The 452,728-nt window shown below is 70.2% G+C and carries 449 protein-coding genes, 1 tRNA gene, 11 pseudogenes and 2 riboswitches (1 of these 463 only partly in view); of the genes and pseudogenes, 286 read left to right on the plus strand and 175 right to left on the minus strand.

The features are described 5' to 3' along the window. Positions 1-890, minus strand: partial view of a cation diffusion facilitator family transporter gene (locus JEQ17_RS39365; RefSeq protein WP_200401951.1) — the 5' portion only. It extends 247 nt beyond the left edge of the window; the window shows 890 of its 1,137 coding nt (coding positions 1-890); the start codon lies at positions 888-890; the stop codon falls past the left edge of the window. A gap of 86 nt (positions 891-976) precedes the next feature. Between JEQ17_RS39365 and JEQ17_RS39370 the strand changes: the two genes are divergently transcribed. From JEQ17_RS39370 to JEQ17_RS39380, 3 genes are all read left to right on the plus strand, one after another. Next, positions 977-1,336, plus strand: a complete 360-nt coding sequence (locus tag JEQ17_RS39370) for an ArsR/SmtB family transcription factor (RefSeq protein ID WP_200399695.1) — start codon at positions 977-979, stop codon at positions 1,334-1,336. A gap of 178 nt (positions 1,337-1,514) precedes the next feature. Beyond that, entirely contained in the window at positions 1,515-2,312 is a 798-nt protein-coding gene (locus JEQ17_RS39375) for a VOC family protein (RefSeq protein ID WP_200399696.1), read from the plus strand. 216 nt (positions 2,313-2,528) lie between these two features. Next, on the plus strand, positions 2,529-3,410 hold the full coding sequence (locus tag JEQ17_RS39380; RefSeq protein WP_200399697.1) for an MHYT domain-containing protein: 882 nt from the start codon (positions 2,529-2,531) through the stop codon (positions 3,408-3,410). Positions 3,411-3,507: 97 nt separating this feature from the next. Here JEQ17_RS39380 and JEQ17_RS39385 read toward each other — a convergent pair whose 3' ends face one another. From JEQ17_RS39385 to JEQ17_RS39395, 3 genes are all read right to left on the minus strand, one after another. Then, a complete protein-coding gene (locus JEQ17_RS39385; RefSeq protein ID WP_200399698.1) occupies positions 3,508-4,644 on the minus strand; it encodes a PQQ-dependent sugar dehydrogenase in 1,137 nt (378 codons plus the stop codon). A 220-nt stretch (positions 4,645-4,864) separates the two neighbouring features. Next, positions 4,865-5,272, minus strand: a complete 408-nt coding sequence (locus JEQ17_RS39390; RefSeq protein WP_200399699.1) for a CoA-binding protein — start codon at positions 5,270-5,272, stop codon at positions 4,865-4,867. Between the two features lie 91 nt (positions 5,273-5,363). After that, positions 5,364-7,274 carry a TIGR03767 family metallophosphoesterase gene (locus tag JEQ17_RS39395; protein WP_234048528.1) on the minus strand — a complete coding sequence of 637 codons (1,911 nt, stop codon included), beginning with the start codon at positions 7,272-7,274 and terminating at the stop codon, positions 5,364-5,366. A 231-nt stretch (positions 7,275-7,505) separates the two neighbouring features. Next, positions 7,506-7,692: riboswitch (cobalamin riboswitch) on the plus strand. 67 nt (positions 7,693-7,759) lie between these two features. On the opposite strand from JEQ17_RS39395, the gene JEQ17_RS39400 reads away from it, so the two are divergent. From JEQ17_RS39400 to JEQ17_RS39455, 12 genes are all read left to right on the plus strand, one after another. Beyond that, positions 7,760-8,785 carry an ABC transporter substrate-binding protein gene (locus JEQ17_RS39400; protein WP_200399700.1) on the plus strand — a complete coding sequence of 342 codons (1,026 nt, stop codon included), beginning with the start codon at positions 7,760-7,762 and terminating at the stop codon, positions 8,783-8,785. Continuing rightward, a complete protein-coding gene (locus tag JEQ17_RS39405) occupies positions 8,782-9,795 on the plus strand; it encodes a FecCD family ABC transporter permease (protein WP_200399701.1) in 1,014 nt (337 codons plus the stop codon). Before JEQ17_RS39400 ends, JEQ17_RS39405 begins: the two co-directional genes overlap by 4 nt. After that, positions 9,795-10,724: an ABC transporter ATP-binding protein gene (locus JEQ17_RS39410; RefSeq protein ID WP_200399702.1), complete on the plus strand. Its 930-nt coding sequence runs from the start codon at positions 9,795-9,797 to the stop codon at positions 10,722-10,724. Before JEQ17_RS39405 ends, JEQ17_RS39410 begins: the two co-directional genes overlap by 1 nt. Positions 10,725-10,852: 128 nt before the next feature. Then, entirely contained in the window at positions 10,853-11,614 is a 762-nt protein-coding gene (locus JEQ17_RS39415) for a hypothetical protein (protein WP_200399703.1), read from the plus strand. Next, the gene (locus JEQ17_RS39420; RefSeq protein ID WP_200399704.1) at positions 11,611-12,204 is read left to right on the plus strand and encodes a SixA phosphatase family protein; all 594 of its coding nucleotides are present in this window, start codon (positions 11,611-11,613) and stop codon (positions 12,202-12,204) included. The genes JEQ17_RS39415 and JEQ17_RS39420 overlap by 4 nt, the downstream gene beginning before the upstream one ends. A 108-nt stretch (positions 12,205-12,312) precedes the next feature. Then, the gene (locus JEQ17_RS39425) at positions 12,313-12,939 is read left to right on the plus strand and encodes a YigZ family protein (RefSeq protein ID WP_200399705.1); all 627 of its coding nucleotides are present in this window, start codon (positions 12,313-12,315) and stop codon (positions 12,937-12,939) included. 348 nt (positions 12,940-13,287) lie between these two features. Next, positions 13,288-15,294, plus strand: a complete 2,007-nt coding sequence (locus tag JEQ17_RS50265; protein WP_234048529.1) for a serine/threonine-protein kinase — start codon at positions 13,288-13,290, stop codon at positions 15,292-15,294. Positions 15,295-15,524: 230 nt separating this feature from the next. Continuing rightward, the gene (locus JEQ17_RS39435) at positions 15,525-17,462 is read left to right on the plus strand and encodes an FHA domain-containing protein (protein WP_200399706.1); all 1,938 of its coding nucleotides are present in this window, start codon (positions 15,525-15,527) and stop codon (positions 17,460-17,462) included. 211 nt (positions 17,463-17,673) lie between these two features. Continuing rightward, positions 17,674-18,639: a GNAT family N-acetyltransferase gene (locus JEQ17_RS39440; protein ID WP_200399707.1), complete on the plus strand. Its 966-nt coding sequence runs from the start codon at positions 17,674-17,676 to the stop codon at positions 18,637-18,639. Positions 18,640-18,778: 139 nt separating this feature from the next. Further along, positions 18,779-19,942: an exonuclease SbcCD subunit D gene (locus JEQ17_RS39445; protein WP_200399708.1), complete on the plus strand. Its 1,164-nt coding sequence runs from the start codon at positions 18,779-18,781 to the stop codon at positions 19,940-19,942. Next, positions 19,939-20,085, plus strand: coding sequence for a hypothetical protein (locus JEQ17_RS39450; RefSeq protein ID WP_200399709.1), 147 nt, complete (start codon positions 19,939-19,941; stop codon positions 20,083-20,085). The genes JEQ17_RS39445 and JEQ17_RS39450 overlap by 4 nt, the downstream gene beginning before the upstream one ends. Beyond that, a complete protein-coding gene (locus JEQ17_RS39455) occupies positions 20,082-23,075 on the plus strand; it encodes an AAA family ATPase (protein WP_200399710.1) in 2,994 nt (997 codons plus the stop codon). Before JEQ17_RS39450 ends, JEQ17_RS39455 begins: the two co-directional genes overlap by 4 nt. Positions 23,076-23,131: 56 nt before the next feature. Here the strand turns inward: JEQ17_RS39455 and JEQ17_RS39460 are convergent, their stop codons facing one another. Continuing rightward, positions 23,132-23,578, minus strand: a complete 447-nt coding sequence (locus JEQ17_RS39460; protein WP_200399711.1) for an Lrp/AsnC family transcriptional regulator — start codon at positions 23,576-23,578, stop codon at positions 23,132-23,134. 187 nt (positions 23,579-23,765) lie between these two features. Here JEQ17_RS39460 and JEQ17_RS39465 point away from each other — a divergent pair, with 187 nt between their 5' ends. The 3 genes from JEQ17_RS39465 (at position 23,766) to JEQ17_RS39475 (ending at position 26,210) form a co-directional block, all read left to right on the plus strand. Then, the gene (locus tag JEQ17_RS39465) at positions 23,766-24,311 is read left to right on the plus strand and encodes a rhodanese-like domain-containing protein (RefSeq protein ID WP_234048530.1); all 546 of its coding nucleotides are present in this window, start codon (positions 23,766-23,768) and stop codon (positions 24,309-24,311) included. Between the two features lie 110 nt (positions 24,312-24,421). After that, on the plus strand, positions 24,422-24,937 hold the full coding sequence (locus tag JEQ17_RS39470) for an immunity 21 family protein (protein WP_200399712.1): 516 nt from the start codon (positions 24,422-24,424) through the stop codon (positions 24,935-24,937). A gap of 424 nt (positions 24,938-25,361) precedes the next feature. Next, the gene (locus tag JEQ17_RS39475) at positions 25,362-26,210 is read left to right on the plus strand and encodes an SDR family oxidoreductase (RefSeq protein ID WP_200399713.1); all 849 of its coding nucleotides are present in this window, start codon (positions 25,362-25,364) and stop codon (positions 26,208-26,210) included. A gap of 116 nt (positions 26,211-26,326) precedes the next feature. Here JEQ17_RS39475 and JEQ17_RS39480 read toward each other — a convergent pair whose 3' ends face one another. After that, complete coding sequence (locus JEQ17_RS39480; protein ID WP_200399714.1) at positions 26,327-28,018, minus strand: DUF885 domain-containing protein; 1,692 nt, start codon at positions 28,016-28,018, stop codon at positions 26,327-26,329. A gap of 84 nt (positions 28,019-28,102) precedes the next feature. Beyond that, positions 28,103-28,609, minus strand: coding sequence for an Lrp/AsnC family transcriptional regulator (locus JEQ17_RS39485; protein WP_200399715.1), 507 nt, complete (start codon positions 28,607-28,609; stop codon positions 28,103-28,105). A 42-nt stretch (positions 28,610-28,651) separates the two neighbouring features. Here JEQ17_RS39485 and JEQ17_RS39490 point away from each other — a divergent pair, with 42 nt between their 5' ends. Further along, a complete protein-coding gene (locus JEQ17_RS39490) occupies positions 28,652-30,073 on the plus strand; it encodes a trans-sulfuration enzyme family protein (protein ID WP_234048531.1) in 1,422 nt (473 codons plus the stop codon). A 259-nt stretch (positions 30,074-30,332) separates the two neighbouring features. Here JEQ17_RS39490 and JEQ17_RS39495 read toward each other — a convergent pair whose 3' ends face one another. The 5 genes from JEQ17_RS39495 to pdxR all read right to left on the minus strand — a co-directional run bounded on the left by JEQ17_RS39495 (position 30,333) and on the right by pdxR (position 39,409). Continuing rightward, complete coding sequence (locus JEQ17_RS39495) at positions 30,333-31,769, minus strand: GNAT family N-acetyltransferase (RefSeq protein ID WP_234048532.1); 1,437 nt, start codon at positions 31,767-31,769, stop codon at positions 30,333-30,335. Positions 31,770-31,898: 129 nt separating this feature from the next. Then, complete coding sequence (locus JEQ17_RS39500; RefSeq protein ID WP_200399717.1) at positions 31,899-34,562, minus strand: DUF7824 domain-containing protein; 2,664 nt, start codon at positions 34,560-34,562, stop codon at positions 31,899-31,901. Further along, positions 34,559-35,962 (minus strand): SWIM zinc finger family protein, encoded by a 1,404-nt coding sequence (locus tag JEQ17_RS39505; protein WP_200399718.1) that lies wholly within the window; start codon positions 35,960-35,962, stop codon positions 34,559-34,561. The genes JEQ17_RS39500 and JEQ17_RS39505 overlap by 4 nt, the downstream gene beginning before the upstream one ends. Positions 35,963-36,137: 175 nt before the next feature. Beyond that, positions 36,138-37,718 (minus strand): alkaline phosphatase D family protein, encoded by a 1,581-nt coding sequence (locus tag JEQ17_RS39510; RefSeq protein WP_200399719.1) that lies wholly within the window; start codon positions 37,716-37,718, stop codon positions 36,138-36,140. Between the two features lie 245 nt (positions 37,719-37,963). Next, positions 37,964-39,409 carry a MocR-like pyridoxine biosynthesis transcription factor PdxR gene (gene pdxR, locus JEQ17_RS39515; RefSeq protein ID WP_200399720.1) on the minus strand — a complete coding sequence of 482 codons (1,446 nt, stop codon included), beginning with the start codon at positions 39,407-39,409 and terminating at the stop codon, positions 37,964-37,966. Between the two features lie 47 nt (positions 39,410-39,456). Here pdxR and JEQ17_RS39520 point away from each other — a divergent pair. Beyond that, positions 39,457-40,245, plus strand: a pseudogene (locus JEQ17_RS39520) (EamA family transporter); the annotation flags it as partial. A gap of 96 nt (positions 40,246-40,341) precedes the next feature. Here the strand turns inward: JEQ17_RS39520 and JEQ17_RS39525 are convergent. Beyond that, positions 40,342-41,172, minus strand: a complete 831-nt coding sequence (locus JEQ17_RS39525) for an alpha/beta fold hydrolase (protein WP_200399721.1) — start codon at positions 41,170-41,172, stop codon at positions 40,342-40,344. A 283-nt stretch (positions 41,173-41,455) separates the two neighbouring features. Between JEQ17_RS39525 and JEQ17_RS39530 the strand changes: the two genes are divergently transcribed. Then, complete coding sequence (locus tag JEQ17_RS39530; RefSeq protein ID WP_200399722.1) at positions 41,456-42,340, plus strand: RNA polymerase sigma-70 factor; 885 nt, start codon at positions 41,456-41,458, stop codon at positions 42,338-42,340. Positions 42,341-42,583: 243 nt separating this feature from the next. Further along, positions 42,584-43,345: a GntR family transcriptional regulator gene (locus JEQ17_RS39535; RefSeq protein ID WP_200399723.1), complete on the plus strand. Its 762-nt coding sequence runs from the start codon at positions 42,584-42,586 to the stop codon at positions 43,343-43,345. A 79-nt stretch (positions 43,346-43,424) separates the two neighbouring features. Here the strand turns inward: JEQ17_RS39535 and JEQ17_RS39540 are convergent, their stop codons facing one another. Beyond that, positions 43,425-44,582: an ROK family transcriptional regulator gene (locus tag JEQ17_RS39540; protein ID WP_200399724.1), complete on the minus strand. Its 1,158-nt coding sequence runs from the start codon at positions 44,580-44,582 to the stop codon at positions 43,425-43,427. Between the two features lie 68 nt (positions 44,583-44,650). Here JEQ17_RS39540 and JEQ17_RS39545 point away from each other — a divergent pair, with 68 nt between their 5' ends. Both JEQ17_RS39545 and JEQ17_RS39550 read left to right on the plus strand, forming a co-directional pair. Then, positions 44,651-44,899: a hypothetical protein gene (locus tag JEQ17_RS39545; protein ID WP_200399725.1), complete on the plus strand. Its 249-nt coding sequence runs from the start codon at positions 44,651-44,653 to the stop codon at positions 44,897-44,899. Between the two features lie 65 nt (positions 44,900-44,964). Continuing rightward, positions 44,965-45,411, plus strand: coding sequence for a hypothetical protein (locus JEQ17_RS39550; protein WP_200399726.1), 447 nt, complete (start codon positions 44,965-44,967; stop codon positions 45,409-45,411). 31 nt (positions 45,412-45,442) lie between these two features. Here the strand turns inward: JEQ17_RS39550 and mug are convergent, their stop codons facing one another. Further along, positions 45,443-45,988: a G/U mismatch-specific DNA glycosylase gene (gene mug / locus JEQ17_RS39555; protein WP_200401955.1), complete on the minus strand. Its 546-nt coding sequence runs from the start codon at positions 45,986-45,988 to the stop codon at positions 45,443-45,445. Further along, entirely contained in the window at positions 45,985-47,424 is a 1,440-nt protein-coding gene (gene purB / locus JEQ17_RS39560; RefSeq protein WP_200399727.1) for an adenylosuccinate lyase, read from the minus strand. The genes mug and purB overlap by 4 nt, the downstream gene beginning before the upstream one ends. Before the next feature lie 376 nt (positions 47,425-47,800). Here purB and JEQ17_RS39565 point away from each other — a divergent pair. From JEQ17_RS39565 to JEQ17_RS39590, 6 genes and pseudogenes are all read left to right on the plus strand, one after another. Beyond that, a pseudogene (locus JEQ17_RS39565) lies at positions 47,801-47,932 on the plus strand (IS5/IS1182 family transposase); the annotation flags it as partial. A gap of 323 nt (positions 47,933-48,255) precedes the next feature. Continuing rightward, a complete protein-coding gene (locus JEQ17_RS39570) occupies positions 48,256-48,759 on the plus strand; it encodes a DUF4365 domain-containing protein (protein WP_200399728.1) in 504 nt (167 codons plus the stop codon). A gap of 8 nt (positions 48,760-48,767) precedes the next feature. Further along, the gene (locus tag JEQ17_RS39575) at positions 48,768-49,853 is read left to right on the plus strand and encodes a hypothetical protein (RefSeq protein ID WP_200399729.1); all 1,086 of its coding nucleotides are present in this window, start codon (positions 48,768-48,770) and stop codon (positions 49,851-49,853) included. Positions 49,854-49,949: 96 nt separating this feature from the next. Continuing rightward, complete coding sequence (locus JEQ17_RS39580) at positions 49,950-50,495, plus strand: hypothetical protein (protein WP_234048533.1); 546 nt, start codon at positions 49,950-49,952, stop codon at positions 50,493-50,495. After that, positions 50,492-53,608, plus strand: a complete 3,117-nt coding sequence (locus JEQ17_RS39585) for a helicase HerA domain-containing protein (protein ID WP_200399731.1) — start codon at positions 50,492-50,494, stop codon at positions 53,606-53,608. The genes JEQ17_RS39580 and JEQ17_RS39585 overlap by 4 nt, the downstream gene beginning before the upstream one ends. Positions 53,609-54,417: 809 nt before the next feature. Then, the gene (locus JEQ17_RS39590; protein ID WP_200399732.1) at positions 54,418-54,876 is read left to right on the plus strand and encodes a site-specific integrase; all 459 of its coding nucleotides are present in this window, start codon (positions 54,418-54,420) and stop codon (positions 54,874-54,876) included. Between the two features lie 174 nt (positions 54,877-55,050). Here JEQ17_RS39590 and JEQ17_RS39595 read toward each other — a convergent pair whose 3' ends face one another. The 11 genes from JEQ17_RS39595 to JEQ17_RS39645 form a co-directional block, all read right to left on the minus strand. Further along, positions 55,051-55,392, minus strand: coding sequence for a DUF4326 domain-containing protein (locus JEQ17_RS39595; RefSeq protein WP_200399733.1), 342 nt, complete (start codon positions 55,390-55,392; stop codon positions 55,051-55,053). Between the two features lie 168 nt (positions 55,393-55,560). Continuing rightward, a complete protein-coding gene (locus JEQ17_RS39600; RefSeq protein ID WP_200399734.1) occupies positions 55,561-56,343 on the minus strand; it encodes an SGNH/GDSL hydrolase family protein in 783 nt (260 codons plus the stop codon). 137 nt (positions 56,344-56,480) lie between these two features. Further along, positions 56,481-57,503 carry a hemolysin family protein gene (locus tag JEQ17_RS39605; protein WP_200399735.1) on the minus strand — a complete coding sequence of 341 codons (1,023 nt, stop codon included), beginning with the start codon at positions 57,501-57,503 and terminating at the stop codon, positions 56,481-56,483. Beyond that, positions 57,500-58,858, minus strand: coding sequence for a hemolysin family protein (locus JEQ17_RS39610; RefSeq protein ID WP_200399736.1), 1,359 nt, complete (start codon positions 58,856-58,858; stop codon positions 57,500-57,502). The genes JEQ17_RS39605 and JEQ17_RS39610 overlap by 4 nt, the downstream gene beginning before the upstream one ends. Before the next feature lie 215 nt (positions 58,859-59,073). Next, a complete protein-coding gene (locus tag JEQ17_RS39615) occupies positions 59,074-59,499 on the minus strand; it encodes a GNAT family N-acetyltransferase (protein WP_200399737.1) in 426 nt (141 codons plus the stop codon). A gap of 69 nt (positions 59,500-59,568) precedes the next feature. Beyond that, a complete protein-coding gene (locus JEQ17_RS39620) occupies positions 59,569-61,839 on the minus strand; it encodes an SWIM zinc finger family protein (RefSeq protein ID WP_200399738.1) in 2,271 nt (756 codons plus the stop codon). A 478-nt stretch (positions 61,840-62,317) separates the two neighbouring features. Next, positions 62,318-67,393, minus strand: a complete 5,076-nt coding sequence (locus JEQ17_RS39625; RefSeq protein ID WP_234048534.1) for an SH3 domain-containing protein — start codon at positions 67,391-67,393, stop codon at positions 62,318-62,320. 139 nt (positions 67,394-67,532) lie between these two features. Further along, complete coding sequence (locus JEQ17_RS39630) at positions 67,533-68,399, minus strand: DUF4132 domain-containing protein (protein WP_200399739.1); 867 nt, start codon at positions 68,397-68,399, stop codon at positions 67,533-67,535. A 154-nt stretch (positions 68,400-68,553) separates the two neighbouring features. Continuing rightward, entirely contained in the window at positions 68,554-69,432 is an 879-nt protein-coding gene (locus JEQ17_RS39635) for an LLM class F420-dependent oxidoreductase (protein WP_200399740.1), read from the minus strand. A gap of 95 nt (positions 69,433-69,527) precedes the next feature. Continuing rightward, on the minus strand, positions 69,528-72,095 hold the full coding sequence (locus JEQ17_RS39640) for an FtsX family ABC transporter permease (protein WP_200399741.1): 2,568 nt from the start codon (positions 72,093-72,095) through the stop codon (positions 69,528-69,530). Positions 72,096-72,106: 11 nt separating this feature from the next. Next, complete coding sequence (locus tag JEQ17_RS39645; RefSeq protein ID WP_200399742.1) at positions 72,107-72,955, minus strand: ABC transporter ATP-binding protein; 849 nt, start codon at positions 72,953-72,955, stop codon at positions 72,107-72,109. Between the two features lie 196 nt (positions 72,956-73,151). Here JEQ17_RS39645 and JEQ17_RS39650 point away from each other — a divergent pair, with 196 nt between their 5' ends. Then, a complete protein-coding gene (locus JEQ17_RS39650) occupies positions 73,152-73,379 on the plus strand; it encodes a hypothetical protein (RefSeq protein ID WP_055615889.1) in 228 nt (75 codons plus the stop codon). A 49-nt stretch (positions 73,380-73,428) separates the two neighbouring features. Next, positions 73,429-73,767, plus strand: a complete 339-nt coding sequence (locus JEQ17_RS39655) for a fic family toxin-antitoxin system, toxin component (protein ID WP_200401957.1) — start codon at positions 73,429-73,431, stop codon at positions 73,765-73,767. 90 nt (positions 73,768-73,857) lie between these two features. On the opposite strand, the gene JEQ17_RS39660 is transcribed toward JEQ17_RS39655, so the two are convergent. Both JEQ17_RS39660 and JEQ17_RS39665 read right to left on the minus strand, forming a co-directional pair. Next, positions 73,858-74,559, minus strand: a complete 702-nt coding sequence (locus tag JEQ17_RS39660; protein ID WP_200399743.1) for a class I SAM-dependent methyltransferase — start codon at positions 74,557-74,559, stop codon at positions 73,858-73,860. A gap of 149 nt (positions 74,560-74,708) precedes the next feature. Beyond that, positions 74,709-75,395 carry an esterase/lipase family protein gene (locus JEQ17_RS39665; protein ID WP_200399744.1) on the minus strand — a complete coding sequence of 229 codons (687 nt, stop codon included), beginning with the start codon at positions 75,393-75,395 and terminating at the stop codon, positions 74,709-74,711. A gap of 223 nt (positions 75,396-75,618) precedes the next feature. On the opposite strand from JEQ17_RS39665, the gene JEQ17_RS39670 reads away from it, so the two are divergent. After that, positions 75,619-77,835: a helix-turn-helix transcriptional regulator gene (locus JEQ17_RS39670; protein WP_234048535.1), complete on the plus strand. Its 2,217-nt coding sequence runs from the start codon at positions 75,619-75,621 to the stop codon at positions 77,833-77,835. A 67-nt stretch (positions 77,836-77,902) separates the two neighbouring features. Here the strand turns inward: JEQ17_RS39670 and bioD are convergent, their stop codons facing one another. The 3 genes from bioD to bioB are packed head-to-tail and all read right to left on the minus strand — an operon-like array spanning position 77,903 to position 81,123. Then, on the minus strand, positions 77,903-78,598 hold the full coding sequence (bioD, locus tag JEQ17_RS39675; RefSeq protein WP_200399746.1) for a dethiobiotin synthase: 696 nt from the start codon (positions 78,596-78,598) through the stop codon (positions 77,903-77,905). Between the two features lies 1 nt (position 78,599). Further along, complete coding sequence (locus JEQ17_RS39680) at positions 78,600-79,895, minus strand: adenosylmethionine--8-amino-7-oxononanoate transaminase (RefSeq protein WP_200399747.1); 1,296 nt, start codon at positions 79,893-79,895, stop codon at positions 78,600-78,602. After that, on the minus strand, positions 79,888-81,123 hold the full coding sequence (gene bioB, locus JEQ17_RS39685) for a biotin synthase BioB (protein ID WP_200399748.1): 1,236 nt from the start codon (positions 81,121-81,123) through the stop codon (positions 79,888-79,890). Before bioB ends, JEQ17_RS39680 begins: the two co-directional genes overlap by 8 nt. A 212-nt stretch (positions 81,124-81,335) precedes the next feature. Here bioB and JEQ17_RS39690 point away from each other — a divergent pair, with 212 nt between their 5' ends. Next, positions 81,336-82,472, plus strand: coding sequence for an 8-amino-7-oxononanoate synthase (locus JEQ17_RS39690; RefSeq protein WP_200399749.1), 1,137 nt, complete (start codon positions 81,336-81,338; stop codon positions 82,470-82,472). On the opposite strand, the gene JEQ17_RS39695 is transcribed toward JEQ17_RS39690, so the two are convergent. Together JEQ17_RS39695 and JEQ17_RS39700 are read right to left on the minus strand one after the other, a co-directional pair. After that, positions 82,453-82,677 carry a DUF397 domain-containing protein gene (locus JEQ17_RS39695; protein ID WP_189843838.1) on the minus strand — a complete coding sequence of 75 codons (225 nt, stop codon included), beginning with the start codon at positions 82,675-82,677 and terminating at the stop codon, positions 82,453-82,455. The two genes, JEQ17_RS39690 and JEQ17_RS39695, sit on opposite strands and share 20 nt — an antisense overlap. A gap of 9 nt (positions 82,678-82,686) precedes the next feature. Next, a complete protein-coding gene (locus JEQ17_RS39700; RefSeq protein ID WP_200399750.1) occupies positions 82,687-83,544 on the minus strand; it encodes a helix-turn-helix domain-containing protein in 858 nt (285 codons plus the stop codon). 263 nt (positions 83,545-83,807) lie between these two features. Here JEQ17_RS39700 and JEQ17_RS39705 point away from each other — a divergent pair, with 263 nt between their 5' ends. After that, the gene (locus tag JEQ17_RS39705; protein WP_055615898.1) at positions 83,808-84,251 is read left to right on the plus strand and encodes an ATP-binding protein; all 444 of its coding nucleotides are present in this window, start codon (positions 83,808-83,810) and stop codon (positions 84,249-84,251) included. Between the two features lie 45 nt (positions 84,252-84,296). On the opposite strand, the gene JEQ17_RS39710 is transcribed toward JEQ17_RS39705, so the two are convergent. The 4 genes from JEQ17_RS39710 to JEQ17_RS39725 form a co-directional block, all read right to left on the minus strand. Continuing rightward, a complete protein-coding gene (locus JEQ17_RS39710; protein WP_200399751.1) occupies positions 84,297-84,785 on the minus strand; it encodes a DUF6328 family protein in 489 nt (162 codons plus the stop codon). Positions 84,786-84,875: 90 nt separating this feature from the next. Then, positions 84,876-85,349 (minus strand): C40 family peptidase, encoded by a 474-nt coding sequence (locus tag JEQ17_RS39715; RefSeq protein WP_143643028.1) that lies wholly within the window; start codon positions 85,347-85,349, stop codon positions 84,876-84,878. Positions 85,350-85,352: 3 nt separating this feature from the next. Beyond that, positions 85,353-85,532, minus strand: a riboswitch (cyclic di-AMP (ydaO/yuaA leader). Positions 85,533-85,902: 370 nt separating this feature from the next. Next, on the minus strand, positions 85,903-86,211 hold the full coding sequence (locus tag JEQ17_RS39720) for a hypothetical protein (RefSeq protein WP_055615901.1): 309 nt from the start codon (positions 86,209-86,211) through the stop codon (positions 85,903-85,905). A gap of 7 nt (positions 86,212-86,218) precedes the next feature. Next, positions 86,219-86,854 (minus strand): ATP-dependent Clp protease proteolytic subunit, encoded by a 636-nt coding sequence (locus tag JEQ17_RS39725; RefSeq protein ID WP_200399752.1) that lies wholly within the window; start codon positions 86,852-86,854, stop codon positions 86,219-86,221. 69 nt (positions 86,855-86,923) lie between these two features. Here JEQ17_RS39725 and JEQ17_RS39730 point away from each other — a divergent pair, with 69 nt between their 5' ends. Further along, complete coding sequence (locus tag JEQ17_RS39730; protein WP_200399753.1) at positions 86,924-87,214, plus strand: type II toxin-antitoxin system Phd/YefM family antitoxin; 291 nt, start codon at positions 86,924-86,926, stop codon at positions 87,212-87,214. Positions 87,215-87,461: 247 nt separating this feature from the next. Here the strand turns inward: JEQ17_RS39730 and JEQ17_RS39735 are convergent, their stop codons facing one another. After that, entirely contained in the window at positions 87,462-88,529 is a 1,068-nt protein-coding gene (locus tag JEQ17_RS39735; protein ID WP_234048536.1) for an ABC transporter permease, read from the minus strand. 161 nt (positions 88,530-88,690) lie between these two features. On the opposite strand from JEQ17_RS39735, the gene JEQ17_RS39740 reads away from it, so the two are divergent. The 8 genes from JEQ17_RS39740 (at position 88,691) to JEQ17_RS39775 (ending at position 96,067) form a co-directional block, all read left to right on the plus strand. Next, a complete protein-coding gene (locus JEQ17_RS39740; protein ID WP_200399754.1) occupies positions 88,691-89,323 on the plus strand; it encodes a TetR/AcrR family transcriptional regulator in 633 nt (210 codons plus the stop codon). A 291-nt stretch (positions 89,324-89,614) separates the two neighbouring features. Further along, positions 89,615-89,917, plus strand: a complete 303-nt coding sequence (locus tag JEQ17_RS39745) for an urease subunit gamma (RefSeq protein WP_055614092.1) — start codon at positions 89,615-89,617, stop codon at positions 89,915-89,917. A 16-nt stretch (positions 89,918-89,933) separates the two neighbouring features. Next, entirely contained in the window at positions 89,934-90,245 is a 312-nt protein-coding gene (locus tag JEQ17_RS39750) for an urease subunit beta (protein ID WP_200399755.1), read from the plus strand. Beyond that, entirely contained in the window at positions 90,238-91,959 is a 1,722-nt protein-coding gene (locus JEQ17_RS39755) for an urease subunit alpha (protein WP_200399756.1), read from the plus strand. Before JEQ17_RS39750 ends, JEQ17_RS39755 begins: the two co-directional genes overlap by 8 nt. Before the next feature lie 87 nt (positions 91,960-92,046). Then, positions 92,047-92,721 carry an urease accessory protein UreF gene (locus tag JEQ17_RS39760; protein ID WP_200399757.1) on the plus strand — a complete coding sequence of 225 codons (675 nt, stop codon included), beginning with the start codon at positions 92,047-92,049 and terminating at the stop codon, positions 92,719-92,721. A gap of 166 nt (positions 92,722-92,887) precedes the next feature. Beyond that, positions 92,888-93,565 carry an urease accessory protein UreG gene (gene ureG / locus JEQ17_RS39765; RefSeq protein WP_200399758.1) on the plus strand — a complete coding sequence of 226 codons (678 nt, stop codon included), beginning with the start codon at positions 92,888-92,890 and terminating at the stop codon, positions 93,563-93,565. Further along, complete coding sequence (locus tag JEQ17_RS39770) at positions 93,562-94,335, plus strand: urease accessory protein UreD (RefSeq protein ID WP_200399759.1); 774 nt, start codon at positions 93,562-93,564, stop codon at positions 94,333-94,335. The genes ureG and JEQ17_RS39770 overlap by 4 nt, the downstream gene beginning before the upstream one ends. Before the next feature lie 145 nt (positions 94,336-94,480). Continuing rightward, positions 94,481-96,067 carry an alpha/beta hydrolase gene (locus JEQ17_RS39775; RefSeq protein WP_234048537.1) on the plus strand — a complete coding sequence of 529 codons (1,587 nt, stop codon included), beginning with the start codon at positions 94,481-94,483 and terminating at the stop codon, positions 96,065-96,067. 59 nt (positions 96,068-96,126) lie between these two features. Here the strand turns inward: JEQ17_RS39775 and JEQ17_RS39780 are convergent, their stop codons facing one another. The 3 genes from JEQ17_RS39780 to JEQ17_RS39790 all read right to left on the minus strand — a co-directional run bounded on the left by JEQ17_RS39780 (position 96,127) and on the right by JEQ17_RS39790 (position 99,353). Then, a complete protein-coding gene (locus JEQ17_RS39780; protein ID WP_200401959.1) occupies positions 96,127-97,140 on the minus strand; it encodes an NAD-dependent epimerase/dehydratase family protein in 1,014 nt (337 codons plus the stop codon). A 120-nt stretch (positions 97,141-97,260) separates the two neighbouring features. Continuing rightward, positions 97,261-97,989, minus strand: a complete 729-nt coding sequence (locus JEQ17_RS39785) for a lysophospholipid acyltransferase family protein (protein ID WP_200399761.1) — start codon at positions 97,987-97,989, stop codon at positions 97,261-97,263. A 155-nt stretch (positions 97,990-98,144) separates the two neighbouring features. Then, entirely contained in the window at positions 98,145-99,353 is a 1,209-nt protein-coding gene (locus JEQ17_RS39790) for a CdaR family transcriptional regulator (RefSeq protein ID WP_200399762.1), read from the minus strand. 290 nt (positions 99,354-99,643) lie between these two features. Between JEQ17_RS39790 and JEQ17_RS39795 the strand changes: the two genes are divergently transcribed. From JEQ17_RS39795 to JEQ17_RS39810, 4 genes are read left to right on the plus strand one after another with little or no spacing between them, the layout of a single operon-like run. Further along, positions 99,644-100,576 (plus strand): substrate-binding periplasmic protein, encoded by a 933-nt coding sequence (locus tag JEQ17_RS39795; RefSeq protein ID WP_200399763.1) that lies wholly within the window; start codon positions 99,644-99,646, stop codon positions 100,574-100,576. Between the two features lie 10 nt (positions 100,577-100,586). Further along, positions 100,587-101,357 carry an amino acid ABC transporter permease gene (locus JEQ17_RS39800; protein WP_234048538.1) on the plus strand — a complete coding sequence of 257 codons (771 nt, stop codon included), beginning with the start codon at positions 100,587-100,589 and terminating at the stop codon, positions 101,355-101,357. Next, the gene (locus JEQ17_RS39805; RefSeq protein ID WP_234048539.1) at positions 101,354-102,232 is read left to right on the plus strand and encodes an amino acid ABC transporter ATP-binding protein; all 879 of its coding nucleotides are present in this window, start codon (positions 101,354-101,356) and stop codon (positions 102,230-102,232) included. The genes JEQ17_RS39800 and JEQ17_RS39805 overlap by 4 nt, the downstream gene beginning before the upstream one ends. Further along, positions 102,229-103,536 carry an NAD(P)/FAD-dependent oxidoreductase gene (locus JEQ17_RS39810; RefSeq protein WP_234048540.1) on the plus strand — a complete coding sequence of 436 codons (1,308 nt, stop codon included), beginning with the start codon at positions 102,229-102,231 and terminating at the stop codon, positions 103,534-103,536. The genes JEQ17_RS39805 and JEQ17_RS39810 overlap by 4 nt, the downstream gene beginning before the upstream one ends. A 242-nt stretch (positions 103,537-103,778) precedes the next feature. Here the strand turns inward: JEQ17_RS39810 and rocD are convergent, their stop codons facing one another. From rocD to JEQ17_RS39825, 3 genes are all read right to left on the minus strand, one after another. Next, entirely contained in the window at positions 103,779-105,011 is a 1,233-nt protein-coding gene (gene rocD, locus JEQ17_RS39815) for an ornithine--oxo-acid transaminase (RefSeq protein ID WP_234048541.1), read from the minus strand. After that, complete coding sequence (ddaH, locus tag JEQ17_RS39820; RefSeq protein ID WP_200399764.1) at positions 105,008-105,829, minus strand: dimethylargininase; 822 nt, start codon at positions 105,827-105,829, stop codon at positions 105,008-105,010. Before ddaH ends, rocD begins: the two co-directional genes overlap by 4 nt. Positions 105,830-106,019: 190 nt before the next feature. Beyond that, positions 106,020-106,514: an Lrp/AsnC family transcriptional regulator gene (locus tag JEQ17_RS39825; RefSeq protein WP_143642964.1), complete on the minus strand. Its 495-nt coding sequence runs from the start codon at positions 106,512-106,514 to the stop codon at positions 106,020-106,022. Positions 106,515-106,591: 77 nt separating this feature from the next. On the opposite strand from JEQ17_RS39825, the gene JEQ17_RS39830 reads away from it, so the two are divergent. From JEQ17_RS39830 to JEQ17_RS39845, 4 genes are all read left to right on the plus strand, one after another. Beyond that, complete coding sequence (locus JEQ17_RS39830; protein ID WP_200399765.1) at positions 106,592-107,347, plus strand: LytR/AlgR family response regulator transcription factor; 756 nt, start codon at positions 106,592-106,594, stop codon at positions 107,345-107,347. Between the two features lie 11 nt (positions 107,348-107,358). Continuing rightward, entirely contained in the window at positions 107,359-107,715 is a 357-nt protein-coding gene (locus JEQ17_RS39835) for a hypothetical protein (RefSeq protein WP_200399766.1), read from the plus strand. Positions 107,716-107,786: 71 nt separating this feature from the next. Continuing rightward, on the plus strand, positions 107,787-109,514 hold the full coding sequence (locus tag JEQ17_RS39840) for a sodium/solute symporter (RefSeq protein ID WP_200399767.1): 1,728 nt from the start codon (positions 107,787-107,789) through the stop codon (positions 109,512-109,514). Continuing rightward, positions 109,511-110,725 (plus strand): sensor histidine kinase, encoded by a 1,215-nt coding sequence (locus tag JEQ17_RS39845; RefSeq protein ID WP_200399768.1) that lies wholly within the window; start codon positions 109,511-109,513, stop codon positions 110,723-110,725. The genes JEQ17_RS39840 and JEQ17_RS39845 overlap by 4 nt, the downstream gene beginning before the upstream one ends. Positions 110,726-110,779: 54 nt before the next feature. Here JEQ17_RS39845 and JEQ17_RS39850 read toward each other — a convergent pair whose 3' ends face one another. The 7 genes from JEQ17_RS39850 to JEQ17_RS39880 all read right to left on the minus strand — a co-directional run bounded on the left by JEQ17_RS39850 (position 110,780) and on the right by JEQ17_RS39880 (position 118,771). Then, positions 110,780-110,938, minus strand: a complete 159-nt coding sequence (locus JEQ17_RS39850; RefSeq protein ID WP_107102596.1) for a hypothetical protein — start codon at positions 110,936-110,938, stop codon at positions 110,780-110,782. 13 nt (positions 110,939-110,951) lie between these two features. Continuing rightward, complete coding sequence (locus tag JEQ17_RS39855; protein WP_200399769.1) at positions 110,952-112,904, minus strand: serine/threonine-protein kinase; 1,953 nt, start codon at positions 112,902-112,904, stop codon at positions 110,952-110,954. Positions 112,905-112,937: 33 nt separating this feature from the next. After that, the gene (locus JEQ17_RS39860; RefSeq protein WP_325176306.1) at positions 112,938-114,290 is read right to left on the minus strand and encodes a DUF6777 domain-containing protein; all 1,353 of its coding nucleotides are present in this window, start codon (positions 114,288-114,290) and stop codon (positions 112,938-112,940) included. A 177-nt stretch (positions 114,291-114,467) separates the two neighbouring features. Then, positions 114,468-115,418 carry a cytochrome c oxidase assembly protein gene (locus tag JEQ17_RS39865; RefSeq protein ID WP_200399771.1) on the minus strand — a complete coding sequence of 317 codons (951 nt, stop codon included), beginning with the start codon at positions 115,416-115,418 and terminating at the stop codon, positions 114,468-114,470. A 175-nt stretch (positions 115,419-115,593) separates the two neighbouring features. Further along, entirely contained in the window at positions 115,594-116,619 is a 1,026-nt protein-coding gene (locus JEQ17_RS39870) for a 6-phosphofructokinase (protein ID WP_200399772.1), read from the minus strand. Between the two features lie 165 nt (positions 116,620-116,784). After that, positions 116,785-117,513 (minus strand): type 1 glutamine amidotransferase, encoded by a 729-nt coding sequence (locus JEQ17_RS39875; protein ID WP_200399773.1) that lies wholly within the window; start codon positions 117,511-117,513, stop codon positions 116,785-116,787. 19 nt (positions 117,514-117,532) lie between these two features. Further along, positions 117,533-118,771, minus strand: a complete 1,239-nt coding sequence (locus tag JEQ17_RS39880) for a MurT ligase domain-containing protein (protein ID WP_200399774.1) — start codon at positions 118,769-118,771, stop codon at positions 117,533-117,535. Between the two features lie 143 nt (positions 118,772-118,914). Between JEQ17_RS39880 and def the strand changes: the two genes are divergently transcribed. Next, the gene (def, locus tag JEQ17_RS39885) at positions 118,915-119,454 is read left to right on the plus strand and encodes a peptide deformylase (RefSeq protein WP_200399775.1); all 540 of its coding nucleotides are present in this window, start codon (positions 118,915-118,917) and stop codon (positions 119,452-119,454) included. A gap of 169 nt (positions 119,455-119,623) precedes the next feature. Here def and JEQ17_RS39890 read toward each other — a convergent pair whose 3' ends face one another. Beyond that, the gene (locus JEQ17_RS39890; RefSeq protein ID WP_143642952.1) at positions 119,624-120,268 is read right to left on the minus strand and encodes a TetR family transcriptional regulator; all 645 of its coding nucleotides are present in this window, start codon (positions 120,266-120,268) and stop codon (positions 119,624-119,626) included. A 169-nt stretch (positions 120,269-120,437) separates the two neighbouring features. On the opposite strand from JEQ17_RS39890, the gene JEQ17_RS39895 reads away from it, so the two are divergent. Next, positions 120,438-121,667, plus strand: a complete 1,230-nt coding sequence (locus JEQ17_RS39895; protein ID WP_200399776.1) for an acyl-CoA dehydrogenase family protein — start codon at positions 120,438-120,440, stop codon at positions 121,665-121,667. Positions 121,668-121,756: 89 nt separating this feature from the next. Here the strand turns inward: JEQ17_RS39895 and JEQ17_RS39900 are convergent, their stop codons facing one another. The 5 genes and pseudogenes from JEQ17_RS39900 to JEQ17_RS39920 form a co-directional block, all read right to left on the minus strand. Beyond that, positions 121,757-122,290 (minus strand): cupin domain-containing protein, encoded by a 534-nt coding sequence (locus JEQ17_RS39900; protein ID WP_200399777.1) that lies wholly within the window; start codon positions 122,288-122,290, stop codon positions 121,757-121,759. Beyond that, positions 122,287-123,495, minus strand: a complete 1,209-nt coding sequence (locus JEQ17_RS39905; RefSeq protein WP_200401964.1) for a cytochrome P450 — start codon at positions 123,493-123,495, stop codon at positions 122,287-122,289. The genes JEQ17_RS39900 and JEQ17_RS39905 overlap by 4 nt, the downstream gene beginning before the upstream one ends. Positions 123,496-123,502: 7 nt before the next feature. Then, positions 123,503-124,567 carry a type III polyketide synthase gene (locus JEQ17_RS39910; protein WP_200399778.1) on the minus strand — a complete coding sequence of 355 codons (1,065 nt, stop codon included), beginning with the start codon at positions 124,565-124,567 and terminating at the stop codon, positions 123,503-123,505. A 262-nt stretch (positions 124,568-124,829) separates the two neighbouring features. Then, positions 124,830-125,069, minus strand: a complete 240-nt coding sequence (locus JEQ17_RS39915; protein WP_055617065.1) for a DUF6213 family protein — start codon at positions 125,067-125,069, stop codon at positions 124,830-124,832. 25 nt (positions 125,070-125,094) lie between these two features. Next, positions 125,095-126,264, minus strand: a pseudogene (locus JEQ17_RS39920) (NADP-dependent succinic semialdehyde dehydrogenase); the annotation flags it as partial. Between the two features lie 29 nt (positions 126,265-126,293). On the opposite strand from JEQ17_RS39920, the gene JEQ17_RS39925 reads away from it, so the two are divergent. Further along, positions 126,294-127,853 (plus strand): recombinase family protein, encoded by a 1,560-nt coding sequence (locus tag JEQ17_RS39925; RefSeq protein ID WP_200399779.1) that lies wholly within the window; start codon positions 126,294-126,296, stop codon positions 127,851-127,853. A gap of 29 nt (positions 127,854-127,882) precedes the next feature. Here JEQ17_RS39925 and JEQ17_RS39930 read toward each other — a convergent pair whose 3' ends face one another. Both JEQ17_RS39930 and JEQ17_RS39935 read right to left on the minus strand, forming a co-directional pair. Beyond that, positions 127,883-128,404, minus strand: a complete 522-nt coding sequence (locus JEQ17_RS39930; RefSeq protein ID WP_200399780.1) for a hypothetical protein — start codon at positions 128,402-128,404, stop codon at positions 127,883-127,885. 177 nt (positions 128,405-128,581) lie between these two features. Further along, positions 128,582-129,442 (minus strand): helix-turn-helix domain-containing protein, encoded by an 861-nt coding sequence (locus tag JEQ17_RS39935; protein WP_200399781.1) that lies wholly within the window; start codon positions 129,440-129,442, stop codon positions 128,582-128,584. Positions 129,443-129,590: 148 nt separating this feature from the next. Between JEQ17_RS39935 and JEQ17_RS39940 the strand changes: the two genes are divergently transcribed. From JEQ17_RS39940 to JEQ17_RS40185, 50 genes are all read left to right on the plus strand, one after another. Next, positions 129,591-129,830: a helix-turn-helix domain-containing protein gene (locus tag JEQ17_RS39940; protein WP_200399782.1), complete on the plus strand. Its 240-nt coding sequence runs from the start codon at positions 129,591-129,593 to the stop codon at positions 129,828-129,830. Further along, positions 129,827-129,994, plus strand: a complete 168-nt coding sequence (locus JEQ17_RS39945) for a hypothetical protein (RefSeq protein ID WP_200399783.1) — start codon at positions 129,827-129,829, stop codon at positions 129,992-129,994. Before JEQ17_RS39940 ends, JEQ17_RS39945 begins: the two co-directional genes overlap by 4 nt. 91 nt (positions 129,995-130,085) lie before the next feature. Then, positions 130,086-130,949 carry a hypothetical protein gene (locus JEQ17_RS39950; RefSeq protein WP_200399784.1) on the plus strand — a complete coding sequence of 288 codons (864 nt, stop codon included), beginning with the start codon at positions 130,086-130,088 and terminating at the stop codon, positions 130,947-130,949. Next, entirely contained in the window at positions 130,946-131,554 is a 609-nt protein-coding gene (locus JEQ17_RS39955) for a hypothetical protein (protein ID WP_200399785.1), read from the plus strand. The genes JEQ17_RS39950 and JEQ17_RS39955 overlap by 4 nt, the downstream gene beginning before the upstream one ends. Then, positions 131,551-132,081 carry a hypothetical protein gene (locus tag JEQ17_RS39960; protein WP_200399786.1) on the plus strand — a complete coding sequence of 177 codons (531 nt, stop codon included), beginning with the start codon at positions 131,551-131,553 and terminating at the stop codon, positions 132,079-132,081. Before JEQ17_RS39955 ends, JEQ17_RS39960 begins: the two co-directional genes overlap by 4 nt. Further along, a complete protein-coding gene (locus JEQ17_RS39965; RefSeq protein WP_200399787.1) occupies positions 132,078-132,548 on the plus strand; it encodes a helix-turn-helix transcriptional regulator in 471 nt (156 codons plus the stop codon). The genes JEQ17_RS39960 and JEQ17_RS39965 overlap by 4 nt, the downstream gene beginning before the upstream one ends. Continuing rightward, entirely contained in the window at positions 132,545-132,877 is a 333-nt protein-coding gene (locus tag JEQ17_RS39970; RefSeq protein WP_200399788.1) for a hypothetical protein, read from the plus strand. Before JEQ17_RS39965 ends, JEQ17_RS39970 begins: the two co-directional genes overlap by 4 nt. 82 nt (positions 132,878-132,959) lie before the next feature. Next, positions 132,960-134,183 carry a hypothetical protein gene (locus JEQ17_RS39975; protein ID WP_200399789.1) on the plus strand — a complete coding sequence of 408 codons (1,224 nt, stop codon included), beginning with the start codon at positions 132,960-132,962 and terminating at the stop codon, positions 134,181-134,183. Then, positions 134,180-134,725, plus strand: a complete 546-nt coding sequence (locus JEQ17_RS39980; protein WP_200399790.1) for an HTH domain-containing protein — start codon at positions 134,180-134,182, stop codon at positions 134,723-134,725. Before JEQ17_RS39975 ends, JEQ17_RS39980 begins: the two co-directional genes overlap by 4 nt. Next, on the plus strand, positions 134,725-135,015 hold the full coding sequence (locus JEQ17_RS39985) for a hypothetical protein (protein WP_200399791.1): 291 nt from the start codon (positions 134,725-134,727) through the stop codon (positions 135,013-135,015). The genes JEQ17_RS39980 and JEQ17_RS39985 overlap by 1 nt, the downstream gene beginning before the upstream one ends. Next, on the plus strand, positions 135,008-135,433 hold the full coding sequence (locus JEQ17_RS39990) for a hypothetical protein (protein WP_200399792.1): 426 nt from the start codon (positions 135,008-135,010) through the stop codon (positions 135,431-135,433). Before JEQ17_RS39985 ends, JEQ17_RS39990 begins: the two co-directional genes overlap by 8 nt. Next, entirely contained in the window at positions 135,430-135,669 is a 240-nt protein-coding gene (locus JEQ17_RS39995) for a hypothetical protein (RefSeq protein WP_200399793.1), read from the plus strand. Before JEQ17_RS39990 ends, JEQ17_RS39995 begins: the two co-directional genes overlap by 4 nt. A gap of 45 nt (positions 135,670-135,714) precedes the next feature. Beyond that, entirely contained in the window at positions 135,715-136,725 is a 1,011-nt protein-coding gene (locus JEQ17_RS40000) for a hypothetical protein (protein ID WP_200399794.1), read from the plus strand. 19 nt (positions 136,726-136,744) lie between these two features. Continuing rightward, positions 136,745-137,083, plus strand: a complete 339-nt coding sequence (locus tag JEQ17_RS40005; RefSeq protein ID WP_200399795.1) for a hypothetical protein — start codon at positions 136,745-136,747, stop codon at positions 137,081-137,083. Next, complete coding sequence (locus JEQ17_RS40010) at positions 137,080-137,616, plus strand: hypothetical protein (RefSeq protein WP_200399796.1); 537 nt, start codon at positions 137,080-137,082, stop codon at positions 137,614-137,616. Before JEQ17_RS40005 ends, JEQ17_RS40010 begins: the two co-directional genes overlap by 4 nt. Continuing rightward, a complete protein-coding gene (locus JEQ17_RS40015; RefSeq protein WP_200399797.1) occupies positions 137,613-137,918 on the plus strand; it encodes a hypothetical protein in 306 nt (101 codons plus the stop codon). The genes JEQ17_RS40010 and JEQ17_RS40015 overlap by 4 nt, the downstream gene beginning before the upstream one ends. Beyond that, a complete protein-coding gene (locus JEQ17_RS40020) occupies positions 137,915-138,271 on the plus strand; it encodes a hypothetical protein (RefSeq protein WP_200399798.1) in 357 nt (118 codons plus the stop codon). Before JEQ17_RS40015 ends, JEQ17_RS40020 begins: the two co-directional genes overlap by 4 nt. After that, the gene (locus JEQ17_RS40025) at positions 138,268-138,405 is read left to right on the plus strand and encodes a hypothetical protein (protein WP_200399799.1); all 138 of its coding nucleotides are present in this window, start codon (positions 138,268-138,270) and stop codon (positions 138,403-138,405) included. The genes JEQ17_RS40020 and JEQ17_RS40025 overlap by 4 nt, the downstream gene beginning before the upstream one ends. Continuing rightward, the gene (locus JEQ17_RS40030; RefSeq protein ID WP_200399800.1) at positions 138,402-138,605 is read left to right on the plus strand and encodes a hypothetical protein; all 204 of its coding nucleotides are present in this window, start codon (positions 138,402-138,404) and stop codon (positions 138,603-138,605) included. Before JEQ17_RS40025 ends, JEQ17_RS40030 begins: the two co-directional genes overlap by 4 nt. Positions 138,606-138,713: 108 nt before the next feature. Next, positions 138,714-139,232: a hypothetical protein gene (locus tag JEQ17_RS40035; protein WP_200399801.1), complete on the plus strand. Its 519-nt coding sequence runs from the start codon at positions 138,714-138,716 to the stop codon at positions 139,230-139,232. A gap of 116 nt (positions 139,233-139,348) precedes the next feature. Next, on the plus strand, positions 139,349-139,528 hold the full coding sequence (locus JEQ17_RS40040; RefSeq protein ID WP_200399802.1) for a hypothetical protein: 180 nt from the start codon (positions 139,349-139,351) through the stop codon (positions 139,526-139,528). Then, entirely contained in the window at positions 139,521-140,228 is a 708-nt protein-coding gene (locus JEQ17_RS40045) for a hypothetical protein (RefSeq protein WP_200399803.1), read from the plus strand. The genes JEQ17_RS40040 and JEQ17_RS40045 overlap by 8 nt, the downstream gene beginning before the upstream one ends. A gap of 336 nt (positions 140,229-140,564) precedes the next feature. Next, positions 140,565-140,819: a MerR family transcriptional regulator gene (locus JEQ17_RS40050; RefSeq protein ID WP_200399804.1), complete on the plus strand. Its 255-nt coding sequence runs from the start codon at positions 140,565-140,567 to the stop codon at positions 140,817-140,819. Positions 140,820-140,991: 172 nt separating this feature from the next. Beyond that, positions 140,992-141,417 (plus strand): hypothetical protein, encoded by a 426-nt coding sequence (locus JEQ17_RS40055; protein WP_200399805.1) that lies wholly within the window; start codon positions 140,992-140,994, stop codon positions 141,415-141,417. 82 nt (positions 141,418-141,499) lie between these two features. After that, entirely contained in the window at positions 141,500-141,670 is a 171-nt protein-coding gene (locus tag JEQ17_RS40060; RefSeq protein WP_200399806.1) for a hypothetical protein, read from the plus strand. 77 nt (positions 141,671-141,747) lie between these two features. Then, positions 141,748-142,092, plus strand: a complete 345-nt coding sequence (locus JEQ17_RS40065; RefSeq protein ID WP_234048542.1) for a holin — start codon at positions 141,748-141,750, stop codon at positions 142,090-142,092. Positions 142,093-142,248: 156 nt separating this feature from the next. Next, positions 142,249-142,464 carry a hypothetical protein gene (locus tag JEQ17_RS40070; RefSeq protein WP_200399808.1) on the plus strand — a complete coding sequence of 72 codons (216 nt, stop codon included), beginning with the start codon at positions 142,249-142,251 and terminating at the stop codon, positions 142,462-142,464. A gap of 3 nt (positions 142,465-142,467) precedes the next feature. After that, positions 142,468-142,950: a phage terminase small subunit P27 family gene (locus JEQ17_RS40075; RefSeq protein WP_200399809.1), complete on the plus strand. Its 483-nt coding sequence runs from the start codon at positions 142,468-142,470 to the stop codon at positions 142,948-142,950. 15 nt (positions 142,951-142,965) lie between these two features. After that, positions 142,966-144,786, plus strand: a complete 1,821-nt coding sequence (locus JEQ17_RS40080; protein WP_200399810.1) for a terminase large subunit — start codon at positions 142,966-142,968, stop codon at positions 144,784-144,786. Between the two features lie 17 nt (positions 144,787-144,803). Continuing rightward, positions 144,804-144,992 carry a hypothetical protein gene (locus tag JEQ17_RS40085; RefSeq protein WP_200399811.1) on the plus strand — a complete coding sequence of 63 codons (189 nt, stop codon included), beginning with the start codon at positions 144,804-144,806 and terminating at the stop codon, positions 144,990-144,992. Between the two features lie 12 nt (positions 144,993-145,004). Next, positions 145,005-147,038 (plus strand): phage portal protein, encoded by a 2,034-nt coding sequence (locus tag JEQ17_RS40090; RefSeq protein WP_200399812.1) that lies wholly within the window; start codon positions 145,005-145,007, stop codon positions 147,036-147,038. Positions 147,039-147,239: 201 nt separating this feature from the next. After that, positions 147,240-147,974 (plus strand): HK97 family phage prohead protease, encoded by a 735-nt coding sequence (locus JEQ17_RS40095; protein WP_200399813.1) that lies wholly within the window; start codon positions 147,240-147,242, stop codon positions 147,972-147,974. 64 nt (positions 147,975-148,038) lie between these two features. Further along, positions 148,039-149,286: a phage major capsid protein gene (locus JEQ17_RS40100; protein WP_200399814.1), complete on the plus strand. Its 1,248-nt coding sequence runs from the start codon at positions 148,039-148,041 to the stop codon at positions 149,284-149,286. Between the two features lie 53 nt (positions 149,287-149,339). After that, positions 149,340-149,717: a hypothetical protein gene (locus JEQ17_RS40105; protein WP_200399815.1), complete on the plus strand. Its 378-nt coding sequence runs from the start codon at positions 149,340-149,342 to the stop codon at positions 149,715-149,717. Next, positions 149,717-150,043 (plus strand): hypothetical protein, encoded by a 327-nt coding sequence (locus JEQ17_RS40110; RefSeq protein ID WP_200399816.1) that lies wholly within the window; start codon positions 149,717-149,719, stop codon positions 150,041-150,043. Before JEQ17_RS40105 ends, JEQ17_RS40110 begins: the two co-directional genes overlap by 1 nt. A gap of 24 nt (positions 150,044-150,067) precedes the next feature. After that, the gene (locus JEQ17_RS40115; RefSeq protein WP_200399817.1) at positions 150,068-150,667 is read left to right on the plus strand and encodes a hypothetical protein; all 600 of its coding nucleotides are present in this window, start codon (positions 150,068-150,070) and stop codon (positions 150,665-150,667) included. Next, a complete protein-coding gene (locus tag JEQ17_RS40120; protein WP_200399818.1) occupies positions 150,664-151,032 on the plus strand; it encodes a phage head completion protein in 369 nt (122 codons plus the stop codon). Before JEQ17_RS40115 ends, JEQ17_RS40120 begins: the two co-directional genes overlap by 4 nt. Then, positions 151,025-151,369, plus strand: a complete 345-nt coding sequence (locus JEQ17_RS40125) for a hypothetical protein (RefSeq protein ID WP_200399819.1) — start codon at positions 151,025-151,027, stop codon at positions 151,367-151,369. Before JEQ17_RS40120 ends, JEQ17_RS40125 begins: the two co-directional genes overlap by 8 nt. Then, positions 151,369-151,551, plus strand: a complete 183-nt coding sequence (locus tag JEQ17_RS40130) for a hypothetical protein (protein ID WP_200399820.1) — start codon at positions 151,369-151,371, stop codon at positions 151,549-151,551. The genes JEQ17_RS40125 and JEQ17_RS40130 overlap by 1 nt, the downstream gene beginning before the upstream one ends. Positions 151,552-151,720: 169 nt before the next feature. Then, positions 151,721-152,098 (plus strand): HK97-gp10 family putative phage morphogenesis protein, encoded by a 378-nt coding sequence (locus JEQ17_RS40135; protein WP_200399821.1) that lies wholly within the window; start codon positions 151,721-151,723, stop codon positions 152,096-152,098. Next, on the plus strand, positions 152,095-152,523 hold the full coding sequence (locus JEQ17_RS40140) for a DUF3168 domain-containing protein (protein ID WP_200399822.1): 429 nt from the start codon (positions 152,095-152,097) through the stop codon (positions 152,521-152,523). Before JEQ17_RS40135 ends, JEQ17_RS40140 begins: the two co-directional genes overlap by 4 nt. 24 nt (positions 152,524-152,547) lie before the next feature. Continuing rightward, on the plus strand, positions 152,548-152,979 hold the full coding sequence (locus JEQ17_RS40145; RefSeq protein WP_200399823.1) for a phage tail tube protein: 432 nt from the start codon (positions 152,548-152,550) through the stop codon (positions 152,977-152,979). Between the two features lie 22 nt (positions 152,980-153,001). Further along, positions 153,002-153,415: a hypothetical protein gene (locus tag JEQ17_RS40150; protein WP_200399824.1), complete on the plus strand. Its 414-nt coding sequence runs from the start codon at positions 153,002-153,004 to the stop codon at positions 153,413-153,415. A gap of 74 nt (positions 153,416-153,489) precedes the next feature. Next, entirely contained in the window at positions 153,490-153,777 is a 288-nt protein-coding gene (locus tag JEQ17_RS40155; RefSeq protein WP_200399825.1) for a phage tail assembly protein T, read from the plus strand. A gap of 42 nt (positions 153,778-153,819) precedes the next feature. Next, positions 153,820-155,862, plus strand: a complete 2,043-nt coding sequence (locus JEQ17_RS40160) for a phage tail tape measure protein (RefSeq protein ID WP_200399826.1) — start codon at positions 153,820-153,822, stop codon at positions 155,860-155,862. A gap of 1 nt (position 155,863) precedes the next feature. Next, positions 155,864-159,634, plus strand: coding sequence for a hypothetical protein (locus JEQ17_RS40165; RefSeq protein ID WP_200399827.1), 3,771 nt, complete (start codon positions 155,864-155,866; stop codon positions 159,632-159,634). A gap of 12 nt (positions 159,635-159,646) precedes the next feature. Then, a complete protein-coding gene (locus tag JEQ17_RS40170) occupies positions 159,647-160,114 on the plus strand; it encodes a hypothetical protein (protein ID WP_200399828.1) in 468 nt (155 codons plus the stop codon). A 77-nt stretch (positions 160,115-160,191) separates the two neighbouring features. Further along, positions 160,192-161,103, plus strand: coding sequence for an N-acetylmuramoyl-L-alanine amidase (locus JEQ17_RS40175; RefSeq protein ID WP_200399829.1), 912 nt, complete (start codon positions 160,192-160,194; stop codon positions 161,101-161,103). A gap of 2 nt (positions 161,104-161,105) precedes the next feature. Further along, positions 161,106-161,333 (plus strand): hypothetical protein, encoded by a 228-nt coding sequence (locus tag JEQ17_RS40180; protein WP_200399830.1) that lies wholly within the window; start codon positions 161,106-161,108, stop codon positions 161,331-161,333. Next, the gene (locus tag JEQ17_RS40185; protein ID WP_200399831.1) at positions 161,330-161,614 is read left to right on the plus strand and encodes a hypothetical protein; all 285 of its coding nucleotides are present in this window, start codon (positions 161,330-161,332) and stop codon (positions 161,612-161,614) included. Before JEQ17_RS40180 ends, JEQ17_RS40185 begins: the two co-directional genes overlap by 4 nt. Before the next feature lie 63 nt (positions 161,615-161,677). Here JEQ17_RS40185 and JEQ17_RS40190 read toward each other — a convergent pair whose 3' ends face one another. After that, entirely contained in the window at positions 161,678-161,998 is a 321-nt protein-coding gene (locus JEQ17_RS40190) for a 4a-hydroxytetrahydrobiopterin dehydratase (protein ID WP_234048543.1), read from the minus strand. A gap of 3 nt (positions 161,999-162,001) precedes the next feature. Then, positions 162,002-163,249 carry a Twin-arginine translocation pathway signal gene (locus JEQ17_RS40195; RefSeq protein WP_200399832.1) on the minus strand — a complete coding sequence of 416 codons (1,248 nt, stop codon included), beginning with the start codon at positions 163,247-163,249 and terminating at the stop codon, positions 162,002-162,004. 345 nt (positions 163,250-163,594) lie between these two features. On the opposite strand from JEQ17_RS40195, the gene JEQ17_RS50270 reads away from it, so the two are divergent. Then, positions 163,595-164,017, plus strand: a complete 423-nt coding sequence (locus tag JEQ17_RS50270) for a hypothetical protein (RefSeq protein WP_234048544.1) — start codon at positions 163,595-163,597, stop codon at positions 164,015-164,017. After that, on the plus strand, positions 164,014-164,556 hold the full coding sequence (locus JEQ17_RS40205; RefSeq protein WP_200399834.1) for a hypothetical protein: 543 nt from the start codon (positions 164,014-164,016) through the stop codon (positions 164,554-164,556). The genes JEQ17_RS50270 and JEQ17_RS40205 overlap by 4 nt, the downstream gene beginning before the upstream one ends. 201 nt (positions 164,557-164,757) lie before the next feature. On the opposite strand, the gene JEQ17_RS40210 is transcribed toward JEQ17_RS40205, so the two are convergent. The 5 genes and pseudogenes from JEQ17_RS40210 to JEQ17_RS40230 form a co-directional block, all read right to left on the minus strand. Beyond that, positions 164,758-164,964: a helix-turn-helix domain-containing protein gene (locus JEQ17_RS40210; RefSeq protein WP_267924812.1), complete on the minus strand. Its 207-nt coding sequence runs from the start codon at positions 164,962-164,964 to the stop codon at positions 164,758-164,760. Between the two features lie 264 nt (positions 164,965-165,228). Further along, a pseudogene (locus JEQ17_RS40215) lies at positions 165,229-165,459 on the minus strand (aldehyde dehydrogenase family protein); the annotation flags it as partial. Between the two features lie 153 nt (positions 165,460-165,612). Further along, complete coding sequence (locus JEQ17_RS40220) at positions 165,613-166,083, minus strand: NUDIX domain-containing protein (RefSeq protein ID WP_200399837.1); 471 nt, start codon at positions 166,081-166,083, stop codon at positions 165,613-165,615. Beyond that, on the minus strand, positions 166,080-167,627 hold the full coding sequence (locus tag JEQ17_RS40225) for an ATP-dependent DNA ligase (protein WP_200399838.1): 1,548 nt from the start codon (positions 167,625-167,627) through the stop codon (positions 166,080-166,082). The genes JEQ17_RS40220 and JEQ17_RS40225 overlap by 4 nt, the downstream gene beginning before the upstream one ends. 242 nt (positions 167,628-167,869) lie before the next feature. Next, on the minus strand, positions 167,870-168,805 hold the full coding sequence (locus tag JEQ17_RS40230; protein ID WP_200399839.1) for an NAD(P)/FAD-dependent oxidoreductase: 936 nt from the start codon (positions 168,803-168,805) through the stop codon (positions 167,870-167,872). A gap of 77 nt (positions 168,806-168,882) precedes the next feature. On the opposite strand from JEQ17_RS40230, the gene JEQ17_RS40235 reads away from it, so the two are divergent. The 11 genes from JEQ17_RS40235 (at position 168,883) to JEQ17_RS40285 (ending at position 179,572) form a co-directional block, all read left to right on the plus strand. Beyond that, entirely contained in the window at positions 168,883-169,536 is a 654-nt protein-coding gene (locus tag JEQ17_RS40235; RefSeq protein ID WP_234048546.1) for a helix-turn-helix domain-containing protein, read from the plus strand. 93 nt (positions 169,537-169,629) lie between these two features. Further along, the gene (locus JEQ17_RS40240) at positions 169,630-170,610 is read left to right on the plus strand and encodes an NADPH:quinone oxidoreductase family protein (protein ID WP_200399840.1); all 981 of its coding nucleotides are present in this window, start codon (positions 169,630-169,632) and stop codon (positions 170,608-170,610) included. Continuing rightward, complete coding sequence (locus JEQ17_RS40245) at positions 170,607-171,815, plus strand: acyl-CoA dehydrogenase family protein (RefSeq protein WP_200399841.1); 1,209 nt, start codon at positions 170,607-170,609, stop codon at positions 171,813-171,815. The genes JEQ17_RS40240 and JEQ17_RS40245 overlap by 4 nt, the downstream gene beginning before the upstream one ends. Beyond that, complete coding sequence (locus JEQ17_RS40250) at positions 171,812-172,912, plus strand: acyl-CoA dehydrogenase family protein (protein ID WP_200399842.1); 1,101 nt, start codon at positions 171,812-171,814, stop codon at positions 172,910-172,912. The genes JEQ17_RS40245 and JEQ17_RS40250 overlap by 4 nt, the downstream gene beginning before the upstream one ends. Before the next feature lie 149 nt (positions 172,913-173,061). Continuing rightward, positions 173,062-174,645 carry an ABC transporter substrate-binding protein gene (locus JEQ17_RS40255; protein ID WP_200399843.1) on the plus strand — a complete coding sequence of 528 codons (1,584 nt, stop codon included), beginning with the start codon at positions 173,062-173,064 and terminating at the stop codon, positions 174,643-174,645. A gap of 20 nt (positions 174,646-174,665) precedes the next feature. Next, positions 174,666-175,631, plus strand: a complete 966-nt coding sequence (locus tag JEQ17_RS40260) for an ABC transporter permease (RefSeq protein WP_200401967.1) — start codon at positions 174,666-174,668, stop codon at positions 175,629-175,631. Between the two features lie 46 nt (positions 175,632-175,677). Further along, a complete protein-coding gene (locus JEQ17_RS40265) occupies positions 175,678-176,559 on the plus strand; it encodes an ABC transporter permease (RefSeq protein ID WP_200401969.1) in 882 nt (293 codons plus the stop codon). Between the two features lie 59 nt (positions 176,560-176,618). After that, positions 176,619-177,527, plus strand: a complete 909-nt coding sequence (locus JEQ17_RS40270) for an oligopeptide/dipeptide ABC transporter ATP-binding protein (protein WP_200401968.1) — start codon at positions 176,619-176,621, stop codon at positions 177,525-177,527. Between the two features lie 35 nt (positions 177,528-177,562). After that, positions 177,563-178,213, plus strand: coding sequence for an ABC transporter ATP-binding protein (locus JEQ17_RS40275; protein ID WP_200399844.1), 651 nt, complete (start codon positions 177,563-177,565; stop codon positions 178,211-178,213). Between the two features lie 134 nt (positions 178,214-178,347). Continuing rightward, positions 178,348-179,208, plus strand: a complete 861-nt coding sequence (locus JEQ17_RS40280; protein WP_200399845.1) for a phosphatidylinositol-specific phospholipase C/glycerophosphodiester phosphodiesterase family protein — start codon at positions 178,348-178,350, stop codon at positions 179,206-179,208. A 169-nt stretch (positions 179,209-179,377) separates the two neighbouring features. Continuing rightward, the gene (locus tag JEQ17_RS40285; RefSeq protein WP_055611237.1) at positions 179,378-179,572 is read left to right on the plus strand and encodes a hypothetical protein; all 195 of its coding nucleotides are present in this window, start codon (positions 179,378-179,380) and stop codon (positions 179,570-179,572) included. A gap of 27 nt (positions 179,573-179,599) precedes the next feature. Here the strand turns inward: JEQ17_RS40285 and JEQ17_RS40290 are convergent, their stop codons facing one another. Both JEQ17_RS40290 and JEQ17_RS40295 read right to left on the minus strand, forming a co-directional pair. Beyond that, positions 179,600-180,844 carry a phosphodiester glycosidase family protein gene (locus JEQ17_RS40290; protein ID WP_200399846.1) on the minus strand — a complete coding sequence of 415 codons (1,245 nt, stop codon included), beginning with the start codon at positions 180,842-180,844 and terminating at the stop codon, positions 179,600-179,602. An 82-nt stretch (positions 180,845-180,926) separates the two neighbouring features. After that, positions 180,927-181,286 (minus strand): DUF779 domain-containing protein, encoded by a 360-nt coding sequence (locus tag JEQ17_RS40295; RefSeq protein WP_200399847.1) that lies wholly within the window; start codon positions 181,284-181,286, stop codon positions 180,927-180,929. Between the two features lie 237 nt (positions 181,287-181,523). On the opposite strand from JEQ17_RS40295, the gene JEQ17_RS40300 reads away from it, so the two are divergent. Next, positions 181,524-183,017 carry a glycoside hydrolase family 3 N-terminal domain-containing protein gene (locus tag JEQ17_RS40300; protein ID WP_407700120.1) on the plus strand — a complete coding sequence of 498 codons (1,494 nt, stop codon included), beginning with the start codon at positions 181,524-181,526 and terminating at the stop codon, positions 183,015-183,017. A 51-nt stretch (positions 183,018-183,068) separates the two neighbouring features. On the opposite strand, the pseudogene JEQ17_RS40305 reads toward JEQ17_RS40300, so the two are convergent. Continuing rightward, positions 183,069-184,389, minus strand: a pseudogene (locus tag JEQ17_RS40305) (glycoside hydrolase 5 family protein). 65 nt (positions 184,390-184,454) lie between these two features. Here JEQ17_RS40305 and JEQ17_RS40310 point away from each other — a divergent pair. Both JEQ17_RS40310 and JEQ17_RS40315 read left to right on the plus strand, forming a co-directional pair. After that, a complete protein-coding gene (locus tag JEQ17_RS40310) occupies positions 184,455-185,663 on the plus strand; it encodes a BadF/BadG/BcrA/BcrD ATPase family protein (protein WP_234048547.1) in 1,209 nt (402 codons plus the stop codon). 203 nt (positions 185,664-185,866) lie between these two features. Continuing rightward, on the plus strand, positions 185,867-188,206 hold the full coding sequence (locus JEQ17_RS40315) for a glycoside hydrolase family 3 N-terminal domain-containing protein (RefSeq protein ID WP_200399850.1): 2,340 nt from the start codon (positions 185,867-185,869) through the stop codon (positions 188,204-188,206). A gap of 30 nt (positions 188,207-188,236) precedes the next feature. Here JEQ17_RS40315 and JEQ17_RS40320 read toward each other — a convergent pair whose 3' ends face one another. The 6 genes from JEQ17_RS40320 to JEQ17_RS40345 form a co-directional block, all read right to left on the minus strand. Further along, positions 188,237-189,139, minus strand: a complete 903-nt coding sequence (locus JEQ17_RS40320) for a carbohydrate ABC transporter permease (RefSeq protein ID WP_200399851.1) — start codon at positions 189,137-189,139, stop codon at positions 188,237-188,239. Beyond that, a complete protein-coding gene (locus JEQ17_RS40325) occupies positions 189,136-190,158 on the minus strand; it encodes a carbohydrate ABC transporter permease (RefSeq protein WP_200401971.1) in 1,023 nt (340 codons plus the stop codon). The genes JEQ17_RS40320 and JEQ17_RS40325 overlap by 4 nt, the downstream gene beginning before the upstream one ends. Further along, positions 190,158-191,528 carry an extracellular solute-binding protein gene (locus tag JEQ17_RS40330; RefSeq protein ID WP_200399852.1) on the minus strand — a complete coding sequence of 457 codons (1,371 nt, stop codon included), beginning with the start codon at positions 191,526-191,528 and terminating at the stop codon, positions 190,158-190,160. The genes JEQ17_RS40325 and JEQ17_RS40330 overlap by 1 nt, the downstream gene beginning before the upstream one ends. A 161-nt stretch (positions 191,529-191,689) precedes the next feature. Next, complete coding sequence (locus JEQ17_RS40335) at positions 191,690-192,376, minus strand: peptidyl-prolyl cis-trans isomerase (RefSeq protein WP_234048548.1); 687 nt, start codon at positions 192,374-192,376, stop codon at positions 191,690-191,692. After that, complete coding sequence (locus tag JEQ17_RS40340; RefSeq protein ID WP_200399853.1) at positions 192,373-196,698, minus strand: glycoside hydrolase family 38 N-terminal domain-containing protein; 4,326 nt, start codon at positions 196,696-196,698, stop codon at positions 192,373-192,375. Before JEQ17_RS40340 ends, JEQ17_RS40335 begins: the two co-directional genes overlap by 4 nt. 120 nt (positions 196,699-196,818) lie before the next feature. Then, positions 196,819-197,703: a MurR/RpiR family transcriptional regulator gene (locus JEQ17_RS40345; RefSeq protein WP_200401973.1), complete on the minus strand. Its 885-nt coding sequence runs from the start codon at positions 197,701-197,703 to the stop codon at positions 196,819-196,821. Between the two features lie 258 nt (positions 197,704-197,961). Here JEQ17_RS40345 and JEQ17_RS40350 point away from each other — a divergent pair, with 258 nt between their 5' ends. Further along, entirely contained in the window at positions 197,962-198,726 is a 765-nt protein-coding gene (locus JEQ17_RS40350; protein ID WP_200399854.1) for a sugar isomerase domain-containing protein, read from the plus strand. 100 nt (positions 198,727-198,826) lie between these two features. Here the strand turns inward: JEQ17_RS40350 and JEQ17_RS40355 are convergent, their stop codons facing one another. Genes JEQ17_RS40355 through JEQ17_RS40375 form a run of 4 tightly spaced genes read right to left on the minus strand, consistent with a single transcriptional unit; the run spans position 198,827 to position 204,448 of the window. Further along, positions 198,827-199,852 carry an ABC transporter ATP-binding protein gene (locus JEQ17_RS40355; protein WP_200399855.1) on the minus strand — a complete coding sequence of 342 codons (1,026 nt, stop codon included), beginning with the start codon at positions 199,850-199,852 and terminating at the stop codon, positions 198,827-198,829. After that, positions 199,845-202,031 carry a dipeptide/oligopeptide/nickel ABC transporter permease/ATP-binding protein gene (locus tag JEQ17_RS50275; RefSeq protein WP_234048549.1) on the minus strand — a complete coding sequence of 729 codons (2,187 nt, stop codon included), beginning with the start codon at positions 202,029-202,031 and terminating at the stop codon, positions 199,845-199,847. The genes JEQ17_RS40355 and JEQ17_RS50275 overlap by 8 nt, the downstream gene beginning before the upstream one ends. Before the next feature lie 14 nt (positions 202,032-202,045). After that, positions 202,046-202,972 carry an ABC transporter permease gene (locus JEQ17_RS40370; RefSeq protein ID WP_200399856.1) on the minus strand — a complete coding sequence of 309 codons (927 nt, stop codon included), beginning with the start codon at positions 202,970-202,972 and terminating at the stop codon, positions 202,046-202,048. Positions 202,973-202,975: 3 nt separating this feature from the next. Next, positions 202,976-204,448 carry an ABC transporter substrate-binding protein gene (locus JEQ17_RS40375; RefSeq protein WP_234048550.1) on the minus strand — a complete coding sequence of 491 codons (1,473 nt, stop codon included), beginning with the start codon at positions 204,446-204,448 and terminating at the stop codon, positions 202,976-202,978. Positions 204,449-204,856: 408 nt separating this feature from the next. Between JEQ17_RS40375 and JEQ17_RS40380 the strand changes: the two genes are divergently transcribed. After that, the gene (locus tag JEQ17_RS40380) at positions 204,857-205,489 is read left to right on the plus strand and encodes a maleylpyruvate isomerase family mycothiol-dependent enzyme (protein WP_200399858.1); all 633 of its coding nucleotides are present in this window, start codon (positions 204,857-204,859) and stop codon (positions 205,487-205,489) included. An 87-nt stretch (positions 205,490-205,576) separates the two neighbouring features. On the opposite strand, the gene JEQ17_RS40385 is transcribed toward JEQ17_RS40380, so the two are convergent. The 4 genes from JEQ17_RS40385 to JEQ17_RS40400 all read right to left on the minus strand — a co-directional run bounded on the left by JEQ17_RS40385 (position 205,577) and on the right by JEQ17_RS40400 (position 211,223). Then, the gene (locus JEQ17_RS40385) at positions 205,577-206,344 is read right to left on the minus strand and encodes an NPP1 family protein (protein ID WP_200399859.1); all 768 of its coding nucleotides are present in this window, start codon (positions 206,342-206,344) and stop codon (positions 205,577-205,579) included. Positions 206,345-206,370: 26 nt separating this feature from the next. Then, on the minus strand, positions 206,371-207,486 hold the full coding sequence (locus JEQ17_RS40390) for a chitinase (RefSeq protein ID WP_200399860.1): 1,116 nt from the start codon (positions 207,484-207,486) through the stop codon (positions 206,371-206,373). A gap of 80 nt (positions 207,487-207,566) precedes the next feature. After that, positions 207,567-209,723: an RICIN domain-containing protein gene (locus tag JEQ17_RS40395; protein WP_456115147.1), complete on the minus strand. Its 2,157-nt coding sequence runs from the start codon at positions 209,721-209,723 to the stop codon at positions 207,567-207,569. Positions 209,724-209,864: 141 nt separating this feature from the next. Continuing rightward, complete coding sequence (locus JEQ17_RS40400; protein ID WP_200399861.1) at positions 209,865-211,223, minus strand: lectin; 1,359 nt, start codon at positions 211,221-211,223, stop codon at positions 209,865-209,867. Between the two features lie 367 nt (positions 211,224-211,590). On the opposite strand from JEQ17_RS40400, the gene JEQ17_RS40405 reads away from it, so the two are divergent. Beyond that, a complete protein-coding gene (locus JEQ17_RS40405) occupies positions 211,591-212,244 on the plus strand; it encodes a TMEM175 family protein (RefSeq protein WP_234048552.1) in 654 nt (217 codons plus the stop codon). A 243-nt stretch (positions 212,245-212,487) separates the two neighbouring features. Here JEQ17_RS40405 and JEQ17_RS40410 read toward each other — a convergent pair whose 3' ends face one another. Further along, a complete protein-coding gene (locus JEQ17_RS40410; protein ID WP_200399863.1) occupies positions 212,488-212,745 on the minus strand; it encodes a DUF5988 family protein in 258 nt (85 codons plus the stop codon). A 170-nt stretch (positions 212,746-212,915) separates the two neighbouring features. On the opposite strand from JEQ17_RS40410, the gene JEQ17_RS40415 reads away from it, so the two are divergent. Together JEQ17_RS40415 and JEQ17_RS40420 are read left to right on the plus strand one after the other, a co-directional pair. Continuing rightward, positions 212,916-214,508, plus strand: a complete 1,593-nt coding sequence (locus JEQ17_RS40415; protein ID WP_200401976.1) for an acyl-CoA mutase large subunit family protein — start codon at positions 212,916-212,918, stop codon at positions 214,506-214,508. A gap of 38 nt (positions 214,509-214,546) precedes the next feature. Beyond that, positions 214,547-214,963, plus strand: coding sequence for a cobalamin B12-binding domain-containing protein (locus JEQ17_RS40420; RefSeq protein ID WP_200399864.1), 417 nt, complete (start codon positions 214,547-214,549; stop codon positions 214,961-214,963). A 336-nt stretch (positions 214,964-215,299) separates the two neighbouring features. Here the strand turns inward: JEQ17_RS40420 and JEQ17_RS40425 are convergent, their stop codons facing one another. Continuing rightward, complete coding sequence (locus tag JEQ17_RS40425) at positions 215,300-218,098, minus strand: AAA family ATPase (RefSeq protein ID WP_200399865.1); 2,799 nt, start codon at positions 218,096-218,098, stop codon at positions 215,300-215,302. A gap of 317 nt (positions 218,099-218,415) precedes the next feature. Between JEQ17_RS40425 and JEQ17_RS40430 the strand changes: the two genes are divergently transcribed. The 7 genes and pseudogenes from JEQ17_RS40430 to JEQ17_RS51055 all read left to right on the plus strand — a co-directional run. Beyond that, the gene (locus JEQ17_RS40430) at positions 218,416-219,483 is read left to right on the plus strand and encodes a glucose-1-phosphate thymidylyltransferase (protein ID WP_200399866.1); all 1,068 of its coding nucleotides are present in this window, start codon (positions 218,416-218,418) and stop codon (positions 219,481-219,483) included. Continuing rightward, the gene (gene rfbB / locus JEQ17_RS40435; protein ID WP_200399867.1) at positions 219,480-220,448 is read left to right on the plus strand and encodes a dTDP-glucose 4,6-dehydratase; all 969 of its coding nucleotides are present in this window, start codon (positions 219,480-219,482) and stop codon (positions 220,446-220,448) included. Before JEQ17_RS40430 ends, rfbB begins: the two co-directional genes overlap by 4 nt. A 62-nt stretch (positions 220,449-220,510) precedes the next feature. Then, the gene (locus tag JEQ17_RS40440; protein WP_200399868.1) at positions 220,511-221,770 is read left to right on the plus strand and encodes an activator-dependent family glycosyltransferase; all 1,260 of its coding nucleotides are present in this window, start codon (positions 220,511-220,513) and stop codon (positions 221,768-221,770) included. 319 nt (positions 221,771-222,089) lie between these two features. Further along, positions 222,090-228,797 (plus strand): annotated as a pseudogene (locus JEQ17_RS40445) (SDR family NAD(P)-dependent oxidoreductase); the annotation flags it as partial. Positions 228,798-228,895: 98 nt separating this feature from the next. Further along, on the plus strand, positions 228,896-239,023 hold the full coding sequence (locus JEQ17_RS40450) for a type I polyketide synthase (RefSeq protein WP_456115148.1): 10,128 nt from the start codon (positions 228,896-228,898) through the stop codon (positions 239,021-239,023). Between the two features lie 163 nt (positions 239,024-239,186). Further along, positions 239,187-249,431: pseudogene (locus tag JEQ17_RS40455) on the plus strand (SDR family NAD(P)-dependent oxidoreductase); the annotation flags it as partial. 351 nt (positions 249,432-249,782) lie between these two features. Next, a pseudogene (locus JEQ17_RS51055) lies at positions 249,783-250,916 on the plus strand (thioesterase domain-containing protein); the annotation flags it as partial. 243 nt (positions 250,917-251,159) lie between these two features. Here the strand turns inward: JEQ17_RS51055 and JEQ17_RS40460 are convergent. Together JEQ17_RS40460 and JEQ17_RS40465 are read right to left on the minus strand one after the other, a co-directional pair. After that, on the minus strand, positions 251,160-251,882 hold the full coding sequence (locus JEQ17_RS40460; protein WP_200399872.1) for a class I SAM-dependent DNA methyltransferase: 723 nt from the start codon (positions 251,880-251,882) through the stop codon (positions 251,160-251,162). A 3-nt stretch (positions 251,883-251,885) separates the two neighbouring features. Then, entirely contained in the window at positions 251,886-253,043 is a 1,158-nt protein-coding gene (locus tag JEQ17_RS40465) for an aminotransferase class I/II-fold pyridoxal phosphate-dependent enzyme (RefSeq protein WP_234048553.1), read from the minus strand. Positions 253,044-253,386: 343 nt separating this feature from the next. On the opposite strand from JEQ17_RS40465, the gene JEQ17_RS40470 reads away from it, so the two are divergent. The 11 genes from JEQ17_RS40470 to JEQ17_RS40530 all read left to right on the plus strand — a co-directional run bounded on the left by JEQ17_RS40470 (position 253,387) and on the right by JEQ17_RS40530 (position 282,691). Further along, the gene (locus JEQ17_RS40470) at positions 253,387-254,856 is read left to right on the plus strand and encodes an NDP-hexose 2,3-dehydratase family protein (protein ID WP_234048554.1); all 1,470 of its coding nucleotides are present in this window, start codon (positions 253,387-253,389) and stop codon (positions 254,854-254,856) included. A 94-nt stretch (positions 254,857-254,950) separates the two neighbouring features. Then, positions 254,951-255,937, plus strand: a complete 987-nt coding sequence (locus JEQ17_RS40475) for an aldo/keto reductase (RefSeq protein WP_200399874.1) — start codon at positions 254,951-254,953, stop codon at positions 255,935-255,937. Between the two features lie 233 nt (positions 255,938-256,170). Beyond that, positions 256,171-256,677, plus strand: a complete 507-nt coding sequence (locus JEQ17_RS40480) for a cobalamin B12-binding domain-containing protein (RefSeq protein ID WP_234048555.1) — start codon at positions 256,171-256,173, stop codon at positions 256,675-256,677. Further along, complete coding sequence (locus JEQ17_RS40485; RefSeq protein WP_200399875.1) at positions 256,674-258,020, plus strand: methylaspartate mutase; 1,347 nt, start codon at positions 256,674-256,676, stop codon at positions 258,018-258,020. Before JEQ17_RS40480 ends, JEQ17_RS40485 begins: the two co-directional genes overlap by 4 nt. A 74-nt stretch (positions 258,021-258,094) precedes the next feature. After that, positions 258,095-258,994, plus strand: a complete 900-nt coding sequence (locus JEQ17_RS40490) for a proline iminopeptidase-family hydrolase (RefSeq protein ID WP_200399876.1) — start codon at positions 258,095-258,097, stop codon at positions 258,992-258,994. A gap of 7 nt (positions 258,995-259,001) precedes the next feature. Beyond that, on the plus strand, positions 259,002-259,970 hold the full coding sequence (locus JEQ17_RS40495) for an ACP S-malonyltransferase (RefSeq protein ID WP_200399877.1): 969 nt from the start codon (positions 259,002-259,004) through the stop codon (positions 259,968-259,970). Positions 259,971-260,018: 48 nt separating this feature from the next. Further along, positions 260,019-260,267 (plus strand): phosphopantetheine-binding protein, encoded by a 249-nt coding sequence (locus JEQ17_RS40500; RefSeq protein WP_200399878.1) that lies wholly within the window; start codon positions 260,019-260,021, stop codon positions 260,265-260,267. Between the two features lie 97 nt (positions 260,268-260,364). Beyond that, on the plus strand, positions 260,365-261,924 hold the full coding sequence (locus JEQ17_RS40505; RefSeq protein ID WP_200399879.1) for an AMP-binding protein: 1,560 nt from the start codon (positions 260,365-260,367) through the stop codon (positions 261,922-261,924). A gap of 178 nt (positions 261,925-262,102) precedes the next feature. Then, positions 262,103-263,644 (plus strand): AMP-binding protein, encoded by a 1,542-nt coding sequence (locus JEQ17_RS40510; RefSeq protein WP_234048825.1) that lies wholly within the window; start codon positions 262,103-262,105, stop codon positions 263,642-263,644. Beyond that, complete coding sequence (locus JEQ17_RS40515) at positions 263,641-264,885, plus strand: type III PLP-dependent enzyme (RefSeq protein ID WP_200399880.1); 1,245 nt, start codon at positions 263,641-263,643, stop codon at positions 264,883-264,885. Before JEQ17_RS40510 ends, JEQ17_RS40515 begins: the two co-directional genes overlap by 4 nt. A gap of 121 nt (positions 264,886-265,006) precedes the next feature. Continuing rightward, positions 265,007-282,691, plus strand: coding sequence for a type I polyketide synthase (locus JEQ17_RS40530; RefSeq protein WP_234048556.1), 17,685 nt, complete (start codon positions 265,007-265,009; stop codon positions 282,689-282,691). Positions 282,692-283,023: 332 nt separating this feature from the next. On the opposite strand, the gene JEQ17_RS40535 is transcribed toward JEQ17_RS40530, so the two are convergent. Further along, on the minus strand, positions 283,024-283,350 hold the full coding sequence (locus JEQ17_RS40535; RefSeq protein WP_200399881.1) for a PqqD family peptide modification chaperone: 327 nt from the start codon (positions 283,348-283,350) through the stop codon (positions 283,024-283,026). A 136-nt stretch (positions 283,351-283,486) separates the two neighbouring features. Continuing rightward, the gene (locus JEQ17_RS40540; RefSeq protein WP_200399882.1) at positions 283,487-285,073 is read right to left on the minus strand and encodes an MFS transporter; all 1,587 of its coding nucleotides are present in this window, start codon (positions 285,071-285,073) and stop codon (positions 283,487-283,489) included. Positions 285,074-285,174: 101 nt separating this feature from the next. Between JEQ17_RS40540 and JEQ17_RS40545 the strand changes: the two genes are divergently transcribed. Together JEQ17_RS40545 and JEQ17_RS40550 are read left to right on the plus strand one after the other, a co-directional pair. Beyond that, a complete protein-coding gene (locus JEQ17_RS40545; protein ID WP_200399883.1) occupies positions 285,175-285,831 on the plus strand; it encodes a TetR/AcrR family transcriptional regulator in 657 nt (218 codons plus the stop codon). A 494-nt stretch (positions 285,832-286,325) separates the two neighbouring features. Continuing rightward, the gene (locus tag JEQ17_RS40550) at positions 286,326-286,595 is read left to right on the plus strand and encodes a PqqD family protein (protein ID WP_200399884.1); all 270 of its coding nucleotides are present in this window, start codon (positions 286,326-286,328) and stop codon (positions 286,593-286,595) included. Between the two features lie 318 nt (positions 286,596-286,913). Here JEQ17_RS40550 and JEQ17_RS40555 read toward each other — a convergent pair whose 3' ends face one another. The 7 genes from JEQ17_RS40555 to xylB all read right to left on the minus strand — a co-directional run bounded on the left by JEQ17_RS40555 (position 286,914) and on the right by xylB (position 296,333). After that, positions 286,914-287,675, minus strand: a complete 762-nt coding sequence (locus JEQ17_RS40555) for a thioesterase II family protein (protein ID WP_200399885.1) — start codon at positions 287,673-287,675, stop codon at positions 286,914-286,916. Positions 287,676-288,094: 419 nt separating this feature from the next. Continuing rightward, the gene (gene exaC / locus JEQ17_RS40560) at positions 288,095-289,618 is read right to left on the minus strand and encodes an acetaldehyde dehydrogenase ExaC (RefSeq protein WP_200399886.1); all 1,524 of its coding nucleotides are present in this window, start codon (positions 289,616-289,618) and stop codon (positions 288,095-288,097) included. Positions 289,619-289,977: 359 nt separating this feature from the next. Further along, complete coding sequence (locus JEQ17_RS40565; protein WP_200399887.1) at positions 289,978-291,288, minus strand: GAF domain-containing protein; 1,311 nt, start codon at positions 291,286-291,288, stop codon at positions 289,978-289,980. Positions 291,289-291,332: 44 nt separating this feature from the next. Continuing rightward, a complete protein-coding gene (locus JEQ17_RS40570) occupies positions 291,333-291,944 on the minus strand; it encodes an N-acetylmuramoyl-L-alanine amidase (RefSeq protein WP_200399888.1) in 612 nt (203 codons plus the stop codon). Positions 291,945-292,090: 146 nt separating this feature from the next. Continuing rightward, positions 292,091-293,104 (minus strand): acetamidase/formamidase family protein, encoded by a 1,014-nt coding sequence (locus tag JEQ17_RS40575; RefSeq protein ID WP_200399889.1) that lies wholly within the window; start codon positions 293,102-293,104, stop codon positions 292,091-292,093. 390 nt (positions 293,105-293,494) lie between these two features. After that, positions 293,495-294,727: an ROK family transcriptional regulator gene (locus JEQ17_RS40580; protein WP_200399890.1), complete on the minus strand. Its 1,233-nt coding sequence runs from the start codon at positions 294,725-294,727 to the stop codon at positions 293,495-293,497. Between the two features lie 160 nt (positions 294,728-294,887). Beyond that, a complete protein-coding gene (xylB, locus tag JEQ17_RS40585) occupies positions 294,888-296,333 on the minus strand; it encodes a xylulokinase (RefSeq protein ID WP_200399891.1) in 1,446 nt (481 codons plus the stop codon). 189 nt (positions 296,334-296,522) lie between these two features. Here xylB and xylA point away from each other — a divergent pair, with 189 nt between their 5' ends. Together xylA and JEQ17_RS40595 are read left to right on the plus strand one after the other, a co-directional pair. Next, positions 296,523-297,689 carry a xylose isomerase gene (gene xylA, locus JEQ17_RS40590; RefSeq protein ID WP_200399892.1) on the plus strand — a complete coding sequence of 389 codons (1,167 nt, stop codon included), beginning with the start codon at positions 296,523-296,525 and terminating at the stop codon, positions 297,687-297,689. 462 nt (positions 297,690-298,151) lie between these two features. Further along, entirely contained in the window at positions 298,152-298,766 is a 615-nt protein-coding gene (locus JEQ17_RS40595) for a hypothetical protein (RefSeq protein WP_200399893.1), read from the plus strand. A 46-nt stretch (positions 298,767-298,812) separates the two neighbouring features. On the opposite strand, the gene JEQ17_RS40600 is transcribed toward JEQ17_RS40595, so the two are convergent. From JEQ17_RS40600 to JEQ17_RS40610, 3 genes are all read right to left on the minus strand, one after another. After that, positions 298,813-300,153, minus strand: a complete 1,341-nt coding sequence (locus JEQ17_RS40600) for an esterase-like activity of phytase family protein (protein ID WP_200399894.1) — start codon at positions 300,151-300,153, stop codon at positions 298,813-298,815. 214 nt (positions 300,154-300,367) lie between these two features. Then, complete coding sequence (locus tag JEQ17_RS40605) at positions 300,368-301,639, minus strand: SWIM zinc finger family protein (protein ID WP_200399895.1); 1,272 nt, start codon at positions 301,637-301,639, stop codon at positions 300,368-300,370. Then, positions 301,636-304,440 carry a DEAD/DEAH box helicase gene (locus JEQ17_RS40610; protein WP_234048557.1) on the minus strand — a complete coding sequence of 935 codons (2,805 nt, stop codon included), beginning with the start codon at positions 304,438-304,440 and terminating at the stop codon, positions 301,636-301,638. Before JEQ17_RS40610 ends, JEQ17_RS40605 begins: the two co-directional genes overlap by 4 nt. Before the next feature lie 360 nt (positions 304,441-304,800). Here JEQ17_RS40610 and JEQ17_RS40615 point away from each other — a divergent pair, with 360 nt between their 5' ends. Both JEQ17_RS40615 and JEQ17_RS40620 read left to right on the plus strand, forming a co-directional pair. Further along, on the plus strand, positions 304,801-305,844 hold the full coding sequence (locus JEQ17_RS40615; protein ID WP_200399897.1) for an acyl-CoA desaturase: 1,044 nt from the start codon (positions 304,801-304,803) through the stop codon (positions 305,842-305,844). Positions 305,845-305,949: 105 nt separating this feature from the next. Then, on the plus strand, positions 305,950-306,132 hold the full coding sequence (locus tag JEQ17_RS40620) for a hypothetical protein (protein ID WP_055611783.1): 183 nt from the start codon (positions 305,950-305,952) through the stop codon (positions 306,130-306,132). A 215-nt stretch (positions 306,133-306,347) separates the two neighbouring features. Here the strand turns inward: JEQ17_RS40620 and JEQ17_RS40625 are convergent, their stop codons facing one another. The 3 genes from JEQ17_RS40625 to JEQ17_RS40635 form a co-directional block, all read right to left on the minus strand. After that, entirely contained in the window at positions 306,348-307,214 is an 867-nt protein-coding gene (locus JEQ17_RS40625) for a hypothetical protein (protein WP_200399898.1), read from the minus strand. 195 nt (positions 307,215-307,409) lie between these two features. Then, a complete protein-coding gene (locus tag JEQ17_RS40630; RefSeq protein ID WP_234048558.1) occupies positions 307,410-307,727 on the minus strand; it encodes a hypothetical protein in 318 nt (105 codons plus the stop codon). A gap of 107 nt (positions 307,728-307,834) precedes the next feature. After that, positions 307,835-308,368, minus strand: a complete 534-nt coding sequence (locus tag JEQ17_RS40635) for a PadR family transcriptional regulator (protein WP_200399900.1) — start codon at positions 308,366-308,368, stop codon at positions 307,835-307,837. Positions 308,369-308,467: 99 nt separating this feature from the next. Here JEQ17_RS40635 and JEQ17_RS40640 point away from each other — a divergent pair, with 99 nt between their 5' ends. Beyond that, a complete protein-coding gene (locus JEQ17_RS40640) occupies positions 308,468-309,223 on the plus strand; it encodes an alpha/beta fold hydrolase (RefSeq protein ID WP_200401981.1) in 756 nt (251 codons plus the stop codon). Between the two features lie 103 nt (positions 309,224-309,326). On the opposite strand, the gene JEQ17_RS40645 is transcribed toward JEQ17_RS40640, so the two are convergent. Then, positions 309,327-309,926, minus strand: a complete 600-nt coding sequence (locus JEQ17_RS40645; RefSeq protein ID WP_200399901.1) for a class I SAM-dependent methyltransferase — start codon at positions 309,924-309,926, stop codon at positions 309,327-309,329. A 179-nt stretch (positions 309,927-310,105) separates the two neighbouring features. Between JEQ17_RS40645 and JEQ17_RS40650 the strand changes: the two genes are divergently transcribed. The 5 genes from JEQ17_RS40650 to JEQ17_RS40670 all read left to right on the plus strand — a co-directional run bounded on the left by JEQ17_RS40650 (position 310,106) and on the right by JEQ17_RS40670 (position 315,050). Beyond that, complete coding sequence (locus JEQ17_RS40650) at positions 310,106-310,879, plus strand: MHYT domain-containing protein (protein ID WP_200399902.1); 774 nt, start codon at positions 310,106-310,108, stop codon at positions 310,877-310,879. 62 nt (positions 310,880-310,941) lie between these two features. Further along, positions 310,942-313,509 carry a sensor histidine kinase gene (locus tag JEQ17_RS40655; RefSeq protein ID WP_200399903.1) on the plus strand — a complete coding sequence of 856 codons (2,568 nt, stop codon included), beginning with the start codon at positions 310,942-310,944 and terminating at the stop codon, positions 313,507-313,509. Continuing rightward, a complete protein-coding gene (locus tag JEQ17_RS40660) occupies positions 313,506-313,943 on the plus strand; it encodes a roadblock/LC7 domain-containing protein (RefSeq protein WP_200399904.1) in 438 nt (145 codons plus the stop codon). Before JEQ17_RS40655 ends, JEQ17_RS40660 begins: the two co-directional genes overlap by 4 nt. An 18-nt stretch (positions 313,944-313,961) precedes the next feature. Further along, on the plus strand, positions 313,962-314,375 hold the full coding sequence (locus JEQ17_RS40665; protein ID WP_200401982.1) for a DUF742 domain-containing protein: 414 nt from the start codon (positions 313,962-313,964) through the stop codon (positions 314,373-314,375). A 72-nt stretch (positions 314,376-314,447) separates the two neighbouring features. Continuing rightward, positions 314,448-315,050: a GTP-binding protein gene (locus JEQ17_RS40670; protein ID WP_200399905.1), complete on the plus strand. Its 603-nt coding sequence runs from the start codon at positions 314,448-314,450 to the stop codon at positions 315,048-315,050. 36 nt (positions 315,051-315,086) lie between these two features. Here the strand turns inward: JEQ17_RS40670 and JEQ17_RS40675 are convergent, their stop codons facing one another. Further along, positions 315,087-315,515: a PPOX class F420-dependent oxidoreductase gene (locus tag JEQ17_RS40675; RefSeq protein WP_200399906.1), complete on the minus strand. Its 429-nt coding sequence runs from the start codon at positions 315,513-315,515 to the stop codon at positions 315,087-315,089. A gap of 96 nt (positions 315,516-315,611) precedes the next feature. On the opposite strand from JEQ17_RS40675, the gene JEQ17_RS40680 reads away from it, so the two are divergent. Further along, a complete protein-coding gene (locus JEQ17_RS40680) occupies positions 315,612-316,025 on the plus strand; it encodes a roadblock/LC7 domain-containing protein (protein WP_200399907.1) in 414 nt (137 codons plus the stop codon). Between the two features lie 124 nt (positions 316,026-316,149). Then, positions 316,150-316,632 (plus strand): annotated as a pseudogene (locus tag JEQ17_RS40685) (DUF6397 family protein); the annotation flags it as partial. Between the two features lie 6 nt (positions 316,633-316,638). On the opposite strand, the gene JEQ17_RS40690 reads toward JEQ17_RS40685, so the two are convergent. The 3 genes from JEQ17_RS40690 to JEQ17_RS40700 all read right to left on the minus strand — a co-directional run bounded on the left by JEQ17_RS40690 (position 316,639) and on the right by JEQ17_RS40700 (position 319,130). Further along, the gene (locus JEQ17_RS40690; protein WP_200399908.1) at positions 316,639-318,048 is read right to left on the minus strand and encodes a tyrosine-type recombinase/integrase; all 1,410 of its coding nucleotides are present in this window, start codon (positions 318,046-318,048) and stop codon (positions 316,639-316,641) included. A gap of 15 nt (positions 318,049-318,063) precedes the next feature. Beyond that, positions 318,064-318,513 (minus strand): hypothetical protein, encoded by a 450-nt coding sequence (locus JEQ17_RS40695; protein WP_200399909.1) that lies wholly within the window; start codon positions 318,511-318,513, stop codon positions 318,064-318,066. Between the two features lie 158 nt (positions 318,514-318,671). After that, a complete protein-coding gene (locus JEQ17_RS40700; protein WP_200399910.1) occupies positions 318,672-319,130 on the minus strand; it encodes a hypothetical protein in 459 nt (152 codons plus the stop codon). Between the two features lie 511 nt (positions 319,131-319,641). Here JEQ17_RS40700 and JEQ17_RS40705 point away from each other — a divergent pair. From JEQ17_RS40705 to JEQ17_RS40810, 22 genes are all read left to right on the plus strand, one after another. Beyond that, on the plus strand, positions 319,642-319,929 hold the full coding sequence (locus JEQ17_RS40705; RefSeq protein WP_200399911.1) for a hypothetical protein: 288 nt from the start codon (positions 319,642-319,644) through the stop codon (positions 319,927-319,929). A 104-nt stretch (positions 319,930-320,033) separates the two neighbouring features. Further along, positions 320,034-320,585, plus strand: a complete 552-nt coding sequence (locus JEQ17_RS40710) for a hypothetical protein (protein WP_200399912.1) — start codon at positions 320,034-320,036, stop codon at positions 320,583-320,585. Further along, a complete protein-coding gene (locus JEQ17_RS40715) occupies positions 320,582-321,313 on the plus strand; it encodes a hypothetical protein (protein ID WP_200399913.1) in 732 nt (243 codons plus the stop codon). The genes JEQ17_RS40710 and JEQ17_RS40715 overlap by 4 nt, the downstream gene beginning before the upstream one ends. Further along, positions 321,313-321,717, plus strand: coding sequence for a hypothetical protein (locus JEQ17_RS40720; RefSeq protein ID WP_200399914.1), 405 nt, complete (start codon positions 321,313-321,315; stop codon positions 321,715-321,717). Before JEQ17_RS40715 ends, JEQ17_RS40720 begins: the two co-directional genes overlap by 1 nt. Then, positions 321,714-321,893 (plus strand): hypothetical protein, encoded by a 180-nt coding sequence (locus JEQ17_RS40725; protein WP_200399915.1) that lies wholly within the window; start codon positions 321,714-321,716, stop codon positions 321,891-321,893. The genes JEQ17_RS40720 and JEQ17_RS40725 overlap by 4 nt, the downstream gene beginning before the upstream one ends. Next, on the plus strand, positions 321,890-322,108 hold the full coding sequence (locus JEQ17_RS40730) for a hypothetical protein (protein ID WP_200399916.1): 219 nt from the start codon (positions 321,890-321,892) through the stop codon (positions 322,106-322,108). Before JEQ17_RS40725 ends, JEQ17_RS40730 begins: the two co-directional genes overlap by 4 nt. 1 nt (position 322,109) lies before the next feature. Next, positions 322,110-322,313, plus strand: a complete 204-nt coding sequence (locus tag JEQ17_RS40735) for a hypothetical protein (protein ID WP_200399917.1) — start codon at positions 322,110-322,112, stop codon at positions 322,311-322,313. Beyond that, positions 322,310-322,474, plus strand: a complete 165-nt coding sequence (locus tag JEQ17_RS40740) for a hypothetical protein (RefSeq protein ID WP_200399918.1) — start codon at positions 322,310-322,312, stop codon at positions 322,472-322,474. Before JEQ17_RS40735 ends, JEQ17_RS40740 begins: the two co-directional genes overlap by 4 nt. Further along, on the plus strand, positions 322,471-322,761 hold the full coding sequence (locus JEQ17_RS40745) for a hypothetical protein (RefSeq protein WP_200399919.1): 291 nt from the start codon (positions 322,471-322,473) through the stop codon (positions 322,759-322,761). The genes JEQ17_RS40740 and JEQ17_RS40745 overlap by 4 nt, the downstream gene beginning before the upstream one ends. A 103-nt stretch (positions 322,762-322,864) precedes the next feature. After that, positions 322,865-323,239 (plus strand): DUF6197 family protein, encoded by a 375-nt coding sequence (locus tag JEQ17_RS40750; protein WP_200399920.1) that lies wholly within the window; start codon positions 322,865-322,867, stop codon positions 323,237-323,239. Then, complete coding sequence (locus tag JEQ17_RS40755) at positions 323,236-323,565, plus strand: hypothetical protein (protein ID WP_200399921.1); 330 nt, start codon at positions 323,236-323,238, stop codon at positions 323,563-323,565. The genes JEQ17_RS40750 and JEQ17_RS40755 overlap by 4 nt, the downstream gene beginning before the upstream one ends. 109 nt (positions 323,566-323,674) lie before the next feature. Further along, positions 323,675-324,013: a hypothetical protein gene (locus tag JEQ17_RS40760; protein WP_200399922.1), complete on the plus strand. Its 339-nt coding sequence runs from the start codon at positions 323,675-323,677 to the stop codon at positions 324,011-324,013. Positions 324,014-324,135: 122 nt separating this feature from the next. Further along, the gene (locus JEQ17_RS40765; protein ID WP_200399923.1) at positions 324,136-324,468 is read left to right on the plus strand and encodes a hypothetical protein; all 333 of its coding nucleotides are present in this window, start codon (positions 324,136-324,138) and stop codon (positions 324,466-324,468) included. Then, entirely contained in the window at positions 324,465-325,334 is an 870-nt protein-coding gene (locus JEQ17_RS40770; protein ID WP_200399924.1) for a PD-(D/E)XK nuclease-like domain-containing protein, read from the plus strand. The genes JEQ17_RS40765 and JEQ17_RS40770 overlap by 4 nt, the downstream gene beginning before the upstream one ends. Next, positions 325,331-326,212, plus strand: coding sequence for a hypothetical protein (locus JEQ17_RS40775; RefSeq protein ID WP_200399925.1), 882 nt, complete (start codon positions 325,331-325,333; stop codon positions 326,210-326,212). The genes JEQ17_RS40770 and JEQ17_RS40775 overlap by 4 nt, the downstream gene beginning before the upstream one ends. After that, complete coding sequence (locus JEQ17_RS40780) at positions 326,209-326,832, plus strand: hypothetical protein (RefSeq protein WP_200399926.1); 624 nt, start codon at positions 326,209-326,211, stop codon at positions 326,830-326,832. Before JEQ17_RS40775 ends, JEQ17_RS40780 begins: the two co-directional genes overlap by 4 nt. A gap of 68 nt (positions 326,833-326,900) precedes the next feature. Continuing rightward, the gene (locus tag JEQ17_RS40785) at positions 326,901-327,590 is read left to right on the plus strand and encodes a BRO-N domain-containing protein (RefSeq protein WP_200399927.1); all 690 of its coding nucleotides are present in this window, start codon (positions 326,901-326,903) and stop codon (positions 327,588-327,590) included. Beyond that, positions 327,587-327,931, plus strand: coding sequence for a hypothetical protein (locus tag JEQ17_RS40790; protein ID WP_234048559.1), 345 nt, complete (start codon positions 327,587-327,589; stop codon positions 327,929-327,931). The genes JEQ17_RS40785 and JEQ17_RS40790 overlap by 4 nt, the downstream gene beginning before the upstream one ends. A 106-nt stretch (positions 327,932-328,037) precedes the next feature. Then, entirely contained in the window at positions 328,038-328,328 is a 291-nt protein-coding gene (locus JEQ17_RS40795) for a hypothetical protein (RefSeq protein WP_200399928.1), read from the plus strand. Next, a complete protein-coding gene (locus tag JEQ17_RS40800) occupies positions 328,325-329,200 on the plus strand; it encodes a hypothetical protein (protein ID WP_200399929.1) in 876 nt (291 codons plus the stop codon). The genes JEQ17_RS40795 and JEQ17_RS40800 overlap by 4 nt, the downstream gene beginning before the upstream one ends. Further along, entirely contained in the window at positions 329,197-331,020 is a 1,824-nt protein-coding gene (locus JEQ17_RS40805) for a DNA cytosine methyltransferase (RefSeq protein ID WP_200399930.1), read from the plus strand. The genes JEQ17_RS40800 and JEQ17_RS40805 overlap by 4 nt, the downstream gene beginning before the upstream one ends. Beyond that, entirely contained in the window at positions 331,017-331,283 is a 267-nt protein-coding gene (locus JEQ17_RS40810) for a hypothetical protein (protein WP_200399931.1), read from the plus strand. Before JEQ17_RS40805 ends, JEQ17_RS40810 begins: the two co-directional genes overlap by 4 nt. 77 nt (positions 331,284-331,360) lie before the next feature. Here JEQ17_RS40810 and JEQ17_RS40815 read toward each other — a convergent pair whose 3' ends face one another. Further along, the gene (locus JEQ17_RS40815; protein WP_200399932.1) at positions 331,361-331,618 is read right to left on the minus strand and encodes a hypothetical protein; all 258 of its coding nucleotides are present in this window, start codon (positions 331,616-331,618) and stop codon (positions 331,361-331,363) included. 183 nt (positions 331,619-331,801) lie between these two features. On the opposite strand from JEQ17_RS40815, the gene JEQ17_RS40820 reads away from it, so the two are divergent. Genes JEQ17_RS40820 through JEQ17_RS40835 form a run of 4 tightly spaced genes read left to right on the plus strand, consistent with a single transcriptional unit; the run spans position 331,802 to position 335,152 of the window. Continuing rightward, on the plus strand, positions 331,802-332,743 hold the full coding sequence (locus JEQ17_RS40820; RefSeq protein ID WP_200399933.1) for a helix-turn-helix domain-containing protein: 942 nt from the start codon (positions 331,802-331,804) through the stop codon (positions 332,741-332,743). A 5-nt stretch (positions 332,744-332,748) separates the two neighbouring features. Then, a complete protein-coding gene (locus JEQ17_RS40825; protein WP_200401984.1) occupies positions 332,749-333,462 on the plus strand; it encodes an ATP-binding protein in 714 nt (237 codons plus the stop codon). Next, positions 333,459-334,859, plus strand: a complete 1,401-nt coding sequence (locus JEQ17_RS40830; RefSeq protein ID WP_234048560.1) for a replicative DNA helicase — start codon at positions 333,459-333,461, stop codon at positions 334,857-334,859. The genes JEQ17_RS40825 and JEQ17_RS40830 overlap by 4 nt, the downstream gene beginning before the upstream one ends. Positions 334,860-334,891: 32 nt before the next feature. Continuing rightward, on the plus strand, positions 334,892-335,152 hold the full coding sequence (locus JEQ17_RS40835) for a hypothetical protein (protein ID WP_200399934.1): 261 nt from the start codon (positions 334,892-334,894) through the stop codon (positions 335,150-335,152). A gap of 340 nt (positions 335,153-335,492) precedes the next feature. On the opposite strand, the gene JEQ17_RS40840 is transcribed toward JEQ17_RS40835, so the two are convergent. After that, a complete protein-coding gene (locus JEQ17_RS40840; protein ID WP_200399935.1) occupies positions 335,493-335,690 on the minus strand; it encodes a helix-turn-helix transcriptional regulator in 198 nt (65 codons plus the stop codon). A gap of 75 nt (positions 335,691-335,765) precedes the next feature. Here JEQ17_RS40840 and JEQ17_RS40845 point away from each other — a divergent pair, with 75 nt between their 5' ends. From JEQ17_RS40845 to JEQ17_RS40950, 22 genes are all read left to right on the plus strand, one after another. Then, positions 335,766-336,488: an HNH endonuclease gene (locus JEQ17_RS40845; RefSeq protein WP_200399936.1), complete on the plus strand. Its 723-nt coding sequence runs from the start codon at positions 335,766-335,768 to the stop codon at positions 336,486-336,488. Positions 336,489-336,576: 88 nt separating this feature from the next. Beyond that, positions 336,577-336,801 carry a hypothetical protein gene (locus JEQ17_RS40850; protein WP_200399937.1) on the plus strand — a complete coding sequence of 75 codons (225 nt, stop codon included), beginning with the start codon at positions 336,577-336,579 and terminating at the stop codon, positions 336,799-336,801. 38 nt (positions 336,802-336,839) lie between these two features. Further along, entirely contained in the window at positions 336,840-337,259 is a 420-nt protein-coding gene (locus JEQ17_RS40855; RefSeq protein WP_200399938.1) for a hypothetical protein, read from the plus strand. 57 nt (positions 337,260-337,316) lie between these two features. Beyond that, entirely contained in the window at positions 337,317-337,913 is a 597-nt protein-coding gene (locus JEQ17_RS40860; protein ID WP_200399939.1) for a hypothetical protein, read from the plus strand. 49 nt (positions 337,914-337,962) lie between these two features. After that, positions 337,963-338,163 (plus strand): hypothetical protein, encoded by a 201-nt coding sequence (locus JEQ17_RS40865; protein ID WP_200399940.1) that lies wholly within the window; start codon positions 337,963-337,965, stop codon positions 338,161-338,163. Next, a complete protein-coding gene (locus JEQ17_RS40870) occupies positions 338,163-338,606 on the plus strand; it encodes a hypothetical protein (RefSeq protein ID WP_200399941.1) in 444 nt (147 codons plus the stop codon). Before JEQ17_RS40865 ends, JEQ17_RS40870 begins: the two co-directional genes overlap by 1 nt. 11 nt (positions 338,607-338,617) lie before the next feature. Continuing rightward, positions 338,618-338,692 (plus strand) — tRNA-Leu (locus JEQ17_RS40875). A 21-nt stretch (positions 338,693-338,713) separates the two neighbouring features. Continuing rightward, positions 338,714-338,992, plus strand: coding sequence for a helix-turn-helix domain-containing protein (locus JEQ17_RS40880; RefSeq protein ID WP_200399942.1), 279 nt, complete (start codon positions 338,714-338,716; stop codon positions 338,990-338,992). A gap of 85 nt (positions 338,993-339,077) precedes the next feature. Then, on the plus strand, positions 339,078-340,073 hold the full coding sequence (locus JEQ17_RS40885) for a hypothetical protein (protein ID WP_200399943.1): 996 nt from the start codon (positions 339,078-339,080) through the stop codon (positions 340,071-340,073). A 3-nt stretch (positions 340,074-340,076) separates the two neighbouring features. After that, a complete protein-coding gene (locus JEQ17_RS40890; RefSeq protein WP_200399944.1) occupies positions 340,077-340,394 on the plus strand; it encodes a hypothetical protein in 318 nt (105 codons plus the stop codon). Continuing rightward, positions 340,391-340,651, plus strand: coding sequence for a hypothetical protein (locus JEQ17_RS40895; RefSeq protein ID WP_200399945.1), 261 nt, complete (start codon positions 340,391-340,393; stop codon positions 340,649-340,651). The genes JEQ17_RS40890 and JEQ17_RS40895 overlap by 4 nt, the downstream gene beginning before the upstream one ends. Continuing rightward, entirely contained in the window at positions 340,648-340,818 is a 171-nt protein-coding gene (locus tag JEQ17_RS40900; protein ID WP_200399946.1) for a hypothetical protein, read from the plus strand. The genes JEQ17_RS40895 and JEQ17_RS40900 overlap by 4 nt, the downstream gene beginning before the upstream one ends. Continuing rightward, on the plus strand, positions 340,815-341,144 hold the full coding sequence (locus tag JEQ17_RS40905) for a hypothetical protein (RefSeq protein WP_200399947.1): 330 nt from the start codon (positions 340,815-340,817) through the stop codon (positions 341,142-341,144). The genes JEQ17_RS40900 and JEQ17_RS40905 overlap by 4 nt, the downstream gene beginning before the upstream one ends. Before the next feature lie 109 nt (positions 341,145-341,253). Beyond that, positions 341,254-341,433, plus strand: coding sequence for a hypothetical protein (locus JEQ17_RS40910; protein WP_200399948.1), 180 nt, complete (start codon positions 341,254-341,256; stop codon positions 341,431-341,433). Further along, the gene (locus tag JEQ17_RS40915) at positions 341,430-341,669 is read left to right on the plus strand and encodes a response regulator transcription factor (protein WP_200399949.1); all 240 of its coding nucleotides are present in this window, start codon (positions 341,430-341,432) and stop codon (positions 341,667-341,669) included. The genes JEQ17_RS40910 and JEQ17_RS40915 overlap by 4 nt, the downstream gene beginning before the upstream one ends. Beyond that, a complete protein-coding gene (locus JEQ17_RS40920; protein WP_200399950.1) occupies positions 341,666-341,977 on the plus strand; it encodes a hypothetical protein in 312 nt (103 codons plus the stop codon). The genes JEQ17_RS40915 and JEQ17_RS40920 overlap by 4 nt, the downstream gene beginning before the upstream one ends. Further along, the gene (locus JEQ17_RS40925) at positions 341,974-342,600 is read left to right on the plus strand and encodes a hypothetical protein (RefSeq protein ID WP_200399951.1); all 627 of its coding nucleotides are present in this window, start codon (positions 341,974-341,976) and stop codon (positions 342,598-342,600) included. Before JEQ17_RS40920 ends, JEQ17_RS40925 begins: the two co-directional genes overlap by 4 nt. 2 nt (positions 342,601-342,602) lie before the next feature. Further along, positions 342,603-342,935, plus strand: a complete 333-nt coding sequence (locus JEQ17_RS40930) for a hypothetical protein (RefSeq protein ID WP_200399952.1) — start codon at positions 342,603-342,605, stop codon at positions 342,933-342,935. Beyond that, entirely contained in the window at positions 342,932-343,237 is a 306-nt protein-coding gene (locus tag JEQ17_RS40935) for a hypothetical protein (RefSeq protein ID WP_200399953.1), read from the plus strand. Before JEQ17_RS40930 ends, JEQ17_RS40935 begins: the two co-directional genes overlap by 4 nt. Further along, positions 343,234-343,467 (plus strand): helix-turn-helix domain-containing protein, encoded by a 234-nt coding sequence (locus tag JEQ17_RS40940; protein WP_200399954.1) that lies wholly within the window; start codon positions 343,234-343,236, stop codon positions 343,465-343,467. Before JEQ17_RS40935 ends, JEQ17_RS40940 begins: the two co-directional genes overlap by 4 nt. Further along, the gene (locus JEQ17_RS40945) at positions 343,464-343,847 is read left to right on the plus strand and encodes a hypothetical protein (RefSeq protein ID WP_200399955.1); all 384 of its coding nucleotides are present in this window, start codon (positions 343,464-343,466) and stop codon (positions 343,845-343,847) included. Before JEQ17_RS40940 ends, JEQ17_RS40945 begins: the two co-directional genes overlap by 4 nt. Then, positions 343,844-344,035 (plus strand): hypothetical protein, encoded by a 192-nt coding sequence (locus tag JEQ17_RS40950; RefSeq protein ID WP_200399956.1) that lies wholly within the window; start codon positions 343,844-343,846, stop codon positions 344,033-344,035. The genes JEQ17_RS40945 and JEQ17_RS40950 overlap by 4 nt, the downstream gene beginning before the upstream one ends. A 50-nt stretch (positions 344,036-344,085) precedes the next feature. Here the strand turns inward: JEQ17_RS40950 and JEQ17_RS40955 are convergent, their stop codons facing one another. From JEQ17_RS40955 to JEQ17_RS41000, 10 genes are all read right to left on the minus strand, one after another. Next, positions 344,086-344,757, minus strand: coding sequence for a hypothetical protein (locus JEQ17_RS40955; RefSeq protein WP_200399957.1), 672 nt, complete (start codon positions 344,755-344,757; stop codon positions 344,086-344,088). Then, entirely contained in the window at positions 344,747-344,956 is a 210-nt protein-coding gene (locus JEQ17_RS40960) for a hypothetical protein (protein WP_200399958.1), read from the minus strand. Before JEQ17_RS40960 ends, JEQ17_RS40955 begins: the two co-directional genes overlap by 11 nt. Positions 344,957-345,595: 639 nt before the next feature. Continuing rightward, complete coding sequence (locus tag JEQ17_RS40965; RefSeq protein WP_325176307.1) at positions 345,596-346,015, minus strand: NUDIX domain-containing protein; 420 nt, start codon at positions 346,013-346,015, stop codon at positions 345,596-345,598. Beyond that, positions 345,988-346,311, minus strand: a complete 324-nt coding sequence (locus JEQ17_RS40970) for a DUF4429 domain-containing protein (protein ID WP_200399960.1) — start codon at positions 346,309-346,311, stop codon at positions 345,988-345,990. The genes JEQ17_RS40965 and JEQ17_RS40970 overlap by 28 nt, the downstream gene beginning before the upstream one ends. Before the next feature lie 369 nt (positions 346,312-346,680). Further along, the gene (locus tag JEQ17_RS40975) at positions 346,681-347,070 is read right to left on the minus strand and encodes a hypothetical protein (protein WP_200399961.1); all 390 of its coding nucleotides are present in this window, start codon (positions 347,068-347,070) and stop codon (positions 346,681-346,683) included. 112 nt (positions 347,071-347,182) lie between these two features. After that, complete coding sequence (locus JEQ17_RS40980) at positions 347,183-347,953, minus strand: hypothetical protein (RefSeq protein WP_200399962.1); 771 nt, start codon at positions 347,951-347,953, stop codon at positions 347,183-347,185. A gap of 160 nt (positions 347,954-348,113) precedes the next feature. Then, positions 348,114-348,593: a DUF6907 domain-containing protein gene (locus JEQ17_RS40985; RefSeq protein WP_200399963.1), complete on the minus strand. Its 480-nt coding sequence runs from the start codon at positions 348,591-348,593 to the stop codon at positions 348,114-348,116. 106 nt (positions 348,594-348,699) lie between these two features. Then, positions 348,700-349,302, minus strand: a complete 603-nt coding sequence (locus tag JEQ17_RS40990; protein WP_200399964.1) for a GIY-YIG nuclease family protein — start codon at positions 349,300-349,302, stop codon at positions 348,700-348,702. A gap of 139 nt (positions 349,303-349,441) precedes the next feature. After that, a complete protein-coding gene (locus JEQ17_RS40995) occupies positions 349,442-350,206 on the minus strand; it encodes a GntR family transcriptional regulator (protein WP_200399965.1) in 765 nt (254 codons plus the stop codon). 1 nt (position 350,207) lies between these two features. Further along, entirely contained in the window at positions 350,208-350,738 is a 531-nt protein-coding gene (locus JEQ17_RS41000; protein ID WP_200399966.1) for a UTRA domain-containing protein, read from the minus strand. Positions 350,739-350,911: 173 nt separating this feature from the next. On the opposite strand from JEQ17_RS41000, the gene JEQ17_RS50935 reads away from it, so the two are divergent. The 20 genes from JEQ17_RS50935 (at position 350,912) to JEQ17_RS41100 (ending at position 360,428) form a co-directional block, all read left to right on the plus strand. Further along, a complete protein-coding gene (locus JEQ17_RS50935) occupies positions 350,912-351,112 on the plus strand; it encodes a helix-turn-helix domain-containing protein (RefSeq protein WP_200399967.1) in 201 nt (66 codons plus the stop codon). Between the two features lie 2 nt (positions 351,113-351,114). After that, on the plus strand, positions 351,115-351,555 hold the full coding sequence (locus tag JEQ17_RS41010) for a hypothetical protein (RefSeq protein WP_200399968.1): 441 nt from the start codon (positions 351,115-351,117) through the stop codon (positions 351,553-351,555). An 88-nt stretch (positions 351,556-351,643) separates the two neighbouring features. Further along, the gene (locus tag JEQ17_RS41015) at positions 351,644-351,805 is read left to right on the plus strand and encodes a hypothetical protein (protein WP_200399969.1); all 162 of its coding nucleotides are present in this window, start codon (positions 351,644-351,646) and stop codon (positions 351,803-351,805) included. Further along, a complete protein-coding gene (locus tag JEQ17_RS41020) occupies positions 351,802-352,086 on the plus strand; it encodes a hypothetical protein (protein ID WP_200399970.1) in 285 nt (94 codons plus the stop codon). The genes JEQ17_RS41015 and JEQ17_RS41020 overlap by 4 nt, the downstream gene beginning before the upstream one ends. A 112-nt stretch (positions 352,087-352,198) precedes the next feature. Next, positions 352,199-352,504, plus strand: a complete 306-nt coding sequence (locus JEQ17_RS41025) for a hypothetical protein (RefSeq protein ID WP_200399971.1) — start codon at positions 352,199-352,201, stop codon at positions 352,502-352,504. A 46-nt stretch (positions 352,505-352,550) separates the two neighbouring features. Then, positions 352,551-352,784 carry a hypothetical protein gene (locus JEQ17_RS41030; protein WP_200399972.1) on the plus strand — a complete coding sequence of 78 codons (234 nt, stop codon included), beginning with the start codon at positions 352,551-352,553 and terminating at the stop codon, positions 352,782-352,784. A gap of 138 nt (positions 352,785-352,922) precedes the next feature. Continuing rightward, on the plus strand, positions 352,923-353,102 hold the full coding sequence (locus JEQ17_RS41035; RefSeq protein WP_200399973.1) for a hypothetical protein: 180 nt from the start codon (positions 352,923-352,925) through the stop codon (positions 353,100-353,102). 136 nt (positions 353,103-353,238) lie between these two features. After that, positions 353,239-353,433 (plus strand): hypothetical protein, encoded by a 195-nt coding sequence (locus JEQ17_RS41040; protein WP_200399974.1) that lies wholly within the window; start codon positions 353,239-353,241, stop codon positions 353,431-353,433. A 5-nt stretch (positions 353,434-353,438) separates the two neighbouring features. Further along, positions 353,439-353,666 carry a hypothetical protein gene (locus tag JEQ17_RS41045; protein ID WP_200399975.1) on the plus strand — a complete coding sequence of 76 codons (228 nt, stop codon included), beginning with the start codon at positions 353,439-353,441 and terminating at the stop codon, positions 353,664-353,666. Beyond that, positions 353,666-353,839, plus strand: a complete 174-nt coding sequence (locus JEQ17_RS41050; RefSeq protein ID WP_200399976.1) for a hypothetical protein — start codon at positions 353,666-353,668, stop codon at positions 353,837-353,839. The genes JEQ17_RS41045 and JEQ17_RS41050 overlap by 1 nt, the downstream gene beginning before the upstream one ends. 51 nt (positions 353,840-353,890) lie before the next feature. Then, a complete protein-coding gene (locus tag JEQ17_RS41055) occupies positions 353,891-355,228 on the plus strand; it encodes a hypothetical protein (RefSeq protein WP_200399977.1) in 1,338 nt (445 codons plus the stop codon). A 28-nt stretch (positions 355,229-355,256) separates the two neighbouring features. Next, entirely contained in the window at positions 355,257-355,862 is a 606-nt protein-coding gene (locus tag JEQ17_RS41060) for a hypothetical protein (RefSeq protein ID WP_200399978.1), read from the plus strand. 62 nt (positions 355,863-355,924) lie between these two features. Then, entirely contained in the window at positions 355,925-358,180 is a 2,256-nt protein-coding gene (locus JEQ17_RS41065) for a hypothetical protein (RefSeq protein ID WP_200399979.1), read from the plus strand. A 221-nt stretch (positions 358,181-358,401) separates the two neighbouring features. Further along, a complete protein-coding gene (locus JEQ17_RS41070) occupies positions 358,402-358,788 on the plus strand; it encodes a hypothetical protein (protein WP_200399980.1) in 387 nt (128 codons plus the stop codon). A 33-nt stretch (positions 358,789-358,821) separates the two neighbouring features. Next, the gene (locus JEQ17_RS41075) at positions 358,822-358,989 is read left to right on the plus strand and encodes a hypothetical protein (protein ID WP_200399981.1); all 168 of its coding nucleotides are present in this window, start codon (positions 358,822-358,824) and stop codon (positions 358,987-358,989) included. Positions 358,990-359,076: 87 nt separating this feature from the next. Then, positions 359,077-359,592, plus strand: a complete 516-nt coding sequence (locus JEQ17_RS41080; protein ID WP_200399982.1) for a DUF6197 family protein — start codon at positions 359,077-359,079, stop codon at positions 359,590-359,592. A gap of 17 nt (positions 359,593-359,609) precedes the next feature. Continuing rightward, positions 359,610-359,810, plus strand: a complete 201-nt coding sequence (locus tag JEQ17_RS41085; protein WP_200399983.1) for a hypothetical protein — start codon at positions 359,610-359,612, stop codon at positions 359,808-359,810. Positions 359,811-359,812: 2 nt separating this feature from the next. Beyond that, positions 359,813-360,013 (plus strand): hypothetical protein, encoded by a 201-nt coding sequence (locus tag JEQ17_RS41090; RefSeq protein WP_200399984.1) that lies wholly within the window; start codon positions 359,813-359,815, stop codon positions 360,011-360,013. Positions 360,014-360,017: 4 nt separating this feature from the next. Further along, positions 360,018-360,203 (plus strand): hypothetical protein, encoded by a 186-nt coding sequence (locus JEQ17_RS41095; protein WP_200399985.1) that lies wholly within the window; start codon positions 360,018-360,020, stop codon positions 360,201-360,203. Positions 360,204-360,212: 9 nt separating this feature from the next. Then, entirely contained in the window at positions 360,213-360,428 is a 216-nt protein-coding gene (locus JEQ17_RS41100; RefSeq protein WP_200399986.1) for a hypothetical protein, read from the plus strand. On the opposite strand, the gene JEQ17_RS41105 is transcribed toward JEQ17_RS41100, so the two are convergent. The 4 genes from JEQ17_RS41105 to JEQ17_RS41120 are packed head-to-tail and all read right to left on the minus strand — an operon-like array spanning position 360,429 to position 361,477. Then, positions 360,429-360,620, minus strand: coding sequence for a hypothetical protein (locus JEQ17_RS41105; RefSeq protein ID WP_200399987.1), 192 nt, complete (start codon positions 360,618-360,620; stop codon positions 360,429-360,431). A gap of 52 nt (positions 360,621-360,672) precedes the next feature. After that, a complete protein-coding gene (locus JEQ17_RS41110) occupies positions 360,673-360,981 on the minus strand; it encodes a hypothetical protein (RefSeq protein ID WP_200399988.1) in 309 nt (102 codons plus the stop codon). Further along, the gene (locus JEQ17_RS41115) at positions 360,978-361,190 is read right to left on the minus strand and encodes a hypothetical protein (protein WP_200399989.1); all 213 of its coding nucleotides are present in this window, start codon (positions 361,188-361,190) and stop codon (positions 360,978-360,980) included. The genes JEQ17_RS41110 and JEQ17_RS41115 overlap by 4 nt, the downstream gene beginning before the upstream one ends. Next, positions 361,187-361,477, minus strand: coding sequence for a hypothetical protein (locus tag JEQ17_RS41120; RefSeq protein ID WP_200399990.1), 291 nt, complete (start codon positions 361,475-361,477; stop codon positions 361,187-361,189). Before JEQ17_RS41120 ends, JEQ17_RS41115 begins: the two co-directional genes overlap by 4 nt. A gap of 128 nt (positions 361,478-361,605) precedes the next feature. On the opposite strand from JEQ17_RS41120, the gene JEQ17_RS41125 reads away from it, so the two are divergent. The 5 genes from JEQ17_RS41125 (at position 361,606) to JEQ17_RS41145 (ending at position 363,597) form a co-directional block, all read left to right on the plus strand. Beyond that, a complete protein-coding gene (locus JEQ17_RS41125) occupies positions 361,606-361,944 on the plus strand; it encodes a hypothetical protein (protein WP_200399991.1) in 339 nt (112 codons plus the stop codon). A gap of 11 nt (positions 361,945-361,955) precedes the next feature. Next, complete coding sequence (locus JEQ17_RS41130) at positions 361,956-362,129, plus strand: hypothetical protein (RefSeq protein ID WP_200399992.1); 174 nt, start codon at positions 361,956-361,958, stop codon at positions 362,127-362,129. A 124-nt stretch (positions 362,130-362,253) separates the two neighbouring features. Then, positions 362,254-362,574, plus strand: coding sequence for a hypothetical protein (locus JEQ17_RS41135; RefSeq protein ID WP_200399993.1), 321 nt, complete (start codon positions 362,254-362,256; stop codon positions 362,572-362,574). Beyond that, positions 362,571-362,990 (plus strand): hypothetical protein, encoded by a 420-nt coding sequence (locus tag JEQ17_RS41140; protein ID WP_200399994.1) that lies wholly within the window; start codon positions 362,571-362,573, stop codon positions 362,988-362,990. The genes JEQ17_RS41135 and JEQ17_RS41140 overlap by 4 nt, the downstream gene beginning before the upstream one ends. Before the next feature lie 343 nt (positions 362,991-363,333). Beyond that, on the plus strand, positions 363,334-363,597 hold the full coding sequence (locus JEQ17_RS41145) for a hypothetical protein (RefSeq protein WP_200399995.1): 264 nt from the start codon (positions 363,334-363,336) through the stop codon (positions 363,595-363,597). Between the two features lie 58 nt (positions 363,598-363,655). On the opposite strand, the gene JEQ17_RS41150 is transcribed toward JEQ17_RS41145, so the two are convergent. Genes JEQ17_RS41150 through JEQ17_RS41160 form a run of 3 tightly spaced genes read right to left on the minus strand, consistent with a single transcriptional unit; the run spans position 363,656 to position 364,704 of the window. After that, positions 363,656-364,144, minus strand: coding sequence for a hypothetical protein (locus JEQ17_RS41150; RefSeq protein ID WP_200399996.1), 489 nt, complete (start codon positions 364,142-364,144; stop codon positions 363,656-363,658). Positions 364,145-364,160: 16 nt separating this feature from the next. After that, positions 364,161-364,502 (minus strand): hypothetical protein, encoded by a 342-nt coding sequence (locus JEQ17_RS41155; protein WP_200399997.1) that lies wholly within the window; start codon positions 364,500-364,502, stop codon positions 364,161-364,163. A 13-nt stretch (positions 364,503-364,515) separates the two neighbouring features. Continuing rightward, entirely contained in the window at positions 364,516-364,704 is a 189-nt protein-coding gene (locus JEQ17_RS41160; RefSeq protein WP_200399998.1) for a DUF7218 family protein, read from the minus strand. A 151-nt stretch (positions 364,705-364,855) separates the two neighbouring features. Between JEQ17_RS41160 and JEQ17_RS41165 the strand changes: the two genes are divergently transcribed. From JEQ17_RS41165 to JEQ17_RS41250, 19 genes are all read left to right on the plus strand, one after another. Continuing rightward, positions 364,856-365,461, plus strand: coding sequence for a hypothetical protein (locus JEQ17_RS41165; protein ID WP_200399999.1), 606 nt, complete (start codon positions 364,856-364,858; stop codon positions 365,459-365,461). Further along, entirely contained in the window at positions 365,458-367,056 is a 1,599-nt protein-coding gene (locus JEQ17_RS41170; protein WP_200400000.1) for a hypothetical protein, read from the plus strand. The genes JEQ17_RS41165 and JEQ17_RS41170 overlap by 4 nt, the downstream gene beginning before the upstream one ends. A 7-nt stretch (positions 367,057-367,063) precedes the next feature. Continuing rightward, the gene (locus JEQ17_RS41175; protein ID WP_200400001.1) at positions 367,064-368,584 is read left to right on the plus strand and encodes a phage portal protein; all 1,521 of its coding nucleotides are present in this window, start codon (positions 367,064-367,066) and stop codon (positions 368,582-368,584) included. Then, the gene (locus tag JEQ17_RS41180) at positions 368,577-369,623 is read left to right on the plus strand and encodes a hypothetical protein (protein ID WP_200400002.1); all 1,047 of its coding nucleotides are present in this window, start codon (positions 368,577-368,579) and stop codon (positions 369,621-369,623) included. Before JEQ17_RS41175 ends, JEQ17_RS41180 begins: the two co-directional genes overlap by 8 nt. Positions 369,624-369,637: 14 nt before the next feature. Further along, entirely contained in the window at positions 369,638-370,417 is a 780-nt protein-coding gene (locus JEQ17_RS41185; protein ID WP_200400003.1) for a hypothetical protein, read from the plus strand. Positions 370,418-370,550: 133 nt separating this feature from the next. Continuing rightward, positions 370,551-371,588 (plus strand): phage major capsid protein, encoded by a 1,038-nt coding sequence (locus tag JEQ17_RS41190; RefSeq protein ID WP_200400004.1) that lies wholly within the window; start codon positions 370,551-370,553, stop codon positions 371,586-371,588. Positions 371,589-371,663: 75 nt separating this feature from the next. Further along, positions 371,664-372,143 carry an SAP domain-containing protein gene (locus JEQ17_RS41195; protein WP_200400005.1) on the plus strand — a complete coding sequence of 160 codons (480 nt, stop codon included), beginning with the start codon at positions 371,664-371,666 and terminating at the stop codon, positions 372,141-372,143. Beyond that, the gene (locus JEQ17_RS41200; RefSeq protein ID WP_200400006.1) at positions 372,143-372,607 is read left to right on the plus strand and encodes a hypothetical protein; all 465 of its coding nucleotides are present in this window, start codon (positions 372,143-372,145) and stop codon (positions 372,605-372,607) included. Before JEQ17_RS41195 ends, JEQ17_RS41200 begins: the two co-directional genes overlap by 1 nt. Continuing rightward, the gene (locus tag JEQ17_RS41205) at positions 372,607-372,945 is read left to right on the plus strand and encodes a hypothetical protein (RefSeq protein ID WP_200400007.1); all 339 of its coding nucleotides are present in this window, start codon (positions 372,607-372,609) and stop codon (positions 372,943-372,945) included. The genes JEQ17_RS41200 and JEQ17_RS41205 overlap by 1 nt, the downstream gene beginning before the upstream one ends. A gap of 98 nt (positions 372,946-373,043) precedes the next feature. Next, positions 373,044-373,418: an HK97 gp10 family phage protein gene (locus tag JEQ17_RS41210; RefSeq protein WP_200400008.1), complete on the plus strand. Its 375-nt coding sequence runs from the start codon at positions 373,044-373,046 to the stop codon at positions 373,416-373,418. Then, the gene (locus tag JEQ17_RS41215) at positions 373,418-373,870 is read left to right on the plus strand and encodes a hypothetical protein (RefSeq protein WP_200400009.1); all 453 of its coding nucleotides are present in this window, start codon (positions 373,418-373,420) and stop codon (positions 373,868-373,870) included. Before JEQ17_RS41210 ends, JEQ17_RS41215 begins: the two co-directional genes overlap by 1 nt. Before the next feature lie 7 nt (positions 373,871-373,877). Further along, positions 373,878-374,057 carry a hypothetical protein gene (locus JEQ17_RS41220; protein ID WP_200400010.1) on the plus strand — a complete coding sequence of 60 codons (180 nt, stop codon included), beginning with the start codon at positions 373,878-373,880 and terminating at the stop codon, positions 374,055-374,057. A 3-nt stretch (positions 374,058-374,060) separates the two neighbouring features. Then, entirely contained in the window at positions 374,061-374,621 is a 561-nt protein-coding gene (locus JEQ17_RS41225; RefSeq protein WP_200400011.1) for a phage tail tube protein, read from the plus strand. Between the two features lie 8 nt (positions 374,622-374,629). Next, entirely contained in the window at positions 374,630-375,034 is a 405-nt protein-coding gene (locus JEQ17_RS41230) for a hypothetical protein (protein ID WP_200400012.1), read from the plus strand. Between the two features lie 152 nt (positions 375,035-375,186). Further along, positions 375,187-375,318, plus strand: coding sequence for a hypothetical protein (locus JEQ17_RS50570; protein WP_267924813.1), 132 nt, complete (start codon positions 375,187-375,189; stop codon positions 375,316-375,318). Positions 375,319-375,322: 4 nt separating this feature from the next. Further along, complete coding sequence (locus JEQ17_RS41235; protein ID WP_200400013.1) at positions 375,323-379,021, plus strand: phage tail protein; 3,699 nt, start codon at positions 375,323-375,325, stop codon at positions 379,019-379,021. Beyond that, positions 379,021-380,664, plus strand: a complete 1,644-nt coding sequence (locus JEQ17_RS41240) for a hypothetical protein (RefSeq protein ID WP_200400014.1) — start codon at positions 379,021-379,023, stop codon at positions 380,662-380,664. The genes JEQ17_RS41235 and JEQ17_RS41240 overlap by 1 nt, the downstream gene beginning before the upstream one ends. A gap of 2 nt (positions 380,665-380,666) precedes the next feature. Next, positions 380,667-383,447, plus strand: a complete 2,781-nt coding sequence (locus tag JEQ17_RS41245; protein ID WP_200400015.1) for a fibronectin type III domain-containing protein — start codon at positions 380,667-380,669, stop codon at positions 383,445-383,447. 1 nt (position 383,448) lies between these two features. Further along, the gene (locus tag JEQ17_RS41250) at positions 383,449-384,069 is read left to right on the plus strand and encodes a hypothetical protein (RefSeq protein WP_200400016.1); all 621 of its coding nucleotides are present in this window, start codon (positions 383,449-383,451) and stop codon (positions 384,067-384,069) included. 70 nt (positions 384,070-384,139) lie between these two features. Here JEQ17_RS41250 and JEQ17_RS41255 read toward each other — a convergent pair whose 3' ends face one another. The 15 genes from JEQ17_RS41255 to JEQ17_RS41325 form a co-directional block, all read right to left on the minus strand. After that, the gene (locus JEQ17_RS41255) at positions 384,140-384,325 is read right to left on the minus strand and encodes a hypothetical protein (protein ID WP_200400017.1); all 186 of its coding nucleotides are present in this window, start codon (positions 384,323-384,325) and stop codon (positions 384,140-384,142) included. Continuing rightward, on the minus strand, positions 384,325-385,185 hold the full coding sequence (locus tag JEQ17_RS41260; RefSeq protein ID WP_200400018.1) for a hypothetical protein: 861 nt from the start codon (positions 385,183-385,185) through the stop codon (positions 384,325-384,327). Before JEQ17_RS41260 ends, JEQ17_RS41255 begins: the two co-directional genes overlap by 1 nt. After that, on the minus strand, positions 385,182-385,481 hold the full coding sequence (locus JEQ17_RS41265) for a hypothetical protein (RefSeq protein WP_200400019.1): 300 nt from the start codon (positions 385,479-385,481) through the stop codon (positions 385,182-385,184). The genes JEQ17_RS41260 and JEQ17_RS41265 overlap by 4 nt, the downstream gene beginning before the upstream one ends. Then, positions 385,478-385,699, minus strand: coding sequence for a hypothetical protein (locus JEQ17_RS41270; RefSeq protein ID WP_200400020.1), 222 nt, complete (start codon positions 385,697-385,699; stop codon positions 385,478-385,480). The genes JEQ17_RS41265 and JEQ17_RS41270 overlap by 4 nt, the downstream gene beginning before the upstream one ends. After that, a complete protein-coding gene (locus JEQ17_RS41275) occupies positions 385,696-386,454 on the minus strand; it encodes a glycosyltransferase family 2 protein (protein WP_200400021.1) in 759 nt (252 codons plus the stop codon). The genes JEQ17_RS41270 and JEQ17_RS41275 overlap by 4 nt, the downstream gene beginning before the upstream one ends. Then, positions 386,451-387,314 carry an NAD-dependent epimerase/dehydratase family protein gene (locus JEQ17_RS41280; protein WP_200400022.1) on the minus strand — a complete coding sequence of 288 codons (864 nt, stop codon included), beginning with the start codon at positions 387,312-387,314 and terminating at the stop codon, positions 386,451-386,453. The genes JEQ17_RS41275 and JEQ17_RS41280 overlap by 4 nt, the downstream gene beginning before the upstream one ends. Continuing rightward, positions 387,311-387,742 (minus strand): DUF6221 family protein, encoded by a 432-nt coding sequence (locus tag JEQ17_RS41285; protein WP_200400023.1) that lies wholly within the window; start codon positions 387,740-387,742, stop codon positions 387,311-387,313. The genes JEQ17_RS41280 and JEQ17_RS41285 overlap by 4 nt, the downstream gene beginning before the upstream one ends. Then, complete coding sequence (locus tag JEQ17_RS41290) at positions 387,739-387,960, minus strand: hypothetical protein (RefSeq protein ID WP_200400024.1); 222 nt, start codon at positions 387,958-387,960, stop codon at positions 387,739-387,741. The genes JEQ17_RS41285 and JEQ17_RS41290 overlap by 4 nt, the downstream gene beginning before the upstream one ends. Continuing rightward, positions 387,957-388,232 (minus strand): hypothetical protein, encoded by a 276-nt coding sequence (locus tag JEQ17_RS41295; RefSeq protein ID WP_200400025.1) that lies wholly within the window; start codon positions 388,230-388,232, stop codon positions 387,957-387,959. Before JEQ17_RS41295 ends, JEQ17_RS41290 begins: the two co-directional genes overlap by 4 nt. Continuing rightward, positions 388,229-389,233: a glycosyltransferase family 4 protein gene (locus JEQ17_RS41300; protein WP_200400026.1), complete on the minus strand. Its 1,005-nt coding sequence runs from the start codon at positions 389,231-389,233 to the stop codon at positions 388,229-388,231. The genes JEQ17_RS41295 and JEQ17_RS41300 overlap by 4 nt, the downstream gene beginning before the upstream one ends. A gap of 2 nt (positions 389,234-389,235) precedes the next feature. Beyond that, complete coding sequence (locus tag JEQ17_RS41305; protein WP_200400027.1) at positions 389,236-390,165, minus strand: NAD-dependent epimerase/dehydratase family protein; 930 nt, start codon at positions 390,163-390,165, stop codon at positions 389,236-389,238. After that, positions 390,162-390,506, minus strand: a complete 345-nt coding sequence (locus tag JEQ17_RS41310; protein ID WP_200400028.1) for a DUF6221 family protein — start codon at positions 390,504-390,506, stop codon at positions 390,162-390,164. The genes JEQ17_RS41305 and JEQ17_RS41310 overlap by 4 nt, the downstream gene beginning before the upstream one ends. After that, on the minus strand, positions 390,503-390,682 hold the full coding sequence (locus JEQ17_RS41315) for a hypothetical protein (protein WP_200400029.1): 180 nt from the start codon (positions 390,680-390,682) through the stop codon (positions 390,503-390,505). Before JEQ17_RS41315 ends, JEQ17_RS41310 begins: the two co-directional genes overlap by 4 nt. Beyond that, the gene (locus tag JEQ17_RS41320) at positions 390,679-391,440 is read right to left on the minus strand and encodes a hypothetical protein (protein WP_200400030.1); all 762 of its coding nucleotides are present in this window, start codon (positions 391,438-391,440) and stop codon (positions 390,679-390,681) included. The genes JEQ17_RS41315 and JEQ17_RS41320 overlap by 4 nt, the downstream gene beginning before the upstream one ends. Before the next feature lie 109 nt (positions 391,441-391,549). After that, the gene (locus JEQ17_RS41325) at positions 391,550-391,744 is read right to left on the minus strand and encodes a hypothetical protein (protein WP_200400031.1); all 195 of its coding nucleotides are present in this window, start codon (positions 391,742-391,744) and stop codon (positions 391,550-391,552) included. A 193-nt stretch (positions 391,745-391,937) separates the two neighbouring features. Here JEQ17_RS41325 and JEQ17_RS41330 point away from each other — a divergent pair, with 193 nt between their 5' ends. From JEQ17_RS41330 to JEQ17_RS41360, 7 genes are read left to right on the plus strand one after another with little or no spacing between them, the layout of a single operon-like run. Continuing rightward, entirely contained in the window at positions 391,938-392,858 is a 921-nt protein-coding gene (locus tag JEQ17_RS41330) for an N-acetylmuramoyl-L-alanine amidase (protein ID WP_200400032.1), read from the plus strand. A gap of 17 nt (positions 392,859-392,875) precedes the next feature. Continuing rightward, on the plus strand, positions 392,876-393,202 hold the full coding sequence (locus JEQ17_RS41335; protein WP_200400033.1) for a hypothetical protein: 327 nt from the start codon (positions 392,876-392,878) through the stop codon (positions 393,200-393,202). A 43-nt stretch (positions 393,203-393,245) separates the two neighbouring features. Continuing rightward, positions 393,246-393,542 (plus strand): hypothetical protein, encoded by a 297-nt coding sequence (locus JEQ17_RS41340; RefSeq protein ID WP_200400034.1) that lies wholly within the window; start codon positions 393,246-393,248, stop codon positions 393,540-393,542. Further along, positions 393,539-394,228, plus strand: coding sequence for a collagen-like domain-containing protein (locus JEQ17_RS41345; protein WP_200400035.1), 690 nt, complete (start codon positions 393,539-393,541; stop codon positions 394,226-394,228). Before JEQ17_RS41340 ends, JEQ17_RS41345 begins: the two co-directional genes overlap by 4 nt. Positions 394,229-394,237: 9 nt before the next feature. Beyond that, on the plus strand, positions 394,238-394,687 hold the full coding sequence (locus JEQ17_RS41350) for a hypothetical protein (protein WP_200400036.1): 450 nt from the start codon (positions 394,238-394,240) through the stop codon (positions 394,685-394,687). A gap of 30 nt (positions 394,688-394,717) precedes the next feature. Next, positions 394,718-395,722, plus strand: a complete 1,005-nt coding sequence (locus JEQ17_RS41355) for a hypothetical protein (protein WP_200400037.1) — start codon at positions 394,718-394,720, stop codon at positions 395,720-395,722. A gap of 4 nt (positions 395,723-395,726) precedes the next feature. Further along, positions 395,727-396,005: a phage fiber-tail adaptor protein gene (locus JEQ17_RS41360; RefSeq protein WP_200400038.1), complete on the plus strand. Its 279-nt coding sequence runs from the start codon at positions 395,727-395,729 to the stop codon at positions 396,003-396,005. Positions 396,006-396,197: 192 nt separating this feature from the next. On the opposite strand, the gene JEQ17_RS41365 is transcribed toward JEQ17_RS41360, so the two are convergent. Then, positions 396,198-396,671, minus strand: a complete 474-nt coding sequence (locus JEQ17_RS41365; protein WP_200400039.1) for a hypothetical protein — start codon at positions 396,669-396,671, stop codon at positions 396,198-396,200. Positions 396,672-396,926: 255 nt separating this feature from the next. Between JEQ17_RS41365 and JEQ17_RS41370 the strand changes: the two genes are divergently transcribed. The 3 genes from JEQ17_RS41370 (at position 396,927) to JEQ17_RS41380 (ending at position 398,184) form a co-directional block, all read left to right on the plus strand. Next, positions 396,927-397,550, plus strand: coding sequence for a recombinase family protein (locus tag JEQ17_RS41370; RefSeq protein WP_200400040.1), 624 nt, complete (start codon positions 396,927-396,929; stop codon positions 397,548-397,550). Further along, positions 397,547-397,729, plus strand: coding sequence for a hypothetical protein (locus JEQ17_RS41375; RefSeq protein WP_200400041.1), 183 nt, complete (start codon positions 397,547-397,549; stop codon positions 397,727-397,729). Before JEQ17_RS41370 ends, JEQ17_RS41375 begins: the two co-directional genes overlap by 4 nt. Before the next feature lie 107 nt (positions 397,730-397,836). After that, a complete protein-coding gene (locus JEQ17_RS41380; RefSeq protein ID WP_200400042.1) occupies positions 397,837-398,184 on the plus strand; it encodes a hypothetical protein in 348 nt (115 codons plus the stop codon). Between the two features lie 54 nt (positions 398,185-398,238). Here the strand turns inward: JEQ17_RS41380 and JEQ17_RS41385 are convergent, their stop codons facing one another. Further along, positions 398,239-398,412, minus strand: a complete 174-nt coding sequence (locus JEQ17_RS41385) for a hypothetical protein (protein WP_200400043.1) — start codon at positions 398,410-398,412, stop codon at positions 398,239-398,241. A gap of 34 nt (positions 398,413-398,446) precedes the next feature. After that, the gene (locus tag JEQ17_RS41390) at positions 398,447-398,782 is read right to left on the minus strand and encodes a DUF6233 domain-containing protein (RefSeq protein WP_200400044.1); all 336 of its coding nucleotides are present in this window, start codon (positions 398,780-398,782) and stop codon (positions 398,447-398,449) included. 55 nt (positions 398,783-398,837) lie between these two features. Between JEQ17_RS41390 and JEQ17_RS41395 the strand changes: the two genes are divergently transcribed. The 5 genes from JEQ17_RS41395 to JEQ17_RS41415 all read left to right on the plus strand — a co-directional run bounded on the left by JEQ17_RS41395 (position 398,838) and on the right by JEQ17_RS41415 (position 400,318). Next, positions 398,838-399,194 (plus strand): hypothetical protein, encoded by a 357-nt coding sequence (locus JEQ17_RS41395; protein ID WP_200400045.1) that lies wholly within the window; start codon positions 398,838-398,840, stop codon positions 399,192-399,194. Continuing rightward, on the plus strand, positions 399,187-399,381 hold the full coding sequence (locus tag JEQ17_RS41400; protein WP_200400046.1) for a hypothetical protein: 195 nt from the start codon (positions 399,187-399,189) through the stop codon (positions 399,379-399,381). The genes JEQ17_RS41395 and JEQ17_RS41400 overlap by 8 nt, the downstream gene beginning before the upstream one ends. 21 nt (positions 399,382-399,402) lie before the next feature. Beyond that, positions 399,403-399,630 (plus strand): hypothetical protein, encoded by a 228-nt coding sequence (locus JEQ17_RS41405; RefSeq protein ID WP_200400047.1) that lies wholly within the window; start codon positions 399,403-399,405, stop codon positions 399,628-399,630. A gap of 149 nt (positions 399,631-399,779) precedes the next feature. Beyond that, on the plus strand, positions 399,780-400,052 hold the full coding sequence (locus JEQ17_RS41410) for a hypothetical protein (protein WP_200400048.1): 273 nt from the start codon (positions 399,780-399,782) through the stop codon (positions 400,050-400,052). Continuing rightward, on the plus strand, positions 400,049-400,318 hold the full coding sequence (locus JEQ17_RS41415; RefSeq protein ID WP_200400049.1) for a hypothetical protein: 270 nt from the start codon (positions 400,049-400,051) through the stop codon (positions 400,316-400,318). The genes JEQ17_RS41410 and JEQ17_RS41415 overlap by 4 nt, the downstream gene beginning before the upstream one ends. Here JEQ17_RS41415 and JEQ17_RS41420 read toward each other — a convergent pair. Next, positions 400,315-400,509, minus strand: coding sequence for a hypothetical protein (locus tag JEQ17_RS41420; protein ID WP_200402124.1), 195 nt, complete (start codon positions 400,507-400,509; stop codon positions 400,315-400,317). The genes JEQ17_RS41415 and JEQ17_RS41420 overlap by 4 nt on opposite strands. A 67-nt stretch (positions 400,510-400,576) precedes the next feature. Between JEQ17_RS41420 and JEQ17_RS41425 the strand changes: the two genes are divergently transcribed. Then, entirely contained in the window at positions 400,577-400,807 is a 231-nt protein-coding gene (locus JEQ17_RS41425) for a hypothetical protein (protein WP_200400050.1), read from the plus strand. A gap of 343 nt (positions 400,808-401,150) precedes the next feature. Here the strand turns inward: JEQ17_RS41425 and JEQ17_RS41430 are convergent, their stop codons facing one another. Beyond that, the gene (locus JEQ17_RS41430; protein ID WP_407700121.1) at positions 401,151-401,282 is read right to left on the minus strand and encodes a hypothetical protein; all 132 of its coding nucleotides are present in this window, start codon (positions 401,280-401,282) and stop codon (positions 401,151-401,153) included. Positions 401,283-401,364: 82 nt separating this feature from the next. Continuing rightward, entirely contained in the window at positions 401,365-401,610 is a 246-nt protein-coding gene (locus tag JEQ17_RS41435) for a GntR family transcriptional regulator (RefSeq protein ID WP_200400052.1), read from the minus strand. A gap of 140 nt (positions 401,611-401,750) precedes the next feature. On the opposite strand from JEQ17_RS41435, the gene JEQ17_RS41440 reads away from it, so the two are divergent. After that, complete coding sequence (locus tag JEQ17_RS41440) at positions 401,751-402,002, plus strand: hypothetical protein (RefSeq protein ID WP_200400053.1); 252 nt, start codon at positions 401,751-401,753, stop codon at positions 402,000-402,002. Positions 402,003-402,184: 182 nt separating this feature from the next. Here the strand turns inward: JEQ17_RS41440 and JEQ17_RS41445 are convergent, their stop codons facing one another. Beyond that, positions 402,185-402,448, minus strand: a complete 264-nt coding sequence (locus JEQ17_RS41445) for a helix-turn-helix transcriptional regulator (RefSeq protein WP_200400054.1) — start codon at positions 402,446-402,448, stop codon at positions 402,185-402,187. Positions 402,449-402,690: 242 nt separating this feature from the next. On the opposite strand from JEQ17_RS41445, the gene JEQ17_RS41450 reads away from it, so the two are divergent. Both JEQ17_RS41450 and JEQ17_RS41455 read left to right on the plus strand, forming a co-directional pair. Continuing rightward, positions 402,691-402,930, plus strand: coding sequence for a hypothetical protein (locus tag JEQ17_RS41450; RefSeq protein ID WP_200400055.1), 240 nt, complete (start codon positions 402,691-402,693; stop codon positions 402,928-402,930). Between the two features lie 177 nt (positions 402,931-403,107). Further along, positions 403,108-403,812 (plus strand): annotated as a pseudogene (locus JEQ17_RS41455) (DUF6397 family protein); the annotation flags it as partial. A gap of 23 nt (positions 403,813-403,835) precedes the next feature. On the opposite strand, the gene JEQ17_RS41460 reads toward JEQ17_RS41455, so the two are convergent. Together JEQ17_RS41460 and JEQ17_RS41465 are read right to left on the minus strand one after the other, a co-directional pair. Then, positions 403,836-404,708 carry an acyl-CoA thioesterase gene (locus tag JEQ17_RS41460; RefSeq protein ID WP_200400056.1) on the minus strand — a complete coding sequence of 291 codons (873 nt, stop codon included), beginning with the start codon at positions 404,706-404,708 and terminating at the stop codon, positions 403,836-403,838. 19 nt (positions 404,709-404,727) lie between these two features. Further along, on the minus strand, positions 404,728-407,241 hold the full coding sequence (locus JEQ17_RS41465; protein ID WP_200400057.1) for a DEAD/DEAH box helicase: 2,514 nt from the start codon (positions 407,239-407,241) through the stop codon (positions 404,728-404,730). Positions 407,242-407,386: 145 nt separating this feature from the next. Between JEQ17_RS41465 and JEQ17_RS41470 the strand changes: the two genes are divergently transcribed. Next, on the plus strand, positions 407,387-408,181 hold the full coding sequence (locus tag JEQ17_RS41470; protein ID WP_200400058.1) for a metal-dependent hydrolase: 795 nt from the start codon (positions 407,387-407,389) through the stop codon (positions 408,179-408,181). A gap of 185 nt (positions 408,182-408,366) precedes the next feature. Here the strand turns inward: JEQ17_RS41470 and JEQ17_RS41475 are convergent, their stop codons facing one another. From JEQ17_RS41475 to JEQ17_RS41490, 4 genes are all read right to left on the minus strand, one after another. Continuing rightward, complete coding sequence (locus tag JEQ17_RS41475; RefSeq protein ID WP_200400059.1) at positions 408,367-408,648, minus strand: type B 50S ribosomal protein L31; 282 nt, start codon at positions 408,646-408,648, stop codon at positions 408,367-408,369. Between the two features lie 64 nt (positions 408,649-408,712). Beyond that, positions 408,713-409,183, minus strand: a complete 471-nt coding sequence (locus JEQ17_RS41480; protein ID WP_200400060.1) for a DUF5709 domain-containing protein — start codon at positions 409,181-409,183, stop codon at positions 408,713-408,715. Positions 409,184-409,519: 336 nt separating this feature from the next. Continuing rightward, positions 409,520-411,310, minus strand: coding sequence for an ABC transporter ATP-binding protein (locus JEQ17_RS41485; RefSeq protein WP_200400061.1), 1,791 nt, complete (start codon positions 411,308-411,310; stop codon positions 409,520-409,522). Beyond that, on the minus strand, positions 411,307-413,106 hold the full coding sequence (locus tag JEQ17_RS41490; RefSeq protein ID WP_200400062.1) for an ABC transporter transmembrane domain-containing protein: 1,800 nt from the start codon (positions 413,104-413,106) through the stop codon (positions 411,307-411,309). The genes JEQ17_RS41485 and JEQ17_RS41490 overlap by 4 nt, the downstream gene beginning before the upstream one ends. 187 nt (positions 413,107-413,293) lie before the next feature. Between JEQ17_RS41490 and JEQ17_RS41495 the strand changes: the two genes are divergently transcribed. Further along, positions 413,294-414,034, plus strand: a complete 741-nt coding sequence (locus tag JEQ17_RS41495) for a hypothetical protein (RefSeq protein ID WP_200400063.1) — start codon at positions 413,294-413,296, stop codon at positions 414,032-414,034. Between the two features lie 49 nt (positions 414,035-414,083). On the opposite strand, the gene JEQ17_RS41500 is transcribed toward JEQ17_RS41495, so the two are convergent. Beyond that, complete coding sequence (locus JEQ17_RS41500; protein ID WP_200400064.1) at positions 414,084-415,580, minus strand: glycosyltransferase family 39 protein; 1,497 nt, start codon at positions 415,578-415,580, stop codon at positions 414,084-414,086. A gap of 118 nt (positions 415,581-415,698) precedes the next feature. Between JEQ17_RS41500 and JEQ17_RS41505 the strand changes: the two genes are divergently transcribed. Both JEQ17_RS41505 and JEQ17_RS41510 read left to right on the plus strand, forming a co-directional pair. Next, a complete protein-coding gene (locus JEQ17_RS41505; protein WP_200400065.1) occupies positions 415,699-417,321 on the plus strand; it encodes a peptide-N4-asparagine amidase in 1,623 nt (540 codons plus the stop codon). 142 nt (positions 417,322-417,463) lie between these two features. Beyond that, positions 417,464-418,933 carry a cation:dicarboxylate symporter family transporter gene (locus tag JEQ17_RS41510; protein WP_200400066.1) on the plus strand — a complete coding sequence of 490 codons (1,470 nt, stop codon included), beginning with the start codon at positions 417,464-417,466 and terminating at the stop codon, positions 418,931-418,933. Between the two features lie 49 nt (positions 418,934-418,982). Here the strand turns inward: JEQ17_RS41510 and JEQ17_RS41515 are convergent, their stop codons facing one another. Both JEQ17_RS41515 and JEQ17_RS41520 read right to left on the minus strand, forming a co-directional pair. Continuing rightward, positions 418,983-420,464, minus strand: a complete 1,482-nt coding sequence (locus JEQ17_RS41515; RefSeq protein ID WP_200400067.1) for a Gfo/Idh/MocA family protein — start codon at positions 420,462-420,464, stop codon at positions 418,983-418,985. A 249-nt stretch (positions 420,465-420,713) separates the two neighbouring features. After that, positions 420,714-421,178 carry a MarR family winged helix-turn-helix transcriptional regulator gene (locus JEQ17_RS41520; protein ID WP_200400068.1) on the minus strand — a complete coding sequence of 155 codons (465 nt, stop codon included), beginning with the start codon at positions 421,176-421,178 and terminating at the stop codon, positions 420,714-420,716. A 95-nt stretch (positions 421,179-421,273) separates the two neighbouring features. On the opposite strand from JEQ17_RS41520, the gene JEQ17_RS41525 reads away from it, so the two are divergent. Continuing rightward, the gene (locus JEQ17_RS41525) at positions 421,274-423,073 is read left to right on the plus strand and encodes an ABC transporter ATP-binding protein (RefSeq protein ID WP_200400069.1); all 1,800 of its coding nucleotides are present in this window, start codon (positions 421,274-421,276) and stop codon (positions 423,071-423,073) included. Between the two features lie 43 nt (positions 423,074-423,116). Continuing rightward, positions 423,117-423,962, plus strand: coding sequence for an endolytic transglycosylase MltG (gene mltG, locus JEQ17_RS41530; RefSeq protein WP_200400070.1), 846 nt, complete (start codon positions 423,117-423,119; stop codon positions 423,960-423,962). A 2-nt stretch (positions 423,963-423,964) separates the two neighbouring features. Here mltG and JEQ17_RS41535 read toward each other — a convergent pair whose 3' ends face one another. The 6 genes from JEQ17_RS41535 to JEQ17_RS50940 all read right to left on the minus strand — a co-directional run bounded on the left by JEQ17_RS41535 (position 423,965) and on the right by JEQ17_RS50940 (position 429,509). Further along, positions 423,965-425,113 (minus strand): NAD(P)-binding domain-containing protein, encoded by a 1,149-nt coding sequence (locus tag JEQ17_RS41535; RefSeq protein WP_234048826.1) that lies wholly within the window; start codon positions 425,111-425,113, stop codon positions 423,965-423,967. Between the two features lie 172 nt (positions 425,114-425,285). Continuing rightward, positions 425,286-426,437 (minus strand): LLM class flavin-dependent oxidoreductase, encoded by a 1,152-nt coding sequence (locus JEQ17_RS41540; RefSeq protein WP_200400071.1) that lies wholly within the window; start codon positions 426,435-426,437, stop codon positions 425,286-425,288. 4 nt (positions 426,438-426,441) lie between these two features. Continuing rightward, on the minus strand, positions 426,442-427,473 hold the full coding sequence (locus tag JEQ17_RS41545) for an ABC transporter substrate-binding protein (protein WP_200400072.1): 1,032 nt from the start codon (positions 427,471-427,473) through the stop codon (positions 426,442-426,444). A gap of 119 nt (positions 427,474-427,592) precedes the next feature. Beyond that, the gene (locus JEQ17_RS41550; protein WP_200400073.1) at positions 427,593-428,360 is read right to left on the minus strand and encodes an ABC transporter ATP-binding protein; all 768 of its coding nucleotides are present in this window, start codon (positions 428,358-428,360) and stop codon (positions 427,593-427,595) included. Further along, complete coding sequence (locus JEQ17_RS41555; protein ID WP_200400074.1) at positions 428,333-429,244, minus strand: ABC transporter permease; 912 nt, start codon at positions 429,242-429,244, stop codon at positions 428,333-428,335. Before JEQ17_RS41555 ends, JEQ17_RS41550 begins: the two co-directional genes overlap by 28 nt. 181 nt (positions 429,245-429,425) lie before the next feature. Then, on the minus strand, positions 429,426-429,509 hold the full coding sequence (locus tag JEQ17_RS50940) for a putative leader peptide (protein WP_352254655.1): 84 nt from the start codon (positions 429,507-429,509) through the stop codon (positions 429,426-429,428). A 314-nt stretch (positions 429,510-429,823) separates the two neighbouring features. Between JEQ17_RS50940 and JEQ17_RS41560 the strand changes: the two genes are divergently transcribed. Continuing rightward, positions 429,824-430,246: a secondary thiamine-phosphate synthase enzyme YjbQ gene (locus JEQ17_RS41560; protein ID WP_200400075.1), complete on the plus strand. Its 423-nt coding sequence runs from the start codon at positions 429,824-429,826 to the stop codon at positions 430,244-430,246. A 182-nt stretch (positions 430,247-430,428) separates the two neighbouring features. Here JEQ17_RS41560 and JEQ17_RS41565 read toward each other — a convergent pair whose 3' ends face one another. The 8 genes and pseudogenes from JEQ17_RS41565 to JEQ17_RS41595 all read right to left on the minus strand — a co-directional run bounded on the left by JEQ17_RS41565 (position 430,429) and on the right by JEQ17_RS41595 (position 438,983). Further along, positions 430,429-431,418 (minus strand): zinc-dependent alcohol dehydrogenase family protein, encoded by a 990-nt coding sequence (locus tag JEQ17_RS41565; RefSeq protein ID WP_200400076.1) that lies wholly within the window; start codon positions 431,416-431,418, stop codon positions 430,429-430,431. Continuing rightward, positions 431,415-432,302, minus strand: a complete 888-nt coding sequence (locus JEQ17_RS41570; RefSeq protein WP_200400077.1) for a carbohydrate ABC transporter permease — start codon at positions 432,300-432,302, stop codon at positions 431,415-431,417. The genes JEQ17_RS41565 and JEQ17_RS41570 overlap by 4 nt, the downstream gene beginning before the upstream one ends. Continuing rightward, complete coding sequence (locus JEQ17_RS41575) at positions 432,299-433,264, minus strand: carbohydrate ABC transporter permease (protein ID WP_200400078.1); 966 nt, start codon at positions 433,262-433,264, stop codon at positions 432,299-432,301. The genes JEQ17_RS41570 and JEQ17_RS41575 overlap by 4 nt, the downstream gene beginning before the upstream one ends. Positions 433,265-433,350: 86 nt before the next feature. After that, positions 433,351-434,721 carry an ABC transporter substrate-binding protein gene (locus JEQ17_RS41580; protein WP_200400079.1) on the minus strand — a complete coding sequence of 457 codons (1,371 nt, stop codon included), beginning with the start codon at positions 434,719-434,721 and terminating at the stop codon, positions 433,351-433,353. 82 nt (positions 434,722-434,803) lie between these two features. Then, positions 434,804-435,565 (minus strand): DeoR/GlpR family DNA-binding transcription regulator, encoded by a 762-nt coding sequence (locus tag JEQ17_RS41585; protein ID WP_234048562.1) that lies wholly within the window; start codon positions 435,563-435,565, stop codon positions 434,804-434,806. Positions 435,566-436,083: 518 nt separating this feature from the next. Continuing rightward, positions 436,084-436,185 (minus strand): annotated as a pseudogene (locus tag JEQ17_RS50945) (IS5/IS1182 family transposase); the annotation flags it as partial. Between the two features lie 73 nt (positions 436,186-436,258). After that, entirely contained in the window at positions 436,259-437,575 is a 1,317-nt protein-coding gene (locus JEQ17_RS41590) for a cytochrome P450 (RefSeq protein WP_407700122.1), read from the minus strand. 52 nt (positions 437,576-437,627) lie between these two features. Continuing rightward, the gene (locus JEQ17_RS41595; RefSeq protein ID WP_200400081.1) at positions 437,628-438,983 is read right to left on the minus strand and encodes a glutamine synthetase family protein; all 1,356 of its coding nucleotides are present in this window, start codon (positions 438,981-438,983) and stop codon (positions 437,628-437,630) included. Between the two features lie 369 nt (positions 438,984-439,352). Here JEQ17_RS41595 and JEQ17_RS41600 point away from each other — a divergent pair, with 369 nt between their 5' ends. The 8 genes from JEQ17_RS41600 (at position 439,353) to JEQ17_RS41635 (ending at position 447,428) form a co-directional block, all read left to right on the plus strand. Then, the gene (locus tag JEQ17_RS41600) at positions 439,353-439,541 is read left to right on the plus strand and encodes a ferredoxin (protein WP_200400082.1); all 189 of its coding nucleotides are present in this window, start codon (positions 439,353-439,355) and stop codon (positions 439,539-439,541) included. Between the two features lie 6 nt (positions 439,542-439,547). Further along, the gene (locus tag JEQ17_RS41605; RefSeq protein ID WP_200400083.1) at positions 439,548-440,768 is read left to right on the plus strand and encodes an NAD(P)/FAD-dependent oxidoreductase; all 1,221 of its coding nucleotides are present in this window, start codon (positions 439,548-439,550) and stop codon (positions 440,766-440,768) included. Positions 440,769-440,779: 11 nt separating this feature from the next. Then, a complete protein-coding gene (locus JEQ17_RS41610; RefSeq protein ID WP_200400084.1) occupies positions 440,780-441,592 on the plus strand; it encodes an acetoacetate decarboxylase family protein in 813 nt (270 codons plus the stop codon). A gap of 124 nt (positions 441,593-441,716) precedes the next feature. Continuing rightward, entirely contained in the window at positions 441,717-443,177 is a 1,461-nt protein-coding gene (locus tag JEQ17_RS41615) for an aldehyde dehydrogenase (RefSeq protein ID WP_200400085.1), read from the plus strand. Further along, positions 443,170-444,105 carry a 3,4-dihydroxyphenylacetate 2,3-dioxygenase gene (locus JEQ17_RS41620; RefSeq protein WP_200400086.1) on the plus strand — a complete coding sequence of 312 codons (936 nt, stop codon included), beginning with the start codon at positions 443,170-443,172 and terminating at the stop codon, positions 444,103-444,105. The genes JEQ17_RS41615 and JEQ17_RS41620 overlap by 8 nt, the downstream gene beginning before the upstream one ends. A gap of 20 nt (positions 444,106-444,125) precedes the next feature. Then, the gene (locus JEQ17_RS41625; protein ID WP_200400087.1) at positions 444,126-444,971 is read left to right on the plus strand and encodes a fumarylacetoacetate hydrolase family protein; all 846 of its coding nucleotides are present in this window, start codon (positions 444,126-444,128) and stop codon (positions 444,969-444,971) included. A 170-nt stretch (positions 444,972-445,141) separates the two neighbouring features. After that, entirely contained in the window at positions 445,142-445,768 is a 627-nt protein-coding gene (locus JEQ17_RS41630; protein WP_200400088.1) for a TetR/AcrR family transcriptional regulator, read from the plus strand. A 202-nt stretch (positions 445,769-445,970) separates the two neighbouring features. Beyond that, positions 445,971-447,428, plus strand: coding sequence for an APC family permease (locus JEQ17_RS41635; protein WP_200400089.1), 1,458 nt, complete (start codon positions 445,971-445,973; stop codon positions 447,426-447,428). A 247-nt stretch (positions 447,429-447,675) separates the two neighbouring features. Here the strand turns inward: JEQ17_RS41635 and JEQ17_RS41640 are convergent, their stop codons facing one another. Beyond that, positions 447,676-448,386: a type 1 glutamine amidotransferase gene (locus JEQ17_RS41640; protein WP_200400090.1), complete on the minus strand. Its 711-nt coding sequence runs from the start codon at positions 448,384-448,386 to the stop codon at positions 447,676-447,678. 117 nt (positions 448,387-448,503) lie between these two features. Here JEQ17_RS41640 and JEQ17_RS41645 point away from each other — a divergent pair, with 117 nt between their 5' ends. Both JEQ17_RS41645 and JEQ17_RS41650 read left to right on the plus strand, forming a co-directional pair. Beyond that, complete coding sequence (locus tag JEQ17_RS41645) at positions 448,504-449,994, plus strand: aldehyde dehydrogenase (RefSeq protein ID WP_200400091.1); 1,491 nt, start codon at positions 448,504-448,506, stop codon at positions 449,992-449,994. Continuing rightward, positions 449,991-450,713 (plus strand): gamma-glutamyl-gamma-aminobutyrate hydrolase family protein, encoded by a 723-nt coding sequence (locus tag JEQ17_RS41650; protein WP_234048563.1) that lies wholly within the window; start codon positions 449,991-449,993, stop codon positions 450,711-450,713. Before JEQ17_RS41645 ends, JEQ17_RS41650 begins: the two co-directional genes overlap by 4 nt. A gap of 126 nt (positions 450,714-450,839) precedes the next feature. On the opposite strand, the gene JEQ17_RS41655 is transcribed toward JEQ17_RS41650, so the two are convergent. After that, entirely contained in the window at positions 450,840-451,412 is a 573-nt protein-coding gene (locus tag JEQ17_RS41655) for a MarR family winged helix-turn-helix transcriptional regulator (protein ID WP_200401988.1), read from the minus strand. Positions 451,413-451,483: 71 nt separating this feature from the next. After that, a complete protein-coding gene (locus tag JEQ17_RS41660) occupies positions 451,484-452,521 on the minus strand; it encodes a helix-turn-helix transcriptional regulator (protein WP_200400092.1) in 1,038 nt (345 codons plus the stop codon). Positions 452,522-452,728 lie beyond the last annotated feature (207 nt).

Below are 452,728 nucleotides of genomic sequence, written 5' to 3' on the forward strand. Positions count from 1 at the left end.
ACCTCGTGCAGCGCCCGCTCGGCCGTGTCGACCAGCTCCGGGTCGATCGCGTCCATGACCCGGCGGAAGACCTCGCGTGCGGCGTCGCGCAGCACCAGCAGCAGGGCGGCCGTGATCGCCAACCCGACCACCGGGTCGGCGAGTTGCCAGCCGAGTGCCGCGCCGCCCGCGCCGAGGAGCACGGCGAGCGAGGTGAACCCGTCGGTGCGCGCGTGCAGTCCGTCCGCGACGAGCGCGGCCGAGCCGATCTCGCGGCCGACGCGGATGCGATAGCGGGCCACCCACTCGTTGCCCGCGAAGCCGATGACGGCCGCCGCGGCGACGATCGGAATGTGCTCGACCGGGCGGGGTGCGAAGAGCCGGTCGACGGCCGTCCAGCCCGCGAAGACCGCGGACGCGGCGATCGTCAGCACGATCACGAGCCCCGCCAGGTCCTCGGCCCGGCCGTAGCCGTACGTGAACCGGCGCGTCGCCGCCCTCCTGCCCAGCACGAAGGCGATGCCGAGCGGTACGGCGGTGAGCGCGTCCGCCGCGTTGTGCACGGTGTCGCCGAGCAGCGCGACCGAGCCGGAGACCGCGACGACCGCTGCCTGGGCCACCGCGGTCACGCCGAGGACGGCCAGCGAGATCCAGAGGGCGCGGATGCCCCGGGCCGAGGATTCGAGGGCGGAGTCGACCTTGTCGGTGGTCGCGTGGGAATGGGGCTTGAGGAGGTGGGCGACGCGGTGGGTGAGACGGTGCCGGAGATCGCGGCGGAGGCCTTGGTGGGCGCGGGGCGGGTGCCCGGCGCCGTGCTCGTGGCCGTGGGTGCCGCGGTCCTGCCGGTGCCCGTGGTGGTGCTCGTGCTCGTGCTCGTCCTGGTGGCTGTGCCCGTGGTGCCCGGCGCTCACAAGGGTCCCCTTTCCGGTTTCCGGTGTGCTCGGTTTTCCGGTGTGCTCGGTGGACTCGACGACGTCCACGGAGCCATTATGTGCGTATGAGCGCACGCATGCACCTATCACCTGCGAACGATGAGCATCCGCGCACACCGGGCGAGGAGCAGTTCGCCCTCGCCGCGGAGCTGCTGGCCCTCCTGGGGGATCGCACCCGGCTCGTCCTGCTGCACGCCCTGGCCGAGGACGAGGCCGACGTCACGACGCTCACGGAGCGCTGCGGCGCGGCCCGTCCGGCCGTCAGTCAGCATCTGGCGCGGCTGCGGCTCGCGGGTCTCGTCAACACGCGCAAGGAGGGCCGCCGGGTGATCTACTCCCTGCGCGACGGCCATCTGCGACGGGTCGTGGACGAGGCGCTGAACCTGGCGGACCACCGGCTCAGCGACCGGCCGGCGCACGACTGAGGCGGCCTGTTTCGGGCCGGACCCTCGGGTACTCGGGGCGTGAGCCGGAAACCGCCTCCGGGCGCGGGGCGCCGATGCGGGTGATGCTGGAGGTGACGGAACCACGGCCCCGAGGGTGCTTCCGACGCTGTCGGACGCCCGCGTGCGCCGGTCAGCCCGATTCAGGACGGTAACTGCCATGAACCGCGACGCAACACTCCGAAGCGACGTCATCTCCAGCCATGCGGTGGTCGGCGCCCCGTGCTGGGTCAGCCTGACGGCGCGCGACCAGCAGGCCGCGGAGGACTTCTACCGGGCGGTGCTCGGCTGGCGCTTCCGGGAGGCCAGGCTGATGGACCGGTTCCGGATCGCGTACGCGGAAGGGGTGCCCGTCGCGGGCATCGCCGCCGTGGCCTCCATGTGGCAGATGGCGGTCGCCTGGACCCCGTACTTCGCCGTGGACAGCGCGGACGAGGCCGTCGCCCGGGGCCAGGAGCGCGGCGGCACGACGGCGGTCGGGCCCATCGGCTTCCCGCCGGGCCGCGCCGCCCTGCTGGCCGACCGCGACGGCGCCGTCTTCGGCATCTGGGAGGGACAGCTCGTCGCCGGCTGGGAGACCTGGCGCCGGGCGGCCCCGGCCTTCCTGCGACTGCACACGCGCAACGCCTTCGACGCCGCGATGTTCTACGGGGAGGTCCTGGAGTGGGCGACCTCGGAGCCCGGCTGCGTCGAGGTCCACTACGACGGCGACGAGGTCGTGCTGCGCAGCGACGGGGACGTGGTGGCCCGTATCCACTCCGGCGCCGTGGAGGCGGCTCCCGATCCCACGGTCCGGCCGCACTGGCAGGTCCACTTCGCGGTCGACGACGTCGACGCGTGCGTGCGAGCGGCGCTGGCCCACGGGGGAACGGTCCAGGAGGGCGCGTCCGCGCGGGAGGCGGTGCTGCGGGACCCCGACGGCGCGCAGTTCACGGTGGCGTCGCGGAAGGAGCAGTGAGGCCGTGCCCGGCGGAGCGGTGGGGGTCGCACTGCCGGAACGACGGGATCGCGCCACCAGAATGAATGCCTCCGGCTGGAAAAAGCCCATCGATGACCGGAATTGATGGACGCGGCATGCAGTTCACTGCGAATCAATCGAAAACGCTTGCTCACGCCTGTCACGGCGCGTACATCTGTCCCCCGCAACACTTGTTTTCCGGGGGGATGTTGGCATATGCAAGGAACTGTCGACGGATTCAGCTACGGACTGATCACGCCGCTCGCCGCCTACGTCATGGCGTGCCTGGGAGCGGCCCTGGGGCTGCGCTGCATCACCCGATCACTGCGCAACGACCAGTCCTGGAAGCCGGGATGGCTGGCCCTGGGAGCGGCCTCGATCGGATGCGGAATATGGACGATGCATTTCATCGCCATGATCGGATTCCAGGTTGAGGAAAGCCGTATTCGCTATGACGTCGGCCTGACGATTCTCAGCCTCGCTGTCGCGATTGTCGTCGTCGGCCTGGGCGTCTTCGCCGTCGGCTACCGCGGCGCCGGCACGGCGACCCTGCTCATGGCGGGCACCTTCACGGGCATCGGGGTCGCGGCCATGCACTACATAGGCATGGCGGCCATCCGCGTGAACGGCAGCCTGCAGTACGACGTCCGCACGGTGGCCCTCTCCGTCGTGATCGCCATCGTGGCCGCGACCGCCGCGCTCTGGGCCGCGGTCGCGATCCGGGGCTTCATGACCAGCCTGGGGGCCAGCCTCGTCATGGGCGTCGCCGTCTCCGGCATGCACTACACGGGCATGGCGGCCGTCAGCGTGCACCTCCACGGCGCGACCGGCTCGCCCGGCGTCGGCGGCTCCGCCCACTCGCTCCTGCTCCCCATGCTCCTCGGCCCGGCCCTCTTCCTGCTGCTCGCGGGAGTGGTGGTGATGTTCGACCCGATGCTGGTCCTCGGGGACGGCGACTGGCGCCGTCCCGTCGTCGGCCGACGTGAACCCACGCCGCAGGCGAGCTGGGCCGAAGAGCCCGGCTCCCTGTTCGAGGCGCCCTCCGACGCGAGTCGGCGCGCGTACGGACAGGGGGCGCCGGCGCCTCGCAACTGGTGACCGTGCGCCGGCTCCGCTGCCCGGCGCGGGATCGATCGCCGGGCAGCGACCTGTTCTTCCTCGTCTTTCCTCGCCGATCCGCTTCAGCGAGAAGTGGTCACGCCGGGTCGATGCGGGAGACGCTGCCACCGATGGCGAGTACGTACAGTTCGCCGTCGCCGTCCTGTACGAACGAGATGACCTCCCCGCCGTTGACTCCGAGGTCGCTCTCGCCGGTCACCTTCCCGTTCGCCATCCGCAGCGTGCGCAGGGTGCCGTCGCAGTAGTCGCTGAACACGTACTGCCCCTTGAGGGCCGGGATGGCCTTGCCTCGGTAGACGTACCCGCCGGTCACCGAGCAGCCCAGCCCGGTGCGGTCGTACTCGTGGACCGGCGGCACGTGGTTCGCGGGTTCCGTTCCGCCCCGGAAGGGATGGGTGCCCTCCATCTGGGACCAGCCGTAGTTCTCGCCGCCCCTGCTCTTCGCCGAGGCCCAGTCGATCTCCTCCCAGTCGCTCTGGCCGACGTCCCCGATCAGCAGGTCACCGGTGCGCGCGTCGAAGGAGAACCGCCACGGGTTGCGCAGCCCGTACGCCCAGATCTCGTCCTTCGCGTTCGGATCGTTCACGAAGGGGTTGTCCCGCGGGATCGCGTACGGCTTGCCGCCCCGCGGGTCGATCCGCAGCATCTTGCCGAGCAGCGTGTCGAGGTTCTGTCCGTTGCCGTGCGGGTCGCCGCCCGAGCCGCCGTCGCCGAGCGCGATGTAGAGGTAGCCGTCGGGCCCGAACCTGATGTCACCGCCGTTGTGGTTCGGGTAGGGCTGCGTCTGAGTGATGACGGTGCGCCGGGTGCTTGGCCGGATCTTGCCGTGCCGCACGGCGAACTCGTCCACGGTGCTGGTGCCTTCGAGGTTCGTGTACGAGATGTAGAAGTGCGCGAACCTCTTGTCGAACGCGATGCCCAGCAGGCCGCGTTCGCCGTCGGTGGTGGTCTCGCCGGTTATGTCGAGGACGGGCTCGCCGAGCCCCTTGTCGTCCAGGATCCGTACCGTGCCCGCGCGTTCGGCGATCCAGACCGTGCCGCCGGGCCCTGCGGCACCGGCGATCGGGTTCTGGGCCTTGGCCACTTCCTTGAGTGCTACCTTCGCCGCCTTGCGCGGGGCGGCGGGCTCGTCGGCGGACGCCGTGGTCAGGGCGAGGGATGCGACGAGGCAGATGGTGCCGATGAGCGCCGTGCTTCGGGTGCGAACTTTCACCGTGACCCTCCAGGAGGCGGGGAATGGGAAGTCACCCGGCTGCCTGGGGCAGGGTTGTGGGGGTGTCGCCCGAGCCAGCACGCAACCTGGGTGGGGGGATTGTGTGCCGCTGGCCACGGATGAGGATACTGGGGCAGGATGGTTTGGCCTAGACCAATAACCGGCCCATCTGCCCCTGTTCTGCTGTGAGTTGACTTCCTGTGTCCCCGGACGCGTCGCGTCAGCCCAGGCGCGGGATCTCGATCGCAGGGCAGCGGTCCATGACCATGTCGAGGCCGGCCGCACGGGTGCGGTCGTAGGCGGCTTCGTCGATGACGCCCAGCTGGTACCAGACGGCCTTGGCGCCGATGGCGACCGCCGCGTCGGCCACCGGGCCGGCGAGCTCGCTGTTGACGAACACGTCGACGACATCGACCTCGAAGGGGATGTCCTCCAGCGAGGCGTACCCCTTCTCGCCGTGGACCGTCTCGGCCTTCGGATGGACGGGGACTATGCGCTTGCCGTACCGCTGGAGGACGTCCGCCACGCCGTACGCGGCGCGCCGCTCGTTCGACGACAGGCCGACGATCGCCCAGGTGTCGCCGAGCTCGCTGAGGATCTTGCGGATCGTTGCCGGGTCGCCGTACACGGTCGGCCTCCTTGGGATGCGTACGAGGGCTGCTGCGCGGGACAACAGCGAGGGCGGCCCGGTGATTCCCCCGCCATCGCGTTCCTCGGGTTCACACCGAGGCGGTCACCAGCAGTTCCACGTTGCGATCGCCGGGACCGCCGGCCCAGCCCTCGTGGACGCCGCCCTTCATGCCCGTGGCCAGGTCGGGGGCGTTGTACGACAGCTCCCGGTACAGGGAGGCGAGGCCCACCGCCGACAGGTCGGCGAAGTCCGGGTCGGTGCGGTGCGGGGCGGCGGACTCGACGAGGGTGGCGAACAGGGACACCGTGCCGTCCCCGTTGTCGGCGAGTTCGATCACGCGGGCGTGGTGCGGATAGTCCAGGTGGGAGGCGGTGTTGACCTCCCAGAAGGACCGGGCGGGCGTGGCGTGCGCGTGGGGCGTGACCCGGTTGACGTGGCTGTGGCCGTTGATCCAGGCCACCACGTTCGGGAACCGGTGGAGCAGGGCGAGGACCTCCGCGCCGTCGTGCCGCGGCTCCTCGGTGCGTGCGGCGTCGGGGCGGCGGGTCATGCTCGGGCTGTGATGGTGGCTGAAGACCAGGACGTGGGCGTCGTCGGCCCCGGCGTTGCGTACGGGGCGGCCGTCGGCGTCGTAGGACCGGGAGCTGTGCGCGGCCAGCGTCCGCTCCAGCCAGCGGAGTTGATCGGTGCCCAGCGAGCCCTCGTAGTGGCCGCTGCGGTACGTCGTGTCGATGCTGATGCCGATGACGTTCTCGGCCACCCGGAACGAGTAGTACATCCGGTCGCCGTCCAGGTTGTTCTCCGTGTAGCCGTGGCCGACCGGGCCCGCTCCGGCGTGGGCGGGGTCGAGATGCGCGGCCAGGTAGTCGTGCGGGGTGAACAGCCGGCGCCGTTCGTCGGCCGTCACCGTCCGCGCCGAGGCCGTGTGCCTCTTCAGGATCGCCGAGAGCACCTCGCTCTTGGGGTCGTCGCCGGAGTTCAGCGCCTTCGCGTAGGCGGCCGCGTCCGTGGCCGGGACCGACAGCAGCTTGCGGGAGCCGACGGCGTAGTCGCCCAGCGCGGGCGACAGACAGCCGCCGGGTATGTCGTCGTGGTTGCCGACCGTGGAGTACCAGGGAATGTCGAGCCCCGGGCTGGTCACGGGCCGTATCGCGGCGTCGAGGAAGCCGGGGATACGGGGCAGCCCACGCCGCTTGTCCAGGTCGCGCAGGGCCGCGTCGTCCGGGTGCCAGTAGAGGGGCAGACCGGAGTTCTGGACGCCCTCGTACGCCGTCGGATCCCCGGTGTTGGGAGTGATCCTGCCGCCGCTCATCAGCGTGAGGAACCACTCCAGTTCGATCGCGGAGTTGTTGTCGATGTTGTCGCCCGTCGTCATCACGAACGCGGGCGCGAGGCCGGTGTACGGGCCCCCGCCGAGCGCGTTCACCTGCTCCACGAGCGCCACCGCCCCCGCCACCGTCAGCGCCTCCTGGGCCCGCCACGCGGCAGGCCTGCGCGACCGCAGGAACTCGGTGCGCAGCGGGTTCTGCACGTCGGTGAGGTGCAGGTCGGTGAACTGCACGAAGCACGCGAGCGGTGTGCGCCGGTCCTGGCGGCCGACGGCGGCAGTCGCGAGATCTCCGCGTACGACCACGGGCCAGCCTGGGCCCGGGACGAGCCGTCGGTAGGTGTCGGCGTGCGCGTGGCCGCCGAGGCGGGCCGTCGTCTCCAGGGTGGTCGTTGCGTACGGGGCCGCGCGTCGCGGCGTCGGCCGTCGGGCGGCGGGGGCAGGCCGCGGGGCCGCGCTCTCCGACGCGGGCCGCACGGAGGGGGCCGGGCGCTGCCGTGGGAAGACGGCCGCCGCTCCTCCGGTCGCTCCCGCCGCGACGGCACCGGACGCGAGCAGAAAGCGACGACGGTTGATCGAGGATGCGGGCGGGGACGGGGACGGGGGCTGGGAAGCGGGTGTGGACGAGGGCGGGGGAGTGGATGCGGTCCCCGCCATTTCGGTCCCGGTCATGGGGCGGCCCTCCGGTGCCTCCGAGAGACTCAGCTAGCGGAACCACTCATTCAGGCCGCGGGGGCAGGGCTGTGGGCAGGGGTGTGGCGTGGCCGTGAACACCGCCGGAACAGGTGGAGCGGCTACTGGGGCCCGCCCTGCCGGTCTGTCCGCCGGTCTGCCGGTGATCCGTCCGCCGATCCGTCCATTGGTCTGTCCGCCGGTCCGTCCGTCGATCCGCGAGACCCGCCGTGATAGCTTGCCGAGGCCAGTCGAACCCATGTACGTGGGTCAGGGAATCCGGTGGGAATCCGGAGCTGACGCGCAGCGGTGAGGGTGACGGGCGTGGCATCGGCCACTGGACCGGAATGACGGTCCGGGAAGGCGCCTCGTCCGGGTGACCCCGAGTCCGAAGACCTGCTGGCGGCCTCCGCGGTCACGCGCCGACGGGGGAGCACCGTACGACCGGGCTCCGCGTTCGAGCCCTCGACGCCTGAGGAACTTCCGTGCCCGTCGCACGTCTTGCCCGTCCCGCTGCCCTCGTCCTGTCCGGGGCTCTCCTGCTGACCGGCTGCGGTTCGGGGGACTCGTCGTCCGACACGGACACCGGGGCCGCCGTCACCCTCGACAACTGCGGCGAGACCGTACGCGTCGAGTCTCCGCCCGAGCGGGCCGTGTCCCTCAACCAGGGCACCACCGAGATCATGCTGTCGCTCGGCCTCGCCGACCGCATGGCCGGCACCGCCACCTGGACCGACCCGGTGATGAAGGGCCTGGAGAAGGCGAACGCGAAGGTGGAGCGGATAGCCGACAACAACCCCTCCTTCGAACGGGTCCTGGACGCCGACCCCGACTTCGTCGCAGCCTCGTTCGTCTCGACGCTCGGCAAGGGAGGCGTGGCCACCCGGGACCAGTTCGAGAAGCTCGGCGTGCCCGCCTATGTCTCGCCCTCCGACTGCGTCGGCAAGGACAACGACTCGGGTGGCGACGGCGCGCGGACGAAGGCCCTCGGTATCGACGCCATCCACGGCGAAGTGCGCGACCTGGCCGAGGTGTTCGGCGTCGAGAAGCGGGGCGAGCAGCTCGTCGCCGACCTCAAGGAGCGGACGAGGAAGGCCACTTCGGGGATGGACGCCTCCGACGTCACTCTCCTGTACTGGTTCGCCAACTCCGACTCGCCCTACATGGCGGGCTGTTGCGGCGCGCCCGGCGTCATCACCCGGGCCCTCGGCGCGAAGAACGTCTTCGACGACACGCACGAGGAGTGGCCCCAGATCAACTGGGAGACCGTCGCCGACCGTGACCCCGACGTGCTCGTCATCGGCGACCTGACCCGCAAGTCGCAGACCGCCGAGTCCGCGAAGAAGAAGATCGAGTTCCTGGAGTCCGACCCGGTCACCAAGAACATGACCGCAGTCAAGAAGAAGCGGTACGTCCTGCTCAGTGGGCAGGCGATGAACCCGACCATCCGCACGGTCGAGGGCGTCGAGCAAGTCGCCTCCGCCCTGCGGGAGTTCGGGCTCGCCGGGTGACACGGCCGCGCCTGGGACTGCTCATCGCCGCGGGCGTCGGCCTGCTCCTCGTGTCCGTCGCCGTCGCGATCACCATCGGTCCCGCGGACATCCGGGTCGGTGACGTCTGGTCCGTGGTCGCGTCCCATCTCGGCTGGGGCAGCTCGGAGTTGACCCCGATCCGGGAGGGGATCGTCTGGGAGCTGCGCCTGCCGCGCACGCTCCTGGCGGCCGTGTGCGGGGCCGGACTCGCCGTGTGCGGCGCGGTGATGCAGTCCCTGCTGCGCAACCCGCTCGCCGACCCGTTCGTCCTCGGCGTGTCCTCGGGCGCCTCGACGGGCGCCGTGATCGTGGTCGTCCTCGGCGTCGGCGGGGGCCTGGTCTCGGTCTCCGCGGGCGCGTTCCTCGGCGCGGTACTGTCGTTCGGGCTCGTGCTGCTGCTCAGCCACACACTGGGCGGCGCGACGGACCGTGTGGTGCTGAGCGGGGTCGCCGCGATGCAGCTCTTCTCGGCGCTCACCTCCTTCGTCGTGATGACCGCAGCCGACGCCGAGACCACCCGCGGGGTGCTGTTCTGGCTCCTCGGTTCGCTGAGCGGGGTCGGCTGGACCGACGTCTGGGTGTGCTTCGCGGTGCTCGCGGTGACGCTGCTGGTGTGCCTCGGGTGCGCGCGGACGCTCGACGCGTTCGCCTTCGGCCAGGACGCCGCCGCGACCCTCGGGGTATCGGTGGCCCGTACGCGACTGGTGCTGCTGTGCGCCACGGCGTTGCTGACCGCCGCGCTCGTCAGTTCGGCGGGTGCGATCGGCTTCGTCGGTCTCGTACTGCCGCATGCGGCAAGGGCGTTGGTGGGGTCCGGGCACGCCCGGCTGCTGCCGGTCACGGCCCTCGCCGGAGCGGTGTTCCTGGTGTGGGTGGACACCCTGGCCCGTACCGTCCTCGATCCCCAGGAGGTACCGGTCGGCGTGGTGACCTCACTGATCGGCGTACCGGTGTTCGTGCTGGTGCTGTACCGGACGCGGAGGGCGTGATGACGACGGAGGACATCAAGAACACCGAGCGCACGCGGGCGGCACCGGGAACCGAGTCCGCGCGGGCGGCACAAGGAACCGCGCACACGCAGGCCGCACACGGGGTCGGCCCCGCGCAGGCCGCACAAAGGGCCGGGCACGCGCAGGCGGCACCCGGAGAAGGGCTCCGTGCCCACCGCGTCACGCGCACCGCCGACGGTCGTGTCATCCTCGACGGCGTCAGCATCACCCCGGCCCCCGGCACCACCGTCGGACTGCTGGGCCCCAACGGCTCCGGCAAGTCCACCCTGCTGCGCCTGCTGGCCGGCGTCCTCGCCCCCGCCTCCGGTGTCGTCACCCTCGACGGCAGCCCCCTCGCCGAACTGGGCCGCCGCGACATCGCCCGCCGTGTCGCCGTGGTCGAGCAACAGGCGGACACCCAGGTCGAGTTGAGCGTCCTGGACGTCGTACGGCTCGGCCGTACACCCCATCGCCGCGCCTGGACCCCCGCGTCCGAGGCGGACGAGCGGGCCGTACGTGACGCGCTGGACCGCACCGGCCTGACCGGACTCGCCCGCCAGTCCTGGCACACCCTCTCCGGCGGCGAGCGACAGCGCGTGCAGATCGCCCGAGCCCTCGCCCAGGAACCCCGCGAACTGCTCCTCGACGAACCGACCAACCACCTGGACATCCAGCACCAGCTCGACCTGCTGAACCTCGTCACCTCGCTCCCGGTCACCAGCGTCGTCGCCCTGCACGACCTCAACCTCGCGGCGATGTACTGCGACCAGCTCGTCGTCCTGCGCGAGGGACACGTCGTGGCCTGCGGCGGTCCGGGCGACATCCTGACGGAAGCGCTCATCGCCGAGGTGTACGGGGTCCGGGCCGCCGTCACACGGGAGGGCCCCGACGACCGGCCGCACGTGCGCTTCCTGGGCACCGTGAGCTGACCGGCGCACCGGCGGAGCGACCGGCGCGCCGGCGAATCGCGCTGGTCGCACCAGTGATTCGCGAACACGTGTCCGGAAATGGCGTCCGCCTCCCTGCGCCGGACCCCGTACGCGCCTACGCTCACCCCGTGCTGCGTATCACCGACGCCCGAACCGGCGAGCCCACGGACGCCACCCCCGCCCGCCGGGGCCTGACCCGCGTCGAGGCCCATGTGCCGCGCCCGGACACCACAGGCCTGCGCGTGCTTCTGGTCGCCGATGTCCTCGTACGCGCCCTGGAGATCAGCGGGACGCCCGTCTGGACCGTACTGACCGGCACAGAGGGGCGTACGGAACTCCGGGCCCGTGCCGCGGCGCTCGGCATCCGGCCGTTCGAGGACGAACGGGACAGCGGATCAGGCCTCGGCGAGGCCCAGGTACTGCACGTGTGCGCTCCGGAGGCCGGGTCGGCGGGCGGTGCGGGTGACGACAGTGAGACGGCGAACGGTCTGCGGGTCGAGGTCGCCCCGGCCGACGCCGAGAGCGGAGTGGCGGACGACGTCGAGCGCGCCTCGGCCCTGCGCCTCGCCCTGCTCGCGTGCCCCCGCCACGAACCCCTCCGGCTCGACGAGGCAGCCCTCACGGGCGCCGAGGACACCCTGCGGCGCTGGCGAGGCGCCGTCGCCACCTGGGCGACCCGGCCGTCCGGTCCCATCCCCGACCCCGTACGCCAACAACTGCGCGCCGCCTGGGAGGACGACCTGGACGTGCCCGCCGTACTCGCCGTGCTGCGCAAGGTGGAGACGTCGGGGACCGTCCCGGACGGCGCCCGCTTCGAGACGTACGCCTACGCGGACCGGCTCCTCGGGCTCGAACTCACCCGTGACATCGGCCGCGGGACCCCCTCGTGATCGCGCGCGCCGGAACGGGCCCGCTGCGCAGGCTGGTCGTCCTGCGGCACGCCAAGTCGGCCTGGCCGGACGGAGTCCCCGACCACGAGCGGCCACTCGCCCCGCGCGGGCGCCGCGACGCCCCGGCCGCCGGACGCGCGCTGGCCGACATCGACTGCCTGCCCGACCTGGCGCTCTGCTCCACCGCCGTACGAGCCCGGCAGACCTGGGAGCTGACCGCCGGACAGTGGGGCACACCGCCTCCCGTACGTCACGATCCGCGGCTGTACGGGGCCGACGTTCCCGAACTGCTCGAAGCGGTGCGCGAAGTGTCCACGCACACCAAGACGTTGCTGCTGGTCGGGCACAACCCCGGTCTGGAGGAGCTGGTGCTCACCCTGGCCGGCGACAGCCTCGACGACGCGCTGGACGACGTACGGACGAAGTTCCCCACGTCGGCGATCGCGGTCCTCGCCTGGCACGGCGACGACTGGGACTCCCTCGGCCCCGGCGCGGCACTGCTCACCGACATGATCGTGCCGCGGGGCCGGAAGCCGGGCCAGAAGCCGGGCCGGCAGGCGGGACGGACGCCGGGACCGAAGGGGAGCTGATCCCGGCTTGCCAGGAGAGCCGCCCGCGAGGAGAGCTGTTCGCGGGGAGACTTCGGTCGCGGCGGACCGGGCGGCCGCACGCGCGCGTGCAGCGCATACGCTGGCCCGATGCAGGACGAGTACCGCACGGTGGCCCGCGCAGGCGTGCACGAGACCGAGGTCAACCGCTCACGCTTCCTCTGCGCACTGGCGCCGGCGGCCACCGAACAGGAGGCCCAGGCCTTCCTCGCCGCCGTCCGCAAGGAGCACGCCGACGCGACGCACAACTGCTTCGCCTACGTCATCGGCGCCGACGCCTCCGTCCAGAAGGCGAGCGACGACGGGGAACCGGGCGGCACGGCGGGCGTCCCGATGCTCCAGATGCTGCTGCGGCGCGACATGCGGTACGTCGTCGCGGTCGTCACCCGCTACTACGGAGGCGTCAAACTCGGCGCGGGCGGGCTCATCCGGGCCTACGGCGGTGCGGTGGGCGAGGCCCTGGACACCCTCGGCACGATCACACGTAAACGCTTTCGTCTGGCGACCGTGACGGTCGACCACCAGCGGGCGGGCAAGGTGGAGAACGACCTGCGGTCGACCGGCCGCGAGGTGCGCGATGTGCGCTACGGGGAGGCCGTCACCATCGAGATCGGGCTGCCGGACGCCGATGTCGACGCCTTCCGGGGCTGGCTGGCCGACGTGACGGCCGGGACCGCCGGTTTCGAACTGGGCGGAGAGGCGTACGGGGACGCTTAGGGGCCCGGCGTATGGCTGCCGCCCTTCGGCCCGCCCGTCCCCCGGTCCGAACCTGCCAGGAGCGAACTTGCCGGGGGCCTCTAAAATAAGTCGACGGCATGACCACCGCGACGTCACAACTTCCCTACAGCAAGCGGTAATTCGAGCGTTTGCCCAGGTCCGCACTTCACGAACATCAGGCGTTTGATCATAATGTGCAGGGGCTGTGTCCTTCTCGGTCGGCGGCGTGGTCCGGCGAAATGTCCGGCCGTGGCCGGACCGTAGGACCCCGCCCCGACAGATCACGGATCGGACGGGGGCGTCGCCACTCCTCGGCCGTTCGCCAAGGACTAAGGAGTATCGGCCCTCATGCCACCACAGAACACGGCGTCGCCCGACGCGGGTGCCGAACGGCTGGTCGCCGGTCGCTACCGCTTGCTGTCCGTTCTCGGCGAGGGCGGTATGGGCACCGTGTGGCGCGCCCGCGACGAGGTGCTGCACCGCGAGGTCGCCGTCAAGGAGGTACGCGCTCCCGTCGGACAGGCAGTGGCGCAGGTCGAGCGGATGTACACCCGCTTGGAGCGGGAGGCCTGGGCGGCGGCGCGCATCAGCGCTCGCGGTGTGGTGACCGTCCATGACGTCGCCACCGACGACGGCCGGCCCTGGATCGTCATGGAGCTCGTCCGCGGCCGGTCGCTGGCCGACCTGATCGGCTCCCAGGGTGCCCTTCCGCCGCGCGAGGCCGCCCGAATAGGTACCGAGGTACTGGCCGCGCTTCGCGCGGCGCATGGCGCCGGAGTGCTGCACCGCGACGTGAAACCCGCCAACGTCCTGCTCGCGGACGACGGCAGGGTGGTGCTCACCGACTTCGGCATCGCCACCGTGGAGGGGGACTCCGCACTGACGATGACCGGTGAGCTCGTCGGCTCTCCCGAGTATCTGGCGCCGGAGCGGGCACTGGGCCGGAACCCCGGTCCCGCGTCGGACCTGTGGTCCCTCGGAGCGCTGCTCTACACGGCAGTCCAGGGCCGTTCGCCCTTCCGTCGGACCAGCCCGCTGAGCACTCTGCGTGCCATCGTCGACGACGAGTTGCCCCCGCCGCACCGGGCCGGACCCCTCGTGGCCGTCATCGAAGGCCTGATGCGCAAGGACCCCGACGAGCGGATGTCGGCCGTGGAGGCCGAGCGGGAGCTGCGCCTAGCCGGTGCCGACGGCACCTCGGGCGCCGACACGGCCACGGCGTCCGCCCCGCTGCCCACGGCGACCACCGAAGAGCTGCCCACTGCCGAGTCCTCGCTCGGGGAGACCGCACCTACACCCGCGGACGCGGCTACGACCGGTGTCACGGCCACGGCCGGGGTGCCGTCCGTCTCGGCGTCCTCGCCTGTCACGGAAAACGCCACGGGCACCACGGGCGCCACGGACCCCAGGCTCATGGCGACGACAGCCGACGTTCCCACGGCAGAGGAACCCGCAGCCAAGGAACCCGCGGCTTCCGGGGCGACGGCGAACACGGCCGACGGGGCCGCCGCACCGGAAGCGGGTACGACTCCCGCAGCCGACACACCCACGCCCCCGGCCGTCATACCCCCGGCCGACACACCCACCGCCACGGCCGCCATACCCCCGCCCGCGGCAGACCCCCGTACCCCCTACGCCCAGGCACAGCCCTCGCCTCCCGGTGCCGTGCCTGCGGCCACCGCCGAGACGGCCACTCCGGCTCCCCGCGCGTCCGCCGACGCTGCTGCCTCCCCGTCCACCGCGGACAGCGCCACCGCCCCCGGCGACCTCACTGCCCCCACCGCTCCCACCGTCCTCGCCGACCCCGCGTCTCCCGCGAGGCGGAGACGCCGCATCGGGTACGCGACCGCCGCGGGAGCGGTCGTGCTCGCGCTGCTCGTGGGCGGCCTGATCCACGGGCTCGGCGGCGACGGCGAGGACAGCAAGGGGAACGGCTCACCCACGGGGCAGTCGCAGGCCCCTTCCTCCGGGGCGCCGAGCAGCGGGTCGGACGACAGCGCCGAGCAGCCCGTCACGGTCACCGCGACCGGGGGCGCGACCACGTACGCCGGGGACTGCCCTCCCGCGGACTCGCAGGCTCCCTGGTTCACCGCGACCTTCACGGTGGCCGAGCTGCCCTTCCAGTTCTCGTACCGGTGGGTCTCGACGAACGGGTCCGTGATCGACCGGCAGTGGCGGACGCTGTCGTTCCCTGACGGCGGCCCCCGCAGCCACAAGGAGACGGTGCGGCTGTCGACGTACGCGAAGTCCGGAACCCTCCGCAGCGAGATGGCCGTGGAGATCCGTTCACCGTTCGAAGCGGTGTCCAACTCGGTGCCGTTCTCGGTGACTTGCTCCTCGACGAACGGCGGTTAGTCAACCGGGCGTCAAGGCCGATGCCGAGCAGCCGAGTCATCGCGGGGCATCGGCCATACTTCAACAAGCACGAGTCGGACCGCTGCCGGGCCGACTCGGACATCACCGGTCAAGTGAGCTCCACTGGACCGGAGTTCGGTGGGAGTGAGGTACGGCTCCCACTCTCGTAGCGGATCAACCGCAGGGTGCGGTTCCTCTGTCCGCACCCGTGACGCTCGCAAGGAGTTTCTGTGTCGTCGGTCATCGTGGGACGCACGGGTCCCTTCGCCGGTCAGAGCGTGGTTCTGGGTAGCGCTCCGCTGCGATTCGGACGCAAGAGCGACAACGACGTGGTCATCGTCAGTGTCAGCGCCTCCCGTCTGCACACCGAGATCGTGGCGGAGGACGGCGAGTTCGTCCTCTACGACCGCAGCAAGAACGGCACCTTCGTAAACGACCGGCCCGTCATCCGTCATGTGCTCGCGCCGGGCGACTCCATACGCATCGGCGACGAGACCTTCCTGTTCGAGACGCAGGAGGCCGTGGAGACGGTCATGGACCTCTCCCAGCTCGACCTGCCCCGCGCCAACGCCTCGGCGAACCCGGGCGAGTTGCGGGTCACGGTGACCGGAGGAGGCCCGGTCGGTCTCGCCTTCGCCCTGCTGCTGGAGGACGCCCTGCCGGGGAAGGTGTCCATCACCGTCTACGACGGCCGGTGGGTCAGGAACGGCTCCACCGTGGTCTGGAAGGACGAGACCCACGGCAACGTCCGCCGTCAGCAGGTCGTCACCGCCCAGAGCCGTCAGTACCTCGCGCTCACCGAGGAGATGCAGTCGGCGCTGTTCGACGCGGGCGGCTTCTCCGAGATGTGGCCCCTGGGACCGGATTCCGTGGAGGGCCGCCCGCCCCGCAACATCCGGATCGCCTACATCGAGGACCAGTTGCTGGAACTGGCCAACGCCAAGTCCGCGATCCGCCTGGTGCCGAAGCGATTCGATCCGTCCGAGCAGCAGCACCGGCTCTCCCAGGAACACGTCCTGGTGATCGCCGAGGGCGGCGGGTCGCGCACCCGGGAGCACTTCGCGGACCGCTTCGGCGCGGCCGACTCCTCGATCTACTCCCTCGACGGGGAGCACCTTCAGGACCTGGTGCTGGGACTTCGGGTCAAGTCGCAGCTCTCGGACCCCATGAGCGTCCTGCTGACCGTGGCGCAGAACCGGTTCCTGCTCAACTCGCTGCGTGGCGAGGGGTTCCTCAACATGAGGCTGACCCGCGAGGAGGCCGGCAACGTGATCGGCATCGACCCGGTCCGGCAGGTCTTCGAGGAGTGTGTGGCGGCCCGGCCCTGCCTGATGACCCGCCAGGAGGACAACGAGTTCGTCTGCCCGACCCATGGGACCCTCTTCCTGCCCGCCCTGCTGCGCGGTTCGCCGCTGTGGAAGCGGATCCAGGAGGGCCTGAAGATGTTCGGCGTCCCGGAGGACGATCTCAGCGCCATCACCTCGTTCCGGCTGGACATGGTGCAGCGCCCCCGGTTCACGGCCCAGCTCAACCGCCCCACCGCCAAGAGCCCTGGAACGTACGGCTTCCTGCTGGGCGATGCGGCCAACGCCATCCACTTCTGGCCCGGGCGCGGTCTCAACAGCGGCCTCGCCTCGGCTGTCTCACTCGCCCGCTCCCTCAGCCGGGTCTGGCAGGGCCGCCCGCTGCGCGACGCCGACTTCATCCGGCACGAGGCGGCGATGTCGATGCTCCAGTACCGGCACAAGAGCCGGGCCTGGAACGCGATGGTCACCACCGACGAACGAGGTGTGACCCGCGCGATCAAGGACATCATCGCCGACAGCATGGAAGGTGAACGGGCCGTCGCCAAGCCCGACGCCGAAGGGTCCGATCTGGACCTCCTGCTGGACAGGATGCGGGCGATCCGCGAGCGCCTCGCCCCTCGCCTCCCCGGAATGCCCAGCGACGAGGAACTGCACAGCCACCTGTCCACCCTCGCTCCCTCGACCCTGCGATCCCTGCAGGAGAGCGGTGCCTGGGACACGCTGATCGTCGGCGGCGAGGAGGCCGACATCGACATCTTCTACCAGTCGGACGCCCCGGTCTTCGTCGGACGCCCCATCGATCCGCGCACCGTCGGCCAGACGGCGGGACCGCGGCAGTCGGGGGCGCTCGACCCGGCGTGACGCGGGCCCTCCGCCCTTGGGGCCGAAGGTTCACCTCCTGTCCCGGCAGGAGAAGGAGCGTCAGTAGAAGGCCGGCAGAAGTCAGTAGCAAGGGCGGCGGCAGGGGGCCCGGCACATCCGGGCCCCCTGCCGCGGTCTGCCGTGTGCTCTTGAAATCCGCCGCGCGGAAACTGAGGTGTGTGCGGCTCCGGTGACGCCTATCGTGCCGTCCATGAATGCGACGCCGGCCTGGCGGCCACTGGTGCTGGACGACGCCCCGGCCCTGGCCGAGCTGTTCGCCGCGGTGGAGGCGGCCGACGGCACCGACGAGCACTACGACGCCGAGGACCTCGCCGAGGAACTGGGCAACCCACACGTGGAACTGGCCCGCGATTCCGTGGGCGTGTGGTCCGAAGGCGAGCTCATCGGCTACGCCAAGGCGATGGGGCTGCCCGACGCGACCGACGTGCACCGGGTGTACGTCGAGGGGGCGGTGCGACCCGACGCGCGCGGCCGAGGCATCGGCACCGACCTGGTGAACTGGCTGGTGACCCGGGCGACGCGGCAGCATCGCGAGCGGTTCCCTGACCTGCCGGGCGAGGCGCACATCCAACTCCACGCACCGAACACCACCAAGGGCGACCTGTACAAGCAAGCCGGGTTCGAGGCGCGGCGCTGGTTCTTCGACATGAGTCGGCCGCTGGACGACGACCCGATCCCGGCGACGATCCCGGCGGGCGGACTGCGCGTGGTGTCCTTCACCGAGGCGTACGACGACGCGACCCGGCTGGCACACAACGAGGCGTTCCTCGACCACTGGGGACACACCCCGAGCACCCCGGACCGGTGGCGTCACCAGAGCACCGGCGCCCGGTCGTTCCGGCCCGACGCGTCCTTTCTGGCACTGGACGGGAACGAGGTCGCCGGCTACCTCCTCAGCCACGAGTACGACGCCGAGACCGCGATGACCGGCGTCCGCGAGTGCTGGATCGACAGGCTCGGCACCCGGCCGGCCTGGCGCGGCACCGGCGTGGCCACCGCGCTGCTCACCACCTGCCTGCGGGCCGCTCAGGAGCAGGGCTGTCGCCGGGCCGGCCTCAATGTGGACAGCGCCAACGCCACCGGCGCCCTGGGCCTGTACGAGCGGTGCGGTTTCCGCACCCGGCACACCTGGATCGGGTACGTACGGCCGCTGTAGCGGTGGGTCGGTTCGAGGTCTGTGATGGATCAGGTACTGACAGGCGTTAGCGTGGTCGGTGCTGAGAGCGAGGACCGTGCTGGTCCGATGCTGAGTCCAGGGGCGAAGTAGGGGGAAACATGCAGGTCGGAGCAGTGTCTTGAGAATTCTGCACACTTCCGACTGGCATCTGGGCCGGGCGTTCCACCGGGTGAACATGCTCGGGGCCCAGGCCGGGTTCATCGGCCACCTCGTCACGACCGTGCGCGAGCGCGACGTGGACGCGGTGGTCGTGTCGGGGGACGTGTACGACCGGGCGGTGCCCCCGCTGGCCGCGGTCGAGCTCTTCGACGAAGCCCTGCACCGGCTGGCCGACCTCGGCGTGCCCACGGTGATGATCTCCGGAAACCACGACTCGGCACGCCGCCTCGGCGTCGGCGCCGGACTCATCGACCGCGCGGGCATCCATCTGCGGACCGACGCCTCGGGGTGCGGCACACCGGTGGTCCTGAAGGACGAGTTCGGCGAGGTGGCCTTCTACGGACTCCCGTATCTGGAACCGGCGCTGGTCAAGGACGAGTTCGGCGTGGAGAAGGCGGGCCACGAGGCCGTGCTCGCCGCAGCCATGGACCGGGTCCGCGACGACCTCGCCACCCGAGAGCCGGGCACCCGTTCCGTCGTCCTCGCCCATGCCTTCGTCACCGGCGGCGAGGCCAGCGACAGCGAGCGGGACATCACGATCGGCGGGGTCGCCTCCGTCCCGGCCGGGATCTTCGACGGCGTCGACTACGCCGCGCTCGGACATCTGCACGGCAGCCAGACCATCACCGAGCGCGTGCGCTACTCGGGATCGCCGCTGCCGTACTCCTTCTCGGAGACCGACCACCGCAAGACCATGTGGCTGGTCGACCTGGGAGCCGACGGCTCGGTCGCGGCCGAGCGCCTGGACTGCCCGGTGCCGCGCGCCCTCGCCCGTATCCGGGGATACCTGGAGGACCTGCTCGCCGACCCGGACCTCGCCCGGCACGAGGAGGCGTGGGTCGAGGCGACTCTCACCGACCCGGTGCGCCCGGCCGACCCCATGGCGCGGCTCAGCGAGCGCTTCCCACACACGCTCAGCCTCGTCTTCGAGCCCGAGCGGACGCCGGACGACCCCGACGTCTCGTACGCCCGGCGGCTGGCCGGCCGCAGTGACCAGGAGATCGCGGAGGACTTCGTGGCCCATGTGCGCGGCGCCGGACCCGACGCGCGCGAACAGGCCGTGCTCCAGGACGTGTTCGACGCCGTCCGCGCCGACGACACGGTCCGTGAGGTCGCCCGGTGAAGCCACCGTACGAGCCGGCCGACGGATCGGGAGCCACGCGGCGCCCGGTGAAGGCGCAGCGTGAGCCGGTCGGCGAGGCGGGCCCCACGGGGAACCTGGTGAACACGTACGACCCGCACATCGAGGAGGCGGGGGCCCGATGAGGCTGCACCGGCTGCACATCACCGCCTTCGGGCCGTTCGGCGGCGCCCAGGAGGTCGACTTCGACGACCTGTCGGCCACCGGGCTCTTCCTGCTGCACGGTCCGACGGGCGCGGGCAAGACATCCGTCCTCGACGCCGTCTGCTTCGCGCTCTACGGATCCGTACCGGGCGCCCGCCAGGGCGGCTCCCTGCGCAGCGACCACGCCCTGGCCGCCACCCGCACCGAGGTGACCCTCGAACTCACCGTGGCCGGACGCCGGTTGGAGCTCACCCGGCAGCCGCCCTGGGAGCGCCCCAAGAAGCGCGGCGCGGGTACGACGACCGAGAAGGCACAGAGCTGGCTGCGCGAGTACGACGCGTCGGCGGGCTCCTGGAAGGACCTCAGCCGCTCCCACCAGGAGATCGGCGAGGAGATCACCCAGCTGCTCGGCATGAGCCGCGAGCAGTTCTGCCAGGTCGTGCTGCTGCCCCAGGGCGACTTCGCGCGATTCCTGCGGGCCGACGCCGAAGCCCGCGGCAAGCTGCTCGGCCGGCTCTTCGACACCCGCCGCTTCGCCGCCGTCGAACAGCGTCTGGCCGAACTCCGACGCGCCGCCGAGACCCAAGTACGAGCGGGGGACGCGGAGTTGCTGGCCGACGGCCACCGCATGCAGCAGGCGGCCGGTGACATCGTCGAGCTGCCGCTGCCCGACCTGTCGCCGGGCGACCCCGGCCTCGCCGAATCCGTACTGGAGTGGGCGGCGATCGCCAGGAGCACGGCCCGCGAGAGGTTCACGGTCGCCCACTGTGCGCAGGCGGCCGCCGAGTCGGCCCAGGCCGCCGCGAATCACGTACTGGAGGACGTACGGGAAGTGGCGCGGCTCCAGCGGCGGTTCGGCGAGGCGCGGGAGCGGGCCGCCCGGCTGGAGGAGCGGTCCGGGGCCCACCGGGAGGCCCAGGCGCGTATGGAGCGTGCCCGAAAGGCCGAGGCGGTGGCGCCCGCGCTCGGGCTGCGGGACGCGACGGAGGCCGAGCACCGGCGGGCGGCCGGTACGGAGGCGCGCACGCGTGCCCTCCTGTCGGAGTCCTTCGCCGACGCGGGGGCGACGGGCCTCGCGGCCGCCGCGCGGAAGGCCGCCGAGGAGTTGGGCGGGCTGGAGTCGGCCCGCCGCGCCGAGTACCGGATCACCGAACTCACCGACGAACGCCAGGTGTTGGACCGGCAGGAGCGCGCCGACGAGGACATGCTGCACGATGCCGGGACCTGGCTCGCCGAGTGGGAAGCGACCCGGGCGGACCTGCAGACGCGTATCGAGGAGGCCCAGGAGGCCGCCACCCGTGCCGAGCAGCTCGCCGTCCAGCGCGAGCCCGCGCAGGCGAGACTCGCCGCAGCCAGGATGCGCGACCAGCTCGCCGGGGACACGGACGAGGCCCACGCGCGCGTGCTGGCCGCACGCGAGCGCGCCGGCGACGCGCGCGCCCACTGGCTGGACCTCAAGGAGCAGCGCCTGAAGGGCATCGCCGCGGAGCTCGCCGCGGGGCTGGTGGATGGCGAGGCGTGCGCCGTCTGCGGTGCCACCGAGCACCCGGCGCCCGCCCGGAAGGTCGACGGACATGTCGGCCGGCAGGTCGAGGAGACAGCCCTGGCCGCCTACCAGCGCGCCGATGAGCAGCTCACCGAGGAGGAGCGGCGGCTCGGGGTCGTCCGCGAGGCGCTGGCCGCCGCGACGGCCGAGGCGGGAGACCTGCCCACCGGGCAACTCGCCGAACTGGCCGAGGAGTTGGAGCGACGACACGCCGAGGCGCACAGTGCCGCTTCCGGACTGCACGCGGCCCGTGAAGCCCTGGAACAGGCCGAGCGCGAACGCGAACGGCGACTCGCCGCCCAGCAGGAGGCCGCTCGCCGGGTCGCGTCCCGTGCCTCGCTGCGGGATGCCCTTGATCGCGAACGAGCCTCCCTGGAGGGGGAGTTGACGCAGGCTCGGGGTTCGGCGGGCAGCGTCGCCGCGCGGGCCGCGCAGCTGGAGCGGCAGGTCGCGCTGCTCACCGAGGCCGCGGACGCCGCACGTGTCGCGGCGGACACCGCCCAGCGGCTGAAGGACGCCGACGCGCGACTCGCCGACGCGGCCTTCCGCGCCGGGTTCGACACACCGTCGGCCGCCGCGGCCGCCCTCCTCGACGACGCGGCCCATCGCGACCTCCAGCACCGGCTCGACGCCTGGCAGCAGGAAGAAGCGGCGGTCCGCGCGGTGCTCGCCGAGGCCGAGACGACGGCCGCCGCCGGGCAGCCGCCCGCCGACCTCCAAGCGGCCGAGCAGGCCGCGTCCGCCGCCGGCCGACGGGTGCGCGAGGCGGGCTCCGCCCGTGACGCGGCCCGCCGCCGCTGCACGGAACTCGACCGGCTGACCCACCGGGCGGGCGGTTCCGTGCGCCGGCTGGGGCCGCTGCGCGAGGAGTACGACCGTGTGGCCCGCCTCGCCACGCTCGCGGCCGGCACGTCCGCGGACAACGAACGCAAGATGCGCCTGGAGTCGTACGTCCTCGCCGCCCGACTGGAACAGGTCGCGGCCGCCGCGACCACCCGCCTCCAGCGCATGTCCTCCGGGCGCTACACCCTCGTCCACTCCGACGACCGGGCCGGGCGGGGCCGCAGCGGCCTCGGCCTGCATGTCGTCGACGCCTGGACCGGCCGCGAGCGCGACACGGCGACCCTCTCCGGAGGCGAGACGTTCTTCGCCTCGCTCGCCCTCGCACTTGGCCTCGCCGACGTGGTCACCGACGAGGCCGGGGGCGTACGCCTCGACACCCTCTTCATCGACGAGGGCTTCGGCAGCCTCGACGACCAGACCCTCGACGAGGTCCTCGACGTCCTGGACTCACTGCGGGAGCGGGACCGCAGCGTCGGCATCGTCAGCCATGTCGCCGATCTGCGTCGACGGATCCACGCGCAACTGGAGGTGGTGAAGGGGCGGTCGGGGTCGGTTCTCCGGCAAGGGGGCGGGGGCGGCTGACCGCTCGTTCGCGTGACTGTCGGTCTGTCGGTCTGTGGGTGGCATGGTCGTCGCTTTCAGCGGCCGACGGGGCGCCGCGGCAGGGGTGACGAGTACACGACGCTCGTCGTCACCGAGCCGAGTGTGCCGATCTTGCCCGAGACCTCCTCCAGATGGCTCATCGAGCGCGTCGCGACCTTGATGACGAAGCAGTCGTCGCCCGTGACGTGGTGCGCCTCCAGGATCTCGGGGGTCGCGGCGACGAGGTCGTGGAACGGCTTGTAGTTGCCGTTCGGATAGCGCAGCCGCACGAAGGCCATGACCGTCAAACCCAGGCTCTCCGGGGCCACGACCGCCGCGTAGCCCTGGATGACGCCGGCCTCCTCCAGGCGGCGCACTCGTTCGGTGACCGCGCTCGCGGACATCGAGACGGCACGGGCCAGCTCGGCGAAACTGGCCCGGCCCTCGCGCTGGAGGACTTCGAGAATGCGCCAGTCGGTGGCGTCCGGGGAATACGCGGTCATGCTCGATGGATAGCAGGGGAATCCCCGGCGGATCAAGGGCAGGGCCGTGGATCACTCCTTCAGGAAGCGGATCATCCGCCGTAGATTTCTGGTCAGGGAGTCCCGCGCGGACGGCGCAGAGAAGGCACCGGATAGACCGTTGTACGACGGCGACGGTGTCGGCGGGACCGGGAGGGAAAGCCGGAACATGACCGTGACCAGCACCACCGCAGGCGGTACCACCGCGACCAGCACCACCACGGCCCGCAGTCGCACAGGCGGCACCATCGCCGTGAACCCCGTTCTGCGAGTCGCCCCGGCGTCTCCCGCCGAGGCTGCCGCCTACTTCGGTGCGAGCCTCGCCTTCCACGCCGACGTGTCCGACGTCGCCGCCGCGCTGGCGGGGGACGGCGACCCCGGCTTCGTCGTCCTCGACTCCCGCTCCACGGAGTCCTGGGACCAGGGGCATGTGCCCGGCGCGATCCACCTGCCCACCGCGCTCATCCCCGATCAGGCGGAGCAACTCCTCGACAGGGCCGTGCCGGTGGTCACGTACTGCTGGGGTCCGGGCTGCAATGGCGCGACCCGTGCCGCGCTCGCTCTCGCCGAACTCGGCTTCCAGGTCAAGGAGATGCTCGGCGGGTTCGAGTACTGGGCGCGCGAGGGCTTCGAGTTCGAGACCTGGGAGGGCCGCGAGCGGCGCGACGCCGACCCGTTGACCGCTCCGGTCGGCGCGGAGGACTGCGGCTGCTGACCGCCCTACCGCCACCGTCGAGACGTCGTACGGACTCAGTCGTGTATCACCTCGCCCGGAGTGCAAAGGAATCGTCAATTCTGGGTCGCCGCGCCATGTAACTTCTGGGCATGGCGAGTTACGCGGGTCCCAGTTCGGTCGAGTGGGTGGAGTCGGGCGGTGGACCGCTCATAGCGATACCGGAAGTGGTGCTGCCGTTCTGGACGGGGGCCGACGGCGACGAGTTCGCCTCCGACTACGACAGGGCGTGTGAGGTGGAGGGCCTCGTCGGCCTGCTGCCCGTCGGCAACACCACCGCCCTCGTCCTCGGCGACGACCCCGCCGCGACGGCGTATCTGCCGGAGCACGGCACCTTCGTACGGTGGTGTGCCGGGGAGTCCGAGCGCGAGCTGCTGGCCGGGGTGCCGGCCGCCCTCGCGGGCGCGGCGTGGGAGCGGGAGGTGCGGTGGGAGATCCCCGGGCCAGTCGTCCTGTTCGACGCGGCATGGCCGGGGGAGGAGTCCACGAAGACGGGGCACCTGCGGATCGAACTTGCGCCGGGGCGGTACGTGGTCCGGGCGGCGAATGCCGAGCCGGGGCCCGAGACGTGGATCGGGCTGGTGCAGATTAGGCCGCTCGGACAGTGACGCGTGGCCTCGGGCAGGCGGCGACGCATGGCCTCAAGCAATGACACCGGGCCTCGCCCGGTGATGGATGGCCTCGCCCCGTGATCGAGGGCGGGCCTGCGACCTGCCTCGGCCGAGGAGCGGGGGACGGGGAGGGGCAGGCAACGGGCGGGCGCGATACCCCGGCCGAGGGGTGGGCCGGGACCAGGCATGGTGTCCCGGCCCCCGTGCCCGGCGGCCCGCCCGAAGCCGCTGAAGCGAGGTGAACCGCTCGGCCCGCGTCGGCCGGACCGCTTGGCCCGCGTCGGCCGGACCGCTCGGCCCACGCCAGCCCAACCGTCCAGCCCGCGTCAGCCGAATCACGGCGTCCGCGCGTACCGGACCGCCCCGCCCGCCGTCGAAAATGACATGTGGTGCGCACCGGCACCGCCCATCATGGTCCGCCATGCCACCCCAACTCCCTTCCCCCACACCCGAAGCGCTGCGCCGCGACCCCCTCCCGCTGCGTGGCCGTGCCGCCCTGGTCACCGGTGCCAGCCGACGTGGAGGGATCGGCTACGCCGTGGCCCGACGGCTGGCCGCGTACGGAGCGAGTGTGTACGCGCATCACCACGTACCGCACGACGCCGACATGCCCTGGGGTGCGGACCGCCCCGAAGAGGTGGTCGCCGGGATCCGCGAGGCACTCGCCGACCCCGGGGCGCTGGTCGTCGGCGGGCCGGGCGACCTCTCCGACCCGACGGGCCCGGCCGAGCTGATAGCCACGGCCGCCGACGCGCTCGGCGGACGGATCGACATCCTCGTCGCCAACCACGCGCTGAGCGGCTCGGACGGCCCGCTCGACACGATCGACGCCGCGATGCTCGACGCGCACTGGGCCGTCGACACCCGTTCCGTGATCCTCCTCGTCCAGGCCTACGCCCGGCTGCGCGCCGCTCTCCCACCGCGTACGGCGGGTGGGCGTGTGGTGATGATGACGTCGGGTCAGGACATCGCGGGCGGCATGCCGGGCGAGATCGCGTACGCCCTTCAGAAGGGCGCCCTCGCCTCGGTCACCCGCTCGCTGGCGACCACGCTCGCCGAGCACGCGGTGACCGTGAACGCCGTGAACCCCGGCCCCGTCGACACGGACTACATGACGGGCGACGAGTACGCCGCCATCGCCGCGATGTTCCCTGCCGGGCGCTGGGGAATGCCGGACGATCCCGCGCGGCTCATCGCCTGGCTCGCGACGGACGAGGCCGAGTGGGTCACCGGGCAGGTGATCGACTCGGAGGGCGGGTTCCGGCGCTGAGGCGTTCGTCGAGCTGTGGTTGGTCGGCGTGCGGTCCGTCGACATTCGGTCCGGCGACCGGGCCCGGCAACGCACTCGACTGCGCTGCCGGGCCCGGTCGCCGTCGCGGTGGCCGATCAGAGCCGGGACAGCTCGTCCACCAGGTCGTCCAGGCCCAGTGAACCCTGGGACAGGGCCGCCATGTGCCAGGCCTTCGCGTCGAACGCGTCGCCGTGGCGCTTCCTCGCGTTCTCACGGCCCAGCAACCAGGCGCGCTCGCCGAGCTTGTAGCCGATCGCCTGGCCGGGGATGGAGAGGTAGCGGGTCAGCTCGCTCTCCACGAAGTCCGCCGGGCGGCTGCTGTGCGCGCCGAAGAACTCCTCCGCCAGCTCGGGAGTCCAGCGCTCGCCCGGGTGGAAGGGCGAATCCGCCGGGATCTCCAGCTCCAGGTGCATGCCGATGTCGACGATGACGCGGGCCGCGCGCATCATCTGGGCGTCCAGATAGCCGAGGCGTTCCTCCGCGTCCTTGAGATAGCCGAGTTCGTCCATCAGCCGCTCCGCGTAGAGCGCCCAGCCCTCGGCGTTCGCGCTGACGCCGCCCACGGTGGCCTGGTAGCGGGAAAGGTCTCCCGCGACGTGCGCCCACTGCGCGAGCTGGAGGTGATGGCCGGGGACGCCCTCGTGGTACCAGGTCGAGACCAGGTCGTACACCGGGAAGCGGGTCTGCCCCATCGTCGGCAGCCACGTACGGCCGGGGCGTGAGAAGTCCTCCGACGGTGCCGTGTAGTAGGGGGCCGCGGCGCTGCCCGGCGGGGCGATGCGGGACTCCACCTTCCGTACCCGCTCGGCGAGTTCGAAGTGCGTGCCGTCCAGTTCCTCGATCGCCTGGTCCATCAGGCTCTGCAGCCACTCGCGGACCTCGTCGACGCCCTCGATGTGCCTGCCGTGCTCGTCCAGGTGCGCCAGCGCGACCCACGGGGTCTCGGCGCCGGGCAGGACCTTCTCGGCCTCCTTCTTCATCTCGGCGAGGAGCCGGTGGTACTCGGCCCAGCCGTACTCGTACGCCTCGTCCAGGTCGAGATCCGTACCGTTGAAGTAGCGCGACCAGCGCGCGTACCGCTCGCGGCCCACGGTGTTCGGCGCGCCCTCGATCGCGGGCGCGTAGACGTCGCGCATCCAGTCGCGCAGCGCGACGACGGCGGCGGTCGCCGCTCCGGCGGCCTCGTCGAGTTCGGCGCGCAGGGTCTCGGGGCCGGCCGAGGCGAAGTCCTCGAACCAGCCGCGGCCCGAACCGTCGGTGTCCGACCACTCCGTGAGCTGCTCGATGAACGTCGCGGTGGGGCGCGGGCCCGCGTACAGCTTGCGCTCAAGGCCGAGGGAGAGGGACTCGCGGTAGCCGTCGAGGGCCGTCGGAACGGCACGCAGCCGGCGGGCGATCGCGGCCCAGTCCTCGTCCGTGTCCGTGGGCGTCACGGTGAACACCTCGCGCACCGCGTGCGCGGCCGTGCTCATGTTGCCGACGGCCCGCAGGCCCTCCTCGGCCTCGTGCACACCGAGTTCGGCGGTGAGCCGCTCGCGGAGCAGGCGTGCGCAGCGGCGCTCGATGTCACTGTCCGCGCCGGGCTGCCGCTCCGCCTCGTCGAGCCGCGCCAGTGTGGCCCGCGCGAGGGCCGCGAGCGCGTCCTGGCCGGCGGGCGAGGTGTCGGGCAACGAGCCCGAACTCTCCTTCACTCCGAGATACGTACCGGTGACCGGGTCGAGGGCGATGAGCTCGTCGACGTAGGTGTCGGCGACCTCGCGGGGCAGCGGGTTCTTCGTCTGTGACATGCGGCCATCCTCATACGATGACCGGCGCCGCGTCAGCCCGGTTTACCGCGCCGTGTGCCGCGTCGGTCCGATTCCTGGCCGATGTCAGCCCGATTTCGCCGTGGGCGTGATCCCCGCGGGCTCGGGCGGCAGCAGGGGCCCGCAGTCCCACTGCTGGAAGATCAACCGGGTCTCGACGCGGGCCACCTCGCGGTGTGCGGTGAAGCCGTCGAGGACCAGCCGCTGCAGGTCCGTCATGTCCGCGACGGCCACATGGACGAGATAGTCGTCGGGCCCGGTGAGGTGGAACACGGTCCGGGACTCGGGCAGCGCCCTGATCCGCTCCACGAACGGCCCGACCAACTCCCGCCGGTGCGGCCTGACCTGCACGGACAGCAACGCCTCCAGGCCACGCCCCAGCTTGGCCGGATCGAGCCGCAGTTGATGGCCCAGGATGATGCCCGCCCGGCGCAGACGGGCCACCCGGTCCAGGCAGGTCGAGGGCGCGACACCCACCTGTGCGGCGAGGTCGCGGTAGGTGGCCCGGGCGTCGTTCTGCAGCAACCGCAGAAGATGAAGATCCACCGGGTCCAGTACGACGGATTCAGCCATGGCCCGAACGTAACACGGACTTCCGCGTCCATCATCCGTTCGGTGTTCAGGCTGCTGTCCATGGACTTCGGCAGCGTTGATGTACGCGACACGTGTGACGACGTAGAGGGAGCGGGCCGGGCCACGACGGCCGGGGAGACGACGGAGAGAGAGGGGACGTCGGCCAGGGACGCGGCGCTCGGGGCGAAGGAGACCGGCGCCGTGCGGGGCCAGGCCATCCAGGGCCGGCGGGGCCAGGCCACCGAATCCGTGAGGGGCCCGGCCACCGGAGGCGCGCGAGGATCGGCTTCCGGCGCTGTGCGGGGATCGGCTTCCGGAGTATTGGGGAGCCCGGCCACCGGAGGCTTGCGCGCGCTGGCCACCGAGGCCGTGCACGCCGGGCGGGACGATCTCGCCCGGCAGGGGCTGCACGCCGTACCGATCGATCTGTCCACGACCTATCCCTCGTACGACAGCCGGGGCGAGGCGGCCCGTATCGACGCCTTCGCCACGGACGGGGCCGAGCCGGAGGGCCCGCCGGTCTACGGCCGCCTCGGCAATCCGACCGTCGCCCGCTTCGAGACCGCCCTCGCCCGTCTGGAGGGCACCGAGAGCGCCGTCGCGTTCGCGAGCGGCATGGCCGCGCTGAGCGCCGTGCTGCTCGTACGGAACGCCATGGGTCTGCGCCATGTCGTGGCCGTACGCCCCCTGTACGGCTGCAGCGACCACCTGCTCACGGCCGGGCTGCTCGGGTCCGAGGTGACGTGGGTCGACCCGGCGGGCATCGCGGATGCCCTGCGACCGGACACCGGACTCGTACTGGTCGAGTCGCCCGCCAACCCGACGCTCGCCGAACTCGATCTGCGGGCGATCGCCCACGCCTGCGGAAGCGTTCCGCTGCTCGCCGACAACACCTTCGCCACACCGGTGCTGCAACGCCCCGCCGAACAGGGCGCGCGGCTCGTGCTGCACAGCGCCACCAAGTACCTGGGCGGGCACGGTGACGTGATGGCGGGGGTGGTGGCCTGCGACGAGGAGTTCGCCGGGCGGCTTCGGCAGGTCCGCTTCGCCACCGGGGGTGTGCTGCATCCGCTCGCCGGCTATCTGCTGCTGCGCGGGCTGTCGACGCTGCCCGTGCGCGTGCGTGCCGCCTCCGCGAACGCCGCCGAACTGGCCCGGCGCCTTGCCGCCGACCCGCGTGTCGCCCGGGTCCACTATCCGCGGCTCGGCGGCGCCATGATCGCCTTCGAGATCCACGGAGATCCGCACGAGGTGATAGCCGCCGTCCGCCTCATCACCCCGGCGGTGAGCCTCGGCAGTGTCGACACGCTGATCCAGCATCCGGCCTCGATCAGCCACCGCATCGTGGACGCGGAGGACCGGCGCCACAGCGGGGTGAGCGACCGGCTGCTACGGCTGTCGGTGGGGCTGGAGGACGTCGAGGATCTTTGGCGGGATCTGGACGGAGCGTTGGGCCGCGGGTGACGGGTCCGGCGGGAACGGCGGGAACAGCGGCAGGCCCGGCGAGCTTCGCCGGGCCTGCCGCCGTCGCGGGATGATCTGCACGGGGCGATCTGCATTCGCGGCGATCTGTATCGCGACGAGGCGCCGCGCGCCTGGCCGTTGCGTGCCCGGAGGTAGCGCGCACGGCTGGCTGTCGCGTGCCGAGCCGTGGCGGGGACTGACGAGGAGATCGCTCGCCTCTTCGTCAGTCCCGTACGGAGTCAGTCCCGCGCGGAGTCGGTCAGTCCCGCACCGAGTGTTCCGGCTGGTGCTGCTGCACCTCGTCGTACGGCGGTCGCGAACTCACCGGTGCCACGTCGAGGCGGGCCGTGATGACGAGCGTGCCTTCCTCGATCTGGTAGTCGAGGGGGAGGTCCAGGCCGCGCATCGCGGCGACCATGCCGGTGTTGGACGACTGCGTGACGGCGTACACGCTCTCGCAGCCGGCCTCGACGGCCATCGCCACCAGGCGGCCGAGCAGTTCGCTGCCGATACCGCGCCGCTGCCAGTCGTCCTCGACGAGCAGCGCGATCTCCGTCTCGTCGCCGTCCCAGAGGAGATGCCCGAGCCCGACGATGCGCCCCGACGCGGTCTGCACGGCGAGAGTGCGCCCGAAACGGGGGCTGAGCAAGTGGTTGAGGTACTTGTCGGCGTCGCCGACCGGCCCGTGGTAACGCATGCTCAGCGTGCGCGACGAGCACCGCTCGTGCATGGCCTTCGCGGCGTCGACGTCACCGGCGTCGGCACGGCGCACGGTGATGTCGTTGCCCTGCGGCAGTGTCAGTACGTCCTGGCTGCGCGGGACGCGCGGACCGAGCCGGGCGTCCAGCTCGACCAGCGCCCGTGCCCGCGCGAACTCGGTGGGCGTGAACGGCAGATACGGCCGCTCCACAGTGATCACTCCGCCTTCCGGGGCACGCAGCCGCATCACGGTGTCCTCAAGTGCCCCCTCGACGGGCGCCGCTTCGTCCACGCGATCACCGCGCACCGACCCGGCGGGCAGCGACCGGATCGTGCACCGCCCCAGCAACTGCCGCAGTGCCAATGGTAGTTCGGCCGCGTCCAGGGCCGTGCGGGTGGCCAGGCCCAGTACCCGGGTGGGCGCGTCCACCAGGTCGTGGGCGTCGGCCCGCTCGATCCAGGTGCCTGCGCCGCCCGCGTGCGACACCGCCCGGGTGACGTCGGCGGCCGAGACCTGAGCGGGAACACGCAGCAGGAACTCGTCCACGGTGCCCTCGGTCAGCGGATGCGTCTGGAGGCTGAGGATGTCGACCCGCTGTCCCGCCAGCGCCGCGCACAGCGACGCCAGCGATCCCGGCTCGTCGCGAACGGTGGTCCGCATCCGCCACAGCACGGTCTCCCCGGCGACGGCCTCGGGTGCGGTCGCGTCCGCTTCGGACGTCCCGGCCTTCCGCGCGGTGGCGGCCGGCCGGGAGCCGGTATCGCCTGTCGGAGGTGCATGACCGTGGCGGCGTGACCACCATGTGTGGAATCCCGCCGTGGCGACCAGCACGACCGCCGAGACGAGGAGGAGGGTGGGTCCGTCGGGGCCGTGCCCGATGAGGTTCGCCACGGCGTCCGCCACCGCCACCGCCGTGAACAGCGCGGCCAGTTCGACGAGATCCCTGCGCCAGTGGTGGACCGGCCGACCGTTTTTCGCACGCGTCACTTGAGACATGTCTTGAGTCATACAGTCACTGTGAAGGATGTGTGTTGCGTGATCACGAACGCTTTGTGACTGATCGGTTAAGTGTGCTTCTGCCCTCTTTGTTGCATTTTTTACGACCCTCTGACGCGAGCCGAGAGCTCAGGCGGCCACCCCGTGATCCAGCGTGGCACGCAGCCGGCGGGCCTGGGTGACGAGCCGGGACGAACCGCGCCGGTCCGCAGCCTGTGCGAGATGTGCCATACAGCCCCGCGCTCCCGTCCGTTCGGCGCACTCGGCGGCGACGGCCAGCAGCTCCCCGAACCCGCGGGCGGACGAGGCGGCGCCGTCCGTCGCGAGATCCGCGAGCAGCACCGGCAGCGCGGCGCGGAGTATCTCCCAGACGGTGGCGTACGCGCCGGTCGTCGCCGCGGTCCGTACGGACTCGGCGAGCCGCAGCGGCTTCACCGCCCCGCGGTGCATCAGCTGCCCCAGATCCGCGCCGAGTGCCTCGGCGTCCAACTGTCCCCGCGCGGCCAGCACCAGCAGCGCGTCCACCGCGCTGAGCCGGTCCTCCGGGTGACGCGCGCCGAGCCCGTACGCCACACAGAGATGCACGGCCTCGCCCGCCTCGCCCGGCGCCTCGGCGATCAGCGGCAGTACGGAGGCATTGCCACGGGTGTCCTCCACTGCGACCGACGAGAGTTCGCGCAGCAGTCGGGCGGCCACCAGCTCCCGCCGCCCGGGCACCACGGCCAGCCAGTGGTGTCGCTCGGACCTGTCCCAGTAGTGGGCGCAGTATGCGCGCGCCGAGAAGAGCCCCACGGGCCGGCCGAGCCGTCGGAACGCCGGGGGGAACTCTCCGGGCACCCCGTCGAGTTCGCCGAGTTCGAGGAGGATGCGGACCCCCGAGGTCCGTCGGCTGCTCCAGGGCAGGGACGGGCCGTCGGAGGTGAGCCACAGCGCCAGCCTGTTGCCTTCCGTCGTGCCGAGCGAGGCCGCCTGGTCGGCGGCGGCAGCGGTCGCCGCGGGGTCGTCGCGCCGCACCCGGAGCAGCGCCTGGGTGAAGTCGGCTTCCCCGGGCCGGGCGCCCAGCCGGCGGTACTCGTCGAGCCGGGCCACGAACTCGTCCGGCTCCAGAAGGCCTGACCCCCAGGTGGGCGTGGCCAGCAGGAACGGCAGTGGGTCGGTGCGCAGCCGGTGGGCCGCCTCCCACAGCCGGGCGTTGAAGGCGGCGGCCAGCGCGCTGTGCACGCAGGGGTCGGTCATCGGCCCGTGCTGGACGGCTCTGTGCAGCGTGGCCGTACTCACCTGGCCGAGCAGGGTCGCGAGCACGACCTCCAGGCCGTGCGGGTCCTCGCGGAAGTGCTTCTCGACCGTGGAGCTGTACTGCGGGTCGGCGTCGACCCACCAGAGCCGGGTGACCACGGGCTTCAGCGCTTCGGCCAGGGCGTCCCGGTCCCGGTATCCGTGCCGCACCAGACCGTCCAGAGCGCGCTCGAACGTCGCCACGTCACCGTCGGACGTCAGCAGGGCGCCGACCTCCTCCGCCAGCTCGACCGCCGAGTCCGGCGCGGAGGGGACCCGAGCCGGCTCCGGCGCGGGCGGGAGCAGCTCCACATAGGGCTCCGGCGCCCGGCCGGCCCCGTCCAGGCCCAGTGTTTCCGTGGCGCGCACACGCAGTCCCGGGCTCAACTCCTCAGCCGCGTCGGCCACTTCACCGCGCACCTCCGGTGGTGCCGCGTCGAGGTGGCGCTCGACCAGCTTCAGCGCGCGCTCCTGCACGTCCGTGTCCTCGTGCCCGAACGCCTGGGCCACCGCTGGGAGCAGCTCGGCCGCGCTCGACGGGTCGCGCCGCAGTGCCTTCCCGAGGAGGACGAGCTGGGCCCGGACCAGCTTCTTCTCCGGTCGGAAGAGCACACCGCCGGACATCTCCGCGAGCTGCCGGGGCGTCAACTCGCCGTCCAGGGCCAGGGAGCCGAGCACCGACTGGGCGTGCGAGGCCACCGTGGACACCGCGTCGGAGGCGAGCGCCAGCCAGTCGGCGGCCCGCTCCCGCTCCTCGTCCCGGGTCAGCTCAAGGGCCGTCAGCAGCCGCAGGAACACCCTGCAGTCGGACGGCACACCGCCGCGCAGCAGACGGGCCACGCAGGCGTCGACCGTGGCCTTCCGGTCGAGGGCCCCTTCCCGGGTGAGCTGCGCGAGCGCGTTGAACCAGCTGTCCGGGCCGTCACCGAACAGCCAGTCCAGGCGGCTCCCGATGTCCGCGATCTCGAAGACGGCGGCGACCAGCTCCGCCGTGTACGGGTCCTGGCGCAGCCGCTGAAGGATGGTGTCACCGCGCTGCCACAGGCTGCCGACCTGCTCGATCCAGCCCACCACATAGGTCTCGGTCGTCGGCACCGGGCAGCCGGAGAGCCGGACAAGGCCTGACATCAGCTCGTACGGCACCTGGGCGAGCGGCGGGCGGTCCGCGAGCCGGTGCGCCACGTCGCCCAGCCAGTCGCGCTCCCGGTCGCCCAGCACATGGAGGAGCACTCCGGGTGAGGCCTGGGACCAGCGCAGGTCGGCGGCGGTGAGCCAGGTCGCCGTCCCGGCCGCTCCGGTGTGGCAGGCGGCCCCGGCCGCGTGCAGCGCGGGATACGCCTTCCTCGACGCGGCATCCCAGGGCGCGGCCCGCAACTCCTTGCGGAGGTCCTTCAACGAGGGCAGACAGGCCCGTCGTTCGGCATCCGGCATGCCGTCCAGCAGCCCCGCAGCCTCGCCCATCCGCCCCGCCCGCACAGCCCTCAACAACGCCTCGTTCGCCGACACCGCACCGCTCATCGCGCACCCCCGTCGATCAGAACCTCTGTCTGTCCGGCCACCGCTCCCCGGCGGGCCATCCGCACGGCCAGTGCGTGCTTGCACGGTCCGCGCCCTCCCCGGTACTTCGCCCACCACAGGCAACTGCAGCTCAGTGCCCCCGAGTCGTCGCGCACCCGGTGCGCGTGCCCGTCCTGCGCGGTCACCGTGCCGAGCGCGCCGTCCAGGACCACCGCACCCTCCGCCACGAGCGCCCGGGCCGCCCGCAGGCGCGGGTTGTGCCGCTCCACGCGCTCGGCGTCGTAGGGCAGTTCGCGGTGGAAGTAGGCCGCTTCCGCCGTGTCGTACCCCACCCGCCCCGAGGTGCCCAGCCGGACCAGGGCGGCCCGCACACGCTCGGCCGGCAGGCCCGAGGCGGCGGACAGGTCCCCGATGTCGATCCGGGGCTCCCAGGCGAGGAGCACCGAGATCAGCTCCGCGTCCTCGGCGGCCTCGTCGGTGGCCAGCGCGTCCAGGACGCCGCCCTCACCGGAGAATCCCCGCGAAGCCTCCGGGGACAGCGTCAGAGTGAGCCGCATCCCGGGCAGCACGACCTCCCAGGCACTGGCCGCCACGGTGTCCCCGGCGAGCGAAGGACCGTACACCCGCAGTGCCGTCGCATGGCGGAGGACCCTTTGGAGGGCGGCCAGCCGCTCCGGGCCCGGCAGGCACACGGCTCCGGGCACCGGCCTGGTCGTGGGTCGCAGCCCCCGCCCGGCCGGCACGACCCACCCCGTGCTCCGGGAGGCGCCACGAGCCGTGGAACGCGGCAGGGAACGCAGGAACCGCACGGCCTCCGCCGCGGGTAGTTCGGCCCGCAGGTCGAAGCCGGCCGCTGTCACCTGGGCCTCGGCGAACCCGCGCAGCCACCGGTCCGGCAGCGGCACCTTCTTCTCCACGACCGGCCCGTCGAGCGTGGTTACGGCCATCTCGTCCGGGCCGACGCGCAGATGCAGCGGATCGTCCGAGCCGATCCTCGACAGGGCCTCCCGCAAGGGGTTGTTGACGTCGACGTTCGTCGTGCCGTGGCCCACCTCCCCACCGTCCAGGCCCGTGTCCAGCACGTCCAGTCGCGCGTACACCCCACCGCACCCGGAGAAGGACTCGAAGCGGAGCCGGTCGCCGTTGCCCGTGACCACCGGGTCCAGCGAAGCCCGCAGCTGCTGCTGGTAGTACCGCGCGCCCGCCACGTCCGCCACCGCGAGCAGACCCGCCGAAGCCACCTGAGGCGACGTCAGGAAGCCCGCGAAGAAGCGCGGATGGTCCTCGACACCGCGGGGCGTCGCACCCCGCGAGGTCTCGAGTCCCAGGCGCCGCCCGTCCGGTGCGGACTCCAGCGCGGAGGGTCGGGTGTAGGCCACGGCCTGCAAAGATCGCGTCATGGAAAAACCGTAGAGGCGACCACTGACAATCGGCCCTGACCTGCGAAAACCCAGGAAATGTTCCAACGGCCGTGCCGCGCACCGGGGGATGACTCCGGTACGCGGCACGAGGTTCGAGAGTACGGGACCCGCCGACCGGCACAGGCGCGATCTCGCCGGTCCGCGCGCACACGAACTACTGGCCCACACGCCCCGGCTGCAGCACCTTCGTGAACAGCACCGAACCTCCCGTCGCCCGCAGACGGACCGTCAGTTCACCGCTGTCACCGTCGATGTCGACCTCGCCGAAGTACTGCGGGGACTCCATCGGCGAGACGTTCGCCGTCGTCGGCGCCTTGATGAAGACCCGGTCGGGGCCGAAGGTGCCGTCCAGCGCGTTGGCCGGGAAGCCGCCGGCGGCCAGGGGCCCGGAGACGAACTCCCAGAACGGCGCGAAGTCCTTGAAGGCCGCGCGCGACGGGTCGTAGTGCTGCGCCGAGGTGTAGTGCACGTCCGCCGTCAGCCACACCGTGCCGGTGATCCGGCGGTGCTTGACGAACCGCAGCAGCTCCGCGATCTGGAGCTCGCGGCCGAGCGGCGCGCCCGGGTCGCCCTGCGCGACGGCCTCGATGTCCGTCGCGCCGTCCGGCACGACCAGACCGAGCGGCATGTCCGAGGCGATCACCTTCCACACGGCGCGCGAGCGTGCCAGTTCACGCTTCAGCCAGACCAACTGCTCCGCGCCCAGGATGCCGTTGGTGTCGTCGGGCTGGCGGTCCGGAGAGTTGGCGTTGCGGAACGTACGCATGTCGAGCACGAACACGTCCAGCAGCGGACCGTGGTGCACGACGCGGTGCACCCGGCCGTCCTCGCCCGTGGACGGGAGCGTGGAGATCGGGAAGTACTCGCTGAACGCCTTGCGGGCGCGGGTGGCCAGCGTGTCGACGTCCTTCACCGTGTAGCGGGTGTCGGTGAGGATCTCGCCCGGGTACCAGTTGTTGACGACCTCGTGGTCGTCCCACTGGGTGATCGTCGGCACCTGGGCGTTGAACCGGCGTACGTTCTCGTCGAGCAGCGAGTAGCGGAAGTTGCCCCGGTACTCGGCGAGGGTCTCCGCGACCTTGGACTTCTCCTCGGTGGTGACGTTTCTCCAGACACGGCCGTCGGGGAGCGTCACGGACGCCGACAGGGGGCCGTCCGCGTAGATCGTGTCGCCGCTGCACAGGAAGAAGTCCGGGTTCAGTCGGCGCATCTCCTCGTACGCGTAGAGGCCGCCGATGTCCGGGTTGATGCCCCAGCCCTGGCCCACGATGTCCCCCGACCAGAGGAACCGGACGCCCTGGCGCCGCTTGGCGGGGGCGGTCCGGAAGGTGCCAGGTACGGGCTCACCGGTGCGGCGGTAGTCGTCCGGGTCGGCCAGCGTCACCCGGTAGTGGATCTGCTCGCCCGCCGGCAGACCGCGCAGCGGGACCGTACCCGTGAAGTCGGTGTCGGCGCCGAGGAGCGGGCCGTGCCACCGTTTCGGCCTGCGGAACGACTCGGTCGCGGAGGTCTCCACGATCATGCGCGCGGGGCGGTCGGAACGCACCCATACGAGGCCGGAGTTCGTGGTCACGTCGCCGGCCTGCACACCCCATTGCGCCTTCGGCCGACCCGACAGGGCGAACGCGGGGGCCATCCCTACGGAAGAGGGCAGGGCGAGCGCCGCCGACGCGGCGAGTGAGCCGCGCAGGACACTGCGGCGGCCGGGGAACGGGTTCGGCGGGCGGTGTGACATGGGACGCCTCCTGGGACGGGTTCGACCAGTGTGCAGGGCCAGACTTACTGGTGTGCCGCAGCGCGCACACAAACCACAAGTGAACAAACACGATCCGCTCCGCCGGGTTGGGCCGGGGCGGTGCGGTCGGACGACGACGTGCGGGTTGTGGGGGCTTGTCGCGCAGTTCCCCGCGCCCCTTCAGGCACGACGTGCGTGGGCATGTGCGGGACATCGTGGACTGAGCGCGCCGTTCCCCGCGCCCCTTACGGGGCGGCCCGCACCGCCTTCGCCATCAGATGTACGCCCTCTCGGATGCGTGTCGGTGGGACGTGGGCGTAGCCGAGTACCAGGCGCACCACGTCGTCCTCCGTCGGGGCGTGTGTGTAGGCCGTGAGGGGGCGGACGGTGATGCCGGCCGTGGCTGTTCGCTCCAGGAATTGGGCCTGCGGTCCGTAGCGGGCGGGCAGCGTGGCGATGACGTGGAGGCCGGCGGCGATGCCGGAGATCCGCGCGCCGGGAAAGTGGTCCTCCAGGGCCGCGACGAGCGTGTCGCGGCGCTCCTTGTACGCGCGCTGGCAGCGGCGGAGTTGGCGGTCGTAGTCGCCGCGTTCCACGAAGCGGGCGAGGAGGGCCTGGTCGACGACGGGATTGCCCAGGTCCATCGTGCGCTTGCGCTCGACGACCTCCTCGGCCAGCGCCGCCGGCACCAGCAGCCAGCCGAGCCGCAGCCCCGGCGCCAGGGACTTGCTGACCGACCCCGTGTACGCGACGTGCTCCGGATCGAGCCCCTGGAGGGCGCCGACAGGCGCCCGGTCGTACCGGAAGTCCCCGTCGTAGTCGTCCTCCACGACGAGCCCGTCCACGTCGCGTGCCCAGTCGAGGAGTTCCGCGCGGCGCCGCGCGGAGTACGCGATCCCCGACGGGAACTGGTGCGCCGGCGTCGTCACCACGGCCCGCACTCCCGACGCCCGGAGCGGCCCGGTGGCCAGCCCTTCGTCGTCCAGCGGCAGCGGTACGGTGCCGATGCCCGCCGACGCGTACAGCGTGCCGTGCTCCGGACTCGCGGGATCCTCCACGCCGACGGTGCGTATCCCGCGCGCGTGGAGCACGAATCCGAGCAGCGTCATCGCCTGTGCCACACCGGAGACGACCATCACCCGCTCCGGATCGGCGACCACTCCCCGGCGACGGGCCAGCAGCTCCGCGAGAGCCGTACGCAGTCGGGGCAGCCCGCGCGGATCCGGGTACCCCAGTGCGTGGTGCGGCAGTTCGGCGAGTACCCCGCGCTGCGCGGCCGACCAGGCCGCGCGCGGGAAGAGCGACAGGTCGGGTGTTCCGGGCAGGAAGTCGGCGCGGGCACCGGGGGAGCGGGGAGCGAGGTCCCGCGCGCGGGGGAGCGCGGCCCGCGCGGCCCCGCCGACCCACGTCCCGGCACCCCGGTCGCTGCGCAGATAGCCCTCCGCGGTCAGTTGCTCGTACGCCTCCGTGACCAGGCCCCGGGACACCCCGAGATCGGCGGCGAGTTCACGGCTGGACGGCAAACGGGTGCCGGGCGTCAGCCGCCCAGAACGGACCGCCTCACGCAGCGCGGCCTGCAGCGAACGGCCACGCGCGCGTGCCGGTGCCGAAGCGGCCGGCAGGAGCAGCTCCCACGCGGCGGCCCACCCCGCCGCTCCGGGCGCGTCCGGATTGGTCCCCGATGACGTCATGGAAGTGGACCTTAAACCGGACCGCCACCCTTCATAGCGTCACGAGCATGAACGCCACCACCACCCGAGGCGCCCTGCTCGCCGCCCTCGCCTGCGTCCTAGTCGGAGGCTCCTTCACCGCCAACAGCGTACTGGGCCACTACCCGTACGCGGGCGGCCAGTTCGTCCGCTACGGCCTCGCCTTTCTGCTGCTCCTGCCCCTGGTCGGACGGGGCGGCGCGGCACCCCTGCGCGCCCTGACACCCGCCCAGTGGACACGGCTCGCGCTGCTCGCTGCCGTCGGAATGGTCGGCTTCAACCTCGCCGTGATCGCGGCCGAACGCACCGCGGAACCCGCGGTACCGGGTGTCTTCGTAGGCTGCGCCCCGGTCGTCGTGGCCGTTCTCGTACCCCTTCTGGAGGGCCGTCGGCCCCAACGGATCGTCCTGTACGGGGCGTTGCTCGTGGCCTGCGGCGCCTTCGCCGTCCAGGGGTGGGGACGCGCCGACGGAGCCGGGATCGCCTTCTCCTTGTGCGCGCTCGTCGGAGAGGTCGGCTTCGCGGTGCTCGCCGTGCCCGTACTGCGGCCGCTCGGGCCCCGGCTGCTGTCCGCCACCGTGTGCGCGGTCGCGGCCGTGGAGTCGGCGGTGGCCGGGATGATCGTCGACGGCCGCGCCTGGCTGCGGACACCCGACACCACCGAGACCGCCGCCCTGCTGTGGCAGGCGGCGATCGTCACGGTCATCGGCTTCGTCTGCTGGTACATGGGCATGCAGCGCATCGGCGCGGAGCGCGCCACGCTCTTCTCCGGGCTCATCCCCGTCGCGGCGGCCTGCACGGCCCCGCTAGTCGGAACGGGCTCCTACGGGGCACCCCAGGCCGTCGGCAGCGCCCTGGTCGGTGCCGGAGTCGCCCTGGGATCGGGCGCGTTGGGCCGGTGGACGCGAGGCGGGTCAGCGGCTGCCGTCCAGGACGACCCGGGCGACCAGCGCCGGATCGTCGTTCATCGGGACGTGCCCACAGCCGGGCAGCCGCACCAGCCGGGCCCGCGGAATGATCTGCTTGGCCCGGATCCCCTGGCGGCGCACCAGAATCCGGTCCCTGGTGCCCCACGCGACGGTGACGGGAAGTCCGGGGACGTCGTCGGAGAACTGCACCGAGCCACCGGCCCTGAGCGTCTCGGCGAATCCCTGGGCGTTGGCCAGCGCGAGGGTCTCGGCGACGACCGCCTCGGGTGAACGGCGGCCCGGGCGAGCGTAGATGCTGCTGGTCAGTACGGTGCGCCCGGCCGCGGACCGGGACAGGCGCTCGACCATCGGCAGTGGCATGCTCCGCGCGGCCGCCCGCATCGCCTGCAGCAGACCGAACGCGTACCGCCGCTCGACGGGGGACCAGAACCCGGCGGGCGACAGCGCCGTGACGGACCGTACGAGCTTCTCTCGGCCCAGCTCCAGGGCGAGCAGCCCGCCCAGCGAGTTGCCCGCCACATGCGGCCGGTCGAGGTCCAGCGCCTCGCACAGCCCGCTGAGCGCGGCGTTCATCGTCGACAGGTCGTGGGCTAGTCCGTCCGGCAGCGCGGGCGACTCGCCGAAGCCGGGCAGATCCACCGCGATCACATCGCGTTCGGCAGCCAGGATGTCCACGACCGGGTCCCAGGCCTGCCGGTGGTGGCCTATCCCGTGCAGCAGCAGAAGCGGTTCGCCGCTGCCCACGCGCGCGTACGCGAGGGTCACGGTCCGCGGGCCGAGCGGAGAGGGGACGCTGAAGGAGACCGTGGCGGACATGGAGCTGCTCCTCGTCTGATGACCGGCTGACTCCTAGACAGCTTGTCAGCAATTGCTACCCGCGGGTAGCCCCCGGATGCCGTCAACCTCCCGGGCCTGCGGCCGTCAACCTCCCGGGCCTGCGGCCGTCAACCTCCCGGGCCTGCGGCCGTCAACCTCCCAGGCCTGCGGCCCTCAACGTCGTCCGCGTACCTCCCGATCGGTCCCGTACGCAGGCCACAGTGTGCGGGACCACCCGTTATTCGCCTGGACACGACCCGAGGCGTCGGGTTGGGATGGTGCCGTGGCTACCGACACCGTGACCGAGGTCTTCGAAGAGCACCGGCCCGTCCTGACGGGCGTCGCCTACCGCATGCTCGGCCGGGTGGCCGACGCCGAGGACGTGGTCCAGGAGGCGTGGCTGCGCTGGTCCGGCGGCGACCGCTCCGACGTACGCGAACCGCGCGCATACCTGGTGCGCGTGACGACACGGCTCGCCATCGACCGGCTGCGGCTCGCCCAGTCCCGCAAGGAGGCATATGTAGGGCCCTGGTTGCCCGAGCCGTACGTCACCGACTTCGGGGCCACCGTCCCCGACACGGCGGAGCGGGCGGTGCTCGCCGACTCCGTCTCCCTGGCCGTACTCGTCGTCCTGGAGTCCCTGTCGCCGCTGGAGCGCGCGGTGTTCGTGCTCCGGGAGGCCTTCGGCTATCCGTACGCGGACATCGCCGTCACGCTCGACCGCAGCGAGTCCGCGGTCCGGCAGCTCGCCGGGCGCGCGCGTCGGCACGTCGAGGAGAAGCGCCCGCGCTACGAGGTCGACCCCGCCGAACAACGCGATCTCACCGAACGGTTTCTCGCCGCCGCGACGGAGGGCGATTTCGACGGGTTGATGTCCCTGCTGGCCCCCGATGTACGCCTGGTGGGCGACAGCGGCGGCCGCGCCCAGGCGCCGCTGCGGGTCCTGGAGTCGGCCGACAAGGTGGGCCGTTTCATCGCCGGAATCTCGCGCAAGGGCATTGCGGACGCATCGTTCCGTTTCCTGGAGGTCAACGGCGGTCCCGCGCTCCTGGTGCTGTCCGGCGACAAGCCCGACAGCGTCCTCCAACTGGACGTCGTGAACGGCCGGATCCAGTGCGTCTACATCATCCGCAACCCTGAGAAGCTGCTGTCGCTCGCCGTCGACTGACGCGTTCCGCCCGGCCCGAGCCCCCGTCCACCAGGCGGGGGCTTTGCCTTTGTGTCATGAATACGGCGCATCGCGAACGCCGTATGAACGCTCTGTGTAAACACATCTGTGCGAGCTGTAACGGATCGAGGATTGGTCTTGACCAAGGGTTGGGGCCGCCATATGGTCGCAGGGATAGTGCAGGAACCTTTAATAAACAAGGGCGTTAAAAGCCGCCGGGACACGGCGATTGCGGAGGACACGGTGGGGACCACGCAGTTGGATACGGTGCCGGAGCCCAAGTACTGGCATCTCAAGACCGTGCTCAGCGAAGCACTGGACTCCGAGTTCTCGGTGGGCGAGGTCCTGCCCAACGAGCGTGATCTCGCGGCCCGGTTCGGCGTCGCAAGGGCCACGCTCCGCCAGGCCCTGGAGCAGCTCGAACTGGAAGGCCGGCTCCAGCGCCGCCGCGGCGTCGGCACGACCGTGGCGCCGCCACGCATGGGCGTGGCCGTCGGATCCGAGCAGCACACGTGGCCGGGCGCGGTCGGCGACGCCTGGCAGCTCGCGGACTGCACGCTGGCGGTCCCGCCCTCGGCGGTGGCCCGGGCCCTGGAGACCGAACCCGAGGAGCAGGTGCACATCGTGCGCCGCTCCCGGATGACACACGGTCAGCCCGTCGCCGCCGAACTGCTGTACATCCCGGCCTCGTCGGTACCCGACCTCTCCGGCATCGACGCGCCCTCGGGAGCCGCACGCGCGCGTGCCGTGCTGCGCGAGCTCCAGCGCCTCGGCCTGGAGAGCCAGGACCGCTCCGTGGAGCTGGGCTCGGCCCGCGCGGACGACGCCAAGGAACTCGACCGGCTCCCCGGCGCGCCCGTCCTCGTCGTCACCACCCGCTTCGTCGCCGAGGGAGGCACGGCCGCGGTCTCCGTCGCCACGTACCGTGCGGACACCTGCCGGCTGACGTTCGGGGACTCCGGCGGCGTGGAGATCCACCACGACCCCGAGCGCCGGGCCTCCTGACGCTCCTCCATCCGTACGCGTCGCGCCCCGGGACTCCGGGCCGCGACGCTTTCGGTTTCCCCCATCCCATCAGCGTCGTTCAGCGGCGTGCCGTCACGGTGCCCTCCACCGCGAAGAGCTGCTCCTCCACATGGTCGAGCGCCAGCCGCAGCGCGCCCGTCGCCACCGCGGCCTCGCCCAGGAGCGACAGCGTCACCCGGGGCGGCCGCAGACAGTAGCGGGCCAGCTCCTTGCGCAGCGGCTCCAGTACACCGTCGATGCCCGCCGCCCAGCCGCCGATCACCACGAGCTCGGGATCGAGTGCCAGGACGAGCGCGGCCACGTCGTGGACCAGACGCTGGATGAAGCGGTCGACGGCCGCCAGAGCCCGCTCGTCGCCCTCACGCGCGTGGGTGAACACCTCCGCGACGGCCTGCTCGTCCAGGGGATGCAGCGGCTCGTCCGTCGTGGACAGCAGCGTCTCCGGGGTGACCTCGCGGCCCAGCAGGTGGAGCGCGCCGATCTCGCCTGCCGCGCCCCCGAATCCTCGGTGCAGCCGCCCGCCGATCAGCGATCCGGCGCCCGGGCTCAGCCCGGCCAGCACGAACACCATGTCGTCGGACTCGGTGGCCGCGCCCTTCCAGTGCTCGGCGACCGCCGCCGCGTTGGCGTCGTTCTCGACCAGCACCGGACACTTGAAGGAACGGCGCAGCCGCTCGCCCAGCGGAAGCCCCGTCCACTCTGGCAGCGCCGTACCGAGGCGTACGGTGCCGTCGGCCTCCACTATCCCGGGCGAGGCCACGCCGACGGCCCGCAGGGAGCCCCGTGCGACCCCGGCGCGGCGCAGCAGCTCCGCGACGGCCGTACGCAGCCGTTCCAGCCGTTCGTCCGCCGACGCGGTCTCGCACACGTCCTTGGCGAGCGAGCCGAGAATCCGGCCGTCCAGGTCCGCGAGGAGCGCGGCGACGCGGTGCGGGCCGATCTCCAGGCCCAGCAGATGGCCCGCCTCCGCCCGGAAGCGGAACCGGCGCGCGGGCCGGCCCTGGCGCCGGGCAGCGCCCTCCTCGGCCGCCGTCTCGACGACCAGCCCGCCCTCGATCAGCCCCTCGACGACCCCCTCGACCGTGGGCCGGGACAGCCCGGTCACCCGGGTGATCTCGGTGAGCGTCGCGAACTCCGTGGCGCGCAGCGCGTGCAGCACCACCGCGGAGTTGATCCTCCGAAGCAGAGAGGGATCCCCGCCGGTCAACCGCCCCAACGTCCGTCCTCCCAGCTAGTGCGCGTGTTGGTTGGGCGGATCGTACTCGGCGCGGCGGCCTCCGGCGAGTGCCGGGGACTCTCTCCACGCCCCGGGGCCCGGATCGGCCGGGCGCCACGAACCCCGACCCGGACGCCGAGATCACCGCCTGCGCATGCTCCCGCACTCCCGCCCTCGCCGGTACGGCGCTGACGTGGGACTTCATCGTCCTGTTGCCGACGGCCGGCCACCCGGGCGCTCTCGCGGCGGTGACGGCGGGACGGGCGGTGGCCGTGCACCTGGCCGGAGCCCGGAGTCTTCGCCGTCGGGACGCGTGAACCGGAGCCCCCGTTGTCACCTGACGGGCCGCCAAATGTCAGTGGTGACCGCTTTACTGGACTTCATGACCACTGAGCGACACCTCGCCACGATCGACGAGCTGTGCGTCCGCGACTTCCCCGCGGCGCACGGTTGGTCGGACATCGGCGCGGGGGGACCCGGCTACCACTTGGTGGTGCTGGAGACGACGCATGGCTTTGGGACGGGTGACCAGTCGGAGCGGACGGAGATCGCGCACCAGTTCACCGCCTACAGAGACGGCGTCTCACAGAGGCTGAACGAGCGTTGGGGAGAAGCGCATCCCACGAGCCTGGACGGTGTCTTCCTGCGCTCCGAGGACCCGGAGGAGCAGATACCGAAGCCGTGGGCCTACCTCAGTGCCTACGTGAGATACGTGGACCTGTGGGAGGCCGACGGCACCGGACGCTGGGTGGCCGTGGGGGTCTCGGAGCCGAAGGAGGGGCTGGAGTTCCAACTCTTCGCGCTGGTCACGGAGTTGGCACCGCCATGACGAGTCCCTGAGTCGGCCCTGCCGTGACCCGTCACGCCTGCGCGGCCTCCCGCAACCGGCCGAACTCCTCCGCCATCGTCGCCGCCGTCCAGTGCGCGTTCAGACCACTGGGGTTGGGCAGCACCCACACGCGAGTCGAGCCGAACGTCCGCTCCTGCGGCCCGATCGCGGCCCTGCGGTCGTCGAAGGCGGCCCGGTAGGCGGTCACGCCCACCACGGCGAGCCACCGCGGCCGCAGCCGCTCCACCTTGGCGGCGAGCAGCCGACCGCCCTCCCGGTACTCGTCCGCGCTCAGCTCGTCCGCCCGTGCGGACGCCCGCGCGACCACATTGGTGATGCCGAGCCCGTACGAGAGCAACTCGCCCTGCTCCGACGGCTTCAGCAGCCGGGGCGTGAAGCCGGACAGATGCAGGACCGGCCAGAAGCGGTTGCCGGGGCGTGCGAAATGGTGGCCCGACGCGGCCGTCATGAGTCCGGGGTTGATACCGCAGAACAGCACCTGGAGACCGTCCGCGGCGACATCCGGTACGAGCCGGTCGCGGGCGGCCTCCAGTTCGGCGGGGGTGTACCGCGTCAGAGGATCGCCCCCGGCGTGTAACCCGCGGCCTCAGGGTGCTGCTTCACGATCTCCTCGATCCGGGCGACGACCGCGGCCACCTGGTCGGCGGCGGCACCCGTGAAGGACAGCTTGTCGGCCATCAGCGCGTCGAGCCCGGCGCGGTCCAGCGGGATGCGCTCGTCGGCGGCGAGCTTGTCGAGCAGTTCGTTGCGCTCGGCGCCCTGCTCGCGCATGGCGAGGGCGGAGGCGACGGCGTTCTCCTTGATGGCCTCGTGCGCGACCTCACGGCCGACGCCCGCGCGCACCGCGCCCATCAGCACCTTGGTCGTCGCGAGGAAGGGGAGATAGCGGTCCAGCTCACGCGCCACGACGGCCGGGAACGCGCCGAACTCGTCGAGCACGGTCAGGAACGTCTCCAGCAGACCGTCGAGCGCGAAGAACGCGTCCGGCAGCGCGACCCGGCGCACCACCGAGCAGGACACGTCGCCCTCGTTCCACTGGTCGCCCGCCAGCTCGCCCGTCATCGAGGCGTAGCCGCGCAGGATCACCATCAGGCCGTTGACGCGCTCGCAGGAGCGGGTGTTCATCTTGTGCGGCATCGCGGAGGAGCCGACCTGGCCGGGCTTGAAGCCCTCGGTGACCAGCTCGTGCCCGGCCATCAGCCGGATCGTCTTCGCGGTGGACGAGGGCGCCGCGGCCAGCTGCACCAGCGCCGTCACGACCTCGTAGTCGAGCGAGCGCGGGTAGACCTGGCCGACGGACGTGAACGCCTGCGAGAAGCCCAGGTGCCGGGCGATCCGCTGCTCCAGGTCCGCGAGCTTGGCCGCGTCCCCGCCCAGCAGGTCCAGCATGTCCTGGGCCGTGCCCACCGGACCCTTGATGCCGCGCAGCGGGTAGCGGGCGAGCAGCTCCTCGACCCGGCCGTACGCGACGAGCAGCTCGTCGGCCGCGGTCGCGAAACGCTTGCCGAGGGTCGTCGCCTGCGCCGCCACGTTGTGCGAGCGCCCCGCCATGACCAGCTCGCCGTACTCGCCGGCGAGCTTGCCCAGGCGGGCCAGGACGGCGACCGTTCGGTCGCGCATCAGCTCCAGGGAGAGCCGGATCTGCAGCTGCTCGACGTTCTCGGTGAGGTCCCGGGACGTCATGCCCTTGTGCACGTGCTCGTGCCCGGCGAGGTCGTTGAACTCCTCGATCCGCGCCTTCACGTCGTGCCGCGTGACCTTCTCGCGCTCGGCGATCGAGGCCAGGTCGACCTGGTCGAGCACGCGCTCGTAGTCGGCGAGCGCGGCCTCCGGCACCTCGATCCCGAGGTCCTTCTGGGCCCGCAGCACGGCGAGCCAGAGCTGACGCTCCAGCTTCACCTTCTGCTCGGGGGACCACAGCGTGGCGAGCTCGGCCGAGGCATAGCGGCCGGCGAGGACGTTCGGGATACGGGGCTTTGCGGGCGCAGTCACGTGTACGGAGTTTACCCGGCGTCCATGGAGGTCCCGGACCGTCCATACAGTCCAGAGAGCGCAGGTCGCGTGCACTCCGAACTGCGCTCTCCGGTGGGTCTGTGAGACGTGTGTGAGACGGCCGCCGCCGTCAGGACTCGACGGCCAGTACGATCCGGCGGACTTGCTGACGGGTGTAGCCCGTGGCCTCACAGATGTCCTTCTGCGCCACGCCATCCGCGTCGGCCTGCCTGATCGCCACCGCGAGCTCCTGTCGCAAGATCTCGGCTCGCTGCTCGGCATCTCTGAACCGCTTCGCCATCTGCGCCAGTGATCGCTTATCCACGGTCGCCAGGAGGATCGGCCTCAACCCCGCCGCCACGGCCCGGACCAAGCGGACCGTCGCCGGGCATGGCTGCACCAGTTCAAGCGGCTCCGAATCACCTACGAGCGGCGGGCGGATCTCCACCGGGGCTTCCTCGAACTGGCCTGCAGTCTGATATGCCTCCGGAGCGCAGCCAGCGGGTGAGAGGGTCGGACGGCCGCGAAGAGCATCAGGACGAGGGCGATGGCTCCGAATGCAGCGTGGGCGGTGACCACGGGCAGGTGGCACATCGAGGCTTACTGACCTCCCAGAACGGGAGAACGAGCCAGATGCGGCAACCACAGCATCGTCCGTACCCGGCCGGAGCGGAGGCCCGCCCCTACATCGCATCAGGGATGAACCGCTGCCTGCCGGCCATCGTTTCGCAGGCCTTTCGGAAGGTCCATCATGGGGTCCTGACAGTCGCCAGCCCGTCCCGTAAGCTTCCGACTACGGTGTGCCACCGTAGGGGGACATTGGGGGCTTTCGTGCTCGATGCGAAGCAGCATCAGGGCAAGTTCGGCGAAGACTACGTCCGTGTGCTGGCTTCTGCGGCAGGGCTGATCGTCCTGCAAGGCGATCTCGACGCGGACGGGGTCGACCTCGGGTTCCGCGCCACCGGCCGCTACGGACGGACGCTGTCACCCACTGTCGAGGCTCAGATCAAGACATGGTCGGCGCCGTTCGTGTCGTCCGGTCACCTGAACTACCGCGGGCTCAATGAGTGGCAGTTCAACAGGCTCGCCGGTCCCGACTTCACCGTGCCCCGGTTTCTGTTCGTCATCTGTGTCCCCGCCGACAACCAGGCGTACGCGGCCATGAGCACCGACGGTGTGATGCTCCGTCACCTCGGCTACTTCGTCTCGCTTCGCTGCGAGGAGCCGATCAAGGACCCCGACCGTCGCCGAAGGCGTCCGGTCAGAGTTCCGACAGCGAACGTGCTCACCGCCGCTTCACTGCGCCGGCTCGCCGAGACGCAGTCCGACTGGTAGGGGAACCGATGACGATTCCGCTGAAGGTCGACGACATCGCCAGTTATCTGGCGGAAACGGGCTGGGAGCGGGATCCGCAGGGCTGGCGCGGAGCGAGTGTGTGGCAACACCCGGGCGACTACGAGGTGTTGGTACCCGCTCGCGACGGCATGGGCGACAGCGACCGCCGATTACGGGAGATCCTGCGCTGTCTGTGCGCGCTGGAAGACCGGCCGGCGAGCGACATCGCCCTGGAGATCGCCAGACCGCAGCTGGACAAGCAGTCCTTCCGCACGTTTCCCGTCGGCCACGACCCCGGCTACACCTCGCTGCTGCTGGGTACGAAGACGGTGCTGGGTGTCCGCAACCTTCTGACGGCGGCGGCGCGCACCGTCGTGCAGGGTCCGCACTTCACCTTCGCCGGCCGGCAACCGGGCGTGGTGGGCGACCTCTTGCGCGCAGCCGAACTCGGCCCCTCCCGTGCCGGGAGCTACGTCGTCGAGATCCGGGTGGCGGCGGACGCGACGGTCCGAACCCCGAGCGGGGAGCAGGTCACCGGTCGGGCCGTGCTGGTCCAGATGCTTGAGGCGGTGAGCGCGGCCCAGGCAGCCGTGGCGGCGGACACGCCCGCCGCCTTCGACGAGACCGTCACGGCCGGCGTCTCCGCGGATCTGTGCAAGGCGCTCAGTGAACTCTCCGGCCACGACCGGAGCGAGCCCTTCGAGATCGGCTTCCGGTGGGCGCGCTCGCAGCCACTCGATGTGCCGTCACACGTCGTCGCGTTCCCGGAGACCTCCGGATCACTTCTGCGCGCCGCGTCCCTGCGGCTTCGCGGCCTCAACGCCACCGGTGCCGCCACGGTCTCCGGTGTGGTCGAGGGGTTGCACGACGACTCCTCCGGCATCGACCGGTGGCGGATCAAGGTCCGCGGTGAGCTGCGCACCGAGCACGCCGAACTGGTCGGGAAGGTCGTCTGGGTGCGGCTCCCGGACCAGGCCTCGTACGACCGTGCGATCACCGCGCATCGGGAACGGCAGGTGATCACCGTCATGGGCGAGTTGTCTAGCACGACCGGCCGGGTGGAATTGGTGCCCGGGCGGGGGTTCGACATCTGACCGGATTTCGGCTCATCGAGGAGGGGCACTGTGCCGACGGAGTTGACTGTACGGGATCATGCATCGCTGTTCGCCCTGATGGTGGTCGCACGGCCGGTGACCAACCGTGAACTGCGCGAACTCGCCGGACTGGAGATCACCGCGGCGGTGCGACGGCGAGTGAACGAGGATGCCGAGCGGATCGTGACCAGGAAGCCCGGTGCGGTCAACACGCACCAGCTCACGTCCGCGGGCCGGACCTGGTGCGAGTCCGCTCTGGTGGCCGGACGCCCGGACGGAGCGAAGTTTCCGGCCGGGGTGCTCTACGCGGTGCTGGACAACGTCGGACAGTACCTGGCCCGCTCCGGCACCAAGTTCGGCGAGTTCTTCCAGCCCGACGTCGAGGACTGGATCCGCGCGGTCTACACGGAACTCACCGTCCGCCGGAAACCGGGCAGCTGGGTCAGGCTGTCGGCGCTGCGCCCATGGCTGGAGAACCTGCCGCGAGGGGCCGTCGACGCCGAACTCGACCGGATGATCGAGCAGCCCGACGTACAGCTGATGGGCGAACTCAACCAGCGCACGCTCAGCGACGAGGACCGCAGAGCCGCCCTCGACATCGGCGGCGAACCCCGCCACCTGCTGCGGATCGGACCGGCGTGAACGGGGAACTCGCCGCCCTGGAGACGCTGTACATCAACACCGCGCTGACCCCGGAAGAAATCTGGACACCGGTGACCTCCTACCACGTCGACGGCCTTCATCCCGAGGTGTTCCGCCGGCTGGGGAGGGCGATCAGCGCCGTCGAGCGCGCCCACTCGCCGGTTGCGGCCGTGGTGCGTGGCGAGAGCGGTTCGGGCAAGACGCATCTGCTCGGCTGGACCCGCCACGAGATCCAGCAGCGCGGCGGCTCCTTCTTCTACATCAAGCTCGTCACCGGCCGGAACTTCTGGGAAAGCGCCGCTGACAGTCTCGTCGACAGTCTCTACCGGCAGGACGAGGGCGGCCAGGAACAACTCATCCGCCTCCTCGACGAGCTTGCGCGCCAGGCTCGCCTCGACACGGACACCCATACCGCCGTCACCGGCCGGCGCGAGTTGACGCGCGCCCATGTCGACGCGTTCGTTCGGGGGATCCGGAGCATCGACCGTCAGGTGGGCAACGAGGCCGCGGACACGGCCCGCGCGCTGGCGCTCATAGCCTCCACCGGCGATCCCGTGGAGATCGGCAGGGCCTACTTCGCGCTCAACGACGACGACGGGGACAAGCGTGCCGCCTGGGGGATGTCGCCGGGCGGGCGACAGGCCCAACTCGTCCTCCGCGATCTGACGCGCCTGTTCGCCCTGGCCGGACCGCTGGTGTTCGCCTTCGACCAGCTCGACACCCTGGTGTCCGCCGCGGAGACGTCGTCGCTGACGTCGGCCCCTTCCGGCGAGGGCCGGGCCGCGAAGCGGCTGAGCGGTGAGATCGCCAGCGGCTTGATGGAACTGCGGGAGGAAGCTCGCCGGACCCTGATGGTCGTGGCGTGCCACGAGGACACCTGGGAGCAGATTTCCCGGGAGGCGGTCCGGTCCGCCCTGGACCGGTTCGAGGTTCTGCCGACGCTCGGCGCGATTCCCGACGAGGCCACCGCCGCCGCCATCGTCAGCAGCCGCTTTCGGGCCTACTACGAAGAGGTGGGGTTCGCTCCGCGGTATCCCACCTGGCCGGTCACCTCCGCGGCGCTGGCCGAAGCCCCACACCGTTACACCGCACGGCGGCTGCTCATCCGGGTCCAGAAGCACATCGAGGCGTGTCTGCAGACCGGCACGGTGGCCGAACTGATCTCCTTGGCAGGCGCAGAGCCCACGGCAGCCGCACCGCCCGCACCGGCGAGGGCCGTCAACCTGAGCACCCTCACGGAGCACTTCGACAAGCTCCGTGCCGAAGCGGACGACCTCGGGCCGCTCGACCCCACGACCGAGGACGGGTTGATGCCCGCCCTGCTGGGCGCGGGGCTGCGGAGTCTGGTCAGGGAACTGGGCGCCGACGAGACGCGGTTCTCCATCGAGACCGACTTCGGCCGCAAGGCGGCGTTGCACGCCCGGTTGCGCTATGTCGTGGACGAGGCCAGCGAGAACGAATTCCACTGGTCCTTCCGGGCGATCGCCGCGAACAACGCCATCGCCGCCCAGAACCGGATCCGGAACGCGGCCGTGGAGGCCGGCCTGACGGCCGACCTGGCGAGCCGCCGGCTGATCCTGCTGCGGAACATGCCGTACCCGACCGGCCCCAAGACCAAGGGCATCAAGGACGACTTCGAGGCGCGGGGCGGCGTGTCGTTACCGATCGGCGCCGCCGACCTCCGGACCCTGGCCGCCCTCCAGGCCATGCTCGACGACCGTACGTCAGGCCTGGACGAATGGCTGCGACAGGAGCGCCCCGCTTCCCGCATCGAGGTCTTTGCGCCGGTGCTGGGAGACTTACGGCAGCATCTCGGCATCGCGACCACGGAAGTCGGCTCCAGGGTGGCGGCGGATGGGGCGGGCATACCGGAGGACGCCGAGCCCGCTCGTACCGAAATCGTCGTCGGAACCACGGTCCGGGGCGGCCGTTCGTTTGGGGTACCCATGGAACGACTCCGGATGCACACCGCGGTGGTGGGCGCGGCGGGATCGGGCAAGACGGTCCTGATCAAGCGACTTGTGGAGCAGTGCGCTCTGCGCGGCGTCTCGGCGATCGTGCTCGATCCGAACGATGACCTCGCACGGCTCGGCGACTCCTGGTCGCGCCCGCCGAAGGGTTGGACGGACGACCATGACCGCGAGGCACGACGCTATTTCGCGGATGTCGAAGTGGTGGTGTGGACACCGGGTCTGAACCGGGGACGTCCGATCTCCTTCCACCCGCTTCCCGATTTCGGTCCCGTCCTTGACGACGAGGACGACTTCCCCCGTCTGGTCAGGTCGACCGTGACCTCACTCGCGCCACATGCCGGTGTACGCGGCAGCAGTGCTCGCGCGACCCAACAGCTGGGGGTCCTCAAACGCGCCCTCGAACGGTACGCACGCGACGGCGGCAAGACCCTGGCCGGCTTCGTCGAGCTGCTCGCCGAGCCCCCGAGCGACATCGTGAACAGCCGGACCAGTCGCTTCGCGGTTCAGATGGCGGACACGCTGGAAGCCGCGATGGAGACCGACCCGCTGTTCGGGGAGTCCGGCGCACCCGCCGATCCCGGCATGCTCCTGATCCCGTCGCCGGGGAAGGCCGCCCGTATCTCGGTGATCAGCTTCATCGGACTGTCCGGTGACGGACCGGCCCAATTCGTCAGCCGCCTCCAGGCGACCTTGTTCTCATGGTTCAGGGCACACCCGGTCGGTGACCGTGCCCTGGGCGGGCTGCTGGTGATGGACGAGGCGCAGAACTTCGTGCCCTCCGGTGCATCGAATCCGAGTACGGAGAGCACGGTCGAACTCATCCGCCAGATACGCAAGTACGGACTCGGGATAGTCCTCGCCTCACAGCTCCCGAGGGGGATCCACAACCAGGCGCTGGGCAACACCGTGAACCAGTTCATCGGCCGACTCATAGGACCCGCCCACATCGAGGCCGCCCAGACCATGGCCCGGGCGCGGAACGCGGTTCTCGACAACCTCGCCGGTCTCAAGGCCGGCATGTTCAACGCCGCGAGCGAGGGAACCGGATTCAGCAAGATCGAGGTGCCGATCTGCCTCAGTCACCACGATGTGCCGCTCAAGGAGGACGAGATCGTCGAGCGAGCCCGCCGGGGTACCTGAGCGGTCGTGAGGTGGTGAGCGCGTCCTGGCCCGTACCGAAACCCTGACCTGCACAGATAGGGTCGCCATGGCGCTTGAGCCGTCATACCCCGCACGGGGTTGAAGGCGCGCTGGTCGAAAGTGTGTGTGGGGGTGTCACAAGCAGGGGAGCAGCCGGTGCAGGTTCTCGTCGATACGCTACGCAGGGATGGCGCTGTAGCCGAACATTAAGCCCACCGATCGGGGTACGGATCTGGCGACCATGTGGGAGAGCGGATCGACGGGGACCCTCATGGCCAGGGCCGCCCGACGCGCGATCGTCACGTCGAAGGCCTCGCCCTCTGGGTCCGTGGTGCCGACCGCCAGGGGAGCCGTGCCGTCGTGCAACAGGGCGGCGGTGTGCAAGCCAGCGGCCGGCGACCTGGACCTGGCCATCCTGACCTGCGTGCTGGCGGCTTCTTACATGCCTGGCAGCGGGCACAAGCGCGCTGCATCGGCCGCTGAGGACAGCCACTTGGAACTACAAACGCGCTATACCTGTGCCCCCGCAGAGCCTCTGTGTTGTCTTACGCTGGGGCCTTCCCTCCTGTCGTTGCGGAGTTGGCCACGAGGGTCGGTGAGCGTGCTGCGCCGATATGGAGTCGTACGCGCAGGGTCTCGGCGGAGATCGGCCGCTCGTGCTGTTGCCAGGGTTCGGAGTCTTCTCGCCGGGTCCGTGATCTCTTGCTTCTCCCAACCGATCCGAGGCCGCAGCACAGGCAGGGTGGCCGCTTCGTCCACGTGTAAGCCTCGCCGACAAGAAGGCCCGCCCGAAGGTATAGCCGTGGGCTATGACCGAGGTGCAGACGTTTATCCGAGGCATCGAGCGCGACCGCCTCAACGCCGCGCTACTGCTGTTCCTCATGGGCTTCCGGCCGGCCGAGGTCGTGGGGCTGCGCTGGAAGTACCTCGACCTGAAGTTGGCCACGCTGGAGATCGCTCGAACCCGCACGATGATCGGCAACGTCACCGTGCTGGAGAAGGACGCCAAGGCCGAGGCGGGTGAACGAGCGCTACCCCTGCCCGGCTCCGTACTGACGCCTTGCAGAGGTTCCGCACGCTCCAAGGCCGAGAGAAGCTCGCAGTTGGGGAGGGCTACACCGACTCGGGGTACGTCGTCGTCGACCAGATGGGGATACCGAGGAACACGCGGCACCTGCGCGAGCACGCCTGGGACAGCTTCCACGGGGGCGATCAAAAAAACGTGTGTGAGAAATAATCTTCTAGGAGATCTCCCACATGGCATCTGACCAGCAGATATCTAAAACAGCGTTGAATCTTGGACGGATTCTACTGGCGGTTCCTGCAGGCCAGCGCCACGGCCCCGTTTGTCGGAAGCTACGAGAGCGTGGCGCGCTGCCGGGAGGCGGCCCGCGGTGGTCCACGGATTCCGCCCCGGCGGTCCACGGCTCTGCCCTTGCGGTCTACGATCCCGCGTCGGCCAGCTCCGCCAGGATGTCGCCGTGGCACAGCTCCGGCGCACACCAGCAGGCCAGCGTCCTGTCGCGCAGCTCCGGCACCAGGGCGAGCAGTTCGGGGTGTTCGAGGAGGTACGACCGGTACTTGGCCATCACCTCGGCGCGGGTGCCGTCGCGCTTCCTGGTGGCGGTGTCGTAGGCGAACGGGTTGTAGAGCGGGTGCTGGGGGAGGTCCCAGTGCCCCATGGTCCAGCGGCGGCCGACATACACGAGGTCCGACGGGGCGTCCTCCAGGCGGGGGCCGAAGTCGTGGATGCGGCCCTTGAGGTTGATGACGGTGGTGGTCACTGCGGACTCCGTTCCCTTGGCGCGGCTCGCGGGGCGGCGAGCCCGATCATGCGCCGAACGGGCCGCCCACGCCACCGGCCACACACGCCACCGGCCGACGGCCCGCCTGACGCCGCGAAGGGCCCGGGGTCACCCGCACTCTGCGCCCGGGGCCCTTGCCAGGAGGGCTTACGCCTCCGGAGTCTCGTACGGCAGCAGGTCCGGGCGCTTGGCCGGGCGGCCGTCGCCCGACGAGCGGCCGGTGAGCCGGCGGCCGATCCACGGCAGCAGGTACTGCCGGGCGAAGCGCGCGTCGGCGGTGCGGCGGGCGCCCCAGCCGGGTGGCGCGGCCGGCGGCACGGGTGCGTGCCAGTCGGCGTCCTCCGGGTCGTACCCGAGTGTCTGCCACACCGCCTCGGCGACCCGGCGGTGTCCCTCACCCGTGAGGTGCAGCCGGTCCACGTCCCACATCCGGGGATCGCCCAGCGAGGGTGCCCCGTAGAGGTCGACCACGAGCGCGCCGTGCCTGGACGCGAGGTCGTCGACGCAGGTGAAGAGTTCCTCCATGCGCGGGCGGAACCGTTCCAGGACCGGGCCCTGGCGGCCGGGGCTGCGCATCAGCACGAGCTGTTTGCAGGCGGGGGCGAGGCGCTCGACGGCCTCCTCCAGGAGTCCGCGGACCCGCCCCATGTCGCACTTGGGCCGCAGCGTGTCGTTGAGCCCGCCCACGAGCGTGATCAAGTCGGGCTGCATCGCCGCGGCGACGTCGACCTGCTCGGCGACGATCTGTCCGATGAGCTTGCCGCGTACCGCGAGGTTGGCGTACCGGAATCCGGGAGTCCGAGTGGCCATCCGGGCCGCGAGGAGGTCTGCCCAGCCCCGGTACGAGCCGTCGGGGAGGCGGTCCGACATGCCCTCGGTGAAGGAGTCGCCGATCGCGACAAAACTGGTGTAGGTGGCATTCGTCTGCATGGCGGAAGAGATGATAACCCGTGCACATACCCACCGGTCTGCCGCCCGGCGCACGCCCGCAGCGCGCTCACCACCGCAGGGCGCCCCCCACATCAGCCGGTCCAGCACCGGTCCGCCCCGCGTACCGCCCGCCCGGATCACGCCGGCTGCCCGAACAGCTCCCTCAGGACGTCCTCCATCGTCACCAGCCCCGCGAGCCGTCCGTCCGTGCCCAGCACCGCGGCCAGGTGCGTACGGCTGCGTCGCATCGCTGTCAGTACGTCGTCCAGTGGCGTGCTTTCCCGGACGCGCGCGATGGACCGCATGTCCTGGACCCGGAACGGCAGGTCGCGCGGCATCGCGTCCAGCGCGTCCTTCACGTGGAGGTAGCCGACGATGCGGCGCCCCTCGTCCACGACGGGGAAGCGGGAGAAGCCGGACTCGGCGGACAGCGCCTCCAACTGCTCGGCGGTGACACCCACGCGCGCGTAGACGACGCTTTCCAGCGGGAGCACCACGTCCCGCACCGGACGGCGCCCCAGTTCGAGGGCGTCGTGCAGCCTCTCCTGCGCGCGGTCGTCGATCAGCCCGGCCTCGCTGGAGTCCTTGACCAGCCGGGCCAGTTCCGTGTCCGAGAACGTCGCGGACACCTCGTCCCGCACTTCCACCCGCATCAGCTTCAGCAGCCCGTTCGCGAACGCGTTGATCGTGAAGATCACCGGCCGCAGCGCCCGCGACAGCCCGACCAGCGGCGGCCCGAGCAGCAGCGCCGTCCGCACCGGCTCGGCGAGTGCGATGTTCTTCGGCACCATCTCGCCGAGGAGCATGTGCAGATACGTGGCCAGGGAGAGCGCGATCGCGAAGGAGATCACGTGCCCGGTGCCCTTCGAAAGCCCCACCGCGTGGAACACCGGCTCCAGCAGATGCGCGATCGCCGGCTCCGCGACCACACCCAGAACCAGCGTGCACAGCGTGATGCCGAGCTGCGCGGCCGCCATCAGCGCGGACACGTGCTCAAGACCCCACAGCACGCTGCGCGCCCGCCGGTCGCCCTCCGCGCCGCCTTCGATGGACTGCTCGATCTGACTGCGGCGCACGGAGATCAGCGCGAACTCGGCCCCCACGAAGAAGGCGTTCACCACGAGGGTCGCCAGACCGATCAGCAGCTGTACGGCGGTCATCGCTCGCCCCTTTCACGGGATTTCCCGGGCCGTTCGGACGGGGCGTCCACGGCACGCGGCGCGTGCATCAGCACCCGCGCGGCCCGCCGCCCCGACGCGTCCCCCACGTCCAGCCGCCACCCGGCGACCTCGACCGTGTCCCCCTCGGCGGGAATGCGCCCCAGCTCGGCCGCGATCAGGCCGGCGAGCGTCTCGTACGGCCCCGCCGGTGCGCGCAGACCGACCCGGGCCAGCCTGTCGATGCGTACGGAGCCGTCGGCCGAGTACAGCGTGCGGTCCTCGTCGTCCGTGCCGGCCGGGGCCAGATCGGGCGTCTCATGGGGGTCGTGCTCGTCCCGCACCTCGCCGACGACCTCCTCGACGATGTCCTCCAGAGTGGCGACCCCGGCGGTGCCGCCGTACTCGTCGATGACGACGGCCATCGTGCGCCTGCCGGACAGCCGGTCCAGGAGCCGGTCGACGGTGAGCGACTCCGGTACGAGCAGGGGTTCACGCATCAGAGTCGACACGCGCGTACGAGCGCGGTGGTCGGCGGGCACGGCGACGCAGTCCTTGATGTGCGCGACACCGACGACCGAGTCGAGGTTGCCCCGGTAGACGGGGAAACGGGACAGCCCGGTCGCCCGGGTCGCGTTCGCCACGTCCTCGCAGGTCGCCTGGAGGTCGAGGGCGATGACCTGGACGCGCGGTGTCATCACGTTCTCCGCGGTGAGGTCCGCGAGGTTCAGCGTGCGCACGAACAGCTCGGCGGTGTCCGGCTCCAGGGCACCTTGCTTCGCGGAGTGCCGGGCCAGCGCGACCAGTTCCTGCGGGCCGCGCGCGGAGGCCAGCTCCTCGGCGGGCTCGACACCGAAGCGGCGTACGACACGGTTGGCCGTGTTGTTGAGGTGGGTGATGAACGGCCGGAACAGCGAGCTGAACCAGCGCTGCGGAGTCGCCACCCGCTTGGCCACGGCGAGCGGTGAGGAGATCGCCCAGTTCTTGGGCACCAGCTCGCCGACCACCATCAGGAAGACCGTCGACAGGGCCGTACCGATGATCAGCGCCACGGACGAGGACGCCGACTCCGGGACACCGGCGGCCTCCAGCGGACCCGCGATGAGCTTGGCGACGGACGGCTCGGCCAGCATGCCGACGACCAGGTTCGTGACCGTGATGCCGAGCTGGGCGCCGGAGAGCTGGAAGGTGAGGTTCCGTACGGCCTTGAGGGCGCCCGCCGCGCCGACCTCGCCGCGCTCGACGGCCCGCTCCAGTTCGCTGCGCTCGACCGTGGTCAGTGAGAACTCCGCCGCGACGAAGGCGCCGCAGGCGAGCGAGAGCAGCACCGCCACGGCGAGGAGGAGCACTTCGGTCATCGGGTCACCTCCGTCCCATGATCGGCCACGGGCGGGGGAATCGCGCGATGACGGCACAGCGGGACGCCGTGCCGTCGGGTACCGGGAGGCTCGCCCATGGGCGGGGGCTCACACCTTTCCTAGGAGACGACACTGCCTGGGAACGACCGGGTCCCCTGCGGAACGACCGAGTCCCCCGCGGACAGAGATCCAGGCATGCGTGTCCCGCGCTTCGGTCAGTCGGCCAGCGGCTTGACCCAGCGTCGCCAGTGGTCCTCGCGATGGTAGCCAGTGGCGGCCCAGGTGTGGTGTGCCTGTTCGTTGGCCTCCAGGACCATGGCGTCGACGCGGCGCCCGCCGAGGGCGGCGAAGCGCTGTTCGGCTGCCTCCAGCAGAGCGCTCGCGATGCCCTGCCGACGGTGGTCCGGGTGTACGGCCAGTCGGTAGGCGGAGCATCGCCATCCGTCGAACCCGGCTATGACGGTTCCCGCCAGGGTGCCTTCGCGCTCCGCGAGGAGCAGGGCTTCCGGGTCTCGGGTCACGAGGGCGGCCACTCCGGCGTGGTCGTCACTGATGCTGGTTCCTTCCGCGGCTTCGCGCCAGAAACGCAACACGGTGTCGATGTCGGCGAGGGTGGCGCAGCGGATGTGGAGATCACTCATGGGGCGAGCCAAGCAGAGCGCCGACCTGTCTGGCGAACGGATTCCGTGCCGAGTGATCGAGCGCACGGATCATGAATCGTCGGTGCTGGTGCTGGTGCTGGTGCTGGTGTCGCTGTCGCTGTCGGTGTGCTCGTGCGCGGGCCATGTCCCGTGCCTCAGGTTCGTCTCGGCGGCGGCCAGATAGACGGCCGTGGCGAGCCACTGGGTCGCGTACTGGTCCGGGTCGGCTCCGCTGTGGCGTCCGAAGACGTCCAGGGAGCGGCGCCCGGCCACCGCGCCGAGCGCGGTGATCAGGTCCGAACCTGTGACGAGCCCGCTGCGGCGCAGCACGGCAGCGTGGCCGTCGTGATCGTTGCCGCGCGTGGATTCGGCGGCGATCCGGCGTCCTCCCGTGACGGCCAGTTCGACCAGACGCCGGACGCGCCAGAGCGGAGAGTCGCCGGGAGGGGTGGCGCGGCAGGCGTGGGTGGAGGAGGCGGTGGGCGGGGACGGAGCGGGGATGTCCGGCGGGAAGTGGTCGCTGTGCAGGAGGTCGTAGCCGAGATCGGCGCGACCCTGCCAGACGTCCGGGAGCCGAAGAGTCGCCTCCGTGCCGGGTACGGGGCCGACGGCGAGCGCGCGGAGCGTTGTGACCCGGTCGGGGTCGAGGCGGCCGAGGACCCGGATCCGCAGCCCGGGACGCGCGCCCAGCTGTTGGAAATTGGCGGTGTGGGCGAGAGCGGGGTGGCTGTGGGCGGGGGCCAGTCGGACCGGTGGACCAGGGGTGGGCGGGCAGTCCCCGAACTCATCTGCGCCACGGGGCAGTTCACGGACAAGCAGATCCTCGCCGTCGGGCGCGGCGATCTCCACGTCACAACCGATCAGGGGGCGGGCGTACCCGGTCCCTCCGGACTCACCCACGAGCGACGCCGGGAACCGCACGGCGGCGGACTCGGCGAGCGGGCGGGCGAACACCGTCGCCGGCGCGGCCTCGGCCCAGGGGCGTCCGGCGGCGAACGTGGCACGGACACCTCTTTCCGCAAGCAGGCGCCCTTCCGGGGAGACGGTCGCTCCCGAGATGATCAGGCCGCCGCGCGACACCCGGAAGTGGTCGCTCAGAAAGCTCCGGATGGCGACGAGGGCGGTACCGGCCCGTCGGGCCCTCGCCGGGCCGCCGGGCTGGACGTCGCGGAGCGTGTACCAGCGGCCGTCGTCGTCGAGGAGATGCGTGACCACTCCGCCGAGGTCGTCGGCGCCGACCACCGGCTCGCGGCAGATCCCGTAGAGGCGTAGGGACCCGTCGGGGCGGTGGTTGCGGCGGACGGCGCCGATCAGTGCGGGTTCGGGGTCTCCGGACTTCAACAGGTGGGATACGAGGAGGAGTTCACGCAGGATGGTCACCAACTCGGCGAGTCTGGGCGGGCTGTACGGGTCGCGTGCCGTACGCAGACAGCGCACCACGCTCAGGGCCGCTGCCTCCGCGCGGTGGAGGCCCGTCAGACGTGCCATGTGGGCGGCCCGGAGCAACTCGGCCTCAAGGACCGCTCCTGTACCGGCCGTTCCGGCGGAGAGCACGGCTGCCGCAGCCGTCCAGAGTCCGGCGGCGGCACGGATCTGGGTGGCTGAGGGACAGGTGGGGGTGTTGGCCGGGGCGTGGGCGGGCTGAGGGCTGGGGTCCGCGAGCCGGTTCGGCTCGGCGGGGCGGACCCGTCCGGTCGGGCTGACCCTCTCGGCGGGGCGAACCTGTTTGGTGGGGTTGATTTGTTCGGTGGGGCTGGCCCCCTCGGCGGGACGAACCTGTTCGGTGGGGCGGATCCCGTGGGTGGGCGGGTTCGGTTCGGCGATATGGGCCGGGTGGGCGATTCGGTCCGGTCCGGCGGGAGGGTTTGGTCTGGTGGAAGGGTCCGGTCCGGCGGGAGGGTTTGGTCTGGTGGATGGGCCCGGTCCGGCGGAACGGTCCAGCTCGGTCGGCGGAACAGCATCGGTCGTTTCAGCGGCTGCGCCGGACCCGGAGAGCACGGACGGGTCGATGAGCACGGGCCGGGCGGATTCCGTGACGGCGACCGGGCAGGCGCCCAGCACCGCCGCCCGATGCAGGCAGCGCGGTGCCAACAGACAGGTGCAACGGGCCTGTTCGGCGTCGGTGACCGTGCCGGACGGGTCCGGTGCCAAGGTCACCAGAGCGTCCTCGCCGCAGCGGACGCCGAAAGTCCCGCCCTCGACGGTGACGGGCGCGGCCGTCAACGCCTCGACGGCCGCGTCCAGTCTGCCGCGGAGCCGGGTGGTGAGGCTCTCCACCGCGGAGGCGAACACCTCGGGTGCGACCGGCGGAAGCGGGGTGGTCGTGCCGGATTGGGTCATGGGGGCGCTCCACGAGGGCGCTCACCCGCCGGACGGGCAAGCGAGAGGGGGACCGAAGGCGGACCGAAGGCGACGGCGGTGCGGGACGGGGGATACGGCTCGGACCGCCGTCGTGAACGGCCGGGCAACCGAACGGCGTATGGGCGCACGGTCCGACGGGCGAAGCGACCGGAGCCGTACCCGATCCGCAGACCCGCAGACCCGCAGACCCGCAGACCCGCAGACCCGCAGACCCGCCGATCCGCCGATCCGGAGACCCGCAGACCCGAAGCCCCGACAGGAGACGCCCGGGAGAACCCCGACGCGAGCCGCTCCCGACCGGCCCCGTACTCGACCGGACCCGTACCCACCGAACCCGTACCCGACCGGAACCGCTCCCGGTCGGCGGAGACGGCCGTGCGCACTGCCACGACCGCCCCCGCCACGACCGCCCCGCCACGGGTCCGTGCCCCGGCCCCGCCCGCCTCCGCACCAGAAATCAGCGGCGCCCCTTCCTCGGCCGCGGTACCTCAAGTTCCTCCAGCCGGGGCTCGTCCCCGTCCAGAACCCGTCGCCAGGCCACCCGGTAGAGGTCGGCGACGGGGAGGGTGGGCACGACGACGCCCAGGACCGTCTCCTCGCCGTGGAGCAGGTCGTACATCGGCACCTTCCACCGCTCCAGCGGAACGTACGGCTTCGCGAGCTGGGTCCAGCCGCCGGGCAGGAACAGCGAGCGGCCCGCTCGGGTGCGGCTGCCCTCGAGTACGAGATCGGTGGCGGCGAGTTCGGCGCGGGCGGCGCGCAGCCGGGCCGTGCCGCCCCGCTGTTTCGCCCAGCCGGTCCAGCGGGCGGTGTGATGGTCGGTGGGATCCGGCATGGCGAGCAGCATCAGATAGATGACGGCGGCGTCCGCACCGATGCCGTACCTCTCGGCCACCTCAGCGACCAGGTCGGGCACGGACCGGGCGGGATCCTGCGGCCACCACAGACCGTCCGCGTCGCGCTCGCCCGCCACTGGTTCCCCGGGATCGGCGAGCAACTCCGCGAACCGCCGGTCGTGCACCAGCCGGAGGGCGATGTCCTCGGCGCTCGGCCGTTCACCGGGAACCACCGCCGCAAAGTGGGGGTCGTGCCCGGCGGCGTCCAGCAGGGCGGGGCGGACGGCGGCGACCGGATCGGGGACCGTGGTGCTCAGTACGACCGCGCCGTAGCGCACAAAGCCGTCACCGGTCTCCGCGGGGCTCCCGGCACCCCGGCGGAAGGCCTCCGGATCGACCCGCCTGCCGAGGCTGATCAGCAGACCCGGGTGGGCCAGCCGGGCGCGTACCGCGGTCAGTACCTCCGGGAGGAGAGCACGGACCGGGTCGCCGGACGGGAGGCGGTGGGCGAGCCATGCGGCCAGGGCCACCGAACCGTTCAGGATGCCCGTGCCGAAGCCGGGCTCGTTCTCCACGGTGCTCAGATAGTGACCTCTGGTCAACCAGGTCAGGTCGTCGTTCAACCGGGGTTCGGCCGCCCCGTCGACGAACCCGCGCAGCGCGTCGGACGGTGCCCACCACGGTTTGGTCTGCACGGTGCGGACCGCCTCGTGGAGCACCTCCTCGGAGAGGGGCGTCCGTCGGCCCACCCGTCGGTTCCAGACCTCCGCCGCCGCGACCACGTCCGGGCCGTTCGTCCACAGCCCGGACGGCTCGGCGGGCAGCAGCGCCGCCATGACGGCCTGCCAGACGCCGGCGTCCCGGCACCCCACGGCCTCCCTGGCCACGGCGACGTCGGCCGTCTTCACCCCGATCGTCTTCAGCGTCTCGGCGGGCACGGGCCTCCGCGCGTCGTCGGTCAGAGGCACTCCGGCGATCGCCAGCCGGGCCATGCTCGGGCTGACTCCGGTCAGCCGGGCGAACTCCTCGGCGGCCGCGGGGTACCAGGGCGCCGGACCGCGCGCGGCGAGCTCGGACCGGAAAGCCGTGAACCAGCCGGACGCACGGGCCGGCTCCGGGGCGAAGGGCTCGGCGGACAACAGCGTGTACGGAGCGGGCGCCTCGAACCGGCCTGCCGGATCGTGGAAGACCGCCCTGAACACCTGGCCTTCGGCGTCGCTTCGGCTCCATTCGTTGAGGAAGACGAGGAACGCGCCGCCGTCCAACTGCAGCACCGTCGCCACATTGCTGCTCAGGGAGCCGGGCCCCTGGAACAGACTCCGGTCCAGACGCAGCCGGACAAGGCGCCAGTGGCCGGGGTCCAGCACCGAGAGTTGCTGGGCGTCCAGTTCGGCGAGGAACGCCTCCAGCACCTTCCTGTGGTCCTCGGTGGTGGCCGTCGAGCCGGACCGCAGAGCCAACAGGGACGGCAGCGTGGGCAGGGTCAGCCAGTCCATGTCGCTCAAGGCACCCTGCTCGGGCAGGGCGGGGTGCGGACTGCCCGCCGGGGCCGGTTCGTTGAGGCCCCGCTGTGCCTTCCCGAGCAGCCGCAGCAGCCGGACGATCTTGCTGGACGGGGCGTGGTAGTAATACGCACTGCCCTGCACCAGGTACCGGCGACCGTTGAGGCCGAGTCCTTGCAGCGCCGCGGTGAGCGCGCCGTCGCTGAGCTCGGGCCGTCGCTCGTCCCGGGCGCCGCCCGTGACCGCCGTGTCGAGCCGGGTGCGCGCCGCGTCGAGGACACGTTGCTGCTCGGCGGCGAACCGCACCACTCCGGCGATGCCTGCGAGCAGCGCCTCGTGACCGACCTGCGGCAACAAGGTGCGGATGGTCCCGGGCAGCACGTCCGAGCCGGCCTCCTCCCTCCCCGGATCGTCCTGGCCCTCCGTGTCCTTGGGCCGCTCCTTCATGGCGGCCGCCAGAAGCGCCGCCGCGGTGTCCTCGTCGACCTTGCGGAGCGCCGCGGAGCCCTGCGGGTCGCGGGGCTGGAGCAGGTGCCAGTAGCGCAGGGGCGGCAGGAGCGGGGTTCCCGCGGTGAAGGTTCCGGCGGTGTGGTCCCGCGAGACCACGGCCATCACCGAGCCGTTCCCGTCGATCAGCCTGATCCCGTCGTACTCCTGGATCACGGCCAGCGGCCGGTCGGCGCCGGGGAAGTCCAGCACCCAACGCGGGCTGCGACTGCGGCCCCTGCCTGGCGGCACGACCACCGAGCGCCCGGCCAGGTCCTCGCCCCGCCGCGAGCCGTCCGGCAGCGTCACCACCCGCCAGCCGAGCAGCCCGTCCACCGGCGAGCACATCGGACCCGGCGCGACGGAGGGGGCGGGCAGCAGCCAGCCCGCCGAGAACGTGCTTCCCGCCGGGGCGCTGCGCACGCCCTCGCCGAACCAGTCCGGCTGTCCGGGTTCGCCGAGCGTGTCGTCGACCGGGTCGTACGCGTGCCAGGTCTTGTTCTTGTAGTCGGTGCCCACCGCGGACCACACCCAGTACGACGTGCCGTCGCTGATCACCTGCCGCGCCCCTGGAACGGCCTTGTCCCCGCGGCGCAGCACTCCGTGACCGGTGGTCCGGCCGCCTGCGGGAAGCGGGAGCGAGACGGGGGCCATTTTGCCGTTCATCCCGTCGCGCCCGCCTGCGTTGCTGGTGCGGGAGTAGCCGGCCTCCTCGATCGTCACCCGCCGCGAGGGGGTGTGGTGCCAGTAGCCCTGCCGGCCGTTCGCGTCGACCGGACGCCACCAGACGAACAACTCGCCGTCCACGTAGTGGTAGTCGGCATCCCTGCGGTAGCGAGCCACCTCGTCGGGGACGCACAGCTCGTGCGCGAGCACCGTGCCCTCCGAACCGATCACCCGGAGTTGCATGCCGGCCAGGACGATGAGGTGCGGCCAGGCATCGGTGACGAGGACATCCCGCTCCAGATTCCCCGATTCGTGTGCTTCGAGCGCTTCTTCCCAGGCGGGCCAGCCCAGTTCGTCGAGGAGCCCGGACCGCAGGGCACGGGAGAGCGCCGGGGCCATGCCGGTGCTCAGGGCTTCTCGAACCGCCTTCTCGGCAACCGCCATTGCCTCACCCGGCAGCCAGCTCAGCGTCTCGAAAGCGCCGCCGGAGTAGCTGTCGAACGCGGGCAGTTCCGCCGTGACGTACTTCCGGCAGACCTCGCCGACCCATTCGGCGAGCAGCGGTCGTCCACCGGGGGACCCGGCGAGGGTGACGACCGTCTCCGCGTGGCCCGCCCTCTTGTACGTGGGGCAGCCGTGCCGGAAAGCCTGGTGGAAGCGGTGGTCGGCCTCCAGGGCGATGAGATCGCGCCGGTGGTCACGGGCTGCCCACGACACCAGGTTGAGGTTCTGGCCCTCCTCGGGTTCCGCCACCGGTATGCCGAGGGACAACAGCTGGTCGAGGAGGTTCACATCGCCGACGGGGGGCGGCAACAGGCCGCCGGAGGCCTCCAGTTCGGCGCGCAGCCCGTCGGCCATGCGGTCGACGAGTGGATACAGCTCTGCCGGAGTGGGGTAGTAGTGGGCCCGGCACAGCTCCAGGAATCTGCGGGTCCATCCGGCTGTGCCGTCGGAGGGACGCACGTCCGCGGGCAGGGAGGCGTCGCAGAGTCCGGCGGTGGCACCCGACTTCTCCAACAGGTCCAGCCAGTGCGGCAGTTCCTCCCGCTCCCACTGGGAGGGCATCAGCTCCAGCAGGGTGCCGCGGAAGGCGGGTTCCTGCCGGGTCAGCTCCAGCAGGGCCGGCCGGTGGGCCTTCCACCAGCCGAGCGGTGCCTTGACGGTGCCGGGCAGTGTCAGCATCTCGCGCAGATACGCGACCTCCTCCGCGAGCGCGTTCCGGCCGACGGCCGCCTTCGCCAGTCTGCGCAGATCACCCGCGCCCGGACTCGACGGAGGCAGCCCGTGCGCGGCCAGGCGCACGAAGAGTCCGCGTACGTGCCGGAACGCCGTGGCGGCCGGAACCCGGGACGACAGCCCCTTGGCGTAGCTGGAGAGCATCTTCGTCGGCACGGCCTCGCCCAGGGCGAACTCCAGGAACACCGCGTCCATGCGCGCCTCGTCGAACGGCAGCGCGTGCGCCGTCTCGGCCTTGCGCGCGTTGACGAACATCTGGGACGCGTACGCCGTCTCGTCGGCCGCGAGGAACACCCGGCCCGCCTGCTCGTAGAAGGTCGGCAGGAAGTGCGGTACGGATCCCGCGAGCCGTTCGCCGATCGACTCGTAGGTGGCCCGCGCCTTCTTCGGCCGGGATTTCGCCGTCCGCGCGACCTTGTTCATCTCCTCGACCAGGGACATGGCCAGGTGGCCGTCCGAAGGGTGATGAACCAGCACCCATTCCGGGAAGCCCAGTGCCCGCGGGTGTCCGAGACCGACCTCCGTCGGCCCGCCCTCGGGTTCGAGGCCGAGGAAGCCGGCACCTAAGCCCTCTCCCTGCTCGGCGGCGACCAGTCGTACGACGATCCGGTCGTCCAGGCCCGGATGCCGGTAGGCCTGCGTGAACATGGGCACGGCCCGGTCGCCGCCCCCGGTCGTTCCCGGGGGCAGTACCGCGCCGGCCCGCAGCAGCCCCTGAGCCTCCGCCTCAGCCCTTTCCTCGACCTCAGCCTTCGCCACCGCCGTCACATCGCCCCGGGCCGCGTCGCCGGCCACCGTGTCGTTCATGATTCCGTGCCTTTCATGGCCGTGCGGCCGGTCCCCGGGGCCCTGCTGATCCGTGTGCGCCCGTCGGTCTCTGTCGTGTGAGGTGCCCGGGCCACGGCCGTGGCCCCGAGGTGTGTCGCCGTCGGTGCCGCCGTGTCGCTCACGCGGTGTGGTCCGCGGCCACGGTGCGGCCGGCGTGCAGGGCCGCGGCCATGCGCATGCCCTCCGACCACGCCACGGGGCCGACCTCGGACAGCCGGAGCCGGGGGTCCCATCCATGGCGCCAGCTCAGCTCGCCGGTCCGGCCCTCTTCGTCGTAGTACGGATTGCCGATGTCGACCGACGCGGTGAAGACCCGCCCGGCGTCCCGGATCCGGCCGGTGACGCGGCCGTCGGAGACCTTGTAGCCGAGCGAAGCGGCGCGGGCGGAGAGGTGGAACCACGAGCTGTACTCGGCGCCGGAGAACTCGGTGACCGTCTCGGCGTCACCGTCGATGTCACCCGGCTTGTGCCAGGTGGCGCGGTGGATCTGTTCGACGCCCTGGACCACGCCCAACTCGGCCGCGAACACGCGGAGTTCGTCGAGATCCGGGAGCAGGACCGGGTGGGGCATGGTCACCGTACGGGAGGAGAGGCGGACGGTCTCGCCATCCAGGTTCACCACCCGAAGCTCACCCGAGTCGTCTGCGTCCCGCAGGAAACCGACCTCGTCCGGCCCCTCGCCGACCACGACCAGGTCACGCAGTGCCGACCGCCACGCCTCGTCGGGCCAGACCCGGGCCAGCAGGCCGGTCGGCACCGGCAGCGAGGACACCATCCAGTTGTCGACCTGCGCCGCGCACTCCGCCGCGTGCCGGTCCAGCCACTCGGCGAACCGCTGCAGCTCGATCACTTCGGGGCGGTCCCGTAACTCTCCGGGCAGGGTTCTCGGCTGCCCTGCCGATGATGTCTCCGACGAGGACCGGGCCACTACCCGGCCTTCCACCAGAGCGATCTCATAGGTGTCGCCCACTGCCAGCCAACCCATTGGTCTTCTCTGCCTCTTTCGCCGTTCGGAAACCGGCACAGCGTGGCCGGCGGTCCAAATCGGCCCACCTCACTGTGACTTCCGCGAAAGATTAGAGGCACCCACTGACAGTTTCCGGCGATCGAGCAGTCCGGAACGGCCGGGTCCTGTCGGCCTAGGTCTCGCGCAGCCGTGCGATCACGGGGGCGAACGCCTCCATGTTCGGCTCCAGAACCGTCAGATACGAGAACCCGAACCGGTCCCGCTGCGCCCGCACCCGCTCGACGATGTCGTCCAGGGGCCCCACGAGGACGATCGGCAGCTCCAGGACCTGCTGCTCGGTCAGATGGGGGATGTGGGACAGCCACGGCTGGATCGCCGCACCGGGATCGTCGGTGACGATGACGATCTGGACCAGCAGGTTCAGCTCGGCGGGCTCCGCGCGCCCGGCGGCCAACTTCCGGTACAGGGCGACCCGTTCGTCGAGCTCCTCCGCCGAGATCGGCTCCAGCGCACCGCCGTCCCGGGTACGCGCCGCGGTGAACGCCGCGATGTCCGCGTGCTCGGCGGTCAGCCGCAGCATCCGGTCGCCGTTGCCGCCGATCAGCAGGGGCACGCGCTTCTGCACGGGCTGTGGCTGATGGCCGTCCGAATCGAGGAGCCGCTCCAACTCCGCGACCGTACGCCGGAGATGGTCCACACGCTCACCCGGCGAACCCCACGGGAGACCCGCCGTCTCGTGCTCCGCCTGTACGTAGCCGGTGCCGAGCCCGAGTTCCAGCCGGCCGCCCGTCAGCCCGTCCGTCGTGGCCACCTCGCGGGCGAGCAACGCCGGGTTCCAGAACCCCGCGTTGAGCACGAACGTGCCCAGGCGAGGTCGCTCGGTCGCCTCGGCGGCGGCGACCAGCGCCGGGAAGGGGGCGGGCATGCCGAGGTGGTCCGGGGCCAGGATCACGTCGTAGCCGAGCTCCTCGGCCCGACGGCACTTCGCGCGCCATTCGTCGGCGGGTGCAAGGCTCATCAGGTTGACGCCGAAACGGAACGGGCGGGTCATGAACTCTCCTCACCGGTACGGGACTTGAGCAAGGGACTTGAGTACGCCGTGCGGCTTGAGCGGGCCGTGCGCGCAGAGCACGCTCAGCGAGTCGGTCACTCGTGCGCGATGGCCGCCAGCACATTCATGCGCGACGCACGCAACGCCGGCAGCAGCGCCGCCACGATGCCCACGACGGCCGATCCCACGACCACCGCGACAAGAGTCGTCCACGGGATCGCGAGCGCCTTCATGCCCTGCAGAGCGAGGACCTGCTGCACGCACACACCCCACACGAGCCCGAGCGCGAGCCCGAGAACCGCGCCGAACACGGCGATCACCACCGACTCCAGCCGGATCATCCGCCGCAACTGCCGCCGGGCGAGCCCGATCGCACGCAGCAGCCCGATCTCCCGGGTGCGCTCCACGACCGACAGGGCGAGGGTGTTGACCACACCGAGCACCGCGATGACGATCGCGAGGCCGAGCAGCGCGTACACCAGGTAGAGCAGCACGGCGATCTGATCGTGGATCAGCTTCTTGTAGTCGGCCAGGTCACGCACCTGCACCTGCGGATACGGGTCGAGCGTCTTGTCGAGGTTCGAGCGCAGGGTGTCGGCGGAGGTGCCGGAGGCCGCGTTCACGTACAGCGCGGAGTCCTGCCCGCCGGGCACGTACTTCTCGATCGTCCCGAAGCCGACGAACAGCCCGCCCTGTGTGCCGAAACCCTCGGCGGCGTCCTGGTCGGTCAGCGCCCCCACCTTCAGTTCGGTCTTCCGGCCGCCGGGGAACTCGACGGGGATCGTGCTGCCGAGGCGTACGTCGTGGTCCGCGGCGAAGCCCGCGTCCATGCCGATGCTGCCGTCCGCGAGCGCGGCGGCCGTGTCGCCCTCGGCGTACGTGATGCGGGCGACCTCGTCGAGCTGCGACTCGTAGCCCGCCGCCGTCGTCTCGACGCGCTTGCCGTCCGGCAGCCGGACGGCAAGCGGTGTGAACCGCTGCCGTACGACGAGTCCCGCGCCCTCCGTGTCCTGCACCTTCTCGGTGATCTCCTGCGGGAACGGCAGGAAGTTGGCGTTCTGCACCACGAAGTCGGCGCCCAGCGTCTTGTCGATCTGGTCGTCGAAGGACTTGGACATGGACGCGCTCGCCACGGACATTCCGCCGACCAGCGCGAGGCCCACCATCAGGGCGGCCGCGGTGGCGCCGGTGCGGCGCGGGTTGCGCAGCGCGTTGCGCTGGCTCATCCGGCCGACCGGGCCGAACACGGCGGGGAAGAAGCCGCCGAGGACGCGGATCACCGGCCGGACGAGCAACGGCCCGGCGATGACCGTCGCGATGAGGGTGAGGACGACGCCCAGGCCCAGCAGGGAGGCGGCGGACCCGGTCTCCGTGGCCGTCGCGCACCCCACGAGTGCGGCGGCGCCCAGCGCGCCGACGATCAGGCCCACCACGGCCCGTATCCGCAACGGCCGTCCCACACCTGCGATCTCCGCGTCCGCCAGCGCGGCCATCGGCGAAACACCGGCCGCCCGGCGGGCCGGCAGATACGCCGCGACGAAGGTGACGCCCACGCCGACGACGTACGCCGCGACGGGTGTCGGCCATCCGATGACCATCTCGGCGGTCTTCAGGTTCATGCCGAACAGGCCCATGAGCTCGATCAGCCCGATCGCGAGCCCGATGCCCGCGGCCAGACCGAGCGTCGAACCGACCAGGCCCAGCAGCGTCGCCTCCAGCAGCACGGACCGGCGCACCTGCCGTCGGTCGGCGCCGAGCGCGCGCAACAGGCCCAGTTCACGGGTGCGTTGGGCGATCAGCATGGAGAAGGTGTTGACGATCAGGAAGACCCCGACCAGGACCGCGATACCGGCGAAGCCGAGCATCACGTACTTGATCACGTCGAGGAATCCGCCCAGTTGGGCTGCGGCGGTCTCGGCCTGCTCGTCCGCGGTCTCCAACTCGTAGGTGCCCGAGCCGATCTCGGCGGCGATGCGCTGCTTGAGCTGTGCGTCGCTGACGCCTTCCGCCGCGTCCACCTGGATGCTGGTGGCGACGCCCGTCCGGCCCAGCAGTTCGGCCGGTGCGACCGCCGGGTCGAGGAAGACCAGCGCGGCACCCGGGTTGGTGGTCTTGAAGGTCGCGATGCCGACGACCTTCACCTTGAACGACCCGGGCTGCGCGATGACCGTGAGGGTGTCACCGATGTCGACGTGCTTCTTGTCGGCCGTGTCCGCGTCGAGGAGCGCCTCGTCGGGGCCGCGCGGGGCCCGTCCAGAGGTCAGCTCCACGGGGCTGCGCTCGGTGACGTACCAGTCGGCCGCGATGGTGGGCGCGCCCGTGGTCGGGCCGACCGACTTGTTGTCGCTGTCGACGACGGTGATGTTCTCGACGGACACGTCCGGACGCGCGCGAGTGACCCCGTCGACCTTGCCGATGCGTTCCACGAGGCTCGTGGGCACGGTCGCGATGGCCCCGGAGGGGATCTGCGAGTCGAGATCCTCCTTCGGCGACACGGTCACGTCGGCCGACGTGGACGCGAACAGCCGGTCGAAGGTGCGCGTGACCGTGTCCGAGAAGATCAGGCTGCCCGCGACGAACGCCACGGACAGCACGACGGCCAGCGCCGAGAGCAGCAGCCGGCCCTTGTGCGCGAGAAAACTCCGGAGCGTCGCCTTCAGCACGACAGCCTGCCTCAGTCCTTGTCGAGGGCGATGCCCTGGTCGGGAGCGATGCCCTGGCCGGCGGCGCCGTCGCCCTCGACCGTCCCGCGAATCGTGTCGAACCTCTTCATGCGTTCCAGCACCGCTTCCGCCGTGGGCCGCGCCATCTCGTCCACGATCCGTCCGTCCCCGAGGAAGAGCACCAGGTCGGCGTGGGCGGCGGCGCCCGGATCGTGCGTGACCATGACGACGGTCTGGCCCAGCTCGTCGACCGCGTCCCGCAGGAAGCCGAGCACTTCGAGTCCGGCCCGTGAGTCGAGGTTGCCCGTCGGCTCGTCCGCGAAGATCAGCTCGGGGCGCGAGGCGAGGGCGCGGGCACAGGCGACGCGCTGCTGCTGCCCGCCGGAGAGCTGCGCCGGCCGGTGCTTGAGCCGGTCGCGCAGGCCGAGCTGGTCGATGACCTGGTTCAGCCACTTCTCGTCGGCCTTCTTGCCCGCGATGTCCATGGGCAGCGTGATGTTCTCCGCCGCGTTCAGGGTCGGGATCAGGTTGAACGACTGGAACATGAAGCCGATCCGGTCGCGGCGCAGCTGGGTCAGCTCGCGCTCCTTCAGCCCGGTGATCTCGGTGTCACCCAGCCACACCTGTCCGGCCGAAACGGTGTCAAGACCCGCCAGGCAGTGCATCAGCGTGGACTTCCCGGAGCCCGAGGGGCCCATGACCGCGGTGAAGCGTCCGCGCGCGATGTCCACGTCGACCGAGTCGAGGGCGAGCACGGTCGTCTCACCCGATCCGTACGCCTTGGTGAGGCCGCGGGCGCGGGCCGCGATCCCCTCGGCGTCCGTGCGCCCGAGGGCGTGCTCCGCAGCTGCAGTGGACAAGGCCGCCTCCTAGGTGGGACTCCGGTGTCCGCGGGCGAGCCTAGTGTGATGCGCGGCACACTTGGTATCCCCCCGAAGTGCCGGTCGTTCTCCGCCGCAGGTCGGTGACCCCGGGATCTGTGTAAGGGGCACCCTTAGGGGAGGGGTGATTCGGGCCCCCTTGCCTCTGCTAGCACATCGGCGCTAGCTTCGAGGTATGGCTAAGACCCAGCTGAACGTGCGCGTGGACGAGGGCACCGCCCGCGCCGCGCGCGAGCGCGCCCTGGCCCGCGGGATGAGCGTCAACCGCTACATCGAGGAGCTGGTCAGACAGGACACCGGAGAAGCCGGCCACACCTTCGTCGAGGCCGCCGCCGACTTCATGAAGCAGTACGAGTCCGTCTTCGTCGAGGAGTTCGGCGCGGAGCGAGAAGGCCGTCGCTGAGCCCTTGAACGAACCCCTGAACATCAGAGTCGACCTCGCCTGGCTCCTCATGGTCGCCGAACAGAAGACGCCGGGCGATCCACAGGTCACCGACTTCGGCGCACTGGTCGCCGCCGTCGGCCGCCACGAGGCCGAGATCTTCGGCGTCCCCGTCTACGACACCCCGCACACCCGTGCCGCCGCACTGCTCCAGCTCCTGCTGCACGTGCCGGCACTCGAACGCTCCAACGCGATGTTCGCCATGGCCGTCGCGTACGCCTACCTAGTCGCCAGCGGCCTGAAGGTCGTCACCTCGCCCGAGCAGGTCCGTGAACTGGCGCGTCTGGTCAAGACCGGCGAGGCCACGGTGGACGACATCGCACGCGAACTGCGCCAGTGGAGTCTGTGAGCCCCTCGGAATGCTGAGCCGGGTTCCTGGCCGGACTCCTGAGCCGGACTTCTCAGCCGGGTTCCTGAGGCCGGGCAGTCGTCCCCGGCCTCAGGAACCCGGCGAGCTCTCGGCCCCGGGCCGACGCGCGGTCCCCAGCACGCAGTACGAAGTCGGCATCCGCGGCCCCTTCTCGGGCACCAACAGCCGACGGTACGGGCCCAGTTCGTACCCCGCGTCCCTGATCGCGTCCACGGGGTCACGGCTCACATGACAGCCGCCGAAGAGCAGCGGCCACACTGTCCGGTCCAGGACACGCTGACCGGCGTTCATCGCACGGCCGCCGCCCCTCCCGTGCTCGAAGAACCGCAGCTCACCGCCCGGGCGCAGAACGCGGCGGATCTCGGCGAGGGCCCGCGGCAGGTCTCGTACGCTGCACAGGACCAGGGACACCACGGCCGCGTCGAAGGCCTCGCTCTTGACCGGGAGCGCCTCCGCGACGCCCGGGACCACGTCGACCGGCACGTCGGAGCGCAGGGCCGCGGTCACCGCCAACGTCCGCAGACGGCGCTCCGGTTCGATGGCGACGACCTCCGAGACCGTGCTCGGATAGTGGGCGAAGTTCAGTCCGTTGCCCGCGCCGATCTCGATGACCCGGCCGGAGAGCCCGGCGAGCAGCTCCTCGCGGTGGACGCCGATGGTCGGCTCCGCCGCCACGCTGCACTTGGCGTAGAAGCGGGCGAACAGCGGGTGGTGAACCGGGTCGGGGGCCGGCTGACCCGTCCTGGTGGTGCTGGAGCCACGCGGTCGCATGGGGACCTCCCCTGAAGGTCGGGGCCTACCGCGATTGTCCCCCGGGACGGGCTCGCTCACCCGTTCGCGGGCCGTCCTGTTCGGCGGGCACGGTCGCGCCCTGTGGCCCCGGCCGGGCGGGGACCACAGGGCGCGCCGTGGCGGGCGGGTCAGGCGATGAAGTCGCGCACCTGCTCGTAGACGCCGTGGTCGTTGTTCATGTCGGTGTGCGAGACGCACCCGACCTCGACGTTCGTGGCACCGCTGAGGATCGCGGTGGTGTCGGGGGTCAGGGCCTCGTCGCAGTTCGACCAGTAGCTGGCGTAGGAGACGCTGCCCGGTGTCTCGTCGCCCGAGTTGAGCGAGGTCAGGAACGAACTGCCGGTGTACATCTCCGCGCAGGACGTGTAGATCCAGCTGCACCAGCCGGCGGTCGTGGTCCCGTGGTTCGTACCGGCCGTGGAGACGAAGTCGTCGACGTACGCGGTCCCGCCGAGGTTCTTGAGGTAGTAGCGGGAGTTCAGCGCGCCCATCGAGTGCACGACCAGGTCGACCTTGGACGCGCCGGTCTGGGAGAGCACGCTCTGGATCTTGGTGGACAGCTGCTGGGCGGTCGTGACGTTCGACTTGCCCCAGTCGTAGGACCAGGCGAACAGCTCGGAGCCGGCGTAGCCGTCGGCCTTGAAGTCGGCGGTCCAGTCGTCCCAGCTGCTCGACGAACTGCTCAGACCGTGCACGAAGACGACGGGGTTGCGGGCGGCGGCGTTCGCCGGGGACGCGGGCAGGGACAGGGACAGAAGCAGCGACGCGAGGACCGCTGCGAAGACCGTGCCGGCAGTGCGTGTGCGGCGGGTCATGGTGCCTCCTGATGCGGGTGGGGTCGTCAGGAGTGTCAGGTGGGGTCTACGCGCGCCGCATCGGTGAAATCGCCGGTCTTTACGCACCACTTAACTCGCCAGTAACGTGAGAGGTGTGGTGACCTCGGTGAACCCCCCGCCTCTCCCGCAGCATTCGCCACCGCCCCTGATGAACGCCCCGGAACAACCGGGCGGCGTGCCGCGAACGCACCCGCGAACCCCGATGTCCGAAGGTGTCCGGGTCCGGGTGCTGCGTGCCGTGCACGGCGATCCGCGCGCGGCCGTGGAACTCGCCGCCGCCCTGAGCGAGCATCAACTGGCCGGTCTGGAACCGCTTCCGGCCGAACCCGTCGCCGTGGCCCCCGGTCTGCTGCGGTCCCAGCGGCGCGAGATCAGGACCCTCCCGCCGGACACCCGGCGGCTCCTGCTGATCGCCGCCGCCGACCAGTACCCCCTCGCCACGCACGCCTTCCAGCGCGCGGTGACCGCGGCCCGGCTGGACACCGGGCCCCTCGACGAGGCCGAGGCCGCCGGATTCGCCCATCCCACGTCCTCCGGAGTCGTGTTCAGGGACCCCTGGATCCGTATCGCCGCCTACGAGACCGCGTCGGCCCTGGACCGGCGCGAGACCCATCGGCTGCTCGCCCGCGTCCTGCGCGGCGAGGGCGAGGCGCCCCGCCGGTCCTGGCACCGCGCCGCCGCCACACTCGGGCCCAGCCGGCGGCTCGCGGGGGAACTGCGCGCATCGGCGCACGAGGCCCGGGCCGCGGGCGAACACGCGCTGGCCCGCGCTCTCCTCGAACGGGCCGCCGCGCTGACCCCCGACCCACGGGAACGCCCCCGTCTGCTGGCCCGGGCCGCCGCCGACGCCTGGCGCTCCGGCGACGCCGACCGGGCCCGCCGCCTCGCCGCCCACGGTGATGTCGACGGGCTGAGCGGCCTGCTCGCTCTACGCGCGGGGAACGCCACGGAGTCCTTCGACGCGCTGCTCGCGGAAGCCGTACGCGGCGCGGAGTCGGGGGAGCGGGCACTCGGCGTCGAGCCCGGCAGAAGCGTCGACGGAGACAGCACGATCGGCGGCGCGCTGATCGAGGGCGCGGGCGGCAGCCGAGTCGTACGCCCTGTCGTGCCCGCGGCTCCCGATGTCGCCGCGCACCTGGTGGCACGTGCCACCGAGGCCGCCGTCTACACCGGTGACCTGCGCCGATGTGTGGAGGCCGCGGCCGTCGCGGACCGGTACGGGATCGTGCCACCGGGCACACTCGGGGGACTGGCCGCCGCGTTCGAAGGGCGGTACGAGGACGCCCGCGATCTCCTCGAAGCGGCCGCCGGGCGCTGCGGGCCCGGCGGCGACCCCACCTCGCTGATCCACTCCTCGATCGCCGCCCTGATGCTCGGCGACCACACCCGCGCCGCCTCCGCGGCTGTACGCGCCGCCGCCTCCGCCCGTGCCAGGGGCGAGTCGACGACCGTTCCGCAGGCCATGGAGTTCCGGGCGTACGCCGAGTTCTGGACGGGCCGCCCACGGGCCGCGGGCGCCGCCACCCTGGACGCCCTGCGCCAGGCGTACGCCACCGGGCAGGACAACGGGGCCTGTCATCTCCAGGCCGCCCTAGCCATGTTCGCCGCCGTCACCGGCGACGAGGACGTCTGCCGGGCCCGCGCCGAAGCCGCCCGTACCCACGCCCTGGAACGCGGTCTCGGCCTCGCCGCCGCCCTCGCCCTGTGGGCGCTCGCCTTCCTCGACCTCAGCACCGGCCGCTACGCGGCGTCCGCGTCCCGGCTGCGCGCCCTCGCCGGATTCGGCCCCGGGCACGGGCACCGGGCCGTACGCCATCTCGCCACCCCGCACTACGTGGAAGCCGCCGTCCGCACCGGCGACACCCGCGTCGCGCGGGCCGCCCACGCCGACTACGACCGCTGGGCGAGCGCCGTCCGCAGCCCCGACGACCTTGCCCTCAGCGCCCGTTGCCGGGCCCTGCTGGCCACCGGGCCCGAGGCCGTCGAGCACTACCGGACCGCCCTCGACCTGCACGCCGGCGGCACCCGCGACTTCGAACGCGCCCGTACGGAGCTGCTGTTCGGCGGTGCGTTGCGGCGGTTGCGCAACCGCACGGAGGCGCGTGACCGGCTGCACAGCGCGCTCGAAGCGTTCCTGCACTTCGGTGCGCCGCACTGTGCCGCGCAGGCCCGGGGCGAACTCCGGGCCCTGGGCGAGCCTGCCGGGGCGCCGGGCAGGCCCCGTGACCTGGCCACGCTGCTCACCGCTCAGCAGTTGACGGTGGCCCGGATGGCTGCCGACGGGGCGACCAATCGGGAGATCGCGTCCCGTCTGGTGCTCAGTCCGCGCACCATCGACCACCATCTGCGCGGGGTGTTCAACCGGCTTGGGATTCGGTCGCGGATCGAGCTGGTGAGGTTGTTGGCGTCGGAGGAGTGAGCGCCGCCGGGATGCTGTTCCTTGCCTGCGGGTCGGATGTGGCTGGTCGCGCAGTTCCCCGCGCCCCTCACGGGGCGGTCCATGTTCCCCCAAGCCGTGGTGCGAGCCAACTGGCCGCCGTGGAGCGGAAGTCGGTCACCGGGAGCCCGCCGCAGCCCTCGGGGAGTGCGCCCAACAGGGGTGCCTCGGCGACCACCGGCAGGTCTGTCAGGTTGCAACGCGAGGCGAGATCCGGCTCGTTCGGCCAGCTGCCCAGTACGACACCCAGCAGGTCGAGTTGGCGGGCCCGTAGTTCGCGGGCGGTCAGTTCTGTCGTGTTGAGCGTGCCGAGTCCTGCGGAGGCGACCACCAGGACGGGGGCATCCAGCAGCCGTGCCGCGTCCGCGAGTGTGCCGCCCTCGTCGTCGAACCGTACGAGGAGGCCGCCCGCTCCCTCGACCAGCACGAGGTCGTGGTCGGCGGCCAACTTGCCCGCAGCCTCAGCCACTTCGACCGGACGCACCGGTGCGAGACCGGACCGCCGGGCCGCCGTGGCGGGAGCCAACGGCTCGGGATAGCGGGCGAGTTCGACGGACGTCACCGCGCCCGCGAGCCGGGCCACCTCGTCGGCGTCCCCGGGCTCGCCCGGCAGCACACCGGTCTGCGCGGGCTTGAGCACGGCCACGGAGCGCCCGGCCGCGAGAGCCGCCGCGGCGACGGCCGCGGTCGTCATCGTCTTGCCGACCTCCGTGCCCGTCCCCGTGATCACCAGTACCGAAGACATGTCAGCCCTCCCGAGCCGCCGCGCACACCGCGGCCGTGATCCGTGCCAGATCCGCGTCCCCGGTGACGTACGGCGGCATCGTGTAGACGAGGTCACGGAACGGGCGCAGCCACACGCCCTCGCGGACCGCGGCCCGGGTCGCCGCGGCCATGTCGATCTCGTGGTCGAGCTGCACGACCCCGATGGCACCGAGCACGCGTACGTCCCGGACCCCGGGCAGTTCCGCCGCCGGGGCCAGCCCCTCCCGCAGCCCTGTCTCGATGCGCTTGACCTCGGTCTGCCAGTCCTGGCCGAGGAGCAGGTCGATCGAGGCGCAGGCCACGGCGGCGGCGAGCGGGTTGCCCATGAAGGTCGGGCCGTGGGCGAGCACCGGCACCTCGCCCCGAGAGATCCCGTCGGCGACCCGCGCGGTGCAGAGTGTGGCCGCCATCGTCATATAGCCGCCGGTCAGTGCCTTGCCCACGCACATCACGTCCGGCGTCACCGCCGCGTGCTCGGCCGCGAACATGGCGCCCGTACGGCCGAAGCCGGTCGCGATCTCGTCGAACACGAGCAGCACGTCGTGCGCGTCGCACGCCTCGCGCAGCACCCGCAGATACGCGGGGGAGTGGAACCGCATCCCGCCCGCGCCCTGCACCACCGGCTCCACGATCACCGCGGCCAGCTCGTCCGCGTGCCGCTCGATCAGCTCACGCAGCTGGTCCGCGTACGACTCCTCGTACGCGACCGGCGGCGGGTCAGCGAACACCTGGCGCTGAAGCACGCCCTGCCACAGCTGGTGCATCCCGCCCTCGGGGTCGCACACGGACATGGGCTGCCAGGTGTCGCCGTGGTAGCCGCCGCGCCAGGTCAGCAGGCGCTGCTTGCCCGGGCGGCCGAGGGAACGCCAGTGCTGGAGGCACATCTTGACCGCGACCTCGACGGACACCGAGCCGGAGTCGGCCAGGAAGACATGCTCAAGACCCTCGGGTGACATGTCGACAAGGCGCTTCGCCAGCCGTACGGCGGGCTCGTGCGTGAGCCCGCCGAACATCACATGGCTCATCCGGCCGAGCTGGTCGCGGGCCGCCTCGTTGAGCGCGGGGTGGTTGTAGCCGTGGATCGCCGACCACCAGGACGACATGCCGTCGATCAGCTCGGTGTCCGTACCGGCCAGCCGCAACCGCACCCCGCTCGCCGACTCCACGACGAGCGGTTCCTGGCGGCCGGGCATCGGACCGTACGGATGCCAGACGTGCCGTCGGTCGAGCTCCAGCAGCTCGGGCACGGAGAGGCCGGACACGTGCGGGTCAGGCATTGGGCGCGAGGTCCGTTCCGGCACCCCGGCGGCGTACCGCGACCAGGTCCGTACGGGCCTCGGAGACGCGGGCCGTCTCGGGGACCCGCGCCGCCGCGGGGGCCTGCTCCTCGGCGGCCGAGCCGCAGGGGCCGCAGCCGCCGCCCTCGTGGGAGCCGCATCCGGCGTCCGCGTGCGAGCCGCAGCCGGCCTCGGCGTGGGAACCGCAGCCGCCGCCCGCGGTGACCCGGTGCTCCGGAAGCGTCACCTGGCCCGTGCCCTCCACCTCGAACCCGGCGTCCGCGATCATCTCCAGGTCCGCCTTGCCCGCCTGGCCCTCGGTGGTCAGGTAGTCGCCGAGGAAGATCGAGTTGGCCAGGTTCAGGGCGAGCGGCTGCATCGTGCGCAGATGGACCTCGCGGCCGCCCGCGATCCGCACCTCGACGTCCGGGCAGACGAACCGGACCATCGCGAGGATCCGCAGACAGCGTTGCGGCGTGAGGTTCCACTCCTTGGCGAGCGGGGTGCCCTCGACCGGGATCAGGAAGTTGACCGGCACCGAGTCCGGGTCGAGCGCGCGCAGCGAGTAGACGACGTCGACGAGGTCCTCGTCGCTCTCGCCCATGCCCGCGATCAGCCCCGAGCAGGCGGACAGACCCGCGGCGTGCGCCTTCTGGACCGTGTCGACGCGGTCGGCGTACGTGTGGGTGGTCGTGATGTCCCCGTACGTCGACTCGGACGTGTTGAGGTTGTGGTTGTAGGCGTCCGCGCCCGCCTCGCGCAGCCGCTCGGCCTGGCCGTCGGAGAGCAGCCCGAGGCAGGCGCACACCTCGACGCCCTCGTTCTGGTCCTTGATCGCCTTGATGGTGTCCGAGACCCGGTCCACGTCACGGTCGGTGGGACCGCGTCCGCTCGCCACCAGGCAGACCCGCTTGGCGCCGCCCGCGAGCCCGGCCGCCGCGGCCTCGGAGGCCTGGTCGGGTTTCAGCCACGTGTACTTCAGGATCCCGGCCTTGGAGCCGAGCCGCTGCGAGCAGTACGAGCAGTCCTCCGGGCACAGGCCCGACTTCAGGTTGACCAGGTAGTTGAGTTTCACCCGTCGGCCGAACCACTGCCGGCGCACCTTGCCGGCCGCGGCCACCACATCGAGGAGTTCGTCGTCGGAGGTCGCCAGTACGGCCAGCGCCTCTTCGCGGGTCGGCAGCTCTCGCCGAAGCCCCTTGTCCACCAGCGTGTTCAGCAGGTCCATGAGGTCCGATCCTGGCCTATCCGACCGCGTCGGGCCAAGGAGGGACCGGACAACAGAGGCCGTTCGACGTGTGGGTATTGCCACATCATGGGCGGCTGGTGGTCCGGCTAGGGTCTGTGCGTTGCCTACAAAAGGCAGGTGGGGACGGCCCAGGCGAAATGTCATGTGTTGGCGCCCCATGGAACACCCTCACCTCATGGCCCGGAGGACATATGTCGGGATCGCCTTTCGAGTGGATCGACGAGCAGGCGCGGGTGCGCCGCCGGGCCGGACTCGTCCGCACCCTGCGCCCCCGCCCCGCCGACTCCCCGCTCCTCGATCTCGCGGGCAACGACTACCTGGGCCTGGCGAGGCACCCCGAGGTCACCGAGGCGGCCGCGAGCGCCGCGCGGACCTGGGGCGCCGGAGCGACCGGCTCCCGGCTCGTCTCCGGCTCCACGGAACTCCACGCGGAACTCGAACGCGAGCTGGCCGAATTCTGCGGGTTCGAGTCCGCGCTGGTCTTCTCCTCGGGATACGCGGCCAATCTCGCCGCCGTCACCGCGCTGGCCCCGCACGGCTCCCTCGTCGTCTCCGACGCGGGCAACCACGCCTCGCTGATCGACGGCTGCCGTCTCGCGCGCGGCACCACCCAGGTCGTCGCGCACGCCGACCCGGACGCCGTGCGCAAGGCGCTGGGCACGCATGCCGGAGTGGCCGTCGTGGTCTCCGACACGGTCTTCTCGGTCGACGGCGACGCGGCCCCGCTCACCGGACTCGCCGCCGCCTGCCGGGAGTTCGGCGCCGCCCTGCTCGTGGACGACGCGCACGGTCTCGGCGTACTCGGCGACGGCGGCCGGGGCGCGCCGCACGCGGTGGGCCTCGCGGGCGCGCCGGACGTGGTCACCACCGTCACGCTGTCGAAGTCCCTCGGCAGCCAGGGCGGCGCCGTTCTCGGCCCGGCCCACGTCATCGACCATCTGGTCAACGCGGCCCGTACCTTCATCTTCGACACCGGTCTGGCCCCCGCGGCGGCGGGCGCGGCTCTCGCGGCCCTGCGTCTGCTGCGCAGGGAACCGGAACGGGCCACACGCGCGCGCGGCGTGGCGACCACCCTGCACGAACGGCTGACGGCCGAGGGTCTCGAAGCCGTACGACCGGACGCCGCCGTCGTCTCCGTGCGCGCGTCCTCCCCGGAGCGGGCCGTGCGCTGGGCCGCGGACTGCCGCGAGGCCGGTCTCGCCGTCGGCTGCTTCCGCCCCCCGTCGGTGCCCGACGGCATCTCACGGCTGCGGCTCACCGCCCGCGCGGACCTCACCGACGGGCAACTCGACCGTGCCGTACGCCTGATCATCGAAGCGCGGCGATAAATCCCTCCCAGGCGGCGGGGGCGAAGAGCAGGGCGGGTCCCGACGTGTTCTTCGAGTCGCGGACCGCGAGCAGTCCGGCCCATGGTCCGGAGGCCGGACGGGCCGTCTCGACGCAGTTGTTCATTCCCGTGCTGCGGCTGCTGCGCTGCCACCGCACACCGTGCAGACGGGTGCTCGAAGGTAGGGGCCGAGGCAGGGCGGGCATGGTGCCTCCTTATGCGCCGTGAGCTACACCGGCGATGAAATCCAACGTTTCCTCGGGCGAAAGGGCGTGGACCTGAAGGGAGTCGAAGGCCTCGCTGTAGGCCTGGAGGTCTTCTTTCCGTTCGAGATAGAGGCTACTCGTCAAGTGGTCTAGAACAACCACATCCAGATCAGATGTGCTCGGAAACGAAAAAATAACAAAGGGCCCGGTGACGCCGACATGAGCTCCAACTCCGAACGGCAGCACCTGAATCCGCACGTGAGGGAGGTGCGCGGCCTCTCTGAGGTGATCCAACTGCCGTGCCATGACCTCCGGTCCGCCGACCGTCCGTCGTAGGGCCGCTTCGTCGAGAACCGCACTCAGTCGGAGCGGTGGATTCGAACGCAGTACGTCCTGACGGGCGAGGCGCACCTCCACCAGCGCGTCGACCTTGTCGTCCGGTGCCCCGTCCACGGCCGCCAGGGTGACCTCGCGGGCGTACTCCGGCGTCTGCAACAGCCCCGGCACGACGGAGTTCTCCAGCGTGCGCATCACGCTGGCCTGCGACTCCAGGCTGATGAAGTCGCTGTAGGTGGACGGCAGAAGACCCCGGTAGGCGTGCCACCAGTGGTGCCTGCCGTTGTCGTCGGAGCCCGCCAGCACCACGAGCAACTCGCGCAGCTCCGCGTCCCGGACGTCGTACGCGTCGAGGAGCAGCTCCACGTCCGCCGGCTTCACCCCGCTGCGGCCGGTCTCGATCCGGCTCACCTTCGACTGGTGCCAGCCGACGAGCCGGGCCGCCTCGCCGCTCTTGAGGCCCGCACGGGCACGCAGGGCACGCAGTTCGGCACCGAGTTTCCGGCGGCGCACAGCGGGACCGTACTGCATGGCCGTCTCCTTCCGACCGTCGCGCCGGCGCTATATCGTCCGGCGTCACGCCGACCGTAGAGGACGAACCGGCCCCCCGCCCAAATACGGTCGGCCGTCGCAGAGTTCACCGCTTCGAGCGACAGATATATGCATATCTCGGTGGATCGGCACCACGAACGCCGAGGTAGTGGCACTCTGGCGCAAGCACCAGTCCGGGACCGTACTCGAAGTCATCCGCTTCGTGTCGGACTCCGGTCCCGTGGGAAAGGGACGACCTCGCCATGGCAGACCACCAGGAAGCATCCGTCACTCTGCCGAGCGATCCCGCCTCGGTCTACGCCGCCCGCACATACGTCATGAACGTGCTGGCCGAATGGGGACTTCCATCCGACACGGAGGCCGCCGACACAGTCCGGCTCATCGTCTCGGAGCTCGCCACCAACGCCGTACAGCACACGTTCGGGCAGTCGCCCACCTTCACGGTGGACATCGAACTCGACCGCGACGAACAACTGCGCATCGGGGTGACCGACAGCCACCCGCGCTTCCCGAAACGTTTGCCCGCGGCCGTACAGCAGGACAACGGCCGCGGCATGGTGATCGTCCGCTGGCTGACGGTCGAGTGCGGCGGCAAGCTGACGGTCCGGCCCACCAGAGAGGGCGGCAAGACGGTCTCGATCATGCTGCCCTGGACGGCACCGGTGCAGCCCGTGACAGCGGACTGAGAGCCGTGCCCCACGGGTGGCGTGAAGGCGCCCGCCAGTCCCCCGCTAGTCCTCGTCGTCGGCGGACCCCTGCATCAGGTGGGGGATGAGCGCCCACAGCCCCGCGCAGACGACCAGCGTGGTCGCACCGGCCGCGATGCCGCCCGCCCGGCCCGTCGCCACGTCCACGACGAGCAGGACCGAACCGGAGAGGGCGAGCGCGAGCACGCCGAGCCCGATCTCGGCCAGATGCGAGGAGGCCTTCACGACCTGGGGCTTGGCGCCCTGCTGGAAGAGCCGGCGATGCAGCGCGGCCGGAGCCGTGAAGAGGGTGGCGGCCAGTACGGAGAGCAGCAGCGTGACGACGTACGTGGTGCGCTGGAACAAGTCCAGGGAGGGGAAGCGCGGGGTGAACGCGAGGGTGAGGAGGAAGGCGAAGAGGATCTGCACCCCGGTCTGCGTGACCCGCAGTTCCTGGAGCAGTTCGTTGAAGTTGCGGTCGGCGCGCTCAAGCCGTGTCTCGTTGCGCTCCTCGTGGTGATGAAGGTCGCCCATAAGTGAAGGAGTAACCACTCTGCCGCGAATATCACGCACCGGGCCCCGGAACGTGGCCGCGGTGATCACCGCGGCCACCTTCCGGGCGGGTCACCTGACCCGGCCGTACCAGACGCTCTTCGTCCAGATCTTCTGGAGCTTCACCACTTCCCCGGTCTTCGGGGAGTGCCAGATCCGTCCCTTCCCGGCGTAGATGCCGACGTGGTAGACGTTCCGGCCCGAGTGGAAGAAGACCAGGTCTCCCTGCTTGCGGTTCGAAGCGGAGACATGGTTCGTCTTGTTGTACTGCGCGGCGGCCGTACGCGGCAGGGACTTGCCCGCCTTCTTGAACGAGTAGAGCGTGAGGCCGGAGCAGTCGAAGCGCTTGGGCCCCACGGCCCCGTACTTGTACGGGGAGCCCTTCTTGGAGGCCGCTACCTGGAGTGCCTTCGTCGCGGGTGTGGCCGCTTCCGCGCCGGACGTGAATCCGGGGGCCACGATGCCGCCGCCGACAGCGGCGATGGTGAGAGCCGATGCGGTACCGGCCCTGCTGAACAGCGACGGGACACGATTGAGCGCAGTCATGCGCAACCCTTCGTCAGCCGCCTGTGAAGGATGACCTGTCGGATTCGGGCTGGCGAAGTTGCCCGGCCGCTGACGCGGCTTCACCCCAAGGGCTGCTCGGCCCGGTCATGGCGTGACCGTTCCGGCGACCCGTCGTGCTTGGGTCCTCCACTCCTGCCGATCCACTTCTGTCGACCGGTCATCCGGGCGGCGGCAGGACTCGGCGTCCGCCCGGATCGCCCCGCCGCTTGTGGCGGGGGCTTGTCGTCGGAAGGGATCTTGACGCACGGATGTCCCAAAAGCCGAGCGGAATCGGCGATTTGTGGGCTTACTCACCACTCACCCGTTCGGGTGGACAGCCTTTCCCGCGGGAGGGCGTCGAGGGGGTCGACGACCCTCGTACCAGCACCGGAACGTCTGATTCCGTACGGAGGCTACGCGGGTTGCGCAACTTCCACGGGCCTGTAAAAGCAGCTCTGACTACGCTGTTCGGTGGTACGCCTTTCGGTCCGTTTGAACCCTGACCCGGACGTCTCGTCAGATGCCTGCGTGACGCCGGGTCCATGGCGGTACGTCAGCTGTCGGAGCGCGGCGGTAGCGCGATCCGGCCCGCTCGGCGCTCACCGTCGAGGACGCGCAGCGCCCGCGCCAGGGTCGGCGCGTGCACCTCGTGCTCGCCGCGCTGGTGCATCAGGGCCAGCGCGTCGCGCAGCGCGGTGGCCCTGCCGACCAGGGCCTGGGCCGCGCGCAGCCCCCGGTAAGTGTCCCCGGAATGAGCCGGGTTGATCCTGCCGAGCAGGTCGACCACTTCAAGGTAACGGTCGATCAGCTCGGCCTCCGCACGGGTCAGGGCCGGCAGCGGCGGCAACTCGGGTGGGAGCATCGGCCGCTCACCTCGCGCCGCGTGCGCTCTGGGTGGACTTCCGGCTCGGGACGATCCGGTCGATCAGTCCGTACTCAAGCGCCGCCCGCGCGTCCAGGATCTTGTCCCGCTCGATGTCGGCACCGATCCGCTCCCGGCTCTGCCCCGTGTGCCGGGCGAGCATCTCCTCCAACTGCCCACGGGTACGCATCAACTCGCCGGCCTGAATGGCCAGGTCGGAGGCCTGTCCCTGGACGGGTTCGGAGAACGACGGCTGGTGGATCAGCACGCGGGCGCCCGGCAGCGCGTACCGCTTGCCCGGTGTGCCGGCCGCGAGCAGCACCGCCGCTGCCGACGCCGCCTGCCCCAGGCAGATGGTCTCCACCTCGCAGCTGACGAACCGCATCGTGTCGTAGACGGCCGTCATCGCGCTGAACGAGCCGCCGGGCGAATTGATGTAGAGCGAGATGTCCCTGTCGGGCGCCTGGTACTCGAGGTGCATGAACTGCGCCATCACGTCGTTCGCCGAGACGTCGTCGATCGGCGTCCCGAGAAACACGATCCGCTCTTCCAGCAGCTTCGAGTAGGGGTCCATGGTCCGACTCCCCGAACTCGTGCGTTCGGTGAACTCGGGCAGGACATGGCGGGCGGACGGTCGGGTCATGACACACGCTCCTCCGGGAGAGGTCCTGTAAAAAATGTACAGGACGTACATGACGTTATGATGGGGAGCATGGCCTACGAGATTCCGGTGACGCAAGCCAGGGCTGAGCTCGCCGACCTGATCAACCGGGTGGTGTACGGCGGGGAGCGCGTCGTCGTGACGCGGCACGGGAAGCCGCTTGTCGCTCTCGTGTCCGCGGCTGACCTGGAGCGACTCGAGAAACTCGACGCGGCGATCGAGGCGGGGGTGGAGTCGCCGGTGATCAGTGCGGTGTCGAGTGTTCGGGAGGTGGGTTCCGCTCCTCGCGAACGGCAGCGGTTCGGGATTGCGGCGGAGCATCGGGGGAGCGGGGCGTCTTAGGCGGCTTGTGGTGTGGGGTGGTTGCGCTTGTGTGCCGGGTGCCGGCCGGTGGGGGCTTGTCGCGCAGTTCCCCGCGCCCCTGGGTGGGTGGGTGTCGGGGTCAGTGGCATGCGCAAGGCCCAGCCGTGTGCGCATGAGGACACGGCTGGGCACCCCTGATACGCGCAAGACCCGGCGCCCCTGAAACGCGTAAGACCGTGCACCCCTGTCCGCTACTTCAGGGGTGCACGGTCGGTTCTGTGGGGGGTTAGTTCGTCAGGGCGGGCTCGCGCTCTGCGGGAGTCGGCTCGGCGGCCTCCCTGCGGCGCTTGAGTGCGCTGCCCAGGAGGATCGCGCCGAGTCCCAGTGCGGCCCACCAGGTCAGGGTGAGGGCCGGGCCGGACGCGGCGGCTCCGTCGAAGAACGAGATCGAGCGGAGCAGTGAGACGCCGGCGCCCGGTGGCAGCCACTGGCCGATCGTCCCGACCGGGTCGGGCAGCATCTCGGGCGCCGTGGCGGCGCCGGAGAACGGGTTGCCGAGCATCATCACCACGAACGCGCCCAGTCCGACGCCCGGAGTGCCCAGCAGGGCCGCCAGACCCGCGACGGCGGCGCCGACCGCCAGTGTGGCCAGGCCCAGGGCGCCCGCCTGGGCCCACCAGTCGCCAGTGAGTGCGCCGAGCCAGCTGCCGGCGAGAGAGGCCGCCACCAGGCCGACGAGCGCGGACGCACCGACCAGGGCGGCGATCGCGCGCCGCCCGCGCAGCCCGAGCAGGGTCACGACGGCTCCCGCGGCGATGCCCGCCAGCGTCAGCGGCAGCACGCTCGACGTCAGGGCCGAGCCGCGCGGGTCGTCCTCGGCAGCCGGTACGACGTCGACGGTACGCACCTGGGCGCCGCCCGCCTGCTGGGTCACCGACTGCTGGAGCAACTGGGCCACGAACGGGCTCGCGGCCGAGGCGGTCAACAGCTTCGGCCCCTCCCCGGTCACGACGACCGCGCCGTATACGGTCCGGTCCTCGATGGCGTCCCGGGCGGCGGCCTCGTCGGCGTAGCGGTGGATCTCGAAGGCGCCCTCGTGCTCTTCGAACTGCTTCTGGACCTGGGCGGCCGCTGTCGCCGGGCCCGCCACGCCGAGCGGCAGATCGCGCGGCGCGGTACGGGCCGCTGGCCAGGCGAAGGCCCACAGGGCGAGGGCCACCAGCACGGGCACCAGTACGACGACGGCGACGACATGGCGGCCGTGCGACGACTGGCTCGGCTGCTGCGGCGACTGTGACGGCTGCGGTGAGCCTGGTGACGTGGTCCCGGTGCGCGTAGCGGATGCGGCGGACATGGTCTCTTCCCTTGGTGTGGATGTGGATGTGGATGTGGATGTTGGTGGGGCTGTGGTGAGCGGTCCCGCTAAAAAGAAGGATCGTTCGTTTTTCTTGTTCCGTCACTGTCCTGCCGGTGTCTCCACTTGTCAAGAAGGAATGTTCGTTTTAGTTTTCAGGCATGGCTCGCGTATCCCAGGAACACCTCGACGCCCGTCGCCGTCAGATCCTCGACGGCGCGGCCCGCTGCTTCGCCCGCAACGGGTTCCATGCCACGTCGATGCAGGACGTGCTGAAGGAGGTGGACCTCTCGGCGGGCGCGGTCTACCGCTATTTCAGCGGCAAGGACGAGCTGATCGCGGCCATCGTCACCGAGGTCCTCGGAGGTATTCGCGAAGCCTTCGAAGAGGCTGCCCGGCAGAGTCCGCCCCCGCCGCCCGACGTACTCGTGGGCCGGGTCATGACCCAGGTGCTAGGGCTGGGGGGAGGGGGAAAGCTCGGGCTGAGCTGGGACGGAGAGGCCTCCTTCCCGAGGCTGATGATCCAGGTCTGGACGGAGACGCTCCGCGATGGCGAGCTGTCGCAGGTGCTGCGCACAGGTTTCGCCACCGTGCGAGCGGCGTGGGTGAAGGTCGTCGAGGGCTATCAGGAGGCCGGGTTGATGCGGGCGGACATCCCCGCCGACCACGTCGCCAGGACCATGATCGCCACCGCGCAGGGGTTCGCCGCCCAGCAGGCGCTCTTCGGTTCGGCGCCCGTCGGCGTGATCCAGGACGGTCTGCGGGGGTTGATGAGCATGGAGCCGCCGCGCTGACGTGGCGAGGCTCGTCGGCGTACGAGTGCGGGGCGCATGCCGACGATCAGGCCGGCCGGTCGGCTCGTCGTCCGTGATCCTCGTGCCAATCCCCGCGCGGCGGTTAACGTCCCTGAAATCCCGCGCAACTAGCCTGCACCACCACGTCACCAGGGGTTTTCGCAGCCCGGGACGCGCAGAGTCGCGCATTCCGGCCGCGTACCGCAGTCGCGTACTGCATCCGAATCCTTCGTGGTGGCTGCGGCAACCGGACCCCGCACGGTCCGGAGCGAGGACTGTGAGGTGGACGCCGTGCAACTGACGCCGCACGAGCAGGAGAGGCTGCTCATCCATGTGGCCGCCGATGTGGCCGAGAAGCGCAGGGCCCGGGGGTTGAAGCTCAACCACCCCGAGGCCGTCGCCCTGATCACCTCGCACATCCTCGAAGGGGCCCGGGACGGCCGTACCGTGGCCGAACTCATGGCCTCCGGACGCAAGATCCTCACCCGTGAGGACGTCATGGAGGGCATCCCCGAGATGATCCACGACGTCCAGGTGGAGGCCACTTTCCCGGACGGCACCAAGCTCGTCACCGTCCACGACCCGATCGTCTGACGGGGGAGTGGCAGCCGTGATTCCCGGAGAGTTCCTGTTCGCCGACGGACCCGTCGCCTTCAACGAAGGCCTTGAGGTCACCCGGCTCACCGTCCTCAACGCCGCCGACCGGCCCGTCCAGGTCGGCTCCCACTACCACTTCGCCGAGGCCAACCCCGGTCTGGACTTCGACCGCGCCGCCGCGCGCGGCAAGCGGCTCAACGTCGCCGCCGGCACCGCCGTGCGCTTCGAACCCGGGATCCCCGTCGACGTCGAACTCGTCCCGCTCACCGGCGCCCGTGTCGTGCCCGGCCTGCGCGGCGAGACCGGAGGTGCCCTCGATGCCTGAGATCTCGCGTGCCGCGTACGCCGACCTGTTCGGCCCCACCACCGGCGACCGCATCCGGCTCGCCGACACCGATCTGCTGATCGAGATCGAGGAGGACCGCTCAGGCGGCCCCGGACGCGCCGGTGACGAGGCCGTGTTCGGCGGTGGCAAGGTCATCCGCGAGTCGATGGGCCAGTCGCGTGCTACGCGCGCAGACGGCACCCCGGACACCGTCATCACGGGTGCGGTGATCATCGATCACTGGGGGATCGTCAAGGCCGACGTCGGCATCCGCGACGGCCGGATCACCGGCATCGGCAAGGCGGGCAACCCGGACACCATGGACGGGGTGCACCCGGACCTGGTGATCGGCCCGGAGACCGAGATCATCGCGGGCAACGGGCGGATCCTGACGGCCGGTGCCATCGACGCCCATGTGCATCTGATCTGTCCGCAGATCGCCGACGAGGCGCTGGCCTCCGGGATCACCACGCTCATCGGCGGCGGCACCGGTCCGGCCGAGGGCTCCAAGGCGACCACCGTCACGCCCGGACCCTGGCATCTGGCCCGGATGCTGGAGGCGATGGAGGAGTACCCGCTCAACTTCGGGCTCCTCGGCAAGGGCAACACCGTCTCCCACGAGGCGATGCTCTCCCAGCTGCGCGGCGGGGCGCTCGGTCTCAAGCTGCACGAGGACTGGGGGTCCACGCCCGCGGTCATCGACGCCGCGCTCACCGTGGCGGACCGGACGGGTGCGCAGATCGCCATCCACACGGACACCCTCAACGAGGCCGGGTTCGTGGCCGACACGCTCGCCGCGATCGCGGGCCGCACGATCCACGCGTACCACACGGAAGGTGCGGGCGGCGGGCACGCGCCCGACATCATGAGCGTGGTCTCCGAGGCACATGTGCTGCCCAGCTCGACCAACCCGACCCGGCCCTACACCGTCAACACCGCCGAGGAACACCTCGACATGCTGATGGTCTGCCACCACCTCAACGCGGCCGTGCCCGAGGACCTCGCCTTCGCCGAGTCCCGGATCCGGCCCACCACCATCGGGGCCGAGGACATCCTGCACGACCTCGGGGCGATCTCGATCATCTCCTCCGACGCGCAGGCCATGGGGCGCGTGGGCGAGGTCATCATGCGGACCTGGCAGACCGCCCACGTCATGAAGCGGCGGCGGGGCGCACTGCCCGGGGACGGACGTGCGGACAACCGTCGTGTACGTCGCTATGTCGCCAAGTACACGATCAACCCGGCCCTCGCCCAGGGACTCGCCCGCGAGGTCGGCTCCGTCGAGACCGGGAAGCTCGCCGACCTCGTGCTGTGGGAGCCCGCGTTCTTCGGCGTCAAGCCGCATCTCGTCGTCAAGGGCGGGCAGATCGCGTATGCGCAGATGGGCGACGCCAACGCGTCCATTCCCACGCCGCAGCCGATTCTGCCCCGGCCGATGTTCGGGGCGATCGGGCGGGCGCCCGCCTCCAACTCGTTCAACTTCGTCGCGCCGATCGCGATCGAGGACGGGCTGCCGGAGCGGCTCGGGCTCGGCAAGCGGTTCGTGTCGATCGAGTCGACGCGTGGGGTGACCAAGGCGGACATGCGGGAGAACGACGCGCGGCCGCGGGTGGAGATCGATCCCGACAGCTTCGCCGTCACGATCGACGGGGAGCTGGTGGAGGCCACGCCTGCTGCCGAACTGCCCATGGCTCAGCGGTATTTCTTGTTCTGATCCCGCTGGCTCGGCTGGGCTGGGCCAGCTGGTTCTCGTGGTTCTTCCGGGTTCGTTTTCTGCTGATTCCGAGTGCTGAGGCTCGTCATGTCGCGTGCTGCGTTGCTTGTGCTGGCCGACGGTCGGTTTCCCGCCGGGGGGCATGCCCACTCCGGTGGGGCCGAGGCGGCGGTCAAGGCCGGGCGGATCACCGGTGCGGGGAGTCTGGAGGAGTTCTGCCGGGGGCGGTTGCACACGGCGGGGCTGGTGTCGGCCTCGCTCGCCGCTGCCGCCGCCCTCGGCATCGATCCCGTGGAACTGGACGGGGCCGCGGACGCCCGTACCCCGTCCCTGGCCCTCCGGGTCGCCGCCCGGAAGCTCGGGCGGCAGTTGATGCGGGCCGCTCGGGCCACATGGCCGTCCGCCGAACTCGACGCGCTGGCGCGGGAGTTCCCCAAGGGCGCCCATCAGCCGGTCGTTCTCGGGCTGGCTGCCCGGGCCGCGGGGCTCGGGGCGGAGGACGCCGCGTACTGCGCTGTGTACGAGAGTGTCAGTGGGCCGGCGAGTGCGACGGTGCGGTTGCTGAGTCTTGATCCGTTCGATGCGACCGGGGTGTTGGCTCGGTTGGCGCCCGAGCTTGATCTGGTGGCGGAGCGGGCGAGTGCGGTGGCGCGGTGTGCGTTGGAGGGTGGGGTCGGGGTGTTGCCAGCGGCTTCCGCGCCGGTGTTGGAGATCAGTGCGGAGGTGCATGCTGCTTGGGCTGTGCGGTTGTTTGCCTCGTAGGTTTTTTCGCCCCCGCCGCCCCTACCCATTCCCGTCCCCTGGGGGCTGCGCCCCCAGACCCCCGCTATCGGCCTGAACGGCCTCGTCCTCAAACGCCGGACGGGCTGAAAAGCAGCCGGACGGGCTGAGATGTGTCAGAGCCAGTTGAAGAAGTGGAGCCGTATCCATGCATCTTGACCACTCCCACGATGGTGCCTCCGCTGTGAGCGCCGACGCCCACCGGCCCGACGGGCGGCGGCGGGCCCTGCGGATCGGGCTCGGGGGGCCCGTCGGGTCCGGGAAGACCGCTACCGTGGCGGCGCTCTGTCGGGTTCTGCGGGATGAGTTGGCGCTGGCGGTCGTCACCAATGACATCTATACGCGTGAGGACGCCGAGTTCCTGTTGCGGGAGGCTGTGTTGCCGCCCGAGCGGATCACCGCCGTGGAGACCGGGGCCTGTCCGCACACGGCTATTCGGGACGACATCTCCGCGAATCTCGAAGCCGTCGAGGATCTGGAGGACGAGGTCGGGCCCCTGGATCTCGTTCTTGTCGAGTCGGGGGGTGACAACCTCACCGCGACCTTCAGCAAAGGGCTGGTCGACGCTCAGATCTTCGTGATCGATGTCGCCGGCGGGGACGACATTCCGCGCAAGGGTGGGCCCGGGGTCACCACCGCCGACCTGCTCGTCGTCAACAAGACCGATCTCGCTCCGTACGTCGGTTCCGACCTCGGGCGGATGGCCGCCGACGCCAAGGCGCAGCGGGCCGAACTGCCGGTGGTGTTCCAGTCGTTGCGGGGCGAGGACGGGGTGAAGGACGTCGCCGCCTGGGTGCGGGCGCAGCTCGCCGCGTGGACGGCATGACGACCGGCGAGGTCGAGGTGACTGGGGTGCGCGCTCTCGCGCGGATCCGGGCGCGGGACGACGGGCGGGGCGGTACCGCTCTGCCCACGCTGGAGGGGCAGGGGCCGCTCGCCCTGCGGCGGACGCGGGCCAGTGGTTCCGAGGCGCGGGTCATGCTGGTCGGGGCGATGAGCGGGCCCCTGGGCGGTGATCACTTCACCGTCGAGGCGGAGGTCGGTGACGGTGCGCGGCTGCACGTCGGGTCGGCCGCCGCCACCATCGCGCTGCCGGGGCAGGCCAAGGGCGAGGCGCGCTATGACGTACGGCTCACGGTGGCCGAAGGCGGTGAACTGCGTTGGATGCCCGAGCAGTTGATCTCCGCCAGTGGTAGTGAGCTGTGCGTGAGTACGGGTGTGGACCTTGCTGTCGGTGCGCGGCTCGTGCTGCGCGAGGAGCAGGTGCTCGGGCGGGCCAACGAAGAGCCCGGGCGGCTTGCCAGTCGGCTCACCGTGCGGCTCGACGGGCGTCCGCTGCTCGATCAGGAGCTCTCCTGCGGACCCGGGGCGCCGGGCGGGTGGGACGGTCCCGCCGTGCTCGCCGGGCATCGGGCGCTCGGGCAACTCGTCGTCGTACGACCGGAGTTCGGTCGGCAGCCGGTCGAGGCGCGACTGCTGGGGGAGTACGCCGTGCTCACTCCGCTCGCCGGTCCGGGGGCTCTCGTGACCGCGCTCGCGCCGGACGCGCTGCGCCTGCGGCGCATCCTCGACGAGGCGCTCGGCACACTCGCCTGAAACAAACCGCACCGCTCAACGGGCAGTGATGTTCCGGTTATCGGATTGGCAAAGAAGCCACTTCACCCCTGTTCTCAGGGACCTCACAGCCGGAAGGATCCCCCTACTGACCACAACGACAGTAGACAGCAGGGGGAGGACTCACTTGAGGGGTTTGAGAAGGGCGACGGCGTTCGGCTCGGCCGGAGCGCTCGTCACAGCGACGCTGATAGCCGGCGCCGTCGCGGCCCCGACGGCCAGCGCGGACAGCCGCCACGGCCAGGACAGCCAGACGCGCGGCGCCGCGATCGCCGCCGCTCGCGCGGCCAAGGCAGGCATCGACTGGACGGACTGTCCGGCCGACTGGGGAATCGCGAAGCCCGTCCAGTGCGGCTGGGTCACGGTGCCGCTCGACTACGCGAAGCCCAACGGCAAGAAGATCAAGCTCGCCGTGGACCGCATCGGCAACACGGGTACGAAGGCGGAGCGCCAGGGCGCACTCGTCTACAACCCGGGCGGCCCCGGCGGCTCAGGACTGCGGTTCCCGCTCCGGGTCACCACCAAGAACCCGCTGTGGGTGAAGGCGTCGAAGGCGTACGACTTCGTGGGCTTCGACCCGCGCGGCGTCGGCCACTCGGCGCCCATCTCCTGCGCGGACCCGCAGGAGTTCGTGAAGGCGCCGAAGATGGACCCGGTGCCGGACTCCGAGGCCGACAAGCGCGCCCAGCGCAAGCTCGCCGCCGAGTACGCGGCCGGCTGCGCCGAGCGCAGCGGCGAGATGCTGCCGCACATGACGACCCCGAACACCGTCCGTGACCTGGATGTCATCCGGGCCGCGCTCGGCGAGAAGAAGCTCAACTTCCTGGGCGTCTCGTACGGCACGTACATCGCCGCCGTGTACGGCACGATGTACCCGACCCACGTCCGCCGCATGATCGCGGACAGTGTCGTCAACCCGTCGCGCGAGAAGATCTGGTACGAGGCCAACCTCGACCAGGACGTCGCCTTCGAGATGCGCTGGAAGGACTGGCAGGACTGGGTCGCCAAGAACGACGCGGCCTTCCACCTCGGTGACACCCGGGCCAAGGTCCAGGAGCAGTGGCTGAAGCTGCGTGCCACCGCCAAGAAGAACCCCATCGGTGGTGTCGTCGGCCCGGCCGAGCTCATCGGCTTCTTCCAGAGCGCCCCGTACTACGACTCGTCGTGGGTGCCGGTCGCGACCGTGTTCAGCAAGTACGTCGCCGGTGACACCCAGGCACTCGTCGACGCCGCGGCCCCCGACCCGTCGGACACCGCGGGCAACATCGCCTCGGAGAACGGCAACGCCGTCTACACGGCCGTCGAGTGCACCGACGCCAAGTGGCCCACCAGCTGGAAGAAGTGGGACCGCGACAACACCGAGCTGCACAAGAACTACCCGTTCATGACGTGGGCCAACGCCTGGCTGAACCTGCCGTGCGCGACCTGGCCTGCCAAGCAGCAGACCCCGGTCAACGTGAAGTCCGGCAAGGGTCTGCCGCCCGTCCTGATCGTGCAGGCCACGCGTGACGCCGCCACTCCGTACGAGGGTGGCGTCGAGCTGCACAAGCGCTTCAAGGGCTCCCGCCTGATCACCGAGAAGGACGCGGGCTCGCACGGCGTGACCGGGCTGACCAACCCCTGCATCAACGAGCGGGTGGACACCTACCTGCTCACCGGCAAGGTCGACTCGGCCGACGTGACGTGCACCCCGCACGCCACGCCCAAGCCGTAGCAACAGGCACTGGTAGCAGTACGCGGACGAGGGGCGGCCGGATTCCGGCCGCCCCTCGTTCATGCCCGCAGCCAGGCGTCCTCCGCCGCGTAGTCGAAGAGGTCGCCGTAGTTCTGGAACATCTTCGGGTACGCCTCCCGCCAGTCCCGGCCTGCCAGTTGGCGCTCGATCCAGGCGATGGTGTCCGGCAGCGTCTCCGCGTACCGCGCCACCGCCCGGTACCCCAACTCCCGTTCGGCGGCCGTCATGTCGCAGACCACCGGGTGCGGAACGGACCACGGAGTGTCGCCCACGGTCTCGGCGGGCGCGGGTCCGTCGACCAGGACGCTCTCGGTCTCGACCCCCATCACCGCGTCGATGGCGACGGCGATCTCCGCCACCGTGGGCGCGTCGGGATCGACCGCGTTCAGCGCACGGGCGCCGGGCTTCCGCGCGGCCAGCCGGACCAACTCCGCGATGTTGTGGACGCTCGCCGGATGGAACCGGCTCTCCCCGCCGTACGCGAGTACGCGCCGACGCCGGCCGTCCAGGTTGCGCTTGACGAAGTACAGCTCGCGCGGGGTTCGGCAGTGCGGCCCGTGGATCGCTCCCGCGCGGAGCAGCGTGGTCGGCAACTCGTCGGCCGCGGCGAGCAGTTCACGCTCCAGACCGGCCTTGCGGGTGCTGTAGGAGGTTTCGGCGGGCGCGACGGTCCGCTGGTCCTCCGGCAGGGGCACCGGATACTCCGGGAACCCGTCGGGCTGCTCCTGCGTATCGAAGTTGCGGCCCTTGTCGTCCTCGTACACCGACACGCTGGAGACCACCACGGCCGATCCGACGCGACCGGCCAGATTCGTCAACTGCCGTGCGTGCTCCGGCCCGTAGGCCACCATGTCCACCAGTACGTCGCAGCCGTCGCCGATCGCGGCGGCCAGGGCGGAGTCGTCCGCGCGGTCCGCCCGTGCCGTCCGTACCCCGTCGGGCCAGGACGCGTCCCGTCCGCCGCCCCGCGAGACGGCCGTCACCTCCCAGCCGTCCGTGGCGAGCGCCCCCACGGCCACCCGCCCGATCTGTCCCGTCGCTCCGATCACCACAGCTCGTCCCATGGGGCGACCGTAGGGCTCCCGCCGCCGGGATCGCAGCGCATTAGCTGTGGGCAGATCGTTTCCGCCCGGCGGACATCGGCCCGGCGGACGTCGGCGGCCCGGCGACAGTCACCTCAGCGGCATACGGGGGAACTTGCGCTTCGCCAGCGCCGCCTTCTCGGCGGCCTCCTCCGCTTTGACGACGGCCGCGTACCGGTCGACGTACTCCTGCTCGGAGAGCGTGAGGATCGCGTACATGATCTCGTCGGTGATGGCGCGCAGGATCGCCTTCTCGTTCTCCATGCCCGAGTAGCGGGAGAATTCGAGGGGCTCGCCGAAGCGGATCGACACGGGGTGGATCTTCGGGATCTTCCGGCCCGGGGGCTGGGCCTCGAAGGTGCCGATCATCGCGCACGGGATGACCGGGACCCCGGCCTTCAGCGCCATCACGGCGACGCCGACCTTGCCCTTGTAGAGGCGGCCGTCGTGCGAGCGGGTGCCCTCCGGGTAGATGCCGAGCAGTTCGTCCTTGCTCAATACGCCGAGACCCTCGCGGATGGCGGCCTGGCCCGCGTCCTTGCCGGAGCGGTCCACCGGGATCTGCCCGGCGCTGCGGAAGAAGGCCGCCGTCAGCCGGCCTCTGACGCCCGGGCCCGTGAAGTACTCGGCCTTGGCGAGGAACGTGATGCGCCGCTTGAGGATCGCGGGCATCAGGAAGTGGTCCGAGAACGAAAGGTGATTGCCCGCGACGATGGCCGCACCCGTCGCCGGTACGTGCTCCAGACCTTCGATCCGAGGGCGGAAGACCAGCCGCAACAGCGGTCCCAGAATCACGTACTTGAGAACGTAATAGAACAAGGGGTCGCTCCTCACTTCACAGGATCGGCTCAACCGCCGCGTTCTGGCTGGTCAACAGGTGTGCTGCGGGACGCCAGTGTATGTGCAGGGGCGGATCCCCGTAACCGTCCCCGAACGCACTCATGCTGCCCCGCTGTCCTCTTCCGGACCACCCGTCAGGGCAGTACCTGGCTCGATCTTGATGTGTCGCCGCTGCCCAACTGGTCGGCCAGACAGGCGAGATACAACGCCATGGTGGTCCGGTGCTCCCGCAGGGGCCGGCCGGTGATCTGCTCGATCTTGTTCATGCGGTAGACCACGGTGTTGCGGTGGACGTGCAGCGCCGCGGACGCCCGTACGAGGTTGAAGCCGTTCTCGCACCACGCGGTGATCGTGTCGCGGAGCACCGGCCAGTCCGGCTGGGCGCGCAGGTCCCTGGCGGTCAGGTCGAGCAGGCGGTTGCGGGCGGGCTGGCCGACCGCGGCCAGAACCTGGTGGACCCGCAGATCGGTGATCACGTGGACGGGGGCACGGCCCGCCAGCCGGGCGCCGAGGCGCAGCGCGTCGCACGCGTCCTGGTAGGAGTCGTGCAGGGCGCCGACCGAGGCGGCCGGTTCGCCGATTCCCGCGCGGGCCGTGAGGCCGCCCTGCGCGGCGATCAGGTCGGTGACGCGTCGGCAGCCGACCGACAGGGCGGCCTCCGGCTGGTCGGGCTGGAGCCGGTGCAGCACGCCGATCCAGCCGGGAGCCGTCGTGGCGATGATGTCCTGCGGGTCGGCGAACACCTCGCGGACCGTGCGGAGCAGTTCCGAGCGGACCAGCGCCATGTCCCGCGTCGGTGTGCCGTGCCGACGGCCGCCCGTGTCCGGCACGGTCACCTCGAAGGCCACCGCGACCCGCCGCAACCGCAGGTCGAAGCCCAGCTCGGCGGCCCGGAAGACGAGGAAGTCGCCCTCCACCACCTGAGGGTCGTACGAGGCGAGGTCGGCCAGCAGCTTCTCCGCCGCCCGTTCGGCGAGCAGCCGGGAGCGGAGCATCACCGACTCCCGGAGCAGGATCTCCGTCTGCCGCTTCACCAGCAGGCCGAAGCGTCGCACCTGGGCGGGCGTACCGGTGATCCCGACCGTCCCCACCGCCTGTCCGTCGGTGACGAGCGGCAGGGTGACACCCGGGCGTACGCCCTGGAGCCGATGGGCCTGCGACGCGTTGTGCGTGGCCGGTTCCTGTGTACGGATCACCTCGACGGACGCCTCGTGGAACGTGCCGACCCGGTGGGTGTCACCGCTGCCGATGACCATCCCGTCCGCGTCGGTGATCAGCACGTTGAAGCCGATGACCGCGGAGGTGTCCCCGGCGATCTCCTGGGCGAGCGAGGGACTCAGCACGGGCGTTCCTCCCGTCGAGGGGACGGACCGGGGACGGAATGGCGGACGGACCGGGGACGGACCGGGGGACGGACCAGGGATGGATCGACGATGGACCCGAGGTGTCGAAGTGGACGCACCGTACAGCAGACCGCGCGATTTCGGCCGCAAGTTCGTACGAAGTGAACGGTGACGCACGACCGGCCGGTCCCTAGCGTATGAGCCCATCACATCCCCGCCGGGGGCACAGCGCGGTGAACGGCGGGCCCCTTCAGTGCCGATACCCGTGCCGTTACGGAAGGCCCAAGCCGATGATCCGTGTGCGCTCACTCGTCGCTGCTCTGTCAGCGATTCTCCTGATACCGGCGGTCGCCGGCTGTGGTTCGGACGGCGACGACGAACCGAAGAACGTGTCCGCGAAGACCGCCGCGCTCGGCACGATCACGCCAGGCGTGATCAAGGTGGCCGTCCAGCCGTACGCGCCCTACACCAGCGTCCAGGGCGACAAAATTGTCGGCCTGGACGGCGACATCCTCGCCTACGCGGCCAAGAAGCTCGGCCTTGAGGTCAAGCCCCAGGTGACGGACTTCGCGGGCATGCTCGCCGGAGTGCAGTCCCGCCGCGTGGACATCACCATCGGCGGCGTCGCATGGTCCGCCGACCGGCAGAAACAGGGCCTGTTCACCGACCCGCCCTACTACTCACCCCCGGCGATGGCCGTACGGTCCGGCAAGACGTACAGGACGGTCGACGACCTGAAGGGCCTGCAGCTCGGCACGGTCGAGGGGTACGTCTGGGTCAAGTCCATCCAGGCCGTGCCCGGTGCCAAGCTGCACGCCTACCCCGACGCCAACGGCGTGTTCGACGACCTCGGCGCGGGCCGCGTGGACGTCGGCTTCCTCGACCCGCTGATCATCATCGCGGCGCAGAAGGAGCGCCCGGACCTGAAGATCGACACCCAGTACATGACGCCGCCGACCGCCGCACAGGTCAAGGCGAAGCCGGCCTACGAGTACTTCCAGCCCTACCAGACCGGCTTCTACCTGCCCAAGAAGGCGACCAAGCTGGAAAAGGCGATCTCCGCACAGATCGACGCCATGTACCAGAACGGCGAGCTGGAGAAGCTCGTCAAGAAGTACGGCGGCGACCCCGAGCAGTTCCTCAAGCCCTCCGCCGATGTCGCCACCGCGCGCCGGGGAGTGGACCGGCCCCAGGACTGGACGCCTCCGTCCATCGCGCAGTGAGGGGACGACAGTGACGAACGACATCGCCTCGGGCCTCTTCCAGGTCCCCTGGTCCGACTACCGGTCCGACCTCCTCGACGCGCTTTGGCGCACCGTCTCCTACACGGCGGTGAGCTTCGTCGGCGCGGTGCTCCTCGGCCTGGCCGTGGCACTGCTGCGGCTGAGCAGGGCGTGGCCCGCACGGGCCGTCGCCGCCGTCTACACCGAGGTCTTCAAGAACGTCCCGCTGCTGGCCATCATCTTCCTGACCTACTTCGGGCTGGCCTCGGCCGGACTGCGGCTGGACGTCTTCACGGCCGGCTGTCTGAGCCTCGTCGTCTTCTACGCCGCCTACCTGTCCGAGATCTTCCGCTCCGCGATCAGCGGCGTACACGCCGGACAGACCGAGGCGGGCGAGGCGCTCGGCCTCGGCAGGACCGGCATCTTCAGTCACATCGTCCTGCCACAGGCCCTGCGGCAGGCGCTGCCCGGCACCAACACCATGCTGGTCGACCTGCTGAAGTCCACCTCCCTGCTCGTCACCGTCTCCGCCGCCGAGCTGATGTCCGAGGGACGGCTCATCACATCGGCCACCTTCCGGGCACTGGAGGTCTACCTGGTCATCTCGGCCATCTACTTCGCCCTCTGCTACCCGCTCTCCCAGCTCCTCCTGCTGCTGGAGCGGAAGGTACGGGCGGGCGTTCCGCTGTCCCCGTGGCGCCGGCGGCGGATGCGGACCGCCCGCGCCCTGCTCGCGAGCGACCTCGTCGTGGACGCCGACCGGAAGGAGGCGACGGTATGACCGAGCCCGTCACCACCACGAAGACCGACGAGAGCAACAAGAGCAACAAGAGCAACGAGAGCAACAAGACCGACGAGACCGACAAGACGGCGAAGACTGCCGAGAGCGCGGCGGCGTCCCCGGCTCCCGAAGCCGTCGTACGGATCGACGGGCTGAGCAAGTCCTTCGACGGCCGCCTCGTGCTCGACGACGTCCATCTGGAGGTCGGCCGCGGCCGCATCGTGAGCGTCATCGGCCAGAGCGGCGGCGGCAAGACGACCCTGATGCGCTGCGTCAACCTCCTCGAACGGCCGGACAAGGGCACGGTCGAGGTCGCCGGAGAGACCGTGCACCAGGGCGGCCGTACGGTCTGCCGCGACCTGGCCCGGCTGCGCCGCACCGTCGGCATGGTCTTCCAGCGGTTCCATCTGTTCCCGCACCTCACGGCCGTCGAGAACGTCGTTCTCGCCCAGCGCAAGGCGGGCATTCCCGAACAGGAGGCGCTGGAACGGGCCGTCGCCCTGCTGCGCCGGGTCAAGGTCGCCCATCGCGCCCTCGCCCACCCCGACCAGCTCTCGGGCGGCGAGCAGCAGCGCGTGGCCATCGCCCGCGCCCTCGCGCTCAGGCCCGAGGTGCTCCTCTTCGACGAACCCACGTCCTCCCTTGACCCGGAGGCCACCCGGGAGGTCCTGAGCGTGATGCGCGAACTCGCCGCGGACGGGATGACCATGCTGCTCGTCACCCACGAACTGCCCTTCGCGCGCGAGGTCGCCGACCACGTCGTCTTCGTCGACGGCGGCCGGATCGTGGAGGAGGGCAGGCCCGAGGACGTCCTCGACAGCCCCGCCCAGGCCCGTACCCGGGAGTTCCTCGCCTCGTACGGAACCGCGTCATGACCGCTGCGTCCACCGCGGCCGGTACGACGGGACCGGTCGGCGACCACCCCGTCGTGGTCGTCGGAGGCGGTGTCGTCGGGCTGTGCACGGCGTACTACCTGGCCGTGGCCGGTGTCCCCGTGGAGGTCGTCGAGCGGCGCGGCCTCGGCTCCGGGGTGTCCCGGGGCAACGCCGGATGGGTCTGCCTCAGCCATTCGACGCCGGTGCCCGCCCCGGGTGTCGTGCGCTACGCGTTGCGTTCACTCGGCCGGCCCGACTCGCCGCTCTATCTGCGGCCGCTGCCGGACCCGGCGTTCGTACGGTGGCTGTGGCGGTTCTGGCGCAGCAGCACCCCGGCCGCCTTCCGGCGCGGCTACGCGGCGATCGCCGAGCTCAACCAGGACACCTTCGACCTCTTCGACGGCCTGCGCGAGGCCGGTGTGGAGACGACGCTGACCCGGCCAGGCATGGTGCACGCCTTTCTGTCGCCGACCGAGGCCCGGCACCATCTCGCGGTCCAGCGGGAGATGGCGGACGGGCGCTATCCGATGCCCGACGACGTGACCACGGGTAGTGAGGCGCGGCTGCTGGACGACGCGCTGTCGTCCAGGGTGCGGGCGGCCTATCTCGTCGAGGGGGAGGGCGTGGTCGACCCGGAGGCGTTCGCGCGGGCGCTCGGGGAGGCGTTGGCGGGCCTGGGCGTGAAGGTCCACGAGAACGCGGAGGCCATCGGGTTCCGGTCCTCGGGCGGGCGGGTCACCGCGCTGCGCACTGCCCAGGGCGAGATTCCCTGTTCCGCCGTCGTGGTCGCGGCCGGGATGCGTTCACCGGGTCTGCTGCGCGCCCTGGGGAGTCCGCTGCCCCTCCAGGCGGGCAAGGGCTACAGCTTCTCGGTGGACCTGGATCCGGCGCCCCGGCACACGCTGTACTTCGGCGAGCGCAGAGCTGTCGCGTCGCCCATCGGCGGGACCACGCGGATCGGCGGCACGATGGAGTTGAGCGGGAACAACAACCGCCTCGACTGGCGGCGCATCGTGGCGGTCGCGCTTGCCAGTCGGCACTATCTGGGGCGCTGGTTCGACGATCCGGACGATCTCGTCAGCCTGATCCGGGACCCCTGGGTGGGCGGGCGGCCCTTCCTTCCCGACGGGCTTCCGGTGATCGACCGTGTGCCGGGTCACGAGAACGCGTTCGCGGCCACCGGGCACGGGATGCTGGGGGTGACGCTCGGGCCGGTGACGGGGTATCGGCTCGCCTCGTACATCCGTACGGGGGAGCGGCCCGCAGCCCTCGCACCGTTCCGGTTCGACCGGCTCCTCCCCTGAGCCGCCGTACCTCGGACCGGGCGGTTGCGGAGGCCGTGGGCCCGGCGTGCGGATCCGCGCCGGGCCCACGGAGCCCCTTTTTTTGGGGCTCCGCCCCACCTCGGCCGGGATGTTGGCCGCGGGCCGGTGGGGGCTGGTCGCGCAGTTCCCCCGCGCCCCTGACGGGGCGCCCCTGAGCCCTGCCGAGCCACCGAGCCCGAAGCGCCCGAGCCCGAAGCCCAGGGCGCCCCGTGCCTGAACCGTTAGGCCCCCTCCGCCAGTACCTTTTCCAGTGCCCCGAGTGCCGTTCGGAGTTCCTCGCCCGTGATCGTCAGCGGGGGAGCGAGGCGGATTGTGGATCCGTGGGTGTCCTTGACGAGGACTCCCTCCCGCATGAGGCGTTCGCTGATGTCGCGGCCGGTGCCGATGGCGGGGTCGATGTCGACGCCCGCCCACAGGCCGCGGGCCCGGAAGCCCTGGACGCCCTTGCCGACGAGGGACGTCAGACCGCCGCGCAGTACGACGCCCAGCTCCGCCGCCCTGCGCTGGTATTCGCCGGTCTCCAGCAGCTCCACGACTGCCGAGCCGACCGCCGCGGACAGCGGGTTGCCGCCGAACGTCGAACCGTGCTCACCCGGCCGCAGCACCTGGAGCACGTCTCGCCGCGCGACCACCGCGGAGACCGGCACGATGCCGCCGCCGAGCGCCTTGCCGAGCAGCAGCATGTCCGGGACGACGTCCTCGTGCTCGACGGCGAGCGTGCGTCCCGTACGGCCGAGGCCCGACTGGATCTCGTCCGCGATGAACAGGCATCCGGTGCGCCGGGTCAGTTCGCGGACGCCGCGCAGATAGCCGTCGTCGGGGATGACGACACCCGCCTCGCCCTGGATCGGCTCGATCAGGACGGCCGCGGTCGTCTCGTCGACCGCAGCTTCGAGCGCGGCGAGATCGTTGTACGGGACCACGCGGAAGCCCGGAGTGAAGGGACCGAAGCCAGCGCGGGCCGTCTCGTCGGTGGAGAAGCTGACGATGGTCGTCGTACGGCCGTGGAAGTTGTCGGCGGCCACCACGATGGTCGCCCGGTCCGGAGCGACGCCCTTCACCTCGTACGCCCACTTGCGGGCCACCTTGATGGCGCTCTCCACGGCCTCGGCGCCCGTGTTCATCGGCAGGACCATGTCCAGGCCCGTCAACTCGGCCAGGGACTCCGCGAACCGGGCCAGCCGGTCGTTGTGGAACGCGCGCGAGGTGAGCGTCAGCTGGTCGAGCTGCCGGTGTGCCGCCTCGATCAGGGCCGGGTGGCGGTGCCCGAAGTTGAGGGCCGAGTAGCCGGCCAGCATGTCGAGGTAGCGGCGGCCCTCGACGTCCTCGACCCAGGTGCCCTCGGCGCGCGCGACGACCACGGGCAGCGGGTGGTAGTTGTGCGCGAGGACGGGCTCCTCGGCGCGGATCAGCTCGGCGGACGAACGCACGGAACGGCTGGGAGCGACGGTCATGAGCGGATCTCCTGGGTGCAGCACTTGATGCCCCCGCCTGCCTTCTGGAACTCCGACAGGTCGACGGGGACGGGAACATAGCCGTGGCGGGCGAGCTCGCCCGCGAGGGCCTCGGCGCGCGGCGCGATGAAGACATGACGGCCGTCGGAGACGGAGTTCAGTCCGAACGCCATCGCGTCGTCGTGCGTGGCGATCACCGCGTCCGGGAACAGCAGGCGCAGCACCTCACGGCTGCCCGCGGAGAAGGCCTCCGGGTAGTACGCGATGTTCGCCTCGGGGCCGTCGTCGAGCACGAACAGCGCGGTGTCGAGGTGGTAGAAGCGCGGGTCCACCAACGTGAGGCTGACCGTCGGGACGCCGAAGAACTCCTGCACCTCGTGATGGGCGGCCCGCTCCGTACGGAATCCGGTGCCGGCCAGGAGAACGCGGCCGGCGAAGACCAGATCGCCCTCGCCCTCGCACACCGCCTCGGGGCGATAGACGTCGAAGCCCGCGTTCTTGAACCACGTCTCGTACGCGGTCGACTCCGGGCGGCGCTGCGGTGCGTGGAAGAGCGAGCCGAAGACCCGGCCGGCCACGACCAGCGCCGAGTTCGCGGCGAAGACCATGTCCGGCAGACCGGCGACCGGTTCCACGCTGTCGACGGTGTGGCCGTGGGCGCGGTAGGCGCGGACCAGCTCCGCCCACTGTCCTCGGGCCAGATCGACGTCGACCTGTGTGTCCTCATGCATCCAGGGATTGATGGCGTACTGCACGGCGAAGTGTCTGGGTTCGCAGACAAGGAAGCGCCTCGATCGCGGCACACGACTCATGGGCACAGAGGGGTTCCTCCGCTTTCCTGCGGTGTTGGGTGGGATACCTCAACGGTAGGAAGCGGAGGCCACTCTCGACAAGAATCGGAGATTGCGCGTCACCGCAGGGATGCTGCGTGTTCGTGCCGGTCGACGCACGATTGCTGCGTGGGTGGTTCGGAGGGGGCCCACTACCGCTGTCAACCGCGGGAAACGCTCACGCCCCCGGTTCCGGGGCGGGCTGGCTCGCCCCCGCTTCCGGGCTCTCCGGCAGCAGATGCGACAGCACCATGTAGCTGATCGTCTTGCGGATGAACGGCTCCACCCGGATCCGCTCCAGCACCTCCTCGAAGTGCTCGACATCCCGGGCCCGCACATGCAGCAGCGCGTCCGCGCCACCGGTCACCGTCATGGCGGCGGTGATCTCGGGATGGTTGCGCATCACCTCCGCGAGCCGCCGCGGCGGGGCGGCGCCCTCGCAGTACACCTCCACGTACGCCTCCGTGCGCCAGCCCAGCGCGGCCGGCTCCACCGTCGCCGAGAACCCGGTGATCACGCCGGTCTCGCGCATCCGGTCGACCCGGCGCTTGACCGCGGTGGCGGACAGACCGACCGCCGCGCCGATCTCGGCGAAGCTCGTGCGGGCGTTCGCCATCAGAGCCGTGACGATCTTGCGGTCCAGATCGTCGAAGGGGGCGGACGTGGGTGTCATGCGGGCACTGTATCCAGCGACGACGACCTGGCCCGCCGCATGTGCAGGCGTGCGAATTGCTCCTACACTCCGGGTTCATGCTGCGCGCCCTCGCCGTCGACGACGAACCGCCCTCCCTCGAAGAGCTGCTCTATCTGCTGGACGCCGATCCACGGGTGAGCAGCGTCGAGGGCGCGAGCGATGCCACGGCGGCGCTGCGCCGGATCAACCGTGCCCTGGAGAGCGGCCCCGACGGCGACGAGGGCATCGACGTCGTCTTCCTCGACATCCACATGCCGGGCCTCGACGGACTCGACATGGCCCGGCTGCTCGCCGGGTTCGCCAAACCGCCGCTCGTCGTCTTCGTCACCGCCCACGAGGGCTTCGCCGTGCAGGCCTTCGACCTCAAGGCCGTCGACTACGTCCTGAAGCCCGTGCGCAGGGAGCGCCTGGCCGAGGCCGTCCGCCGGGCCGTCGAGCAGATGGACGCGGCCCCGCTGATACCCGTGCACGAACCCGACCCGGACCACATATCCGTCGAGCTCGGGGGAGTCACCCGCTTCGTCGCCGTGGAGGACATCACCCACGTCGAGGCCCAGGGGGACTACGCGCGGCTGCACACCGCCCAGGGCAGCCACCTCGTCCGCATCCCGCTCTCCACCCTCGAGGAACGCTGGCGCTCGCGCGGCTTCGTCCGCATCCACCGCCGCCATCTCGTCGCCCTCGGCCACATCAGCGAACTCCGGCTGGACGCGGGTACCGTCAGCGTCCTGGTCGACTCGGTCGAACTGCAGGTCAGCCGCCGTCACGCACGCGAACTGCGCGACCTGCTGATGCGCCGGACCGCGAGCTGAGGAGACCCCAGGTGCCACAGGACCCCACCGACCGCCGTGTCGTCGTCACCGGCCCACCGCGCCGTACCCGCCCGCTGAGCCGCTCCCGGCCGCGCACCGAGATCGACGAGCAGACCACGCTCGGGCACACCTACGTCCGCTCGCTGATGCGCTCCCAACTGCGCGCCGCGTTCACCGTGTTCGCCGTACTCGTCCTCCTGGTCGGCCCGCTGCCGCTGGTGTTCGCGTCGATGGGCGACAGCTCCAGCCTGGAGTGGATCGTGCTCGGTTTCTGCGTCTACCCGCCGCTGGTGCTGCTCGCCCGCTGGTACGTGCGCCGCGCCGACCGCAACGAGAAGGACTTCGTCCGCCTCGTCGAGGACCGCTAGCCCGTGAACCAGCCCCGGACCGAGATCCGCTGAGCCCATGAACGAGAGCACCGCGTGAGCGAGAGCAGCCCGTGAACGAGAACTACGCCGTCCCCGCGGTCGCGCTCGTGGTCGTCGCGACCGTCTTCGTCGGCGCCTTCGGCCTGCGCATCTCCCGCACCACCTCGGACTTCTACGTGGCCTCCCGCACGGTCGGCCCCCGACTGAACGCGGCCGCCATCAGCGGCGAGTACCTCTCCGCCGCCTCCTTCCTCGGCATCGCGGGCCTGGTCCTCGTCCAGGGCCCCGACATGCTCTGGTACCCGGTCGGCTACACCGCCGGCTATCTCGTCCTGCTGCTCTTCGTCGCCGCCCCGCTGCGCCGCTCCGGCGCCTACACGCTGCCCGACTTCGCCGAGGCCCGGCTCGCCTCGCAGGCCGTACGGCGGCTGGCCGGAGCCTTCGTCGTCGGCGTCGGCTGGCTCTACCTCCTGCCCCAACTCCAGGGCGCGGGGCTGACGTTGAACGTCCTGACCGGAGCCTCCAAGCCGCTCGGCGGCATCATCGTCGCCGTCGTCGTGGTCGCCACCGTCGCCGCGGGCGGCATGCGCAGCATCACCTTCGTGCAGGCCTTCCAGTACTGGCTCAAACTCACCGCCCTGCTCGTCCCCGCGCTCTTCCTCGTCCTCGCCTGGCAGGGCGACGGGGCCCCGGACCGCCCCTTCGACGAACCGGCCACATTCCGCGAGCACCGGGTCGTCCGCATCGACGCCGGACTCGACCTCAAGCTCGGCCAACCGCTGAGCGTCACCGCGACGGGCACGGTCGACGGCGAGCGCTACGAGGACGAACGGGTCCGCCTCCCGGCCGGCGTCCACCGCATCGAACAGGGCACCCGGCTGACCTTCACCAAGGGCGACCCCGTCCCCGTCGCCGACCGCGGCAGCAACGGCGGCATGTCGACCTCCCTCGCCGCCGGCCGCGAGGAACGCCCGCTGTACGCCACGTACGGACTGATCCTCGCCACCTTCCTCGGCACCATGGGGCTGCCGCACGTCGTCGTCCGCTTCTACACCAGCCCGCACGGTGTCGCCGCCCGCCGCACCACCGTCGCCGTGCTCGGCCTGATCGGCGCCTTCTACCTGCTGCCCCCGGTCTACGGAGCGCTGGGCCGTCTGTACGCACCCGAGCTGACCCTCACCGGGGACGCGGACGCCGCCGTACTGCTGCTGCCCGACCGGGTGATCGGCGGGCTCGGCGGGGACCTGCTGGGCGCGCTGGTGGCGGGCGGGGCCTTCGCCGCGTTCCTGTCCACGGCGTCGGGCCTGACCATGGCGGTGGCGGGCGTCCTCACCCAGGACGTACTGCCCTCGCGTGGCGTACGGCACTTCCGGCTCGGCACGGTCCTCGCCATGATCGTGCCGCTCGCGGCCAGTTCGATCGTCGGCGGACTGCCGGTCGCGGACGCGGTGGGGCTCGCCTTCGCGGTGTCCGCGTCGTCCTTCTGCCCGCTGCTGGTCCTCGGTATCTGGTGGCATCGGCTCACCCCGCCCGGCGCCGCGGCCGGGATGATCGTCGGCGGCGGCTCGGCGCTGCTCGCGGTCGCCGCCACCATGGCGGGCTTCCCGGGCACGGGCTCGCTGCACGCGCTTCTCGCCTGGCCCGCGCTCTGGTCCGTACCCCTGGGATTCCTGACGATGGTGCTGGTGTCCCTCGCGACACCCGGGCGGGTGCCGGTCGGAACGGCCGCGATCCTCGCCCGCTTCCATCTGCCGGAGGAACTGGCCGGGGGACAGGTACGCACGGAGGTCAAGGCATGAGCGGTTTCCTGGCCGGGCTCTGCGTGGCCGTACTCCCGTTGCTGGCCGCCGGGTTCTGGCTCGGCCGGCGCACCTCCCGCCCGTCGAGCCTCGGCGGCCTCGGCACCCCCGTCGAGCACGCCACCTTCGAGACCCTGCACACCGCGTCGCTCGCCGCCCCGCCGCTGAGGGCAGGACTGACCGGGGAGACGGCCCGCAAATCGGCCCGGCGGCTGCGCACCCTGCTCGGCACCGACGCGCTCTGTCTCACCGACCAGGACACGGTCCTCGCCTGGGAGGGCGTCGGAGAACACCACCGGGACCAGATCATGGAGCGGCTGGGCGGCCCCCTGGAGACCGGCCGAGGCGAGGCCTTCCGACTCGACTGCGACGAGCCGTACTGCCCCCTGCGCTGGGCTGTCGTCGCCCCGCTCACCGTCGACGACCGCGTGCACGGGGCACTCGTCGCCTGCGCGCCCCGCGAGTCGGCCGTGCTCGTCCGGGCCACCGGAGAAGTCGCCCGCTGGGTCTCGGTCCAGCTGGAACTCGCCGACCTCGACCAGTCCCGCACCCGGTTGATCGAGGCCGAGATCAAGGCGCTGCGGGCCCAGATATCCCCGCACTTCATCTTCAACTCGCTCGCGGTGATCGCCTCGTTCGTCCGCACTGACCCGGAGCGCGCCCGCGAACTTCTCCTGGAATTCGCCGACTTCACCCGCTACTCGTTCCGCAGGCACGGCGACTTCACCACGCTCGCCGACGAACTGCACGCCATCGATCACTACTTGGCCCTGGTCAGGGCCCGCTTCGGCGACCGGCTCTCGGTCACCCTGCAGATCGCCCCCGAGGTACTCCCGGTCACCCTGCCCTTCCTCTGCCTCCAGCCGCTCGTCGAGAACGCCGTGAAGCACGGCCTCGAAGGCGGCACCGGGAAGGTCGACAAGAGCCGCATCACCATCACCGCCCAGGACGCGGGCGCCGAGGCACTCGTCGTCATCGAGGACGACGGCCCCGGAATGGACCCCGACCGGCTGCGCCGCATCCTGTCCGGCGAGGTCAGCCCCTCGGGCGGCATCGGCCTGTCGAACGTCGACGACCGGTTGCGGCAGGTGTACGGCGACGACTACGGCCTCGTCATCGAGACCGCACTCGGCGCGGGCATGAAAATCACCGCCCGCCTGCCGAAATACCAGCCGGGCGTGCACTCGGCGGGGCGTCTGCCCCGCGAATGAGTCCCCCGGGCGAGTAACTGCCGAAGCTGCCCGGGGGACTGAACGCAGAGTGCGTCAGGTGGGGCGCGACACCACCATGGCCAGTGTGATCAGACCGAGCACCACCCAGCCGAACCACAGCCAGCCACTGCTCCCGAGAGCCACCGTGTAGGCCGTGACCACCACCAGTCCGCCTACGGTGAGCACTCCCATGGTCTTCGTAGAACCGGGCATCGCAACACCCTCCTCATGGTTCGTCCCTCTCCATGGTGCCCCGGTCTTGGCGAATTGCAGTGCACACTACGAAACGCGTCCCTGAGTTCCACCCGCTGTTACCGACCCAGGCGGCGGCCTCGTAGACGCTGGGGTCGTAGCCGTAGTCCTGCGGCGGGACCTCCTTCTGGCATGTTTCGGGTGCTTCGTCCTGTGCGTCGTCGAGGCTGGTTCCCGGAGGCATGCGGAAGAAGTCGAGCACCTGCTGCTCATGGGGGCCGTCGCAGGAGACCAGCTTGGCGCGGTTGCCGGAGACCTTGTCGAGGCAGTCCCGTTTCTGCATCGTGGCGGTGTCCTTGAAGAGCGTGCCCGGTTTGCGGTGGTCCCCGAGCGGGCCGTACACGGGATAGCCGCGCGCCTCCAGCAGCAGACAGGCGACGCGACGGTCGGCGGCATCGAAGCCGTCCGCGGTCGGGACAGCGGCGAAGGAGCGCATGTCCGCCAGCTTCTTGCGGGTCTCCCCGGTGCGCTGCTCGCACTGGGCGGCGGCTCCCGTACGGGCCTCCTCGGCGGAGCCGGTCTCGAACGCCGCCAGGACCTGCCCCTCGGTGTTCCTGCTGTCGCAGCCCACGACCTCGAGCGCGGGCTCGCCCGAGAAGGGCGTGCCGGGCCATTCGGCGTCGACGCAGTCCCCGTCCTTGAGCGGCGTGGTCAGCCCGACGGCCTCTCCGTACGGGTTCCCGGCGCCCTTGCCCGGCAGATACGCCATCGCGTACCAGGTCCCGCCGCCCGCCAGGGCCAGCCCCAGCGCGGTCGCCAGTACGGATTTCAGGACGCGGTGGCGCGGGCGGCGCCTGCTGGTGGTGGCCGGGGGAGGCCCGTACCCCTGCCCGGTCGGCCACGGGGCGGGCCCCTGCCCGGGCGGCGGCCAGGTGGCGGGGTTCCCCTGGCCGGGCGCGGCCGAGGACTCCTGCGCGGCCGACGGCGCGTACCACTGCGAGCCGTTCGCGTGGCTCTGTGAGGCCCCGGGTGTCTCGGGGGCACGGGGTGCGGCCGTATGGGTGGGCCCGCCCGCCCAGGGCGGCTCCGAGCCCGGGTCGAACTGGGTCCGGGGATGCGACTGCGGCGTCAGGATCGCGGACAGCGCGCCCTCGGCCTCCTCCGCGGTGATCCGGTGGACGGGGTTCTTGGTGAGCATGGCGGCCAGGAGTGATTCCAGCGCACCCGCGCGCAGCGTCGGACGCGGCTCCTCCAGTACGACGGCGGTGAGCGCCGCGAGCCCCGAATCGCGGTCGAAGGGACCGTAGCCCTCGACGGCGTAGTAGAGCGTGCAGCCCAGCGAGAACAGGTCGGCCGCTGCGGTGGGCGGCCCGCCCTGGGCCCGCTCGGGCGCCAGATACCCGGCGGTGCCCACCAGCACGGAGGTCTGTGTGTACCGCGTCTCGCCGCCGTCGGGCTGCACGGAGATGCCGTAGTCCGTGAGCAGCACCCGGGCGTACGGAGACCCGGCGCGGTCCGGGGCCAGCAGGATGTTGGCGGGCTTCACGTCCCGGTGCATGACGCCCCGCTCGTGCCCGGCGGTCAGCGCGTCGAGCACGGCGAGTCCGACACGGGCGCACTCGGCGGGGGCCAGCGGCCCGCGCTGGGTGACCAGGGCGTGCAGGTCGAGCGCGCCCGGCACGTACTCCATGACGATCCAGGGCAGGCCCTCGTGTTCCAGGACGTCGTGCACGGTCACCACGTGCGGGTGGCCGCGCAGCCCCGCGGCGTGCCGGGCCTCGGCACGGGCCCGGGCGACCCTGGCCGAGCGGTCGCCCTCCTCGCCCGGATTGCGGAACACGATCTCCTTGAGGGCGACCTCACAAGCCAGCCGCTGGTCGTGGGCGAGCCAGACATGTCCCATGCCGCCGCTGCCCAGCTGGTTCAGCAGTAGGTACCGGCCGGCGATGACCCGGCCGACTCCCGACTGCGGTGATCCTGATGCCATCCGGTCACTCCCGGGGTTCGGCTCTGGGTGGGCTTACGCCGGACCGACAGCGGGCTCGCCCGGGGCCGGCGCACTGGACGAGCCGGGTTCGCCCGACGCGGGTTCACTGGTCACCGGCTCGCTCCGTGTGGGTTCGGCGGACGTGGGCTCCGCGGAGGTCGGCTCGACGGTGGGCGGCGTGCTCGACGCGGTGGGGGTGGTTGGGGTCGTCGGGGTGGCCGTCGTGGGTTCGATCGTGGTGGGTTCACCGGAGGTGGGCCGGTCGGTGGTGGGTTCGCTCGACGTCGGTCCGCCCGTGTCCGGCTCTTCCGTGTCCGGATCGTTCGTGGTGGGGCCGCTCGATGTCGGGTCGTCCGTGGTCGGCCCTTCCGTGGTCGGTCCCTCGGTGGTCGGCCCGTCCGATGTCGGGTCGTCCGTGGTTCGCCCGTCGGACGGGTCCGATTCCGGAGGCGTACCCGGCTCCTCGCCGTCGTCGGCGACGCTCAGGGCCACCGCCTCGCCGAACCGCAACTCGGTTCCCGGCCCCGGATCGGAGCCCGTCACCGCCGCGTCGCCCGGCGGGAGTCCGTCGGAGAAGGTCGCCGCGAGGCCGAGCTCGGACAGCCGCTGACTGGCCTGGTCGAAGGTCATCCCGGCCACGCGCGGCACCGCGTGCTGCTCCGTCGCGTCGAACGGCTCGTCGTTCTCGCCCGTGCTGCCGACGGGGCGGTTGACGCCCTGGTCCGGGTCGTCCACGTCGATCAGTGCGATCCGCTCCAGCGGCTGGGGCGAGGGCTTGACGGTCACCACGTCGGACTTCTCGTAGCCGTCCCACTTTTTGTTGCCGTTTTCGAACTTGACCGAGATCTTCTCGGGATCCTTGTCGAAGGACTGCAACGGATTTCCGCACGAGCACTTCACGGCGGGAAGTCCCTGGTCGTTCACCAATACCGCGATCCCGGCCTCCAGCAATGCGTCGAAGGCGACAGCCTTGCCCTTTTTGTAGTCGTGGTTCTTCACGAGAGTGTCGTGACGCAGCAGAACGGGTGTGAGGTCGTCGATGTACCCCTCGATCCGATCAGGCGTAATGCCCACGATGCGGGCCCATTCCCGGGCCTTTTGACGGTTCCTGGGATCGGTGAGGAAATCCTTGAGACGGTCGACGTCACAGACCTTGGGCTTCTGCGTACCCCCGTACAGACCAGAGGTGTTGCCCTGCTGCAGGCCGCTGTGCGGTTGTTCCGGCCTGAGCTTCGTCTCGTCGGTGCCGAGTGATCCGTCCTCTTCGAAAAAAGGTGCGAGTGACGGCACTCCGGCGGCGACGGCCTTCACCGCGAACAGGCGTTGTTCCGTGCATCCGCTGAGGATCACCGCAGCGGCAAGCAGAACGGCAAGCCTTCGGACCACGGTTTTTCCGGTCCTCAGCAAGCATGCGTGAATTGTCATGACCGCTCCCCCCAGCGGATCCCCCGTAACCCTGCAGAGCGGAAGCAGGGCGTCACGCATCATGCTACTGAATGGAAAAGCCTTTCAGTCAAGGGGAATTCCCAGTGTGCACGGAGTGACCGAAAGGGAGAAAGGGGCTCAGTTACCGCGTGCGTTGAGTGAGGCCAGATAGGCGTTGTACGCCTCGAGTTCCTTGTCGCCGTCACGGTCGGCGGCCCGGTCCGCGCGCCGCGCCTGCCGCTCCTCGGAGCGGTGCCACTGGAAGAGCAGCGCGAGGAGCACGAGCACGGACGGGATCTCGCTGAACGCCCAGGCGATACCGCCGGCCGCGGTCTGGTCGGCGAGCGCGTCGATGCCGAGCGAGGCGGGCGGGTTCTCGTACGTCTCGACCATCGGCTGGGACGCCATCATCAGCGCGATGCCGAAGAACGCGTGGAACGGCATGCCCGCGAACAGTTCCAGCATCCGCATCAGATAGCCGGGCCGGTGCGGACCGGGATCGACACCCATGATCGGCCAGAAGAACACCAGGCCGACGGCGAGGAAGTGGCACATCATCGCGATGTGGCCGGTCTTGGAGTCCATCAGGAAGTCGAAGATCGGGGTGAAGTACAGCGCGTACAGGCTCGCGATGAACAGCGGGATCGTGAACGCCGGATGCGTGACGACCTTCATGAGGCGGCTGTGCAGGAACATCAGGAGCAGTTCGCGCGGCCCCTTGCGGTCGCGGCCGGCCGTCGGCAGCGCGCGCAGGGCGAGCGTGATGGGCGCGCCGAGCAGGATGAGGATCGGCGACAGCATGCTGATCACCATGTGCTGCACCATGTGCACGCTGAACATGACCATGCCGTAGTCGTTGAGCCCGGTGCACAGCACGAGCATGACGCTCAGGACGCCGACGACGAACGCCACGGTCCGCCCGACCGGCCAGGCGTCACCACGCCGGACCAGCCGCACCACACCCCACCCGTACAGCGCGAGCCCCAGGAGGCAGGCCACGAGGAAGAACGGGTCCGGCGACCACTCGAGCCCCCGCCCCAGCGTGAACGGCGGCAGATCCATGGTCGTGCCGTGCCCGCTGTGATCCATCCGCCGGCTCCTGTTTCGTGCTGATTGAGCGCTGTCTGTCCGCACCCCAGACTAGAACTGCCCCCGGTCACGATTACGACCGGGGGCACCATTTCAGGGGCGCGGGGCTGTATCGATATGCGGCTCCGCCGCGTGGGCGCGACAAGCCACGACGAACCCGCGGCCGCCCAACCACCTACAGAACGCACTCCGCTTCCGCGTACCGCTCGTCAGGAACCGTCTTCAACGTCTCCACGGCCTCCGCCAGGGGCACCATCACGATGTCGGTCCCCCGAAGAGCCGTCATCTTCCCGAACTCCCCGCGATGCACGGCCTCCACCGCATGCCACCCGAACCGAGTGGCAAGCACCCGGTCGTAAGCGGTGGGCGTACCCCCGCGCTGGACATGCCCGAGGATCACCGGACGGGCCTCCTTGCCGAGGCGCTCCTCCAGCTCGATGGAGAGCTGCCGGGCGATGCCCGCGAAGCGCTCGTGCCCGTAGACGTCCTTGCGGCCCTCGTCGTAACTCATCGTGCCCTCGCGAGGCTTCGCACCCTCCGCGGCCACGACGATCGCGAACCTCTTCCCGGCCGAGAACCGCTCGCCGACCTTCGCGGCCAACTCCTCGATGTCGAAGGGCCGTTCCGGCACGACGATGGCGTGCGCACCCGCGGCCATGCCCGAGTGGAGAGCGATCCACCCGGTGTGGCGGCCCATGACCTCGACGATGAGAACGCGCTGGTGGGACTCGGCGGTGGTCTTCAGCCGGTCGAGGGCCTCGGTCGCGACACCGACGGCCGTGTCGAAGCCGAAGGTGACATCGGTGACCGCGATGTCGTTGTCGATGGTCTTCGGCACACCGACGATCGGCAGGCCGCCGTCCGACAGGAGACGGGCCGCCTTGAGCGTGCCCTCGCCGCCGATCGGGATGATCGCGTCGAGTCCGAGCTCCTCGACATGCCCCTTGGCCCGCTCCACACCGTCACGCAGATGCGCCGGCTGGACACGGGAGGAACCGAGGATTGTGCCGCCGCGAGCCAGGATGCCGCTCACCGCGTCCAGGTCGAGCTTGAGGTAGTCGCACTCCAGGAGGCCTTTCCAGCCGTCGCGGAAGCCGATGACCTCGTCGCCGTGGTCGACGACGGCACGGTGTACGACGGACCGGATGACGGCGTTCAGGCCGGGGCAGTCGCCGCCGGACGTGAGGACACCAATACGCATAGCCCGAAATACCTTCTCAACGTGGGCCGGGAACCGGACCACGCTGTCCGGCGGGACGCCGCCACCCTACCGGCGGCAGGGGGCGGGTCCGCATCGTGCGTCCGCCTGCTGGACGTCCCCGCACAGGTGAGCGGACGCCCCGCCAGACGGGCCCCGACCGTGAGGTCAGGCGGGCTGCTGAGCAGCCGCGATGCGCTCCGAGCGCAGCGCCTCGTACCAGCGGTCGTCGATGGGCGGCAGCGCGTTGACGTCGAGGGCCAGCTTCAGCAGCAGGTCCGCGATCAGCGGGTTGCGGGCGAGCACGGGCCCGTGCATGTACGTGCCGAAGACCGTGTCGTTGTACGCGCCCTCCGTGCCGTCGCCCGTGCCGTTGCCCTTGCCCAGCCGCACGTTCGCGAACGGGCGGGCCGTGGGGCCGAGGTGCGTGATGCCCTGGTGGTTCTCGAAGCCGGTGAGCGGAGGCAGACCCAGACGCGCGTCGATGTCGCCCAGCACGTCACCGACGCACCGCTCGCCCTCGCCGCGGGTGGAGTGCACGTCGAGCAGGCCGAGGCCCGGCTCGCGCTGACCGAGGTCGTTGATGAACTCGTGGCCGAGGATCTGGTAGCCCGCGCAGACCGAGAAGACGATCGCGCCGTTGCCGACCGCGCGGTGCAGACCGCCGTCGCGGCGCAGCCGCTCGGCCGCCAGCCGCTGCGGCCGGTCCTCGCCGCCGCCGATGAGATAGATGTCACCGGAGGTGGGGATCGCCTGGTCGCTGCGTACGTCGAGACGGGCCACGTCCAGACCGCGCTGCCGGGCCCGGCGCTCGACGACGAGGGCGTTGCCCTGGTCGCCGTACGTGCTCAGCAGGTCCGGGTAGATCCACACGAGACGCAGGCTGTTGTCACTCATCTTCTTCGTCCTTCGTGGCTCAGTTGCCGACACGACGCCTCAGGTCCTGGAAAGCGGTGTAGTTCGCGACGACCTCGATGCGTCCGGGCGGCGCCAGCCGTACGGCCTGGTCGAGGTTCTCGCAGACCTGGAACTGCTGGTTCGCCACCTCGAGGCGCACGGCGAGGTCCAGTTTGCGGTCGCCGAGAACGAAGATCGGGTGACCGGTGAGCTGTGTGTAGTCGACGTCCCACAGCCAGGACGTGTCCGTGCCGTCGGCGCCGCGCGCGTTCACCGAAAGGATCACCGGGGTCGGCGGCGGGTCGATCAGGGAGAACGTCTCCAGCCAGCCCGCCGGGTTCTTGGCGAGCAGCAGGCGCAGGTCGCGCTGCATGAACTGGACGACGTCGTAGCGGCCGGCCACCGCCTGCACCTGGTACATGCGTTCCAGGGCGACCTGCGGAGGCACCCCGAAGACGGCGGCGACGGCGGCCGACGACGCGGCGTTCGCCTTGTTGGCGCGGCCCGGCAGCTGGAGGTGGATCGGCCAGGCCGAACCGTGCGGGTCGAGGACGTGGTCGCCGGAGAGCGCCCAACTCGGCGTGGGACGGCGGAAACCGCAGTCGCCGCAGAACCAGTCGTCACCGGGGCGCTGCATCACACCGCCGCAGGACGGGCAGGACCAGGCGTCGTCCTTCCACATCTGGCCGGCGGCCACCCACACCACGTTCGGCGAGGAGGACGCGGCCCACACGACCAGCGGGTCGTCGGCGTTGGCCACGACGACGGCCTTCGAGCCCGCCAGGCCCTCACGCCAGTGCTCGGCCATCATGCGGGTCTCGGCCGCGCGGTCGAGCTGGTCGCGGGAGAGGTTGAGCAGGGCGATGCACTTGGGATCCGTGTCCCGCGCCACACCGGAGAGGTACTTCTCGTCCACCTCGATGACCGCGTACCGCGATTCCGAGCCGCCTGCCAGCGCGGACGTGATGCCGGCGGGCATGTTCGCCCCCAGCGCGTTCGAGACGACGGGACCCGCCGCGCGCAGCGCCTCCGCGATCAGACGCGTCGTGGTGGTCTTGCCGTTGGTGGCCGACACCAGGATGACGTCCAGGTGCTGGGCCAGACTGGCCAGGAGGTCGGGGTCGAGTTTGAGTGCCACCCGGCCGCCGATCACCGATCCGCTGCCACGGCCCGCGGCGCGTGACGCCGCTGCGACCGCCTTGCCCGCCGTCACGGCCAGCTTGGCCCGCGGCGACAGCGGGTCCGAGTTGCCTGCCATCAGTTCCCGATCCTCCTTGCGTACGGCGCCGCGCCCTGCCCCCGGCAACGTGTGGCCCTCAGCCTATCGAGATCCACTCACCGGCCCGAATCGCGGCACCACCGCGGCACCCGCGCGACATTGAGGACCGTACCCTTGCCGCCATGCGACACGGCTCGATCCCGGGCGCCCGAGGGCGCGTCCTTCCTCTGTCTTTGCTCGGCGACCCCGTATTGCACACACGGTGTGAAGAAGTCACGGAGTTCGGGCCCCAACTGGCGCGGCTGGTCGAGAACATGTTCTCGACGATGTATGCGGCGCAGGGCGTCGGGCTCGCCGCGAATCAGGTCGGCGAATCGTTGCGGGTCTTCGTATACGACTGCCCCGACGACGAGGAGCGGCGGCATGTGGGGCATGTGGTGAACCCGCGGCTCGTCGAGGCGGACGGGCTGGTGCTGCGGGGGCCCGAGGGGTGCCTCTCGTTGCCGGGTCTGGAGGCGGGCACCGAGCGGTTCGACCACGCCGTGGTGGAGGGGTTCACCGTGGACGGCGAACCCGTCCGGATTCATGGCACCGGGTGGTTCGCCCGCTGCCTTCAGCACGAGTGCGACCACCTTGACGGCGGGCTGTACGTGGATCGGGTTCGCGGTTGGCGCCGCCGGAGGGTGATGTGGCAGGCGGGACGGGCCTCTTGGGGGCGTTGAGGGCCGGTGCCAGACTGCGGGCGCGCAGTGGCAGGCCGCGCCCCTCCAGGGGCGCGGGGAACTGCCCAGTCTTTTGCCTTTAGGGGCGCGGGGAACTGCGCGACCAGCCAAAGCGCGCCCGCAGCAAACGAACCGCACATCCAGAACGAACCGCGAATCCAGCGGAACGCTAAAAGGCCGGGCCACCCAACTTGTCGCCCGCGGCCGCCAGCCGACCCCAGAGCAGGTCCGCCAAGGCGCGGACCAACTCCGCACGGGCGCAGGGGCGTTCGCCCAGCCACCAGTCGCCCGCGGCATGCATCATGCCGACGATCCCGTGGCCCCAGACCCGGGCGAGCTGCTGGCTGTCGGGACCGAGGTCCACGCGCTCCTCGATGACCTCGGCGAGCTCCTCGCCCATGCGGCGCAGCAGGGGAGCGGAATGCTGCCCGGCGTCGAAGCCCTGGTCGCTCTGCGGGCCGCCCTCGGACGGATGCATCAGGAAGCGGTACACCTGCGGGCGTGCCTCGATCGCCGCGAGGTAGGTGTCGAGCGTGGCCTCGACCCGCTCCCGGCGCTCGGCGGGTGCGTCCAGGGCCGCGCGCAGCGCTCCGAGGAGGGCGTCCGTGTGCCGCTTGGCGAGGGCCGCGTACAGTCCACTCTTGTCGCCGAAGTGGCGGTACAGAATCGGCTTGGTGATGCCCGCCTCCGCCGCGATGGCGTTCATCGACGCGCTGGGGCCGTCGCGGAGCACCACCCGGTCGGCGGCCTCCAACAGCTCGCGCCGTCGGCGGTCGGCGGACCTCTGTTGGTCGGTCCGCTGCGTGGTGTCCATGTGCTCTCCCCACCCGTGCTTATTCGGTGACGCCTGCGCAACGTAACACCCGCACACGATTCTGCCTCGAACGGGCTGCCGAGCGGGAACGGGGAGTTGACATTTCCTACCCGCCGGTAACAAGCTACGGTTACCGCAAGTAACACGTGAGTGCAGCGCTGGAGGGGACATGGCCGAGTTCACCATGGAGCTCAACGACGAACAGAAGGAGGTCCGGGACTGGATCCACGGGTTCGCCGCTGACGTCATCCGCCCCGCGGCCGCCGAATGGGACGAGCGCGAGGAGACTCCCTGGCCGGTCATCCAGGAGGCCGCGAAGGTCGGCATCTACTCCCTGGACTTCTACGCCCAGCAGTACTTCGACCCCACCGGCCTCGGCATACCCATGGCGATGGAGGAGCTGTTCTGGGGCGACGCCGGCATAGCCCTGTCGATAGTCGGCACCGGCCTGGCCGCGGTGGGGGTCCTCGCCAACGGCACCGAGGAGCAGATCGGTACCTGGATCCCCCAGATGTACGGCGATGCCAACGATGTCAAGGTCGCCGCCTTCTGCTCCTCCGAGCCCGACGCCGGGTCCGACGTCGCCTCGATGCGTACGCGTGCCGTGTACGACGAGGCCAAGGACGAGTGGGTGCTCAACGGCACGAAGACCTGGGCGACCAACGGCGGCATCGCCAACGTCCATGTCGTGGTCGCGGTGATCGACTCCGAGCTGGGGTCCAAGGGCCACGCGTCCTTCATCATCCCGCCGAACACCCCCGGTCTGTCCCAGGGCCAGAAGTTCAAGAAGCACGGCATCCGCGCCTCGCACACCGCCGAGGTCGTCCTGGAGGACGTACGCGTCCCCGGCTCCTGCCTCCTCGGCGGCAAGGAGAAGCTCGACGAGCGCCTCGCCCGCGCACGCGAGAGGGTCAGGGCCGGTGGCGGCGAGCGGCTGAAGAACGCTGCGATGGCCACCTTCGAGGCGTCCCGCCCGGCCGTCGGCGCCATGGCGGTCGGCACCGCCCGGGCCGCCTACGAGGTCGCCCTCGACTACGCCAAGACGCGTTCGCAGTTCGGCCGCCCGATCATCGACAACCAGGGTGTGGCCTTCCAGCTGGCCGATATGCGTACGTCCATCGACGCGGCGCGGCTGCTCGTGTGGCGGGCCTCCTGGATGGCCGTGAACGGGAAGCAGTTCACCTCGGCCGAGGGCTCGATGTCGAAGCTGTTCGCCAGCGAGACGGCGAAGAAGGTCACCGGGCAGGCGATCCAGATTCTCGGCGGCAACGGGTACACCCGGGAGTACCCGGTCGAGCGTATGCATCGGGATGCGGCCATCTACACGATCTTCGAGGGTACGAGTGAGATCCAGCGGTTGGTGATCGCTCGCACGTTGTCGGGCATGCCGATTCGGTAGCGCCGCCGCGGTGCTGTCCGATTCGGGCTGCGGGTCCGTTGTGGCTGGTCGCGCAGTTCCCCGCGCCCCTGAAAGAAGGCACGCCCAGGTCACCGGTGTTTCAGAGGTGTGAGTTGTTCGATGTCGTACCGCGAACGCAGTTCCTCGATCGCCTCGTGGTCCGGTGGCCCGCCAGCGTCCAGGATTTTCAGCAGCTCCTCGAAATACCGCTCGTGATCCGGTGGCGGGGACGCCTGGAAGAACATCTTGGCCGGATTCCCCGTGGGATTGGCGAACGCGTGCGGGCAACCGGGCGGTACGACGATCACCGTGCCCGGCGTCGCCCGTACCACCTGGTTGCCCGAACCCGACTGCCAGCGCTGCCAGTTGTCGGGTGTGCGGACGAGTGGCTCGAAGGCGAGCACGTCCAGCTCGCCTTCGAGCACGTAGAACAGCTCCTCGCTGCGCGAGTGGACGTGCGCGCCGACGTCGAAGCCCGGCGGGACGATCACCTCGAAGCTGGACGCCGTCCGGGAGTGCGTGCCGGTCACCTTGAAGGTCACGTGCTGGGCCGGGGTACGGACCGTACGACCGTGACCGGGCGGGACCAGCAGGCCTTCGGGCGGCGGCGTGAGCGCGGTCACCAGGTGACGGGCAGGGCCTCGGGCCCGCGGATCAGCGCGCCGCGCCGCCACGGCACCTCGTCCTCCGAGACCGACAGTCGCAGCGTCGGGATCCGGTCGAGGAGCGTGTTCACGATCAGCTCCTGCTCCATACGGGCCAGCATGCCGCCCACGCAGTAGTGCGGGCCGTGCCCGAACGCCAGGTGCGGGTTGGTGCCGCGCTCGAAGTCGATCCGGTCGGGGTCCGGGAAGACGTCCGGGTCGCGGTTGGCGGCCAGGTACGAGACGTAGATCGGGTCGCCCTTGCTGATCCGTACGCCCCTGAGCACCACGTCCTCCGTGGCGATGCGGGACAGGCCGACGGCGTTGCGGTGCGGGATGTACCGCAGCAGTTCGTCGAGGGCCCCCGGGCGCAGCTCCGGTTCGTCGCGCAGCCGGTCGAAGAGGGCGGGCCGGGTCAGAAGGACGTAGAGCATCTGGCCCGTGTTGTTCGTCACGGCCTCGCCGCCGATCTGGATCGGGCCCGCGAGCGCCATCGCCTCCTCCTCGGTGATGTCGCCCCGGCCGACGGCCGCGCCCAGCAGCGAGGTCACGTCCTCGCCGGTCGCGCCGCGCCGCTCGGCGATCAGCTTGGCGAAGTACGCCTCCATGTCCCGCTTGGCCTGCTCGCTGACCTTCGCCCCCTGGGAGGAGGAGAGGATCGCCTGCGTCCATGTGTGGAGCGTGTGCCGGTCGGTGGCCGGGACGCCCATGAGCTCGCAGATCACGGTGATCGGGAACGGGGCGAGGACACGGTCGATGAGGTCGGCGGGCGGTCCGTCCCGCAGCATCTCGTCCACCATCCCCTCAAGCGTCTTCTGGGCGTTGGCGCGCAGCCGCTCGATGCCACGCGTGGTGAACGCGGTGTTCACCGCTCTGCGCAGCCGGGAGTGGTCGGGCTTGTCGACGAAGTTCATCGCGCTGGCCTGCGGGATGAAGTGCGGTGCCAGCCTGGTGACTTCGCGGCCGATCACCTCCGCGCGGCTGAACCGGGGGTCGTTCGTGACCAGCCGTACGTCCTCGTAGCGCGTGACCAGCCAGGCCCAGCCCTCGCCGTTGGGCAGCTGGATCCGGTTGATGGGCCCCTCGCGCATCAGCTCGGACAGGACGGGGTCGAAGTCGACCCCCGTCAGGTCCAGGGCCGGCCAGTGCCGTACCGGAGGTGCCGCCGTCGTCTCTTCGCTCATGGTCATGTCATGCCGTTTCTTCGTCTGAACGGTGCCAGCGGCCCAGGGCCATCTCGGCCGTGATCCCCGGCCCGAAGCCGGCGAGCAGTCCGCGTGCCTGGTGGTGGGAGCCGCCCTCGTCGAACAGCCGGCGCAGCGCGTCCAGGACGACGGCACTGGCGATGTTCCCGTACTCGGTGAGCGTCGCCCGGCTGAACCGGAAGGCCTCCGGTGCCACTTGGAGGAACGTGCTGAGGTCGTCGAGGATCCGCGGACCACCGGCGTGGATGATGTAGAAGTCCAGGTCGGAGGCGTCCCAGCCGTGCAGGCCCGCGAGGTCCTGGAGCGCCGGGGCGAGCGGCTCCATCGTGGTCGGCACCCGCTTGTCCAGCAGGAAGTGGAAGCCGGTGGCCCGGACGTCGTACATGATCCAGTCCTCGGTCTTGGGGATCAGGTACGAGCCGTTGCGCTCCAGGCGGATGCCCTCGCCGCCGCGTCCGCGGACCACTGCCGCGGCTATCCCGTCCCCGAAGAGGCCGTTGCACAGCAGCGAGCCGACGCCCAGGTCGGTCGGCTGGTAGCAGAGCGAGCAGAACTCGCAGGCCACGATGAGGGCGTTGGCCTCGGGGTAGGCCGTGCAGAAGTCGTGCGCCCGGTTGATCGCCGCGCCCCCGGCGGCACAGCCGAGCTGCGCTATCGGTATCTGGCGCGTGTCGCTGGAGAACTCCATCGAGTTGATCAGCCAGGCCGTCATCGAGGGCATCATGAAGCCCGTGCACGAGACGTAGATGATCACGTCGATGTCGGCGGCCAGGACCCCCGCGTCGTCGAGCGCCCGCTGGACGACCGCCGGCACCCGGGCCTTCGCCTCGGCCTCGTAGACCTTGTTGCGCTCCTCGAAGCCCGGGTGCTTCAGGGTCTCCTCGATGGGCTGCACGATGTGCCGCGTGCGTACGCCGGTGTTCTCGATCAGCCGGAGCGCGAGCGGCAGCTGGGGGTGATCGGGGTGGCGGGAGCGCGCCAGCTCCAGCGTCTCCTCCATCGTGATCACGTATTCCGGAACGGACACCGCGGGTCTGCACAAAGTCGCCATGTGCCTGCGCCTTCTCTCGCCCGCCGGGAACTCCCTCTCCTCGGCGGAAGGGTGGTCCCACCACGATCACCCGGCGGGGCCGGGATATCGCGCCGGATTACTCCAGATCGGGGACCCGGGGTCGGCGTGGCACTTTGGAGAGCAACGACCGGAAGGCTCGCCCCTCAGGGGCGCGGGGCGGTATCAATGTGCGGCCGAGCCGCGTGGGCGCGACCGGCCACGGCGAACCCGCGGCGGTCGGACGGCATCGGAAACGGCACGCCTAGCCGGAGGCACTCCCACTGCTGTGCGCGATGCACGCCACGTCAATACGGTCGGCGAGCTTCGCGAGCTCGATCGTGAGCGCGGCGACGGTGTCCTCGTCGAGCCCGTCCTGCCCCGCCTCCACCAGATGCAGCCACCGACCACCCATCGTTCGCAGGAGCTTGCTCACGTCGGCCGCGGAAACCTGCAAGGTACCGCGGTCGTCGACGATCAGAGGCAGGGTCACTTCGCGGTTCACAGAGGGGATCGTAGCTGCGGAACGCTCACGCTCCGTGCCATACGGTGGTGATGTTGCAGAACTCTCGGATTCCGTGTCCCGACAGCTCACGCCCGTAGCCGGACCGCTTCACCCCTCCGAACGGGAACGCCGGGTGGGACGCCGTCATCCCGTTGACGTACACGCCGCCCGCCTCCAGATCACGTACGAAACGGTCGATCTCGGCCTCGTCGCGGGTCCAGACGTTGGAACTGAGTCCGAACGGCGTGTCGTTGGCGATCGCCACGGCCTCGTCGAGATCGGCGGCCCGGTAGAGCGTCGCCACCGGTCCGAACGCCTCCTCCAGATGGATGCGCATCTCGGGGGTGATGTCGGCGAGGACGGTCGGCGGGTAGTACCAGCCGGACCCGTCGGGGCGCTCCCCGCCGCACAGGACGGTCGCGCCGCTCTCGACGGCGTCGTCGACGAGCTCCTCCAGGTCGCCGCGGCCCTGTTCGGTGGAGAGCGGGCCGACGTCCGTGTTCTCGTCCAGGGGGTCGCCCACCGTCAGGGCCTTCATGCCCGCCGTGAAGCGCTCGGCGAAGGCGTCGAAGACGTCCGTGTGCACGATGAACCGCTTGGCGGCGATGCACGACTGTCCGTTGTTCTGGACCCGGGCCGTCACGGCGATCTGCGCCGCCCGTTCGACGTCCGCCGACGGCATCACCACGTACGGGTCGCTGCCGCCGAGTTCCAGGACGGTCTTCTTGACCTCGTCACCGGCGACCGATGCGACCGCGCGGCCCGCCGGTTCGCTGCCGGTCAGGGTGGCCGCCTTCACTCGCGGGTCGCGCAGGACGTCCTCGACCGCGCCCGAGCCGATGAGCAGTGTCTGGAAACAGCCCTCCGGGTAGCCCGCCCGGCGGAACAGGTCCTCCAGGTAGAGGGCGGTCTGCGGGACGTTCGAGGCGTGCTTGAGCAGTCCGACGTTGCCCGCCATCAGCGCGGGCGCCGCGAAGCGGATCACCTGCCAGAGCGGGAAGTTCCACGGCATGACCGCCAGGACCGGGCCGAGCGGGCGGTAGCGCACGAGGACGCGGGAGGCGCCGGAGTCCTTGGCGTCGGACGGGTCGCCCTCCTCGTCGGCGAGGAGTTCCTCGGCGTGGTCGGCGTACCAGCGCATCGCCTTCGCGCACTTGGCGGCCTCCGCGCGGGCCTGTTTGACCGGCTTGCCGATATAGGGGTTAGAGCCCCACACTTCTCGCCATGGCCCTGCAAGATGTCATCTCGCTGATCCAACGCATCACCTGCGACTACGCCCGAGTTTCCGAGGACGACGGAGGCGCGGCCCAAGGCGTCGATAGCCAGCGCGGGGAGAACCGTGACTTCGGCGAGGAGATCGGTCGGCCGATCTCCGAGTCGTACATCGACAACTCGATCTCCGCGTTTTCGGGCCGCGAACGTCCCGAGTATCAACGACTGCGGCGCGACATTGCCCGAGGGAAGATCGAAGCCGTCATCGTGTGGCACGCGGACCGGTTGACCAGAGACGTACGCGAGGCCCTGGACCTGATCGACCTCTGCCTGAAGCACGACGTACGGCTGTTCTCCGTGCAGAAGGGCGGCGAGTACCTGCTCAAGCGAGCCATCGGACGGGCCGAGTTCATCGCGGACATCAACTCCGCACAGAAGGAGTCCGGACACAAGGGCGAGCGCATTGCTTTGGCCCGGAAACGACAGGCCCGCACAGGAACCTTCGGCGGCGGAATTCGTCCCTACGGCTGGGGCGCACCGACGGGGCGTGTCCGCAGCAAGTGCATCAACCCCAAAGCGCCACTGGCGGAACGCGAGTACCGCGACGTCCCGGTGCTGGATGTGTCGAAGCACCGCCCGGAGGAGGCAGCGGAGATTCGACGCTGGGCAACAGAACTGCTGGCCACCAAGGGCCGGGTGAACCAGATCATCAAGGACCTCAACCAGCGCGGAGTTCCGACGGTGAGCCAGACAGACGGCCGCCAACTGCGGTACCGCGGCAAGGCCGTGCAGCACCACGGCTGGGAAGGGGCGACCGTCGTCAACATCGTTACGGGCCCCCGCGTGTCCGGGCACCAGACCTACCGGGGCGAGATCATGACCTGGGGCGCCTACGAGCCGATCATCCCGGAGGAGACCCGGCAGGCCTTGATCACCCTGCTGCTCGATCCGGCACGGACCACCACTCCGGGGCCCGCCCCGAAGTGGCTCGTCAGCATGACCGCTCGTTGCGGCTACTGCGAGACAGGGAAAGCGCGGGTCAACTACCGGGCCAAGGGCCCGGTCTACCGCTGCACGGTGTGCCAGAAGGGCAACCAGATAGCCCCCCTGGTCGACGAGCACATCGCGGATGTCGCCATCGAGCGTCTCTCGCGGGCGGACCTTGTAGACCTCATCACCCCGGGGCGCCCCGACATCGACCTGACAGCGCTGCGCGCCGAAATGGCGACTCTTGAGAAGCGGAAAATCGAGGCCGCTAAATCGTTCGCCACGGGCAAGATCGATATGGCAATGCTGGAGACCGCGAAGGCGACCGTCGACCAACGCATCGACGAGATCCGGGGCGAGATGCGCGCAGGAGCCGCGGTAAGCCCGCTGGCCGACTTCCTGGAAGCGGACACCCCTGGGGCTGCCCGGAAGGTCTGGAACGCGCTCACGATCGGAAGACGGCGCGAGATCGTGCGCCTGCTGATGGACATCACCCTTATGAAGGGCCCGACGTACGAGCTTGACCCGGCAACCGTGCTGATCACCCCTAAGGGCCGACCAGCCCCCGCCGTAGGCGAGGGCTGACCGGAACGGCTGGTGGCTCATGCGCGTGGCTACACCGCGACCAGCGACGTGGACGAGGGCGTGAGCAGCGGCGGGGGCGCGTGGAGTACGCGGGGCGGCCAGTCCCGGAACCAGCACTGGATCCACAACCCATCGCCGGCGAGCCGCAACAGCAGTGCGTTCATGTCGTCGACCAGCCGCTCAGTGCAATACCGGTCGTCGATCAGCCACACGCAGCTGCCGCCCTGCGAGAGCCCGAACACGATTTGGCCGGCCGGCATCTCGTCTGCGGGCACCGCCTCCCATCGGGAGACTGCCAGCCCGAGCCCTTGAGGCGGGCGCGTCATCCGTCCGTCATCAGTCCATCTCTGCCGCCACGATCCGTGGACGATCTGATGTCCGGACAGGCGCGTGAACGCCCTGGGCAGTGCATCCCCCATGGTGTGGTGCCGGTGGAGCAGGATCTCTGACTGGCTGCCCGGCTGGTCTTCGATTTGGACGGTTCGGTCGTCACGTATCTCGCCGGCCTCCGCAGTCCGGTACAGCACCTTGATCTTTGGCGTGTGTGGCATGCCGCCCCCATTGCAAAGCCGCGCCACCGCGGAGCGGCGACCCGGTCCTGTGATCTCCAGCCGCCAGGCGGACGACCACACAAACACGCCCTGACTACTTTTGGCCATACCTTGACTACCGTGCGCTTTGACGGCTCTCTCAACTGCGGCTATGTGGGGGTGAGTTGGGATCCGGAATTAATTCCGGCCATCGCGGGAGGGGCTCTTGCCATACAAATGCATCAGGCGATGCACCTTCCTGAGCCCCTCCTCGTCCAGGTCGCCGATGACGAGTGCGCTCGTCTGGCCGTCGTCGCTCCAGATGGTGTGCACGTCCATGAACTGGATGCCTGCCAGCTCCTGGAGCTGGGCAGGGTGCAGGCTCAGAGCCTCGGCGAGGGCGTCCAGCTGGGGGTACTCCGGATGCTCACCCTCGGCCAATGAGGCGCTCTCCAGTCGCCCCAGCCAATCCGCTTCCACGAGGCGCTCGCCGCCGGAGCCGACGGCGCGGGCCGCAACTTCCTCCAGACTCAGGCCAAGCTCCAGCCGACGTGCGCGCAGCACGTCGGACAGGTCCGTACGCACCGGCTGACGCTCGCTCGCAGGCGGCTGTGGCTGACGCTCGCGCGCACGCCCTCCGCGGAGTAGGTCAATCATCTTCTTGCGGTCGTTCAGTGGCAGGTCTGCCTCCCAGGCCGCGCGCTCCAGCGGGTCTGCGAGGTCGGCGTAAGGTGCCGGCTCGACCTCGACCTCTTCCTCCTGGCGCAGGATCTCCCGCAGGATTTCCGCTGCGTCTCCACGTCCCGCCTCATCGAGCCGCTCCGGTGACAACCCGACGGCGTGGGCCATGTGGGCCAGCGTCAAGCCAGGTGCCCGAACGTCCTGACGTGCGGACTTCCCCTTGTAGCCCTTCTCGATCTCGCGCCATCGGGAACCGCCCAGCCGAATGGGCGTCAGCTCGGCTGCGGCCTCCGGGCTCAGTCCGCGGGCCTGGCGTGCAAGGCGAATCAGCGTTGCCTCAGGGCGCGGATTTTCCGCCTCGCCGGACAGCGCAGTCATGGGGGGACCCTTCCGGTCAGCAGTGAATATCAGTGAACTTTAGCGAATTGCCGCAGGTCAGGGCCATAAGCAGCGCCCTGTACGTTCAAGTAGAACTGCTCCCATCTTCTTCATTGCACTTTCTTCTACTTTCTTCTACTGTTCCCGCATGGAACCACAACGGAACCAGGACCCGGCTCGGGTTCGCCGTAAGCGGATCGAAGCCGGCCTGACTCAGATAGCGCTTGCGGCCCAGGCGGGCCTGTCCACGGCGCACATGTCTTGCATTGAGCGGGGCGAGCGGGGCGCTTCCCCGAAGGTGCTGGATCGCCTTGCCACCGCTCTTGACTGCGAGATCGCGGACCTGATGCCGCCCCTGGCGGTGCCCGTTAGCGGGAGCGCGGCATGACGCGCGAGGAGCGGCTGGCGTACATCCGGCGCATGGTCGACGGCTGGCCGCCCCTCGCGCCCGAGCAGCACGCCCAACTCGCGCTCCTGCTCACTCCCGAGCCCTCGTCCCTGACCGAGCCTGCGGCCGTACGGCCGCAACAGGCCGCCGCGAAGGCCGCCTGACCAACGAAGTACGGGGCCGGCCCCGGCCTCACCCGGAGCACGACCCCTTCGGCACATCCACACCCAAAACCCAAACCAGGAGTGGATCACCTTGACCGCATCATCCCAGACCCCGCACGGAACTGAGCCACCGCCGCTCATCCACGTCCCCACCGCGCAGGCCCTCAGCCTGGTCCGCCAGTACGACGGCCTGGCCGTCGAGGAGATGGCCGGCGCCGCGCAGGAGCAGACCCGCGCCGAGCACCGCGCCGACGCACGCGCCCGCCTCGCGGACGAACGCGCCCGCCTCGCGGAGGTGCAGTTCCTGCAGGAGCGGATCGCGACCTTGAGCACCTTCAAGGGCCAGCTCGACGGCATCCGTCGCATGCTGGCCGGGCGGCCGGGCGATGACCTCGTGTACGTCGACGAGGTCCTGCAGGCCGCCGATGGCAACGACCCGCGGGCCACCGCCCCGCTGTCGGTGTCCTGGGACGGCCTCGTGATGGGCCCCTCGGGGGACACCGACCGCGAGAACACCCTCGTTCCCTGTACGACCGCGCACGGCGCGCAGACCTTCCTCGTCCTCGACGACGACAAGCGCCTGCAGCTCGGCGAACAGCTGCTCGCCACCCTCCACACCACCGAGAACTGCCACACCCCCGGCTGCGGCACCTCGGCCGAGGACCTCGACGCCTCCGCCCCGAGCGTCTCCGGCTGGGTCTGCGTCCAGGTCGCGGGCACGGACGGCCCGGCCCGCTGGTGGTGCAACGCCTGGTGCGCGAACTCGGCGATCACCGCGGCTGGCACCGAGCTCGCCGCCCTCGACCGGGCGGCCGCCGTCGACCCGAACGAACCGGCGCCGTGCCTGCCCGCGCCGGACATGGACACGATGGCGCTGCCGGCGATCGCCGAGACCGCCAACGACGCGTCCGAGGCCGGGCACGGCTACGGCGACGCCGCGGGCGGTGCCCGGTGACCACGGTTCAGGACACATATCTGGGCTGGGACCTGCTGCGCCACTTCAAGGGCTGCACGCGGCCGCAGTGGACCGTCGATGTCCGGCGCGAGGACGACGCCTTCCGCGCGCGGCACGAGGGCCCCAAGCACGAGTGCCCGAACGACGCCTGCCACCACGGCGACCGGTACGAGCGCACAACGGTGCGGATCGTGTGCACCTCCTGCCAGATGGCGCACGTCATCCGAAGCGAGGAGGGCCTGCACAGCAGCTCGACGAAGAACGCCACGCACGGGTACGGACAGCCGCCGCGCAAGACGGCCGGACTGCTGCTGTGGCCGGGCGAGCCGCTCCTCGGCTGGGGCCGCCTCAGCACTGACGAGCCGTGGGACTTCCTCATCACCCGGCCCGGCGTGACACGGGTGACCGAGGCCGACGTGGTCGGCGTCGTCAACCAGGTACGCGGGAAGCGTGGCGCCGTCCGGTGGTCCGCGGTCGCGGTCCGCAGCGAGGCCGGGCCGTACGGCCTGAGCCCGCTGCGGTTCGCCCACGCCGAGGAGCGCATGGCCTCGGTGCCCGCGGCCGCGAAATGGGCGGCCGCCCTGCTCGCTGGCGGTGCCCAGTGAACGGCCGCCAGGAGCAGTTGCAGGCGGCCACCGGGGCCGGGAAGGACACCCGCAACGGCAGCCAGCCGTGCGCGGGCGGGTCCACCCAGCCCGAGGCGCCCGGGCCTGTGTTTCCGCACCTCGCGTACGCGGACGCGGTCTACGCCGCGCTCACCGGTGAGGACATGCGGCCCCCGCTGATCGTCGCCGCGGTGTCCAACACGGTGCTCCCGACGCTGACGATCCGCCTGTCCTGGCCGGCCGGACACCCGGGCCTGCGCGAGGGGATGTGGCCCAAGGGCCTGCACGTGGGCTGGTCGCACCACTTGGGGTGGCGGGCCGACGCCGACCCGCACGGCGACCAGGTGCGGTTCCTGCCGCTGTCCACGCTCGCCTCCCCGGCCGCGGTCACCGACATGGTCCTGCACCTCGCCGAGCACGGCATGGCGTGCGACTGGGAGCCGGATTACCCCTGCGCTCGGTGGGAGCACGCCGGGCACCTGGACGCCGCGCTCGCCGAGTTCGAGGGCCGGGGGGTGTCGTGGTGAGCGCCCCTTTGCCGGCTGATGTCCTTGAGCAGATCCGTACAGCGGGTCTGGTGCTGCCGCGGCCGCCTCACCCGGGCCAGCAGTGGAAGGCGCGCACCGACGCCGAGACGCATCTGCTGCGCGAGGGCTACCGCCTGGACCGTGTGCGGCAGCTGCTGCTCGGCGAGCTCGGCAGGCTGCACCGGGTGCGCGCCGAGGAGGCCGCACGGCGCAAGCGGACCGCCGACGCCATGCCGCCGCTCTGCCCGCTGTCGCAGGCCGATCTGGCCGCGCTGAAGAGCGCGGCCGCGGGCGAGTCGTCGACGGACACTTCCCGCCGTCTGCTCATGCCGTACGACACGGTGCGCGCGCAGCGCAAGCGGGCCATGAGCCGGCTGGGCGCGCGCACTGTCACCCAGGCCGTGGGCCTGGCGGTCGCGGCCGGGTGGATCACCGGTGAGGAGATCGCCGGGGGTGTGACGCCGTGACCGTACTCGTGCTGTTCTCCGCGCTCTGCGCCGTCGTGTTGTTCATCGTCGCGCTGGGCGTGGCCGACCGGCTGCGTGAGGCGCGCCCCCTGCCTCGGGTGGTGCAGCGGACGCTGCCGCCGTTGCCGGGCGCCTACGTCGAGGACGTACGCACCAGGATCCCGGGCCGTCATGGCCGCCGTGCCCGGCCCGTCTCGGTCGTGTGCGGGCTGCTGCTGCCCTGCGAGGGGACGTGCCGAGGCCGGACCCGCCACGAGGACGACGGCGACGGTACCGCCACCTGCATGCCCTGCGGCACCCCGCGTCCTGTCACTACCGACGGGGTCTGACCCCGCCCATGTACTGCCTGGCGGGCGGGACGTGTCGTGACAACCGTCCCTCCCGCCGGGCCTGAACACGAAGGAACACGCAATGCGCCGCTCTGTTGAGCTGCAGATCATCACTGAGGCCCTGGCCAAGATGGGCCCGCACACTCCCGCCACCCGCATCTGGGGGCGAGCCCCGGGCGCCACGGCCGAGCAGGGAGCCGACGGGAACGTGTGGGCGGGCGACGTCCACGACGTGGCCCTGCACATCGTCACCCGCCTGTACGGCCGCCCCTCCGACACCCCGGACGCCCGGTCGCCGCTCGCCCAGGCCGAGGACGCCAAGCGCGCCCGGAGCCTGAGCGGCGAGCTCAACGCCATCATGGACGCGAGCATCGCCCTGGCCTCCGCGCCCTGGCATCCGGCGCGTGCGGGCGATGTGGTCCACGTCCACTACGAGCCCGCAGGCACGATGCCGCCGTACGGGGAGACGTACGCGGTCGAGCCGCGCGACGGGTTTCCCGACTCCCTGCAGCTGTGCCTGATCGGCCACACGGCCCCCGACGACAGCATGACCGGGTTCTTCGCGCCCGGGCCCATCGAGGAGCCGCTGTACGAGGCATGGTTCGAGGCGGGGCCGCATCGGCTGACGATCGTGAGGGACGGCCAGGTCGTGCACAACGGCGCCGCCCCGCGTCCGCGGCCCGCCGGCGTCATGCTCAAGGCCCTTGGGGAGACGATCGGGGAGGCCGAGCGCTACCTCGAACTCGGGGACCCCGCCGCGGCGTTGGCCCGGCTGCGGTCGGTCACCTCGCTGCCGCCGTGCGGCGCGCCCGGGGCGATGCCGGATCACGCGGACTGCGCGCGCTGGAAGAACCACGGGGGCGCGCACAGTCCCGACGCCGATTACGTCGACCCGCCGCACGCGTGCCCGGCCCTGCCCGAGCAGCTGCACGCGGTGGTCACCGTCGGCGCGAAGGTCGCCGGTGTCCACTTCGCCGGCCTCTACGCGGAGTACGAGGCGGCCGTCGACCACGCGGCCGGGTTCGCGGCCTACGCCGACAGCCTGGACAAGCGGTACGTGACACCTGCGCCCGGCGCGCCGGGCGAGATGGTCCTCGAACTGCCCGCCGAGAACGAGCGCGCGGCGTTCGGTGTGCAGCTGGCCGTCGTCGTGCCGCTGCCCGTGCTGCCCGACCCGCGCGAGGCCGACTGGCGGGACCAGGAGGGCCGCGACGCGTGCGCGGAGTACGACCCCGACTACGGCAAGGACCTCGACGACGAGGACGACGACGGCGACCAGGACGGCGAAGACGGGGTGGCGCAGTGACGCGCACCGACCGGCTCACCCTGGTGCGCCAGCTGAAGGAGGGCGGCCTGAGCCAGCGCGCCATCGCGAAGCGGCTCGGGGTCTCCAAGGACACGGTGCGCCGCGACTTTGAGCGTCTCGCGGCCGAGGCCGAGCCGGACGATGCGCCACCCGCCGAGCCGGACGACCAGGATGCGCCGCAGGTCAGCGAGGGTGACACCGAGGGCGACGCGCCGGGGGATGCGCCGCAGAGTGCGCCGCTGGCGCAACCGGATCAGGCGGCGGCGCCGCTGCCGCGGCGCATGGCGCAGGCGGGCGGGCCGCTGGCGCTGCCGGACGGTTTCGACCTGCGCCAGTGGCCTGCGGTGCGCCGTGATCTGGCGACGCTGGCGCAGACCGGCCAGTCGCCGGAGACGCTCGTTCACCACGCGATCACCGCGGTGGCGCACCACTACCGCCAGGCCCTCGACCGCGGTGACATCGCGGTCGGGGAGTCGTTCACGGTCAGCCACGTGACCCTGCGGCCCCTGCCGGTGGCCCGCCGGTCCGAGCAGGCCGGCTGATGACCGGGCCGTCTGTCCCGTCACCCCCTGCGGGGCGGGCGGCCCACCCAGACCCACGGGCCGGGCAGTGGCCGCCGCGTCTGCTGCCCGGCCTGTGGGTCGACCTCGGCGACTGGCATTCCAAGCGGCACGTGTGGCTGCGGACGCCGGCCGCGCGGTTCACCTGCCGCCACGGCTGCGCCTACGACGCCTACGGCGCGGCCGACGTCGCCCACCTCACCGAACACGTCGACACCGATCACGCCCGGGACTGCCCGGGCCCTCGATCCGAGGAGCACACCCATGGCTGAGCAGCTCGCCAGACCGACCCCCCTCAACGTCGCTGCCCGCGCCCCGCGTCTGATCGCCGAGCCCCCGCGCCGCGAGGTGGCCGAGCAACGCCTCGCCGCCCGCCCGCTGTTCGACCGCCACACGTGGGAACAGGCCATCCGCTACAGCGAACTGCACCCCTACAGCCGCCTCCTGGCGATGATGCTCGCCCACTACGCGGACGGCACTGGGCACATCCCGTCCAGTGACGTGCTGGTCGCGCCCCGGCTGGCGAAGGCCTGCAACGTGCCCGTCCAGGACGTCCACATCTCGCTGAGCGTCCTGTACCGCGAGCGCTACATCGACCGCGGCGAGCCCAGCGGCCACACGCCCCGGTCGGTGACGCTCAGCTTCCCGCCGGGATACCAGCGCCCCCACAGTCCCGGCGACCGGCCATGAGCGCCCACCGCGAGCAGTTAGCGCTGCTCCCCGACGACCCGCCCGCGTACGGCGGCCCGGCCGCGGTGCCGTCCGTGCCGATCCGGACGTCAGGCCGCACCGAGTACTCGGTTCAGTGCACCGGGCCGAGCGGCTGCGGCGAGCACCACCGCCACACCGGCCCAGGCGTGCGCATGGGCCCGTGCGGAGCCGAGTACACCGTTCCGGCCGTGGCCGACGCACCCGATCCGCCGTGACCGGAGAACCGTTTCCGCCCGCTTCGACCCGCACTCAGGAGCACTGTGTCTGACAGCCAGACGGACCGCGCGAGCGGCTCCGTCCCGCACACCTTCCGCCTGCGGATGGCGTGGCAGTGGGTACCCAGGATGCCCGTCGCCCTGCGCCGTCAGAAGGCATTCCTGTACGCCGTGCAGACGGTGGCGGCGATGGCCGACACGGCCGGCCGTACGCGCTGGCACGCCGAGGACGAGGACACCGCCGGGCGGCCGCTGCGGCTCAAGGAGCTCGCCGCGGCAATGGGTTCGGATGAGAAGGACGCCCGCCGCTACCTGACGGCCGCGATTGCCGCCGGGATCCTCACGACCGAGCAGGCCCCCAGGCGTGGCCGCACGACCGTTTACGTGCTGCTCCTGCCGCCGTACACGCCGCGGTGGGAAGCCGCCGCCGCTGTCCTCACCGCGGGTGGGGCGGACACCGGCGAGGATGACGGCCACGCCCCCGCCGGCCGGGCCGAGTTCGGGGGACGGTCCCCCGTTCGCGACGCCCCTGCCGCACAGGCGAGTTCGGGGGACGCCTCCCCGAACTTCCCGCCTGTTACCGGAAGTCAAGAACGGGGGACGCCTCCCCGTTGGAGTTCGGGGGACGGTTCCCCGTCGAGAACGGGGGCCTGTCCCCCCAATAAACCAGGTAGTGCCACGGACACCCACCACGAGATGGTTTCTGTGGGAACTCAAGTGCGGGATGCGCGGGGCGAGGAGAACCACGAGCGGGCCGAGGAGGGCTCGCCGCCGGACCGGCCGCCGTCGCTCCGGGCCGTCGACGGCGCACGCCCTGGCGCACATGACGGCAGTTCGCGCCCTACCGGGCAGCTCCCGCTCCTGATGTCCGTCCCGCAGCCTCACGGCTCCCAGGAGTTTCCCGCAGCCCCCGGCGTGGGTGATCCGCCCATCGGCGCCCCACGGGAGGGCTGGAGGGGCCGTGTGGCCCGTGAGCGTCCCGATGACGCCGCCGCGGTGTACGGCGACCGCTGGACCGGCGACCACGCCCGCTACCTGCCCCACTCCACCGGCTGACCCGAAAGGACCCCGTGCAATGCCCCACCCGAGCCCGCGCCCCTCCCCGCGCAACGGTCCCGGCAACTGCCCCAGATGCCTGGAAGCCGTGATCTGGTGCGTCACCGACGCCAACCGCGTCACCCAGGCCGTCGACCCCAAGCCCGACCCCGCAGGCAACCAGGCCGTACGCATCGACCGCGTCGGCCGCTACCTCGTCCGCCAGCTCTCCAACGACCGCCCGAGCCTGGAAGGCAGCGAGAAGCTCCACAAGCCCCACGTAGCGACCTGCCCCGTACCCGCGCCCAAGCCCGCCGCCAAGCGCCTGTCCGCCACCAAGGTGCGCGCCGGCGTACGCCCCGTCAGGTGGCAGCGATGAACACCCCCGACAACGTCGTCGTCGAGCTGCTCCGCGCCGGCCTCGGCACCCGGGCGATCCGGGAGCAGACCCGCGCCGACTACAGCCGCATCGCCCGCCTCCGCAGGCAGCACAGATTGCCCGTCCCCAAGCAGCAGCAGCCCACCCAGACCATCGACGAAGCGCTCGCCCGCTACACCGAACACCACGGCGACGGACACCTGCGCTGGACCGGACCCACCCGAGGCCGCACCCCCGTCTTCGAGTCGGAGGGCACCCGCTACAACGCCCGCGTCGTGCTCTTCCGCCGCCACTGGCGACGCGAGCCGACCGGATACGTCCGCACCACCTGCGGCATCGGCGGCTGCATCGCCGGCGCGCACCTCGCCGACGACATCGCCCGCACCACCGGCCTCACCGCGGCCGCCGCAGTCGCCCGCCTGGTCGACGGCGGCACGAGTGACTGGGAGATCGTCCGCCGCCTCGGCACCAGCACCAGCCACATCGGCCGCGTCCGCCGCACCCTCACCAACCACACCGAGAAGGCCCGATGAGCCGCGGCACCACGCCCCGCCAGGACATCGCCGACATGCTCCGCGCCGGCGCCACCTACCGCCACATACAGCAGCAGCTGCACGTCAGCCCCAACTGCATCGCCCTCGCCCGCAAGGCCTACGGCATCCCCCTGCCCTCGCCCCGCCGCCGTACCCGGCTCGACCCCGGCCTCCGGCAGACCGTCGTCGACATGGTCCAGGCCGGCCGCCCCACCAACGAGATCAACCGCAGCACCGGAATCAGCAAAACCACCATCAGGCGCATCCGTCGAGACCTCCGCACCCAGGGAGCCCGCCCATGACGACCCCGCCCCGCGGCCACCGCGACGTCATCGAGGCCGCCCTCGACGACTGGTGGCTCCACACCGACCCCTGCGAGCCCTTCCACGCCCCCGCCGTCGCCGAACAGGTCGAGACGTACCTCCTCAGCAGCGGCTACGTCATCGCCCCCGACACCCGGAAGACCGCCATGCCCAGACGCCGTGACATCGCCACGCTCATCGTCCTCACCCTCGCCTGCGCCCTGACCGCCGTCCTGGCCGTGATCGTCAACAGCTGGGTGTGGGGATGCATCGGCGCCGCCGGAGCCCTCCTCCTCGCCCACCAGGCCGTCACCGACATCCGCGACCGCCGCCGCGCCAGGAACCCCCGATGAACGCCGCCCGCACCATCGGCGCCGGAATCGTCCTCCTGCCCCTCATCAGCGGCCTCCTCATCGGCATCGGCCGCCTCCTCCTGGACCGCGGCGCCCCACGACGACACACAACCACCCAGGAAGACACGCCATGACGTACGACGTCCTCGCCATAGGAGCCATCGGAGGTCTCGCCGCCCTCGTCGGCCTCATCGTCTTCGTCGCCGTCGGCCTCGGCGTCTACGCCATCGTCCGCCGCGCCGTCACCGCCCACGAGGCCTACCAGCAGCGGCGGCAACTCCTGAGGACCTGCAGGGCCATCGACGCACTCGGCACCAGCAAGACCGACCACTGAGACTCGCGCGCGCCTGCGATACGCGCCCGCGAACTGCACGCGCGCGAGACCCCCAACCCCTACCCGCCAGTACGAATGGCCTCGCCCCGCCACCGGGAGACAACACTCATGAGCACCGCCGACGACTACACCGCCTACATCCGCTCCACCATCGACAGCAACGGCAAGGCCGCCTGCCTCCTGCAGTGGGGCCAGATCACGCAGCTCCTCACCCCCGAGACGGTCCTCACCACGGCCCGCGACCTCATGGCGGCCGCCGCGGCCGCCGAGACCGACATCGCGCTGGTCGACTCGTTCCGCGCCACGCTGAAGGCCGACATGGACACCATCGGCCTCATGGTCATGGACATCCGCAAACGGCGTCCCTCGCCCAAGGGCAAGCCCGCCCTGCGTATCGCGGCCGTCGCAGGCCACCGCACCCACAAGCCGTACGTCCACATCGCCCGCGGCTCCATGAAGCACGAACTCGACCCCGACGAGGCCCGCGAGATGGCCCTGCACTGGACCGAGGCCGCCATCGCCGCGCAGATCGACGTACGCCTGCGCTACGCCCTGGGCGAGTGGGACCACCTCGACGCCGCCGCGATCGAACGACTGTTCACGCTCCTGCAGGGCGTACAGCGGTGACCACCCCGCCGCTCCTCATCCCCAGGCACCGCCAGGGCGACCCCAGCTGTGGCGCATGCCCTTTCCCGGGCGCCCCACGCTGCGGAGCACCCGCGACCTGGCACGTCTTCTGGCGCATGACCCCTAGCGTGGACTTCTCGCTCGTCTGCGAACTCCACATGAGCTGGGTCCAGAGTCAGTTCGTCTACATCGACAGACACCCCGCCACCGTCACCTGCGACATGCCCGGCACCGGCTGGCAAATCGCGAACCCGAGCTTCTGCGTCATCCCACCCATCGAGGCCGACCGTGAGTAACTGCACCGTGCCCATGTGCCCCCGGGACGCGCCCGACGGAGTCCACGCCTGCCCGTACCACGCCGACGAGCTGCGCGCGTGGCTCGCCGAACTCCCGGGCCAGACTCACCTCCTGGCCGAGTTCGTCGAGCCTGCCGGACGCCCCCGCGCGGGCCGCCTCGGCGGCAGCGGCCGCGCCCACGCCCCCGTACCCGTCGACCTCCGCGTCCTCACCCTCCTCGGCCCCGGCCACCCCCAGCCCCCGTCCGATGACCCCGAGGCCGGTGGCACCGTCCCCATCCGCGCGCTCCTCGACGGGTGGGCCGGACGCGTCGCCTACGACTACCCCGCCGTCCACCGCGACCCGTACGGCACCGCCCACACCCAGCCCTGCGAGGCCTACCGCGCCGCCGGCGGCCCCACCATCACCGGCTGGTGCGCCTGGCTCACCGCCTACCTCCCCTACGCCCTCACCCGCCCATGGATCGGTGAGCTTCACCAGCAGCTCGGCGACCTCCTCGCCCGCATCCGCGACTTCACCCACGCCACCCCGCACACCCACCGCAAGGTCGCGCCCTGCCCCACGTGCGATGCGTTCGCCCTCGTCACCGTCGACGGACGATGGGGCATCACCTGCACGGCCTGCGGCCACCACCTCGAACCCGACGCCTACGACCAACACGCCACCGAGTACCTGCGCACCGCCCAACAGCCCGCCTGACCCCCGCCGTCACACCCCCGTGCCACACTGGCCGCGGCCGCTTCACACCGACCCGCCGCGAACCCGATCGCGGCGGGTCGCGCCGTTCCTGCTGGACAACGCCCAGGTCACGGTGTGAACATGGCGCCAACAGAACACGTGTGCCCACTTCACAGAACTCCCACATAGGGGCGACGCCCAGGGGAAGGGAAGTCCGGTCCCGGCCTACGGGCCGCGGCACCGGCGGGCTCCGCAAGCCTCAAGAGCGGTCCCTGTCACCCCACTCACCGAAAGACCGCAGCCCCGGACCACCCAGGCCCGGGGCTGCGGCACGTCCCACACCAGGAAGGGGCGCGCATGGCCGAGCTCTACAACGGCGTAGAGGCCGCCCAGCTCGCCACACAGTGGCGGCGCCTGGTATCCGCCGGCGCAGCAGCCGTCACCCGCTCCGCCATCTGCAACTGGCGCACCCGCGGCCACCTACGCGTGGCCGGCCTCGACGAACGCGGCCACCCCCTCTACTCCCTGCCCGACCTGGCCCGCGCCGAGAAAGCCACCCGCGAGATCGCCCTCAACCCCGAACGGGCCACCCGCCGCACCCGCACCCCCTGAACCCCCGCTGCCCGGCGATGCTCCAGAGGATGGGGTCCCGTAGCCGGAGCCCCACGCTCCTGCTGCTGCGCGTGCACAGCGACCGGGCAGCGGGCCTGACATGTCGTCACAGAACGGCCACAGGGGCTCCATACGCACCACATGCCGCGCCCCGACCCACCAGCCTGACCGGATGCGTACCCGACACGCCGCCATCGCCGCGGCCGCGCTCCTCGCCCTGAGCGCCTGCACCACCGACAGCAGCACCGACGCCAAGGCCTCGCCCAGCAGCTCGGCCCCGTCGGTGTCCGCCGCAGACCTGGCCAAGGCACGCGAGGCCGCCGGCCTGCCCCCGTCACCCGAGCCCGCGCCCCGCGCCGCGTACATCGACGGCCTCAACGCCATCGACCCCGACATCGTCCACGGCAAGGCCGACAAGGCCGTCAGCCGCGGCATCAACACCTGCAGCACCATCAAGAACTCACCAGGGGACGAGGCCAAGCAGATCAAGCTCACCGGCCAGCGCTTCACCTCACCGACCAACCCCGAGGGACGCGACACCGCCACCGCCGAGAAGATCCTCGCCCTGGCGCACAAGCACATCTGCCCCGACTTCTGAGCTACCCCTTGGCGCTCAGCGCCCCCACGCGGCCCCGTACTCACCAGGTACGGGGCCGCACCCACGCAGGGAGGAGCACCGCATGCGACACCTTCCCCTCCTCGTACGCGAGCTCCGGGAGCTCCCACCTCAAGACGGCTGGGCCTGCTACGAGGGGACAGGGTGCGCCTGCATGGTCTGCTGCTGTGGCCTCACCACGGGCTTCATCGACAAGCGCGAGGCTCGGCGCCAGGCCGAGCAGCACGGCACCTGATCCCCATCGGGAGGTGAGCGCTCGTGCCCTCCCGAGCGCCTCGCCCATGCACGACACCGAGCTGCTCGGGTACGCCAGTGCAGGGCAGCGCCAAGTGCGCCGAGTGCGGCGACAGGGCTCGCCGGCCTCGTCCCTCGGCGACAGCCCAGGGCTACGGACGTGAGCACCGCGAGCGCTTCAGTGACGGTGTCCTCACCCGTGACCCGACGTGCGTGTGCCCCGAGACCGCGCACGGCCACGCCCTGCCGTGCGGTGCGCCCAGCGAGCACGCCGACCACTGGCCCAGGTCCAAGCGGGAGCTGCGCGAGCTCGACTGGGACGAGCACAACCCTGCATACGGTCGCGGCCTCTGTCGCCCGTGCCACTCGAAGGAGACCGCGCGGCACCAGCCGGCCGGCTGGAACGACGTCCCTCCGTTCTGACAGAGCGTGAGGGGGAGGGGGCCTCGGATCTCTGGGCCTGGGGCCCCGAGGAACGCGGGGGGGAGCCCCCTCTCGTGCTGACAGGTATCGGGATCCGCCGTACCGCGGCGGTCGCCGTAACCGAGTGTGACCACCGATTGTGATCATGGAGGCGCGGTGAAGCTGTGGATCGTGGCCCAGGTGAAGAGCGTCGACGCCGACGGCTGGGCCCAGGACTGGGACTTCGCCGGGGCGTTCACCACCGAGGACAAGGCGCGGGACGTCTGCACCGAGCCGGGCGACTGCATGTGGCCCGTCGAGGCCGACACGTTCCTGGGCCGCGACACGCTGCCGGCACCGGGGATCACCTTCCCCGCCGGCGATGGGAGGTGACCCATGGGTGAGCGTGGACCTGCCGGGAAGCCCACCGCGCTGCGCATCCTGCACGGCGACCGCAAGGACCGGATCAACACCGACGAGCCGCAGCCCGACGAGGGCGAGGTCCTCCCGCCCGACTGGCTGAGCGACGCGGCCCTTGAGGTCTGGGAGACGTTCGCCGGCGACCTCGAAGCCAAGAGGGTGTTGACCCCCTGGGACACCGAGGCGTTCGCCAACTGGTGCGACGCCGTGGCCCGCCGGCGGGACGCGGCCGAGCACGTCGAGGAGGAAGGCGCCGTCGTCGAGCTCCCCGTGTTCAACAAGAACGGCGACCTGGTCGGCCACCGCCGCGGCAAGAACCCCTGGCTGATGGCGCTGGACGCGGCGGACTCCCAGGTGCAGCGCTACGGCGCACGCTTCGGCCTAACCCCCAGTGACCGCGCCCAGCTGAAGATTCCCCACCAGGGCGACGGGAAGGGCGCGGAGCGGCTGCTGTCCTGACGCGAGGAGGGCGCCATGGCTCCTCGGACCGCCACCCGGCCCGCCCGCAGCAAGGCCGCCGCCCGCCCCCGTACGACGCGCCGCCGCGTGCTGCGCGTCGACCACCACAAGCGGTGGCGGCCCAACAGCCGCCGCGGCGGTGTGTGCGGCTACACCCTCGACGACAAGACGTGCACCCGCCGCGGCGCGCACTACTGCGAGCCCCGCGCGGACAAGGTCGTCAAGTTCTTCGCCGAGCTGCTCATCCACCCCGCCGGCGCGCTCGCCAACACCCGGTTCGTCCTCGCGCCGTGGCAGGAACACGAGATCATCCGGCCGCTGTTCGGCGAGGTCCACTGGTCCCAGCAGTGGGGCCGCTACGTCCGCCGCTACACCCGCGCCACCGTCGTCATGGGGCGCAAGAACGGCAAGTCGGCGCTGCTGTCCGGCATCGCGCTGTACATGCTGTGCGGCGACAACGAGGAGTCCGCCGAGGTCTACGGCGCGGCCGCGAACACCCGCCAGGCGGGCAAGGTGTTCGAGCCCGCGACGAAGATGGTCAAGAAGTCGCCGATCCTCGCCGAGCGGCTGACGCACATCAAGAACGCACGGCGCCTGGTCGACGAGAAGACCAGCAGCCACTACGAGGTCATCCCGGCCGACGCCGACGTCGAGCTCGGCCACAACCCGCACGCGTTCATCCTCGACGAGGTCCTGTCCCAGCCGGACGACTCGCTGTGGGTTGCCATGCGTACGGCGGCCGGCGCGCGCGTGCAGCCGCTCATGCTGGCCATCACCACCGAGACCAAAGACGGAACGTCGTTCGGCGCGGACTTCATCGACGAGGCCGACCGGGTCATGGAGGACCCGCCCCGCGCGCCGCACCACTTCGTGTTCGTACGCAAGACCCCGCGTACGGTCGACGAGCTTGAGCGGCTGTGGCGGCTGTTCCCCGCCCGTCCCGAACTGCCCGTCTCGCTGGACGCGTGGGACGAGCGGAACTGGGCCTGGGCGAACCCCGCCCTCGGCTCGTTCCTGTCCATCACGTCGCTGCGCGAGGAGGCCGAGGAGGCCCGCAAGAGCCCCGCGGCCGAGGCAGGGTTTCGTCAGTTCCGGCTGAACCAGCGCGTCTCGCAGGTGACGCGGTGGATCCCCATGGACCTGTGGAACGCGTGCACGCGGGAGATCGCCCCCACCCCCGACTGGGTCCGGGAACGGCTCAGGGGGCAGCGCTGCTGGGGCGGCCTGGACCTGTCGAGCAAGCTCGACCTCACCGCGCTCACGCTGCTGTTCCCCGACGGCTCGGCGCTGTGGCGGTTCTGGGTCCCGGAGTCCGTCACGCCCGTCCTCAACGAGCACACCAACGGCTCGTTCGAGGAGTGGGTGCGGGACGGATGGATCACCGAGACCGAGGGCGACACGATCGACTACGACCGGATCTATGACGACGTCGAGGCCGACCACAACGACTTCAAGATCGTCGACATCACGTACGACAAGTGGTGCGGCGAGCCGGTGCGGCAGGAGATCGTGAAGCGCACCCGGCTGAAGATGCTGGAATCGAACACGACGTTCGACCGGATGACCCCTCCGATGACGGACCTGATGCGCCGTCTCAAGGCCAAGGGTGCCCCCGAGTTCGCGCACTACGGCAACCCGGTCGCCCGGTGGATGGCCGACAACGTCGAGAAGAAATCGCCGCGAGACGACCCGGTCCGCCTGCGGCCCGTCAAGCCCGACCGCGACAAGAGCGGCAAGCGGATCGACGGCATGGTCAGCCTCATCCTCGGCGTCGACGGTGCCATGCGCGGCATGCCCAAACCGTCCGTCTACGAAAGCCAGGGCATGGCCCTGTGACCACCAGGAGGTGACGGGTGGACCGCTGGGACGTCCTCGCACTGCTCGGGATCGGACTCCTCGGCGCGGGTCTGTGGCTCATCGCGCCATGGCTCGCCCTGACCGCCATCGGCGGACTGCTGCTCGTCATCGGCCTGGCCTTCTCCGTACTCGCGGAGAAGGCGGCCGCACGCCAGCAGCTCATCGACGCGAAGAGGGGCGGGTGAGGCGCGATGGGCATGCTCCGTTCCGCGGTGCGTACCGTGGCCCGGGCCTCGGCCGGACCGCTCTCCGGGATCGCCACCCCGGAGAAGTGGGTGGTCGACTGGTTCACCGGCTCCATGGCCAACAGCGCCGGCATCCGCGTCGACCACGAGACGGCGATGATGTATGCGCCGTTCTTCGCCGGCGTCCGCGTCATCGCCGAGGACCTCGGCCTGTTGCCGCTGTTCCTCTACGAGCGGCTCAAGCGCGGCAAGGACCGCGCGACCGGGCACCCGTTGTACCCGCTGCTGCATGACGCGCCCAACGACATGATGGGCGCGATGGCTTTCAAGGAGGCCCTGCAGGGCCACGCCATCACCCGGGGGATCGGCGCCGCGTACGTCGTCACACACGAGCGCACGGGCGTCATCGAGGAGCTGTGGCCGCTGCGCCCCGACCGCACGCGCGTGAAGGTGCGCCAGATGGGTAAGGGGCGCGTCGAGCGGTGGCTGCAGTACCGCGACGACGTGAACGGGGTCTATGCCAACCTCGCGCCCGGCGAGTTCCTGTGCGTCAACGGCCTGGGCGACGACGGTGTGCGCGGGTACTCCGTCGTCGAGCTCGCCGCGAACTCGATCGGGTTGGGGCTGGCCACCGAGCACTACGGGGCCAAGACGTTCAGCAACGGCGCGGCTCCGGCGGGCGCGCTGTCGCACCCGGACAATCTCTCTCCCGAGGCCCGCAAGCGGATGGCCGAGGACTGGGAGAACATCCATCGCGGCATCGACCGCGCGCACCGCGTCGCGATCCTTGAGGAGGGCGTGACCTGGCAGCAGGTCGGCCTGCCCAACGACGCGAACCAGTTCCTCGAAACCCGCAAGCTCCAGGTCACCGACATGGCGCGGTGGCTGCGGCTGCCCCCGCACAAGATCGGCGACCTCGACCGGGCCACCTTCAGCAACATCGAGGAGCAGCAGCTCGATTACGTGTCGTCCGCGCTGAACGCGTGGCTGACCCGGTGGGAGCAGGCCATCCTCACGCAGCTACTGCTGCCCGAGGAGCGGAGCCGGTACTACCCCGAGCACCTGGTCGACGCGCTGCTGCGCGGCAACAGCGTGGCCCGCTACCAGGCGTACGCGGTGGGCCGCCAGTGGGGCTGGCTGTCCGCGAACGACGTGCGCGAGCGGGAGAACATGAACCCCGTCGAGGGCGGCGACGCCTACCTCGTGCCGCTCAACATGGTCCCCGCCGGCAGCGGAGCTCCGGCCGTCGAGGACGACGAGCGCGCGGCCGCCCTCCGGTACGCGCGCATCATGCGCGGCCGCGGAATCGCCGCGCGCGACGGCCTCGCCGACGCGTGGGCACCGAAGATCGAGGAGGCAGACCAGGAGATCGCCGACCTTGAGCGCAAGCGAGTCGGCGCCCTGGTCGACAAGCACCTCGACACCGGCGGCCGCGCCCGGTCGACGCCGGCGTTCCTTGCCGCGCTGTCCACCCTGTACGCCGAAGACGGCCCGATCGGCGAGGCGATGACCGCGCTGTGGCTGCCGCTCATGACCGCGTTCGCCGCGGACGTCGCCGAGGACGCGGCCGAGGAGGTCGGCCACGAGGACGACATCGACCTGTCCACCTGGGCCCGCGCCTACGTGCTCGCGCATGTCGCCTACCGCCTCGCCTCCTCGTTCGGGCAGCTGCGCAAGAAGACCGAGGAGGCCGACACCGAGGAGGACGCGGCGGCTGCGGTCGTCGAGCGGCTCACCAAGTGGCAGGAGGAACGGCCCGAGCAGACCGCTCGCTGGGAGGCCGCGCAGCTTCCCAACGCGGCTGCGCGGGAGACGTGGAAGGAAGCCGGTGTCCGCTCCCTGAAGTGGGTTGCCCGCGGCTCGAAGAACTGCCCGTACTGCACGAAGCTCGACGGCCGCACGATCGCCATCGAGAAGCCGTTCATCGCCAAGGGCGACGAGGTCGAGGGCGAGGACGGCGAGGCCCTCAAGGCCAAGCGCAACACCTTCCACCCCCCGGTTCACGCCGGCTGCATGTGTCAGGTGGTGCCCGTTGTCAGCGACTGAGAGCCACGACGAACAGCGGGAGCAGGGAAGTTGCTCGCTGTGCGAGGCCGCTGCAGAGCGGGGCCGCAATGGGGCTTGGTGGCACGTCGGCGCCCCGTGCACCAGCGCGAGGCCCTTGCGCGCCGCGCGGTTCCTGCCCGCCCCACGCCAGCAGGGCGGGCCGCCTCGCGACCGCCAGATACGACACCCCGGGAGGGACCGATGAAGGGCCAGCGTCACTACCTGCGCGGCTACGTCCAGCGCGCCGACGACGACCAGGGCGACGACGCCGCGGGCAAGCCGCTGACGATCGTCGCCGCCACCGCGGGCCGCAAGGACGACGGCCTCAACTTGACCATGAAGGGCGCCGAGCTCGGCCGCTTCGACGCCAACCCGGTCGTCGGCTACGGCCACTCGTACTGGGGCCGCGACGGCCTGCCCATCGGCCGCTCGGACAAGACATGGATCGACGGCGAGCGCCTGCTCATGAACGTCGTGTTCGACCAGGACGACGACTTCGCCCGCAAGGTCGAACGCAAGTACCGCAACAAGATCATGAACGCGTTCTCCATCGGCTTCAACGTCTGGAACATCGCCGACGACGGGACCCCCGAGGGCTGGGAACTGTTCGAGGTCAGCGCGGTTCCGCTGCCGATGGACCCCAACGCGATCGTCGAGTCGGGCCGAGACGGTCAACTCGCCCTCGTGCGCGGCCTCGTCGGCGACCGCCCGGACGCCGACGCCTTTGCCCAGGCCGTCATGGCCCACCTCGACGCCCTGCAGAACGGCCCCGCCCGGGCGGGCGCTGTGCTGTCGAAGAAGAACAAGGGCCTCGTCGAGAACGCGATCACCGCGCTGCAGGAACTCCTCGACGCCGCCAGCGGCACGGAGGACGAGGACGACGACGCCCGCGCCCGGCACAACGAGCGGCTGCTGCGACTCGCCGGCGTGCGCTGACCCACTTGCCACTTCCGCCCCCGTACCGCGGGCGGGCACACCCCAGACCCAGGAGGGGACGGAAATGACCACCCTGAAGATCCGCGAACTGAAGGTCAAGCGGAGCAAGCTGAGCGCCCAGGCCACGGCGATCATGCAGAAGGCCACCGACGAGAACCGCGCGATGGAAGGCGACGAGGAGACCCAGTTCGACTCGATCATGGAGGAGCGCGACGCGCTCGACTCCACGATCACCAAGGCCGAGCGCCTCCTCGAAGACGACCGCCGCGGCATCGACGACATCCCGGACGACGGCCGCCCGGGCAACCGCAACGTCGAGGCCCAGATGACCGCGTGGAACGCCTACCTGCGCGACGGCCGGCCCGGCCTGAACGCCGAGCACGCGCGCGCCCTCAACGCGGGCAACGACCCCGAGGGCGGATTCCTCGTCGCGCCGGAGCAGTTCGTCCAGGAGCTCCTGCAGAACGTCGACGACATGACGCCGATCCGGGGCCTGGCCACCGTGCACCGGCTGACCACCGCCGAGTCCCTCGGCATCCCCACCCGCGAGGAGGACCTCGACGACGCCGAGTGGACGAGCGAGGTCGGCACCGGCAGCCAGGACGACGGCCTGCGGTTCGGCAAGAGGGAGCTGCGTCCGCACCCGCTCGCCAAGCGGGTCCTCGTCTCCCGCAAGCTGCTGCGCTCCTCGTCGATGAACCCCGAGCAGATCGTGCGGGAGCGGATGGCCTACCGGCACGCCACCGCGCAGGAGAACGGGTTCATGACCGGCAACGGCAGCCAGCGTGCCCTGGGCCTGTTCACCGTCGGCAACGCCGACCTCGGCGGCATCACCACCGCGCGGGACGTCGACGTACCCACCAGCGGCACAGGGTTCGTCCACAACGCCACCGACGGCTACGCGGCGGACGCCCTGATCACCGCCAAGTACACCCTCAAGGGGGCGTACCACGCCAAGGCCCACTGGCTGTTCCACCGGCTGATCCTCGCCGAGATCCGCAAGATCAAGGACGCGAACGGCCAGTACATCTGGAAGGCCGGCCTCGGCGACCAGCCCGACACCATCCTCGAAATCCCGCACATCCTCTCGGAGTTCGCGCCGTCGACCATGGCGAACAACGACTACATCGGGATGCTCGGCGACTTCAGCTTCTACCACATCGTCGACGCCCTGCAGTTCGAAGTGCAGCGGCTCATCGAGCTGTACGCGACGACCAACCAGATCGGCTTCATCGGCCGTGCCGAGTGCGACGGCATGCCCGTCATGGAGGAGCCGTTCGTGCGGCTGCAGTCCAACGACACGGTCGCCTGACCCAGGCCCTGACCCACCACCCCGGCCTCAGGGCCAGGAAGGAAGACCCCGTCATGAGGACCGATATCAAGAACCACATCAGCGTGGTTCAGTCCATCGCCCCCGCCGCGTACACCGCGACCGCCACCGGCACCGGTGTGGACCTGGCCGGCTACGACGCGGCCGCCGTCGCCATCACCGTCGGCGCCGTCGCAAACAACGCGTTCTCCGTCGAGATCCAGGAGTCCGACGCCTCCGCCTCCGGCTACACCGCGGTGGCGAACGCCGACCTCGACGGCACCGAGCCCGCCACCTTGACCGCGGCCACCACCACCCTCATCGGCTACCACGGCATCAAGCGGTACATCCGCGCCGTGGCCACCGACACGGCCGCCGGCGACGCCGTGTTCGGTGTCTCCGTCGTCCGGGGCAACGGAAGGGTGAAGCCGTAATGCGCGTCCAGTTCACCCGCCGCGTGGCGAGCCCGACCCTCAACGCCCGGCCCGGGGAGATCCTCGACCTGTCCGACGACGAGGCCCTCATGCGCATCGAGGCCGGCCACTGCACCGCCGTGGACCAGCCCAAGCAGCGCCTGCGCGACCGGCTGCCAGGGCGCCGCAAGCCCGAGCCCGAGCAGACCCCGCCGCCCGGGGACACGCCGCTTGAGAAGCTCACCGTCGAACAGCTCAAGGCCCACGCCGACAAGCACAAGATCGACCTCGGCGACGCGAGCAAGAAGGCCGACATCCTCGCCGCCATCGCGGCCGCCGAGGAGTGAGCAACACCAAGGGGGTGAGCGGCCGTGGCGTACGCCAGCCCTGAGAACCTGCGGCACTTCCTGAGGCACCCGGCCGCTTTCACCCCCGACGAGACCGCCCAGGCCGAGCTGCTCATCGAGCTCGCCGAGGGCGCCATCGACGACGAGACCGGCCAGCCTCTTGAGCAGTCCACCGACACCGTGATTCTCGACGGGCCCACCCGTGAGGACCCGTGGCCGCACACCCCCGGCACCGGCTCCCACAAGCTGATCCTGCCCCGCTGGCCCGTCTCGGCGGTGGAGTCAGTGACGCTCCTCAACGACGTCCAGGAGGACGAGGTCCTGACGTTCGGTCGGGACCAGGACTACACCTGGTCGGCCGCCGGGACGATGACCCGGGTCAACTCCTGGTGGCCCACCGGGGACCGCTGCATCCAGGTGGTCTACACCCCCGGATACGTCCTCATCCCCAAGGGCGTGAAACGGATCGCGCTGCGCGTGGCGGCCGCAGGGTGGGGCAACCCCGAGCTCCTCACCTCGGAGTCACTCGGCGACCACTCGAAGGCCTGGTCCGCCGAGGCCCTCGGCATGGTCCTGTCCGAGGCCGACAAGAAGACCCTCGGCCTGTACCGGGCGCGCACATGAGCATCGCGCACTGGCTGAACCGCACGCTGCAGGTGTGGCGGCCGCAGGGAGCGGACGACGGGCACGGCGGCCAAGAGGTCACGTACGTACGTCAAGCAGATGACGTACGCGTCAAGGTCGACCAACCCACCGCAACCGAGCGGACGGTCGGCGCGCAGGCCGACTCCGACCACACCCACGACATTTTCCTGCTGCCCACCGCAGACGTACGCCGCGGCGACGAGCTGCGCGACGGCGGCACCGACGACGAGCCGCGCGACGGCGAGAAGTGGCGCGTGCTGTTCGTCGTCGAACCGTCCAGCACCCGCTACCGCAAGGCCCAGTCCCAGCTCATCCAAGGAGAAGGGGAGCCCGACGATGGCTAACCTCAGTCTCATCCCGGTGCCGGTCGCCACCGGCATCGCCGACGTCGCCGCCCAGGCGGTCGCCGCAGCCGGCGGCGGGGACACCGCGCCCGTCGGGCCCGGACGTTTCCTGTATGTGGCGAACGGGGACGCGTCGCCGAAGACGGTCACGCTCGCCACCCCCGGCACAGTGTCCGGCCTCGCCATCGCGGACACCGCGGTGGTGGTCGCAGCCGGCGACCACGCGATCATCCCGCTCGCCAACGTCTTCCGCGGCGCGACCGGGCGGGCGGCGATCACCTACAGCGCCGTCACCTCCGTGACCGTCGCCGCGTTCGAACTGCCGAGCAGCGGCTGATGGCCGCCGAGGACGAGCGCCCGGACACACCGCGGCGGCCGCACGTCGCCCTTGAGGCGCACGAGTGCAAGCAGCGCGCCGAGGACCACTACAAGCGGATGGACGAGCGGCTGGTGTGGGCGGTCCTGGCGGTCGCCGCCGAGCTGCACCTCATCCGCAAAGAAAAGAGGCGTGCCCGGTGACACAGATCCTCGGGCACATCTGCCTCTCGTGCGCCGCCCTGGTGATGTCCGTCGCAGCGATTCGCTTCGCACGACAGGCCCGTTCCTACGAGCGCCTCGCGTGGGGCGCCGCGGCACGGTCCGAACTCGCCCTACTCAAGCTCAGACGCCTGCGAAGGAGGTGACCGCCATGGCTCGCAGGGTCCGGACCACGGTCAGGATCACTGGCATCGACCGGCTCAGGGCGCGGCTGGACGAGCTCCCCGAGGACATCAAGGAGGCCCTGAAGAAGGGCGTGAAGGAGTCCTCTGAGGCCGTACGCGACGACACCCGGGACGGCGTGCGGTACGGCGAGGGCACGCTGCACGACAACGTCGGCATCGAGTACCAGGAAGAGGGGCTCGTCTCCACGGTCGGCTGGCACGACGACGAGCACTACTACGCCGCATTCCATGAGCGCGGCACCCGCCGCTTCCCCGCGCAGCCGGCGCTCGGCCCGGCCCTTGAGCGGGAGCGCGGCCGCTACGCCGCGCGGCTGACCGCCGAGGTGAGGAAGGTCCTGCGGTGAGCACTCCCATCCCGGGCCTCGCCTCGCTGCCCGTACGCGACGCCGTCCGGGTTGCGCTGCTCGCCGACGCCCCGCTGATGGACCTCGTCAAGGGTGTCCTCGACTGGGTCCCGGAAAAGCAGGCGTACCCGTACATCCACATGGGCGGCACCGTCGAGACGCCGGACAACGCGCACGACCGGCACGCCTCGCAGACCGTCGTCACCCTCGACATCTGGTCGCAGTACCGCGGCTACGCACAGGCCCTGGGAATCGCCGCGCGCGTCATTCAGGCCCTGGACCACACACCGCTGGTGATCGTCGGCCACGTGCACCGGTGGACGCGGTTCATGTCGATGCAGACCCTCACCGACCCCGAGCCCCCGGGCAACATCCGGCACGTCCCGATGCAGTTCCGGATCGGCACCGAGGTCGACCCCGCATAACCGAACGATCAACAGGAGGACGGCATGGCCGGCATCGACGCATTCGGCACACAGTTCCTGCGCGACTCCACCGGGTCGGGCAGCTTCGTGGCGATCGCCAACGTGAGCGACATCTCCGGCCCGGAGCGCTCGCGCGAGGCGATCGAGGTCACCGCCCATGACTCGCCGGACAAGTACCGCGAGTTCATCAAGGGCCTCAAGGACGGCGGCGAGGTGACGCTCACCCTCAACTACGACCCGGCCAGCGCCACGCACAGCGCCCTCGACGCCGACTTCGAGGAGGACACCCTCCGCGACTACCAGGTCGTGCTGCTGCCCGGCGACTCCGACGAGCACACCTGGGATTTCGCCGGCCTGATCACCGGCCTCAGCGACGCGTTCCCCACCGACGACAAGATGGAACGCGAGGCCACCTTCAAGATCAGCGGCAAGCCGACCCTCACCCCGACCGGCTGATACGACCAGAGAGACGAGAGACATGAGCAGCCTGAAGGACCTCATCCGCGCCGCGGACGACATCAAATCCCAGGACGACGTGGAGCTCCCCGAGTGGGCACCGGGGGTCAAGTTCCGTGTCCGCGGCCTGCCGTCGGGCGACTGGGAGGCCTACCAGAACAAGCTCAACAAGATGCGGTTCGAGCAGGGCTCCAACGGCGCAGAGATGACGATCAAGTCGAACAAGGCCTGGGTCGTCGCCAAGGCGCTGTACGACCAGGAGACCGACGCCCTCGTGTTCCCGGACGTGACCGAGGGCGTGTCCATCCTGTCGAAGAAGTCCGCGGGCATCGTCAACGGCCTGTTCAACCTGTGCAAGTTCCTCTCCGACGACGACAAGGACTTCGCGGCCAAGGTGCGGGATGCCGAGGGAAATTCCGCAGACGGCCAGAGCTGAAGCTCCTGTACGACCTGGCCGTCAGTTTCCAGCTGCCCCCGCACGAGGTGATGGAGCGGTTCACCAATGAGGAGATGATCCGCCTGGTGGCCTACCAGAACCTCTACGGGCCCATCACCCCCGAGCGCCTGGACCTCGTCATTGCCCGCCTCGGCCAGGACGTTGTTTCCCCGTGGATGGGGCGCGGCCGCAAGACGAAGCTGCGGGACCACCTGATCGTCTGGTCCCGCAACGCCAAGCCGCAGCGCAGCGGGCGGGACCTCCTCGCCGCGGTGAAGGGCATTCAGGCCAAGTACGACGAGCAGGACCAGACCCAGTCCCGCCGCGCCCGCCGCCGTCGGCGCGGCAGTCAGCAGTCGTAGCCAGGCCCGCACCCGGGTCTCGATGAGAAACGGGGTGGGCACGTGACGATCCTGGAAGAGCTCCTCGTCCGGCTCGGCGTCGATATGACGGCCGCCGAGCAGGAAGTCGACCAGGGCGCGGACCGGATCACGCAGGGCCTCGACAGCGTGTCCGCCGACGGCATGGCCCGCAAGATCGACGCAGGGGCGGACCAGGCGACCACCGCCCTGGACGGGGTCGGCGAGTCCGCCCGGGACCTGGGCACGGACGCAGAGGCCGGAGCCGCCGGCGTCGAGGGGGCGCTCGGCGGGATCGGCGGGATGGCGGCCGGCGCCGCCGTCGGCGCGCTGTTCATGCAGGGCCTCAACACCGCCATGGACATGTCGGCCACCACGACCAGCCTCCGCAACGGGCTCGGCCTCACAGAGCCCGAGGCGGCCCGCGCGGGCGACATCGCGGGCGACGTGTTCACCGCCGGATTCAGCGACTCCATCGCAGGCGCCGGCGACGCGCTCGGCTCGGTCATCGGCGCCATGGGCGATGTCGGTGACTTCACGAACGCCGAGCTCGCCCAGATGACCAAGAGCGCCATCGCGCTGGGCGACACCTTCCAGATCGACATCGCGGACGGGGCCAACGCCGCCGGGGCGCTCATCAAGCAGGGCCTCGTCGCGGACGGCACCGAGGCGTTCGACGTCCTGACCAAGGCGGCGCAGACCCTGCCGGCGAACATGGCCGCCGACATCCCGGCGGTCGTCACCGAGTACGGCACGCATTTCAAGCGCATCGGCATCGACGCCGAGCAGGCGTTCGGCATGATGTCGCAGTTCGTCCAGGCGGGCGGCCGCGACATCGACCAGGCCGCCGACGTCTTGCATGAATTCGCCCGCATCACCTCCGAGGAGACCCCCCGCGCCGCGGCCGGTTTCAAGGCGCTCGGCCTGGACGCGGACAAGATGCTGTCCGACATCGGCAAGGGCGGTAAGCCCGCGGCGGACGCGCTCGGCCTGACCCTCGACGCTCTGCGCGGTGTGAAGGATCCGGCCAAGCAGGCCGAGCTGGGCGTCGCGCTGTTCGGCGACATGGCGGGCGAGGCAGCCGGCGCGCTGCTGGCGATGGACCCCGCGTCCGCGGCCGCGGCGAGCGGCATGGACCAGGCGGCCGGCGCCTCGCAGCGGGTCACCGACAGCATGGCCGCGAGCCCGGGGCAGCAGTTCGAGAGCATCATGCGGACCCTGTCGACGACGCTCGGCGAGCTGCTGCTGCCCGCCCTGCAGTTCGTGGCCGAGCTGTTCGCGCAGCATCCCGCGCTGCTGCAGATCGCCATCCCGCTGGTGCTCGCGCTCGCGGTCGGCCTGGGCGTTGCGGCGGTCGCTCAGTGGGCGATGAACTCCGCGATGCTCGCCTGGCCGGGGACGTGGATCATCCTGGCGATCATGGCCGTCATTGCGGTCATCCTCTTGATCGCCACCAAGACGACCTGGTTCCAGGACCTGTGGCGCGCCGTGTGGGGCGGCATCAAGGCCGCCGCGCAAGGGGTCGCTTCCTGGTTCTCCGGCACCCTCGTGCCCGGCATCACCGGAGCCTTCAACGCCGTCGGCCGCAAGGCGGGCGACATGTGGCGCACCGTGAGGGGCTGGTGGAACCAGCTCATGGGCTTCCTGTCCGGGATCCCCGGGCGCATCGGCCGCATCGCGGGCAACATGTGGGGCGCGATCCCCCGAGCCTTCCGGGGCGCGATCAACGGCGTGATCGGTGCCTGGAACAACCTGTCGTTCACCATCGGCGGCGGCTCGATCATGGGCGTGGACATCCCCTCGCTGACCCTGTCGACGCCGAACATCCCCTACCTCGCCAAGGGCGGCATCGCCACCGGCGCCACCCTCGCCATGGTCGGCGAGGGCCCCGAGGACGAGGCGATCATCCCGCTGTCCCGCCTTGAACACATGATCAACACCGCGTCCGCGCCGTCCGTGGGCAAGGTCCAGCAGCAGCGACTGCTCGTCGGGTTCGAGCCGGGCGGCGGTGACGCGTTCATCGACTGGCTGATGGCAGTGATCCGGATCCGCTTCGGCGGCGACGTCAACGCGCTCGGGGGGGAATGAAGTGGTCAGTCTTCCGCCGCCCATCTCCGCGGACATCCTCGTCGACGGCGCCTGGCTCCCCGTGTCGGTGCGTACCACCACCCCGATCAGCATCAACCGCGGTGCGTCCTCCGAGGGCAGCAAGACCCAGCCCGGCAGTGCCGAGCTCGCCCTCGACAACCGCTCCGGCGACCTCTCTCCGCGCGACCCGAACAGCGTGCTGTTCGACAAGATCGGCAGGAACACCGGCTTCCGCGTAGGCGTGCACGCGGGCACACCGGACCTCGCCGTGACCGCGGCCGGAGACCGCGCCTCGACCCCCGACGCGGCCGCGCTGGACCTCACCGGCAGCCTGGACGTGCGGGTCGAGGTCAAGCTCGACGACTGGAACACCGGCACCCTGGTGGAGCTCGCCGGGAAGTACGAGACGGTGGGCAACCAGCGCTCATGGATGATGTTCGTGAGCGCGACGCAGACCCTGTCCTTCCGCTGGTCCACCAACGGCACCGCCCTGCTGGAGTTCACCTCCGGCGATCCCATCCCGGTGCCGGCCTCGGGGCGCATCGCCCTGCGCTCGACAATGGACGCCACCACCAGCAGGGTCACGCACTACACCGCCGAGACGATCGACGGGCCGTGGACGCAGCTCGCGGTGAGCAGCGGTCCGGGCGCCACCTCTGTGCACTCCGGTACGGCGGCGCTGCAGGTGGGCGACACGAACGCGGCCGGTACGTTCTTCGCCCCGTCCGGCCACTTCTACGCCTTCCAGCTGCGCGACGGCATCGACGGAAACGTTGTGGCGGACGTCGACTTCACCGCGCAGACGATCGGCGACACGTCGTTCACCGACGACGAGGGCCTGACCTGGACCCTGCAGGGCGGCGCCGAGATCACCGACCGCAAGGGGCGGCTGCGCGGCGAGGTCCCGGCCTGGCCGCCGTCGCGCGACCTGACCGGTGCGGACATCTGGACGGAGATCAGCCCCGCCGGGATCCTGCGCCGCCTCGGCGGGAACAAGCCCCTGCAGTCGGTGCTGCGCAGGGAGATGACCGCCCCCAGCCGGCCGGTACCCATCGCGTACTGGCCGGCCGAGGACGGCGCGAGCGCCACCCGCATCAGTGCCGCGGTGCGCGCTCAGCCGATGCGCATCACCGGCGCCCCGGACCTGGCCAGCTTCGAAGGTTTCGCCTGCTCAGACAGGTTGCCCGTCCTCAAGACCGGATCGTCCCTGACCGGGCCGGTGCCCCGGTACGCGGCGACCGGCCAGACCCAGGTCCGATGGCTCACGTTCATCGACACCGACAGCGAGCCCGCCGGCGCACGCCTCGTCAGCGTGTGGACCACCGGCAGCGCGGCACGCTGGGACCTGATCTACGGCACCGGCGGCACCCTGCAGCTGAAGGGGTACAACGACGCCGGAACAGAGCTCGTCGACGGCGGCGTGTGGGCGGCGACCGCGGGCGGACGGCTGCTGCGCCTGAGTATCGAGTTCGAGCAGGACGGCGCCGACGTCGACTGGAGGTGGGTCACCCTCGCCGTCGACGCCGCGTCCGGCGGTGTGGTGGGGGGCACCCTCGCCGGTCACACCATCGGTCAGGTCACCCGCGTCATCTTCGCCCCCGACAAGACCCTCGACGAGGTCGCCGTCGGACACGTCGCGGTCTACGACGAGATCACGTCCATTCACGACCTCAAGAGCGAGCTCAACGCGTGGCGGGGAGAGCCTGCCGGCCGCCGCATCCAGCGGCTGTGCGAGGAGAACCAGGTCCCGTTCACCCTGCACCCCTTGCTCGACGACACCCAGCCCATGGGCCGTCAGCGCGTGGACAACCTCGGCAAGCTGCTGCAGGACTGCGCCGACGCGGACCGCGGCCTCCTCCTGGAGCAGCGCGACGGCCTCGGCCTGACGTACCGGCCGCTCACCGCGCTCTACAACCAGGCCCCGGTGCTCACCCTCAACTTCCCCGACGGGGTCATCGGGGCGCCGTTCAAGCCGCTCGACGACGACAAGCTCACCGAGAACGACGTCACCGTCAAGCGCGTCGACGGGGCCGAGGGGCGCGCGGTCCTGGAGACCGGGCGCCTGTCGGTGCAGGACCCGCCCAACGGGGTCGGCCTGGGCTACGACGTCGACCACACCCTGAACGTGGCGAGTGACGTGCAGGTGCTGCCGCTGGCTGGGTGGATCCTGCACCTGGGCACTCACGACGGGATGCGCTACACCAAGATCACGCTCGACCTGGGTAACTCGCGGGTCTTTGCGATGATCGACGCCATCCTTCAGGCGGACGTCGGCATGATCCTGCGCCTGACCAACCGGCCCGCCGACCACGGGCCCGACGACGTCGACCTCCTCATCCGCGGCTACAGCGAGGAGATCGGCCCGCAGGCCTGGCGCATCACCTTCGTCTGCGACCCCGGCGAGCCGTACACCGTCGCCCTCTACGACGGCGACCGCCGCGACACCGCCGGCAGCCAGCTGGCCGCCGCCATCGATGCCGACGACACCACCGCCGACATCCTCACCACCCTCGGCCCGCTGTGGACCGGCGCCTACCCCTCGCTCACCGCGAACCCCTCCTTCGAGACGAACTTGGCCGGCTGGTCGGCGGCCGGCGGCGTCATCGACCGCGTGAGCGCCCCGACGCCGAAACCGTTCGACGGCATCTGGGCGCTGTTCTTCGTCCCCGACGGCGTCTCCCAGTTCCCCAACGCAGGCACCGACCAGGTGCCGGTGACCGTCGGACGCCAGTACGTCGCGTCCGGCTGGCTGCGCTGCTCGACGTCCCGCTCGGTCGCACTGAATGTGAACTGGTTCAACGGCGTCGGGACCTACCTGGACACCGCCGCCAACGACGTGCCCGTCGAGGCCGGGACCTGGACCTGGTTCGAGAAGGTCGTCACCCCTGTGGCCAACTCCGTCACCGGGAATCTCGCGGCTACCGTGGCAGATTTCCCGCCGGGCACCGACGTGCTGTGGGTCCACCAGGCCACCCTCCGGCCCGCCGGGGGCGTCCCCGAGAACTTCCCCTTCCGCATCAGGACGGGCGGCGAGGTGAAGACCGTCAACGCCGTCACGCCCGCGGTGGCCGACACGTTCACTCGCACCACCACACCCGGATGGGGAACCCCCGACGTCGGCGCGGCATGGGTCAGCACCGGCGGCGCGGCGGGCGATCACTACACCCAGGGCAGCGAGGCCGCCCACCAGCTGACCGCCGTCGACGTCGCCCGCCTCGACCTCACCCCGGTCGCCGGAACAGACCACGACGTGTGGGCGGACATCGCCACCGCGGCGCTCGCCACCGGTGGCCCCCAGCTCGTCTCCGTCGTCGCCCGGGCGACGAACGACGCGAACCTCTACATGGCCCAGCTGAGCATCAGCACCTCGCAGGTCATCACGCTGACCCTCCGCAAGCGCGTCGCCGGCGTCGAGACGCAGTTGGACACGTTCACCACCAGCCTGGTCCACAGCGCCTTCACCTTCTACCGGCTGCGGCTCAAGGTCAGCGGGTCGAAGCTGCAGGCCCGGGTGCGGCAAGCCAGCGCCTCGGCCACAGGGAACTGGCAGGTGAGCGCGACCGACACCAGCCTCACCACCGGCAGCAATATCGGCATGCGCTCCGTCCGCCAGACCGCCAACAGCAACGCGAACCTGATCGTGTCCTTCGACAACATGCAGCTCGTCAACCCGCAGCGGTTCACCGTCGAGCGGTCCGCCAACGGCATCGTCAAAGCCCACGCCGCCGGATCCGGTGTGGTCCTGGCCAAGCCCGCCATCCGCGCCCTGTAGGAAGGAGCGACCGTGCCCGATCTGCTGGCCGGATCCAAGATCAAGGCCCTCGACCACACGCCCACGGTCTACGCCCTGGACGGCACCGTCATCGCCAATATCACCGAGGTCACCTATACCGTCGGAACACCGGAGGTCGGCGTGACCTTCACCGCGCCGACCACCGGCCGCGTGACGATCAGCGTGGGCGGGGGCCTGCGCAACAACGCCGCCAACGCCGACCGGGTGGCGCTCGCCCCGCAGGTGTTCGAGGACGACTCCTCGGGTCTTGAGGTCCTCGCGCCCACGGTGCTGCGCGGCGTGTCCTCCGAGGGCATCGCGACTGCCGGCGATTTCGCCTACCGCGGCCGCACGTCCATGCTCGACGGACTCACGCCCGGCCAGGAGTACTACGCCCGCGTCATGTACATCAAGTTCGGCACGGCCGGCAGCACCCCCGACATCACGGCCCGCGACATCCTCGTCGAACCTGCCTCCTGACCCCGGCACCCGATCGCTCCACAGCCCCGGAACCACCCCGGTCCCGGGGCTTCTTGCTGCCCAAGGAGGGCCCGCCGATGTCCACCAAGCCACTGACCCCAACCGCCCTCGTCGACGCCCTGCGATCCGCGGGCCTGGTCGTCGTCGAGGTCGGCGACTGGGAGAACCACAACCGCAACCACAAAGGCCCGTGGGGGCCGGTGCACGGCGTGATGTTCCACCACACCGTGACCTCCGGCTCGGCCCGCACCGTCCAGATCTGCCGCGACGGATACAGCGGCCTGCCCGGGCCGCTGTCCCACGGCGTCATCACCAAGGACGGCAAGGTCCACCTCGTCGGCCACGGCCGCGCCAACCACGCAGGCCTGGGCGACGGCGACGTGCTCCAGGCGGTCATCGCCGAGCGGACGCTGCCGGTCGACAACGAGGCGGGCACCGACGGCAACAGGTACTTCTACGGCTTCGAGTGCGAGAACCTCGGCGACGGCGAGGACCCCTGGCCGCCCGCCCAATTGCTCGCCATCGAGCGGACCGCCGCGGCGATCTGCAGGGCACACGGCTGGACGGCCGCGTCCGTCATCCGCCACCTCGACTGGCAGCCCGGAAAGAGCGACCCCCGCGGCGTCGACTGGACGTCGATGCGGTCCCGGATCGCGAAGCGGCTCGACTCGCCCAAGCCAGCGCCTACGCCCGCGCCGACGACGCCGACGGTGAGCCTGTCCCGGCTCCGTACGGCAGCTCGCACCGACCCGCCAAAGAAGGGCACCCCGCGGTCGTACGGCGGCGTCGAGACGGTCGAGGTCGCGCTCGTCGACGAGGGCCTCCTCGCCCGCGCCTACGGCGACGGCCACTGGGGCACGACGACCACGCCCGCCTACGCCGCGTGGCAGCGGCGCTGCGGCTACACAGGCGCGGCCGCCGACGGATACCCCGGGCTCGCCAGCCTGCGAAGCCTGGGTCTCAAGCACGGATTCAAGGTGGTGGACTGATCATGAAGGATTCGACGAAGCGCACTACGCGTACGGCCCTGCAGACGACTGTCGGCGTGGCCGCGATGCTGCCCGGCATCGTCACCGCCTCGGGCATCCCCGAATCGCTCCCGTGGGTCGGCGGCGCGCTCGCCATCGCTGCGGGCCTGACCCGAGTGATGGCGCTCCCCGGTGTGCAGCGGCTGCTGCCCAGCTGGCTGCGCACCGATGATGCCGGGAGCCGGGAGTGACTGTTCCCGAGGCCTCCGTCGCCGTCGAGTTGGAGCGGCTGCGCGGCACCATGTCGACCGGTTTCGCCGAGGTGAAGGGTTCGTTGGCGGTCCTCGTCGAGCGCTCCGACCGAAACGAGCGGGACCTCGCGCAGCTCCGCGAGGAGACGGACAAGGAGCTCGGCGAACTGCGCACGGAGGTCGAGGCGTTGAAGAAGAGTCGGTGGCCACTGCCGTCGGTGGCGGCCGTCACGGCCGTGTGCGCACTCGGCCTCACGCTGTACGAGATCGTTGGCCGCTGAACCACCGATGCCCCCTGCACGGTCCTCACGGGCCGCGCAGGGGGCGCTTCGTGGTTCGCAGAGTCACACGTCGAGCGGCTCGGCCATATGCGCTTCGGCGATGGCGTCGATGCGGCGGGCCAGGTCGAAATCTGCGGTCGTGAGCTTGTTCCCTACGTCGTGCGTGGTGATCGCGAACCGAACCTTCCCCCATCGCAGATCAATGTCTGCGTGGTGGCTGATCAGCCGCTCAACATCAGCGACGTGCACGATCATCGCCACACCGCCGTGATACCGGATCCCGTACGTACGGCTGATCTCATCGCCGTCACGACGCCAGCCTGGCGCCTTCAACAGCGCGGCCACGATCTCGTCCTCAGTCAGCGGCACCGGTGCGTCTGCCACGTCTCAGCTCCCATCGGTAACGGGCGCCAGGACCTCGGCGAGGTCCTGACCAACCGGGGCATCCTGCCACGGTTGCATGGCCCGCTGAAGGGTGGCCAACTCACGCCGCATGCGGGCGGAACGGGTCTCGACGGCGATGTCCGCCACCGTTCGGGCAATCTCCAGTGCCTGGTCCGGCTCGCCCGCTCCGGCGGCCGCGGTGGCATGGCGAGCTAGATAGACACCACGGTCGCGCCGCGCCGTTGCGGGGACGATGTCGAGGACCTGGGACCACAAGGAGACTGCCTCGGCCCCGAGGCCGAGCCTTCCGTAGCAGGTGGCCCGCTGCACTTCGAGATAACCCGGAGTACGGCGGCATGCGTTGCCCCACGGCAGGTCGTCGTCGACGCGCGACAGAAGTCCGTCGGCCTGGTCTATGAGCTGGTCCACCGCACCGCGGTCACCGGTGAGGCTCGCGCCGTGCGCCTGCTGCTGCATGGCCATGATGCGCACCTTCGGGACCAGGTGCCCGGAGTCGTCCAGGGCCGCTTCACACAGGTCGATGACTGCAGGGCCGTCCCCGAGGTCGGTCCGCACCTGGGCCTGGTTCACCAACGAGTAGCCGATCAGGTGCGGGTCCCGGGAGCGCATGGCGATCTCCTGCGTGACTCCGCGCCAGAAGTGCGCGCCGTCCATGTCGCCGGCGTCTTGATAGAGCCAGCCGACGAGTGCGGCGTACGCGGCGCCGACCCGGAGGAGGCCGCGGCGGGTCTCGCCTTTCGCGGAGCGGACGAGCTTGTCGATCAGCTGATACTGCGCGGAGACAGTCCCGATCAGGTCGTGCGGGCCCAGCAGCATGTCTGCCCGGTAGTGCCCTTCCAACTGCTGCTGGAAGTAGTCGATCAGTGCGGGGTCGACGTGTTGGGGCGCAATGGGCCCGGCGACGAGCGCGGCAGCGGTGACGGACACGAACGCGCGGCGTTTCAAGTCTTCGGCCTCTTCGTGGTGCTCGGGTCGGATCCAGCCCGATGGTGTGGTGAATCCGAGATCCTCGGGCCAGCGGCCGAGCACGTCGTGAATCACGATCGCTGTCTCCTCCGACGGCCAGCCCGGGCGCTCGCCCTCCCAACGGCGCCAGGTGCGCGGAGCGACGGTGAATTGCCGGTCGTCGAGGAGCCGTTGTCCGTGCTCAGTGATGCGGGCCGCGGCTTGTTCCATGGTGCGCCACCCGACGCGGAGCCTGGCAGCTCGCAGTGCGTCGTTGCGGCCCATGCGTTCAGTGTGAGCTGTCATCGCGCCTGTCTCCGGCCATGGCCGCTACGTGGCCGCGCGTGGCCACAGCGCGGCCTAGTTCCACCTTGTCGTGCCTCCCCATCATCCATGTGTGACTACGGCACGTACACGGAAAGCGACAGGTCGCCACTCCAGAGGGCGACGCTCGGAGGCGCAAGGATGATGAGCGACACCAGCGAACGGGCAGTACAACCCGCCGAACCTGCCTCCGACGGGCTCGTGACTACCCGTGCCGATCGGGCTTTGGCGACAGAGCACTGGCTGTTGTCGACCCGCGACGCGGAGGGTCGGAGCCGGTCCCGCGCCGAGTGGGCAGAGCGCGGGATGACGCTGCTGCCCCTCGGAACCCTGGTCTCCGCCGTCCGGATCCCTGGGCGCATGGTGCTCGCCCTGGCCGACACGACGACGCCGGCGGACGCAGACGATTTCCTCGACAGCAGCCTTGACGGTGGCCCCGTCATCTGCGACCCGCGCGGCCTGCGGTACTACGCGCTGGTGCCCGGCAGCATGCCGAGGACGTGGAGCTCGGCGGCGAACGCCTGGCGGCCTCTGGGCGTCGATCTCCTCGGCCGCGGGACCGTGCTTGGGGTGCCGCCGGTAACCGCCGATGAGTTCGAGCCCGGCACCCCACACGCCTCGTACTGGTCGGTGCCGATGTACTCGCCCGGCATGTTGTGCGAGCCGAGCGCCGTGGCCCGGTTGATCATCGCCGGAGCCCACCAGCTGGCAGCGGAGGCGGACGCGTGAACGACGACGAGCTCCTTAATGGGTTGACGGTGCTGGGCCTCGCAGTCGAAGCCCTCAAGGAATGGGAATCGCACCCGTGGGATGTGGTGCAGAAGTCCGCTGAGGCAGTGGGCCCCCTTCTCCGGGAGCAGCTCATCGGCCGTGGCCTCTGGGACGGTCTGGAACCGCACGATCATGCGGCCGTGCACTGGGTCATGGCAGAGGGGCACTCCGTCAGCGGCGTGAAGGAGAAGTGGCTCGACGGTCACCGTGAGGGTCGCCGGATCCAGTCTCTTCACGAGGCCGCGGACCACTACGGCGCTCTGTGCGGCGCAGTCTGGAGACCGCGCGGCTACGGCCGTGAGGGGCAGATCCGATCCGCCGTCGACTTCGTGAACCGCTTCACCGCGCTGCCTGATGGATGGCGCGAGGAGGCCATGCGGCGAGCTCTGGCCGGCCAGGACATCGCTGCGGCAGTCGCTGATGCCGCCCGGCTCCGCAACGTGCTCAAGAGCGTGTACGGCATCGACGCCTGGAAGGACGATGGTGACCAGTCGTGAGAGGCACCGGATGGGAATGGGTGGACAACGGCAGTAGTTCCTCGCACCTGCGGCGCGTTGCCAACGGCGTCCCCAGCCGCTCAGCGGAGGCGTACCGCGAGTACGTCGGCCACGGAGTCGATTGCTCGCCCTGCAGCGAGGCTCGGAACGGCGAGACGCGGTGCCCGACGGGCGACGAACTGTGGCAGGCCTACCAGGACGTCAAGGCACCGTAGGGCCGTTGCCGTCCACGAGTCTGGCGAGCGGCACGTTGAGGACGTGAGCGATCTTCAGGAGGGTGGTGACGGTGGGGTTGGCCCGTCCCGCCTCGATGTTCTGCAGCGTGACCCGGTCGACGCCTGCCGCGAGGTAGACCGCCTCCTGAGTCTTGTTCTGCCGCATTCGTTCGGCCTGCAGCTGTCGCCCCATTCGCTCCAGGCGTTCGGGAATCCATGAATCATCGTCAGGAAGATCTCGCACCCGCCAACGCTTGACCGATACCGATCACCCGTCGGCCGAATATATTAGGCATTCTGTGATCTTGATCGGGGCATAAGCCCCTCCACGGACGGCCCTCCCCAATCAGCTCGCCAGGCGGTGGGGACGGGTCGCGGCACCCTCGATCTCGCGATCGGGGGTGCCGTTGCGTTCAGCCACAGGGCAGCCGGTGAATCCTCGGGGTCGTAACCCACCTATCGGCTTGCCCATCTCCGTCGTCATCACGCGGGCGATGTCCTGCGCGTCGCCTTCCAGGAGGTCGGCGGCGCGGTGCAGTAGCTGTGTGCGCTCGGCGAACGAGGTTGTGCGGTGTGTGTGGAACGCGGCTTCGGCTGTCGCGAGCCGGTGTTCGATCTCTTCGGGGCCGAGGGCGTCGTAGGTTTTGAGGGTCTCGCCGGTTGCCGGGTTCACCGTGGCGATGGGCATGGCTGGCCTCCTGATGCGGGGTGTGTTTCGACCCTCCCGCGCGGCGGGACGCGTCGCAACGTGTGGTACTCGGCGTCCGGGCCGTATGCGGCTGGTCGCGCGGTTCCCCGCGCCCCCGACGGGGCGCGCCTGCCTGCACGCGTGCCCTTGGAGCTAGCCCGTATGCCCTTCGAGGCGGTCCAGGAATGTTGTCTGCGCCTTGACCAGGAAGGGGCGTGCTCGGGCAGGGCTCAGCCATTCCACTCTGTCCAGTTCGGGGAACTCCTGGACCCGGCCCGAACCCCGCGGCCACTCCATCGTGAACGTGCCGGGGACCACCGCCGTGACGTCCAGGCCCGACTCGATGGCCCAGACCGTGACGACCTTGCCGTTGGTCTGGGTGACCTCGCCGAGGGGGATGGGGTCGCCGTCGGGAGGCGGAAGCCCCAGTTCCTCCTGGAACTCTCGGCGTGCCGCGTCCCAGGCCGGTTCGTCGGGCTCGTACTCGCCCTTCGGCACGGTCCAGGCGCCGGCGTCGCGACGGGCGAAGAACGGGCCGCCCATGTGGCCCAGGAGCACCTCTACGCCGTGGTCGGTGCGGCGGAACAGGAGCAGGCCCGCGCTGCGTTTCGCGGTGGCGGTCACGGCGTGACCTCCGGGTGCGCGGCGAGCAGGGTCTCCACGGTGTCGGCCTGCGCCGGGGTCTTGTCCTCGCGGTAGCGGACGACCCGGGCGAAGCGGAGGGTGACGCCCGCCGGGTATCGGGTCGAGCGCTGCAGACCGTCGTACGCGATCTCGACGACGAGTTCGGGACGGACGGTCACGACCCAGCCGTTGTCCTCGACGGCGAGTTCCTGGAGCCGCTCGGTCTGCCAGGCCAGCAGTGCGTCCGTCAGACCCTTGAAGGTCTTGCCCAGCATGGCGAAGGAACCGTCCGGATTGCGGGCGCCCAGATGCAGGTTGGAGAGCTTGCCGGTGCGCCGCCCGTGGCCCCACTCGGCGGCCAGCACGACCAGGTCCAGGGTGTGCACGGGTTTGACCTTCAGCCAGGAGGCTCCGCGCCGGCCCGCGCTGTAGGGGGCGTCGAGGCCCTTGAGTACGACACCCTCGTGGCCGCGCTTCAGCGTGTCGGCGAGGAACTGTTCGGCGGCGGCCCGCGCCCGCGCGTCCGCCGGGTCGGCCACGAGGGTGCGTCGTACGCGCATCGGCTCGGGGACCAGACGGGCCAGCTCGGCGTGGCGGTCGGCGAACGGCAGGTCGAGCAGGTCGCGCCCGTCCACGGAGAGCGCGTCGAAGAAGACGGGGGAGACGGGGACGGCCTCTGCGGCCGTGGCGACGTCCACACGGGAGCCCACGCGACCCGCGATGTCCTGGAACGATCGCGGCCGCCCGCCCTCGTCGAACGCGATGACCTCACCGTCGAGGATGAAGTGCTCGCCCTTCAACTCCCGTGCGGCGGAGGTGAGTTCGGGAAGTCGGTCCGTGATGTCGTCAAGTGTGCGGGTGTAGAGACGTACGTCGTCGCCGTCGCGGTGGACCTGGACGCGGATGCCGTCCAGCTTCTCCTCGACCGCGCACGAGCCGAGCTTGTCGATCGCCTCGGTGACCGACGAGGCGCTGTGCGCGAGCATCGGCTGGACCGGGCGGCCGACGGTGAGCCGGAACCCGGCGAGGGACTCCGGCCCGTCGGCGAGCAGCCTCTCCGCCACGGTCTGGAGCGAGCCCGCCAGCATCACCGCGCGTCGTACGTCGGCGGAGGGCGCGCCCGTCGCCTGGGCGAGGCCCTCCACGGCGACGGCGTCCAGGGCACCCTGACGCACCTCCCCGCCGATCAGCCCGAGCAGGAACCGCTGCTCGGGCTCGGTGCACGCACCCATCAACTCGCCGACCAGCCGCGCCCGTTCCGCCTGGGAGCCGGTGCCGGAGACCTTGCCGAGGTCCGTGAGGCGGGCGTCCACCTCCCGCACGGTCAGCGTGGGCTCCTCGGCGGGCGGGACCGGGGTGCCGAGGATCTTCCAGCCGATGCCGAGCCGCCCCTGGGGAAGGCGGCCCGCCAGATACGGGATGACGATCGGCACGTCGTCCGCCTCGGCGTCCCGGAACAGCTCCGCGAGCAGAGCCGTCTTCCGGGACCGCGCCGAGGTGGCGGCGACCTCCTGGGACACACGGGCGAGCCGGTGCAGCAGCATGCAGCCATGGTGCAACGGAGGCGTCCGATCCACACCCGCACGACGGGGTCTTCGGGCCCCTCGTGGGCCCGTGGGTTGTGGTTCAGGGCCTCGGCCCGGCCCTGGGGCGCACGGCCCGCGGCCCCGGGCCGTGCGCACGGCCGCGTCCCGTGTCCCGGGTGCCCCGCGTGGCCACGGCTCGGGCCTGCGCCCGCGTCCGCGAGGCCGGCCCGGCCCGGGGTCGCAGGGCCCCGGGCCCCCGGCTACGCCCGCACCGCCGCGTCGAGGTCCGTGAAGAGCAGTTCGCCGTTGATCGTGGCTCCCGCCCGGTAGCCGCCGCTGGCCGCGTTCACCACCTGCTCGGCGAAGCCGATCGCGTTGCCCGCCGCCCAGACGCCGGGCACGCTGGTCAGACCGGTCGGGTCGACCACGGCGTACGTGCCGAACGGTGTCTCCTGCAGCTCGGCGCCGAGCCGCTCCAGGAGGCCGGTGCGCGGGATCGCCCGGGGTGCGACGAACAGGACCGAGCGCTCGTGGGTCGTGCCGTCCGCGAGCCGGATCGCGGTGAGCCGGTCGTCGTCGACGACCAGCCCGGCGACCTCGCCCGGCACGACGTCGACTCCGGCGGCGGCGAGCCTGCGCAGCTCCTCGTCCGCGAGTTCGTCCTCGGCGACCGTGTGCAGGAAGAGGGTCACGTCCTTCGACCACTGGGAGACCATCAGCGCCTGGTGGACGCCCATGGGGGTCGTGGCGAGCACGCCGAAGGCCTGGTCCCGTACCTCCCAGCCGTGGCAGTAGGGGCAGTGCAGCACGTCCCGCCCGAAGCGCTCGGCGACACCCGGCACCTTCGGCAGTTCGTCCGCGAGGCCGGTGGCGACGACCAGCCGGCGCCCGTGCACCGTGCGCCCGCCTTCGAGCGTCACGTCGAACTCCCCGTCCGCGTCCTTGACCACGTCCACCGCCCGGTCCCGGACGAGTTCGACGCCGTAGCCTGCGATCTCCTCGCGTCCCACGGCGAGGAACTCCGCCGGAGACATGCCGTCCCGCGACAGATAGCCCTGCATGTGCGCTGCGGGCGCGTTGCGCGGCTCGCCCGCGTCGATCACGAGCACACTGCGCCGGGCGCGTCCCAGGACGAGCGCCGCGGACAGTCCGGCCGCGCCGCCTCCGACGACGACCACTTCGTACCTCTCGGTCATGGTGACCACCTCCACTGAGAAGGTCGCCCACCCGCTGCCGTATTGACAAACATCTTTGCCGAAACTGCAATGAGGAGATGAGCGAGCGCCACGAGCACCAGAGGCACGAGGAGACCGGCACGGACACCGGCACCGATACCGATGCCGAAACCGACGACGTCCTCGCGGAGGTCGGACCGCGGCTGCGCCGCATCCGCAAGGAGCGGGGCGCCACCCTCGCGGGTCTGTCCTCCGCCACCGGAATCTCCGTGAGCACCCTGTCCCGCCTGGAGTCCGGGCTGCGCAAACCCAGCCTGGAGCTGCTGCTGCCCATCGCCCGCGCCCACCAGGTGCCCCTCGACGAACTCGTCGGGGCCCCACAGGTGGGCGACCCCCGCATCCGCGCGGCGAAGCCCATCGTCATGCACGGCCGTACGCACTGGCCGCTCACCCGCCAGCCCGGCGGCCTCCAGGCCTACAAGGTGCTCGAACCGCGGCGGAAGCAGGAGCCGGACCCGCGGACGCACGAGGGCTACGAGTGGCTGTACGTGCTCTCCGGGCGGCTGCGCCTGGTGCTCGGCGAGCACGACGTCGTACTCGGCCCGGGGGAGGCCGCCGAGTTCGACACGCGTGTGCCCCACTGGTTCGGGTCGACGGGGGAGGGGCCGGTGGAGTTCCTGAGCCTCTTCGGGCGGCAGGGGGAGCGGATGCATGTGCGGGCGCGCCCGAAGCGGCGTGGCGAAGACGACTGACAACGGCCTGTGCCGACTGTTCCCAGGTCGACAAGCGACCGCTTAGTATGCGGTTGACCCCGGTCAGATGAAGCAGTCCCGTGGAGGCACCGCATGCAGGCATGGCAAGTGCACGAGATCGGCGAGCCGAGCGAGGTGATGCGGCTTGAGGACGTGGAGCGGCCCACGCCCGGTGACGGCCAGGTCCTGCTCAAGGTGCGCGCGGCGAACATCAACTTCCCGGACGCCCTGATGTGCCGCGGGCAGTACCAGGTCAGGCCGCCCCTGCCGTTCACGCCGGGCGTGGAGATCTGCGGCGAGACCGAGGACGGACGGCGTGTCATCGCCAACCCGGCGCTGCCCTACGGCGGCTTCGCCGAGTACGCCGTCGCGGATGCCGCCGCTCTCCTGCCCGCGCCCGACGCGCTGGACGACGCCGAGGCGGCCGCGCTGCACATCGGCTACCAGACGGGCTGGTTCGGACTGCACCGGCGGGCTCGTCTGGAGGCAGGGGAGACGCTGCTCGTCCACGCTGCCGCCGGAGGGGTCGGCAGCGCGGCCGTGCAGCTCGGTAAGGCCGCGGGCGCCAAGGTCATCGGCGTCGTGGGCGGCGCCGACAAGGTGGCCGTCGCCCGTGAGCTGGGCTGTGACGTCGTCGTGGACCGGCGTGCCGAGGACGTCGTCGCCGCGGTGAAGGAGGCCACCGGAGGCCGGGGCGCCGACGTGATCTACGACCCGGTCGGTGGCGACGCCTACACGCAGTCCACCAAGGTCGTGGCCTTCGAGGGCCGCATCGTGGTCGTGGGCTTCGCGAGCGGCAGCATCCCGAGCCCGGGCCTCAACCACGCGCTGGTGAAGAACTACTCGATCCTGGGCCTGCACTGGGGCCTCTACAACACCAAGGACCCGAAGCTGGTCCTGCGCTGCCACGAGGAGCTCACCGAGCTGGCCGCCCGGGGCGGGATCAAGCCGCTCGTCAGCGAGCGCGTGCCGCTGGGCGGGGCCGCCGCCGCGGTGCAGCGGGTCGCCGACGGCGTCACCACCGGCCGGGTCGCCGTGGTGCCCTCCCTCGACGAGAACGGAGCCGCCGCATGACCGACGCCGCGAGCAGGAGCGGGGCGATCGACGCCGCCGAACTGCGCCGCCGCACCCAGGAGTTGCTGGCCGCGCATCCGGTCGCAGGCACCGACCGGGTGGACTTCCTCAAGGCCCGCTTCGACGCCGGACTCGCCTGGGTGCACTACCCGCGGGGCCTCGGCGGACTCGGTGCGCCGCGTTCCCTCCAGGCCGTCGTGGACGCCGAGTTGGAGGCCGCGGGCGCGCCCGACAACGACCCGCGGCGCATCGGCATCGGCCTCGGCATGGCCGCGCCGACGATCCTCGGATACGGCACCGAGGAGCAGAAGAGCCGCTTCCTCAGGCCCCTGTGGGTCGGCGAGGAGGTCTGGTGCCAGCTGTTCAGCGAGCCGGGCGCGGGCTCCGACCTGGCGGCGCTCGGCACGCGAGCCGTCCGGGACGGCGAAGACTGGGTGGTCAACGGGCAGAAGGTGTGGACGTCCAGCGCCCACCTCGCCCGCTGGGCCATCCTCATCGCCCGTACCGACCCGGACGCGCCCAAGCACCGCGGCATCACGTACTTCGTCTGCGACATGACCGACCCCGGTGTCGAGGTGCGACCGCTGCGCCAGATCACCGGTGAGGCCGAGTTCAACGAGGTGTTCCTCACCGACGTCCGCATCCCCGACGCGCACCGCCTCGGCGAGGTCGGCGACGGCTGGCGGGTCGCGCAGACCACGCTCATGAACGAGCGCGTCTCCATCGGCGGCATGCGCATCCCGCGTGAGGGCGGCATGATCGGCCCGGTCTCCAGGACCTGGCGCGAGCGCCCCGACCTGCGCACCCATGACCTGCACCAGCGGCTGCTCACGCTGTGGGTGGAGGCCGAGGTCGCGCGGCTCACCGGCGAGCGCCTGCGCCAGCAGCTCGTCGCGGGCCAGCCGGGCCCCGAGGGCTCCGGTATGAAGCTGGCGTTCGCCCGCCTCAACCAGGAGATCAGTGGCCTTGAGGTCGAACTCCTCGGCGAGGAGGGCCTGTTGTACGAGGACTGGACGATGCGCCGTCCCGAACTCGTCGACTTCACCGGCCGTGACGCCGGCTACCGCTACCTCCGCTCCAAGGGCAACAGCATCGAGGGCGGGACCAGCGAGGTCCTGCTGAACATCGTCGCCGAACGCGTGCTGGGCCTGCCCTCCGAGCCGCGCACCGACAAGGACGTCGCCTGGAAGGACCTGGCCCGATGAGCGCCCCCGACCTGCTGTACTCGGAAGAGGAAGAGGCGCTGCGCGCCGCCGTCCGCGACCTTCTCGCGGACCACTGCGACGCGCCGGGCGTCATCGCCCGCACGGAGTCGGACCGGCCGCACGACCCCGAGCTGTGGAAGGCCCTCTCGGACGGCATGGGCCTCGCGGGCCTCCTCGTCCCCGAGGCACAGGGCGGCCAGGGTGCCACGCACCGCGAAGTCGCGGTCGTCCTTGAGGAGTTGGGCCGTGCGGTCGCCCCGGTCCCGTATCTGACGAGTGCGGTCGTCGCCACCGAGGCGCTGCTCGCGTGCGGTTCCGACGAGGCCGCCGAGCTGCTCACGGCCCTCGCGTCCGGCCGGACCATCGGCGCACTCACGGTGGCGCTGTCGGCCGGGCCCGGGGCGCCCTACAAGTCCGTACGCCACGAAGGCGGCGCTCTGAGCGGGGAGTTGACCGGCATCGCGGACGCGGTCGCCGCGGACGTGCTGCTCGTGCCGGCGGAGGACGGCGGGCTGTATGCCGTGGACGCCGGCGCCGACGGTGTCACGGTCGCCCCGCAGGTCTCCCTCGATCTGACCCGGCCGGTCGCCACCGTCACCCTCGACGGGGCCCCGGCGCGCCTCCTCACGCCGGACGCCGGACCGGCCGTTCGGCGTGCGCTGCGCGCCGGAGCCGGACTGCTCGTCTCCGAGCAACTCGGCCTCGCCGACTGGTGTTTGACGGAGACGGTCCGCTATCTGAAGGAGCGCAAGCAGTTCAACCGCCCGGTCGGCGGCTTCCAGGCGCTCAAGCACCGGCTCGCCGCGCTGTGGCAGGAGATCGTGGGCACACGCGCCGCGGCCCGCAACGCCGCCGACGCGCTGGCCGCCGGGAGCCCGGACGCCGATGTGGCGGTCGCCGTCGCCCAGGCCTACGCGTCGCCCGTCGCGGTGCACGCGGCCGAGGAGGCGGTCCAGCTGCACGGAGGCATCGGGATGACCTGGGAGCACCCGGCCCACCTCTACCTGAAGCGCGCCAAGGCCGACTCGATCGCGTACGGCACCGCGGGTGCCCACCGCGGGACACTGGCGGGTCTGGTGGACCTCCAGGCCCCCTGACCTCGCCCCGGTCCACTCCCGCCGATGGCACGAAGGCCCGCTCCGACCCCCCGGACAGGAGCGGGCCTCCGCTTTACCAACCTCCCCCATCATGCATAATTGCGAACTGTTCGCAATAACTGTTGATGTTCATTAGGGGTGGGGGCGGCATGAGGGCCCGATCGATACGAGGCATGGGCACCCTGGCGACGGCCGCCGCTCTGGCGACCGTCGCCTCCGCGTGTTCGGCGCCCGGCGAGGGCGACAGCGGGGCTGCGGCGACCTCGGCAGTCGTCGGCATCGCCTACGAACCGGAGACCCTGAGCCCCCTCCTCGGCTTCGGCAAGGACGGCAACTCCAAGATCTTCGACGGGCTGCTCACCCACGACGCCGACCTGAAGCTGAAGCCCGCGCTCGCCACCGCGCTGCCGAAGGTGAGCGACGACGGACGCACGTACACCTACGCGCTGCGCGAGGGCGTGAAGTTCAGCGACGGGAAGCCGTTCACCGCGAAGGACGTCGTCTTCACTTACGAGACGATCCTCGACGAGAAGACCAACAACCCCTCCAAGGGCGAGCTCGACGCGATCGAGAGCGTCGAGGCGAAGGGCGACGACACCGTCGTCTTCCGGCTCAAGTACCCCTACGCGCCCTTCGCGGAGCGCACGGTGCTGCCCATCGCGCCCGAGCACATGGCCGGCGGCCAGGACGTCAACACGGGGACGTTCGGATCGAACCCCGTCGGCACCGGGCCCTACAAGCTGGCCAAGTGGTCCAAGGGCGAGCAGCTCGTCCTGGAGGCCAACTCCGGCTACTGGGGCGGACCTCCGAAGATCGAGCGCTTCACCATGGCGATCATCAAGGACGACGACGTACGCGCCACCCGGCTGCGCTCCGGCGACCTCGACGGCGCGATCCTGCCGCCCAACCTCGCCAAGGCCTTCCAGGGGTCGGGGCAGAAGACGTACGCGGCCAAGAGCTTCGACTACCGCACGGTCACCCTGCCGACCGGCAACAAGGTCACCGGGAACACCGCCGTGCGCCGCGCCCTCGACATCGCCGTCGACCGGAAGGCCATGGTCGACGGCATCCTCGAAGGCGCCGGCAAGGTGGCCCACGGACCCGTCCCGACGGACAGCGAGTGGTTCACCGAGGGCACCGAGCGGACATACGACCCGAAGAAGGCGCGGACGCTCCTCGACGCGGCCGGCTGGAAGCCGGGCAAGGACGGGATCCGTGTGAAGGACGGCGTCCGCGCGAGCTTCCCGCTCTGGTACGTCTCCGGCGACAAGCTCCGCCAGGACCACGCCCTCGCCTACGCCTCCGACGCCAAGAAGATCGGCGTCGAGGTCGAGGTGCAGGCGGGCACCTGGGAGGTCATCGAGCCGCGCATGCCCAAGGACGCGGTGCTCGCGGGCGGAGGCTCACCGGCCGACCCCGACTTCGACCAGTACCCGCTCCTCAGGTCGGACCTCGCGGGCGACGGCTTCAACAACATGGGCTGGTACGACAACGCCACCGTCGACAGGGCCCTGAAGACCGGCCGCGAGAGCGGCGACCCGGCCGAGCGCAAGGCCGCCTACGACACCGTCCAGCGCGAGCTGGTGAAGAACCCCGGCTACACCTTCCTGACCCACATCGACCACCTGTACGTGGTCGACGACCGCTTCGGCGACCTGTCCACGCAGGTCGAACCGCACGATCACGGTCTCGCCGCGGGCCCGTGGTGGAACGTCGAGGACTGGCGGCCGTGAGCCGTCCGCCGTGGGGTCCCATGGCGCGGCTGGCGGGACGGCGGGCCCTGTTCGCCGTCCCCGTCCTCGGGATCGTCACGTTCGGGGTCTTCGCGATCGCCGCGGCCTCCCCGTTCGACCCCGTCAAGGCGTACGCGGGCACGGCCGGACTCAGCGCCTCCCAGGACACCCTCGACCAGTTGCGCGCCAACCTGGGTGCCGACGAACCGCTCGTCACGCGGTGGTGGAACTGGCTGACGTCCGCCGTGCAGGGCGACCTCGGTGACTCCAGCGCCCTGCGGCAACCGGTCGCCGACGTGATCGCCGAACGCGTCGGCTGGTCGGTGCTGCTGGCCTCCGCCGCCTTTCTCGTGGCCGTCCTGCTGGGCGGGCTGCTCGGCGTCCTCGCCGCGCGCCGGCCGGGCGGCTGGACGGACAGGGCCGTCACCTCGCTCGCGTACACCCTGGAGGCCGCGCCGCCGTTCTGGCTGGGCCTGCTCGTGATGTGGTTCTTCGCCCTGAAACTCGGTGTGCTGCCCGCGGGCGGCCTCACGGACACCGGCACCACGGTCGTCACGGCAGACCAGGTCGTACGCCATCTCGTGCTGCCCGCAAGCGTGTTGGCCCTCTCCCAGCTGCCGTGGTTCGTGCTGTACGTCCGGCAGGGCGTCGGCGACGCTCTCCAGGAGGACCCCGTACGCGGTGCACGCGCGCGTGGACTCGCCGAGCGCACCGTCCTGTTGGGACACGCCCTGCGCTCAGGAATGCTGCCGGTGCTCACGCTCATCGGCTCGCGCGTGCCCGAACTCATCACCGGAGCACTGCTCGTGGAGACCGTCTTCAGCTGGCCAGGCATCGCCGCGGCGACCGTCGAGGCCGCCACCGCCGTCGACTTCCCGCTGCTCGCCGCACTGACCGTGCTCGCCACGATCGCCGTGCTGGTCGGGAACCTCCTCGCGGACCTGCTGTACGGGCTCGCGGACCCGAGGGTGGGATTCGATGGCTGAGACGACCAAGATGACCAAGACGAGCAAGACGACGGGGGCTTCGGGGATGACCGAGGCCGTCGAGGCAGCCACTGTGTGGCGCACGCGAGCGGTCGTACGGCGGTCCACGCGTGCGTGGCGGGTGCGCGGCTCGGCCGCAGTCGTGGCCGTGATCGTGCTGGCCGTGCTCCTCGTGCCGCCCTTCGTCCAGCTCGACCAGCAGGCCGTGGACCTGGCCGCCAAGCTCCAACCACCTTCCCTGGCGCACCCGTTCGGGACGGACGACGTGGGACGGGACCTGCTGCTGCGCTGTGTCTACGGGCTGCGGGTCTCGCTCCTGGTCGGCGTGGTGGCGGCCGTCGTGTCCACGGTGGTCGGCACTGCCGTGGGCGCGGTCGCGGGTGCGTTCGGGGGATGGGCCGACCGGCTGGTGATGCGGCTCGTGGACGTGTTCGCGTCCGTGCCGCACCTGCTCCTCGGCATCTTCATCGTCGCAATGTTCCGGCCCGGGGTGTGGCCGGTCGTCGTCTCGGTGGCGCTCACCCACTGGCTGTCGACGGCCCGGATCGTCCGCGCGGAGATCCTCTCGCTGCGCTCCCGGCCGTACGTCGACGCCGCGATCTCGGGCGGCGCCTCGCGCTACCGGGTGGCGGTACGGCATCTGCTGCCCGGCGTACTGCCCCAGGCCGGGCTCGCCGCCGTCCTCATGGTGCCGCACGCCGTCTGGCACGAATCCGCCCTGTCCTTCCTCGGGTTGGGGCTGCCCACCCATCAGGCCAGCCTCGGCACGTTGGTACAGAGCGCGCGCGGCTCGCTGCTCGCCGGGGACTGGTGGCCCACCCTCTTCCCGGGGCTGTGCGCCGTCGCCGCCACCCTCGCCATCGCGGGTCTCGCGGGCGCCTGGCGCGAACGGCTCAACCCGCGAAGCCGATCGGAGCTGATGCTGTGACACCGCAAGCCGACGGCACGAACATCCTGTCGGTACGGGGGCTCTCCGTGCGTTTCCGGATGCGCGACGAGGCGTACGTACGAGCCGTCACGGATGTCTCCTTCGACCTCGCGGCGGGAGAGTGCCTGGCCCTCGTCGGTGAGAGCGGCTGCGGCAAGTCGGTGCTCGCCTCCGCCCTGTTGGGCCTGTTGCCCGGCAACGCCTCGGTGGCGGGTTCGGCCCTGCTCGGCGGCGACGGGCTCGACCTGCTGGCCGCCGACGAGCGGGTGCTCGCCCGAGAGGTCCGCGGGCGGCGCGTCGCACTCGTACCGCAGAGTCCCGCGGCGCACCTCACACCGGTGCGTACCGTACGGTCCCAACTCGCTGAGGCTGTACGGGAATTGACGGGGGCTTCCGGTGAGGGCGCGGCAGCCGCCGCGGAGCGGGCCGCGTTCCCTCTGGACCATCTCGACCGCTACCCGCACGAGTTGTCCGGCGGGCTCGCCCAACGGGCCGCCACCGCGCTCGCCCTCGTCGGGGACGCGCCCCTGCTGCTCGCCGACGAGCCGACCACCGGGCTCGACCGCGATCTCGTCGAGCGCACCGTCGACGAACTCCGCCGTCACACCGGGGACCACCGAGCCCTGCTGCTGATCACCCACGACCTGGCGGCGGCCGAGCGGATCGCCGACCGGGTCGCCGTGATGTACGCGGGACGCGTGGTGGAGGTCGCCGGCGCGGCCGCGTTCTTCGGGGCGCCGGGGCCGCGGCATCCGTACGCCCGCGGTCTGCTCAACGCCCTCCCCGAGCGGGAGTTCACGCCGATCCCGGGCATGCCGCCGGAGCTCGGCGCACTCCCGGACGGGTGTGCCTTCGCCGCGCGGTGCGAAGGGGTGAGCGAGGCGTGCGGTGTCCTGCCGGAGTTCGTGGCGGGCGTGGCCTGCCATCACGTGGGTCACCTGGATCAGGCGGAGGTGGCGCGTGCGTGATCAGGAGGGGCACATGCCTTGCCGGGAGGTGGCGCGTGCTTGAGCTGCGGTCCGTCACGGCCGGGTACGACCGGCGTGCCCCCGTCGTCCGCGAGGTCTCACTGACCGTGAGCGCCGGGGAGGCCGTGGGGCTCCAGGGACCCAGCGGCTGCGGCAAGTCCACGCTGGCCCGGGTCGCCGCGCTGCTGCACCGGCCCGACTCCGGCGAGGTCCTCATGGACGGCGAGCCGGCCCGCGGCTGGCGTCATCGCGCGCCACGCGCCCAGCGCACCGCATTCGGGGTCGTCTTCCAGCAGCCACGCCTCTCGGCGGACCCGCGCCTGCGGCTCGCGGACCTGATCGCCGAACCGCTCCGGGCCAACGGACAAACAGTCGACGGCGTAAGGGAGTTGGCCGAAACCGTGGGGCTCGGAGCGGACCTGCTGGGCCGCCGGCCCCACGAGGTCAGCGACGGGCAGTTGCAGCGCGCCTGTCTCGCGCGGGCACTCGCGCTGCGGCCGCGCTGGCTCGTCTGCGACGAGATGACGGCGATGCTCGACGCCTCGACCACCGCCGCGCTGGTCGGCGTCGTGGAGACCTACCGGCGGGAGAGCGGGGCCGGACTGCTGGCCGTCGGACACGACCGGGTGCTGCTGGAGCGGTGGTGCGACCGGACGGTCGGGTGGGCCGAGCTGACCTCGGTGTGAACGTCCGCAGGAGGCGGTCGGGCGAAGTGAACGCACAGCGGCAGTCCGGCCAACTCCCCGCACGGCCCTGCTCCTTGAACCTCCTGAGGGCCGATACTCGCTGAGGCCCATACGGCACTCTCAGGGAGGCAGACATGGCCCTCACCACCCGTCGCAGAGCCCTCACCACCCTCGCCGCCGCAGTGGCGGGCAGCGTCGCCGTTCCCGCGTACGCGCAGGCGACCGAGGGCGGACACCGGCCGCGCCCGCTGTGGCGCGCCCACGCGCACAACGACTACCTCCACCCCCGGCCCCTCCTCGACGCGCTCGACCACCGCTTCGGGAGCGTCGAGTCGGACATCTTCCTCGTCGGAAACCAGCTCCTGGTCGCCCACGACCCGGTCGAGCTCGACCCGACCCGGACCCTGGAATCCCTCTACCTCGCCCCCCTCGCCGCCCGGGTGAAGGCCAACCGCGGCTCGGTGTACCGGGGGCAGCGCAAGCCGGTCCAACTGCTGATCGACATCAAGACCGAGGGCGCGTCCACGTACCAGGAGCTAGACCGCCAACTGCGCCGCTACCGGCACCTGTTCACGACGTACGCCCACGGCCGGGTCTTCCCCGGCGCGGTGACGGCCGTGGTCTCCGGCGACCGCGCGGCCCGTGTCCCGATGGAGGCCCAGACCGTGCGGCGGGCCTTCTACGACGGCCGCCTCCTCGACCTGCTGGCCCCCGTCCCGGCCCCGTCCTCCTTCATCCCGCTGATCAGCGACAACTGGACGCTCAACTTCACCTGGCAGGGCGTCGGCACGTTCCCCGAGGTGGAGCGCCAGAAGCTGCGCGGCATCATCGCGGCGACGCACTCCCGAGGGCAGAAGGTCCGCTTCTGGGCCACCCCCGATCTGGCGGGCCCCGCCCGTGACGCGGTCTGGGGCGAACTCCTCGCCGCCGACGCCGACTACATCAACACCGACGACCTCGCGGGTCTCGAAGCGTTCCTGGACGCGCACAGGTAGGTCCACGAGCGGGCACAGCGCAGCGACCACCGACCGACGGGCGTAGCCCAGCGCTTTCACGCGCAGTCAACACACGTTCGGCGGACACGTCAGCCGCCCGGACGAACCCCCCGCTACGCCACACTTGCGGCCGAAAGCCGCGGTGTGGACGTGGCGGAGGAGGTTGACGATGGCCATTTCCATCTCTGTGGTCCTGTTGCTGTTGATCCTTGCGGTGGTCTTCCTCCGCAACGGCGCGCTGAAGCTCTCGCACGCCGTGGTCTGTGTGCTGCTCGGCTTCTATCTCGCGAGCACGAGCATGGCGCCGACCATCCACAACGGGCTCACGGCGACCGCCGACGTCGTCAGCAGCCTCAGGCCGTGAGCCCGCGGCGGAGGCGGGGCGCGCGGATCACGACCGCGAGAACACGCCGATCCCGTTGGGCACCGGCCTCTCCGCCCCGCCGCTGGGATGGTTGCGCACGGTCGCCGTCGTCGAGCCCGGCTCCCGGGCGGCCAGCGTGCTGGAGCCGCCGCCGTCAAGGCTGAAGGCGTCCACCGAACCCAACTCCCGCATGGTGCCCGCGACTTCCGCGATGGTGAGTCCGGTGCGGAACTCGGGTGCCCCGTCCAGCGCGAGCAGCAGGAGCCGGCGGCCGCCGTCCGAGATGCCCGCGGCGGTCCGTACCGCCGCGGTCGTCGTGTCGAGCCCCGCGAGCGGTTGGCCACCCCTCAGGACCGGATAGCCGCCGACCACGAACCGGTACGGGATCCTCGACGCGGCCGCCACCAGTCGGTGCCGGACCGTGACCCGCTCACCGAGCGACAGCTTGCGCAGCTGCTGGGCGCCCGCCTCCCGGCCGACCAGGACAGTGGTGCCGGAAGCGATGGGCCCGTTGCCGGGTGTGTCGGCCGATGACACGACCCGGCCGTCCCGGACGGTCACCTCATGGGTGTCCGTACTGCAGGGCGCGGCCCGGTCGGTGTCCGTCCCGCAGGTGGCCCGCACCCGGGAGGGCGTGCCCCAGTCCGAGGTGAACGCGCCGACGGAACCGACCGGCAGCGCGTACTGGTTGAGCCCGCCGAGCGGAAGCCGTGTCTCGGCGGTGGCGACCGACCCGTCGAGGGCGAGGCTGTCGAGGCGGGCCCGATGGTCCGTGCCCACGCCGAGTACGTCCCGGGTGCTCGTGCCGGGCGGCAGGGCCGGGCCGAAGCGCTGGCCGTCGGGGACCGCCGCCTTGAGCGTGCGCCCGCTCGCGATCGCAGGCCCGACGGACGCGCCGGTCGCCTCGACCCCCGGGTGCTGGGTCTCGGTGATGTTGAAGAAGTCACCGTTGACGCCCGCGACGGCACCCTGTGCGTCGGCCAGTCGCGAGACGGGCGCCCGTGCCGCCACCGCGCCGGGATGCAGCAGGTCGACACTCACCCGCGGATTGCGGAGATCGACGCTGAGTACATGTGCGTGCGCCACACCCTTGGAGGCCGGAATGTCGAACTCGGTGTAGCGCACGCCGGGCGCGAGCCGGTGGAAACCCGGCGGGCCCCCGTCCGGCGCGCCACTGGCCGGTGCTGCCCCCGCCAGGGCGGCACCGGCCAGTGCGCTCCATGCCGTTACAACCGTCAGTGCGGTTCTGAGTCGTCCGGTGCGTCGTCTCACGCTGCCCCTGCTCTCTCCGCTGTCTCCTCAAATGGCCCAGGACACAAGGGAGTTCACCACAGAGCAGGTGGCGTGACGACGACTACGTGCCGACGAGACGCGAACGGGTCAGGAAACGCACCCCTTCGGGTGCCTCCAGCGAGAAACCACTGCCCCTCCCCTCCACCACGTCGACGATCAGCCGGGTGTGACTCCACACCTCGTACTGACTGCGCGACATCCAGAACGTCACCGGCTCCTCGACGCCCTCGACGGCCAGCGAGGCGAGCAGCACATCGGAGTCGCCCGTCCGGAACTCGCCCTCCGGGTAGCACATGGGCGCGCTGCCGTCGCAGCAGCCGCCGGACTGATGGAACATCAGCGGACCGTGGGCGGCCCGCAGTCGGCGCAGCAGCTCGGCGGCGGCGGGCGTCAGCTCCACGCGCGGGGCGGATGGGATCACCGTGCATCACTCCTCATCGCTTCGAGGCGTACCGGACCAGGTCCTGACCGCTGCCGCGGACCCTACCGACGGCGAAGGACGGGCGTCAGGCCCACGTCAGGAGATCGTTGCGGACCGCCGCCCTCCGTGGTGCGGCGGATACGTTGCGTCAAGGGGGCTGGTTGATTGATTCACCTTGGGGTTATGTTTTGGTGGCTTGCATCATCCGATCCGTCATCCGACCGGAGGACAGTCGACGTGATCCACCCCCTGCCCGCCGCGTTCGACGGTCCCGGTCTGCCCGTCGACCTGGACGAGGCCGCCCACCGCTGCCTCGTCGCCGGTTTCGAGGGAACCGCGAGCGTCCCCGCCACACTGAAACGGCTCGTCGACCGGGGGCTCGGCGGCGTCATCCTGTTCACCCGCAATGTGCGCGACGCCGAACAGGTCCGCCGGCTCACCGACGAGCTGCGGGCCATACGCCCCGACCTGATCGTCGGCATCGACAACGAGGGCGGCGGCATCGGCCACCTGGTGGGCGCGGGCGCACCCGACGTCCCCGGCAACTTCGCGCTCGGCGTCGTCGACGACACGGAACTGACCGCCCGCTGCGCCGACGCGCTGGCCGGACACCTCGCCGCCCTCGGCATCACCGCCTCATACGCGCCGGTCGCCGACCTCCAGCACCACCCGGACAACCCGATCGTGCGCACCCGCTCCTTCGGCGCCGAACCCGAGCTCGTCGGCCGCCACCTGCGGGCGTGGATCACCGCCACCGAGGCCCGCGGTGTCGCCTCCTGCGCCAAGCACTTCCCCGGCCACGGCGGCACCGTGACCGACAGCCACCACGACACCGCCGTCGACCCGCGGTCGTACGACGAACTGCTCCCCGACCTCGAAGCGTTCCGCGAGGCCGTCGCCGCGGGCGTTCCGATGCTCATGAGCGCCCACGTCGTGTTCCCGGCGCTCGACCCGAACCGTCCGGCCACGCTGAGCCGCCGCATCCTGCGCGATCTGCTCCGGGACGACATCGGCTTCGACGGGGTGCTGGTCAGCGACGCGCTGGAGATGAAGGCGATCGCCGACCGTTACGGAGAAGCCGCCGGGGCCCGGATCGCCCTCGCCGCGGGAGCCGACCAGGTCATCGTCGCCGTACCGGACCTGGAGACCACGCTGGCCTGCCGAGACGCGGTGCTCGGCGCGCTGCGCACCGGAGCGCTGCCCGACGAGCGCGTGTGGGAGGCCGCCGGGCGGGTCCGCCGCCTCGCCGAGCGGTACGCGACGCCGGCCGCTCCGGGCACGGTCGCCGCATGGGACTCCGGGGCCGGAGCGGAGGCGGCCCGCCGGGCCGTACGCGGCCGGTCCGGTCCGCCCCCCGTGTCCGGCGCCCATGTCGTCGACCTGTTCCCGCCGCCGCACCCCGCGCTCAACTGGGGAGGCGAGGACCTGCTGACCGAGCTGCGCGCCGTCGACCCCACGGCCTCGGGAACCGCGGTCACCGGGGAGCCGGCCGACCCGGCGGCCCTCGTCACCGGGATCCTGCGGTGGGCCGAGGGCTCCCCGCTGATCGTCGCCACCCACGACGCCGGGCTGCACCCCTGGCAGGCCCGCCTCCGTGACTCCCTGCTGGCCCGGCGCCCGGACGCCGTACGGGTCTCCACCGGGCTCCCCGAGGACGGGGACGACCTGTGCTCGTACGGGCGGGGCAGGGCCAACCTGCGGGCGGCGGCGGAGGCGCTGGCGGGCGAGTAGCCGCGCGGCCGGCACGCTCCGCCGCCTCGACGGCTCCGGTGACCGGCGCGGTCACGGATTCCGTACGAGATCCGTGATGCCGCGGGCCGCGAGGTGGTCGGCGTCGTCCGCGTGTGAGGCCAGGACCACCGTCGGGCGGACGCCCTGGCTGCGCAGCCACATCCACGCCTCGAAGTACGCGCCGCCCGGACCGGACACCGACCTGGTGGCGGGCGTGCAGTCCAGGACCAGGGCCAGGTCCCGCGGCTGTGCGGGGCGGGGCTTGGCGCGCACCTCGGCGACGGCGTCGGCGAACGCGGTGGCGATCGGCTTGGCTCGGCCGGAGGAGTCGAAGAGGCCCAGGGTGTACTCCAGCTCCGGGAAGTCGGCCAGGGAGCGGTCCACGTCGTGGGAGCACCACCAGGTCACGCCCCACAGCCCCGCGCACTCGGAGGCGTTCAGCACGGTGGCGCGCGCGAACTCGGGTGCGTCGGCCGCCGGGATGTGCGGCTCGGGCGCCCCGGTCTCCTGCGCCCAGACCGGCCGGGTCACGTCCTCGGCGTAGGCCTTGGCGAGCTCCACGCCGTACTCGGCGAGGTGCAGGACCTGCGGTGAGAGGGGGCCGTAACGGCGTGCGCAGTCGCCCGAGAAGACCCACGGGTGGACGGTGGTCAGGTCGCCCTTGCGGGCCGAGGCCTCCGGCGTGAACGGGTGGTCGTCGCCGTACCAGGCCGCGTCGTACGCGGAGTGCGTGACGAGGCGGCCGGGTGGGGCCGCGGACAGGCCGTCCCGCGCGGCGGCGAGGAGCGTGTCGAGGTAGTGGTCCACCTCCGCGACCGTCACCGGGTTGTGCTCGACCAGGTTGTTGAGCTCGTTGCCGAGCTGGAGACCGATGAGGTTGGGCCGGTCGGCGAGCGCGCGGCCGAGGACGCGCAGCAGCTCCGCCTGGGCCTCGACGGCCTCGGGGTCCGTGAACACGTTGCGGTGGTGCCAGCTGCGGGTCCACTCCGGATAGAAGTCGAAGCTCGACAGATGGCCCTGCACTCCGTCCACGAGGACGTCGAGACCGGCCTCGGCCGCCAGGTCGACGAGCTGGACCAGCTGGTCGACGGCCGCGCCGCGGATCAGCGTGCGGTTGGGCTGCAGGAGCGGCCAGAGGTGGAAGACCCGGATGTGGTCCAGGCCGAGCCCGGCTATCTGGGCCAGGTCCTCACGGGCGAGGGCCGGATCGAAGTCCTGCCAGGAGTGGAACCAGCCGCGGCGGGGCGTGTAGTTCACGCCGAAGCGGGGCGCGGGGGCGCTGGATACGGGGGGAGTGCTGATGGGGTCCTCCTCGGAAACCTGTGCCGACGCGCGGCCGGGGCTTGTTCTGGGCGAATGTATCAACCACCATGGTCGCCAATGAACAATGATTTGAACCAGGATTCGGATCGGGGGCGGGGTCGGGTGCGGGATCGCGTGCGGAACCGGGACCTCGTGGTGGGTCTGGACGCCGGCGGCACCCGTACCCGCGCCGTCCTGGCGTCCGCCGTGGACGGCCGCGTGCTCGGTCAGGGCGTCGCGGGACCCGGCAACGCCCTGACCGTCCCGGTGCCGCTGCTCACCGAACACCTGGCCGAGGCCGTCGCCCGGGCTGTGCCGGAGGCGGACCGCGCCAGGGTCGTCGCCGTGGCCGGCGGCTTCGCGGGCGCGGCGGAGACCGCCCCGGACGAGCCCGGCCGCCTCAATGCCCTGGCCGCGCTCACCGCCGCGCTGCGGCGCCTGGGCATCGCGGCGGATTCGGTCGGCGTCAGCAGCGACATCGAGGCGGCCTTCGCCTCCGCACCCGGCACCCCGGCCGACGGGCTGGCCCTGGTGGCCGGCACCGGCGTGGTCGCGATGCGCATCACGGACCGCCGTTGCGCGGTGACCGTCGGCGGCGACGGCTGGCTGCTCGGGGACGACGGCGGCGGCTTCTGGATCGGCCGCAGCGCGGTACGGGCGGCCCTGCGCATGGCGGACGGCCGCGGCGTCCCCACGACACTGGCCGACGCGGTGGGCCGGGCGCTGGGTGTGCCGGGAGACGCACTGCCGTGCGCCGAGAGCCGGTCGTACGCCGAGGACCGGCCGCACGGAGATCCGGCCGGCCTGAGTGCTGCGGGTGGCCGCGATGGTGCGGGGAGCCCGCGTAGTGCGAGCGGTTCGGAGCATGCGGTGGGCCCGGTCGGCAGTGATGCCTCCGTCGCCGCCTCGGTCAGCGCCTCCGTCGTATCCGGCTCCGCCCGTGCGTGCCTCCCGGAGGGGCCGGAGTGGTCGCCCGCGCAGCGTGCGGCCTACCGCATGTATCTGCTGCCCGCCGTCATGGCCGAGCCCCCGATCCACCTTGCCCGGCTCGCCCCGCTGGTCGCCGAAGCGGCCCGGCACCAGGACGCCGTCGCGCAGGCGGTTCTCGACGAGGCGGCGGACCATCTGCTGGAACCGGTTCGCGCGCTGGCACCCCGCCAGGGCGAGCGGATCGTCGCCACCGGCGGGCTGCTCGGCCCCGAAGGACCCCTGACAGCTCTGCTGAGCGAGCGCCTCAAGGCGCTCGGGCTGACGCTGGACTGGGTGGCGGACGGCTGCCGCGGCGCCGTGGCCCTGGCCCGGCTCGGGCACGGCGGCCCGCCACCCTCGTCCCGGACCACCTGAAACCGAGCTACCTGAAACCGGACCACGTGAACCCGGGCCACCTGAACCGGGGCTTCACCTGAACCCGGGCCACCTCAACCGGCCCACGTCACCCCGAGTGACCTGAACCCGGCCCACCTCACCCCGAGTGACCTGAACCCGGGCCACCTGATCGGTACGTCCCCGTAGCCCCACGCGACAACAGCACGGAAGGAACCGGTCGCATGCCGACTCCGGAACACGCGGCCGCCCGGCCCGAGCAGACACCCGAGGTCTCCCGGGACCACGACACGCGGAGCCCCCTCTATCTGGACCCGGACGCCGCCGTCGACGCCCGGGTCGCCGACCTGCTCGCCCGGATGACCCTGCGGGAGAAGGCCGGTCAGCTCAACCAGCGGATGTACGGCTGGGACGCCTACCGCCGCACCCCGGACGGCTTCGAACTCACCGAGGAGCTGTACGCCGAGACCGACCGCTTCGCCGGCCTCGGCGCCCTGTACGGACTACTGCGCGCCGACGCCTGGTCGGGCATCGACCACTCGACCGGCGTGGGCGCGGCCGACGGCGCCACGCTCGCCGACCTGGTGCAGCGCCATGTCATGGAAAGCAGCCGCCTCGGCATCCCGGCGCTCCTCGTCGAGGAGGTCCCGCACGGCCTGATGGCCCTGGACGGCACGGTCCTGCCGGTCAACCTGGCCGTCGGAGCCACCTGGGATCCCGAGCTGTACGAGCAGGCCGCCGCCCATGCCGCGGCCGAACTGCGGGCCCGCGGCGGCCATGTCGCCCTCGTCTCGGCCCTGGACCTCGCGCGCGACCCCCGCTGGGGCCGTACCGAGGAGTGCTTCGGCGAGGACCCGTATCTGGCCGCCCGCCTCACCGAGGCGCTCGTGCGCGGCATGCAGGGTCGATCCGGTTGCGCGGACGGGCAGTTCGCCGAGGACAAAGCAGCCGTGGTGCTCAAGCACTTCGCCGGACAGGGCGCCACCGTCGGCGGCCGCAACTCCGCGGAGTCCGAGCTCGGGCCCCGCGAACTCCACGAGATCCATCTCCCCGCCGCCCGGGCCGGGGTCCGGGCGGGCGCCGCCGCCGTCATGGCCGCCTACAACGAGGTGGACGGCGTCCCCTGCGCCGGGAACCGTGCCCTCCTCGACGGGCTGCTGCGTCGCCGCTGGGGCTTCGATGGGCTGGTCATGGCGGACGGCCTGGCCGTCGACCGGCTGGCCCGGATCACCGGCGACACGGTCTCGGCGGGCGCCCTCGCGCTCAACGCGGGTGTCGACCTGAGTCTGTGGGACGACGGCTTCACGCACCTGGAAGAGGCCGTCGAGCGCGGACTCGTCCAGGAGGACGTGCTCGACGCCGCCGTCGCCCGGGTGCTGCGTCTGAAGTTCCGCCTCGGTCTGTTCGAACGGCCTTGTGTCGAAGGCCGGTTGACTCCTCCGTCCCCGGACCGTGGCCGGGAACTGAGCACCGCCCTGGCCCGAGGCGCGGTCACCCTCCTCCACGACGACGGGGGAGTCCTGCCCGTCCGCCCGACGGTGTCCCGCATCGCGGTCCTGGGCCCGCACGCCGCCGCCACCGCCCACCAACTCGGCGACTACACGGCCCCGCAGAGCCCAGGCGCCGGCGCCAGTCTCCTGGACGGGCTGCGGCGACTCGCCCCGCGCGGAGTGGACGTCCGCCACGCCCGCGGCTGCGCCCTCACCGGCGACGACCTCTCGGGGATACCCGAGGCCATCGCCCAGGCCGGCGGCTCCGACCTGGCCGTGCTCGCGCTCGGCGGCAGCAGCGCCCGTACCCCCGAGACCGACTTCGCCGCCAACGGCGCGGCCCTCGGGGCCGTGTCCGAGATGACCTGCGGAGAGGGCGTCGACCTCGCGGGGCTGCGGCTCGGCAGGGCCCAACACGCCCTGCTGGAAGCCGTCGTGGCGACCGGCACCCCCACGGTCGTGGTCCTGGTGCAGGGCCGTCCGCACGCCGTCCCGGAGGCGGCGGAACGCGCGGCCGCGCTGCTCACCGCCTGGTACCCGGGCCCGTGGGGCGGCGACGCGATCGCCGAGGTACTGCTCGGCCTTGCCGAACCCCTCGGCCGCCTCCCCGTCTCCGTACCCCGGTCGGCCGCGCAACTGCCCGTCTACTACAACCACAAGGACACCGAGTACGGGACTTACGTGGACGAAGACGCCGAGCCGCTCCACTCCTTCGGGCACGGGCTGTCGTACACGACCTTCGACTACGGGCCGCCGAGTCTGTCCGGGCACACCGTCGCGGTCGATGTCACCAACACCGGGGAACGGGCCGGGCGTACCGTCGTCCAGCTCTACATCCGCCGGCTGGTCACGCCCGTGTGGCCGCGCACGCTCGAACTGCGTGCGTTCAGGAGCGTAGAGCTCGATCCCGGGGAGACCCGCACGGTCGTCATCCCGCTCGGCGCCGACCAACTCGCGCAGGTCGGCGCCGACTTGGAGACGGCCGTGCTGCCCGGCACCATGGAGATCCGGGTCGCGGCATCGGCGCGGGCCGCGCTGAACGCCGTACCGGCCGTGCTGCGGATCGGGGACTGACGGCCGGTCGCCGCGCGGCCTGCGAACCCGTCAGAGCTTCACGGCCCCCGACGAGACCCCCTTGTAGAACCACCGCTGGGTGATCACGAACAGCACCAGCACCGGGATGACGGAGATCACCGAACCGGCCATCACCACCCGCTGGTCATAGCCGAACGACGAACTCTGCAACCGCGAGAGACCGAGCGTCAGCGTCATGTGCTCCTCCGAGCGCAGCACGATCAGCGGCCAGAGGAAGTCGTCCCAGGCGCTGATGAACGTGTTGATGGTGACCACCAGGATCGCGCCCCACGCGGACGGCAGATACAGGTGCCGGAAGCGCTGCCACTCGCCCGCGCCGTCGAGCATCGCCGCGTCCTCGATCTCGCGCGGCACCGCCATGAACGCGGCGCGCATCAGCAGCACGTTGATGGCACCGACGAACCCGGGCAGCCACACGCCCACCAGGTTGTCCACCAGACCCAGGTCCCGGATGCTCAGGAACAGCGACACCATGATCGACTCGAAGGGGAACATCATCGAGGCGATCAGCACGACCCAGACCGCCTTGCGGCCCTTCCAGTTGGGCTTGGAGAGCATGTAGCCGGCCGTGGTGGAGAACAGCAACTGGCTGCCGACCGACAGGACGACCACGAACATGCTGTTCCTGATGTACGTGGCCACCGGCACCTGGTCGAAGACCGCCCGGTAGGCCCGCAGGGTCGGCTCGTGCGGAAACAGCGAGGCGTGCGCGCCGAAGACGTCCTCGCCGGTGCTCTTCAGCGATGCCAGGAGCTGCCAGACCAACGGCCCGACGGTGATGCCGAGCACGAAGAGCAACAGCAGGTAGCGGACGACCAGTTCGCGGGGGCGGCCGTAGTCCCGCCAGCGCGGGAGCAGCCTCCTGCGAGGTGCGGTCTCGGTCGCGTTCGAGGCCGCGGTCGCGGTCGTCATGACTCGTCCTCCCTCGTCAGCCGCTGCGCCAGCAGGGTCAGCCCCAGCGTCAGCAGGAACAGCGCCACACTGACCGCCGAGCCGTAGCCGGCGTTGCCGGTGATCGGGTCGAGGCCGACGTCCTTGATGTAGAAGGGCAGCGTGCGGTCCGCGCCACCGGGTCCGCCGGTGGGGCCGCCGAGCATGTAGAGCTCGGTGAACACGCGCAGCGAGCCGATGCCGGTGAGGGTGCCGACCAGCATCATGGCCTGTCGCACACCCGGCACGGTGATGTGCCAGAAGCGGCGGACCGCACCGGCGCCGTCCATGGACGCCGCCTCGTGCAGTTCCTTCGGCACGTTCCCCAGCGCGGCCAGGTAGAAGATCATGTACCAGCCGAGCCCCTTCCACAGGGTCAGGCCCATCGCGGAGAACAGGATCAGCCACGAGTCGGACAGGAACGGGATGGCGTCCCTGATCAGATGGGCCTTCTCCAGCCAGGTGTTGACCAGCCCGTCGTCGGCCAGCAGCCACTGCCAGCTCAGACCGACGACCACGCTGGAGGCGAGGACCGGGGTGTAGAAGGCGGAGCGGAAGAACCCGATGCCCGGCAGGTTCTTCTCCACCAGGACGGCCAGCAGCAGCGGCAGCAGCACCATCAGCGGTACGACGACCAGCGCGTACAGGATGCTGTTGCGGGTCGCCAGCCAGAAGTCCGAGTCGTCCAGCATCCGGGTGTAGTTGTCGAGCCCGACGAAGCTCGCGGCGCCGCCGAGCGGCTTGGCGTCGGTGAACGACAGCAGGAGCGTGTTGAGGAACGGGAACACGCCGAAGACCACCGCGCAGACGATCGCGGGGGCGGTCCACAGCCAGGGCAGCCACCAACGGCGGTACAGCGCGGCGCCGTTGGCGCCGGGAGCGGGGCCGGGCAGCACCGCCCGGCCCAGTCGGCGTATGCGGGACGGGGCCGCGCCCGGCACGGAGGCTGTGTGCTCCGCACCGGACGCGGACACCGGCTTCGCGGTCTGCGTCGCCACGATCAGCCTGCCTGCTTCAGCAGGTCGTCGGCCTTCTCCTGGGCGTCCTTCACGGCCTGCTCCGGGCTCTTCTTGCCCTGCATGGCCAGCTGCACCTGGGACACGATGGCCTTCTGCACGGCCGGGGAGAGGTTGGTCTGGTAGGCCGTGGTGGTCTTGAGCTGCTCGGCGACGAGCTTGCGGGCCTGGGAGAAGGGGTCGCTGCCGGTCGCGTTCTGGAAGAACGGGTCGTCCAGCGAGGTCGTGGTCGTCGGGAAGATCACGACGTTCGGGTCCTTGCACCAGGCCGTCTGGTTCTCGGCGTTGGTGAGGAACTTGGCGAACGCCAGCGCGGTGGGGGCGTGCTTGCTGGTCGCGGCGACCGAGATGTACTGAGGGGCGGCCGTGGTGTGGCCGAGCGCGTCGAAGGGCTGCTGGCCCACACCGGTCTTGGCGTACACCGACGGGCTGTTCTGCTTCACGAAGCGCACGAAGCTCGGGTTGGTCGAACCGTAGGCGACCTGGCCCTGGCTGTACGGCGTGGAGGGGTCGTTGCTGGAGGACAGCGAGTCCTTCGGCATGGCGCCCTCCTTGTACAGCCTCGCCATCCAGGCCACCCACTGGGCGGTCCTCGGATCGTCGGCGAAGACGGCGGACTTGCCGTCCGCGGACAGCGTCTTGATGTCCATCTGGTCCCAGTCGGCAGGGATCCGCCAGATCGGGTTGGCCATCGTCGCGTAGTACTTGCCCTTGGCCGACTTGGCGATCTTCTCGTAGTCGGCGAACAGGCCGAACATGGTCTTCGGCGGCTTCGCCGGGTCGATCCCGGCCTTCTTCAGCATGTCGGTGTTGTAGGTGAGGAGGACGCCGCCGGTGTACCAGGGCAGCACGCTGTGCGCCGCCTTCCCCGAGGCGTCCTTGTAGGTGCTGGACTTCCAGAACGCCGGGACGAACGGCTTGGCGGCGTCAGGGTCCTTGACGCCCACGTCGAGGAGGTAGCCGGCCTTGGTGAGTGCGGTCGCCGTGGGGGCGTCGACGTTGATCACGTCCGGCATGGTGCAGCCCTGGGCGTCGGCGACGGTGCGCTGGGTGAACGTGCTGTCGCCGGGGTCGTCGATCCACTTGACCGAGGTGCCGGGGTTGGCCTTCTCGAAGTCCTTGATCACCCCGTTGAAGAAGTCCCCGAAGTCCTTCTTCAGGTTGGTCGTCTGGAAAGTGATCTTTCCGTCGACGTCACCGGTGAGCTTGCCCGACCCGACGTTTCCCTTGTCGACCTTGCAACCGCCCGCGGTGGCGCCACCGTCGTCGGAGCCGCCGGAGAGGCCGCAGCCTGCGGCCGTCAACGTCAGTACGACGAGCCAGGCCAGGGATCCGGTCAGTCTTCTTGCGCGCATTGCTGCCCTCCTGAGACCCAGTCTGCTGCTGGTTCAATTCACCAACTTCGACTCCGATTGATGAAAAGGTGGACCAGAATTCATCGGAGGTCAATGGGTGCTGTGTTGCTTTTAGGTTCCGGACACGGTCGGCGCGCGGTCGGTGCACGGCCGCAGGGCGGTCAGTGCCGGTGCTCGTGGTCCGGGTGCGACGGATCGCCGGGGTGCTCGTGCCCGGCGGCGTACACCACCCCGGCGCGCGCCCGGTCGAGCCAGGCGAAGAAGGCACGCCGGCCGGCGGACCGGCGCAACTCCTGGGCGACACCCTCGCGTACGCCCCCGTAGGGCAGGCGGTCAGAGGTGTCCGTCCCACCGAAGGGGTCGACCCCGCGTCGCAGGGCGTCCGGGGTGAGGAAGCGGTCCGGGTTGCGGTCGTAGTAGTCCCGGACCGCCGACTCCGGCACGTCCTGCTCGCTCTCCAGCGCGGCGAGCAGGACGCGCGCGGCCGGGGAGTGGGCGAGCACCGCGGCGACGATGCTGCCGAGATCCGCGACGTCCTCCTCGGCCACGGCGAGCACCTGCGCCGGCCGGACCTCTTCGGGGGGTCTCAGACCGCGCTCGGCGCAGGCCCGGCGGGCCAGTTCGTCCACGACGACCACCTGGGTCGCCCAGCGCCGCCGCTGCCGTTCCGCGCGCGCCGACGCGTCGGGACGGGTCACGGGATCGCGCGGCGGTACGACCCTCAGCAACGCGTCCACGTGCGCCGCGGCGAGAGCGTCACCGTGCACGAGCGCGGCAACTCCCGCGGGCAGATGGGCGTGCGCCGGGACGCCGGGTGGATGCGAACGCGCGTGTACGTGCTCGCTCATGGCAGCACCTCCAGCGGTACGGCCTCGGTGTAGGCGACGTTGCCGTGCCAGGCGATCTTCGCCATCAGCCAGTACGACCCGGGCGGCACCGCACGGCCGTCCACTTCGATCGCGCACTCCAGCCGCTCCCCGGCGGGCACGGTGAAGCCCTGGCAGCCCGGGCCCACCCCCGGCCAGGTGCCCCACGACGACACCGCCCACAGGGTGCCGTCGACCGGACCACGGGTGGTGTTGCGCACGGTCACCGGAACGCGGCCGAGTTCGCCCGCGCGTACCCTGATCCGTTCAACTCCCAGACTCGACACGAGAGTTGGTCCTGTACGACCGTCCGGCTCGCCCTCCGGGACGGTGCCCGGAACGTCGAGGGCCACGACATCCTCGTACGTCTGACCGCCGTACGACAGCAGCGCGGCGAGCCAGTGGCGGCCGGGGGTGGCGTCGGGGGCGGGGGTGACGGTGACCTCGGAGAGGGTGAATCCGCCGGGGCCCAGCGCGTACGGCAGTTGGGCGGGTTCGGCGGACCAGCCGGGCGGTACGCGCAGGGCGACCGTGCCCGACACCGGGGCGTCGGTGAGCTCCGAACTGACGCGGACCGTCGCGGTCACGGGGCTCCCGGAGACGGTGAGCGCGGTCGGCGAGACGTACACCGCGACGGGCATGTTGCCGCGCGGGGCGGGGCCGGAGTTGTGCAGCCAGTACCGGGTGTGGACGGGTTGCGCGGGCTCGTGTACGGCGATGCCGGGGCCGTGCGGCGTCCGTCCGTCCCCGGGAGTCGCCAGGACCGTCGCGACCTCGAACCCGGTCAGCTCGACGTCGAGAACCCCTTCCTGGTCCGGGGTCAGCGGTGCTCCGGGGTTCTCCAGGACGTCGGCGCGGGTTCCGGCCGTCCACGGCAACGGACCCCGCACCCGGGCCCGGACCGGGCGACCGGACACCTCGTGCATCCGTACGACGACTCCGCGGACCGGGTCCGCCGGGGCCACGCTGCCGCGGGCCAGCGGCGAGCCGACCGGTTTGAGCGCGTCGAGCAGGACCTCGCCCTCCGGCTCCAGTCCCAGCAGGGTCGCTCTCCTCGGCAGGACGGGAGCCTCCGGCGATGCGTCCGGCACCTCGGATACATCGGGTGCATCCGAGGTGTCCGAGGCGTTGCCGTCGCGCAGTCGTGCCGTGAGTGGGTGGTTGTACGCGTGGCCGGTGCGCGGCAGTCCCAGCTTCCGCCAGTCGCCCTCGCCGCCCACCACGGCGTACTCGAAGGTGTGCGACCACCGCTGGAGCTGGAACGCCGAGCCGTCGGGGGCGGTTCGGCGGGGCGGGTCGATCCAGATGCCCGAGGGCCAGCCCGTGCACGAGCGCATCAGCGACATGTAGAGGTCCCCGGACGACGTGACCACACAGCCGGGTGTACCGCGGTTGAGGACGGCGAAGCTGCGGCCGTCCCAGGCGTCGCCCGGTGGCAGGGCCTCGCCGCCGCCCGCCGCCGTGGCCCGCAGGATCGCGTCGTCCAGGTCGGCCACCAGCGCGTCGACCGCCTTGGCGTCGTCCTGCGGGCGGGCGCCCGCCACGACGAGCAGCGGCAGCCGTTCGAGGTCGCGGAGGTCGGCTCCGGGGACCCACTCCTCGCGCAGGCTCGCGCGCGGCGCGACCCAGACGGCCGCCACGCCGTGGCCGGTCAGTTGCCGGCGCAGTTCGCGTCCGGCGGCCGGGTCCCAGCCGAGCGCTTCCGCGACGACGGTGTTGCGTTCGGGGCCGCCGACGGCGATACGGATGTCGGGCAGGTTGGAGTCGATCTCCAGGTCGCCGTAGCGCGGTCCGTCGGCGATCGTCGAGGTCGCGGTGACGCCCGCGCGGACCAGGGCCGCCGCGAGCGGGGTGCCGAGTTCACCGGCCTCGTCCCAGGAGGAGTGGACGAGTTCGGCCACGCCGATCGAACGGTGGCCGAGGAGCGCGCCCGAGTCGTCGCGGATCTCGGCGCGGGCCGTGGAGCCGAGGCCGAACCAGGTGTTGGCCGGGTTGTCCAGCGTCCAGGGGAACCGCTCGCTGTCGACCTCCACGAAGCCGAACCCGCGGCCGATGACGGCGTCGGCCACCTCGTGCACCGGCAGCCCGCCCCGCACGTCGGAGGGCCAGCGGACCCGGATCAGCCGGTCGGCGCCGTCGTACCCGTCGACGGTGGTGGACACGTCCAGTCGCGCCACTCCCTTCCACAGGCACAGCCGCTGGGTGTAGCGGAAGAGGCCCAGGTCGGCGGTGACGGTGACGCGGGAGCCGGCGGGGGAGTGCTCGACCCGGACGTTGGCGGTCACATCGCGGCTGCGGGCGGCCGTGGTTCCGGTCGGGGTGAGATGCCAGGGCCCCTCGCCGAAGCGGGGGTGCCGCGGGTACTCCTCCTGCACGACCAGTTCGTTGCCGATGTCGCCGGCGCGCAGCAGATCCCGCCCGCCCTCGACGAGCGCGCGCAGCCGGCTCACCCCGCCGCCGCGTCCCGGGTCCACGGTCAGCTCGTAGAACTCGTTGCGGATCGTGGTGCCTTCGCCCGGCGTCCACTCGGAGACCGTGCCCCGCGCGAGCGGAAGCGCCTTGAGCCCCATGCCGGGGACCTCCGGCACGATCACACGCAGTTCGCCGTTCTCCCGCACGGCGGGCAGCGGAAGACCTGTGTCGTCGAGCGGTACGAGTCCGGGGTCGTCGACGGTCAGTACGTCCTGCCGCTGCCAGGTCGCGGAGTTGAACACCACCAGGTCGGGGCCGCCGCCCGGCAGCGGGGCCACGTGCCGGGCGAGGGCGTCGGTCGCGTCGGCGTGCACGGTCTCAGCGAGGTCCGCCAGTTCCCGCCACCCGGTGAGCAGGTCGATGTAGACCTGGTCGGACTCCGAGCCGGTGATGGCGTCGTGATGGGCGCCGTAGATCAGCTGCCGCCACGCCTTGTCGAGGGCCGCGTCCGGATAGGGGTGCCCGGTGACGAGCGAGGCGAGTGTCGCCCACGCCTCGGCGTCGGCGAGCAGCGTCTCCCCGTACCGCTGGGCCTGCTTGGTGTCGATGTAGGAGACGTCCTTGCCGGTGTAGACGGGGTTCATGTCCCGGGTCTGCGGTGACGCCGTGCGCCCCTCGGCGTCCAGCTCGGCCCGCACGGCGGCGAAGAAGTCGCGCGGCACGGCGCTGACGAAGCGCGGCCAGACGTACCGGGCGTTCCAGTCGCGGTGGATGTCCATGACCCAGCGGCACGGCGGCGCGTAGTCCCCGCCGACCGGGAGCAGCACGTTGCGGGTGAGCGCGACCTGCTTGAGGCCCTTGAAGAGCTTGAGCGCGGCCGCCTGGGCCTCGGGCAGTGTCGGCGCGTTGTCGATGGCCCAGCCCGCGCCGTAGTGGTTGACCATGTACGCGGTCAGCAGCCCGCGCCCCGAGGGGGCGATCCAGGAGAACTCGGCGGGGAACTGCATCCGGTTCGGGTCCCGGGGCTCCTCGCCGAACACGGAGAGGGTGGGACCCCACTGGTGGAAGGGGCCGCGCGCCCACGAGCTGGAGGACAGCCCCGCGTCGGCCATCAGCCCCGGGAACTGCGGGTCGTGCCCGAAGGCGTCCAGCTGCCAGGCCGTCTCCGGCGACGCGCCCATGACGGCCCGTTGGAAACCGTCCCCGTAGACGGCGTTGCGGATGGTGGCCTCGGCGCCGGTGAGATTGGTGTTGGGCTCGTTGTAGGTGCCGCCCATGATCTCCACCCGGCCGGTCCGCAGCAGCTCCCGGAGGAAGGCGCGCTCCTCGGGGAACGCGTCCCAGTACGGCTTGAGGTAGTCGACCTCCGCGAGCACGAAGGTGTACGCGGGGTCGCGGCGCGCCAGATCGCAGTGGGCCCGGACGAGACTCATGCCGGACTGGCCCCGGGAGTCGAAGGTGCGCGCGGGCAGCCCCGTCGACGCAGGGTCGTCGGCGACGTCCCAGGTCTCGGTGTACGCGCCCTGGGTGTTCCACCAGACGGGGTCGTAGTGGAAGTGGCTGACCATGAACATCGTCCAGCCCGGCTCCGCCGCCGTGAACTCGGCGGGTTGCACGGCCACTTGGGCCTCGTCGGTGGCGATCACATCGGTCGCGGTCACCGAGATGTCGCGGCGCTCGCCCGGCGCGAGGCCCGTGCGCACGGGTATCTCGGCGCGCGCGGTGCCGTCGTCGGCCACCGTGGCGAGGGCCTCCCCGGCGACACCGGAGCCCTCGACGGTGAGCCGGACGGTCCGGCCGGGGGTGTGGCTCAGCTCGACGGCCACGATCTGGCGCGGCTGCTCGGTGGTTCCGACGAAGAGCTCGGTCGACTCGACAGAGGTGACGCGCATGGGGCTCCTACGAGGATGCTCGGCGGAGCACCATCGTGGCACCGAGGGGATGGTTCAAACAACCATCATCTGGTTTTCTCGGTGGTTCATCCATACATCGCCGGTCATCGCCGGTCGGAGTCAGCGGGTTCGGCGGCTCTTCACCGTGTGCTGCGGGGTGATGTGGTCGGTCAGCGCCAGTGAGGCGCTCGCGCGCTGGTAGGAGAGCTGGGCGACCCGGACGTACAGGCAGTCGATGAGGACGAGCACGGAGTGCCGCCCGCCGATGCTCCCGGTGCGGAAGCTGGTCTCCGAGGTGGCGGAGATCAGCCGGATGTCGGCGGCCCGGGCCAGCGGCGAGCGCGGGTCGGAGGTGAGCGCCACGGTGGTGGCGCCGCGCTCCTTGGCGAGCTCGAAGGGCTCGATGGTCTCGCGGGTCGCCCCGGAGTGCGAGATGCCGATGGCGACGTCCGCCGGGGTGAGCAGCGCGGCGGAGGTGGCCGCCCCGTGCACCTCGCTCCAGCCCCGCACCGAGCAGCCGATGCGGAAGAGGCGGGTCTCGGTCTCCTGGGCGACGGCGCCGCTGCCGCCGACGCCGTAGACGTCGATGCGGCGGGCGCGGGCGACGGCCTGGGCCGCGCGCTCCAGGGCGTCCAGATCCATCCGGTCGATCGTCTGCTGGACCGCGCGCAGATCGGCGCTGCCGACGACGGTGACGACGCGTTCGAGATCGTCGTCCGGGGAGATCTCGGGGCCGATCTCCGCGCTGCCCCAGTCGGACACCTCGCCGCGACCGCGCTCCTGGGCCAGCTCGATCAGCAGGTGCTGGTAGGAGTCGAGGCCGATGGCACGGCAGAACCGGGTCACCGTGGCCTGGGACGTGCCCGTACGGCGGCCCAGCTCGGCGGCGGAGGAGTGGGTGACCGCCGCGGGATCCGCCAGGATCAGCTCGCCCACCTTCCGGAGCGAGCCGGCCAGCCGGGGCAGCTCGGTGCGGATCAGCGTGGTGACGTCCGTCGGGGGCATTCCGTTGCCGGCGCCGGTCCGTTCCATGGGGTACCCGATCTCCTCGGTGGTGCATGCTGTGCAGCTGAGAATGTATCAGCCACCCACCATCTCGCAGATTGAATCTCAGTACCGAAGGTGCCTCCGGCCCGGGTCGGGCCCGGGGTGCGGTGACGACGCCGGTGGACGGGGCGTTGCCCGCCGCTCGTGACCTGTGGTTTATTCATTCAAGTAAGCTCGTAAGGGATGGTGGTTTCATCCACCGGTGGGGAGTGCCGCGTGTCCGTCGACTCTGTGAACGCCAGCGGGTTTGCGCGTGAAGGCCTGGATGCGCTGAACCGCATCGCCGAGTCCGCCCAGGACGAGGTGCGGCGCGCCGCCGAGCTGATCGCTCACTGTGTGCGGACCGACGGCGTGATCCAGGCGTTCGGCACCGGGCACTCCCAGGCCCTCGTCCTGGAGCTCGCCGGACGCGCCGGGGGGCTCGTGCCCACCAACCGGCTGAGCATCGCCGACCTCGTGCTGTACGGCGGCGACGATCCGAGCGTCCTCGACGATCCGCTGCTGGAGCGCAAGCCTGGCGTCGCCGAGCGGATCTACGACCTCGCCGAGCCGCGGCCCGAGGACCTGTTCGTCATCATCTCCAACTCGGGTGTCAACAGCGTGATCGTGGAGATGGCTCTGCGGGCCAAGGAGCGCGGTCACCGTGTCCTCGCCATCACCTCGCTGAGCCACACCCGGGCCGTTCCCGCCTCCCACCCCAGCGGGCGGAAGCTCGCCGACATCGCCGACGTCGTGCTGGACAACGCCGCGCCGCGGGGGGACGCCCTTCTTCCCCTCCCCGGCGGCGGCTCGGTCTGCGCCCTGTCGACCCTGACCGGCGTGATGCTCGTCCAGATGGCCGTCGCCGAGGCGGCCGCGTTGTTGCTTGCGGCGGGGGTGCGGCCGCCGGTGTACGTCTCGGCCAACGTGCCCGGGGGGTTTGAGGGGAACCTTGACCTTGAGACGCGGTATGCAGGGCGGATTCGGCGTACGGCCAGCTGAACGGTTGCGCTCCGCTGGGTGGTGGTGATCGGCCTGCGGGTGCGTTGTGGCTGGTCGCGCAGTTCCCCGCGCCCCTGAAGGGGCGCGGTAGGCGCCGGCCTCAGCGAATCCCTGCCGCCGGACCTGCCGTGTCTATGGTCGCCTCCTCCAGGGGGAAGTGGCAGGCCGACCTGTGGTGGGCGGCTTCGGGCGTCGGCGTCGGGACTGATTCGGCGCAGATGTCGTCCGCTCGCCAGCAGCGGGTTCTGAATCTGCAGCCGGAGGGCGGGTCGGCCGGTGACGGGATCTCGCCGGTGAGCAGGATGCGCTCCCTCTTCGGCCCGCCCCCGGTCGCCAGGGACGGGGCCGCCGACAACAGCGCCGCCGTATAGGGATGCCGCGGCTGCTCGAACAACTCCTCCGCCGGCCCCGTCTCCACGATCCTGCCGAGGTACATCACGGCGACCCGGTCGGCGACGTGCCGCACCACGGACAGGTCGTGCGAGATGAACACGTACGCCAGCCCCAGCTCGTCCCGCAGATCGCCCAGCAGATTGAGCACCTGCGCCTGTACCGACAGATCCAGCGCGGAGACGGGTTCGTCGCACACGATGACATCGGGCTCCAGCGCCAGGGCGCGGGCGATCCCTATCCGCTGTCGCTGCCCTCCGGAGAACTCCTGCGGGTATCGACGCGCGTCGGACGCGCGCAACCCGACCATCTCCAGCAGCTCACCCACGCGTGCCGCGCGCTTCGCGGCGGGCACGAGATCGCGGTGCGTGAGCCACGGCTCGCTGATCAGATCCGCCGCGCACAGCCGGGGGTTGAGCGAGCCGAACGGGTCCTGGAAGACCATCTGCACCTTGCGGCGCCAGGCGAGCAGCTTCGCCCCCGACAACGAGAACGGGTCCACTCCGTCGAACCGTACGGTGCCCGCGTCGGGCCGCTCCAGCATCAGCAGCACCCTGGCCAGCGTGGTCTTGCCGCACCCGGACTCGCCGACCAGGCCGAGCGTCTCCCCGCGCGCCAGACGGAGATCGACCCCTTCGAGCGCGCGCAGCCTGGTGCTGCCCTTCGCGGTACGCGGAACCGCGAAGCTCTTCGTCAGGCCGGTGGCCTCCAGCAGTGTCGTCCCGGACTCAGGCATCGGCCAGTTCCTTCCCGAAGTGGCAGGCGGCGGCGCGGTCGGTTCCCGTCGCGGCCAGCACCGGCAGCTGCGTGGCGCAGAGGTCGCGGGCCATGGGACACCGCAGACGGAAAGCGCAGCCGGAGGGTACGGAGCGGGGGTCGGGCGGGCTGCCGGGGATGGAGTTCAGCCGGGTGCCCTTGTGCTGCTCGGCCGGAACCGACTCCAACAGGCCCCGCGTGTAGGGGTGGTTGGGCTTGCCGAACACCTCGGCCACCGTCCCGGTCTCCACGACCGCACCCGCGTACATGACGGCGACCCGGTCCGCGTGCTCGGCGACCAGGCCGAGGTCGTGGGTGATGAGCACCAGAGCCATCCGCTGCTCGCTACGCAGTTCGCGCAGCAGGTCCATGATCTGGGCCTGCACGGTGACGTCGAGCGCCGTGGTGGGCTCGTCGGCGAGCAGGACCTTCGGCCGCAGCGCGACCGCCATCGCGATCAGCAGCCGCTGGCGCATGCCTCCGGAGAACTGATGCGGGTAGGCGCCCGCGCGGGAGCGCGCCTCCGGGATGCCGACGCGTTCCATCAGTTCGACGGCCTTCGCCCGCGCGGCGCGCCGGGAGATCCTCTCGTGGATACGGAACGGCTCCGCGAGCTGCGCCCCCACCGTCTGGACGGGGTTGAGCGCGCTGAGCGCGTCCTGGAAGACGATGGCGAGGCCCGGGCCGGCAAGCCGACGCCTGGCCCGTGCGCCGAGTGCGAGCAGGTCCTCGCCCTCCAACAGGGCCTGTCCGCCCACGACTTCGGCGGCCGGATCGAGCAGACCGGCCACCGCGTGCGCCGTCATGCTCTTGCCGCACCCGGACTCGCCCAGCAGAGCCAGCGTCTCGCCCGAACGCACGGCGAAACTCACGCCGCGTACGACGGGGACGGGGCCGGCGGCGGTACGGATGTCGACCGACAGGTTCTCCACTGCCAGGGTGTCCACGGCCGGGGTGTCGGCCCTGGTCGAGGCACGGTCGCCGGGGGCCGCTACGGCTTTCGAAGTCGCCGGGGTGGGCTCGGCTGCTGCCTCGGGCGCGACCGGGGCGGGCTCGGTGTTCGCTTCCGACGGGGCCGGACCGGGCTCGGGCTCGGACCCCGCCACGACCGTGGCCGTCTCGGCCGCCGGAACCTGGCTGTTCCCCGTCCCCCCGGTCGCCGACCGGCGGAGCCGGCCGCGGCGCAGGCCGTGCCGCCACCGCTGGCCCGGGTCGGTCGCGAGACGGGCCCAGGCGGCGAGGACGGTCGCCGAGACGGTGGTGACGACGATGGCGAGTCCGGGGAAGACCGCGATCCACCACGAGCTCTGCAACTCCTGGCGCCCCTGAGCCACCATCAGACCCCAGCTCACGTCCGGCGGTTGGATGCCGATGCCGAGGAAGCTCAGCGACGACTCGGTCAGCATCACGAAGCAGAAGTCGAGCGCGGCGACGGTGAGCAGGGTGGGCAGCACCGTGGGAGCGATATGGCGTCGGATGCTCGCCCAGCTGCTGGTGCCGAAGGTGCGGGCCGCGTCCATGAACAGGCGGCTGCGCAGTTCCGCCGACTCGGCCCGCGCGGTGCGCAGGTACACGGGGATCCGGGCGACAGCGAGCACCAGCACGATGCCGGAGGCGCTCGGCGAGAACACGTACAGCACGACCACGGCGAGCAGAAGGGACGGGAAGCTGAGGATCACGTCGGCGATCCGCAGGGACACGTTCTCGCGCCAACCGCCGTGGTAGCCCGCCCACATGCCCCAGACCGAGCCGACGACGAGTGAGCACAGCACGGCGGGCACGGCCACCGACAGGGTGGTGCCGGCTGCGGCTATCAGCCGCGCGGCGACCGGCCGTCCCAGGGAGTCGCTGCCGAGGAAGAAGGCCCAGCCGTGGTCAAGACTGAAGGGCGACCGCCCGGGATCGCGCAGGTTCTGACGTGTCGCCAGATCCCCGATGAGCAGCGGACCCAGTACGGCGCACAGCGCGACGCCGAGCAGGATCAGGGCCGCGGCGCAGGCGAACCGGTCCTGGAGGAGCAGGGCGAGCCACTTCCGCCGAGCCGTCACCACCTGGTCGCTTCCAGGCCCCGTGCCGCCGCCGTCCGCGTCCTTCGGGACGCCGCCGCTCTCGGTGCCGTCGCTCCGGCCGTTGTTCTGGCCGTTGTTCTTCTGGAGCATGTCACTTCCTTGACTCACGCCGCCGCCCGCTGCCGGACACGCGGGTCGAGGACCGCGTGGCAGATGTCCACGAGGATGTTGAGCGCGAAGATCACCAGAGCGGTCAGCAGCACGGCGGCCTGCAACACCGCGAAGTCGCGCTGGAGAACCGAGTCGATCATGAGCTTGCCGATGCCGGGCCAGCCGAAGATGGTCTCGACGACGACAGCGCCGTTGACCAGTCCGACGGCGAGGTCGCCCGCGACGGTGAGCGCGGGTGCGGCCGCGTTGCGCAGGGCGTGCCCGAAGACCACCCGCACTTCGTGCGCACCCTTGCTGCGCGCCACTTTGACGTACGGGGCGGAGAGCGCGGAGACCATGGCGCCGCGCACCACCTGGACCAGCACCCCGAAGGGGCGGATGAGCAGCGTGGCGACGGGCAGGACCCAGGCCGCGGCGCCGCTGGTGCCGGAGGTCGGCAGCCAGCCGAGTGTCACCGCGAAGACCAGCACGCCCATGATGGCGAACCAGAAGTCGGGCACGCTCGCGGCCGTCGAGGACAGGAAGCTCGCGATCCGGTCGGTCGCCGAGTTGGGCCGGTAGGCCGCCAGGCTGCCGATCACCACGGCACCCACGATGGCGAGCAGCATCGTCCACCCGGCCAGCTGGAGGGTGGCGGGGAAGGCCCGCAGGACCGACTCGCTCGCCGACTGGGCGGTGCGCAGCGACTCGCCGAAGTCGAGGTGGGCGACCTGGACCAGATAGTCGCCGAACTGGTTGACCAACGGCTGGTCGAAGCCGTTGCGGGCGGAGAACTCGGCCCTCATCTCCGGTGTCGCGCTGAGCGGGAGGTACAGATTGGCGGGGTCTCCGGTGAGTCGGGCCAGGAAGAACACTCCCAGGACCACGACCAGCAGGGGAATGACACTGGAGACCGCGCGGCGACGCAGCATCGTGAACATCGGTCAGCTCCTTCCTCGGTCCGCGCGGCGCATGTCGGAGAGCCGCATTTCGTCGTTGGTCGCCGAGTCCGGCCGGTAGCGGACGTGCGAGGAGAGAGCGAGGATGCCGGTCATGTTGGCCATCACGGCATCCCGTACGACCTCGTCGTTCTGGTGGGCGAACGCGTCCGCGAAGGCCTGCTGCCGCTTGTCGCCCGACGCGAGCTCCGCCTGCTTCGTCAGCGCGTCGAGTCCGGGGGTGCCGTAGCTGCTCTGGGCACCCTTGCTGCCGTAGATCTGTCCCATCGTGAACGCGGCGTCTCCCGCCTGGTTGCCGTGCTGTGCCTGGAGGAGGGTGGGGCCGATGCCCTTGGGGAAGGGACGCAGGAGGTACTCCAGCCAGGCGTTGACGTCCAGCATCTTGATCTTGACCTTCAGTCCCGCCTTGAGCAGTCCGTCCTGCACGACCTCCATCGCCTCGGCGGCCTTCGGGTAGATGCCGGTGCGGCCGATGATCGTGATGGTGGTGTCGGTCGGCACTCCGTCGGCACGGGCCTCGGCCACCAGCCGCTTCGCGCGCTTCGGGTCGTACGGCCACGGCTTGACGCGCGGGTTGTACCCGGTGACGCCCTTCGACACGAGCTGGCCGCTCGGCCGGCCGGAGAAGACCGCCGTGACCAGACCCTCCCTGTCGATGGCGTAGTTGACGGCCCGTCGGATCCGGACGTCGTCGAGAGGCGCCTTGGTCGCGTCCATCCGCACATACGAGACCTCGTTGGTGGTGAACTCGACCGCACGGTCGCCCGCCCCGTCCTCGGGCGCGAGTCCGATCGCCACATCCGCCTCGTTGTTGGTGACCATGGCCGCGCGTACGCTGCCCTCCGCGCGCCAGACGTACTTGGCGGCGGCGTAGTCGGGGGTCTCGCCCCAGTAGCCGGAGAAGCGCTTCAGGCGCAGGAAGCGGCCCTGACTCCACTCGTCGATCCGGTACGGACCGGTGCCGACCGGCTCACGCACCCTGGAATCGGGGTCCGTGCTCGTCGGCACGATCTCGACGAAGGACAGCCGCAGCGGGAGGATCGGGTCCGGCTCGGCCGTGGTGACCTCAAGTGTGGTGTCGTCGACCGCCTTTGCGGTGATCTTGCTGTCGGTGAAGATGTATCCGTCGACGTTGCAGTCGATGTCCGAGTCCGTGGCGCGCTCGATGGAGAAGGCGGCGGCCTCGGCCGTGAACGGCGAGTCGTCATGGAACCTGACCCCCTTGCGCAGGGTGAAGGTCCATGAAGTGGGCGACTCGCGCGTCCACTTGGTGGCCAGCGCCTGTTCCAGACGTCCGGTGGACGGGTCCCGCTCGGTCAGCGCCTCCGTGATGTTGGCGCGCGTCACCCGGCCCGTCGCGGTGAGCGAGGCATCACAGGGCTCAAGCGTCGGCGGCTCCTCGGGCAGTACGACGCGCAGGGTGCCGGGACCTTCACCGATGGGGTCCGCGCCGGCCACCGAGCATCCTGAGGCGGCGAGCAGTACGGCAACGGACGCGAGCGCGCCCGCCGTTCGCCCCCGGCGGATGCGGGTGGCCGAACGAGTGCCTACTGAGCCTGGGTCGGTCACTGTTCCTCCGCGCTGCTCTACGACCACGAACTTTGTCCACATGGAAAAACTGGGTTTAGATATGTGGACGCTCATTATTGAGCCGGTGGCGTCGAAGGCGTCAAGGGGTGTGCAGCAAGCCCTTGATATCCGCAGGGTGGCGCACTCGGGGAGTCTTCGTATGTGAACGGTTGTGTGGTGGGGGGTGGGTGAGGCGGGGGTGAGTGAGCCAGGTCACATGGTGGAGTCGATCAGATCGGCCGAGGCCTCCGGTCATACAGCCGACACCATCCGCATCCCCTGTGAGGAGAGCCGGCCATGGACCGTGATCGGGTTCTTTCCTGGACGAAGGCCGAACGGCTCGGCCTCGCCGACTTTCTCGACGATCTGGAAGGCGCCGACTGGGAATCACCATCGCTCTGCACCGGCTGGACCGTGCACGACGTGGTGGCCCACCTGACACTGTCGACACGCACCACGCTGCGCGCCATGGTCAAGGGAATGGTCGGGGCGCGCGGCGACTGGGAGCGGATGGAGTTCGACGCGGCGCGGCGGCGGGCCGCCGACTTCGGCCCCTCGGAGCTCATCGCGCAGTTCCGTGAGACGGCGGGCTCGACGCGCCGCGCGCCCCTGTCCGCGCCGTTGGATCCACTGGTCGACGTCGTGGTCCACGGCCAGGACATCGCGCGACCTCTGGGGCGTGTGCGCCCCACTCCCGAACAGCAGACGATCGCGGCACTGGAACACGTCCTGGCCAGCCCGTTCTACGGCGCCCGCAAACGCCTGCGGGGCGTACGGCTGGTGGCCACCGACGTGGACTGGTCGAGGGGCGAGGGCCAGGACGAGGCCCGGGGCCCGGCAGGCGACCTGCTCCTCCTGGCGACGGGCCGAGCCGCGGGACTGGCAGGTGTGTCCGGCCCGGCGGCGGAACGGCTCGCGACCTTGCTGTAGAGGAGGGCCCCCGCGGGCAGGAGCCTGCGGGGGCCTTTCGGTGGACGTCGCCGAACCCGGAGGACCGGGTGTCGGGCGTACGGAGTGTCAGGCGTACGGGTCGAAGGGGATTCCGGCCGGGCTCGTGTAGTCGAGGGCCCACTGGAAGTCGCCGTCGTCGATCTTGAAGGTGGCCGAGCCGAAGTTGGCGCCGCTCAGCTTGTCGCGGTAGCCGGCCGGATAGCCGTCCCAGCCGACGAGCCGCGGGTAGAACCAGTTGCCCGTGGCGTTCTCCGCCGGCTCGTCGTTGCTGTTGGCGAAACGGAAGCAGTGACTCGAGACGCCGTCCTTGTGGTACACGATCTTCGGGTGGGTGCCGTCGAAGCGGATCTGCGACCGTGCGAGCGTCTGGTAGCTGTTGTGCTGGGACACCGACACGTACTGGACCTCGTTGTTGTTGATCCACACGATGACGTGTTCCCAGTCGTGGGTGTGCCCGATGGCCGCCGGGCCGAGGGTCACCTGGTCCTTCTCGAAGTAGCTGGCGTACATGACCGCGCACCAGCCGTTGTTGCACTTCTCGCGCGAGTAGGTGTTGGCGTTGTTCAGCTGGGCGGGGTCGTGGCACTTGCCGTTGACGTCGCCGCCCAGTTTCAGGCCGGGGTTGATGGTGCCGTCGGCGCCGATGGCGGCGGTGGCGTAGCAGCCGTCACCGTCGTAGTCGTAGGCGGGGGAGTAGGTCTGCTCCAGACCGTTCGCGTTCTGCGGCAGCAGGGTCAGGACGTTCGCGTGGGCGGTCGCCGGGATCGCGACGACGAGCGTCATCGCGCCGAGTGTGCCGAGAACGGCGTTGGCGAGGGATCTCAACTTGCGCATGGTGACTCCTTGTCGAGCGGCCGGCGTCAGCAGTACAGATTGCTGCCCGGCGAGACGCCGAGGATCGAGGTGAAGCGGTTGTAGGCGTCCACGCGGCTCTGCACCTGCGCCGGGTTCTTGCCGTCGCACTCCAGGGAGCCGTTGATGGAGCGGATCGTCTGGCCGAAACCGGCCTGGTTGACCATGGCGTTGTGCGGGGTCATGGTGCCGGGGCCGTTCTGGGTGTTCCAGTACCAGAGGCCGGTCTTCCAGGCCACGGCGGCGTCGTTCTGCACCAGCCAGGGGTTGTTGAGGAGGTCGATGCCCAGCGCGTCGCCCGCGGCCTTGTAGTTGAAGTTCCAGCTGAGTTGGATCGGTCCGCGGCCGTAGTACGCGGCCTGGCCTGCCGGGCAGCCGTAGGGCTGGCCCCAGTCGCAGTAGTGGGGGTAGTTGGCGGTGTTCTGCTCGACGATATGGACCAGTCCGCCGGTCTCGTGATTGACGTTGGCGAGGAAGGCCGCGGCCTCCTGCTTCTTCACCGTGTCGCTGCCGGTCTTGGCGAAGCCGGGGTAGGCGCTCAGCGCGGCGGTCAGGCCGCTGTACGTGTAGAACGAATTCCGGCCCGGGAACATCTGGTTGAACTGGCCCTCGGTGACGACGAATCCGGACGGGTTGCCGCCGCCACCGCTCGCGGGCGCGTTCCACTTCTGGTTCGCGCCGCCCGAGCAGGTCCAGATCTGCAGCCGGGTGCCGTTGGCGCTGTTGTTGCCGGTGACGTCCAGGCACTTGTTCGCGGCCGGGTTGACGATGTCCCTCGCGCCGCTGACCACCCACTGCTGGTTGGAGCTGCCGGCACAGTCCCACAACTGGACCGTCGCGCCGTCCGCCGTGCTGCGGTCGACGACGTCCAGACACTTGCCGAGCGCACGCAGGGTGCCGTCACCCGGGTTGGACCAGATCTGGGCGCCTGTCCCGTTGCAGTCGTACAGCTGCACGGCGGTGCCGTTGGCGCTGCTGGCGCCCGCGACGTCGACGCACTTGCCTGCGAGCCCGGTGATCGAGCCGTCGGCGGCCTGGGCGGGCGTCACGGTGAGCAGGGCGGTGAGTATCGCGGACAGCGCGGCGAAGACTGCGGACCGGCCGAGGAAGCGGGGTCTGTGCATGTTGAGGACGCTCCTTGGGTGTAGGGGGTGGAACGGCCGTCCCCTGAGCACGGGGACGGCCGTCGGCGGAGCTGGTGTGCTCAGGGGTAGCTGGTCAGATTGGCCACGTTGGTCGTGGAGTTGGAGGGGCCGCCCGTGCCGTTGACCACGTGCCGGATGGTGCCCACTCCGCCGAGGGAGACGGTCACCATGCTGGTGAAGCGCACATTGGAGTTGGTCGGCGCCTCGATGGCCCGTTCGGCGGCCACGCCCGGGTTGACGTTGAAGTAGCAGTAGCTGCCGAAGCCGTAGACCTGGTGGCTGGTGACGGAGTTCGCGACCTTGTAGGCGGCGTAGCCCTGGGTGGAGCCGTTCATCCAGGCCGCCTGGTTCGGCGGGTCGTACGGCATCTCGTTCTGGTAGAAGTACGTCCGCCCGCCGTTGCCGTTCCAGATGGTCTGGTACTTCTGGTAGTGCTCGACGAACAGGCCGTACGCGGTGACGTTGTCACCGTTGACGATCAGGCCGGTGTCGCCGGTGTTGGTGTTCCAGCCGACTCCGCTGCCGTGGTCGGCGCGCCAGATCCAGGTGTGGTCGGCGATGACGTTGTCGCTGTTGATCACCAGACTGGTGGTCGCCCTGCCGACGGCGGCGCCGCCGACGCGGAAGTACACATCGTGCAGGGACGTCGGGTTCGAGGCGTGCGAGGCGGACGAGCCCGTCGGGCCGACCTCCATCAGAGTGGGCGAGTTGGTGGTGCCCGCGTCGAAGAGGACGCCCGCGACCTTCACGCCGTCGACGTCGGCCACCTTCATCGCGGTGACGCCGTTGTCCGGGATGAACGTGGCGAGGCCCAGACCGAGGACGACGGTGTCGGCCCGGTTCACCTGGAGCGTCTGGTTGAGGTGGTAGACACCCGGGGTGACCAGGAGGTTCTTGCCCGCCGCCAGTGCCGCGTTGATGTCCGCGGCGGTCGCACCCGGCTTCACGACGTAGAAGGTGTCGAGGGACAGCGAGCTGCCGGCCGGGGTTCCGTTCGCCCAGCTGGTGCCGGTGGAGTTGGACCGCTGGGACGGCACGAAGACCTGGTAGGCGCCGTTGCCGTCGACGTACAGGGACGGCTTCTCCCGGCTGACCGGGGTCTGCGCGACCGTGGTGTACGGCGGGCTGGGGAAGCTGGTGGCCGGGACGCCCTGGCTGCCGACGAAGACCATGTTCCAGTTGGAGCCGGTCCAGCTTCCGAGCTGGGAGTTGCGGGTCAGCCACTGCTGCTGGCTGCCGGAGTTGACCTGCCCGTCGATCTTGGTGTCGGCGAGCAGACCGCCGCTGGACCAGCCGTTGTCGTCGAGCGCGACATTGCCGCGCAGATGCATCCGGCGGTACGAGGCCGCCTGCGAGACCGCCCAACGGTCGGTGCCGCCGGTCGGGTTGACGGACAGGTTCTCGGCGCCGCGCCAGAAGTTCTGCGTCGCGTTGCCCTGGAACCAGTCGGCCTCGGCATGCACCGCGCCGTTGATCGTGACCGCGTCCGGGGTCAGACCCAGACCCGCGACCTGGGTGTAGAAGCCGACGTTGACATCGGCGTTGTAGGAACCCGGCTTGAACAGGACGGCGTAGCGCTGGGAGCCGAACTGGTTCGTCTCCTGCTGCTGGAAGATCGAGTTCACCCTGGTCTGGATCGTCGACGACGACATCGACGGGTCGAAGACGACGACGTTCGGGCCGAGGTCCGGATTCGTGCCGGACTGGGTCACGGGGACCACCTGGAAGCGCTGGGCGGCGCTGCCGTTGCAGGTGTACTGCACGAACTGCACGCTGTCCGCGGCCGAGGCGCCGGGGTCGTCCAGGCACTTGCCGCTGTTGCGGTTCACGAAGTGATAGGCGCCACCGCCCTCGTCGACCGGCAGCCACTGCTGATTGGTGCCGCCGCCGTACGCCCACAGATGAACAGGCGCGCTGTCCGCCGTGGACAGGTCGGCGACGTCCACGACCTGGCCGGTGTTGTTGCCGTTGTTGATACGGACATGGCCGTCGCTGGTGGCGGTGAAGCTCCACCGCTGGGCCGTCGAGCTGTTGCACGCGTACTGCTGTACGACGGTGCCGTTGGCCGTGGCGGCGGACCTGGCGTCCAGACATCTGCCGCTCGCGGCGTTCATGACCGTGGCGAAGCCGGTGGGCAGCGCGGCGGCCGCGCTCGCCGCCGCACTCGCGGGCGCGGGTGCGGCGGTGAGCAGGGAGGCGACGGCCGCGGTGACCAACGCGGCGGCAGTGGATCTGCGGCGGCGCTTGAGCGCGGCGGGCAAGTGGGTGAACACGGATTCTCCTTGCCGAGGGGTTCGGCGGATGGGGGGTGGGGGCCGAAGGGGTCGGCGAATGGTGGGAGTGGGGGTGGCGCTGGATCAGCCGGTGTACGCGGCGAAGACGCGGGTGTAGTCCCAGGCGGACTGGCCCACACCGGAGCAGCTGTCGGCGGGGCCGCCGGTGCACGGACGGTCACGGTTGACGGACCAGAACGTCAGCCGGGCCAGGTGGTGTTGCTGGGCGTAGGCGAGCATCGTCCGGAAGTCGTTCACCGTGACGGTCTCGTTCTGGTCGGTGATGCCGTTCATCGACGAGATGCCCATGAGCCGGTAGGCCTGGTCGTCGCTGTAGCCGTAGGCGTTCTTCAGCGCGTTCTTGAGGCCTTCGGCGGCCCGCGTGCTGAGGTTGCCCATGTTCTGGCCGGCGCCGCCGAAGTTGAACGGCATGATCGTCCAGGCGTCCACGGTCAGACCGGAGTTGGCGGCCCGGTTGATCAGGCTGGTGTCGGGCCCGCTCTGCCCGGTGCCGATGGTGACGTAGACCTTCAGACCGGGGTTGTTGGCCTTCACGGTCTTCAGGGCGTCCACGGTCCGCTGCTGCACGGTCGGGCTGTTGTAGGCGTCGGCCTCCAGGTCGATGTCGATGGCCTTGAGCCCGTACGCACTGATGACCCGCTGGTACGCGGCGGCGAGTTCGCCCGCGGTGGAGCAGGAGCTCTCCAGCTTGTTGCCGCTCCAGCCGCCGAAGGACGGGACGACGTCGCCGCCGTTCGCCCGCACGGTGTTGATCGTCTGCTGGTCGACGCCGCCGGTCAGCGCCCGGCCGCCGTCCCACTGGGGGTTGCAGTAGCCGTTGCTGAGCACGAAGGCGAGGGTGAAGTACTTGACGCCGGTGGCGTTGGTGACCGTGGTGGGGCTCGGCGGGCTGCCCCAGCCGTTGTAGAGGTACGGGGCCACGGCCATCGGCGTGGACGGGTTGCCGCCGTCACCGGGGGCGGGCGCGGTCCACTTCTGGTTGGCGCCGCCGCCGCAGCTCCAGATCTGTATGCGGGTGCCGTTGGCGGAGTTGTTGCCGGTGACGTCCAGGCACTTGCCGGCCTGCGGGTTGACGATGTCGTTGGCGGAGGAGACCGTCCACTTCTGGTTGGCGGCGCCTGTGCAGCTCCACAGCTGCACGGTGGCACCGTCGGCCGTCGAACTGCCCGTGACGTCCAGGCATTTGCCGAGGGCGCGGACGGTGCCGTCACTGCCGACCGTCCACTGCTGGGCGGCGGTGCCGTTGCAGTCGTAGAGCTGGACGGCCGTGCCGTCGGCGGAGTTCGCCCCGGCGACGTCCAGGCACTTCCCGGCGAGGCCGGTGATCGTGCCGGTGGCCGCCTGTGCGGGGGACGCGGTGAGCAGGCCGGTGGCGAGGGAGAGAACGGCGAGGGAGACAACTGCGGAAAGAGGTCTGGGCATGCGCGCAGGGGCCCTTCGTGGGGGGACGAACAACCGGGGCACCGTTCACCTCGTGAACGCTGGATGTGTCACACGGTGCGATGCTGAGCCGTGAACCTAAAGGTCTGGACCGCTTTCGTCAAGAAGTGAAGTAAGCTGTGAAGGAAGTGAGTTGCAGCTTCCGGCCAGGCTTGGTTCGCCCGCGGGGGAACGCATGCCCGCCGTTCGCCCCACGTTGGTGCTCCCGCAATCCTGTGACCCTGTGTGCGCATGGAACAGCCACCTGAGTCACCCCAGCCGCACAGTGCCATGTGGTACTTCTTGCCTTCTTGCTTTCTCGGCTCGACTGCCGGCCCTGCTCGTCAACGATTCCTGTGGTGGCGCAGACGTGAACAACCGCTCTTCCGGCCATCTCCGCCGCGAAGTCTCCGTGGGCCCCGAACGGCTGCTGCTGCTCGGCGACGCCGTGTTCTCGATCGCGATGACACTGCTCGCCCTGGAGATCACCGTTCCGGAGGGCCTGCCCGACTCCGAAGTCGCCCACGCCGTCCGCGAGGCGCTCCCGGCCATCGGCGCCTATCTGCTCAGCTTCGCGGTCATCGGCATCCTGTGGCTGGCCCAGCACGCCCTGTTCCGGCTGATCGGGGCGCTCGACCGCTGGCTGCTGCACTTCTACTTCGCGCTCCTGGCGCTCGTGGCGGCGCTGCCCTTCCCGACCCGGCTGCTCAACGAATACGGCGATACGACCACGGCCACCGCCTTCTACGGGGCGTCGATCGCCGTGGCCGGCACCCTGCTGTGCGCGATGTATCTGCGCCTGCTGGCGAAGCCCGCGCTGACGGCGACGGACACGTCTCCCGCGGTGCTGAAAGAGGCCGTCCGCCGCAGCGTCCTGCTGATCCTGGTCTTCGCGACCTCGGTCCCGGTGGCCTTCTTCTCGCCGTCCCTGGCCAAGTACTGGTGGCTGCTGGCGTTCTCGGCCCGGCTGCTGGCCCGCCGGTCGCGCGATACTGCCGAGGTGCCGACCGGGGAGGCGCGCTGAGCGCTCCGCCGGAAGGGCCGTGACGGGGCGTGACGTGCCGTCATGTGCGGGGTGATGTGCGGTGGTGTGCCGTCGATCGTCTGCGGCGCCGTCGTGGCCGGTCGCGCAGTTTCCCGCGCCCCTCTGGGGCGCTGCCGAACCGAACCTTCAATGAACGTGTCCCGGACCCACAGCGCTGTGTCCACCGCAGGGGGGTGATGGAACACGGTGCTGCGAGTCCGGGACACGTTCCCGGAGTTCCGCCTACTCGGCGATCTTGGTACGGCCGACCCACCGGAAGGTCATGGGCTCGGGTTCCTCACCGCCGCTGGTCGTCGGCGGCGCCGGGACTGTCTCGAAGTGCTCGTATCCATTGCCGTAACGGATCTTGATCTTCTCGCCGGAGAAGATCACCTCGTCCATTTCGGCGAGCTCGACCGTCCCGGACAACTCGTTGGGACCGCCTTCCAGCTGTACGGAGCTCATCGCGATGGCGGAGGAATCGTGGGCGACTCTACGCATGGGCCTCCTCAGGTCTCGCAACGATTCTTCGTCGGCCTCCGTCCCTTGGACACCCCTGAAGTTCCCCTATGGATCCGCCGTCCGGCCACGATCCGCCCGCGGCGCTTGAGGGGGGTCTAGGGGTACGCGGGGGAGAAGCCGATACCTATCGTCGAGGCCACGTGGCAGACGTGAAGGAGACAGTCGTGCGCGAGTCGGAGTCCGGACTGCCCATCGAGCCGGTCTATGGTCCGGAGGCTCTGGAGGGCTGGGATCCGGCGGTGAGGCTGGGTGAGCCGGGTGGGTATCCCTTCACGCGGGGTGTCTACCCGTCGATGTATACGGGTCGGCCGTGGACGATGCGGCAGTATGCCGGGTTCGGTACGGCGGTGGAGTCCAATGCCCGTTACCGGCAGTTGATCGCGAACGGTACGACGGGTCTGTCGGTGGCCTTCGACCTGCCGACCCAGATGGGCCATGACTCCGATGCTCCGATCGCGCACGGGGAGGTGGGCAAGGTGGGGGTGGCGGTCGACTCGGTCGAGGACATGCGGGTGCTGTTCGACGGGATTCCGCTGGACCGGGTGTCGACGTCGATGACGATCAACGCGCCCGCCGCGCTGCTGCTGCTGATGTATCAGCTGGTGGGCGAGGAGCAGGGGGTGCCGGCCGACAGGCTCACTGGCACGGTGCAGAACGATGTGCTGAAGGAGTACATCGCGCGCGGTACCTATATTTTTCCGCCCAGGCCGTCGTTGCGGCTGGTCGCGGACATCTTCAGGTACTGCCGGGCCGAGATCCCGCGGTGGAACACCATCTCGATCTCGGGCTATCACATGGCGGAGGCGGGTGCTTCGCCCGCGCAGGAGATCGCGTTCACCCTCGCGGACGGCATCGAGTATGTGCGGACGGCGGTCGCGGCGGGCATGGAGGTGGACGATTTCGCGCCCCGGCTGTCGTTCTTCTTCGTGGCCCGTACGACGTTGCTGGAGGAGGTCGCCAAGTTCCGTGCGGCGCGCCGGATCTGGGCGCGGGTGATGCGTGAGGAGTTCGGGGCCCGCAATCCCAAGTCGCTGATGCTGCGCTTCCATACGCAGACGGCGGGGGTGCAGCTGACCGCGCAGCAGCCGGAGGTGAATCTGGTGCGGGTGGCGGTGCAGGGTCTGGCCGCGGTCCTGGGCGGCACGCAGTCGCTGCACACCAACTCCTTCGACGAGGCGATCGCCCTGCCCACCGACAAGTCGGCGCGTCTGGCGCTGCGCACCCAGCAGGTGTTGGCGTATGAGACGGATGTGACCGCGACGGTGGATCCGTTCGCGGGCTCGTATGTGGTCGAGCGGATGACCGACGACGTGGAGGGGGCCGTGGTCGAGTTGATGGGCCGGGTGGAGGAGCTGGGCGGGGCGGTCGCGGCGATCGAGCACGGGTTCCAGAAGGGCGAGATCGAGCGCAGCGCGTACCGGATCGCGCAGGAGACCGATTCCGGGGAGCGGGTCGTGGTCGGCGTCAACCGGTACCGGCTCGATGTGGAGGAGCCGTACGAGCCCCTGCGGGTGGACCCGGCGATCGAGGCCCAGCAGGCCGCACGCCTGGCCACGCTCCGTGCCGGGCGCGACCAGCCCGCGGTGGACCTGGCCCTGGCCGCCCTGAAGAAGGCCGCCGAGGGCGACGACAACGTCCTGTACCCGATGAAGGACGCGCTGCGAGCCCGGGCCACCGTCGGCGAGGTGTGCAACGCCCTGCGGGAGGTCTGGGGCACCTACACTCCCGCGGACGCGTCGTGAACCCCCGGACACCAGTGGCAGGACAAGGAGACTCACCTGTGCCGAACGAACCCCTCCGCGTCGTCGTGGCGAAGCCGGGACTGGACGGCCACGACCGCGGCGCCAAGGTCATCGCACGCGCCCTGCGGGATGCCGGGGTCGAGGCCATCTACACCGGACTTCACCAGACACCGGCGCAGATCGTGACCACGGCCATCCAGGAGGACGCCGACGGCATCGGACTCTCCGTGCTGTCGGGTGCACACATGACCCTGTTCACAGAGGTCGTCGACCTGCTCCGGGAGGCGGACGCGCTGGACATCACTGTCTTCGGCGGCGGCATCATTCCCGACGTCGACATCAAGCCTCTGCTGGAACGCGGAGTCGCAGCCCTGTTCACACCGGGCACCTCCACGCAGGAGGTCGTGGAGTGGGTGACCACGAAGATGCGACCGGAGCGCGGCGCGCACGCTTGAAGTGCCCCCGCGGTCAGGCCCGTTGAGGCGCCCTGACCCTGCTCGCCGCCCTCGCACCCGCCCTTGCACCCGCCCTGGTCCACGGCCGCTGGCACGCCCTGCGCACGCCCTGCGCGACAGCCTGGAACTGGGCGGCGTCGGCGCGTCCACGGTCACCTCACCGCTGCCACGGCTGTACGACACCGACGAGGACCAACCGTGGGACGTCCTGCGCCGGGCCCGCCTCGACGACCTCGAACGGGTAGCAGTCCGTCGGAAGGCGCGGGTGTCTCGTGGTGAGACACCCGCGCCGGACTTCTGACGGTGGTTCGCCCGCGAGGCCGAAGAGCGCGCGGGTCAGCGCGCCTGGGCGGCCGTGCCGGGGAGTTGCTGGAGCGACAGACCCGCCGGGAGGTCCGAGCGGCCGCTGACGTTGAGCTTGCGGTACACCCGGGTCAGGTGCTGCTCGACCGTGCTGACCGTAATGTACAGCTGTCGCCCGATTTCCCGGTTGGTGTGCCCCAGTGCCGCCAACGTTGCCACGCGCCGTTCGGCGTCGCTGAGGGCCGGGGCCGCCGAGGAACCGCCGGCGGATTCGGTCGGCTCACCGTCTGACGAGCCGGACTGCGCGGGCCGCAGGTACTCCTCCGCGCCGCTCGCCTTCGCCTCCTGGGTCGCCCGGCGGGCCATGATCCGGGCGCGCCGGAACTCTCCCAGGGTGTGGTGCGCCTGGCTGAGGTCGGCGAGGGCGTGGGCGAGTTCCAGCCGGTCGCCCGAGTTCTGCAGGGCGTCCACCGCTCGGCGCAGCAGCGCGGGACGCTGTTTGAGCGGGCTCGCCGAGGCGAGCACCCGCAGTGCGCCCCCACGGGCCCGGGGGCTCTTCCCGCCGGGCAGTTCCTCCTGGTCGAGGAGCAGTTGCCGGGCCGTCTGCTCCCAGCCCATGACGAGGTTGGCCCGGGCCAGCTCGGTGCGCCACGGCACCAGGGAGGGGTGGTCCAGATTCCGCTCGCGCAGCATGGCACCGCACTGCTGGAGGTCGCTGACAGCCGCCAGGACACGGTCCGCGGTCAGTCCGAACTGCCCGCGGGCCAGGAGGTAGCGCGGGCCGAACACCGTGTCGTACATCTCCGGCGGCACGTTGATCTGGGCGGTCTCCGCCCCCGCGGCCAGGTCGCCCATCGCGGCATGGGCGGCGAGCCGCACCGACAGCGGCAGTCCCACGACGACACCCCAGCCCTCGGCCGGAACCAGCGTCAGGGCGTGCCCGGCCCGCGCGGCGGCGGCCGAGACATCGCCCTGCCGCAGCGAGATGTCCGCCCGCAACGCGGTGAACAGCGCCTCCCATGTGCGGGCGTTGGAACGCTGGGTCTCCTGGATCAGGGCGTCGCACCAGCCCGCGGCGCGGTCGAGGCGCCCCGCCATGGTGAGGGTCGCCACCGAGGAGGCGATCACCTCCAGGGTCTCGTCCCCGACCTGGCAGCTGCGCAGCAGGCGTTCGCTCTCGTCCACCACACGCTCGGCCTCGGACCGCATCGACGCCGACAGTACGGCCGCCGCACGCGACCAGAGACTGCCTCCGGCGGTGCGCAGCTCGTGCAGGGGCGGCACCTCACGATCCGTCCCGGCGCTGCCCGCCCTCGGATGGCGAAGCCCGTACAACCACTGGTGGGTGAGCTGCAGTTGGGCGAGCGCCGGGGCGTCCGAGGGGGACGTGAGCTGGGCCGACACCTCTTGGAAAGCGCTCTGCGCCTGGGGGCCGCCGGTCCACAGCATGTGCTGGACGACGGACACCGCCTCCTTCCCCTTCAGCCGGCCTTCGCGGACGGCCTGATAGAGAGGTGGCAGATGCCGGGAGGACGCCGCGGGATTCATGCGCCACTCGGTGTGGTTCAGCGCCTGGTGCACCGTGGTGCGCGACTCCTCGTCCGGGCACCCCTTGAGCGCGAGGGCCAGACACTGCATGGCCAGGTCCTGGCGGTCCGTGGACAGGGCCTGGCGGGCGGCCTCCAGCAGGGTGTCCATGGCCCAGTCGCCGCCGACCGACTGCGCCTCGACGAGATGGACCGCGACCTGCCAGGCCAAGGCGCCGTCCTCCCTTAACAGTTCAGCGGTCCGCAGATGCAGCGAGGTGCGGGTGCAGGCGTCGAGACTCGCCAGGATGGCCGCGGCGGACGCGGGGTGCCGGAAGCCCTGGTCGACGATCCCTGCCGCGTTCAGGGCCACGAGTGCCTGCGACACGGCGCTGGGGGTCAGACCGGAGAGCCTGCTCAGCCGGTCCTCGGAGGCCGAGTCGCCGAGGACGGCGAGGGCGTGGGCGACGCTGCGCAGCGGAGCCTCGCAGCGGTGCATGCACTCGACGACGGCCTGCCCGAACGCCGTGGCCTCCGTCGCCGTGGGCCCCCGCCCGCTCTCCGCGGAGAGCCAGGCCGCGCTGTCCTCCAGCAGGGCCCTGACGAGCATCGGGTTGCCGCCGCTGAGCTGGTACAGAGTGGTGGCCAACTGGCCCGCCTCGGCGGCGGGGAGGTGCCGGTCCGCGAGATCCGCCACACCCCGCTCGCTGAGCATCGCGAGCCGGAGGCGCTGGTGGGGGTAGCGGGTGAACTCGAAGTGCCAGGGGGAGTGGCCGTGACCCTGCTGCTGACGAGTCGTCAGGACGAGCAGGATGCGGGCCGATCGTATTCGGCGTTGGAGATAGAGGAGAACCTGCCAGGAGGTGCCGTCCATGTAGTGGGTGTCGTCAACGGTCAGCACGATCGGCTGTTCCTCGGAGAGCTCCTGGAGCAGCGCACAGATCTGGTGGACGCGATGGGCCTCCGGCTGTCGCAGGGTGCGCGACTCCAGTCCGCTCTCGCCCGGTGGCAGGGCCTCCACGGTGACGAGCTCGGTGGCGCGGGCCGCCATCTCCGGTGGCAGCGAACCGCTGTGGAACAGCTGGTCCATCACGCCCAATTGAAGCGCGCGTTCCGCTTTTGAGCCGGTGGCCGCGAGGTGCAGAGCGCCGGAGTGCAGGGCCTGATGTGACAGTGCCTCCAGTAGTGCCGTCTTCCCTGAGGTGATCGCCCCGCTGATCAGGACCGCTCTGCCGTGCCCCGCCGCAGCATCACCCAACAGTCTGTGCAGGGTGTGCAGTTCCTCGTCGCGCTCCACGAACAGCATGGTCGCAACCCTCTCCCCCGTTAGATGTCGCGTACGTACGTATGAATATATCGCATGAGCGTTCACAGGTGAGGGTTTTGCTTTACCTACGTTTTAGACTGACCCGGCCGACTCGGCGCGCTGTTGATCACCTTTCGGGATGGCCGTCCGAACGACGATAGGGGCCCGCCTGCGGGAGTTAGGGGTTATCCCGTCCAGGGGCTTCGCGTAAAGATTTCGTCGCCGGACCACGGAATATCGAGGCGGGGACGCGACCCTCGACGGGCCCGTTCCACCCCCTGCGATGACTCTCCACCGGCTCGGACCTAGGGAGTTGGGTGAAAGCGCTCGTTCTGTCCGGCGGATCCGGTACACGGCTCCGCCCGATCACACACACGTCAGCAAAGCAGTTGGTGCCCGTCGCCAACAAGCCCATCCTGTTCTACGTACTGGAGTCGATCGCCGCGACGGGCATCACCGACGTCGGCATCGTCGTAGGCCACACCGCCCAGGAGATCCAGGACGCCGTCGGCGACGGCTCGTCCTTCGGACTCGACGTCACCTACATCGCCCAGGCCCAGCCGCTCGGCCTCGCCCACGCGGTACGTATCTCCCGGGACTACCTGGGCGACGACGACTTCGTCATGTACCTCGGGGACAACTTCATCATCGACGGCATCGAGGACCTCGTCGAACGGTTCCGCGACGAACGCCCCGACGCACAGATCCTGTTGACCCGGGTCCCCGACCCGCGGGCGTTCGGCGTCGCGGTCCTCGACGAACAGGGACGCGTCGTCGGCCTGGAGGAGAAACCCGAACACCCGCGCAGCGACCTGGCGCTGGCCGGCGTCTACTTCTTCACCCCGCTCGTCCACGAAGCCGTCGAGGCCGTCAAGCCCTCCTGGCGGGGCGAGTTGGAGATCACCGACTCCATCCAGTACCTCATCGACAGCGGAGCCGACGTCCGCTCTCAGATCATCAGCGGCTACTGGAAGGACACCGGGAACGTCACCGACATCCTGGAGGTGAACCGCATCATCCTGGAGAGCATCGAGTCGTCCATCGAGGGTGAGGTCGACGACGCCTCGCAGATCATTGGACGCGTCGTGGTGGAGCGCGGTGCCCGGGTCAAGGGATCGCGCATCGTCGGCCCCGTACGCATCGGAGCCGGCACCGAGATCCACGACTCCTACATCGGCCCCTTCACCTCGGTGGCCGAGAACTGCCGCGTCCTCGACAGCGAACTGGAGTTCTCGATCATGATGCGTGACTCGTCCGTCACCGGCATCCGCCGGATCGAGGCGTCACTCATCGGGCGCCATGTGCACGGCAGTTCCGTGCCCCGCGTCCCCAACGCCCACCGGCTGGTCCTCGGCGACCACAGCACCTTCCAGATCAGCTCATGACCACCAGGCTGCTCGTCACCGGTGCCGCGGGCTTCATCGGCTCCACCTACGTCCGCCGACTGCTCGCCGACCGGTCCGACCTGCACATCACCGTCCTGGACCGGCTCACCTACGCGGGCAACCGGGCCAACCTCGACCTCGCCCACCCCGCCCTCGACCTTGTCGAGGGAGACATCTGCGACACCGCCCTGGTGGACCGGCTCGTCGCGGACGCCGACCAGATCGTGCACTTCGCCGCCGAGAGCCACGTCGACCGGTCCATCGCCGGCTCGGCGGAGTTCGTCCGCACCAACGTGCTGGGCACACACACCCTGTTGGATGCAGCGCTGCGCCACGACACCGACCGCTTCGTCCATGTGTCGACGGACGAGGTGTACGGATCCATCGACGAAGGATCCTGGCCGGAGTCCGACCCGCTGCGCCCCAACTCCCCCTACTCGGCGTCCAAGGCCTCCAGCGACCTGCTCGCCCTGGCCTGCCACCGCACCCACGGACTCGACGTCAGGGTCACCCGGTGCTCCAACAACTATGGCCCCTACCAGCACCCCGAGAAAGTCATCCCCCTCTTTGTCACCAACCTCCTGGACGGCGGCCGCGTACCCCTCTACGGAGACGGCCGCAACGTCCGTGACTGGCTGCACGTCGAGGACCACTGCGCGGCCATCGAATGCGTCCGCAACCACGGCAGCGCCGGCGAGATCTACAACATCGGCGGCGGAACCGAGATGAGCAACCGCGAACTCACCGCGCTGCTCCTGGAAGCCTGCGGCACCGACTGGGACAGCGTCGAGTACGTCACCGACCGCAAGGGCCACGACCTGCGCTACTCCGTCGACTGGTCCAAGATCGCCACCCTCGGGTACGCCCCCTCCCACGACTTCCGCAAGGGGCTCGCGGAGACCGTCGACTGGTATCGCGACAACCGCGCGTGGTGGGAACCGACGAAGTACCGCACCCCTGCCTGACCGAACCCCTTCCAGCTGTCCTCCTCGGCTCCATCCGCACCCCTCTTCGGTGAAGGAACCCCATGCGCGTCCTCATGACGGTGTTCGCCAACAGCTCCCACCTTTTCAACATGGTCCCCCTGGCCTGGGCCCTCACCACGGCCGGACACGAGGTCCGCATCGCCAGCCAGCCCGACAACGTCCAGGCCATCAGCGACTGCGGCCTCACCGCGGTACCGGTGGGCAACGACCTCAACATCATGGAACTGGCCCGGTCCACCCCCCGCGAGGAGATGGCCAACGGCGGCGCCCTCACCCTCAACGAGACCCGTCCCGAGAAGCTCACCTGGGACTACGTCCACGACACCTTCGCCCAGCACTCCCAGCTCTACGACTACATGGCCGACCGCGCCATGACAGACGAGCTCGTCGAGCACGCCCGCCAGTGGCAGCCCGACCTCGTCATCTGGGACGCCCTCACCTACGCCGGCCCGATCGCCGCCGAAGCCGTCGGCGTCCCGCACGTCCGTATGCTCTTCGGCCTCGACCACTGGGGCCGGATGCGCGGCATCTTCCACCAACTGGCCGCGGAGCGGGCCCCGGAGGACCGGCACGACCCGGTCGCCGACTGGCTCGGAGCCAAGGGGGCCCCCTACGGCGTCGCCTTCGACGAGACACTCAGCACGGGGCGGGCGACCCTCGCCGTGGCGCCGCCCTGGATGGGCTTCCCCACCGAGCTGCCCACGATCTCCATGCGGCACATCCCCTTCAACGGGCCCGCCGTCGTCCCCGACTGGCTGCGTAAGCCGGCCGACCGGCCGCGGATCTGCCTCACCCTGGGGCTGACACTGCGTGAGATCGCCGACGAGAACGTCTCCCTCGGCGACTTCGTCCGCGCCGTCGCCGACATCGACGCGGAGGTCGTGGCCACGCTCAGCGAGGAGCAGCTCGCCGAGATCGGTGAACTCCCCGACAACGTCAAGCCCGTGGACTTCGTCCCGTTGCACGCACTCCTGCCGACCTGCGCGGCCCTCGTCCACCACGGCGGCGGAGGCACCCGCACCAACGCGGTGATGCACGGCGTTCCCCAGCTGATCGTCCCCAACTGGCTGTGGGACGAGCGCGACATCGCACAGCGGTTCGCCGAGCGCGGCGCGGCCCTCGTCACCGAGGTCCCCGACCTGACCCCGGAGCGGCTCCGCGAGCAACTGCGGAGGCTCCTCTCGGACCCCTCGTTCCAGGCTGCCGCCGACGAGATCCAGAAGGAGTACGCCGCCCTGCCCAGCCCCAACGCGACGGTCGCCGAACTGGAGCGGGTCGCCGAGCGCGGCCGGACGCTGTAGACCCCGCCCCACCGGCACCGCGAGGTCCACGCGCTGCCGGTGGGCGGCGTCTAAGGGGGGGTAGGGGTAGGCGGCCCCTACCCCTGCCCCCGTAGCGTGTGGAGCGTTCGGACTGCCCCTCGATATGCAATGACATATCTGCGATCCGAAAACGAAGCCGCAGATTCCGCCGAGCTCCTCAGCCGATATCTGCGGGTTCAGTCTGTCGTGCCCCCTCGGCCTATTCAGGCCGGGCTCAGGAAGTGTCCGACAGGTGTTTATCAACCGAACCCTGGCCGACCCTGCTTTACGAGGTGATGGTGTGGAGAACGAAAAGAAGCTTCTCGATTACCTCAAGCGGGCCACCACCGACCTACGGGAAGTGCGGCGCCGCCTGCGTGAATTGGAGGAGCGGGACCAGGAGCCCATTGCCATCGTCGGCATCGGCTGCCGCTTCCCCCGTGGGATCCGGACGCCGGAGCAGCTGTGGACCCTCGTCGCGGACGGCGAGGAGGCCCTGACCCCCTTCCCCGAGGACCGCGGCTGGGACGTCGACAGCCTCTACCACCCCGACCCCGAGCACCTCGGCACGAGTTACACCAAGGTCGGCGCCTTCCTGCACGACGCGGCGGAGTTCGACCCGGGTTTCTTCGGGATTTCGCCGCGTGAGGCTTTGGCGATGGATCCGCAGCAGCGGTTGCTGCTGGAGACGTCGTGGGAGGCGATCGAGCGGGCGGGCATCGACCCGACCACCCTGCGCGGCAGCCGGACCGGCGTCTTCACCGGCCTCATGTACTTCGACTACGGCTCGCGGGTGCAGTCCGCCCCGGACGACATCGAGGGCTATCTCGGCAACGGCAGTGCGGGCAGCATCGCCTCGGGCCGTGTCTCCTACACGTTCGGTTTCGAGGGCCCGGCCGTCACGGTCGACACGGCCTGCTCCTCTTCCTTGGTGGCCATTCATCTCGCTGCACAGTCGCTGCGCAAGGGCGAATCGACCCTCGCGCTGGCCGGCGGCGCTTCGGTCATGTCGACCCCGGACGTCTTCGTCGACTTCAGCCGCCAGCGCGGCCTGTCCGCCGACGGCCGCTGCAAGGCGTACGCGGCCGGCGCGGACGGCACGGGCTGGGGTGAGGGCGCGGGCGTACTGCTCCTGGAGCGGTTGTCGGACGCGCGGCGCAACGGCCATCAGGTGCTGGGGATCGTGCGGGGCTCTGCCGTCAACCAGGACGGTGCGAGCAGCGGTCTGACGGCTCCGAATGGTCCGTCGCAGCAGCGGGTGATTCGTCAGGCGTTGGCGAACGCGGGTCTGACGGCGGCCGAGGTGGACGCGGTCGAGGGTCATGGCACGGGTACGACTCTGGGTGACCCGATCGAGGCGCAGGCGCTGCTTGCGACGTATGGCCAGGAGCGGGACGGCGACCGGCCGTTGTGGCTGGGGTCGGTCAAGTCGAATGTGGGTCATACGCAGGCGGCTGCGGGTGTGGCTGGTGTGATCAAGATGGTGATGGCGATGCGGGCGGGTGTGCTGCCGCGGACGTTGCATGTTGATGAGCCGTCGCCGCATGTGGACTGGTCCGCGGGTGCGGTGGAGTTGTTGAGTGAGGCGCGGGGGTGGCCGGAGGTGGGTCGTCCGCGTCGGGCGGGTGTGTCGTCGTTCGGGATCAGTGGGACGAATGCGCATGTGATCGTCGAGCAGGCGCCCGTGGACGAACCTGCGGCGGACGGCGTTGTCGAGCCTGGTGTGGTGCCGAGTGTGCCGGTGCCGTGGGTGGTGTCGGGTAAGTCGGCGGTGGCTCTGGCGGGTCAGGCGGAGCGGTTGGCCGACGCCGTCTCTGGTGCTGGTGAGGTTTCGGTTTCGGGTGTGGGTTGGTCGTTGGTGAGTGGTCGTTCGGTGTTCCGGCATCGGGCGGTTGTGGTGGGCCAGGATCTGGATGGGTTGCTGGCTGGGGTGCGTGGGCTGGCGGCCGGGCAGTCGGATGCGGATGTGCCCGGGCTGGTGTCTGGTGTGGCTGATGTGTCGGGTCGTCGGGTGTTTGTGTTTCCGGGGCAGGGTTCGCAGTGGGTGGGGATGGCGGAGGCTCTGCTGGAGTCGTCGCCGGTGTTCGCGTCCCGGTTGGGGGAGTGCGCGGCGGCGTTGGAGCCGTTCGTGGACTGGTCCCTGCTCGATGTGGTGCGAGGCGTTGACGGTGCCGCATCCCTGGAGCGGGTTGACGTCGTGCAGCCCGTCTTGTGGGCGGTGATGGTGTCCCTGGCTGAGGTGTGGCGTTCGGTCGGTGTGGAGCCGGATGCGGTGGTGGGGCATTCGCAGGGTGAGATTGCGGCTGCGGTGGTGGGTGGCTGGCTGTCCCTGTCGGACAGTGCCCGGGTGGTGGCGTTGCGGTCGAAGGCGATCCGTGAAGTGTTGGCGGGCGGTGGCGGGATGCTCGCGGTTCAGGCCCCGGCCGACGACGTCGCCTTGTGGTTGGAAGACGTACAAGGTGTGGGGATCGCGGCGGTGAACGGCCCCCGTTCGGTGGTCCTTTCCGGCACTCGTGAGGGTTTGGAAGCGTGTGTGGAGGTGTGGTCGGCGCGGGGTGTGTGGGTGAAGTGGGTGCCGGTGGATTACGCCTCGCATTCGGAGCAGGTGGAGCAGGTCCGTGACCGCATCCTGGCCGACCTCGCGGAGATCACTCCGCTGTCGGGTGGGGTGCCGATGCTGTCGACCATGACCGGCGAGTGGGTCGCAGACGCAGACGGAGCCGAGGGCGGCGGGTTGGGTGCGGGGTATTGGGTGGAGAACCTGCGTCGTCCGGTGCGGTTCGCGGACGCCACCCGTCGTCTGACGGCGGAGGGCTTCGGTGCGTTCGTGGAGGTGAGTGCGCACCCCGTCCTGGTGATGGGCATTGAGGAGACGGTCGACGCGGCCCGCGCGGAAGCCGGCCCGGAGGATGCCGCTTCGGTGGTCGCGGTGGGGACGTTGCGCCGTGGTGAGGGTGGCTGGGATCAGTTCCTGCGTTCGCTTGCGGGTCTGTTTGTCCGTGGTGCTGCCGAGCCGGACTGGCAGATTCTCCTGGGTGGTCCCCAGCCCCGGGTGGAGCTGCCCACCTACGCCTTCCAGCGGGAGCGGTTGTGGCTGGATGCGACGGCGGTGGCGGGTGATGTGGCGGGCCTGGGTCAGGTCGCGGTGGAGCACGCGTTGTTGGGTGCTGGTGTGGGCGTGGCCGGCGGTGGTGGGGTGTTGTTCACGGGCCGGGTCGGGCTGTCGTCGCATGCGTGGTTGGCTGATCATGCGGTGTCGGGTGTGGTGCTGTTGCCGGGTGCGGCGTTCGTCGAGTTGGTGGTGCGGGCCGGTGATGAGGTGGGGTGTGGCCGGGTCGAGGAGTTGATGCTGGCGGCGCCGTTGGTGGTGCCGGCGCGCGGTGCGGTGCAGGTGCAGGTGGTGGTGGGTGCTGTCGGGGACGGAGGACGCCGCACGGTGGGCGTCTACTCCTCCGGTTCAGGCGAAGGGGTGGAGGGGGAGTGGGTGTGCCATGCCACCGGCTTCCTGACCCCCGACAGCGCCCCGCAGTCGGGCGGTGGGTCTGTGCTGTCGGCGGCGTGGCCTCCGCCGGGTGCTGAGCGGGTCGATCTGGTGGGTGTGTATGAGGACTTGGCGGTGGAGGGTTATGAGTACGGTCCGGTCTTCCAGGGTCTGAACGGGGTCTGGCGCAACGGTGAGGAGGTGTTCGCCGAGGTCGCCCTCCCGGATGGCACGGCGGTGGGCGGCTTCGGGCTGCACCCGGCGCTGCTGGACGCGGCACTCCAGGCAGCAGGCTTCGGCTCCTTCACCTCCGACCCCGATCCCGACCCCGCGACCAACTCCGAAGCTGGCTCCGGCGGCGGCGTCCGTCTGCCGTTCGCCTGGTCGGGTGTGTCTCTCTACGCGTCGGGTGCGTCGTCGTTGCGGGTCCGCCTGTGGCCGGTGGGCGAGGACGGTTTCGGCGTCGAACTGGCCGACGCGGCAGGACTGCCGGTGGCCCGCGTCGACTCACTCGTCACCCGCGAGATCAGTGCCGAGCAGCTCAACGCGGCTGCGGGCGGACGCGATGTGACCGATGGCGCGTTGTGGCGGTTGTCCTGGACTCCCGTCGCCTCGGCGGACTCCGAAGGTTCGGGACCGGAGTGGGTGGTCCTGGGCGAGGGAAGCACCTTGGCCGGGGCCGCCGACACCATGGTGGATCTGGCGGAGATCAAGGTGCTCGCGGATGCCGGTGGTGAGGTCCCGGAGTGGGTGCTGGTGGACGTGGAGGCCTGGGCGGCCGCGGCCTCGACGGAGTCCGGTGCCGACGTTCCGGACGTGGTGCGAAGCGTCACCGGACGGGCACTCACACTCGCGCAGGAGTGGCTGTCCGACGACCGGTGGGCCTCGTCCCGCCTGGTGTGGGTGACGCGCGGCGCTGTCGGCGTACATGCCCACGAGCCGGTACCGGGGCTGGCCCACTCGGGAGTGTGGGGTCTGGTGCGTGCCGCGCAGTCGGAGCACCCCGACCGGTTCGCGCTCCTCGACCTCGACCCGGCCACCGACCTTGCGGGTCCCGTCGGTTCCGCGGATGCTCCGCACACACCGCTGGACGGGATCCTCGCGGTGCTGGCGTCCGGTGAGCCCCAACTCGCCGTACGGGAGGGCGAGTTGCTGGCCGCCCGTCTCGCGCCCGCCCGGAGCGGTGACGCACTGACGGCTCCCGCCGGCGACGCTCCCTGGCGTCTCGCCAAGGACCCCGGCGGCAACCTCGACGCGCTCACCGTCGTCCCGGCCCCCGATACGGCGGAAACGCTCGGCGAGGGAGAGGTGCGGATAGCCGTTCACGCGGCCGGAGTGAACTTCCGCGATGTCCTGATGGCACTCGGCATGGTCCCGGCCCGCGGTACCCAACTCGGCGGCGAGGCCGCGGGTGTGGTGACGCACATCGGTCCCGGAGTGACCGGCGTGGCCGTGGGCGACCGCGTCATGGGAGTCTTCGACGGCCCCTTCGGCCCGGTCGCGGTCGCGGACCGGCGCATGGTGGCACGTATCCCCGACGCCTGGACGTACGCGGAGGCCGCGACCGTCCCGCTGGTGTACCTCACCGCCTACTACGGCCTGGTCGACCTGGCGTCGGTCAAGCCGGGTGACCGTGTCCTGGTGCATGCCGCCACCGGCGGTGTCGGCATGGCCGCGGTCCAGCTCGCCCGGCATCTCGGCGCCGAGGTGTACGGCACGGCCAGCCCGGGCAAGTGGGCGACGCTCCGCGCGATGGGATTCGACGAGCGGCACCTGGCGTCCAGCAGGTCGCTGGACTTCGCGGACCACTTCCTGAGCGACGGGGGCGTCGATGTCGTCCTCAACTCCCTGGCGCACGAGTACGTCGACGCCTCACTGCGGCTCCTGCCGCGCGGTGGCCACTTCCTGGAGATGGGCAAGACCGACATCCGGGAGGCCGACGAGGTCGCGGCCGCACACCCCGGTGTCACGTACCAGGCGTACGACCTGACCGTCTTCACCGGTGTCGGCAGTCCCGGAGCCATTCCCGAGCGTATTCAGGAGATCCTCTCCGAACTGCTCGCACTCTTCGACAAGGGAGTGCTCCGGCCGCTGCCGGTCACCACCTGGGACGTCCGTCGGGCGTCCGCCGCGCTGCGCCACATGTCGCAGGCCCGGCACACCGGCAAGATCGCCCTGACCGTCCCGCAGCGGCTGAATCCGGGCGGCACCGCCCTCGTCACCGGCGGCACCGGCGTCCTGGGCAGCCTCCTGGCCCGCCACCTGGTCACCGAACACGGCGTACGCAACCTGCTGTTGGTCAGCCGACGGGGCGAGGACGCACCGGGCGCCGAGGCCCAGCGGGAGGAACTCGCGGCGCTGGGGGCCGAAGTACGCATCGTCGCCTGCGACACCTCCGACCGGGCGGCACTTGAGGCGCTGCTCGCGACCGTTCCCGCGGAAGCCCCGCTGACCGGCGTCTTCCACACGGCAGGTGTGCTGGACGACGGTGTGGTCGAGGCCATGACGCCCGAGCGGGTCGACGCCGTCATGCGGCCCAAGGTGGACGCCGCGTGGAACCTGCACGAGCTGACCCGGGATCTCGACCTCGCGGCCTTTGTGCTGTACTCCTCGGCCGCCGGTGTGTCCGGCGACGCGGGCCAGGCCAACTACGCGGCCGCCAACGTCTTCCTGGACGCCCTGGCGCAGCGGCGGAGGGCCGCGGGTCTGCCCGGACAGTCTCTCGCCTGGGGACTCTGGGAGGACCGCAGCGAGATGACCGGCCACCTGGGCGACGCGGACCTCGCACGGCTGGCCGACGCCGGCGTCCGGGGGTTCGCCGCCGCCGAGGGCCTGGCCCTCCTCGACCACGCGCACGGCTTCGACGAGGCCCTGCTGGTCCCGATGCGCCTGGACACGGCAGCACTCGCCGCGGACGCGTCGCCCGTACCGCACCTCTTCCGCGGGATCGTGCGTGCGCCCGTCGCCCGCCGGGTCGCCGCCGACGACATGGGCAGCCAGGGCACGGACCTGGAGACCCGGCTCGCGAGTCTCTCGCCGGCCGAGCGCAACGAGACCGTCCTGGATCTCGTGCGCGAACGGGTCGCCGCCGTCCTCGGACACGCCGGCCCCGACGCCGTCGAACCGGCCAGGGCCTTCAAGGAGATCGGCTTCGACTCGCTCACCGCCGTCGAACTGCGCAACCGGCTCAACACCGCGACCGGGCTGCGGCTGTCCGCCACCCTGGTCTTCGACTACCCGACACCCACGGCGCTCGCCCAGTACCTGCTGACGGAACTCGCACCGGGCCTGCCCACCGAGGAACCGCTCGGCGTCCGGCTGTTGGAGCAACTCGCCCACATCGAAACGGTGATGGGGGAGTCCGCCACCACGGCCGACCTGGACGCCGACCTCCACTCGGCCGTCACGGCACGCCTCAACGGCATTCTGACCGCTTGGAACAGCGCCCAGCGCGCACCGGATCAAGGCGCGGCCGCGGTGGAACTGGACTCCGCCAGCGACGACGAGATCTTCGACTTCATCGACAGCACCTTCGGGAAGTCCTGATCCCTCCCGCTCCCCGCTGACCCACCGACGCTCCCGCGTTCTCGCATACCTGGACGGGTGAACTACTCATGGCCAACGAAGCCAAGCTCCGCGAATACCTGAAGCGCGTCACCACCGATCTGCACGAGACCACCGAGCGCCTGCGCGAGGTCGAGGGCAGGGCGAACGAACCGATCGCGATCGTGGGTATGAGCTGCCGCTTCCCCGGCGGTGTCGAAACCCCCGACCAGCTGTGGGAGCTGTTCCGCTCGGGTCGTGACGCGATCAGCGGGTTCCCCGAGGGGCGCGGCTGGGACATCGAGGGTCTTTACCACCCGGACCCCGATCACGCGGGTACCAGCTATACGCGTGAGGGCGGTTTCATCAGCGGCGCCGAGCGGTTCGACGCCGGACTCTTCGGGATCTCGCCGCGCGAGGCGGTCGCCATGGATCCGCAGCAGCGGCTCCTGCTGGAGGCGTCCTGGGAGGCCCTGGAGGCGAGCGGACTCGACCCGCTCCGGCTCAAGGGCAGCAGGACAGGTGTCTTCGTCGGAGTGATGTCCTCCGACTACGGCATCCAGAAGGGCGCCGCGGTCGACGGCGCCGAGGGCCACCTCAGCACCGGCACCCACTCCAGCATCGTGTCCGGGCGGATCTCGTACGTACTCGGCCTGGAGGGCCCCGCGGTCTCGATCGACACCGCCTGCTCCTCCTCCCTGGTCGCGCTCCACTCCGCCGCCCACGCCCTCCGCCAGCAGGAATGCACCCTCGCCCTGGCCGGCGGAGTCACCGTCATGGCGACCCCCGAACGCTTCGTCGAGTTCAGCCGCCAGCGTGCTCTCTCCCCGGACGGCCGGTGCAAGGCGTTCTCGGCGGACGCGAACGGAACCGGCTGGTCCGAGGGTGTGGGTGTCCTCGTCCTGGAGCGGTTGTCGGACGCGCGGCGCAACGGTCACGAGGTGTTGGCCGTGGTGCGGGGTTCGGCGTTGAACCAGGATGGTGCGAGCAATGGTCTGACGGCTCCGAACGGTCCGTCGCAGCAGCGGGTGATCCGGCAGGCGCTGGCGAACGCGGGTCTGACACCGGCCGAGGTGGACGCGGTCGAGGCACATGGCACGGGTACGACGTTGGGTGACCCGATCGAGGCGCAGGCGCTGCTCGCCACCTACGGCCAGGGTCGGGACGAAGGCCGGCCGCTGTGGCTCGGCTCGTCCAAGTCGAACCTCGGTCATACGCAGGCGGCCGCGGGTGTGGCCGGTGTGATCAAGATGGTGTTGGCATTGCGGGCGGGCCTCCTGCCCAAGACCCTGCACATCGACGAGCCTTCCCCGCACGTGGACTGGTCCGCCGGGGCGATCGAACTGCTCGGCGAGGCGCGGGAGTGGCCGCAGAACGGTCGGCCGCGCCGGGCCGGCGTCTCCTCCTTCGGATTCAGCGGAACCAACGCCCACGTGATCCTTGAGGAGGCCCCCGCTCCGGAGGCCGAGGCGTCCGAGCCGGAAACGGCGGACGCACCGGCGGGCGTGCTGGTGCCGTGGGTGATGTCGGGCAAGTCGGTGGGGGCGTTGCGGGCGCAGGCGCGGGCGCTGTTGGCGCAGCAGCAGACGGCGGGTTCGTCGGTTGCTGATGTGGCCTTCTCGTTGGGTGTGTCGCGGGCTGGGCTGGAGCATCGGGGTGTGGTGCTGGGCTCCTCGCGTGAGGAGTTGTTGCGGTCGCTGGAGGTGTTGGCGACCGGCGCCGAGGCGCCTGGTGTTGTCTCGGGTCGTGTGGTGGACGGCCGGCTGGCGTTCCTATTTACGGGGCAGGGTGCTCAGCGGGTGGGGATGGGCCGGGAGTTGGCGTCTGCGTTTCCGGTGTTCGCGGAGTCGCTGGAGCGCACGTGTGACCTGCTGGACGTCGGCCTGGATGACCTGGAACGTCCACTGCGGGAGGTGTTGTTCGCGGAGCCGGAGAGCGATGCGGCTGGTCTGTTGACGCGGACGGTGTATGCGCAGGCGGCGTTGTTTGCGGTCGAGGTGGCGTTGTTCCGTCTGGTGGAGTCGTTCGGTGTGCGGCCGGATTTTGTGGCGGGGCATTCGGTGGGGGAGATCGCTGCTGCGCATGTGGCCGGGATTCTTTCGCTGGAGGACGCGGCGACGTTGGTGGCGGCTCGGGGCAGGTTGATGGATGGGTTGCCTGCGGGTGGGGTGATGGTGGCGGTCCAGGCCACCGAGTCGGACGTACGTGAGCTGCTGGAGGGTGTTGACGGGGCGGGTATTGCGGCGGTGAACGGGCCGCGCGCAGTGGTCCTTTCGGGCAGCGAAGCCGCGGTCGCCCCGGTGGTGGAGGCGTTGCGGGAGCGCGGGGTGAAGACCAAGCAGCTCCAGGTCAGTCACGCTTTCCATTCGCCGTTGATGGAGCCGATGCTCGACGACTTTGCCGCTGTGGTGGAGGGGTTGAAGTTCAACGCTCCGTCGTTGGGTGTGGTGTCGAACGTGACCGGGGAGATCGCGTCGGCGCAGGAGCTCTGCGCGCCGGGGTACTGGGTGCGGCACGTGCGTGAGGCGGTGCGTTTCGGCTCCGGTGTGGAGGCTCTTGTGGACGCCGGTGTGTCGTCGTTCGTGGAGTTGGGTCCGGACGGTGTGCTGAGCGGAATGGCTCGTGAGTCGCTGCCTGAGGACTCGGATGTGGCCTGCGTACCGGTGATGCGTCGGGACCGGGATGAGGTGCGGGAGTTCCTGACCGGTCTGGCCCGGCTCAATGTCCGGGGCGTGCCGGTGAGTTGGGAGCCGTTGACGGCTGGTGGGCGTCGGGTGGAGCTGCCCACGTACGCCTTCCAGCGTGAGCGGTACTGGCTTGAGGTTCCCTCGGCTGTCGGCGACGTGACCACTGTTGGGCTCGTGCCTTCCGAACACCCGCTGCTCGGCGCGATCATGCGGCGGGCGGATGTGGACGGCGTGGTCTTCACGGGCCGTTGGTCGTTGCGGACGCACCCGTGGTTGGGCGAGCACCGAGTGGGGTCGTCGGTGGTGTTCCCGGGGACCGGCTTCGTCGAGTTGCTGGTGCGTGCCGGTGACGAGGTCGGCTGCGGTCGTATCGAGGAGCTGACCCAGGAGACACCGCTCGTCGTGCCCGAGCACGGTGCTCTCCAACTCCAGGTCGTTGTGGGAGCTCCGGAGGAGTCCGGTCTTCGCGGCGTCGCCGTGTACTCGCGGGTGGAGGGTGCGGACGAGGATGTGCCGTGGACGCGGCATGCCAGTGGTCTGTTGAGTCATTCGGAGGCGTCGCCCGGGTTCGAGCTGGCGCAGTGGCCGCCCGCCGGAGCGGAAGCACTCGACGTCGACAACCTCTATCAGCGCCTGGCGGATGCCGGCCTCGTCTACGGCGAGCGGTTCCAGGGGCTCAAGGCCGGCTGGATCAAGGGCGAGAACATCTACGCCGAGATTCGGCTGCCCGAGCACGCCGTTGCCGAGGCGGAGCAGTACGCCCTGCACCCGGCGGTGCTGGATGCCGCGCTTCAGTCGAGCGGCCTCAACGACTCTCCCGAAATGCAGGCGACGGCGTACGTCCCGTTCTCGTGGTCGGGGGTGTCGTTGTTTGCGGTGGGTGCGTCGGTGTTGCGGGTGTGTGTGCGGCATGTGGCGCGGGATCGGGTGTCGTTGTGGGTTGCTGATGGTGCGGGTGTGCCGGTGGCGGTGGTGGAGTCGCTGGTGTTGCGGGCGATTTCGTCGGCTCAGGTGGGGGCTGCTGGTGGGGTGCCGGTGGTGGCTGGTGGTGGGTTGTTCGAGGTGGTGTGGTCGCCCGTTGCCGGTGTTGTGACCGGTGGTGGGGATCCGGCGTCGGACGCGGTGGTGCTGGATGTCGGTGTGGGTGGCTCTGTGCGTTCGGTCTTGGGACGGGTGCTGGAGGAGCTTCAGGAGTGTGTGTCGGGTGTGGGGGGTGCTGGTTCTCGTGTGGTGGTGACGCGGGGGGCGGTGTCTGTGGGTGTGGGTGGTGTGGTGGATGTGGTGTCGGCTGGGGTGTGGGGGTTGGTGCGGTCGGCGCAGGCGGAGCATCCGGGTCGGTTTGTGTTGGTGGATGTGGGTGTGGAGGGGGATGTTGAGGCGGGTGTGCGGGCTGCTCTGGTGTCGGGGGAGGAGCAGGTCGCTGTCCGTGGCGGTGAGGTTTTCGTTCCTCGTCTGACGCGGGTGGCCGCGGGTGGTGGGGTGCCGTCATGGGGTGCCAGTGCCAGTGCCAGTGCCAGTGCCAGTGCTGGTGGTGGTGGTGTGGTGTTGGTGACGGGTGGTACGGGTGGTCTGGGTGCGGTGGTGGCCCGGCATCTGGTGGTGTCGCATGGTGTGGAGCGTCTGGTGCTGCTGTCGCGGCGGGGTCAGGATGCGCCGGGTGCGGTTGAACTGGTGGCTGAGCTGGCCGGGTTGGGTGCTCGGGCGGAGGTGGTGGCGTGTGATGTGAGTGATCGTGTCGCGTTGGCTGCTGTGGTGGATGGTCTGGGTGTGGAGTTGTCGGCGGTGGTGCATGCGGCCGGTGTGGTCGACGATGGTGTGCTGGGTTCGCTGACGGCGGAGCGGCTGGATGGTGTGCTGGGTCCGAAGGCGGATGCTGCGTGGTATCTGCATGAGTTGACGCGGGAGTTGGACCTTTCTGCCTTTGTGTTGTTCTCGTCGTTGTCGGGGACGGTGGGTGGTGCGGGACAGGGCAATTACGCGGCGGCGAATGCGTATCTGGACGGGTTGGCGGAGTATCGGCGGGGGTTGGGACTGCCCGCGACCTCGCTGGCGTGGGGACTCTGGGAAGAGTCGACGGGAATGGGCAGTCGGCTCACCGCCGCCGACCTGGAGAGGATGGACCGTACGGGCATCCGTACCCTCTCCGTCCAGGACGGGCTGTCTCTGTTCGATGCCGCTGTCGCGTCCGACCGGTCGACGGTCGTCCCCGCCCGGTTCGACATCGCCGCTCTTCGCGAGCAGGGCGACACCCTCTCACCGCTGTTCCGTGACCTGACAGGCCCGCGCGCCCGCCGCTCGGCGGCGATCACTTCCCAGGACATCGCCGCTGCCACGGAGAACGCCCTGGCGGACCGGTTGGCTGGGCTGACGGCGGAGGAGCGCCGGACGCTGGTGCTCGGCGTGGTGCGGGCTCAGGTGGCGCAGGTGCTTGGATACGCGTCGGCCGAGTTGGTCGAGCCGGGACGTGCGTTCCAGGATCTGGGCTTCGATTCGCTGACGGCCGTGGAACTGCGCAACGGTCTCAGTGCCGTGGCAGGGGTGCGGTTGCCGGCGACGCTCGTCTTCGACTATCCGTCCTCCGACATCCTGGCGGACTTCCTCCTCGCCGAAGTCTCGGGCGAGATACCCGCTGCCGCCGCGGCCCTCCCCGCGCTGGGCAGTGTCACCGACGACGACCCGATCGTGATCGTCGGCATGGGCTGCCGCTACCCCGGTGGAGTCGCGTCACCGGAGGACCTCTGGCAGCTCATGGACGAAGGCCGGGACGCGATCTCCGAGTTCCCGACCGACCGCGGATGGGACCTGGACGCGATCTACCACCCTGACCCGACCAACGCGGGCACGAGCTACACCCGCGAGGGCGGATTCATCTACAACGCGGGTGAGTTCGACGCCGCGTTCTTCGGGATCTCGCCCCGCGAGGCCACCGAGACCGATCCGCAGCAGCGGCTGCTGCTGGAGACGGCCTGGGAGGCGTTCGAGCAGGCGGGCATCGTCCCCGCCGACCTCAAGGGCAGCCAGACCGGCGTCTTCGCGGGCGTCATGTACCACGACTACGCGGGCAACATCGGGTCCGGCAGCATCGTCACGGGCCGTGTCGCCTACACCCTCGGTCTCGAAGGCCCCGCGGTCTCGATCGACACGGCCTGCTCCTCTTCTCTCGTGGCCATCCATCTCGCCGCGCAGTCCCTGCGCCAGGGCGAGTGCACGATGGCCGTCGCCGGTGGCGTGGCCGTCATGGCGACCCCCGAGTCGTTCATCGAGTTCAGCCGCCAGCGTGCTCTCTCCCCGAACGGCCGCTGCAAGGCGTTCTCGGCGGACGCCGACGGCACCGGCTGGGGTGAGGGCGTGGGTGTCCTCGTGCTTGAGCGGTTGTCGGATGCGCGGCGCAACGGTCACGAGGTGTTGGCCGTCGTCCGCGGTTCGGCGTTGAACCAGGATGGTGCGAGTAATGGTCTGACGGCTCCGAATGGTCCGTCGCAGCAGCGGGTGATTCGTCAGGCGCTGGCGAATGCCGGTCTGACACCGGCTGAGGTGGATGCGGTCGAGGCGCACGGTACGGGTACGACGTTGGGTGACCCGATCGAGGCGCAGGCGCTGCTTGCCACCTACGGCCAGGACCGAGACGAGGACCAGCCGCTGTGGCTCGGGTCCTCGAAGTCCAACATCGGACACACCAAGGCGGCTGCGGGTGTGGCTGGTGTGATCAAGATGGTGATGGCGATGCGGGCGGGTGTGCTGCCCAAGACCCTTCACGTGGGTGAGCCGTCGCCGCATGTGGATTGGTCCGCGGGTGCGGTGGAGTTGCTGAGCGAGGCGCGGGAGTGGCCGGAGGCCGGTCACCCGCGTCGGGCGGGTGTGTCGTCGTTCGGGATCAGTGGGACGAATGCGCATGTGATCGTGGAGCAGGCGCCGGCCGAGGAGACCGTTCCGGAGTCCCGTGTCGAGCCTGGTGTCGGGTCGGGTGTGGCTGAGTTGCCGGTGCCGTGGGTGGTGTCGGGTAAGTCGGCGGTGGCTCTGGCGGGTCAGGCGGAGCGGTTGGCGGGGGCTGTCTCGGGTGTGGATGAGTCTGTGGCTGGGGTGGGTTGGTCGTTGGTGAGTGGTCGTTCGGTGTTCCGGCATCGGGCGGTTGTGGTGGGCCAGGATCTGGATGGGTTGTTGGCTGGGGTGCGTGAGCTGGCGGCCGGGCAGTCGGATGCCGGTGATGCGGTGTCCGGTCTGGTGTCTGGTGTGGCGGATGTGTCGGGTCGTCGGGTGTTTGTGTTCCCGGGTCAGGGTTCGCAGTGGGTGGGGATGGCGGTGGCTCTGCTGGAGTCGTCGCCGGTGTTCGGGTCGCGGTTGGGGGAGTGTGCGGCGGCGTTGGAGCCGTTCGTGGACTGGTCGTTGCTGGATGTGGTGCGAGGCGTTGACGGTGCCGCATCGCTGGAGCGGGTTGACGTCGTGCAGCCCGTCTTGTGGGCGGTGATGGTGTCCCTGGCTGAGGTGTGGCGTTCGGTGGGTGTGGAGCCGGATGCGGTGGTGGGGCATTCGCAGGGTGAGATTGCGGCTGCGGTGGTGGGTGGCTGGCTGTCCCTGCCGGACGGTGCGCGGGTGGTGGCGTTGCGGTCGAGGGCGATCCGTGAAGTGTTGGCGGGCGGCGGGGGAATGCTGGCTGTCCAGGCCCCGGCCGATGAGGTCGCGTCCTGGCTGCAGGAGTTCGAGGGTGTGGGGATCGCGGCGGTGAACGGCCCCCGTTCGGTGGTCCTTTCCGGCACTCGTGAGGGTTTGGAAGCGTGTGTGGAGGTGTGGTCGGCGCGGGGTGTGTGGGTGAAGTGGGTGCCGGTGGATTACGCCTCGCATTCGGAGCAGGTGGAGCAGGTCCGTGAGCGGATCCTGGCCGACCTTGCGGAGATCACACCGCTGTCGGGTGGGGTGCCGATGCTGTCGACCATGACCGGCGAGTGGGTCGCAGACGCAGACGCAGACGGAGCCGAGGGCGGCGGGCTAGGTGCGGGGTACTGGGTGGACAACCTGCGTCGTCCGGTGCGGTTCGCGGACGCCACCCGTCGTCTGACGGCGGAGGGCTTCGGTGCGTTTGTGGAGGTGAGTGCGCACCCCGTCCTGGTGATGGGCATTGAAGAGACGGTCGACGCGGCCCGCGCGGAAGCCGGCCCGGAGGACGCTGCTTCGGTGGTCGCGGTGGGGACGTTGCGTCGTGGTGAGGGTGGCTGGGATCAGTTCCTGCGCTCGCTTGCGGGCCTGTTCGTGCGTGGTGCCGCAGACCCGGACTGGAAGATCCTCCTGGGCGGTCCCCACCCCCGGGTGGAACTGCCCACCTACGCCTTCCAGCGTCGGCGTTTCTGGATCGAGAGTGTGAAGAAGGACCCGGTGGCCCAGGCCGCAGACCCGGTGGACGAGGCGTTCTGGGCGGCGGTGGAGAGCGAGGACATGGCCTCGCTCGCCGACAGCCTGCAGGTGGAGACCGATGCCCTCCGGGGCGTACTGCCCGCTCTCAACTCCTGGCGGGCGCGCAGGCGGGAAGAGTCGCTCGTCGACGGGTGGCGCTATCGCGAGGAGTGGAAGCCGGTGCCGGCGCCGGCCACCACCGCGGTCACCGGCGCCTGGACCGTCGCCGTCCCCACCACGCACCGCGACACCGCTGCCGTGAACGCGTTGCTGGACGGTTTGCGCCGCAACGGCGCCGACCTGCGCGTCATCGAGGTGTCCGGCGACGACCCCGAGGCTCTGACAGAGCAGCTGCGGGGTGACACGCCGGAAGGCGAGCAGCCGGTCGGTGTCCTCTCCCTGCTGGCCATCGACGACCGCCCCCACCCCGGCCATCCGGAGCTGACCGAGGGCATCGCGGCGACCATCGCACTCGTACGGGCCCTGGACGCCTTGGAGGCGAACTCCCGTCTGTGGTGCGTCACTTCGCAGGCCGTCGCCGCCATCGACTCCTCGGAGGTCGGCAACCCGGCGCAGGCGACCGTGTGGGGCATGGGGGCGTCGTTGGCGCTCGACCACCCCGACACCTGGGGCGGGCTGCTGGACCTGCCGTCGGAGATCGACGCGCGCACCGCCGACCTGTTGTGCGCCGTACTGGCCTCGGAGGAGCCGGAGGACCAGATCGCGATCCGTACGGCCGGTCTCTTCGCCCGCCGTATGGTCCGGGCACGCCTCGATGACGCCGCGACCCCTCCGGCGAGGTCGTGGCAGCCTCACGGCACCGTCCTGGTCACCGGCGGCACCGGCGGGATCGGCGCGCATGTGGCGCTCCGGCTCGCTCGCGACGGCGTCGAGCACCTCGTGCTCACCAGCCGCAGCGGAGCCGAGGCCCGCGGCGCGGCCGGCCTGGAAGCGGAACTCGCCGTGCTCGGCGCGAAGGTCACGTTCGCGGCCTGCGACATCGCCGACCGTGAAGCCGTACGCGAACTCATCGCGTCGCTGCCCGAAGCCGCACCGCTCACCGGCGTCTTCCACCTGGCCGGAGCCGTCCCGGAGGGGGAGCAGCAACTCTCGGCGATCACGCTCGACGATTTCTCCCGGATGACCCGCGCCAAGATCGGCGGGGCCATGCACCTGGACGAACTGCTCGGGGACCGGGACCTGGAGGTGTTCGTCACCTTCTCGTCCGGCTCGGCCGTCTGGGGCAACGCCAACCAGGCCGCGTACGGCGGAGCCAACGCCTTCCTGGACGCCCTCGCCCACAACAGGCGTTCCCGCGGACTCCCCGCCACGTCCATCGCTTGGGGTCTGTGGGGCGGTGAAGGCGCGGACGCCGACACCGACGCACAGCTGCGCCGCATCGGTGTCCGGGCGATGGAACCGCGCCTGGCCCTCGACATCCTGCGGCAGGTGCTCGATCACGGAACCGGGCACCTCATCGCCACGGACATCGACTGGCAGCGCTTCGCTCCGGTCTTCACCATCTCCAGGGCACGGCCCCTCCTCGACGGTCTCGCGGAGGTGCGCGCCGCACTGTCCGAGGGCACCGAGACGGCCGCACCGGACGAGGACACGACGGGGCAGGATTCGATCGCCGTACGCCTGGCCGGGCTCTCGCCCGCGGAACGCGACCACGCGCTTCTCGACGTCGTACGCACGCAGGTGGCCGCCGTGCTCCGGTACTCGGACGCCGCCGACGTGGAGCCGGACCATTCCTTCAAGGACCTCGGCTTCGACTCCGTGACCGCCGTCGAACTGCGCAACCGGCTCAACACGGCCTCCGGCCTGCGACTGCCCGCCACGACGGTCTTCGACTACGCCACCCCGCTCGCCCTGACGGCCCACCTCAAATCGGAGCTGTTCCAGGACGAGGGGGCGGCCGCGGGCGCGGTACCGCTCCTGGCCGAACTCGACCGGCTGGAAGCCTCGGTGACGTCGCTCCCGTCGGCGGACATCGAGCGGATGCGTCTCACCTCCCGGCTCCAGGGGCTGGTGACCAAGCTGAACGAGATCGTCGGCGCGGGTGTCCCGGAGACCGAGGCCCTCGCGGACAGGCTGGAAGCGGCCACCGCCGACGACATCTTCGACCTCATCGACAAGGACCTCGGGCTGGGCTGACCCAGAGACCAAGAGCCCTACAGGACACCAGCGGCGTCCTCGAACGGAGGACCGCCGGACCGCCTCGGCCCCCGATGGCTCCTGGCCGCCTCGGGGCTCCCGAGGCCTCCCCTCCCCGCGTCCCCGCATCCCTGACCTCCGGACGTTCCTCGTACCGAGATTGGTGTGGCACCAGATGTCGAACGACCAGAAGCTCCTGGACTACCTCAAGCGGGTCACGGCCGATCTGCACGCGACCCGGCAGCGGCTGCGCGAGGCCGAGTCGGAGGAGCACGAGCCGATCGCGGTCGTCGCCATGGGCTGCCGCTATCCCGGTGACGTGCGGACTCCTGAGGACCTGTGGCGGCTCGTCGCCGAAGGCGGTGACGCCATCACGGAGTTCCCGGACGACCGGGGCTGGGACTTCGACACGCTCCTCGGCGGCGACACGGGCGCCGTCGGGAGCACCTACGTGGCACGCGGCGGCTTCGTCCACGACGCGGCGGAGTTCGACGCGGACTTCTTCGGGATCTCGCCGCGTGAGGCCCTCGCCATGGATCCGCAGCAGCGGCTCCTGCTGGAGCTGGCCTGGGAGACCAGCGAGCGGGCCGGCATCGATCCGCACAGCCTGCGCGGCGCGTCCGTCGGCGTCTTCGCGGGAACCAACGGCCAGGACTACGCCGACCTCATGGACCGTTCGCCGCAGGACACGGAGGCATACCTGGCTACCGGCAGCGTGGCGGCCGTGGTCTCCGGCCGCGTCTCGTACGTACTCGGCCTGGAAGGGCCGTCGGTGTCCGTGGACACCGCGTGCTCCTCCTCGCTCGTGGCCCTGCATCTCGCCTGCCAGGCACTCCGGCAGAAGGAGTGCGCGATGGCCTTTGCGGGCGGGGTGACGATCATGTCGACGCCCGGACCGTTCATCGCGTTCAGCCGGCAGAGCGGCCTGGCGTCGGACGGCCGGTGCAAGGCCTTCTCCGACGACACCGACGGCACCGGCTGGGGCGAGGGTGCAGGCCTGCTCCTGCTTGAGCGGTTGTCGGACGCGCGGCGCAACGGCCACGAGGTGTTGGCCGTCATCCGCGGTTCGGCGTTGAACCAGGACGGTGCGAGTAATGGTCTTACGGCTCCGAATGGTCCGTCGCAGCAGCGGGTGATCCGTCAGGCGCTGGCGAATGCTGGTCTGACGGCGGCCGAGGTGGACGCGGTCGAGGCGCACGGTACGGGTACGACCCTTGGCGACCCGATCGAGGCGCAGGCGCTGCTCGCCACCTACGGCCAGGACCGAGACGAGGACCGTCCGCTCTGGCTGGGCTCGATCAAGTCGAACATCGGGCACACCCAGGCGGCTGCCGGCGTCAGCGGCATTATCAAGATGATCATGGCCATCAGGAACGGGGTGCTTCCGAAGACCCTGCATGTCGGTGAGCCGTCGAGTCATGTGGACTGGTCTGCGGGTGCGGTGGAGTTGTTGACGGAGGCGCGGGAGTGGCCGGAGGTGGGGCGTCCGCGGCGGGCGGGTGTGTCGTCGTTCGGTGTGAGTGGTACGAACGCGCATGTGATCGTGGAGCAGGCGCCGGTGGAGGAGCCTGCGGCGGAGGTTGTTGCGGAGCCTGATGTCCAGTCGGGCGTCGAGTCGGGTGTGGCTGGGTTGACGGTGCCGTGGGTGGTGTCGGGCAAGTCGGCGGTGGCACTGCGCGCGCAGGCGACGCGGTTGCTGGATCAGCAGATGTCCACGGGGTCCACTGCCGTGGACGTGGCGTTTTCGTTGGGTGCGTCGCGGGCTGGGCTGGAGCATCGGGGTGTGGTGTTGGGCTCCTCGCGCGAGGAACTGCTCCGGTCGCTGGAGGTGTTGGCGACCGGCGCCGAGGCGCCCGGGGTGGTGTCGGGCCGCGTCGTGGACGGCCGGCTGGCGTTCCTGTTCACGGGGCAGGGTGCTCAGCGGGTGGGCATGGGCCGGGAGTTGGCCGCGTCGTTCCCGGTGTTCGCGGAGTCGCTGGAGCGCACGTGTGACCTGTTGGACGTCGGCTTGGAGGACCTTGATCTTCCGCTGCGGGAGGTGTTGTTCGCGGAGCCGGAGAGTGCTGCGGCTGGTCTGTTGACGCGGACGGTGTATGCGCAGGCTGCGTTGTTTGCGGTCGAGGTGGCGCTGTTCCGCCTGATCGAGTCGTTCGGTGTGCGGCCGGACTTCGTGGCGGGGCACTCGGTCGGGGAGATCGCGGCTGCGCATGTGGCCGGGGTGTTCTCGCTGGAGGACGCGGCGATGTTGGTGGCGGCTCGTGGGCGGTTGATGGATGGGTTGCCTGCGGGTGGGGTGATGGTGGCGGTCCAGGCCACCGAGTCGGACGTACGTGAGCTGCTGGAGGGTGTTGACGGCGCGGGTATTGCGGCGGTGAACGGGCCGCGTGCGGTGGTCCTTTCGGGCACCGAGGCTGCGGTGCTGCCGGTGGTGGAGGCACTGCGGGAGCGCGGGGTGAAGACCAAGCAGCTCCAGGTCAGTCACGCTTTCCACTCGCCGTTGATGGAGCCGATGCTGGACGACTTTGCTGCTGTGGTGGAGGGGTTGACGTTCAACGCTCCGTCGTTGGGCGTGGTGTCGAACGTGACCGGTGGCATCGCGTCGGCGCAGGACCTCTGCGCACCGGGGTACTGGGTGCGGCATGTCCGTGAGGCGGTGCGTTTCGGCTCCGGTGTGGAGGCTCTTCTGGACGCGGGTGTGTCGTCGTTCGTCGAGCTGGGTCCCGACGGTGTGCTGAGCGGAATGGCTCGTGAGTCGCTGCCGGAGGACTCGGATGTGGCGTGCGTACCGGTGATGCGTCGGGACCGCGACGAGGTACGGGAGTTCCTGACCGGTCTGGCCCGGCTCAATGTCCGGGGCGTGCCGGTGAGTTGGGAGCCGTTGACGGCTGGTGGGCGTCGGGTGGAGCTGCCCACGTACGCCTTCCAGCGTGAGCGGTACTGGCTTGAGGGTGGCTGGTCGGTGACCGATGCGGCCGGGCTGGGTCAGTCGGCCGCGGATCACCCGCTCGTGGGCGCGGTGGTCGGGATGGCCGAGGGCGAGGGCGTCGTACTGACGGGGCGGCTGTCCCTGAAGTCGCATCCGTGGCTGGCCGATCACACCGTCGCCGGCGTGGTGGTGTTCCCGGGGACCGGGTTCGTCGAGTTGCTGGTGCGTGCGGGCGACGAGGTCGGCTGCGGGCGCATCGAGGAGCTGACCCAGGAGGCCCCTCTCGTCGTGCCCGACCGTGGCGGCGTACAGGTGCAGGTCCTCGTCGAGGCGACGAACGGGTCCGGGGAACGGCCCGTCGCCGTGTACTCGCGGGTGGAGGGTGCGGACGAGGATGTGCCGTGGACGCGGCATGCCAGTGGTCTGTTGAGTCCTTCGGAGGCGTCGGCCGGGTTCGAGCTGGCGCAGTGGCCGCCGGCCGGAGCGGAAGCACTCGACGTTGAGGGCATGTACGAGCGACCGGAGTCCGGCTTGGTCTACGGTCCTCTGTTCCAGGGCTTGACCGCCGCATGGCGCAAGGGTGACGAGGTCTACGCGGAGATCGAGCTGCCCGCCGAAGCGGTAGGGGAGGCCGCCCGTTTCGGCCTGCATCCCGCACTCCTCGACGCTGCCCTGCACGCTCTCGGCTTCTCGCCCTCCTACGAGGAAGAGGAAGAGGACGGCACCGTGGCCCGACTCCCGTTCTCGTGGTCGGGGGTGTCGTTGTTTGCGGTGGGTGCGTCGGTGTTGCGGGTGTGTGTGCGGCATGTGGCGCGGGATCGGGTGTCGTTGTGGGTCGCTGATGGTGCGGGTGTGCCGGTGGCGGTGGTGGAGTCGCTGGTGTTGCGGGCGATTTCGTCGGCTCAGGTGGGGGCTGCTGGCGGGGTGCCGGTGGTGGCTGGTGGTGGGTTGTTCGAGGTGGTGTGGTCGCCCGTTGCCGGTGCTGCGGCCGACGCGGGCGGTGTTGGAAGTGGTGTGAGTGGTGGTGCGCCGGGTGTGCTGGTGCTGGAGGGTGAGCGGTTGGGTTTGGCGGGCGCGGAGCTGGAGCGTGTGCTGGCCTGGTTGCAGGAGTGTGTGTCGGGTGTGGGGGGTGCTGGTTCTCGTGTGGTGGTGACGCGGGGGGCGGTGTCTGTGGGTGTGGGTGGTGTGGTGGATGTGGTGTCGGCTGGGGTGTGGGGGTTGGTGCGGTCGGCGCAGGCGGAGCATCCGGGTCGGTTTGTGTTGGTGGATGTGGGTGTGGAGGGGGATGTTGAGGCGGGTGTGCGGGCTGCTTTGGCGTCGGGGGAGGAGCAGGTCGCTGTCCGTGGCGGTGAGGTTTTCGTTCCTCGTCTGACGCGGGTGGCCGCGGGTGGTGGGGTGCCGTCATGGGGTGCCAGTGCCAGTGCCAGTGCCAGTGCCAGTGCTGGTGGTGGTGGTGTGGTGTTGGTGACGGGTGGTACGGGTGGTCTGGGTGCGGTGGTGGCCCGGCATCTGGTGGTGTCGCATGGTGTGGAGCGTCTGGTGCTGCTGTCGCGGCGGGGTCAGGATGCGCCGGGTGCGGTTGAACTCGTTGCTGAGCTCGCGGACTTGGGTGCCCACACGGATGTGGTGGCGTGTGATGTGAGTGATCGTGTCGCGTTGGCTGCTGTGGTGGATGGTCTGGGTGTGGAGTTGTCGGCGGTGGTGCATGCGGCCGGTGTGGTCGACGATGGTGTGCTGGGTTCGCTGACGCCGGAGCGGCTGGATGGTGTGCTGGGTCCGAAGGCGGATGCTGCGTGGTATCTGCATGAGCTGACACAGGGGTTGGACCTTTCTGCCTTTGTGTTGTTCTCGTCGTTGTCGGGGACGGTGGGTGGTGCGGGACAGGCGAATTACGCGGCGGCGAATGCGTATCTGGACGGGTTGGCGGAGTATCGGCGGGGGTTGGGACTGCCCGCGACCTCGCTGGCGTGGGGACTCTGGGAAGAGACCGGGCGCGGGGGAATGACGGAGTCTCTCGGCGACACGGACCGCAGCCGTATGGCCCGCGGCGGAGTGCTTCCGCTGTCGGTCGAGAACGGCCTGGCGCTGTTCGACGCCGCGTTGGCGACGGACAGGGCGGCTCTCGCTCCCGCTCACCTGGACATCGCGGCTCTGGGTGCGCACACAGACGAACTGCCCCCGGTCTTCCGCGATTTGGTCCGTACACCTCGACGCCGTACGGCGGAGGGGCGGACGACCGGATCCGGCGGCGGCCTTGCCGATCGGTTGGTGGGGCTGTCGACGGAGGAGCGCCGGACGCTGGTGCTCGGCGTGGTGCGGGTTCAGGTGGCGCAGGTGCTGGGATACGCGTCGGCGGAGTTGGTCGAGCCGGGGCGCGCGTTCCAGGATCTGGGCTTCGACTCGCTCACGGCGGTGGAACTGCGTAACAGCCTCAGTGCGGAGGCGGGGGTGCGGTTGCCGGCGACGCTCGTCTTCGACTATCCGTCCACCGACGCACTGGCGGACTTTCTCCTCGCCGAGGTCTCGGGCGGAGCCGTCGAAACGGAACCCACGCGGCCGGTGTTCGCATCCGGCCGCGCGGACGACGACCCGATCGTCATCGTCGGGATGGGCTGCCGCTACCCCGGCGGAGTCCGTTCCCCGGAGGACCTGTGGCGGCTGGTCGCCGAGGGCCGGGACGCGATCTCCGAGTTCCCGACCGACCGCGGATGGGACCTGGACGCGATCTACCACCCGGATCCCGATCACGCCGGAACGAGCTACACCCGCGAGGGCGGATTCCTGCACGACGCGGGTGACTTCGACGCGGAGTTCTTCGGGATCTCGCCCCGCGAGGCCATCGTCATGGATCCGCAGCAGCGGTTGCTGCTGGAGACGGCCTGGGAGGCGTTCGAGCAGGCGGGCATCGTCCCCGCCGACCTCAAGGGCAGCCAGACCGGCGTCTTCGCGGGCGTTATGTACCACGACTACGGCACTCGGATCGTCGACATCCCCGAAGGCGCCGAGGGCTACCTGGGCACCGGCATCTCCGGCAGCGTCGTCTCCGGCCGTGTCGCCTACACGCTCGGCCTGGAGGGCCCGGCCGTCACGATCGACACCGCCTGCTCCTCCTCGCTCGTAGCCCTCCACTCCGCCGCCCACGCGTTGCGCCAGGGCGAGTGCACGATGGCCATCGCCGGTGGCGTGACCGTCATGGCCGGTCCGGACACCTTCATCGACTTCAGCCGTCAGCGCGGCCTGGCCGCGGACGGGCGTTGCAAGGCGTTCTCCGCCGACGCGGACGGCACGGGCTGGTCCGAGGGTGTGGGTGTCCTCGTGCTTGAGCGGTTGTCGGACGCGCGGCGCAACGGTCACCAGGTGTTGGCCGTGGTGCGGGGTTCGGCGTTGAACCAGGATGGTGCGAGCAATGGCCTTACGGCTCCGAACGGTCCCTCGCAGCAGCGGGTGATCCGTCAGGCGCTGGCGAGTGCAGGACTCTCGGCCTCTGAGGTCGACGCCGTGGAAGCGCACGGCACGGGCACGACCCTTGGCGACCCGATCGAGGCGCAGGCGGTGCTCGCGACCTACGGCCAGGGTCGGGACGAGGATCAGCCGCTGTGGCTCGGCTCCTCGAAGTCGAACCTCGGTCATACGCAGGCGGCCGCGGGTGTGGCCGGTGTGATCAAGATGGTGATGGCGATGCGGGCGGGTGTGCTGCCCAAGACCCTGCATGTCAGCGAGCCTTCACCGCACGTGGACTGGTCCGTCGGCGCGGTCGAGCTGCTGAGCGAGGCGCGGGAGTGGCCGCAGAACGGTCGGCCGCGCCGGGCCGGTGTCTCCTCCTTCGGCGTGAGCGGGACGAACGCCCACGTCATCGTGGAGCAGGCACCGCAGGACGAACCGTCCACCGGCGCGGCGGGCACGCCCGAGCCGCCGGAGACGGCCCGGACGACGGACGTCCCCGTGCCGTGGATCGTGTCGGGGCGCACCGAGGACGCCCTACGGGACCAGGCCCGACGCCTCCTCGCGCACGTCGGCCACTCCGACGATCCCGCTCCCCGCGACATCGCACGGGCTCTCCTGACCACCCGCACACTGTTCAACCACCGGGCCGCCGTTGTCGCCTCCGAGCGGCAGGACCTTCTCGCCGCACTCGAAGCACTCGCCGAAGGCCGCCCCATAGCCGGCCTGGTGCAGGGAACTGCCTCCGCATCGGGCAAGTTGGCCTTCTTGTTCACGGGGCAGGGTGCTCAGCGGGTGGGGATGGGCCGGGAGTTGGCCGTGTCGTTTCCGGTGTTCGCGGAGTCGTTGGAGCGGACGTGTGACCTGTTGGACGTCGGCTTGGAGGACCTTGATCTTCCGCTGCGGGAGGTGTTGTTCGCGGAGCCGGAGAGTGCTGCGGCTGGTCTGTTGACGCGGACGGTGTATGCGCAGGCGGCGTTGTTCGCGGTCGAGGTGGCGTTGTTCCGCCTGATCGAGTCGTTCGGTGTGCGGCCGGATTTTGTGGCGGGGCATTCGGTGGGGGAGATCGCGGCTGCGCATGTGGCCGGGATTCTTTCGCTGGAGGACGCGGCGACGTTGGTGGCGGCACGGGGCAGGTTGATGGATGTGTTGCCTGCCGGTGGGGTGATGGTGGCGGTCCAGGCCACCGAGGATGAGGTGGGCGAACTCCTGGACGAGGTGCAGGACGTCGGTATTGCGGCGGTGAACGGGCCGCGCGCAGTGGTCCTTTCGGGCAGCGAAGCCGCGGTCGCCCCGGTGGTCGAGGCGTTGCGGGAGCGCGGGGTGAAGACCAAGCAGCTTCAGGTCAGTCACGCTTTCCATTCGCCGTTGGTGGAACCGATGCTCGACGACTTTGCCGCTGTGGTGGAGGGGCTGACGTTCAACGCTCCGGCTCTCGGGGTCGTGTCGAATGTGACCGGTGGCATCGCGTCGGCGCAGGAACTCTGCGCACCGGAGTACTGGGTGCGGCATGTCCGTGAGGCGGTGCGTTTCGGCTCCGGTGTAGAGGCTCTTCTGGACGCGGGTGTCTCGTCGTTCGTCGAACTGGGTCCCGACGGCGTGCTGAGCGCGATGGCTCGCGAGTCGCTGCCTGAGGACTCGGATGTGGCCTGCGTACCCGTGATGCGTCGGGACCGCGACGAGGTACAGGAGTTCCTGACCGGACTCGCCCGGCTCAATGTCCGTGGCGTTGCGGTGGGTTGGGAGCCATTGACGGCGGGCGGCGGACGCCGGGTCGAGCTGCCCACGTACGCCTTCCAGCAGCGTCGGTTCTGGCTGGAGGCCGGACAGAAGGCCACTGATGCCGCCGGGCTTGGTCAGTCGGTGGCGGATCATCCGTTGGTGGGTGCGGTGGTCGGGCTGGCGGGTGGTGATGGGTTGGTGCTGACGGGGCGGCTGTCCTTGAAGTCGCATCCGTGGCTGGCCGATCACACCGTCGCCGGTGTGGTGCTGCTACCCGGCACGGCCTTCGTCGAGCTGGCGGTGCGTGCCGGTGACGAGGTCGGTTGTGGGCGGTTGGAGGAGTTGACGCTGGAGGCGCCGTTGGTGGTGCCCGAGCGTGGTGGCGTACAGGTGCAGGTTGTGGTGGAGGCGGCGAACGGGGCCGGGGAACGTCTGGTGGAGGTGTACTCGCGTCCCGAGGACGGCGACGAGACGCCCTGGACCCGACACGCCACCGGTGTACTGGCGGCCGATGCACTGACGCCCGAGTTCGAACTCACGGCATGGCCCCCCACCGCCGAGCCGGTCGACATCGGGGACTTCTACTCCGAACTCGAGGCGCGGCCGGACGGGTTGGTCTACGGGTCGGTCTTCCAGGGGCTCAAGGCCGCCTGGCGTACCGAGGACGGGATCGATGCCGAGGTGGAGCTGCCCGAGGACGCGGCGAAGGACGCCGGCCGTTTCGGTCTGCACCCGGCCCTCCTCGACGCGGCCCTGCACGCCGTCGGTCTCGCGGCCGCCCACGAGGGCCGCGACGAGGACGGGATAGTGGCCCGACTGCCGTTCGCCTGGACGGGAGTCACGCTGCACCGGTCGGGAGCCACCCAACTGCGGCTCTCCCTGGCCCGTACGGGCGGCGACACGTACCGTCTGCGGATCGCCGACGCGATGGGCGCGCCCGTTGCGACCGTACGTGAGCTGGTGCTCCGCGGGATCACCGCCGAACAGCTCGCGCAGGCGCGCACGGACCGTCCCGCATCGATGTTCCGCCTGGACTGGGTGGCTCAGCCGCCCGCCGTTCAGCAGAGCACGGGGGAGTGGGCCCTGGTCGGGCCGGACCCGTACGGCCCGACAGCGCTGTCGGCCGTCGGCCTTCCCACGGAGGGATCGCTTCCCCTTGCCCGGTACGACGACCTCGACGCGCTCATCGCGGCGCCGGCCGCATCCGGAGACGACACCGAGTCCGGAACCGACACTCCGGACGTCGTGCTCCTGTCACTCATCGATGCCCATGCCGGTGCCCATGCCCATGCCGACATCGCCGGCGCTGCCGACAGCGACACCGCCACCCCTCGCTCCGCCGCTCACCAAGCGCTGCACGCCGTGCAGACCTGGCTGAGTGCCGAGCGCTGCGCCGAAGCCACCCTCGTGCTGATGACCCGCGGTGCGACCGCCGTCTCCGTCGACGACGCGATCGACGTGGACGCGGCTGCCGCCTGGGGACTCGTACGGTCTGCGCAGTCGGAGCACCCGGGCCGCTTCGTCCTCCTGGACTCGGACGGTTCCGAGGCATCCGCCCAGGTACTCCCCGGAGCCCTGGCGAGCGAGGAGCCGCAGATCGCCCTGCGGGAAGGTGTCGTCCACGCCGCACGTCTCGTACGGGTGCTCGACACAAGCCCCGACACAAGTCCCGAGTCGAGCCCCGAGCCAAGTCCCGCGGCCGGTTCCGATGCCGGTCCGGACGCCGGTCCCGATGCCGAACGGCCGCCGGCCGCCGCCGTCTTCCACCCGGACAGGACCGTTCTCGTCACCGGCGGTACCGGTGCGCTGGGTTCCCGTCTCGCCCGGCACCTGGCCCGCGAGCACGGCGTACGGCAGCTGCTGCTGGTGGGACGCCAGGGGGCACGTGCCCCGCACACCGCCGACCTGGTGGCCGAACTCGCCTCCCTCGGCGCCCGGGCGGAGGTGGCCGCGTGCGACGTGGCCGACCGGGACGACCTGGCGGCTCTCCTCGCGGCGATCCCGGCGGACCGTCCCCTCGGCGCGGTCGTCCACGCCGCGGGCGTGCTCGACGACGGGCTGGTCGACGCGCTCACGCCGGAACGGCTCGACGCCGTACTGCGGCCGAAGGCGGACGCGGCCCGGCATCTCGACGAGCTGACCAGGGACGCGGACCTCTCCGCCTTCGTGCTGTTCTCCTCCGCGGCCGGCACGTTCGGCAGTCCCGGGCAGGCCAACTACGCGGCGGCCAACGCCTACCTCGACGCGATGGCCGTCCGGCGCCGGAGCCAGGGGCTGCCCGGCCTGTCCCTCGGCTGGGGCCTGTGGGAGGCGGACGGCACCACTTGGGAGGCGACGGGCAGCGGTGACACGAACCGCGGTATGGGCGGCCGCCTGAGCGGCGGCGACCGCGCACGTATCGCACGCGGCGGTGTCGGCACGTTCACCACCGAACAGGGACTGGCCCTCTTCGACGACGCCTGCGCCGGTACGCATTCCGCCGTGCTGCCGGTCCTGCTGGATCTGCGGCCCCAGGACGACGTACCGCACCTCCTGAGGTCCCTGGTGGCCGCGCGCCGCAAGGGAGCGGCCACGGCCTCCCGGCACGGGGGCCCCGCAGAACTGCGACGGCGGCTCGGCGCGGCGTCGCCGGAGGAGCGGTACGAGCACCTCGTCCAGCTGGTGCGGTCCTGCACGGCCGTGGTGCTGGGACACCGCGGTCCGCAGGACGTCGACCCCGGTCTCGGCTTCCTGGAGTCCGGCTTCGACTCGCTCACCGCGATGGAACTGCGCAACCAACTGCACGAGGCCACCGGTCTGCGGCTCGCGGCCACCGCGGTGTTCGACCACACCACACCCGCGGACCTCGCCCGGCATCTGGCCGACGAACTCGCCGACGCGCTCGCCGCGACGGACACCACGGTCGACGCCGGTGACGGCGGTGACGGCGGGGCTGCCCGCCGGCCGGCGGAGGACGACGCGGCGGACACCCTCAGTGCGTTGTTCCGGAGCGCGGTGAGGGACGGACAGGTGACGAAGGGCGTCGGGCTGCTGCGTGCCGTCGCCGAACTGCGCCCCTCCTTCAGCAGCGCCGCGGAGTTCGGTGACGACCTGCCGGTGCCGGTCCGGCTGGCCCAGGGACCACGCCTGCCCCGGCTGTTCTGCTTCGCCTCGCCGATGGCGATGGGCGGGGTGCACCAGTACGCCCGGCTGGCGGCCCACTTCCGCGGGGTACGGGAGGTGTCCGCGCTGCCCATGCCCGGGTTCGCGGCGCAGGACCGGCTCCCGGAGACCGCGGACGCCGTCGTGGAGGTCTTCGGGCGCAGTGTCCAGGAGGCGGCGGGCGACGACCCGTTCGTCCTGCTCGGCTACTCGGCCGGCGGCATCTTCGCCCACGGCGTCGCGTCCTGGCTAGAGTCCGCCGGCCGTCCGCCGGCCGCCGTGGTGCTGCTCGACAGCTACCGCGCCGACGGCGGGGCGGACCTCGACGGCGACTTCTGGATCAGCATGGTGGAGGGGCTGTTCGCACGCGAAGAGGTCTTCGGCCGTTTCAACAGTGCGCGGCTGTCGGCCATGGGCCGCTACGCCCGGCTCGTCGGAGAGGTCAAGCCGGTGGACATCACGGCGCCGGTGCTGTTCGTCCGGCCCGAGAAGTCACTGACCGCGGGTGACGCGGACGGGGGCGAAGGCCCGGACGACTGGCGTGCCTCCTGGGACACGGCGGACACGGTCCTCGAAGTGCCCGGTGACCACTTCGGGATCGTCGAGAGCCAGGCGGACCTGACGGCCGCGGCGGTGGAGGAATGGCTCACCGACCGGCTGTGACTCCGGGGCCCTGCCGCCCGCGCGGCTGAGGGCCGCCCCCGCCCCGGGGCGGCCCTCAGCCACGTGTCCGCCCGCCACCGCCTTCTCAGCGGACCTGCGCACCTCGCGTTTCCGTCGGCCCCCTCACACACGTCCGGCGCGGTCCCCTCACACACGTCCGGGGCGGTGCGGCGGGAAACCGGCCCGGAGCCGTCCTCCCGCCGCACCGCCCCGGAGGGGACGGCACGGCGTCGTACACCCGCCTCAGACGGTCCGCTGGGCCCCCCGCACCCCGATGAAGACCCCGCGGTCCGCGTAGCCGTCGGGTCGGTACTCCACCGCGCACCCCGCCGACCGGAACGCCGTCTCGTACTCCTCGCGGGAGAACAGCGACAGTTCCTGCTCGTCCACGAAGTGCCGTACCGGATCGGATCCCGTGGCGACGAGATAGTGCATCTCGACGTGGCTGCGTCCGTCCCTGGTGGTCCAGCGGCCCATCCGGACGACCTTGCCGCCCTCGTTCTCGAAGCCGGCCTCCACGAGGTCGCCGCCGTTCCAGTCCTCCCGCAGGATCCAGGGTTCGACGATCAGCACCCCGCCCGGACGCAGATGGTGCGCCATGTTCTTGACGGCGGTGAACAGATCGTCCGCCGACGCCAGATAGCCCACCGAGCTGTACATCGAACAGACCACGTCGAAGGTCCGCTCAAGGCCGAAGGTGCACATGTCGTCCTGGAGCAGGGGCACTCCGGGAAGCTTGGCGGAGGCGATACGGATCATGGGCGGGGCGAGATCCACGCCGGCCACGTCGAAGTGCTTCCGCAGATGGGCCAGATGCTCGCCCGTGCCGCAGCCGACGTCCAGCAGACTTGCTGCGTCCGGACGGTATTCGAGGGCCAGTTCGCGGATGCGGTCGGCTTCACCGGCGTAGTTCTTGTGCCGTCGGTAGATGTCGTCGTAGACGTGGGCGAAATCCTCTTCGTACATGGGTCACCTGGCCGGGGTTCGGGCGCTGACACAGCGCCGGACGATGTCGCAGACCTTGTCGATCTCCGACGGCCCGACGGCGCTGCCCGTCGGGAGGGCGAGTACCCGCTCGGCCAGTGCCTCCGCGCGCGGCAGGGGCCGCGGGGCGTGCCGGGCGGGATCACTCCGGTAGGGCTCCACCTGATGGCAGCTGGGGTGGAAGTAGCGGCGGGACAGTACGTTCTGGGCGCCGAGCGCCGCGTGCACCTCGTCGCGGTGGATGCCGGCGGCCGAGGCGTCGATCTCGATCACCAGATACTGGTGGTTGGCACGCTCGCCCTCGGCCTGGCCCCGCACCCGTACGCCGGTCAGTCCTTCGAGGCCCTTCTCGTAGCGGCGGTGGTTGAGGGTGTTGATGTCCATCAGCTCGTCCATGACCTCCAGGGAGGTCAGTCCCATCGCGGCCGCCGCCTCGTTCATCTTGGCGTTCGTGCCGCCGGACCTGATCTCACCGCTCGCGGTGATGCCGAAGTTGCGCAACTCGCGGCAGCGTTCGGCGAACTCGGCGTCCCGGGTGACGATGGCGCCGCCCTCGAAACTGTTGACGAACTTCGTGGCGTGGAAGCTGTACACCTCCGCCGCACCGAAACCGCCGACGGGCCGGCCCTTGTAGGTGCAGCCGATCGCGTGGGCCGCGTCGAACAGCAGCGGCAGACCGTGCCGGTCGGCGATATCGGTGAGTTCGTCCATCGCACACGGATAGCCGAAGACATGGACTCCCATGATTCCGCGGGTGCGTGGACCGATCAGCGCCTCGACCTCGGACGGGTCGAGGTTTCCCGTCCTCTCGTCGGCATCGCAGAAAACAGGAACAATTCCTATCCAGTCCAGCGCCGCCGCCGTGGCCACCCAGGTGAAGGCGGGCACGATGATTTCGTCGCCGCCCCGGATTCCCGCGGCCCTGGCCGCGACCTGGAGACCGACCGTGGCATTGCACACGGCGACACAGTGACCGACTCCTGCGACTTCGGCGAGTTTCTCCTCGAATTCACGGACCAGTGGGCCGTTGGTGAGATAGAGCCGGTCGAGCGCTCCGTCCAGTCTCTCCGTCAGGCGCGCGCGACTGCCCATATTGGGGCGACCGACGTGCAGGGGCTCGCGGAACACAGGCGAATCATTCACCTGTTCATCGTTCCTTCAACCGGCCCCTAGCCTCAACCCCTGCGGCCGTTCACCCGTGGCGACGGCCGACCCCGCAAGCCCCTAACCACCCCCCTAAGGGGCCCCAGTCCTGCTGGCCCGGCCGCCTCGCCGGAGCTAGCGTCGGGTGCAGCCTGCCGGTGAGCGTGACACAGCGCCAAGGCAGCCGCTGTGAGCGCGAAGATCCAGTCGAACTCGACCGAAGCCTTCCCCGGCGAACTCCGCGGAACTCCCCGACGAGTTCCACGGACCACCCGACGAGTTCCGGCGAGATCGATGAACCCTCGATGAGTTCCGCATGGCCGCCGCCCAAAAGGAGACCCTCGTGGCCGAGACATTGTCGACGCCCCTGCCCACCCGTTCCGGCGACGAGTCGCTCGCGGTCCGTATCGCCACGTCGGTGAGTATCGTCGACAAGGGCGCGCTCCACAGCCTTGCCGAATTCCATGCCTGGTTCGCCGAGCGCGGTAAAAAAGTGGCCCGTGTCCACAAGATGCCCCTCGATGAGCTCGCCGGCTGGAGCACCGACCCCGACACCCACAACATCGGGCACGACAGCGGGAAGTTCTTCAGTGTGCAGGGACTTTCCGTCGAACTGCCCGGGGCGCCGATCCCTGCCTGGTCACAGCCCATCATCAACCAGCCGGAGATCGGAATTCTCGGAATTCTGGTCAAGGAATTCAACGGCGTCCTGCACTGTCTGATGCAGGCCAAGATGGAGCCGGGCAACCGCAACGGCCTTCAGCTCTCCCCGACGGTCCAGGCCACCCGGAGCAACTACACACGGGTGCACCGGGGCAACGCCGTACCGTACCTGTCGTACTTCCAGGACACCTCGCAGCACAGTGTCATGACGGACGCGCTGCAGTCCGAACAGGGCTCGTGGTTCTTCCAGAAGCGCAACCGGAACATGGTCGTGGAGACCGACGAGGACGTCGAGCCGCACGAGGCGTTCATGTGGCTCACCATCGGTCAGCTGCACCGGCTGCTCGCGATCGACGACCTGATCAACATGGACACCCGGACCGTGCTGTCGTGTCTGCCGTTCTCCGGGTCCCGGCTCGCCGAGCAACTGCCCGGGCCCGGAAGCGAACTACGGCTGCCCATCCTGCGTTCGTGCAGCGAGGACCACGGCAGTCTGCACAGCACCGGCGACATCCTGAGCTGGATCACCGACGCCCGTACCCGGCACGAGGTGAGCACCCGGCTCGTGCCGCTGCGTGAGGTGGAGAACTGGCGGCGCAGCCAGTACGCGGTCTCCCACGACACCGGCCGGTTCTTCGACGTCATCGGTGTGCACATCGAGACCGACGGCGACCGGGAGGTGCGCGAGTGGACCCAGCCCATGATCGCGCCCGCGGGCGTCGGCATCGTGGCCTTCCTCGTCAAGCGGATCGAGGGTGTCCTGCACGTCCTGGCGCACGCCCGCGTCGAGCCCGGCTATCTGGACGTCGTGGAGCTCTCGCCCACGGTCATGTGCACCCCGTCGAACTATGAGGGTCTTCCTCCGGCGGCCCGGCCGGCCTTCCTGAACCACGTGCTGTCCGCCCGCCCCGAGCAGGTGCTTTTCGAGACGATCCTGTCCGAGGAGGGCGGCCGGTTCTACCACGCCCAGAACCGCTATCTCATCGTCGAGTCCGACATCGAGGTCACCCCCGAACCGGCCCCGGACTACCGCTGGATGGCGCTCCACCAGATGGTCGGCCTGCTCCGGCACAGCCACTACGTCAACGTCCAGGCCCGCAGCCTCATCGCCTGTCTGCACAGCCTCTCCGGAGCGCCGCGGGACCTCTGACCCTGGGCGGCGCGGGACCCCTGACCCTGCGCGGTGACCGCCGCACCACCTCTCTCCTCCCTCCTCCCTCTCCCAGGTCCCTGAAAGGGTGACGATGCTCTACCGGAAGCTCGGACGTACGGCACTGAACGTGAGCCCGCTGTGCCTGGGCACGCTCAACCTCGGCGTCCGCACCACGCGCGACGAGGCGTTCGCGCTCATGGACGAGGCTCTGGAGCAGGGCATCAACTTCTTCGACACCGCCAACCAGTACGGCTGGCAGGTCCACAAGGGACTCACCGAGGAGATCATCGGGGAGTGGTTCGCGCAGGGCGGCGGGCGGCGCGAGCGCGTGGTCCTCGGCACCAAGGTCAGCAACCCGATGAGCGACCTGCCCAACGACCAGGGGCTGTCGGCGCGTCATATCGTCGCCTCCTGCGAGGACTCGCTGCGGCGGCTGCGTACCGACTGGATCGATGTCTACCAGATGCACAACGTCGACCCGTCGGCCTCCTGGGAGGAGGTGTGGCAGGCCATGGAGACCCTCGTGCACCAGGGCAAGATCCGCTACGTCGGATCCTCCAACTTCGCCGGCTGGCACCTCGCCGACGCCCAGGCCGCGGCGGCCCGCCGCAACTTCCTCGGCATCGTCTCCGAGCAGTGCGTCTACAACCTCGCGACCCGCTTCGTGGAGACCGAGGTCGTGCCCGCCGCCGTGGCCCACGGCATCGGGGTCCTCGCCTGGTCGCCGCTGCACGGCGGGCTGCTCGGCGGCGCGCTGCGCAAGCTGGACGACGGGACGGCGGTGAAGACCGCGCAGGGCCGCGCGGCTCTCGCCCTGGAGACCCGGCGCGACGCCGTCTCGCACTACGAGAAGCTGTGCGCGGAGATCTCCCTCGACCCGGCCCAGGTCGCGCTGGCCTGGCTGCTGTCCCGCCCCGGGCTCACGGCGGCCGTCATCGGCCCGCGCACCGCCGCCCACCTGGCCGGCGCGCTGAACACCCTGGACCTGCGGCTTCCCGACGACGTCCTCGACCGGCTCGACGAGTTGTTCCCGCCGATCGGCAACGGCCGCCCGGCACCCGCGGCCTGGCTCGACTGACCCACGCCGGCACCGGCTGCCCCGCCCGGCAACGGGCAGCGGCCGCCTCTGAAGCCGCCCACCGGCGGCCGGTCCCGACCGCCCCCAACCGCGTTCACCCGCACCACTACCACCCCTACCCCGGGCCCGTACGGCCCCGCCGCGAGCCGTCGCGCACTGCGCGGCCCGGTCACGGCGCCCGCCGTCATGCCACACACCCTCCCGTCCCCCCTTCCACACGGAGCACGCCCCACATGTATCCCTCCCACGTCCGCCAGATGTCCACCGCCGCCCCCACCCACCGGCCGCAGGACCCCCTGCCGCACCTCCCGAGCGGCGGCGCACCCCCCGTGCTGATCAGCAGCGTCGCGTCCGACTCGCACACCTGGAACCTGGTCTTCCTGCAGCTGCTGATCGAGGAGCTGGGCCACGAGGTCGTCAACCTCGGGCCGTGCGTGCCCGACGAGCTGCTCGTCGCCGAGTGCCGCGACCGGCGCCCCGGTCTCGTCGTCATCAGCACCGTCAACGGTCACGGCTACCAGGACGGGATGCGCGTCATCCGCGAACTGCGCGCCTGCGAGGAACTCGACGGCATCCCCGTCGTCATCGGCGGCAAGCTCGGCGTCGCCGGATCGGGCCAGTCGCAGCAGGCCGCGGAACTGGCCTGGGCGGGCTTCGACGCGGTGTTCCCCGACGACGCGGAGGCGGTGTCCTCGTTCGCGCACTACATAAAGGCGCTTCCCCAACGGGTCGCGTCTTGACGGGATTCGGCGCCTTCGTACGTTCCGCCCACGAGCGGGGCGAACTGGTCGTGCAGCCCCGCATGGGCATGGGCGCCCCCGACGCGATGCGCGCGGGACTGGCCGCCACCCGGGCGGCGGACGCCACCACGGTCGGCACGCTCACCCTGGACAGTTATACGCGCGTAGGCGACCTCGACGCCGCCGCGAAGGCGCTGCAGTCCGGCATCGCCCTCAACGGCTATCCCATCGTCACCCACGAGGAGTCGACGACGCGTCAGGTCCTGGCCGGGATCGTCGGTGACGACTTCCCCGTCCAGGTACGCCACGGATCGGCGACGCCCCTGCACATCTTCGGCGCGCTGACCCGGGTGGGCCTGGACGCCACCGAGGGCGGACCGGTCTCCTACTGCCTGCCGTACGGACGCATCCCGCTCGACCAGTCGGTGAGCAACTGGGCCCGCTGCTGCGACCAGTTCGCCGGGCTGCGGGAGCTGGGACTCGAACCCCACCTCGAGACCTTCGGCGGCTGCATGCTCGGGCAGCTGTGCCCGCCCAGCCAGCTCGTCGCGATCAGCGTGCTCGAGGCGCTCTTCTTCCGGCAGCACGGCATCCGCAGCATCTCCCTCAGCTACGCCCAGCAGACCCACCCCGAACAGGACCGGGAAGCGGTACGGGCCCTGCGCCGCCTGCACACCGAGCTGCTGCCCGACGCCGACTGCCACATCGTCATCTACGCGTACATGGGCGTGTACCCGACCACTCCGGAGGGCGCCCACGCGCTCCTCGGGCGTGCCGCCGAACTGGCCGTCGCCACCGGGGCCGAGCGGCTGATCGTCAAGACGGCGGCCGAGGCGCACCACATCCCCACCGTCGCCGACAACGTGGCCGCCCTCGAACACGCGGCCGCCGTCGCCCGGGCGGCGCCCCGCCCCGCCGCGGTACTCCCCGCGGCAGGAGGGCCCGCCGCGGCCGGCGTGCTGCCCGCCGCCCCCGAGGACCACTCCGCCGACTCCGTGACGCACGCGGAGGCCCGTGCTCTCGTCGAGGCGGTCATGAACTGCGGGCCGGACATCGGCAGCGCCCTGTTCCGTGCCTTCAAGCGGGGATATCTCGACATTCCCTATTGCCTCCATCCCGACAACATGGGGCGCAGCCGGAGTTACATAGACGACACCGGTCGCCTGCGATGGGCGGACACCGGAATGCTGCCGCTGGGAAACACCGTGAAAACGGGCGCCGTTCGCGCGGTTTCCTCCTCCGAACTACTCACCGCGCTTTCCTACGTACAGCGGACGTACGACGCCCTCGCATTTCCCGAATCGGCGGGCCCGGCCCCGCTGTCCGGGCCTAGGGGTACCTAGGGGCCGGATAGGGGTCTGCTCCGCTGTGCCGCTCATCTAGCGTGACCGACGAGTCGAACTGTGAGGTGGTGTGAATGTCCAAACCCCCGAGTGCCAAGGGGACCGTGCCATTCGGTCAATACCGGACCTGGTATCGCGTGACGGGTGACCTGCATTCAGGCAAACCACCGGTGGTGCTGCTCCACGGCGGTCCCGGCAGCACGCACGACTACCTGCTGGCCATGACGTCCCTCACCGACGCCGGCTGGCCCGTGGTCCACTACGACCAGATCGGCAACGGCGGCTCCACCCATCTGCCCGACCGCGGCGCGGACTTCTGGACCGTCAAGCTGTTCGAGGACGAGCTGGACAACCTCCTCGACAAGCTCGGCATCGCCGACGACTACATCCTCTACGGCCAGTCCTGGGGCGGCATGCTCGGCTCGGTGCACGCCGCCCGCCGACCCGTCGGACTGCGCGGCCTGGTCGTCGCCAACGCGCCCGCCTCCATGAAGATCTGGCTCCAGGAGATGAAGCGCCTGCGCGAACTGCTCCCGGCCGACGTCCAGAAGGTGCTGACCGAGCACGAAGAGGCGGGCACCACCGACAGCGAGCCCTACTTCCACGCCATGCGCGCCTTCTACGACCGGCACGTCTGCCGGATCGTGCCATGGCCGCGGGACTTCGGCGCCACCTTCATGGAGATCTACAACGACCCCACCGTCTACTTCACGATGAACGGCCCCAACGAGTTCCACGTGATCGGCACACTGCGCGACTGGTCCGTGGAGTTCTGCCTGCCCGACATCGCCGTGCCCACGCTCGTCCTGACCGGCCGGCACGACGAGGCGACCCAGGCCACCGTGCAGCCGTTCCTCGACCTCGTGCCGGACGTGCGGCAGGAGGTGCTGGAGAACTCCAGCCATGTACCGCACCTGGAGGAGCCCGAGCGGTTCCAGCAGGTCATGCTCTCCTATCTCGAAAGTCTGGTGTGAGCCCACCATGGACACGACACAGCACGAACCGGGCGTGGACGGCGGAGCGACCGCCATGGTCTTCCCCGGCATGGGGCCCGCGTCGTTCGCCGAGGTCGGCAGGTTCCTGGTGACCAACCGACAGGTCCGCGAACTGCTCGCGGAGGCGGACGACACGCTCGGCTACTCGCTCGTGGACCGCTTCCGCGAGACCGAGGGCGACTACTCCGAGTACGCCCAGATCGCCTTCCTGGTGAACTGCGTGGCCCTCGCCCGCTGGGCCGAGCAGAACCTCGGCGTGAGCCCCCGGATCTGCACCGGGGCCAGCTTCGGCGAGAAGTCCGTCGCCGCCTACAGCGGCGCGCTCGCCTTCGCCGACGCGGTGCGCATGACGGCCGGGCTCGCCCGCTGCATGGACGAGTACTTCCGCACCGAACACACCGGTGTCGTGACCCACTCGTTCGTCCGCGCGCCCCGGGAGCGGCTCGACGAGATCCTCGCCGAACTCGACGAGCTCGGCGAATGGCACGAGACCTCCTGCCACATCGACCACGACTTCTTCATGCTCACCCTCCACGAGCGCAACAGCGCCTGGCTGGAGGCCCGCCTGCGGTCGGCCGGCGCCATGCCGCTCTACGCCATGCGGCCGCCCATGCACGCCGCGGCCTTCGGCGGCCTGCGCCGCAAGGCGGAGGAGGAGGTCGTCGGCGGCCTCACCTTCCACGACCCGGCACTGCCCGTCGTCGCCGACCAGGACGGGGCGCTGCTGACCACCGGCGAAGAGGTGCGCACGATGCTCCTGGAGAGCTTCGTACGCCCCCTGCGCTGGCCCGACGTCATCGCCTCCCTCCAGGGCCAGGGCGTCACCCGCGTCTGCGTCGCCGGACCCGACAGCCTCTTCGGACGCGTCGGGACCACGACCCGCGCCTTCGAGGTCCTCGCCGCCACACCGCGCCTCGCCCTCCAGCCCCGCCCGCGCAGCACCACCGCCGCGTAGGCACCCCAAGACCGCGTGCCCCGTCGACCGGGGCCGAAAGGAGCTCCCATGTGGGACGACCGTTTCGAGAGCCTGCTCCGCCGCTATCTGCCGTTCCTCTCCGCCGACCAGCCGCTTGAGCACGACGTCAGCCTGCGCGACGTCGGCCTCGACTCGCTCGGCACCGTCGAACTCCTCGCCGAACTGGAGAACACCTACGGCGTCCACTTCCAGGACGAGGCCCTCACCAAGGAGACCTTCGAAACCCCCGGCGTGCTGTGGAAGACGCTGTCGGCCCTGGCCGAACCGCGCCCCTGACCATCCGCCGCGGCCGAGCCCCCAGGACGCCCGCCCGGCCCAGGAGCGAAGACCCCGGCCCGTAGGCACGACCGCCGCCCGGCCCCACGGAGGAACCATGGACGCCGCCGACCACGCACTGTACGCACGCTTCCTGCGCGGACTCGCCCGCGCACCCGAACGGCCCGCGGTGCGGTCCGGCGGGCAGACGGTGACCTACGCCGAGGCCCACCGCACCGCCCTGCGCCAGGCCGGATCCCTGCTGCACGCCACGGCCGAAGCGCCCACGGCGATCGGGGTGCTGGCGGCCAAGGGGATCCCCGCCTACCAGGGCATCCTGACCGCCCTGTGCGCCGGCGCGGCCGTGGTGCCGCTGCGGCCCGACTTCCCAGTCGCCCGCACCGCCGAGATGATGCGGGCCGCCGGGGTCACCGCCGTCATCGCGGACGCCCAGGGCAGGCGCCTGCTCCCCGAACTGCTCGCCGACCGGCCGGACACCGTGGTCCTGGCCGCCGACGACAACCCGGAGCGGGAGCACACGGCGGGTCGCCCCGTGGTGGTGGACGAGCGACACGCCCTGTCGGAGCCCCGGCCCGTGGCCCCCGACGACACGGCCTATGTGCTGTTCACCTCCGGCTCCACCGGGCGGCCCAAGGGCGTGCCGCTCAGCCACGGGAACTTCGCCCACTACTTCCAAGTGCTCGACACCCGCTACGACTTCACCGCCGAGGACGTCTTCACCCAGACCTTCGACCTCAACTTCGACTGCTCCCTTTTCGACATGTTCAGCGCCTGGGGCGCGGGCGCGAGCATCGCCCGGATCCCGCCGCAGGCCTACCGGGACCTGCCGGCCCACCTCACCGAACAGGGCGTCACCGTCTGGTTCTCCACCCCCAGCAGCATCGCGCTCGTCCGCCGCCTGGGCGGCCTGCGCCCGGGCTCCCTGCCCACCCTGCGCTGGAGCCTGTTCGCGGGCGAGGCACTCAAGTGCGCGGACACCGACGACTGGCAGCGCGCGGCCCCCGCGTCCTTCGTGGAGAACCTCTACGGACCCACCGAACTGACCGTGACCGTCACCGCCCACCGGTGGTCACCGGAGGTCTCCCCGGTCGTCGGCGCCAACGGCGTCGTCCCGATCGGCCCCCTCCACAAGGGCCTCGACCACGTCCTCCTCGACACGGACGGCCGACCCCACCCCGACACCGGCGAACTGTGCATCACCGGGCCCCAGATGGCCGGCCGCTACCTCGACCCCTCCGACGACCACGGCAGATTCCTCGACCACGACGGACGCTGCTGGTACCGCACCGGGGACCGGGTCCGGCTGGCACCCGGCGGCGACCTGGTCTACCTCGGCCGGATGGACGCCCAGGTCCAGGTCCAGGGCTGGCGCGTCGAACTGGCCGAGGTCGACCACGCGCTCCAGGCGTGCGAAGGCGTCGACGAGGCCGTCACCGTCGGCGCGACCACCGGCGCCGGCACGGAACTGGTCGTCTTCTACACCGCCGCCGCACCCGTACCGCCGGCCCGCTTCGCCACGCTGCTCCGCGCCACCCTGCCGGACGGTGTCGTACCACGGCATTACCACCACATCGCGGAACTGCCGCTGAATTCCAACCGCAAGACCGACCGGCGGGCCCTTACCGCACGGGCCGACGAAATCCTCGCCGGAACGTGAAAGAAACACCTGCCGCACAACCAAACCCGATAGGGGCCCTTAGGGGCCGCTAGGGGTATGTCGTCCGGCCCGCGCCGGGCTAGCCTCGCCATCAAAAGACGTATTCGGGGGAGTTCGCCGTGTGCCTTGATCAGACCCTCACGTGCATTTACCGGACAGGAGACCGGCATTGAGCAGCATGACCCATGTGATGTCCGACAATGCCGAACTCGATCTCCGTCACGGCGGGCTCGTACACCATTTTCTGGAAGACTCCGGAAAAGCGTCGCCGAATTCCCAGGCCGTGGAGGACGCGTTCGGTTCCTGGACCTACGCGGAACTGCTCGCCCACAGCCAGGCGTTCAGCGCCTGGCTCGACGAAAAGGGCATCGGCCGCGGTGAGCGCATCGTCGTCCAGCTGCCGAACGTCCGGCAGACGGTCGCCGTGTTCTTCGGGGCCTGCCGTCGCGGCATCGTCTTCGTGCCCCTCAACCCGGGCATGAAGCCCTTCCACCTCGGCTCCGTCATCGCCGACGCCGACCCCCGGCTCGTCATCGCCGAGGACGAGACCGCCGCCGCCCGGCTGCACGACCTCACCGACCTGCCCGTGTTCGCGCTCGACACCCTGTGGCCGGACGTGGAACGGCTGCGCGCCGAGAAGGCCGGCACCGAGCCCGTCGAGGTCTCGCCCGAGGACCTGGCCGTCCTCATCTACACCTCCGGCAGCACGGCCGCCCCCAAGGCCGTCGCCTGCCCCCACCAGCAGATCGCCTTCGCGGCGTCCTCCATCAACGCCGTCCTCGGCTACCGCCGCGACGACGTCGTGTTCTGCCGTATGTCCGTCTCCTGGGACTTCGGCCTCTACAAGGTCCTCATCTCCACCCTCACCGGCGCCAAGCTGGTCCTCGCCGGCGGCGAACCGGACATCGCGCTGCTCAAGTCGATGCGCGAGACCGGCGCCACGATGATGCCCATCGTGCCGTCCCTCGCGAGCATGCTGACCACCCTGGCGCGACGCGACACCGAAGGCGCACCCACCGTGCGCATGTTCACCAACAGCGCCGCCGCCCTGCCCCAGGCCACCATCGAAAAACTCCGCGAGGCGTTCCCCGGCGTCCAGGTCGTCCGCATGTACGGCCAGACCGAGTGCAAGCGCATCTCGATCATGCCGCCGGAACTGGAGCACGAACGGCCCGACTCCGTCGGCCTGCCCCTGCCGGGCACCACCGTGGAGATCCTCGACGAGGACGGCCGGTCCCTGCCGCCCGGTGAACCCGGCGAGATCACGGTCACCGGACCCCACGTCATGGCCGGCTACTGGCGCGCCCCCGAACTCACCGCCCGCGCCTACCGACGCGACGAACACACCGGCGCCATGCGGCTGCACACCGGCGACTACGGACACCTCGACGAGGACGGCTTCCTCTACTTCGTCGGCCGGCGCGACGACATGTTCAAGCGCAAGGGCACCCGCATGAGCACCGTCGAGATAGAAGCGGCGGCCCTCGACATCCCCGGCGTCACCGCCGCCGTCGCCCTGCCGCCCACCGACACCCGCGACCTGGCCCTCGTCGTCGCGTCCGACCTCGCACCGCACGACGTGCTGCGCAGGCTCGCCGAACGCCTCGAAGCAGCCAAGGTCCCCGCGATCTGCCGCATCGTCAACGACTTCCCGCTCACCCTGAACGGCAAGTCCGAACGCAAACAGCTGGCACGACTCATCGACGGGGGCGACCGGTGACCCGCTACGAGGAACTCGCCGAGCAGTACGGCACCCCGCTCTACGTCTACGACCTGGACCGCATCACCGAGGCCCGCCGCGACCTGCGTACCGCCCTGCCCGACGAGGTCGAGGTCTACTACGCCCTCAAGGCGAACCCGCACCCCCAGGTCGCCGGCGCCCTGCGCGACGACAACGGCCCGGAGTGCCGCGCCGAGATCAGCTCCGTCGGCGAACTCGCCGCCGCCCTCACCGCGGGCTACCGCGCCGCCGACTGTCTCTACACCGGCCCCGGCAAGACGGACACCGAACTAGACGAGGCGATCGGCAAGGGCGTACGCACCTTCTCCGTGGAGTCCTTCACCGACCTCCAGCACATCGGTGCCGCCGCCCTGCGCCACGACACCGTCGCCCGGTGCCTGCTGCGCATCAACAGCGCCACCGCCAGCGCCACCACCAGCATCCGGATGACCGGCACCCCCTCCCAGTTCGGCATCGACAGCGAAACCCTCGCCGACGCCACCCCGGACCTCCTCGCCGTACCCGGCACCCGAGTCGTCGGCATGCACTTCTTCCCCCTCAGCAACGCCCGCGACGAGGACAGCCTGATCGGCGAGTTCCAGCACACCATCGAGACCGCGGCACGCCTGGCCGCGGACCACGGCATCCCGCTGGAGTTCCTCGACATAGGGGGAGGGTTCGCCCACCCCTACGGGGCCCCCGGCGACCGCCCCGTCTACCGACAGCTGCGCGCGGCACTCACGGCCGCCCTCGACGCCCACCTCCCGCGCTGGCGGGAAGGAGCTCCGCAGATCGCCGTCGAGACCGGCCGCTACCAGGTCAGCGGAAGCGGAGCACTGCTGAGCCGGGTCGTCAACACCAAGGTCAGCCGCGGCCGGAAGTTCGTCGTCCTCGACGCAGGCATCAACACCTTCGGCGGGATGTCCGGCCTCGGCCGGCTGTTGCCGGTGGCCGTGGAGCCCGAGACCACCGGCGCCGCCGACGCCGTCGAACTCGACGATGTCGCCAGCCTCGCCGGACCCCTGTGCACCCCCGGCGACCTCCTCGGCCGGGAGATCGCCCTCCCGCGGCTCGAACCCGGCGACCTCGTCACCGTGCCGAACGCCGGCGCCTACGGAGTCACCGCGAGCCTCCTGATGTTCCTCGGCAGGCCCGCACCGGTCGAAGTGGTCGTCCAGGACGGCCGGGTCGTCTCCGCGTCCCGCCTGGAGCACCACCGCAGTCCCGCCACCCGCGCGTAGCCGCACCGCCTCGCGGCACCACCCGCACCACCCAGGGAACGCCCGACGCGGGCGTTCCCGCACTTTTCCCTGCGCCCTTTCTTCACCTGTGTCGTCGCCCGCCCTAGCGAGGAGTAAGCGAATGAGCGAGTCCGAGTACATCGTTCCTGAAACCGCCCCTGTTTCGGATGAGTCCGCGGACCCGCGATCGGCGCTGGCTCGGCGGCTGGAGGACCTGTCGTCCGCCGAACAGCAGCAGGCCGTCCTCGACCTGGTGCACCGGCACACCGTCGCCGCCCTCCGGGCCGTCGCACCGCTCACCCCCGACACCATCGACGTGCAACGACCCTTCCTGGAACTCGGTTTCGACTCCCTCGCCGCCGTGGACCTGCACGCCCGGCTGGCCGACGAGAGCGGCCTCGAACTCCCTGTGACGATCGCCTTCGACTTCCCCACCCCGGCTCTCGTCGCCGAGCAGATCCGGCGCATCGCCTTCGGCATCGGCCAGGAGACCCACATGCCCGTCGCCGCCGGCACGGATGTGGACGACGAGCCGATCGCCATCGTCGGCATCGGCTGCCGTTTCCCCGGCGACATCAACTCCGCCGAGGACCTCTGGCAGCTCGTCATGGACGAGGGCGAGGTACTCACGGAGTTCCCCACCAACCGCGGCTGGGACGTCGAGGGCATCTACGACCCCGACCCGGGCAAGCCGGGCAAGAGCTACGTCCGCGAGGGCGGCTTCCTGGCGGAAGCCGGCGGCTTCGACGCGGACTTCTTCGGGATCTCGCCGCGTGAGGCCCTCGCCATGGACCCGCAGCAGCGACTCGTCCTGGAGACCGCGTGGGAGGCCTTCGAACGCGCCGGCATCGACCCCGGCTCCCTCCAGGGCAGCAAGGCAGGCGTCTTCATCGGCGCCGAGGTCCACGAGTACGGCACCCGCGTCCACGAGGCCCCCGAAGGCCTGGACGGCTACCTCATGACCGGCAACGCCCCCAGCGTCGCCTCCGGCCGCGTCGCCTACAGCCTCGGCCTGGAAGGCCCCGCGGTCACCATCGACACGGCCTGCTCCGGCTCGCTCGTCGCCCTGCACCTGGCCGCCCACTCCCTGCGCCGGGGCGAGTGCACCCTCGCGCTGGCCGGCGGTGTGACCGTCATGGGCAACCCCGGCATGTTCGCCGCCTTCAGCCGCCAGCGCGGCCTCGCCGCCGACGGCCGCTGCAAGCCCTTCGCCGCCGCCGCGGACGGCACCGGATTCTCCGAGGGCGTCGGCATCTTCGTCGTCGAGCGCCTCTCCGACGCCCGCCGCAACGGCCACCCCGTCCTCGGCATCGTCAAGGGCTCCTCCATCAACCAGGACGGCGCGAGCAACGGCCTCACCGCGCCGAACGGCCCGTCCCAGCAGCGCCTGATCCTCCAGGCCCTCGCCAACGCGGGCCTCGCCCCCGCGGACGTGGACGCCATGGAGGCCCACGGCACCGGCACGAAGCTCGGCGACCCCATCGAGGCACAGGCCATCCTCGCCACCTACGGCCAGGACCGCGAGGAGGAGCGCCCCCTCTGGCTCGGCTCCATCAAGTCCAACCTCGGCCACACCCAGGCCGCCGGCGGAGCCGCCAGCCTCATCAAGATGCTCATGGGCATGCGATACGGAAAGCTGCCCCGCAGCCTCCACATCGACGCCCCCACGCCCCACGTCGACTGGTCCACGGGCGGGGTCGAACTCCTCACCGAGACCCGCGACTGGGACAGCTCCGACCGCCCGCGCCGGGCCGGCATCTCCGCCTTCGGCATCAGCGGGACCAACGCCCACGTCATCATCGAGGAGCCGCCGGCCCCCGCCCCCGTCCCTGAAACGGCGACGGCCCCCGCGGGGCTCCCGGTGCCATGGGTGGTGTCGGCCAGGTCGGCGGAAGCGCTGCGGGCCCAGGCGGAGCGGCTGTCGGCACAGCAGCGGGACGCGGACGCGTCGATCGCCGATGTGGCCTTCTCGCTGAACGCGTCGCGGGCCGGGCTGGACCATCGGGGTGTGGTGCTGGGCTCCTCGCGCGAGGAACTGCTCCGGTCGCTGGACGTGTTGGCGACCGGCGCCGAGGCGCCCGGGGTGGTGTCGGGCCGCATCGTGGACGGCCGGCTGGCGTTCCTGTTCACGGGTCAGGGTGCTCAGCGGGTGGGGATGGGCCGGGAGTTGGCGTCTGCGTTTCCGGTGTTCGCGGAGTCGCTGGAGCGGACGTGTGACCTGCTGGACGTCGGCTTGGAGGACCTTGATCTTCCGCTGCGGGAGGTGTTGTTCGCGGAGCCGGAGAGTGCTGCGGCAGCTCTGCTGACGCGGACGGTGTATGCGCAGGCGGCGTTGTTTGCGGTCGAGGTGGCGCTGTTCCGCTTGGTGGAGTCGTTCGGTGTGCGGCCGGACTTCGTGGCGGGGCATTCGGTGGGGGAGATCGCGGCTGCGCATGTGGCCGGGGTGTTCTCTCTGGAGGACGCGGCGACGTTGGTGGCGGCACGGGGCAGGTTGATGGATGCGTTGCCTGCCGGCGGGGTGATGGTGGCGGTCCAGGCCACCGAGTCGGAGGTACGTGACCTGCTGGAGGGTGTTGACGGCGCGGGTATTGCCGCGGTGAACGGGCCGCGTGCGGTGGTCCTTTCGGGCACCGAGGCTGCGGTGCTGCCGGTGGTGGAGGCGTTGCGGGAGCGCGGGGTGAAGACCAAGCAGCTCCAGGTCAGCCACGCCTTCCACTCGCCGCTGATGGAGCCCATGCTCGCGGAGTTCCGTCGGGTCGCCGAGGTCCTGGACTACGAGGCGCCGCGGATCGCCGTGGTCTCGAACGTGACGGGCGCCGTGGCCTCGGCGCAGGAGCTCTGCGCACCGGAGTACTGGGTGCGGCATGTCCGCGAGGCGGTGCGTTTCGGCTCGGGCGTGGAGGCCCTGGTTGCTGCCGGTGTGACGTCGTTCGTCGAGCTGGGCCCGGACGGTGTGCTCAGTGGGATGGCTCGTGAGTCGCTGCCTGAGGACTCGGATGTGGCGTGCGTTCCCGTGATGCGTCGGGACCGGGATGAGGTGCGGGAGTTCCTGACCGGTCTGGCCCGGCTCAATGTCCGTGGCGTTGCGGTGGGTTGGGAGCCGCTGACGGCGGGCGGACGCCGGGTCGAGCTGCCCACTTACGCCTTCCAGCGGCGCTGGTTCTGGCTGGAGGCCGGCCAGAAGACCACCGACGCGGCCGGGCTCGGACAGTCGGCCGCCGACCATCCCCTGGTGGGCGCGGTGGTCGGGCTGGCCGGCGGCGACGGGTCGGTGCTGACCGGGCGGCTGTCCCTGAAGTCGCACCCGTGGCTGGCCGACCACGCCGTCGCCGGTGTGGTGCTGCTGCCCGGCACGGCCTTCGTCGAGCTGGCGGTACGCGCCGGTGACCAGGTCGGCTGCGGACGGCTGGAGGAACTGACGCTGGAGGCGCCGCTGGTGGTGCCCGAGCGCGGAGCCGTACAGGTACAGGTCGTGGTCGGGGCGCTGGAGGAGTCCGGTGTCCGCTCGGTGAGCGTGTACTCCCGTGCCGAGGACGAGGGTGTGGAGGAGGCCTGGACCCGGCACGCCACGGGCTTCGTCGCGGGCGGTGCAGGCACCGACGGCATGGGCCTGGAGTCATGGCCGCCCGCGGGCGCCGTGGCCGTCGACGCGAGCGACGTGTACGAGACCATGGCGGGGCAGGGATACGGCTACGGGCCGGTGTTCCAGGGGCTGCGCTCGGTGTGGCGCCGTGCGGACGAGGTGTTCGCGGAGGTCGCCGTCCCCGAGGGCGCGCAGGCGGACGCGCAGCGCTTCGGACTGCACCCGGCGCTGCTGGACGCCGCACTGCACGCGACCGACTACCTGGACCCGCAGGGTCCCGACGCCGCCGCCGAGACACGACTGCCGTTCGCGTGGACCGGAGTGACGCTCCACGCCACCGGTGCGTCCGCGCTGCGGGTGCGGATCACGGCGACCGGGAACGACGGCTACGCGCTCGACCTCGCCGACAGCGCCGGGCAGCCCGTCGCGACCGTGCGGTCCCTCGTCCTCCGCCCGGTCACCGCGGAACAACTGCGCGGAGCCCGGAGCGGCCCCGACTCGATGTTCCGGGTGGACTGGACCCCGGTCACGGCCGAGCCGACCCCGTCCGACGGCGTCTGGACCCTCGTCGGCCCCGACGAGCCCGGTCTGGCGTCCGCACTCGTCGGCGTCGGCGTACGCTGCACCGCTCACGACGACCTGGACGACCTCGGGGCCGCCCTCGACGCAGGGGCCGTCGTCCCCGACTTCGTCGTCGCCGACCTGCCGTCACCGGCCGGCCCGGACACCGACGTGCCCACGGCCGTACGTGCCGCGGCCGACGCAGCGCTGCGGCTCGTCCAGACCTGGCTCGCCGACGAACGCCTCGCCGCCACCCGGCTCGTCGTCGTCACACGCGACGCCGTCTCCGTCGACCCGGCCGCGGGCGGCGGCCCCGACCTGGCCCTGGCTCCCGTCTGGGGCCTGCTCCGCTCCGCACAGGCCGAGAACCCCGACCGCATCCTCCTCGTCGACATCGACGACACCGAGCCCTCGCGCACCGCCCTGGCCCTCGTGACCTCCGTGGACGAGCCCGAACTCGCCCTGCGCAAGGGCAACCTGTACGCCCCCCGCCTGGTCCGGGCCGCCGCTGACACCGGGCTCGTACCGCCCCCGGACGCCACGAGCTGGCGCCTGGACGTGCTGACCCAGGGCACCCTGGACAACCTCGCCCTCATCCCAAGCGACGCCGACCGGCAGCCGCTGGCCGAGGGACAGGTACGTATCTCCGTCCGAGCCGCGGGTGTCAACTTCCGTGACGTCCTCGTCGCCCTCGGCATGTACCCGACCAAGGCGGACATCGGCGGCGAAGCGGCCGGCATCGTCGAGGAGGTCGGTCCCGGAGTCACCGGATTCGCGCCCGGCGACCGCGTCATGGGCCTCTTCGACACGGCCTTCGGCCCGCACGCCGTCACCGACCACCGCACGCTCGTCCCGATGCCGCGCGGTTGGTCTTACGCGCAGGCCGCGACCGTCCCGCTCGTCTTCGCCACCGCGTACTACGGCCTGGTGGACCTCGCGGACGTGCACTCCGGAGAGTCGGTCCTCGTCCACGCCGCGGCCGGCGGCGTCGGCATGGCGGCCGTGCAACTCGCCCGCCACCTCGGGGCAGAGGTGTACGGCACGGCCAGCCCGGCCAAGTGGGACGCGCTGCGTTCCGCCGGTCTGGACGACGACAACATCGCGTCCTCCCGAGACACCGAGTTCGAGCGGAAGTTCCTCGACAGCACCGGCGGCCGTGGCGTCGACGTCGTCCTTGACTCCCTCACCGGCGAGTTCATCGACGCGTCCCTGCGCCTCATGCCGCGCGGCGGACGCTTCGCCGAGATGGGCAAGACCGACGTCCGCGACCCCCAGCAGGTGGGCGAGCAGTACCCCGGCGTGCGCTACCGCGCCTTCGACCTTTTCGAGGCGGACCTCGACCGACTCCAGGCGATTCTGCGGGAGTTGCTCGCCCTCTTCGACAGCGGAGCGTTGCGGCCCCTGCCCGTACGCACCTGGGACGTCACCCACGCCCCCGACGCCTTCCGCCACATGGCGCAGGCCCGCCACATCGGCAAGGTCGCCCTCACCATGCCTGCCCCGCTGTGGGGTGCCAGTGCCAGTAGCAGTGCTGGTGGTGCTGGTGGTGGTGTGGTGTTGGTGACTGGTGGTACGGGTGGTCTGGGTGCGGTGGTGGCCCGGCATCTGGTGGTGTCGCATGGTGTGGAGCGTCTGGTGCTGCTGTCGCGGCGGGGTCAGGATGCGCCGGGTGCGGTTGAACTGGTCGCTGAGCTGGCCGGGTTGGGTGCCCGGGCGGATGTGGTGGCGTGTGATGTGAGTGATCGTGCCGCGTTGGCTGCTGTGGTGGATGGTCTGGGTGCGCAGTTGTCGGCGGTGGTGCACACGGCCGGTGTGGTCGATGACGGTGTGCTGGGGTCCCTGACGCCGGAGCGGCTGGATGGTGTGCTGGGTCCGAAGGCGGATGCTGCCTGGTATCTGCATGAGCTGACGCGGGAGTTGGACCTTTCCGCCTTCGTGATGTTCTCGTCCGTCGCCGGTGTCGTGGACGGTGCTGGGCAGGGCAACTACGCCGCGGCGAACGTGTTCCTCGACGCTCTCGCCGTGCATCGGCGGGCTGTTGGTCTACCCGCTTCCTCCTTGGTGTGGGGGTTGTGGGAGGGCACTGGTATGGGTGCGGCGTTGGCGGAGGGTGACGTTGCGCGGATGAGCCGGTCGGGTGTGCTGGGTCTGTCGGTGGGGCAGGGTCTGGCGTTGTTCGATGGGGCGTTGGGTGTGGATGTGCCGGTGGTGGTGCCGGTGCGGCTGGATGTGGGGGCGTTGCGGTCGCGGGTGGACGGTGTGCCCGCGGTGTTCCGGTCGGTAGTAGGCGGGCCGGTGCGGCGTGCGGTGGGTGCTGCTGTGTCGGGTGGCGGGGAGGTGTCGCTGGCGGGGCGGCTGGCGCTGCTTGGCGCCGATGAGCGTGAGCGGGTGTTGTTGGAGTTGGTGCGGTCGCATGTGGCGGCGGTGCTGGGGCATGAGGGTGCGGGTGCGATCGAGCCGGGTCGGGCGTTCAGTGACATCGGGTTCGACTCGTTGTCCGCGGTGGAGTTGCGGAACCGGTTGAACGCGGAGACGGGGCTGCGGTTGCCGGCCACGTTGATCTTCGACTACCCCACCCCCCAAGCCCTCGCCGAATACGTGATCGTCTCCCTCCTCGGCGAGGAAGCCACCACGGACGTCGCGCTGCCGCTGACCGAGGCACCCGCGGTCACCGGGACCGACGACGACCCCGTGGTGATCGTCGGCATGGGCTGCCGCTACCCCGGCGACGTCCGCAGCCCCGACGACCTGTGGCGGCTCGTGTCCGAAGGCACCGATGCCATCACGCCCTTCCCCGACAACCGGGCGTGGGACATCGACGACATCTACGACCCGCTGCCGGGCGTCTCCGGCAGGACGTACACGCGTGAGGGTGGCTTCCTGCACGATGCGGCGGAGTTCGACCCGGGTTTCTTCGGGATCTCGCCGCGTGAGGCCCTCGCCATGGATCCGCAGCAGCGGTTGCTGCTGGAGACGTCGTGGGAGGCGATCGAGCGGGCGGGCATCGACCCGACCACTCTGCGCGGTACCCAGACCGGTGTCTTCGCCGGTGTCATGCAGACCGACTACGGCACAGGAAGCGCCCGCCTCTCCGAGGACGTCGAGGGCTACATCGCCAACGGCACCCTCGGCAGCGTGGTCTCCGGCCGTGTCGCGTACACCATGGGTCTGGAGGGCCCGGCCGTCACGATCGACACGGCCTGCTCCTCCTCGCTTGTCGCCCTCCACTGGGCCGCCCATGCCCTGCGCCAGGGGGAGTGCTCGCTCGCGCTCGCCAGTGGTGTGACCGTCATGTCCACCCCCGAGACGTTCATCGACTTCAGCCTCCAGCGCGGCCTCGCCGCGAACGGCCGCTGCAAGGCGTTCTCCGCCGACGCGGACGGCACGGCCTGGGGCGAGGGTGTGGGTGTCCTCGTGCTTGAGCGGTTGTCGGACGCGCGGCGCAACGGTCACCAGGTGTTGGCCGTGGTGCGTGGTTCGGCGTTGAATCAGGACGGTGCGAGCAATGGTCTGACGGCTCCGAATGGTCCCTCGCAGCAGCGGGTGATCCGTCAGGCGCTGGCGAGTGCAGGACTCTCGGCCTCTGAGGTCGACGCCGTCGAGGCGCACGGCACGGGTACGACCCTTGGCGACCCGATCGAGGCCCACGCACTGTTGTCGACGTACGGCCAGGAACGCGAGGAGGACCGTCCGCTCTGGCTGGGCTCGGTCAAGTCGAACGTGGGCCACACACAGGCCGCCTCCGGTGTCGCGGGCGTGATCAAGATGGTCATGGCGATGCGGGCGGGTGTCCTGCCCCGGACCCTGCATGTGGGTGCGCCGTCGAGTCATGTGGACTGGTCTGCGGGTGCGGTGGAGTTGTTGACGGAGGCGCGGGAGTGGCCGGAGGTGGGGCGTCCGCGGCGGGCGGGTGTGTCGTCGTTCGGTGTGAGTGGTACGAACGCGCATGTGATCGTGGAGCAGGCGCCGGTGGAGGAGCCTGCGGCGGAGGTTGTTGCCGAGCCTGATGTCCAGTCGGGCGTCGAGTCGGGTGTGGCTGGGTTGCCGGTGCCGTGGGTGGTGTCGGGCAAGTCGGTGGAGGCGTTGCGGGCGCAGGCCGGGGCGTTGTCGGCGCAGCAGCAGACGGCGGGTTCGTCGGTTGCTGATGTGGCCTTCTCGCTGAATGCGTCGCGGGCCGGGCTGGAGCATCGGGGTGTGGTGCTGGGCTCCTCGCGTGAGGAGTTGCTGCGGTCGCTGGAGGTGTTGGCGACCGGCGCCGAGGCGCCTGGTGTTGTCTCGGGTCGCGTGGTGGACGGCCGGCTGGCGTTCCTGTTCACGGGTCAGGGTGCTCAGCGGGTCGGTATGGGCCGGGAGTTGGCCGCGTCGTTCCCGGTGTTCGCGGAGTCGCTGGAGCGCACGTGTGACCTGCTGGATGTCGGCCTGGAGGGTCTCGAACGTCCGCTGCGGGAGGTGCTGTTCGCGGAGCCCGAGAGCGATGCCGCAGCTCTGCTGACGCGGACGGTGTATGCGCAGGCTGCGTTGTTCGCGGTCGAGGTGGCGCTGTTCCGCTTGGTGGAGTCGTTCGGGGTGCGGCCGGACTTCGTGGCGGGCCATTCGGTGGGGGAGATCGCGGCTGCGCACGTAGCCGGGATTCTTTCGCTGGAGCATGCGGCGACGTTGGTGGCGGCTCGTGGGCGGTTGATGGATGCGTTGCCTGCGGGTGGGGTGATGGTGGCGGTCCAGGCCACCGAGGATGAGGTGCGTGAACTCCTGGACGGGGTGCAGGACGCCGGTATTGCGGCGGTGAACGGGCCGCGCGCGGTGGTGCTCTCGGGCAGCGAGGCCGCGGTGATGCCAGTGGTGGAGGGCCTGCGCGAGCGCGGGGTGAAGACGAAGCGGCTGAACGTCAGTCACGCCTTCCATTCGCAGCTGATGGAGCCGATGCTCGACAACTTCGCCGCCGTGGCGGAGGGGTTGACGTTCAACACGCCGGCTCTCGGAGTCGTGTCGAACGTGACCGGGGAGATCGCTTCGGCGCAGGACATGTGTGTGCCCGGCTACTGGGTGCGGCACGTGCGTGAGGCGGTGCGCTTCGGCTCCGGTGTGGAGGCTCTTCTGGACGCCGGTGTGTCGTCGTTCGTGGAGTTGGGTCCGGACGGTGTGCTGAGCGCGATGGCTCGTGAGTCGCTGCCGGAGGACTCGGATGTGGCGTGCGTTCCCGTGATGCGTCGGGACCGGGATGAGGTGCGGGAGTTCCTGACCGGACTTGCCCGACTCAATGTCCGGGGCGTGCCGGTGAGTTGGGAGCCGCTGACGGCTGGTGGGCGTCGGGTCGAGCTGCCCACGTACGCGTTCCAGCGGCGTCGGTTCTGGCTGGAGGCGGGTCACAGCGTCACCGATGCGGCAGGGCTTGGTCAGTCGGCTGCGGATCACCCTCTGGTGGGTGCGGTGGTCGGGCTGGCGGGTGGTGAGGGTGTCGTGCTGACGGGGCGGCTGTCCCTGAGGTCGCATCCGTGGCTGGCCGATCACGCGGTCGCGGGTGTGGTGCTGCTGCCGGGCACGGCCTTCGTCGAGCTGGCGGTGCGTGCCGGTGACCAGGTCGGCTGCGGACGGCTGGAGGAGTTGACGCTGGAGGCGCCGTTGGTGGTGCCCGAGCGTGGTGGCGTACAGGTGCAGGTCGTCGTCGAGGCGGCGAACGGGGCCGGGGAACGTCTGGTGGAGGTGTACTCGCGCCCGGAGGACGGCGACGAGACCCCCTGGACCCGACACGCCACCGGCTTCGTCACAGCTGGTGGCGGTACGGACGGCGTCGGACTTGAGGCATGGCCGCCGGCCGGCGCCCAGGTCGTCGACGTGAGCGATGTGTACGACGTACTGGCGGGCCAGGGATACGGCTACGGGCCGGTGTTCCAGGGGCTGCGCGCCGTGTGGCGCCGTGCGGACGAGGTGTTCGCGGAGGTCGCCCTGCCGGAGGGCGATGCCGACGCGCAGCGGTTCGGACTGCACCCGGCGCTGCTGGACGCCGCACTGCACGCGACCGACTACCTGGACGACCACGGTCCGGACGGCACGGACCGGGGGACACAACTGCCGTTCGCGTGGACAGGCGTGTCGCTGTACGCCTCCGGTGCGTCCGCTCTCCGGGTACGCATCTCTCGTACAGGGCAGGACGAGTACGCACTCGACATGGCCGACGGAGCCGGGCAGCCAGTCGCCACCGTCCAGTCGATCAGCACCCGGCCGGTCTCGGCCGACCAGCTGAACAGTGCCGCGTCCTCCCGCCACCAGTCCCTCTTCCAGCCGGAGTGGACGTCCGTGACACCGGCGCCCCACACCACCGCGGGGAACGTCGGCTGGGCCCTGCTCGGTGAGCCGACTCCGGAGACGGCGGACCTCGCGGGCTTCGCGGGAACGCGGACCTACGCCACGTTCGCCGATCTCGGCGCTGCCGTGGACGCCGGGGCCGGAATCCCGGACCTGGTCGTCCTCCCGTGCCGCAGCAGGCTCGACGGGAACAGCGTGCCGGAGGCGGTGCGTAGCACCCTCCACGAGGCTCTGGCCACTGTGCAGGCCTGGAACGAGGACCCCAGGTTCGACGGCGCACGGCTCGTCGTGCTGACCCGCGGCGCCGTGTCCGTGTCCGATACAGAGGCGCTCACGGCCCTCGACCTGGCGCCCGTACGGGGTCTGCTCCGTTCCGCGCAGGCCGAGGCTCCCGGCCGCTTCCTGCTGGTCGACACCGACGGATCCGTCCTGTCGGCAGAGGCCTTGCGTCATCTGCCGGAACTGCAGGACGCCGAGATAGCCCTGCGCGAGGGCGAGATCCTCGTACCCCGTCTGACCCGGGTCGCTGAGGCCGGCGAGGCACCGTCGTGGGGCGGTGGTGTGCTGTTGGTGACTGGTGGTACGGGTGGTCTGGGTGCGGCGTTGGCCCGGCACTTGGTCGTATCGCACGGTGTGGAGCGTCTGATGCTGCTGTCGCGGCGGGGTCAGGATGCGCCGGGTGCGGCTGAACTCGTTGCTGAGCTCGCGGACTTGGGTGCCCGGGCGGATGTGGTGGCGTGTGATGTGAGTGATCGTGCCGCGTTGGCTGCTGTGGTGGATGGTCTGGGTGCGGAGTTGTCGGCGGTGGTGCACACGGCCGGTGTGGTCGACGACGGTGTGCTGGAGTCGCTCACAGCGGAGCGGTTGGACGGTGTGTTGGGTCCGAAGGCGGACGCTGCCTGGTATCTGCACGAGTTGACGCGGGAGTTGGACCTCTCCGCCTTCGTGATGTTCTCGTCGCTGGCGGGGACGGTCGACGGCGCGGGGCAGGGCAACTACGCGGCGGCCAATGTGTTCTTGGATGCGTTGGCGGTACACCGTCGTGAGCTGGGACTTCCTGGGACCTCCTTGGTGTGGGGGTTGTGGGAGGGCACTGGTATGGGTGCGGCGTTGGCGGAGGGTGACGTTGCGCGGATGAGCCGGTCGGGTGTGCTGGGTCTGTCGGTGGGGCAGGGTCTGGCGTTGTTCGATGTGGCGTTGGGTGTGGATGTGCCGGTGGTGGTGCCGGTGCGGCTGGATGTGGGGGCGTTGCGGTCGCGGGTGGATGGTGTGCCCGCGGTGTTCCGGTCGGTAGTAGGCGGGCCGGTGCGACGGGCGGTCGGTGTCGGCGCGTCGGGCGAGGGCAAGGCTTCGCTGACGGGCCGGCTTGCGGCGCTGGGTGTTGATGAGCGTGAGCGGGTGTTGTTGGAGTTGGTGCGGTCGCATGTGGCGGCGGTGCTGGGGCATGAGGGTGCGGGTGCGATCGAGCCGGGTCGGGCGTTCAGTGACATCGGGTTCGACTCGTTGTCCGCGGTGGAGTTGCGGAACCGGTTGAACGCGGAGACGGGGCTGCGGTTGCCGGCCACGTTGATCTTCGACTACCCCACCCCCCAAGCCCTCGCCGACCTCATCCGGGAAAAGACACTCGGAGCGGTCGACGCGGCCGCCAGGCCGATGGCGACCACCCCGACCGACGACGAGCCCATCGCCATCGTCGGCATGGGCTGCCGCTACCCCGGCGACGTCACCACGCCCGAGGACCTGTGGCGGCTCGTGTCCAACGGTACGGACGCGGTCAGCCTCTTCCCCGAGGACCGTGGCTGGAACGTCGACGACATCTACGACCCGCTGCCTGGCCAGTCCGGCAGGACGTACACGCGTGAGGGCGGCTTCCTGCACGATGCGGCGGAGTTCGACCCGGGTTTCTTCGGGATCTCGCCGCGTGAGGCCCTCGCCATGGACCCGCAGCAGCGGTTGCTGCTGGAGACGTCGTGGGAGGCGATCGAGCGGGCGGGTATCGACCCGACCACTCTGCGCGGCACCCAGACCGGCGTCTTCGCCGGGATCATGTACCACGACTACGGGTCCCGCGTGACTCAGCCTTCGGAGGAGGTCGAGGGCTATCTCGGCAACGGCAGTGCGGGCAGCATCGCCTCGGGCCGTGTCTCCTACACGTTCGGTTTCGAGGGCCCGGCCGTCACGGTCGACACGGCCTGCTCCTCCTCGCTTGTCGCTCTCCACTGGGCGATCCAGGCCCTGCGTCAGGGTGAGTGCACGATGGCACTCGCCGGCGGTGTGACCGTCATGTCCACCCCCGAGACGTTCATCGACTTCAGCCTCCAGCGCGGCCTGGCCGCGAACGGCCGCTGCAAGGCGTTCTCCGCCGACGCGGACGGTACGGGCTGGGGCGAGGGCGCGGGTGTGCTGCTCCTGGAGCGGTTGTCGGACGCCCGGCGCAACGGTCACCGCGTGTTGGCCGTGGTGCGGGGTTCCGCCGTCAATCAGGATGGTGCGAGTAATGGCCTTACGGCTCCGAATGGTCCGTCGCAGCAGCGGGTGATCCGGCAGGCGCTGGCCAGCGCCGGTCTGACGGCGGCCGAGGTGGACGCGGTCGAGGCGCACGGTACGGGTACGACCCTTGGCGACCCGATCGAGGCGCAGGCGCTGCTCGCCACCTACGGCCAGGACCGCGACGAGGACCAGCCGCTCTGGCTCGGGTCGATCAAGTCGAATGTGGGTCATACGCAGGCGGCTGCGGGTGTGGCTGGTGTGATCAAGATGGTGATGGCGATGCGGGCGGGTGTGCTGCCCAAGACCCTTCACGTCGGTGAGCCTTCGCCGCATGTGGATTGGTCCGAAGGTGCGGTGGAGTTGTTGAGTGAGGCGCGGGGGTGGCCGGAGGTGGGTCGTCCGCGGCGGGCGGGTGTGTCGTCGTTCGGGATCAGTGGGACGAATGCGCATGTGATCGTGGAGCAGGCGCCGGCCGAGGAGCCTGCCCTGGCGGCTGGTGTTGAGCCTGGTGTGGTGCCGGCTGTGTCGGTGCCGTGGGTGGTGTCGGGTAAGTCGGCGGTGGCCCTCGCGGCTCAAGGGGAGCGGCTGGCCGAGGCGGTCTCGGGTGCTGGTGCTGGTGCTGGTGCTGGTGAGGTTTCGGTTTCGGGTGTGGGTTGGTCGTTGGTGAGTGGTCGTTCGGTGTTCCGGCATCGGGCGGTTGTGGTGGGCCAGGACGTGGATGGGTTGCTGGCTGGGGTGCGTGGGCTGGCGGCCGGGCAGTCGGATGCCGGTGATGCGGTGTCCGGTCTGGTGTCTGGTGTGGCTGATGTGTCGGGTCGTCGGGTGTTTGTGTTTCCGGGGCAGGGTTCGCAGTGGGTGGGGATGGCGGAGGCTCTGCTGGAGTCGTCGCCGGTGTTCGGGTCGCGGTTGGGGGAGTGTGCGGCGGCGTTGGAGCCGTTCGTGGACTGGTCCCTGCTGGATGTGGTGCGAGGCGTTGACGGTGCCGCATCGCTGGAGCGGGTTGACGTCGTGCAGCCCGTCTTGTGGGCGGTGATGGTGTCCCTGGCTGAGGTGTGGCGTTCTGTCGGTGTCGAGCCGGACGCCGTCGTGGGGCATTCGCAGGGTGAGATTGCGGCTGCGGTGGTGGGTGGCTGGCTGTCCCTGCCGGACGGTGCGCGGGTGGTGGCGTTGCGGTCGAAGGCGATCCGTGAAGTGTTGGCGGGCGGTGGCGGGATGCTCGCGGTTCAGGCCCCGGCCGACGACGTCGCCTTGTGGTTGGAAGACGTACAAGGTGTGGGGATCGCGGCGGTCAACGGCCCCCGCTCGGTGGTCCTTTCCGGCACTCGTGAGGGTCTGGAAGCGTGTGTGGAGGTGTGGTCGGCACGGGGCGTCTGGGTGAAGTGGGTGCCGGTGGATTACGCCTCGCACTCGGAGCAGGTGGAGCAGGTCCGCGACCGCATCCTGGCCGACCTTGCGGAGATCACACCGCTGTCTGGTGGGGTGCCGATGCTGTCGACCATGACCGGCGAGTGGGTCGCAGACGCAGACGGCGGGCTGGGGGCCGGTTACTGGGTGGACAACCTGCGTCGCCCGGTGCGGTTCGCCGACGCCACCCGTCGCCTTGCTGAGGAAGGCTTCGGTGCGTTCGTGGAGGTGAGTGCGCATCCGGTGCTGGTGATGGGCATCGAGGAGACGGTGGAGGCGACGGGCGTGGAGTCCGGCGGCGACACCGGGAACGGTGCCGTCGTCGCGGTGGGGACGTTGCGTCGTGGTGAGGGCGGCTGGGATCAGTTCCTGCGCTCGCTTGCGGGCCTGTTCGTGCGTGGTGCCGCAGACCCGGACTGGCAGATTCTCCTGGGTGGTCCCCACCCCCGGGTGGAGCTGCCCACCTACGCCTTCCAGCGGGAGCGGTTGTGGCTGGATGCGACGGCGGTGGCGGGTGATGTGGCGGGCGTGGGCCAAGTCGCGGTGGAGCACGCTTTGTTGGGTGCTGGTGTGGGCGTGGCTGGAGCCGGTGGGGTGCTGTTCACGGGCCGGATTGGGCTGTCGTCGCATGCGTGGCTGGCTGATCATGCGGTGTCGGGTGTGGTGCTGTTGCCGGGTGCGGCGTTCGTCGAGTTGGTGGTGCGGGCCGGTGACGAGGTGGGGTGTGGCCGGGTCGAGGAGTTGATGCTGGCGGCGCCGTTGGTGGTGCCGGCACGGGGTGCGGTGCAGGTGCAGGTGGTGGTGGGTGCTGTTGAGGACGGCGGACGCCGCACGGTGGGCGTCTACTCGGCCTCGGGCGAAGGGGTCGAGGGGGAGTGGGTGTGCCATGCCACCGGCTTCCTGACCCCCGACAGCGCCCCGCAGTCGGGCGGTGGATCCGTGCTGTCGGCGGCGTGGCCTCCGCCGGGTGCCGAACGGATCGATCTGGTGGGTGTGTATGAGGACTTGGCGGTCGAGGGTTATGAGTACGGTCCGGTCTTCCAGGGTCTGAACGGGGTCTGGCGCAACGGTGAGGAGGTGTTCGCCGAGGTCGCCCTCCCGGATGGCACGGCGGTGGGCGGCTTCGGGCTGCACCCGGCGCTGCTGGACGCGGCACTCCAGGCAGCAGGCTTCGGCTCCTTCACCTCCGACCCCGATCCCGACCCCGCGACCAACTCCGAAGCTGGCTCCGGCGGCGGCGTCCGTCTGCCGTTCGCCTGGTCGGGTGTGTCCCTGTACGCGTCGGGTGCGTCGTCGTTGCGGGTCCGCCTGTGGCCGGTGGGCGAGGACGGCTTCGGCGTCGAACTGGCCGACGCGGCAGGACTGCCGGTGGCCCGCGTCGACTCACTCGTCACCCGTGACATCAGCCCGGAACAGCTCAACGCCGCCGGAGGCACCAGTACACGGACCGAGTCGCTGTTCAAGGTCGACTGGACCTCCACGGCGTTCTCCCCGCTGCCGGAGTTGCCGAGCCGTGCGGTACTCGGCACCGGCTCCGACCTGCAGACAGCGTTTGGTACGGACACCTCGGTGGCGGCGGACCTGGCCGCGATCGACACGAACGCCACCGGCCGCGTACCGGAGTGGGTGTTCGTGGACGTGGACGCATGGGCGACCGCCCCCTCGCTGAACACGGACCCAGACGCAGAGGCGAAGGCGAAGGCAGCGATGCCGACCGCCGTGCGGAGTGTCACCGCCCAGGCCCTCGCGCTCGTACAGCAGTGGTTGTCCGAGGACCGGTGGGCCGAGTCCCGCCTGGTGTGGGTGACCCGGGGTGCGCTCGGCGTCCAGGCCGGGGATGCGGTGCCCGGGCTGGCGTCCTCGGCGCTGTGGGGTCTGGTGCGTGCCGCGCAGTCGGAGCACCCCGACCGGTTCGCGCTCCTCGACCTCGACCCGGCCACCGACCCTACGGCTTCCGCCGAAGCCGACGCCGCCTCCGGGCCGATGGATCGGGTCCTCGCCGCACTCGCCTCCGGTGAGTCGCAACTTGCCCTCCGGGCAGGAGAGTTGCTCAGCCCTCGTCTCGTCCCCGCCCACGCCCCGACGGCCGAGGCATCCGACGAGACCGGCGGCCAGGAGTTCGGCAAGGCGGTGACCGGCACCGTACTCGTCACCGGCGGTACCGGAGGTCTCGGTGCCGTCTTCGCCCGGCACCTGGTCACCGAGCACGGCGCCAGGCGCCTGCTGCTGACCAGTCGACGGGGCCTCGACACACCCGGTGCCGCCGAACTGGTCGCGGAACTGGGGGAGTTGGGTGCCAGGGTCGATGTCGTCGCGTGCGACGTGTCCGACCGGTCGGCGCTGCGGGACCTGCTCGCGGGTGTCGCCGACGACGCGCCGCTCACCGCGGTCGTGCACGCCGCCGGTGTGCTCGACGACGGTGTGGTCGAGACGATGAGTCCCGACCGTCTGGACGCGGTCATGCGGCCCAAGACCGATGCGGCCTGGTACCTGCACGAGCTCACGGCGGAACGGGAACTGGACGCCTTCGTCCTCTTCTCCTCCGCGGCGGGCACGCTGGACGGGGCCGGACAGGCCAACTATGCGGCGGCCAACGTCTTCCTGGATGCACTGGCCCAGCACCGGCGGGCGCAGAACCTGCCGGCACTGTCACTGGCGTGGGGCCTGTGGAGCGAACGCACCGGCATGGTCGGCTCGTTGGACGGCACGGACCTGGACCGAATCGGGCGCTCCGGTGTCCGGCCGCTCGCCACGGCGGAGGGCCTCGCGCTCTTCGACACGGCGGCCGCGCAGGACGAGCCGGTCGTGCTGCCCGTGCACCTGGACCTCGCCGTGCTGCGGTCGAGGCCCCAGGACCAGGTGCCGGCCATCGTCCGCAAGCTGGTCGGGGGCACCGCTCGGCGGACCGCCGCCGCGGCAGGCGCCGAGAACGACCGGACGGCGCTCACGCGCCGCCTCGCGGAGCTCGCCCCTGCCAACCGGGACCGTTTCCTGCTGGACCTGGTGCGCGGACAGGTCGCCGCGGTGCTGGGATACGCCGGCCCCGAGGCGATCGAACCGGAGCGCGGGTTCCAGGAGTTGGGCGTGGACTCGCTGGGCGCGGTGCAGATACGCAACCGGCTGGGCGCCGCGACGGGCCTGCGGCCGCCGACGACGCTCGTGTTCGACTATCCGACGCCCGCGGCGGTGGCGGGTTACTTCAAGGAGCACCTCTCCATCCCGGACGAGGACGCCACGGCGGACCTCATGCGTGAGATCGGCCGGCTGGAGGCCGCTGTCGCGGCGGCGACGGTCTCGGCCGGGGACTCCGGACTTGCGCCCGCGGCGGACCGGTTGAGGGCGCTGGCGGCGAAGCTGGTGGAGGTCGGTGCCGGCCGGCCGGATCAGGAGGACGAAGCCGACCTCGAGGCCGTCACGGCCGACGAGCTGTTCGACATCCTCGACGGCGAACTGTCCGCGGACTGACCGATCCGACCGTCGACGAGAGTCGTGGTGGGGACCACCGGCAGTGGGACCCCACCACGACCTTGCGCCACCGTGTCGCAGGCCCGTCTCCGACCGACCGGTCCCCAACTGACCCGGCCGGTACGGCCGGTCCGGTCATGACGTGGTCGACCACTTGTTCGTCGGGCTCTGGCGCTTTGGTGCCACGGTTCTCTAAACTGGTTCTGCGTCCGGTTCTTGTACTTTCGTACGACGTCTCTCCGGGTTTGACGCGTGTGCGGCTCTTCAAGCTGGTTCTGTGTCCCGCTCTCGTGCACTCGTGTGGCGGCTATGGCTGGTCATGCGGTTGGCTCTCAGTCCACGACGCTGACGAGATCGGCGTCTCTCAACTCACCGATGAAGGTGTCGAAATCGGCTCTGAGCCATCGCGGGTTGCGGTTCCATCGCACGGCAAGTACCTCGACCGCCGGCTCGACATGCCCCGCATGCTGCTGCAGGGCGATCCATATGGCGGTGCCCATCGGCCCGCAGAGGTAGGTACTGCCCGTGCGTGGGGACTCCAGTTGCAGGGTCCCGTCCTCGCGCACCAGCGCCACGGTTTCCGGTTCGACTAACACTCGCAGACGTTCCTCCCCCAGCGGGCGCACCTGCCCGCTCATCGTGATGGAGATCGTCCCCACAGTCCCTACGCCCTGGCGGCGGTCACCTCAAGGCACCACTCGCCCACTCCTCCGCGCCCGCCGACCGTGATCGGCCTGCGCGGAGGAGTGGGCGTACGAGCGGCACCGGGCGGTGGAACAGCCGTCGGCGCTCCGCTCAGCGGGTGTAGAGCTGGGCGTCGTTGTCCTTCGAGCTCGGGGCGGCTGCGTGCGGGTCCCCGGCCGAGGGGCTGATCCGCAGGTGGCGCAGCATCAGGCCGGCCAGCACCGCGGCGACGAACATCACGGCGGCCGCCGTGTAGGAGGCGAGCTGCATGCCTTCGGTGAACGCCTCCCGGCTCGACGTCAGCAGGAGCCCGGCCAGATCCTCCGGCAGCTGTCCGGCGACCTGTACGGCACCGCCCAGCGTCTCGTGCGCGACCTCGCTCGCGGCCTCGGGGATCCCTGCGGGCATGTCGGTGTCCATGGACTGGCGGTACACGGCGGCACCGATGCTGCCGAGGATCGCGATACCGAGAGCGCCACCGAACTCGGCACAGGTCTCGGACAGTCCGGAGGCCGAGCCGGCCCGTTCCGGTGGCGCGGCCGCGATGATCAGGTCCGCGGCAAGGGTCAGTACGACACCCACACCGGCCGCCATCATGGTGGCGCCCGTGATGACCAGGGCGAGTTCGGAATCTGCCTGGACCTGGGCCATGACCCCGAACCCGGCCGCGGCGAGCAGCAGGCCCGCGGAGATGACGTACGCCGGTCGGATGCTCTGGACGAGAACGGCGGCGAGGGTCGCGCTGACCATCGTCGCGCCGGCCGCCGGCAGGGTCCACAGACCGGCGCTCCATGGTCGCAGGCCGTACACCAACTGCAGGTACTGGGAGGTGAACAGGCCGAAGCCGACCATGGCGAACATCGCCAGGACGTTGGTGCCCACCGAGGTGCTGAAGGCGCGGTTGCGGAACAGCGACACGTCGAGCAGGGGGTGGGTGAGCTTGCGCTGGCGCAGTACGAACACGACGCCCACCAGCAGGCCGACACCGATCGTCGCCAGCGGGATGACCGCCACACCGTCCTCGGCGATCTTCTTCATGCCGTAGATGATGGGCAGTACTGCGGCGAGGCTGAGTCCGGTGCTCATCAGGTCGAACTTACCGGGGTTGGGGTCGCGGAACTCCGGCAGCATCACCGGGCCGAGGATGAGCAGCAGGACCATGACGGGCACGTTGACCAGGAACGCGGAGCCCCACCAGAAGTGTTCGAGCAGTGCGCCGCCGAGCAGGGGGCCGAGGGCCGCGCCGCCGGCCAGGGCGGCGGTCCACACGGAGATGGCGGTACGGCGCTGGTGGTCGTCGCGGAACATGTTGCGGATCAGGGAGAGGGTCGAGGGCATCAGGGTCGCACCGCCGATACCGAGTAACGCCCTTGCCAGGATGAGCATTTCGGCGCTGGTGGCCATCGCCGCCGCGGCCGAGGCGGCGCCGAACGCGGCGGCACCCAGCATGAGCAGCTTCCGGCGACCGATGCGGTCGCCGAGCGTGCCCATCGTGATGAGCAGGCCGGCCAGCAGGAACGAGTAGATGTCCATGATCCAGAGCAGCTGGGTGCTGCTCGGTTCCAAGTCGGCGCTCAGGAAGGGCAGAGCGAAGTAGAGGACGGTCATGTCCATGGAGATGAGGAGTACCGGAAGGGTCAGCACGGCGAGGCTGGCCCACTCCCGTCCGGTCGCCTTCAGTGACGGATTGGTAGCCATGAGCCGTACTATACGGATGTGTAGGACGGATGTATAGCTGGCTTGCCGATTTTGGTTTCCAGGGGCGCACGAACACGCCAATGTCTCGTAGGATTGCCCGCATGGGACACCGCGAGCAGTTGTTGGCAGGCGCCAAACGCTGCCTCTATGAGCGCGGTTATGCGCGCACCACGGCCCGCGACATCGTCGCCGCGTCGGGAACGAACCTTGCCTCCATCGGCTATCACTTCGGGTCGAAGGAAGCACTGCTGAATGCTGCAGTGATGGAGGCGTTCGAGGAGTGGGGCGAGGAACTTGAGCGGGCGATGCCCGGGCAGGGTGGCTCCGGTGAGAGCGGTGAGGAGCAACTCGTCGCCATGTGGACACGGGTGACGAAATCCTTCCAGCTGCATCGCCCGTTGCTCGTCGCCAGTATCGAGGCATTTGCCCAGGCCGAGCACGCTCCGGAATTGCGGAAGCAGCTGGCTGACGACTACGAGCGCGCCCGTGGCGCGATGGCCGAGTTCATCGCGCCCGGCGACGCTCGTGAGGACAATCGTGTCGCCCGTGCCGTCGGCTCTTTGCATCTCGCGATGCTCGCGGGGCTGAGCCTTCAGTGGCTTCTCGATGGCGAACGCGCCCCGACGGGGCAGGACATGGTGGATGCCTTGCGTGCCGTGTCGCAGGGGCTGGGTGACGTCGCACCCGACGTTGCGGGTGCGACGGTTGCGGCCGACGACGATCTGGGGTCGGACGATCCGGTTGTGAACGAGGCCTAGGGGCCGAGTAGGGGTACTGGTCGACAGGGCGTCTGTCTTATCGTTGTCCTGGGCGTTCTGATTCCCCGTCACCACGACGCAACCGCGGGGATTCCGGATGGCGTGGGGCCTGTTTTCCCCCGAAACGGTTCAGCGTCTGCCCTGTCGGTCCGGAGAGCCGATATCACCACACCCGTGTTCTCCGGACCGGCCGCACAAATTCCGTCCCGTTTTTCTTGTCATTTCCCGTAATGTGCCACCTGGCCGGACTGGCTGTCACGAAGCCGCTACAGGGCAGTCGGCCGGCTGTATCAAAATTCCGAAGGCGATCGCAATCCGCACCGCAATGCCGTTTGTTCAAGAGATTACATAGGGATTGACAAGGAACGGCAAGGGTAATGGTGCGAAGGCTTTTTTCAACATGTCATTGGGTAGTGTTCTCAGGGCATGTAGTGACGAGCGACGGCCTTCAGCGGAAGCGTCGGCGGGGTAACTCAACGAGACGGAGGCCTTCCGTGCGCGTGCGGGCTCGGCCAGGGGTGGACGTTGCCGTCCTGGAGGACGGACGGCTTGAACTCACGTGCCCTGCGTCCGGTTCGCGCTTCCTGTGCAGTGCCATCAGCACCGCCATGTGGATCGCCCTGCTTCAGCAGGGAGGCCGGCCCGACGCCGCAGCCGCGCTGCTGGCGAAGCACTGGGACCTCAACCCCGAGTACATGCAGTCCGATTTCAGCCTCTGGATCGAAGAGCTGCGCGCCGCGGGGCTGTTGCAGATCATCGCCTGACGGTGAGGCGGGTGACGGCGAGGCGGGTGACGGCGAGGCGGGTGACGGCGAGGCGGGTCACCGACACTTCGAAGAGCTCGTCCGTACAGACGCACCCTTCCTGGTTGCCGGGCTCCGGACGACCGTCGGGAAGCGGCCCTTGAGGGTGCAGAGCGCCCGGGCGACGCCGTCGGACCGCTCGCCGACGTCGCCCACGACGAGCAGCCGGTCCCCGTCGGACCGCGGACGCGGACCGTCCACTGTCCTCCGGTTCTCCGGATGCGCGACGTGCAGGTCGCACATGGCCTGCGGGCTTCATGGCCTGCGGGCTTCCTCGGGTCACTTCGCGGCCATGGCGCCGCGCTCCGCGACGAACTGCCGGATCTCCCGAAGTACCTGCGGGGCCTGCGAGTTGAGGTAGAAGTGGCCGCCGTCGAAGAAGCGGAAGGTGGTGTCCTCCGTCGTGTGCTCGGCCCACGAGCGGGCCTCGTCCTCGCTGACCTTCGGGTCGTCGTTCCCGATCAGGACGACCACCGGGCAGCCCACCCGCGGGCCCGTCTGCGGGCGGTAGGTCTCGGCGGCGCGGTAGTCGCTGCGCACCGCGGGGAGGATCATCCGCAGCACGTCCTCGTCCCCGAGGACCGCCGGGTCCGTGCCGCTGAGGCTGCGCAGTTCCGTGAGCAGCCCCTCGTCGTCGGACTGGTGCACACGCTCGTCCCGCCACCGCGACGGTGCCCGGCGCCCGGAGGCGAAGAGACCGAGCAGCGTCGTGCCCTTGGCCTCCAGTCGCAGGGCCACCTCGTAGGCCAGCGACGCGCCCATGCTGTGCCCGAAGAAGGTCAACGGCCGGTCGAGCCAGGGTTCGAGCTCCGGGACGATGAGGTCGGCCAGCTTCTCGACACTGTCCACCAAGGGCTCCGTACGGCGCTCCTGACGCCCCGGATACTGCACCGCCACCACGTCGATCTCGGGCGACAGGGCGCGTGAGACGGGGTGGTAGAAGGTCGCGGAGCCACCGGCGTGCGGGAAGCAGACCAGGCGCGTCGAAGCGTCCGGCGCGGGGTGGTAGCGCCTGATCCACCTCTCGGAGTTCGTCGCCATGCTGAGGTGTGTCCTTTCGGTTCCAGACGGTTTGCGGGGCCGTTCGGCCGGCTGGGCGGGGGGTGTTACGACCGCCACCGCGTCCCGGCGCGGGACGGCTCCCACCGTCCTCGCCCCGGGACGTCGGCGCGGGACCCCGCGGAGTCCTCCCGCGAGACCGCGGACTCCCACTTGCCTGCCGCGCCGTTGAGGCAGCGCGAGCGGCGAGTCGGCCTTACCCACCCATTGGACGTCGCGACGCCCCTGGCCCGCCAGCACATACACCCCCTACGTTGCTCCCTGTCACCCCTAACCTCCGGCGCGGCGACGGCCGGTGCGGCCGACCCTGAACCCGCGGAACCCGGTCCGGACCCGCCTCTCGCGGCCGGCTCGGCGCCTGCCCAGGCATTTTTGCCCGGGCAGGCGCACTTCCCCTGTTCCTAGAAGAAGCCCAGCTTCTTCGGCGAGTACGACACGAGGAGATTCTTCGTCTGCTGGTAGTGCTCCAGCATCATCTTGTGGTTCTCACGGCCGATGCCGGACTGCTTGTAGCCGCCGAACGCCGCGTGCGCCGGGTACGCGTGGTAGCAGTTGGTCCACACCCGGCCCGCCTGGATCGAACGGCCCGCGCGGTACGCCGTGTTGATGTCCCGCGTCCACACACCGGCCCCGAGCCCGTACAGCGTGTCGTTGGCGATCTTGATGGCGTCGTCGAAGTCCGCGAACGACGTGACCGACACGACGGGGCCGAAGATCTCCTCCTGGAAGATCCGCATCCGGTTGTCGCCCTGGAAGATCGTCGGCTGGACGTAGTAGCCGCCCGCCAGCTCACCGTCGTACTCGATACGGTGACCGCCCGTCAGGACCTTGGCCCCCTCCTGCTGGCCGATGTCCAGGTAGGAAAGGATCTTCTCCAACTGGTCGTTGGAGGCCTGGGCGCCGATCATCGTCTCGGTGTCGAGCGGATGGCCGGGCTTGATCAGCTCTGTACGGGCGACCGCCGCGTCGAGGAACTCGCTGTAGTGGCCCTCCTGGATGAGCGCCCGGGACGGGCAGGTGCACACCTCGCCCTGGTTCAGCGCGAACATCGTGAAGCCTTCGAGCGCCTTGTCCCGGAAGTCGTCGTCCCGCGCCCAGACGTCGTCGAAGAAGATGTTCGGCGACTTGCCGCCGAGTTCGAGCGTGACCGGCTTTATGTTCTCGGAGGCGTACTGCATGATCAGCCGCCCCGTCGTGGTCTCGCCGGTGAAGGCGACCTTCGCCACGCGCGGGCTGGACGCGAGAGGCTTGCCCGCCTCGACCCCGAAGCCGTTGACGATGTTCACCACGCCCGGCGGCAGCAGATCCGAGACCAGGCTCATCCAGTAGTGGATCGATGCCGGGGTCTGCTCGGCGGGCTTGATGACGACCGCGTTGCCCGCGGCGAGCGCCGGGGCCAGCTTCCACACCGCCATCAGGATCGGGAAGTTCCACGGGATGATCTGCGCCACGACGCCCAACGGCTCGTGGAAGTGGTACGCCACAGTGTCGTCGTCGACCTCGCCGAGCGAGCCCTCCTGGGCGCGGATCGCCCCGGCGAAGTAGCGGAAGTGGTCGATGGCCAGGGGGATGTCGGCGGCCAGTGTCTCGCGGATCGGCTTGCCGTTCTCCCAGCTCTCCGCGACCGCGAGCTTCTCCAGGTTGGCCTCCATCCGGTCGGCGACCTTGAGGAGGATGTCGGCGCGCGCGGTCACCGACGTCCGGCCCCAGGCGGGAGCGGCCGCGTGCGCCGCGTCGAGCGCGCGGTCCACGTCCTCCGCCGTGCCCCGCGCGATCTCCGTGAACGGCTGCCCGTTCACCGGACTCGGGTTCTCGAAGTACTGCCCGCGGGCCGGCGGCGAGTACTCGCCGCCGATGAAGTGGTCGTACCGCGACTGGTAGGAGACGATCGCGCCCTCGGTGCCGGGCGCCGCGTAACGGGTCATGTGCTCTGCCTCCCGTGGAAGGACCGCCCGCCGTTGGACGGCTCTCGGCGCGAGGGTAGGTACGGAGAGGTTGCAGGTACGTTGCGCCCCCGGCCCGGCCGCGATGTCGGGGGGAGTGGCTTGTGGCTTGTCGGCCGAGGCTTGCGGGGTGCGGGGTGCGGGGTGCGGGGTGCGGGGTGCGGGGTGCGGGGTGAGGGGTCGGGATCGGGGTCGGGGTACGGGGCACGAAGTTTGGGGTGCGGTGCCGGCGTCGGCGTGGGGCGTGGGTGTACGGAAATGAGGGTGGGGCTGGGCGGCGAAGAGAGCCTCGCTGTCGCCGTCGGCGTGAGCGTGCCTCGTGGCCGTGAGCGCGGTGGCCCTCAGCGCGGAGCCCGGCCTCGGCTCGCGGACGCGGACTGCTCGGCCTCCAACTCCTCCAGGCGTGCCCGCACCGGAGGCGTCGGACGTATCGCAGCCAGCGTCCGCCACGCGTCGAGGTCGTCCTCGCCCCATGGGGCGTGCGCCCAGTCCGCCAGCAGATCCGGATCGCGGCCGGAGACGAGCGCCGCGCGCAGCCCGTCGGCGAGCCGACGGCGCAGCCGCACCACCGCCGGAGCCCCCGAACCGGGCAGCAAGGGGCCGGTGTACGCCGCCACCGCCGCCATGACCGCGCCGACGCCGAGCTTGCGCTCCACCACCTCGACGTCGGACTCGACCGGAACCGTGAGCCGATACGGCCTCGAACCGAGCACCCCCGCCCCGAGGAGGCGCCGGAGGCGGGCCAGCTCCGCGCGCAACGTCACCGGCGTCACCGACTCGTCCTCGTACAGCGCGCACAGCAACTCGTCGCCGGTCAGTCCCTCGGGGTGCCGGGACAGCAGCACCAGGATCTCGCTGTGCCTGCGGCTCAGTCGCGCCTTGCTGCCGCCCGCGACGAGCAACGCCTCGTCCCGGCCCAGAGCGGTCAGTTCGAGCACGTCGGTCGTGGTCGGTGCCGGGGTGAGCAGCGCCAGCTGGGACTCCGCGGCGCGGGCCACGGCCTGCACGAAACCCAGGCTGTGCGGATGCGCCAGCCCGTCCCCGCCGGTGACGTCCACCGCACCGAGCAGCCGTCCGGTACGCGGATCATGTACCGGAGCCGCCGCGCACGTCCACGGCTGGACGCTCCGGATGAAGTGCTCCGCCGCGAACACCTGCACCGGCCGGTCGAGCGCGACCGCCGTACCGGGAGCGTTCGTGCCCACCGCCGACTCCGCCCACCGCGCACCCGGCACGAAGTTCATCCCGTCCGCCTTCTGCCGCGTCCCGGGATGGCCCTCGACCCACAGCAGCCTGCCCTGTGCGTCGCACACCGCGAGGAGGTGTTCGCCGTCCGAAGCGAAGGTCCCCATGAGTTCACGGAACAGCGGCATCACTCGTGCCAGTGGGTGCTCCGCCCGATAGGCCCCGAGGTCCCCGTCGGTGAACTCCACACACGCGGAGCCGTCCGGCCCAACCCCCGCCCGTGCCGAACGCCGCCATGAATCGGCCACCACGGACCGTACCGGCCGCGGGACCGTGCCCGCCTCCGTGAACGTCTCGTGGGCGCGGCGCAGGACGCGCACCCGCTCGACGGGATCGGCACCCGGTTCCAGGGCCACCCATGGATCGGTCAACTCGGCCTCCCCGGAAGGCTGTGCGGCTGGGGACATCGTCACTCCGGTGGCGGACGCGGACAAGTACCGCGGACCGATGGTCAGGCGAAGTTGACCAGTCTCATGTAGCGCGTCCAGTCCCAGTGCGGGCCGGGATCGGTGTGGTCGCTGCCCGGCACCTCGTAGTGAGCGAGGATGTGCGAACGGTCCTTGGGGATGCGGTACTTGGTACAGATCGCCGCGGTGAGCTTCGCCGACTCCTCGTACATGGCGTTGGTGAAGTACGCGGGCTTGTCCACCCAGCCCTCGTGCTCGATGCCGATGCTGCGGGTGTTGTAGTCCCAGTTGCCCGCGTGCCAGGCGATGTCGCGCTCGCGCACCATCTGCGCGACGTGACCGTCGGCCGACCGGACGACGTAGTGCGCGGACACCTTCTTCTTCGGGTTCTGGAAGATGGCCAGAGTGTTCGCATAGGTCGCCTGCGTCACGTGGATGATCACGAAGTCGACCGGATGGCTCGTCGGGCGGCCGGCGACCGTGTAGTTGGAGGTGCTCGCCGGCGACCACTCGGACGGCGGGTAGTCGATCCCCTGCGGTTTCGCGCCCGCCCGGGTGGTGGGCAGTAACGCCGTGGAGAGCGTGGCGAGTGCCGCACTTTGCAGCAGGCGCCGCCGACTGGGAAGGGCCGCGGGCAGGAACTTGGGTCGGTCCATGAGGGGTACCTCTCGGTGACAACGGAAGTGGGGTGGGAGTTGGGAGCGGCGCGGGTGTGTGTGCGAAGTCGCGGTGGTGGCACCGGAGACGATGGGGGCGTCGGTGGCGGTGTTGGTGGCCGCGTCGATGGTGGTGGCGGGACGACTCAACGTCCCAGTGCGGCGGCGGTTTCGCGCAGGAGTCCGTGCAGTCCCCGGTGGGTCTCCCGCTCGGGCAGCCATTCCTTGCGGAGCTTGGCGACGCACGTGTAGTTGGTGTCGCAGACATTGGCCAGCGGCGACTCGACGGTCTGGGTCGCGAACTGGTAGGCGTCCAGCTCACTGAACCCGTAGTCCCGCACCAGCCACTGCACCAGATCGAGTTGCGATATGCGGAACGCGTCCTCCAGCGGGCGCGCCGAACCGGTCGAGATGATGTGGGTGTCGGACTCGATGCGGGGCCATGGAGTGGCGACCCCCTTGAGCAACTCGACGATCACCACGGTGTTCATCGCACACTCCACAGCGACCCCGCAGGTCTCGCCCTCACCCTGCCGGGCGTGTCCGTCACCGAGGCTGAGCAGCGCTCCTTCGACGTTCACTCCGAGATAGCAGGTGACACCGGCCCGCATCTCGGGTGTGTCCATGTTCCCGCCGTGTGCGTCCGGCACGAGAGCGGAGCGCACCTCCAGGTTGGCGGGCGCCACCCCGACGGTGCCGTGCATCGGGTCCATGGGCAGCTCGATCCGGATGTCGCTGTCGCGGGCGCTGAACAGCGCGGTGCGGCGCGCCCGGTCGAGCTGCCAGATCCACACGGTCTCCGGCAGGGGCGGCTGCAGCGTGGCCGTGGTGTGCGTGGACGTGAGCGCCCCGAACAGCGGGACCGTCGTCGACGCGGCCCAGTCCCGCGCCGGCTCGATCGACACGAAGTGCACGGCGACCGTGTCGCCCGGCTCCGCGCCCTCCACATGGAACGGACCCGTCTGCGGATTCAGGAACGGGAACTCGCACACCTCGGACACCAGGTCCTTCTCCGACCGCACCCGCCCGGCGAAGCAGTCCTCCGTATAGAGGTCGAGGACCGTGCCCGGCGCGATGCGCGCCACGGGCGGCGCACCGCCGAACGTCCAGGCGTACTCGCCGGGTTCGGGACGCACGGTCAGGATTCGCGGGTCGCTCATGGTGCACAGCTCCGTTCTGCCGAAGGGCGGCGGACGACGTCGCAGTGGCACCACGAGCACCACCACTGCGGCCATCATCCAGGCAGCGGCCACCGAATCCACGTACGACACCGGCGCCGTCAGCCCGGACACGCCTCCGTCCGGTTCGTCCGACGGTGGCGTCTCGCGTGAATCACGGTACGGCTCTCGTCGGTTGGGGAGGAAGAACACTCTCAGGTCCGTGGACAACGCTGTGACTGTGGATAACTCCACCACCCACAAGGGGGATTGAGGCGCGTTGCCCTCGGCGCCGCCTCGCGCCCGGACGCAGCGAAGAGAGCGTCGTGACGGGGCTGCAGACCAGGCCGAGAACCTCACGAGCCCGATCGTCCAGGACGTGTTGGGCGTGCCCTACGCCCCGCCGCCACCCAGCGCCGCCCCGGTGCCCGACACGGCCGCCGGATCGTCCATCACGGCCCGCACAACCGAGTGCGCGGCGCCCAGCAACGGGCCCTCGGAACCGAGCCGGGAGACGGACACCGCGCAGGCGGGACCGGCGGTCCTGCGGGCCAACTCCCGCTCCAGCGACGGCAGCAGCCAGGGCGCGAGCCCGGACAGTGCTCCGCCCAGCACGACGGCTTCGGGGTCGAGCAGGTTGACGGCGCCGGTCAGCGCGATGCCGAGAGCGGTCCCTGCGTCACGCAGGGCCCGGCGCACGTTCTCGTCGCCCTGCGCCGCTCGCTCGGCCAGCAGTCCGACACGGTCCTCGCCCGGTTCCAGGCCGGCTGCGCGCAGGACGGCCTCCTCGCCGGCGTACTGCTCCAGACAGCCGCGTCCGCCGCACGCACACGCAGGCCCTTCGGGACGCACCGGGACGTGCCCCAACTCGCCCGCGAAGCCATGCGTCCCGCGCAGCAGCCGCCCGTCCACGACCACCGCCCCGCCGATGCCGATCTCGGCGGAGACGTGCACGAAGTCGCGCGGCGCGGTCTCGTTGAGCCAGAGTTCGGCCAGTCCGCCGAAGTTCGCCTCGTTGTCCACGGTCAGCGGGACCTCGTCCGGCAACAGAGCGCCGAGGTCCGTGTCGTGCCAGTCGAGATTGGGGGCGCGCACCACGGTCCGGGCGTCGCGCGCCACCAGGCCGGGTACGGCGACGGCGAGTCCCGCGGGCCGCAGGCCCTCCTTGGCCGCCTCGGCGACGACCTGCCGTATCAGCCGGGTCAGTTCCCGCAGCACCGGTTCTGGCGACCGGCCGCGGTTGGTCCCGTGCCGCACCGCCCGGGCCCGTACCTCGCCGCGCAGATCGACCGCGCACACGGCGAGATGATCTACGCCCACCTCCGCACCGATGCCCGCCGGACCGCGTCCGCTGAGGGCGAGCGCCGAGCCGGGCCGCCCCACCCGCCCGGGCCGCTCGGGACCCAGCTCCTCAAGGAGTCCCGAGCGGATCAGCTCGTCCACGAGAGTGGAGACAGCCGCGCGCGTGAGCCCGATGCGTGAGGCGACGGCGGCACGGGACAGCGGCCCCTCGGCGTTCACGGTGTGCAGCACCCGCGAGAGATTGCGACGCCGCATGCCCTGTTGCGTATCGGGCAGCCGACGGCCGGGACTGCTGGGATGGGCCTCGTGCAGCGGTGCGGTCATGCCTCCGTCAATCCTCGTTCAGTCCTCGTCCGGGTCAGTCCTCGCCCGGCCGGTCGCCTCAGGGTTGTTCGGTCCGTGCGCGCCGATCTGTCGGTGTGCGCGACGCCTCCGGAAGGGGGCCGCCGGTGCTGAACGGCCCCTGCCTCCTCGGGCGCGGGCATCAGCGCTGATCGGCCTCCCGCTCCAGCAGCGGGGCCGCGTCGGAGAGTACCCCGGCGATCCGCGCCAGCGCCGCCTCGTCGCGCTCCACGGCGTTCAGCACCGGCCCACGGGCCGTGTCCCAGCGCCTGGCCACCGCCGCCGGATCCTCGCCGGTCAGTACGCCCGCGGCCTGCGCGGCGGCACCGAGCGCCACCAGTTCCCTGGCCTCGGGCACCTGAACGGGCCGCCCCGACAGCCGTCGGACGGTCTCCTGCCAGGCCGTGCCCCGCGCGCCGCCGCCGATGAGCAGCAGCGGTGCGGAACGGTCCGCGTCCTCGTCGAGCACCAGGTCGAGCGCGCCGAGCAGCGAGTGGACCGCCCCGTCGTACGCGGCCTGGAGCAGCTGCCCGCGTGTCGTGTCGTGCCGCAGCCCGTGCAGCAGGCCCGAGGCGTGCGGCAGGTCAGGAGTGCGCTCGCCGTCCAGGTAGGGGAGCAGCGTCACGCTCGTGCCCGGTTCGACGGCCTCGCGGTCGATGCCCAGCAGAGCGGCGACGCGGTCCACGGCGAGCGTGCAGTTGAGGGTGCAGGCCAGCGGCAACCAGTCGCCGCGCGCGTCGGCGAAACCCGCCACGGTGCCGGTCGGGTCGGCAGGACGGCGCGTGGAGACCGCGTAAACGGTTCCGGACGTGCCGAGGCTGAGGACCGGGGTGCCCGGGCGCAGCCCGAGTCCGAGCGCCGCGGCGGCGTTGTCACCGGTGCCGGGCGCGACCAGGGTGCCTTTGGAGAAGGGCAGGTCCCCGCTGCCGCGCACGGTTCCGGCGACCTCGCCGGGCCGCACCACCCGGGGCAGCAGGGCGGGGTCGAGCCCCACATGACGGAGGACCTCCTCGTCGTACGACTCCGTTCCGGACGCCCACCAGCCCGTGCCCGAGGCGTCGCCGCGGTCGGTCGTGCCCAGCCCCGTGAGGCGCTCGGTGAGGTAGTCGTGGGGGAGTCGCACGGCGGCGGTCGCGCGGACGGAGTCGGGCTCGTGCTCGGCGAGCCACGCCCATTTGGTGACCGTGAAGGACGGGCCCGGCACACTGCCGGTGCGCTCGGCCCAGGCTTTCGGGCCGCCCAGCTCCTCCACGAGACGGCGTGCCTGCGGCGCAGAACGCACGTCGTTCCACAGCAGGGCGGGACGTACCGGGTCGCCCTGGGCGTCGAGCGTGACGAGACCGTGCTGCTGGCCGCCCACGGACACCGCGGCGGCCTCACGTGCCGCGTCCCCGCACTGGTGCAGGGCCTCGCACAGCGCGTCCCACCACTGCCGCGGATCGCTCTCGCGACCCGCCCCGGAGGAGACGGTGTGCGGCGCCTGGCCGCTCGCCACGACCTCGCCGGTGGCCGCGTCCACGACCAGGGCCTTGGTGGACTGGGTGGACGTGTCCACGCCGACGACGAGCGGACCCTCGGCTGCTGACATCGGGCTCTCCCTCTTCCGCGGCTCCGCGGGATCTGACCTGGTGTTTTCGGTGTGGATCCGGGCCCACTCGGCACGGATTCCACACCTCGTCCCCGTTCGAGGACATCTTGTCTCTTCCCAGAGATGCCTCCGCATACTAATTTGTTAAGTGCCATGACGAAATAGTCGGAGCAAGCAAGGAGCCGCGGCATGAACTACCAGCCCACCCCCGAGGACAGGTTCACCTTCGGCTTGTGGACCGTCGGCTGGCAGGGAAGGGACCCGTTCGGCGACGCCACCCGGGCCGCCCTGGACCCGGTCGAGTCGGTACAGCGCCTGGCTGAGCTCGGCGCCTACGGAGTGACCTTCCACGATGACGACCTGATCCCCTTCGGGTCCTCGGACACCGAGCGCGAGTCGCACATCAAGCGCTTCCGGCAGGCTCTCGACACGACCGGTATGACCGTGCCGATGGCCACCACGAACCTGTTCACGCACCCCGTCTTCAAGGACGGCGCCTTCACCGCCAACGACCGGGACGTACGCCGCTACGCCCTGCGCAAGACGATCCGCAACATCGACCTGGCCGTGGAGCTGGGCGCGCAGATCTACGTCGCCTGGGGCGGCCGTGAGGGCGCCGAGTCCGGCGCCGCCAAGGACGTGCGGGTCGCGCTCGACCGCATGAAGGAGGCCTTCGACCTCCTCGGCGAGTACGTGATCTCCCAGGGCTACGACCTCCGCTTCGCGATCGAGCCGAAGCCGAACGAGCCCCGCGGCGACATCCTCCTGCCGACGGTCGGCCATGCCCTGGCGTTCATCGAGCGCCTGGAGCGGCCGGAGATGTACGGCGTCAACCCGGAGGTGGGCCACGAGCAGATGGCCGGGCTGAACTTCCCGCACGGCATCGCCCAGGCCCTGTGGGCCGGCAAGCTCTTCCACATCGACCTCAACGGCCAGTCCGGCATCAAGTACGACCAGGACCTGCGCTTCGGAGCGGGCGATCTGCGGTCGGCGTTCTGGCTCGTCGACCTCCTGGAGTCGGCCGGTTACACGGGTCCGAGGCACTTCGACTTCAAGCCGCCGAGGACCGAGGACTTCGACGGCGTGTGGGCGTCGGCCGCCGGCTGCATGCGCAACTATCTGATCCTGCGCGAGCGGACGGCCGCCTTCCGGGCCGACCCCGAGGTCCAGGAGGCCCTGCGTGCCTCGCGTCTGGACGAGCTGGCACAGCCCACCGCCGCCGACGGCCTTCAGGCGCTGCTCGCGGACCGCGCGGCCTTCGAGGACTTCGACGCCGAGACGGCTGCCGCGCGCGGGATGGCGTTCGAGCACCTGGACCAGCTGGCCATGGACCACCTGCTGGGCGCCCGGGGCTGATTCCGTACGGCTTAGGTTCGCTTCCGTACGGCTTACGTTCGGTGCCATTCGGCTTCCGTTCGGTTCCGATCGGTCGGAGCTCAGCCGGAACCCGGCCCGGGGACTCCTGCGCGGAATCCTCCGGAATCATGCGATCCATGCCATGAGTCCGTATCAAGTTCCGCGCAGGGGTCGCATCGTGACCGGTTCGAGGCGACTCTTGACGGTATGGCCACGCCGCCCTTACCGCCCCAGCCTCCTCGGCCGCCGGACAACACGCCCCCTTCGGGCGGCGGTGGATTCGGCCCGCTGCCCGAAGGCTTCGGACCTCCTCCAGAGGGTTACGGACCTCCTGGAGGCCCCCCTCCCGGCGGCAACGGTCCGCCGTGGCAGGGAGGCGGAGGAGGCTGGCAGCCACCGCCACCGCCGCCACCGCCACCGCCGCCTCCCGGGCGACCGGGCGGTCCAGGACGGCGCCGCCGGGTGCTGTTGCTCGTCCTGGCGGTGATCGTGACTCTCGGCGCCGGTTCCGCGGTCGCCCTGGTGGCCACCAGTGGTGACGGTTCGTCCGACAAGAAGTCGCCGTCGGAGAGCGACTCCCCTACCGGGAAACTGCCGACGCCTTCGCTGAGCATCCCTTCGGAGCTGCCCAGCGAACTGCCCTCCCTGCCCACCGAGCTGCCGTCCGGCCTGCCCAGCGATGTCCCGACCGACCTGGAGTCGTTCCTGCCGTCCCTCGCGAGCGACGAAGTGCCGTACTACATGCTGCGAACCGGTGACTGCTTCAACATCGACGACACCAAACCGGGCCAGGCCGCGAAGCGTTCGTGCCGCGCGGCGCACGACGCCGAGGTCGTGAAGGTGGCCGAACTGGAAGGCACCTACACCACCGATGCCGCCCTCAAGAAGGCGGCATCGGCACTCTGCGCGAAACCCCTGGACACCAAGGCGGCCAGGCAGCCCGCCGGCACCGTGCGGGGCACCCTGGTGCAGTATCCCGACCCCACGGGCTTCAAGCTCGGCATAGACAAGGTCGCCTGCAGTCTGGCCGCGGACGTCGGTGCCGGAAAGCGCAAGCTCACCAAACCGCTGACGTGAGGCACGCGCGCGTGGAGGTGTGAAAACGCCGGGCGGGGTCGGGAATTCAGATCCCGCGCGGCAGTCGTACGTACGTCACGGTGGTCTCGATGCCGCTGTCCACCAGCCGTCCCTGGGCGTCGAAGGCCTCCGGCCCGTCCGTCATCCCGAAGTCGTTGTCGTTGATGAGCGCGAGCGTGTCGTGATCCACGCGCGCGACGCCCTCGATCTTCCCAGGCACTCCCTTCACCGCGCCGAGGTCGACGACAAGACGCTTGCGCAGCACCGGAACGCCGGAGGCCGCGGGGTCGTCGAGCTGCTCCAGGGAGGGTGACGTCGTGTCGTCGTCCCACTTGTCCCCGAGGATGTCCGCAGCGCGGGTCAGCTTCACCACCTGCAACCGGGCGGCCTTGTCGGTGCGTTCCTCGACGAGCAGCCGGTCGCGGCCGACGGCCACCACGGAGGAGATCTTCAGCTCGGAGGTGTCGTCCTCGCTCGGGTCGACCACGTTCACCGGGTCGAACCGGTACGCGTACTCGGCGGTGACCGCCCGCTTCTTCGTCGAGAAGCGCAGCAGACGTGTCGTCAGCGAGGCCTCGCCCGCATCCGTGTCCGGCAGGGACAGCGGGCTCTGCACGGCCATCACCAGGTCCCCACCCGGCAGTTGGGCGAGTCCCTCGAAGCCACGGTTGATCTTCCGGTGCAAAAGGACGGCGGGCAGTGCCTCGACCACCCGGTAGTCCGCGCCCTTCAGGGCCAGCCCCTTGGGCACGTACCGGGTGAGTATCGTCCCGCGCGCGGAGACGTGGATCAGCGAGGGCCCGTACTCGTCCACGAGCCAGAAGCTGCCGTCCTGGGCCCGTACGATCCCCTCGGTGTCCAGCCCGTTCGGGTTGTACGAGAGCGGTGTCTTCGCGTCGTAGGAGTACGGCGCCTCGTCGCGCCCCTTCTGGTTGGACAGGCCCGTGACGGGCTTCCCCGAGGAGGTGGTGATCGGGATCGCGTCCAGCACCTTCACGGTGTGACCGGACACCCGGATCTTCACGATCGCCGGATCGAAGCCGGGCACGGGGAAGGTGCGGCGCTTCTCGCCGGCCACCTTGATCTGGCCGTTGGGACCGCGGTCGGTGACCGTCCAGAACTCGCCCTTGCGGCCCGCGGGGTAGATGTCGCTGCCGATCCCGCCGAGGTCAACGCCCCGGTCGTCGCCCACCGTGCCCGGCAGCAGCGTGTTGCTGAACGTGCCGAGCGGAATGTCGCCGAGCGTCGCGGAACCAGTGACACGCGCCTCCCCGGAGGGCGCACCGACCGCGGTGCCCGCCACCGTGAGAGCGGCCAGCAGGGCGAGCGGCACGCCCGCGGCGACGGAACGGTGGACGCTGCGCCGGCCTGCGACGTACGGGGACATGGGGCCTCCTGAGGCACGAATTCGGTGACAGCGGCCAGAGTTCGCCCCCGCCCCGAACGCCGTACGGCCGGAGAGTGAACACCGGGCGTCCACCGCTCGTCCGGTGGACGGTGCCGGTTCCCGTGTCGATACCGATGTCGGTGCCGGTTCGGGTGCTCTGCGCGCGCCAAGTGCCCTGCGTGCCGAGGTGTCCTGCGTGTCCTTCAGGCAGGCGTCACTCCTGACCCTCCGCCAGAGCGAGCGCGGTCGCCGGATCCTGGGACGCGGGACCCGCGGGAGCCCAACGCCCCCGTTCCTTGCGGTAGGGCCACCAACGGCCGTCCGTCCCCAGACGCAACTGTGTCCGGCCGTCGGCGGCGGTCCAGCGGTTGCGGGACGCGCGCAGGGCGGGCCGCTGGTCCTCCTCCCAGGCCGACTCCAGGGCGGCACGCGCGCGTGCGAGGGTCTCCGCCTCCGCGGGCCGGTCGGCCTCCAGCACGTCGAGCGCGGCCGTGCCACCGTGTTCCCAGGCGCGGACGGCCAGGGCCAGCCCCTCGCGGTCGCGGCCCGACCCCTCCGTGAGCCGGTCGGCCACCGAAGTGTCGGGAACACCCGCGGCCAGGCGCACGGCGTCCTGGGGGAGCGTCAACTCGGCCGCTATCGAGCGTTGTTCATGGCCCGCCCTGAGTGCCTCGGTGAGCAGCCGGTGCGCCTCGCGGGCGGCCTGCGTCGCCAGGAACTCCAGTGCGACCGGATCGACCCCGGACGCCGGATCGGTCTCTGTGTCCAGCGAGGGCGGCAGCCCCGGCTCTGCGGGCAGGGGAGGCATGTCGGGCAGCGGGGGCAGGATGTCCCCGTCCGCGTACGCCTCGGCGGCGTCCACGCCCTCGTACGCCTGCTCCTGCCCGGGAGTCTCGGTCTCGGTCCGGGGAACGCTGCGCACCTGCAACTCGTCCAGCAGTTCGCGCTCACCACGACTGCGCAGGAGAAGCAGCACGAACGGGTCCTCATCCAGCAGCCGCGCCACCTGGTAGCACAGCGCCGCCGTGTGACCGCAGTGGTCCCACGCGCCGCAGTCGCACTCCGGCTCCAGATCGCCCAGACCCGGAAGGAGTTCGACACCGGCGGCCGCCGCGTCCTCGACGAGATGCGGCGGCATCTCGCGGTCCAGCAGCGCCGCGATGTGCCCGGCCCGCTCGACGGCCATGCCCAGGAAGCGGTCCCACTGCTCCTCGGACAGTTCCTGCAACAGGACGTCGGCGCGGTGGGAGGTGCGGTCGCGGTCCCGGACCACCGCTGTGATGCGCCCCGGACGGACCGACACGGCTCCCACGGCTCCCGCCCGGGCCAGCCTCCGTCCCGTCTTCACCTCCTGGGAGTCCATGGCGGCGTCCTCCAGGGCCTTCAGCCAGGCCTGCCCCCACCAGCTCTGCGCGAAGCCCCTCCCGTGCGCGGGCGGCAGGGCGGCGAAGGTGCGCTCCGGGGTGTTGTCGTACGGGTCACTCATCGGGTGCCTCCTCGCAGTTCCACCAGGTCGGCCAGTTCGCTGTCGGTCAGCTCGGTGAGGGCCGACTCGCCGGACCCGAGCACCGAGTCCGCCAACTCCCGCTTGCGCACCAGCATGTCGGCGATGCGGTCCTCGATCGTCCCCTCGGCGATGAGCCGGTGCACCTGCACCGGCCGTGTCTGTCCGATGCGGTACGCCCGGTCGGTGGCCTGGGCTTCGACGGCCGGGTTCCACCAGCGGTCGTAGTGCACGACATGCTCAGCCCGCGTCAGGTTCAGGCCCGTGCCCGCCGCCTTCAACGACAGCAGGAAGACGGGCACTTCGCCGTCCTGGAAGCGCTGCACCATGGCCTCGCGCGCGGGCACCGGCGTACCCCCGTGCAGGAACTGCGAGGCGACGCCGCGTGCGCTCAGGTGCCGCTCGATGAGGCGTGCCATCTGCACGTACTGCGTGAAGATCAGAACGCATGCTCCCTCGGAGAGGATCGTGTCGAGCAACTCGTCCAGCAGCTCCAGCTTTCCGGAGCGCCCAAGGATCTTCGGCCTGTCCTCCTTGAGGAACTGCGCCGGGTGGTTGCAGATCTGCTTCAGCCCGGTCAGCAGCTTCACGATCAGTCCGCGCCGCGCCATGCTGTCGGCGCCGGAGATCTCGGCGAGGGTCTCGCGGACCACCGCCTCGTACAGACCCGCCTGCTCCTTGGTGAGAGACACGGCACGGTCGGTCTCGGTCTTCGGCGGCAGCTCGGGTGCGATGCCCGGGTCGGACTTGCGGCGGCGCAGGAGGAACGGCCGCACGAGCTGGGCGAGCCGGTCCGCCGCCCCCGGATCCTGCCCGCCCTCGACCGCCTTGGCGTACCGGTTGCGGAAGGTGCCGAGCCGGCCCAGCAGGCCCGGTGTCGTCCAGTCGAGAATCGCCCACAGCTCGGAGAGGTTGTTCTCCACGGGAGTGCCGGTGAGCGCCACGCGCGCGTGGGCGCCGATCGTCCGTAGCTGCTTGGCCGTGTCCGAGTACGGGTTCTTCACATGCTGTGCCTCGTCGGCGACGACCATGCCCCAGGACGCCTCGGCCAGCCGTGGCGCGTCGAGCCGCATCGTGCCGTACGTGGTGAGTACGAACTCGCCTGCGGCCACCCCTTCGAGGCTCCGCCGCGCACCGTGGAAGCGACGGACAGGAGTGCCCGGGGCGAACCGCTCGATCTCGCGCTGCCAGTTGCCCATCAGGGACGTCGGACAGACGACGAGCGTGGGTCCCGCGGCGGACTCGTCGGTCTGCCGGTGCAGATGGAGCGCGATCAGCGTGATCGTCTTGCCCAGGCCCATGTCGTCCGCGAGACAGCCGCCGAGACCCAACGAGGTCATACGAGCGAGCCAGTTGAGCCCGCGCAGCTGATAGTCGCGCAGGGTCGCGTCCAGCGCGGCGGGCTGCCCGACCGGCTCCTGCCCTTCCGGGTCCGACAGACGGTCCCGCAGCGTCGCCAGCCACCCCGTGGGCCGTACGTCGACTCTCCGGCCGTCCACCTCCGTGGAACCCGTCAGGACGGCGCTCAGCGCGTCGATGGGCGTCACCTTGCGATCCTGCTGGGCGCGGGCGCGACGTACCTCCTGGGGGTCGACGAGCACCCACTGGTCACGCAGCCGCACCATGGGGCGGTTCGCCTCGGCGAGTCGGTCCAGCTCCTGACGTGTCAGTTGCTGGTCGCCCAGGGCGAACCGCCAGTCGAAGGCCAGCAGCGCGTCGGCCGACAGGAACGACGGCGTGTCCGACGACAGCCCGTCAGGTCCCCGTTCGTCGTCCGGTGGACCGATGACCGCGCGGGCCGTCAGTTTGTGAGCCAGCTCCTTGGGCCAGTGCACCTCGACACCGGCGGCCGCGAGTGATTGGGCACCCTCGCCCAGGAGCTCCGTGACTTCCTCGTCGGCGAGTTCGATCGAGTCGGGCACGGTCGCCGACAGCAGGGGAGTGAGCGGGGACCAGGCCCGTGCGGCGCGACGCAACGCGAGCAGGGCGTCCATCCGCGCGCGCGGACCGAAAGCAGGGCTCGTGCCGCCCCAGACCTCGGACGCGTCCGCCAGCAGGGCCGGATCGCTGACGCTGTGCAACTGCGGCACCGCACGGAACGGCAGCCGTGTCTCGTCCGACACGGCCGACGCGAGCCCCGGCACCTCGACGCGCAGCGAGATCCGTACGCCGGCGTCGTGCCCCGCGGCCACGTCGGCGGCCCACGCACGCTGTTCGGGCACGTGCTGCGGCTCGGGGGCGGCGAAGGCGGGGCCGCCCGCCGCGAGCGTCGCGGCGGGGGAGCGGGGCAGCGTGTCGGCGACCGCGTCGAGGAAGGCACGCAGCAGCCGCTCGGGATCGGGGAGCCGCAGCGGTTCCGCCTCGTCGACCGGCACCGCGTGCGCCTGCGGAGGCATCGCGGCGGCCAGTTCGCGGATCCGCCCCAGGTCCGCCGCCCCCAGCGGCCCGGCACGCCACGCGTCGTGGTCACCGGCGCTCAGACCGGGCAGCAGCAGCCCCCGCGCGGCGAACTGGAGCGCGAGCACGGCCGCGGCACCCCAGAACGCGGTCGCCCTGTGGGCGTGCGACACGGCACGCGCGCGCGTGAGCACCGGCAGAGCGGCCCGCACCGGCAGCACGACGGCCGGCACGGTCACCAGCTCGACACCGTCCTCGCCGGGCAGGGCGACCGTCAGCTCCTCGACAGCACCGGAGTCGACAGCACCGGAGTCGATCGCGGGAGGGCCCTCACCGTCGGGCAGCCAGAAGGCGACGGAGCCGGCACGGGCCGGATCGGCAGGCATGAAAACGGCACAGCAACGGGCCAGTTCGGAGATCTCGGAGGGAGTTGCCGCAGGAATCCTCTGCACAGCGATGACGCGTTCCTCAAATTTGACTACCTGGGGTCAAGGTCGCCGAGGATACAGCACGAGTAACTCTCGGTGGCCATCGATTGGTGTGACATGCGCCACTCTCGCCCGAGGGTGTTGTCAGGTCCACCCGGTGGCCGAGGTTGTCCCCCGCCCGGACACGGGGGGTGGCGCCATGGTCGCCCAGGGTCGCTGATCCGTACGTTTCTTGAGGTCGGCGTCCCCCGCGGCCGGTTCGTCGCACCCCGCTTTCTCCAGCCTGTTTCTCCAGCCTCCAGAGACCGGAGTTCCGTCATGCCCGAAAACGTCTCAACCGTTGTGGAACGCCCTCCCAGGGTCTCGGCCGGAAGCGAGTTCACACCGCTCCTGCGCACCGTCAAGAGCCAGGGTCTCCTCGACCGCAGGCAGGGCTGGTACGCACTGGCCGTCGCCGTCAACGCGCTGGTCCTGGCCGGCGTCGTCGTGGGTGTCGTCCTGATCGGCCACTCCTGGTGGGTGCTGCTCCTGGCCCCGCTGCTCGCCGTGATGTCCGCCCGCACCGCCTTCATAGGCCACGACGCCGGGCACTCCCAGATCGCGGGCAACCGCTCGGTGAACCGTCTCATCGGGCTCATCCACGGCAATCTGCTGCTCGGGATGAGCTACGGATGGTGGAACGACAAGCACAACCGCCACCACGCCAACCCCAACCACATCCACAAGGATCCCGACGTCGTGGCCGACGTCCTGGTCTTCACCAGCGGACAAGCCGTGGACCGCAGCGGCTTCCGGCGCTGGCTCACCCGCAACCAGGCCTGGCTCTTCTTCCCGCTCACGCTCCTCGAAGGCGTCGCCCTGAAGATCCACGGCTTCCAGGACCTGCGTCGACAGCCTCCGCGGGAACGCGCGGTCGAGGGCTTCCTACTGGTGGTGCACGTCGCGGGGTACGTGACTCTGCTGCTCGGCTCGATGCCCCTCGGCACGGCTCTCGCCTTCGCCGCGCTTCACCAGGCGCTCTTCGGGCTGCACCTGGGCCTGGCCTTCGCGCCGAACCACAAGGGCATGGAGATGCCCGACCCCGATGGCGAGGGGTGGGGGCATCTGCGTCGCCAGGTGCTCACGTCGCGCAACATCCGAGGGGGTGTGGTGACCGACTGGTTCCTGGGCGGCCTCAACTACCAGATCGAGCATCACCTGTTTCCCAGCATGCCCCGCCCTCATCTGAAGCTCGTCCGTCCACTGGTGCGCGCACACTGCCAAGAGTTGGGTATCCCTTACACGGAGACGGGACTCGTCGACTCCTACCGCCAGGCCCTGCGGCACATGTACGAGGTCGGGGAACCGCTCAGGGTCGAGTAGGGGACGCGACTCAGGGTTGTATCAGGGTCGCGGCCTGGAACTGCAGGGAACACGGGCCCGTTCTCAAGACAGAGAGCGGCAGTGGCCGCGAAGGAGGCTACGCACATGTCGAAGAACGCGAAGATCGCCGTCGGGGGTGTGGCGGTCGGGCTTCTCCTGCTCATCTGGCTGCCCTGGTGGGCTGCCCTCCTGATCGTCCTGGGAGTTCCGACGGCGGCGTATCTGACGCTGGACCCCTCACAGCGGCGCAGGTTGCGCCGGGTGTCCCGCAAGGAGCTGGGCCGCTGAGGCGGGGCGGATCCGGTCGATTCCCTTCCAGAGCGCAGGAGTCGACCATGTCGCCGCTCACGGGCCTGCCGACGGTACGGCCCGCGGGCGGCCGCGCGCCCCACTGTCCCCACGCCGTTCGTGAGCCCTTCCGTGCCCATGGCGTGAGTGCGTCGAACGCCGACAGGTAGGACGGCAGGAGCGGCCGCCTGTCGCCTCGGGCCGATCCACCGGGCTCAGCTGGGACGTACGGCGATCTTGTCCAGCGCCTCCAGCAGCCCGGGCAGTTCAGGTCCGCGGCCGACCGGCAGGACCTCTCCGGGCTTCTCGTCGAGGAGCACGAAGGCGATGTCGTCGGTCCTCGCCACCATCGACCAGCCCGGCCCGTCGGCCCGAAGCGTCCGCGCGTCACCCGAGGCGAAGGACGACCGCACTCGGCCGAGGGGAGGTGCCGAGTCCACGTACGAGCGAGCCTCCGCGAGGACGCGCTGGACGCCGGTGAGAGGTGCGTCCCCGTTGCCGTCGCTCGCTTCGCCCTTGCCGGACTCGTCGCTCTGTGCGTCCTGCTCCGCAGGCGCCTCGCCATCCTGGCCGGCGAACTCCTTGTCGTCGATCTGTTCACGCCAGGCCGCCCACTGCAGGGCGATCTCGTCGGCGCCCAGACGCCGCTGAGCCGGGCCCCACGCAGAGGTGTCCGGCGGGGAAAGCGGCTCTTGTTCCGCGATCTCGGGCGGCGGATCGTGCGGGGCGGGCACACCGGGCGCCGCCACGGCCACCGCGAGCGGCCACCCGGGCAGGGCCGCGACCATCGAGCGCTCGTCCGGCGACAGGTCGTACTCCATGCCGCAGTCCCAGGACGCGATGGCGACAGCCACCAGCGAGACGTCGTCGATGACAACCGTCCACCGCGACCCGTCCCCGTCCTGGCCGAGCACCAGACCGTACCCGTCGGCGAGCGGCGCGAGACCGAGAGCCGCGCACGCCTCCGGGTAGTCGTCGCCCAGCACGCTGGGGAACTGTGGAGGCGTCAAGAGCACCGCCGTCAGCACATACAGTGCGTCGTCGTCCCCGGCGGCGACGGCCTCATCGTTCGTCCCGGCCATCCCTGCCTCCCCATCGCTACGTCCGTCGGCGCACCCTAATGCGCCCCCGCGGCGCTTGTCACGGGTCCCGAATGCGTACGGAGCTGCGGTTGTCCCCCTGGACGGGGGCGAAACGACCACTGGTCGCCGCCCCCGCCCGTCCCGCGTTCGTCCTCGCCCGGGTCCGCCTCGGTACCGACCTGGTGGTCGCCGGTGTCAGGCTGCCGGCAGGCCGAGGAGCGTCCGGGCCACCGTCGTGGGCGACTCGTCGCGCTCCCGCGCGAGGGCGATGACAGCCCGGCAGGCCAGCTCGTTCACCCCGAACGACAGCGCCTCCGGCGACACCCAGGTCGCGGCTTCGTCGATGCCGTCCTGGTCGTCCTCGGCGCAGGCCGACACATACGCCGCGGCGGCCTCGAACAGGTTGTGGGTGCGCTTCTCCGGACGCCGCTTCGCCGAAGGCGGATGCTCCGAGGACTCGATCGGGCGCGGGCGTGAGACGAACTTCCAGAGTCTGGCCAATGTGCCGGACATGCGGGCCACCTTCCCCCTGTGCGGTTGCCGTAGCCGATCGCTCATGTGCTGCTACTCAACGTAGAGTTGAAGCTTCGACTTCAGAAGAGGACAGGGGCGTGGAGCGGTCACCGTCCACCCGGGTCCAGTGAGTCGATCATGGACCGCAGCCACGCCAGTTCGGCCCGGCTCGTGGCGCGCGCGATGGTGAGGATCCCTCGCCGGAACGGGTCGTCCAACTCCTCGGCCCGCAGCGGTCGATCACCTTCGTAGAAGAAGCTCGCCGGTTCCTCGAGGAAGGCGAGCCGTCGCCGCAGAACGGCGGCCTGGGCCGCGGCGTCGTCGAGATGCCGGAGGAAGGCGAGCACCGTGAACCAGCGGTTCTCGTCGGTGATGTCGCGCTGTACGGGTTCCGTCAGCCGGCGCCGCAGGTCGCGTCTGCCGTCCTCGGTGAGTGTCAGGACGTGACGCGGGGCGGCCACCGAGCCCGGCTCCGTCGCGCGAGCCAGCAGACCGGCCGTCTCCAGTCTCTTGATCGCCGGATACAGAGTGCTCTCGGCCACGGGCCGCACATGGCCCGCGAGCGCGGTGATGCGCTTGCGCAGCTCATAGCCGTGCAGCGGGGTGTCGTACAGGAAACCGAGGATGGCGAGCTCCAGCATGCCCGCATTCTGCCTCACTCTCGTGGTACATCGCTCTGGCAATACATCGGAACCGATGTATTCTCCTGAAGGAGCATGCGACGGAACAGGGGAGTGGCGATGAAGCAGGCCGAGTTCGACGGCAAGGGGAACTGCGTCCGCTGGACGGAGACGCCGGGTGACGATCCGGCGCGGGTGTACGTGCACGGCCTGGGGGCCGCCTCGACCGTCTACCACGCGCACATCGCGGCGCGGCCCGAACTGGCAGGTCGGCGCTCCCTGTTCGTCGACCTGCCCGGACACGGCATCAGCGACAGGCCGGAACACTTCGGCTACACCCTGGACGACCACGCCAACGCGCTGGCCGCGGCGCTGGTCGAGGCAGGCGCCACCGGCGCGGAACTGATCGCCCACAGCATGGGCGGATCCGTCGCCATCGTGCTCGCGCATCGGCGGCCCGACCTCGTCTCACGACTGGTCCTGACCGAGGCCAACCTCGATCCGCGTCCTCCCGTCACCGCGGGCAGCAGCGGAATCGCCTCCTACGAAGAGGACGAGTACGTCGACGGCGGCCACGCGCGCGTGCTGGAGAAGGTCGGCCCCCAGTGGGCGGCGACCATGCGGCTCGCCGACCCGCGTGCCCTCCATCGCACCGCCACCGGACTCTTCCGCGGCTCGAACCCCACGATGCGCCGCATGCTCGAAGACCTGACGATCGACCGGGTCTATCTGCAAGGCGAACTCAGCGGTGAACTCAAGGGCAGGGAAGCCCTGGAGGACGCCGGAGTGCGGGTGGTGACGGTGCCCCGCGCGGGGCACAACATCATGTTCGACGACCCTGCCGCTTTCGCCGCCGCGGTCGCTGGAACGGCCTGAGGGCGACGCGACGACCTGAGTCTGACGGGATGGCATCAGGTCGATGGGAGGGCTTGAGGCCGATGGGACGCTCCAGGTCGCAGGAACCTCCCGATACGCGGCCTCAGGGGAGGCGTACGGCCAGCGCGAGGAACCGGGAGTCCTCGTCCACGTACGAGGCCAGACGCCAGCCGGAGCCCGACAGGAGTGGGCGGAGGTTGGCCTCCGCCCGCAGGTCGTCCGGTGTGATCCGCCTGCCCTGGCGCGCCGCGAGGGCCGCCCGGCCGATCGGGTGGAAGAGCGCCAGTGTTCCGGCGGGCCTTACGACCCGCGCCAACTCCCGCAGATTCTCCGAGGGGTTGGGAAGGTGGGCGACGAGGCCGGCCGCGAACACGGCGTCGAGGGACTCCGAGCGCAGCGGCAACCCCGCCACATCGGCGAGCAGCAACTGTCCGACCCGGTCACGGCCCGCCCGTACCGCGGCCTCCAGCATGGCCGGGGTGAGGTCCGCGCCGAGGACCACTCCGGAGGGGCCCACGGCATCCCTGAGAGGCGGCAGGGCCCGACCCGTACCGCAGCCCGCGTCGAGCACCCGGTCGCCCTCCCGCAGCCCGAGTTCGGTGACGGCCGCCGCGTACACCGGACCGTCGTCGGGGAACCGGGTGTCCCAGTCGGCCGCGCGGGCCCCGAAGAACTCCTGGACATGCGTGTGGTCGTCGCTCATGCACCGCATGATCTCGCACCGACGGGTGAGTGACGCGATCGAACGCCGACACGGACAACGGCACGGCGTGCATGTTCGAGCGTGACGCGATCGTTCCGGTGTACTGCTGCGCCATATTCCACCACCTTTCGAAACGCGCCCCCTCTGTGCGCTCCGGGCGGGACTAGCGTCCCGGAGCCATGGGACACCTGGACCACGCCACCTTCGGCTGGCTGACCCCCGTGCTGTCGTACGTGATGGCCTGCATCGGCGCCGCCCTCGGACTGCGCTGCACGGTCCGCGCGCTCGGTGCCTCGGGGCGGTCGCGCCGCAACTGGCTGCTCACCGCGGCCTCCGCCATCGGCACGGGCATCTGGACGATGCACTTCGTCGCGATGCTCGGCTTCAGCGTCAGCGGCACCGACATCCGCTACAACGTGCCACTGACCATGCTCAGCCTGCTCGTCGCCATGGTCGTCGTCGGCGCGGGCGTGTTCGCCGTCGGATACGGCCGCGACCGCGGTCGCGCGCTGGTGCTCGGCGGGCTCACCACCGGGCTCGGCGTGGCGAGCATGCACTACCTGGGCATGGCCGCACTCCGGCTGCACGGCGATGTCACCTACGATCCCGTACTCGTCGGGATCTCCGTCCTGATCGCCGTCGTCGCCGCGACCGCGGCCCTGTGGGCGGCGCTGAACATCAAGGCGCCGATCGCTGTCGCCGTCGCCTCCCTCGTCATGGGCGGGGCGGTGAGCAGCATGCACTACACCGGGATGATCGCGGTCGGTGTGCGGGTCTCGCCCTCCGGCGACCTCCTGCCCGGGGCCACGGCGATGCAGTTCATCTTCCCCCTCGCCGTCGGCCTCGGGTCCTATCTCTTCCTGACATCGGCGTTCGTCGCGCTCTCCCCGACGGCGGGGGAGCGGGAGGCCTCCGCCTCGGCCCAGCGGCCCGTCGAGAGCGCCGCCCGCTAGCGCAGGGCCCGGACCGGCGACCCGGCGGGCGCGTCCCCCGAACCACTCCGAGCGAGGAGGCCATGCGTACACCCCGTAGGACCCCGACAGACGACTCCCGGACACCGCCGACCCCGGTGCGGGGTCGCCGCGCGCACGCCGGACCGCCGGCCGACGAGGGCTCCGGCCCGGAGGAATCCGCCGACATGGCGCCCGGTGACGCACCCACGCGCGCGGGAGGCTGGAGCCTGCGTCCCCGGACCGTGCGGGCGAAGATCGTCTGCCTGTTGATGGTGCCCGTCGTCTCCCTGCTCGCACTCTGGGCGTACGCCACCGTCACGACCGCTCAGGACGTCTCCAGGCTGCGCCAGTTGCAACGCGTGGACTCCCAGGTGCGTGCCCCGGTCGCCGCGGCCGTCGCCGCACTCCAGGAAGAACGCGCCGCCGCCGTCGGCTACGCGACCAAACCCGCCGCCGACCGGGCGAGCGACCTCAAGAAGCTGACGGCACGCACCGACCGGGCCGTGGCGAAACTCCGGCTCGGGGACCACAGCACCGTCGCCGACAGCGAGGAACTGCCCTCCGGAGTGGCCGATCGCCTCGAAACGTTCGTCACCGGAGCCGAACAGCTCCGCTCCCTGCGGACCGCCGTACTCGACCGGAGGGCCGGCTGGCACGAGACGCACGAGCGGTACACCGAGACCATCGCGACAGCCTTCTCGGTGGGCGGCGCGCTCACCGGCATCCAGGACGCGGAAATCGGCTCCGACGCGCGCGTGCTGCTCGAATTCTCACGGGCGGGTGAGTCCCTCGCACAGGAGGACTCGGTACTCACGAGTGCCCGGCTCGCCGGAACCCTCGACGGGCAGCGGCTCCGGATGTTCACCGGCGCGGTCGACACACGCAGGCTGCTCACCGAGTCGGCCGTCGCCGATCTGCGCGGCTCCGAACGAGTCGCCTGGCAGGGCCTCGTCGAGGGCAGCGCGTACGCCGACGTATACGCCGTCGAGCACGACGTGCTCGCGGCCGGTCCGGGCGGCAGGGCACTCGGCGCCGCCCCCGAGGAGACCTGGAACGCGGCACACGCGCGCGTGCAGGACGACATGCGAACGATCGAAGAGGACGCCGGCAGTGGTGTCGCGAACCGCGCCGACCCGCTCCGGCGCGGTCTGCTCGCCCCGGCGGGTGCCGCGGTCCTGCTGGGACTCGTCGCCGTGGCCGCGTCGCTCGTCATCTCCGTACGCATCGGACGCGGCCTCGTGGTCGAGCTGGTGAGCCTGCGCAACACCGCCCTGGAGATCGCCCGGCGCAAACTCCCGCACGCCATGCGGAAACTGCGCGCCGGGGAGGAGATCGACGTCCGTGCCGAGGCCCCGCCAGGACCACCCGCGGAGGACGAGGCGGGACAGGTCGCGGAAGCCCTCACCACCGTGCACCGTGCCGCACTGCGCGCCGCGGTCGAGCGCGCCGAACTCGCCAGCGGCATCTCCGGAGTCTTCGTCAACCTCGCCCGCCGCAGCCAGGTTCTGGTCCACCGCCAACTGAGCCTGCTGGACACCATGGAGCGCCGCTCCGACGACCCCAACGAGCTGAGCGACCTCTTCCGGCTCGACCACCTCACCACCCGCATGCGACGCCACGCGGAAAGCCTGATCATCCTCTCCGGAGCCGCTCCCGGCCGCGCCTGGCGCATGCCGGTCTCCCTGACGAACGTGGTCCGTGCCGCCGTCTCCGAAGTCGAGGACTACGCGCGCGTGGAGGTACGACAGCTTCCCGAGACCTCGGTCGTCGGAGCCGCGGTGGCGGACCTCACGCACCTGCTGGCCGAGATCGTCGAGAACGCCGCCCAGTTCTCACCGCCCCACACCCGGGTGCGCGTCACCGGAGAGCCGGTCGGCAACGGCTACGCCGTGGAGGTCGAGGACCGCGGGCTCGGCATGGGCAAGGAGACCCTCGCCGAGGCCAACCGTCGCATCGAGCAGTCCGAGGCCTTCGACCTCTTCGACAGCGACCGGCTCGGCCTCTTCGTGGTCAGCAGGCTCGCGGCCCGCCACGGCATCAAGGTCCACCTGCGGACCTCGCCCTACGGAGGTACCACCGCTGTCGTCCTGCTGCCCACGCCACTCCTGCAGGCCGCCGCGGAGGAACGTTCCGGTGGCCGCCGGGCGGGCCAGGAAAAGGCCCCGGAACGTATGTACGCGCGCGTGCCCGGCCCCGCCCCGAAACGCGACTCCGTAGAGGCACGTTCCGCGGAGACACGTTCCGTAGGGGCGCTGAACGAGCGGCCCGCCCTGGTGCCTCCCATACCGATCGAGGCGGAAGCCTCGTCCGAAGGCAAGCGCGAAGACCGTCCGCCGCCCGGCGTCACCACCCTGCGCCTGCACCGACCCGAGGACGACTCCGTGGAATCCGACGAACTCCCACGGCGCGTACGACAAGCCAGCCTCGCCCCGCAACTGCGTGAACGACGATCCGACGAGCCCGCGGAAGCCGCGCCTCACAAGGACGACGAGCGCACCCCCGAGGCGGTACGGGACCGCATGGCGGCCTATCGCGCGGGGTGGACCCGCGGCGGCGGCCGTACACCCGGTCGCGGCGCCACCCCCGACCCCGTAGCGGGCAGCGACAGCAGTGAAGGAGACCCCGCATGATCCAGGAACCGGGCATGGGGACCGCCCAACGGTCCGGCGAACTCGACTGGCTGCTGGACGACTTGGCGCTGCGCGTCGCCGAAGTGCGGCATGCCGTCGTGCTGTCCAACGACGGGCTCGCGGTCGGCGCCTCCGGTGACCTCAGGCGCGAGGACGCGGAGCATCTCGCCGCGATCGCCTCCGGTTTCCACAGCCTGGCCAAGGGTGCAGGCCGTCACTTCGGTGCCGGTGGCGTGCGCCAGACCATGGTGGAGATGGACGACGGCTTCCTGTTCGTGGCGGCCGCCGGAGAAGGCTCCTGCCTGGCCGTCCTGAGCGCCGTGACGGCCGACATCGGCCTGGTCGCCTATGAGATGGCGCTCCTGGTCAAACGGGTGGGGGAGCACCTCTACTCGGCGCCCCGCTCCGCCGCTCACCCGCCCGCGGCCGGGTGACCGACGATGCCGGCACACATGGCCGAGGACCGGACAGGCCCTCCTGAACAGGCGGGCAGCCAGTGGTACGACAACGAGGCCGGGCCGCTCGTCCGCCCCTACGCGATGACGGGTGGTCGCACCAAGTCCGGCCCGACCGGGGTGCGCTTCGACCTGATCGCGCTCGTCTCACTCGACACGGGGGCACCAGACGTCCGCGACGACACGGGACTCGGGCCGGAGCACAGAGTCCTCGTCGAACTCTGCCGGACCGAGACCCAGTCGGTCGCCGAACTGGCCGCGGACGCCGACCTGCCCGTGGGCGTGGTGCGCGTGCTCCTCGGCGACCTTCTGGAACTCGGCTGCGTCAAGGTCAGCCGCCCGGTGCCGCCCGCGCAACTTCCGGACGAGCGCATCCTGCGCGAGGTCATCGAAGGACTGAGAGCCCTGTAGATGACGGATCACACCCCCTTCCACACACGTACTGATGCCGACCGCGGTCGGCACTCCCGAGAGAAGTGATCGATGGTCTCCGAACACTCCGACGCCACGAGCGGTGAGACGGCCCTGGCGTTGAAGATTCTCGTCGCCGGCGGATTCGGCGTGGGCAAGACCACCCTGGTGGGCGCGGTCAGTGAGATCAGGCCGCTGCGCACCGAGGAACTGCTGAGCGAGGCGGGCCAGTCGGTGGACGACACCGACGGGGTGGACCAGAAGGTCACCACGACCGTCGCCATGGACTTCGGCCGCATCACCATCAGGTCGGGCCTGTCGCTCTACCTCTTCGGCACACCGGGCCAGGACCGATTCTGGTTCCTGTGGGACGAGCTGTCGCAAGGTGCCCTCGGGGCCGTCGTCCTCGCCGACACCCGGCGACTGGAGGACTGCTTCCCCGCGGTGGACTACTTCGAGCACCGGCACATCCCCTTCGTGGTGGCCGTCAACTGCTTCACGGGCTCGCGGACGTACGGCGCCCACGACGTGTCACGCGCCCTCGACCTCGACAAGGGAACGCCCGTGGTGCTCTGCGACGCCCGTGACCGCGACTCCGGGAAGGAGGTGCTGATACGCCTCGTCGAGTACGCCGGGCGGATGCACACCGCCCGGCTGCTCGACTCGGTCGGCTGATACGAGGAGCTTCGCTCACCCGCCGCGAAGGCGGTCTCAGTTCGCGACGCCGCCTTCCGCGAGGACCTTCTCGATCCTCACACGTACGAGGAGTTCGCCGGGCACGCCGTTGCGGGCGCCGAACTCCTCGGCCCGCTCCTCGCCCATGTAGCGGCCTCCGATCCGCCCCGCCCACAGCCGGAGTTCGTCGAGGTCCTCCGAGATCCGGGCGCGCCCCTGCAGGACGACGTACGCGAAGGGCGGCCGGTCGTCGTCCACGCACACGGCGACCCGGCCGTCGCGCGCCAGATTCCGTCCCTTGACGGTGGTCTTCGCCGTGTTGAAGACCAGGTCGTCCCCGTCGAGCAGAAACCAGATCGGTGCCACATGCGGGCTCCCATCGGCCCGGACGGTCGACAGCTTGCCTGTGCGGGTGCCGTTCGAGACGAAGGCCCGCCATTCCTCATCGGTCATCTTGTGTGCCATGCCCCTATCCTCCTTGCCCGGACGGCGGTGGTGGGGAAGGCTGGTTGATCGGATCCTCCGGCCAGGGGGAGCCACATATCCACGGGGAGACGGATCATGGCTGAGAACCAGGGACTTGGCTGGCTGCTGGACGACCTGACCCAGCGTGTGGAGCACGTACGACACGCGCTGGTGCTGTCGAACGACGGCCTGGTGACCGGGGCGAGCACGGGGCTCAGGCGAGAGGACGCCGAGCATCTCGCCGCCGTCTCCTCGGGCCTGCACAGCCTCGCCAAGGGGTCGGGCCGGCACTTCGGCGCGGGCCGGGTACGCCAGACGATGATCGAGTTCGACGACGCGGTGCTCTTCGTCACGGCGGCCGGAACCGGCAGCTGTCTGTGCGTGCTCAGCGCGGCGGAGGCCGACATCGGCCAGGTCGCGTACGAGATGACGCTGCTCGTCAACCGCGTCGGCGAACACCTCCACGTCGATGCCCGCCAGCCGGAACACTCACCCTCGATCGATCTCTGACCTGCACAAACGCTTGGCCGTCGGAGTTATCCACAGGCTCGGCGGACATCGCGGCGAACCGGCTACGGTTTTTCTCGAAGCAAGCGCACGCCAGTGCGCACCGCTGCTACGGGGGAGAACCACCATGTCCGGCAACACCATCACGCAGTCCGTCACGCCCGGCGCGAACACCGCTGCCGATCTTGTGAACGCCACCGTCGTCGGGGCGAATCCGGCCGCCGCCACAGCGGCCCGGCAGACACTCGCACAGACCCGGCCGACGCTCGCACAGAGCCGCGCGTCACGAGAGCTGGGGCTCAAACGAGGCGAGTTCGACCTCGCCGTACGACTTGGTTGCATCCGAACCGTCCCGGACGAAGGCGGCGGAGGGCGCCGCGTGGCCCGCGCGGAGATCGACCGGGTGATGTCCGAGGACGGGTTCCCGGACGGATTGAAGAAACGCGTCAAGGCGGTCGGTACGTCGGAGGGCGCGGCCCTCATGGATGTGACGGCAGCCCGGTTCACGAGGTTCGCACGCCTGGGATTCGTCGTGCCTGTCAAGTTCTATTTGAACCGCTACAGGGCCGTCGTCTGGCTGTATCTGGCAGAGGAGCTGCGGCAGTTCGCCGAGACCTCACGCAGCATCTTCGTGCAGGTCAGATGCCGAATCGGGGAGCCGCGCGTCGCTGTCGGAGGGTGTCTCGCTGGGGAGTGAAACCGCCTCCCCCGCATCGTGATCGTGCTCGGGGGGAGCGCTGGGGGAGTGAGACGAGGAAGCGGAGTCACTGGCGAACCAGGCGTCCATCGCCTGCCGGCCCCGGCCGTCCGCTTCGGGCAGGAAGTGCCCGTACACCTTCAGCGTGATCGAGGCGTCCGCGTGGCCCAGCCACTTCGAGACTGCCACGGGATTCTCCCGCGCGTCCAGCTGTACGCTCGCGAACGTGTGCCGCAGACAGTGGAAGCCGAGATCGTGCGCGGCTACGTAGACGAGGCGGTTCCCGCGGCCAGTCTTCCGCTTCACCTTCTCCGGCTCGGGGATGATCCCCACCGCGGCGAGCGCCCGCTTCCAGTAGTGCTCGTTCCACATGTTCGCGCGCACCGCGGAGCCGTTGCGGTTGGTCACCAGCAGCCGGTGCGTCTGCGGCGCGCGCTCCTTCGCCTCGACCTTGGTCTTCGGTGGCCGCGGATCCTTCCACGGCAGCGTTACGGGCTTCGCCGGATAGGCGGCCAGATGCTCTCTGATGTGCGCCGCAAGATGGTCGGGCATCGGCACGATGCGGGTCTTGTTCCCCTTGGGTAGCGAGAACACCATCTTGCTCCCGACGCTGCGGACCTGCCGCTGCACCCGGATGACGCCGGCTTCCAGGTCGACGTCATCCTCGGCGAGGCCGAGGACCTCCCCTTGGCGTAGGCCGGCGCCGGAGCCGATGTCCACGAGGATCTGATAGTGGGGCGGCAACTCCGCCTGTACGGCGGCGACTCGCTCGCGCGTCCAGGCGCGCGCCTTGTTCGGCGGCTTGGTGGGCGCCTTGATGGTCTGAGCCCGACAGGGGTTCTTGCGGATGCGCTCGTCATCGACAGCGCAGTCGAGGATGTTGGTGAGGTAACCCCAGACGACCACGGCCGTGCCGGGGGATATGACGCCTTCGAGATCCTTGAGCCACTTCCGCAGGGTCTCGACCTTGATCTGCCGCAGCGTCAGACTGCCGAGATAGGGGAGGATCTGGTTGCGGAGGCGGCGACTGACGGTTTCGAGCGTCGCCGGGTCTCCGGTCCGGGCCGGCCACCAGTGCTTCTCGGCGTACTCGCGCAGGAGCATGTTGCCGTCGCGCGGGTCGACGTATTCGCCCTTGAGGCTCTCCGCCTGGGCGGTGGCGAGCCAGTCGTCCGCAGCGCCCTTCTGCTTGTCGGGGAACGATCGCGCGCGCACGCCCGGGATTCCCGCGACTTTGTAGCGCTTGCCCTGGCCGTAGCGGTCGGTACGGATGGTTCGCTTGCCGCTGGCGTCCTTCTTGAACCAGCGGTCTTCGATGTAGCCCGCCATGGCGCCCCCGCTCGCTTACACCCTGTTCATGGGTTCCGGCGAGTTGTCGATGATCTCCCCGCCGTACAACTGGAACCAGTGTCCACCGTCCAGATGCTCCTTCGTTGCGGGGTTCATTGAAGCCGCAAACGAGATCACATCGAGGCCCGGACAGATGTGGACGCGGAGCAGGCCCTTGCCCTCGGCGACGCCGACGCCCATCTGGGAGGGGATGACGGGGCTCAGCATGTATTCGATGCGGAGCGGCCGGCCGGGCGTGTTGGCGGACACGATCTCGTCGTCCCACAGCTGGAACCAGCGGGCCGTCTTCATGAGTTGGTCGATCTCGACGTTGAGCTGCGACACCACCTTGTGGAGGGGCTCGCGCCTGTCGAGGCGGACTCGTATCCGGCCCCGGTCTTCGTCGATCCGCGCCAGTCTCCCCGGCGGCAGGTCATCGACTGCCCTGTACGCGACGTCCAACATGCAACCTCCCCGTGACGCAACGGTGCAGCCCTGGCCAGATCGGCCGGAAGTGCACGGTTGGTGAAGGTTACGTCTACAGGGAGTGCCCGACAATCCGTTGAAGAAATGTCTACTTACGGACAATGCCGGTCGCGCACGAATCGGGCGCCACGAGTGTGCTACTCGTCAGACTCGCGTTGCGCCTTTTCCGCAGCCTCGATCATCATCCGCCAGCGCCGCTTCTCGGACTCCGGCTGACCCGACAGGTGAGCGACGATGATGCGCATCTCATCGCCATACCCGGCGAGTTCGGTCGCCTCGTACTGGAGCCACTGCTTGGCGGTGGCTTCCTGGATGCGCCGGTAGGGCTTGCCGAGGGCCGCGGCGATGGCCCGCATCTGAACGGGGCTGGGTGCACTGGCCGGCGGGTTCTTGATGAGCTTCTGGAAGTACTGCCAGGAGATGCGCTCTCCGGACTCTGGATCGATGGCGACCTTGCCGAGGTCGCGGAGACTCTTGCCGGTGTCGATGGCGTCCTGGATGAGCTGGGAGAGGGGACCGGTGGGGGTGGGCGCGGTCGTGCTGGAGTCGGGCGCGGGCGCCGCAGCCGTCATGTCCTGATCGTCCTCTCGGGTCACTCTTCCACCGTTTGTATCTAGGGAGTGTGGTGTGCGCTGGGAAAACTAGCAGGTCAGTCCCTACAACCATCCTCGTCCGTAGACGAAGTGTCTACAGATCAATGCTATATGGCCGGAACCGGAGGAGGGGCACGCAACCTGAGTGACCCAATCTGTAGACAGCCTGACGCGATTAGTGGTCTACTGAGGTCAAGCCGAGGCCACTCCGCACCACTGGAGATCCATTGAGTCGACCGCGCTACACGCTCAAATCCGCCGAGCAGTTCAGATGGCTCATGGAAAACCCGTGGACCAACATTCCGTTCACGGTGCGGACCCTGGCGAAAACCGTAGGCGTCAGCCCCGGCCTGATCCAGAAGCTCGCCGACGGAACCCAGGACAACGCAGACGTACTCGTCGCCCACGCACTCGTGAGGGCGTTCGGGTGCAGCCTCCACAACCTTTTCGCGCCCCCAGTGACGCCAAATTGCGTCACCGCGACTACGAAACACCACCTCACAGAGGAGTAACCGTGCCCCGGAAGGCCCCCCACTTCAAGCAGTCGGCCCCGCCCGGCTTCGTCTACATCAACGAGGCGTCCCGCCTGTCAGGCCGCTCGATCGAGACGCTCTACAAGGACCGGTCGATACAGCGCCGAACCGGCCAGTGCCCCGGCCCTCCCTCTGAGACCCGGAACCGCAAGGCCGTCTGGCTGATCGCCGAAATCCAGGCCTGGCACGACGCGCAAGGCGGTCTTGGCCCCGACCCGGAGCAGCTCCACAACAGCCGCCCGGCCGAGCCGGCCCGCGCCGCCGCCTAACCACCAGTCGGCCCCCACCGCCGGAGTCCAGTCCGGCAGCCGGGGCCTCGCGGCAGAAGCCGCGCGATCCACACCTCACCCTCTCGAAACGAAAGGTGCTTCACGTGCCTCAATCATCCCAGACGCCGACTGAGCGCAAGACCGTCGAGGAGCTCGCGATCGAGCTGCTGACGACCGGTAAGTCCATGACGCACGGCGAGCAGGACGCCCGCCGTCTGCTGGATGAGCTGCGCAAGGTGTGGCTCAAGGACGCTTCTGCTGCAGTCCTTGAGAGCTCCTACGGCGAGCCGCTGCGGGACGCCCACACGGCAAAGATGCAGGTCTACGGGCTCCTCAACCGCCTGGCTGGCGAGAGCGGGGAGGTTCGGCCACCGTCGCGGTTCCACGCGACTCCTGCCGAGGTCGACGAGTTCGTGCGCCGCCACATCGCGAAGGACGTGCACCTCAACTACCAGCGGGCGATCGGCAACCGTGCGGTCGAGGAAGCCGCGAAGGACATGCGTATGACGGCGGCCAAGTTGGACGTCGCGCTCGGAGCACAGACCGAGACCGCATCGACAGTCCGGAACGCAGCCGCCGGGATCGACCCGCTGAAGGGCGGCGGCCCGTACCCGTCCAACCTGATCCGCTTCGGTGAGACGGGCGGCACCCGATGACCGACTACTCCGCTTCCGCTGCCCGTTTCGCCGCTGACACGCGCGGCCACGAGTTGACGGTCCTCAAGGACAACGCCGAACTGGCCGACCTCCTGAAGCTCCACGACTGGGACGAGCTGCTCTTCGGCGGCTTCTACTGCACACACTGCACGCCGGATGACGAGGACAGCTTTGCTGATCCGATCCCCTGGCCGTGCCTGCCGCTGCGTGAGGCTGGCATCACCGACGACGATGCCCGTGCGCTGATTGAGGCGCACCGGGAGAAGGTTGCGGCCGAGTACCGGGCCAAGAAGGCGGACGAGCAGGCCGAGCTTCAGCGCCGGGTCGACGCCTTCAACTCCCGCTACAAGGTCGGCACTCCGGTGTTCGCCTACCCGGGATGCCGCCCGGAGGATCACCCCGGCGACAAGCGGCTCATCACCCGCACCCGCAGCAAGGCCGAGGTCCTCGGCGGCCACACCGACGTCGTCTGGGTCGACGGACACGGCGCCTGCATCGCGCTCAGCCACGTGGACGTCATCAGCGCCACGGACACGAGCCCGGAGGCCAGCGCCGCCCGGAACGTGCCGCGGAACCCGAACGAACTGTGCCGGGACTTCCAGTCGAAGCCTGAGCCCGCCGAGTTCTGGTGCGCCAACTGCCGCTGGAACAAGGCGATGCACGACAACGAGGCGGCCCGCACCGCGATCCGAAACGCGCTCGACTGCCTGCCCGCCGGAGGTGCCTGATGCCCGCCTACAGCCAGAAGACCGCGGACGCGATCGCCAAGTCGGGCATCCCGATGTCGGCGGACGTCGTGACGGACGCGGCCATCCGTGAGCAGATCAAGCAGGCCCTGTCGGGTGCTGGCGCGTTCTGCGGCGAGTGCGGCTTCGAGCCGGGCGACCGCGGCTGCCCCGACTGTGAGCGCTGCTACGAGAGCAACGCCGATGCGCTGATGCCGATCCTTCGACCGGCCGACGAGGAGCCCGAGCCGCAGCTGATGGCGCGTGGCCTGACGGCGAAGGAGGCCATGCTCCGGCTCCTCGCCGACACTACCTCCGACCCGAGCAAGGTCGACGGCTACCGCGAGGCCGCCGACAGGGAGCGGCAGGCGACCATCGCCCGAGCCCAGGCCGGTGACGCCTCGTGAAGCCGTTCCAGTCCCCGCCGCCGCCCATCACCCGCGCCGACGTGCCGCTGGCGACGGTGCAGCAGCAGATCGCCGATCTGGTTGCCCGGCAGAACGAGCAGCGGGCCGAGGAGTCCGCCGCACGCCTGCGGTCCTTCTTCGACGGCACCAACACCACCACCAAGGAGGCGTCGTGACGCAGCCCCGCGTTTCTCAGAGCCTGATGGGCCTCGGTGACGAGCCGGACCTCATCGTCCTCGACGACAAGGACGGCCATCAGGTCATCGTTCTCGGCACGGCTGTTGCGATCAGCCTGTGCGGCTCCGACCAGGCCACCCTCGACAAGCTCGCCGACGTCACCGCGCAGGCCGCCGCCAACCACCGGGCCCGCGCCCTCCAGGTGGTGGCGTGACATGGCGACCGTCGTGGAGCCGCGCCGGCTGGAGGACCTCGAAGAGGCCTCACTGGTAGCCGTCGAGCTGGAGTGGCAGCGGCGGGCCCGCGGACTGAAGCCGTGGACCACCGCCGAATACCTGGACGCCGTCGACAAGGTCCACGTCCGGTACGCGAACTTCCGCCGCTGGCGGCTCACCCACCCGCAGGGAGTGGCGTCGTGACCGGCCCGCCACCGTCCATGGACGCGCTCCTCGCCACCGGCGCCGTCGTCCTGGTGCCCGGCCTTCTCCACTGGCTCGGCATCCCCGAGTCGCAGGAAACGGAGCCGGAAGAGACATGGGAGCAGCTCTGCGTGCGCCTCAACAGTGAGGCCGCGTCGTGAGCGGCCGGGAGATCGAGTCGCGGGCCGCGCTGTTCATCCCCCGACTCAAGCCGGCTGAGCAGCAGAAGCGGGACCGTGCCGCCGCCGTTCACGTCGCCGACCGGGTCGCGGCCGAGCATCCGCACCCGCTCGACGACGACTACCCACAGCTCGCCGGCCAGGCCATCGCCTGCGACTCGGCCGTGCAGGACGACGTCCGTTTCCTCCTTACCGTCATCGGCCTCCTTGAGGCCGACCTGGACGAGGCCAAAACCGTCAACGCCCGTCTGAAAGGAGGCCAGCCGTGATCGAGACGCTCGCCCTCTGTATCGCCCCGTTCGTCCTGCTGGCCGCCTTCGTGGCTGGCGTCATCCACACCTTCCGCGTGACCGACGACATTGAGGAGGGGCAGTGAGTACACAGACCCTGACCGAGGTATCCGAGCCCACCGCCGCCGATGTGGCCGCAGTCCTCGACCTGGCGGCCGACCACATCGAGACGGTCGGCTACTGCAAGAGGTACTTGTACAGCGTCCGTCAGGCCAGTGGCGGGATGGCGCTCGACAGGTGCCAGGTCGACGTCATCGGCGCGATCAACGTCGCTGTTCACGGCACCCCGCGGCACGTCGGCGGCGACCCGCTCACCCGGCTTGCCGAGCAGGCGGTGGAGGCCCGCATCGAGGCTCCGTCGGTGGCGACCTGGTGCGACTACCCGGGTAACGGCAAAGACGCGGCCCTCGAACTGCTGCGGGATACCGCGGACGCACTTCGCGAGGTGGCGGCGTGAAGCGGGGCACGGGCCGGCGCCGGGCGGGCGCGGACAACGTGCGGCTGCGGCAGGAAGTGGCGACCGTCCGCGCCGACCTCGCCTGGTACCGGAACCGCCTCATGGCCATCACCGCCCGCTGCCGCGCCCTGACCGCGCAGGCCGAGATCACCGACGGCGAGCGGCTCCTCGACAAGCAGCTCATCCACCGGCAGAAGACGGCGCTCCAGCAGAAGAACCAGCGCATCGCCGAGCTGGAGCGGCTGATCGAGGTGTCGAGCGAGGACACGCAGAAGATCCCCATCGTCACCGCGGCCGAGCCGGAACTCGCAGGCGCCACCACCTGACTTGCCGGGCCGCCAGATGACACCGGCTCGCGGCCCGGCAACGCAAGAAACCCCCGCCTGGGGCTAACAGGCGGGAGTCCACCAGCAGCATCCCACGGAAGGGAATCCCGTGAACGCTTCCACCCACGAGGTGAAGGCCACCCGGACGGCAACACCCGTCCTTGTCTTGGCGATCGAGCCCGTGCCCGGTCTGCGGGTGTACGAGGAGCCGGAAGAGCTCCGCCACCCGGACGGCAAGAGCCACCCGTGGCGGCTCGGCCACCACTCCGGACTCGCGATGGCCGCCTTCACGAGCCAGGAGGACGCCATCAACGGCGCCCACCAGGTTGCCGACTGCGCCGACTGGACGCGGCCCGCCACCGAGCTTCGCACCGACCCCGGCTTCGACCTGACCGGCTACTACGACCGGCTCATGGAGAAGACCAGCGGCCTGCTCATCGCCAACTGACCAACCCCATAGACGCGGCGTTGAGCGCTTCCCCCAAGCGCTCCGCCGCAGCCGAGGCGCCGCCCCATCCCACCCCCCCCGGCGGGGCGGCGCCTGGCACCCCTTACCTGAAAGCGAGTCACATGAGTACCGAAAGCACCACAGAAACCGCGCGGCACGTGTTGTGGCACTACGGCCACCGCGGCGGCTACCGGCCTGGCCGCTTCACCCAACTTCTGATGCAGGCCATCGTCGCCGCCGACGTCACCCACACCGCCCGGCTCGCCAGCGCCTACCCCGAGCTCGTCGAAGCCATGAACCTCGCCGCCAATCGTGAGGACGGTATCGCCCAGCTGAAGAAGACCGCTGGCCTCGCGTGCATCCGCTGCGGCGACGAGGACGGCCCCTTCGCCGGGGCGCCTCACCAACCACTGTGCGAGCCCTGCGCCCGCCCCATGCCCCTGGACGCCGCGTGACCGCCGCGGTGGAGGTCGAAGCCCCGAAGATCGTCGACGGCCTGTCCGCCGAGAAGTACCACGCAGACAAGACGTCGGTCTCCTCGTCAGGCCTGCGAGCACTCCTCGCCCCGGGCTGCCCTGCCCAGTTCAAGTACGACCGCGATCACCCGCAGGCGCCGAAGCGCGAGTTCGATCTCGGCAACGCCGTCCACACGGCGGTGCTGGGGGAGGGCCACGACATCGTCGAGATCGTCGGCTTCACCGACTACAAGAAGGCCGACGCCCGCGCCCTGCGAGACGACGCCTACGCCGCCGACAAGGTGCCGCTCCTGCCGAAGGAAAAGGTCCAGGTCGACGCGATGGCGAAGGCGGTCCGCGAACACCGGGACGCTGGTCCGTTGTTGGCGCCCGGCGTGGGCCGCCCGGAGCGGTCGATCTACTGGACCGACCCGGCCACCGGTGTCCGCTGTCGGGTCCGGCCGGACTGGCTGATCGTCCGGCCGGAGATCACGGCCATCGTCGACTTCAAGACCACGACCGACGCCAACCCTGAAGCGTGCAGCAAGGCCATCGAGTCGTACAGCTACCACCAACAAGGCGCCCTGTACATCGACGGTGTCCAGGCTGCCGGGCTCGCCCCCGAGGGCGCCCGATTCTTCTTCGTCTTCCAGTCCAAGAAGGCCCCCTACCTGATCACGGTCCGCGAACTGAAGGACCAAGACCAGGACATCGGCCGGGCCCGCAACGAACGCGCACTCCGCATCTACGCGGACTGCGTCGCCAACGACGACTGGCCCGACTGGACGGGCCCCGTCGACACCATCCCCCAGCTCGGAATGCCGAGCTGGCCCACCCTCCGACAGGCCGAGGAGTACTTGTCTTGACCAGCAACGAGATCGCCACCCGCGACGAGCAGGCCGTGGCCGTACCGGCAGCCGCCCCCGCCAACCAGCCTATTGAGTCGAGCCTGGAGAAGTGGGCGCGCGAAGCCTCCGCTATTTCCGGCATCGCCAACGCCATCGCCGGTACCAGCCTCGCCGGCGCCTACCGCGGCAAGCGGGACGAGATCGTCGCCGTCGTCCTCGCCGGACACGAGCTCGGCCTGAAGCCGATGACCTCACTGAAGTCGATCGACGTCATCAACAACCAGCCAGCCCTGCGCGCCCACGCCATGCGCGGCATCGTCCTCAAGCAGGGGCACGAGGTCGAACTCGTCGAATCCACCGACACCTACTGCAAGATGCGGGGCCGCAGGAAGGGCGCCGAAAGGTGGCAGGAGGTCGAGTGGGACACCGCCCGCGCGACCCAGATGGGCCTGATCAATAAGTCTGAGTGGAAGAAGCAGCCGAAGACGATGCTGATCGCCCGCGCCACGGGCGAGATCTGCCGCCTCGTCGCCGCCGATGCGCTGCACGGAATGCCCTACGTCGCCGAGGAGCTCGACGGCTACGTCCACGGCGAGGTCGTCCAGCCGAAGCGAGCCCCGCTGTCCGTCGCCGCCCTTACCGGCACCTCTGCCCCGACCCCCGAGGAGGCACCGGCCGGCAACCGGGACGTGGTCGACGTCGACACGGACGACGAGCACGCAGCCGCCATCCAGGAACTGCGGAACTTCGGCGAGGACGAGGGCGTCGAGGACGTCGATCTCCTCGCCTACGAGGCCCTCGGCGCACCCGTCGAGCACGTCTCCGCGCAGGCGATCCGCGACCTCGTCGCCAAGCTCCGCACCGCCGCGGCGAACCAGACGGCAGGTGCCGCATGAGCATCAACCACCGCGCCGAAGCCGAACGTCGGCTGCTCATGGCCTGGGAGGAAGACAGCACGCCTGAGCGGAACGCACACCTGGTCGCCGAGGCCCAGGTCCACGCCACTCTCGCCCGCGACGAGGAGCAGGCGGCCCGCACTTCCGACATGCGGGACGCGCTCCGGCTCCTGCGAGGCCGCGAGTACGACGTCCGCAAGCTCGTCTCCACCCACATCGCGAAAGCCCTCGCCAGCCGGGAGCCGAACCGCTGGAAGGCCGGGCGTGAACTCGCTCAGGCCCTCGACATGGCCGACTGCAACATGGACGAGGCCATCGACGCCCGACTCTCCGACGACGGCTGGGACCCCCGCTCCGCATACAACTCCCCGGCGTCCCTCGTGCCCTCCGATGACCCGTGGTCGGCGAAGCCAGACATCACCGCCGAGGTCCCGGAGCCCGTGCGTCGGGTCCTCGGCGAGTACCTGGCCGCCGCACTCCTCAGCAAGGGCGACGCCCAGGGCGTCGCCCAGACGATCACCTTCGCCCTGAAGCACGTGGGCGCCGACCTCACCGGCGACATCGAGAAGCGCATCAGCGACATCGCCCTCGGCCGCGACCCCTCCGATCCGCCCTTCTAGCCCACCCCGATCGGGAGCCGCCGCGGCCCGAACCTGCGGCGGCTCCCGGAACCCAGGAGACCACAGCCATGAACATCGAACGCTTCACCAACGGTGAGTTCGGGATTGAACTCATCCCCGCGGGAGACAGCTTCCGAGTCGCCGCGCCCGGACTCGCACGAGGGCTCGGCCATCGGGACGCCTTCAACATGCTCGCGTCGATGCCAGAGAACGAGACAGGGTCCTGTCTAGTCAGTACCCCTGGCGGTGACCAGCAGGTTCGCTACGTCACCGAGCCGGGTCTGTACCGCTGCATCGGCCAGCGCCAAGGCGGTCGCGTCAAGAACCCGGAGACCCGTGCCCAAGTTGAGCGTTTCCAGCACTGGATCTTCCACGAGGTGCTCCCCGCCCTCCGCAAGCACGGTCGGTACGAGATCGGCGGCGGCCAGGTTCACGACTCCCTGCCGACGACTCTGACGTGGGACCGTGCCGCCGCGATCGGCCGCGCCCACCACGGGCTCGGTATGAACGTTCGCGACTTCCGCCGCATGCTCGTCGCCGGCGGAATCCTCAAGGCGAACAAGGACCCACGCGCCGCCTACGAGGACCTGTTCTGGCCCACAGACACGCGCTGGGAGATCCACTCCCACGCCTTGCAGTACCTCGTTGGCGCTGCCCTCGTGACCGCACGCCGCTTGCAGGAGCAGGCCCGCAACGTGCAGACCCTCATTGAGCTGGACAGCATCGGCCGCGAGTTCCCCGGGGGTGGGGTTCGGTGACCGCGCTGCAGCCTGCCTTGGACGGCAGCATCCCGGAGCCCCGCAGGACGGCCGCCCGCCGTCAGGCCGAGGACTACGAGACGTGGCTCGCCGAAGTCTGGCCCAAGTTCCTCGACGCCGCCGCGTCCGGACGCACCTTCACCTGCTACGAGATCGCCGACACCCACCGACTCCCCGACCCGCCTAACCCGCAAGCCCACTGGGGGCGGCTCATGACGCTCCTCAAGGACGAGGGCTACGTGCGGACCGCCGGCTGGGCCTGCTCCAACCGGCCCACCGCCCACCACAGCGGAGTACGGACCTGGCGCGGGACTGCCGCAGCACGGAGGGCCGCCGCGTGAACGACACCGCCCGCTTCCTCTTCGCCCTCGCCGCATGCATCGGCGTTGCCGCTATCGCTTTCGCGCTCATCGTCCGGCCCGCCCGCAACACCGGGAGGCGGACGTGATGGGCGAGGTCACCCCCGAGCAGATCGACGGCCTGGTCAACGCCTGGCTGTGGGGCGTCGACCAGGCCGACACCTACGGGCCCGGCGTGGTGTTCGTCGCAGTCGTCGCCATCGCATGGCGGGCGCTCAACCGGGCCGCCCGGTGCGTCGAACGGATCCGCCACCGGGTCGAACTCGGTCGGCAACTCGCGGACGAACGGCGGCAGATGGCCGAACGCTCCGCCGCTCTCGACACCTGCAACGCCATCCTGCGCGCCACCCAGACCCGAGAGGAGACCGACCAGCCATGACCACCGCCGTCCGCGAAGCGCCCCACCACCGCAACCTCACCTGTGTCAAGGAATACCGCTGCCGTCGCCCCGGCTGCCTTGCCCGCAGCGCCGAATACGACCGCACCCGAACCCGGCTCGTCGCCTACGGGCGCTGGCAGCCCTTCACCGACGCCGAACCCGTCCGCCGTCATGTCCGCATGCTTGGCAGTTACGGCATCGGCTGGCAGCGCGTAAGCCGGCTCTCCGGCGTCTCCAACGGAGGCATGTCCCGACTCCTGTACGGCGACTACAGCCGAGGCCGCCAGCCCTCGAAGCGGGTGCGCACCCAGACCGCCGACCGCATCTACACGGTCCGCGCCGACATCGGCAATGTCGCACCCACAGCACTCGTCGACGGAACCGGCACCCGCCGGCGCATCCAAGCGCTCGTCGCCAACGGTTGGCCCCAGATGCGCCTCGGCGTCGAACTCGACCTCAACCACTACCGCATGATCTGGGAACGCGCCCGCAGTGAGATGGTCACCGGCGCGAGCGCCCGTCAAGTCCTCGACCTCTACAGCCAGCTATGGAACGTCGACCCGGCCAGCCGCGGCATCGCACCCCGCTACATCGCCCAGGCAAAGCGGATCGCCAAGGTCAACGGCTGGGCCCCGCCCGGCGCGTGGGACGACGACTACATCGACAGCCCCTCCGCAGAGCCGGACCTCGGCGACGACGTCGACCGGTACACGGCCATCGCCGAAGACGCCCGCTGGCTCATCGGCGAGCAGAACTACACCGTCCCGCAGGCCGCCCACCGGCTCGGCATCACCAGCGAACACCTGTACCGCGCCCTCCGGGAACGGCCCGAGGCGGACGCGGCCGGGCAGGCAGAGGCGGTGGCCGCATGAGCTACCGACACGACGACGATGCGCCCACCGTCATGGACTGGTTCTGTGGCGCCGGCGGCAGTTCGCAGGGTGTCCATGCCGTCCCCGGTGTGCGCGTCACCCGGGCTGCGAACCACTGGCTGCGGGCCATCGAATCGCATGCCGCGAACTTCCCCGACACCGACCACTACCAGGGCGACATCCGCAAAGCACCCGTCTGGGACTGGCCCGTCACCGACATTTTCTGGGCCTCCCCGGAATGCACCAACTGGTCAGTGGCCAAGGGCAAGCGGCGCGACTTCGACACCGCCATGCAAGGCGACCTGTTCTCCCTCCTCGAAGAGCAAGAGGAGGAGCCGACCGCGGAGGAAGAATCCCGCGCCCTCATGGAAGAAGTCCCGCTGTACCTCCGCGGAGTGCAGGAGCGCGGCGGACTCGTGAAGGCGGGGATCGTCGAGAACGTCGTCGACGTCCGGGCCTGGGACCAGTGGGACCGGTGGATCGGCGAGATCAAGAAGCTCGGCTACGAGACGCGCGTCATCGCCCTCAACTCAATGCACGCCGACCCGCGCACCGTGCACAAGGCGCCCCAGAGCAGGGACCGCCTGTACGTCGCCTACTGGCACAAGTCCCTCGGCCGGACCCCGGACTGGGAGAAGTGGCTTCGGCCGCGCGCATGGTGCACCGGCTGCGACATGTGGGTGCAGGCCGTGCAGCGGTTCAAGCAGCCGGGCCGGGACATGGGCCGGTACCGCCAGCAGTACGTGTACCGCTGCCCGAACACCTCCTGCCGCAACCAGATCGTTGAGCCGGAAACGCTGCCCGCTGCGGTCGCCATCGACTGGGGGATCCCCGGCCAGCGCATCGGCGACCGCGCCCGGCCGCTTGCCGACAAGACCCTCGCCCGCATCCAGGCCGGCCTCGACAAGTTCGCCCGCCCCATCACCCTTGAAGCCGCGGGCAACACGTTCGAGCGGCGCCCCGGTGTCCGCACCTGGCCGGTGGATGCACCGCTCACCACGCAGACGACGACGCCGACCAAGGCGGTCGCCTACGAGCCGTTCATGGTTCCGGCCGGAGAGACCTGGCGCGACGACCCGTCCAGCGTCCTCGACCCGATGGCGTGCCGCACCACGCGGGAGAACGACGGCCTCGCCGTACCGCCGCTGCTCATCCCGGTCGAGGGACGCGACGGCAAGGAACCGGCCTCCGCTCACGCGCCGCTGCGCACCCAGACGGCCCGCAACGAGACCGGCCTCGCGTGGTTGCCGTTCATGGTGACCATGCGCGGCGGGGGTGACCAGCTGCGCGGCCGGTCCATCGGCGAGCCGGTCGGCACTGTGTCGGCGAACGGCAACCATCACGGCCTGGTGATGCCGGACGCGGCGTTCGTGATGCGCAACAACGGCAGCCGCTCCGGCCCGGGTGGCGAGCACTGCACCCCGGCCAACGAGTACCTGCGCACTATGACGACGGCCGGCCACCAGTCGCTCGTCACGTGGGAGCACCTGCTGGTGCCGTACTACGGGAACGGCACGGCCAAGACGGTCCGCGAGCCGGTGGGGACGCTGTCGACCCGGGACCGGTACGCGCTGGTGCAGGGCGACGTGGCCATCGAGGACGTCCTGTTCCGGATGCTGGAGCCGCACGAGATCGGCCGGGCGATGAGCTTCGCCGACGAGTACATCGTCCTCGGCTCCAAGCGCGAACGGGTTCGCCAGTACGGCAACGCCGTCACCCCGAACTGCGCCGAAGTCATCGTCTGCGCCCTCGTCGAAGCCATCACCGGCGACGACATCGACCGGCACGCCGACATCTCGGAGCTGGGGGTAGCGGCGTGATCCCGCGACACGAAGGCCGCAGCCCGACCCCTGCCGAAAGGGCCGCAACCATCGCCGCCTGCGAGGCGCACCGCGACCGCCTCCACAACGGATACCTGCAAGCCATCGTCGACGGCCGCGCGCCGACAGGCGAGGAAGCCGCCGAGCACAAACGGCGCGAGCGCGAAACCCGCAAGGTCGCCCGGATGCGAGCCAAAGCCGCAGTCCAGATCGCCGCCCGCCGCATCGTCGCCGACGAGTACAAGCGATGGCTCAACCAATGAGCACCCCAACCCAGGCCGCCTAGCCCGGACATGACGAAGCCCCGCCGAAAGGCGGGGTGGAGAGGAGAGACGTGAAGTCAGGACTCGGAGTCGGCGGCCGGCTTCTTGCGGCGGACGATGACCTTGCGCTTCGGGGCCGCGTTCGGGTCGGGGGCGATCTTCGCAACCCACTCGCGGGTCATGCTCGACCAGCGGGCCATGTCGGACGGTCCTTCGCCAGCTGCGCGCCACTTCACGAAGAGCTCGCGCAGGGCGGCGTCGTCGCGCTCGAACGCGGCTTTCGACCGCTCGCGCTTGCGGGCGGCGGCTCGGATCTCCTCCTCGGCGGTGGTCATGCAACTCATGTTGCCATGCGCGAACAGCGTTCCGCTACGTATCCGCGAATGATGCTCGCGCATGGCGTATGCGAACGGTATTCTCGTACTTGCGTGATTGGCCAACGAGCCACATCGCCCCCATGAGGGCTGTCCCAAAACAGCGAATGACCAGCAGAGACACCCCTCCGAGAGAAGAGTTCCGTGAGTAACGAGGCAGTGGACTGGGCCATGGATCTTGCACCCATGCCGCGCACCGAGAAAGGCAAGCCGGACACCACAGCCCGGCACGTCCTTCAGGTGCTGGCCGAGCATGCGAGTCCTGCCGGCACCAACGCCCACCCGTCCGTACTCCGGATCCAGTACCGCAGCGGCTACGACCGCGTCACCGTCCAGCGCGCCCTGCGCCGGCTGGAGAAGTCCGGACTGATCGCGAAGGACGGAACGACGGAGGGGCGCACTCGCTACAAGCTCTCGATGCACCTTCGTCGTCCGGCCACGGATTGGAGCGACCTCGAAAGGGAGGAGGACGAGTTCCGGGCGGCGGCTGCGGAGCGCAAGCGCCGGTCTCGTTCGAAGGGTGTCACGCACGCAGAGTCCGTGACGGTCACGGACGCAGAAGGTGTGACGGTCACGCACGCAGAGTCCGTGACCGACGAATGTCACGCACTTAAAGTCCGTTCGTCACGCACGGAACGCAGCCCTAACCACCAACAACCGTCAGACAAACAACTACTAGAAGACTCTTCTCTCGTAGTTGCTGCGGATGAGCCCGCAAAGCCCGTTGCTGCGGTCCAGACCAAGAGCGGCGACGAGGAGACCGAGCACCACCTCCGGGCATTCGGCGCGTTCATGTCGAACTACCCGAAGAAGCGCGACCGCGAGGAAGCCAAGAAGGCGTGGATCGCGGCCATCGAGCGCGGCGTGGATCCCAAGCACATGGTCGACGCGGCTCAGGCCTACGCCCGTGAGCGCTTCGGCCAGGACCCGAAGTTCACGAAGCTCCCGGCGAACTGGCTCAACAAGGGCTGCTACGACGACGAGCCCGACCCCCAGCCGAGTGGCCGCCCCTCGCTGCGCGCTGTCGGCGACTCCGGCCCGCGCCGCAACCCCGAAGACCCTTCCGACTACCACCAGGACTGGTGATCACCATGCAGTGGATTCCGCCGTTCGACTTGAAGCGCTACCACCTTGAGCCGTTGCTCGCCGCCCGCGGCATCGACCCCGGCTGGCTCGCCGACAACAGCCTCGACACCTACAGCCCGCCCAACATCGCCCGCTACTCGATCACCAAGGCCGCCGACGTCATCCCGTTCCGCTACCAGGCCGCCATCGTCGACCAGCCCGACGTCCTCGCCTGGTGCAAGGAACTCGCCGACCGGGCCTTCGCCACACAGAAGGCCAACCGGTCCGCCATCGCCACCATCAGCCGCGGCCGTTCCCTGCTGCTGCTCGGCCTCACCGGCACCGGCAAGACCCACCAGGCCTACGCCTCGATCCGCGAGCTCGCCATCACCGGCGCCGCCGCCACGTGGGCGGTCACCACCGCCGCCGACCTGTACGCCGCTCTCCGGCCCCGCCACGGCATCGACTCGGAAGCCGAGTTCCGCCGCTACCGGGACGCCTCGATCCTCCTCGTCGACGACCTCGGGGCGGAGCGGAAGCCCACCGAGTTCACCGAGGAGATCAACTTCCGGCTCATCAACTGGCGGTACGAACACCAGCTGCCCACCCTGATCACCTCCAACCTGCTGCCGAAGGAAATCAGCGCCCGCCTTGGCGACCGCGTCACCAGCCGGCTCATCGAAATGTGCCAGCGCATCGTCATCGAGGGCCCGGACCGCCGCCGGGGTGAGGCCGCGTGACCACCGAGCCCCACATCGACAGCCCCGACTGGGACGTCTGGAGGGAAGCCCGCCCCGACGCGAACGACGTCCTCGGCCCCCGCATGCCCTGCGACATCGAAGCCGAGCGCGCCATCGCCGCGTCCGTCATGGAACGCCCCGAAGTCGTCGACGAACTCGCCGCCGAAGGCTTCGATCCCGCCGACATCACCACCGAACAGTTTCGGTGGGTGTGGTTCGCCGTTGAAGAACTCCGCACGCGCTTCAAGGACGGCGAGATCCGCTGGGTGCCCGTCGCCCGCCAGCTTGAGACCTGGCATGCCGACGGCCGCATGCCGGCCCGGCCCCTCAGCGAGATTCAGCTCGCTGATCTCTACAGCTGGTCGCAACCTGGCGCCGCCGCCTGGTACGCCGAACGCGTCGCCAAGAAGGCCATCGCCGCCCGCATCGTCGCCCTCGGCCACGACGCCACCGGCCGCGGCAACAGCGCCGCCTTCGACCCCGACACCGACGTCGCAGCCCTCCAAGACGCCCTCGACGGCGTCGCCAAGCCCGACACCGCCCGCCAGGCCAAGCACGTCCGCGAACTCATCGGCGCCGCACTCGACCGCTGCATCACCCCGCCCACCAACGAACAGCGCATCCCCACCGGCTTCATCGACCTCGACGCGCTGCTCTGCGGCGGCTGGGCGCCCGGCCAGATGGTCGTCATCGGAGCCCGGCCCGCCATGGGCAAGTCCACCATCGCCTCAGGATTCGCGCGGGCCGCGGCCGTCAAGAACGGCATCCCGACCTTGTTCCACACGCTTGAGATGAGCGAAGACGAGATCACCAACGGGCTGCTGTGTGCTCAAGCCCGGGTCGCCCTGCACCACCTCAAGCAGGGCGCCGTCGACGACGCCGGTGTCATCCGAGCCGCAGAAGCCGGACCGAAGATCGCCGCCGCGCCGCTCTACATCGACGACGTCTCGCACCTCACCCTGCCCGGACTGCGCGCCAAGGTCCGCCATCACGTCCGCGCCGACGGACTCCGCCTCGTCATCGTCGATTACCTGCAGTTGATGACCGCCCCGAAGGCGGAGAACCGGCAGAACGAAGTCTCCAAGTTGAGCCGCGGCATCAAGCTCCTGGCCCGCGAGTTCGGCATCACCGTGATCATCCTCGCTCAGCTCAACCGCGGGCCGGAACAGCGGCAGGACAAGCGGCCCATGAAGTCCGACCTGCGCGAGTCCGGATCCATCGAGCAGGACGCCGACATCGTGATCCTGCTCCACCGCGAGGACGCCTATGAGCGGGAAAGCCCCCGAGCCGGCGAAGCCGACCTGATCGTCGACAAGCACCGCGGCGGCCAGATCGGCAACGTCACCGTCGCCGCGCAACTCCACTACGCATCTTTCGTCGACATGGCGGCTACGTGATGACCGACCTCAGCCCGGAAGACATTGCCGCCATGCGGAAGCAAGGCGACCTCGGCGACTACCTCCGCTCGGTCATCGCCAGCACCCCGCCCCCGGCCAAGCCGAAGCCCGCCCCGCTCGTCGCGGCCCCGGATCCCGGCTACCGGATCGCGCACGCCGGCGGCTGGCCCATCGGCACCGCCGCGACCGGTCCGACTCCGACGCACGGCCGGTGCACCTGCCAGCTGTGCGCGCAAGCCGCCGTCGTCCAGCTGCCCCAGCCGCACCAGCACCAGGAAGGCGAGGCCGCCTGATGTCCCGCGCCTGGCTGCGTCATCCGCCGCGGACGATCGTCCGGCCCCGTACCTGCCCGTCGGGTCGCCCCCGGTTCGCCTCGGAGTGGCTGGCGGTGGCGGCGCGGGCGGTGCCACCGGTGCCGGGTTTGGAGGCGGCCGAGTGCGACCGGTGCGGGGGCTGGCATTTGGTGGCCGCCCGTTGACCGCCGCCCGGGTCAGGGACCGGACTCCCACCGGCCCGCGCGCCTGCCTCTGGCCTACGCCTCCGGCATCCGCCTCTGGCAGTTACCGGCCAGTTAACTCCCTGAGTCCCTCGACCCCCCTCTCTCGCGTCGCCCTGATGTCTGGAGTCGCAGTGCTACTTCGCCTTTCGTTGCCGAGCCGGGTGCTTGGCGCGCCACTCGTCGACCGCAGCCTCGGGCCACAGCGAGGCGCGGCCGACCTTGACCGGCTTTGGGAAGTCGGGAGCCCGATTGGCCAGGTTGTAGACGCTCTGCCGGTTGACGCCGAGGCGTTCTGCTGCCTGGTCCGTCGTGAGGTAGCCGGGGATCTCCATGGCTTCACAGTAGCCCGTTCGAGTAGCTCGACTACTGGTAGCCTTAGAGTAGTTCAGCTACTCCAGGGGGGATGTGTGGACGACCACCTCGCATGGCAGGTGCGGGTCTACGGGCGTGGGGCGGGAGGCGGCGTGCGGCGCCGGGCTCCGCAGGTCGCGACTCGCGAGCGGATCCGCGCTGCCCAGCTCGGGCGCTGCCTCTACTGCGAACTCCCCATCGGTACTCGCGTGAAGCGCAGCGGCAAGGCAGAGGCGCTCACTGCCCAGTGGGACCACTTCGTGCCGTACTCGTATCTGGCGCAGAACCCCGAAGCGAACTGGGTCCTCGCCTGTCAGATCTGCAACCGAATCAAGAACGACCGGATCTTCAGGACCGTCGAAGAGGCCCGCGAGGTCATCCTCAAGGCGCGGATCAGCAAGGGCTACGAGCCCATCGCCGAGACCGTGGCCAAGCTGAAGCCCCGCAAAGCGAGGCGGCCTAAAGCCGTCGCTAAGTCCAGCCGCAAGCCGAAGGTGAGGCCCGCCGTTCGCCGCGTTCCGGCGCCCCGCACGCCCGTGGCCCGGATGGTGCCGAAGGGGGCGGTGTCCCACGGATGCGGGGCTTGGTGGACCGGCTATCGACGCGCCCACTGCCCGGGGTGCTGCCAGACGTTCGCCACGGAGCGGGTCGCTCAACTTCACCGCGTCGGCGACGGCGGCGAGCGGCACTGCCTGCCGCCAGAAGTGGCCGGACTCGTACCCGTCGCACACCCCTGGGGGACGTGCTGGGAGAAGCCGAAGCGCTCAGTGCCCGCCTAAGGCGTTCGGCCTCGGGCTCTCGCCGCTCACCCTCGCTCCACCCCGAACGCCCGCCTACGCCCCCGCCACGCGGCGATTTGAGGACCAAATGCCTGACACCGAAGGCCAGTGGACGCCCAGCCGCCCCGAGAAGCCCCACCGGCGGACCGGACGCGGCGCCCTAACTCCCGAGCAACTCGCTCTCGCCGACGACCTCCACACCCGTGCGCTCGCCCTCCGGGCCGCATCGGAAGACGGCCTGTCGATCCGCGAAGCCGTCGAGTTGGCGGCCGTCCAGCTCGGACTCGAACCGCCCCGCACCGCCGCCGCCTGACCGCCAAACGACCACTACCGCACGCGAGGAGAAGCGTCATGACCCAGCCCGCCGTCCGCCAGTGGACCGACATCGACCCCAAGGACGCCCTCAACATCGACCTCACAAAAGACCTCACGATCACCGCCCCGCTCAACGAGAACGGCGAACGCTGCCCCTGGCCGTGGGAGCCGCAGCAGCTCGTCGGCGCCCCACTCGGCCAGTACCGGTGCCCGTACTGCATGGCGATGTGCGTCGCCGGGATCCCGCACCTGGACTACATGCCGGAGGAGCGGACCCTCACCCGCGACAACACGATCGAGATCGCCGAGTGGTGCGGCGGACGCCGGGCCGGAGGCGCCAACGAACTCGTTGCGATCGACCAGTTCGGCGACACCGAGTACGCCTGGCCCGGCGACACGATCCACCGCGACGGCTTCGGCGTGTTCACCATCCGCCCGCAGCCCGCCGTCTCCTGAGCCCAACCCCACCACACCCCCAATACCACTGAACAACCAGTCAGTAAGGAAGCGATCATGAGCACCCGAACCTTCACCCGCCAGCAGCTCGAAGCCATCGGCATCCCCGACAGGTGGACCGCCACCGAAGGCAACGCCGCCGAGCAACTGCACGAGGAGCAGATCGACACCCGCCGATGGGTGTCCGTCCACCGACTCGTATTCCGCGCCCCCGACGACGGCATCGCCTACGCCGTGTTCGAGGAGCGCGGGCTGACGGAAAGCCAGGACGGCACGGACCCCTGGGGCTACGCCGACGAGATCAAGGCCGTCGAGGTCGAGGAGCGGCCCGTCGTCGCCCAGCAGTGGCTTCCCGTCAACACGCCCCGCGACAAGGGTCTCGGCGCGCTGCTGCCCGCCTGGGAGGCCGTGTACGAGCCGGGCAACGTGTCCGACTACCTCATCGGCTACATGAACCACCAGGACGCCGCGACAGGCGCAGCCGAGGCGTGGATGCGCTCGCAGTCCGAGGTGACCGGCCGCCTGGAGTGGACCGAGATGCAGCTTCGGGACGGCGACGAGTACGACCGCTGGTTCGACCTCGTCCAGCGCCACGACGACGGCATCGACACCGGGACCGGCATCACCGTCCGACACCGCACCCAGACCGCCTGACCCCGCCGCAGCTCACTCGGATACCCGACCGGACACGAAGGAACCACACATGACCGACCACACCCAGCCCACCGTCACCATCACCGCCGCCCACCTCGAGACAGCCCTCCGCCAGTGGATGGCCCGCATCGACTACGACACCCACAAGAACCTCGAATGCGGCGAAGACACCGGCCAGGACACCTACCCGCAGGAAGCCGCCGACGTGTTCAAGCAGCTGAAGCGGATCACCAACGGGACACCGTCGTGATGGCCGGCCAGCCGCCAGCCACGTACCTAGGAGCACCAGTCCCTGCCGACATTGCCGACAGGTGGCAGAAGTGGGAGGCCGCGCGCTGGCGCCAGGGCGTGTGGCGGGCCGCGAACCGGCCCTACCCGCCGGACGAACGCTTCAACATCCGGCCGCCCGCCGAACTCTGTCCGGAGCACCGCCGCCTGTGGATCGCCTACCGCAATATGCGCTTCGACGAGGAGACCGGCAACCGGTGGCCCGGCTACGACGGCAGCCCGTTCCAGTACCAAGGCACCGACATGGACGCACTGCGCAACGAGCGGCGCGTCGAGTGGGACGAGAAGGCATCCGAGCAGATGCAACTGATCGAGCGGATCTGCCTGTCCGGCCGGTCCCCGCAGTGCACACCCAGTGCCGTCCAGCCCGTACAGCTGGCCCTCGACCTCGACACCGCCGCCTGACCACTCGAGCCGCCCCGGTCGCGCAATCGGTAGACGCATCCGCCTTAAAAGCGGATCAAGTGCCGGTTCGAATCCGGCTCGGGGCACGCCCACCACCACGGAGAGTCATGACCATGCTGGACGCCCGCACCAGGCGCTACACCACGCTCACCGACCGGCAGCGCGAAGTCCTCGCGCTCGCCGCCAACGGCAAAACCAATGCCGTCATCAGCCGCCGCACGGGCCTGTCTCCCGTCACGGTCGCCCGACATTTGTCGATCGTCTACAGGGCTCTCGGCGCCCGCGACCGTGCCAACGCCGTCGCTCTGGCGCTGCTTCTGGGCGAGCTGACCCGTGAGGACATTGACCAGCCCGCACGCCGGCCAACTCGCACGTCCGCCGCCTGACCGTCCCGTCCCGCACCCCACCCGCAGGCCGGCCGCCGCTGTTCGACCCAGCGGCGGCCGTGCCCCCAGTCAACCAGGAGCCCCCATGACGAACGACCCGACCACCGACCCGCTTCGTATCCCGATCACCCGATCCGTCACCTACGCCGCCCGCGGCCTGCCCGATCTGCCGTTCCTGCACGGGCCCGGCGTCATCAAGCCCTACGAGATCACGTTGACGTACCGGGCCGCACCGGACAGCCAGTTGGGACGTGTCCACGCCTACGTGAAAGGCCGCCTGTGGGCGGACGGACGCGAGGTGTTCCTGGCCGACGGGTACGGGCAGCACTACGACGACGGGCTGGACGGCTGGCCGGAGTGGCTGGCGGCCGAGGCGCGGCTGCACGACCCGGACGCCGCCTCCGTGCCGTCTGCGCCCACCCAGACCGCTGACGCCGACCGCCGCGCCCGGTACGCGCAGGCGATCCGCGACACCGACGGCTGGGTTCTCGATGACGGGCAGCACATGCTCGATGCGGTGCTGGCCGTCGCGGACGCCGAGCAGGCCACCATCCGGGCCGCCGCGCTACGGGAGGCCGCCGATCACCTTGCTCGTCAGATGGCTCTCGCGTCCCCGGCCACGCGAGACGTCATCGCAGCGGACGTTGCCGAGTTGCGCCGTCTGGCTGCCGTGCCTGCCGCCGTCGAGGAGCAGCCGCAGTGCGACGTCGAGTTCGAGGGCGGCGGACACTGCGCCAAGCCCGCCGGGCACCGTCCGCCCGGAAGCCAGGACCCGCACATCCCCGCCGTCGAGGAGCAGCCCGGCGCCCAGCCGCACAGTGCGGCCACCGTCGCCTCCGACATGTGCCCCCGCTGCAAGGGCGGCAACAGCGAGAGCTGGGCACTGTGCGACACCTGCGCACCCGACCGCCTCCGCTGCCCGCGCTGCCGCGAAGACCTCACCGACTACGACGAGGACGACTTCGTGTACCTCACCGGCGACGTCCGCCCGTACTGCTCCGGCGAATGCGTCGTCGCTACGCACCGGGCCGCGCTCAAGACGCAGCCCGCCGCTGTGGCCCAGCCCGGCAAGGAGAACTAACCCATGGCCACCGAACTCGCCGCGAACGCCGACAACTGGATGACCGAACCCCACGAGAAGTGCCCCGACTGTGGCAGCCAGGGCAACCGACGCGTCTCCGTCGACCTCGACTGCCCGCGCTTCATGCAGGGCGGACGGCTGATGGCCTGCCTCGGCTGCGGCAACGCCGTCCGCTTCGACTGCCGGGCGCCCGACGAAGACGGCGACCTCCTCGACGACGGATGCGGCTGGTGGTTCCAGTACCCGCTGCACCCGCAGGCGTCGATCCGGGCGTCGATGGGCCAAGCCCCTGAGTGGGACTTCGCGAGGTACTACCTGTGATCGTCGTCGAGTTCGTTGAGGCCGTGGAGGTCATGCTCGACGCGGCCATCAAATGGATCATGCTCTTCGCCGCGATAGGCACCGGACTCGGACTGCTCGCGGGGTGGGTGGTGACGCGGGTCGTGAAGTGGGCGTGGCGGGGCCTCAGGCGGGCCTGTGGCGCCTCGGACACCCCGAAGGCCGCCCAGGGCGTTCCGGAAGCTCCCAAGTCCTCAGAAGCCCGCACAGCCGATCCCGGATACGAGGAAGCCGCATGACCACCCCACGCCGTCACCTCCGCGACGCAGCCACCATCTGCCCGGCCGTCAGCGCCCTGTCGAACGGCCTCGTGATCAACCGGTGCGAACGCGACCGAGGACACGAGGGCCAGCACAAGGACGGCTGCACCCACTGGGGAGCGCCCGCGAAGGAGGCGCAGCGATGACCAGTCCAGCCCAGGAATTGCGCACCGCAGCCCAGACACTTCTCGACCACGCCGACGCCACAGCCGAGGACATCGAGACCAACACCTACTGGCACTCGCAGATCGCCGACCGCGAGCACTGGTACGCCCACGGCATCGACAACGCCCTCGGAGGCCCCGCCGGAAAACTCGCCGGGCTGCTCTCGCCCGCGACAGCCCGCGAACTGGCTGGCGCCTTCCGCACCTGGGCCCGCATGGGCGACCTGGACCCCGACCTCCTCCACCGCATCGGAGGACCCGAGACCCTCGCCACCGCCCGCGCCATCAACGCCGGGAGCCAGCCGTGACGCGTCTCCTGCCCGCCTCACTCCAACCCTGGCGCGGCCCCTGCTGCTGGGCCAGACACAACGCACTCGACCCGATCTGCCCGTACACCAGCATCCCCCGGGAGGGATCGTGAGCCCGCAGCGCCGCCCGCAGGCCCGGGAGCTGCTCACTCGCCAGTCGGAGCGCATCCTCGCCACCCGCTACGCCGGACAGGTGCGGGCCGTCGTCATCGAACGTGCGCTACGGCGCATGGCGGAAGCCGACGAGAGGCGCCAGCGGAAAGCCATGCGGCCGGCGGAAGCGTCGTGACCGCCCTCACCGCCCGGCAGCGCGAAGTGCTGCGCCTCACCGCGGCCGGCCTGTCCAGCACCCAGATCGGCCGGCGTCTCGGCATCAACGGTCGCACCGTCGCCCACCACTTGAGCAGCACCTACCGGGTGTTGGGCGCCCACGACCGGGCCCACGCCGTCGCACTCGCCATCCACTTCGGCTACATCACGCTCGCCGAACTCGCCCACATCGCCAGCAAGGAGACCGCAGCATGACCAGCGAACAGCCCGAACCATCCATAGACGAAGAGCAAGGCTGTCCCGAGCCGCCGTCGGAGCAGGAGATCCGCGAGCAGGCGGCCCGAGATGCGCAACGCCCCGACCCGCGGCAGCCCGCCTACGACGCCGTGTACGACTACATCCGGGGGCTCGGTCTGTACCTGCCGCCGAGCGCCGCCCGCCGAAACGCGATCATCTGGCGGGCCGTTCACGCAGCGCTCGATGCCACCCCGACCGGCCGCTGCATCTCCAGCCACTGCGTGGAAGGCGACCACATCCTGCCCGTTGAGGAGACCGCCGCATGACCGAACCTCAGCTCGCACCGGCCACCGCGGTGTGCCGTAACTGCGGCGACCCGATCACCTACGGACCGTTCTACCCGGACGCATACCCGGGTCCGAACCCGCCCGTCTGGCGCCATGACCGCGGCGACGGCATAGGCGCCCAGATCTGCGCCACACCGCACCTCAGGGCCGAACCCGCCGCATCAGCCCCGGAAGACGTGTTCGCCCGCCTCCACGCCGCGGCAGCCCGAGCCGAAGCAGCCGCTGGGCTCACCGACGTCGAGGAGTGCCGCATCGCCCACAGCGGCCGGGCCAGCGGACTACGGGAAGCGTTGCGGATCATCGGCGAACAACCCCAAACAACCGCGAACAACTCGCCGACCAGCACCGATGCGCCGAACAATCCGCTGCGCGAGCAGTACGCGGCCGTCATCCGCAGCGAATGCGGGAGCCGGTTCGGGTACGTCACCGAGCAGCTGCTCGCCGTCCATGAACGCGACACCGCGCAGCTGCGGGCCGAACGGGACATGGCGCTGAAGGCTGCACGCGAGGCGCGGGGAGACGTAGCCCACGACGCCGGCCCGTCCGTCGCCGAATGCCGCGACCAGGATCGGCGCTGGGACGTCGAACAGGCAGGGGAGTGACCATGGACCCGTTCGTCCCGCTCGGCCGGGTCGTCGACGACCAACAGCGGACCTGTAACTACTCGCCCAGCAACAGTCGGGACACCGACTGCGGCGCCGACGGCGCGTGGCACGTCATGTGGAATCCCCAGGCGGAAGTCAGCTTCGCCTGCGACCCGCACATGGCTGAGGCTCGTGCCCGTTTCGTGTTCGTCGGCGCCCACCCCGTCGGCCCCGACTGCGGCATGCCCGGCGCCCTCTGGGACATCGACGAAAATCGGTGCGTCCACCCCGACTCCCCGGCCGCTGAAAGCGCAGAAGCCTCCGCCCCGCTACATGTCCAGGAGCTGGTGTGACCCGACCGAAGCCCGAACCGCCCTGCCCGCAAGCCTGGCAGCACGCCAAGGCGCCCCGCGCCTACGTCGCCTGGCATGTGTGGGCCGAGCAGGTGGGTCGGACGCACGACCAGCACCGATGCTCGGGCTGCGGCCTCTATCGGATTTGGACCCGCCGCCTCGACGCACCCGGCCTGCCGCCCATCGAGTACCGGTTGATGCACAAAGAGTGCCTGTGCTGCGACGGGGAGCAGCTCGGCTGCGACTGCCGGTGGTGCAAGCACAACCTACGGATGCTGGCCCGGCGGACGGCGGCCACATGAGCATCTACCAGCTCGACGTCCCTGAGCTTCGCCGCCGCCTGGACGCCCAACGGCTGGAGCGGGGCCTGACGTGGCAGCAGCTAGCCGCCCTGGTCGGCGTATCCCCGTCGACGTTCTCCCGCCTCGCCGACGACAAACGGCCCGACGCCGACGCACTGGTCACGCTGCTGGTCTGGCTCGACCTGGACACCGACATCGCACTCATGATCAAACCGAAGGAGACGCCGTGAAGCTCCCCGGCCGCGCATGGATCGCCATCCACCGCACCCAAAACCGCTGGCACGACCTGCTCGCGATACTCGCCGGCTACTGCAACGACCGGCCACAGAAGACCGGCGTGCCCGGCGAAGGAGGCGGCTATCGCGACTGGCGCTGCGCCCTCAAGCGCCGCCACAACGGCATGCACCGCACCGGCAACTACGTCTGGGAACACGACGGCAAGGTCACCTATCTGCCCGCCCCGCACGGCAGCGGCAAAGAAGCCCACCAGCCCCGCAAGTGGCGGCGCAACATGACCCCCACGATGCGGCAGGCCCGCAACTGGCGGCGCTGGGACGCACAGCAGTCCGCCGCACGGCGCGAACGGCTCCGCGCGCAAGGTCTGCTGTGATCTACCGCCTGCGGCTCCTGTGGGCGCTGCTCACCGGCGGCCTCCCGCCCTGCTGCAGCGGCTGCGGACGGTACATCGTCACCGTCGCCTACAGCAGCAGCATGTCGGCGCCCGTCGACCAGCCCGAATACCGGCACTACCCCGACTGCCCGCCAGCCGAATACGCCGACCGGACCGGGCGGCGGTGACACGGCGACGCCCCCGGCGGTCGACCGGGGGGGCGAGGGGCCAGTTGGAGCTACGCCTGCTGTTGGGCTTTGCAGCGCTCGTTGAACTCTCCCACTGTGGCGGGGTCGCGCCGCATGGCCGCCATCAGCTGGTTCTTGCGGAACCGCTCACGGCCAGCCTCCAGAAGCTTCTCGTGGCCGTCACGCGGCACGACGAGGCGTTCCGCTACAAGAAACTCGATGACGTCCTCAAGGCAAGGGCGGAACCGCTTCCCGCCGACCGGGAAGTGCAGTTTCGCCAGCGACCGGCCCGTATCGCACTTCGGATCATTGAGCGCCGTGAGCAGCTCTGACGATGCATCGACTTGCAGGTGAGCGTCCGGGTAACCGTCAGCCTTGTCCCGCTCGTAGTCGTAGTGGAACAGCCCATGCTTGGCGCCCGCTGACCCGAACAACCCGACGAACGACTGCTGGACCATCAGGTGCTCGCGCTCGGCGTCCAGCCGCAGTTGGAAGCTGATATCCATCCACAGCTCAGCCTTCGGCGCCCGCGGTTTGAGGCGGAACCGCTGGGCGGCCATCGTGTCCCTCGTCAGCAGGTGACCAAGCATGAAAAGGCGGTCGTCGTTCCTGGAGAGCGCGACCGCCTTTATCTGGACGTGACTGGCGATGGTGCCGTTCAGGAGGGCCTGGATCTCCTTCCCGAACTTGTTCGTCCGGTCACGAAGCTTGTCAGAGATCAAGTGCGCCGCCGATGGTCACCCAGAGCGAGTGCGCCTGCGCGGAGCTGAAGTCGCGCCGGCTGGCCATGTCGTGGAGCTGTGCGTAGGTGATGCCGAGCCGGTCCAGTGCCGCGTAGGCCGCCTCGCGGAACTCGGCTTCTGACAGTTCGGTGATGATGTCTTCGTCGTGGTCCGCGGCTCGCTGCTCTTGGATGGTCACCTGAATCGCCCCTACCCCCCAGTAACTTTCTCGATGACGGAAGTGTCCCTCACGGGTCTGACACTGTGGCGCAGGCCACACGTCCGGGTCCAGTCAGAGGACACCCCTGTCGGATTCTTCCCACTGGAGCGTGAACTGCACCCGCCCGAGTGGCCCTCCAGTACGGATTCCGACCGGCCAGCGTTCGAAACGGAGATCGCCGCCGCAAGCGCACCGACGCCCCCTTTTGTCGACGACGACGCCGGGCTGGCGAGCGCCATCCTCATCGACGGTCAGGACACGGCCGACTTCCGTGCCCCCAGGCCGCCCGCATCGATCACATGAAGATGGGAGCCCTCCTACCAAGGGCTCCCACCACCTTCCCGTGCCCTCTGAAAGGTGAAACACGGTCACGACTGACGCTGTCAGATCGGGGAGCCCACCCCACGCCGACACGATCATCCCGATAACGCAGTCCCTCAATCGGACGCAATTTCACCGCACTGCAGCGCCCCGACGTACTTGAAGTCTCCCGTCAGCCTGCCAGCCCTCGCGCGCGCCCGCGCGAACAGCGGCGGGAAGCGAGGAAGCTTGTCCCCTTCGAGGATTCGAAGTGCGGCCGAAACTTGACCATCGATGGGCTGGCAGGCCCTGTGGCGATCAGTGCGACAGGACCCCGTCGAGGTACTCCTGGACCGGGCCATACACCCCGCCCGGCACGTACCCGGACAGCCGGCCGACCGGCGCCCATGCGACCTCCGCCACCTCCCGCGGGCTGGCCGCATGCGCGTCGCCCGACAGCAGCCGGCAGGCGACGTAGACCACTCGCCAGCCCGTCGCCGGATGGATCCGGCTGCCCAGCGCAACCAGCGGCTCGACCGTGACGCCAGCCTCTTCCTGGGCCTCCCGGGCAGCGGCCTCGGCTGCCGTCTCGCCAGGCTCGACCTTGCCCGACGGGAACGACCACAGCAGGGCGCCGGCGGGGGAGGCGCGGCGGATCAGCAGGGCACGGCCAGCCCGCACAATCACCGCGCCAGCGACGACGGGGGATGTCACAGCCGCGGCCCCTGCGCCTCCCACGCCGCCTGCACCGCAGCAGTGAACTCCTTGAACGTCTCCCGCTGCCCATACGAGAACATGATCGTCCGCGGGTTGCCAGCCACCGCCTGCTGCTGAGCCTTCGACACCACCCGCAACGGGCCCGCATCAGCCGCAGTCTGCAGATGCACGTAGCCGTTCACCCAGCCGGTCGGTTCCACGACATTGACCGCCACCACCGCTGCCAACAGCACCTCGCCGCTCCGGTTACCGCCCAGACGGGCCAGCCGGGAACGCTTGAACACGACACGATCCGGAAAGACGGTCGCGGTCGCCATGTGGCCTTTGTAGGACTGCGGTTCGGACGTGGGCGCGGGCTTTGAAAGGTCCATCCGGGCAGTCTGGCGGCAGACGGAGCGGCGGGGGAGAGGAACGACGAAGGCCCCGCCCAACGGGCGGGGCCTTCCGGCGCGCTCGGGGCCGGCCTACACGGCAGGCTGACCGCTCCCCGGGCACATCTCGCGACTGCCTTGCGGCTGATGCGGCGCCACGGGCTGGCCAGGCTCCGCGCCGCCATAGGCGCCACAGACCGGGCATGCGGCCGAACACTGGACAGGATCGACGTGATCACGCATGAGAGCTCCCTCTATGGCGGATAGCGCCGGACCCATCCACCGTGCAGCCGCCGTCAGGGGCGCAGGAAGGGCTCAGATCAGGCGCACATAGGCGCGCTCACCGTTGTGGAACAAGACCGTCAAACCCGGCTCCGACTTCTTCGGCCGCGTCGACCAGACTTCCAGCCGCTCCACGTCCGACGGCTCCGATCCGCCGATCACGCCCGCCAGCCAGGCATCCGCCGCGCCGTCAGCCGGGGCCGTCGTGTAGGCCGGCGGGCCAGCCGTCACCGGTGCTGTAGGCGTGTCGTGCTTTGCCCCGTCCGCCAGCTGGCCAATGATCTGCCAGCGGTACTCCTTGCCGCCAACAGTGCTGGCCAAGGCGTAAGGATGCTTGCCGCCCTCCAACACCTCCACGCGCTGCACACCAGGAGTGTTTTTCAGCAGGTCAACCAGGTAGTCGCGGAAATCTTGCGGTCGCATTAGTGAGGTCCTCTCGTGGCGGCGTGCGCCAGTTTAGGGGTGGACGGGCAGACGGGAGACGGAAGGGCAGGTGATACCGGCGAGGCGCCAGAGAAGGCGCTACAGAGGCCGACTAACGCGGGAATCTGGTCAGCCAAACGGGCAGCGGTTTGTCGTCGCTGCGGTAGTGCTGCAGCGCGTACTTGAAGCTCAGCAGGTCCACCTCGCGCACCGACTGCAGCGCTTCGGGATCCTCCCTGCCGAGCTGGGTGAGGGTCTTCTGCCGCTGCTGCCGGTAGATCTGCGGGCGCTTCCGTTCGAACTGCAGCAGCAAGCGGCGAAGCCGGTCGTCGTCGAGCTTGTCGGCCGCGTCGTACAGCCGCTTCAGATCCGGCGGCAACTCGCGCTCGCGCGCAACCTCGCCCGCACGAGCGGCAGCGAGTGCGGAGGAAGATTTGCCCGCTTCTTCTTGCTGCTGGTTCGTCTTGTAGGAACTCGTGTTGTTAAAGAGTTCCTGATCTTCGGGGCTACTGAAGTCTGGTGGTCCTGAATCCTGGTGGTCCTGGGGACCCGTACCTCCAGCGCGATCTGCATAGATGGGTTGATCGCAGATGAACGTCTCGGTGCGCCATCGCTGGCCTCCCGGAGCCGGGTCCTTCACCTCGACGCGCTGATGCTTGAGGTAGCCCTTCCGCTCCAGCTCCTGCATTGACTTCCGCATGGCGTCCCGGCCTTCGACGTCCGGATCTCCAGCCTTCTTCGCCTCGTCCATCAACTGCTTGAACGTGATCCGGTAGCCGTCCGGGTAGCTGAGCAGATCCACAAGCAAGCCCTTGGCGCGCCAGCTGAGCCGGCGGCCCTGCGCCGTGGTGTTCGCGACCGGCACCCAGCCGTCGTCGGGCATCGTTCTGCGTACTCGCATCGCTACGCCGCCCGTCGACAGGGCAGGGCGCGGCTGTGTACCTTCAAGGAGAACTCCTGGATAGAGCGGGCCGCATACCCGCTGATCTACGAACGGCCGGACGGGTGCGAACCGTCCGGCCGTCGCGTTTGCCGGGTTCGCCTTAGCTGGCGATCGACCGCTGGCGGTACTCCGCGCGGACCTTAATCAGGCGGGCATGCGTCTCACGCATCTGATCCAGTCGCTCGGCGAGCGTGCGGATGACCGTCTCCAGCCCGTCAGGGTCGAGACCGTCGACGAAGTGGTCGTCGACCAGCTCGATCACGGCGAACGGCAGCCGATCCGCGATCTTCGGGGACCACGGCTCCACCTTGATGACGGTGGACAAGATGCGGAACTCCTCCGGCTTGCCGTCTGCGTTCACCGGCAGCGTCATGTCCTCCGCCAGCGTCCAGCACCAGATGTCCTCGGGAAACACGTCCCGGCCCATCTCGTGGCGGTGGTCGATGGTGCAGCCCTGCATGCAGGTGACGGCCATCGGCTCGCCCGTCCGGCGGTTGATGAACGACCACGTGCGAGGCCGCGTGGCCTGCGGCACAGTGCTCTGACTGGGGACGTTGGGCGCAGGCGTTGCTACAGTCATGGACGGAACTCCGATCTCGAAGGGTTGGGTTTCGTGATCAGCGAGTGGCAACTCGCTTTGATCTTTACGGCCGGGCGGTGGCGACCGCCCGGCCGTCGTGTTGCGGCTACTCCATGTCCAGCAGGGGACTTTGCACGGGCGAGGCGACATCGGGGGGAACGTCGAGGGCGACGAACCGGAGCCTGGGCCTATTCCGGGGCCCAGCCTTCACGCTTCCGATCTTCTGGAACGCACCCTTGGCGACAAGCCGGCGGGCGTAGAGCCTGGCGGTCCCAACGGGGATCTCTGCGCGGTCGGCCAGCTCGTGCAAGGTGAACGGCTTGTCGCCGAAGATCTCTCTGGCCATGGGATGCAGGTACATCGACCGAAAACGGAGCCCTGCCCCGAGTCGCACGTTGTGGGATCCGTTGTGTAGCGGGCGCTCGTGACGGATGGCGGTAATCTCCGCCGCCTCGGCCTCGCCGCGTGTGTCGCACCATTCGGTGTGGACGACGCGCACCAGGTGCCACCACACGTTCTCGTTGATCCGCGCCTTGTGCGCGTGGTCGGCCCAGCGATTCTGCGGATTGTTGGTGATGCCGACGTACAGCAGCCTGCCCTCGTCGTCGAAGAATCGGTACAACAGAGTCCGGACCTTGTCGGGCTCGTGGAACTTGATGTACGGGATTCGCAACGCCGGGGCTGGCGTCCGCGGTGGGGTTTGGGGCATGCCGCTCCTAACTGAGCGTGTGGCGTGCGCCACTCTCACGACACAGAACCGTAGAGCTTATTCGCTCTTGTATCAAGCCCAAGTGTCCCGGTATGCAAAACCCCCGGCTGGAGGCCGGGGGCGCGTAAGCAGGGGCCGTTCAGGGGCAGTCGACGCTGTACGCCATCTTGTAGCGGTGCGCCGGTTTCGTGAGCAGCGAGACTTCGATCGGCCGCTGCTCGTCGCTGTAGACCACGCGGAAGATCTCGATCACCGGAACGTCGCGCGGGATCTCGAGGTGTACGTACTCCTCCGTAGTGGCGGGACGTGCACCAAGTACGTCGTCTTGCGAGCGAGTCGGGTACCCCATCTCCTCGAGCAGGACCGGCGATCCGCCCGGGATGAGCCTGCGATCCTCGAGGCGCGTGCCGCGCGCCAGCTCAATCGGATAGTACGAGTGCACGAGTTCGGCCGGCTTGCCGTCGAGGTAGCCGATGCGGGATCGCAGCATTGCCGTGCCGTCCTCGTCCAGGCCGAGAGCGAGGCGCACCTGCTTGGGCGGCTTCACCTCGCCAACCTCGAGCATCTTGTATTTGCCCCGCTGCTGGTTCCGTGTGGCCTCAAGTAGCCAGCGGTATGGCTGTCCCGGCTCCGACGGCCGAAGGCTGTGCGCCGGGCGGATGGCTTGAGCGCCCTCGCCGCGCACGAATACGCCGACCCCGGTCTTGCCCTCGAGGAGCTTCTCGTCCTTGAGGACCTGGAGGGCGCGCTGGATGGTCACGTTCGACGTGCCGAACTGCGTCCTCAACTTTTCGTTCGTAGGCACTCGGGCTCCGGGCTCCCAGTCGCCAGCCATGATCAGCTTTCTGATCTCGGCAGCGATGCGCTCCCCGAGGGGGCGGTTGTCCTCGTGCGGCTCTGGCATGTCAGTCGACCTCGATCTCGTAGTGGAGGCGTCGAGGCGCCTTCATGACCATCAGTTGCACTTCGAATGGGGTCCCGTCTTCGGTGGACGTGGTGCGTAGCAGGGTCAGAACACTTGAGCCCTCGGGGAGAGCGAGCGCGGCACGCTCGAGGTCGTCGGCCTCACGGAACTCAAGATCCTCGGAGAGGTGCGTGGCGCGGTAGCCGAGTTCGGCCAGCAGAGTGGGTACGCCGCCTTTGATCTTCTTCGTCTCGAGGAGCGCCGTGCCGCGTGCGATCTCGAGCGGGTAGTAGGAGTCGGCGAGTTCGATCGCGTCTCCGTCGAGCAGGATGACCCGACGGCGGACGGCTACCTTGTCGTCGACCGCCAGAGAGAGGGCGGCGGCGACCTGAATCGGTGGCGTCACCTCGGCAACCTCGGCGAGCCGTTGGCCTCCCCGGTGCTGCGCTTCCGCGCTCCAAGCGTCCGGTTGTCCCTGCTCGCGAGGCGTGACGTAGGCGAGCGAGTCATTCCGCCGCTGGTTCTCGGCCATCTCTTGAACTCCCCCTCCACTGCTGATGCTCGTTCTGACCTCCCAACCTTAAGCCCTTGATGATTACAGATGTCCGTGACCGTGTGGCCAAAAGCGTGCCGCGAGGCTTGCTACTTTAAGTGTCGAGGTATTAACGTCTGCTGACAGATGCGAAACCGCGATTCGGAGGCGCAATGCTGCGAGTTCGTGACGTCGCCGTGCACTTCCGAGTGCATCCCGCGACTGTCTATCGATGGATCCACCAGGGCTTTCTTCCTGCCTTCAGGAACGGACAGCCCTTCAAGCCCGGAGACGGCGCGACCGGCGCCCTCCGCATCCCTGAGTCCGTCCTGAATTCGACGGAGACCCCTGAGCCCACCTCGGAGGTGGCGTAGCCATGAGCACCGCAACCCCGATTCAGCCACCCCCCACCGCTCCGCTCCCCGCCCCTGCCGTCGCCGCCCTGGCTCGCCTGGAGCTGAAGCTCACTGCTCCGGCTGCCGTGGTCCGCGCCGTGACGGTGTACGAGGTCGCGACGGCCCGCTACGACGAGCTGATCGCCCACCCCGCGTCGACACTGTCGGGCGCCGAGTTCGACTCGCTGACGTCCGCGCAGGACAGTCTGACGGAGGCGTTCACGACTCTCGCCGAGGCTGGCCGCCTGGACCTGATTGCCCCCGCGGAGATCGCGGGCCGGTACCGGCTGGCGTCGTTGGACTGTCGCCGCGCCGCCGCCAAGCGCAACTTCGACGGCTGCCTCGCCGCGCAGGACGAGATGCGGATGTGCCGCTGCCAGCTGGCCTCCGCCGGCCGCCTCGACTTGATCGGGGTGGCGTGATGCTGGCCGCCGACGAGCACGGCAGGACCAAGGACAAGCTGCCCGAGCGCCCCCGCGGCCCGCACCCCTACCCGACGGCGGTGCAGTGATGTCCCGCGAGATCCTCGCCGACTTCCCGGCTGGCGGCCCGCGCGGCTCCTGGCCGGCGGAGGAGGCAGCGCAGCAGCTCCGGCAGGCCGGTACTCCGGCGACCGTTGTGATGGACATCGACCGCGACCTGTTCCTTGTCGTCCCGGAGGCCGAGCAGTGACCGGCGACGAGTCGTGGATTCTGCACCAGTTGGATGCCCGCGCCGCGGCCGAGTTCCTTGCCGCTGTGGCCGGGCTGGTGGAGGCGTATCCGCATCCTCTGGGTGCGTCGCTGCGGCTGACGGTGCAGCTCGCCAACGGGGACATCGCAGGGTCGGTGGCGGTCGATCCGACGAACCTGGCCGACCTCGGCTTCCATGCCGCCAGGCGGGCGGCCGGGCCGGTCGAATCGGGGCCGCCGCCCCGGCTGGCACCGGTCCGGCACCTCCGGCCGGTTCCCTAAGCGCCGCGGGCTGGCGGATGTTCCGGTTCCCCCCGTCCCGCCAGCCCGCGGCTTCCAGTTCCGCACCTCTGCCCTAACTCCATCCCGGCTCGACCAACCGAGGAGATCCGCTATGTCCGCAAGTGCTCAGACCGTCCCGTCCGTTACTCCGTGGCCCGAGGGTGTCGTCGCCCGCTTCGTGACTGTCGGCGGGGCTCTCGTCGATGTCAGCCACGACATGCACCTCATCGTCGACACCGAGCCGAACCTCAGCATCGCCCGCTGTGGAGGCGCAGGCTGCGACGCCACCCACAACGAGGAGTGGCGCGACTACAGCTACCGCGTCGACAACGGCAGCAGCGGGGCCGACCGCGAGGCCTCCAAGTGGGCGCAGTCCCACGCCGAGCAGTGCCGCGCCCTGCCCCTTCCCACCGCCTGACCCCGCTTCACCCCCACTTGTTCCTGCTGATCCGAAAGGGATCCCCATGTCTCCGTACCTGATTTCCGACGCCGATCTGGCCGCCACGACCGAGCTGGCGAAGCTGCGCCGGGCGCGTACCACGGTCGCCGACGCGATGACCGAACAGTTCGGCGACGACTTCACCCGCGCCCTCTACCGCGAAACCACGTATGCGGTGCCGGACTCGGAGCGGAAGACGTGCCCCGTCCACCAGGACTGGCGGACACACTGCCACGACCTGCACCTCAAGGCCGCCTGACCCTCGCACGGCTGTGGCGGCGCGCGGGAGCGCCGCCACACCACCCCGGCTCTGGCCGCGCCAGTCGCTGCCCCGCACACACGGGTTGGCGTCGAGCACGACCAGCACCAACCCAAACCGACAACCGAGAGGACAACCGTGCTGAAGCTGTTTGAGAAGGGCGACCAGGTCGTCGTAGTCGAGTGCGAAGAGCGGCGCTGGATCGGCCAGACGGGGACGATCGCCGATTCCGAGCCGCACCACATCTACGGCTGGCGGGTTTCCGGGATCGCGGATGGCCGCCTCCGCTTCCACAGCCGCCAGCTCCGCAAGGCCTGACCCCTGAGTCCGTCGTGGCGGTGGCTTCCCCCGCCGCCACGGCACCCAGCCCCGGACCCGGTCACCACGGACGTAGCCGCGAAGGCAACCCGGGGCGCGCACCGACAACCCATTCACCGATCCGAAGGAGACCGTGATGAAGGACCGCAAGTACACGTCCGCCGCTGACGCCATCAAGGCTGCGCAGCAGGGCCTCGCGTGCGAGATCGAGGCGCTCCGGCAGGGCGACCAGGGGCTTGCTACCGGCTGGTCCATCGTCGAGCAGACCGCGTGGCAGGACTTCCTGGACATCACGGAGGAGAACCACGACCGCAGCAACGGCAAGGGCTGAACGTCATGGCCGCGTACACCGTCGCCGAGGCCGCCTACCTGCAGTACACGGGCGACACCGGCACCGTCGTTGAGGTGAACGTCACCGTCGCCGCGGTGTGCCGCGGCTGCGGCCACGGGACTAGCCGGGTCGTCATGGACGAGGACGAGCTGGAAGCGGCGCTGGAACCCGCAAGCGTGTGGGCGTCCGGGCACGCCGACGAGTGCGGCGTCCGCCACCTGAGGGCGGTCTGATGCCGACCTGGATCTTCACCGCCACCTCGCGTACCGGCCGGCCCGTCAATCCGATCACCGGGTCGCCGACCGACTCGATCACCGTCTACGACCAGGCCGACCTCGACCGCCGTGTGGAGGCTGCCCGGACCGACCCGCGCGACCTGGACGTCGACATCCAGCGCATCGCCTAACCCCCCACCGCAAGCTACCCCGTACCCCCACCAAGTCCTGGAAGGACAGCCATGAGCAGCGGATACGTCTCCTGGGAGGAACGTGACGCCGGTGTAGCCAAGACCAAGGCGGAGACGGCCCGAATCAAGGCCGAGGCCGACGCTGCCGCGAAGGTCGCCGAGTCTGTCGCCGCCAAGACCGAGACCGACAAGCTCACCGAGCAACTGAAGCAGACCAAGATCCGCAACCAGCTTGCCGGAGTCCAAGAGGCCGCCAAGGACGACAAGGCGGACCGCAAGGCGCAGCGGCGCGAGAAGCGCGACGAAGACGGCGCCACCTTCAAGATCCTCGTCAACGTCGTCATGACGCTCGGCCTGCTTGCCGCACTCCCCGCCCAGATCAGCTACTTCCTCGGCCTGCACCGCAAGGACGACCAGAACCCGGGGCCGGCGTGGACGCTCGCGCCGATCCCGTTCTTCCTTGAACTCCTCGCCTGGGTCGGCGTCATGGGTACCCGGTGGGCGCACCGCAAGGGTCTGCCCCGCTGGCCGTTCTGGCTGATGACTGCCTCGCTCGCCTCGCTCGCCGGCTACATCAACTTCGCGCACGGCGTCACCGAGTACGGGCCGGTCGCCGGCTACGCGCTCGCCGCCACGTCGGTCATCGGCCCGCTACTGGCGGAGGTCCGCCAGTTCCTGGAGTCGAAGGCCGCCGAGGACGGGCGCGACCTGAAGCAGCGCGCCCACGACCGACGTGCCGCCCGCGAAGAGGCGAAGACGCAGCGGGAGCGGGAGCAGGTCGAGAAGACCGAGGACGAACGCCGCCGGAAGCTGTTCACGGACGAGTTCGCCGAGTTCGAGCGGATCATCGCCGCGCATCCGACGGGCGCCATCGACCGGACGTCGGCGTGGGCGCAGGCGTGGGAGACGATGCACGGTCTTCCGCTGTCGGTGACGGCCGAATCTCTCGCCTCCAGGGAGGCTGCCCGCGAGGCCGTCGAGGCGGTCTGGGAGGACTACGGGCGCAGCCCGGAAAGTGTTGCCGTCGACCTGTGGCTCGCCGACATCTTCGGCTCGAACCGCGGCGACGACGGACCCACAGGGGCGCCCGCAGGGGACAGCTCTCACGGACCCGCGGGGGGAGGGTCACGGGCCCGCTCCGCGAAGCGCTCCGAGACGCGTACACCCCTTGGGGGTAAAGGGAAGCGGTCATCCGGCCGACCCGTCGATCCCGACATGGAACGGCCCCTCGAAGACGCCGACTTGGAGGCCGTCCGCAAGCTCGCCGAAGCGCTCGGCGGAACCGATCGACTCTCCGCACGCAACGTCCGCGAAGCCGTCGGCTGCCGCACCAAATACGCCATCCGACTCCGCGACGCGGTAAAGGCACGGCCCGACACCAGCGACTGATCCACAACCCTCAACCAGGAGACCAGAAATGAACGCCACCATCCGCCACATCGCCGTCTCGGGCAGTGCGCTTGTTGCCCTCCTCGGAGGCGCCGCCGCCATCACCACCGTCACCGCGCAGCCTGCGTCCGCCGCCGACATGGAGACCGCCATCAACCGGGCCACCGGAGCTTCGGTGAACATGCCGGACGGGCGCACCCTCCACGTCCGCGGCATGGACGCCGCGTCCTACCGGGCCACCGACGAGCACACCCGGACCGTGATCCTCGCCGCCGCCAAGTCGGAGGACGACCCGAATATCGGCAACGGGCTCACCCCGGACAACGGATCCGGGGCCGCACTGCAGAACCCGAACCAGCCGAGCATCAACGGGCAGGTGCCTGCCAACACGTACAACCCGCAGCAGGTTCAGACGCAGGCGGGCGGCGGGACCATCAGCCTCACCGTGGCGATCGGCCTGGCCCTGCTCGCCATCGTCATCGTCATGGTCAAGAAGGGGCACGTGAAGTTCGCCCAGGCATTCGCCTGCGTCGCCCTCGGCGTCTACCTCGCCCCCACCTTCTTCGGCCCGCTCATCCAGCAGCTCGGCGGATCCGCCGCCACCGGACTCGGCAACGTCTGGGCCGGCTTCTAAACCACTCGCCATCCGGGGCCCGCACGCCGTGGGCCCCGGCCAATCCCAGGAAGGAAAGGCCAGTGGCCACCGAGATCCCGCCGCGCCCCGACTACGAACCTGAAGTGGCCGCAGCCTCGATCGAGCAGGACGAGCCCACCCGCGGCGAGCAGATGAAGACCGCGTTCGCCGTACAGCGCGGCCACGCCACCGCCCGCACGAAGGAATGGCTGGCCACCGACGACATCGACGACGCCGAGATCATGCAGATCGCGGCCGAACGCAAGCAGCGCAAGCACGACGAGAAGATCGCACGCAACCAAGGCAACGTCGCCGACCTGCATGCCCGTTTCGCCGTAGCCAAAGCCCAGTTCGAAGACGACGACGAAGGCATCAAGAGCCACAGCGCGCTCGCCAGCTACGCCAGGCGGCTCAGCGTCGAAGAGTCCAAGCTGCAAGCCCTCCAAGCCCAGCCGGTCATGCCGCCCACCGATCGGGAGATCGCCAACACTCGCACCGGCAAGAAGGCTGGCAGGGTCGGCCTGCTTGTAGTCGGGAGTCTGGGATCTCTGTCCGCGCTCGGTGCAGCCCTGAGCGAGGCCGTGCAGGGGCAGCCGCTGCTGCTCGGCGCGATAGGGGCCGGTGCCACCTGGGGCTGGTACGTGATCTCCCGGCCGTTCGTCAGCGGACAGGCAGGCGAGGCCCCTTTCGCCCTGGCCCCGGCCCTGCCCGCCACGTTCCAGGCGGACCCGGCCGGGGGAGCGACGCCGATCGTCGGCGGGAACGTCGTCATGTCCGTCAAGCAGCTGCCCGAAGGCGCCAAGCCGTACCCGATCCGGCACGCCCGCACAGCTGACCAGCTCGCCCAGTGCGTGCTGCTTGCGGCGCGGGCCGAGAACGTGCCGATCGTCGAAGTGTCCGACGTGCAGCGGCAGCCGTGGGGCTGGCAGTGCGTCGTCCGGGTCGGCGAGGGCACCCCTGAGGCGATCATCGAGAAGAGTGGCGACCTGGAGACCAGGTTCGACCTGCCCACGAATGGCGTCCGGCCGCAGCCGCTGAAGGTCCGCCGCGCCTGCGCGGTACTGCGGCTCGTCGACGGCAACCCGTTCGCCTCCGCTCCAGGCCTGTCCTACCGCGCCCCCAAGTCCCTGTCGATCCTGGACGCATTCCGTAATGGAACCTCGGTCGGCGGAGACCCGCTGGAGCTGTCCCTGGCCGGCGTCATGGGCCTGTGGGTGGCGGCCTCGGGCGGTGGCAAGACCGGCATCCTTCAAGCGCTCGCCGAGGGCGTGACAGCCTGCCGCGACAACATCACCATCGACCTCGACCCGTTCGGCGACGGTCTAGAAGATCTAGGCGACGCCGTCCGGATTACCGCCCGCGCGAACGAGCAGATCGAAGCCGTCCTGCTGTTCTTCCTGGTCATGGCCAAGGGGCGGGCCCGGCTGCGAGCGAAGCTCGGTATGGGCAAGAAGTGGCAGCCCAGTCCAGAACGACCGGCTGTCACGATCTTCTTCGACGAGCTCCCGAAGGCCAGCAGCCTGGCCAAGCGTCTGTACAACGACCTGCTGCTCGTCGGCCGCAAGGAGCTGATCGTCGTACAGGCCGCGTCGCAGGGCGGCCAGAGCAGCTACCTCGGCGCCAACATCGCTCAGATGGTCGCCCTCAAGGCGGTCGGACCCTGCAAAGTCGAGGACACCCGATCGGTCTTCGGCGACGGTTCCGTCAGGGAGGGATACCTCCCGCACAAGCTGTCCCCGGCCACCGCCACCGACCCCAAAGACGCTGGCCACATCTTCATCCAGGGTGTCCCCGGCAAGGCCGACGAGCCGATCGAGTACGCGATCCACGAGGTGCCGTCCGACGTCCTGCGGAGGCTCGCGCAGGAGCGACTGGAGGCTGGGCTCCTCGACCCAGACCAGGACAGCCTGGACGCGATGCGGGGCGTGGACCTGCCCGAGTATGTCGAGCCGGAGTACGACAAGGACGGCGACATCAAGAAGCCGGCCCCGGTCGAACTCCTCACCTGGGAGCAGCTGTTGAGGCTGTGCGGCGCGCAGCCAGCCGAGCGTGACCCGCTCGAAGACGGTGCTCCACGTCAGGCTGTCGAGGACTCGGTTGCTGTCATGCAGAAGGCCGACGTCGACCGGATGAAGACGGAGGCGCTCCTGGGCGCGCTCCGCGACTACGACCCGGACACCTATGGGGAGATGGACGCGGACGCGTTGAAGGCGCTGATGAAGACGGCCGGTGCCGGATCGCCGATCACGCTTGGTCCGATCGGTGAGGAGAAGAATCCGCGCGGCTTCAAGCGTGATCGTCTCCGCCACCTGCTGTGACCGTTAAGCGTTATATGTCCCACTGATCGGGCCCTGATCGGCCGCGATCCCCACTGAAACCCGCAGGTCAGAGTCGCTCCCGCTGCCGATCTGCTGCTGATCCGCCACTGCTTCGAGCGGCGCCCGATCAGGCCATCGACGGCACCTGACCTGCGGTTTCTCCAGCCGAGCAACCGCGATCAGCAAGAACAAACCACATCAAACCGGAAGAGAGATCACTCATGGCAGGCAAGACCTGGAAGCCCGGCGACGCGAAGAAGTTCGCCCGTGACGCCAAGCTCGGCGTCACCTACTACACGCGCAACGAGCACGCCCGGAACCTCGGCCCCTACGAGGACACCTACACCTACAGCGAGCACGTCTTCGACTATCGCCGACCGATCACCGGCACCCCCGCCTCGGGGTCCATGGACGCCGTCCAGCTCTGCCAGAACTTCGGCCCGGTTTACGACCGCCCGCCGGCCGGAGTGCGTCCCCTCGCTGGGCCTGGCCGACAGGTCGGCTCGCCGCTCGGCGACGACCACCGCGGGATTCTCGACGAGGACGAGATCCGGGGCCTGGAGAAGCGCGTCGGCGACACCGTCAAGCCATACGGACGCCGCGTCTAACCCCAACCGACAAGCAGAAACCAAGGAGAGCCCATGGCAGCCAAGTCCGACGCCGTCAACCGCTTCACCGCCGCATGGGAGCGCGGGGACGACGACGCCATCAACCGGATCACGATCGAGATCACCCAGAGCGGCAATGACGCCGACGTCGTCGCCATGAGCCGCGTCATGGGCGCCACGACCTACGGCGCCGCCAAGTAGCCAAGCCGGGGCGCCCCTTCCGCCTGCCAGCAATCAGGGGCGCCCCATCCACCCACCACGCGCATGCGCGCAGGAGGCACCACGAACATGACCACGCACGCCCCCGTGCGAGCAACCCCGCCCGTCACCGCCCCCGTTGAACTCGACCTCGAAGCGCGACTCGCCATCGTCGACGCAATCATGGCGGCCCGTATCGACCGGGCCGGACTCGCCTTCGACATCAACACCGCCTACATCCCCGGCGCCGAAATGCCGGAGATTACGGCGCCCCTGCCGCTCACCCCCACCGCAGCGCCCGACCCCTACGCGACGCCGATCGCCGGAATCCTCCACCGGGCCCGCAACCGGATCATGCAGGGCGGATGGTGCCGGGACGCGATCTACGACGAGGGCGGCGCGACCTGCCCCATCCGGGCCATCCGACTTGAGGCGGCCAGTCGAGGTCAAGCCGACGACGCGTGCGTGCTGCTCCTCGACGTCATCCGCGCCGAACTGCCGCACGTCGAAACGATCCCCAGCTGGAACGCCGATCAGGCCAGCGTCGCGCCCGTCCTGCGGTACCTCGAACGCGCCGCCGACCGCGCCCACAGGCGCGGCATCTAAAACCGAAAGGAAGCCCCGTGTCCAACGGCAAGAAAGACGACGCCATTCGCGCCCTATGGGCAGGCCGCACGGCCGAAGCCGAAGCGGCAGGACTCCGCTCGGTGGCGTGCGCCGAGGTCGGCTGTCAGGCCACCGACTACTGCCTCGAAGGCGACATCAGCGATCAGCGGCGCGCCACCCGCTGGGCCAGCAACCACAAACAGCACCTGAAGGGATGACCATGGGATTCCGCCGGGAGACCCGCGACGACGACAACCGTCGAACCAACAGCCTCCTCGACGCCCTCGACCGCGCCAGCGAGATGCGCCCCGACCCCGACGCCGACCTGGACGACTTCGAAACCGTCGTGCTCTTCGGCGTCGGAAACGACCCAACGCAGCCGTACCCTCCCGCTGGCCACACCTACCCGAGAAGGGGGTGAGCCCGTGAACGAGTGCCAGAACTGCGGCGCGCCCGGCGGCTACCCGTACTGCAGCGAAGGCTGCCGCATCGCCGCCAACCCCGAGGACTATCCCGACTACGAAGACGAGCCGACCATCAGCGCCGCCGACTTCGGGCCACTCACCGACATCACCGACCCGTGGGCATCTGACGCCCGCAACCACCGATAGGAGACCGCCATGTGTTCCACCGGACCCACCACCAGCTACGGCTACGAACTGTCCCCCAGCGACGAAGCCGACCTTGACGACATCCCCGTCTGCTGCGGCGACGACATGGATGGTGCCAAGACAGCCCGAGGTGGCATCGACTACACGTGCGGCCGATGCGGCACCGTCCTGGAGATCAGCAAGAGCGGGCTCGTCGACGACATCCGCGAGAAGACTGCCGCCTGATCAGCGCACGGAAGGGCCCCGGCCATCCTCGGCCGGGGCCTTCGTCGTGCACGGTACAGCCCGGGCCATCCACCTGTTGTCGGTGAGTAGCCGCGGTTCCATGCGGGTCACCAGCCCCAGCGTGTGCAGCAACTCCAGCCCGGCCGCGCACTCCTGCTCCGTGTCCGCCTGCACCGCGAAACGTAACGCCATGACGGCAGTGTGCCCGGGCCGGTGGGGGAGGCGGGGCGGTTTGCGGGAAGCGCTACGGCCGCCACGCCTCGTCGTAACCGCGGACCCCAGCGTGTTCCCAGGCGAGGAGCCGCAGCTGCATGTCGGCGATCCGGCCGGTCGGCCCGGCCGTACCCAGGTAGGGGGCCACCGTCTCGTCTAGGAACCGAACACGGGTCTCGGCGGCGTGGACCCTGCCGAAGTTCGCGGCCTGACCCGGCGGCACGTCGAGGCCCGGGATCTGGCCCGTGGCCGCCAAGTTCTCCATCCTTCGGGCCAGGTCGACGCTGTCGGCGTACTGCCGGCGCAGGAAGTCGACGATTGCGGCCTGGTCCGGGGTCACTCGGCATCTCCAGCCGGGATGCCCAGCCGGAAGGCGCGGGTGTTCATCGGCATACCCATGAAGGACTGCACCACATTCCTGGTCGCGCCTTCCGGGACGGGCGGCAGCTCGCGGCCGGGTTCGAACGCGCCGACCATGACAACACGGTAGGCGTCGGGGTCTGAGAAGACGTCGAGGACGATATCGATCCGGTCCCGGTCGCCGATCATTTGTCCTCCCCGGGCTGGATCTTCTTCAGTCGTTCGGCCCGTTCGCGATAGCGCTCGTCAGGCTCAATGCCCGCCGTCCGGGCGAGCTTTCGGACGTGCGCCCCGGTCCAGCCAGACGCCTTGGCGACCTCGGTTGGCTTCAGGTGGCCTTCACGTAGGGCGGTGAGGACGAGGTCTTTCAACTCGTCGCCGGACTTCTTGAGGCGGTCGGCGTCGCGCTGGCGGCGGTGGCCGGCTGCGGCGATGTCCTCCAGGGAGGGCGGCTCGGCGGGCGGGGTCGGATTCATGGCACCAATGTATCGCAACAGGGTTGCGGTGCCTATGCCTCAGGGGTAGTGTCTGAGTCATCGCCAGCGCAACCGATGATCGCTAGTAGGTTGTTATGGCGGAACGCGAACTACCAAGGGGGAACCGCATGATCCGCTCGAACCGCACCCGCCGCGCCATCATCAAGGCCCGCAGCATCGCCACCCGCGCAGCCGCCCGCATCGCCCGACGCGGCACGGCGACCATCGCCTCCCACTGCCTCGCCGTCGGCCTCACACGGGCCGAAGCCAGCAGCGTCGCGGGCAGCCTGCGGGACAAGACCGAGAAGGCCGGAGTCGTCGGCGTCACGGGTCGCGCGTTCCGGAAGGGCGCCGCCCGCCCCTGCACCCGCTACACGGCGCGTGAAGTCGCCGCGCTCGTCGCCCTGTACCGCCCGAGGAAGCCCGCCTACAAGCTCGCCGCCGCGAAGCTCGCGCTGGCCGCGTAAGGAGATCCGTCATGCCCAACCCCAACGACTGGGACGACACCCTCCCTGACGACGAACCCGACCACTGCCCCGAATGCGGCAGCATCACCTTCGACTTCGACCCCAACAGCGACGACGGCATCAGCATCGGCCCCGCCTGGCTGTGCACCGGCTGCAAATGGGGCACACGCAGCGCCTACACCTGACCCGCCGCACGCGTGGCGGGAGGACCGCCGTCATGACTGCCCGCCCGCCACCTCTCGGCCGCCCACAATCCGGGGCTTGTCGTCGGATGGGGCGACCTGCCCGGACTCAACTGGAAGGAGCCACATGCCGAACTCTGAACTGCCGCAGGTGCGCGACCTCGCAACCCAGCTCATCCGCAACGCCATCAAGGAGATCGACCCCGAAGTCGCCTGTGACCACGTCGTTGCCACCCTGGGCGCGGAGGTGGATGTCGACGCGCTCGCCTTCGGCTCCGAGGCGGCCGTCCGCAAGGCGCAGATCGACATCTCGTGGGATGGCGACAGCGATGCCGACGCCTCCCGCCTCGCCCGCGTCGAGCGGCTGGTGGAGGACGCTCGCGACAAGGGCAACGCGTCCGTCGACATCTTCGCGCTGCTCGATGCTCTCGGACTGGGGGATTCGTGACGACCGTAGCGATCCGCGCCCATCTAGCCGCCCGGGGCATCGACTTCGAGCCGCCCTACGGCTGCTCCTGGTGCGGCGACGAACAGCACCATCACGGCAGCCAGTGGGCTCCCATCGTCGGCATGCACCAGTGGATGGAGCCCAGCTCGGCGAAGATCCTGGAACGGATGCGGCGCCGCCGGGCCAACCGCCTCAATGCCGGGCCGACGCTGTACCACGCCACCACAGGATGGGCCGCCGACCAGACTGGCGAGAGCGGCGAACCGTACTGCGCCGATTGCAAGACCGACGGATGCCGCCAGTGGATGCGAACCCAAACCCGCCTCGACAGGCGGCGCATGGAACTCGACGGCATCAACCCGAAGCGCTGCAGCATGAAGGCGGGATCGGGCTGGGGAGAAGAGGCGCCGTGGTAGCCGCAAGTCGCACACAGTCCGCTACCGCCCCGGCTGTCGACGTGCCGGAGCCGCTCGCCGAACCCCGGGCGCACGACTGGGACGAGACACCAGCCGAAGCCGCCCGCTACGACCGTTACCACTTCGACCGAGACGAGGACTGACCAACCGTGAGCCACCCGCTTTCCGTCGGCGCCCGTGTCCGGCACTACGGCCAGCAGTGGTCTGCCGCCCGCATCGGGACGGCTACCGTCCGCGAGGTGAAGGGACCCTGGCCCGACGGCTCATACGAGTATCGGGTTACCGCAGGCGAGGACTTCTCTCGCCGCACCGGACCCGACAATCCCGAGACCAGGGAGACGTGGTGGTCCTCAAGCGCCACGATCCCCGTCGGCGCCGCGCCGTGACCGCGCCCGCCCCGACGGTGGCCGACGAGTACCCGATCAAGAACGTCCGCTTCGTCAACGGCCGCACCCACCACCGCACCCGCCGGCCCGACGACGAACGGTGGTGGGACCTGCTCCACGCCGCCTGTGGGAAAAGCGGATACCTCGCCGACGGATACAGCCTCGGGAACATCGCCGACTGCCGGGGATGCGCGAAGGCCGTTGCAGCGCAGACGTCGTGACCGCGAACCATGATGGCCCGCCCCGGCGTTCGGGGCGGGCCATCAGCGTGCTCGGCACCTACGACGAGTACTCGTCCGTCTGCATCGTCATCGACAGCGTTGCCGGGCCGAGCAGCAGCGTCGCCGCGTATCCGGCGCAGGCCGAGTCGCCCAGCGTGGTGTCGGTGCTGCCCTTGCACTCTGCCGCCACATAGGCCTCGGACGCGGCCTCCACGCCATCGATGTGCTTCATCGACCGCGGGTAGAGCGCTTCCGCCCCGGCTTCCTCGATGGCCGTCTCGACGTCGTACACCACCTCAGTGAGCTGGGTGATGTGATCGACGCACCCAGGCGATCCGACCTCCGTGCAGACGCCTGGCTCGCCCTTGTCGCCCGCGGCGTCCAGCTTGGGCCCCCACTTGTCCGACAGCTTCACCGGCGCTGTCGAGGTGGTTTCGGCGGCGGCTTCCGGATTGGCCTTCGGCTCGGTCTTGTCGTCGCCACTCCCCTCGGAGCAGCCGGCCAGCAGTAGTCCGGCCGCGATGATCCCCACGATGTGTCGCCTCATGACGTACCCCCCTTGCTCAGTGAAGGAAAGGTAGAGCACGGGCGATTGGGGCGAAAGCGATACCGGTCAGCGAGCGGTCGCGCCGCGGCTCGTTGAGGCGCCCCTCGACGATGATGCGGTGACCGCAGGGTGTCCAGACGACGGTCGACTCGTCGCCCTCTGCGGGCACAGTGATCGCGAAGCTGGTCGCGTTCCAATCGGCGGGGATGGTGAAGCTCTGGCCGCCCTGGACGCCGAAGCGCGTTCCGTTCGGGTCGGGGCAAAGCGGGCAGAGGCGCGCCAGCATGTAGCCCGTTGCCTTGCCTGCCGCATCCCACGTCTCGCGGCTCCATACGACATGTGCAGTGTCGTTGCTCACGCAGGGCAGCATCTCACCTGCCGCGTGATCGCCGCGTGCGTGCACCCTTGCGTGCCATCCGGGACCGTCCGGTGAAGTAGCGTCCGCCGTTACTGATGCGGGCTGCCTTCTCCTTGCTCGCGCCCTTGCGTCGCAGTGCGCGGTACGCGCGGAAGCGGCTGCGGTAGACGAAGCCTGCGCGTCCGCCTCGGTCGCTGACCATGAGCACCTCCCGATGTCGATCGCCTTCCATGGTGCGCCTGCGATGAGGGTTGCGGTAGGGGAGTTGATGCCCAAAGTCAATCCATAGCCTACGATTCAAAGGTGATGGTGATGTAATCCTGAAGAATCGATGGGCTTGGGGAGGGTGAGGTATGGCAGGCGGACCCAACCCGTACAAGCGGAAGAACCCAGCCGAGCAAGCCGAGAAGGCGCAGATCGTCTTCGATCTCAAACTCGACGGCCACAGCTTCCGCGCCATCGAAGCGATCACCGCCGCACCCGACGGGCCCACCGGCGGGGAGCGCATCCCCTGGACCACGGCACGCGACATGTTGCGCGAAGAGTGCGCCCAGCGGGTCGACCCGAAGGTGGACGCCTACCGGGCCCTGCACCTCGAACGCCTCGAAGCCGAACTCCTCCGCCTCGACGAACTGGAGGTCCGCGCCCGGCAAGTCCTCGACCGCCACCACATCACCGTCAACAACGGCCGCGTCATCACCATCGGCGACGAACCCCTCCTCGACGACGGTCCCGTCCTGCAAGCCATCGACCGCCTCGTCAAAATCGAAGACGCACGCCGGAAGAACGGCACCGAGCAACGCCGACTCCTCGGCCTCGACGCGCCAACGAAGTCTGAGCTAACCGTCACCGAGACCACCCAGCAGGACATCGCGCTGCAAGAGATGGTCGCCGAGATGCGGGCCAAGAACGCCAACACCGCCGACACCCTGCGCGCGGAGCGGGAGCAAGGCACGTGACCACCGCCGTCGGCCGACCGCGCACCGTCGACCCCTACGAGCCGACCGCAAACGCCGAGACATTCGACTTCGTGGGCTGGGTCGCGAACATCGACGCCCGACTCCTCGACGGCAGCCCCGAATACAGCGAAGCCCGCATCGAGGCCACCAAGTACGACCCGCTGCTCTTCGCCGTCCTCTACTGCCTGCACCACCTGCGCGACCCCGAAGGCAACGTCTCCTTCGCCGACGCCCACCTGGAGTGGGTGCGACTGGCCCGCCAGTGGGCCATCCCACCCGCGTCGCCGATGGAGCAGCGGGACGCCTTTCTCGCACCACGAGACACCGGCAAGTCGACATGGACGCTGTTCATCCTGCCGCTATGGGCGGCGGCGCACGGGCACGTCAAGTTCGCCGCGGTCTTCGCCGACTCCGGCCCGCAAGCAGAAATGCACCTCGGAACGTTCCGCAAGGAAGTCGACGAGAACGCCGCGCTGCGCCGCGACTTCCCCAAGCTGTGCACCGCGGGCCGACGGCCGTCTGGCACGGCAGAGTCCGACGCCAAGCACATGGTCATCCGCGGCAACGGCTTCATCTTCGCCGCCAAGGGCATCGACGCATCCAGCCTCGGCATGAAGGTCGGCCAACTGCGGCCCGACCTCCTACTGCTCGACGACGTGGAGCCGGACGAGAGCAGCTACAGCGCCTATCAGGCCGACAAGCGCCTGAAGACCGTCACGGACGCAATCCTTCCGTTGAACATCTACGCCCGCGTCGTCCTCTCGGGGACGGTAACGATGCCGGGGAGTGTCACCCACCAGCTCGTGAAGTGGGGCAAGGGCGAGGTCAGCGAGGCGAACGCGTGGGTGGGGGAGCAGCAGTTCCGCGTCCACCACCACCTGCCGATCGTCCGCGACGACTACGGCAACGAGCGATCCATGTGGCCATCGAAGTGGCCCCTCTCCTACCTCAAGCAGATCGAGCACACCCGCAGCTACCGCAAGAACTACCTCAACGACCCGATGGCCGCCGACGGCGCCTACTGGTCGGAAGACGACTTCACCCACGGGTCGTTCCCAACCGCCCGCACCTACCTGTCGGTCGACGGCGCTGTCACCACAAAGAAGACCTCGGACTTCACCGGCTTGTCTGTCGTCGGCTGGGCGCCGGCGCGGCCAGGCGGTGACGGCGAGCGCCCTATGCCGGCCCGCTGCCTGGTGAAGTTCGCGCAGGCCGTCAAGCTCAAGGGCAACGCCCTGCGGTCCCGCGTCCTCCAAGTCCTTGAGAGCTTCCCCGAGATCGGCGCGATCCTCGTCGAGTCGAACCAGGGCGGCGACCTGTGGCTTGAGGTCTTCCACGACCTGCCCGTCAAGGTCGTCACCTTCAGCAACGCCGACAAGAAGGAGACCCGCGCGGAGCGGCTCCTCAACCTGTACCAGTTGATCCCCACCCGGGTGATGCATGCCGAGCCGCTCCCCGCGCTCGAAGAGCAGATGGTCGCCTTCCCGAAAGCCCCGAACGATGACCTCGTGGACACCGTCGGCAATGCCGTCCTGCGGTTCCTGAAGCCCCCCGCCCGACCGAAGGCCGCGGTGCGGTCTGTGAGCCCGAGGTGACTGCCTGATGGCCGGGACCGACGACCTCAAGTACGCCTACGCCGAACTGTGCGAGCACCGTCCCGGGTATGCGAAGGCGGAGGCGTACTACGACGGCGACGTCGACGAGATCTACGCGTCGGACAAGGTCGCCAAGATGCTCGCGAAGTCCCATCTCAACGACCTGGATGAGGTGAATTTCGCCCGCATCCCAGTCGACGCGGTCGCCAACCGGCTGCACGTCACTGCCATCACCACCGACAGCGAGGCGGCAGACGAGGAGATCAGCAACCTCGTCCTACGCAACGAACTCGACGAGGAAGGCCCGGCACTCCAGCGCAGGGGCTGCTCCCAGGGCGACGTCTACCTGATGGTGTGGCCGGAGACCGACGAGGCCGGGGACATGCTCGGCGTGAACATGTTCGTCAACTCTGCGGCGACCGTGCGCGTGATCTACGACGAGGAGAATCCGCTCCGCAAGAAGCTCGCCATCAAGTCGTGGACATTCGGCTCCGGGAAGGAGCTCGTGATCCGCGCCGACCTCTGGTACGCGGACCGCATCGAGCGCTGGCTGTGGGCGGGCAAGCACTCCGGCAAGCAGGACAAGTGGGAGCCGTGGGCCGGAGACGGGCAGGAATGGAAGCTCGACAACCCCTATGGCGAGGTCCCGTTCTTCCACTTCAGGACGAGCAGGCCCTATGGCCGGCCAGTCCACTACGCCGCCTACGGCGCCCAGTCCCTCATCAACAAGCTGATCGTCAGCCATGCGGCGACCGTCGACTTCCAGTCGCTGCCTCAGCGGTACGGCCTCATCGACCCGACCGTCGACCAGTCGGGCATGCAGTCGGACTTCGACCCCGACTTCCCCGAGGATGCGGCAGGCGACCCCGAGGGCCCGCTGAATCCGTCGCAGCTGCGGAACGACCCGGGCGAGCTGTGGATGCTGCAAGGCCTCAAAGGGGTCGGCCAGTTCGAGGCCGCCAACCCGGAGGTCTATCTCAAGCCTCTCGACCGCTACATCAAGGCCATGTCGCAGGTCACCGGGGTGCCGTTCACTCTGTTCGACTCGACGGGGGATGCGATCTCTGGGGAGGCGCGGCAGGAGGCGAAAGCAGAACTCACGGCGATGGTGGAAGCCATTCAGCGGTCCTTCGGTGGCACTTGGGCCGCGGCCTACACGTTCGCGCTGGGGATCCTCGGCTTCGACGACGTCACCGTAAAGATCCATTGGAAGCCTGCCGACCAGGTCACCTCCGCCGAGGGCTGGGCCACCATCGAAGCGAAGATCCGCAACGGGGTGCCGCGTGAACAGGCGCTCGTGGAAGCCGGATACCCGCCGGAGATCGTCAAGGCGTGGCTGGCCAACCTCGACGACGACGCCGAACTCCAGCGTCGCGTCGAACTGCTCGCCGCTCTCGGTGACGCCATTCAGAAGCTCGGCTCCGGCGTCGCCCTGGGCGCAGTCACTGGGCAGCAGGTAGCCACCATTCTCGACGGCGTCATGGCCGCCGCGGAGCATGCCGACCGGGAGGTGACGGCCGGTGCCTAGCCGCGACGGGAACGTCATCCGCCTCATCCAGGGGCCGCACACCGAGGCCGTCCAGGCCATCGAGGACGAGACCATCGATGCGGCAGTGGGCGGGCTGGACGCCGAGTTCACCAAAGCCTCCCAGGAGACGGTCACGCTGTGGGTGCAGTTGTTCGGCAGCCCGCGCGCGAACGCCGGGGACGACAGACTGCTTACCCGGGTCCTGGCCGCAATCCGTGAGGCCATCGACCGGCTCTTCAAGGGTCTCGGCTTCCGCGCCCGCACTGCGCTGGAGAGAGCCCTGAAGCCTGCCGCAGCCCTGGGGGTGTCACAGGGGGCGCAGGTGCTCACCCTCCTGACGGGTCGTCCTGCTCCCCGGCGCAGCCCTCACCTGCCCTGGGCCCTGCGGCGCGTGGCCAACAGCCTGCCTGGCCTTGCCGAAGAGCAGCGGCGCAGCGCCCTCTCCCTCCTGAAGCCTGCACTCGTGCGGCGTCTCGGCCTCACCGGCGCTCTCGCCGCCATCGGCAGGGCTCGCGGCGTTGTCGGCCGCCTCAAGGCCACGCTGTCCCAGACGGTCAACGAGGCCGTCAACGAGGGAATCGCCGAGCAGATCCGCCAAGCCGGGGCGAGGAAGGTCTGGATCTCGGAGCGGGATGCGTGCACCGCATGCCTTGCTTACGCGGGCCTCGTCGTGGACGAGAACGCCGATTTCCCGGGCGGCCTGAACTGGGACCCCGGCCAGCGCGGCAGGACCGACCCGATCGCGACACCCCCGCGCCACCCCCATTGCCGGTGTCGCATCGCCGCCTGGGATGACGACTGGGCCGTGCCGGGTATTCCGTCGATGCCCGAGGTGCTGCAACGCGAGGCGCGCCGCTCCGTGGCCCGCGGCTGGTCGCTGCCCTCGGAGTCCAATGCCGCCCGCATCCGTGCTGCTCGGGAACTGATCCGCACCGGCCCCCGTCTGCCCAAATCCGTCGTCGAGTTCGCCTCTGATGCCGTGCGCGCCGGGCGATTTGAGAACCGCACCTTTCCCGCAACCGGCCCCGGTGCGGGATGAACAAGGAGATCCACATGGCACCCAAGACCCTCGCCCGATCCCGCATCCACCAGCCCGGATGGGCGCACCCCGCCTGGTACGGCGCCGGCACCTTCAGCCCCGTCTTCTACGCCGACGGCGACCCGGTCGCGGAGCCCGATGACGTCCCTGAGGGCGAGCCGGAACCTCAGGCCGAGCCGGAGGATGACTGGACGCCTCCGACCCGCGAGGAGTGGGAGGCGCACCAGGCGAAGCTGAAGACGGCATCGGGTGAGGCGGCTGCGCGCCGCAAGTTCCTGCGTGCCAACGGCATCGACCCCAAGACCGGTAACAAGCTCAACCCGGACCCGGAGCCTGATACGGAGCCTGCGGCAGACCCCAAGGACACGCAGCCCCAGGGTCCGTCGCCGGCCGAAGTGAAGCGGCAGGTCGAACGCGCCGTCGCCGAGGCCAAGGTCGAAGGACTGCGCGCCGCCAAGGAGATGGTCTCCAACGTCAACTCCGTCCTTGAGGAACTGGGTTGGAACGGCCAGCGCCTTGGGCTCGTCATGCAGCTCGCCAACCTCGACGGCCTGGACTCGGACGACAAGGAAGGCATCTTGGAGGAGTTCGACCGCGTGAAGGGGATCTTCCCGGAGGGATTCACGCCGCTCAAGCGCACCCGCAACCCCGCCAATCCGTCCAATGGGGCTGGTGGTTCTGGCCAGAATGGTGTAACCCCGGCTAAGATCGACGCAGCCGACAAGAAGCCGCCGGCCCCCGAACCCAAGGACTGGGTGGAGAAGCTGGCCCGGCAGGCAACTCGCGGCGCGTAGTACGCCCCAGGTGGGGCACGGCACGACAGGCTTTCGGGTCTGAGCAGGGATGAGCGGGACGCTCACAGGTCCGCCCAGGTAGGGCATCCACCCAACCGGCGGGCCGTGAGCCCCTGTTCTTCCTGAGGTTGCCATGCGCCCGACGCGCGCCCCTGTATTCGCTCTCCCGGAGCCGGGCTCGATCCTCGGCTACCGCAAGGACGGGCGGCCGATCTACCACATCGCCGGTGCCGCGAGCACCGACATCATCGACTCCTGGATCCCCATCGAGTGGGACTCCGAGGTCATTCAGCGCATTCAGCGCGAGTCCGCGATCGAACAGCTCGGCTACCGCGTCCCCATGGGCTCGGCGACGAAGCGCATCCTGCGCTCCGCGGGCCTCACCGTGACGGCGGGTACGACGTACACCGACGACACGTCGACGAACGATTACATCACCCTCACCGCCCGGCGCCTGATCGCGAAGTTCACCGTCGACGAGGACGACCTGTCCGACGCCGCGACGGTCGTCGACACGATCCGCATCAAGGGCATGGACTGGGCGATCTCCTACGCCGACTCCTTCGACAACGCGTGCCTCGGCGTCTCCGCCGCGGAGAACGGCTCGACCGTCCCGTTCACCTCCGCGTACAAGTCGCTGCGCACCACCAACTCGGCGACCGGCTACACCGCCGACGACAACTACGTGACGTGGGACGACGACCTGATCGCCATCCCGTCCACGCCACTCGGAACCAGCCTGTACGAGCGGCTGTCCACCGCCTTCAAGAAGGTGGAGACCGGCCAGTTCTGGTCGCAGGCCGACCAGTTCGTCATCGCCGCCCCCGGCTGGCGCGACGCCCTCCGCCTGTGCACCGACAACCAGGGCCGCCCCATCTTCCAGCCGGCCTCCGGCTCCACCCCGGACAGCCTGTTCGGCGCCCCCATCACCTGGTCCCGCGGCGCCAAGGTGTCGGCGACCATGCTCGGCGCGCCCGGCGGCAACGACCTGCTGCTCTTCGGCAACAAGTCGTACCTGAAGAAGGGCGAGCGGTCCCAGCCCGAGTCGCTCGTCGACCAGGCCCGCGCGCAGGACAACACCGACGACACCGCCGTCAAGTTCCGTGTCCGCCGGGCGTTCCAGCTGGCGCACGAGAAGGCGTTCTCCATCGTCGAGCGCATCACCGACTAGTCGCCCACGGGACTGCCGTCGGGGACTGGTGGGTGCCACCCCCGACGGCACCGGTACAGGAAAGGGAGGGCAGGCATGGACTACGGGCAGATGACGACGCCGCAACTGCAAGCGGAGTGCAAGAGGCGAGGCCTGCCGTCCGGCCGCGTCAAAGCCGAACTCGTGGAGCGCCTCACCGACGCCGACGCCCAGGGTGCGCCGCCGGAAGGCACCGAAGGCGCGGACGTGGCGGGTGGCGATATGGCCACCGTCGTCCTCAGCGACGGCGAGCAGGTGCCGCAGCCGGACGTCACCGTTGAAGCCCAGCCCGACCTGCTCCCGCCGACCCCGGAACCGTTCGACACGCATGACCCCAAGCCGGCCGCCCCGTCGTCGTTCCGCCGGACCTGGCAGCTCGGACCCGGAGGCCTTGACGAGGCGACGCACGCCGAACTAAGGCGTCAGACCCGCGACGCCGCAATCGCCGCCGGTCACACCACTCGCGGCGACGCCTACCGGGTCGGCACCACCGCCGACGGTGAGGTGTACGAGATCAACGTGCGGAGGCGGTCCTGATGCCCTGGGCCACCACCAGTCACGTCACCACCTACACCGGGCTCAACGCCACCGCGGCGCAGGTCGAGCAGGCACAGGCCATCGTCGAAATCTTCGCCGACACAACCGAGGATGCCTCCGACGCGGGAAACATCAGCTCAAAGAACCTGCGGCTCCTGAAACTTGCCGTCGCCTACGAGGCTGCATGGATCACCCAGCACCCCGACGTGTTCACGAACATCGACCTCACACAAGTGCAGCAGGATGGCGTCGTCGCGACCATGCAGCACAACAACGCCCTCGTGCTGGCACCGATGGCGAAGCGCTGCATCGACCGGCTGTCCTGGCGCAGGACCCGATCCCAGCGAATCGGCCCGATGGCCGGATCCAGGGGCGGTGTGCCGCGGCGCATGAACGCCACCAACGCGGTAGCGGACGACAACGATCCGCGCTGGCAGCCGCTCGACACGGGCGGAGGCTGCTGATGCTCGCCCTCGCGACCACAACCGTGAGCGTCCTCCGCGGAAGTTCGACCGACGCCTTCGGCGACGAGACGGACACGTCAACGGTGCTGAAGGCGGGCATCGCGGCGTCACTGATCGAGTCGACGCGCACCGCCATGGAGCCCGTGTCGGGCACCCCGCGGATCATCCGCACCCATGTTGCGCGGCTGCCCGCAACGACGGACGTCACCGAGGACGACCGCATCAAGGACGAGCGGACCAACGAGATCTACATCGTCGTCTCGGTCACGAAGAACTCCAACCCGGTCCTCGCGCAGCCGTTGCGCGTGGACCTGAAACGCACAGGACGAGCCGCCTGAGGCTCCGACACAGCAACACAGCCCCGACGGCACCCACGGCCCGTAAACGGCCGGCCGGACGGGCAGCGAGACCCGCCAGCCGTAGAGGAGGTGCAGGGATGGGTGCTGACTACCGCATTGTCGTGAACCACGGCTGGCAGGGCTGGGTCCGCAACTCCGTCACCCGCTACCTCGAAAAGCTGGGCCGCGAAATCCAGTCCGACATGGAGCGCATGGCCCCCGTGCGCACCGGCCGCCTGCGTGCCGGGATGTATCACGAGGTGAACCGCGGCGAGCTGCGGGTCGGCGTCCGCAACGTGCCCTACTGGTCGACGGTCGAGTTCGGATCCGGCCCGCACATCATCAAACCGAACACAAAGAAGGCCCTGCACTGGCCTGGCGCCCGGCACCCGGTGAACCAGGTTCTCCACCCCGGCACGCCCGCGCAGCCGTTCATGCGAGTTGCCCTTTACAAGCGGCGGGGGAGGCTCTAGTGGCCGTCACCCCGAAGGCGAACACGGAACTCGTCGCCGTCGCCTGGCTCTCGTCGGCGACAGGCGTGGAGGTGGGGCAGGTCGCCACCACTCTCCCGTCGGACGTCGCGGCATGGGAGACGAACGGCTTCGTCCACGTGGTCGGCACGGTAGGCGGATCGCCGCAGCTCGACTACGCGCTGCGTGAGCCCGTCGTCCAGGTCGACGCCTACGCCGTCAACCCCGGCTCCGGCAAACCGCCCTGGGGCAAGGCGGCCTCCCTGATGGAACTCCTCGTCGCAGCCACCTACGACGAGGCGGGTCTGCAGCGGGTTCTCACGCTCCGCCCGGGTTACCCCCAAGCCCGCGTCCTCACCGCCCACTTCATGTCGGAGCCGCGGCGCATGCCGAACGATGACTCGTCGTTCGCACGCTTCCAGGCCGACCTCGTCCTGCACTGGATCACCCTCTAGGAGCGCCATGCCGACCGTCCGCACCACCATCCAGCCGCATGTCGAACTTGAGGTCGGCGACGCCGAGTACCTCGACCTGAAGCGGCAGGGCCTCCTCGTCGAGGACGCCCCACCGCCTGCCACGCCCGTTCCTGCCGCCGCACCGGCCAAGACCCCCACTACCGGTGCGAAGAGCAAGGAGAGCTAGGCCATGGCGGTCACCACCACCAACTTGATCATGGGTCCGGGGACCCTCTACATCGGGGCGTTCGGCGCCACCGAACCACTCGACACCGTCGTCAACGCCACGCCCGCCGCATCGTCGTGGACAGACCTCGGCGGCACCCAGGACGGCGCCAAGCTCACCATCGACCAGACGTACACCGACCTCGACGTCGACCAGATCGTCGACGTGCCCGGCGCGCGCCTCACCAAGCGGCTGTTCACCATCGAGACGAACCTCGCCGAGCCCACGCTGGAGAACCTCAAGTACCTCCTCAACGACGGCACCGCCGCGTCCGGGTCGGGCTACAAGAGCTTCGAACCGATCTACGCCAGCTCGGCGACACAGCCCACCTACCGGGCGGCGATCCTCGACGGCTACGCACCCGGCCAGCTCCGCCGCCGCTTCATCATCCGCAAGGTGCTCTCCAGCGACAAGGTCGAGTCCACCTACAAGAAGGACGGCCAGACCCTCTTCACCGTCAAGTGGTCGGGCTTCTACGTGTCCTCCGTCATCGCCCCCTTCAAGCTCATCGACGAATCCGCCTAGGAGCCACCGTGACCACCCGAGCGCCCAAGACCCGCACCGCTCCGGTGCCCGCCACGCCCGAAGACGACGGCGTGCTGCGCATCTCGACCTCCTCGAATCCGCCCGTTGAGGAGGCGCGCGTCACGCTGTTCGTCATCGACGAGGAAGAGTTCACCGTCCCCAAGGTGATCTCCGAGCGGCTGGTGTTCCTCGCCCTCAACTCGATGCGCGACGACGGGCCGCTCTTCAGCGCACAACGGCTAGTCGAACTCCTCCTCGGCCGCCCCCAGTACAGCCGTCTCCTCGGCCACTACGAGCGCCAGGCGATCACGCAGGAGAACTTCGATGCCATCGTCAAGACGGTCAGCGCGCTCTTCTTCGACCACATGAACCGCGGCGACGACGCGGCGGGAAAAGCTTCACCCGCTTCGTAGAGCGGGTCGACGGCCACGCCTGGATCGTCGACCATCGCGCCGACCTCGACGCCGACTTCCTCGCCATCTACCACGTCGACCTCGAATCCACCGTCGTCGGCGCCAGGCGATTCCTGGAACTCGCCGCCAGACTCCCCGCCTACCACAGCGTGATGGCCGCCCGCATGGCCGTCGAAGAGCAGCAACAGGCAGCCGCACCTGCCGCGTATCCCGAAGCCGAAGAGGTGTCCGTCGACGCGATCGGGCTCCTTATTCCCGGCCTCATCGAACGCGTAAAGGTGTGAGCCCATGTCCTTCCTGATCGCCTCTGGCCACGTATCGGTCGAGGCGCGCGTGGACAAGGCCACCCGGGACATCACCGCGCTCATCGGCGCCCTCGGCGCGGTCGGCCCGGCAACCGCCGTAGCCGGGGCCGGGGTAGCAGCGGCCGGGGTGGGGGTCCTCGCATTCGGCGCCGCAGCCGGCAAGCAGGTGCTGAACCTGGCGAAGGCAACACAGGCGCAGAACAAGTACAAGGAAGCGGTCGCCGAACACGGCAAGGCGTCGAAGAAGGCCACCGACGCGGAAGCCGACTACCAGCGGATCCTGGCGAAGCAGCCGGCCGCCACCCGGGAGGCGACGGCAGCATGGGCGGCGCTGGGCGCCGAATACACCAAGTGGTCGGACGGCCTGGCCGACGACACCATGCCGGTGTTCACCAAGTCGTTCCAACTGTTCCAGGCCCTGCTCCCGGAGACGACGGGACTGGTGAAGGGGACGTCCGCAGAACTGGACCGCTTCCTCACCCTCGTCGCCGGAGAAGTCGCCTCCCCGGGCTTCGACCGGATGATGGACAACTTCACCGACTTCGCTGTCGGCAGTCTGCGTTTCGGGCTCGACGGCGTCCGGAACCTGTCCAGTGCGCTGGCGAACTTCGGGGCGGGCGGCGGCTTCGACGACTTCGTCAACAACGCGAGGGAGACCGGGCCGCTGCTCGGCGAGACCCTCACGAACTTGGCGAAGGCCGTCCTTAACCTGACCACTGCGGGCGGAGACTTGGGCATCTCGATGCTCACGGCCGCGAACGCTTTGGCGAAGATGGTCAACGCGATCCCGACCGAGGTGCTCGGCACGATCCTGCAGCTGTACGCCGGGCTCAAGCTGCTGAGCATGGGCATGGCGATGACGACCGCCGTGGCGAGCGCATCCGCGATTTCGCGCATCGGCACGTTCTTCGCCGCCGCGTGGGCGGGCGGCTTCACTGCCGCCACTAGCGGTGCCCTGCAGCAGATGACCAAGCTGCAGAAGGCGGGGCTGGCGCTGGGTGTCCTCGGCGTCGTGGCCTTCGGCATCAGCAAGCTTGCGGAGAAAGCCCGCGGCGCGCCCCCGGACGTCGACCGGCTGACAACGAGCCTGAAGCAGCTGGCCGACACGGGCAAGTTCACCGGCGAGCTGAAGAAGACCTTCGGCGACATGGACGGGCTCGTCGAGAAGGTCAAGAAGCTCCACACCGAAGCGGACAAGGCGAACAACACTGCGCTCGGGTTCCGCATCCCCGTCCTCGATGACACGGCCGACTGGATCGCCGACAAGGTCAACGACATGACCAAGGGCGGCGACAGCCTCAACGCCCTGAAGGACGACTTCAAGAGCCTCGACCAGGCCATGTCGGGCATGGTGTCGTCCGGCTATGCCACCCAGGCCGGGCAGGACTTCAAGTCCATGTCGGCCGCGCTGAAGGAGGCGGGCTACTCCACCAAGGAGATCAACGCCCTCTTCCCCGAGTATCGGGCATCCGTGGCCGCCTTGAAGGCGGAACAGCAGCTCGCCGCGCAGGGGATGGGCCTGTTCGGAAACCAGGCTCAGGAGACGAAGGCCAAGCTTGACGCGCAGAAGGCATCGGCTGACGGTCTGCGGGCCGCGATCCAGGCGCTCAACGACGTGAACCGCGCATCACTCGGCGGGATGATCGGCTTCGAGGCGGCCATCGATGCGGCGGCGAAGGCGGCGAAGGAGAACGCCGGGTCGCTGCGCATGGTCAACGGCGAGCTGGACGTCAACTCGCCGAAGGCGCAGGCCGCGGCCACGGCTCTGGCGGATCTGGGCGCGAAGACTGATGCCGCCACGACCGCGGCCCGTGAGGGCGGCGCGTCGTGGGAGCGCGTCAACGGCATCTACTCGCGCGGCCGTGACCAACTGGTCAAGTACGCGCAGCAGATGGGTCTCAGCAAGGGCGAGGCGGAGCAGCTCGCCGACTCCATCCTGAAGATCCCGGACAAGCACTCGACGCAGGTCGAGATGAAGCGCGAGGACGCTCTCGCAGGCCTGGACTCGGTCATCGCCAAGATCAAGGCGACGCCGGGTTCGAAGTCCGTCACCGTGAAGACGCTGTCCCAGTCGGCGATCACCGCCCTGGAGGCGGTCGGCCTCAAGGTCAAGAGGTTGCCCAACGGCTCGGTCACGGTCACCTCGAAGAACGGGCAGGCCCTGTCCGCCATCGGCGCGGTGCAGGCGGCCCGTGACCGGCTCTCCAGCAAGTCGATCACCATTACGACGTTCTACACGTACAAGGGCAAGAACATCGCCGGAGTCTCCGCCGGGCGTCTCGCTTCCGGCGGTCGGGTTAAGGGCTATGCAGGCGGCGGCAACATCCAGGGCTTCCCTGAGGGTGGCTACATCTCCGGCCCCGGTACCGGCACGAGCGACAGCATCCTTGCCCTCATGGGGTCAGGCGCCGCGGCCATGGTCTCCAACACCGAATATGTGATGCGTGCCGCGGCCGTCTCGAAGTACGGCGTCGGCTTCATGGACGCCGTGAACTCCGGCCGGCTGCGCCTGCCTGGGTACGCGAAGGGTGGCAAGCTCACCGCCAAGCAGAAGAAGGCGCAGGAGGCGGCGAAGAAGCAGGCCGCAGCGGAGAAGGAGGGCAAGAACCAGCTCGCCGACGCTTTCGGCATCTCCCACTTTGGCGTGAAGGCCGGGTACAAGCGGGATCCGTTCGAGAAGTCGCTCGCCGGCGCGGAGAGTCTCGGCGACCTGGTGTCCAATCTGAACAAGGCGCGCGGCCAGATCAAGGCCGCGTCGCACGGCAAGACCGAGTCGTCTCTGCTGAAGCGGCTGGACTCGTCGGGCAAGGCGCTCATCGACAACCAGCGGAAGCTGGATGGTGTCAACAAGGCCCTCGACAAGGCGAAGAGCACCGTGGAGGACTTGAAGGGCAAGTTCGACAGCCTGAAGACGTCGGTGTCGTCGTCGCTGGTGAGCTTCGCCAACGTGACGAAGATCGGCAAGTACGGGACCAGCGCCGACACCCTGATCAAGCAGCTGCGGTCCGACACCGGGCGCACCACCCAGTTCGCGACGCAGCTCGAACAGCTGAAGGCGAAGGGGCTCAATGCTCAGTCGCTCTCGGAGATCGCGCAAGCCGGAGTCGCGGGTGGCGGCATGTCGACCGCCCAGTCGCTACTCGCCGCCACCCCCGCACAGATCGCCGAGATCAACGCCCTCGAAGCGCAGCTGAAGCAGTCCGCTGACAAGGCTGGCACGGTCACCGCCGACGCCATGTACGGGGCTGGGATCCGGTCCGCCGAGGGGCTCGTCAAGGGGCTGACGAGCCAGCAAGACAAGATCGAAGCGGCGATGATGAAGATCGCGACGTCGATGGAAGCCGCGATCAAGAAGGCCCTCGGCATCAAGTCGCCGGCCTCACGGATGGTGCCCGTCGGCGACTACACCTTCCAGGGCGTCGAGCAGGGCTGGGTCAAGCGCATGGCCAAGGGCAACACCCTGCTCTCCGGCAGCGCGGCAGGGCTGCGCCTGAAGCCCGCCGTCATCGGGGCCGGCGGAGGCGCAGGACCGGCCACGTCCGCGGCGCCGGTGGTGAACCTGACGGCCACCTTCAACACGATGACGCTGCCCTCGCCGTCGGAGCGGAAAGCGTTCGCCCGGGCCATGGTCAAGGACTTCAACGATGCGCTGCTTGACTACCAGCAGGAAAGGCGGCGCTGATGCCCCAGGGTGATTACGGAGACCTCAAGGTCGGGCGCCTGCTGCTGAGGGAGACGTTCAAGGAGAGCGAGTCCGCGGCCACGTCCCGGACGCTGGACATCGAAGGGCAGGAGTCGAGCCCGCCGCTGACCCGCGCCGAGCTGGTGTGGCGGCATGACAACCTCACCGCCCTCGAAGGCGGCTGCGTACAGCCGCTGACCTTCACCGACAAGCCGGAGCGGGACGGCTACGTCAATGTCGACTCGGTGGCCGCGGACTACACCGAGTGGCGAAACGATGTTGTCACCTCCGACTGGAAGCTCGGCCTCACCCGCCTCGGCTCCGACTCGGAGGTCGATCTCCAGTCCAGGCTCACCGGCGTCGCCCGCGCCAACGATTTCGTCCTGGCGGGGGAGCGTTGGCACGCCCCGCCGATCGGGCACTACGGCTACCAGACCGGCGCCACCAATCCGACGACGATGACGCGCGCCGGCTCCGATGGGGCGATCACCGTCTACCGCGGCATTCCTGCCGGGGTGTCGCCGCGCTGGGGCTGTGCACCAACCGACTACCTGGACGGCCGGGTGCGGCTCACGTCGGGCGGCACGGAACTGTGCGGCGTCGACCAGCCGCTGCCGTCGACGGGCTGGGCGCTCTCCAACGGCCTCGTCAACGTCACCGCGGGGGGCGCGGCCACGCTGGACGTGCAGGCCTACACGGGCGGCGCATGGGCCTCGAAGCTGTGGAACGTCGGCCCGTCGGGCGCCTCGTCATCGATCACCTCGTGGGACGGGGCAACCCTGCTCCGCAACGATCCCGAACATGTGATCCTCAGGCTGAGCAAGGGACTCAACCCAGGCCGGGCGACACTCGACCTCACGCTGCGCCGCGGCTCCCGCACCGTCGAGGGCTACCTCCAGGTCACCACCGCGGCCACCCTCTCCGCCTACCGGGCCACCGCCGAGACCGCCACCAACAACACCAGCTACCTGGTCGCCACCGACGACGACTCCGACGGCAACCGGTACGCCTGCGGCAGCGCCCGCACCTACACCGCCCACGCCAACGGCGGCCTACAGAAGGCCGCAGTCACCGCCCTCGACTTCTGGATCGGCGTCGTCGCCAGCGGCCCGGGAGGCGTCACCCTCAACGCCAACCCGGGCTTCGAAACGAACCTCGCCGGCTGGATAGCGAACGGCGGCACCGCAGCCCGCGTCACCAGCCCCGTCAAGGTCGGCACAGGCGCCGCGCAGTTCACTCCGGACGGGGTCGCCCAGTATCCGAGCCTGGAGTGCAGCAACTTCGCGGTGACCGTGGGCACCATCTACCGGGCGACCGGATGGATCCGCTGCGCCACGGCGAGGGCGGTCGATCTCAACGTCAACTGGTTCGACATCGGGGGCGGCTACCTGTCGACGAGCACCGTGACGAACACCCTGGCCGCCAACACATGGACCTGGTACGACGGGCCAGTCACGGCCCCCGTCGGCGCGGTGACCGCAACGACCAGCGCGACGGTGCCCAACTTCCCGCCCAACACGGACGTGATCGTGGCCGACGAGATCCGCATCCGCCTGCCCGTCAGCTCGGGCGATGCGGCAACGGACCTGCGGAACCAGTACATCGGCGCCCTGCCGGAAATGATCTACGTGGTGAGGCGGTAACCGTGACCGTCACCGACGTCCTCTCCGCCCTCGGCTCATGGGACATCACCCTCAAGTCCACCGCCCCACCCGACCTGTGGGACCGCATCGAATACTTCGGCCACGTCGCCTTCATCCCCGGCCGCCTCGACCCCACCCAGTACGGCGACAACCTGCTGACCGCCGCCCGCTACGTCGGCGTCGTCCGCACCCGCTCCAACAGCGGCGACGACCGGCGCACCAAAATCGTCGAGCAGGGCTACGAACTCGGCGGCGTCGGCATGGCCATGTGGCTCGGCGACCAGGACAACAAAGGCGACGTCTTCGAAACCGCCGTCGACATCAACGCCCAGACCTTCGCCAACAGCATCCGCGCACTCCTGCCCGCCTCTGGAGCCGTCACCGAAGGCACCCTCCATGCCGTCGCGGGCACCTATTCCAGCCGGCACCAGTACGAGACGCCCCGCCAGGCGATCACCTACGTGTGCGACACGTTCACCGCCTCCTCCGGGGCGAAGGTCGGATGGCGCGTCAACGGCGACGGCAGCCTGGACGCCGGGCCTGAGGCGGATCTGTACGTCACCGACCCGCGGTGCGTGATCTCCCGCAAGACCGCGGGCAAGGACACGTCCGGCGTCGAATCGGTACCGGGCGCCTTCGGTGTCAGCCGGGACGTCAAGGACTTCAGTACCCGTGTGGTGCTGCTCGCTGAAGGGGAGGGCGAGTCGATTGCCACCGGCGCCGCCGACATCTCCCCGGGCTTGAACCCGTACAAGGACATCCACGGCAACGACCTCAAGCTCGTGCGACTGGCGAGCGAGTCGGACACGACGGTCGTCAACGCCGACACCAGGGCCGCCCTCCTGCTCGACCAGTACACAAGTTCCCGGGACGAGCTCGTCGTCGAGACCGACAACTTCTACATCGAGGGCAGCTTCGACGTCGGCGACTACGTGTGGGTGTACGACCCCAACGCCGGACTCGTCGACACCGCCAACGAGATCACATTCCGCGGGGAGCGCCTCAACCCGATCAGATTGCAGGTGACCGAGGCCCGCTGGCCCATCACCGAGGGCTACACGGTCGCCTACCGGGATGCCGACGGCGTCTGGTACGACCTCACCGACCACGTCGAATGGGACACCTCCCACACCGTCTATGTCACCGTCGGAGGATTCGCCCGAGCTCTTGAGGGCGCTGGCGGTCAGCCGGTCGGCTCCCGCCCGAGCCAGGACACCTCCGTGCCTGCCGCGCCCACGTGGGTGACGCCGTTCACCGGCGGCAGCTACCTGACGGGCGAGGGTTTCACACGGGCCAGGGTGGTGCTCGCCTGGAACGCGCCGCTCAACGTCGACGGATCCACGATCATCGACGGCGACCACTACGAGATCCAGCACGCCCCCAACCCGGGCAGCGTCTGGCAGAACACGTTCGTCGGCTGGGGCGCCTCCACCGGCCAGCTCGTCGACCTGTCGCCGGGCGTCTCCTACGACGTGCGGATCCGCGCCGTCGACAAGTCCGGCAACACGGGCGCCTGGTCGGCGACCGAGACGTTCGTGGCGGCCGAGGACACCATCGCCCCGTCGACACCGGCCGCGCCCACTGTGGCCGCGTCACGCATCGCCGTACAGATCACCCATCAGCTCGGCAAGGCCTCGGGTGGCACGTTCAACCTGGAGAGCGATCTCGATCACTTCGAGATCCACGTCGGCGGATCTGCAGGCTTCACCCCGGATGCGACGACCTTGAAGGGCAAGGCGCCCGCCAACTCCGGCATGATCCAGGCCGGGATCCCGGTAGTGGCCACAGTTCAGGTCGAGGAGACGACCGCCCGCCACGTCAAGGTCATCGCCGTCGACATCACCGGCAACAAGTCCGGCGCCTCCACCGCCGCCTCGGCGACCGCGCTCCTCATCGACGACGCCCACATCTCCGACCTGACCGTCACCAAGGTCACCGCTGGCACCGTGTCCGCGAACTGGCTGCTCGCCGCGTCCATCCGCACCGCAGCATCCGGCGCGCGCGTGGAACTCAACGCGTCCGGCCTGCAGGCCTACAACGCGGGCGGCACCCAGACCGTCAACATCGCCGCCGCGGACGGCTCCGTCACCCTCCTCGGGCAGATCATCTCCGGCACATCCGGCCGCCGCCTGGAGATCATGCCCACATCGACGTTTCTGCCCGAGTTGCGGTTCTACGCCAACACCGGTGCCAACTACGCCTTCATCAACGCCAGCTCCGGTGGCGCCGACTCCAATATCGGCGTGAACTCCGGCACCTTCGACGACAGTGGCGTCACCGTCTATGCGCGCGCCGTCCTTACCTCCGGCACCTCGCAGGTAGCCGTAGTCCGGGACGACACTCAAGCCCGCCGCGGCGCCTACTCCCACTACTCATCCACCCAGTTCAACGCGGGCTTCCACTCGGGCGGCACCGACGGCGGAATCTTCAACGCTACATCCACGGCGGCCAAGGTCGGCTGGGACAACGGCACCACAACAACCGCAAACTACTGGCGGTTCAGCAGCGGACGCACCAGGCACATCGGCCAGTGGGCTGACTATGCCGCCGTCGACAGCAACGAAGGCCTCTTCACCGGACACGTGGTGACCAGCGGAGGCACAGGCGTATCCCTCACCTACGGGCCGACCATGGACAGCTTCCTGCGGCCAGTCGTCACGATCTACGACAACATCCTGCACACCTTCGGCCTCACCGCCGAATCAGCGACGGGCTTCACCGTCGATATCAGCCCAGCCGGATCCGGCAACTGGGACGTCGACTTCTGGTGCTTTAGGAACTGACATGCCAACCGAATACACAATCACCGACGTCACCGAAGACGCAGAGCGGGGTCTCTGGCACGTCCTCTACAAGGCCCCGTCAGGAGACGTGCGAGCCCACGTCTTCCCGAAGAACACACTCGCCTGGCGTGCAGCCGAATACGGCATCGACCCCGCCGACATCGACACCCTGCTGGACGTCGTGCTCCACGAGCCGTTCACCCCCCACCCAGACGATCCGGTCAACGGCGGCGAGGACCCCGCTGCTGCTGCCGGCCTCACTTCCGCTGCCCCGTTCGCGCGGGGCCGTGTACAGGCCGGAGACCGGGTGCCGACCACGCTCTACACCGCGGAGAGCACCGAGAAGGCCCGCGAAGCCCACCTCCTGCGCATCGAGCACGCCAAGGCGAACCGTGCTCGCGTGGTGGCACCGAAAGGGAAGAAGGATCCGCTCGACCGGATCCGCGGTGTGGTCCTCGATCCGGCCGGCATCGCCGAGCTCGCCGCCCGCGTTGAAGGACACCGGCGGCGACTGCGAGGCGACGACACCCCTGAGCAGCCATCCGTCACCACCTACGATCCGACGGCCGCCGAGCGCACCCGGACCATGCGCGGCGACCGCACAGGGAGGGAATCACCGTGACAACATTCCAGGTCATCCTGTTGATCGAAGTCGGCATCATCGCCGTCGGCAGCCTCCTTGGCTGGCGCCGCTAGAGCCGCTGATCGACGTCCGGCCCGGGCGCTGGCGGGTGCGGGCTCGGCGGGGGCCGGAGCTGCTCCAGCTCCGCTTCCAGCTCCCCGATGCGTGCTTCGAGGACGAGGTTCGCGGTGTAGAGGTCGCCGCACTTCTGTCGCCACACATCGGCGGCGGTTTCCAGGCTGATCTGCTGGTTCATCACGCCGCCTTGTCTGCGAGTGCGCGGTACCGGTCGAGGAGGTTGGTCTCGTTGAGGAACGGGTGCTGTGTGAAGAAGCTGTAGTGCGACACGATCGCGTTGCCGCGGATGATGTTCGGGCTGCCGGTGGCGAGCGGCCGGTGGATGGTGTGCCAGGACTCCTCCTCATCCGGAACCAGGACGCCGGGCTGGGGGAGTGCCGCGTAGTCCTCGCCGCGGCTGGCGAAGCAGCTGACGCTGAACTGGGTGCCGGGCTGGAGGCTGAAGTCCTGGTAGAGGTACAGGTCTTCGACGGTGCCCGCTTCGATGTGGGACAGCAGCAGCTCGTGCATCTTCACCGCGAACGCACCGTTGGCCCAGCCGTTCGAGTCCATACAGAAGAGGGATACGGCACCCCATTCCATGGGCACCTTCTGGCAGGCCTGGAGGAAGTGCGAGCAGATGGCGTTGTTCCAGATGACGGGGAAGACGGCGACCGGTGCGGGCATGTCGATGCGGGCGCGGACGAGGTTCTCGACGGCGTCTTCGTGCACGTAGATCACATCGTCGTCGAACCGCAGATAGATCGCGTTCGGGTCGGTCATCTCCCGGTACGCGAGGCCCGTCCACCTCTGCTTGGGCAGGTTGCCGAGGTCGACTCCCTCTGGCCGGTGCTTGAGGTGGAACCAGGGGAACTGCTCGGCGAGTTCGTGCGCGTAGGCGACGTCGCCTTCCTGGCCCGTGGGGTCGGTGTTCATGTACGCCCACACCTCGTCGACGAGTCCGCGGCGGACGTCCCGCTCCAGGTACTTGATCAAGATGCTGTAGGTACGGACGCGCCCGTAGGGGGTCCAGGCGATGACCTTCTTGCCGTCGATCACGGGGTCTCCTCAATGGGGGTAGAAGCGGTGGCTTGGATCGGGCCCTCGTCTGGACGGATGTGACGCCAGCACACCCACGGCTCGCGGCCGCGGGTGTCGCGTTCCAACTGCGTGACCGCGTAACACACCTCGTTGGGAAGCAGCGGCTTGGCGCAGCTCTCAATGGCGCACGGTTCGTTGGCCATGGGGCTGTGGTTGTGGCTGCTGCTGACGCAGCCCGTGTCCTCGATGAGGCAGGTCCACGGCATGGTCTGGGCCCAGGCGTCGTACTTGGTGTAAGTCTTGGTGTAGGTCACGCCTCGTCTCCTTTGTCTCGGTCGGGTTCGCTGAGTTCGCGGCTGTCGAGGCTGTGGTGGGTGTAGATCCATCCGTCGGGGCGGCCATCGCGCGCGATCGTTCGCGCGCGGGGCCCGCACGGGCAGTCCTCGCTGAAGTCGTGTGTGATCAGGTCGTCCAGCGGCACCGCATGCACGGCCGTGTCGCTGACCTCGCGCGCGAGCCACTGCCCGCTCACGCGGTCCTCCTTGTGGTGCGGTGCCGTGGCGGCCAGACGCCGGACTCGTCGGTCCACGGCAGCTCAGGGTGCAGCTCGCGGTACAGATCGACGGTGGCCGCATGCCACTCGCCGCGGCTGTCGGACAGCTGGCCGGGGTGAACGCGCACGAAGTACAGCGGCTGCTCCACTACCGCGTACCGAGTGAGTCCCGCCTTCCAGATGCGGATCCAGAACTCCCAGTCCTCCGCTGTGCCGTAGGTGCCGGGCAGCGTGGCCTTGAGGGAGTAGCCGCCGACTGTCTCCCACGTCTCGCGCCGGAACAGGCCCTTGTCGATGAGCGGCGGCCACATCGCGAAGTCTTCGAGCGTCGCGTCCGGCAGGGACGCCTGGACGGCATCCGCCTCGCCGAACTGCTGCGCGTAGGGGATAACGAAGTCCTGGCCGCCGTCTGCCTCCAGGGCCGCGACGCAGCGGGCAACGCAGTCTGGGTGCAGCTTGTCGTCGGCAGACGCGGTGAAGATGGCGTCGCAGCCGTCATCGAGCGCCAGCTGGGCTGCGGCGTTGAGGCTGCCGGCCCAGCCGAGCCGGCGCCGGTTGCGCGCCAGCCCGTCGTAGCTGTCCGGGTTTTGGCGCAGCCAGTCCCAGGTGCCATCGTCGCCGCGGTCCTCGACGATGTAGGTGTGGGCCGGATGCGTCTGGCGCCGGATGCTTCCGATCATCTCGGCGAGCCAGGGCAGGGCGTTGCGGGCGGGGATGATGACGCCGACTTTCACCACTGGTCTCCGATCCAGTCGAGGGTGGAGCGCACGCCGTCGATCCAGGGGACGGTGGGCTTCCAGCCGCGGACGGCGCTGATGCCGGTGTTGTCGGTGACGACGCGCTGCAGGTCGCCGGGGAGTCGCTCGTCGTGCAAAACATCGGGGCGGTGGCCTGTGTCTGTTTCCCAGGCGTGGAGGAGGTCGAGGAGGCTGAGTTCGTTGCCCGGCCCGCCGCCGACCTCGTAGGTGCGGCCTTGGTAGGCGTCGAAGTTCTCGACGATGTCGGTGAGTAGGGCCGTGAAGTCGTCGATGTAGAGGATGTCGCGGGACTGGGTGCCGTCGCCGTGGATGGTGATCTGCTGCCGGTTCCAGAAGGCGCGAAGAAACCAGGTCACCCAGCCGCTCTCGCTGGTGCCGTTCTGCCCAGGCCCGTACACGGTGGACGGCCGCAGGATGACGTGGGGCAGGCTATAGAGGTCGCCGTAGAGGCGTAGGTACTGCTCGCCGACGGCCTTCGACTGGCCGAGCGGGGCGATGAGCCCGTCCTCGCCGGGATGGACTTTCACGCTGGAGGTGAACAGGACGGGTATGCCGCCAGCGAGACGGGCTGCCTCGGCGACGTTGAACGTGCCGAGCGCGTTGTCGTGAAAGTCCTGCGCGGGGTTGGCCAGGCTGAACTGGGTTGAGCATGACGCGCCAAGGTGCACGATCAGCTCGGGTTCGTTGGCTCCGATAGCGCGGCGAAGACGGTCGATCTCGGCTGTCGACGTGCCGTGGCGCCTGTCTATCCCCACCACCGAGTGGCCGCGTGTTTCGAGTGCTGTGACGAGGTGGCCACCGATGAACCCGGCCGCACCCGTCACGAGGATCCTCATGGCCGCCACTCCTCGCGGTAGCCGGGACGGTCCGCGTAAGGCAGCGCGAGCAGGCGCAGCAGGAAGTCTTGGTACTCCTTGGTCACGTCACCGATCAGACCTTGCTCCTCCGAGGCGGCGCGCAGCTCCTCGTAGCGGGCGAGCACTTGCCGCTTGGCGGCGGTCTCCCGCAGCACCCGAGCCGGATCCCACTGTGCGATGTGGGTTCGGACCGCAGCCCCCTTGTCGTGCGCGGTCGAGACGACGATGTGCCCGTGGACATCCACGACTTCCGTTCCGCCGTAGTCCGAATAGCGACGGAACCACTTGTCACCCGCATCGCATGGCACGAGGCGCGGCTCCCGCTCGTGATCTGACACTGCCGCCCGCGCGATCCGCTCGTCCTCGTCGAGCTGCTCGCCGAGCCACCGCACCATTTCGTCACTCATGGCCCGATCGCCTCCTGCCACGCGATGCTGTTGGGTGCCTTCTCGCGGGCGTGGAGCGCAACGAGGGCGGCGAGGAAGTGCGTCTGCGCTTCGAGCAGCTCCATCCGTGACGGGGGCCACGGATCGTCGCCCTCGATGCCCCTCTCCCGATCCTCGGCAGTCTTCGGCTGGCCTGCGAGCAGCCGCTCACCCTCGCGGTAGTGCTCGGGTCCGTTCACGGTTGCGCCCCTTCCTCGGTTGGCGCGTGGGTCATGCCGAGCCGCTGTGCATCCTCGTCGCGGTGCCCCTCGACGAAGCTGTCGAGGCCGTCGACGGTGACCTCGACGCCGTTGTTGTAGATGGCCTTGATCCGGTAGTCCTGCTCACGGTTGGCTGGCACGCCCAGCGGGAACCGCACGAGGTCGCCTACACGGAAGTACTCGCTGTACCCGCGCTCCTGCTGTCGCTGCCGGAGCAGTTCTTCCATGGCGACGAAGGGGTCATCGCTCACGCCGCCACCCCTACGCGCGCGGTGAGCGCCGCTTCCCACTGCCGGTTGAGCGCCTGAAGGATCGACCCCGAGGCCTCCGCGCGGGCAGCCATGCCGATCCGCTGCCGCAGCCCCGGGTCGTCGACGAGGGCCTTCAGGTAGCGGCCCCACTCATGCTCACGCTTGACGAGGAACCCGTTCTCGCCGTGCCGGATCACCCGCCGGTACGGCTCAACGTCGGAGGCGATCAGCGGAATCCCCATGATCGAGGACTCCAGGAACTTGGTCGGATACTTTGCGGCGTTGAACGGGATGTCCCGGTACGGCGCCACCCACACGTCGAACGCCGACACCGCCTGAAGATAGTGCCCGAAGTTCTGCACCCAGCCCAACGCGCCCAGCCGCTGACCCCGCAGTCCGCAGGCGACCGCCGTCGGTGAGTCGATGCCGACGAGACGGACCTCAACCCCGCTCGGCCGCCGATACTCGGCGATCCGGTTCAAGGCACGTGCCACCCCGGGGAGTTCGTGCACGGTGGACGATGTGCCAGCCCAGCCGACGGACAGTACTTCCGGGTTGTAGTCGCGGACCTCGCCGAGGTATTGCGCCGGCAGCCCGTTGGGCACAACGCGGACGTCGCCGTGGTAGTCGCGCAGGACTTCGGCCAGCGGCTCCGAGCAGCAGGTGACGGTGTCGGAGATGGCGATGTTGTCGAGCAGGCCTTGCCGCAGGACGGGATTGGCCCACTCGCGCGCTACGGGGTTCGTGAAGTCGAGGTGGAAGTAGTCGTCGTCCAGGTCGAGGACCAACCGGATGCCGTGGTCGCGCATCTCCCGCCACGTTTTCGACGCGCCGGGCTTGGCGAGGCGGCAGCCGACCACCACGTCCAAGCCGTGTTCCCGCCAATCCTCGGGCAGGCGCATCCCGGCGGACGGCTTGTGGCCGATCCAGTCCAGGGACATGGCGGGGAGCACACCCCTATACATGCCTGAGCCGGAGCCGTCGGCGGTCCAGTAGTGCACCCTCACTGGGTCGCCCGATACCCGGGGAGCCAGTTCTCCGCGTACCAGGCGACGACATCCGTGATGCCGTCCTCCAGGTTGACGAGCTTGTCGGCGCTCATGTCGACAAGGGGCAGCGTGGCGGTGTCTGCGGTGACCTGCGCGCCGGGGATCTCGCCGGGCCGCATCGGCAGGTGCGTGAGAGGGACTTCGTCGAACCCCAGATCGGCGGCGGCCTTGATGGCGAGTTGGGCGACCTCGTTGACGGTGTGATGCTCCGCTGGTCCCACTTCGACTGCCCGGTCGAGGACAGCGCCTTCGGCGGCCTTCTCCAGGGCGGAGACGAGGGCCTTGGCGCCGTCGGTGACGTGGACCATGTCGGAGACCTGTTCGCCGTCGCCGTAGACCTCGATGGGCTGGCCAGTGAGGGCGCGGCACACGAACGAGGGCGTGATCTTGCGGACCTTCGCCGGGCCGAACGGCGGCGCTACGCTCTGGCGGGGGCCGTAGGCGTTGACGAGTCGGACGATGTTGCAGCGGGTGTCGCGCTCCTTGTTGAACATGGCGACGAACCGCTCGACCGTGGTCTTGCTGATCGAGTAGGTGTTCTGCATCCAGTGATTGCCGACCCCGATGTAGACACCGGGGATGCCGTACTGAGCGATGGCTTCAAGGAAGTTGAGGCCGCCTTCGACGTTGGTCTTCGCGGCGGGGCGCGGGTTCTTGATGGTCTCCTGGGTGCCGAGGCAGGCGGCGAGGTGGATGATCCCGTCGACGTGGGCGGCGAGTTCACACATGGCGGTCTCGTCGCGGACGTCACCCATGCGGACGGGGTGTCCGTGGGCGGTGCGTCCGGCGGTGTCGAAGATGACGGGCTGGTGGCCGCGTGCGACGAGTTCGTGGACGACGTGCCCACCGATGAACCCGGCCCCGCCGGTGACTCCGATCTTCATGCCTGCTCCTTGCTGTTCGAGGTGTCGCCGATCCAGCCGTGGGCGGTGGCGAGGTCGGTGATGTCGTCGCAGGGCCAGTGGTGGCCGTCGTGGTTGCAGACCTGGAGTCCGTGGTGGGCTCGCTGGCAGCGGACAACGCAGTTGGTGGAGCCGCTGGAGTGCGGTGTGTGTCGGGCGAGGACGCGGCGGTCGGCATCGCAGCGACGGAGAGCAGCGGCAGGGTCGTCGACGGGGGCGTGTTGGAGGTATCGCCCTTCCTCGTCGAGTAGCAGCCTGCCTTCGCGAGCCTCACGTTGGCGCTGCTCTACCTGCTGGGTGATCCAGTCGTGGAGGTCGGTCACGTCTGCCCCCACGGTGATGCCGCCTGCGCGGCGCGGGTGACGGCGTCCCAGAACTCCCGCGCGGCCGTGTCGGGCTGGTAGTTGGGCCCGGTGGTGATGTTGCCGTCGGGGTGGATGCCGACGAGGAGCGTGCCGTCGTCCTCGTGCAGGGCGATCGCGAACTCGGGTTCGGTCACGGCGTCTCCGGTGGGCTGAGGGCCTTGATGGTGGGGCAGTGCTCGTAGCCGCAGGGCGAGCTGTCCGTGGTGCTGCCATCCCAGCCGGAGCATTCGGCGCAGATGGTCACGCCGTAGTGGTCGACGGGGCGGTGGAGTTGGCGAACTCTGTAGATAGCCGCGCGCGCCTCATGGAGTTCTTCAATGGCGCCGAGATGGTCATCGAGGAGGCACTTCTGATTGACATCCCACGCACCGAGGACCGCTTCGGCGATCTGGAGGCGCCGGGCGGGTGTCGCTCGGTTCCACTTCCAGATCCACTGGGCCGGGGTGGGGATCACCCGTTCATCGGTGTAGGGCTCTTCCCCTTCAAAGAACTGGGCGAGCCGCACTCGTGGGTCTTCTGTTGAGAGTTGCCGGTCGGCATGCGGGCAGACCTTGCAGTGGTCGCACTGGCTGTGTCCGTCGGGGCAGTCGCAGCGGGGGCAGCGGCGCCCGGAGTCCTGCTGGTCGGCGAGCGCTTCCGCGTCGTCCTGGGTGACCTGGAACAGGTGGCCGCACGGCTGGAAGATGACGGGGACCGGGCTGGCCGCGAAGCTGACAACCTCATCGGGGTGGCCGACTCGGATGCGCTCGGGGGGTGTCGAGCAGGCCGGGCAACCGGGTAGCGGGCCGCCGATGTAGGTGTACGGCCGGGACAGGAACTGGTGTCCCCGCCTGCGGGATCGCTGGAGGCGGTCGATCGCTCGGGCGACGGGGGCGAGCGCGTGCTCCTTCATCGGCTGCTCCGTGCGCTAGTGGGCGTGTAGTCGATGCGCACGTCGACGGGCTGGGTGGGGAGCAGCACGAGGAACGAAAACAGCAGGCCCAGCCCGTGGCAGATGACGGTCACGACTCGGCTCCCGCTCCCCCGCCACTGGCGGCCAGCACGGCGCGGGCCAGAGCGGGCACCCACTCCTGGTCCTCGGGATAGTCGTGCAGCGCGATGTCGACGTCGTTGAGGCCGTAGTTGTCGAACGGGAAGTCCCGGATGACGGCCTCAACTCGCTGCTGGAGTGAGGAGGCGTCGGTGGTGTCAGCCATGGGCTTGCTCCTGTGCGGGTGGCGTGTGCGGGTTGGCGCGGGTGTTGAGCGGCGGGGGTGCAGACCCGCACGGCCACACCCCCACCACAGATCCTCTGAGCCAGGACCCGACATCACGATACCTGTGATTCGTAGGTGAAATGAGGGTTCACGGCTACGATTTGAAGGTGACCCCGCCGTGAAGGGAACCCGCATGGCCACACCGCCCCCAGCAAGAACCTTCCTGCAATGCCTCATCGACGAAGGCGTCTCCGTCGTCGAAGTCGGGGGCTGGGAAACGCGCAACCGAAACCACAAAGGCCCGTGGGGTCCGGTCCAGGGCGTGATGATCCATCACACCGTGACGTCCGGCAGCAAGCGCACGATCGAGATCTGCCGCAACGGATACAGTGGCCTGCCCGGACCGCTGTGCCACGGCGTCATCACCAAGGACGGCCGCGTCCACCTCGTCGGCTACGGCCGCGCCAACCACGCAGGCCTGGGAGACGACGACGTGCTGCGCGCCGTCATGGACGAGCGGGCGCTCCCCGCCGACAACGAGGCGAACACCGACGGCAACCGCCACTTCTACGGCTTCGAGTGCGAGAACCTCGGCGACGGCGACGACCCCTGGCCGGACGCCCAACTCCTCGCCATCGAAAAGGTCGCCGCAGCGATCTGCCGCGAACACGGCTGGACCGCACGCCGCGTCATCGGCCACCTCGAATGGCAGCCCGGGAAAGTCGACCCCCGCGGCTTCACGATGGCGGCCATGCGGGTTCGCGTCGACAAGCGACTCGGCATCCCGTCGAAGCCCGTCACCCTGCCGAAGCCGCAGAAACCCGTCGTCGACCTGTCCAAGCTCGTGGCCGCCGCGAAGTCGAACCCTTCAGCACAGGGGAGCCCGGTCACCTACTCCGGTGTGCGCATCGTCGAAGCCGCGCTCGTCGACGCAGGCCTACTCGCCAAGCCCCTCAGTGACGGCCACTACGGCACCGCCACCGTCACCGCCTACGCCAAGTGGCAGCGCTCCAAGGCCGGAGGCGGCTACACCGGGCCCGACGCCGACGGCATCCCCGGCAAGACCAGCCTCACCAAGCTCGGCGCCAAGTACGGATTCACCGTCACCGCCTGAACCGAAGGAACCCGCCCATGAACGTCAGCCTCGACTCCGCCTACTGGCTGGGCCTCGCCATCAGCGTCGCCCTCCCCGTACTCGTCGGACTCGTCACCACCCGCGTCACCCACGCCGGAACCAAGGCCGTGCTCCTCCTCGCCCTCACCGCAGCCAACGGCTTCCTCGTCGAACTCCAGGCAGGCGGCGAAGGCTACGACCTCGGCACCGCAGTCACCCTCACCCTCGTCTCCTTCGGCACGGCCGTGCTCAGCCACTTCGGCCTGTGGAAGCCCACCGGGGTCAGCGGCGCCGCGCAGGACCACCTCGTCACCAGCCGCAGCGCGCTGCACTCAGGCTCCTGACGCACGCCCCACCGTCCACTCGCACTTGGACTGGACCCAGTGAATGAACGCGACCGTCACCCTGGTCGGCGGGCTCATGGCGCTCGTCGGCGTTCTGGCGACGGCGACGGTCGCATACCTGGGAAAGCGCGGCGAGAACGCGCTGACGGGCTACACCAGCCTGACGGATCAGCTACAGGAAGAGCTGGCCACCAAGAAGCAGGAACTCGTGGACAAGAACACCCTGTTGACCGCGAAAGACGCGGCACTCGCCGAAAAGTCCGAGCAGCGCGCCGCAGACCAGGCGGAGATCACGCGGCTACGGGGCCTCGTGTGGCAGCTCGGAGGCGATCCGACGTGACCCGCACTCAGCGCACACTCGCCCTCCACTGGCGGGGCCTCGCCACAGGATGCGCACTCATCGCCCTGTTCGGCATTGCCGCCATCCTGTGGGCGCGCATCGACTCCGGCGACCGCAAGGCCGAACAGCTTGCCACCGAAGCCGACCTCCGCGGCACAGCAGTCTCCACCCTCGCCGGAGACGTGCGCGCCCTACGCGAACAGGTCAAAGCCCGGGGCGGCACGCCCGTCGCCCCCGACCCGTCGAAGGCCGTCGAAGACCTGCCCGACCGCGCCGAAGTCCCCGTCCCCATACCAGGCCCGCCCGGGCCGAAAGGTGACCCCGGAAAGCCCGGAACCCCAGGGGCATCCGGACCGCCCGGATCATCGGGCGAGAGCGGCACCGACGGGCAGGCCGGCGCCAGCGGCATCAACGGAACCGACGGCGAACCAGGCCCGGCAGGACCACAAGGCGAGCCTGGACCAGCCGGGCCCCAAGGTGAGAAGGGGCCGCAGGGAGAACGCGGCCACGACGGACAGACCTGCCCCGACGGCTACTCGCTACAGGCCCCGAGCTACGACCCCGACGCGCTTGTCTGCCGCCGCGACGGCGCACCGGATCCCGGAGGCAGTCCGGCCGAACCCCAAGGCCGCGGTCTGCTCGGGCTGGCCGCACTCGCAATGACCGCCTCGTACCGGAAGCTGTAAGGAGACTCCATGGCTGACATCACCTTCAACATCGCACTCGGCAAGGTCGCATCGCTGGCCGCACTGACAGGCGGCGCAAACGACGCGCTGATCATGGTGCCCCTGGAGGCTACCGGGCTCGTCGCCGACTCGGTGATGCGGGACTATGACACGCTGTCCGATCTGCTGGCAGGCGCCTCCAACGAGCAGGCGACCATCGGCCGCAAGACGCTCACAGGCGTCACCGTCAACGTCAACGACACGGACAACCGCATAGACCTCGACGCGGACGCCGTCACTTGGACCGCCCCGACCGGCAACCCCGTAGGCGCCCTGGTGATCTGCTACGACCCAGACACCACCAGCGGCACCGACGCGGACCTGATCCCGCTCACCAAGCACGGGATCACCTGGACCCCTGACGGCAACAACTTCACCCTGAACATTGCCGACTTCTTCCGCGCCAACTCCGCCGCGTAACGGAGACCCGCCCGTGCCTGGGGGTACGCCGTGACGAGTTTCACCGACGACTTCGACCGCGCCGACTCCAGCGACCTGGGGGACGGCTGGGTTGAGGTGTCCGGCGACTGGTCGATCGTCTCCAGCCAGCTCTCGCCGGGTTCGGCAGGCGGCACGATCATCCTGCGCGCCAGCGGTGCGATGGCATCCGACGACAACTACGCACAGGTCACGATCGCCGCCACGGTGGCAGCCAGCCAGGGCGTGTGGTGCCGGGGCAACAACAACATCTCCTCCGGCTATCTGTGGCGCAACGACGGCAGCACCTGGAACTTGTTCTCGGTCGTCGGCGGTTCGTTCAGCGTGATCGGCACCTATGTGGCAGCGGCTGTGCCGGGCGATGTGGCCAAGGTGCAGGCCGTCGGATCGACGATCAAGGGATTCGTCAACGGCGTCGAGCGAGTCAGCGTCACGGACACCTTCGTCGCGACAGGCACCAGTGTTGGCATCCGCTCAGAGTCGACCGGTGCGCTCCGCTATGACGCCTTCACTGGGGCGGACGTGTCCGCCGCCGTGACCCTCGGCGTCGCCAGCAGCGTCGAGACAGCCCAGCCGCTTACCGCGACGAAGACGGCCGCACTCGGCACCGCCATGGAAACCGACGGCGCGCAGCCGCTCGTCGGGGCCAAGACCGTGACGCTCGCGACAGCCGTCGAGCAGGACACCGCGCAGGCCCTCGGCGGGGCGAAGACGGCCACGCTCGGTGTCGCGGCTGCCACGGAGGCCGCGCAGCCTCTCACCGGGTTCGTCACGGCGACACTCGGCACAGCTACCGCCGTCGAGACGGCACTGCCGCTCACCGGCAGCAAAACCGCCACGCTCGGCACTGCAGTCGAAGTCGACACGGCGCGCCCGCTCACCGCGCAGTCCACCACCGTGCCCAGCCCCGAACGCACCTTCAGGATCCCCGCCGAGCGCCGGCGCCGCACCGTATCGGCCGAGCACCGCACCCTCACCGTGACCGCCGAGGCACGGACCTACACGATTCAGAGGTAGCCGCATGGCCGACAGCTACGTCAAAGACCCGGCGGCCCGCCTGGACTACACCTGGGACTGGTCCGCATGGCTCGCTGAGGTCGCCGACACCATCAGTTCTGCGACGGTCGCGGTACCTGACGGGCTTACGGCCGTCGGGGCGCCCGTCGTGGACGACGGGTTCGTCACCCAGCGGATCTCGGGTGGCGTCCTCGATGGCGCCTACACGATGGTCTGCCAGATCACCACCGCCGGGGGCCTGATCGACGAACGGTCGATCTACCTCACGATCAGCAACCGCTGAGGAGTGGAGTGCGATCCATGACCGATGACGAGCCTTCGCCCTTCTGGCTGTCGCCGCACCCGTTCCTCGAACCCGACTGGCCGCCGGGTGAGCCCGGCGAGTGAGAACGCGCAACCGCCCCCGCTCTTCCTGCCTCACGGCGGGAGGGGCGGGGGCGACTTCGTCGTCACGTGGAGCGTGCGGGATCATTGGCTAGTCGGCGAGCCACATCGTGTACACGGTCTCGCTGGCTCCGTGCGCCTTCGCTGTGAAGACGTGCACCGACGGAACCGGTAGATCCTCGTCGAACACGGGCGGCTCGCCAGGAGTGAGCGTGAGCCCGGGCGCCGACGCTCGGTTGTACGGCAGGCCCTCGCCGCCTAGGGCGGCCTCCAGCGAGAAGTCGCACATCGGCGCGCAGGCCGAGGCGGGCGCGCCGAGCTGTTCAAGGATGCGCCTCGCCTGCGACTCGCAGCGCACGATCGCCTCAGTGCCGGTCGGGATCAGGTGCAGGGATAGGTGCAGCCGGGGAGCTGGCCCGCGCGTGAGCGGATCCAGGTAGCCGTCGTGCTCGACCGGCTTCACCGAGAGCGCGAGCTCGATGCCGGGCGACGGCTCGACGGTGATCTCGTCGTCGCCGATCGCGAGACGAACCCAGTCGACGGTGACAGCGGTGGCGGTCGTCATGCCGCGAGGGTAGCGCGGGGGAGTTGTTCGGGCTGGGGATCGGCATCCGTACCGAACAAGAGGTAGCGCACAACGTTCCCTCAGGTGCTGTCAGTTGCCCCGCAGGGCTGTTCATCAATCGGTCGGAACGTGAACCTGAACCGTGATCTTGCTCAACTCGGCGTTCAGCAAGTCAAGTTGTTCAGAAACTCGTTCATCAACCTGGTAGTGTTCAGAATGACTACCGACACGTTTGATGAACGAAGGGGGATGTGGATGGCCCTAGTTGGCCTCGTTCGCGTCAGTACCGACAAGCAGAACGTCCAGCGGCAGCACGACGCCCTCGACCCGATCTGCCTCAAGGTCTTCGAGGAGAAGATCAGCGGCAAGCTCACCGCCGAAGAGCGTCCCGCCCTCACGGCAGCCATCGAGTACCTGCGCGAGGGCGACATGCTCTGCGTCCAGGAAGTCGACCGCCTCGGCCGCAACCTCCTCGAAGGCCTGATCGTCCTCAACGACCTCTTCGAGCGCGGCATCTCCGTCAAGGTGCTCGAAGGCATCGCGGCCGGCGACCACAAGGAGCGGTCCCTGATCCTCGACCTCGCACTGGCGCTCGCTGAAGACCGTCGCCGCGACATCGTGAAGAAGACGAAGGACGGGCTGGAGTCCGCCCGGAAGCGGGGCCGCGTCGGTGGACGCAAGCCCGTCATGACGGAAGCCCTGACTGTGCAGGCCGCCGCGCTACGAGACCGCGGCTTCACAATCCGGCAGATCCAGCCGCACCTACGGATCGCGGAGGGTGCGAGCAAGGGGAAGAACCCAAGCGTGGGTGCCATCTCCCAAGCGCTCCAGGCCTACGACGCAGATCAGGCGACGGCGGCTTCGGTGGCGTCCCAATGACCGTCTACATCACGAAGCGCGGCGACCGCTTCCACTCCCGCCCGGACTGCGGCTCGATCGTCGGCCCACAGCGGACGGCCGTCACCAGGGGCTACCAGGTCTACCCGGTCGAGGAGGTCTCCCGCGCGGAGGCCGAGTCTCGGGGCAAGGGGACACCTTGCCCGCAATGCGGCCGGTAGCCGGCTCGGTCGGGTCGCAACCCGTTTCAGGGTCCGGAGCCGGGCGTACTCTGGGCGTGGCTGCCCCATCGGGGGGCGGCTTCGATCTAGTCCCGTAGGAGGACTCCATGGCTTTGAGTGCCTTGGCGCGCCAGTTCGCCGCCGAGATCAAGAATCACGACTGGTCGGACGCGCCGTATCGGGCGGACCGCGCCGGCCATAACCGGGAACACGACAATCGGGCCGTCCCGAAGCTTGAGGACCCGCAGACGGACAACGTCCGCATGAACGTGATGTGGGTGACCGCGCAGGTCCTCGGCTACCAGGACCCGAGCCTCAAGCTCTTCGAGTTCGCCGAGGCGTGCGGCGTCAACATCTACACGTCGCGCGGCGCGAAGAGCGGCGTCATCACGTCCGGGGTCCGCACGAACGACGACGGCCACTACGCCATCCCTGGAACGCCCGACAGCTACTAGGGTCGCCAGCGCGAGAGCCCGCCCCCGATATCGCCGGGGGCGGGCTCTCGCACGTCACGCCTGCGGCTGGAGTGCTTCCCCCGGCTTGGTCTCGACGACCCGCACCTTCGTGCACCCGCCGGCCTCCAGCTCGACCTTCCGCCCGTCGGCGCTGGGCTTGTCGTAGCTAACGACGGATGCGCGCGGCGTGCCGTCGGGGTCGGTCCACAGGATCCCGTAGTTCTTCATGCTCGCATCATCACTGGTGGCACTGACATCGGATTCAGCCCTCGATGCCGAGTTCCGTGTCGGGCCGGCAGTGCGTGCACGCATCGACCCCTTCGGCGAGCGCCTGCATGGCCTGCTCGCGGGTGACGCCCCGGCTGCGCTTGCCGGCCATGTGGCAGTCGCCGGCGTGCACGTATACGGGGTGCCCGCCGTTGAGCCCTTGCTCGATGGTCCAGTCGGGTGCGGGCGGCTTCCGCTGCTGGCCGCGTTCCCGTTCCGCCTGCCGCTGCTCTTCGGCTGCGATCCACTGTCGGGTGCGCTCCAGGTCGCGTTCTTGTACGCGTTCGAGGAAGCGCAGCTGGTCGAGGCGGGACGGTGCGGGGTCGTTCACGTGTTCGATTCTATGGCTTAGGATCTCCACCGGCACACCGGGGACAGGAGGCGGCATGGACGACGAGGCGATACTCCGGTTCCTCGCCGTCGACCCGGCCACCCTGAAGCCGGCGCCACCACCCCGCCCGCGCCCGCCGGAGCTGTGGGATCGCATCGGCCTCAACCCGGTGCAGTGTTCGGCCTGCGACAACCCGGCGTGGACGACCCGCATCATCACCGCCCCAGGCCTGGGCTTCCGCTGGCTGGACCAGTGCCGCGACCACGCCATGGCCGTCATTGCGGCCCGCCCGAAGCGCCCGCCGGTACCGCTGGCGGACACCCTGGCGGTGCTGCAGCGGGCGGCCGAGGAGGCTGGGCTGCGGATGCGGGTCATCGCCAGCAGCGACATGGCAGGCTGGCTACGTGAATGACCAGCGATTCCACCTCACCCTGCTCTCCGGTGCTCGGCCGGTGGCGCACGGCTGGTGGGCGAGCAGGGCGACGGCAGACCGCAAGTTCAAGGCCTGGATCGGCGAGTTCCCCGTCAGCGATCCCCGGCTCACGCTGGTCGACGAGGAGACGGGCGCGACGTTGACGACCTGGCCCGACGAGACGTAGGGCTCTGCCATCCTGGCGGGCATGAAGGCAACGATGGATGACCAGCGGCGGGCCGCGATGTGCGCGTGGGTAGAGGCCAACGGCCTGGACCCCGCCACTATCGACGAGTGGGTGGAAGTCGCTGGCGACGCGATCCACTATCGGCAGCTCGTCGGAACGGACAGCGAGGGGAATTCTGTCTGGGAGGACCGGAGGGCGCCGCTGTCCGTGGACTTCCCCGTCGACGAGTACCGCATCTCCACCCGCTGACCCGGCCGCCAGCCCAGCCTCGTTGTCGGCGCCTGCCCGTAGCATGGGTTTCATCCATCAACCGCCTGACGGGCTGGTGGCTACTCGAATGGCGCCCCGTCTCCAGCGTGATGCACTGGGGCGGGGCGTCGCGATATCCGGGAGGGTCTGTGATTCGTCGCCTGCTCCGCACGGTCGGCCTGGTCGCGCGCACGGCCTTCCGTCGTTCGGCCCGTGGCGGCTCGCTGCCGTCGTACCGCCCGCACCCTGGCGAGCACCTGGTGATCCTGAGCACTGGTCGCCGGTTCGTTGACCCGGATGAGGCGGAAGCGCTGGGTATGTCCGCCGCGACAGTGGAGCGCATGCGGCGACAGCAGGGGCGGCCGGAGGGGCGGTTCCCGCCCGGCTTCATCGACCGCATCAACCAGGGGAGGCAGCCGTGAGCAAGGCTGATCCGTCGCACAATGCGGCCCACGATTTCCCGCTCGCCGATCGGCTCGTCATCGACCGCATCAAACAGTGGCTCGACACTGCGCTCGCGACGGAACTTGCCGGGTACGGCACTACGGATCCGCGGGAGGTCGCTGCCCGCAAGGCTGTGGATCAAATGCGACATCTGGCGCTGGCGGACTACCGGTACGCGCTGGTGCCGAAGATCCTCGACGATCTACGCCGCGCCGGACTGATGGCCCCGCCGTCGGGCGACTAGCCCTCGCCGTGCCGCACGACCAGCTTCAGTCGCTCCTCGACGGCGAGCCGCGTCTCCCCGCTGGCTTCCGCGAACGCGGTGACGCCCTCATGTACAGCGCGAGCGGCCGTCACGGTGAGCGCGCCGGTTTGGATTTGCTGCCAGGCGATGCGCTCGGCGTCGATCAGGTCGGTAGGGAGTTCGATTGCCACCGCAGGATCATAGATCGGTCACCGGTTCCCCTTGGGAGCGGCACTCCCCGTAGCCGACGCTGGGGTCATGGACATCATCGATCTCGACGCTCGTCGCCGTGCCGCCGAAGAAGACCAGCCCAGCTACGTGACCTGCGCATGCGGTGAGGCGTGGTTCGAACTGCGCGGCAACCACCCGCAGATGCCGGAACACGGAGCCGTGACCGTCCGCCCGGACGGCGGGATCAGCGGCTACGCAGGGACGCCGCACTGCGTGAGCTGCGGGAAGGTCATCACTCTGTCACCAGCGGCAAAGTGATCGACGTACCCTGCCCCCAGGGGCGTCCCGTGCGTGACTGGCCAGTGCGCGCCCTCAAGAGCAGGAGACTGGGGTCCGGCGGCGGCCGGGCTTGAACGGCGGAGCTGTACCGCGCCCACCTTCTGCAGCCGTCCGACGGCGGGACCCGGACGGCGCGACGTACAGTGGTATCAGCCTCGCGTCTGGCGAGGGGCCCCGGCCTGATCAGCCGACGGCTACCCGACGGCAGGTGGCAAGACCGGCAGGGAGTGCACGCCCGGCCTGGTGGAGCGCCTGGCCCGCGAACCGCGGGGAGATGGGTTCCCCGCGACAAACCACCCCACCCCTTGTGGGTGGGGTTTATCTATGCCGCCTCGACGACCTCGGCCCGGACGGCCTCGACCCACTCATCCCGCAGCTGCTCGTACAGCTCCCGCGTCGGCCCCCACAGGAAGCCGCCCTCTGCCACCAGCAGCGCCTGAATCTCCGCATTCACCACCGCAGCAGGCCGTACAGGGCCAGGGCGTGGGGGAGTTGGGGGCATGCCGTCAGTCTATCGGCGGGCACTGTCAGAGCGTTTACTCCGCGGGCGGTTGGTCGGCAACGAACGAGCCGAGCCCGACCTCCGTCCGAATGAACCCCGCCTCCTTCAGGTGCGCAAGCACCTTCTGCGCGGTCGACGCGGCAACCTCGAACTCTGCCGAGAGCTCCACGACCGAGGGAACCTTCGACCCGGCCGGATAGGTGCCGTCGGCGATGCGGGCCTGCACGATGGCCGCGACCTGCCGCCAGATCGGCCGCGTCCGGTCAAGATCCACACTCATGTGGGTGACGCTAGATAACCGCAGTACACCGCGCGACCGCAGTATGGTGCGGTTTACTGCGGTAGACCGCGAATAGTGAGTGCCTCCGGAGCCGCGGCCCAGCAGCCCCGGAGGCGAGCCGACGAACTGGAGCCGTCGACATGGACGAGCGTAGAGACCCCCAGCCCGACAGCGGAACCGGTCCGCCGGAACCCGCCGCCAGCACGCTCCCCACCGCGCAGCAGGCCCACCTCGACTACAGCAAGCACATAGAAGGCGCCGGTCGCGTGCGCGGCTGCCAGCGCTGCAGCGACGTCGACCGCGACCGGTGCGCAGAAGGCGACCGGCTGTGGCAGGCCTGGAACACGGCCCTCAACGACGCTTATGACCGGCTGGTCGACGAGACCCGCTGACGGTCCGTCACCACCCAGACCGACACCGGTCGGATTATCGGGTTACGGGCAGGAACGTTTGGCCACAGCTTGACCTGCGGTCATACATTCACGCGGGGTGCAAAAGTTGCACACAGATATATGCGCCCGTCACCTTTCGCTGACTACGGGACGTGCTATTGACTACGAGTCAGCCGCGCTCCCTAGACCCCGTCGTGCGGCTGCTCACTGTGGAGGAGGTCCGAAACGTGCACTCTCAGTGCGTGCGCAATGAGCAGCAGATCCGAGAACTGCGGGTCCCGTTGGGCGTTCTCGTAGCGCTGGATGCTTCGGCGTTCCATGCCGGCGAGGTTGGCCAGCTGCTCCTGTGAAAGCTCTGCTTGGCGTCGCAGGTCCGCGATTCGGTGGCCGAGGAGTCTTCGGCGGTCGATGACCCAGTCGGGTCGGGGAGTGCGGCGGCGAGACACCCGTCAAACGCTGTTGCCCAGATGATCTTGTGTCAGTACCCAAATGGTCGCCAGTCGATCAAGATTGGCCCGAGCCCCGCGACTCTATGGCATATGCCGCAGGGCTCGCTGTAGTGTCCGTGATTCGAACGTGCGTTCGCTCGATCGAGTGAACAACCAGCTAGAAGCGCTATTCGTTGCACAAGGTGGGAACTACGGCAGGACCCCCCCACCCCAGACCGACCGGCACCAGGAGACGACACATGGACCGGCAGCAGATCCTCGACCTCTACGACTGGCAACTAGGGGTCTGCTTCCGGCACCCGGGCAAGGGGGCGGTGTCGACGGCGATCGTCAAGACCATCCGCCCTCGCGGCGAGGAAGGCCGCGATGTCCGGGCCTGCGCCGAGTGCGTCATCGCCATAGAGGACATGAGGCGCGAGACGGCCGCTCGCCGAGAGAGCGAAGATCTGACCAGCGACAGCGACGATTCTCGACACTGATGCGATGGGGAATTCCGGGGAGCGCCTGGGGAGCGGAGCGCCCGGGGAGCGAGCGGGGAGTCCGGGGAATCCCAGTGGAGCCGAGTCAGGTCGAGCGGGGTCAAGCGAATGCGAGCAGGTCAAGCGCCTCTCGCGGCACTCAGCGAGAATCTTCCCAGCACTGAACGCCACCAATACAAGTTCTATTTGAACCGCTACAGGGCCGTCGTCTGGCTGTATCTGGCAGAGGAGCTGCGGCAGTTCGCCGAGACCGAGGAGAACGCTCCGCTGTTGAACGGGCGTACACCCGAAGGGCTGCGCGACCAACTGGACGCGGGCCTGGACCTGAGGGCCCGGAACTGGCGAGGGCGCCACGTGGGCTTTCTGCTGCGGCAGACCGAGGATCCCTGGGCCCGTGCCGCGGCAGTGGCCTCACTGCTCGATCCCGCGCAGGTCGCGGAGATCGTCGCCGATCCGTACGAGCGCGCCTACATGAACCGCTTCGGCCCGGAACAGACCACGCACGGCGCGCCCGACTCGCCCGCCGCCCACATCGCCGCACGGATCATGACGGCGGAGGACCCGGACGAGATCGGCTGGCTCCGGTCCGATCTGGCCAACACTCTGCAAGAGGCACGCGCACACCGTCGGGCGCCGCGGCCGACACCGAAGCCCCTGACTCCGGTCGTGAGTCGGGAACGGCCACGGCTGATCGAGGAGCGGCTACGGCTGGTCGAGAGGCGGCGCGAGTCCGGTGACGGGCTGCACCCGACCGAAGCGCTCCGGCCGGGCGACCCACGGCAGCCGACAGGAGTGCGGCAACAGACCGAGGTACGGCAGACGGTCGACGAACCGGAACGCCCTCATCGACTCCTCGGCTGGCTGCGTCGCAGAAACCACTGAGCTACTGAGCCGAGCTGTCGGCGTCAGCCCTCGAGCTTGCGGAACAGTCCCTCCTGGACGACGGAGACGAGCAGACGTCCCTCCAGGTCGTAGATCCGGCCCCGGGCCAGCCCTCGGCCTCCCGTCGCGATCGGCGACTCCTGGTCGTACAGGAACCACTCGTCGGCACGGAACGGCCGATGGAACCACATCGCGTGGTCCAGGGACGCCATGTCGAAACCGCGCTGGCCCCAGAGGGGTTCCACCGGGATGCGGACGGCGTCCAGGAGCGTCATGTCGCTCGCGTAGGTGAGCGCGCACGTGTGGACCAGCGGGTCGTCGCCGAGGGGGCCGACGGCACGCATCCACACGGCGCTGCGCGGTTCGGCGTGCTCGATCTCCTCGGGGGTCCAGCGCAGCCGGTCCGCGTAGCGGATGTCGAAGGGCTGGCGCCTGGCCATGCGCTCCAACGTCTCGGGGAGCGCGCCCAGATGCTCCTTGATCTCCTGAGTGACGGTCGGGAGCGACTCGGGATCGGGGACCTCACGGGCCGGCGGCAACTGGTGTTCGAAGCTCCCTTCCTCGGGCTTGTGAAAGGAGGCAGTCAGATTGAAGATCGTGCGGCCCTGCTGCACGGCGGTGACGCGGCGCGTGGTGAACGACCGGCCGTCGCGGACCCGTTCGACCTGGTACACGATCGGCACGCCCGGCCGACCCGGGCGCAGGAAGTACGCGTGCAGCGAGTGCACGGGGCGTCCGCCGTCCGTGGTACGGCCGGCGGCGACCAGGGCCTGGCCCGCCACCTGCCCGCCGAAGACCCTCTGCAGGGACTCCTGCGGGCTGCGCCCACGGAAGATGTTGACCTCGATCTGCTCCAGGTCGAGCAGGTCGACCAGTCGCTCCGCTGGATTCGTCATGTGTCGCGTTCTCCTGTGCTCACAGCTGGCCGACGTCGGTGACCTTGACGATGGCACGGCCCTCGGCGTCCGAGGCCGCGAGGTCGACCTCCGCGCTGATGCCCCAGTCATGATCGCCGTTCGGGTCGGCGAAGGCCTGGCGAACGCGCCACAGTCCGTTCTGCGGCTCCTCCTCGATGAGCAGCAACTTGGGTCCGCGCGCGTCGGGGCCGGTACCGAGGTCGTCGTACTCGTCCCAGTACTTGTCCATCGCCTCGCCCCAGGCGTCGGCGTCCCAGCCGGACTCGCCGTCCATCTCGCCGAGTTCCCCGACATGGTCGAGGGCGGCGAGTTCGACACGGCGGAACATGGCGTTGCGGACGAGGACCCGGAAGGCACGAGCGTTGGCGGTGACAGGTTTGACCTGGTCGGCCCTCTCCTGGGCCTCCTCCGCCGTCATCACCTCCGGGTTGGCGAGCTGCTCCCACTCGTCGAGGAGGCTGGAGTCGACCTGACGCACCATCTCGCCGAGCCAGGCGATCAGGTCCTCCAGGTCGTCCGACTTCAGGTCGTCCGGGACGGTGTGGTCGAGGGCCTTGTAGGCACTTGCCAGGTAACGGAGGACGATGCCCTCGGTGCGGGCAAGCTCGTAGAAGGACACGAACTCCGTGAAGGTCATGGCCCGTTCGTACATGTCACGGATGACGGACTTCGGGGAGAGAGGATGGTCGCCCACCCACGGATGGCTCTTGCGGTAGGTGTCGTACGCGTGGAAGAGCAGCTCTTCCAGCGGCTTGGGGTACGACACGTCCTGGAGCCGCTCCATGCGGTCCTCGTACTCGACACCGTCCGCCTTCATCGCCGCGACGGCCTCGCCGCGGGCCTTGTTCTGCTGGGCGGCGAGGATCTGCCGCGGATCGTCCAGCGTGGACTCCACGACGGACACCATGTCCAGGGCGTACGAGGGCGACTCGGGATCCAGGAGCTCGAACGAGGCCAGCGCGAAGGTCGACAGCGGCTGGTTGAGGGCGAAGTCCTGCTGCAGGTCGACGGTGAGCCGCACGATGCGCCCCTCGGCGTCCGGCTCGTCGAGCTTCTCCACGACCCCGCCGTCGAGGAGCGATCGGTAGATGGCGATCGCCCGCCGGATGTGCCGCAGTTGCTGCTTGCGCGGCTCGTGGTTGTCCTCCAGCAGATGCCGCATCGCGGCGAAGGCGTTGCCGGGCCGGGCGATCACCGACAGAAGCATCGTGTGGGTGACCCGGAAGCGCGAGGTCAGCGGCTCCGGATCGGAGGAGATCAGTTTCGCGAACGTGTTCTCCGTCCAGGCGACGAAGCCCTCCGGCGCCTTCTTGCGCACCACCTTGCGACGCTTCTTCGGGTCGTCGCCCGCCTTGGCGAGGGCCTTCTCGTTCTCCACGACATGCTCGGGGGCCTGCGCCACGACGAAGCCGGCCGTGTCGAAGCCCGCCCGTCCCGCACGGCCCGCGATCTGGTGGAACTCCCGCGCGCGCAGCGTCCGCACCCGGGTGCCGTCGTACTTGGTCAGAGCCGTGAACAGCACGGTGCGGATGGGGACGTTGACGCCCACACCGAGGGTGTCGGTGCCGCAGATGACCTTCAGCAGACCGGCCTGCGCCAGCTTCTCCACCAGGCGCCGGTACTTGGGCAGCATGCCGGCGTGGTGCACACCGATGCCGTGCCTTACGTAACGGGAGAGATTGCGGCCGAACTTGGTGGTGAAGCGGAAGTTGCCGATCAACTCGGCGATCTGGTCCTTCTCCTCGCGCGTGCACATGTTGATGCTCATCAGCGCCTGCGCCCGCTCCACGGCCTGGGCCTGCGTGAAGTGCACGATGTAGACGGGCGCCTGCTTGGTCTCCAGCAGCTCGGTGAGCGTCTCCGTGAGCGGCGTCAGCTTGTACTCGTAGGAGAGGGGCACGGGCCGGGTGGCCGAGCGGACGACCGAGGTGGGACGGCCGGTGCGCCGGGTCAGGTCCTCCTCGAACATCGAGACGTCGCCGAGCGTCGCCGACATCAGGATGAACTGGGCCTGCGGCAGTTCGAGGATCGGGATCTGCCACGCCCAGCCGCGGTCGGCCTCGGCGTAGAAGTGGAACTCGTCCATCACGACCTGGCCGACATCGGCCCGCTTGCCGTCGCGCAGCGCGATGGACGCCAGGACCTCGGCGGTACAGCAGATGACCGGCGCGTCGGAGTTCACGGACGCGTCGCCGGTCAGCATGCCGACGTTCTCGGTGCCGAACATCTTGCACAGCTCGAAGAACTTCTCCGAGACGAGCGCCTTGATCGGCGCCGTGTAGAAGGTGACCTCGTCCCGGGCGAGCGCCGCGAAATGCGCACCCGCGGCGATCATGCTCTTGCCGGAACCCGTGGGCGTCGAAACGATCACGTTCGCACCCGAAACCACCTCGATCAGCGCCTCCTCCTGGTGGGGGTAGAGCGTGAGACCGCGTTCCCCGGCCCACGACTCGAAGGCTTCGTAGAGGGCGTCGGGATCTGCGGTCTTCGGCAGCTGATCGATAAGGGTCACGCACCCATCTTGCCTGTGAACGCCCCTGAGGGGGGAATCGGCTGCGGGACGGAAGATCACGAACGCTACGCTGTGGCGCCGACGGAGCGTCAGCGCGCCTGGGCAACTGGCTGTCAGTACAAGTGGAATGGGGCGGGGTACGGCGATGATGGGACCAGCACACTCACTGTCGGGAGCGGCGGCCTGGCTGGGCGTCGGAGCCGCGGCGGCCGCCACGGGACACACGATGCCCTGGCCGGTCCTCCTGGTCGGCGCGCTGATCTGCGCGGGCGCGGCACTCGCCCCGGATCTGGACCACAAGGCGGCGACCATCTCGCGGGCCTTCGGACCCGTCTCGCGAGGGCTGTGCGAGATCGTCGACAAGCTTTCCTACGCCGTCTACAAGGGGACGAAGAAGGCGGGCGACCCACGTCGCTCCGGTGGGCACCGCACCCTGACGCACACCTGGCTGTGGGCGGTGATGATCGGCGCCGGAGCCTCGGCCATCGCGATCACGGGAGGCCGCTGGGGGGTTCTGGCACTCCTCTTCGTGCACATAGTGCTCGCCATCGAGGGGCTGCTCTGGCGGGCGACGCGCGGCTCCAGCGCCGACATCCTCGTGTGGCTGCTGGCCGCCACGAGTGCCTGGATCCTCGCGGGAGTACTGGACAAGCCGGGCAACGGCGCCGACTGGCTGTTCACCGCGCCGGGCCAGGAGTACCTGTGGCTGGGGCTGCCGATCCTGCTCGGCGCGCTGGTGCACGACATCGGGGACGCGCTGACGGTGTCGGGCTGCCCGATCCTGTGGCCCATCCCGATCGGCCGCAAGCGCTGGTACCCGATCGGACCGCCCAAGGTGATGCGGTTCCGGGCGGGCAGCTGGGTCGAGCTGAAGGTCCTGATGCCGGCGTTCATGCTGCTCGGTGGGGTGGGCTGCGCGGCCGCTCTCAACTTCATCTGAACAACCGCACCTGCTGGCGAACTCCGTCCCCCGACCGCGACCGCCGGCGAGCAGCACCATCCCCCGACGGCGACCGCCGACGAGCTCCGTCCCTCGACCACGCCCGCTGGGCGAGCGCCGTTCCTCGACGGCGAGCGCTGGGCAAGGGCAGTATCCGACAGCCCGGCATCCGCCCTCCGGCACGATCAGGCCGCGTCGCCCCCGCCCGGTGCCTGGTCCTGGCTCGCGCTGCCGTACCGCTTCTCGAAGCGGGCGACCCTGCCTTCCGTGTCGACGGTCCGGGCCTTGCCCGTGTAGAAGGGGTGGCTCTCGGAGGAGATCTCCACGTCCACGACGGGGTACGTCTCGCCGTCGTCCCAGTCGATCGTCCGGTCGCTGGTCGCGGTGGACCGGGTGAGGAAGGCGTATCCGGCGGTGCGGTCACGGAAGACCACGGGGTGGTAGTCGGGCTGCTTGTCCTGCTGCATGAGTGCTCCTTGCCTGGGGAGAGGGTGCACGGACAGGTCGGGGGAGACGACGGGATCAGCCCCGTCAGCCGTACGGGGAGTCCTCGTCGACGATGTGCATGGCGGCCTCTTCCGCCGAGGCCGCGGCGCCGTCGATGCCCACGTCGGTGGCGATCAGGCCGCTCTCCCCATCCTCGTGCGCCCCTTCGTTCGGCGCCACGAGACGGCCGGAGCGGAGGGCACCCACCTCGTTGTCCAGGGGTTCGCCGTCCGAGTCCGGGCAGTCTCCGATGCCGTCACCGTCCGGCGCCGCGATCTCCGGAACCTCTTCCGACAGGCGCTCGTCGAGGGTCTCGCCGCGATGGCGCTCGGCAGCGGTCACGTCGTTGCGCTCCACCGCCCACGGTCGCTCCGGTGGTGACCAGCCCCGGTCCAGAGGATCGTTCACGCCGTCGGATTCCAGGGTGTCCTCGGCGTCGAGCAGCCCCGCGTCGTCCTGAACCTCGGATCCGTCGGGCTGGTAGACGTCGTCTCCCCAACCGTCGGCGCTGTCCACGGGTACCTCCAGGTGGTGCGGGCCGGCCTGCTGTCACCGTGTTCGGCGGCGGGTGCGCGGGCCGCTCGGCCCAGGCCTCGCCTGTACGGACGTACGGAACGTGCGGAACCAGGCGGTTCCCGGGCGTTCCCCGAGCCGGTGCCGACATCCACCCTTCCACCCCTCTTCGACACCGCGCAACGGCACGGGGCCCGGCGGCACACTCGGGGCCCTCTCACCAGCGGTGGGCGCGGGCCGGGGCGGGGAGCACGCCGTGGCGCGACCCCGCCCCGGCTCAGGAGTGGACCTGGGAGCGGCCCCGGTCGGCCCGCACAGGAGCCGACCGGAAGTTCCCGCTCACCCGTGCCAGGACCGCCACAGTGCCGCGTACGCGCCGTCCGCGGCGACCAGTTGATCATGGCTGCCCAGCTCGCTGATGTGGCCGTTCTCGACGACCGCGATGACGTCCGCATCGTGGGCGGTGTGCAGCCGGTGGGCGATGGCGACCACGGTGCGGCCGTCCAGAACACGGGCCAGCGAGCGCTCCAGATGCCTTGCCGCGCGCGGGTCGAGGAGCGAGGTGGCCTCGTCCAGGACCAGCGTGTGCGGATCGGCGAGCACCAGCCGGGCGAGCGCGATCTGCTGCGCCTGGGCCGGGGTGAGAGCAAGCCCGCCCGAGCCGACCTCGGTGTCCAGACCGTCGTCCAGCGCCCGCGCCCAGCCGTCGGCGTCGACCGCGCCGAGGGCGGCCCACAGCTCGGCGTCGTCGGCCTCCGTGCGGGCGAGGAGCAAGTTGTGGCGCAGGGCGCCCACGAACACGTGGTGTTCCTGGTTGACGAGGGCCACATGGGAGCGGACCCGTTCGGCGGACATCCGGGACAGTTCGGCGCCGCCCAGCGTGATCCGGCCGGTCCGGGGCGCGTAGATCCCGGCGAGCAGCCTGCCCAGCGTGGACTTGCCCGCGCCGGACGGGCCGACCAGGGCCAGCCGGGTGCCCGGCGCGACCTCCAGGGTGACCTTGCGCAGCACGTCGACGCCCTCGCGGTAGCCGAAGTGCACCCGGTCGGCGTGCACGTCCCGTCCGTCGGGGGCCAGCGACGCGTCACCGGCGTCCGGCTCGATGTCGCGGACGCCGACCAGCCGGGCCAGCGACACCTGGGCCACCTGGAGCTCGTCGTACCAGCGCAGGATCAGGCCCACCGGGTCGACGAGCATCTGCGCGATCAGGGCGCCCGTCGTCAGCTGCCCCACCCCGATCCAGCCCTGGAGGACGAAGTACCCGCCGATCATCAGGACCGAGCCGAGGACCGTGACGTGGGTGAGGTTGATGACCGGGAAGAGCACCGAGCGCAGCCACAGGGTGTACCGCTCCCAGGCGGTCCACTCCTGGACCCGCCGGTCCGACAGCGCGATGCGGCGCTCGCTGAGGCGGTGCGCCTCGATGGTGCGGCCCGCATCCACGGTCTCCGAGAGCACGGCGGCCACCGCGGCGTAACCGGCGGCCTCCGAGCGGTAGCCGGACGGCGCGCGCTTGAAGTACCAGCGGCAGCCGACCACCAGGATCGGGACGGCGACCAGCACGGCGGGCGCGAGCGGCGGCGCGGTCACGGCGAGTCCGCCGAGCAGCAGCACCACCCACACCACACCGATGGCCAGCTGCGGCACGGCCTCGCGCATGGCGTTGGCCAGCCGGTCGATGTCCGTGGTGATCCGGGACAGCAGATCGCCCGTCCCGGCCCGCTCCAGGACGCCCGGCGGCAGTCCCACCGACCGAACGAGGAAGTCCTCGCGCAGGTCGGCCAGCATCCGCTCGCCGAGCATCGCGCCCCGCAGCCGCACCTGGCGTACGAACACGGCCTGGACCACGAGGGCGAGGACGAACAGCGCGGCGGTGCGTTCCAGGTGCAGTTCGCGCGCGGCCGCCGTGCCGTCGGAGACGCGCTGGACGAGCGAACCCAGCAGGTAGGGGCCCACCATCGAGGTGACGACGGCGACCGTGTTGACGGTGATGAGCAGCAGGAAGGCCCGGCGGTGCCGTTGGAAGAGTTCGGCCACGTAGGCGCGTACGGTCGCGGGGGCTCCGACGGGCAGGGTCTCTGCGGTCGTCGGGGCCGCCGGGTCGTAGGCCGGTGGCGCCACGCCGATCATGCGGTCTCCTCGATTTCTTCCAGTTCCGGCAGGTGGCCCAGTTCGTGGGCGGCGGCCTCGTCGTCGGTCTCCCGGGTCACCACGGCCCGGTACCGGGGCTCGCTGTGCAGCAGCTCGCGGTGCACGCCGACCGCCGCGACCTCGCCCTCGTGGACGAGTACGACCCGGTCCGCGTGGTCCAGGAGCAGCGGCGACGAGGTGAACACCACCGTCGTACGGCCCTGGCGCAGGGACCGGACGCCGTCGGCGATGCGTGCCTCGGTGTGCGAGTCGACCGCTGACGTCGGTTCGTCCAGGACGAGCACCTCCGGGTCCGTGATCAGCGACCGGGCCAGCGCGAGACGCTGGCGCTGGCCGCCCGACAGGGAGCGGCCGCGTTCGGTGATCCGGGCGTCCATCGGATCGGCGGCGTCCAGCGACCCCTGGGCGAGCGCGTCCAGGACGTCGCCGCACTGCGCGGCGGTCAGTGCCTCCTCGGGACTGACGTCCCCGGAGGCGGGCACGTCGAGCAGTTCGCGCAGGGTGCCGGAGAGCAGCACCGGGTCCTTGTCCTGCACGAGCACGGCGCTGCGGGCGGAGTCGAGCGGCAGCTCGTCCAGCGGCACGCCGCCGACCAGCGCCGACGGCAGCTCCGAGGAGTCCGCCGCATGACCGCCGAGCCGCTCGGCGAGCACGCCCGCAGTGTCCGGGTCGCCGCACACCACCGCGGTGAGCCGTCCGGCGGGCGCGAGCAGCCCGGTCGCGGGGTCGTACAGATCACCTGCCGGTACGACGGCCTCGCGCGAGCCCTCGCCGTCCGTCGCCCGCTCCAGCGACAGCACCCGGGCGGCGCGTTTCGCGGACGGCCGGGAGAACGAGTAGGCCATCGCGATCTCCTCGAAGTGACGGAGCGGGTAGGTGAGGAGCATGACGGCGCTGTACACGGTGACCAGTTCGCCGACGGTGATCCGGCCGTCGCGGGCCAGGTTCACGCCGTGCCAGACGACGACGATCAGCAGCAGCCCGGGCAGCAGGACCTGGATCGCGGAGATCAGTGCCCACATACGGGCGCTGCGTACGGCCGCGTGCCGGACCTCCTGCGAGGCGCGGCGGTAACGGTCGAGGAACAGCTCCTCGCCGCCGATGCCGCGCAGCACGCGCAGACCCGCGACGGTGTCCGAGGCGAGCTCGGTGGCGTGCCCGGCCTTCTCGCGCTGGAAGTCGGCGCGCCGGGTCGCCCGGGGCAGCAACGGCAGCACCGCGAGCGCCAGAATGGGCACACCCACGGCGACGACGACACCGAGCGCCGGCTGGTAGACCACCAGGGCGACACAGACGAACACGATCGTGACCGCGGCCGCGGTGAACCGCGACACGGCCTCCACGAACCAGCCGATCTTCTCCACGTCACCGGTCGAGACCGCGACGATCTCACCGGCCGCCACGCGCCGCGTCAGCGCGGAGCCCAGCAGGGCGGTCCTGCGCGCCAGGAGCTGCTGGACGCGCGCTGCCGCGGTGATCCAGTTGGTGACCGCGGCCCGGTGGAGCATGGAGTCGCCCAGCGCGATACCGACCCCGCACAGCGCCATCAGCCCGCCCGCCATGCCGAGTCGCGCACCGGAGCGGTCCACGACGGCCTGGACGGCGAAGCCCACACAGAAGGGCAGCCCGGACACGGACATGAAGTGCAGCAGACCCCAGGCCAGGGCCTTCGCCTGTCCGCCGAGCTGATTACGGCCGAGCCACACCAGGAACCGGGGCCCCGAGCGTGCGTCCGGCACACCCGGGTCGGGATACGGAAGGTCTTGAATCTGCATGACGTCCCAGGGAGCTCGTTGAACGGAGTGGGGGAGGCAACAAACCGTGAAAGGTTCGCGTCACAGAGTGTCCGCAGGCAAACGGTTTTCCGCCGCGAGGCAAAGATTCGGCCCGGACCGCCCGCATATCGCCCGGAAGCCGAGGGGCCGGACGCAATCGTCCGGATCGTGGTGCGACGATGGACCGATGCGAATAGGCGGTGCGATGCGCACGACGGCCGCGGCCGCGGTGTCCGGTGCCCTTCTGATGTCCCTGGCGGCCTGCGGAGGTTCGGACGGCGGGAGCGGGAAGAAGAGCGACGCACAGGCGGCCGGCCGGCCCGAGAAGGCGCGCACCGTCGACCTCAAGACCATCCCGGACGTCGGCGACAAGCTGCGGAAGCAGATCCCCGCGGGCTCCCGCCAGGTCGTGGCCGTCTACGGAGAGGGCGAGGACTCGGCGGACTCCACGATCGTCCTCTACACCAAGTCCGGCTCCACCTGGGACAAGACCCGCAGCTGGAAGGGACACAACGGCAAGAAGGGCTGGACGACCAACCACCGGGAGAACGACAAGCGCAGCCCCGTCGGGGTCTTCACGCTCAGCGACGCGGGCGGAGTGCTCGCCGACCCCGGGGCCAGGCTTCCGTACACCGAGTCGGCGGGCTTCCAGGCCCCGCACTACTGGGCCAAGTCGCACTGGAACGACTTCGACTACGTCATCGCCATCGACTACAACCGCGTCAAGGGCACCTCACCGAACGACCCGACCCGCCCCCAGGGCCAGTCCAAGGGCGGCAGCATCTGGCTGCACATGGACCACGGCAGCGGTACGTCGGCCTGCGTGAGCCTGCCCAAGTCCGGCATGGAATACCTGTTGCGCACCCTCGACCCGGACCAGAAACCGGTCGTGGTGATGGGCGACAAGGCCAACCTCAAGGCCGCCTGACCGCCCGTCACCGGCCGGCGCGCGCCCCCTCAGCAGTAGCTGAGCGCCCTCAGTAGTAGTGGCGAAGGGACGGCCACAGTCGCGACCACGGCCGCGTCGTTCCCGAGCACAACACCACGGCCGCGCCCTGCTCCTCGTTCTCCACCCCGTGCCCGTTGTCCACGCGCGCGACCCGACGGCAGTCGGTGAAGTACCGCTCGATGCCGTCCGCGTCCTCCTGCCGGACGACGAGCACCGGTCCGTCGGCCGAGTCCGGCGGAGGGCCCCAGTCGGCGTAGCTCATATGGCCGGAGTAGGGCCGGGGAAGCCCGCGCGCGGGGCCGTAGCGGTCCAGGGCACCCGCCTCGCCGTAGTTCTGCGTGAAGACCACGGCGCGCGCCCGCTCACCCGCGGGAATCGTGGACCACCCCTTCGCGGCCGCGTCGGCCAGCGCGGGCCAACCCACCTGCTCGCCCTGCTCCTTGTTGAGCGCCATCGGCACGGCGAGCGAACTCGGCGGCAGCACGGGCAGGGTGACCAACGCGTTGACCGCGACGGTCACGAGCACGGCCACCACGGGCCACGTACGGCCGTGCCGCCGCGTCCAGGCCAGAGCAGGCTCGCAGCCCGCCACGAGCAGCACGATCAACAGCGGAACGACGTAGTACCCCTTGCCGCCCAGCGCCACGACCAGCACGCACAGCAGGGGGTACGCGACCGCCGCAGGACGAGCCCACCGCAGGGCCGGATCGCGCCAGAGCCGCAGCCAGCCGACGACCCATACCGGAACGAACAGCGGGGACAGATAGATGAGTTGGTCGGGCACGAACAGGATCCGGTTCTCGGTCCCGTCGTCCGTGCCGATGCCCTCCGCGACCGTCAGCTGAGGCCAGTCGTGGTCCGCCTGCCACCACAGATTGGGCGCCGCCACAGCGAGGGCCACGGCAGCCCCGGCGAGCAGCCACGGGCTGCGCAGCACCCGCCGCGGCCCCACTGCGAGCACGCTCGCGAGCAGCGCGACGACCAGAAGTGCCACGAGGTACTTGTTCAGCAGACCGGCCCCCACGCACAGGCCGATCGCAAGCCACCACCGCCCGTCGCCGGTGCGCAGCAGGCGCAGTACCAGCCAGCAGATCAGCAGCCAGGCCAGCAGGTCGAAGGTCGCGGTCGACACCATGTGCCCGACGCCCAAGGGTTGCCCGGACGCGCCCGCGAGCCCCGCCGCGACCACCTGTGTCCTGCGGTCGCCGCCCAACTCCCGTGCGACGAGGGCGACCACGAAGACGGCTGCCGCGAAGGCGAGCGTCGCCGGGACTCGCAACGCGACGGTCGAATCCCCGAACAGCGCCGTGGCCGCCCGCGCGAGGAACGGTGTCAGCGGCGGCTGGTCGACGTACCCCCAGGCCGGATGGTCGCCCGCCGCGAGGAAGTACAACTCGTCGCGGTGGTACCCGTATCGGCCGGACAGCGCGGTCAGTACGGCGGCGAAAACGGCCGCCAGAACCGCCACAGGACCGATGGCGAGACGAGGTAACTCGCGCGCCGCGTCGTCCCGTTCCCGATCCATAGCGTCCCCCCGCCAACCGGTCGCACCACCGTACTGAGGGGGACCGATCCGGTCGAGGGGCCCGTCATGACCCGAGGACTCATTGCGGCCCGGGCCAACTCCCCGTAGAACACCGCCCATGAGAAGACGGATCATCATGTCCATGCTCGCCGGGGTGACCCTCGTGGCGAGCACCCTCCTCGGAGCGGCCCCCGCGCAATCGGCCGACGCGCCTGCCGAGTTCGGCACCGACTGGCACGACCCGGTCACCGCCGCCCCGCCCGTCACCCGACCGGACACCAAGTCCTGCGACGTCACCGTCGCCGAGGCACAGTTCCGGGACTTCACGCCCTACAAGGGCACGTACGCGCCCCCACGAGGCTGCGGCGACCGCTGGAGCAAGGTCGTCCTGCGCCTCGACGGCAAGGTCAAGGGACGGCAGTTCGACCGCCTCGGCCATCTGCACATCGGTGGAGTAGAGGTCTTCCGTACGTCCACCCCGCAGCCCTCGCCCGACGGCATCGAGTGGTCGGTGGAGAAGGACGTCACGCGCTACAGCGACACCTTCCGGGCGGAGCAGGACGTCGAGATGCTCATCGGGAACGTCGTCGACGACACCTACACGGGCATCATCGACGTCAAGGTCACACTCACCTTCTACACGGGCGAGCCCGCCGCCACTCTCTCCAGGGGTGAGCCCGCAGCGAAGAAGACCCCAGACCGCGTACTCACCCTCCGGGACGGCACCCTCACCACGCCCCGCAACAGTGAACGCATCGTCGCCGAGGTATACGCCACAGGGTCGGGCGGCGGCTGCGAGGAGTACTGGTATCTGACGGTGCCCGACGCCGCGCCGTACTCCTGCAAGGCCGGCGACGGCCCCTACCGCGAGGTGCAGATCAAGGTCGACGGCCGCCTCGCGGGCATCGCGGCGCCCTTCCCGACCGTCTGGACCGGAGGCTGGTCCAACCCCTTCCTCTGGTACGTGATTCCGGGCCCGCGCGCCTTCGACATCAAGCCCGTCGAGTACGACCTGACACCGTTCGCCGGGCTCCTCAACGACGGCCGACCGCACGGGATCGACGTCTCCGTAGTGGGCGTTCCCGAGGGGCAGAGCGGCTGGAGCACCCCGGTGAACGTCCTCGTCTGGCAGGACGCGAAGAGCAAGCACGTCACCGGGAAGCTCACCGCGCACAGGGCGGGAGACCTCGACAACTCCTCGACGTTCACGCCCGGTTCGGAGCACCGTCTCGACACCGAGGCCGGACACCGGCTGACCGTGGCCGGATACCTCGACACCTCGCACGGCCGTGTGAAGACCACCGTCGACCGCAGGCTGGGCAACACCTCCGTGCACCGCTGGACCGACGGCGAGAACACCGACGTGCTGAAGGGGACCTGGACCGACGACGAGACAGTCACCGTGGACGAGCACGGGCCCGCCAAGTCGACCCGGACGCACCGCACCTACACCATGGACGGCACCACGACCCTCGGCGCGGGCGACCGGCTGCGGACCGTGCTGTCGCTGGGGGACCGGGCCGCGGTCGAGGAGACGCGAGGCGGTCGGCGCACGGCGTGGTCCCGGCTCGACGACAGCTACGCGGGCGACGCCACGTATACGGCGAACGTGCCACGCGACCAGCGGCACGCGGTCGGCACGACCAGCGAGCGCTACCGGCTGTACGGATCGGGCGGTTGCCACGACCGGACGCTGGTGACCGTGCAGGGGACGCTCACCGAGGACCGCAGGGACTGCTGACCGGACCGGTGTGGGACGTGCCACATCCTCGATGATTTACACGCATGTCACATCGAGGTCTCCGGCGGTAGCAAACTCCCCCGATAGTGATCACCGCGGAATCCGCTTTCCGCATCCCAGAAGTCCCCCTGGAGGAGTGCCCGTGCCGCCGTCTGTACCGTCCCCGCGACGCGTCGCACGCATACTGCGTACCTCACTGTTCGCGCAGGTCGCCTGCGCGCTCGTACTCGGAATCGTCGTCGGGAGGTTGTGGCCGGACACGGCCACGACCTTCCAGCCGCTCGGCGACGGTTTCGTGCGCCTCATCAAGACGGTGATCTCACCGCTCGTGTTCTGTGTGGTCGTCGTCGGCATCGCCAAGGCCGGCAACCTGAAGGCCTTCGGGCGGATCGGGCTCAAGGCCCTGATCTGGTTCGAGATCGCCTCCACGGCCGCGCTGCTCATCGGTCTGATCGCCGCCAACGTCTTCGCCCCCGGGTCGGGCATGAACGTCGACCCGTCGAAGCTCGACGCCTCGGCGGTCGACGACAAGACCGCAGGCGGCGCGTTGCCGTCGACCACCGAGTTCGTCCTCAACGCGCTGCCGCAGAGCGCGGTCGGTGCCTTCGCCGAGAACTCGCTGCTGCAGGTCCTGGTGCTGGCCTGTCTCACGGGCGCGGCGCTGCTCCACCTCGGCCACACCAAGGTTCCCGCGATCCTGCCCGCCATCGAGCAGGCCCAGGAGATCATCTTCGCGATCGTCGGCTTCGTCATGAAGCTCGCCCCGCTCGCCGTCTTCGGCGCGATGGTCCACCTGGTCGGGGAGTACGGCCTCGGGGTCATGGAGACGTACGGCAAGCTCATCGTGCTCTGCTACGCGGTGGCGGCGCTCTTCCTCGTGCTGCTCGGGGTCGCGTTGAAGCTGGTCACCGGGCTGAGCCTGTGGAAGTTCGTCCGCTACACGCGTGCGGAGCTGCTCCTCGCGCTCGGCACCGCGTCCAGCGAGACGGTCATGCCCCGCATGATGCAGAAGTTGCGCCAGGCGGGTGCCCGTGACGACGCGGTGGGTCTGGTGCTGCCGACGGGGTACTCCTTCAACCTCGACGGAGCCTCGATCTACCTCTCCGTAGGCACGCTGTTCATCGCGCAGGCCGTGGGCGTCGACCTCTCCCTGAGTCAGCAGGTCACCGTGATCCTGGTGCTCATGCTCACCAGCAAGGGCATGGCCGGTATCCCGGGTTCGGCCTTCCTCGCCCTGTCGGCGACCGCCTCCGCGCTCGGCGCCATCCCCGCCGGGGCCGTCGCCCTGCTGCTCGGCGTCGACCGCATCATGGACTCGATGCGCGTCGTCACCAACCTGCTCGGCAACTGCGTCGCCGTCTTCGCGGTCTCCCGCTGGGAGGGCGCGCTGGACATGGACCGGGCGAAGAAGATGCTCGACGGCGAGATCGCGTTCGTGGAGGAGGACGTGACGCCCGCGGGCAGCGACCCGAAGGCGGAAGCGCCCGCGCAGACCGCCCACACTGAGCCGGCGGGCGTTACGGGCAAGGGCGAGGAGCCCGCCGGCGCGGCGGAGCAACCCGCCGAGGCCAAGGCCTCGTTGGCCAAGGAGCCCGCAGGCGAGGTGAGTTGAGCGCCGGGGCCCGGCGCATCCGCTCGACGCCGGGCCCCGCGCCTCCCCCTCACCCCTGAGGCTTCTGCGAGTCCACCCCCGTCCGCTCCTTCTTCCACAGCCCGCGCGTGAAGTCCGGGATCGCCTGGGGCGCCCCGTGCGCCTTGATCGAGGCATGGCTCAGTGGCACCGGCGCGGTCCAGGTGGCGGCGTCGTACACGTCGAAGTCCGGTACGAGCCCAAGTCGCATGCACTGCATCAGCCGGAACAGCATGATGTAGTCCATCCCGCCGTGTCCGCCGGGCGGGTTGGAGTGCTCCTTCCACAGCCAGTGGTCCCAGTCCGCGTACGCCCCGAAGTCACCCCAGGCGTCATCTGTGTGGTCCGGCTCTATGTAAATTCGCTCCGGGTAGTCCTCGAAGACACCCTTCGTGCCGCCGAGGCTGTTGATCCGCGAGTAGGGATGTGGCGTCGACACATCGTGTTCGAGCCGGATCACCCGTCCCTTCGCGGTCTGTACGAGGCTGATGGTCCGGTCGCTCTCGATGTACGTCTCCTTCCAGCTCGGGTCGCCCGGCGGCATGTTCGCCGCGCGGTACTCGGCAAGTCCGAGTGAGGGCGTGCCGAAGCTGGAGATGTGGGTGACGCGGTCGCCGCGGTTGACGTCCATGTAGTTGGCGACGGGCCCGAAGCCGTGGTTCGGGTAGAGGTCGCCGCGCAGCCGGGTGTGCCAGAGTCGCCGCCAGGGGCCCTCGTAGTAGTCCGGGTCGAACATCAGGCCGCGCAGGTCGTGGTTGTAGGCGCCGGCGCCGTGCAGCAGCCGGCCGAACTTCCCGGCGTGCGCCATGCGCAGGACCCGCATCTCGTTCCTGCCGTAGCAGCAGTTCTCCAGTTGCATGCAGTGTCTGCGGGTGCGCTCGGAGAGGTCGACCAGTTCCCAGAGCTGGTCGAGCCGCATCGCGATCGGACACTCCACGCCGACGTGCTTGCCGCTGAGCATCGCCGTCTTCGCCATCTCGAAGTGCCAGTCCCAGGGCGTCGCCACGTACACGAAGTCGAGGTCGCCGCGCTCGCACAGACCGACGAAGTCGTGATCACCCTTCGTGTACGTCGCCGGGGCGGGCTGTCCCGCGGCCACCACCTTGGCCGCGGCGCTCGCGGTCTTGTCCTTGACCGGGTCGCACAGCGCGACGACGCGGACCCCGTCGAGGGCGAGGAACAGGTCGATCATGCCGTTGCCGCGGTTGCCGAGCCCGATGATCCCCACCCGTACCGTGCCGCGCCCCTCGAAGGGCACGCCGATCATGGTTCTGCCCTTCGCGGCGGGCACGGCGGCCTCGGCTTCCGCCGCTGCTCCAGGTGCGCCTTCCGCCCCTGCCCCGGGTGCGGCCTCCGCCGCCGTCCCGGGCTCGGCCGCGTGAGCGGTGCCCCCACCCGCGAGCGCGCCGATTCCCAGACCCGCTCCGGCGGCTCCGGCCGTGCGCAGGACCGAGCGTCGGGAGTAGCCCTCGGGGTTCTCGTCAGGTTCCGGTGTCGCGTGCTCGTCGTGCATCGGACCTCCTCGGTGGGTGAGCGCGGGTTCGGCGCGCTGTCACCCTCCTAGGGGGCGGACCGGGTCGCAAGGGGCCGAAGTGGCCAGGGAGTTGGACTTCCGGGACTCGGTCTTTGGACTTCCGTGCACGTGGGTGTGTGGGTGTGTGGGTGCGTGGGTGTGTGGGTGGCGCGGAGCCGGCCCCGACCCGGTCCGCGGTGGAAGCGGGTCTCTCACTCCTGTCGGCTGCCCCCGCCGGCACCGGGGCGTTCAGCAGTCGCGCCTCGGCGCCTCCACCGCGCCCATTCCGTCCACCAGCGTGTTCAGCAGCCCTCCGAGCACCTTGCGCTGGTCGTCCGACAGTGGCGCCAGGATGTCCTCCGCCGCGGTCCGCCGCGCGGCGCGCAGCTCGCGCAGAGCCCCCCGGCCGTCGTCCGTCAGCTCGATACGGATCACCCGGCGGTTGGTGGGGTCCGGTACGCGACGCACCTTGCCGCTCGCCTCCAGACCGTCGACCAGTGTCGTCACGGCCCGGGGCACCACCTCCAGCCGCTCGGCCAGGTCGGCCATGCGCGGCGGCGAGCCGTAGTGCGCGAGGGTGCGCAGAAGCCGGGACTGGGCCGGAGTGATACCGAGCCCGCGCTTCTCCAGCTGACGCTTCTGGATGCGGTGCACACGGCGGGTCAACCGCAGCAACTGCTCGGCGAGCAGGCCGTCGGCGTCGGGGGTGTCCATGACGGGAACAATATCAGGACCTCGTTCATTGTGAGTATAGGTAACAATGAGCTATGCTCCGTCAGTCATCGTTCTCTCACCCTCCGTAGGAGCCCATGCCCCGCGACGACATCAAATGGACACCGCCACCTGTCGAGGACGGACAGCCCCGGCAGGTGCGCCGCATTCTCAAGCTCTTCCGTCCCTACCGCGGCCGACTGGCCGTCGTAGGCCTCCTCGTGGGCGCCGCGTCCCTGGTCTCGGTCGCCACGCCCTTCCTCCTCAAGGAGATCCTCGACACCGCGATCCCGCAGGGCCGCACGGGCCTGCTGAGCCTGCTCGCGCTCGGCATGATCCTCAGCGCCGTCCTCGGCGGTGTCTTCGGAGTCCTGCAGACCCTCATCTCCACGACGGTCGGCCAGCGCGTCATGCACGACCTGCGCACCGCCGTCTACGGCCGGCTGCAGCGCATGTCGCTCGCCTTCTTCACCAGGACGCGGACCGGCGAGGTCCAGTCGCGCATCGCGAACGACATCGGCGGCATGCAGGCGACGGTCACCTCGACCGCCACCTCGCTCGTCTCGAACCTCACCAGCGTCATCGCCACGATCGTCGCGATGGTCGCCCTGGACTGGCGGCTGACCGTCGTCTCGCTGCTCCTGCTGCCGGTGTTCGTGTGGATCAGCCGCCGCGTCGGCAACGAACGCAAGAAGATCACCACCGAGCGCCAGAAGCAGATGGCCGCCATGGCCGCCACCGTCACCGAGTCGCTCTCCGTCAGCGGCATCCTGCTCGGCCGCACGATGGGCCGCTCGGACTCGCTCACCCGCTCCTTCGCCGACGAGTCCGAGGGCCTCGTCGACCTGGAGGTCCGGTCGAACATGGCGGGCCGCTGGCGGATGGCCGTCATCGGGATCGTCATGGCCGCCATGCCGGCAGTCATCTACTGGACCGCGGGCATAGCCCTCCAGTTCGGCGGGCCCGCCATCTCCATCGGGACGCTCGTCGCCTTCGTCTCGCTCCAGCAGGGCCTCTTCCGGCCGACCGTGAGCCTGCTCTCCACCGGCGTCCAGATACAGACCTCGCTCGCCCTGTTCCAGCGCATCTTCGAGTACCTCGACCTGCCGATCGACATCACCGAGCCCGAGGACCCGATCCACCTCGACCAGGTCAAGGGCGAGGTGCGCTTCGAGGACGTGGAGTTCCGCTACGACGACAAGAGCGGCCCCATCCTCGACGGCATCGACATCACCGTGCCCGTGGGCGGCAGCCTCGCCGTCGTCGGCGCGACCGGTGCGGGCAAGTCCACGCTCAGCTATCTGGTGCCGCGTCTGTACGACGTCACGGGCGGCCGCGTCACGCTCGACGGGGTGGATGTGCGCGACCTGGACTTCGACACCCTCGCCCGCGGGATCGGCGTCGTCTCCCAGGAGACGTACCTCTTCCACGCCACGGTCGCCGAGAACCTGCGGTTCGCCAAGCCGGACGCCACCGACGAGCAGCTGTACGCGGCCGCGAAGGCCGCGCAGATCCACGATCACATCGCGTCGCTGCCCGACGGGTACGACACGGTGGTGGGGGAGCGCGGACACCGGTTCTCCGGCGGCGAGAAGCAGCGCCTGGCCATCGCCCGCACCATCCTGAGGGACCCGCCGGTCCTGATTCTCGACGAGGCGACCAGCGCCCTGGACACCCGCACCGAGCTCGCAGTTCAGGAGGCCATCGACGCCCTGTCGGCCAACCGGACCACCCTCACCATCGCGCACCGGCTGTCCACCATTCGGGGCGCCGACCAGATCGTGGTCCTCGACGGTGGGCGTCCGGTCGAACGGGGCACGCACGAGGAGCTGTTGGGGCGCGAGGGCCGCTACGCCGCACTGGTCCGCAGAGACGCCCAACTGGAGCCAACAAGATGAAGATATGTCGAGTTTATGGCGGTATGCGGGTTACCGTGCCCGCATGCAGATCTATACGCCGCCCAGTCGGCCACGGAGAACGATTCGACTGACGAGCCGGGGCCGGACCGCCCTCATCGTGACCGGCGCCGTCGTGGCGGCCACCGCCGTGGCGGTGCCGCTGCTGAGCACGGACGAGAAGAAGGAGCCCCTCGCCCTGGTGATCCCGGAGGGCTGGCGTGCGGGCCAGGTCTACGAGGCCGTCGACAAGGTCCTCGCCCTGCCCGGGGGCACCACGAAGAAGTCCCTGGAGAAGGCGAACCTCAAGCTTCCGAACGACGCGAGCGGCAACCCCGAGGGGTATCTGTTCCCGGCCACGTATCCGATCGACAAGAAGTCGACCCCGGTGTCCCTGCTCACCTACATGGTCGACACGGCGAACAAGCGGTTCGGTGGCGGGACGGTCACGGCCGGGGCCGAGCGGAACGCGATGAACGTCTATCAGACCGTCACCGTGGCGAGCATGGTCCAGGCCGAGGCGGCCACCAAGAAGGACATGGGCAGGGTGGCCCGCGTGATCTACAACCGGCTCGACCGGGGCATGCCCCTGCAGATGGACTCCACCATCAACTACGCGCTGAACCGCAGCACCCTGCGCACCAGCGAGAACGACACGCGGCTCAACAGCCCGTACAACACGTACGTACGGATGGGGCTGCCGCCCTCGCCCATCGCCAACCCCGGCGAGGAGGCGATGCGCGCCGCGGTCGCTCCACCGCAGGGCGACTGGCTCTACTTCGTCACGGTCAAGCCCGGCGACACGCGTTTCACCGCCGACTACGAGGAGCACCGGAGGAACGTCGCGGAGTTCAACCGCGCCAACAAGAGCGCGTCACCGAAGTCCGGCTGACCTCATCCCACCGGCGCGACGTTCGGCGCACCCACCGGCGCATCCTTCGGCGCGCCCAGCGGCGCGACGTCCGGCGCACCCGTCGGGGCGGCGTTCGCGTCGGCCGCCAGCAGTCGCCTGATGTCCCGCACCGCCGCGCGCCCGGCGCGGTTGGCTCCGATGGTGCTGGCCGACGGCCCGTACCCGACCAGATGGATCCGCGGATCGGCGACCGCGCGGGTTCCCTCGACACGGATGCCGCCGCCGGGCTCGCGCAGCCGCAGTGGCGCCAGATGGTCGATCGCGGCGCGGAAACCGGTCGCCCACAGAATGACGTCGGCGGCCACGCGACGCCCGTCGTCCCACTCCAGGCCGTCCGGAGTGATCCGGTCGAACATCGGCAGCCGGTCCAGGACGCCGTCGTCGATGCCCTGCCGGATCGCGTCGTTGAGCGGCAGCCCGGTCACCGACACGACACTCTTCGGCGGCAGCCCCTGACGGACCCGTTCCTCCACCATTGCGACCACTTCCCGGCCCACGTCCTCGGTGAACGGACCCTCGCGGAACACCGGCGGCCGCCGCGTCACCCAGGTGGTCCCGGCCGCGTACGGGGCGATCTCCAGCAGATGCTGCGTACCGGACGCGCCCCCGCCGACCACGACGACCCGCTGCCCGGCGAACTCCTCGGGACCCGGGTACTGGGCCGTGTGCAACTGCCGCCCCCGGAAGGTCTCCTGCCCGGGGTAGCGCGGCCAGAACGGCTGGTCCCAGGTGCCCGTCGCATTGATCAGCGCCCGCGTCGACCACGTACCGTCGGAGGTCTCGACCAGCAGTCGGCCCCCCTCGCCCTCGCGCACGGCCTTCACATCGACCGGCCGCCGCACGCGCAGATCGAAGGTGCGCTCGTAGGTGTCGAAGTACTCCGCGATGACCTCGGAGGACGGCCGTGCGGGATCCGCGTCCGCCAGCTCCATGCCCGGCAGGGAGTGCATCCCGTGCACCTTGCCGTACGTGAGGGACGGCCACCGGAACTGCCATGCCCCGCCCGCCCGCGGGGCGTGGTCCAGGACCACGAAGTCCCGCTCCGGCTCGAAGCCGGTGCGCCGCAGGTGATAGGCGCTGGACAGTCCGGCCTGCCCGGCGCCGACCACGACGACATCGACTTCCCGCACTGCCCCCGCCTGCGCTCCGGTGTTGTTCACGCTTCTACTAACTCCACCGAGGGCATGGATCTTCCCGCGCCCGCGCCCCTTCGGGGGCGCCGGGAACCGCGCGACGAGTCACGGACGCCCGGCAGGTGAGGAACGGCCCGCACACAGCTACCGGCGCTTCCGGGCGGAGCGCTCAGCGACCACTGGCAACCAGAATCGGCGCCCCGGAAGCCGGAACACGCGACAACAGCCCCCGCACGGCCAGCTCGGGAATCACCCCCTCCCCGAACCAGTACGCCTCCTCCAGATGCGGATACCCGGACAGCACGAAGTGCTCGACGCCCAGCGAGTGGTACTCCTCGATCCGGTCGGCGACCTGGGCATGGCTGCCGACCAGCGCGGTGCCGGCGCCCCCGCGCACGAGACCCACGCCCGCCCACAGGTTCGGGGAGATCTCCAGCCGGTCGGAGGAGCCGCCGTGCAGCGCGAGCATGCGCTGCTGGCCGACGGACTCGCTGCGGCCGAGCGCCGCCTGTGCGGCGGCGATGGACTCCGGATCGAGGTCGTCGAGCAGACGACCCGCAGTCCGCCACGCCTCGGCCGACGAGTCCCGCGAGATGGTGTGCAGCCGGATGCCGAAGCGGACCGTACGCCCCTCGCGCTCGGCGAGCGAGCGGATCCAGTCGATCTTCTCCTTGACCTGCTCCGGGGGCTCGCCCCAGGTCAGATACACATCCGCGTGCCGCGCCGCGACCGGCCCCGCGGCAGCCGAGGAACCGCCGAAGAAGATCTCCGGCAGCGGATCCGGCGGCAGTGCGGTCAGCCCGCCCTCGACCTGGTAATGCGCCCCGTCGAAGTCGTACGGCTGCCCGCGCCACACCCCTCGTACGACGGACAGGAACTCGTCCGTACGCGCGTACCGCTGGTCGTGACCGAGTCGGTCGCCGAAGCGGCGTTGCTCGGTGGAGTCGCCGCCGGTGACGACGTTCAGGAGCAGCCGGCCCCGGGTGATGCGCTGGTACGTGGCGGCCATCTGGGCGGCGAGCGTCGGCGAGATGACACCGGGCCGGAACGCGACCAGGAACTTCAGCCGCTCGGTGTGCTGGGCCAGCGCCACCGTCGTCAGCCAGGCGTCCTCGCACCACGTACCGGTCGGCGTGAGCACCGCCTCGAAGCCCAACTGCTCGGCTGCCTTGGCTATTTGGGCCAGGTACTCGATGTCGGGCGCACGCACCCCGCTGACCGGCCGGGTGCGGTCGACGGGGTTGGCCGCGTAGGCGTGCCGGTCCACCAGCGTGCGGCCGTCGCCACCCGTCGGCAGGAACCAGTGCAGATGTACGGTCATGACGTCACGACTCCTTCGACGGGCGGGGAGTGGTGGTGGACGGCGGCAGGTCGCCGTTGAAGCGGGTGTCCACGAAGTCGCCGAAGTCGACCTTGCGGGGGATGAGCTTCAGGCCGGTGAACGTGTCCGCGATCTCCTGCTCGGAGGCGATGAGCGGCTTGTCGATGGCCACCGGGACCCTGGTCGCGTTGGTCCGCTTCACCGAGGCCAGCGCCACTTCGTAGGGCAGCCCGGTGTCCTTCGCCCAGACCTCGGCCCAGTCCTGCGGGTGCTTGTAGACCCAGTCCTGCGCGCGCCGCAGTCGCTCCAGATAGTCGGCGATCGCCGCGGCCTTCTTCTTGTCCTTGAGCGCTCCGGGCGCCGCCACCTGGAAGGTGAGCCCGTTGACCACGTCGTCGCCGTCCGTCAGGACCTTGCCCTGCTTGGCCTGCAGCACCTGGGAGGTGTACGGGTCCCAGACCGCCCAGGCGTCGACCTTGCCGGAGGTGAACGCGGCCAGGGCGTCGGCGGGCTGGAGGTACTTCACCTTGACCTCGCCCAGCGTGAGCCCGGCCGCCTTGAGCGAGGCGACCAGCTGGTAGTGCGCGGACGAACCCTGCGCCACCGCGACCGACTTGCCCTTCAGCTCCTCGGCCTTCTTCAGCTTCGAGTCCTTGGGAACGAGGATCGCGTCTCCCTTGGACCTGCCCCGGTAGGCCGCGACGGCCGTGATCTTGGAGTTGGCGCCGGCCGCGAAGACCGGCGGGGTGTTGCCGACGCCACCGATGTCGACGGCTTTGGCGTTCACTGCCTCCAGGAGGGGCGGGCCGGAGGTGAACGTCGACCACTTGATCTTGTAGTCGAGGTTCTTGAGTTCTCCGGCGGCCCGCAGCACCGCCTCCGAACCGCCCTTCTGGTCACCGACGTTGAGGGTGAGCGATCCCTTACCGTCGGTTCCGTCGCCCGTCGAGGTGCTGGCCGACGAGTTCCCGCCGCAGGCCGCGGCCAGCAGGGCCAGGGGGAGAAGCAGGGCGGCGGGGACGAGGTGTCGTCGCATGAGGATTCCGTTCGGTTGGTTCAGGTGAGGGGGAATGAGAGGGGGAGGGTGAGGACACGGGTGAGGGCGATGGGTGCGGGTGAGCGTGGCGGCGTAACCGAGCTGCCCGGAGGGGCAGTTCAGGCGGCTTCGGCGGCGGTGTCGACGCCCAGTCGTTCCAGCAGCCCGGCGCGCAGTTCGGCGAACCGCGGGTCGGTGATGTCCCGCGGACGGTCCAGCTCGACGTTGGTCTCGTACGCGATCACGCCCTCGTCCATCACGAGGACGCGGTCGGCCAGCAGCACGGCCTCCTCGACGTCGTGCGTGACCAGGAGCACGGCGCAGCCCCGGCGTTGCCACAGCTCGCCGACGAGCCGCTGCGCCTTGATGCGGGTCAGCGCGTCCAGCGCGCCGAACGGCTCGTCGAGCAGCAGCAGATCGGGTTCGCGCACCAACGCGCGGGCCAGCGAGGCGCGTTGGGCCTCTCCGCCGGAGAGCGTCTTGGGCCAGGCATCTGCGCGGTCGGTGAGGCCCACTTCGGTCAACGCCTGCTCGGCGACGGCGCGTTCGGGCTTTCCGGGCAGTCCGAGCAGGACGTTGCGCCACACCTTCTTCCACGGCATCAGCCGGGGTGCCTGGAAGGCGACGGCCTTGCGACGCGGCACGAGGACAGTGCCCTCGATGTCGCGGTCGAGCCCGGCGAGGATGCGCAGGAGCGTGGACTTGCCGCAGCCGCTGCGACCGAGGAGGGCGACGAACTCGCCCGGCCTCACGTCGAGTTGGAGGTTGTCGATGACCGCACGGCCGTCGAAGGAGCGGGTCAGTCCTTCGACGCGTACCACCGAGGAGGGGGCGGGAGCGGTCGTGACCTTCTCGGTGGTCACCGGCCGGTGAACGTCGGTCGCCATTGCAGCAACAGCCTTTCGAGGGAGCGGACGATGAAGTCGGCGAGCAGGCCGAGGAAGGCGTAGACGATCAGGCAGACCACGATCACGTCGGTACGCAGGAAGTCGCGCGCCTGGACCATCAGGAAGCCGATGCCGGCGTCCGCGTTGATCTGCTCGGCGAAGACGAGCGCCAGCCAGGCGATGCCGAGCGAGTAGCGCAGACCGGTCATGGCACCGGGGAGGGCGCCCGGCAGGACGACATGCCGTACGAGTCCCCAGCGGGACAGACCGAGGGACTCGCCGGCCTCGATCAGCTGCGAGTCGACGCCGCGGATACCCGCGTACACGTTGAGGTAGAGCGGGAAGGACACGCCCAGCGTGATGATCGCGACCTTCGGGGCCTCGCCGATGCCGAACCAGATGATGAACAGCGGGATGAGGCCGACGAACGGTACGGTCCGCAGCATCTGGACGCTCGCGTCGACGAGGTCCTCGCCGATCCTGAACAGGCCCGAGACCAGGGCGAGTCCGGTGCCGACGACGGTGCCGAGCAGAAGACCCACCGCGACGCGCTGGAGCGAGACACCCATCGCGTTCGTCAGCGATCCGTCGGAGATCAGATCGCCTGCCACCCGCGCGATGGTCCCGGGCGAGGCCAGGACGTCGGCCGTCAACACACCCGTACTGCTGAGGACTTGCCACAGGGCGAGCAGCAGTACGGGGCCGGAGGTGCGGCGCAGCCAGCGGGGGACGCGGGTGCGACGGGTCGAGGCGGGGACGATGGGTTCGAGTTCGGGCAGGGCGTGGTCGGTGGACTTGGTGTCGCTGGACTCGGGGGAGGCAAGCTCTGATATTCCCGAAATATCGGGTCCATGAGAGTCCGGCGGGGCATGGCTGATGCTCATGAGGGCTCCACGGCAGGAGAGCGACGGAGGGCGCGCACAGGAGAGATGCGGGGTGCATGGGGGTGTGCGAGGGGCGGGGCGCGCGTCAGCGTCCCGGCATCGGCATCCGGCTCGGATCAGACGGGCGTGCGGACGCGTGGGTGTGCTGAGGCGCAGGAGAGGTGAAGCGGATGAAAGGGCGTCAGCGACCGCGGCGACACGCGGCGGAGGCCACCCGCAGCAGGTCGATGTGACCGCGCGTGGTGAGCATGACTGAACGCAACATGCGGCTGAAAGTAGCCAGCTGGGCCGCGTACGGTCAATGGCGTCTCGCGGAGTGGACCTCGCGTATCAGGGGTCGGGCGAGTGAGGTCCTGGCGGGCAGGGGGAGCGGCCGGCGGCGCGGGCAGGGGAATCGCCGGGACTGCCGGGAGGGGGAGCGGTCGGGACCGGGGGCGGCCGGGGCCGATGGGGCGCGGCCGGACCCGCGGAACCCGAAACGGGCGCGGACTCCGGCTACGGGTGGCGCGGACTGCGCCTACGGGTGGCGCGGACTGCGCCTAAGGGTGCGGAATCCAGGGGATCGGCGAGGATTGGTCCATGTCCGATGCCTTCACCAGCCGTGTACTGAACATCGCCTCGGGATCCAGGGAGAGGGTCGTCGACCTCACCCGTGAGTGCGAGGCCTTCCTCCGCGAGGTCGCGGGCGGTCGCGACGGCCTGCTCAACGTCTTCGTGCCCCACGCGACAGCCGGCGTGGCCCTGATCGAAACGGGTTCCGGCAGCGACGACGACCTGCTCGCCGCCCTCCACACCCTCCTCCCCGCGGACGACCGCTGGCAGCACCGCCACGGCAGCCCCGGCCACGGCCGCGACCACGTCCTCCCGGCCATCGTGCCCCCGCACGCCACACTGCCGGTACTGGGGGGCCGTCTGGAACTGGGGACGTGGCAGTCGGTGTGCCTGGTCGATACGAATCGCGATAATTCGAACAGGATGGTTCGGCTGTCGTTCCTTGGGTGAGGCACAAGGGGGTGCGTGTTGAGTCGCGGTCTCCGGAGCGCCCGCACTCTCGGGATTCTCCCCAGAAGACCTCCCCGCCAGTGGTCGACGGCACATGGCGGGGAGGCTCCTTCGACGACGTTCGACGCAGAACGCCCTCTCACGGGCACGTCGGGTGGGGCATCCGAACCTGCCCGCCGGAGTCACGGCGCTATGACGATTTTCCGTCCCTGCCCCGCGGCGAACTGGGCGAGTGCCTGCGGGTAGTCGTCCAGCGGGAGACGGTGGCTGATGAAGACCTGGGGGTCGAGCACTCCCGCGGCGAAGAGATCCGCAGCGCGTTCGAAGCTGTGCAGTACGGCCATGGATCCGGTGATGGTGATTTCCTGGTTGTAGATGCGGTAGGGCGAGATGGTGGCCGTTGTCGCGTAGTCCGAGACGCCGAACTGCAGGAACGTCCCCGCCTTCGCGACGCGGTCCAGGCCGTCCTGGATGGCGGCTGCGTTGCCGGTTGCGTCGATCACCACCTCCCAGCCGGCAGGCTGCTGGAACTCCTCCGCCGAGCCTGCCGCCCTTGAGCAGCCGAGTTTCGCGGCTGTGGCGAGGCGTTCGGGGTTGAGGTCGATGACGTCCACCGAAGCGGCACCGGTGCGCTTGGCCAGCTCCAGCATCATCAGACCCATGGTGCCGCTGCCGTAGATGAGTACGTTCGCCCCCATCCTGGCGCTGAGCACGTCGTATCCCCGTACCGCGCAGGACAGCGGTTCGATGAGGGCCGCGTTCGCCACGTCGACATGCTCGGGCAGCCGGACGCAGTTGGCAACGGGGGCGACGGCGTATTCCGCGGCGCCGCCGGCGACGGTGACGCCGATCGCGGCCCACCGGTCACAGAGGTTGTTGCGGCCGTTGCGGCAGTAGCGGCACTCGTTGCAGTACAGCGAGGGGTCGACGGCGACCCGGTCGCCGATGGCTATTTCGGTCACCTCGGTGCCGATACCGACGACCTCTCCGGCGAATTCGTGGCCGGGGACAATGGGCAACTTCGGTGCGAACTCGCCCTGGAGGATGTGCAGGTCCGTGCCGCACAGCCCGCAGGCGGCCACGTCCACCACGACCTCGCGCGGCCCTGGGGTGGGGTCAGGGACCGTGGTGACAGTGACCTTGCCGCGGGCTTCGATGACGGCGGCTTTCACTTGACTGCTCCTAGGGACAGGCCGCGAACCAGCTTGTCCTGGGCAGCCCAGCCAGCGATGAGGACAGGCAGGGACACCAGGGTGGCGGCGGCGCACAGACGGGCGAGGAAGAGCCCTTCGTTGGTGATGAACCCGACGAGGAAGACGGGGGCGGTGGAGGCGTTGGTGGCGGTGAGGTTGACGGCGAAGAGGAACTCGTTCCAACTGAAGATGAAGCAGATCAGCGCGGTGGCGGCGAGTCCGGGCATGGCGACGGGGCCGACGATGCGCAGTAGCACGGTGGGCAGGCCCGCGCCGTCGACCTCGGCGGCTTCCAGGATCTCCTTGGGGACTTCGGCGAGGAAGGAGCGCATCATCCATACCGCGATCGGGAGGTTCATGGCGGTGTAGAGGATGATCAGTGTCCATACGTTGTCCAGCATCCCGGCGTCCTTGACGATCAGGTACACCGGCAGCAGGGCCGCGATGGCGGGGAGGAACTTGGTGGACAGGAAGAAGAACATCACGTCGGTCCACTTCTCGACCGGCTTGATGGACAGCGCGTAGGCCGCCGGAACCGCAAGAGCGAGGACGAGGAGCGTCGAAATCACGCTCGCCATGGCCGAGTTGAGAAGGTACGGGGTGATGTCCCGGCCCAGCAGCAGCTCGTACTGGTCCAGGGTGAAGGGCGCGAGCAGGCTGGGCGGGTTGGTGGCGGCGTCGGCTTCCTGGTGGAAGGAGGTCAGCACCATCCAGGCGACCGGGGCGAAGAAGGCCAGCGTGGCCAGCCAGGCGGCGAAGGTCCACCCCGGTGTCAGCCGTGGCGGGCCGCCGTGGTCGTCCTTGCGGCGGAGGAACTTCCTGAGCCCGCTCCTGGGGGCGGCGACTGCTGCGTGCGCGGTCATCGGGAGACCTCCTCGCGGAACAGAGACGCGATGGTCCGCAGAGCGAACGTGGCGACGACGATGGAACCGATCACGACGACGACGCCGGCGGCGGCCGCCTCGCCGTACTCGTACTTGCGGAACATGGTCAGGTAGATCTCGTAGGGCAGGTTGGTCGTCTGGGAGCCGGGACCGCCCTGGGTGATGGTGAAGACCGCGTCGAAGGTCTGCACGACATAGATCGTGCCGAGCAGGACGCCCAATTCGATGTACTGGCGCAGGTGCGGCAGGGTGATGAAACGGAAGGTCGCCATGGCCGACGCCCCGTCGACGCGGGCCGCCTCCAGAACGTCACCGGGCTGCGCCTGCAGACCGGCCAGCAGGATGAGCATCATGAACGGAGTCCACTGCCACACCAGCGCGACGACGACGGCCGGCATCGCCGAGTTCGACACCCAGTCGATGGTGGGGCCGTTCTCGGCTCCGAAGAGCCGGTAGAGCGCGTTGAGGGTGCCGTTGAGGAGGCCGTAGTCGGGGTTGTAGATGGCGTGCTTCCACAGCAGTGCGGCTGCGACGGGCATGACCAGGAACGGTGTGATGAGCAGGGTGCGGGCCAGGCCCCGGCCGGGAAAACGGCGGTCGAGGAGGAGTGCCAGACCCAGCCCGAGGACCATGCTGATGCTCACCACCGACGCGGTGAGCACGATGGTGTTCAGTACCGCCGTGCGCAGCCTTTCGTCGGTGAAGACGAAGGCGTAGTTGGACAGGCCGGTGAAGTGCCTCTCGCCCGGCTTGAGGATGTTCCACTGGAGGGTCGAGATGATCAGCGTGGCCACGAAGGGCAGCTGCGTCACGACGACCGTGAAGATCAGCGCCGGCAGCAGCGGGAAGCGCCGACGCCACTTGTGCACCGTTTCGCGCCTGCCTGGCTGATGCGGAGGGTGTGCGCGCACCGCTTTGGGCGCGGGAATGAGCGTGGTCATGAGGGGTCCTTGAGCCGGCCGGTGACGGCCGAGGGATGGGGAAGCGGTGCCCGGCCGGCGCCGGTGGCCGACCGGGCAAGGGGAGGTCACTGGTAGGTCTTGGCGGTTTCCTCCGCGAGCTTCTGGCCCTTGTCCAGAGCCTTGTCCACGCTCGTCTTGCCGGCGATGGCAGCGGAGATCTCCTGTGTCACCTTGGTGCCGAGATCCTGGAACTCGGGGACGGCCACGAACTGGACGCCCACCGTGGGCCGCGGCTGCACACCGGGGTCGGTCGGGTTCGCCTGCTCGATGGACTTCAGGGTGATGTCACCGAAGGCCGAGGCCGCCTTCTGGTACTCGGGAAGCTCATAGGTGCTGGCCCGCTTCCCGGCGGGAACGCGCGACCAGCCGAGCTTCTCGCCGACGAGCTTCTCGTAGTCCTTGCCGGACGCCCAGAGCATGAACTTCGAGGCGGCGTCGGCCTTCTTGGTGGTCTTCGGCATCGCCCACGCCCAGGTCCACAGCCAGCCGGAGCTGTCCGTCTTGTCCACCGGTGCGTACGCGTAGCCGACCTTTCCGGCGATCTTGCTGGACTTGGGGTCCTCCAGCGATCCGGCCGCGCTGGTCGCGTCGTACCACATCGCGACCTTGCCCTGGCTCAGCGCGTTCAGGCACTCGGTGAACCCGGCCTGCGGGGCACCCACCTCACCGTGCTTCCTGACCAGGTCGACGTAGAAGTTCGTCGCCTTCTTGAACTCCGCGCTGTTGACCTGTGCCTTCCAGTCCTTGGTGAACCAGGTGCCGCCGAAGGTGTTGACCACGGTCGTCAGCGGCGCACCGAGCTCTCCCCAGCCGGCGAGGCCGCGCAGACAGATGCCCTTCATCCCCGGGCGGGCGCCGTCGACCTTGGCTGCGATGTCGGCGACCTGCTGCCAAGTGGGCTTCTCGGGAACGGTGATGCCCTTCTCCGCCATCACCTCCTTGTTGTACATGAGCATGGAGGACTCGCCGTAGAACGGCAGGGCGTAGAGCTTGCCGTCGTCTCCGGACAGCGACTGAACCATGGGCTTGAGCAGGTCGGCCTCGTCGAAGGCGGAGTCCTTCCCGGCGTAGGAGCTCAGCTCGTGCAGCCAGTCGTTCTTGTGCCAGATGGGCACTTCGTAGGCGCCGATGGTGGCCACGTCGTACTGGCCGGCCTGGGTGGCGATGTCCTGGGTGACTTTGTCGCGCAGCTCGTTCTCGGGAAGGATCGTGAAGTTCACCTTGATACCGGTGTCCTTCGTGAAGGTGTCCTTCGTGAGCTTCGCGATGTCCTCCATCTGCGGGTTGCCGACCATGAGTACGTTGATGCTCTCGCCCCCGCCTCCGGAACTCGACCCGCCGGCCCCGCTGCACGCGGCCAGCATCGAGCCTGCGGCCACGGCGGCGAGCACAGCGCGAGTGCTTCTCCCGGCGTGGGTGATCTTTCGGATGGTCATGGCTGACTCCAGAGGTGTTCGAGGGCATGGGAGGCCCAGGCCCGGTCGAGCGAGTGCGTGGTGAGTTGGAGAAGGACGCAGGTCAAACGCGGATGACCTGCGGCCCCAGGAGGAAGTAGCGATGGGCTTCGGATGCAGGAAGCCCGGTGTCGGTGACGATCGCCTCGATGTCTGCGATCTCGGCGAAACGACAGAAGCTGGTCGCTCCGAACTTGTTGTGGACGCCCGAGAAGACCCGGCGTCGGGAAGCAGCCATGACCTGCGCCTTTACATCGCTCACAGCGGGGTCCGGAGTGGTGAGTCCCCATTGGCGGGAGATGCCGTTTGCGCCGACGTATGCCAGGTCGATGACGAGGCCGGACAGCATGTGGGTCGCCCAGTGATCGACTGTCGCGAGCGTGGCGCTTCGTACGCGACCACCGAGCAGCAGCACGGTGATGCTCTCCACGGCGGTCAGGGTGCCGGCCGCGGCGAGGGAGGAGGTGATCACGGTCAGCGGACGGTCGCGAGGCAGAGCCGCGGCGATGAGCTGTGGGGTGTAGCCCTCGTCGATGTACACCGTCTCCGCGTCACCGAGCAGTTCCACGGCGGCGGCGGCGATCCGCGACTTCTCCCTGACCTGACTGGTGGTGCGGTAGGAGAGCGTCGTCTCGAAGCCGGCGCTCTCGACGGGGTAGGCGCCGCCGTGGGTTCGCCGCACCAGCCCGTGAGCATCCAGCAGGTTCAGGTCACGCCGCACGGTTTCCTTGGAGATACCCAGTTCGGCGGCGGTCTTGCCCACGTCCACGGAGCCGACACGACGCGTGGCCTCCAGGATGGCGCGTCGGCGTTCTTCGGCGTCCACGGCGACACCTCCACTCCGCGATTCCGACCCGACACACGGCCCGGCCGTTTTGGTCTGGCGCATTTGCGCCTTCACAGAACCCGGCCCGTTCGGGTTCATGCGGACTATTTATAAGCACGCACAGCCTCATGAACAGGCAAAACGTCACGAGTTCCATGACCGGATGTGACCGCTTTGTGTGAGGTATTTCCGCAGACAGGGGCCTTCTTCGGCCAATAACAGAGCAAGATCCCCACCCGAGTCGGCTCGGAACGTGCCCGTTTACTGCCTGCTGCCCGACTGAGGGGGAGCCGATGACGGTCATCGTCGTGCGGGGGCGCGGAAGCGCACAGGACGGGACGGCGGCAGCGGCCGTCCGCGCATCTCATCGGTAACGCCGAACCGGTACCGCACATCTCCGTGGGACACCCAGGCACAAGACGATCACCAAGGGCAGCCCGGCCGATCACCGCCTGGAACGGCGACGTGGACTGGCGGAGCACCTGTCTCGGGCTTCGAGCGGGGTCGTCAGAATCAGAAGACGGAACGACAGGGACAGTGGGCGGGAAGAGCGTCTCATCAGGCGTGTCCCGCGTACCTACGCCCTGCGGCCGCACCCTCGACGGAGGGATCAACGCCACCCGGGCAGCGGCCCGATGAAAACAGGGCTGCCGTGCCCCGACGTCATGGGCACGGCAGTGCTTCCTGCGTGGGTCAGGCGAGGGTCACCTCGACCGGCAGTTTTTTGATGCCGTTGACGAAGTTGGAGCGCACTCGGGGGACGTCGCCGGCCAGTTTGATGTCGGCGATCCTCGGGATCAGCTCCTCGAACATGATGCGGATCTCGGTGCGGGCGAGGAGGTTGCCCAGGCAGAGGTGGGGGCTGCCCTTGCCGAAGGTGACGTGGTCGTTGTCGGTGCGGGCGACGTCAAGGTCGTAGGGATTGTCGAAGACGTCCTCGTCGCGGTTGCCGGAGGCGAACCACATGACGACCTTGTCGCCCTCCTTGACCTGCTTGCCGCCGAGTTCGACATCGCGGGTGGCGGTGCGGCGGAAGTGATACACGGGGGAGGCCCAGCGCAGGAACTCCTCGACCGCGGTGGGAATCAGGGAGGGGTCGTCCTTGAGCCTGGCCAGCTGCTCGGGGTGCTGGAGCAGGGCCAGCATCGAGTGGGAGATGGTGTGGCGGGTGGTCTCGTTGCCGGCCACGACCAGGAGCAGGAAGTAGTTGTCGAAGTCCTGTGCGGACAGCGGGACTCCGTCGCGCGGGGTCGTGTTGACCAGCTTCGACACCAGGTCCGTGCCGTCGCCGCCGCGCCGCTGCCGGGCCAGCTCCCGGCCGTACTCGAAGACTTCGAGGGAGGCGGGGGAACGGAAGGGCAGGTCGCGGTACTGCTCGCTCTCCGCGCTGTTCAGCAGGACGTCCGCGTAGTCGGGGTCGGTGTTGCCGATGATGCGGTTGCCCCAGTCGATGAGCCGCTGGTTGTCCTCCGGCGGTACGTCGAGCAGGCGTGCCAGCACGTTGATGGGGAAGTCGGCGGAGACGTCGGCCACGAAGTCGAAGGTGCCCTTGGCGAGGGCCGCGTCCAGGGTCTTCGCGGTCAGGCCGCGCAGGAAGTCGCCGTAGCTGTTGATGACGGCCGCGCCGAACTGTCGCTGGATCACGCTGCGCATCGCGCGGTGGCGGACGCCGTCCAGCTCCAGGATGGAGGCGCGTTTCTTGATCTGGTCCTCGTCGACCTCTTCGAGGTTGACGAATTTCGTGGAGGTGAAGGTCTCCGCGTCGCGGTCGACTCGCGCGATGTCCGCGTGCCGGGTCACCGCCCAGAAGCCGGAGTTGGGGGCCTCCTCCGGCTGCCAGTGGACGGGGTCCTGGTGGCGCAGGGTGTGGAACATCCGCCACGGGGTGACGCCGTCGGCGAAGTTGTCGAGGTCGGCGAGGTCGACCCGGTCGAGCGGCATGGGCTCGTCGAGGGCGGCGCGCAGTTCGGCACGGGTGGTGGGGACGGCGCGGGCGGTGGGGCTGGTCATGGTGGTGGATCTCCTGGGCGGGGTGACGAGGGGCGGAGGCCTTTCGGCGGGGTTACAGGTGGTAGGCGTACTCGGTGAACTCCCAGTCCGTGACGTGCCGTTGGAAGCGTTCGACCTCGTTCCGCTTGTAGGTGAGGAAGGAGGTGGTGAAGTCCTTGCCGAGGATGTCGGTCAGGGCGGTGTCGGCCTCCAGCGCGTCGAGCGCGGTCGGCAGGCTCGCGGGCAGCAGGGCGGACCTGGCGGTGTCGTAGCCGTAGCCCTCCAGCGGGGCGGGCGGCTCCTCGCCCTCCTGGATGCCGAGCAGGGCGGCGGCGATCGTGCCCGCGATCAGCAGGTAGGGGTTGGCGCTGGCGTCGCCGAGACGGAGTTCGAGGCGGGCGCCGCTGCCGCGCTCGGGCGGGATGCGGACCATGGCGCTGCGGTTGTCGAGCCCCCAGTCGATCAGCCAGGGCGCGAGGGTGTCCGGTCCGAAGCGCTTGTACGAGTTCACGGTCGGGTTGGCCAGTGCGGCGAGCGCGGGTGCGTGGGCGAGGATGCCCGCGGCGGCGTGGCGGGCGGTGGCCGAGAGGCCGTACGCGCCGGAGGCGTCGTCGAAGGCGTTGTGCCCCTCGGTGTCGCTGCACGACAGGTGGAGGTGGAACCCGGAGCCGCCCGCGTCGCCGAACGGCTTGGCCATGAAGGTGGCCAGGTTGCCTTCCTTGCGGGCCAGTTCCTTGACGGCCGCCTTGAAGCGGAAGGCGCGGTCGGCGGCGTCCAGGGCCTCCGAGTGGGTGAGGTTGATCTCGTACTGGCCGCCGTCGAACTCGTGGTTGCCGGTGATGACGCCGAGGCCCAGGTCGCGTAGCTGCCGCAGGGTCCGCAGCAGGTGGTTGTCCGGGTCGGCGCGCAGGCCGGCGGTGTAGACGGCGCCGACGGCCTCCGGGGAGCGGCGCCATCCGGTGGGCGTGCCGGGCGCGGGCTCCAGGAGGAAGTACTCCAGCTCGGGGCCGACGACGGGGCGGAGTCCCTGCTCGGAACACCGGGCCAGGACGCCGCGCAGCAGGTCGCGCGGTGACTCGGGGGCGGGACCCCCGGTCGCCGGGTCGGTGACCTCGCCGAGACAGGTGGCGACGCCGGGCTCCCAGGGCAAGGGGGTCGCGGTGGACAGATCGGGGCGTACGCACACGTCCGGCAGACCGGCGTCCAGACCGCCCGCGACCGGGACCACGTCCCCTTGAGGCGAGGTGTGGTAGACGGCGCGGCAGAAGGCCAGGCCGTGCTCGGACGCCGACGGCAGGTGCTCCAGCAGGACGTCCCGGGCACGGTCGGTGCCGATGAGGTCGGGGTAGATCACCCGGACCACGTCGACGCCCTCGGCGGCGAGCCGCTCCATGTGCCGGCGGATGTCCGGGGTGTCGGATGCGCTCACCAGTGTCTCCTTGGCGGCTGGGTGGGGACATCCCCCGTGCCTCGGGGCTCTGGGGATGGGGGGTGTGCAGAGAACGGAATCCGGGGTGCGGGTTCAGGAGGGCAGACCCCGGTACTACTCGTTTGGTCCCGAACGGTATGGAGCGAAGTCGTCGTCCCGCAAGAGGTTGGTCGAGAAAATTTATCCACCTGGACAGGTATTGACCAGAGAGGAGTGGCTTCCTATGTTGTTTGAAGCCAAACGAGTCAGGGGTGCGGCTCTTTCGCACCCCTTTGGCCGAGGGGCCCGGCCACATCCGGGCCGGGTCCCTCTTCAGCCCCACCTTGCTCCGATCCCTGCTCCGACGCCCTCACCCTCAGGAGGACCGCCATGAAGGTCGTCGTCGACATGAACAAGTGCCAGGACCACGGCCAGTGCGTCTTCGCGGCACCCGACGTCTTCTCCATGGACGGCGACGGACACCTGGCGTACGTCTCCGGCCCCGACGAGGCGCTGCGCGACGAGGTCGAGGAGGCCGCGGACGTGTGTCCGCTGCAGGCCATCCGGATCGAGGTCTGAGTCCCCATGGCCACAACCAGGACCGGACGCGTGGTCGTCGTGGGCGCTTCGATGGGCGGCCTGCGCGCCGCCGAGCAGCTCCGCGCGGCGGGCTGGACGGGCGCGATCACGGTCGTCGGCGACGAGCCCCACATGCCCTACAACCGGCCTCCGCTGTCGAAAGAAGTGCTGGCAGGGAAGGCGCCGTTCGAGTCGCTGGCCTTCACGCCGAAGGCGGCCGCCGCCGATGTGGGGTGGCGGCTCGGCACGAAGGTCGTCGCGGCCCGCCTGGACGAGCGGACCGTCGAGTTCGACGACGGCGAGGTCATTCGCTACGACGGACTCGTCGTCGCCACCGGAATGCGCCCCCGGCGGCTGCGCTGCCCGGGCCCGCTCCACGGCCGGCACACCGTCCGTACCCTCGCCGACGCCCATGGCCTGCGGGACGAACTGACCCGGCCGGACGCCCGAGTGGTCGTCGTCGGAGCGGGATTCATCGGCTGCGAGGTCGCCGCCACCGCCGTGGGACTCGGTGTCCGCGAGGTGACCGTCGTCGATCCGCTGCCGCTGCCCATGGTCGGCCCGCTCGGCGAACTGCTCGGACGCGCGCTGCTCAGGCGTCACGAAGAGCGTGGGGTGCGCTTCGCGCTCGGCGCGGGAGTCGCCGGGTTCGCGGGCGAGGACCGGGTGACCGGGGTCGTCCTCGACGACGGCACGGTCCTGCCGGCCGATGTGGTCGTGGAGTCGGTGGGCTCGGTCGCCAACGTCGAGTGGCTGCGGGGCAACGGGCTCGACCTGTCCGACGGTGTGCTCACGGACGGTCGGCTGCGGATCGGTGGACGCCCGGAGGCCGTCGCGGTCGGCGATGTCGCCCGCTTTCCCAACGCCCGCTACGACGGCGTACCCCGCCGCGTCGAGCACTGGTCCATCCCGACGGACACCGCCAAGCATGCCGCGAAGGTGCTTGTGGCCCATCTCGCCGGTGCGGACGGCGAGATGGCTCCATTCGCGCCCCTGCCCACCTTCTGGAGCGACCAGCACGAGTTCCGGCTGCAGTCCTTCGGGGCGCCGGTCCTCGGCAAGGACGACGTCCGTGTCCTGGACGGTGACCCGGAGGGCGATGTCCTGGTCGGCTACCACGCCGGTGGCCGGTTGGTCGGCGTCGTCGCGCTCGGCGGCCAGGCCGCCGCGATGGGCGCCGCCCGTTATCGCGCCCAATTGCTCAAGTCGCCCGCCCTCACCGTGTAAGGAAGCCCGTCATGTCTCCTGTCCGTGGTTACTTCCACCCCAAGACGGCGAGCGGTGTCTCGTCGCTGATTCCCTCCCCGCCGTGGCGCTACTCGGGTGACCTGCTCACCGTCGAATACCGCACCGATCCCGCCCGTGTACGCGAACTGCTGCCCGAGCCACTGGAGTTGGCGGACGAGGACCCCGGTGCGGTCGCCTTGATCTGGGCCGACTGGCAGTCCTGCTCGACCTCCGGGGACGAACTGCTGGACCCGGTGCTCTCCCAGTACAAGGAGGCCTTCGCGGTCGTCCGCTGCAAGTACAGGGGGCAGACCTACACCCGGTGCGTGTACATCTGGGTCGACAAGGACTTCGCCATCGCCCGCGGCCTGCACCAGGGGTATCCGAAGAAGCTCGGATCGATTCACCAGACACGGCCTCATCCGTACGGTCCCGCTCCGCGGATCGAGGCGGGGGCGCGCTTCGGGGCGACCCTCGCCGCGGCGGACCGGCGGTTGGCCCAGGCCGTGGTGACCCTGCGGGAGCCGTCCGGGACGAACGGCTTCGTCAACAGCCACCCCATGGCCCACCACCGATGGCTGCCGTCGATCGAGAAGGGCAAGGGCCTGGCACTCGACGAGCTGATCGAGTCCGGTGCGTCCTCCTTCGAGGGCGGGCAGGCGTGGGTCGGCGACGCCGAGTTGGAGATCTTCGAGGCGCCCACCGAGGAGCTGGCCCGTCTGGAGATCCGTGAACCGATCGCCGCGTACTACCGCCAAGTTGGCGTTGTTTGGGATGGCGGGCGGCTGTTGGAGTCGGGGACGTCCGGAGCGTCTGCCGGGTGAGGTAGTGGGCGGGTGCGGGCGTGTCGTGGCTTGTCGCGCCCCGCGGCGGAGCCGCAAATGTCACAGCCCCGTGCCCCTGAAAGCAGGTCGGTTCGCCCCAACTTCTTTGATCGGAGCCTTTCTCGTGGCTGACAAAATCGTCGTCGCCGGTGTTTCCGTCGACACCCGGCATTGGATTGGCGGGCAACGCGTCGCATCCGCCGCCACCTTCACCGACAACTCACCCATCGACGGCCGTCCCCTTGGTGAAATCGCGCGCGGCGGACCCGCCGAAGCCTCCGCCGCCATTGCCGCCGCGAAGGCGGCCTTCCCCGCCTGGGCCGCTACCTCCCGCACCGAACGGGCCCGCATCCTCCACGCCGTAGCCGACGGAGTCGAGAAGCGGATCGAGGAGCTGGCGATCGTCGAGACCAACGACAACGGCGCGCTGCTGCGCTCGCACCGTCGGGGTGTGATGCCCCGTGTCGCCCACAACTTCCGCTTCTTCGCCGACTGGCTGCTGAAACTGGAGCACGAGGACTTCGAGACCCGCGGTCACACGAATCATGTGAGCTGGGACCCGGCGGGCCCTTCCGTGCTGATCACCCCGTGGAACGCGCCCCTGATGCTGGCCACCTGGAAGGTCGCCCCCGCCCTGGCGGCCGGCAACACGGTCGTCCTCAAGCCCGCCGAGTGGTCCCCGCTGACCGCCTCCCTGCTCGCCGACATCGCGGCCGAGGCCGGGCTTCCCGCCGGCGTCCTCAACGTTGTCCAGGGCTACGGCTCGGAGATCGGCGACGCCCTCACCTCGCACCCGGACGTACGGCGGATCAGCTTCACCGGATCGGTGCCGACGGCCCGGCGCATCGCCGGGTCGGCGGCCGCGAACCTCACCCCGCTCAGCCTCGAACTGGGCGGCAAGTCACCGCTGTTGGTCTTCGCCGACGCCGACCTCGATCTCGCCGTGGACCTCGCTGTCGAGCAGTACGACAACGCCGGGCAGGTGTGCCTCGCCGCCACCCGCATCCTCGTCGAGGAGCCGGTCGCCGAGGAGTTCACGCGCCGGTTCGTCGAGAAGGCCGCGACGCTCACACAGGGCGACCCGCGCCACGAGAGCACCGACATCGGGCCCAATATCCACCCCCGCCAGCTGGAGAAGATCGACGCCTTCGTGCAGCGGGCGCTCGCGGCCGGAGCCCGTGCGGTCATCGGCGGACACCGCGAGGACACCCAGTACTACGCACCGACCCTGCTCACCGATGTCGCCCAGGACTCGGAGATCGTGCAGGAGGAGGTCTTCGGCCCGGTCCTGACCCTGCAGACCTTCAGCACCGACGAGGAAGCCGTCCGTCTCGCCAACGACACCCGCTTCGGTCTGGCCGCCACCCTCGCCACCGGCGACCCCGAGCGCGCCGAACGCGTCACCGCACAGCTCGTCGCGGGCACGGTCTGGGTCAACTGCTTCTTCGTACGCGACCTTCAGGCACCTTTCGGTGGCTCCCGCCACTCCGGCGTGGGCCGCGAGGGCGGCACCTGGAGCTTCGACTTCTACTGCGACGTCAAGAACACGGTCACCGCACCGAACGGATGGAAGAACCATGGGTGAGATCGTCGGGGCGGGCCTCCTCGCCCATGTCCCCACCATCGTGCTCCCGGAGGAGGACCGGCTGGAACTCAACGAGGGCAAGGAGATCACCCTCGTCACCGGGCTCCGGCAACTCCGCCAGGACGTCTTCGAACGTGACGATTACGACACCGTGGTCGTCCTCGACTCGCACTGGGCGACGACGGTCGAGTTCGTCGTGACCGCCCAGCAGCGCCGGGCCGGCCTGTTCACCTCCGAAGAGCTGCCGCGCGGCATGTGCCGGATGCCGTACGACTTTCCCGGCGACCCCGAACTCGCCCGCAACATAGAGAAGTTCGCAGACAAGCACGGCACCTGGATCACCGCGATCGACGACGACTACCTGCCGATCTACTACGCCACCACCAACCTATGGAAGTTCCTGGGGGAGGGGCTGCCCGACAAGCGGTGGGTGACCATCGGGGTCTGCCAGACCGGCGACATGGAGGACCACCTGCGCCTCGGCCGAGCCCTCGCGGACGGCATCGCCGCGACCCCCGGGCGCCGCGTACTGGTCATCGCCTCCGGCGCCCTTTCCCACACCTTCTGGCCGCTGCGTGAACTGCGCGACCACGAGGCCGGCGACCCGGTGCACATCTTCACCCCGGAAGCGCGGGAGGCGGACCACGAGCGCATCGCCTGGTTCAAGGACGGCCGCCACGACAAGGTCCTCGACACCATGCCGGAGTTCTGGAAGTACAAGCCCGAGGCGAAGTTCTTCCACTACCTGATGATGGCCGGCGCCCTGGGCGAGCGGGCGTGCATCGCCAAGGCCCGCCAGTACGGGGAGTACGAGAACTCGATCGGCACCGGTCAGGTGCATCTGTGGTTCGACCGTCCGGCCGACGGCTGGACCGGCACCGGCCTGCCCGCAGACCCGTCCCCGCGCAACCCTCACAGTCGCGTCTAGTCGTATCCAGGAGCCCTGTCATGCCCGAGTACCGCCGCATCCTCCTCGACGGCGCCGCCGTCCAGGTCACCGTCGAGGGTGACGAACTCGTCGCCGGAGACGGCCGCCGCGTGAAGACCGAGGAGGCGCAGCACCTGCCCCCGGTCGTGCCCTCCAAGGTGATCGCCGTGCACCTCAACCACCGCAGCCGCGTGGAGGAGTTCGGGATCCGGCTCACCCCGACGCCCACGTACTTCCACAAGCCGACCTCCTCTCTCAACTCCCACAAGGGTGCGATCGTCCGCCCCGAGGGCTGCAAGTGGCTCAACTACGAGGGCGAGGTCGCCATCGTCATCGGCAGGACCGCGCGCAACATCTCCCAGGCCGAGGCGGGGGAGTACATCGCGGGCTACACCGTCGCCAACGACTACGGCCTGCACGACTTCCGGGACACCGACGCCGGTTCGATGCTCCGCGTGAAGGGCTCCGACACGCTGTGCCCGCTCGGCCCCGGCCTGGTCACCGACTGGGACTTCCACGGCAAGTACCTGCGGACGTACGTCAACGGCGAGGTGGTGCAGGACGGTTCGACCGACGAGATGGAGTGGGACATGCACTACCTTGTCGCCGACATCGCCCGCACGATCACTCTCCACCCGGGCGATGTGCTGCTCTCCGGCACGCCCGCCAACTCCCGGCCCGTCCAGCCGGGCGATGTCGTCGAGGTCGAGGTCGAGGGCCTCGGACGGCTGATGAACCACATCGTCACCGGGCCGACCCCCATCCGTACCGACGTCGGTGCCCAGCCCACGGAGTCCGAGGAGGTGCTGTCCACCGCGCTCGGCGGCGACTGGGAGTTCCGCGGCATCAGGTCGCCCAGGCGCTGATGCCGTCCACGAGACGGCCCCGCACCGGGACCGGCCAAGGCCAAGGCCAAGGTCAAGGTCAAGGTCAAGGCGGCCCCCGGTGCGGGCTGTCCGCACCCCGTCCCCGACCGGTCCGACGGGCCGCTCCGGCGCATGCCTGGCCGTGAAAGCGGCCGGGTAGGGTCGCAGCCATGACCGAATCCGCCGAGACTCCTGATGGCCGCGAGCCGCGCCGGCGCATGAACTACGGGGAGGGCCGGGAGGCTCTGCTCAACGCCGCCGTACGGGTCGTGGCGCAGGGCGGACTGCGCAAGCTCACCTACCGGGCGGTCGCGCAGGAGGCGGGGACCACCCACGGCCTCGTGGTCCACCACTTCGGCTCCCGTGACGCGCTGATCGAGGAGGCGCTCGCACACGCGATCCGCACCTCGCTGAACACCAGCGCTCTGGAGCCGGGCACCGGCAAGGTCGCGGACTTCTCGGTGGGGGTGTCCGACATGGTCACCGCCGATCCGGACATACAGGCCTTCCAGTACGAGCTGCTGCTGGAGTCCCGGCGCCGCCCCGAGCTGCTGCCGCACCTGCGCGCGCTGTACGACGAGTACTTCGACGCCAGTGGGCGTGAGCTGGCCCGCATGCTGCCCGACGGCGCCGGCCGCCCGCTGACCCGGCTCGTCTTCGCGGCCCTGGACGGTCTTGTGCTGCACCAGCTCGTCTTCGGCGAGCCCGAGACCACCGATGCCGCGATCGAGGAACTGCGCACCCTGCTCCGGCTGCTCGTCGCCGCCGGGCACGGCACTCCGGGAGACGACGTCTGACCCGCTGACCTGAGCGTTCCGTGGCCCTGGACGTCCGTCGTCCGGGGGCACTGGCGTTGCGCGGCGGTTACGGCCCCGTAAGGAACCGGGAGGTGCCCGGGAATCTCTGCGCGGCCCCTTGTCAAACGGATAGTTCCACCCCACTATGAGGCAACTCGTTTGGCCTGAAACGATTCCCTCTTCTCCCTGGCAGGTGATCCGAGTGGACAGTCAGACGGCGGTTGCGAACCAGACCGCGCCCGACGCCTCCACCGCAGGCAAGCTCAAGCCCAACTCGCTCGGCGTCATGGGCATCCTCTTCTTCGTCCTCTCGGCGCAGGCGCCGCTCACCGGTGTCGCGGGCGCGGTGCCCATCGCCGTGGCCATCGGCAACGGCGCCGGCGCTCCCGCCGCCTATCTCGCGGCCGGTGTGATCGTCCTGCTGTTCTCGGTCGGCTTCGTGGCCATGGGGCGGCACGTCGTGGACGCCGGCGCCTTCTACACGTACATCGGCAAGGGCCTCGGCAGGTACCTCGGGGCGGGCAGCGCGGGGATCGCGCTGTTCGCCTACTGCGCGATCCAGGCCGCCATGTACGGCCTCTACGGCGCCACCGTGAGTGGTCTGCTGGAGCACCACACGGGTGCGGACGTGCCCTGGTGGGTGTGTGCCGTGGTCACCATGGCGATCGTCCAGGTGCTGGGCGCCGTGGGCATCGAGATGGGCGCGAGGGTGCTGGCGGTCTTCGTGCTGGCGGAGTTCAGCATCCTGGCGGTCTTCGCGCTGGTCACCCTCTTCAAGGGGGGTGGGCCCGAGGGGCTCGGTGTCGCTCAGTCGTTCTCGCCGGGTGCGGCCCTCGACGGGGCGCCGGGTGTGGCGCTGATGTTCGCCGTGGCGTCGATGATCGGCTTCGAGGCCACCGCTATCTACGGCGAGGAGGCGCGTGAACCGCGCAAGACAGTGCCGCGGGCCACGTATCTGGCTGTCGCCCTCGTCACCGGCTTCTTCGCGTTCGCGTCCTGGATGCTGATCTCCTCGTACGGTGCCTCGCAGGCCACCGATGCCGCGGGCAAGGCTCTGGAGGGCGGCGACTCGACGGCTTTCGTCTTCGCGCCGATCGCCGACCTGTTCGGCACCTGGGTGAACGATGTTCTGCCCATCCTGCTGGCCACCTCCCTCTTCGCCGGCATCCTCGCCTTCCACAACTCCGCCAACCGCTATCTGTTCTCGCTCAGCCGCGACGGGCTGCTGCCCCGCAGGCTGTCGACGATCAACCGCCGGCACTCGCCCTCCGTGGCCGGCTGGGTCCAGACGGCCATCGCGGTCGTCCTGGTCGTCCCCTTCGCGCTGGCCGGCAAGGACCCGGTCCTCGCCCTGTTCTCCTGGGGCAGCGGAGTGGCCGTCCTGGGGATCATGCTGCTGTACCTGCTCACCTCGCTCTCCGTGGTCGCCTTCTTCCGCCGCGAGCGGCTGGACACCCGGCCGTGGAACACGCTGATCGCGCCGGCCCTCGGTGCGCTCGGTATCGCCGGGGCGATCTGGCTGATCCTGGAGAACTTCACCACGCTCATCGGCGGCGAGCAGAGCACCGCGATCTGGCTGGAGCTGACCGTTCCGGCAGTTCTGGTCCTGGGAGTGGTGACGGCACGGCTGACCCGCCGCAGGGCGCCGGCCGACGGCTGACGCGGCAGGCGGGCGTGGCCGTCGGTCGACCACGCCCGCCACTCGGCCCGGGCGTTCAGTGGACGCGCCCGCCACTCGGCCCAGGCGCTCAGCAGACTGCGCCTGCCACTCGGCCCGGGCCTTCAGTCGGCCGAGGCTGCCACTCGGCCCGGGTGTTCAGTGGACCGCGGCCCGGGAGTTCAGCGGACCACGCCCGCCACTCGGCCCGGGCGTTCAGCCGACCGCGCCCACTGCTCGGCCCAGGCGTTCAGTCGGCCGCGGCCGCCACCCGGTCGAGGAACGCGTCGACCAGGTGGCGGGCGTTGGCCCGGGCCGTCGGCTCGAACTCCCGGCTCCTGGAGAGCAGTTCGCCGGGATCGGCACCGTGTCGCACACATTGCTCCGCGCCGCCGAGGTCGAGCCAGTCACGCACTATCGCCGTGGTGACCTCCGGGTGGAACTGCACCCCCAGGCTGCGGCCGACCCTGAACGCCTGCACGCACACGGCGTTGCGGGCCACCTCCACGGCTCCGGGCGGCGGGACACAGCGGTCGTAGTGCCACTGGAACCAGGGGCCGGTCCCCACCAGGGAAGGATCGTCCGTGTCAACCTCGACCCAGCCGATCTCGGGGCGCGGCGACGCCTCGACCGACCCCCCGAGCGCCGTGGTCAGCGCCTGGGCGCCGAAGCAGACGCCGAGGACCGGGATGCCGAGGTGGTGGGCCTTGCGCAGCAGCGCCAGCTCCCCGCCTATCCAGCTGCCGACGGAGGTCTCGTCGTACACCGACCACGGGGCGCCGAGTGACACGACCAGGTCCCAGCCGTCGGCCTCGGGGAAGTCGAACGTCACGTCCGGAGCCCGGTGGCGGTGCTCGGGTACGACGGTCAGAACGGTGAGGTCGTATCCGCGTTCCATGAGCCTGGCCCCGACCAGCCCGGGTGCCGTCACATGGTCGTGCTGAAGGACGAGTGCGCGCACGGTGTCGTTCCTTTCCCCGGGGCCCGCGGACCTGCCGGATCGATTCGGTTGGGCGCTTGCGAGCGCTCCACGGACATCCTATCGTTTGGATTCAAATAACCTCCAGGAGGTCCCCGCATGCTGGACGTCACCCACGAGGAGTGGCAGCGCCGCGCCAAGTCGCTGGACCTGTCCGGTGCCCATCACATCGACGGCGCCGACGAGGGCGGTGGCGGGGCGGTCTTCGCCGCCGTCTCGCCCCGCGACGGCCAGGTGCTGACCCAGGTCGCCGACGGGGGCACCGCCGAGGTGGGGGCGGCCGTGGCCGCGGCCCGTCGTGCCTTCGACACCGGTCCGTGGCCGCGCCTGGCGCCTGCCGAGCGAGGTCGGGCGCTGCTGCGGATGGCCGACGCGCTCCAGGAACGACGCGAGGAACTGGCGCTCACCGTCAGCCTGGAGATGGGCAAGCCCATCACGGACGCGTACGGGATCGAACTGCGCGCCCTCGTCAACACCTTCCGCTGGTACGGGCAGTTGGCGGACAAGCTGACGGACGAGTCCCCGCACACCGCCCCTGACTCGCTCGCCCTGATCACCCGGGAGCCGGCCGGGGTGGTCGGCGCGGTCGTTCCCTGGAACTTCCCGCTGACGTTGGCGGGTTGGAAGGTCGCCCCGGCGCTGGCCGCGGGCTGCACGGTCGTACTGAAACCGTCGGAGAACTCGCCCCTGTCCGCGCTGCTCCTCGGCCGGATCGCGACCGAGGCCGGGCTTCCCCCTGGCATACTCAACGTGGTCAACGGCAACGGGCCCGTGGCGGGGCGGGCGTTGGGCCTCCACCCCGACGTCGACGTCCTGGCCTTCACCGGCTCCACGGCCGTCGGACGCCACTTCCTGCACTACGCCGCCGACTCCAACCTCAAGCGCGTCTGGCTGGAGTTGGGCGGCAAGTCGCCCAACATCATCCTCCCGGACGCCCCCGACCTGGAGAAGGCCGCCGCCACCGCCGCCTGGGGCATCTTCTTCAACCAGGGCGAGATGTGCACCGCCCCCTCCCGGCTGCTGGTCCACTCCTCGATCGCCGACCGCGTCACGGAGACGATCGTCCGGCGCGCCCGCGAGCTGCGCATCGGCGACCCGCTCGACCCCGCCACCGAGATGGGTGCCCTGGTCGGCGAGGACCACCTGGGGCGCGTACAGGACCACATCGGTACAGGTCTGGCCGAGGGCGCCCGTCTGCTCACGGGCGGCTCCCGCACCCTTGCCGACACCGGCGGCAGCTACCTGGAGCCGACCGTCTTCGACCACGTCGACCCCGGTATGCGGCTGGCCCGCGAGGAGATCTTCGGCCCGGTGCTGTCCGTGCTCGCCTTCGACGATCTGGACGAGGCGGTACGGCTGGCCAACGCCACCGAGTACGGCCTCGCCGCCGGCCTGTGGACCTCGGACCTGTCCACCGCCCACAAGGTCTCCCGGGCGTTGCGGGCGGGCACGGTGTGGGTCAACTGCTACGAGGAGGGCGACCTGACCGTCCCCTTCGGCGGCATGAAGCAGTCGGGCAACGGGCGGGACAAGTCCGCCCACGCCCTGGAGAAGTACACCGAGCTCAAGACCACCTGGATCCAGCTGTGACCCGTACTCCTGTCACCCCTGCACGTCCCCTGATCGCCGTCCCCGCCCGCTTCTCCGCGACGACTTCCGCGCTGCGGTACGCCGCCGAGGTCAACGCCCGCGCTCTGATCGAGGCCGTCTGGCGGGCCGGCGGCGAACCGGCGAGCATCCACCCCGCGTCCGGGGACGTCGCGTCCCGCCTGGCCCGCTTCGACGGCATCCTGCTCCCCGGCGGCGGAGACCTCGCCCCGCGCCACTACGGCGCGCGAGGTGTCCACGCCAGCGTGTACGACGTCGACGACCTCCAGGACGCGTTCGACCTCGAAGTCGCCCGCCGGGCACTCGACATGGGCCTGCCCGTGCTGGCGGTCTGCCGCGGCCTTCAGGTCGTCAACGTCGCCCTGGGCGGCACCCTCGAACAGGACATGGGCGGCCCCGAGCGCGAACACCGTCACGTCGTGCATCCGGTGGCGATCCGACCCGGCACCCTGCTGGAGCGGGCCACCGGCGTGGAGAAGACGGAGGCGTCCTGCTACCACCATCAGCGGGTGGACCGCCTCGGGGCGGGACTCACCGTCAGCGCGCGTGCCGCCGACGGAACAGTCGAGGGACTCGAACACCCGGGTCTCCACGGATGGTTCACCGCCGTCCAGTGGCACCCGGAGGACACCGCTCATGAAGACCCCGCCGCACAGGGCCTCTTCGACGCGCTGGTACGAGCCGCCCGCGACAGGCACTGACCCCGCCACCGCGAGGTGAACCCCGAGGCCGGACGGACCGACACGACTCTGCCGCGCGAGCTCGACCAGGGCTCACGCACCCCGCCGAGTCGCCGGAACTCCTCGCGGTCCTTCCGCGCCGGGCCCTCAGCCCTTCGCGCGCCGCCCGCTGCGGCGCTGTGTCGGCTTGGCGCCGTCGAGCAGGGTCAGGCGACGCTCCTCGCCGTGCTCCTCGACCTGCCGCACGACCTGTCGCAGCCCTTCCGCGACATCCTGGCACTCCTTGTCGCTGAGCCGTGAGGCGACGAATGCCTCCTCCTGGTTGAACTCCGGGAACAGCCGCTGCATCAGCGCCTCGCCCTCCTCGGTGAGACTCAGCAGCACCAGCCTGCCGTCGGAGGGGTGACCGGTCCTCTTGACCAGCCCACGCCCCTCCAGCGTCCGGGACACCCCGGTGAGCGTCCCCTTGGAGATCCCCGCCTCCTCCGCGATGTGCCGGGTCTCCGACTCGCCCCAGATCCACACCACCCACAGCACGACGAACGCCGTCCAGGTCAGATCGGCGCCGCGCAGCACCGAGTTCTCCAGGTGCTGACGGACGGCCGACGCGGCGCGGTAGATGTTGGCGACCACCGCCATCTGCTCGCGGTGGATCGGTGCCCCTCCGAGCTTCGCCGCTGCCAGCTTCTCCGCTTCGGTGATGGACCGGTGGCCGGGCACAGGCATGCTCCTTTGATCGTTCGGAGCCAAATTGTACGAGAGCGAGAACAAGGCGGGGGGATTCGGTCTTCTCAGTCGGCGGGCAACCGCTCGACGAAGTGCTCCACGTCCCGCGGGGTGGGCCTCAGCACACCGTCGCGTACGGCGAGGGCCGTGGCTTCGGCCCGTGAGGCACAGCCCGTCTTGCGGAGCAGGTGCTCGATGTGGCTGTGAACCGTCCGCGGGGACAGGAACAGCGCCTGCGCGACGGCCTGGTTGGTCTGGCCCCTGGCGGCCCGCGTGAGCACTTCCAATTCGCGCGGACTGAGGCCGTACGGCAGTTGCGTGGGCGTCTCGGACACGAGGACCGCACTTCGTACGATCGGCGATCCCGTGGTGCACCGGCGCAGCGTCACACGGTTCCAGCCTTGGCCGACCGGCCACAGGACCCGCAGCCGAAGGCCGCCCGAGTCGGTGAACGCGCTCACCAGACGGCGGAATTCGTCGTCGGCCAGAACCTCGGCGGGGTGCCGGTCCGGGAGGTCGATGACGCCCTCGGCCGTGACGAGGTTCGCTCCCGCGGCCGCCGGAAGGTCGTGCAGGTCACCGGTGTGGGCCGTCGGGTCGGCGAGGGCGCCCAGCGCGGGCAGGATCGAGGCGAGCAGGTGTCGCGCCTCCGTGTCGTACGTGCCCGGTCCCTCGACGGACACGTTGACCAGGCCGACCAGACGGCCGTGGTGGCGCAGGGCGCCGGTGAGCGCGTCGCGGAACCCGGCCGGCCGAACCCGCTCGGCGTAGAACCAGCCGTTGCGGAAACGCTGCCCGACGGACGCCGTGTCCTCGGCGTCCTCGGTGATGGACGGCGGGAGTGTCTGCCGTACGACATTGGCGTACCACGGGGTCGAGACGAACTCGGCGGCCAGCGACTCGGACGTCGTGGGTGAGTAGCCGATGCCCGCGACCTGCAGATGTGCTCCGGTGATCGGATCGATCGCGAGCAGAGTGGCGGCGTCGAGGGGCAGGGCGCGGCGGAGTTCCTGCAGCGCCTGGGTGCAGGCCGAAGCGGTGTCGCGTTCGCGGGTGAGCATTCCGATGCGGGTCGCTGCCGCGAGCTGATGGTGGCTGACCATGAGGGCCTCCGGGAAGCCACGACCACGGATGTCGTTTGGCTCCTAACGATATGGGCTTCGGGTGGGCCGGACAAGCCGTTCACCATTTCGCAACCGAGTTCCCGCTGGTCAGTGCCCGGCCTCTCCGACAGTCGGTATTTCTACGGATGGCGGGGCCGGGACGACTGGGTCTTTCCTGAGCGCCACAGCCGGATGCCCGACGCAGCC

Source organism: Streptomyces liliifuscus (genome assembly GCF_016598615.1).
In the GTDB taxonomy this organism is placed as follows: domain Bacteria; phylum Actinomycetota; class Actinomycetes; order Streptomycetales; family Streptomycetaceae; genus Streptomyces; species Streptomyces liliifuscus.

Excerpts from the sequence above, each read along its gene's own strand:
- JEQ17_RS41045 (WP_200399975.1), top strand. The coding sequence starts at position 353,439 with ATGGCCGCGTACACCGTCGCCGAGGCCGCCTACCTGCAGTACACGGGC.
- JEQ17_RS39655 (WP_200401957.1), top strand. The coding sequence starts at position 73,429 with ATGGTCGCCGAACAGAAGACGCCGGGCGATCCACAGGTCACCGACTTC.
- JEQ17_RS40920 (WP_200399950.1), top strand. The coding sequence starts at position 341,666 with ATGACCAGCGAACAGCCCGAACCATCCATAGACGAAGAGCAAGGCTGT.
- JEQ17_RS40175 (WP_200399829.1), top strand. The coding sequence starts at position 160,192 with ATGTCCACCAAGCCACTGACCCCAACCGCCCTCGTCGACGCCCTGCGA.
- JEQ17_RS40660 (WP_200399904.1), top strand. The coding sequence starts at position 313,506 with ATGATCCAGGAACCGGGCATGGGGACCGCCCAACGGTCCGGCGAACTC.
- JEQ17_RS39890 (WP_143642952.1), bottom strand. The coding sequence starts at position 120,268 with ATGGACACCACGCAGCGGACCGACCAACAGAGGTCCGCCGACCGCCGA.
- JEQ17_RS41240 (WP_200400014.1), top strand. The coding sequence starts at position 379,021 with ATGCCCCAGGGTGATTACGGAGACCTCAAGGTCGGGCGCCTGCTGCTG.
- JEQ17_RS41075 (WP_200399981.1), top strand. The coding sequence starts at position 358,822 with ATGGCAGCCAAGTCCGACGCCGTCAACCGCTTCACCGCCGCATGGGAG.
- JEQ17_RS41325 (WP_200400031.1), bottom strand. The coding sequence starts at position 391,744 with ATGGCTGACACCACCGACGCCTCCTCACTCCAGCAGCGAGTTGAGGCC.
- JEQ17_RS39605 (WP_200399735.1), bottom strand. The coding sequence starts at position 57,503 with ATGACCGCCGTACAGCTGCTGATCGGTCTGGCGACCCTCGTGGTGAAC.
- JEQ17_RS40785 (WP_200399927.1), top strand. The coding sequence starts at position 326,901 with ATGAACATCGAACGCTTCACCAACGGTGAGTTCGGGATTGAACTCATC.
- JEQ17_RS39690 (WP_200399749.1), top strand. The coding sequence starts at position 81,336 with ATGTCGGGATCGCCTTTCGAGTGGATCGACGAGCAGGCGCGGGTGCGC.
- mltG (WP_200400070.1), top strand. The coding sequence starts at position 423,117 with ATGCAGATCTATACGCCGCCCAGTCGGCCACGGAGAACGATTCGACTG.
- JEQ17_RS39740 (WP_200399754.1), top strand. The coding sequence starts at position 88,691 with ATGGCTCGCGTATCCCAGGAACACCTCGACGCCCGTCGCCGTCAGATC.
- JEQ17_RS40600 (WP_200399894.1), bottom strand. The coding sequence starts at position 300,153 with ATGTCCCCGTACGTCGCAGGCCGGCGCAGCGTCCACCGTTCCGTCGCC.
- JEQ17_RS39795 (WP_200399763.1), top strand. The coding sequence starts at position 99,644 with ATGATCCGTGTGCGCTCACTCGTCGCTGCTCTGTCAGCGATTCTCCTG.
- JEQ17_RS40880 (WP_200399942.1), top strand. The coding sequence starts at position 338,714 with ATGACCATGCTGGACGCCCGCACCAGGCGCTACACCACGCTCACCGAC.
- JEQ17_RS39755 (WP_200399756.1), top strand. The coding sequence starts at position 90,238 with ATGCCTGAGATCTCGCGTGCCGCGTACGCCGACCTGTTCGGCCCCACC.
- JEQ17_RS40695 (WP_200399909.1), bottom strand. The coding sequence starts at position 318,513 with ATGTTGGACGTCGCGTACAGGGCAGTCGATGACCTGCCGCCGGGGAGA.
- JEQ17_RS41385 (WP_200400043.1), bottom strand. The coding sequence starts at position 398,412 with ATGAAGAACTACGGGATCCTGTGGACCGACCCCGACGGCACGCCGCGC.
- JEQ17_RS40850 (WP_200399937.1), top strand. The coding sequence starts at position 336,577 with ATGCCTGACACCGAAGGCCAGTGGACGCCCAGCCGCCCCGAGAAGCCC.
- JEQ17_RS40640 (WP_200401981.1), top strand. The coding sequence starts at position 308,468 with ATGAAGCAGGCCGAGTTCGACGGCAAGGGGAACTGCGTCCGCTGGACG.
- JEQ17_RS39985 (WP_200399791.1), top strand. The coding sequence starts at position 134,725 with ATGACCGGGCCGTCTGTCCCGTCACCCCCTGCGGGGCGGGCGGCCCAC.
- JEQ17_RS41610 (WP_200400084.1), top strand. The coding sequence starts at position 440,780 with ATGTCTCCTGTCCGTGGTTACTTCCACCCCAAGACGGCGAGCGGTGTC.
- JEQ17_RS41435 (WP_200400052.1), bottom strand. The coding sequence starts at position 401,610 with ATGAGTGTGGATCTTGACCGGACGCGGCCGATCTGGCGGCAGGTCGCG.
- JEQ17_RS40355 (WP_200399855.1), bottom strand. The coding sequence starts at position 199,852 with ATGCCTGAGTCCGGGACGACACTGCTGGAGGCCACCGGCCTGACGAAG.
- JEQ17_RS39480 (WP_200399714.1), bottom strand. The coding sequence starts at position 28,018 with ATGTCACAGACGAAGAACCCGCTGCCCCGCGAGGTCGCCGACACCTAC.
- JEQ17_RS40135 (WP_200399821.1), top strand. The coding sequence starts at position 151,721 with ATGGCTCGCAGGGTCCGGACCACGGTCAGGATCACTGGCATCGACCGG.
- JEQ17_RS40980 (WP_200399962.1), bottom strand. The coding sequence starts at position 347,953 with ATGCCCGACGACGGCTGGGTGCCGGTCGCGAACACCACGGCGCAGGGC.
- JEQ17_RS40005 (WP_200399795.1), top strand. The coding sequence starts at position 136,745 with ATGCCCCACCCGAGCCCGCGCCCCTCCCCGCGCAACGGTCCCGGCAAC.
- JEQ17_RS41030 (WP_200399972.1), top strand. The coding sequence starts at position 352,551 with ATGTCTCCGTACCTGATTTCCGACGCCGATCTGGCCGCCACGACCGAG.
- JEQ17_RS41150 (WP_200399996.1), bottom strand. The coding sequence starts at position 364,144 with ATGAGGCGACACATCGTGGGGATCATCGCGGCCGGACTACTGCTGGCC.
- JEQ17_RS41460 (WP_200400056.1), bottom strand. The coding sequence starts at position 404,708 with ATGACGAATCCAGCGGAGCGACTGGTCGACCTGCTCGACCTGGAGCAG.
- JEQ17_RS40690 (WP_200399908.1), bottom strand. The coding sequence starts at position 318,048 with ATGGCGGGCTACATCGAAGACCGCTGGTTCAAGAAGGACGCCAGCGGC.
- JEQ17_RS40840 (WP_200399935.1), bottom strand. The coding sequence starts at position 335,690 with ATGGAGATCCCCGGCTACCTCACGACGGACCAGGCAGCAGAACGCCTC.
- JEQ17_RS41225 (WP_200400011.1), top strand. The coding sequence starts at position 374,061 with ATGGCGGTCACCACCACCAACTTGATCATGGGTCCGGGGACCCTCTAC.
- JEQ17_RS40265 (WP_200401969.1), top strand. The coding sequence starts at position 175,678 with ATGACCGAGGCCGTCGAGGCAGCCACTGTGTGGCGCACGCGAGCGGTC.
- JEQ17_RS40815 (WP_200399932.1), bottom strand. The coding sequence starts at position 331,618 with ATGACCACCGCCGAGGAGGAGATCCGAGCCGCCGCCCGCAAGCGCGAG.
- JEQ17_RS41335 (WP_200400033.1), top strand. The coding sequence starts at position 392,876 with ATGAACGTCAGCCTCGACTCCGCCTACTGGCTGGGCCTCGCCATCAGC.
- JEQ17_RS40425 (WP_200399865.1), bottom strand. The coding sequence starts at position 218,098 with ATGCTGTTCGTGGAGCGCGACGAGGAACTGCACACCCTGCACAGACTG.
- JEQ17_RS41055 (WP_200399977.1), top strand. The coding sequence starts at position 353,891 with ATGAGCAGCGGATACGTCTCCTGGGAGGAACGTGACGCCGGTGTAGCC.
- JEQ17_RS40250 (WP_200399842.1), top strand. The coding sequence starts at position 171,812 with ATGAGCGCCCCCGACCTGCTGTACTCGGAAGAGGAAGAGGCGCTGCGC.
- JEQ17_RS39930 (WP_200399780.1), bottom strand. The coding sequence starts at position 128,404 with ATGCCACACACGCCAAAGATCAAGGTGCTGTACCGGACTGCGGAGGCC.
- JEQ17_RS41485 (WP_200400061.1), bottom strand. The coding sequence starts at position 411,310 with ATGATCGGCGTGGCGCCACCGGCCTACGACCCGGCGGCCCCGACGACC.
- JEQ17_RS41600 (WP_200400082.1), top strand. The coding sequence starts at position 439,353 with ATGAAGGTCGTCGTCGACATGAACAAGTGCCAGGACCACGGCCAGTGC.
- JEQ17_RS41440 (WP_200400053.1), top strand. The coding sequence starts at position 401,751 with ATGGACGAGCGTAGAGACCCCCAGCCCGACAGCGGAACCGGTCCGCCG.
- JEQ17_RS39935 (WP_200399781.1), bottom strand. The coding sequence starts at position 129,442 with ATGACTGCGCTGTCCGGCGAGGCGGAAAATCCGCGCCCTGAGGCAACG.
- JEQ17_RS39485 (WP_200399715.1), bottom strand. The coding sequence starts at position 28,609 with ATGGCTGAATCCGTCGTACTGGACCCGGTGGATCTTCATCTTCTGCGG.
- JEQ17_RS40975 (WP_200399961.1), bottom strand. The coding sequence starts at position 347,070 with ATGCGACCGCAAGATTTCCGCGACTACCTGGTTGACCTGCTGAAAAAC.
- JEQ17_RS40020 (WP_200399798.1), top strand. The coding sequence starts at position 137,915 with ATGACGACCCCGCCCCGCGGCCACCGCGACGTCATCGAGGCCGCCCTC.
- JEQ17_RS40260 (WP_200401967.1), top strand. The coding sequence starts at position 174,666 with ATGGCGCGGCTGGCGGGACGGCGGGCCCTGTTCGCCGTCCCCGTCCTC.
- JEQ17_RS40210 (WP_267924812.1), bottom strand. The coding sequence starts at position 164,964 with ATGGGGCGACAGCTGCAGGCCGAACGAATGCGGCAGAACAAGACTCAG.
- JEQ17_RS39670 (WP_234048535.1), top strand. The coding sequence starts at position 75,619 with ATGTCCGAAGGTGTCCGGGTCCGGGTGCTGCGTGCCGTGCACGGCGAT.
- JEQ17_RS39525 (WP_200399721.1), bottom strand. The coding sequence starts at position 41,172 with ATGTCCGCCACGGTCTCCTTCAGCGTCCCCTCTCCGCTCGGCCCGCGG.
- JEQ17_RS40885 (WP_200399943.1), top strand. The coding sequence starts at position 339,078 with ATGACGAACGACCCGACCACCGACCCGCTTCGTATCCCGATCACCCGA.
- JEQ17_RS40110 (WP_200399816.1), top strand. The coding sequence starts at position 149,717 with ATGCGCGTCCAGTTCACCCGCCGCGTGGCGAGCCCGACCCTCAACGCC.
- JEQ17_RS40105 (WP_200399815.1), top strand. The coding sequence starts at position 149,340 with ATGAGGACCGATATCAAGAACCACATCAGCGTGGTTCAGTCCATCGCC.
- JEQ17_RS40195 (WP_200399832.1), bottom strand. The coding sequence starts at position 163,249 with ATGGGCCGCAACGACGCACTGCGAGCTGCCAGGCTCCGCGTCGGGTGG.
- JEQ17_RS40620 (WP_055611783.1), top strand. The coding sequence starts at position 305,950 with ATGTCGAAGAACGCGAAGATCGCCGTCGGGGGTGTGGCGGTCGGGCTT.
- JEQ17_RS41090 (WP_200399984.1), top strand. The coding sequence starts at position 359,813 with ATGGGATTCCGCCGGGAGACCCGCGACGACGACAACCGTCGAACCAAC.
- JEQ17_RS41100 (WP_200399986.1), top strand. The coding sequence starts at position 360,213 with ATGTGTTCCACCGGACCCACCACCAGCTACGGCTACGAACTGTCCCCC.
- JEQ17_RS40120 (WP_200399818.1), top strand. The coding sequence starts at position 150,664 with ATGAGCATCGCGCACTGGCTGAACCGCACGCTGCAGGTGTGGCGGCCG.
- JEQ17_RS39945 (WP_200399783.1), top strand. The coding sequence starts at position 129,827 with ATGACGCGCGAGGAGCGGCTGGCGTACATCCGGCGCATGGTCGACGGC.
- rfbB (WP_200399867.1), top strand. The coding sequence starts at position 219,480 with ATGACCACCAGGCTGCTCGTCACCGGTGCCGCGGGCTTCATCGGCTCC.
- JEQ17_RS39660 (WP_200399743.1), bottom strand. The coding sequence starts at position 74,559 with ATGCGACCGCGTGGCTCCAGCACCACCAGGACGGGTCAGCCGGCCCCC.
- JEQ17_RS40715 (WP_200399913.1), top strand. The coding sequence starts at position 320,582 with ATGACCGACTACTCCGCTTCCGCTGCCCGTTTCGCCGCTGACACGCGC.
- JEQ17_RS41060 (WP_200399978.1), top strand. The coding sequence starts at position 355,257 with ATGAACGCCACCATCCGCCACATCGCCGTCTCGGGCAGTGCGCTTGTT.
- JEQ17_RS39830 (WP_200399765.1), top strand. The coding sequence starts at position 106,592 with ATGCTGCGCGCCCTCGCCGTCGACGACGAACCGCCCTCCCTCGAAGAG.
- JEQ17_RS40565 (WP_200399887.1), bottom strand. The coding sequence starts at position 291,288 with ATGTCCCCAGCCGCACAGCCTTCCGGGGAGGCCGAGTTGACCGATCCA.
- JEQ17_RS40095 (WP_200399813.1), top strand. The coding sequence starts at position 147,240 with ATGAAGGGCCAGCGTCACTACCTGCGCGGCTACGTCCAGCGCGCCGAC.
- JEQ17_RS41015 (WP_200399969.1), top strand. The coding sequence starts at position 351,644 with ATGTCCCGCGAGATCCTCGCCGACTTCCCGGCTGGCGGCCCGCGCGGC.
- JEQ17_RS41555 (WP_200400074.1), bottom strand. The coding sequence starts at position 429,244 with ATGAGCATCAGCCATGCCCCGCCGGACTCTCATGGACCCGATATTTCG.
- JEQ17_RS41380 (WP_200400042.1), top strand. The coding sequence starts at position 397,837 with ATGGCTTTGAGTGCCTTGGCGCGCCAGTTCGCCGCCGAGATCAAGAAT.
- JEQ17_RS41000 (WP_200399966.1), bottom strand. The coding sequence starts at position 350,738 with ATGGCCGAGAACCAGCGGCGGAATGACTCGCTCGCCTACGTCACGCCT.
- JEQ17_RS39875 (WP_200399773.1), bottom strand. The coding sequence starts at position 117,513 with ATGAGTGACAACAGCCTGCGTCTCGTGTGGATCTACCCGGACCTGCTG.
- JEQ17_RS40100 (WP_200399814.1), top strand. The coding sequence starts at position 148,039 with ATGACCACCCTGAAGATCCGCGAACTGAAGGTCAAGCGGAGCAAGCTG.
- JEQ17_RS40530 (WP_234048556.1), top strand. The coding sequence starts at position 265,007 with ATGAGCGAGTCCGAGTACATCGTTCCTGAAACCGCCCCTGTTTCGGAT.
- JEQ17_RS40400 (WP_200399861.1), bottom strand. The coding sequence starts at position 211,223 with ATGCCCAGACCTCTTTCCGCAGTTGTCTCCCTCGCCGTTCTCTCCCTC.
- JEQ17_RS39810 (WP_234048540.1), top strand. The coding sequence starts at position 102,229 with ATGACCGCTGCGTCCACCGCGGCCGGTACGACGGGACCGGTCGGCGAC.
- JEQ17_RS41080 (WP_200399982.1), top strand. The coding sequence starts at position 359,077 with ATGACCACGCACGCCCCCGTGCGAGCAACCCCGCCCGTCACCGCCCCC.
- JEQ17_RS40800 (WP_200399929.1), top strand. The coding sequence starts at position 328,325 with ATGACCACCGCCGTCCGCGAAGCGCCCCACCACCGCAACCTCACCTGT.
- JEQ17_RS40270 (WP_200401968.1), top strand. The coding sequence starts at position 176,619 with ATGCGCGACGAGGCGTACGTACGAGCCGTCACGGATGTCTCCTTCGAC.
- JEQ17_RS41190 (WP_200400004.1), top strand. The coding sequence starts at position 370,551 with ATGCGCCCGACGCGCGCCCCTGTATTCGCTCTCCCGGAGCCGGGCTCG.
- JEQ17_RS41525 (WP_200400069.1), top strand. The coding sequence starts at position 421,274 with ATGCCCCGCGACGACATCAAATGGACACCGCCACCTGTCGAGGACGGA.
- JEQ17_RS39710 (WP_200399751.1), bottom strand. The coding sequence starts at position 84,785 with ATGGGCGACCTTCATCACCACGAGGAGCGCAACGAGACACGGCTTGAG.
- JEQ17_RS41340 (WP_200400034.1), top strand. The coding sequence starts at position 393,246 with ATGAACGCGACCGTCACCCTGGTCGGCGGGCTCATGGCGCTCGTCGGC.
- JEQ17_RS40010 (WP_200399796.1), top strand. The coding sequence starts at position 137,080 with ATGAACACCCCCGACAACGTCGTCGTCGAGCTGCTCCGCGCCGGCCTC.
- bioB (WP_200399748.1), bottom strand. The coding sequence starts at position 81,123 with ATGGACCTGCTGAACACGCTGGTGGACAAGGGGCTTCGGCGAGAGCTG.
- JEQ17_RS39620 (WP_200399738.1), bottom strand. The coding sequence starts at position 61,839 with ATGACCCAATCCGGCACGACCACCCCGCTTCCGCCGGTCGCACCCGAG.
- JEQ17_RS39630 (WP_200399739.1), bottom strand. The coding sequence starts at position 68,399 with ATGGGTTGGCTGGCAGTGGGCGACACCTATGAGATCGCTCTGGTGGAA.
- JEQ17_RS40675 (WP_200399906.1), bottom strand. The coding sequence starts at position 315,515 with ATGGCACACAAGATGACCGATGAGGAATGGCGGGCCTTCGTCTCGAAC.
- JEQ17_RS40390 (WP_200399860.1), bottom strand. The coding sequence starts at position 207,486 with ATGCACAGACCCCGCTTCCTCGGCCGGTCCGCAGTCTTCGCCGCGCTG.
- JEQ17_RS40040 (WP_200399802.1), top strand. The coding sequence starts at position 139,349 with ATGACCCCTAGCGTGGACTTCTCGCTCGTCTGCGAACTCCACATGAGC.
- JEQ17_RS40245 (WP_200399841.1), top strand. The coding sequence starts at position 170,607 with ATGACCGACGCCGCGAGCAGGAGCGGGGCGATCGACGCCGCCGAACTG.
- JEQ17_RS41490 (WP_200400062.1), bottom strand. The coding sequence starts at position 413,106 with ATGCAGATTCAAGACCTTCCGTATCCCGACCCGGGTGTGCCGGACGCA.
- JEQ17_RS40030 (WP_200399800.1), top strand. The coding sequence starts at position 138,402 with ATGACGTACGACGTCCTCGCCATAGGAGCCATCGGAGGTCTCGCCGCC.
- JEQ17_RS41605 (WP_200400083.1), top strand. The coding sequence starts at position 439,548 with ATGGCCACAACCAGGACCGGACGCGTGGTCGTCGTGGGCGCTTCGATG.
- JEQ17_RS40605 (WP_200399895.1), bottom strand. The coding sequence starts at position 301,639 with ATGAGTGACCCGTACGACAACACCCCGGAGCGCACCTTCGCCGCCCTG.
- JEQ17_RS41135 (WP_200399993.1), top strand. The coding sequence starts at position 362,254 with ATGCCGAACTCTGAACTGCCGCAGGTGCGCGACCTCGCAACCCAGCTC.
- JEQ17_RS40795 (WP_200399928.1), top strand. The coding sequence starts at position 328,038 with ATGGGCGAGGTCACCCCCGAGCAGATCGACGGCCTGGTCAACGCCTGG.
- JEQ17_RS41285 (WP_200400023.1), bottom strand. The coding sequence starts at position 387,742 with ATGAGTGACGAAATGGTGCGGTGGCTCGGCGAGCAGCTCGACGAGGAC.
- JEQ17_RS40155 (WP_200399825.1), top strand. The coding sequence starts at position 153,490 with ATGATCCGCCTGGTGGCCTACCAGAACCTCTACGGGCCCATCACCCCC.
- JEQ17_RS41160 (WP_200399998.1), bottom strand. The coding sequence starts at position 364,704 with ATGGTCAGCGACCGAGGCGGACGCGCAGGCTTCGTCTACCGCAGCCGC.
- JEQ17_RS40645 (WP_200399901.1), bottom strand. The coding sequence starts at position 309,926 with ATGAGCGACGACCACACGCATGTCCAGGAGTTCTTCGGGGCCCGCGCG.
- def (WP_200399775.1), top strand. The coding sequence starts at position 118,915 with ATGCGACACGGCTCGATCCCGGGCGCCCGAGGGCGCGTCCTTCCTCTG.
- JEQ17_RS41025 (WP_200399971.1), top strand. The coding sequence starts at position 352,199 with ATGTCCGCAAGTGCTCAGACCGTCCCGTCCGTTACTCCGTGGCCCGAG.
- JEQ17_RS41200 (WP_200400006.1), top strand. The coding sequence starts at position 372,143 with ATGCCCTGGGCCACCACCAGTCACGTCACCACCTACACCGGGCTCAAC.
- JEQ17_RS40665 (WP_200401982.1), top strand. The coding sequence starts at position 313,962 with ATGGCCGAGGACCGGACAGGCCCTCCTGAACAGGCGGGCAGCCAGTGG.
- JEQ17_RS40385 (WP_200399859.1), bottom strand. The coding sequence starts at position 206,344 with ATGCGCAAGTTGAGATCCCTCGCCAACGCCGTTCTCGGCACACTCGGC.
- JEQ17_RS40180 (WP_200399830.1), top strand. The coding sequence starts at position 161,106 with ATGAAGGATTCGACGAAGCGCACTACGCGTACGGCCCTGCAGACGACT.
- JEQ17_RS39855 (WP_200399769.1), bottom strand. The coding sequence starts at position 112,904 with ATGGCATCAGGATCACCGCAGTCGGGAGTCGGCCGGGTCATCGCCGGC.
- JEQ17_RS39510 (WP_200399719.1), bottom strand. The coding sequence starts at position 37,718 with ATGTCACACCGCCCGCCGAACCCGTTCCCCGGCCGCCGCAGTGTCCTG.
- JEQ17_RS40335 (WP_234048548.1), bottom strand. The coding sequence starts at position 192,376 with ATGAGCGAGCACGTACACGCGCGTTCGCATCCACCCGGCGTCCCGGCG.
- JEQ17_RS40905 (WP_200399947.1), top strand. The coding sequence starts at position 340,815 with ATGACCAGTCCAGCCCAGGAATTGCGCACCGCAGCCCAGACACTTCTC.
- JEQ17_RS39465 (WP_234048530.1), top strand. The coding sequence starts at position 23,766 with ATGACCGTGACCAGCACCACCGCAGGCGGTACCACCGCGACCAGCACC.
- xylA (WP_200399892.1), top strand. The coding sequence starts at position 296,523 with ATGAACTACCAGCCCACCCCCGAGGACAGGTTCACCTTCGGCTTGTGG.
- JEQ17_RS50275 (WP_234048549.1), bottom strand. The coding sequence starts at position 202,031 with ATGCTCCAGAAGAACAACGGCCAGAACAACGGCCGGAGCGACGGCACC.
- JEQ17_RS40580 (WP_200399890.1), bottom strand. The coding sequence starts at position 294,727 with ATGACCGCACCGCTGCACGAGGCCCATCCCAGCAGTCCCGGCCGTCGG.
- JEQ17_RS40985 (WP_200399963.1), bottom strand. The coding sequence starts at position 348,593 with ATGACTGTAGCAACGCCTGCGCCCAACGTCCCCAGTCAGAGCACTGTG.
- JEQ17_RS40225 (WP_200399838.1), bottom strand. The coding sequence starts at position 167,627 with ATGCTGCTGCACCGGCTCGCCCGTGTGTCCCAGGAGGTCGCCGCCACC.
- JEQ17_RS40315 (WP_200399850.1), top strand. The coding sequence starts at position 185,867 with ATGCCGACTCCGGAACACGCGGCCGCCCGGCCCGAGCAGACACCCGAG.
- JEQ17_RS39615 (WP_200399737.1), bottom strand. The coding sequence starts at position 59,499 with ATGAGTGATCTCCACATCCGCTGCGCCACCCTCGCCGACATCGACACC.
- JEQ17_RS39870 (WP_200399772.1), bottom strand. The coding sequence starts at position 116,619 with ATGCGTATTGGTGTCCTCACGTCCGGCGGCGACTGCCCCGGCCTGAAC.
- bioD (WP_200399746.1), bottom strand. The coding sequence starts at position 78,598 with ATGTCTTCGGTACTGGTGATCACGGGGACGGGCACGGAGGTCGGCAAG.
- JEQ17_RS39700 (WP_200399750.1), bottom strand. The coding sequence starts at position 83,544 with ATGCAGTACGGTCCCGCTGTGCGCCGCCGGAAACTCGGTGCCGAACTG.
- JEQ17_RS40825 (WP_200401984.1), top strand. The coding sequence starts at position 332,749 with ATGCAGTGGATTCCGCCGTTCGACTTGAAGCGCTACCACCTTGAGCCG.
- JEQ17_RS40035 (WP_200399801.1), top strand. The coding sequence starts at position 138,714 with ATGAGCACCGCCGACGACTACACCGCCTACATCCGCTCCACCATCGAC.
- JEQ17_RS40625 (WP_200399898.1), bottom strand. The coding sequence starts at position 307,214 with ATGGCCGGGACGAACGATGAGGCCGTCGCCGCCGGGGACGACGACGCA.
- JEQ17_RS41320 (WP_200400030.1), bottom strand. The coding sequence starts at position 391,440 with ATGAAGGAGCACGCGCTCGCCCCCGTCGCCCGAGCGATCGACCGCCTC.
- JEQ17_RS41450 (WP_200400055.1), top strand. The coding sequence starts at position 402,691 with ATGGACCGGCAGCAGATCCTCGACCTCTACGACTGGCAACTAGGGGTC.
- JEQ17_RS39770 (WP_200399759.1), top strand. The coding sequence starts at position 93,562 with ATGACGACCGGCGAGGTCGAGGTGACTGGGGTGCGCGCTCTCGCGCGG.
- JEQ17_RS39500 (WP_200399717.1), bottom strand. The coding sequence starts at position 34,562 with ATGAGCGGTGCGGTGTCGGCGAACGAGGCGTTGTTGAGGGCTGTGCGG.
- JEQ17_RS41520 (WP_200400068.1), bottom strand. The coding sequence starts at position 421,178 with ATGGACACCCCCGACGCCGACGGCCTGCTCGCCGAGCAGTTGCTGCGG.
- JEQ17_RS39600 (WP_200399734.1), bottom strand. The coding sequence starts at position 56,343 with ATGCAGACGAATGCCACCTACACCAGTTTTGTCGCGATCGGCGACTCC.
- JEQ17_RS40330 (WP_200399852.1), bottom strand. The coding sequence starts at position 191,528 with ATGCGCGCAAGAAGACTGACCGGATCCCTGGCCTGGCTCGTCGTACTG.
- JEQ17_RS39455 (WP_200399710.1), top strand. The coding sequence starts at position 20,082 with ATGAGGCTGCACCGGCTGCACATCACCGCCTTCGGGCCGTTCGGCGGC.
- JEQ17_RS40635 (WP_200399900.1), bottom strand. The coding sequence starts at position 308,368 with ATGCTGGAGCTCGCCATCCTCGGTTTCCTGTACGACACCCCGCTGCAC.
- JEQ17_RS39845 (WP_200399768.1), top strand. The coding sequence starts at position 109,511 with ATGAGCGGTTTCCTGGCCGGGCTCTGCGTGGCCGTACTCCCGTTGCTG.
- JEQ17_RS41625 (WP_200400087.1), top strand. The coding sequence starts at position 444,126 with ATGCCCGAGTACCGCCGCATCCTCCTCGACGGCGCCGCCGTCCAGGTC.
- JEQ17_RS41395 (WP_200400045.1), top strand. The coding sequence starts at position 398,838 with ATGGACGACGAGGCGATACTCCGGTTCCTCGCCGTCGACCCGGCCACC.
- JEQ17_RS40050 (WP_200399804.1), top strand. The coding sequence starts at position 140,565 with ATGGCCGAGCTCTACAACGGCGTAGAGGCCGCCCAGCTCGCCACACAG.
- JEQ17_RS41570 (WP_200400077.1), bottom strand. The coding sequence starts at position 432,302 with ATGACCGCGCACGCAGCAGTCGCCGCCCCCAGGAGCGGGCTCAGGAAG.
- JEQ17_RS39805 (WP_234048539.1), top strand. The coding sequence starts at position 101,354 with ATGACCGAGCCCGTCACCACCACGAAGACCGACGAGAGCAACAAGAGC.
- JEQ17_RS39665 (WP_200399744.1), bottom strand. The coding sequence starts at position 75,395 with ATGACCCGCCGCACACGCACTGCCGGCACGGTCTTCGCAGCGGTCCTC.
- JEQ17_RS39425 (WP_200399705.1), top strand. The coding sequence starts at position 12,313 with ATGCAGGACGAGTACCGCACGGTGGCCCGCGCAGGCGTGCACGAGACC.
- JEQ17_RS40555 (WP_200399885.1), bottom strand. The coding sequence starts at position 287,675 with ATGGCGACGAACTCCGAGAGGTGGATCAGGCGCTACCACCCCGCGCCG.
- JEQ17_RS41205 (WP_200400007.1), top strand. The coding sequence starts at position 372,607 with ATGCTCGCCCTCGCGACCACAACCGTGAGCGTCCTCCGCGGAAGTTCG.
- JEQ17_RS39410 (WP_200399702.1), top strand. The coding sequence starts at position 9,795 with ATGACGACGGAGGACATCAAGAACACCGAGCGCACGCGGGCGGCACCG.
- JEQ17_RS39635 (WP_200399740.1), bottom strand. The coding sequence starts at position 69,432 with ATGACCCGCCCGTTCCGTTTCGGCGTCAACCTGATGAGCCTTGCACCC.
- JEQ17_RS40990 (WP_200399964.1), bottom strand. The coding sequence starts at position 349,302 with ATGCCCCAAACCCCACCGCGGACGCCAGCCCCGGCGTTGCGAATCCCG.
- JEQ17_RS39725 (WP_200399752.1), bottom strand. The coding sequence starts at position 86,854 with ATGACCCGACCGTCCGCCCGCCATGTCCTGCCCGAGTTCACCGAACGC.
- JEQ17_RS40410 (WP_200399863.1), bottom strand. The coding sequence starts at position 212,745 with ATGCGTAGAGTCGCCCACGATTCCTCCGCCATCGCGATGAGCTCCGTA.
- JEQ17_RS39650 (WP_055615889.1), top strand. The coding sequence starts at position 73,152 with ATGGCTAAGACCCAGCTGAACGTGCGCGTGGACGAGGGCACCGCCCGC.
- JEQ17_RS41130 (WP_200399992.1), top strand. The coding sequence starts at position 361,956 with ATGCCCAACCCCAACGACTGGGACGACACCCTCCCTGACGACGAACCC.
- JEQ17_RS40345 (WP_200401973.1), bottom strand. The coding sequence starts at position 197,703 with ATGCCCCCGACGGACGTCACCACGCTGATCCGCACCGAGCTGCCCCGG.
- JEQ17_RS40610 (WP_234048557.1), bottom strand. The coding sequence starts at position 304,440 with ATGCCTGCCGATCCGGCCCGTGCCGGCTCCGTCGCCTTCTGGCTGCCC.
- JEQ17_RS40130 (WP_200399820.1), top strand. The coding sequence starts at position 151,369 with ATGGCCGCCGAGGACGAGCGCCCGGACACACCGCGGCGGCCGCACGTC.
- JEQ17_RS40570 (WP_200399888.1), bottom strand. The coding sequence starts at position 291,944 with ATGGACCGACCCAAGTTCCTGCCCGCGGCCCTTCCCAGTCGGCGGCGC.
- JEQ17_RS40865 (WP_200399940.1), top strand. The coding sequence starts at position 337,963 with ATGACCGACCACACCCAGCCCACCGTCACCATCACCGCCGCCCACCTC.
- JEQ17_RS39380 (WP_200399697.1), top strand. The coding sequence starts at position 2,529 with ATGCAAGGAACTGTCGACGGATTCAGCTACGGACTGATCACGCCGCTC.
- JEQ17_RS39925 (WP_200399779.1), top strand. The coding sequence starts at position 126,294 with ATGGCCCTGCAAGATGTCATCTCGCTGATCCAACGCATCACCTGCGAC.
- JEQ17_RS39370 (WP_200399695.1), top strand. The coding sequence starts at position 977 with ATGAGCGCACGCATGCACCTATCACCTGCGAACGATGAGCATCCGCGC.
- JEQ17_RS40615 (WP_200399897.1), top strand. The coding sequence starts at position 304,801 with ATGCCCGAAAACGTCTCAACCGTTGTGGAACGCCCTCCCAGGGTCTCG.
- JEQ17_RS41505 (WP_200400065.1), top strand. The coding sequence starts at position 415,699 with ATGAGAAGACGGATCATCATGTCCATGCTCGCCGGGGTGACCCTCGTG.
- JEQ17_RS41375 (WP_200400041.1), top strand. The coding sequence starts at position 397,547 with ATGACCGTCTACATCACGAAGCGCGGCGACCGCTTCCACTCCCGCCCG.
- JEQ17_RS41070 (WP_200399980.1), top strand. The coding sequence starts at position 358,402 with ATGGCAGGCAAGACCTGGAAGCCCGGCGACGCGAAGAAGTTCGCCCGT.
- JEQ17_RS40780 (WP_200399926.1), top strand. The coding sequence starts at position 326,209 with ATGAGCATCAACCACCGCGCCGAAGCCGAACGTCGGCTGCTCATGGCC.
- JEQ17_RS40370 (WP_200399856.1), bottom strand. The coding sequence starts at position 202,972 with ATGTTCACGATGCTGCGTCGCCGCGCGGTCTCCAGTGTCATTCCCCTG.
- JEQ17_RS39995 (WP_200399793.1), top strand. The coding sequence starts at position 135,430 with ATGAGCGCCCACCGCGAGCAGTTAGCGCTGCTCCCCGACGACCCGCCC.
- JEQ17_RS41630 (WP_200400088.1), top strand. The coding sequence starts at position 445,142 with ATGACCGAATCCGCCGAGACTCCTGATGGCCGCGAGCCGCGCCGGCGC.
- JEQ17_RS41165 (WP_200399999.1), top strand. The coding sequence starts at position 364,856 with ATGGCAGGCGGACCCAACCCGTACAAGCGGAAGAACCCAGCCGAGCAA.
- exaC (WP_200399886.1), bottom strand. The coding sequence starts at position 289,618 with ATGACCCGTTACGCGGCGCCCGGCACCGAGGGCGCGATCGTCTCCTAC.
- JEQ17_RS39505 (WP_200399718.1), bottom strand. The coding sequence starts at position 35,962 with ATGACGCGATCTTTGCAGGCCGTGGCCTACACCCGACCCTCCGCGCTG.
- JEQ17_RS39715 (WP_143643028.1), bottom strand. The coding sequence starts at position 85,349 with ATGACTGCGCTCAATCGTGTCCCGTCGCTGTTCAGCAGGGCCGGTACC.
- JEQ17_RS40440 (WP_200399868.1), top strand. The coding sequence starts at position 220,511 with ATGCGCGTCCTCATGACGGTGTTCGCCAACAGCTCCCACCTTTTCAAC.
- JEQ17_RS39910 (WP_200399778.1), bottom strand. The coding sequence starts at position 124,567 with ATGGCGACTTTGTGCAGACCCGCGGTGTCCGTTCCGGAATACGTGATC.
- rocD (WP_234048541.1), bottom strand. The coding sequence starts at position 105,011 with ATGACCGTCGCTCCCAGCCGTTCCGTGCGTTCGTCCGCCGAGCTGATC.
- JEQ17_RS40380 (WP_200399858.1), top strand. The coding sequence starts at position 204,857 with ATGGACCGTGATCGGGTTCTTTCCTGGACGAAGGCCGAACGGCTCGGC.
- JEQ17_RS41350 (WP_200400036.1), top strand. The coding sequence starts at position 394,238 with ATGGCTGACATCACCTTCAACATCGCACTCGGCAAGGTCGCATCGCTG.
- JEQ17_RS40510 (WP_234048825.1), top strand. The coding sequence starts at position 262,103 with ATGACCCATGTGATGTCCGACAATGCCGAACTCGATCTCCGTCACGGC.
- JEQ17_RS40280 (WP_200399845.1), top strand. The coding sequence starts at position 178,348 with ATGGCCCTCACCACCCGTCGCAGAGCCCTCACCACCCTCGCCGCCGCA.
- JEQ17_RS39940 (WP_200399782.1), top strand. The coding sequence starts at position 129,591 with ATGGAACCACAACGGAACCAGGACCCGGCTCGGGTTCGCCGTAAGCGG.
- JEQ17_RS39395 (WP_234048528.1), bottom strand. The coding sequence starts at position 7,274 with ATGACCGGGACCGAAATGGCGGGGACCGCATCCACTCCCCCGCCCTCG.
- JEQ17_RS41575 (WP_200400078.1), bottom strand. The coding sequence starts at position 433,264 with ATGACCACGCTCATTCCCGCGCCCAAAGCGGTGCGCGCACACCCTCCG.
- JEQ17_RS39680 (WP_200399747.1), bottom strand. The coding sequence starts at position 79,895 with ATGCCTGACCCGCACGTGTCCGGCCTCTCCGTGCCCGAGCTGCTGGAG.
- JEQ17_RS41115 (WP_200399989.1), bottom strand. The coding sequence starts at position 361,190 with ATGATCGGCGACCGGGACCGGATCGATATCGTCCTCGACGTCTTCTCA.
- JEQ17_RS39470 (WP_200399712.1), top strand. The coding sequence starts at position 24,422 with ATGGCGAGTTACGCGGGTCCCAGTTCGGTCGAGTGGGTGGAGTCGGGC.
- JEQ17_RS39460 (WP_200399711.1), bottom strand. The coding sequence starts at position 23,578 with ATGACCGCGTATTCCCCGGACGCCACCGACTGGCGCATTCTCGAAGTC.
- JEQ17_RS40545 (WP_200399883.1), top strand. The coding sequence starts at position 285,175 with ATGGGACACCGCGAGCAGTTGTTGGCAGGCGCCAAACGCTGCCTCTAT.
- JEQ17_RS39850 (WP_107102596.1), bottom strand. The coding sequence starts at position 110,938 with ATGCCCGGTTCTACGAAGACCATGGGAGTGCTCACCGTAGGCGGACTG.
- JEQ17_RS41645 (WP_200400091.1), top strand. The coding sequence starts at position 448,504 with ATGCTGGACGTCACCCACGAGGAGTGGCAGCGCCGCGCCAAGTCGCTG.
- JEQ17_RS41125 (WP_200399991.1), top strand. The coding sequence starts at position 361,606 with ATGATCCGCTCGAACCGCACCCGCCGCGCCATCATCAAGGCCCGCAGC.
- JEQ17_RS39880 (WP_200399774.1), bottom strand. The coding sequence starts at position 118,771 with ATGGCAGGCAACTCGGACCCGCTGTCGCCGCGGGCCAAGCTGGCCGTG.
- JEQ17_RS41540 (WP_200400071.1), bottom strand. The coding sequence starts at position 426,437 with ATGACCGTACATCTGCACTGGTTCCTGCCGACGGGTGGCGACGGCCGC.
- JEQ17_RS41360 (WP_200400038.1), top strand. The coding sequence starts at position 395,727 with ATGGCCGACAGCTACGTCAAAGACCCGGCGGCCCGCCTGGACTACACC.
- JEQ17_RS40340 (WP_200399853.1), bottom strand. The coding sequence starts at position 196,698 with ATGCGCGTCACCTCTGTCGAGTCGACCGAGCTCTTCGTCGGAACCACC.
- JEQ17_RS41305 (WP_200400027.1), bottom strand. The coding sequence starts at position 390,165 with ATGAAGATCGGAGTCACCGGCGGGGCCGGGTTCATCGGTGGGCACGTC.
- JEQ17_RS40145 (WP_200399823.1), top strand. The coding sequence starts at position 152,548 with ATGGCCGGCATCGACGCATTCGGCACACAGTTCCTGCGCGACTCCACC.
- JEQ17_RS40475 (WP_200399874.1), top strand. The coding sequence starts at position 254,951 with ATGCTCTACCGGAAGCTCGGACGTACGGCACTGAACGTGAGCCCGCTG.
- JEQ17_RS40490 (WP_200399876.1), top strand. The coding sequence starts at position 258,095 with ATGTCCAAACCCCCGAGTGCCAAGGGGACCGTGCCATTCGGTCAATAC.
- JEQ17_RS39610 (WP_200399736.1), bottom strand. The coding sequence starts at position 58,858 with ATGACCGAAGTGCTCCTCCTCGCCGTGGCGGTGCTGCTCTCGCTCGCC.
- JEQ17_RS41210 (WP_200400008.1), top strand. The coding sequence starts at position 373,044 with ATGGGTGCTGACTACCGCATTGTCGTGAACCACGGCTGGCAGGGCTGG.
- JEQ17_RS41500 (WP_200400064.1), bottom strand. The coding sequence starts at position 415,580 with ATGGATCGGGAACGGGACGACGCGGCGCGCGAGTTACCTCGTCTCGCC.
- JEQ17_RS40680 (WP_200399907.1), top strand. The coding sequence starts at position 315,612 with ATGGCTGAGAACCAGGGACTTGGCTGGCTGCTGGACGACCTGACCCAG.
- JEQ17_RS39625 (WP_234048534.1), bottom strand. The coding sequence starts at position 67,393 with ATGAACGACACGGTGGCCGGCGACGCGGCCCGGGGCGATGTGACGGCG.
- JEQ17_RS40230 (WP_200399839.1), bottom strand. The coding sequence starts at position 168,805 with ATGACCGAGAGGTACGAAGTGGTCGTCGTCGGAGGCGGCGCGGCCGGA.
- JEQ17_RS40940 (WP_200399954.1), top strand. The coding sequence starts at position 343,234 with ATGAGCATCTACCAGCTCGACGTCCCTGAGCTTCGCCGCCGCCTGGAC.
- JEQ17_RS40025 (WP_200399799.1), top strand. The coding sequence starts at position 138,268 with ATGAACGCCGCCCGCACCATCGGCGCCGGAATCGTCCTCCTGCCCCTC.
- JEQ17_RS40930 (WP_200399952.1), top strand. The coding sequence starts at position 342,603 with ATGGACCCGTTCGTCCCGCTCGGCCGGGTCGTCGACGACCAACAGCGG.
- JEQ17_RS39825 (WP_143642964.1), bottom strand. The coding sequence starts at position 106,514 with ATGACACCCACGTCCGCCCCCTTCGACGATCTGGACCGCAAGATCGTC.
- JEQ17_RS40125 (WP_200399819.1), top strand. The coding sequence starts at position 151,025 with ATGGCTAACCTCAGTCTCATCCCGGTGCCGGTCGCCACCGGCATCGCC.
- JEQ17_RS41175 (WP_200400001.1), top strand. The coding sequence starts at position 367,064 with ATGGCCGGGACCGACGACCTCAAGTACGCCTACGCCGAACTGTGCGAG.
- JEQ17_RS41580 (WP_200400079.1), bottom strand. The coding sequence starts at position 434,721 with ATGACCATCCGAAAGATCACCCACGCCGGGAGAAGCACTCGCGCTGTG.
- JEQ17_RS40060 (WP_200399806.1), top strand. The coding sequence starts at position 141,500 with ATGCGACACCTTCCCCTCCTCGTACGCGAGCTCCGGGAGCTCCCACCT.
- JEQ17_RS40670 (WP_200399905.1), top strand. The coding sequence starts at position 314,448 with ATGGTCTCCGAACACTCCGACGCCACGAGCGGTGAGACGGCCCTGGCG.
- JEQ17_RS39895 (WP_200399776.1), top strand. The coding sequence starts at position 120,438 with ATGGCCGAGTTCACCATGGAGCTCAACGACGAACAGAAGGAGGTCCGG.
- JEQ17_RS40870 (WP_200399941.1), top strand. The coding sequence starts at position 338,163 with ATGGCCGGCCAGCCGCCAGCCACGTACCTAGGAGCACCAGTCCCTGCC.
- JEQ17_RS40735 (WP_200399917.1), top strand. The coding sequence starts at position 322,110 with ATGGCGACCGTCGTGGAGCCGCGCCGGCTGGAGGACCTCGAAGAGGCC.
- JEQ17_RS40575 (WP_200399889.1), bottom strand. The coding sequence starts at position 293,104 with ATGAGCGACCCGCGAATCCTGACCGTGCGTCCCGAACCCGGCGAGTAC.
- JEQ17_RS39475 (WP_200399713.1), top strand. The coding sequence starts at position 25,362 with ATGCCACCCCAACTCCCTTCCCCCACACCCGAAGCGCTGCGCCGCGAC.
- JEQ17_RS40075 (WP_200399809.1), top strand. The coding sequence starts at position 142,468 with ATGGGTGAGCGTGGACCTGCCGGGAAGCCCACCGCGCTGCGCATCCTG.
- JEQ17_RS39705 (WP_055615898.1), top strand. The coding sequence starts at position 83,808 with ATGGCAGACCACCAGGAAGCATCCGTCACTCTGCCGAGCGATCCCGCC.
- JEQ17_RS50270 (WP_234048544.1), top strand. The coding sequence starts at position 163,595 with ATGACGCTGCTGCCCCTCGGAACCCTGGTCTCCGCCGTCCGGATCCCT.
- JEQ17_RS39575 (WP_200399729.1), top strand. The coding sequence starts at position 48,768 with ATGACGATTCCGCTGAAGGTCGACGACATCGCCAGTTATCTGGCGGAA.
- JEQ17_RS39695 (WP_189843838.1), bottom strand. The coding sequence starts at position 82,677 with ATGCCCGCCCTGCCTCGGCCCCTACCTTCGAGCACCCGTCTGCACGGT.
- JEQ17_RS41330 (WP_200400032.1), top strand. The coding sequence starts at position 391,938 with ATGGCCACACCGCCCCCAGCAAGAACCTTCCTGCAATGCCTCATCGAC.
- JEQ17_RS41370 (WP_200400040.1), top strand. The coding sequence starts at position 396,927 with ATGGCCCTAGTTGGCCTCGTTCGCGTCAGTACCGACAAGCAGAACGTC.
- JEQ17_RS40970 (WP_200399960.1), bottom strand. The coding sequence starts at position 346,311 with ATGGCGACCGCGACCGTCTTTCCGGATCGTGTCGTGTTCAAGCGTTCC.
- JEQ17_RS41660 (WP_200400092.1), bottom strand. The coding sequence starts at position 452,521 with ATGGTCAGCCACCATCAGCTCGCGGCAGCGACCCGCATCGGAATGCTC.
- JEQ17_RS41590 (WP_407700122.1), bottom strand. The coding sequence starts at position 437,575 with ATGACCAGCCCCACCGCCCGCGCCGTCCCCACCACCCGTGCCGAACTG.
- JEQ17_RS39990 (WP_200399792.1), top strand. The coding sequence starts at position 135,008 with ATGGCTGAGCAGCTCGCCAGACCGACCCCCCTCAACGTCGCTGCCCGC.
- JEQ17_RS41495 (WP_200400063.1), top strand. The coding sequence starts at position 413,294 with ATGCGAATAGGCGGTGCGATGCGCACGACGGCCGCGGCCGCGGTGTCC.
- JEQ17_RS39550 (WP_200399726.1), top strand. The coding sequence starts at position 44,965 with ATGACCACTGAGCGACACCTCGCCACGATCGACGAGCTGTGCGTCCGC.
- JEQ17_RS41010 (WP_200399968.1), top strand. The coding sequence starts at position 351,115 with ATGAGCACCGCAACCCCGATTCAGCCACCCCCCACCGCTCCGCTCCCC.
- JEQ17_RS40995 (WP_200399965.1), bottom strand. The coding sequence starts at position 350,206 with ATGCCAGAGCCGCACGAGGACAACCGCCCCCTCGGGGAGCGCATCGCT.
- JEQ17_RS40900 (WP_200399946.1), top strand. The coding sequence starts at position 340,648 with ATGACCACCCCACGCCGTCACCTCCGCGACGCAGCCACCATCTGCCCG.
- JEQ17_RS41470 (WP_200400058.1), top strand. The coding sequence starts at position 407,387 with ATGATGGGACCAGCACACTCACTGTCGGGAGCGGCGGCCTGGCTGGGC.
- JEQ17_RS39735 (WP_234048536.1), bottom strand. The coding sequence starts at position 88,529 with ATGTCCGCCGCATCCGCTACGCGCACCGGGACCACGTCACCAGGCTCA.
- JEQ17_RS41545 (WP_200400072.1), bottom strand. The coding sequence starts at position 427,473 with ATGCGACGACACCTCGTCCCCGCCGCCCTGCTTCTCCCCCTGGCCCTG.
- JEQ17_RS40805 (WP_200399930.1), top strand. The coding sequence starts at position 329,197 with ATGAGCTACCGACACGACGACGATGCGCCCACCGTCATGGACTGGTTC.
- JEQ17_RS40240 (WP_200399840.1), top strand. The coding sequence starts at position 169,630 with ATGCAGGCATGGCAAGTGCACGAGATCGGCGAGCCGAGCGAGGTGATG.
- JEQ17_RS39590 (WP_200399732.1), top strand. The coding sequence starts at position 54,418 with ATGACCGAGGTGCAGACGTTTATCCGAGGCATCGAGCGCGACCGCCTC.
- JEQ17_RS40925 (WP_200399951.1), top strand. The coding sequence starts at position 341,974 with ATGACCGAACCTCAGCTCGCACCGGCCACCGCGGTGTGCCGTAACTGC.
- JEQ17_RS40495 (WP_200399877.1), top strand. The coding sequence starts at position 259,002 with ATGGACACGACACAGCACGAACCGGGCGTGGACGGCGGAGCGACCGCC.
- JEQ17_RS41280 (WP_200400022.1), bottom strand. The coding sequence starts at position 387,314 with ATGAGGATCCTCGTGACGGGTGCGGCCGGGTTCATCGGTGGCCACCTC.
- JEQ17_RS39760 (WP_200399757.1), top strand. The coding sequence starts at position 92,047 with ATGTCGCGTGCTGCGTTGCTTGTGCTGGCCGACGGTCGGTTTCCCGCC.
- JEQ17_RS50940 (WP_352254655.1), bottom strand. The coding sequence starts at position 429,509 with ATGTTGCGTTCAGTCATGCTCACCACGCGCGGTCACATCGACCTGCTG.
- ureG (WP_200399758.1), top strand. The coding sequence starts at position 92,888 with ATGCATCTTGACCACTCCCACGATGGTGCCTCCGCTGTGAGCGCCGAC.
- JEQ17_RS41050 (WP_200399976.1), top strand. The coding sequence starts at position 353,666 with ATGCCGACCTGGATCTTCACCGCCACCTCGCGTACCGGCCGGCCCGTC.
- JEQ17_RS40860 (WP_200399939.1), top strand. The coding sequence starts at position 337,317 with ATGAGCACCCGAACCTTCACCCGCCAGCAGCTCGAAGCCATCGGCATC.
- JEQ17_RS39975 (WP_200399789.1), top strand. The coding sequence starts at position 132,960 with ATGCGCCGCTCTGTTGAGCTGCAGATCATCACTGAGGCCCTGGCCAAG.
- JEQ17_RS41185 (WP_200400003.1), top strand. The coding sequence starts at position 369,638 with ATGGCACCCAAGACCCTCGCCCGATCCCGCATCCACCAGCCCGGATGG.
- JEQ17_RS41250 (WP_200400016.1), top strand. The coding sequence starts at position 383,449 with ATGCCAACCGAATACACAATCACCGACGTCACCGAAGACGCAGAGCGG.
- JEQ17_RS39720 (WP_055615901.1), bottom strand. The coding sequence starts at position 86,211 with ATGCTCCCACCCGAGTTGCCGCCGCTGCCGGCCCTGACCCGTGCGGAG.
- JEQ17_RS40015 (WP_200399797.1), top strand. The coding sequence starts at position 137,613 with ATGAGCCGCGGCACCACGCCCCGCCAGGACATCGCCGACATGCTCCGC.
- JEQ17_RS40630 (WP_234048558.1), bottom strand. The coding sequence starts at position 307,727 with ATGTCCGGCACATTGGCCAGACTCTGGAAGTTCGTCTCACGCCCGCGC.
- JEQ17_RS40855 (WP_200399938.1), top strand. The coding sequence starts at position 336,840 with ATGACCCAGCCCGCCGTCCGCCAGTGGACCGACATCGACCCCAAGGAC.
- xylB (WP_200399891.1), bottom strand. The coding sequence starts at position 296,333 with ATGTCAGCAGCCGAGGGTCCGCTCGTCGTCGGCGTGGACACGTCCACC.
- JEQ17_RS40890 (WP_200399944.1), top strand. The coding sequence starts at position 340,077 with ATGGCCACCGAACTCGCCGCGAACGCCGACAACTGGATGACCGAACCC.
- JEQ17_RS41120 (WP_200399990.1), bottom strand. The coding sequence starts at position 361,477 with ATGAATCCGACCCCGCCCGCCGAGCCGCCCTCCCTGGAGGACATCGCC.
- JEQ17_RS40540 (WP_200399882.1), bottom strand. The coding sequence starts at position 285,073 with ATGGCTACCAATCCGTCACTGAAGGCGACCGGACGGGAGTGGGCCAGC.
- JEQ17_RS40835 (WP_200399934.1), top strand. The coding sequence starts at position 334,892 with ATGCGGAAGCAAGGCGACCTCGGCGACTACCTCCGCTCGGTCATCGCC.
- JEQ17_RS41560 (WP_200400075.1), top strand. The coding sequence starts at position 429,824 with ATGTCCGATGCCTTCACCAGCCGTGTACTGAACATCGCCTCGGGATCC.
- JEQ17_RS40090 (WP_200399812.1), top strand. The coding sequence starts at position 145,005 with ATGCTCCGTTCCGCGGTGCGTACCGTGGCCCGGGCCTCGGCCGGACCG.
- JEQ17_RS40460 (WP_200399872.1), bottom strand. The coding sequence starts at position 251,882 with ATGTACGAAGAGGATTTCGCCCACGTCTACGACGACATCTACCGACGG.
- JEQ17_RS39865 (WP_200399771.1), bottom strand. The coding sequence starts at position 115,418 with ATGGATCACAGCGGGCACGGCACGACCATGGATCTGCCGCCGTTCACG.
- JEQ17_RS41475 (WP_200400059.1), bottom strand. The coding sequence starts at position 408,648 with ATGCAGCAGGACAAGCAGCCCGACTACCACCCCGTGGTCTTCCGTGAC.
- JEQ17_RS41220 (WP_200400010.1), top strand. The coding sequence starts at position 373,878 with ATGCCGACCGTCCGCACCACCATCCAGCCGCATGTCGAACTTGAGGTC.
- JEQ17_RS41515 (WP_200400067.1), bottom strand. The coding sequence starts at position 420,464 with ATGCACGACGAGCACGCGACACCGGAACCTGACGAGAACCCCGAGGGC.
- JEQ17_RS50935 (WP_200399967.1), top strand. The coding sequence starts at position 350,912 with ATGCTGCGAGTTCGTGACGTCGCCGTGCACTTCCGAGTGCATCCCGCG.
- JEQ17_RS41105 (WP_200399987.1), bottom strand. The coding sequence starts at position 360,620 with ATGGCGTTACGTTTCGCGGTGCAGGCGGACACGGAGCAGGAGTGCGCG.
- JEQ17_RS40285 (WP_055611237.1), top strand. The coding sequence starts at position 179,378 with ATGGCCATTTCCATCTCTGTGGTCCTGTTGCTGTTGATCCTTGCGGTG.
- JEQ17_RS41620 (WP_200400086.1), top strand. The coding sequence starts at position 443,170 with ATGGGTGAGATCGTCGGGGCGGGCCTCCTCGCCCATGTCCCCACCATC.
- JEQ17_RS50265 (WP_234048529.1), top strand. The coding sequence starts at position 13,288 with ATGCCACCACAGAACACGGCGTCGCCCGACGCGGGTGCCGAACGGCTG.
- JEQ17_RS39440 (WP_200399707.1), top strand. The coding sequence starts at position 17,674 with ATGAATGCGACGCCGGCCTGGCGGCCACTGGTGCTGGACGACGCCCCG.
- JEQ17_RS41365 (WP_200400039.1), bottom strand. The coding sequence starts at position 396,671 with ATGACGACCGCCACCGCTGTCACCGTCGACTGGGTTCGTCTCGCGATC.
- JEQ17_RS40765 (WP_200399923.1), top strand. The coding sequence starts at position 324,136 with ATGAGTACCGAAAGCACCACAGAAACCGCGCGGCACGTGTTGTGGCAC.
- JEQ17_RS39905 (WP_200401964.1), bottom strand. The coding sequence starts at position 123,495 with ATGAGCGAAGAGACGACGGCGGCACCTCCGGTACGGCACTGGCCGGCC.
- JEQ17_RS40500 (WP_200399878.1), top strand. The coding sequence starts at position 260,019 with ATGTGGGACGACCGTTTCGAGAGCCTGCTCCGCCGCTATCTGCCGTTC.
- JEQ17_RS40235 (WP_234048546.1), top strand. The coding sequence starts at position 168,883 with ATGAGCGAGCGCCACGAGCACCAGAGGCACGAGGAGACCGGCACGGAC.
- JEQ17_RS41425 (WP_200400050.1), top strand. The coding sequence starts at position 400,577 with ATGGACATCATCGATCTCGACGCTCGTCGCCGTGCCGCCGAAGAAGAC.
- JEQ17_RS40650 (WP_200399902.1), top strand. The coding sequence starts at position 310,106 with ATGGGACACCTGGACCACGCCACCTTCGGCTGGCTGACCCCCGTGCTG.
- JEQ17_RS41195 (WP_200400005.1), top strand. The coding sequence starts at position 371,664 with ATGGACTACGGGCAGATGACGACGCCGCAACTGCAAGCGGAGTGCAAG.
- JEQ17_RS40720 (WP_200399914.1), top strand. The coding sequence starts at position 321,313 with ATGCCCGCCTACAGCCAGAAGACCGCGGACGCGATCGCCAAGTCGGGC.
- JEQ17_RS39495 (WP_234048532.1), bottom strand. The coding sequence starts at position 31,769 with ATGTCTCAAGTGACGCGTGCGAAAAACGGTCGGCCGGTCCACCACTGG.
- JEQ17_RS41405 (WP_200400047.1), top strand. The coding sequence starts at position 399,403 with ATGAAGGCAACGATGGATGACCAGCGGCGGGCCGCGATGTGCGCGTGG.
- JEQ17_RS41235 (WP_200400013.1), top strand. The coding sequence starts at position 375,323 with ATGTCCTTCCTGATCGCCTCTGGCCACGTATCGGTCGAGGCGCGCGTG.
- JEQ17_RS39730 (WP_200399753.1), top strand. The coding sequence starts at position 86,924 with ATGGCCTACGAGATTCCGGTGACGCAAGCCAGGGCTGAGCTCGCCGAC.
- JEQ17_RS41040 (WP_200399974.1), top strand. The coding sequence starts at position 353,239 with ATGAAGGACCGCAAGTACACGTCCGCCGCTGACGCCATCAAGGCTGCG.
- JEQ17_RS39375 (WP_200399696.1), top strand. The coding sequence starts at position 1,515 with ATGAACCGCGACGCAACACTCCGAAGCGACGTCATCTCCAGCCATGCG.
- JEQ17_RS40150 (WP_200399824.1), top strand. The coding sequence starts at position 153,002 with ATGAGCAGCCTGAAGGACCTCATCCGCGCCGCGGACGACATCAAATCC.
- JEQ17_RS40505 (WP_200399879.1), top strand. The coding sequence starts at position 260,365 with ATGGACGCCGCCGACCACGCACTGTACGCACGCTTCCTGCGCGGACTC.
- JEQ17_RS40255 (WP_200399843.1), top strand. The coding sequence starts at position 173,062 with ATGAGGGCCCGATCGATACGAGGCATGGGCACCCTGGCGACGGCCGCC.
- JEQ17_RS40320 (WP_200399851.1), bottom strand. The coding sequence starts at position 189,139 with ATGACGACCGCGACCGCGGCCTCGAACGCGACCGAGACCGCACCTCGC.
- JEQ17_RS40480 (WP_234048555.1), top strand. The coding sequence starts at position 256,171 with ATGTATCCCTCCCACGTCCGCCAGATGTCCACCGCCGCCCCCACCCAC.
- JEQ17_RS41255 (WP_200400017.1), bottom strand. The coding sequence starts at position 384,325 with ATGAACCAGCAGATCAGCCTGGAAACCGCCGCCGATGTGTGGCGACAG.
- JEQ17_RS40655 (WP_200399903.1), top strand. The coding sequence starts at position 310,942 with ATGCGTACACCCCGTAGGACCCCGACAGACGACTCCCGGACACCGCCG.
- JEQ17_RS41550 (WP_200400073.1), bottom strand. The coding sequence starts at position 428,360 with ATGGCGACCGACGTTCACCGGCCGGTGACCACCGAGAAGGTCACGACC.
- JEQ17_RS40055 (WP_200399805.1), top strand. The coding sequence starts at position 140,992 with ATGCGTACCCGACACGCCGCCATCGCCGCGGCCGCGCTCCTCGCCCTG.
- JEQ17_RS40080 (WP_200399810.1), top strand. The coding sequence starts at position 142,966 with ATGGCTCCTCGGACCGCCACCCGGCCCGCCCGCAGCAAGGCCGCCGCC.
- pdxR (WP_200399720.1), bottom strand. The coding sequence starts at position 39,409 with ATGACGTCATCGGGGACCAATCCGGACGCGCCCGGAGCGGCGGGGTGG.
- JEQ17_RS50570 (WP_267924813.1), top strand. The coding sequence starts at position 375,187 with ATGGCCGCCCGCATGGCCGTCGAAGAGCAGCAACAGGCAGCCGCACCT.